Below are 349,835 nucleotides of genomic sequence, written 5' to 3' on the forward strand. Positions count from 1 at the left end.
CGGAACTTCGCCAACCGATCCCACCCGGCGAAGAAATCCGACATGTACATGTCCATGTAGGACTGCGGCGCCATCTCCTTGATATCGGCACCCGCCGCGAACGCCTTCTCCGAACCGGTGATCACCACCGCACCGATCGAATCATCGGCCTCGAGCTCGTCCAGCGCCGCGACGACATCGTCGAGGACCTGCTTGTTGAGCGCGTTGAGCGCCTTGGGCCGGTTCAGCGTGATCCAGCCGACCCGGCCCTTCGTCTCGAGCAGGATGGTCTCGAACTCGCTCATTCGGCGGCCTCCGCGGACCGGTCGCGGATGTCGGTGACGATCGCCGAGAAGTCCCGGCCCGCGTCGGTCTGGTTGAACCGCTCGTAGATCGCCGCGGCCAGCTCACCGAGCTGACCGTCGATGCCGTTGGCGCGCAACGCGTTCGCGGCGAGCGTGAGGTCCTTGGACATGAGCGCGGTGGCGAAGCCGGGCTGGTAGTCGTTGTTTGCCGGGCTGGCCGGGACGGGACCGGGGACCGGGCAGTAGCTGGTGAGCGCCCAGCTCTGGCCCGAGGCGGTGGACACCACGTCGAAGAACGACTGGTGACTGAGCCCGAGCCGCTCGCCGAGCACGAGGGCCTCCGAGAGCCCGATCATCGAGATGCCGAGCAGCATGTTGTTGCAGATCTTGGCGGCCTGGCCGACACCGGCGGCACCGCAGTGCACGACCTTGCCGCCCATCACGCCGAGGACATCGCTCGCGTCGGCGAAATCGGCCGCCGCGCCGCCCACCATGAAGGTGAGCGTGCCCGCCGTGGCCCCGGCGACGCCACCGGAGACCGGCGCGTCCAGCGGCCGGTGACCGGCCGTGACCGCCTGGGCGGCAGCGGCTTTCGCGTCGGCGACGTCGATGGTGGAACAGTCGATGAACAGCGTGTTCGGCTCGGCGGCGGGCAGCAGCTCAGCGTACACGTCCAGCACCAGTTTGCCGTTGGGCAGCATGGTGATCACCACGTCGCGACCGGCGGCCGCCTCGGCGGCGGTGGCCACCACCGTCGCACCGTCGGCGCGCGCCTGGTCCTGGGCCGCGGGCACCGGATCGTAGGCCAGGACGTCGTAGCCCGCCCGCACGAGGTTGGCCGCCATCGGGGCGCCCATGTGGCCGAGGCCGAGGAAGCCGATCTTCTTGCTCATCGCTGTGTCTCCTGTGTCGTCGCCCGCAGTTCCCGCTCGCCCAGCTCGGCGAAGTACGCCGCCACCAGGTCGTCGGTGACATCGGTGAGGGTCGCGGGCGCCCACCGCGGATTCCGGTCCTTGTCGATGACCTGGGCGCGGATACCCTCGACGAGGTCGTGCGAGGCGAGCGCGGCGACGGAGACCCGGTACTCCTCGTCCAGCACCGCCTCGAGGCTGTCCAGCCGACGCGCGGCACGCAGGGAGCGCAGCGTGACCTTCAGCGCGACAGGCGATTTCGCCAGAATGTCGTCGGCGGCCTTGGTCGCCTCGGGGGCGTCGGCGGCGCGCAGGCGCGCCACGATCTCCTCGACCGTGTCGGCGGCGTAGCAGGCGTCGATCCAGCTGCGCTGGGCGAGCAGGTCCGAGGCGGGCGCGGGCTGGGCGACCGACGCGATCGCCTCGTCCACGCCGTGAACGCGCAGGGCCGCAAGCAGTTCCGGGAGCGCGGACGACGGCACGTAGTGGTCGGCGAAACCGGCCGCGATCGCGTCGCCCGCGGTCATCCGCGCGGTCGTCAGCGCGACGTGGGCGCCGAGCTCGCCGGGTGCGCGCGAGAGCAGGTAGGTGCCGCCGACATCGGGAACGAAGCCGATACCCACCTCCGGCATCCCGATGCGGGAGCGTTCGGTGACGACGCGGTGGCTGCCGTGCGCGGACAGGCCGACACCACCGCCCATCACGATGCCGTCCATGATCGCCACATACGGCTTGGGGTAGCCGCCGATCAGCGCGTTGAGCAGGTATTCGTCGCGCCAGAAGCGCCCGGTCGGCGAATCCGCGCCCGCCGTACCGTCTTTCGCGTCGGCGTGGATGGCGACGATGTCGCCCCCCGCGCACAGGCCACGCTCCCCCGCGCCGGTGAGCACCACCGCGCGCACGGCGTCGTCGGCGCCCCAGGCACGCAGCGCGTCGGTGATCGTCAGCGTCATCGCGTGCGTGAGCGCGTTGATGGCCTTGGGCCGGTTCAGGGTGATCAGGCCGAGTCCGTCGGAGACGGAGATCAGCACTTCGGGTTCGTCGGTCATGCCGCTCCTGTCACTGCGCGGGCGACGACCACCCGCATGATCTCGTTGGTGCCCTCGAGGATCTGGTGGACCCGCAGGTCGCGCACGATCTTCTCCAGCCCGTACTCGTGCAGATAGCCGTAGCCGCCGTGCAGCTGCAACGCCTTGTTGGCCACCGCGAAGCCGACGTCGGTGGCGAAACGCTTGGCCATCGCGCACAATTCGACCTTGTCCGGCGCCCCCGCGTCGAGCGCGGCCGCGGCCCGCCACAGCAGTGTGCGCGCCGCTTCCAGCTCGGTGCGCATGTCGGCGAGCTCGAACCGCAGGGCGTCGTTGCGGACCAGCGGTGTGCCGAACGCGTGGCGCTCGGTCAGGTACGGCACCGCCTTCTCCAGCGCGGCTTGCGCGCCGCCGACCGAGCACGCGGCGATGTTGAGCCGCCCGCCGTTGAGCCCGTTCATCGCGATCGAGAAGCCGTCGCCCTCGGCGCCGAGCCGGTTGGCGACCGGCACCCGCGCGTCCTCCAGGATCACCTGGCGCGTGGGCTGGGCGTTCCAGCCCATCTTCCGCTCGTTCGGTCCCACCGTGAGTCCCGGGGTGTCGGCGGGCACGATCAGGGCCGAGATGCCGCGCGCGCCGTCGCCGCCGGTGCGCACCATCATCACGTACACGTCGTTGGCGCCCGCGCCGGAGATGAACTGCTTGGCGCCGGTGAGGACGTAGTCGTCACCGTCGCGAACGGCCTTGGTGCTCAAGGCCGCCGCGTCGGACCCGACGCCCGGCTCGGTGAGGGCGTAGCTGCCGAGCAGCTCCATCGACGCCATGCCGGGCACCCAGCGGTGCCGCTGCTCCTCGGAGCCGTAGGCATCGATCATCCAGGTCGCCATGTTGTGGATCGACATGTAGGCGGCCACCGCCGGGCAGCCGGTCGCGAGCTGTTCGAAGATCCGCACCGCGTCGAGCCTGCGCAGGGCCGAGCCGCCGACGTCCTCGGCGACATAGATGCCGCCGAGGCCGACCGGGCCCGCCTTGCGCAGGACGTCGACCGGAAAGTGCTTGTGCTCGTCCCAGTCCAGCGCGTTCGGCGCGAGGAATTCGTCGGCGAACTGGCGCGCGGTCTCGGTGATCGCCCGTTCGTCGTCGTCGAGAGTGAACATCGACGCTCAGTCCATCGTCGGGATGACGAAGGCGTTGGACTCCTTCAGCCCCGCGGGCCAGCGCTGCGTCACCGTCTTGGTCTTGGTGTAGAAGCGGATCGAGTCCGGGCCGTGCTGGTTCAGATCGCCGAAGCCCGAACGCTTCCAGCCACCGAAGGTGTAGTACGCGATCGGCACCGGGATCGGCACGTTGATGCCGACCATGCCGACCTGGACGCGGGCGGCGAAGTCGCGGGCGGTGTCACCGTCGCGGGTGAAGATCGCCACGCCGTTGCCGTACTCGTGCTCGTCGGCCAGGCGCAGCGCCTCCTCGTAGTCGCCCGCGCGCACGACCGTGACCACGGGGCCGAAGATCTCCTCGCGGTAGATCCGCATGTCGGCGGTCACCTTGTCGAAAAGGCTCGCGCCGACGAAGTAGCCGTCCTCGGCGCCCTCCACGGTCAGACCGCGTCCGTCCACGACCAGCTCGGCGCCTTCGTCGATGCCGATCTGAACGTAGCTGTTCACCCGGTCCACGCCGTCCTGGCCGACCAGCGGGCCGAAGTCGGCGCCCGGGTCGTCGGAGCGGCCGACATTGAGCTTGTGCACCCGCTCGGTCAGCTTCGCGACCAGCCGGTCCGCGGTCTCCTCGCCCACCGGCACGGCCACCGAGATCGCCATGCAGCGCTCGCCCGCCGAGCCGTAGCCGGCGCCGATCAGCTGATCGGCCACGTCGTCGAGGTCGGCGTCGGGCATCACGATGGCGTGGTTCTTCGCACCGCCGAAGCACTGCGCGCGCTTGCCGTTGGCGGTCGCGGTCTCGTAGATGTACTGCGCGATCGGCGTGGAGCCGACGAAGCCCACGGCCTTGATCCGCTCGTCGCGCAGGATCGTGTCGACGGCCTCCTTGCCGCCGTTGACGACGTTGAACACCCCCGGCGGCAGCCCCGCCTCGAGGAACAGCTCGGCCAGCCGCAGCGGCACCGAGGGATCGCGCTCGGACGGCTTGAGCACGAACGCGTTGCCACACGCCAGGGCCGGACCCGCCTTCCACAGCGGGATCATCGCGGGGAAGTTGAACGGGGTGATGCCCGCGACCACGCCGAGGGGCTGGCGCATCGAGTACACGTCGATGCCCGTGCCCGCGCTCTCGGTGTACTCGCCCTTGAGCAGGTGCGGGATACCGACCGCGAACTCGATCACCTCGAGGCCCCGCTGGATGTCGCCCTTGGCGTCGGCGAGGGTCTTGCCGTGCTCCGACGACAGCAGCGCCGCCAGGCTGTCCATCTCGTCGTTGACCAGCGTCAGGAACTTCATCAGCACCCTGGCCCGCTTCTGCGGGTTGAACGCCGCCCACACCGGCTGCGCGGCGGCCGCGTTCGCGATGGCCGCCTCGACCTCGGCGGTGTTCGCCAGCGGGACCCTGGCCTGCACCTGGCCGGTGTTGGGGTCGAACACGTCGCCGAACGCGCCCGAGGCGCCCGTCACGTGCTCGCCGCCGATGAAGTGGGTCAATTCGCGAACCATGCCAGTCCTTTGCCGAGGGTCGATGCGCGGAGCGCAAGTCTGAGGTTATCCAATAGTTGGATGTCCATGTAATTGGCACCATCGCATCCGCGGGGGAACTCTGTCAATGCCGCCCCGAGTATCGCCCGACTATTGACAGAATGCCAACAGGGTGGCCACTCTGGTGCCGCAGGACCCCACAACGAGAAGAGGACCCCGATGACCACCGCCACCGACTCGGAGCTGCACGGCCTGGCCGAGCTGGCCCGCAACTTCTTCGCTAACACCGTCGCGCCGCAGCGCGAGGAGTTCGCCGCCCAGGGCTTCCCGAGCCGGGAGGTCTACCGCCAGGCGGGCGAGCTCGGTCTGCTGTGCATGTCGATCCCGGAGGAATACGGCGGCGGCGGTGGCACTTTCGCGCACGAGGCCGTGCTGTTCACCGAGCAGGTCAAGGGTGGCGACTCGGCCATGCAGCTGGGCGTGCACACCGGGATCGTGCCGCACTACCTGCTGGCCTACGCCTCGGAGGAGAACAAGAAGCGCTGGCTGCCCAAACTCGCCTCCGGCGAGTGGATCGGCGCCATCGCCATGACCGAACCCGGTACCGGCTCGGACCTGCAGAACATCGCGACCAAAGCGGTCAAGGACGGCGACGACTACCTGATCAGCGGCGCGAAGACCTTCATTTCCAACGGCCGTAACTGCGATCTGCTCATCATCGCCGTGAAGACCGATCCGACACAGGGCGCCAAGGGCGTCTCGCTGGTCGTCGCCGAGGTCGCCGACGACACCCCCGGCTTCGAACGCGGCAGACTGCTGAAGAAGGTCGGCCAGAAGGGCCAGGACACCACCGAACTGTTCTTCGACAACCTGCGGGTCCCGCGGGCGAATCTGCTCGGCGCCGAGGGTGAGGGCTTCATCCAGCTGATGCAGCAACTCCCCCAGGAACGCCTGATCTGCGGCGTGGCGGCCGCCGCGGCGATCGAGGCCGCCGTGGCCGAGACCCTGGCCTATGTGAAGCAGCGCAACGCCTTCGGCAAGCCGCTGTTCGCGATGCAGAACACCCGGTTCGAGCTGGCCGAGTGCGCCACGATCGCCGAGGTGGTGCGTACCTTCGTCGACGCCGCGGTCGACAAGCACCTGCGGGGCGCGCTCGACGTCAAGACCGCCGCGATGGTCAAGTACTGGACCACCGATCAGCAGTCCCAGGTGATCGACCGCTGCGTCCAGCTACACGGCGGCTACGGCTATATGGAGGAATACCCGATCGCCCGCATGTGGGCCGACGGCCGCATCTCCCGCATCTACGCCGGAGCGAACGAGGTCATGAAGGACCTGATCGCTCGATTCCTCTGATCGGCGCGGCCGCTATTTGGCGTCGCCGTAGCAGTCCACCACAGCGGTGGTGAAGGGAAACCGCACCGGGGTCGGCCCGAAGGCGATCCGGCCCGCGGTGTCGGCCGCTGCCGCGATCGCCTCCGACACCGCCGCGGCTTCCTCGGTCGGGCAGTGCACGATCACCTCGTCGTGCTGGAAGAAGACCAGCTCGGCGCGCAGCCCGGCGTGGAAGAGCGTGTGGCGCAGGCCCGCGAGAACGAGCAGCGCCCAGTCGGCGGCGCTGCCCTGGACGACGAAATTCCGGGTGAAGCGGCCGCGCGCCCGGGCGGCGGGGGTGTCGGTGAAACCGGCGAGGTCGTGCTCCGGCACGGCCGACAGCGGCGTGCAGGTGCGGCCGAGCCACGTACGCACGAGGCGGCCTTCCGCGCCGGCGTCGGCCGCGTCGTCGACGTAGGCGACCGCGCGCGGGTACCGGCGGCGCAGGGCGGCCATGTGGGTGAGGGCGTCGCCGGAGGTCTGGCCGTAGATGGCGCCGAGCAGGGCGAGTTTCGCTTCGGACCGGTCGCCGCCGAGACCGCGCGCGGCCAGGTCGGCGTACAGGTCCGCACTTCGACTCGCCACGTCCATCAGGCCGGGGTCGCGGGAGATGGCGGCGAGGATGCGCGGCTCCATCTGGTCGGCGTCGGCGACCACGAGCGACCAGCCCGGGTCCGCGCGGATCGCCTGCCGGATCACCTTCGGAATCTGCAGGGCGCCACCGCCGTTGGTGGTCCAGCGGCCGGTCACGGTCCCGCCGGGGAGGTACTCGGGCCGGAATCGGCCGCCGTGCACCCACTGTTCGAGCCAGGACCAGCCGTGCGCGGTGTACACGCGATACAGCGATTTGTAGGCCAGCAGCGGCGCGACGGCCGGATGGTCGACGCGCTCCAGTTCCCATTTCCGGGTGGAGGACAACACGATTCCCGCGCGGGCGAACGCCTTGACGATCTCGTTGGGCAGATCGGCGCGCACCCGGACCCCGCCGAACGCCCGCGACACCTCCTCGGCCAGCTCGGCCATCCGCCGCGGTTCCGCGCCGGCGAATCGTTCGCCGAGCATGGCGTCCAGGAGTTCGCGGTGGATGTCGGCGCGCCACGGGATCCCGGCCCGTGACATCTCGGTGGCGACCAGCATGCCCGCCGACTCGGCGGCGAGCAGCAGCCGCATGCGGTCGGGATGTTCGGTCCGCGCCGTCCGCGCGAGCTGTCCCGCGTAGACGGCCAGCAGGGCGTCGAATTCGTCGACGCCGGGCGGCAGTGGGGCCGTGGCGGATTCGAACAGCGAGGGCTGGGTGTCGGCGGCGCGCAAGGGCGCGTCGGGCGGCACGGGCAGGTTGTGCAACCGGGCCCAGGCGGCCGCGAGCGAGCGCGGCTGACCGGACTGGCCCTCCTCGTAGCCGATCAGCAGGGACTCGGCGGCCTGGACGTCATAGCACCGGTCGACCCGGACGCCGGCCGCCAGCAGGGACCGGTAGATCTCGGGCGTGGATCGCCACACCCATCGTTCGACCTGCGGGCGGGCCCGGACGGCCGCCACCAGCGACGGCTCCGTCTCGACGGGACCGGCGGGTCTGCCGTCCGGGCCGAGCGGACACAGGCGCGCGCCACCGTCGCCCGTCTCCGCCACCGCCCACCGCATGCCGTGAGTCTGGCAGCAGGGTCCGACACGACGACCGCGCCGCGCGGACCCCACGGCCCCGGCTCACGTCGAGGCCGGCGCCTTCGGTTCCGCGCGTTGCGGTTTCGCCGGCCACCAGACCTTGTCGCCCAGCAGCTCGAACAGCGCGGGCACCACGAGGGTCCGCACCACGAAGGTGTCGAGCAGGATGCCGACGCCGACGACGATGCCCAGCTGGGTGAGGGTGATCAACGGCAGCACACCCAGTACACAGAAGACCGCGGCCAGCACCGCACCGGCACTGGTGATCACCGCGCCGGTCGAGGCGACCGCCCGGACCATTCCCCGCGTGGTGCCGTGGGTGGCCGCCTCCTCTCTGGCCCTGGTCACGAGGAAGATCGTGTAGTCGACGCCCAGCGCGACCAGGAACAGGAACCCGAACAGCGGGACATTGGTGTCCAGCGCGGGGAATCCGAAGACGGTGTCGCTGATCCAGCTGCCCGCGCCGAGGGCCGCGAGCGCGCTGAGCACCGTCACACCGACCAGCAGCAGCGACGCGGGCACCGCCCGCAGCAGCACCAGCAGCACGAGCAGGACCACGGCCAGGATCAGCGGAATCACCAGCGCCTGGTCGCGGCGGGCGGCGTCACGGATGTCGAGAGCCTCCGCGTCGGACCCGCCGACCAGAGCATCCGCGCCGGGGACGGCGCCGACCGCGGTCCTCATCCCCTCGACGGTCGTGAACGCCTCGGCCGAGCCCGGCGCCGCGTCGAGGACAACCGACCAGCGCGACAGATCCGCGTCGGTGCCGGTGCGGGTGGCCCGCGAAACCCCGTCCACGCCCTCGAGTGCCGACTGCACGGCGGCGTCGGTGGCGGTCCGCGCGACGACCACGGCGGGGTCGGCGGCGCCGGACGGAAAGTGCGCGGCCATGGTCCGCAGCCCGTCGACGGATTCGGCTTCGACCCGGAACTGCTCGGTGCGGGAGAGCCCGATGTCGGTGGTGAGGAGCCCGGTCGCGAAGACCACCAGCACCGCGCCCGCCGCGCCGGCGACGAGGGCGGGGCGGCGCACCACGCGGGTCGCCACCGCGGCCCACGTGCCGTGCTCGGCCGGATCGCGGCCGTCCGCGGCGGGCACGAAGGGCCAGAAGACGCGGCGTCCGCACAGTGCGAGGGCGGGCGGCAGCGCGCAGAGCACGAAGATCAGGGCGACGACCAGTCCGGCGGCGGCGAACGCGCCGAGGCTGCGGGTGTTGGGCAGCGCGGCCAGCAGCAGGGTCAGCAGGGCAAGGACCACGGTGACATTGCTGGCGACGATGGCGGGTGCAGCATGGCGCACCGCGGCCCGCAGCGCCTCGCGATGGTCGGTGTGCCGATGTAGTTCGTCGCGATAGCGCGACACCAGCAGCAACGCGTAGTTGGTGCCGGCGCCGAACACCAGCACGCTGGTGATGCCGGAGGTCGAGCCGTCGAAGGTGAGGCCGGTGAGCTGGGCCAGCGCGGTGCCCACACTGGTGGCGACCCGGTCGGCCAGGCCGACGACGGTCAGTGGGACCAGCCACAGCACCGGCGACCGATAGGTGAGGATCAGCAGCACCATCACCACCAGCGCGGTCACGATCAGCAGCAGCGTGTTGGCGCCGGAGAACGAGTCGGCGATGTCGGCGCCGAAGGCGGGCCCACCGGTCACCTGCACGCGCAGCGGCTCCGGCAGATCGGTGGTCACGGCCGCGCGCAACTCGTCGATCCGGTCGGTGAGCGCGAAGCCGTTGAGGTCGGCCGACACCGGGACGGGAGCCAGCGCGGCGCGGCCGTCCGGCGCCGGGACCAGGCTGTTCGCCGCCACCCCGGCGCGCACCAGCGCGGCATCGAGTGCCGCGAGATCCGCCGGCGTCAACGCGCCGTCGTCGGTCCGCGTGGCCACCGCGATCGCCGCGGCCTCCCCCGCGCCGGGGAACTGCGCGAGTGCCGCGGCCGCCCTGGCGGACTCCGAGGACGAAGGCAGCGACACGGGGGCCTGACCCGCGCTGTCGTTGCTGCCCGCCAGCCCCATGACGGCCACGGCGGCCGCCACCACGGCCAGCAGCAGCACCCACGATCGCCGCCCGGTGACCAGCCGGGCGAACCGGTCCCAGCTCTGTTCCTCGTCCGCTCGCATCACGGACCGTACTATTTCAGAAACTTAACTATCTGGCAATGTCGACCGGTCCGGGGCAGCTAAGCTCGCAGCCGGACCGAGAGGAGACAGCGCGTGGACGACCACACCGCGAACATCGATCCCGCCCTCGACCGAGCGGGGCTCGAGACCGAGATCGCGCGGGACCTGCGTGCGCTCACCGCGATCTCGGAACAGATCGGGCACGTCTTCGCGCATTCGAACAGCCTGCGGCCGAACGATTTCCGCGCCCTGATGCATGTCGCGACCGCCGAGGCCGAGGGCGCGCCGGTGACAGCGGGGCAGTTGAGCAAGCTCATGGGCGTCTCCGCGCCCGCCGTCACCTATCTCGTCGAGCGGATGATCGAATCCGGCCATCTCGAGCGGGTGCCCGACGAGACCGATCGCCGGCGCGTCCATCTCGGCTACACCGACCACGGGATGTCGGTGGCGGCCGGATTCTTCGGCCCGCTCAGCGCGCGCACCAGGGCCGCACTGGCCGAGCTGCCCGACAGCGATCTGGCGGCGGCTCATCGCGTCTTCGTCGGGATCACATCCGCGCTGCGCGAGTTCTACGGCGAGTTACCGGGCCGAACCGCAGGCTGACCGCGCGCCGGCGAGATCGCTTGCCGCACCCTCGGCGACGACAGCACAGGCGGCGTGCGGATAGCTCTGGCGTCGATATCGATCGTCGCGAAGCCCGGCCATGCGCGGCGGGAGGCCCCTGGGGCGTCAGTCCGCCGAGTCGGTAACCGAAGCGCCCGTCCGGACGCCTTCCGCCGCGGCGATGGTGGCCGCGCCGAGGTCAGCCAGCGCCGCGCTCGACAGCCGGGAATCCGGGCAGGAGACGACAGAGGCGATGACCGCGCCGCGCTCGTCGCGGATCGGCGCCGCCACGGTGACCACGGCATTCTCCGGCCCGAGTTCCTCGGGCAGGTAGTCGATGGTGATGAGTTCGGTGATCACCGAACCGAGCTGGGCCCGCAGCGCCTCGGTGATCGGCGAATTGCGCAGGCCCGCGAGCACTTCCAGCATGGGCGTCGAGTCGTCGACGAGACGTTCGACCGAATAGCCGCGCGTACGGATCTCGGCGAGCACCCGGGCGAGCCGGTCGCGGTGCGCCGGGTCGGCGGTGGCGAGCCAGGCGCGCCGGGCCGCCTCCGGCTCCCAGGCGATGAACTCGCGGCAGACCGGCGGCGCGAGCGGTAGCCGACGTCCGGCGCGGATCCAGCCGGCCGAGGGCTCCCCCACGACCTCGGTGACGACGATGCTGTCGCCGTCGCGTTCGGCCAGGAACACCGGATGGCCGGTGCGTTCGGCGAGCGCGCGTAGATGAGGCGCGGCGGTGCGGCGCAGCGGGAAGGCGGCCTCGGCACGGCGGGCCACGGCCAGCAGCCGCAGGCCGATGCCGTAGCAGCCGTCGTCGTCGCGCACGGTCCAGCCGTCGGCGGTGAGCTGGGTGAGCACCGCGTGCGCGGTGGCCCTGGACAGTCCGGCTTCGCGCACGATGCGGGCCAGGGACAGCCGGTCGGTGGCGTGGCGGGCGAGCAGTTCCAGCACTTTCACGACCCGCTGCGTCGGCGGGGAGGCCACGCCGACGACGGAATCGGCACTCACCTCTTGACCGGCGTCGGCGGCCGGGCTTATCGTCGGTGTCACAATATCGAACGATAGCGTCGACTATTCGACAACGCAAGTCCGGGACGGTCATCGGCCCGGCACCGCGACACAACGAAGTGGGTGAACAGTGCAGACGGGGTACGAGTTGTCGCACCTGGCGGCCTTGGAGGCCGAATCGGTGCACATCTTCCGGGAGGTGGCGGCCACGTTCGAGCGACCGGTGCTGCTGTTCTCCGGTGGCAAGGACTCGGCGGTGCTGCTGCACCTGGCGCGGCGGGCCTTCTGGCCCGCGCCGCTGCCGTTTCCCCTGCTCCACGTGGACACCGGCCACAATTTCGAGGAGGTCATCGACTTCCGTGACCGCACGGCCGAGCGCACCGGCGCCCGGCTGCTGGTCGCGCGGGTACAGGACGACATCGACGCGGGCCGCTCCGTGGAACGTCCCGGCGGCACCCGCAATCCGCTGCAGACGACCACCCTGCTGCGCGCCATCGGCGAGCACCGGTTCGACGCGGTGTTCGGCGGCGCCCGCCGCGACGAGGAGAAGGCCAGGGCCAAGGAGCGGGTGTTCAGCTTCCGCAACGCGTTCGGCGAATGGGACCCGCGGGCGCAGCGCCCCGAGGTCTGGAACCTCTACAACGGGCGGCACCAGAAGGGCGAGCACATCCGGGTGTTCCCGCTGTCGAACTGGACCGAGCTCGACATCTGGGAGTACATCGATCGCGAGGCCGTCGAGCTGCCCACCCTGTACTACGCGCATCGGCGCCGCGTCGTCGAGCGCGACGGGATGTTGTTGTCGGTAGGCCCTTTCCTGACCCCCGAACCCGGCGAGACCACCGTCGAGGCCACCGTGCGCTTCCGCACGGTCGGCGACGCGACCTGCACCGGGTGCGTCGAGAGCGAGGCCGACACGGCGGCGAAGGTGATCGCCGAGACCGCGGCCACCCGGCTGACCGAACGCGGCGCCACCCGCGCCGACGACCGGATCTCCGAGACCGGCATGGAAGACCGCAAGCGAGAGGGCTACTTCTGATGAGCCGCAATCTGTTGCGCCTGGCGACCGCGGGCAGCGTGGACGACGGCAAGTCGACGCTCATCGGCAGGCTGCTCTACGACTCCAAGTCGCTGTTCGACGATCAGCTCGCCGCCATCGAGCGGGTGAGCACCGAACGCGGCGGCGACGCGGCCGATCTCGCCCTGGTCACCGACGGGCTGCGGGCCGAGCGCGAGCAGGGCATCACCATCGATGTCGCCTACCGCTACGTGACGACGCCGCGGCGCAAGTTCGTCATCGCCGACACCCCCGGCCACGTGCAGTACACCCGCAACATGGTGACCGGCGCCTCGACGGCCGACCTCGCGCTGATCCTGGTCGACGCCCGTACCGGAGTGTGCGAGCAGACCCGCAGGCACGCCTTCCTGGCCACCCTGCTCGGGGTGCCGCACCTGGTGGTGTGCGTGAACAAGATGGACCTGGTCGACTGGTCCCAGGAGCGGTTCGAGGAGATCCGCGCCGAATTCGCCGCCTTCGCCGCGAAACTGACCGTCGGCGACCTGAGTTTCGTGCCGGTCTCGGCGCTGCTCGGCGACAATGTGGTCGAGCCGTCCGCGCACATGCCCTGGTATCCCGGACCGCCGCTGCTGCGCCACCTCGAGGACGTGCACATCGCCTCGGACCGCAATCTCATCGACGCGCGCCTGCCGGTCCAGTACGTCATCCGGGCCCAGCAGGGCCTCGATCACCGCAGCTACGCCGGCACCGTCGCGGGCGGCATCTTCAAACCGGGTGACGAAGTGGTGGTGCTGCCCGCCGGGCACACCTCGCGGGTCCGCGAGATCTGGGGCCCCGGCGGCACCAAGGTCGACGAGGCGTTCACCGGGATGGCGGTCTCGCTCACCCTCGACGACGAGATCGACGTGGGCCGTGGCGATCTGCTCGCGCGGCCGGGCAATCGCCCCCAGGTCGGCGCCGAACTCGACGCGATGGTGTGCTGGTTCTCCGAGACCACGAGCCTGCGGGCCGGCGCGCGCTGTCTGGTCCGCACCGCGACGCAGATCTCGGCCGCCGAGGTGATCGACATCGACTACCAGCTCGATGTCAACACCCTGCACCGGATCGAGGACGCGGAGTCGTTGTCGCTCAACGACATCGCCCGGGTGCGGCTGCGCAGCAGGCAGCCGCTGCTGTTCGACCCGTACCGGGAGAACCGGCGCACCGGCAGCTTCATCCTCATCGACCCGGTCACCGACCAGACCGTCGCCGCGGGCATGATCACCGGCCGTGACACGGGCACGCAGCGCGAACAGGTGTCGGTGGTGTGGCATCGCTCGGCGGTGACCCGCGAGGATCGCGCGCATTCCGGCGCCACGATCTGGCTGACCGGGCTGTCGGGGTCGGGGAAGTCGACCGTGGCGGTGGAGGTGGAGCGTCAGCTGGTCGCGGCGGGACGCGCCGCCTACCTGCTCGACGGCGACAATCTGCGTCACGGCCTCAACGCGGGACTCGGCTTCTCTCCCGCCGACCGGGACGAGAACGTGCGCCGGGTGGCCGAGGTGGCCGCCCTGTTCGCCGACTCGGGCGCGATCGCCATCGTGTCGGTGATCAGCCCGTTCGCCGCGCAGCGAGATCGCGCCCGCACCACGCACGCCGAGCGTGAACTGCCGTTCCACGAGGTGTTCGTCGACACCCCCCTGGCCGAATGCGAGCGCCGCGACCCCAAGGGCCTCTACGCGAAGGCGCGCGCCGGTGAGCTGCCCGGTTTCACCGGCATCGGCTCGCCGTACGAGCGGCCGGAGCGGCCCGAACTCGTCATCACTCCCGACCTCGGCTCCCCCGCCGAGATCGCCGCCCACATCCTCCGAGAGCTAGGAATCGCAGACCGTTGACCCACTCCAGTACCGCCACCGAGGCCGGGAGCACCGCGCCACCGGATTCGCTCACCGCGCCGTTCACCGCCGCGGTCGCCCAGGCCGAAAAGCTCATCGCCGGCGCGGAATTCGTGCGTGACGAGGCCGATCTCGCCGAGGGCTACGACTATCTCGCCGCCAGTGTGGCCGCCTGCCTGCGGCTCTCGGGCGCGCACGGCACCAGTCATCCGTACTTCGTGTCCTCCACCGGGCCCTACGCCAAGATGGGCCTGGACAATCCCGACACGCTCTACTACCACGCGAACATCGAGCCCGGCGCCGAGTATCTGGTGACCGGGGTGCGCGGCAGCACCGTCGACCTCAGTTTCCAAGTGCTCAAGGGCGATTACACCGCGACCGAGGTGCCCGGCGGCGAGGACGCCTTCGACGACCGGCGGATCGCGATCGCCGAGGACGGCAGCTTCACCCTCCGGTTCGGGCCGCCGAAGGCCGACCCGGAACCCGGCTACTTCGCGCTCGGCGAGGGCGCGTCGATGCTGGCCGTGCGCGAGGTGTACAGCGACTGGACCGAGCGCAAGGGCTCGATCCGGATCGAACGCGTCGACACCGTCGGCACGCCGCCGATCGCCCCGGATCTGGCGCAGATGCGCAAGCGCTACGGTGCGGCGGCGAAGATGCTGCTCACCCGCGTGCACACCTGGTTCAACTTCCCGAAGTGGTTCTACCTGGACCTGCCGGTGAACACGCTCACCGCGCCGCGGCTGACCCCGGGTGGGCTCAGCACCCAGTACTCCTCGGTCGGGCATTTCGATCTGGCCGACGATCAGGCGCTGGTGATCACCGTGCCGAAATCGGACGCCCCGTATCAGGGTTTCCAGCTGGGCAGTCTCTGGTACATCTCGCTCGACTACGTCAACCATCAGACCAGCCTCAATCACGCGCAGGCACAGGTGGATCCGGACGGGATGATCCGCATGGTGGTGAGCAAGGCGGATCCCGGCATCACGAACTGGATCGAGACCACCGGCCGCACCCGGGGGATCCTGCAGTTCCGGTGGCAGCGCACCGACCGGCCGATGACCGAGGCCGACGGCCCGACCGTTGCCGTGGTGCCGCTCGGCGAGGTCGCCCAGCACCTGCCCTGTTTCGAGGACAACCGGATCGACGCCCCGGCATGGCGCGAGCGGATCGCGGCCCGCCAGCGGGCCTTCGCGGAGAGGATGCTCGGATGAGCGGCGCATTGTTGGACGGCAAGGTCGTGGTGGTGTCGGGTGTCGGTCCCGGCCTCGGCCGGTCCATCTGTCTCGAGGCCGCGGCCGCCGGGGCGACCGTCGTGCTCGCGGCACGCACCGAATCGCGGCTGCTCGAGGTCGCCGCGGAGATCGAGGGTGCCGGGGGCGCGACGCTGTGCGTGCCCACCGACATCACCGACTCGGCGGCCGTGGAGAACCTGGTGGCGCAGACCCTGGCGACGTTCGGCCGGGTCGACGCGCTGGTGAACAACGCGTTCTCGATGCCGTCGATGAAGTCGCTGGACCGCACCGACTTCGACCACATCCGGTCGAGCCTGGACATGACGGTCCTGGGCGGACTGCGGATGACCCAGGCGTTCACGCCCGCCCTGGCCGAGTCCAAAGGCGCTGTGGTGATGATCAATTCGATGGTCGTGCGTCATTCCGAACCGCGTTACGGCAGCTACAAACTCACCAAGGCGGCGCTGCTGGCCATGTCGCAGACCCTGGCCACCGAACTCGGCGCCAAGGGGGTGCGGGTCAACAGTGTGCTGCCCGGCTACATCTGGACCGATCAGTTGAAGTGGTATTTCGGCGAGGTCGCCAAGAAGTACGGCATCACCGTCGAACAGGTCTACGAGCAGACGGCGTCGAAATCGGACCTCAAGCGGCTGCCCGAGCCCGACGAGATCGCCCGCGCCGTGGTGTTTCTCGCCTCGGGGTGGTCCTCGGCGATCACCGGCCAGACCCTCGACGTCAACTGCGGCGAATACCACAACTAGGAGCTCTCGCGATGACCGTGCGCACCGATGTCGGCACCGTGGCCGACCTGCACGCCTCAGCCACCAAACTCACCGGGCTCACCGATTTCGGGGCCGACGACTACACCGAGGCGTTGCAGATCCTGCTCGACTCGTATCGGGAGGAGGCCGGGCTCACCGAGCTCGGTTCGAAGATGTCGCGCTTCTTCCTGCGCGGCACCCTCGTGGCCCGCGCGCTGAGCGAGGCCGCGTGGGCGGCCAATCCGGGCTATGTCGACACTCCGGTCACCCGGCCGATCTTCGTCACCGGGCTGCCGAGGACCGGCACCACGGCGCTGCATCGCCTGCTGGCCGCCGATCCGGGCAATCAGGGCTTGGAGATGTGGCTGACCGATTTCCCGCAGCCCCGTCCGCCGCGCGATTCGTGGGCCGAGAACCCGGCGTATCAGCAGATCGATGCGGGGTTGCGGCAGCACCAGGTGCAGAATCCGGAGTTCATGGGGCTGCACTACATGAGCGCGGCCGATGTGGAGGAGTGCTGGCAGCTGCTGCGCCAGTCGGGGATGTCGCACTCGTATGAATGCCTGGCCTATGTGCCGGGGTATTCGCAGTGGCTGTCCCAACAGGACTGGACCCCCGCCTACGCGCGGCACCGCCGTAATCTGCAGCTGATCGGCATGAACGACGACCGCCGGTGGGTGCTCAAGAACCCGAGCCATCTGTTCTGCCTGGATGCCCTGCTCGCGGTCTACCCGGACGCGGTGGTGATCCAGACCCATCGCGATCCCGCCACGATCATCCCGTCGGTGTGCAGTCTCAACGAGCACGCCACCCGCGGCTGGTCGACCGTGTTCACCGGCGAGACCATCGGCCGCACCCAGCTCGACCTGTGGGCGCGGGGTCTCTCGGAGTTCACCGCGGCGCGGGCGCGTCATCCCGAGGCGACGTTCCTCGACATCGAGTTCGACGACCTGCGCGCCGATCCGTTCGCCGTCGTGGCCGGGATCTACGACCGTATCGGGGCCGAGTTCACCGAGCAGGCGCGCGCCGCCATCGCGGCCCTCGACTCCGAGAGCCGCACGGGCGATCGCAAACCCACGCACCGGTATTCGCTGGCCGACTACGGATTGACCGAGGAGATGGTCGCCGAACGCTTCGCCTGAGTGGTGTCGATCGGTCCGGCCCGGCGCCGGGCCGATCGTCCCTCGGCTAGACCCGTTCGAGCGGGCGGTGCGGACCCTCGGGCGGCTCGACGGTGATGGCGTCGTCCGGCCGCACCGGGCCACCCGCCACGACGACGCCCATGATCCCGGCCTTGCGGATCACCCGGCCTTCTTCGTCGCGGTAGGCCACCTGGCGCAGCAGGCCCGCCCGGAACATGTCGATCTGCAGGCACGGGTTGCGCAGCCCCGTCACCTCGACCACGGCCTCCGGGCCGATCCGCAGGAGTGTTCCGGCCGAGAGCCCCAGCAGGTCCAGTCCGGCGGTCGTGATGTTCTCGCCGAGTCGAAAACCACCGCAGGCCCAGCGTAGTACGCGACCTGCTCGGTAGCCGACGGCTCCGTCAGTAACCCGCGTTGTCGACGAGGATGTCGCGCGGGTACTAGTCGACCTCGACGCCGTATCGGCAAGCCAGCTCGGCCAGACCGTCCTCGTAGCCCTGGCCCACGGCGCGGATCCGCCAGATGTCGCCGCGCAGATACAGTTCGGCGAGCACGAGGGTCCGTTCGACGGTGGCGGCGTCGAGCGTCGAACGGATCGCGGTGCTCGATTCGAGTCCGGGGGCGATGTCGAGTTCGATCGCGCCGACGTCGCCGAACGTGACGTCGGTGGCATCGAGCGCGGCGGCGAAGACGACGCGGGTGCAGTGTTCGGGAAGATCGTCGAGGGTCACCGCGATGGACTGCTCGGTCGGGCCCTCCACCGTCAGCTCGGCTCCCGCGGTTTCGGGCTGGTTGTAGAACACGAAATCCTCTGAGCCACCGACCTTCTCGGAGGCGTCTACCAGGAAAGCCACCAGGTCGACCTCTGCGGCGCCGAGCTGGTTCCAGGTGGCCCGGACGGTCCAGGTGTCCGCTTCGACCGGGAGGTCGATCACATGGCCGCGGGCCAGCGCCACAGGCTCGGGCACCTGGGATTCCGTCACCGTTTCGGGCGGCTCCGCCGCGGGCTGGGCCTGGGACGGCTCGAGCAGCTCGATCCCGTGGCAGGGCAGTCCCAGTGCGGTCGCGCGGCCGACTCGGCGATCGGTATTCGCTCCGGCCAGCAGGATCAGGTCGGTGACCGTGGCGGAGAAATTCACGGCGACCGAACCGCCGAGTTCGACGATCCGTGCCCGCACGACCGTCGCCTCGGCATGGGCACCGCCCAGCACCAGCACCCGCTTCCCGGACAGGGGTCCGGTGGCAGGCAGACGTCGACTCGCCGCCGAGGCCCCGGTGCGCGCCGCCGACTTCGGTTGCCCCGGCTCGACCCGGGTGAGCAGCTCCATGAACCGCGTCTCGGTGACGGTCGGCGTCGCGAGCTCGCGCGCTTTGCGCGCCTTGGTGGTGGCACAGTCGGGGGCATTCGTCACCAGGATGCTGGTGCGACCGCTCACCCCACCGGTGACTTCGAGCCCTGCGGCCTCCGCAAGGTCGACCAGCTCGACGCGCTCGATCCGGGTCTCCCCCGTGAACGCGACCTTCATGCCCTGCCGCAGTGGCGCTCCCGGCTGCCTGCGGCCCGGATAGGCGAAGGGACACGGCGGTTTCGGGCCGCGCCGTTCGCGCGGCCAGTCTGTCCGCGGCAGGCGGTGCGCGCCCGGAACGCAGTCGAGCAGCGGCGGCGCGATGCCCAGCCGTGCGGCGTCGGCGACCAGTGCCCGCAGCACATGGGCCAGCACCCGGGTGTCGTCGAGGGCGTCGTGCGCCTTGACCTGTGGCACCCCGTAGTACGTCGCCAAGGTCGCGAGGGTGTAGTCGGGCGTCGGCAGTCCGATGCGTCGGGCCAGCGCCAGCGTGCACAGCCGCCGCTGGACCGGCAGTGTCCCGCCGGCCCGGTCGAATTCGCCGGCCAGGAAGCCGAAGTCGAAGACCGCGTTGTGCGCCACCAGCACCCGGCCGGTGAGCAACGCCGTCAGTCGCGGCTGGACCTGCTCGAATGGCGGCGCTCCCCGCAGGATGTCCATCGTCAGGGCGGCCACGGACAGGACCCGGTGCCGATTCGGCTGCAGTCCGGATGTTTCCACGTCGACCACGACGAAGTCACCGAATCCGGCACGCTGCGGTCGATTGTCGACCAGTGTGAACCCCTGCATGAGGAACGCATCGTAGCCGGAACCCGAAGCGTTCCAGATCACTTCGAGATTCGGAACGCGTGCTGGGCTGCACTGCACTTCGGGCGCGTCGAACGCCGACAGTTGCGCTCAGTCCGGGCCGGAGGCGCTCTCGAGCGCGAGCGCTGTTGTGGCGGGGTGCCATTCGCCGTCCGGGTAGGTGACGTAGAGCGGGCCGAGATTGCACGGGCTCAGGCAGCCGGTGGTGGTGATCAGCGCGTCCGGGTGGTCGCGGCGCAGGGTGCGGTGCAGTTCGGCGGCGCCGTAGACAGTGCAGCGCGGGCCGCGGCAGACCAGGATGTGCTCGGTGTGCTCGGGGATCTCGGACCAGGCCGGGCTGCGGAAAGCGCGCGGGCTCGCGGTGACCGGGGTGCCGTCGTCGTGGAGGCGGGCGCGGATCAGGTCCGCGAATTCCGTGGTGGAGTCGAGGCCTTCGGTGACGCGGATGTCGAGGTCGGCGGTGCGGGTGTCGCGCCAGTTGGCGACGGCGCGGGCGATCCAGGTCTCCAGGTAGCGGTCGCGGGGGACGGCCAGCGGGATCAGGGTGATCGGGAGGTCGTCCGCCGCGGCGGCGTCGAGGGCGTCGTGGATGGTGGGCTCGCCCTGGTCGAGCAGGGCGTAGCCGATGCCGCAGGTCTCGGCGAGCGCCGCGACGGCGGGCAGGTCGACGCCCGAGGTGGTGGGACGGGCGACGAGGACGTGGCGGCGGGTCATGCGGCGCGCACCACGCGGGCGGCCGGTACGACCAGGGGCGTGCCGGTCATCGGGTCCTCGATGACGGCGCAGGTGACGCCGAAGACGTCGGCGACCAGGTCGGGGCGCACGATCTCGGTCGGCGAGCCCTGGGCGACCACCCGGCCGTCCTGCACGGCGACCAGGTGGTCGGCGTAGCGGGCCGCCAGGTTCAGGTCGTGCAGGACGGCGATGATGGTGCGCGGCAACAGGTTCCGCAGCACGTCGAGGATGTCGAGCTGATGTGCCAGGTCGAGGAAGGTGGTCGGTTCGTCCAGCAGCATCACCTCCGGTTCCTGCGCGATCGCCAGGGCGAGCCAGACCCGCTGCTTCTGCCCGCCGGAGAGCTGGTCGACGGTGCGGTCGACGAGGTCGAGCGTGTCGGTCAGTGTCAGCGCGGTACGGACCGCGGCCTCGTCGGCGGCCGACCACTGCCGGAACCAGCGCTGATGCGGGTGGCGACCGCGCCCGACGAGTTCACCGACGGTGATGCCGTCGGGCGCGACGGGCTGCTGGGGCAGCATCCCGAGGCGCCGCGCCACCGTCCGCGCGGGGCTCGTCGTGAGGTCGGCGCCGTCGAGCAGGATCGCGCCGGCACTCGGCGGGATCAGCCGGGCCAGCCCGCGCAGCAACGTCGACTTGCCGCAGCCGTTGCGGCCGACGATGACGGTGAGCGCGCCGGCGGGAAAGTCGATGGTGGCGTCGGTGACGATCGCGGTGTCGCCGTAGGCGAGGGCGAGGTTGTCGGTGGTGAGATGGGCGGTCATCCAGCGTGTCCGATCCGGGTTGCGCGGGCGAGGAGATACAGCAGAACGGGAGCGCCGAGCAGGGCGGTGACCACGCCGACGGGCAGCTCCGCGGGAAACAGGCGCCGCGCGGCCAGGTCGGCGGCGACCACCAGCAGAGCGCCCGTCGCGGCGGCGGGGGCGAGTCCGGCCCCGCGTTCGGCGAGCAGCCGTCGCACGATCTGCGGGGCCACCAGCGCGATGAACGCGATGGGTCCGGCCGCCGCAGTGGCCAGGGCGGCGGCCACCGCCGCGAGGGCGACCAGGGTGGTGCGGTGCGGACCGCGGCGTCCCGCCAGGGAATTGGCGAGCTCGTCGCCCAGTTCGAGCAGTGGCAGGGAGCGGGCGAGGACCAGCAGCGCCGGCACGACGGCGACCAGCGCGGCGACGGCGAACCCCACCTGCGTCCAGTCCCGGTTGGCGAGGCTGCCGGTGAGCCACAGTGCGGCCGCGTGCGCCTGGTAGACATTCGCCGTCGTCAGCACGTAGGAGGTGGCCGCGGTGAGCATCGCGGTCACCCCGATGCCGACGAGGACGAGGCGGTACCCGTCGAGACCGTTCTTGCTCGCCACCACGACGATCAAAGCCATGGCCACGGCGGCTCCGGCCATGGCGCCGCCGACCAGTGCCACTCCCGCGCCGCCCAGCAGCACACTCACCACCAGCGCACCCAGGGAGGCGCCGGCGTTGATGCCGATGATCTCCGGACTCACCAGTGGATTGGTGGCGATCCGCTGCAGGATCGCGCCGGCGAGGGCGAACGCGGCGCCCACGCCCAACCCGGTGAGGGCCCGGGGCAGCCGGTCGGCGACGACCACGTCGTACTCGATGCGCGTGCCACCGCCTGCGAGCACGCGCAGCACGTCATCGATCGAGAGCGGATAGTGGCCGACGGTGAGCGAGTAGGCCGCCACGGCCACCGCGGCGGCGGCGAGCAGCACCGTCAGCAGCAGCGATCGCCGCTGCACCCGGAACACGACACGGCCACCCGGCGCGTGGATCAGCAGGGTGCCGCGGGGCAGCACCCGCGGTTCGAGTCCGGTCACAGCGTGGCCACCCTCCGGTTGCGCACCAGGTAGAGGAAGAACGGCGCGCCCGCGAACGCGGTGACGATGCCGACCTGGATCTCCATCGGCCGGGCGATCACGCGGCCCAGGATGTCGGCGAGCAGCAGCAGGGTCGGCCCGAATACCGCCGACCACACCAGCAACCACCGGTAGTCCTGGCCCGCGCAGAAGCGCGCGAGGTGTGGAACCACCAGGCCGAGGAACGCGAGGGGTCCGGCGATCGCGACCGCACCGCCCGCGAGCAGGACGACGCTCAGCGCGCCGACAGCACGCACCGCGCCCAGTCTCGTTCCGAGCGTGCGCGCCATGTCGTCGCCCATGGCGATCGCGTTCAGCGACCGCGCCACCGAGAAGGCCAGTACCGCGCCCAGCACGATGAACGGGGCTACGCCCCAGACGGATTCGGTGTCGGCCCGGGCCAGCGAGCCGACCACCCAGAAACGGAAGTTCTCGAAGGTCGTGCGGTCCAGCAGCGTGATGGCGGTGGTGATCGCGCCGCACAGCGCGGCGAACGCCGCGCCGGCCAGCGCCAGCTTCACCGGTGTCGCGCCACCGAAACCCAGCGAACCCAGCGTGTACACGAAGACCGCGGCGACCGCGGCGCCGAGGAAGGCGAACCAGACGTAGCCGGACGCCGAGGCCACACCCAGCCCACCCATGGCCAGCACGATGGCCAGCGAGGCGCCGGCGTTGATGCCGAGCAGTCCGGGACCGGCGAGCGGATTGCGGGTGAGCCCCTGCATGATCGCGCCGGCCAGCGCGAACGCCAGCCCGGCCAGGACACCGGCGAGGGTACGCGGCAGCCGGATGTAGCGCACGATCCGGTCGGTGTCGGAGCCGGTGAAATCGGTGAACGCCGCGATCGCCTGGTCCGGGGACAGGGCGTGCGCGCCGATCAGGATCGAGGCGGCACCGACGACGGCCAGCGCGGCACCGGCCACGAGCAGGCCGGTGCCGCGAACGGCGGGCGTCACCGTCCGAACAGGTCGGGATGGATCAGCGCGGCGACCAGTTCGGTCGCGTGCGCGATCCGGACACCGGCGGCCCGGTCGGCGAACAGGAACGGGTGCACCGCGCCCGATCGCACGGCGGTCAGGTTCGCGAACGCCGGGTTCCCGACCAGCTTGTCGACCTGGGGCCGCGCGTCGTCGCGGGTGTAGCTCGCCTTGCAGCACTGGCTGGTCAGGATGATGTCGGGATCGCGGGCGATGAGTTCCTCGGCGCCGATGGCCACATTGCGGCGCGCGGTGAGGTCGGTGAAGGCGTTGGTCCCACCCGCCGCCTCGATGATCTGGGTGATGAAGTCGAGGCCGCCCGCCACCTGGTAGGTCCCGTCGTCCTTGGGCGTGACGACCGCGACCCGGGGCCGTGGCGCGGCGCCCACCTTCGCGCGCACCGTGTCGATCCGCGTACTCAGCTGGGCGACCACGTCGTCGGCCCGGTCGGCCACCCCCCAGAGGGCGCCGAGGTCGCGCAGGTCCGCGTAGACGTTTTCGAAGCGCACGGTCTTCGGGTCGATCGCCTCGTCGGCCAGGCCGTCGGCGCTCGGGCACAGCGGGCTCAGTACCCACGTCCGAATGCCCAGCTCCCCCAATCCCGCTCGGGTGCCGACGCTCTGCTGGGCCGACTTCGCGAAGACCCCGTTGAACCCGGACAGCACGAAGTCCGGGTTCTCCGCGAGCAGTTCGTCGCGGCTCGGCAGCTTCTCGGCATAGGGCGACTTCGCCTGCGCCTCCCGGTATTCCGGCAGCACCGCCGCATCGAGGAAGGCTGTGCCGACGAGCCGGTCGGTGACGCCGAGCGCGTGCGCGATCTCGATGGCGGGCTGGTAGGCGGCGTAGATCCGCTGCGGTGGCTCGGGCACGCTCACCGCGAGCCCGCAGTTGGCGCGCGTGACGGCGTTCGCGCCGTGCGCTTCGGGAACGGGTGGCGCCGCGCACCCGGTGACGACGATCGCGCAGGCGATCAGCGCGGCGCCGCGTAGGCGCGCGAAAACAGACGGAGTCAAGGTGCCGGCCTTCCAGGTCCTCGTGGAATGGGTACTACGTGGCCGTGGCCGGTCTCCTGGCTGACGGGATTGGCGCGGCGGATCCACCTTCCCAGGGCACACGTGCCCCAGTGGCTCCGGACGGCGGTCTGCCGTCCGGAACGATCCGCCGCTCCCGATCACAGTGGCGAGGGCCGCACCGGTTTCCCACCGATTTCCCGAACACCACGGCTGGCCGGACTGTACCAAGATCAGCCGCCGCGGTGTGCGCCCGCCCTCTGGCTCACCGCCGCGCGAAGCGGGCGTACCAGGACAGCAGGTCCGGGTCGTCGACGGCACTCGGGTCGACGACGCTGCCGGGATCGGCGCCCTGGAGCAGCTTCTTGATCGGAACCTCGAGTTTCTTCCCGGTGCGGGTGCGGGGAATCCCTGGTGCCGCGATGATCTCGTCGGGCACGTGCCGCGGCGAGGTGCGGGCCCGGATCGTGCCGCACAGGTGGGCGCGTAACTCGTCGGTCAGTTCGACGCCGGTCGCAAGCACGACGAACAGCGGCATCCAGTAGCCGCCGTCGGGCTGTTCGACGCCGATCACGAGCGAATCGGCGATCTCCGGCAGCGGGTCGACGGCCTGGTAGATGTCGGCGCTGCCCATTCGGATGCCGTGCCGGTTGAGGGTGGAGTCCGAGCGCCCGTGGACGACGACGCTGCCGCGTTCGGTGACGGTGATCCAGTCACCGTGGCGCCAGACGCCCGGATGGTCCGCGAAATAGGCTGCGCGATAACGGGATCCGTCGGGATCGTTCCAGAAGCCGACCGGCATGGACGGCATCGGCGCGGTGACGACGAGTTCCCCGACGGCGTCGCGGACCGGTGTGCCCGTGTCGTCCCAGGCCGCCAGCGCGACACCGAGATACGGTGCCGACAGCTCGCCCGGCCACACGGGCACCGTCGGCGCGCCACCGGCGAAGGCCGACACCACATCGGTGCCGCCACTGATCGAGGCCACGGGTATGCGCGCGCCGACGTTGTCGCGCAACCACAGTGAGGACGCCGCGGGGAACGCCGAACCGGTGACCCCGATCAGGCGCAGCGCCGACAGGTCGTGCTCGCGCCCCGGTACCGTGCCTGCCTTCATGCAGGCCTGGACGTAGCCGGGGCTGGTGCCGAGAACCGTCACGTGGAGGCGGGCGGCGATGTCCCACAGCGCATCCGGGGCAGGCGCCGCCGGGCTGCCCGGGTAGCAGACGATGGTCGCGCCGACCAGCAGCCCGGCGACCTGGAAGTTCCACATCATCCAGCTCGGGCTGGTGTACCAGAAGAAGGTGTCGTCCGGGCCGAGATCGGACTGCAGCGCGAGCGCTTTGAGGTGTTCCAGGAGGACGCCGCCGTGCCCGTGCACGATGCCCTTCGGCAGGCCCGTGGTCCCGGAGGAGTACAGCACCCACAGCGGGTGCTCGAAGTCGACGCGCTCGGGCACCCACGGTTCCGGCGTCGGCGCGCTCGCCTCCGTCCAGTCGAGCGCACCCTCCACCGTCTCGCCGAGCCGGGACACCACGACGGTCGCCCGCAGCCGGGGCAGCGCGTCGCGCAGCGCCTCGATCTCGGCGCCGCGGGAGTGCGTTTTGCCGCCGAACCGATAGCCGTCAGCGGTCACCAGGACCACCGGATCGAGCTGGCCCAGCCGGTCCAGCGCGGCCGCGGCCGTGTAGTCCTGGCCGCAGGCACTCCAGATCGCGCCCAGGCTCGCGGTCGCCAGGAACGCGATCACGGCCTCGGCGATGTTCGGCAGGTATCCGGCGACCCGATCGCCGGGCCCCACCCCGGCGGTGCGCAGGGTGCGCGCGAATCCGGCGGCCCGGCCGAGCATCTCGGCCCACGACAGTTCGGTGACCGCGCCGTCCTCCTCGACCGACACGATCGCGGGCCGGTCGGTGCGGGCCTGCGCGAGCACCCGCTCCACGTAGTTGAGCCGCGCGCCGGGAAACCAGGACGCCCCCGGCATCTCCTGGCAGGCGAGAACCTCCGGCGGCCGCTCCCCCAGCGCGAACCAGTCCCAGACCGCGCCCCAGAACCCGGCCACGTCGTCGACGGACCATTGCCACAGGGCGCGGTAGTCAGGCAGCGCGACCGCGTGCCGCTCGGTGACGAACCGCGCGAAGTCGGTGATGCGCGCCCGCGCGATGTCCTCGGGGACGGGCACCCACTGCGGCGCCGCGGTCTCGCTGGTCATCGGGCGCTCCACCCCCCGTCCATGACGTAGGAGGCTCCGGTGACCATGCCCGCCTGGTCGGCGGCCAGCCAGCCGACCAGCGCGGCGACCTCCGCGGGCTCGATCAGCCGTTTGATCACGCTCTCGGTGAGCAGCACCTTCTCCACCACTTCCTGTTCGGGGATGCCGTGCGCCGTCGCCTGGTCGGCGATCTGCTTGTCCACCAGCGGTGTTCGCACGTAGCCGGGATTGACGCAGTTGCTGGTGACACCATGTGGGCCGCCCTCGAGCGCCGTCACCTTCGACAGCCCTTCCAGCGCGTGCTTGGCCGTCACGTAGGCCACCTTGTACGCCGACGCGCGCAGGCCGTGGACGGACGAGACGTTCACGATCCGGCCGAATCCGCGGGCATACATGTGCGGCAGGGCGGCGCGGATCAGCAGGAACGGCGCCTCCACCATCAGTGTCTGCATGAGCCGGAACCGTTGCGGGGAGAACTCCTCGATCGGGCTCACCGACTGGACCCCGGCGTTGTTCACCAGGATGTCCACCGAGAGGGTGAGTTCGGCGAGCGCGTCGACGTCGAGCAGATCCACCGCCCAGGCGTGGCCGCCGATCTCCGCGGCGACGGATTTCGCGCCGATCTCGTCGATGTCGGCGACGGTCACCTCCGCGCCGCGCGCGGCCAGCTCGCGGGCGCACGCGGCGCCGATCCCGCCTGCCGCGCCGGTGACCAGCGCCGTGCCTCCGATCAGATCGGTCATGCGGTCACGACCTTGGCCGCCGCCGGCGCGTCCGCGGGCGCCGACTCCGCGGCGTCGGCGGCGTCGAGGGACTCCAGGTCGATACCCTTGGTCTCCTTGGCACACAGCACCGCGACCACGGTGACGGCCGCCGCGACCGCCAGGTACACCGCGATCGGGACCGAGGAACCATAGGTGTCGAGCAGCTTGACCGCGATGATCGGCGCGAGTGAGCCCGCCACGATCGAGGTGACCTGATAGCCCAGGGACACACCGGAATACCGCATGCGGGTCGGGAACATCTCCGCCATGATGGCGGGCTGGCCGGCGTACATCAGGCCGTGGAAGACGAGGCCGACGATGATCGCCGCCAGGATCAGCGCGCTGTTGGCGGTATCCATCATCGGGAACGCGAAGAAGCCCCAGGTCGCGGCCGCCAGCGCGCCCGCCAGGTACACCGGGCGGCGGCCGAACCGGTCACCGAGGTGTCCGGCCAGCGGGATCACGCCCATGTGCACGGCGTGCGCGGCCAGCAGCCACCACAGGATCGTCGTGGTGTTCGCCTCGACGTGCACCTTCAGATAGGTGATCGAGAAGGTGACGACCAGGTAGTACATGATGTTCTCGCCGAAGCGCAGCCCCATCGCGGTGAACACGCCGCGCGGGTAGCGGCGCAGCACCTCGAAGACGCTGAACGAGCTCGCCTTGGCCTGTTCCCTCTGCTTCTGCGCCTCGACGAAGATCGGCGCGTCGGTCACCTTGGTGCGCACGTAGTAGCCGACCAGCACCACCACCGCCGACAGCCAGAACGCCACGCGCCAACCCCAGCTCAGGAACGCCGCGTCGGACAGCGTGGAGGTGAGCACCAGCAGCACGACGGTGGCGAGCAGGTTGCCCGCGGGCACGCCGGCCTGCGGCCAGCTCGCCCAGAACGCGCGGCTGCGGCTCGGGCTGTGCTCGGCGACCAGCAGGACCGCACCACCCCATTCGCCGCCGATCGCGAAGCCCTGGATGAAGCGCAGGGTCACGAGCAGGGCGGGCGCCCAGTAGCCGATCTGGGCGAAGGTGGGCAGACAGCCCATCAGGAACGTCGCGCCGCCCACCAGCACCAGGCTCAGCTGGAGCAGCTTCTTGCGGCCGTACCGGTCGCCGAAGTAGCCGAAGACGATGCCGCCGAGCGGGCGGGCCGCGAAGCCGACCGCGTAGGTGACGAAGGCGGCCAGGATGGCGTCGAGATCGCTGGTGCCCTTGGCGAAGAACACCTTGCTGAACACCAGCGTCGCCGCGGTGCCGTAGAGGAAGAATTCGTACCATTCGACGACGGTGCCTGCCATCGAGGCGGCCACCACCCGGCGCAGGCCACTCGGTGCCCCGCCGGGATCGTCGCCGGGCCGCTCGGTCGCATTGCGGACGCTCATCACTGCTCCTTGGTGATCGAGGCCACTGCACGAGAGGAATGTGATGTGGCCCACTAGCAATGGGGAGAGTATTCGTGCAGATCGGATTCGGTCGCAATGGCCAAGTTCGCACCGCGTATCTGCGAAGATGCAGAAATGACCGCTACCTCGTCGGACGCCGGACGTCGTCCCAGCGCCGATGACCTGCTGGTTCTGCTCGCCGTGGGCCGATCGGGCCGCTATGTGACCGCGGCGGAGGAGCTGGGGATCAACCACACCACGATCTCGCGGCGGATCGCGGCGCTGGAGCGAGCCGTCGGTGGGCGGGTGCTCACGCGCGGCACCGGCGGCTGGGAGCTCACCGACCTGGGCCGCTCGGCGCTGGCGGCCGCCGAGACCATCGAGGCGGCGGTGCGCTCACTCGGCACCCCCGGCGGGGAACGGGAACTCGAAGGCGTGGTGCGCCTCTCGGCCACCGACGGGTTCAGCGCCTATCTCGCCGCGCCCGCCGCCGCGCGCGTGCAGCGACGGCATCCCCGCGTGCGGGTGGAGATCATCGCGACCACCCGGCGGGCCTCGACCCAGCGCAGCGGGCTCGACCTCGAGGTGGTGGTCGGCGAGCCGCAGGTCCAGCGCGCCGAGGCGATCCGTCTCGGCGACTACAGCCTCGGTCTCTACGCCGCCCGCGGTTACCTCGCCGAGCACGGCACCCCGGCGGGCATCGACGACCTACGCCACTATCCGCTCGTCTACTTCATCGAGTCGATCCTGCAGGTCGACGATCTGGACCTGGCCACCAGTTTCGCTCCCGCCATGCGCCAATCCGTCTCGTCCACCAATGTTTTCGTGCACGTCGAGGCCACCCGCGCGGCCGCAGGCATCGGCCTGCTGCCGTGCTTCATGGCCGACCGGCACGACGACCTGGTGCGCGTGCTCGGCGACCGGGTCCGCGTCCAGCTCACCTACTGGCTCGTCACCCGCGCGGAAACCCTGCGCCGCCCCGAGGTGGCCGCCGTCGTCGAGGCCCTGCGCGCCACGGTCGCCGAGCGGCGCACCGAACTCCTCGGCGCTCAGCGTGGATCGGGGCAGCGGCCCGCGTAGTGGCTGAGTCCGAGGCCGTGGCTGCTCTTGCTCCGGCCCACCGGGCCCTTTTTCGCCGAGCGCGCCCAGGCGCCCGCGGTGTCGAGGACCGGCATGCGCTCGCTGAAGGCCCGGCTGTAGCGGGTGGTGCCGTCGACGGTGAGGATGCCGTCCCTGACGTCGATGTGGGCGACGGTGGCCCAGAACGAATTCTTGCCGTTGCCGATGACGACGGTGATCTTGTCGGCGTCGGCGCCGGGCAGACCGTCGGGTCCGGGACGGCCGTAGCGGACCAGGACGCGGGGCCTGCCGAAGGTGTCGATGGCGCCCGCGCCGTTGTCGACGGATTGGTAGACGTTGAGCAGCAGGTCACCGTTCTCCACCGGGCGCACGATCACCTGCTCGGTGGCGGGCCGGTTGTTCGCACCCGGCCCGCGGCTGTCGCCCTGGTGGTGGATGAACGGCCAGACCGCGAGGTCGCCCTGGTGCCCCTTCTCGCCGCTGATCACCACGTAGTCGCCGGTGATCTCGTTGCGGCAGAAGAAGTACACGTCCAGGTCGCCCTTGCCGAACTGGGTGACGCGCCCGGCGTTGTCGTATTTCGCGCCCCGGCCGTCCCATTCGAGACCGACGGTCAGCACGTAACCCGGATCGCCTTTGCGCAGGTCGATGCTGGCGCGCTGGTTCGGTGAGTCCTTCGTGAGGACGACGTCGACCTTGCGCAGTTCGATCGTGGGCGCCGCAGGCGCGGGCGGCGCGACAGGAATCGGAGCAGCGGAGGTGACCGGGGCCGGTTCCGGCGATTCCTGCTCGACCGGGTCGCCGTCCACCTCGATCCCGTGCTCGGTGGCAAAGGCCGCCAGTCCGGCGCTGTAGCCCTGGCCGATCGCGTCGAGCCGCCAGCCCGCGCCCCGCCGGTACAGGGCGACCGCCTGCAGGACCGTCTCCGAATCCAGTCCGGGCGGAACGAAACTCAGCGTCTGCCCGCCCCCGGCGACCGCCACTCGCAAGCCGGTGACCTCGCCGAACCGCAGCCCCTGCGCCTCGGTGCTGCCGGCGATCACGACCCGGTGGATGTCGGCGGGCACGGCCGCGAGATCCACCGAGACCACGGCATCGGATTCCAGCCGCACCCCTGGCGCGGACGGGTTGTTGAAGAAGACGAAGTCGGCGTCGGAGCGCACCTTCCCGTTCGCGGTGACGAGAACCGCGGAGACGTCCACCGCGCCCGCCGGACCGTCGATCTCGAGGCGCACCGTGTACCGGCCGTCGGCCAGGTCGGTCTTGGATCCTTTGACGACCTCGATCGCCGTCGCACCGCTCGTCATGCCGCTACCTCCACCGATCGCCGGATCCCGAGCGGCCGGCACCAGGTCGACCGCACCCCTATCGTGCGGCATCGATCGGCTCCGCGCACCAGCTTCGCGCCCCCGACGCGCGTGCGGGGTCGTGCCGACAGGCCGACCCGGCCTTGTCGGTCGATGGCCGTCGGACGCCCTGACCACCGGTGCTGTACCCGGGGGACGCCGATCCCCGCTGTCCACCCCGATAGCGCCGGTGGTGGCGCCGTTGGCTCTGATCACAGGAATCGGTGATCCGGGTAGCGGGCGCGGGTCCGGTGTCGTTCACTGGTCGGCATGGACGTCCGTGAGCTGATCGACCGCAAGCTGGGTCGCCGGGTCTCGGTGGTGGTGCCCGCGCTCGACGACGAGGACACCGTCGCCGGGGTGGTCGCCGCCGTGCGCCCGTGGCTGGGCGGGCTGGTCGACGAACTGGTGGTGCTGGACGCGGGCTCGACCGACCGCACCATCGCGCGGGCACGGGCCGCAGGCGCCGCGGTGTACACCAGGGAGGAAGCGCTGCCCGGTGTCCCGACGCGTCCCGGCAAGGGCGAGGCGCTGTGGCGATCACTGGCGGTGTGCACCGGCGACCTGATCGTGTTCCTCGACGCCGACCTCGTCTCCCCCGACCCCCGGTTCGTCCCGATGCTCCTCGCTCCCCTGCTCGACGACCCTGCGCTCGCGCTGGTGAAGGGCTTCTATCGGCGGCCGATCACCAACGGCGCCGGAGTCGACGCCGACGGCGGCGGCCGTGTGTCCCAGCTCGTGGCGCGCCCCCTGCTCACCGCGCTCGCGCCCGCGCTGGCCGAGATCGTGCAGCCGCTGGGCGGCGAATACGCCGCCACCCGAACACTTCTCGCCGACATCTCCTTCGCCAGTGGCTACGGCGCGGAGATCGGCATCCTCATCGACTGCTGGCAGCGCCACGGCCTGTCGGCGATCGCGCAGGTCGACCTGGGCACCCGGGTACACCGCCATCGGACGACACACGAGCTGGCGGTGATGAGCAGGCAGGTCGTGGCGACCCTGCTGGACCGGCTCGGGATCCGCGATTCCGGCATGGGTCTGGTCCAGTATCAGCCGGGCGAGACCGGCTGGCGGCGAACGCCTTCCGAGGTGAGCCTGACCGACCGCCCCCCGATGACCCGGGTCGTGGCGGCGCAGCGCGAGAGCGCCTGAGACGGCGAACGCCGGCCCGGCCACAGGGCCGAACCGGCGTTCCTCGACGCGGATCAGACCGCGACGAGACCGAAATCGAGCTTCACCAACTGATCGGCGCAGTCGAAGTAGCGGTCGTCGTGGGTGATCACGATGACCGTTTTACCGCGCCGCTTCAGGTCGGTGAGGATCTCGCGATAGAAGACCTCGCGAAAGCGCGGCTCCTGATCGGCGGCCCACTCGTCGAAGACGTATATCTGCCGGTCTTCGAGCAGGGCGGTCAGCAGGGCCAGCCGTTTGCGCTGGCCCTGGGACAGATCCACGGTCGACAGGCGACCGTCGCGCACGGTCACCTTGTGCGCGATCTGCAACTCCTCGAGGTATCGCTGCACGTCGGCATCGATTCCCGGGCGGTCGAAGCCCAGGTAGTCCTCGAACAGATGGAAATCGGTGAACACCGCCGACGAATTCTGCCGGTACCACTCGATGTTGTCGTGGTCGATCCTCTCCCCGTTGAGCGACAACGACCCCGAGCGGGGCACGTACAGACCCGTGATGAGCTTGGCCAGCGTCGACTTGCCGCTGCCGTTGCCACCGACGATGAACGTGATCTGGCCCGGTTCGAAGACCAGGTCGATCGGGCCGAGCCGGAAACCCGAGTCCTCGGCGTCGCCGGGTCCGGGCGGTGGCGCCAGTGGACGCACATCGGAGCCGCCGTGGTCGATCCAGTTCTTGCCGTTGACATCCGGCTGCGGGCCACCGGGATGCGCCCCACCCGGATGCGCACCGGGATGCGCGGGGTGCGGATGCGCGCCGTTGCCCTCGTGTGGCGGACGGCCGGGACGCGGCGGATGACCACCTCGCGCCGGCGGACCCACCGGGGGCGCACCGGGCGGCGGCGGGACCGGTGACGGCGGCTCCGAGCGGTACACGTAGCTGACGTTGCTCAATTCCAGCTTGGCCTCCCCCACCGCTGGACGCTCGGCATACGGCAGCTGCTCCTCGTTGTGCAGCGTTTCCATCGACAGGTTCATCGCGCGGATCTTGGCCAGCGCCACATCACCGCGCAGCAGATCCGGGATGCGATGCATGAAGTTCTGCATCGGCATCGCCAGGAAGGTGGTGACCAGCACGTACCCGACCATGGTGTCGCGCGGGAGATCCAGCGCCGCCGCCACCACGAACAGGATCAGCGCCATGGTCGCCAGCTGCAGAGCCTGACCGAAACCCTGGGCGTAGGAGAACTTCGACCCGGCGTCGGTGTTCTGATCGCGCAGCGTGGCCGCGGAACCGAGCAGGTGCCGATCCATGAAGTCCCGGCGACGGCCGCGGTGCAGCTTCAGTTCCTTGATGCCGAGGGTGACGGCCTGGAACGAACGCAGCAGCGCGTCCTCGTTCTCGCGCGCCTCGCGGTAGATCCCGCGCACCCGCTCGAGCACCATTTCCACACAGGCGATCCCGATGAGCGTGCCCGCCACCGTCACCGCGAAGATCGGCCCCGAGACCAGGAACAGGAACACGAAGCAGCCGACGATGGTCGCCACGTCGACACAGATCGACGGAATCGCGGTCACCGCCTGCGACAGCGAGCGCACGTCCTCGGTGAGCGTCGCCATCAGGCGATGCATGCCGAGCCGTTCCAGGTGTTCCAGCGGCGCCGAGACGATGCCGGAGGACAGGTCACTGCGCAGCCGGTAGATCGCGTCTTGCGACAACCGGATCAGCAGCACCTGCGAGGCCACCCCGCTGACCAGGATCACCAGGCCGGTGAGTCCGAAGCGCAGCAACAGCTGATCGGGCTGCGGTTTCGGCGAGACCACCGCGTTGATCAGGGTCACGAGGTAGGTGTTGGCCACACCGCAGATCAGACCGGCCACCACCACGGCGGCGATGCGCCCCGGCGAGAGCGCGGCGAGAAATCGGAGAAGATGCATGACGGTGGCTCTCAGCCGCGGATGACATCGAACACGATGCCCTCGAGGGTGACACCGGGCGCGAACGAGAACGCCACGCCGGTGGAGATCGGGGCCGCCGTGCGCGCGTCGCGGATCATCCGCTCCAGCACGAAGATCAGCGACACACTCAGCATGTTGCCGTGCTCGGCGAGCACGTCCCAACTCGGCGCCGCCAGCTCGGCCGCGATGCCGAGCGAGCGCGCCGACTCCTCGATGATGCGGGGACCACCGGGGTGGATCGCCCACAACTCGATATCGCTCTTCGTCAGCCCGTTGCGCGCGAGCACCTCCGAGACCACCGGGTCGACACCGCGGTAGATGTAGTCGGGCAGGGTGGTCGCCAGCTCGCAGGTGATGCCGTTGTCCTTCACGCCGAGCACGATGCCGTCCTCCGCGTCGTCGAACAGGTGGCTGAAGCTGTCGCGGATCACCACGCTGCCGGCCGCGAGCGGCTGGTGCACCTGGTTGGCGCCGATCACCACCGCACCGCAGCCGTCACCGAAGAGGCTGTGGGTGATCACGTCGTTGACGTCGTCGTCGAACACCGCGTTCACCGAGCTGACCTCGATGCACAGCACCATCGCCTTCTTGTCCGGGTTGGCCCGCACGTAGTCGGCGGCGGCGCGGACCCCGTTCATCGCCGCAGCGCAGCCCATGAAGTTGATGACCATGCGGCCGACCGTCGGCGACAGGCCCAGCTGCTTGACCACCGCGACATCGACGCCGGGCGCGATGAAGCCGGTGCTGGTGACGAAGATCAGCTGGCCGATCTCCGCGGCCGGGTCCACCAGGCCCGCGACCGCGCGCCGGGCCACGTCGACGGCCAGCGGCACCGCGTGCGCGAAGAACAGGTTCATCCGCTCCCTGATCGTGCCGGGGCGGCGGCTGAAGGCGAGGAATTCCGGCTCCAGCGGGTCGACGGCCAGATGCCTGGTGTCGATCCGGGTCTTCTGGTAGATCCGCGGAATCCGCTGCCGCTGAGCGGGATCGGTGAACAGCTCGGCCACGCGGCCGGCGTTCACCGCCTGGTCGACCACCCGCTCGGGCGATCCGGTGGCGACCGACTCGATGACCGCGACGGTGGTCGGCGGGGCGGGCGGGAGCCGATCGTGCCCACGCTCGACGTCGGCCGTTGAGCGCAGGTCAATGGAAACAGACACGGGCACAAGTCCTTTCGAAACAGATGGAGACGGCCACGGAATCGCGGTCAGACGGTTCCGATGCCGGTGAAGCCCTGCACCGTGTAGGTGACACAGGTCTTCAGCGCTGTGGGTGCGCAGTGTTCGCGCACGAGTCCCCACCGGTTCTCCTCCGCCTCGCGCGACGGCGCGAGCAGGTAGGTCCGGCACAGCTTGGGGAAACGATCACCGAAGAAGCTCTTCGCGGGCAGCCATTCCACGCCGAACTTCGCCGACTCCTCGCGCACCACGTCCTCGGTGGCGATGTTGGCGAAACCGCTGCGCTGGAAGGGCAACACGTGATGCACCCGGTGCGAGCTCAGGCCCGCGGAGAGGAAGCAGTCGACGTACTTGTTGCCGACCACCGTCAGGTCGTAGGCCTGCTCGAGCTGGTTGACCGCCCAGTCCTCGGTCTCGGTGTGCAGTTCCTCGGTCGGCACCTCGAAGTCGTGGCTGGCCACCACCATGAAGGTGCTGATCCACAGGGTGATCACGAATTGCAGTGCCCAGGCCCAGAAGTCGCCCGCCACCGTGAAGGCGACGAACTCCGCGACCAACAGGAACCGGACCCCGAAGGAACCGATGAAATGCGGTAGTGCGCCGCGCCAGGTGCCGTACATGTCCTTGATGCCGACCTTGCGGGTCAGGCGGCAGACGTCGAGCAGCCGGATGATCATGCCGGTCAGCAGATGTCCGAACTTGTGCACGGTGTGCACGGGCACCCGGTACAGGCGCGGCACCTGCATCATCATCGTGAAGACGTTCTTCTTGATGTCGACTTCACTCTGCGTGTGCGGGTGGTGCAGCAGGGCGTGCCCGTCGGCGGTGACGAAAGACAGTGCGACATAGTTCATGTCGAACGCGTTCACCGCGTACTTGTTGAGCCCCTTCTGCGCCCGGTGGATCGCGTAGTGGCCGAAGCCTGCCAGCGAACTGCGCAGCAGCACCATCGCGATCACGAAGACCGGCAACGGCATCCAGCTCGTGTCCCACAGCCGCAGGCCCTGCACCGCGAAGTAGGCGAAGATCAGGAACGCGACGACGATGTCGAACGCGCGGTCCATCCGCTTCAGCCGCGCCGCGAGTTCGGGTTCCTTGATCCGGGCCTTGATCTTGTGCAGCAGGTCGTTCTTGTCGTCGAAGGCGTACTTGGGGGTGTCGTCCCAGCTGTTGAAGCCGTCCTTGAACAGGAAGTCCGGCGCGTTGTTCTTGGGGTGGATGTCCTCCGGCGTGGCAGCGCGATCGAGGCTGTAACGCTCGATCATGCGCGCGATCTTTTCCGGATCACGGTGGTACGAACCGATGATCGAGGTGATGTCGCGGTTTTTCGTTCGGCCGATGAAGAATTCACCGCCAGGATGCTTGGAGATCCACTCACTCAGGTCGTAGGCTCTGCCGTTGTAGACCCATACGTTGTTGACGGGAGGCCGACCCCCAGGGCCGGGCGGTGGCGGGAGCTCGCGCTCCTGTTCATCAGGTCGATCATCGATCGTCATGCGTTCTTCCTTCGTGTCGATCGGCGTTCGATGCGTGCTGCCTGCCGACCTGCGTCCCGACACGTATAGTCCTTGTGGCGCCTTGCATCTCGCTGAACATTCTCTTATTGCCGCGGCGGCCGTCGCTACGAAGTTTCGGTCCCCACATGCGACACCCACACGACACACCGGTCCGGGGCCGCGGCCGACACTGCGTGCCAGGCTTCGCAGACCCCGGACCGGTGGTGGTGGGTCCGGAAAACGGCTCGGATCAGCCGGCCGGCTTGACGATGTTGACCGGCTTGGCCCAGTTGGACAGGCCGACGGTGACCTCGCCCTGGTCCTTCTTGACCACGGCGCGAACCAGGTTCGGGCCGTCACCGGTGGACGGCGCGTCCGACGGCTTGGTGGAGTCGGAGGCGGGCGGCGCGGTGTCCTGGATCCACAGGGTGATCGGCATGGTCCCCGCGTTCTCCCCGACGCGCGGCACGATGGGATCGATGACGGCCGAGTCGATGGTGCCCGTGACCTTGACGGTGTTGATGCCGTCGATGACCTCGCGACCCTCGGTCTTGGCGTTCTGGACGTTGGCGATCACGTTCGCGATGCCCTTGTCCTTGTCCAGGATGACGCCCGGATCGTAGACCTTCTCGGCCGGGCCCGCCGGCACGTAGCGGCCGGCGGTCTGGGTGTAGAGGACCTTGTCCACCACGAGGAACTTCGCCTCGGTGAACTCCGATTCCGGGGTGAGCTTGACCTTCGCCTCACCCATCGCGGCGCCGGAGCCCTGGGTCTCGTTGGTGACGTCGGCCGAGACGGTCTCCACGGGGAGGTTCGGCAGGTTGTCCACGTCGATGTTCAGGTGCACGGTGCGCAGGGTCTGCGTGGTCTTCGCCGACTCCTTCACGATCTGCGCGCCGTCGGGCAGCTCGCCGGTCGGCGGAGCGGCGGGCGTGTCCTCGGACGAGGAGCAGCCGGTGACGAGGGCCGCGGCGAGCGCGGCGGCCGCCACGATCGACGTGATGCCGGAGCGACGCGCGAAGCGGCTCCGGGGGGCGGCGTGCGATGTCGATTCGATCAAGTTCATCCCCTGGAGATGTCGTGTATGGCGTTGGTGAGGCAGCCGAAGCTGCCGGCGCCTGCGACATACTAAGCAGACGATCGGACATCTCGCGCTCCCCCGACGGCGATAGTACCGCAGGATCGAAGATTGCGACTTGCTAGTGAGCACAAGAGTTTTCAGGGCGCCCCGAGCCCTGCGATTCGATCATCACCGCAGGTCAGCCGACCGCGTGGGCCTGCCGGACGTGCTCGGTGAACGGTCGGCGACGCTCCTCGTCGGGCATCGCGAGCAGCTTCGCCAGCTTCGCCGCGGCCCTGTCGTCGACCGGAGTGAAGATCTGGATCCACGCGCCCTCGATGACCGGCAGCGACATGCTCGTCATGTGCATCGAGATCGATCCGATCGCCAGGTGCTGGATCACCTTGACGATGTTCGCCGGGACGGCCACGTCGTTGCTGGCCCACAGGGCCGCGAACAGCGCGCTCGCGCCGCACAGTTCCTCGACCAGTTGCTGCCAGGCGGGATCGTCGAGGTGGCGGACGTAGGCACCACGCAGGTAGGCCACCATCCGGCGCAGGTCGGCCTCGTTGTGCTCGTAGGGGTTGCAGCACTCCGGCGTCAGGAACGCCCGGCGCAGCACATTGCGCTCCCCGTCGGTGAATCCGGGGCACAGCGCCCGATACGCGTCGTTGTGGGCGAGGACATCGTATTTCGCGCTGAGCAGGGCCGCCGGCAGCGGGCCGAGCTGGTCGAGGATCATCGGCAGCCCGGGCGGCATCACCGTCTGCGCCGCGGCACTCGGCACCGTCGGCACATCGGCCAGCCGGTACAGATGCGCCTTCTCCACGGGGTCGAGGCACAGCGTCCGCGCGACCGCGTCGAGCACCTGCACGCTGGCGTTGATGGGCCTGCCCTGCTCGAGCCAGGTGTACCAGGTGACCCCGATTCCCGACAGCTGCGCGACCTCTTCGCGGCGCAATCCCGGCGTACGCCTGCGCGGCCCCGGCGGCAGCCCGACATCTCCCGGCGCGATCCTGGCCCGCCGGGACTTCAGGAACGCGCCAAGCTGTGCCCTCCGCTCGGTCCGCACCGCGCGCATGTCGACCACGTCACTCATCGACCCATCGTCGCCCACGCGGATCCAGGTATCCAGGTGGTGCTGGTACCCGTTTCCGGGCTCAACTCACCAGGATCGGCGCACCGTGCACCGGCACATGGGTGATGTTGCGGACCCGGCCCGCCGCGCTCGCGCCCGCGGGCAGCGTCAGGGTGTGCCTGCGCAGGATCTCCTGCAGAACCGCCGCTCCCTCCATCAAGGCGAAACCCGCACCTATACAGCGCCGCACACCACCACCGAACGGGAGCCACGTGTTGGGCGCGACGCTGCCGTCGAGGAAGCGCTGGGGCCGGAACACCGGGTCCGGGTAGGCTTCGGGACGCTTGTGCGCGAGCATGATCGAGGCCGCGACGACGGTCTCGGCGGGGAGCTCGTGGCCGCCGATCGTCATGTCGCGGGTCAGTTTTCGGACGATGCCGCCGATCACCCAGTGGTACCGCAGCGCTTCCTTCATCACTGCTTCGAGGTAGGCGGTGTCGCCGTCGAGCGCCGCCCGGCGAGCGAGCTCCTGCTGCGCGGGATCGGACGCGAGCTCGTGCAGCGCCCAGGCCAGGGCCGAGGACGTCGTCTCGTGCCCGGCCACGAGCAGGGTGACCAGCTGATCGCGCAGTTCCGCGGAGCTGAGCGGGGTATCGGTGTCCGCGCCCGCGGCCAGCAGCCGCGACAACACGTCGGTGCCCTCGTCCGCGCTCGCGGTGCGGCGTGCGTCGATCGCGGCATAGAGCAGGTCGTCCAGGCGGATCTTGTCCTGGCCGAAGCGTTTCCACGGTCCGTGATTCTGCAGGCGTGGATAGCGCGAGCCGAGCAGCGTGAGCGGGGCGATGTCGGTGATTCTCCGCATCGGCGCACTCAGCAGGGCGCGCCTGCCCGGATCGGTCACGCCGAGGACCACCTCGCCGATGACGTCGAGGGTGATCTCGGTCATCGCGTCCAGGCTGTGTACCGGGGTGCCCACCGTCCAGCTCTCGACCCGCGCGGCGGCGATCCGCTCGATCATCGTGCGGTAACCGGCCAGCGCGGACCCGGCGAAGGCGGGCATGAGCAGCCTGCGGGCGCGAGCGTGCTCGGCTTCGTCGGTGATCAGCACGGAATGGTCGCCCAGCAGCGGGCGCAGGATGCCGTTGCTCTCCCCCGCGTGCAGGTCGGCCGGGGAGGCCGCGAAGATCTCGCGAATGTGCTCGGGCCGGGTGAACACGACGAGGTGTCGGGCATAGGGCGGCACCATCCGCACGGTGAAGGTGTCGCCGTACCGGCGGGTCGCGGCGGTCAGGAACCGTTCTCGCGCAAGCACATACCGGATCGTCTGCAGAATCCGGGGAGCGCGGGGGCCGGGCGGATACATGGGCAACCATCCTCTCCTCGTTTCCACGGTAGCCCAGCCGCCCACCGGCATCCCGGTTTCGCGCTTCACCCCTCGGCTCCCGGCGACGACGTGACGAGAGGAGCACGCCTCGGCGGCCGCGGAACAATCGTCGCGGTTGTCAGCGTGCTCGGATCTCGTCGTGGTCGAAGCCGCTCGACGGCAGGGCGGCGTCGGTGCTCGTGGTGACGACCGAGGTGGGGATCTTCGGGAGGGCGTGGGGGTGGTGGGTGCCGAGCCAGTCGAGGAGTTCCTCGCGGACGGCGCAGCGCAGGGTCCAGGCGTCGTCGGCGTTCGGGGTGGACATGGCGGCGCGGACGACGATGTTGGTCGGGGTGCTGTCGGTGACCAGGAGGTTGGCGCTGCGGCCGTCCCATTCGGGGCGGGTGCGCAGGTAGGCGTGCAGGTGGTCGCGCAGCAGGGGGATCGGGGTGCTGTGGTCCAGGTGCAGCAGGACCGTGCCGGTGACTTCCGGGCCGCCGCGCGACCAGTTCTCGTACGGCTTGCTGTTGAAGTAGGAGACCGGCATGGTGAGCCGGCGGTCGTCCCAGATCCGGACCGTGAGGAAGGCCAGGCTGATCTCCTCGACGGTGCCCCACTCGCCTTCCACGACCACGGTGTCGCCGATCTTCACCGAGTCGCCGAAGGCGATCTGCAGGCCGGCGATGAGATTGCTCAGGGTCGACTGCGCGGCGATGCCCGCGACGATGCCGATCACGCCCGCCGAGGCCAGCAGCGAGGTGCCCAGCGTACGCAGACCGGGGAACAGCAACAGGATCGCCACGGCCGCGGTGGTCACGACGAGCAGTGAGGTCACCACGCGGCGGACCAGCCCGAATTGCGTGCGCAACTGTCGCACCCGGGAGATCTCCCTGGTGCGTTCGGCGTAGCGGCGCAGGAGATGTTCGGCGACCAGATCGGCCACCCGGACCACCAGCCACGCCGCGGCCAGGACGACCGCGGCGCCGAGAACGTTGCGGACGACGGTGTCGTGGCGGGGATCCAGTTCCGCCAGCGGCGCGGCGGCGTGCAGGACCACCACGCCGAGCAGGACCTGCAGCGGCAGTTGCGCGCGCCGCAGCGACAACGGAAGCTGTCCACCGGACCCGCGGCGCGCGCTGACCCGCAGCAGCCGATCGATCGCCAGCCGCACCAGCACCGTGACCGCCACGGTCGCGACCACGACGATCAGCGGCCGAAGAATGTCCTCCACGAGATCGAACTCCTCTCGTCGCCGCCCGGGATGAGCTGTGCCACCGGCTGTCCCGGTCGCACGCGACCGAGGCCGGGCCGGCTCGCCGACCACGCGTGTGGACGGACCGTCGGTCGCTGGTGCCCGGATACCCGTTCCCCGGCGCGATCGACATGACGATCCCGTTGCTCCGGCGCACCCCCGGACGCCGACCGGCGGAGTGCGTGGGCGCACTCCGCCGGAAGGTGGGGGTCGGATCAGCTGCCGGTTCGATCAGCGCTTGCGGCCGACACCGCCGACGATGCAGTTGCGAACGGCGTTGAGCGGCGTCAGGTGCGGGCCGTCGGGCCACCAGTCGTCGCAGCGGACCAGGCCGGGCTCGACCATCTCGAGGTCGCCGAACATCGCCTGGATCTCGTCCCTGGTACGGAAGCGGCCGCTGCCCATCGGGCTGTGGATGAACTTCTCTTCCATCTTGCGGGCCAGCTCGGTGTATTCGGGCGTCCGCGGGTCGTAGAAGTGGGCGATGGCGACGAACGAACCCGACGGCAGCGCATCGATGTAGGTCTGCATCAGCGCCGGTCCGTCGTCACCGAGGTAGTGGTGCAGGGTGCCGATGTGGAACAGCGCCAGCGGGCGGGTGAAGTCGATGGCGTTGCGCACGGTCTTGTTACCGAGCACCTCGAGCGGCCGGAAGATGTCGGCCTCGGCGATCTTGGTGCGGCTGTTGCTGGCCAGCAGCGCCTCCGCGTGCACCAGCACCGAGGGGTCGTTGTCGACGTAGACCACCCGCGACTGCGGGTTGACCCGCTGCACCACCTGATGGGTGTTCTCCGCGGTCGGCAAACCGGACCCGAGGTCCAGGAACTGGTCGATGCCCGACTTGGCGAGGAACCGGCACGCGCGGATGAGGAAGTCGCGGTTCGCCCACGCCAGGTCGTTGACCTGCGGCGCGACCGTGCGGACCTGGGCCAGCACCTCGCGATCGACCTCGTAGTTGTCTTTGCCGTTGAGCGCGGCATCATAGACACGCGCGATGCTCGCGCGTGTGGTGTCCACCCCGACCGGAACTGAGCTGGGGTAGGCGGCAGAGGATTGCGACATCGGGCGCCTCCGGGCTTGGACCGACTGTACGAAATCAGCGTAGAGCATCGGTTCCGTTGGTACAGAAGCTATCCCGCTCGCCGCCGGTAGCCGGGTGGTGGCGGTACCCGTGTCGACGGACTCCTGGTCGGTCCCCGCCGACGCGGTCACGATCAGGGTATGACCCAGACCATCGCGCCCCCACCGGCGTTCGAAGCCCCGGCGGGCAGGCGCGCCGTGGCCGTGCTCGTCGTCATTCTCACCGGCCAGTTCATGGCGGTGCTCGACGCCGCCATCGTCAATGTCGCCATCCCGTCGATCCGCGCCGACCTGGCCACGGGCGGCGCGGCGCTGCAGCTCATCGTGGCCGGTTATGTCATCGCGTACGCGGTGCTGCTGATCAGCGGCGCGCGGCTCGGTGACCGGGTCACCCAGCGCCGGGCGTTCCTCGCCGGGCTCGCGGTGTTCACCCTCGCCTCGCTCGCCTGCGGTCTCGCGTGGGACGCGGTGTCGCTCATCGTGTTCCGCTTCGCGCAGGGCGCGGGCGCGGCGGCGATGGTGCCGCAGGTGATGACCCTGATCCAGCGCACCTTCACCGGGACGGCCAGGGCCAGGGCGCTCAGTTTGTACGCGGCGATCATCTCCGGGGGCATGGTCGCCGGGCAGATCCTCGGCGGCTTGATCGTGGACGCCGATGTGGCGGGCAGCGGCTGGCGCGGGGTGTTCCTGGTGAACGTGCCGATCGGGGCGGCGCTGCTGGTCGTAGCGCCCCGCGTGCTGCCCGCCACCGCGCCGCGCGTCGAACGCCGGCTGGATCTGTCCGGCCTGCTGACCCTGACCGCCACCGTGCTGCTGCTGGTCGTGCCGCTGGTCCTCGGCCGGGAGCTCGGCTATCCGGCGTGGTCGTGGCTGTGTGTGGCCGCGGGCGTGCTCGCAGTGGTGGTGTTCGCCGGGATCGAACGCCGGGTGGCCGCGCGCGGCGGTGAGCCGCTGTTCTCGCCGAGGGTGCTCGCCGCGCCGGGGCTGTTGCTGACGGCGGCGACGCTGCTGCTCATCATGACGAGCTTCGGCGGCTGGCTGTTCGCGACGGCGATCCATCTGCAGGGCGAGCTCGGCTACACGGCACTGCGTGCCGGTGTGCAGTTCCTGCCGATGGGCGTCACCTTCGCGCTGGCCGGCCTGTACTGGGAGCGGCTCCCCGCGCGCTGGCACCCCGGCATGATTCCGGGGGGACTGCTGCTCAGCGCGGTGGCGCCGGCCTGGCTGGCGGTGCTGCTGCGCGACGGCGCGGCCCTCGGTCCCGCGGCGGCAGTCGCGCTGGCGCTGCTCGGGCTCGGTACCGGTCTCGCGTTCAGTCCCTTGATGACCCGGGCGCTGGCGAGTGTGCCGATCGCAGTGGCGGCCGACGCCAGCGGCATTCTCGTGACGAGCGTGCAGCTGGGCATGGTCGTGGGGATCGCGGCCTTCGGTTCGGTGTTCTTCGCGCTCGTCGCCACCTCGGCGGTGGGGGCCGCGCAGGCGGTCCAGCTGCTGGCGGCGGGGACCTCGGCGGTGGCTGCGGTGTTCGCCGCGCTCGCGGTGCGGCGCACCCGCCGCTGATCCGCTGACCCGGCCGACCCCGCGCACCGGCCGCGGGGTCGACGCTCGTGCGTTAGCGTGATCGTCATGCACGAGCTCCAGGCCGGTGTCGTGTTCGCCGGCTATCGCGTCGAGCGGGTGCTCGGGTCGGGTGGGATGGGCAGTGTGTACGCGGCGCGGCATCCGCGGCTGCCGCGCGTGGTGGCCCTGAAGCTGCTGCACTCCTCCGTCGCCGCCGATCCGGTGTTCCGCGGCCGGTTCGAGCGCGAGGCCGAGCTCGCGGGGCGCCTCGATCATCCCAATATCGTCGCCATTCACGATCGCGGGTCCGAGGCGGGCCGGCTGTGGATCGCGATGCAGTACGTGCCGGGCAGCGATGTCGAGACGGTGCTGCGGGCCGGACCGCTGGCCCCGGAGTGGGCCCTGCACATCGCCGGATCCACCGCCGCCGCGCTCGATCACGCGCACGCCGCCGGGCTGCTGCACCGCGACGTGAAGCCGGCCAACATCCTGCTGCGCGAGTACGCGGCCGGGGTGAACGCGCAGCAGGTGCTGCTCACCGACTTCGGGATCGCGAAGGCGATCGACGAGGGCACCGCGCTGACGCAGACCGGTTCGCTCGTGGCGACGCTGCGCTACGCCGCGCCCGAACAGCTCGACGGGCGCCCCCTCGGCCCTCGCTCGGACCAGTATTCGCTGGCGTGCACGCTGTTCCATCTGCTCACCGGTCATCCGCCCTACACCGCGACGAACGCGGGCGCCTTGATCGGGGCCCACCTGATGCAACCGGTGCCGCCGATCAGCGCGCGCACCGGCCTGCCCGCCGCGCTGGACGCGGTGTTCGCGCGGGCGATGGCGAAGGATCCCGCGCATCGGTTCGCCAGTTGCGGCGAGATGGTCGCCGCGGCGAACGCGGCGCTGACAGCCGGCGTCGCTCCGCCGCCCGCTCCCCCGTCGCACGGCCCGCCGCCGGACGCGCGGCCCGCGCCTCGGCTCCGGATCGCGTGGTCACTCGGCGCCGCGGCACTGGCAGTGGCGGTGACGGTCGGCGCGGTCGTGCTGTTCGCCGACCGGTCCGGCACCCCCGGTGGCGACCCGACCGGCACCACGGCGCCGCCGCCCACACCGACCACCGCGGTCGACGCCTGGGCGGCGGGCAGGCCGACGATCGCCCTGTTCCCCGATCTCCTCCCGGCCGGCCCCGACGCCGAGGGCTACCGGGCGCTGCGGTGCAGTTTCGCCACGAAGAACCCGGGCGCGGTGTGGGACAACGGCTTCAACTGCACCGACCGCGAGAAGGTGAATCTGCAGGTCCTCGACCATCGCGACGCCGAGACCGTCGACGAGTACGTGGGCACACTCGCGCCGGGAACATCCGAATCGCTGCGCACCCGGTACGGGGAGGCGATCACCGTGCGCCGGTTCAACGGCTCGGACGGGCCGTGGCTGCTGGTGCGGTTCGACGCGGCGCCGCGTTCCCGGGTGCTGCTGCAGGTGTATTGGAAGGGTCGCACCCATCAGGAGATGATCGACGAATGGCTCACCACCGCGCCCCTGTGATCTCGCGCCTGGCACTCGGCGCGCTGGCCGTCGTGCTCGCCGGCTGCGGCACCGTCGACGGCGCCGCCACGCCCGGGGAGATCGATGTCCGCACGCTCGCGGTCGGCAAGTACACGACCGCGCCCGCCGATGTCGAGGCCGCCCGCGCACCCACCGACGGACCGGTCCTGGAGGGCCTGCGGATGGCTGGCGCGGTGGTGCTGCCCCACGAGGTCGACCCGGCGCTGACCCACGACTGGGGTACCGATGTCGTCGACAGCCCGGCCAAGGCCGCCGACGTCTCGGCCATCTCGAACGTGAATCTGCCGACGCTGGAACGGCATCGGATGATCGTGGCCTTCGATGTCGCCCGGGGCGACCGGGCCTTCGACAGCAAGGTCCGCGCGATCGACACCGACGCGCGCGTCGCCCGGATCGTGCTGTTCCGTTTCCCCGGCGCGGCCGCCGCCGAGACCGCGGCCAGAGAACTCGAGGCCACCGATTTCGGCGTGAGCCCGGACAATCAGCCGGTGCCGATCCCCGGACATCCGACGGCCCACGCGCACTGGCGGCCCGGCGTGAAGACCATCGGGGCGACCTACGCCGAGGGCGAGATCGTGGTGAGTGTGTTCCTGCAGCACCCGACGCCCGACATCGACGCGCTCGCCCGCAGGGTGGCCGCGATCCTGGACGCGCAGAAACCGCTGCTCGAGCGGTTCATGCCGAGCGCGCCCGACCGCATCGCCGACCTCCCCCGCGATCCCGACGACCTGTTGCGCCGCACCCTGATCCCGGGACCGGCCAATCAGCGGATCGCCATCTCCTCGCGCGAGTACGCCGCGTGGCCGGGCCGGGCGAGCCTGCACTTCCGCCCGAGCGCGCCCGCCGAACTCGCCGCCGCGTGGGATCGCGGCGGCGTGGACAGCGTCGCGAATTCCTACACCACGGACCTGTTCCGGTTCCGGGACGAGAACGCGGCGCGCGAGTTCGGCGTCACCTGGCACGAGACGCTCAGCGCGGCGGCGCATCCCGTCGCCGGGCCCGACCGCGTCCCCGGCGCCCGCTGCGCCGAGCGGCGCGCGGGCGACGAACCGGCGGTGGTGCGCTGCTACGTGAACTACCGGCGCTACGGCGCGTTCGTCAGCGGGTCGGAGGCGACCGGGGTGCGTCAGCAGGCCGCCGCGCAGTACGCCTTGCTGGCGAACGCGCAGTAGCTCAGAGCTGGGCTTCGATCGCGGCGACCAGCTCGGTCGCGTCGGGGGTGACCGTCGGCCGGAAGCGGCCGGCCACCGTGCCGTCGCGGCCGATGAGGAACTTCTCGAAATTCCACTGGACGTCACCCGCGCTGCCGTCGGCGGCCGGGGTCTCGACCAGCGCGGTGTAGAGCGGGTGCCGGTCGTCGCCGTTGACGTCGGCCTTGGCCAGCAGCGGGAAGTCGACGCCGTAGGTGACCGCGCAGAATTCCTGGATCTCCTCGGCGGTGCCCGGCTCCTGGCCCATGAACTGGTTGCAGGGGAAGCCGACGACGGTGAAACCGCGCTCGCCGTAGGTCTTCTGCAGTTCGACCAGTCCGGTGTACTGCGGGGTCAGGCCGCACTTGGAGGCCACGTTGACCAGCAACACGGCCCGGTCGCCGGCCAGCGCGCCGAGTGTGGTGTCGTCCCCGTTCAGGGTCCGCACCGCAATGTCTTTCACGTTCGTACTCACCACAACACCACCAGTTCTCGTCCCGTGTCGGTTCGATCGTCACCGTACCGGAGCCGATCGGTGCGCGAGAGTCCCGCTGTCCGGGAAATCTGTAACACGTTCTTGTTTTGTCGGCGGGGAGGCGGCACCATTTCGGTACACACACCCGAGCACCGGAGGCACCGTGACCGAGCAACCCCACCGGATCGACACCGTCCGCCCGCTGCGCGCACACGAGGTGACGAACTGGGACTTCGAGGCCGACGTGGTGGTCGCCGGGTTCGGCATCGCGGGCGTGTGCGCGGCGATCGAAGCCGCCAGGGCGGGCGCGCGGGTCCTGATCCTGGAGCGCACCGGCGGCTGGGGCGGCGCCGCGGCCCTCGCGGGCGGGTTCGTCTACCTGGGTGGCGGCACCCCGCTGCAGCAGGCGCTCGGGTTCGACGACACCCCCGAGAACATGGCGGCGTTCCTCACCGCGGCCCTTGGCCCCGGCGTCGACACCGCCAAGATCGAGGACTACTGCGCGGGCAGCGTCGAGCACTACAACTGGCTGGTCGAGTGCGGTGTGCCGTTCAAGGAGTCGTTCTGGGGCGAGCCCGGCTGGGAGCCGCCGCACGACGAGGGCCTGATGTACTCCGGCGGCGAGAACGCCGCGCCGTTCCTCGACATCGCGAAGCCGGCGCCGCGCGGTCACGTTCCGCAGATGGCGAACAAGAAGACCGGCGAGCGCAGCGGCGGCTACATGCTGATGAAGCCGCTGGCCGACACCGTCGCCGAACTCGGCGTCGAGGTCGAGTACGACACCCGCATCCGCAGGCTCGTCGTCGACGACGAGGACCGCGTGGTCGGCCTGCTGGCGACCAAGTACGGCAAGACCGTGACGGTGCGGGCGGCGCGCGGCGTCGTCCTGGCGACCGGCAGCTTCGCCTACGACACCGAGATGATCGATCGCTACACCCCGCGCCTGAGCGGGCGTCCCGGCGCCGCCATCGAGGAACACGACGGCATCGGCATCCGGCTGGCGCAGGCGCTGGGCGCCGAGCTGGCCCACATGGACGCCAGCGAGGTCGCGATCTTCGGTGATCCGCAGATGATGGCGCGCGGCATCCTCGTCAACGGGCGCGGCCAGCGCTACGTCACCGAGGACACCTACCCCGGCCGGATCGGCCAGGCCACGCTGCTGCAGAACGACAACCAGGCCTTCCTGGTCATCGACGAGGCCTCGCTCGAGGAGGCTCTCGCCACCGAGAGCGCGACCCCGTTCTTCCGGTTCCCGCCCAAGTGGGTGGCCGAGACCGTCGCCGAGCTCGAGTCCGAGATGGGGCTGCCCGAACAGACCCTGCAGACCACGGTCGACACCTACAACCGGCACGCGGCGAACGGCAGCGACCCGCTGCTGGGCAAGAAGCCCGAGTGGGTCCGTCCGCTGACCCCGCCGCTGGCCGGGTTCGATCTGCGCGGATTCACGGCCGGATTCACCCTCGGCGGGCTGCGTACCGATCTCGACTCCCGCGTCCTGCACGTGAGCGGCGAACCGATCGCCGGGTTGTACGCGGCGGGGAGGTGCACGTCCGGGCTGTGCGCGTACGGCTACGTCAGCGGGGCCTCGCTGGGCGACGGCAGTTTCTACGGCCGCCGCGCGGGCAAGGCCGCCGCGGCCTCGGGCACCGACTGAACCGCACCCCGCCCGCCGGGCCGCCACTGTCAGTACGCTGCTTGCAACGCCGGGGCCGGACGACGAGTCCGGCTGTGCGCACGGGTATTTCAGCCCGTGCGCACGGTGCGTTCAGTTGGCCACGACAGCAGCAGTACAGGATCGGAGTTGGACAGTGCAAGCAGGTGGGACGTCCGCGGATTACGTGATCGTCGGCTCCGGGTCGGCGGGGGCGGTGCTCGCGAATCGGCTCAGCGCCGACCCGGACACCACGGTCGTGCTGGTGGAGGCCGGTCCGGCCGATGACGACAAGTTCGCCCACATTCCGGCGGCCTTCTCGAAACTGTTCCGCACCGAGCGCGACTGGGACTATCTGACCGAGCCGCAGCCGGCTCTCGGGGATCGCCGGATCTACTGGCCGCGCGGCAAGACATTCGGCGGTTCCTCGTCGATGAACGCCATGATGTGGGTGCGCGGATTCCGCGCCGACTACGAGGAGTGGGGGCTCCTCGCCGGCGAGAAGTGGAACTTCGCGGCCGCGGTGGAGCAGTTCCGCAAGATCGAGAAGGTGCAGGACGCGCAGTTCCCCGACGAGGGCACGCACGGGCCGCTGCACGTGCAGCGCCAGCGCAGCCCGCGCGCGTCGACGCACGCCTTCCTGGAGGCCGCGCGCCAGGCCGGCCACGATCTCGAGTCGCCGAACCGTCCCGCACCCGAAGGCTTCTCGCAGACGATGGTGACCCAGCGCGACGGCAGGCGCTGGAGCACCGCCGACGCCTATCTGCGCCCGGCGATGAAGCGGGCCAACCTGACCGTGCGCGCGGAGTCGCTGGCCACCCGGGTGCTGTTCGAGGGCACCAGGGCCGTCGGTGTCGAGTACCTGCACGCGGGCCGGACCCACACCGTCACCGCCGCCAAGGAGGTCATCCTCTGCGGTGGCGCGGTGAACAGCCCGCAGCTGCTGCAGCTCTCGGGCATCGGCGACCGGGAGGATCTGAAGGAACACGGCATCGAGGTCGTCGCCCACTCCCCCGAGGTCGGCGCAAACCTGCAGGATCACCTGATCACCGCCCTCGGCTACAGCGTCGACGGTGATTCGTTGTTCACGGCGGAGAAGCCGCTCGAACTGATCAACTACCTGGTGCGGCACCGCGGCATGCTCACCTCCAATGTCGGTGAGGCGTACGGGTTCGTGCGCAGCGAACCCGAGCTCGAACACCCCGATCTCGAGCTCATCTACGCGCCCGCGCCGTTCTACCACGAGGGTCTGGTCGAGGCGACCGAGCACGGCGTGGTGCTCGGCGCCATCCTGTTGCGTCCGCGCAGCCGCGGCCGGATCGGGCTGGCCTCGGCCGATCCGACGGCCAAGCCGGTGATCGATCCGCGGTACCTGTCCGATGCCGAGGGCGCCGACCGCGCCGCGCTGCTGGCCGGGTTGCGGGTGTGCGCCCGCCTGGCCGAACAGCCCGCGCTCAAGAGCGCGCTCGGGCCGCTGATCTACCCGCCGCAGGCGCCGGAGGATCTCGAGGAGGCCATGGCGTTGAGCCTCGAGCAGTTCTCGCACACGCTCTACCACCCGGTCGGCACCTGCCGGATGGGGACCGACGCCGCCAGCGTGGTCACCCCGGAGCTGAAGGTGCGCGGGGTCGAGGGGCTGCGCGTCGCGGACGCCTCGGTGATGCCGTTGATCATCCGTGGCCACACCAACGCGCCGGCGATCCTCATCGGTGAGCAGGCCGCGGACTTCATCCTGGCCGGTTCCTGACCCACCGGTGGTGGCCCGCCGGTACTGCGCGCCACCACCGGTGTCACACCAGCGTGGCGGCGACCAGTGAACCGGCGGCGAGCAGCAGGTACGGCAGCGGGTAGCCCAGGTGGCCGTACCAGCGCGCCCGCAGCACGGTCAGTTCCGCACAGACGAAGTACACGACCAGCCCGGCTGCGGCGGCGATCGCCAGCGGCCGGTAGAACAGGCCGACGAGCAGGCCGATCCCGCCCGCCGCCTTGATCACCGCCAGCGGCGTGAGGGTCCAGGGCGCGACGCCGTAGTGGCGCATGTTCTCGCGTACCCAGTCGGCACGGACCACATCGACCGCGGCGGCGGTCAGCGCGGCCACGGCCGCGAGCACGGTGACGACGACGAAGACGGTATGCATCGGACAGTTCCTCCGGTCTACGGTGAGCGACGGCGAGTGCCGTCGTCTTCCTGACGAACGGGCCGACGGAAAGGTGACCGATGCGCGCGGATTCGCTGGCGACGGCGTTCGAGCGGCGCCGCGTGCGGCTGCGCGCGCTGGCCTTGCGGCTGCTCGGGTCCACCGCGGAGGCCGACGACGCGGTCCAGGAGACCTGGCTGCGGCTCGATCGCGCGGCCACCACCGCGATCGGTGACCTCGACGGCTGGTTGACCACGGTCCTGACCAGGATCTGCCTGGACGCGCTGCGGACACGTACGCGCCGAGCGGAGACCACCGACACCGTCGCGGCCGGCGTCGTCGCCAGCGGCCGCGGGGTCGATCCCGAGGACGAGGCCCTGCTCGCCGACGCGGTCGGGCGGGCGCTGGTGGTGGTCCTGGACACGCTCGGTCCCGAGGAGCGTGTCGCGTTCGTGCTGCACGATCTGTTCGCGGTGCCGTTCGCCGACCTCGCACCGATGGTGGGGCGCACGCCCGCCACGGCCAAGAAACTGGCCAGCCGGGCGCGGGCGCGCGTGCATGCCCCGGCGCGGTTGGGCGCGGTCGAACTGACAGCGCACCGCCGCGCGGTGGCGGCGTTCCTGCGCGCGGCCCGCGAGGGGGATCTGGCCGGGCTGCTGGCGATCCTCGCCCCGGACGTGGTGCGCACCGCCGATCCGGCGGCGCTGGCGCCGGGGATGGCGGCGCTCGTGCGCGGCGCCGCCGAGGTCGCCGAGGGCGCGCTCGCGTTGCGGCAGCGCTCGCGCGACGCGGTGGAACTGCTCGTCGACGGGCTCCCCGGCCTGGTGGTGGCGGTCGAGGGCAGGCCGTTGTTCGCGGTGACGTTCACCGTGCGCGCGGGGCTGATCAGCGCCTACGACGTGGTGGCCGCCCCGGACCGGCTGGCGGAACTCACCCTGGCACTGCCGCCGCGGCAACCCTGAACCCCCGCCGTTTCGGCACTCGATGCAAGATTGCGGCAGGTGCGGCTCAGCAGGCGATGCGCATCGGCATCGTTCGCACGTTCAGAGCGCGGGGACGCGCGCGAAACCCAGTGGCGGCGTGGGCAACCGGTCCGACCGCAGGTCGTGACGGAAATCGGGCAGCAGCGGCAACATGTCGACGTTGCGCGCCGCATAGCAGCGCACCATCGGCAGCGCGCGCGACACCTCGGCGCGTTCCACCGGCTCGACGTCGAGGAAGGCCATCGCCTCCAGCCCGAGGCCGAGGGTGTCGGCGATCCGCACGATCGAGGCCGACTTGCGCCCCCACCCCACCTCGACCGCCGAGAACATCTCGTACAGGCCGTGCCGGTACAGCGTCCGCAGTGTCCGCGCACGGTCGCCCCGTGCGGCGACCGCGTGCAGTACCCCGCGCTCGCTCAACTTCGTCAGCGTCCGCAGCGCCTCAGGGCGCAGCGCGGTGCTGGTCGAGTCGTGGACCACACCGTCCCACAGGGTTTCGTCCAGTTCCCAGACCAGACAACGGACGGCAGGTCGCATGGTGGTGCCCCTATCGGTTCGTTCCGGCGCGGAGAACTCTACAACCACTCATAGCCGGGGACCAGACTTGTGACCGGTCACCACGTGGGCCCGCCGCGCGCGCGTCGGCACCCCAGAACCTGACGTTCCATTCCGGCATCGGCACCGGTTGGCTAGGGTGAAGTCGCTGGACAGCGGGGGTGAGCAGGACTCGGGCGAAGGGAACTCAGATGACGGTCGACAATCGACCTCGGCAATCGCTGACCATTTCCGGTCAGCCGATGTCGTCGCCGTTGAAAGATGTCCGGACACTCTCCCGGCAGATGGTCGGCCACTTCGTCGCCAATGTCGTGCCCTGCGGCACGCTGCCGGGCGACGCCATCTCCGGCGACGTCACCACCATCACCCGCATCTGTCTCGAGTTCGCCGTGAGCATGCTCGACGGGCGCGACATCCCGAACAAGCTGCAGCGCCTGCAGGACGCGGCCAGCGGCTGGGCGCGCGAAGGCGTGCCGATCGACACCATCCACCACTCCATCGCCGAGGGTTTCAAGATGGGCCTGGACCTGGTGGTGTCCAACGCCTCGGTGAAGGACTACGACAACCTGGTCGACGGCGTGAAGATGGTGATGGAGATGCTCGACACCATCACCGCGCAGGTGTCGCTGGCCTATGTTCGCGAACTGCGCGGCGTTGTGAGCGAACACCACACCGCCGTGCACACGCTGACCTCCGCGCTGCTCGGCGGGCACAGCACCTCCACCATGGCCAGGGAATGCGGCATCGCCATCGCCGAGTCCTACGCCGTGCTGGCGCTGGCCATCCCCCCGCACCGCGAGGAGGCCAATCCCGCGCTCGACACCAAGGTCGTGGCCCGCCGCAAGCTGCGCCGGGTGCAGGCCGAGCTGGCCAAGCGGTGTGGCGACACGGCGTTGTCACTGCTCAGCGTTGACGGCGGCACGGTCCTCATCCCCGCCGACACCTTCGATCGCGAGGGTCTGGCCGCGCTCGTGGCCCAGCTCTCGCAGGCAGCTCAGGTCGGCATCACCGCGGCTCTGGTCGAGACCTCGACCACCGGCGTCCCCGACGCCGCCGACCAGGCGCACGAATTGCTGGACATGGTGCAGCGCCTCGAGGTGACCTCGGGCCTGTACCGCTTCGACGAACTGGCCCTGGAGTACCAGCTCACCCGCCCCGGGCCCGGCCGCGAGTTCCTCGGTTCGCTCCTCGATCCGCTGGACCAGTACCCCGAACTGCTCGAGACGCTGCAACGCCACATCGCCAACAATCTGAACCGGCAGCGCACCGCCCGGGTGCTGCACGTGCACACCAATACCGTGGACTACCGGCTCAAGCGGATCGGTCAGCTCACCGGTTTCGACCCGACCCAGCCCTCCGGTCTGTGGTACCTGCGCTCGGCGCTGGTCGCCCGCACGTATCGCGCCGCCGCCTGATCCCTCCCACGACGAAGGCGCTGCCCGCCGATCACGGACAGCGCCTTCGCGTGCGTCCGGGTCAGAGCGAGCCACCACCTCCGATCAGCCACGGATTGAACGTGCAGGCGAGCTCGTGATTGCCCGACGGGTCGATGGCCCGCAGCGCGATCGACAGCGCCCGCGGCGAATACATCATCGTCAGGTGGTCGGAGACGTCCTGCTCACACCCCTCCTGGAGGGTGATGTTGTCGACGGTGGCACCGGGGCCGGGCTTCAGGAAGGTCAGGTCGTAGGGGTTGGTGACCTCGTCGTAGCGGGTGCCGACCACCGTGTAGTCGACGCCGGCGACGGTGTCGCCGTTCGCGTTGAGCTGGTTGACGAAATCCGAACCGATGGTCTGCTGGATGCCCGCGTGCCCGACGAAGATCTCGATCAGGCCGAGGATGTCGATGCCCAGATTGTTGATCGCGCGGCCGAGTGCGCCGATGCCGTCGAGGCTCGTGCCGTGATGGGTGGCCCCGAAGGTGACCAGATTCTTCACCTTGGCCGCGCCGCCGTCGAACTTGGTGTACCAGTTGGCCATCGAGCCGCCCTGGGAGTGGGCGATCAGGTCGACCTCCTCGGCCCCGGTGGCCGCGAGCACACGGTCGACGAACACGGCCAGCTGGTCCGCTGAGTCCTGGATGTAGCCGGTCCCCATCACACCGGGCAGCACCGAGCCGAGCCCGCCGCCCTCGACCAACCCGGAGCGGCCGTAGTTGAAGGTGAACGTGCACAGACCGGCGTCCTTGATGGGCTGCCCCATGAACGCGTACCCGTTGTAGGCGTTCATCCAGGTGCCGTGCAGCAGCACCACCGGGCGCGGCTTCTCGGCCGTCGGCTTGCAGTTCCAGTCGTTGGCCCCGGGCGGGGCCGCGTCGCCGTTGGCCAGGCCGTAGGCGAAGGCACCGAGGAACGAGGTCTGTGCCGGCCCGTGTCCCACGGTGTCGGTGGACTTTCCACCCGAGGACCCCGAGCTGGACCCGGAACCGCCGTAGCAGTCCCCCGATCCGTTGCCCGAGCCGGCGCCGCTGCCGGAGGTGCAGGCGGACCCGCTCGGTCCTGCGACCTGACGGCCCTCGGAAATGATGTCGGCGAGTGCCTGCTCGGTGGGCGCCGGGGACGCGGCGGCCCCCGGCCCGGTGAGCGCGACAGCGAGCGCGCCGACGCCGGTGAGCACCGCCGTGTGCAGCGTCCGTCTGCGACTGGGAGATTTCATCGTTGGCGTATCTTCCTGTGCGATTCGAGAAATGCGAATGGCTTTGTCGAAACCGCACCGAACATAAGGCCGGGAAATCTCGGTATTTTCGCTCTCCGCGGTGTTCTGGGCAGTTCACCACCGGCCGTGGAAAACCGCCATGACGCGGCACAGGAATTTTTCCCCGCTCAACATTCGCTGCGCGCGGGAACCCCCTGTAACCGTTCGTCGAGCCACAGCATCGCCTCCGGATACCCGGTCACCGCGCCGATGACGTGCTCACCGAACACGCTGCGGTACACCGCGTTCGCACCGAGCGAGCACTGTTCGTCGTACAGCTTCCTGGCTCCCTCGGCGGGGATCCAGAACTCCTGTTCGCCGTTGTAGACATAGAGCGGAGTACTGGACCGCAGGCCCGACATCCGGGTGATCTCATAGATTTTCGTGGCCAGCTCCGAACGCAACGGATCGGGAATGTTCGCGGCCACATCGATCGGCAGGTGCAGTACGCCCGGAATGGCGAACACACTCACGCACTGGTCCTTCATCACCGACGTCGCGACCCACCGCGCGAGATTGTTCATCGCGGCCAGGATTTCGGGGCGCTCACGCCCGATCGCGAACGTCGCCGCCATGAAGATCCCGGAGGCGAGATTGGCGTTCATGCTGCGCGAGAGGATCTCGAAATCGGCGGGCACCCCGCCCAGCGCCGCGCCGACGATCGCGTCGGCCAGTTCCGGTGCGTAGCTGTCGATCAGCTTCGCGGCGCCGTGGGTGGCGATGGCGCCGCCGGAATAGCCGGTCATCGCGAATCTGCTGTCGCCGAACGTCGACGGATCGAGCCCGCGGGTGGCACGGATCGCGTCGAGCACCGCGTGCCCGGCGACATAGGGCTCGGCGTAGGCCATGAGCGGGCCCTCGTGGTCGGGGACCAGCACCGCGTAGCCGCGCAGCGCCGCGAGCTGGGTGGTCGGCGGGAAGAACTCCGTCATGCTCGAATGCAGCGTGAGCCCGTGCGCCAGGGTGTATCCCGGCGTGCAATCGCGGCCGAGCGCGTCGATGGGCAGGTTGTTGACCAGCACCGGCCGATCGCCGGGGCCGGTCCAGTCGGCGGCGGGCACGAGCAGGGTCGCCGTCGCGAACGACGGCCTGCCCTGGGAGTCGTCGGTGCGGAACTTGAGCAGCGTGGCCGAGCGCAACGGCACGACGGTGAGCGGCGCGGCGGTGGCGGCGATGTCACGGTATTCGATGATCTCGCCCGGCGCGAAGTCGGCCAGATTCGCCGGCCACCGATCGAACATCGGGTCACCGACCTCCGCGGGCAGCACGGCGGCGCGCAGGGCGGCGAGCTCGGCGTCGGGATCGGCGGTGCCGCCCGAGGGCTGGATGGGCGAGGGCAGCACCTGGTCGATCCACTGCTGCAGATCGGGCAGGAATCCCGGGTGCGGCACCGGAATGCCCGGCGCCGGCGGCGGATCGGCCGCGGCGGTCCCCGCGGCGAGGGAACAGAGCAGCGCTATCGAGCAGACCAACACACGCACAGATCGCATGGCACACACGCCTTCGGGTGGCAACGTCGGATTCGTCGTGACGTGCGGCGATGCGGTGCTTCGAATCCCGCCGAACCTCCCCCAGTGCGCCTGACGTCAGAACATGACGGTACGCCGCGCACCCCGCGTCGACCCGCCGTCGTGCCCGACTCGTGACGCAGTGCGCCTGGATCGCAACAACTCTCGGTGATCGATCCGGATCCGCGTCGGGGCAGGCGGATCCGGATCGATCACCCCGGGCTCAGCAGGTGCTGGGCGCCGGTTCCCCCTGCAGTCGCGCGTCGAGCCACCGCAGCGCGGAAGGCAGCCCGAGCACGGCCGCGGTCAGGTGGTCGGGTGTCGGCGTCGATTCGGTGACCACGGGAGTGCCCGCCGCACACCAGCGCCGGGTCGTCGCGGTGATCGCGTCGACCGGGATGAGGGCGTCGATCGGCGAATGCCACTCGAACACCGGCATCGTCGGCGCGCCGGGATAGAGCTCGAGACTGTTCTCCTCCACCACCGCGCGGGCCTGCGGGTCCTCGACCAGCGAGGTCGTCGCGGCGAAGTCGAGGATGCCGCGGCCGGCGCCGGCGCCGAGGATGTCGTTGGTGCAGGCGTCGGCGATCGCGGCGCGGGCGGCCAGGCCGCTGGCGTTCATCTGCTCGCTGATCGGAAAGCGCTGCGGATACTCGCGTTCCAGCCCGATCCCGGCGGCCAGCGCGAGACCGAAGACCGGGTGCCTGCCGAACCCGAGGCCCTCCAGCATCGACACCAGGTTCATCGGCACCCCACCCATGGCGGCGCCGGCGATCTCCACGTCGGGCGCGTAGGTGGGCTGCAATGCCGCTGCCCACGCCGTCGCCATGCCGCCGCCGGAGTAGCCTGCCATCGCGACCCTGCTCCCCGCGACCCGCAGCTGCTCGACCTTGCGCACGGCCTTGATGCCGTCGAGGGTCACTTGACCGCCCAATTTGGCCGCGCCGTAGGCGAACGTCGGTCCGAGGTGGTCGGGCAACGCCATGGTCCAGCCGCGGCGCAGCGCGAAGTTCCACGCGACCGCCTCGCGCACCATCAGATTCGGGTCCTGGGTGTAGAGCACCTTCGACACCGAGCACTGGACGCCGAGGCCGTTGATGATGTGCTGATACGACAGCACGGGCGCGTCGGGGCGGTGGTTCACCGGTTGCAGCACCGTGGTGGTCGCGGCGATCGGGTCGCCGGTCGAGTCCGTCGACCGGAACTTCACCAGGGTGACGGTGGTGTCGGGGAACATCGCCAGCGGCGGCATCGGCCGCACGTCCAGCACGTCGCCGGGCGCGCTCGCGGACAGGTCGGCGGGCTGGGCGTAGAAGGGGTCGGGATCGGCGCGCGGGTAGAGCGGCGCGCCGTGGGCGCCGGCGGGGACGCCCGCCAGCACCAGCGCGGCCGCCACGGCCAGCAGTGTCCGGCGCGGCCGAGCGTGTCGTGCCGCCGTAACCGAGATCATCCGGCTCGTCCTCCCGTGTCGCTGCCGTCGCCACCGATACTGGCCGGTAGCGTGGCCCGCCGGAACCGCAACAGAAAGACATCGGCGGAGCTCACAACGTCTGACCGGCGGCCTTGTGACCGGACGCAAGCTGCGCCAGGAACATGTTCTTCTCGATGTCGCGGGCCCTACCGTCTGGTAGCAAGGCGCTCTCAGCGCCGGGGCGAAAGGAGCACGCCATGATTCCCATCGACGAGAACATCGCCGCCACCCCCCATCGCATCGACCGGACCGAGATACCGACCCGCCGGATCACGGTCTACTTCGACGGCCCGACTCCCCAGGACGCCCTGACGCTGGAATACGCCGCGACCCCCGCGGAAGCCTGGGAGTTCACCTCCGCGGCGGTGCACGCCGGGTTGATGGTGACCGTCGACGGCCGGGTGGGACCCGGGATGCGCAGGCTCCCCTGCCGCTCGCTCTGGCACTGACCGCACCGGCCCCGCCCGGCCCGCCGCACTAGGCTGGTCGGGCGGTCGTGTCCCGGCCGTACGCGCGACGACGGGAGGAGCTCCGGTGCCACGGTGGAACCACCCGGCGATCGTGGCCGTCGCGCTGACGACCGCGCTCGCCGGCTGCGGATCACCCGCCGACGACGACCCGCCCGCCGCCGCACCCACGGCGACCACCAGCGTCCGGCCGACGAGCAAGCCGCCCGTCACGATCCCGCCGCCCACCACGACGGTCGATCCCTACGCCGGCCTGCCCCTGATCGATCACGTGCGCTGGACCGAGAACATCGACGGCGCGCGGCTGCTCGTCGTCCCGACCATCGCGGGCCGACGCACCGCCGCCCCCGGCGCGGACGAGCTCGCGTGGCAGGAGGTGCTCGCCCTCGACCCCGCCGCCGACGCGCCGGGCATGCGGGACCAGTTCATCTGTCACTGGGTGTGGGCGAGGATGGTGGCACCCGACAAACCGAGCTGGAACCTGGAGCCGTGGCGACCCGCGGTCGGCTATTCGGCGACGGTGTCGGCCAACTGCAATCCCGGTGGCCCGGAACGCTGAGGCCACCGATCCGCCCGAAAGGAGCACCCACATGCGCGTCGTCGTCGCCGGTGGACACGGCAAGATCGCTCTCGCGCTGGCCCGATTGCTGACCCGGCGGGGTGACCAGGTACACGCCCTGATCCGCGATCCCGGCCAGGCCGCCGACATCACCGCGACCGGCGGTGTCCCGGTCATCTACGACATGGAGCGCGACACGACCGCCGATCTCGCCGCGGAGGTGGCCGGCGCCGATGCGGTGGTGTTCGCCGCGGGCGCGGGGCCGGGCAGCGGCGCCGCGCGCAAGTACACCGTCGACCTCAACGGCTCGGTCCAGCTGGCCGATGCCGCCGAGCAGACCGGCGTTGGGCGGTTCGTGCAGATCTCCACCATGGGCGCGGGCCGCCCACCCGCCGAGGGCACCGACGAGGTCTGGGCGGCCTACCTCGACGCCAAGACCCGCGCCGAGGACGATCTGCGTTCGCGCGCGCTGGCCTGGACCATTCTCCGCCCGGGCATGCTCACCGACGAGGAAGGCAACGGTCTGGTCACGCTCGGCTCGCCGCCGATTCCGCGCGGCCCGATCCCGCGTGCCGACGTCGCCGCGACCATCGCGTCGATCTTGGTCGCGGACAACACTTTTCGGCACACCCTGGAACTGGTCTCCGGTTCCGACCCGATTTCGGCCGCCGTGTCGGCAATTCGATAGCTTAAAATTAACTATCACAACGGAATTCGGCCGGAGAGTCGCGGGGCGCCGGACCGCCCCCACACCCCGTGACCACCGGGTCCGCGGCGATCCGCCGGTCACGGCCGTTTCCGCGCGGCACGCCGGGCGAACCCGGTGACACAGGCGCGGATTCGCCGCTCAGAAGCCGGGAAACGCCCCGCATCGAGACGGAATCGATCTTGCAGATGTGCTTGCAAGTGAAAGTGTCCTAGTCCTAAACTCAGGGCCGCAACACAATTGAGGGGAAAGTCAGGGGAGGCCGCGAGCGGCACACCCGGGGCTATGTTTGCCTCTGGTTTGCCACTGTCTACACACAGGGGCGTTCACATGAACAACACCAACGGCCGTTCCGGCCTCGCTGATCGCGCAGCGACCACCGTCCACCCCGTCACCGGGCGGTGCTCCAGAGAAACCGCGGTCGCGTATGTCATCGATGCCGTGGAGTCCACCGGCGCGGCGACACGTAATGATTTCGATATCGACCGGATCGTGACCACCGCGCACGAATTGGCCGACGATTGGGATCTGCAGACACTGACTCCCGATACATTCTGGCGTATCGCCGCGGGCTGTATCCGCTACTGAACAAAGAAAAAGGATGGCGGACCGAGCGTCCGCCATCCTTTTCCGGGCTTTTCCGCGCCGGCTCAGTCGCGATCGGCGTATTCCAGCAGAATCTCGCGCGAACGGTCCGGGCGCGCGGCCTGCACGCTGAGCTGATCCATCACCGACAGATACAGCGCCAGGTCCTGCCTGCGCTCGAGATACAGCGCGCTGGTGAGCTGTTCGAGGTAGACGATGTCGGGCAGTTCCGGCTCGGCGAAGCGCAGAATGCTGAACGAACTGCCCGCCGCGGTGGGCGCGCCCGCCGAATACGGCAGCACCTGCACCGTGACATGCGGCAGCTCCGACAACTCGGCGAGATAGCGCAGCTGCGCGCGATGGACCTCGCGGCCACCGATCGGCCGGTGCAGCACCGCCTCGTCGATGACGGCCCACACGACCGGCGGATCTACCCGGCGCAACACGTCCTGGCGCCGTTGGCGGACCTGGACGCGGCGTTCGGTGTCGGCGTCGTCGAAACCGAGGGTCACGATCGCCCTGGTGTACTCCGGCGTCTGCAGGAGCCCGGGCACCAACTGCGCCTCGTAGGTACGGATCTGGCTCGCGGCCTGCTCGAGCCCGAGGTAGGTGCTGAACCAGGAGGGCAGCAGATCGCTGTAGCGGTGCCACCATCCCGGCTCGCTCGCCTGCCTGGCGAGCTCGAAGAACGACTCACGCTCCACGGTGTCGTGGACCCCGTAGAGCGTGAGCAGATCGCGGATGTCGCGTTCCTTGAATCCGGTGCGTCCCAGTTCGAGCCGGCTGATCTTGGCATGCGAGCCACGAATCGCGTCGCCCGCGGCCTCGCGGGTGATCCCCTTGCTCTCGCGCAGTTTGCGCAACTGACCACCGAGGGCGATACGCAGCACGGTGGGGCCACGATCGACAACGGGTTGCACGCGACCGATCTCGTCGGGTTCAGCCGTCATGGACGGTGATATTACCGATCACCGGGTCAGGTAGTCGAACTCTCCGGCCTTCGCGCCGCGGATGAAGGCGTCGATCTCGGGCCGGGTGTAGAAGAGCACCGAGCCGTGGGGGTCGCGCGAGTTGCGCACGGCCACCGATCCGTCCGACGCTTCGGCCACCTCGACGCAGTTGCCGCTGGGGTTGCTGAACGTACTCTTGCGCCAGGCGCCGTCTGCCGGGCGTTCGCGCTGATCATGGTGCATTCCGGACACGCCACACTCCTCGATCTCGAATGATGACCATCGGTACGAAACTTGCAGATGTACGCGCAGATGTTCTTGCATCTGCACTGTTCGCCCGGGAGATTAACACGGTTCACATAGCCGCGCACCGGTCGGTACTTACCCGAGGCCACGATCTTGGAGCGCCCCCGGTAGGTGACGTCCAGTCCCCTGAATTCCTCAGTGCCACAACCCCTTCTACAGCGCGACACGCCCACTTCGAGCGTGCAGATGTTCTTGCATCTGCAAACGACAGACCCGTAGACTCGGCCAGCAAGATCACGGAAGGTACGTCGGCGAGCACCCGCCGCCCCGCCTTCCCCTGCAGGATGCGAGGGGCCTCGAATGAGCACGCCGTTTCGAACACCCCACCGGGTCCAGGCCGGTACCGCCGGCCTCGAGGTCCCGCGGTACCTCGGCGCGGCCGCGGCCCCCTCCGGATCCTGTAGCGAGGAACCGCACGCGCTCACCTATCGGCAGGCCCGCGACCTGCTCACCCAGCACGACGTCCACGGCCCGCAGTGCCGCCAGTGGCTGGCCGCGGCCGCCTATCTGTCGGCGGGGCTGGACGACGAATAGCCGGTTGTGACGTCTCCGTGCTGGTCAGCGGGTCGCCGCCGGGGCATCCTGGACAGGGATACCGGCGCGACACAGGTGAGCGGCACATGCGGATAGCGGAGATCCTGCGCAACAAGGGCACCACGGTGACGACCGTGCCACCGGACACCACCGTGCGCGCCCTGCTGGCCGTGCTCGCCGAGCGCAACATCGGCGCGGTCCTCGTGTCCCCCGACGGCGCGCGCATCAGCGGCATCGTCTCCGAACGCGACGTGGTCCGGCACCTGCACCGGCGCGGCGCCGACCTGCTCGACCGGCCGGTCACCGAGATCATGACCGAACGTGTCCGCACCTGCGCGCCCGACGATCACGTCTCCTCGCTGCACGGCCTGATGACCGAGCACCGGATCCGGCACATGCCGGTCGTCGACGGCGACCGGCTGGTGGGCATCGTCAGCATCGGCGACGTGGTGAAGAGCGAGATCACCGAACTCGCCACCGAGCGCGGTCATCTCGTCGACTATCTGCAGGGCAGGTACTGACCGCGAGCCGAAAAGCGTTGGCCGCGCGTATCGTTGATCGGGTGCACCCCGTCCGGCCCGCGCTCGAAGCCGTCCCGGCGACCTCGCACGCGCCCACCCCGGTCCCCCGCTCGATCCGCGACCGCTTCCCGGCGCTGGCCGACCCCGCCGTGGTGTATCTGGACAGCGCGGCCACGACCCAGAAGCCCGACACCGTGATCGCGGCCGTGACCGCCTACCACGCCAGGCAGACCGCCAACGCGGGTCGCGGCACCTACGGGTGGGCCACCTCGCTGGCCGCGCGGATCGAGGCGATCCGGGGCAGAGCCGCCGCTTTCGTCGGCGCGCGGCATCCGGACGAGATCGTGTTCACCGCCGGTGCCACCGCGGCGCTGGGCGCGATCGCGCACAGCTGGGGCCTGGCCACTCTCGACGACGGCGACGAGATCCTCTACAACCCCGCCGATCACGCGGCGAATGTGCTGCCGTGGCACCACCTGCGCGACACGATGGCCCGATTCGGACGCCGGATCGTGCTGCGGCCCTACCGCAGCACGATGGCGGGCGAGGCCGACATCGACGACATCCTCGCCCAGGTGAGCCCGCGCACCCGGCTGATCACCACCAGCCATCTGCATCACGTCTACGGCGGGCTGAGCACGCTCGAGGAACTGCGCGGCCGGATCGATCCGGAGATCCTGCTGTGTTTCGACTGCGCGCAGAGCGGCGGTCACCTGCCGGTCGACGTGCTCGACCTCGGCGCCGATTTCGCGGTGTTCGCCGGACACAAGATGTTCGCCGCCCCGGGCGTCGGGCTGCTGTACTGCCATCGGCGCGTCCACGACCGGCTGCGGCCGTTCCTGCCCGGCGGACACTCGGGGGTCCGCCTCGGCACGGACGGACTGGTCGGTTCGGGAATGCCCGGCCTGCTCGAGGGCGGTACCCACAACATTCCCGGAATCCTCTCGCTGGCACCGGCTTTCGATCTGCTCGACGAACTCGATCCGACGGCGGTGGCCGCGCACAACCGAGTGCTGACCCAGCGCCTGATCGAGGGCCTGCGCCCGGTGCCCGGGCTCGAGTTCCTGCCGGGGCCCGCGCACGCGGGCTGCGCGGTGGGGTACGGGATCGTCTCGTTCACCCTCGACGGCATCGGCGCCGCCGATCTCGGGTTCGTCCTGGCCGACGCCGGTTTCCTGGTCCGCACCGGCGCGCACTGCGTGCCGTCGGCCGAGCCCGGCGCCGGGTCGGTGCGGGTGAGCACCCACCTCTACAACACTCTCGACGAGATCGATCGGTTCGCCGCCTGCGTGGCCCGCGTCGCCGGGTCCTGAACACTCCCCTGTCCGCCGACCCGAGGAGCAACGATGGGCATCGATCCCACCCCGCACTACGACCGCCGCGCCGCGTCGCGGATACTGGCCGAGGTCGCCGCGCCGGGGATCTTCGCGGCCGCCGAGCCCGCCGCGCCGGTGCGGATCACGGTCCGCGCCACGCTATTACGGCCCGAACCGGACAGTGCGCTCACCCAGTCCCAGCGGATGTACCTCGAGCGGTTCATGCGGCCGTGCCGCCCGGAGCAGGTCACCAGCGCGACCCACCGGCTCACCTGGACCGACAGCGCGGGCGTGCCCAACACCGGATACTTCCGCACCGACGGCGCCGGTCCCGAGCTGGCGGTCGTCGCGCGCGAGACCGTGCTGGCGCTGTGGCGCGCGCTCGCGGCCTCGGGGTTGCCCACGCGGTCGGCGGCCCTGCCCGCGCGGGATCTCGCGGTGCTCGCGGCCACCACCACCGATCACGAGCCGCACGAGATCTTCCGGGTCGGTGTGGAGGCCACGGGGCGGGCGCTGGTGCAGCACGGGCTCGTCGCCGCCGACACGCCGTATCGGGGGATCGTCGAATTCGCCGAGGGCCTGCGCGATTCCGGTATCTTCGCCGCGGTGGCCGCGCGCTGGTTCTGGGAGCTGCAGGCCTCGACGTTCCGGCGCGGGATGATCCCGGTGCGGCTTGTCACGCAGCACGACGGCAGTGTGCGCTACTCCCCCGAGTCGATCGCCGTGCTGCGAGCGATGAAGGACGCCACCCTCGCCGATGCCAGGGCCGTGATGCGCAGGGCCACCACCGAGGAGGGCCTCGACACCGAGTCCGCCGTGGCGAAGTACCACGACGAGCTGGACCTGATCTCGCGCCAGTACGCGCTGCTGCCGACCGGAACCAGGCCTGCCTGTCTGGCGGCCGCACCGCACGCGATCGACGGAAGCTCGGTGCCTGTGCTGGCGACCGTGGTCGACCGGTTCGTCGAGACCTTCGCGGCACTGGCTCCGGCTGTCACCGTGGTGCAGGAGCACGGTGACCCTGCGCTCAGCGACGCGCACGGCGACGACGGCGTGTTCTACGTGCCCGACATGAGCTGCCGGCACTGCGTGCGCACGATCACCGCGGTGCTGACCTCGATGGAGATCCCGGTGGTCGCCATCGATCTGGAGTCCAAGCGCGTGGAGGCCCGGATCCGCAGCCCCCGCCACCGCTTCCGGGTCTTCGAGGCCCTGCGCGACGGCGGGTACAACCCGGTCGACGAGGCCGCCGCGCAGGCGCCGGGCGCGGCGGTGGGATGACCCCGCCCGCCGTCCCCGCCGCGGTGCATCCCTCGGTCGCGGCGTTCCTGGCCGATCGTGACGCCGTGCGCGCCGCGCTGCGCCGGTTCGGCTCTCCGGTGCACCTGGTGTTCCCGGAGGTGTTCGGCGGCAACCTGGCCGCGCTGCGCGCCGTGCTGGACGCGGCCGCGCCGGCCGCGCGGATCTGCTACGCGCACAAGGTGAATCGGTCCGCCGCCTTCGCGGCCACCGCCGCCGCGGCGGGGATCGCCGTCGATGTCGCCTCGGCGCCCGAACTGCGCGCGGCGCTGGCCGCGGGATTTCCCGCCGAGCGCATCGAGGCGACCGGTCCCAAGGGCACGGCGATGCTGCGGGCGGCGCTCGAGGCCGGCGTGACGGTCAACGTCGACAACCTGTGGGAACTCCGGACACTCGCCGACTCGGCGGTGCCGGTGCCGGTGCTGCTGCGGGTCTCCGGGTTCCCCGGCAGCGCCGTGAGCAGGTTCGGCATCGATCTCGCCGACATGGGCGCGGCGTGGGAGATCCTGACCCGGCATCGAGACCGCCTGCGGCTGTTGGGTTTCGCCTTCCACCTCGACACGGCGGCCACCGCCGAGCGGGTGCGCGCGGTCGCGGAATGTCTGCGTCTGGTCGAGCGCGCCTACGAGCACGGGCTGACGCCGAGCGTGCTCGACATCGGCGGTGGCCTGCGCCAGCTCTTCACCGCCGACGCGGCCGCCTACGACCGGTACGACGCCGCGCTGCGGGCCGGTCTGCTCGACACGAGCGCCCGATTGCACTGGGGCGGCAACACTTTCGGCTACCACGTCGCCGACGGCGCGGTGCACGGCGCCCCGGTGTTCCACAAGTACGCCAACACCGAGTCCGCGCCGGCCATGCTCGCCGAGCTGCTGGCCGCGCCGCTGCCGGGACACGGCGGACGCGCCCTGGGCCGGGTGCTCGCCGACAATCTGCTCGACCTGTGGCTGGAACCGGGCAAGGCGCTGGTCGATCAGGCCGGGATCACGCTGGCCACGGTCGAATTCGTCAAGCGCGCGGGCAACGGCGCCACGCTCGTCCACCTGGATCTGAGCCGCGACACCGTCACCGCCGCCGACCAGGAGGTGCTCATCGATCCGATCGTGCTCACCGACGCCCCGCCCGACCCCATCGGCGTGTACTTCGCCGGGCACCTGTGCCTGGAACGGGATCTGATCACGCAGCGTCAGGTCCGCGTCGAGGCACTGCCGGGTCCGGGTGACACGGTGGTGTTCGCCAATACCGCCGCCTACCACACGGATCTGTCCGCGGCCCGCGCGAGCATGCACCCCGAACCCGCCAAGGTCGCGGTGATCCGGCGCGAAGGCGGTTTCGTGCTGTGTCCCGACGCGGAGTACCGGCCCGAGACGGCGGTGCCGCGATGATCTACGACCACATCACCGAACTCATCGGTGACACGCCGCTGTTGCGCCTCGATCCCGCCGCGCACGGGCTGGCCGGGGTCGAGCTGTACGCGAAGCTGGAGTCGCACAATCCGTTCGGCTCGGTCAAGGACCGCGTCGCGTGGGCGATGATCCGCGACGACGTCGAGCGGGTCGCCGCGGGCGGGCAATCCTTCATCGAGGCCTCCAGCGGCAACACGGCCAAGGCGCTGCGGGTGCTCGGCGCGCTGCACGGCATCCCGTTGCGGGCGGTCACCAACCGGATCAGGGTGGCCGAGGTCCGGCAGCTGCTGCAGCTGCTCGACACCGAGATCGTCGAGCTGCCCGGGCTCTCGGAATGCCCCGATCCCCAGGCCGCCGACGACGTCTCGGCGGTGATCGCGCAGACCACCGGGCAGGCGCCCGGCCGCTGGTTCCACCCCTCGCAGTACACCAACGAGCGCAATCTCGACGCCCACCGCGACGGCACCGGCGCCGAAATCGCCGCCGACCTCGCCGCGGCGGGCATCACGCACCTGGACTACCTCGTCGGCGGCCTCGGCACCACCGGCTCCACCCGCGGCACCGCCGCCACGCTGCTGCGCCACCATCCGGGTCTCCGGACGATCGGCGTGGTCTCCGACCGTGCCGACTTCATCCCCGGCATCCGCTCCGAGCGCGAGATGTGGGAGGTCGGCCTGTTCGAGCCCGACTTCTACGACGAGATCGTCACCGTCGATTCCGCGGGCGCCATCGAGGGCACCCTCGCACTCATCCGCGGCTACGGCGTGCTGGCCGGGCCGACCAGTGGCGCCGGGTACGCCGCCCTGCTGCGCACGCTGGCCGCGGCGCCCCGCCCGGCGGACCGGCCGCTGGTGGCGGTGCTCATCGTCTGCGACCGGCTGGAACCGTACCTGTCCTACATCGCCAAGCGCCGACCCGATCTGTTCGGCCAGGCCGCGGCGCCCGAGCCACCCGACGCCTCGACCGCGCCGACCCTGACCCCCGCCGAGCTGGCCGAGCTCGACCGGACCGGCCGACCCACCGTCGTCGACACCCGTGGCGCGATGGCCTATCGCGTCGGGCACGTGCCCGGCGCGCTCAACATCCGCGACGACCACCTCGACGAGATGCTCGGTCAGGGCATGCCGTTCCCGCGTTCGCGTCCCGTGGTGTTCGTGTGCCCGGTCGGCGAGGCCTCGCTCCGGTTCGCCGCGCTGGCCCACCGCGCGGGCTACGACGCCTACAGCCTCGCCGGCGGCATCGTCGCCTGGCGCGACGCCGGCTGTCCGCTCGAGCGCGGCGGCTGACTCACACCAGTACCCGGGCGGCCCGGCGCGCGTCCGCCACCGGGCCGCGACCGCCCGTCGCTGCCAGCAGGGCGGGAAGCGGTCCGCGGTAGCCCTCGGCCAGCAGCCGCACGATCGCGGTGAACCGGTCGACGAAGCGGCGCGCGGTGTCGTCGTCGAAGCGGGCGATCGGGTACCGGAAGGATCCGTCGATCCCGGTGGGCGCGCCCGCCGGGTCGTAGCGGTCGGTGAGCCCGAATTCGAGATCGTGCTTGGCGCGGACCACGCCGGTCGGCACCTCGGTGATCGACAGGCCCGGCGCCGCAGCGGGTTCCGGGTGTGGGGCCCGCGCGCGCTGCAGGATCAGCGTGGCCTGGAACAGCGGCAGCGCCGGATCCTGCAGCAGGCAGCGCTTGAGCCGCGGAGCGGGCGTGTCGGGGTGGGCGTAGGCGGCCAGGGCGACGCGGCGCACCTGATCGACGAGGTCGTCCACATCGGCGGCACGGTCCAGGCGCACCCGCAGCAGCACGTCGTCGGAGAAGTTGCCGACCAGATCGTCGAGCAGGCGGTGATCGCGGCCGGGCACCGCGGTGGCCACGGTGACGTCGGCGTTGCGCGCGAACGCGCCCACCGCGAGCGCGAAGGCCGCCTGCAGCACCATGAACAGGCTCGCCCGCCGATCCTGGGCCAGCCGCAGCAGCCCCGCGTGCACGCGCGCGTCGAAGGCGACCGGAATCAGCGCGCCAGCGGCCGGATCCGGCGGCGGCGACAGGTGTTGCCGCGTGGGCAGATCCAGCACGGCGGGACGGCCGGCCAGCGCGTTGGCCCAGTACCGCAGCTGGTGGGTGGCCCGGCTCCACTCGTCGGTGAACTCGCCGAGCTGGGCGTGCTTCCACAGCGTGTAGTCGGTGTAGGTGATGGGCAGCGGCGTCCAGCGCGGCGTCGTCCCGGCCCGGCAGGCCAGGTAGGCGGTCACCAGATCGCGGATCAGCGGGCCCATCGAGCGGCCGTCGACGGAGATGTGGTGCACGACCAGGGTCAGCACCACCTCGCCGGGGCCGAGGACGAACAGCCCCGCCCGCAGCGGCAGGTCACGGGCGAGGTCGAACGGACGCGCGGCCAGCTCGGCGACGGCCGCACCGAGATCGCTTCCGGTGCACTCCTTCTCGATCACGTCCAGCTCCACGGCGGCCGGCTCGGCCACCTGCTGGACCGGACCGTGCTCGGTGGCCGGGTAGCGGGTGCGCAGCGGTTCGTGGCGCGCCACCAGATGGGCCAGTGCCGCGCGCAGGGCCGTCACGTCGACCGCCGCGCCGCGCAGCCGCATCGCGACGGCCACGTTCCAGTCCGCGGAGCGGCCGAGCCGGGCCGCGTGCCACATGCGTTCCTGCGCCGGCGCCAGCGGCACCCGCGCCGGACGCGGTCGCGGCGCAAGCACCGCCATCGGCGGTGCGGGCGGCCGGAAGCACGCGGGCACCGTGCCCGCACGCGAATACGCCGTCAGCACGCCGCGCGCGGCGTCGTCTCCCCCCGACCTCATCCCCGACCCGGGGTCGAACACGCGTCGCAGCCTCCTCACCAGTTCGAACGGATTCGGCACGCTAACGAGCGGATGTGAACAATCAGTGACCGGATCGTGACCGTGCCAGGTCGGTCGGGCCGCGTCGCGCCGGCCCGTCGCGGTGGTCTGGCGCTTTCCCGGAAAAACGCCCAAATGCCGCGTTAGAGTGGCCCGGGAAGCGGAGCGAGGAGCTGGTCGGTGTCCATCGGGAAATTGGTGTCGTTCGACGGGTCACGGGGTTTCGGGTTCATCCGGCCCGACGACGGCGGGCCCGATGTGTTCGTTCATGTCAACGACATCGGCCTCGACGAGGACGAACTGCGCCAGGGGCGGCTGTTCGAATTCGACGTCACCGAGGGCGATCGCGGCCCCAAGGCCGTCAACCTGACCGCCGTGGGCGCGCCGGCGCCCGCGCCGAAGGCCCGCAAGGACCGCGCCAACGGACGGCTCGGGCAGGAGGAGCTGCGGCAGCAGATCACCGAGCTGTTGCTCGAAGCCTCCCCCGCGCTCACGGCGGCCGAGATCATCACCATCCGCGAGCGCTTCACCCTCTTCGCCGACGAACACGGCTGGCTCGACGGCTGAGCGACGCGGCGTCGAGGTCCGCGCCGCTGTCGGTGGGTCGCCCTACGATCGATCCGGCACCGATGAATCGGCCGCGTCCGCGACGTCGACACGGGTGAGCCCACCCGCGAGGAGGATCGAATGGATCTACCGGTGATGCCGCCCGTGCGTCCGATGCTGGCCAAGTCGACACCGTCGCTGCCCCGGGAGGCCGGGCTCAGCTACGAGCCCAAATGGGACGGCTTCCGCTGCATCGTGTTCCGCGACGGCGACGAGATCGAACTGGGCTCGCGCAACGACCGCCCGCTCACCCGGTACTTCCCCGAACTGGTCGAGCTGCTGCGCGCGGCGCTGCCCGAGCGCTGCGTCGTCGACGGCGAGATCGTCGTCGTCACCGACGACGGCCTGGATTTCGACACCTTGCAGCAGCGGCTGCATCCGGCGGCTTCGCGGGTGAACAAGCTGGCCGCGGAGACGCCGGCCAGTTTCGTCGCCTTCGATCTGCTCGCCGTCGACGATCGCGACCTGACCACCGAGCCGTTCACCGCGCGCCGCGCCGAGCTGGAGAAGCTGCTCGACGCGGCGCCGGGCCGCATCCACCTCACCCCGATCACCCACGATCCCGACGTCGCCCAGGACTGGTTCACCCGGTTCGAGGGCGCAGGCTTCGACGGGGTGATGGCCAAGGCCGACGACCTGCCCTACCTGCAGGACAAACGGGTGATGCTCAAGATCAAGCACGAGCGCACCGCCGACTGCGTGGTCGCCGGCTACCGGATGCACAAGGACGGCGAGGGCGTCGGGTCGCTGCTGCTCGGCCTGTTCGACGAGGCGGGCGACCTCCACCACGTGGGTGTCGCGTCCAGCTTCACCGCCGCCCGGCGCCGCGAACTGCTGGGCGAGCTCGCGCCGCTGCGGGAGAACGCCCTGGCCGACCATCCCTGGCGCGACTGGGCCGACGCCGTCGCACAGGCCACCGCGGGAGGCAAGATGCCGGGCGGGGTGAGCCGATGGACCGGCGGCAAGGACCTGTCGTGGGAGCCGTTACGGCCGGAACTGGTCGCGGAGGTGCGCTACGAGCACGTGCAGTCCGGGCGGTTCCGGCACGGCGGCAGGCTGGTCCGGTTCCGGGCGGATCGCACCCCCGACTCGTGCACCTACGCCCAGCTCGACGAGGTGGCCCCCGCCGAGCTCGGCGCGATCTTCGGCGGCGACCGATGAGCGCGGCGACCGAGGTCGAGGTCGACGGGCGCACGCTGTCGATCAGCAATCCCGACAAGGTCTACTTCAGCAAGCGCGGCGAGACCAAGCTCGATCTGGTGCGCTACTACCAGGCCGTCGCCGAGCCGCTGCTCGGCGTGATCGGGGGCAGGCCGTTGCTGCTCGAGCGGTATCCGGACGGCGCCTCGGGCAAGTCGTGGTTCCAGAAGCGGGTGCCCAAGTCGGCGCCGGACTGGTTGCGCACAGTCGAGGTGTCCACGCCCAACGGCACCACCAGCGACGCGCTCGTCGCCCACGACCTCGCCCACATCCTGTGGGCGGTGAACCAGGGCTGCCTCGGTTTCCACGTCTGGCCGAATCACGTCCCCGATCTGAAGATCGCCGACGAGCTGCGGATCGACCTGGACCCCTCGCCCGGCATCGGCTTCGACGATCTGCGCCGCGCCGCCGTGCGCACCAGGGAACTGCTCGCCGAACTCGGCATCGATTGCCGCATCAAGACCTCCGGGTCGCGCGGGCTGCACATCTACGCCGCGCTGGAGCCGCGCTGGGACGGCTACGAAGTGCGGGCCGCCGCCGTGGCGCTGGCCCTCGAACTCGAGCGCAGGCACCCCGAGGAGATCACCGCCCAGTGGTGGAAGGAGGAACGCGGCTCGCGCGTGTTCATCGACTTCAACCAGAACGCGCCGCACAAGACCGTGTTCGGCGCCTGGTCGGTGCGGCCCAAGGTCGGCGGCCAGGTCTCGACGCCGATCACCTGGGACGATCTGGACACCGTGGTCCCCGACGAGCTCACGCTGTCCACCGTCCCGGCCCGGCTGGCCGAGCGGGGCGATCCGTGGGCCGACCGTACGCCGCAGTCGATCGAGCCGCTGCTGGCGATGTCGGAACGCGACATGGCGGCCGGGATGATGGACGCGCCGTGGCCACCGCAGTACCCCAAGATGCCCAACGAGCCGCCGCGGGTGCAGCCGAGCCGGGCCAAGAAGGGCGACTGAGTCAGCGCACCGCGAGACCGTCGACGAGGGTGGTGACCAGGCCGTCGACCCAGGTCTCGTCGAGCGCGGAGCGGCCGCGCAGGACGAGCGCGACCAGCGTCGTGCCGAACACCATCTCGATGAACAGGCCGAGGTCGACGTCGGGCCGCGCCTCGCCGCGGGCGGCGGCCTCGGCCAGCCGGGCGGCGAGGCTGTCCCAGCCCGAGGTGAGCAGGCGGGCGCTGAGTTCCTCCTCGAGCGCGTGATCGGCCATCAGCTCGCTCATCAGGGCCGGCGTGGCCCGCCTGCCCGCCGGTGACCCGACGATCTCGAGGCAGCGTTGCACCACGGCCCGCACCTCGGTCCTGAGGTCGGCGGCTCCGGTGGGCGCGGCGACGGCATCGGACGGATAGACCGCCTCGTGCACCAAGTGGGCCTTGGAGGCCCAGCGCCGCCGGATCGCGGGCACCGAGGTCCCCGCGCGCTCGGCGATCGCGCGGAAGGTCAGGTCGGCATAGCCCACCTCGGCGACGAGATCGCGGGCCGCGGCCAGCACCGCCTCGTCGATGCGGGCGTCCCGCGGCCGCCCGGCGGGCGGTGTCCCACTCACGGTCCTCGGCCTCCCTGCTCTCGATGTGCGTGCCATTATCGCGAAAACGGAGACGGCACACAGCGCGCGTATTTATGTTCCGTAGCACAACGTAATGTAAATGCTGCCCTGGAGCGCCCGTGACATCACCCTTCGCGTCCAGCTCGGTCGCCGAGCTCCTGCTCGCCCGCGCCGAGGACGACCACCCCGCCCTGTTGTTCGGCGACGACGTCCTCACCTGGCGGGCCTTCGTCGCCGCGGCCGCCCACCGCGCCACCGTGCTCACCGAGCTCCGCCGCCCCGGTCCGTGGCACGTCGGCGTGCTGATGGACAACGATCCGGAGTATCTGCTGGTGATCGCGGCGGCCGCGCTCTGCGGGGCGACCGTGGTGGGCGTCAACCCGACCCGGCGCGGCGCGGAACTGGCTGCCGACATCCGCGGCACCGACTGCCGCACACTGCTCGTCGGCGCGTCGCATCGGGCCCTGCTCGACGGTCTCGACCTGCCGGACGTCGAGGTGATCGACGCCGAGGGCGAGCGCTACCGGACCCTCGTCGACGACAGCGCCGCCTACACCGCACCACCGCCGGCCGGACTCGGCCACACCCTGCTGCTGCTGTTCACCTCGGGCTCGACCGGGGCGCCCAAAGCGGTGATCTGCTCGTCGTTCCGGCTCGCCGCCATCGGGCAGCTCAATGTGCACGGCCTGACCCGCGAGGACGTCGCCTACAACGCCATGCCACTGTTCCACGGCAACGCCCTGATGGCAGCCTGGGCCCCGATCCTCGCCGTCGGCGGCACGTACGCGATGCGACCGCGCTTCTCCGCCTCCGGATTCCGGCCCGATGTGCGGCGCTTCGGCGCCACCTTCTTCAACTACGTCGGCCGGGCGCTGTCCTATGTCCTCGCGCAGCCGGAGCATCCGGACGAGGCCGACAACCGGCTGCGGTTCGGTTTCGGCACCGAGGCCTCCACCCGCGACCGCGAGGAGTTCCAGCGCCGCTTCGGCTGCCGGATCGTGGAGTCCTACGGGTCCTCGGAGGGGGTGTGCACGATCCTGCGCACCGAGTCCACGCCGCCCGGGGCGCTCGGCACGCCGGATCCGGCCATGGGCCTCGAGATCGTCGGCGCGGAGGGACAGCCCTGTCCCGCTGCCGAATTCGGCGACGACGGGCGCCTGCGCAATGCCGCCGCCGCGATCGGTGAGATCGTGGTGCGCGGCGCGGCGGCCCGCTTCGAGGGCTACTACAACAATCCCGGCGCGATGGCCGACAAGGTCCGCGACGGCGACTACTGGACCGGCGACCTCGCCTACCGCGACGCCGAGGGCACCTTCTGGTTCGCGGGCCGCAGCTCGGACTGGATCCGCGTCGACAGCGAGAACTTCACCACCGCCCCGATCGAACGCATCCTGGCCCGCCACCCCGCGGTGGCGACCGCCGTCGTGTACGGCGTGCCCGACCCGCGCACCGGTGACGAGGTGATGGCCGCGCTGCTGCCGCTCCCCGGCCACACGCTCGATCCGGCCGAGCTGCGCGAATTCCTGGCCGCCCAGCCCGATCTCGGCACCAAGTGGCGACCGCGCCTGGTGCGCGTCGTCGCGGATCTGCCGCTGACCGGCACCGGCAAGCTCGACAAACAGACTCTGCGCCGGCAGGCCTGGCTCACCGACGATCCCCTGCTGCTCGCCACCGAGACCGGCTACCGGCCCTTCACCGCCGCGGACCGCGCGGACCGCGAAGCCGCCTTCGCGGCCCACGGCCGGCGCGCCCTGCTGCCCTGACTCCGCTCGACCGTTCACTCCCTTCAGAAAGGCACGACCCATGCTCGAACTCGATCGCAGCCACCTCGTCGACTGCATCACCGCCCGGCTCGCGACGACCGAATCCCCGCGCCAGCGCACCATGCTCGAACGCATGCGGGTGCACGCGGCCGCCGAGCGCGACGGCGATCTCGACACCCTCGTCGGCACGCTCGGCGCGGCGACGAACTATCACTTCTGGCAGCTCACCGGCGACGTCGGCCCGAAGACCCGCGAGGGGGTCACGGAGTACTACCGCAACCTCGTGGAGAACGACGGGCACGTGCTCGAGTTCTTCTGCGAGCGGATGGTCGTCGACGATCACTGCATCGTCATCGAGGGCAGGCTGACCATGATCCAGCCGGGCGCCCTGATGGTGCAGCATCCGATGGCGGGTGAGTTCGCCCAGGCCGACAAGAACTATCTGCTGCGGATGCGCAATGTGATCTTCTGGTCCTTCGACGAAGACCTGATGATCATCGGCGAGGACTCCTACACCGGCGGCCCGATGGAGATGCGCGTGATCGAGGACGACGAACTGCCCGCCGACTTCGCCGCCCTGCGCCAGGGCTGAACGGCTCCCGTGCGGCGAGACCCGACGGTCTCGCCGCGCGCGGCCTATTCCGTCCAGGGCACCCAGGTGGCCGAGCCCGCCTTGCCCTCGCAGACCAGGGCGTGATTGTCGGAGGTGCGCCCCGACTTGTCGACCGACGGATCGCAGCTCGCCCCCGCGGTGTAATACGACCCGGACACCTTGAACGGCCCCGACCACGTGTAATCGCCGTCCTTGCGCAGGCAGAGCAATGTCGCACCGTCTGCCGCGACGCCGAGCAGGCCCGCCCGGTCGGCCGAGCAGGCGGCGCCCTTCTCCACCACGGTGCCCGCCGGGCTCACCACCGGAACCGTCCCGGTGACCGTCGCCGTCGGCGTGCCCTGCGACGGCACAGTGGTCGACACCGCCGTCACGGTGGCCGGCTGCTGGGCCATCGCGGGTACGTCGAGGTCCAGCCCACCGAACAGCACCAGGCCCGCGGTGGCCACCGCCGCGACCTCGGCGATGCCGAGCAGTAACGCGAACGTCGCGATTCCCCGCCCCCGGGGATGACCGAACGAGAGCAGCCCGAAGACGATGGCGATCGGGAACAGCAACACCAGTGCCGCGGCCAGGGCGACCATCGCGTACGGATTCACCCGCGGCTGCTCCCCACGGCCCCCGCCCGACCCGCGGTCCACGGTGGTCGCGTGCGGCCAGCGCTGCCCGTTCCAGCGCCGTTCGTCGAGCTCCTCCTCGGGGTCGTCGTCCCATTCCTCGTACCGTGCCATCAACCCCGGGTCCCTCTCCGATCCCCCCGGCGCGAAACGAACACCATGCGGCACCGGGTTACGCGAAGAGGATAGGGACTCCCGCCCCGTCCTTCAGCGCAAACGCGAAATGCGCCCAGACCTCACAGACGGCCGATCCGGGGGTCCGGACGCCGGTAACGAACCCGCAAACACCTTTGCCTGCCGACCCGGTGCGGGTCCATGCTGGTCATCAGGTGAACCACTGCGCGCAGTCCGAGCCCGCGAGGAGGACACAATGTCCGGCAGCACCACTCCCGCAGACCGGCCGAGTTGGCACGCCCAGGCCGGCGACCTGCTCGCCGACGACTACAACGTGCCCGGGATCATCGCCTGCGGGATCGGCGTGGTCGGCCTGGCCTGCACGCTCGTCGCCGCGGGCACCGGCCACCTCGGCTGGGCCGTGGTCGCCGGCATCGCCACGGCGGTGTTCCTGTTGGGCGGTATCGGGGCGTTGCTGTTCGAGCACCGTCGCGAACAGCGGATCGAATTGTCCTACGGCCGCAGCGGGCACGCGCCGGGCCACAGGGGCGCGCAGCGCTACAGCGCGCGCGACATCGCGATGCCGCAGCCGCGACAGCGCGGACTCGACTCCTAGCCCACCGCGTCCGAACGCGGTTGCACCGACGGGATGGTCTCGGTGATGACGGCGAGCAACGTGTCGGTCAGCAGCCGGTGCACCTCGTCCCTGGTCAGGGTGCCCCGGGTGATCCACTCGCGCCCGGCCACTTTCACCAGGCCCGCGTAGGCGAGGACCAGCGCGCGCAACTGTGCGCTGTCTGCCAGATCGGCGCGCCCGATCATCACCAGCATGCGTTCGGCGGCCGCGTCGTCGGCCTGGTCGAGGATCTGCTGGACCTCGGGATCGTCGCCGACGCCCTCGTGGCTGGTGACCTTCACCCAGGTGGTGCCGTGTTCGACGATGGTGTCGAGCAGCCAGGTGACGATGGCGTCGACCCGCTCACGCGGGGAGCCCTCGGGAATGGTGACCTTCTCCGGCCGCGGCAACGTCACCATGCGGCGCACGACGGCCAGATACAGGTCGCGCTTGTTGCCGAAGTAGTGGTTGATCAGCCCGCGCGCCACCCCGGCGCGCTGGGCGAGTTCCGCGGTCGACACCGCCGCGTACGGGCGTTCACCGAACATGTCGATGGCACAGGCCAGGATCTGCGCGCGTCGCTCGTCGGGTTCGAGCCTGCGCCTGCGCGGCGCGTCTGCGGTATCGGTGTCGAGCGGGGAAATCGGGCTGCTCCGTCGGGTTCGGTGGCCACCGCGCGGTTGCGGCAGCGGTCCACCACGATACCCAGCGGGTCCGCTCGACGGCCAATGAGACAATGAGTGTCGTCCCCCGCTCCCGCACGAAGGAATGCCGCGCGCCCCGATGACCGAGAACACGATCGATCCGGACGAGTTGGCGACCTGTCTGCGGGTGCTGGAACAGGCCGGACGGCTGGAGAAGGAGCACCCCGATTCGATCGCGGTGCAGCGCGCCGTCGGGCACATGTTCAAAAAGCTCAAGCAGCGCCGCCGGATCGAGGCGCGCGAGCAGGTCGCCTCCGCCGATCGCGCGGTCATCGCCGCCACCGCGACGGGCTCGCCGCAGCGCATCGACGACGAGACCGCGGGCATCCCGATCAGTTCGGCGACCACCGGCGCGAGCGCGGGCACCCTGCTGCGGCCGCGGCCCTGCTACATCTGCAAGCAGCGTTACACCCAGGTCGACGCGTTCTACCACCAGCTCTGCCCCGAGTGCGCGGCCGCGAGCCACGCCAAGCGCGATGCCCGCACCGACCTCACCGGCAAACGGGCGCTGCTCACCGGCGGCCGCGCCAAGATCGGCATGTACATCGCCCTGCGGCTGCTGCGCGACGGCGCCCACACCACCATCACCACCCGCTTCCCCAACGACGCGATCCGGCGCTTCGCCGCGATGGAGGACAGCGCCGACTGGCTGCACCGGCTCCGCATCGTCGGGATCGATCTGCGCGATCCCGCCCAGGTCGTCGCCCTGGCCGACGACGTGGCCGCGCAGGGCCCGCTCGACATCCTGATCAACAACGCCGCGCAGACCGTGCGCCGCTCGGTGGGCGCCTACAGCGCCCTGGTCGACGCCGAGTCGGCGCCGCTGCCGGTGGGCGCGCTGCCGGAGATGGTCACCTTCGGCAAGACCATGCAGGCCCATCCCACCGCGCTGACCGCCTCGCTGACACCGTCGCTGTCGGCCGCGGACGTCGCCGAGCTGGCGCTGGTCGCCGGATCGGCCACCCCCGAGCGGATCGCGGCGGGCGTGGCGATCGACGCGGGTGGGCTGGTCCCCGATCTCGCGCACACCAACAGCTGGGTGCAGACGGTCGCCGAGGTCGACGCCACCGAGCTGCTCGAGGTGCAGCTGTGCAATTCGGTCGCGCCGTTCATCCTGGTGTCGCGGTTGCGCCCGGCGATGGCCGCCGCGGCGGGGCGGCGCAAGTACGTCGTGAACGTCTCCGCGATGGAGGGCCAGTTCAGCCGCGGCTACAAGGGGCCGGGCCACCCGCACACCAACATGGCCAAGGCCGCGCTGAACATGCTGACCCGCACCAGCGCCCTGGAGATGTTCGAGGCCGACTCGATCCTGATGACCGCGGTCGACACCGGCTGGATCACCGACGAGCGCCCGCACTACACGAAGGTGCGACTGGCCGAGGAGGGCTTCCACGCTCCGCTGGATCTGGTCGACGGCGCCGCCCGCGTCTACGACCCGATCGTGCAGGGCGAGAACGGCGTCGACCTGTACGGCTGCTTCCTCAAGGACTATCGCCCCTCGCCCTGGTGATCGCCGAAGCGATGCCGAACCGGAATGTTGATCATGATTCCGGGGGCACGCGCGGGTCCCTATCCTGGAGGGGTGCCGTACCGGGTGTTGGCCGATCTGATCGCCGTCACCCACGTCGCGTTCATCGCGTACGTGGTCGCCGGTGGTTTCCTGGCGTGGCGGTGGCCCCGGACCATCGGCGTCCATCTGGTCGCGGCGTCGTGGGGTTTCGGCACCATCCTCATCGGCTTCGACTGCCCGCTGACCTACGCCGAGAACTGGGCGCGCCGGCAGGCCGGGGTGGCCCAGCTGCCCGAGGCCGGGTTCATCGACCACTATCTGACCGGGGTGATCTATCCCGACAGCGCGCTCGGTCTGGTCCGGCTGCTGGCCGCGGTGGCGGTGCTCGTGTCGTGGGTGGGCTACTGGCGCCTGGCGCAGCGCCACCGCAGGCTCAGCTCAGGTGCCGCGTGATCTCCCCGGCCACCTCGGCGGGGCGTTCGTCGAGGTAGAAGTGCCCGCCGGGGAAGGTCCGCAGGCGGAACGGCCCCTCGCTCACCCCGCGCCACCGCTCGGCCTGCTCGACCGTGGTGGTCGGGTCCTCGGTGCTGACGAGGGCGAGGACCGGGCAGGTCAGCACCGGGCCGGGCCGGTGCGCGTAGGTCTCCACCGCCTGGTAGTCGGCGCGCAGCGCGGGCAGGACGAGATCGGCCAGGCCCGGCTCGGTGCGCAGCAGCCGCACCGGGGCCGGGTCGGCGGCGAGCCGTTCGAGGTCGTCGATGAGGGCGTCGTCCGAGGCCAGATGCAGGCGGCCGGTGTCGACGTGGGTCGGGTCGGGGCGACCGGAGACGATCAGCGCCGCGGCGGGTTCGCCCGCGACGGCGAGGCGGCGGGCGGTCTCGTAGGCGACCGTGGCGCCCATGCTGTGCCCGAACAGCACGCGGGCCGGTCCCGGCCCGCGCAGCAGATCCTCGGCGATCCGGTCGGCCAGCTCGTGCAGGTCCGTGATCACCGGATCGGCGAGCCGGTCCTGACGGCCGGGATACTGCACCGCGATCACCTCGACACCGGCACCGAGGTGACCCGCCAGTGCCCGGTAGGCGGGGGCCGACCCGCCACCGGGCGGGAAGCAGACGAGCCGACGGCGGGGCGCCCGATCGGCACGCAGTACCCGAAGCCATTCCGTCGCAGCGGTATTCACGCTGGTCCCACACTCCTCACCTGTTGTCGGCACCGCTAGGCTGGTCGGCGTGACCACCGCGCGGCAGCTCGTGCACGCCTACGAGGCCGGACTGGGCCGCCCCCGCTCGGCGGCGACCGACGAACCCGATCCCGGTGCCCGGCTGGCGGCCACGCTACCGGTCTGGGCGCTGGCCGCCGGATCGGTGGCCGCCGCGGCCGAGTCGGCGAACCGCCTCCGCGCGGCCGCGGGTCTGTCCACCGTGCCGATACGCCTGGATCCCGCGCGGATCGCCGCGGCGTTCGGCAGCGAGCGGCTGTTCCGGCGCGACGGCCGGGCGCCGTCGGTGTTCGCCGAGTTGTCCGGCTTCTTCCGCGCCCGCGACGGCTGGATCCGCACCCATGCCAACTATCCGCACCACCGCGCACGCCTCGTCGCCGCGCTCGGCCTGCCCGCCGACGCCACCGCCGACGCCGCGATCGCCCGGTTCGCGACCATGTCCGCCGCCGAGGTGGAGGAGCTGGCCGTCGCCGCGGGAGCCATCGCGGTACGCGTGCACACCGAGGACGAATGGGCCGCGAGCCCGCAGGGCATGGCCGCCGCGACAGGTCCATTGGTCGCGATCCGGCCGCGGCCCGTCGCCGTCCCGGCGCAGCCGGTCGCCGCGCACCGATCCACCCCGATCCGGACGCACGACGACGCGGTGCGCCCCGGTGACCACCGATTCGCCGGGTACGCACCGGCCGTGTCCCAGCCGCTGCGTGGCCTGCGGGTCCTCGACCTCACCCGTGTGCTCGCCGGGCCGGTCGCGACCCGGACGCTGGCGTTGCTCGGCGCCGACGTGCTCCGCGTCGATCCGCCGCACCTGCCCGAGATCGACTGGCAGTTCCGCGACACCTGCCAGGGGAAACGCTCGACGCTGCTCGATCTGCGTGCCGATCCCGAGGTGTTCGCCGGGCTCCTCGCCGAGGCCGATGTCCTGGTGACCGGCTATCGACCGGGCGCGTTGGCCGCGGCAGGAGTGCGGGCCGTCGACCACCCGGGACTCGTCCACGCCAGTGTCTCGGCCTGGGGCGACAGCGGCCCCTGGGGCGCGCGACGCGGCTTCGACAGCATCGTCCAGGCGGCGTCGGGCATCTCCGTTCACGAAGGCGGGCCGGATCGACCGGGCGCGCTCCCCGCACAGGCGCTCGATCACGGTTCGGGCTATCTCCTCGCGGCGGGCATCATCGACGCGCTGCGCGAACGACTGGCCGACGGCCGCGGCCGCGAGGTGCGGGTATCGCTGGCCCGGACCGGCGCCTGGCTCCTCGCCGCCGCGCACCGCGCCATCGATCCCCCCGCCGCCGAGTCACCGGACCCCCGCACCGTGGTCACCCACGGCGACGTGACCACCGCCGCACCCGCCTTCGCCGAGTACGCCGACTACCCCGCGCCCGCCCCGCCGTACGGCTCCGCGCAGCCCTTCTGGCCGAAGCGCCCCGCCTGACCGCCCCGGTGGCGCCGGTCATTCCGGACGGTCACTCCCCCGCGATCGCCAGCAGCGCTTCGCTCAGCTGGTCACCGTCGGCGGTCGCCTGGCCCGGGGTCAGCAACCACAGCACGCCGAGCCCCTGGACCAGCACGAAGTACAGCCGGCCGATGGCGTCGGCCTGCGCCGCGTCGAGTTCCGGATGCGCGGCCCGGACATGGGCGGACAGGTCAGCGCACGCGGTGCTCAGCTGGTCGCCCATGTGCGCTCTGGCCTCGTCCGAGCGCACGATCCGCACGATGTTCTCCAGGCTGGCCAGCATGGCTTCCTGATTGGCCGCGAACACCGCGGGCATCGTGTTCCACAGCCGGGTGAACCCGCTCAGCAGCGAGGTGCCCGCCCCGTCGGCGATGACCTCCTCCATCGCGTCCCCGATCGCGGTGCCCAGCGCCTCGCTCAGCGCCTCGGTGACCAGCCGCTCCTTCGACCCGAAGTGATAGCCGATCGCGGCCAGGCTCACCCCGGCCGCCGCGGCGATGTCGCGCGCGGTCGCCTTGGCCACGCCGCGCTCCATGATGACCTTGCGCGCCCCCGCCAGCAGATCTTCCCGATTACCCATGACCCCGACCCTACCGGAATGTCTTAGACATTTGTACTAGACATCCGTGCCAGATGCTGTTAGACATATGTCTCAGACATTCGTTCTTCAGACGGGAAGCACCATCATGGCCACCACCAGCCCCCTGCACGTTCTGGTCTCCGGCGGCGGGATCGCGGGCAACGCTGTCGCACTCCAGTTGCTGCGCAACGGCATTCGCACCACCGTGGTCGAGCGCGCCGCCGCTCCCCGCCCCGGCGGCCAGGCGGTCGACCTGCGCGGCCCCAGCAAGGTCGCCGCCGAGCGGATGGGTCTGCTCGAGGGCATCGCGAAGTACCAGCTCGACGAGCGCGGCATGTCCTACGTCGACGGCGACGGCGAGATCTACGCCAGGATGGCGATGGAGGACTTCGACGGCGCCGGCATCGTCGCCGACATCGAGATCACCCGCGGCGACCTGAACCAGGTGCTCCTGGACGCGCTCGCCGCCGCCGACACCGGCCTCCTCGACTACCGCTACGGCGAACGGATCGACAGGATCACCCAGGACGAGGCGGGTGTGGACGTCACCTTCGCCTCCGGCGGCACCGAGCGCTTCGACCTGGTGATCGGCGCCGACGGCGTGCACTCGGCGACCCGCGCGCTCGTCTTCGGCCCGGAGGAGGAGTTCAGCACCAACCTCGGCGCCTACGGCGCCTTCTTCACCATGCCCAGCCCGGCAGGCATCGAACCCGGCTGGTTCGGGATGCGCATGATCCCCGGCGCGATGCTGGGCATCCGGCCCGACGCCGACCCGGCGACCAGCAAGGCCATCATGACCATCCGCGCCACGCCCGATCCGGCGCTGCGGCGCGACCCCGCGGCCCAGCGGGCCCTGATCCGGCGCACCTTCGCTGAGGCGGGGTGGCGCGCGCCCGAAGTGCTGGCCGCCCTGGACACCACCCCCGACTTCTACTTCGACGAAGTCGCCCGCGTGGACGTGCCCGAACTGTCCGCGGGCCGGGTCACCCTGATCGGCGACGCGGGCTACTGCGGCTCACCCCTGACCGGCATGGGCACCGCCATGGCCATCGTCGGCGCGTACGTCCTGGCCGCCGAGATCGCCGCCACCCCGGCCGATCTGACGGGCGCGCAACGCCGCTACCAGGAGGTGATCTCGCCCTTCCTCGACAAGGCGAAGGAGATTCCCGGCGGCAGTCTGGCGCTGATGCTGCCCAATTCGCGTGCCATGACGGCCTTGGCCAAACTGAACGTGCGGATCATGATGTCGCGTCCGATGCGGCCGATCACCAAGAAGATCTATTTCGGCCACACCGACGACTTCAGCCTGCCGAACTACTGAACCGCTACAGCGGAATCAGATGGTGCTTGCGCGGCCCCTGCTCGATCCGCTTGTCCCGCAACAGACGCAGGGCCTTGCGGATCTCGAGCCGGGTCTGCGAGGGCTCGATCACCGCGTCGATGTAGCCGCGCTCGGCCGCGGTCCACGGGGTGGCGACGGCGGCGTTGTAGAAGTCGACCATCTGCGCCCGGACCGCGTCGCGCTCGGCCTCGGGGACCGCGGCCAGCTGCCTGCGCTGGGTGAGCCCGATCGCGGCCTCGGCGCCCATCACCGCGATCCGCGCGGTCGGCCAGGCCAGGTTGATGTCGCCACCGAGCTGCTTGCAGCCCATCACCGCGTACCCGCCGCCGTAAGCCTTGCGCACCACGACGGTGACGATGGGCACCGTCGCCTCCACCACCGCGTAGAAGAACCGCCCGCCCCGCTTGATGACGCCGATCTTCTCCTCTTCCACGCCGGGCAGCACGCCGGGCGTGTCGACGACGAACACCAGCGGCAGGCCGAAGGCGTCGCAGAGCCGGATGAAGTGGGCGGCCTTGTCCGAGCACCTGGCATCGATCGCTCCGCTGAAGACCAGCGGCTGATTGGCGACGACGCCCACCGCCCGGCCGTCGACCCGGGCGAATCCGGTGATCAGGTTGCGCGCCGCCGAGGCGCCGACCTCGTGGAACTCGCCGTCGTCGAAGATGCGCACCAGCACGTCGTACATGTCGTAGCCGGCGCGGTCGGAATCGGGGATCAGGGTGTCGAGTTCGCGATCGGAGTCGGTGATCGCGGGTTCGAGTCCCGGATTGACGACCGGTCCCTGCTCGAAGCAGTTCGACGGCATGTAGCTGAGGTAGTTCCTGGCCCAGTCGAAGGCGGCCCGCTCGTCGGGCGCGACGTGGTGGATGGTGCCGTTCTGGGCCTGGTTGTACGCGCCGCCGAGTTCCTCGAGCGTCACCTCCTCGCCGGTGGTCTCGCGGATGATCTCGGGTCCGGTGACGAACATGTACGCGTTCTCGGTGGCGATCAGCACGTCGGTGTTGATCGGCGCGTACACCGCGCCCGCGGCGCACTTGCCGAGCATGATCGACACCTGCGGGACCACCCCCGACAGGCCGAGCTGGCGCCTGCTCATCGCGGCGTACCAGGCCAGCGAGGTCACCGCGTCCTGCACGCGGGCGCCGCCGGAGTCGTTGATCGCGACGAACGGGCAGCCGATCTCGGCGGCGAGATCCATCGCGGTCGCCACCTTGCGGCCGAACATCTCCCCCACCGAGCCACCGAACACCGTCTGGTCGTGCGCGATGACCACCACGGGCCGCCCGTCGACCGTGCCGTGCCCGGTGACCACCCCGTCGCCGTACAGGCTGTCGGGCACCCCCGGCTGCCGCACCAGCGCCCCGATCTCGACGAAACTGCCGGGATCGAGCAGCATGCCGATCCGTTCGCGTGGACTGGGAATCCCCTTCGCTGCTCGTTTGGCGACTCCCACATCTCCCGCGGGCTCCTGCGCGGCTGCCAGGTTCTTTCGCAACTCTGCCAATTTCGCAGCGGTTGTCGCCTTCACGATGCACCTACCCTCGCCAGTGTTGAGCTATCGGTCTGCAGATCTCCAGCGAGCGTAATCGACCGGGTGTCCGGGCCCGCGGCACGGCGCACGGTGGCCCGGCTACGCTCGAGCCGTGCCGCAGCGGATCATCCTCGACGTCGATACCGGAATCGATGACTCGCTGGCGCTGCTGTATCTGCTGGCCTCGCCGGAGGCCGAGATCCTCGGGATCGCCGCGACGGCGGGTAACGTCGCGACGGCGCAGGTCGCCGCCAACACCCTCGCGCTGCTGGATCTGGCGCGGGCGGGCGAGATCGAGGTCGCCGCGGGCGCGGTCGCACCGCTGGCGATCCCGTTGCGCACCACCGAGGACACCCACGGCCCGCAGGGGCTCGGGTACGCCGAGCTCCCGGTGTCGGCGCGTCGGCTCTCCGACCGATCGGCCGCGCGGATGTGGGTCGAGCTGGCCCGTGGCAACCCGGGGGCGATCGGCCTGTGCACCGGCCCGCTCACCAATCTCGCGCTGGCGCTGCGGCTCGAGCCGGAGCTGCCCCGGCTGCTGGGCCGCCTGGTGATCATGGGTGGGGCGTTCCATCATCCCGGCAACACGACCCCGACGAACGAATGGAACATCCACGTCGACCCGGAGGCCGCCAAGGAGGTGTTCGACGCGTTCTCGGCGGCGCCGCCGGACCGCAGGCCGATCGTGTGCGCGCTCGACATCACCGAGTCGATCGAGATGCGCCCCGCCCATCTGGTGGCGCTGGCCGAGGCCGCGGGCAGCGCCCCGATCGAAGCGCTCACCGGCGACGAGGGCATCGAATGGCGTTCGGCCGCAGGCGATCCGGTGATCCGGTACCTCGTCGACGCGGTGCGCTTCTACTTCGACTTCCATCGGCTCTACGACCTCGGCTATCTGGCGCACATGCACGATCCGTTCGCCGCCGCGGTCGCGCTGGACCCCACGCTGGTGACGACCCGGCCCGCCACGGTCGACGTCGAGCTGACCGGCACCATCACCAGGGCGACCACCGTCGCCGACTGGACGGGCATGTGGGGCCGGGAACCCAACGCCGACATCGTGATCGGCACCGACCCCGCGGTGTTCTTCGACCGCCTCATCACCCGCGTCGGCGCCCTCGCCCGCCGCCTGTCCACGGAGCCGTCATGACCGTCGATACCGCCGCCTATCTCGCCGGCTTCCGGCGCCGCCTCGACCTGCCCGCCCTCGTCGACGTGCACACCCATTTCATGCCCGATCAGGTGATGCGCAAGGTGTGGGCCTACTTCGATCAGGCGGGCCCGCTGACCGGACGGCCGTGGCCGATCACCTACCGCGACGACGAGCAGGTGCGGTTGAAGACTCTGCGCGACTTCGGTGTCCGCGCGTTCACGTCGCTGGTGTATCCGCACAAGCCGCGGATGGCGGCGTGGCTCAACGAGTGGACCGCCGAGTTCGCCGCCCGCACCCCCGATTGCCTGCACACCGCCACGTTCTATCCCGAACCGGAGGCGCCGGAGTACGTCCGTGCCGCGATCGCCGGTGGCGCCCGCGTGTTCAAGGTGCACATCCAGGTCGGTGCGTTCTCCCCGCTCGACCCGCTGCTCGATCCGGTGTGGGCGATCCTCGCCGAGTCCGGCGTGCCCGTGCTCATCCACTGCGGATCCGGGCCCGCCCCCGGGGAATTCACCGGTCCTGTGCCCATCGGCGAACTCCTGCGGCGCTTTCCGGGTCTGCGCCTGATCATCGCCCACATGGGCACCCCCGAGTACACCGAGTTCCTCGATCTGGCCGAGTCGCATCCGCTGCTGCGCCTGGACACCACCATGGTGTGGACCGATTTCAGCGAGTCGGATGCCCCGTTCCCGCCGGGCGAGCGGGAACGCCTGCGCCGCTTCGGCGATCGCATCCTGTTCGGCAGCGACTTTCCCAACATCCCCTATCCGTACGCCGAGGCCGTGCGGGCACTCGAACGCCTCGACCTCGGCGACGACTGGCTGCGCAAGGTGTGCCACGACAACGCGGTCGCCCTGTTCGACCTGCGCTGAACCGCATCACGCGGTGGCGCAGGGCCGTTCGACGTCACGGTTCCAGGACTTTGACCGCGTACACGGCCAGCCGCACGCGGTTGTCGGTGCCGGTCTTCTCGAGCAGGTTCGCGAGGTGGCTCTTCACGGTGCTCACCCCGAGGTGGAGTCGCTCGGCGATCTCCTGGTTGCCGTGCCCCTCGGCCACCAGGCGCAGGACGTCGAGCTCGCGCGGTGTCAGGTCGGGGGCGGGCGCCGGAGCCCGCGCGGACCGCGCCGCCAGCGCCCGATCGACCAGACGGCGCAGCAGCGCCGGCGAGAAGAGCAGGTCGCCGTCGACGGTGCGCCGGATGGCGTCGAGCAGGACCGCGGGGTCGGTGTCCTTGACGAAGTAGCCCGCGGCGCCCGCGGCGAGGGCGGGGAACAGGTGCTCGTCGTCGTCGAAGGTGGTCAGCACCAGCACTTTCGCGCGGGGCGAGAGTGCCAGGATCTGCCTGGTCGCGGCGACGCCGTCGAGGCCGGGCATGCGCAGGTCCATCACGACGAGGTCGGGTGTCAGTTCGGCGTACGCGCGCACCGCCTCGACGCCGTCGGCCGCCTCGCCGATCACCGCGAGGTCGGGGGTGTCCTCGATGAGCATCCGCAGGCCCGCCCGCACCAGACGCTGGTCGTCCACCAGCAGCACCGTGATCACGGCGCCCCCTCGGCACGCACGGTGTCGGGCAGCCGGGCCCGTACCACCCACCGCCCGCCGTCGGCGCCGACGTCGAGCGTGCCGCCCGCGAGCGCGACCCGTTCCCGCATGCCCACGATGCCGTGGCCCTGCGGCGACGCCGCGCCACGTGCGCCGCTGACGATCTCGATGTCGATACTGGTGTCCGCGCTGCCGATGCGTACCAGCACGGGCACCGTCCGATCCGCGTGCTTCATGACATTGGTCAGCGACTCCTGGATCAGCCGCAGCAGCGTGAGCCTGCTCATCGCGTCGAGACCACCCAGCGCAGCGTCGAGGTCGGTCTCGACCGTGAAGCCGGCGGCCTCGGCCCGGCGCACCGCCGCGTCGATCTCGGTGCCGAGCGCGTCGGCCTCGACCAGCGAGACGGTCCCGAGCGCCGGATCGCGCAGCGCCGCCAGGAAGCGCCGGATGTCGGTGAGCGCGTCGGTGGCGGTGTCGCGCACGTCGTCGAGCACGGCGACCACGCGCGGATCGGCCGCGCGCAGCACCCGGCCCGCCACCGAGACGCGCAGGATGATCGAGGCCATGTGGTGGGCGACCACGTCGTGGAGTTCCCGCGCCATGGCGGCGCGTTCGTCGACGCGGGCGCGCGCCTCGGCGTCGGCGGCGCGCAGCCGCAGATTCTCGGCGAGATCGCGCTGGCCACGCAGGTACAACCCGAGCAGCAGCGGCACCCCCACATAGGCCGCGGCCTCGACCACGGTGGACGCGCGGCCGATCGAGGTGTCGTGCAGTCCGACCCGGCCCAGCACGATCGCCGCGGCCCAGCACGCGGTGGCCGCCCCGACGACCGTCCGGCGATGCGTGCGCGCCACCACGTCGACCAGGGCCACCGCGCCGAGCGCGGGCACCAGCCCGGACACACCCCACGCCGGGGTCCGCAGCATCGGCACGGCGAGAACCGACAGCGCGATCGAGACCGCCAGCGGCCACCGCGCACCGGCGAGGAACACGACACCCGCGGTGAGGGCGAGCGCCCAGTAGTGCGCGGGCACGCGGTACTGCCCCGGATACGTGCTGGCGAGCAGCAACACCGGGATCAGTACCAGCGGCAGCCACCGCAGCAGCGGCCGCGGGTCGCGGTGGGCGCGCACATCGATCACGGACCCACGGTAGGCGACCGCGGCCGGCTAGCACGCGATCGGCGCGTCCGCAACCGCCGCGCGGCCGGACCCCGCCGCCACGCTCCGGCCGCGGGGCGGAGTTCACCGCGTCGCGGCCGCCCGAAGCTGGAGGTTCCCCACAGACAAGGAGCACACGTGGTCTCGCGACGAGGATTCCTCACCGGCCTCGCCCTCACCCCGGTCGTCTACGCGGTCGGCTGCGCTGCCAGGACGACGCCACCGCCGGCCGGAGCCGCTCCCCGGGCCCTGCCGATCCCGCCGCAGGCGCCTTCGACCGTCGGCGCCGACGGTGTGCGCCGCTTCGCCCTGCGCGCCCAGCGGGGTACCACCGAGATGCTGCCCGGCACCACGACCGCGACCTGGGGCTACAACGGGTCCGTGCTCGGCCCGACGCTGCGGGCCCGGCGCGGGGAGGCCGTCGAGATCACCGTCGTCAACGATCTCCCCGAGGCGACGTCGGTGCACTGGCACGGCATGCACGTCCCGGCGGCCTGCGACGGCGGACCGCATCAGATGATCGCGCCCGGTGCGCGCTGGCAGCCGAGCTGGACGGTGAACCAGCAGGCCGCCACCCTCTGGTACCACCCGCATCCGCACGGCGCGACGGAAAAGCATGTGCAGCGCGGCCTTTCGGGGTTCTTCCTGATCGACGACGACGCGGACGCGCTCGATCTCCCGAAAAGCTATGGGATCGACGATATTCCGCTGGTGATCCAGGACCGGCGGTTCACCGCCGACGGCGGCCTCGACGAATCCGATCCCACCGATGTGGGTCTGCTCGGCGACACCCTGATCACCAACGGCATCGCCGGCGCCATCTTCACGGCGACCACGGAGCGGGTCCGGTTCCGTGTCCTCAACGGCTCCTCCGGACGCCTCTACAACCTCGGTTTCGCCGACGATCGCCGTTTCGAGCTCATCGCCTCCGATGGCGGCTTGCTCCCCGAACCCGTTGCCCTCGAACGGATCCTGCTCAGTCCCGGCGAACGCGCCGAGATCGTGGTCACCCTACGAGCGGGCGAGCGCACCGTTCTGCGGTCCCGGCCGATCGCGGAGCGCGCCGGGATCGATCGGGCCGGCGAGTTCGGGTTCGACGACACCTTCGACGTCCTGTCGCTGCGCGCCGCCGACACGCTCGCCCCGTCCGCGGCGCTGCCCGCCGCCCTCGTCCCGATCCGCGCGCTGGCCCCGGCCACCACGCCCCCGGCGCGGACCTTCGAGCTGAAGTGGTTCATGATCAACAACCAGCGGATGGACATGAACCGCGTCGACATGACCATCCCCGTCGACACCACCGAGGTCTGGGCGGTCCGCAACGAGGACAACTGGCCGCACAACTTCCACGTCCACGACGTGCAGTTCCAGATCCTGGCCGTCGACGGGAACCCGCCGCCCCCGGCGCTGTCGGGCTGGAAGGACACCGTGTACACCGCCCCCGGCGTCACCTACACCCTGGCCATGCACTTCGCCGACCACGCCGATCCGACCTTCCCGTACATGTACCACTGCCACCTGCTGCACCACGAGGACCAGGGCATGATGGGCCAGTTCCTGGTCCTCGCGCCGGGCACGGCGCCGGCGCCACGGGCAATGGACATGGGCGGCATGCACCACGGCTGAGCCGGGTGGACCCGGATCACCCGGGCCTCGCGCCGCGGGCCCGCACGCGCGGACGTTCACCGTGTCTGCCGAAGAGACTGAGGATCTCGACCTCACGCCCGTGCGCGGCGCCGAACCAGTGCGGGATGCGGCAGTCGAATTCGGCGACCTCGCCGGGCCCCAGCACGACCTCGTGTTCGCCGAGCCGTACCCGGAGGTGGCCGCGCAGCACGAACAGCCACTCGTACCCGTCGTGGACGCGCGGGTACGGCTCGTCGTCGTGCGCGGGAACGATCACCTTGTCCGCGCGAGGCCCGCTTCGCCGACGCGACAGCGGAATCAGCGTGCGGCCGGCACGGCGCGGCGGCTCCCGGGCAACGAGGACGCGCGGCGCGGCCACGATCTCGTCCAGCGGTACGCCGAGCGCGACCGTGATCGGCAGCAGCAGTTCGAGACTCGGTTTGCGCTGCCCGGATTCCAGCCGCGACAGCGTGCTCGTCGACAGCCCGGTGAGCCTGGCCAGTTCCGCGAGGCTGCGACCGCGCCGCGCGCGGGCACGCCGCAGCCGGGGCGCGATCTGGTCGATCACCGCGCCGACGCCGGGTTGATCCTCCATGCGACCAGTGAACCGAGCTTGTCCCGGTTTCGGCAACGTTCTTTGCCGAAACAGCACGCGGACGGCGACGCTCGTCGTGGAGGTGATCCGACATGACCGAAACAACGGATACCGCAACGAGATCCATGACCACCCCGGCCGAGGGCAGCCGCGACCGGCTGCCCGCCGGTGTCTACCTGCTGGGGTTCAGCCTGTTCGCGATGGGCAGCGCGGAATTCCTGCTCGCCGGTGTGCTGCCGGAGGTGGCAGGCGATCTGTCCGTCCCGCTCTCGTCCGCGGGTCTGCTCATCACCGCGTTCGCGCTGGGTGTGGTGCTCGGCGGGCCGCCGCTGGCGGTGCTGAGCCTGCGCTGGCCGCGGCGCACGTCGCTGATCGGCACGCAGGCGGTCTTCGCCGCGAGCGTCGCCGCCGGGATCCTCGGTGGCTACGAGGTCCTGCTGGTCTCGCGGGTGGTGTCCGGGGTGGCCTACGCGGGGTTCTTCGCGGTCGCCGCCGTCACCGCGGTCGCCATGGTGCCCCCGGAGCGCACGGCGCGCGCCTCGGCGGTGGTGGTGAGCGGGTTGAGTATCGCGATGGTGGCCGGCGGGCCCGCCGGCACACTGCTGAGCCACTACACCGGCTGGCGCGGCGGCTTCTGGGGCGTCGTCGTCCTGACCGTGGTCGGCATCGGCGGGTGCGTGCTCGGAATCGCTACGCCAGCAGCCGGTTCCGCGCCGACAAAGCGCCCGGATGTGCGGCGCGAACTACGCGCGCTGCGCAGTCCCGCCCTGTGGGGCATCTTCGCGATCACGATCCTGAGCACGGCGGCGTACATGATCACGTTCAACTATCTGGCCGCGATGCTCGCCGAGCTCACCGCGGTGCCCTCGGTCTGGATCCCCGCGATCCTCGCGCTGTTCGGCGTCGGCGCCTTCGCCGGCCTGACACTCGGCGGCCGCATCGCCGACCGGCGACCCCATCTGGCCATGGCCGCGGGCACGATCGCGATCGCGGTCCTGTCCCTGACGCTCGCCGTCGCGATGAGATCGGCGGCGGCGGTGGTGGTGGTGCCCGCGGTCTTCCTGCTCGGCGTCGCGGCCTTCGTGCTCAATCCCGCGCTCTACGGCCGGGTGTTCGCTCTCGCCGGGGACGCGCCGACGCTGGCAGGCGCCACCACGGTGTCGGCGTTCCAGCTGGGCATCAGCGCCACGCCTCTGCTGGCCGCGCTCACCCTCACCTGCGGCGCCGCCCTGACCTCGGTTTGCGTGGTGGGCGCGGTCCTGGCGGCGGCCGCGCTCCCGCTCATCCGCGCCGACCGGATCGGTCACCGGCGCTGACGGGCGATCGGGCGCCGCACGGGATCCGCCCGGTGCGACGCCCGCCGCGCGCCGGCCGCACGGGTCAGGACCGGGCGGTGAGGTGGCGCACGAGGTTGTCCACCAGTTCCCTGGTGCCCTCCTCGCGCTGCGCGCCGGTGTCGTGACCGTCGAGGTGCGCGCCGAATTCGACGAGGGTGAGCTTGGTGCCGGTGGCGGTCGGCTCGAACTCCCAGGTGGCGACCGAGGTGGAGATGTGGGCGCCGTCGAGCCACATGTCGTAGGTGTAGACGAGCCGTTCGTTGTCGACGATGTCGGTGTAGGTGGCCACGAATCGAGAGGTGACCTTCCCCTGGAAGGTGCCCTCGTTGATCTCCTGGCCACCGACCCGGAAGTCGACGGCGACCTCGCCCTGTTCCCACCCCTCTTCGCCGCCGAACCACTCGCTCTTGATCGCGGGATCGGCGAACGCCTGGAAGGCCACGGCGGGCGCCACCGGCACCTCGCGCTCGATGGTGAACTGGGCGTGGTTGACGCTGCGGGTCACGGTGTCGGTCATTGTTGTTCTCCCTCTGAGTTCTTCGCTGATTCCACGAGTAGTGCGGTGAGCCGGTCCAGCTGACGCTCGGCCGGCGGCCGCTGGTGCCGCAGCCAGTCGATCGCGGGCCCGAAGGCCCCCGGCGCCAGCTGGTAGGTGCGTACGCGGCCGATCTTGGCCGAGTCGACGATCCGCCCGGCTTCCAACGCTTTCAGGTGCTGCACGATCGTCGGCAGGGCGACGTCGAACGGCGCCGCGAGATCCGAGACCGAGGCCGGGCCCCTGGCGAGCCGCTCGACGATCGCTCGCCGGGTCGGATCCGCCAGGGCACGGAAGACACTGTCGAGTCCGCCGTCCGGCTCGGAGTTCGAATACTTAGGCACATGCCTAAGTATTCACGACGGTGCCGCTTCGCGCAACCCCGGAGCCGCGGGCGGGGTCGGTGCCCGCCCGCGGCCGCGCCGTCACGGCACGAGATCGGCCACGCCCTTGCCGCTCGCGATGTCGAACGGCACCGAGACCTGGTCGTGTGTGATCAACCAGGTGCCGTCGATCCGGCGCAGCCCGAACGTCGCCCTGACCCACATGCCCGCGATCGGGACGCCGCCGGCCGTCGTGCCGCTGAGCCTGCCGAACCCGTGTCCGAAGGCCACGTCCGCGCCCACGGTGAACCGCAGGTCGCGCACTTCGTAGTCCACGGTCTCGAAGACCTCGAACACACGCGTCCAGTTCTCGAGCTTGGCCGCGACGCCGACGTGCTGCAGGGGCGGCTCCACGTCGAAGGACACCACGTCGGGCGCGTAGAGCTCGCGCAGCGCCGCGAGGTCCTTGGCGCGCAGTCCCTCGACGATGCGGCCGACGACCCCGCGCGGCCCCGCGTCGGCGACGTGGTCAGCGGGCGACGGCGACGTGGCCATGGTCAGCTCCTTCGGTGGCCGAGCGCAGCGACGCCAGCGCGCCGCTCCACGCGATCAGCTGGTCCAGCAGCATCGTCAACGCGGCCGCGTGCTGCTCACGCGGGGTGAAGGCGGTGTAGTTCTCGAAGTCGGTGAGGACCGAGATCTCCACCGCGCGGCTCACATCGGCCAGGCCGAGCGTGGCGCAGACCGTACGCAGCTGCGTCACGGCGCGACCGCCGCCGCCAGCGCCGTAGGAGACGAAGCCGACCGCCTTGTCGGCCCATTCCGCGAAGACGTGGTCGATCGCGTTCTTCAGCACGCCGGGCATGCCGCCGTTGTATTCCGGCGTCACGATCACGTACCCGTCGAACGGCGCGATCCGCGCGGCCCAGGCGCGGGTGTGCGCGTGCGGCGAGGGACCGTGCATCGGCGCGACGGGCTCGTCCAGGTGTGGGAGTGGATGGTCGTGCAGGTCGATGAGCTCGAACTCGGCGTCGCCGCGTCGCGATGCCGAGTCCAGGACCCACCGCGCGACCTGCGGGCCGTTACGGTGGGGCCGGGTACTGCCGAGGATGATGCCGATTCTGAGTGTCATGACCGTCCGACGAGACAGCGCTCCGGAATGTCAGGCCGCCTCACAACACGGGGCGCTGTGTCGTCGAAGAGGGAAAGACAGCGCGAACCGGAGGAGCCGACCATGACCGCATCGCCACCGGACGGGGTGATGGCCGAACGCCGCCAGCTGCTCAATCTGGCCTACCGGCTACTCGGCTCGCTGGCCGAGGCCGAGGACGTGGTCCAGGAGACCTATGCCCGCTGGTACGCGCTGCCGGAGCGACAGCGCCGCGCGATCGTCACACCCGGCGCGTGGCTGACCACGGTCGCCGGGCGGATCTGCCTCGACCTGCTCGGCTCGGCCAGGGCCCGGCGGGAACGCTATGTGGGCGAATGGATTCCGGAGCCGATCCCCGGCCGGTCCGAGCTCACGCCCGCCGCCGAGGACCCGGCCGACCGGGTCACCCTCGACGAATCGATCAGCATGGCGTTCCTGGTGGTGCTCGACTCCATGACCCCGGCCGAGCGGGTGGCGTTCGTGCTGCACGACGTCTATCGCTATTCCTTCGGCGAGATCGCCGAGATCGTCGGGCGCTCCCCCGCGGCCTGTCGTCAACTCGCCTCGAGCGCGCGGCGCCGCATCGACACCTCGCGGGCGCCCACCGGCGACGAGCGCGCCGCGCTCATCCGGGAGTTCAAGCGGGCGTGGCAGACCCAGGACATCGAGGCCCTCATCGGCCTGCTCGACCCCAGGGTGATCGCCACGGCCGACAGCGGCGGTCTCGCGCCCGCCTTCCTCGACCCGATCCACGGCGGCGAGCGGGTGGCCGACGCCTGGATGCGCATCGCGGCGCGCGGGCCCATGCCGACCCTGCTCGAACGGACCGTCAACGGTCAGCCGGGTCTGGTCGCGCAGCTCGACGGTGTGGTCATCTCGGTCTACGCCTTCGACATCGCCGAGGGCCGGATCACCCGCATCTGGGCGATCCGGAACCCGGAGAAGCTGCGCCCTTGGACGACGGGCTGAGCGCCGCGCGGCTCAGGAGTCGAACGCGCCGAGGATCCGCTCGGCGGCGAGCGCCGGGGTGAGCGTGCCGTTCCGGACGGCCGATTCCACCTCGGCGCGAACCGATTTCACCGCGGGGTTGTCGGCCAGGCGGCGCAGGATCTGGTCGTGGACCATGGTCCAGGTCCAGTCGACCTGCTGACGGCGCCGCTTCTCGGCGAACTCCCCCGCGTCGGTGAGCACACGCCGATGCTCCAGGACGGTGTCCCAGAACTTGTCCAGCCCATGCCCTTCCAGACCGCTCATCGTGAGAACCGGTGGGCGCCAGAGGGCGTCGTGCGGATGGATCAGCCGCAGCGCGCCCTGGAGCTCACGGGCCGCGCTCTTGGCTTCCATCTCGTGCTTGCCGTCGGCCTTGTTCACCGCGACGAGCTCGGCCAGCTCCAGCACGCCCTTCTTGATGCCCTGCAACTGATCTCCGGTGCGGGCCAGGGTGAGGAAGCAGAACACGTCGACCATGTTGGCGACGGTCACCTCCGACTGGCCGACGCCGACGGTCTCCACCAGGATCACGTCGTAGCTGGCGGCCTCGAGCAGCACGATCGTCTCGCGGGTCGCCTTGGCGACGCCGCCGAGGGTGCCCGCGGTCGGCGACGGGCGGATGAACGCGTCGGGCTCGAGCGACAGGCGCGCCATGCGGGTCTTGTCACCGAGGATCGACCCACCGGTCCTGGTCGAGGACGGGTCGACGGCCAGCACCGCCACCCGGTGTCCCTTGCCCAGCAGGTACATCCCCAGCGCGTCGATGAAGGTCGACTTGCCGACCCCGGGCACGCCGGTGATCCCGACCCGGTTCGACACCACACCGCCCGGCTCGGGCCCCAGCCGCAGCAGCAGCTGCTGGGCCAGTTCCCGGTGATCGGCGCGGGTCGACTCGACGAGGGTGATGGCGCGGGCCAGCGCGGCCCGCTCACCGGCGCCGATCCCCGCGGCGAGCGCGTCGACGTCGATGGTGCGCACCGCGCGGGCCACCGTGCGGCCCGCGTTGCGGGGCGCGCCGACGCCCGCGGTGGTACCGAGCCGAGGGTGCGCCGCGGCACCCCCGGCCCCTGCTGCCGCGTCGCTCATTCGGCGGTGCCGCCGCCGATCTCGTGCCCGAGCGAGCCGGCCAGCTTCTTCAGCAGATCGATGGCCGCGTCGGCGATGACGGTGCCGGGCGGGAAGATCGCCGCGGCCCCGGCCTCGTACAGCTCGTCGAAGTCACCGGGCGGGATCACCCCGCCGACGATGACCATGATGTCGGGACGACCGACATCGGCCAGCGCCTGCCGCAGGGCGGGCACCAGCGTCAGGTGGCCCGCGGCCAGTGACGAGACACCGACGATGTGCACGTCGTTGTCGGCCGCCTGGCGCGCCACCTCTTCGGGGGTCTGGAAGAGCGGGCCCACGTCGACGTCCATGCCGAGGTCGGCGAACGCCGTGGCGATCACCTTCTGGCCGCGGTCGTGGCCGTCCTGGCCCATCTTGGCGACCAGGATGCGGGGGCGACGGCCCTCTGCCTCGGCGAACTCCTCGACGAGTGCGATCGCCGCGCCGATGTTGGAGGCCTTGCCTGCTTCGTCACGGTACACACCGGAGAGCGTACGGATTTCGGCCTGATGGCGGCCGTACACCTTCTCCAGCGCGTCGGAGATCTCACCGACGGTCGCCTTGGCGCGGGCAGCATCGATGGCCAGGGCCAGCAGGTTGTTCTCCATGCCGCCCTCGGTGGCGGCCGCGGCGCGGGTCAGGTTGGCCAGGGCGGCCTCGACGGCGGCCGAATCGCGTTCGGCGCGCAGGCGTTCCAGCTTCTCGATCTGCTCGGCGCGCACGCGCGAGTTCTCGACCTTGAGGACCTCGACTTCGTGGTCCTCTTCGACCTGGTACTTGTTGACGCCGATCACCGGCTGCTGGCCGGTGTCGATGCGCGCCTGGGTGCGCGCCGCGGCCTCTTCGATGCGCAGCTTCGGGATGCCCTCCGAGATCGCCTGCGCCATGCCGCCGTGCGCCTCCACCTCGGCGATGTGCGCGCGGGCGCGCTCGGCGAGCTGGTGGGTGAGCCACTCCACGTAGTACGAGCCGCCCCACGGGTCGATCGGGCGGGTGGTGTTGGACTCCTGCTGGATCAGCAGCTGGGTGTTGCGGGCGATGCGGGCGGAGAAGTCCGTCGGCAGGGCCAGCGCCTCGTCGAGGGCGTTGGTGTGCAGCGACTGGGTGTGGCCCTGGGTCGCGGCCATCGCCTCGATGCAGGTGCGCGCCACGTTGTTGTAGGCGTCCTGCGCGGTGAGCGACCAGCCCGAGGTCTGCGAATGGGTGCGCAGCGACAGCGATTTCGCACTCTTGGGCTCGAACTTCGAGACCAGCTCGCTCCACAGCAGCCTGCCCGCGCGCAGCTTGGCGACCTCCATGAAGAAGTTCATGCCGATGGCCCAGAAGAACGACAGGCGCGGCGCGAACTTGTCGACGTCCATGCCCGCCGCGATGCCCGCGCGGATGTACTCGACACCGTCGGCCAGCGTGTAGGCCAGTTCCAGGTCGGCGGTCGCGCCGGCCTCCTGGATGTGGTAGCCGGAGATGGAGATCGAGTTGAACTTCGGCATCTTGGCGCTGGTGAAGGCGAAGATGTCGGAGATGATCCGCATCGAGGGCTTGGGCGGGTAGATGTAGGTGTTGCGGACCATGAACTCTTTCAGAATGTCGTTCTGAATCGTTCCGGCCAGCTGCTCGGGCGTGACGCCCTGCTCCTCGGCGGCGACGACGTAGAGCGCGAGGATCGGCAGCACCGCGCCGTTCATGGTCATCGACACCGAGACCTGATCGAGGGGGATCTGGTCGAAGAGCTGGCGCATGTCCAGGATCGAGTCGATCGCCACGCCCGCCATGCCGACGTCACCCTGCACGCGCGGGTGGTCGGAGTCGTAGCCACGGTGGGTCGCCAGGTCGAACGCGACCGACAGGCCCTTCTGACCGGCCTGCAGGTTGCGGCGGTAGAAGGCGTTGGAGTCGGCGGCGGTGGAGAAGCCCGCGTACTGGCGGATGGTCCACGGCTGGTTGACGTACATGGTCGGGTAGGGGCCGCGCAGGAACGGCGCGACACCGGGCACCGTGTCGAGCGGATAGCCCTGCGCGACAACGGCATCGCGGTCGGCCTTGGTGAACACCGGCGGCACGTCGATGCCCTCGGGGGTGGCCCAGGTGAGCTGGTCGGCGGTGGTGTGGTTGGCCGCGGCCGCCTCGGCCACGAACTCCTTCACCTGCGCGTCGTCGACCGCGGCGGGTTCCGGCGCGTGTTCGGTGAGCGGGACCTCGGCGAAACTGCCGATGCGGTGCTCGATATCGGACGTGGTCATCAGGCTCCCACCTTCTCCAGCAGCTGCGACAGGACCGCGACCGCGTCGATGCGCAGGGTCAGGTACCCGTCGGGACGCTGTGTGCCGCTGTACCGTTCGACCGACTTCTCCGGTCCGGCCAGCAGCACCGTGTCGATCCCGGCGCCGCGCAGGGCGTCGACCGCGGCGCCCGCTTCCTCGCCGTAGCGCTTGTCGGCGCCGCACAGCACCGCGATCCGGGCCCCGGATTCCGCCGCGGCGGCGGCAATGCCGTCGAGGGTGAGCGGGCCGGGGTTCACCGACTCGATGCCGCCGGAGGCCAGCACGTTCGCGGTGAAGATCGTGCGCGCGTTGTGTTCGGCGACCGGGCCCAGCGGCACGATCAGCGCCTTCGGGCGGGCGCCGTGGGCGGCCAGGTAGGCGTCGGACCGGTTGCGCAGCGCCTCGAACGCGGCGCCGTACCGGACGGTCGAGGCCTCGGCACGGGCCTGCTCCGACAGCGGCGGCTCGGCCAGGTTCGGGAACTCGTTGACACCGGTGACCGCGGTCTTGCGGTGGGCGACATCGGCGCCGCGAGCGGCGGCCGTCTCGGCGATGCGCTCGGCCAGCAGGCCCGCCGACAGCGCGGCCTGGTAGCCGCCCGCCGCCTCGAGCTCCTGCATGAACTCCCACGCCTTGGCGGCGAGTTCGTCGGTCAGCGCGTCGACGTACCAGGAACCGGCCGCGGGGTCCTGCACGTGGCCCAGGCGCGATTCCTCGAGCAGCAGCAGCTGGATGTTGCGCGCCATCCGCTCCGAGAACGACTGCGACACACCGAGTTCTCCCGCGGGCAGCGCGGAGTCGAAGGGCAGCACGGTGACCGAGTCGGCGCCGCCGACACCGGCGCCGAAGGCCGCGAGGGTGGTGCGCAGCAGGTTCACCCACGGATCGCGCTGGGTCATCATGGCGGCGGAGGTCACCGCGTGCTGCGGGGCGGCGCCGAAGGCGGGTGCGCCGCACACCTGCGCGACGCGGGCCCAGAGGCGCCGCGCGGCACGGAATTTCACGATGGTGGCGAACTGGTCGTCGGTGGCCGCGAAGCGGAACTCGAGCTGACCGAACGCGTCGGCGATGTCGACGCCCGCGGCGGTGAGCGCGCGCAGGTAGGCCAGCCCGGCGGCGATCGCCGCGCCCACCTCCTGCGCGTCGGCGGCGCCGGCGTTGTGGAAGGCGATTCCGTCCACCGTGATCGCGCGCACCGTCTCGGCGCGGGCGAGGGCCCGCTGGGCCAGGGCGACGGCGGCGGCCTCGTCGAGGTCGTCCGCGCCGGTGAAGGCGCTGGTGAGCGGTGCGGCGCCGAGGCCGACGCGGATCTGCGCGCGGTCGGCGATCTCGTACCCGTCGAGCACCTCGAAGACGCGTGCGGCGGCCTCGGCGGTGTTCTTGCCCGCGACCAGGGTCAACGGCGCCAGTTCGAAGAGCAGGCCGCGCAGGGCGACGGGGACGTCCTCGACGGTGACACCGTGGGCACCCACGCCGAGCGCGACCGCGCTCACGCCGTTCTCCAGCCCGCTCAGGATCGCGCGGTTGGTGGCCTCGGCATCAGCCGCGCCGGCGAACGCGCTGACGAACCAGCCGCGCTGCGGATCGCGGGTGGCGGTGCCGCCGCGCACGTACGGGAAGGCGCCGGGCAGCGGCTGCTCGGGCAGCTCGTCACGGCGGGTGTAGAGCGGGGCGATCGTCAGCCCGTCATAGGTGGTCTCGTCCAGCAGGTGCTCGGGCTCCGCGGGGAGTTCGGAAGCCTCGACTCGTCGCGCTTTGGCCAGCACGCCTGCCACACCCTTGCGCCAGGCGGCGTACTCGGGCACCGGATCCGGTGCGAGTCCGGCCCCGGACTCTGAACCAATCGGCATAGCTGCTGTTCTCTCTTCCAACGCGTTCGCCCAGCTCAGCGTGATGAGCGGGTGCTCCGGCGAACCGGGAGGTGCCCGGTTCCACCTCGATGTTAACTATGACATCTTGTCCGCTCGCCCGGGCCATCCCCTACCGGCCGGTACGCTTACCCGGGTGTTCCGACTGATCCGTTCCCCGCGCGTCCTGGCGGCGCTGGCCGGGATCGCCGCGCTGTTCGTGATGGCGATGCTCGTGCCGCTCCCGGGCCCGCAGCAGATCAGGGACTGGGCCGGCGGCGCCGGTCCGCTGTTGCCGGTGCTGTTCTTTCTCTTCTACGCGCTGGTCGCGGTCGCGCCGGTGCCTCGCACGGTGCTGACGGTGACCAGCGGGGTGTTGTTCGGCCCGGTCCTCGGATCGCTGCTCGCGCTGGGCGCGACCGGGGTCAGTGCGACGCTCGCGCTGCTGGGCGTCCGCGCGGTCGGCCGTGGCCGGGTCGCCGAGCATCTGCACCATCCCGCGGTGCGCGCGATCGACGACCGGCTGGCCCAGCGCGGCTGGCTCGCGGTGGCCGCGCTGCGGATGATCCCGATGGCGCCGTTCTCGATCGTCAACTACTGCTGTGGCCTGTCGTCGGTCCGGGTCGCGCCCTATCTCCTCGCGACCGTCGTCGGCTCGGCGCCCGGCACGATCTCGACCGTGATCCTGGCGGGGTCACTGGCCGGCGGGACCGACCCCCTCGCCGTCACGGTGTCGGCGCTGTGCCTGTCACTGGGGCTCATCGGCCTCGTCGTCGACGCCAGGATGCCGGTGGCGAAGGCCGGGGAACCCACCGGAGAGCCGCTGCCCGTCCGCGGCTGAGCCCCTTACTTCAGGGGCACCGGGTTACGCTGGCGATCCGCCAATAATTGAAAGTGACCTTCTTCACATACGCCAAATGTGAAGAACCCATGTTTTAGAAAACTCTCAGAGTAATAGACTCGGGATAGCCCAGGGTTCGCCAGCTACATCCGGTGCGGGATCCAGAGCAACACCCAGGTGCCGCGTCCGCGTGCACCGAATCCTCTCCGTTCGCGCCGATTCCGGCTCTGCACTGCACCTCGAGGTGATCCGATGGAATACACCCATCTCTCCGATTTCCAGATCCGCTCCGGCGCGCTGACGCTGTGGACACCCGCCACCGCCGCCGACTCCTGGTTCGACGACGAGCGTCCGCTGGCCAGCGTGCACTCCCAGTACCTGGGCTTTCTCGATCCCGAGGACGCCAGGCCGGGTCGCGGCCGCTGGATCGGCACGATCTTCGAGATGGACGCCGCGCTCGACGAGCGGGCGTGGGCGCACACCCTGGAACTGTGGCACGATCGGCACGAAGGGTTCCGGACCACCGTGGCGCCGACCGGCGACGGCGACTACCACCGCGTCACCACCGCACCCGGCACCGTCCGGGTCGCCGGCGTCGCGGTCCCCGAACTCACCGACGGCGACCAGATCAACGAGTTCCTCTGCGACACACTGGAACTGCGGTTGTCGCCGCTGGTCTGGCCGCACCTGCTCGTGGCCACCGTCGCGCACGACACCGACGACTTCACCGTCCTGGTCGGCGCCGACCATTCGGTCCTGGACGCCTATTCCCAGGCCGTGCTCATCCTCGAGCTGCGCACCCTCTACACCGCGGTCCGCACCGGCGGCGAGATCCGCGACTCGGCCACCTTCGGCAGCGCCGCCGACTTCGCGGCGATCGAACGCGCCGCCGCCGAGGAGCTCACCCCGGACTCCCCCGCGGTCGCCGTGTGGCGCGACTTCGTCGGGACGCCGGGCTCGCCCATGCCGCGCTTCGCCGAGGGCATGGTCGCCGAGCTCGACGGCGAACATGCCCAGCCGAGCCTGTCGCACACCCTGCTGAGCCTCGAGCAGCTCGAGGAGGTCGAGGCCGCGCTGGACCGGCTGCGGCACCGGCTCTCGGTCACCGTCTTCGCCGCGCTGGCCACCGCCTCGCGAGAAGTGTTCGGCGACGACCGTTTCCGGACGATCATGCCGATCGCGACCCGGCCGGACCTGACCTGGCTGGAGTCGATGGGGTGGTTCGTCAACGTCGTCCCGGTCGACATCGTCCTGCCGCCGGGCGCCGACATGGGCGCCGCGCTGGAGGTCACCCGGTCGGCGCTCAAGCGCGCGCACGTCTGCAACGACGCGTCCTGGGGCCGGTCGCTGGCGATGGCGGGCGCGCTCGAGGGCCCCACGTTCGGCGCCTCGTTCCTCGACATCCGCATGCTCCCGGACTACGAACTGGTCGCCGACCTGCGCGGTCGCACGCTGCGCGCGGTGTCGTACTCCACCGACGAGGTCTACTTCTGGGTGGTGCGCGGTCCGGCCGGAATCTACGTCTCCACCCGGCATCCGGCCGGTCTGCCCGCGGAGGTGATGGACCGCTTCCTCACCGAATTCGCCAGGGCCATCTACGCGGTCACCACGCTGGCCGCCCCGGCGGTCGCCGCGCCGGTCGCCGACACCGCGTCGGCGGCGCTGAGCGCGGGCTGACGATGCGCGCACTGCTGGCCTTCACCGGCAGCCGCGGGGACGCCCAACCGGGCATCCTGCTGGCCCGCGAGCTCCGGGCACGCGGGCACGCGGTCACCCTCGCCCTCTCCCCCAATCTCGTCGGCTTCGCCCGCGAGCACGGTGTCGCGGCTGTCGAATTCGGTTGTGACAGTGCCGAACTGCTGGCCACCCAGCACGCCGATCGCCGATTCCGCAGCCCCAGTCCGCGCCAACGTCTGCGCGCGGTGCTGGACCTGCAGCGGCGGGGCGTGGCCGAGGCGGTGCGGGATCTGCTCGCGCTGACACCCGGTCACGACGTCCTGGTGACGGGTATGGCGGGCGAGGAGGCGGCCGAGAAGGCGGCACGGCGGGTCGGGGTGCCGCTGGCGGCAGTGCACTTCTTTCCGATCCAGCCGAACCGGTCGGTGCCGGTGGTGCCCGCCGACTGGGGTCCCCGGATCCCCGGTGGGTTGAATCGGCGGATCTGGTCCGGGCTGCGGTGGGCGCGGGATGCCGCGCTCGCGCGGCCGCTGGCCGAGTTCGGCGTCGTCGAGCATCCGCTGCCGGGCCGGGTCTCGATCCAGGCCTACGACATCGAACTGTTCCCCGGCCTCGCCGCGGAACTGCCGCCGCGCCACCCGGTCACCGGCTTCGCGGTGGACGCCGACGGATTCCTCAGCAGTCCCACCGAGGCGACGCTCACCACGTGGCTGGACGCGGGTCCTGCACCGATCTACGTCGGCTTCGGCTCGATGACCGTCGACGATCCCGCCGAGCTCGTGCGCGTGCTGCGGACGGTGTGCGCCCGGCGTGGCCGCCGCCTGCTGCTCGCCGCGGGCTGGGCGGGGATCGAGCCCGAACTCACCGCCGAGGTCGCGATCGTCGAGCAGGTCGACCATGCCGCGGTGTTCCCGCGCTGCGTGGCCGCGGTGCATCACGGCGGGGCGGGGACGACGGCGGCGGCCCTGCGCGCCGGTGTGCCCCAGGTGATCTGTTCGGTGCAGGCCGACCAGCCGTACTGGGGGCAGGCGCTGACCCGGCTGGGACTCGCGGTCACCCGCCGCGCCGCGGGTCTCGACGCCGACGCCCTGGACGCCCTGCTGGATCGCGTGGCCGACCCGGCGGTCGTCGAGCGGGCGGCAGCCTACGCGCGCGAGTTCCCCACCGGCGGGGTGGCCCGAGCCGCCGACGAGGTGGAAGCCCTTGTCCCCGTGTCGTTCCCGACACCTGTTCTCGACCATGCCGGGAGGCCGCAGTGAGTACCGAGATCGCCGTCCGCACGCGCGGCCTCGGCAAGTCCTACGGCGATTTCACCGCCGTCGGCGCGATCGATCTCAGCATCGAGGCCGGGTCGGTGTTCGCCATGCTCGGCCCCAACGGCGCGGGCAAGACCACCACGGTGCGGATGTTGGCCACATTGCTGCGTCCCGATCGCGGCAACGCCGAGGTGTTCGGCTTCGACGTGGTGCGCGACGCGACCGCGGTGCGCTCGATGATCGGGCTCACCGGCCAGTACGCCTCCGTCGACGAAACCCTCACCGCCGCTGAGAATCTCCGCCTGTTCGGCCGCCTGCTCGGGCTGTCGCGGCGAGAGGCGGCACGACGCGGCGACGAACTGCTCGAGGAGTTCGAGCTCACCGCGGTGGCGCGGCGCAGCGTGTCGGCGTTCTCCGGCGGGATGCGTCGCCGCCTCGATCTGGCCGCGACGCTGATCACCGTGCCGCCGTTGATCTTCCTCGACGAACCGACCACCGGCCTGGACCCGCACACCCGCGACCGCATGTGGGGCATCGTGCGCGGGCTGGTGGAGCGGGGCGCGACGGTGCTGCTCACGACCCAATACCTGGAGGAGGCCGATGCCTTGGCCGACCGGATCGCCGTGATCGATCGTGGCACGCTGGTCGCGGAGGGGACCGCCGCCGAGCTCAAGACCTCGATCGGGGACCAGGTGCTGCGCCTGGACATCCCCGACACCGCCGACCTGCGCCGCGCCGAGACCCTGATCCGGGATCTCACCGGTGACATCCCCGACGGTTCGTCGACCGGGACGCTGACCGTCGCCCTGCGCGATGTCGCGCTCGGCGCCGACATCGTGACCGCCTGCCGCGCCGCCGACATCGCGCTGCGCGGGTTCGCCATCGACCGCCCCGACCTCAACGAGGTGTTCCTGTCCCTGACCGGACACGCCGCCGCCGAGGCAGGTGCGCGATGACCACGCTCCGCGAGACCGCCCCCGCCGCGCGCGTGGTCCGCGCGCCGCGCGTCACCCGGGTGGGTCCCGGTGCGGCCCTGCGGCATTCGCTGATGATGGCGTGGCGCGGGCTGCTCACCTTCCGGCACAGTCCCCAGCTGCTCTACGACGCCCTCCTGTTGCCCATCGTCGGGCCCGTGCTGTTCGGCAGCATCTTCGGTACCGCCATCGCGGGCAGCCTCGAGGCGTATCTGCCGATCATGATTCCCGGGGTGCTTGTCCAGATCGTGCTCACCTCCTCGGTGGCCACGGGAGTGCAGTTGTCGGAGGACATCCACTCGGGGGTGTTCGACCGGTTCGTCGCGATGCCGATCGCCCGCTCGGCGCCGGTTGCCGGAGCATTGCTGGCGGGCACGGTGCGCTATCTGATCGCCGCCACCACCGTGGTGATCGTCGGCTTCTGCATGGGGTACCGGCCCGACCACCCGGCGGGCTTCCTCGCCGGCGCGGCGCTGGTGGTGTTCGCCACGACGGCGATCAGCTGGCTGTTCGCGTTCATCGGCGCCGTCGTCGCCCGGCCCGCCGCCGTGCAGGGCATGTGCATGCTCGTGCTCACCTTCCTCGGTTTCGCCTCCAACGCCCTGGTACCCGAGGAGTCGATGCCCGCCTGGATGCGGCACGTGTCCGACCTGAATCCGGTGTCCTACCTGGTCTCGGCCGTGCGCACGCTGGCCGCCGAGGGCGCCGTCGGCGCGGACGCCTGCTGGTCGCTGGTGGCCTCGCTGCTCGTGGTCGCCGTCTTCGCGCCGCTGACCGTGCGCACCCTCCGTTCCCGATGAGGAGTCCCCGATGACCGTCACGTCCCCCGCCGTCGCGGCCGCGCCGACCGCGCTCAACCGGATCACCGCCGACGACGACCTGTTCTTCAAGCTGCACAGCCTCTACCCCAACGCCCTGGTGAACCAGCTGGCCTACCGCTTCGACGAGCGGCTCGACCCCGACCTGCTGCGACGCTGGCACGAGCATCTGGCCGCCGGTTTCATCGCCCGCCGGGTCCGCACCACCCGGTTCCCGATCGCCCGCGCCCACTGGGAACCGGCGACCGAGTCGATGCCGCTGATCTGGTCGGCGACCGAGCTGGCCGACGAGGACGTCCTGTCCTGGTTCCTCGCCAGGGCCGCCGTGGAGTTCGATCCGGAGCGCGGACTGGTCTGGCAGCTGGCCGGCGCGCACACCGCCTCGGGAGGCACCGTCGTCACCCTGGTCGCCTCCCATGTCGTCTGTGACGGCGGCGGCATGATGCACGCGATCGTCGATTCCCTCGACCGCCTCAATCGCGGCGAAGCCCCTGACCGCCACGCCGGCGCGGGACGGCTCGTCGGCCCGGTGGCAGGCGCGGGCCGGTTCGCGGCCGACCTCGCCGACGCGCGGGGACAGCTGCGCGCGGTGGCTCGCGGGGTGCGCGCCGCGCGCCGGGCGCGGGGTGTCAGCGAGCCCGCCCGTAATCCCCGGCCGGCCGAGCCGCGCCTGCCGCACGCCGAGACGTGGCAGGCGGCGGAGACGATCGTGCAGCTGGATCTCGCCGACTGGGATGCCGTCGCCGCCGCCCACGGCGGCACCACCAACGGCCTGCTGATCGGCGTGGCGGTCGGCCTGCTCGGGCGCAGCGGGCGCGTCGCCGACGGCGCCGAGGTGCGCGTCGACATCCCGCACTCGATGCGCGTCGCCGACGATCCGCGCGCCAACGCCACCACCGGCCTGCCGATCGCCGTCACCTACCGCGCGGGCGAACGCGCCGACCTGCCCGCGATCCGTGCCGCGCTCAAGGCAGCCGGACTGGCCTACCGCGATCCCGCGACGATTCCACCCATCCAGCACCTGCAGCCGGTGCAGATGCTGCTGCCCAGGGCGGTGCTGCACCGGTTCGCCCGCACCGCCAAGGCCCCGGAGTGCCTGTGCACCAACATGGGTCGGACCGCCCAGAACATCGCCGACCTCGGCCCGCACCGGGCCCGCGACGTGATCATGCGCCCGGTGGTCAACCCCGGGCCCGTCGAGTTGTTCCGCCAGGTGGAGGTGGGGGTCAACCTCGCGTTCTCCTGCGACGACACCACCGTCACCCTGGTGGTCACCGGCGGTGATCCGGACCGCTTCCCGACCCGCGCCGCCCTCCAGCAGCTGCTGTCCGCCGAGTTCGCCGACTGGGGGCTGAGTCCGCGGTTCTGGTAGGGATCACCCGCTCCACCGTTCGACATGCCCACCCAGCTATAGGTAATGATAATCGTTATCGTTAGTATGTGCCGGTCGAGCACGCGCTCGACGGGACACGATGAGGAACGCATGTTGATGAGGAATATTGTTGCGACCGCGGCGCTTTCGCTCGCCGCGCTGACCGCCGCCACCGCCACCGCCGTGGCCGGCGAGCCCGAGCATCACCCGGTCTCGTTCGCCGCCCACGCCACCGACTCCGCCTCGATCATCGAGGTGGACCACGGTTCGCTCGTGGTGGACAGCGGCGCGCTGCAGGTGCGCGACACGGCAGGGACCGTGGTGGCGGCGACGCCGCTGACGTTCACGATCGACGAGTTCGAGTTTCCGATCGCGGCCGAGATCAGCGGGCGCACCGCCACACTCACGCCGCAGGTCACGATGGACAAGGCGGTCTACAAGCCCGTCGCCCTGCCGTTCGAGGACAAGGCGCCGTGGAAGTCGGAGTACGACCGGGAGCAGGCGGCCTGGTCGCGGATGACGAGCACCATCTCGCTCGGCGCCGCGATCGGCACGCTGGTCGGCGGCCTCGGCGGCGCCGCCGTCGGCTGCGTACTGGGCGGAATCGCCGGGGCGACGGTCGCCTCCGCGACGATCATCGGCCTGTTCGGTCCGTTCATCCCCGCCGCGGCGGTCGGCTGCCTCGGCGGTGTCCTCGCCATGGGGTCACTGGGCGCGGTCGCCGGTCAGATCCTGATCACCGCGCCGGTCGCGGTCGGTGCGGCGATCCAGTACTTCACCACGATCAACTCCCCCTTCCCGGCGAAGTGAGAGCCCTTCGCGCCGCCTGAGATCCGGGACCCTGTCCTGGTCACCGACCGCGGGAGCGGTCGTGGTCGGTGACCAGGACGGACTCTGAGCCAGTGGTCACTGATTCTGCGCGGCGGCCGTGATCGGCGCCATGTCGAAGTAGTCGCGCCAGGCCCGGATCCGCCCATCGGCGATCTCGAAGACCCCGGTCACCGCAAGGTCGATCGTGTTCCCGCCGATGACGAAGGTGTCGACGCGTTCGTTGAACACGAGATCGCCGGAGCTCACCTGGTGCCGGACCTGGAAGTCGATCCCGCCGAAGGAGTCCAGGAATCCCCGCAGGAATTCCCGGATGGCGGCCTGTCCGACCACCGGCTCGAGCGGAATGTTGTGATACGTCGCGTCCTCGGTGAAATACTCGGCGAGTTCGTCGGCCGTACCGTTCGCCCAGGCGGCGCAAAATTCGGTGACGAGCGAGTCGGGGGTGTGCTGCGACGTCATGACGGTAGTCCTTTTCGCGGTTCGACAGTGCGAGACGACCATGTCACGATTCCGCCTGAGACCGGGGGCATTCGCGTGTGCCGCTGTCATCGCAGCTTCGGGATCACCTCGCGGACCAGCTCCTCGAAGCGATCGACCTGTGCCGGTTCCGGCCAGCCGAGGACGAAGTCCTCGATTCCGGCGCCGCTGAGCCGCTCGACGAGTTCTTCCAGGCCCGCGGGCCCGGTGAGCGGATCCGTGGTCGCCCACAGCAGTGCCGAACGGCGCAGCGCGCGCGGGTCACGACCATATCGCTCGCAGAGTTCGTCCAGCTCTCGGTTCTGCCGCGCGACGACCGCGATGTTCTCGTCCAGACCCAGTTCCGGTTTGCCGTTGGTGTTCCACCCGTCCGCCCGCTGCGCGGCGACGCGCAGAATGGACGGCGCCTGGCCGCCGACCACGATCGGGGGGCGAGGGCGCCGGACGGCGGCGGGCCCGGTGGGGAGACGAAGGACGCTGTACCACTCCCCCTCGAAGGTGTACGGCTCGCCGTCCGCGGACAGCACCTCGTCCAATACCCGGACGTACTCCGCGAACCGCGCGACCCGTTCCTTGACCGGCCAGGGTTCGGTCCCGGTGGCATGGTGGTCGGTGGGCACGACACCGGCGCCGATGCCCAGCTCGAACCGCCCACCCGACAGGTGATCGAGGGTGAGCGCTTCTTTGGCCAGCACCGCGGGCGCGCGCAGAACGGGATTGCTCACCAGCGTGCCCACCCGGATCCGCTCGGTCGCCGCAACGGCCGCGGCCGCCATGGTCCACCCGTCCAGCCATGCCGGTTCCGTCGCGAAGACGTTCGCGATGTGGTCGGGCAGGAACAATTGATCGAACCCGAATTCCTCGACCCGCCGGAAACGCGCCAGCATCTCCGGCGCCGAAGCGTCCGGCAACACCAACACCCCGAAATTGCGATCACCCACGACCGACGTCCTCTCACCTGTTCTCCGAAGCGAATTCCCTTGCGAGAGTGACAGCGCGACGACGCCGTGAACAGTACGCACATCCAGGTCAGCGACTGACCCACAGGTTAGCGAACACGTCACGGCGCCGAGCGGCGCACGGCGGCCGCGCACACCGGGGTCGGTCGACTCGTCCGGCGGGCGCGTGTTAGAACGGACATATGCCGCACACAAGCCCCGTAACCGCCTGGAAGACCCTGCGCGAAGGCAACGATCGCTTCGTCGAAGGCCGGCTGCAGCATCCCAACCAGGGCGCGGCCGACCGGGCCGAACTCACCGCCGGGCAGCATCCGTCGGCGATCCTGTTCGGGTGCGGTGACTCCCGGGTCGCCGCCGAGATCATCTTCGACCGCGGCCTCGGCGACATGTTCGTCGTCCGCACGGCCGGCCACGTCGTCGACGAATCCGTGCTGGGCTCGATCGAATACGGTGTCGCGGTGCTCGGCGTGCCGCTGATCGTCGTGCTCGGCCACGACAGCTGCGGCGCGGTCCGCGCCACCATCGACGCGCTGGACTCCGGCGCCGTCCCCGGCGGCTTCATCCGCAGTGTCGTCGAGCGCGTCTCGCCGTCGATCCTGCTCGGGCGGGCGGAAGGGCTCGACTCGGTCGACGACCTCGAGGCGCGCCATGTCGCGGAGACCGGTCTGCTGCTCTCCCAGCGGTCGACCATCGTCGCCGAGAAGATCGCGGCGGGCGAACTCGCCATCGCCTGCGTCACCTACCAGCTGTCCGACGGCCGCGCCCAGCTCAACCGCGTGATCGGCAATATCGGCGAACTCGAGTAGAGGCCCGCGAGACCACGGCTGGCTATCGTGGAGTCGTGGGCATCATGGGCGAAATGTTTCCGGGCAAGAAGCTGCAGAACGAGGGCAGCGGGGACAGCGACGGTCAGGACCACGATCCGACGCTGGCCGTCGATCTCGACGCGGGCGTGATCCGGCTGAGCGGCGCCGTCGCGGCGCCGCCGCCGGAACCCGAGCGGTGACGCTCACCCCAGCAACCCCCTGACCTCCTCCGCGGACCCCCGCGCGGCGGCTGATTCCGCTACCGCTGCGCGGAAGGATTGTGCCCACGCTCCGCAGTGGCCATAGTTCTCGGCACGTCGTCCCGAGGAGGCCGCCATGACCACCACCGAACCCCCGCGTTCCGGCGCGCAGGCCGTCGACCGCGCGGTGCACGTGCTCAACTGCTTCCACGGCGGCGACCCCGAACTGTCGCTGAGCGAGCTGGCACAGCGTTCGGGACTGCCCGTGAGCACCACCTTCCGGCTCGCGCAGGCCCTCGTGCGCGGCAGGCTGCTCGAGCAGGACCCCGCCACCGACCGCTATCGGATCGGGCACGGTCTGGCCTGCCTGGCCCGCCCCGCGCTGTCGCGACTCGGCCTCGACGCCGCCGCACCGCACCTCTACGCGCTCGCCGCGGGCATCAAGATCACCGTCAGCCTCAGCGTCCCCGACGCCCGCGAGGCGCTCACCGTGTTCCAAGCCCGCCCACCGGTGTCCTTCTGCCACAACCAGATTCCCCAGGAGCGCAGGCCGCTCGACACCAGCGCCGTCGGCCATGCCCTGCTCGCGCACACCGCCACCACGACCGATCGCGGCAACGGCGAACTCTTCGACACGGTGCGCAGGCGCGGATTCGCCGTGGAGGAGATCGACGCCGACGAGCCGATCCGTGCGATCGCGGTCCCCGTGCTCGGCCCCGACCGTCAGGTCTGGGGCGCGCTCGGCGTCCAGGCCCGCGCGATCCGGCTCGACCGGGAGCTGGTGCGCGCGGTCGTGCCCGCCATGCACCAGATCGCCGTGCGCATCGGCCCGTATTTCCACACCGCCGCCGCCGGTACGGGATTCGGCGCACCGTGATTTCCACGATGCGAAAACGCCATTGCTCCGCCGATATCAGCGGGCGCACTATGGAATTCGATGCGGCGTAGCCTCCGCCGCACCTGTCCCGAGAGTCCCGACATGATCGAATCCCCCGCGCTCGTCCGCCGCCGTACGGTGGACCTCATGCGCCTGTCGCCCGGATTCTGTCGCCGCTGACGACGCGGCGGCACCGTCCGCCGTCACCTTCTCCCTCCCCCTCCGGATATCCGTTCACGCGGATCGTCGCGGCGTGCGCCCAGGTGGCTCGCCGCGCGATCACGCGTGCCGTCGAAAGCACCCCGAATCATGTTGTCCACCTTCTTCCGACGACGTCCGCTGCGCGCGCTCGCCGCCGCGCTCGTCGCCCCCGCCGCCCTCGCGGTGGTCACCACCGCGTGCGGCGCCGCCGAGGCGCCCACCACCGCCGACGGCAAGACCGTGCTGCGCTACCAGGGCCAGACCGGCCTGGTCACCCCCTACGAACTCGCCGACCATCTCGGCTACTTCAGCGAGATCAGCCTGCAATGGGAAGGCGACACCACCAGCGGACCCGCCAACATCCAGGCCGCCGCCACCAAGCAGATCGAATTCGGCAGCGCGTTCAACGGCGCGGTGGTCAAGCTCGCCGCCGGTGGCGCCCCGGTACAGGCGGTGCTGAGTTCTTACGGCTCCGACGCCAAATCGTTCACGGGCTACTTCGTGCGCGACGACGCGGGCATCACCGGCGCGCGTGATCTGATCGGCAAGAAGGTCGGGGTCAACACCCTGGGCGCGCACCACGAATTCGTCACCAGGGAATGGCTGCACCAGCAGGGCCTGACCGAGGCCGAGATCAAGCAGGTCCAGCTCGTGGTGGTCCCACCGGTCAACACCGAGGAGGCGTTGCGCAGCGGCCAGATCGATGTCGGCGCGCTCGGCGGGGTGTACCGGGAGACCGCGGTGCCACGCGGTGGCCTGCACCCGCTGTTCACCGACAAGGACATCTTCGGCGAATTCGATTACGGCACCTACGTGTTCCGCAAGGACTTCATCGCGCAGAATCCCGACGCGGTCAAGGATTTCGTGCAGGGCACGGCCAGAGCCACCCGCTGGCTGCAGATCACCCCGCGCGAGGAGGTGATCGCGAAGTTCACCGAGATCATCAACCAGCGCGGCCGCAACGAGAACCTCAAACTGCTCGACTATTGGCGCAGCTCCGGCATTCCGGTCCCCGGCGCGGTGATCGCGGACAAGGAGATCCAGATCTGGATCGACTGGCTCGAGCGCAACGGCGAACTGCCCAAGGGCAAGATCGCCGCCACCGACCTGTTCACCAACAAGGACAACCCCTACGCCAACGGCACCTACCAGCCGGCCAGCGGCCCGACCGGAGAGGTGGTGGCCGCGAAATGAGCAGCACCGCGACCAAACTCGCTCTGCACGGGGTCGGCAAGCAGTTCGTCGTGCGCGGCGCGGCCGAGAAGTTCACCGCCATCGCGGACGTCAGCATCGAAGTGGGGGCCGGCGAGTTCCTGGTACTCGTCGGGCCCAGCGGTTCGGGCAAGTCCACGCTGCTGGACCTGCTGGGTGGCCTGAGCACGCCGAGTTCGGGACAGATCCTGCTCGACGGCGCGCCGGTCACCGGCCCCGGTCTCGACCGCGGCGTGGTGTTCCAGCAGTACGCGCTGCTGCCGTGGCGCACCGCCCGCGCCAACATCCAGTTCGGGCTCGAGGCCAAGGGCGTCGCGCGCAGGGAACGCCGCGCGATCGCCGACCACTACCTGGAACTGGTCGGGCTCGCCGGGTTCGGCGACCGCTACCCGCACGAGCTGTCCGGCGGCATGAAGCAGCGTGTCGCGATCGCCCGGAGCCTGGCCTTCGACCCCGAGGTGTTGCTGATGGACGAGCCGTTCGCCGCGCTCGACGCCCAGACCAGGGAGTCGTTGCAGGACGAACTGCTGCGCATCTGGCGGGCGACGGGCAAGACGATCCTGTTCATCACCCACGGCATCGACGAGGCGGTCTACCTGGGCCAGCGCGTGGCGGTACTCACCTCGCGACCGGGCCGGGTCAAGGCCGTGATCGACATCGACATCGACCGCACCGGCGAGATCGACGTCCGCTCCAGCGAGCAGTTCCGCGACTACCGCCACCGCATCTGGACCGAACTGCGCGGCGAGGTCAGCCGGGCCCAGCGGCTCGAACTCGCCACCGAAGACAGTGCCGCCGCGGCGGCCTCGATCGACAGGAGCCCCGCCCATGTCTAGCGCCGTCCCCCTGCTCGTCCGCCCGCGCGACGTCGCCGCCGCGCCGGCCGCGCCGCCGACTCCCGTGACGGCCGCGCCCGCCCTCCCGACCGGTCCGACCCGCGCGGCCCGCACGACGGTCGCCACCCTGGCGTGCCTCACCAAGCCCCTGCTCGCCTTCGCGCTGCTGCTCGGTGCCTGGGAACTCGCGCCCCGCTTCGGCCTGGTCGACGAGGTGTTCCTGCCGCCGTTCTCGGTGGTGGTCCAGGCGTTCGCCGAACTCACCGCCAACGGGCAACTGGGCGAACACGTCTCGGCCAGCCTCACCCGCTCCATCACCGGGTTCTCGATCGCGCTGGTGATCGCGGTGCCGGTGGGGATCGCCATCGCCTGGTACAAGCCGGTCTCGGATTTCCTCAATCCGGTGCTCGAGCTGTTCCGCAACACCGCCGCCCTGGCGCTGCTGCCCGTCTTCGTGCTGATCCTCGGCATCGGTGAGACGTCGAAGATCGCGCTGATCGGCTACGCGACGTTCTTCCCGATCCTGCTCAACACCATCACCGGTGTGCGCACCGTCGATCCGCTGCTGGTCAAATCCGCGGTGTCGCTGGGCTTCTCACCGGTCCGGTTGTTCCAGAAGGTGATCCTGCCCGCGGCCGTCCCCTCGATCTTCACCGGGATCAGGATGGCCGCGGCGGGCTCGATCCTGGTGCTCATCGCCGCCGAGATGGTCGGCGCCCGAGCCGGACTCGGCTATCTCATCACCGCCGCCCAGCAGAACTTCCAGATCCCGCAGATGTATGCAGGCATCGTCGCGATCTCGCTGATCGGTCTCGGTTTCAATTTCGCCCTCGTCGCGCTGGAACGCCGCCTCTCGCGCTGGCGTACCTCGCCCGCCGACGCCTGATCAGGAGAATCACCATGTCCCGCAGGACCTTCCACCTCAACGCCTTCCTGATGGGCGTCGGCCACCACGAAGCGGCCTGGCGCCATCCGCGGACCGACGCGCACCGCGTGCTCGACGTGCGCCATTTCCAGGAGCTGGCGCGCATCGCCGAACGCGGCACGCTCGATTCGGTGTTCTTCGCCGACACCCTCGCCGTCGGCCCGCGGATCGAACGCAACACCCTCGCGGTGTTCGAGCCGGTGACGCAGCTGTCGGCCATCGCCGCGGTCACCGAGCGGATCGGTCTCATCGCCACCGCGTCGACCAGCTACAACGAGCCGTTCAACCTCGCCCGCAAGTTCGCCTCGCTCGACCACATCAGCGGGGGCAGGGCCGGCTGGAACATCGTCACCTCCGGCAACGCCGACGAGGCCTACAACTTCGGCCTCGACGCGATCCCCGAGCACGCCCGCCGCTACGAACGTGCCGAGGAGTTCGTCGACGTGGCCCTCGCCCTGTGGGACAGCTGGGAGGCCGAGGCGATCGTGCTCGACGCCGAGGCCGGTGTCTTCGCCGATCCCACCCGGGTGCACACCCTCGACTACGCCGGGGAGCGCTTCCGGGTACGCGGCCCGCTGAATTCGCCGCGCGGTCCGCAGGGCAGGCCGCTGCTGGTACAGGCGGGCTCCTCCGAGTCCGGCAAGGAATTCGCCGCGCACCGCGCCGAAGCCGTGTTCACGGCGCAGCGCACCCTCGACGAAGGCGTGCGGTTCTACCGTGACCTCAAGGCGCGACTGGCGAAATACGGTCGTGCCGAGCACGAGCTGAAGGTGCTGCCCGGCCTGGTGCCGTTCATCGCCGACACCACCGAGCAGGCCAGGGCGCTCGAGCAGGAGTTCACCGATCTCATCTCGCCCGACTACGCGTTGCGTCAGCTCTCGTCCATGCTCGGGGTCGACCTCACCGCGCACGCGCTGGACGCGCCGCTGCCCCCGCTGCCCGCCGAGAGCGAGATCGAGGGCGGCAAGAGCCGGTTCACGCTCGTCAAGGAGCTGGCCGAGTCCGAGGACCTCACGGTGCGCCAGCTCATCGGCAAGCTCGGCGGTGGCCGCGGGCACCGCACCTTCGCCGGCACCCCCGAGCAGGTCGCCGACGAGTTGCAGACCTGGTTCGAGGCGGGCGCCGCCGACGGCTTCAACATCATGCCGCCGTATCTGCCGGGCGGGCTCGAGGACTTCGTCGACCGGGTCGTCCCGATCCTGCGCGAGCGCGGGCTGTTCCGCACCGCGTACGACGCCACCACGCTGCGCGGTCACTACGGCCTCGATCCGGTGGAAAGCCGCTTCGCCCAGCGGGATTCACGGGTCAGCGCCTGATGCCGCCGCGACGGCTCGACATCGAGTTCATGCGGGTGGTGAGCAGCTCCTGTCCGGACCACCGAGCATCCGCCACCCGCCCGGTTTTCCCCGAAGGACCACACGCATGACCACCATCGAAACCCCACGCGCCGCGACCGCACTCGAGATCACGCCCGTCGCCGGGCACATCGGCGCCGAGGTCACCGGCGTCGACCTGCGCGCCGACCTCACCGACACCCAGGTCGAAGACCTCACCGCGGCACTGCACCGGCACAAGGTGCTGTTCTTCCGTGATCAGCACATCGGTCACGCCGAGCAGATCGCGTTCTCCCGCCGCTTCGGCGCCGTCACCCCGTCGCACCCGTACGACGACGACGCGCCCACCGAGTACCCGGAGATCCTGGCCGTCGACAGCCGACTCTACGAGAAGCGGTTCGGGCGCAAGAAGTTCAGCTACACCAACCAGTGGCACACCGATGTCTCCCCGCTGATCAATCCGCCCGCGGCGTCGATCCTGCGCGCCGAGCTCGCCCCGGAGCAGGGCGGCGACACGCAGTGGACCAATCTGGCCGCCGCCTACGCCGGTCTGCCGGAATCGCTGCGCACCTTCCTCGACGGACTGCGCGCCGAGCACCGCTTCGGCGGCCGCATCCCGCCGTGGGACGCCGACAGCGACTACGCCCGCAAAATCGCGGCGTCACCGCTGGTGACCGAGCACCCGGTGGTGCGGGTGCATCCGGTGACCGGGGAGCGGGTGCTGTTCGTCAACCCCGGCTTCACCACCCGGATCATCGGGCTCACCCCGCCCCAGAGCGACGCCCTGCTGCAGCTGCTCTTCGACGAGATCTCGCATCCGGCCTACACCGTCCGGTTCCGGTGGGCCAAGGGCAGCATCGCGTTCTGGGACAACCGCGCCACCGCGCATCTGGCCCCGAGCGATCTCGACCATCTCGATGTCACCCGGGTGCTGTACCGCACCACGCTCGAGGGCGACATCCCGGTCGGCGTGGACGGCGCGGCCTCCAGCCCGATCGCCGGCGCGAAGTTCACCGGCGCCTGACATCCCCCGCGGTGCCCGGTCCGCCCGGCCGGGCACCGCCACCAGAGGAAGAGAACGATGCGATGAGCGAAACCTGGCATGCGAGCGCCGACGTCTTGGTGATCGGCGGCGGTCCGGCCGCCTGCTGGGCGGCGATCCACGCCGTCGAGGCAGGCGCCGAGGTGACCCTGGTCGACAAGGGCTACTGCGGAACCAGTGGCGCCACCGCGCCTTCGGGCACCGGCGTCTGGTACGTCGCGCCCGAGACCGAGGCCCGCGCCTCGGCCAAGGCGGCCAGGGAAGCGCTGGGCGGTCACCTGGCCGACCACTACTGGATGGACCGGGTCCTCGACCAGACCTACACCAACATGAATCGGCTCGCCGTCGAGGGCCGCTACCCGTTCCCCGTCGACCCCGCGTCGGGCGAGCCACTACGCACCGGCGTGCAGGGACCGGAGTACATGCGCCGCATGCGCGCGTGGCTGCAGCGGATCGGGGTGCGGATTCTCGACCACTCCCCCGCGCTGGAACTGCTCGTCGACGAGACCGGCGCCGTGCGCGGCGCCGCGGGACACCAGCGTCAGCTCGACCGCGACTACCGGATCACCGCGGGTGCCGTGGTACTCGCCTCGGGTGGATGCGCGTTCCTGTCCGGAGCGCTGGGCACCAACGTCGACACCGGCGACGGCGCGCTGCTGGCCGCCGAGGTGGGCGCACGCTTCTCCGGCATGGAGTTCTCCAACGCCTACGCGATCGTGCCCAAGGGCTCGACCATCACCAAGACCGCCTACTACGGCTACGCCACCTTCTTCGGCGAGGACGGCCGGGTGCTCGAGGACGCGGGCTCCACCAGGGGCAGGTCGGTGATCGCGCGGACCCTGCTGCGGGAGAAGGTGTTCGCCCAGCTCGACCGCGCCGATGCCACCGTGCAGGCGCAGATGCGGGTGGGGCAGCCGAACTTCTTCCTCCAGTTCGACCGGCGCGGCATCGACCCGTTCACCCAGCGTTTCGAGATCGATCTGCTCGCCGAGGGGACCGTGCGCGGTACCGGCGGGGTCGACATCGTCGACGACGACTGCGCCACCACGGTGCCCGGCCTGTACGCCGCGGGTGACGCGGCCACCAGGGAGCGCATCTGCGGTGGGTTCACCGGCGGCGGCAGCCACAACGCGGCGTGGGCGATGTCGTCGGGCAGCTGGGCCGGCGCCGGGGCGGCCCGGTACGCCCGGGCCGCGGCGGGCGGCGGACAGCTCACCGGGGCGGGTCGAGTCGGGTTGCGGCCCAGCGGTTCCGGATCGCTCACCGCGGCCGAGGTCGTCGCGGCCGCCAAGGCCGAACTGATCCCGTTCGAGAAGAACTATCTGCGCCACGGCGACCGGCTGCGTCCCGCGCTCGCCCGTCTCGACGAGCTGTGGGCGGCGGCAGCCGGGTTGGGCGGTGCCACCGGCGACGAACGGATACGCGCCAGGCAGGCCGCCGCGATCACCGCGGTCGGCCGGCTCATGTACCGGTCGACGTTGTCGCGCACCGAGTCCCGCGGAATGAGCAAGCGCGGCGACCATCCCGAACTCGATCCGGCACAACACCATCACGTGCTCGCCGGCGGGTTGGACGCGCCGTGGACGGGCACCGCCGAGACCCGCAACTCCGGACTGGCGGTGGCGTCGTGATCGAACTGCTCCGCGCGCAGGACTGCATCGGCTGCGACAAGTGCGTGCTGGCCTGCCCCACCAACGTCTTCGACCGCACCGACGACGGCATACCGGTCATCGCCCGGCAGTCCGACTGCCAGACCTGCTTCCTGTGCGAGGCCTACTGCCCCACGGACGCGCTCTATGTGGCGCCCGACGCCACGCCGCTCGCGTCCACCGCAGAGCTGCCGACCGAGCAGATCGGCCGCTACCGCGAACAGCTCGGCTGGGGGCAAGGACGGACCGCGGGCGCCCGTCTCGCGGTGGGACCCCGTCTGCCGCACGGGAATCCACCGCCCCGGCTCACCCCCTGAGGCTCTCCGCGGGCCACCGCAGCTCACCGAAGAGCGGATCGTCGTACACGGTGCGCTCCACGACCGGCTCCGGAACCCGGAGCAGGTCGGCGCGGCTCACCTCGGCGAAGTCGTATCGTCCGTTCTCGCAATGCAATTCGGCCAGGGTGAACGCCGCGACGGTGTCGTCGAGGGCGAAGTCGTCGAAGCCGTCCGCGGCGAACGCGGCCCGCAACTGCGCGACCGGCGCCGGCTCCCGCACGTGCGCCAGCGCCAGATAGGGCTCGAGCGGCTCACCGAATTCGGGGACGCGTTCGCGGATCCACACATCGGTGAGCGCTTCGGTCAGCTCCTCCCGGACGGCGAGCAACGGCGCCGGCGCGGTGATGGGTAATCGGATCGAATCGGGGGCGATCACCGGCGGACCGAAGGTCACCTGGAACGGCGCGTGCGCGGCGAGACGGGTCCGCGACCCCTCGACCAGCGCCGCCAGGTGCACGCCCTTGACGCCGTCGACGAAGCCGACCCCTTGCACGCCGACACGCAAGCGGGCCGCGTCGACCGGTTCGAGACCGGGCAGCCGGGACAGGGTGGGCGCGAAGATCTCCACCAGCTTGTCGGCGACCGGCTGGGTCGGGGCGACCTGCCAGTCGTAGAAGGATCGTCCCGCCGTCCACCCCGGCCGCCACCACCAGCGGCTGGCAACAGTCATCTCGCCCGCGATCATCGTGCCCACCTCCCGATCCACGCCCAACGCCCCCAGCGAACATCCGGTTGACCGGCAAGGCTGTCCACCATCGACAGCTTCGACCAGTTCACCCCGACGCGACCGGACACGATCGGCACCCATGCTGCGATGTCAGTTACCTGTCAGCGACGGTATTACCCGCTGGGGCCGCCCGCAACACGACGAGACCGATCCGTTGCAGCTTCGATCCCCACTACACTGGCCGTCATGCCTGTTCGTCGGCTGATCACGCTCTCCGCGTTCGCCCTCCTGCTGCCCTTCGCCGCCTCCGCCTGTTCCATGTCGGGTGACGGCTACTCCTCCGAGTGCACGGTCAGCGGGTGCACCGTGACCTTCGACCGCGGCGTGAACGCGAAGGCCTCGGTGCTCGGGATCGACGCCGAACTCGTCGCCGTCGACGGTGACATGGTGACGCTGAAGATCGGCGGGCAGAACGTGACGGTGCCGGTGGGCCAGTCGCAGGAGTCCAACGGCACCGATGTGCGGGTCACCGAGGTGACCGACCAGAAGGTGGTCGTCGTGCTGAACTCCGGACTGACCCCGAACTGATCCACGAAACCCCTTGGGCGGCGGCGGTTCCCGATCGGGACCGGCCGCGCGGCTCAGCCCAGCACGTTCGGCTGGTCCAGGATCCAGCGCCAGCTCCCGTCGGGTTGCCTGCGCGCCACTTCGACGGTGGCGCCGGTCCCGCCCGGCAGCCGGGTCGAGGTCATCGCGAGGTCGCCCGCGCGCAGCGCCGGGGCTTGCGCGCCCGGCTGGAACACCGGACGATCGGCGACGAGCCGGGTGTAGGCCGCCCGGATCTCCTCGATCCCGGTCGCCACGACGCCGTCGGGCAACGCCAGGACCGCCTCGGACTCGTAGAGCTCCACCAGCCCCTCCACATCACCGGCGTTGAGCCGCTCGACCACCAGGCGGCTCAGATCCTCCGGCCGCCGCGCTCGTTCACGGACACCGTCGACACTGTCGGTCATCGTCACCCTCCTCGATATGGGCTGTGCGCCAACGGTAGCGCCGGGGTACGACACAACCCCGACCCCGCTCAGTGCCCACCGTGCAGATCGACGGTGAAGGCGTACCAGTCACCGTCGTACGGCGTGTAGACCGGCTCGTACGCGCCCCTATCTCCGAGCGGCGGGCCGCCGCCGGGCGGGAAGTAGGCCAGACCACCGATCCCGTCGCCGATGCGGAACAGACAGCCACCGTCGTCGCGCAGCACCGAGCGCACCCGGACGACGCCGTACCACCCGCCGTCGCCCGCGCAGTTCCCGTGCGCCGCGTCGGTCAACGAGCTCTTCGAGAGCCACCACGCGACACGGTCCGGCGCATCGACCGAGTACGCGCCGAGCCCGGCGACGACGGCGAGGGGCGCGATCAGCACGGTGCCGTAGCGGCGGTATCGCGCGCAGCCGATCGGCGCGAACACCATCCAGACCACCCCGGCCGCGAACAGCGCAGCGACCGCCGCCAGGCCGGCGAGCAGATCGAACTCCGTCGCGTCGTTCAGCAGGATCGCGACGACCGCGGCGACGGCGACCACGGTCGCCGCGCGCATCGCCCACACCCAACGGCGCGGCGGCGCCTGCGCTTCGGCCTCCCTGGTCACCATCGCTCCACCCTACGGAGCGGCGGCCGCGATTCGCCGTCGGGACAGCGAAAACCCCCGGCGCCGAGGGCATCCGGAGGCTTCGCAGGCTGACTCAGGCGGTCACAGCGGCGGGAATCCCGACGAGCCGGTCGCCATCCAGTTCCAGAACTCGGCGGCGCGGTTGAGAACCAGGGCCATGATGTCGAGGACAGTGCTTCCCATCAAGCTTCCTTACATTCGGATGTACGATTCGCTTGCCCACCATAGCAACTCGTCACGACCGATCACGAGGCGATCTCGACGCACTGGAGCATTTCCAGACAGACCCAGCCGGCATTCGTTTCACAGCCCATCCGATCATCATTTCAGCAGGTGAGAGCTCTGTCGAAGCGGATCGCCGCGATGCGGGCAGTGCTGCGCGGGACCGGTGATTCGCCTGATCAATTTCCGGCGGCCCGCATTCTCGAGAGTGTCTTCGGATCCGCGATATTCGCCCGCGACATATTCGTCGCGAGGTCGAGACGGCGCTGTCGCCACCGCCCAGGCCGAACATCCTCGCGGCCGTGGCCAACGGAATACAGTACACAGGGAGCGAACCTTTCCGACGTGCGACCGGTAGTGCCCGACGAACACGGTGAGGACAGATGGACGGCACCCCCCACGAGCTCCTGCACAGGCCCCTGTTCTCCCGGGTCCCCCTCGACCAGCGGAACGCGGCCAGCCGCATCAGCGCCTACATCTACGGGAACGTGCTGATCCTGGCCGCGCTGATCCCGGTCGCGCCCGCGGAGGATCACGTCGGCATCCTGGTCGTTCTCGGGACCGCCGTGTCCACGTTCGTCGCGCACGCCTTCGCCGAGAGTGTCGGGCAATCGGTGCGACAGGGCGGGGCGGTGCCGGCCGCGCCGCGCTGGGCGAATCTGCGCGATTCGCTGCCCATTCTCACCTCGGCGGTGCTGCCCTGCGCGATTCTCGCGGCCGCGGCCTTCGGGTGGCTGCAACCACGTACGGCGCAGATCCTGGCCGAGGTCGTGATGCTGGTCCGGATCGCGGGCATCGTGTTCGTCATCCGGCGGCTGCAGGGCCGTCGCCCCGATCGCTCGACTCTGCTCGGCGCTGTCCTGCTCGGCTGCGCGGCCACCACCGTCGTCGCGGTGAAGATCGCCCTGACCCACTGAGCACGAGGAGGAGCGGATGTCTGCGCCCGCGGTGAAATCCAGCTCGTTCGTTCTGCTGGTGCTGGCGTCAGGCCAGTTCCTGATGACCCTGGACAGTTCGGTGATGAATGTGTCGATGGCCACCGTCGCCGCCGACCTCGACACCACGATCACCGGCATCCAGACCGCCATCACCCTCTACACGCTGGTCATGGCCTCGCTGATGATCACCGGCGGCAAGGTGGGCGCCATCGTCGGCAGGCGCCGGGTGTTCGGCATCGGCCTCGTGATCTACGGCCTCGGCTCGTTCGTCACCGGCCTGGCGCCGAATCTCGCGATCCTGCTGGTGGGCTGGTCGCTGCTGGAGGGTGTCGGCGCGGCACTGATCATGCCCGCGATCGTTTCCCTGGTCGCGGGCAACTTTCCCCAGGAGCGCCGGGCGGCGGCCTACGGGATGGTGGCGGCGGCCGGCGCGATCGCGGTCGCGGTCGGCCCGTTGCTCGGCGGCGCGGTGACGACCTTCGCGTCGTGGCGCTATGTGTTCGTCGGCGAAGTGGTCATCGTGGTGGCGATCCTGCTCGTCCTGCGCCGCGTCGAGGACGCGCCCGCCGAGCGGGTCCGGCTCGACCTGGCCGGCGCGGTCCTGTCGGCCGCCGGGCTCGGCGCGATCGTGTTCGGCGTGCTGCGGTCCAGCGAATGGGGATGGGTACGCCCGGAATCCGGCGCGCCGGCGCTGTTCGGGTTGTCGGCGGTCATCTGGTTGTTGCTGGGCGGTCTGTTCACGCTGTACCTGTTCCTGCGCAGACAGGCGTACCTGGTGGACCGGGGCCGGGATCCGCTCGTCGATCCGGCGCTGTTGCGGAACCGGCAGCTCGTGGGCGGGTCGACCATGTTCTTCGCGCAGTTCGCCGTCCAGGCCGGCGTGTTCTTCACCGTGCCACTGTTCCTGTCGGTGGTGCTCGACCTCAGCGCGGTCGAGACCGGGGTCCGCATCCTGCCGCTGTCGGTCGCGCTCGTGCTGGCCGCCGCGGGCATTCCCAAGTTCCGTCCGCAGGCCGACCCGCGCCGGGTCGTCCGGCTCGGCTTGGGCGTGATCATCGTCGGGGTACTGATGCTCGCGGCGGGAATGGATCCCGGCGCCGACGCGGCGGTGGTGTCGGTCCCGATGCTGTTGATGGGCCTGGGATTGGGTGCGCTGGCCTCCCAGCTCGGCGCGGTCACCGTGTCGGCCGTGCCCGATTCGCGCAGCTCCGAGGTCGGCGGGATCCAGAACACCGCAACCCAGCTCGGCGCCTCGCTGGGGACCGCGCTGATCGGCTCGGTCCTGATCGCCACGCTGACCACCTCGGTCGTCACCGGAATCGAGCAGAACCCCGCGGTGCCGGTCGCCGTGCGGCACCAGGCCACCACGGAGCTGGCCTCGGGCGTGCCGTTCCTCTCGGACCGGCAGCTCTCGGACGCCCTCGACAACGCCGGAGTCGACGACACCACGGCCGACACCGTGCAGTCGGTGAATGCCGACGCCCGCCTCGAAGCGCTCCAGGTGGCGTTCGCGGTGACCGCGCTGATCGCGATCATGGCACTGTTCGGCACCGGCCTGCTGCCCCGCCGGCCCGCGGCCGCGCCCCCGCCGACCTGAACGCGCGCCGGTCCCATTCCTTGTTCAGAGGACGCTGTTTCGGTAAAATCGACACGTTCTTCATCAATGACATCCAGCTCGCCGACTTCGTCCCCACGGTGCGTCGGCAGAATTTCGCGGCGCCATTTCGCGACGGGCCGGTGGCCTCAGTTTCGCGAGGAGTCGAACATGACCAGCAATACTTCGTCGGCGCATCGCGCGCCACCGGAAGCAGAGCCCTTCCAACGACAAGCGGTGGCGGAGGGAATTTCCGTCACCGCCGCGTGCATGCTTCTCATTTTGGCGGCGGTCTCGATCCTGCAGGGCATTTCCGCATTGCTGGAGGACGAAATCTATGTCGCCGGAATCGATTATGTGTACGAGTTCGACACGACCACCTGGGGCTGGATCCATGTCGTCCTCGGCGCGCTGGCGCTGATCGTCGGTGTCGGGCTGGTCCTCGGCGCCACCTGGGGCCGATACAGCGCGCTCGGCGTCGCCGGGCTGGTGATCGTCGCGAACTTCCTGTCCTTGCCCTACTACCCGGCCTGGTCGTTCATCGTCATCGCGCTCAGCCTGGTGATCATCTGGGCGATCGCCACCTGGAGACCGGTGCGCTGAATCCGACCGTGCCACTGACGACGGCCGGGCGATGACCACCGTCTCCGGGACGCCGGTCCGGATCTGGTCGGCCCGGGCCGCCTTCGTGTTCGCGGCCCTGACCGCGGGGATCCCGATTCTGTTCGCGGGGGTGGCGGGGACCCTCGGTGTGCTGATCGTCGGCACCGGTGGCGTGGTCGTCACGACAGCCGCGGTGTATTGGTTCGTCACCAGGTACGGAGTGCTGCGCTGGGTGACGCTGGCGATCGCGGTGCTCACGCCGGTCTTCGTCGTCGTCGCGTTCGTCCGGGCCCGGCTGCTGTGGGTGGTGTTGCTCGCCCTCGCGGCGGCCCTGCTCGCGGTAGCTTGCGCGCGCGTCGCGCTGCGCGCCGGACCGGCGCCCGCCGCCGCGCCCGAGGTCTCGGCGCCGCGGGCCCGACACCCCTTCCTGATCATGAATCCGCGGTCCGGCGGCGGCAAGGTCGAGAAGTTCGACCTGCGCCGCCGGGCCGAGGAACTGGGTGCGGAGGTGGCGCTCCTCGAGGGCGACGACGATATCGAGGCGCTGGCCCGACAGGCCGTCGCGCGGGGCGCCGACCTGCTCGGCGTCGCGGGCGGTGACGGGACCCAGGCGCTGGTGGCGGGCGTCGCGGCCGCGCACGATCTGCCGTTCCTGGTGATCAGCGCCGGGACACGGAACCACTTCGCGATGGACCTGCGCCTGGATCGCGATGATCCGGCCGCAGGGCTCGACGCGCTGCGCGACGGCGTGGAACTGCGCGTGGACCTGGGCCGGATCAACGGCCTGCCGTTCGTCAACAACGCGTCCTTCGGCGTCTACGCCGAGATCGTGCGCAGTCCCGCCTACCGCGACGACAAGACCGCGACGGTCCTGCGCCTGCTGCCGGACCTGCTCGCCGGACACACCGGGCACCGGCTCGTCGCCCGGATCAACGGCACGACGGTCGCGGGGCCGCAGGCGATCCTGGTGAGCAACAATCCGTACCGCACCAGCGATCTCGCCGGGCTGAGCCGCCGCGATCGGCTCGACCTCGGCACGCTGGGCACGGTCACCGTCTCCGTCGCGGGCGCCCGCGACGCGGTCGGTCTTCTCCGCCGCACCCACAGCCGCGGCCTCACCCAGCACACTGCGACTCGGGTCGACGTCGACAGCGACGCGCCGCGGATCCCGGTGGGCGTCGACGGTGAATCCCGGCGGTTCGACACGCCCGTGCACTGCGTCATCGAACGGGGTGCGCTGCGCGTGCGGGTGCCGCGGAACCGGCCGAGCACCCCACCCGCACCACCGGTACTCGATTGGCTCCGACTACGCGACTTGGCCATTCGCGGCGATTCCGGGATGAACGGCCGGGAAACAGCGCCGGACAACGGATCACCCGAGCTGTGATGACGCCGACACCGCGCGCCGGCTACAGGTGAACAAAAATATCGGCGGACAATACTGTGCGCAGCTGATTCCATTCGAAACATTCTGTGCGACAGCCGCAATCCACCGGATCCTCGTCGAGAACCGCGGACAGCGTAGTTTTGTTCAGCACAATCCGTGACCGCCGTCACAGGCATGAATTCCGGCGCTGCGGCTATAGCATCGAATCCGCCGAGGCTTCCCGGAACATCTGCCGCCGAAGTCCCCGCGCATCACTGGTGACACATCGACGTGCCCCCTTTTTTTCGAATCCACCTTCCGCCGTTCCGGCATGTATTCGTCACGAGGTGAACCGGTCATGGAATACACCCATTTGTCCGAATTCGAGATCCGTTCCGGCACCTTGTCGCTCTGGACGCCGGAATTGCCCGCGGACTCCTGGCAGCCCGACGACCGTCCACTGACCAGCGTGCACGCCGGCTATTGCGCGAGCATCGACCCCGCCGATCCGCGACCGGGCCGTGGCCGCTGGATCGGCACCGTCTTCGAGATGGACGCCCCGCTCGATCGCGCCGCGTGGCGCGAGACCCTGCGCCGCTGGCATGCCAGGCACGAAGGGCTGCGCACCACGGTGCGTGCCGAACCCGAGGGCGAACCCCGCAGACTTCTCGCGCCCGCCACCGCGGTCGGCATCGTCGAGCAGGTGATCGACGCGCACACCGACGGGGCAGACATCAACGAATTCCTCTGCGACGCACTGGAACTGCGCCTGTCCCCACTGGTCTGGCCGCATCTGCTCGCCGCGACCGTCGAGCATGCCGCGACCGCGGACTTCACCGTGCTGGTGGCCGCGGATCACTCGGTGATGGACGCCTACTCCCAGGCCATCCTCATTCTGGAGCTGCGCACCCTGTACAGCGAGGTATTGGCGGGCGAGCGCCCCCGGGAATCGGCCACGTTCGGGAGCCCTGCGGACTTCGCGGTCGCCGAACGGGCCGCGGCCGCCCAGCTCGACGCCGACTCGCCCGCGGTGGCGATCTGGCGGGAGTTCCTCGCAGGCGGCGACGGCACCATGCCGCGGTTCGCCCCGCACACGCATCGTCCCGTCGCCGCCGACCTCGCGCAGCCGAGCGTGTCGCGGCGGGTGCTCGCGCTCGACCGGCTCGAACAGATCGAGGCGGTCCTCGACCAGATGCGGCATCGGATGTCGGTGGCGGTGTTCGCCGCGCTGGCCGTGGCCCATCAGCGCCGGTTCGGCACCGAGCGGATGCGCACGGTGATGCCGATCGCCACCCGGCCCGACCTGCGCTGGCTGGAGGCGATGGGCTGGTTCGTCAATGTCGTCCCGGTCGACATCCGGGTCGAGGCCGGTGCGGGGACGGCCGCGGCGCTGGAGAGCACGCGCACCGCGCTGCGCCGGTCGCGGGGCGCCGACGACGCGTCGTGGTGCCGCGTGCTGGACGTCCTCGGCGTGCGGGACATGCCCCGGTTCGGCATCTCGTTCCTCGACATCCGGGTGCTGCCCGGCTACGAACTGGTCGCGGACCTGCGCGGACGAACCCTGCGGGCCGAATCGTATTCCAGCGACGAAGTATTCCTGTGGGTCGTGCGCGCCGCCGACGGCCTCTACGTCTCCACCCGCTACCCCGCCGGACTGCCCGCCGAGGTGATGGACGAGTTCCTCACCGCTTTCGGCGAGGCGCTCTCGGAGATCACCGCGGCGGTCCACCTCGACGTGCCCGCGCCCGTGGCGGCGCCGGTCGTCGCCCAGGCGGTGTGAGCCGATGCGAGCACTGCTGGCTTTCACCGGCAGCCGGGGCGACGCCCAGCCCGGCATCCTGCTGGCGCGGACTCTCCTCGCCCGCGGGCATGCGGTGACCCTCGCGCTCGCGCCGAACCTGGTCGACTTCGCGACCGCGCACGGCATGCCCGCCGTTCCGTTCGGCCGCGACAGTGCCGAGCTGCTGCGCGCCCAGCGCGACGACCCCCGGTCCGGTTCGCGCAATCCGTACGCGCGGGTGCGGGCCGTGCTCGACCTGCAGCGGCGCGGTGTGCCGGAAATGGTCGCCGACCTGCGTGCGCTCGTGCCCGGTCACGACGTGGTGGTGGCGGGCATGGCGGGCGAGGAGGCCGCCGCGTCGGTGGCATGCGAGGCGGGGCTGGCGTTCGCGGCGATGCATTTCTTCCCGATTCAGCCCAACTCGGTCGTCCCGGTCGTTCCGGCGCGGTGGGCGGAGCGGGTCCCCGGCGTCGTGCACCGCTGGGGGTGGTCGGTGCTCGCCCGCGCGCGGGCCGGCGCGCTGGCTCCGGTGCTGACGCCGGGTGAACCACCCGTCCGCGTGCGCATCCAGGCGTACGACCCCGCGCTGTTCCCCGGCCTGCGCGAGGAACTGCCCGGACCGTTCACCGGATTCCCGGTCGACGCCGACGGTGTCCTCACCGGGGCTGCGACCGCTCTCCCCTCCTGCGGCGATGCCACGACGGCGATCCGCCGGTGGCTGGCCGCCGGTTCCGCGCCCGTCTACGTGGGCTTCGGCTCGATGGACGTCGGCGATCCCGTCGAGTTCGTCGCCATGCTGCGCGAGGTCTGCCGCCGTCGCGGCAGCAGGCTCCTGCTGGCCTCGGGGTGGGCCGCGATCGCGCCCCACCTCGATGCCGAGGTGGCCGTGGTAGACCAGGTCGATCACGCCGAGGTGTTACCCCGGTGCCTCGCGGCGGTGCATCACGGCGGCGCGGGCACCACCGCCGCCGCGCTGAGAGCCGGTGTCCCGCAGGTGATCTGCTCGGTCCAGGCCGACCAGCCCTACTGGGGTCAAGCGCTGCGGCGACGCGGACTGGCGGAGACCACCCCGGCCCGCACCCTCACCGCCGAGCGACTCGACGCGCTGCTCGACCGGATCACGACCCCCGAGGTCCGCCGCCGGACCACCGACTGTGCCGCCACCTTCACCACCGACGGTGTCGAGCGCGCCGCCGACGCCGTCGCGGCGCTGGCACTGCCCGAACTCCTCGACGCCGCAGGGAGAATGCCATGAACACCGACATCGCCATCCGGATCACCGGACTCGGCAAGTCCTACGGTGACTTCACCGCCGTGGGCTCGGTCGACCTCACCGTCGCGGCCGGCACCGTCTACGCCTTGCTCGGCCCCAACGGCGCGGGCAAGACCACCACGGTGCGCATGCTGGCCACGCAGCTGCGGCCCGATCGCGGCAGCGCCGAGATCTTCGGCTACGACATCGTGCGCGAGGCCACCGCGGTGCGCTCGATGATCGGGCTCACCGGCCAGTACGCCTCCGTCGACGAAACCCTCACCGCCGGTGAGAATCTGCGCCTGTTCGGCCGCCTGCTCGGACTCTCCCGTCGCGCGGCCGCCGCGCGCAGCGCCGAGCTGCTCGCCGAGTTCGAGCTCAGCGCGGTCACCGATCGCCCGGTCGGCCGGTTCTCCGGTGGCATGCGGCGGCGCCTCGATCTGGCCGCGACGCTGATCACCGATCCCCCGCTGATCTTCCTCGACGAACCGACCACCGGCCTGGACCCGCACACCCGCGACCGCATGTGGGGCATCATCCGCAGGCTCGTAGAACGCGGCGCGACAGTCCTGCTCACCACTCAGTACCTCGAGGAAGCCGACGCGCTGGCCGACCGGATCGCGGTGATCGACCGGGGCGCCGTCGTCGCCGAGGGCACCGTCGCCGAGCTCAAGTCCGCGATCGGTGAGCAGGTGCTGCGGCTGGAACTCGCCGAGGTGGCCCAGTCCGCGCACGCGGAGGCCATCGTCGCCGATCTCACCGGCGAGGTGCCCGAGGGCTCGTCCGCCGGGGTGCTGACCGTCGCGCTCGCCGACGCGGGCACCGCCGCCGACATCGTCGCGGCCTGCCGCGGCGCGGGCATCGCCCTGCGCGGCTTCGCCGTCGACCGACCCGACCTGAACGAGGTGTTCCTCGCCCTCACCGGCACGGCGCGCGCCGCCGCCTGATCACGGAAGCCGAGACCACCATGACCGTCACCACCGCCGGACGCACCGCGCCCACGATCGAGCGCCGTCCCCGCGTCACCCACGTCAGCCTGCGCGCCTCGCTGACCCAGTCGCTGCTCATGGCCTGGCGCGGACTGCTCACCTTCCGGCACAGCCCGCAGCTGCTCTACGACGCCCTGCTGCTGCCCATCGTCGGGCCGTTGCTGTTCGGCAGCATCTTCGGCACGGCCATCGCGGGCAGCACCGAGGCGTATCTGCCGATCCTCGTCCCGGGTGTGCTGGTGCAGATCGTGCTCACCTCCTCCGTCGCGACGGGGGTCCAGCTGTCCGAGGACATCCGGTCCGGCGTGTTCGACCGGTTCGTCGCCATGCCCATCGCCCGTTCCGCGCCGGTCGCCGGGGCGCTGCTGGCCGGCGCGACGCGGTATGTCCTCGCCGCGACCACGGTCGTGATCGTCGGCTTCGGCATGGGTTACCGGCCCGCGCACCCGGTGGGTTTTCTGGCCGGTGCGGTGCTGGTCGTGGTGGCGACCACCGCGATCAGCTGGTTGTTCGCGTTCATCGGGGTCACCGTGTCGCGGCCGGCCGCGGTGCAGGGGATGTCGATGCTCGTGTTGACCTTCCTCAGCTTCGCCTCCAACGCCCTGGTGCCCGAGGAATCGATGCCCACCTGGCTCGGCTACGTCTCGGACCACAACCCCGTGTCGTACCTGGTGTCGGCGGTACGCCTGCTCGCCGAGCAGGGGACCGTCGGGGCCGATGCCTGCTGGTCGATCGTGGCGTCGCTCGTCGTCGTCGCCGTCTTCGCTCCCCTGACCGTCCGTACCCTGCGCGCCCGCTGAGAGGAGCGACCATGACCCGCACCGCTCCCGCGATCACCCCCGTGACCGCCGTCAATCGGCTCACCGCCGACGACGACCTGTTCCTCAAACTGCACAGCCTCTACGGCAACGCGCTGGTCAACCAGCTCGCCTGGCGCTTCGACGAACCACTCGGGCGCGACCTGCTCGACCGCTTCCACGCCCAGCTCGCCCACGGCTTCCTGGCCCGCCGGGTCCAGCCCGTCCGGGTGCCGTTCGCGCGGCCCTACTGGCTGCCCGCCACCGCGTCGATCCCGCTGGGCTGGGACACCGTGCCGGTCGCCGACGACGAGGTGCTCGACTGGTTCTTCGCCCAGAGCCGGGTGGATTTCGACCCGGCGTCCGGTCTGGTGTGGCGGTTGTCGGCCGCGCCGACCACCGCGGGTGGCACCGTGGTCTCGCTGGTGACCTCGCACGTGGCCTCCGACGGCGGCGCGGTGCTGTTCGCCGTGAACGACGCGCTGGCCCGCGTGGGCGCTACCCCGGACCGGGCAACGAGTTCAGGTGCTCTGGTTGGTCGCGCGCCGCGAAACACGTTCGGCGCGAACGCCTTCGACGCGATCTTGCAGTTGCGCGCGGTGGCGACGGGTATCGGGGCCGCGATCGCTGCGCGCGGCGTCACCGAACCCGCCCGCACTTCCCGGCCCGCGACCCCGCTGCTCCCGCTTCCCGATCGCTGGTCGCCCGCCGATGTGGTCGTGAATCTGTCCTTGGATCAGTGGAACTCCGTCGCCGCCACGCATTCCGGCACGACGAACGGTCTGCTGATCGCGCTCGGCGCCGGTCTGCTCGGCCGCAGCGGCCGCGTCGGCGACGCCGCCGACATCCGCGTCGACATCCCCCATTCCCTGCGCACCGCCGACGACCCGCGCGCGAATGCCACCACCGGCCTGCCGATCTCGGTCCGCTATCGCGCCACCGACCGCGTCGATCTCGGCGCGATCAGGACGGCGATCAGACGCGCGGCGACCGCCTACCGCGACCCGGCGACCACCCCGGCGCTCCAGCATCTGCAACCCGTGCAGCGGGTCCTGCCCCGGGCCGTCCTGCGTCACTTCGCCCGCACCGCCACGGCCCCGGAATGCCTGTGCACCAACCTCGGTGAGACCGCCGAGGGCGTCGCCGGAATCGGCGGCCACCGCGCCGCCGAGGTGCTCATGCGCCCGGTCGTCGCCACCAACGACCCCGCCCTGTTCCGCCGCATGCAGGCCGGCGTGAACCTGTCCTTCTGCACCGACGGCCACACGGTCACCCTCGCCGTGACCGGCGCCGACCCCGACCGCTTCCCCACCCGCGCCGCCCTCCGCGCCCTCCTCACCGCCGAATTCGCCTCCTGGGGGCTCACACCCCACTACTGGTGATCGGTGCCTGCGCGGTCGTCGGAACCTCGTCGCCCTCGGTGCTGCCGGGCAGCAGGCTCAGCGACGGCGGGTCCGGCGCCGGGGTCCCCCACCGGCGGAGCGCGGGCTTGTCGCGGTCGACCGCGGCGGCGAGGAAACGCAGGACGACGCCTTCGCGCAGCGCCCACGGACTCACTTCCAGGGCGGTGACGCCGAGCTGGGTCAGTGCCGTCTCCGCGACGATCGCACCGGCAAGGATCTGCCGGGCGCGAGGCACCGAGACACCGCGCAGCCGGGCCCGTTCGGCCGCGCGCAGCCCGGCGAGCAGATCGACCTCGGCGGTGATGTCGGCCCGGGTGAGCGAGCGGGTGACGAACGGCCCCTTGCGTTGCGGTGGCGCACCCGCGAGTCTGGCCAGCTGCTTGAAGGTCTTCGAACTGCCGACGACGCGACGCGGCGGATCCTCCCAGTGCAGCCGGTCGCGGACCTGCGCGATGCCTTCACGCACGTGTCTGCGCAGCGCCCGCCGCTCCTGTTTCGACGGCGGGTCACCGGCGAGGAATTCCCGGGTGAGCCTGCCCGCGCCCAGCGGTAGCGACGCCGCGAAGAGCGGTTCGATGTCGCGGCCGAGCACGATCTCCATCGATCCGCCGCCGATGTCGAGCAGCAGCAGGGTGCCCGCCCGCCAGCCGTACCAGTGCCGCACGGCCAGGTAGGTCAGGCGCGCTTCCTCGACGCCGGTCAGGAACTGCGGGCGGATACCGGCGGCGGCTTCGATGCGGTCGAGCACGTCGTCGCGGTTGGGCGCGTCGCGGATCGCCGCGGTGACGAAGGCGTAGAAGTTGTCGACCTCGAAATGTCCTGCGGCACACAGTGCCCGGTACACCGCCGAGGCGACCCGTTCGATGCCCGCGGCCGACACGCGGCCCTCGGCGTCGAGGTCGTCCCCCAGCAGTACCGGCTCCTTGACCGCGTGCAGCGGCAACGGCGGCGCTCCGGGAGTCACGTCGACGACGAGGAACTGCGCGCAATTCGAACCGATGTCGAGCACACCAGACCTCATGTCCTCGCCATACCCCCGCTCACGCCGCCCACACACCGCCGAACGGTCAAAGCTCCGCCGGATACGGCGCCCGTCTCGTCTCGTAGCGGAGCAGATCGAAGAATTCCGTCATCGCGACGGCGACGGGTGCGTCGCGGGTGAGGATCGCGGCGGCGGTCTCCGGGATCCCGGTCGGTGCCCGGCCCGCGGCGTACGCGCGCAGGCGGACCGCGCGCTCATCGCGGCCGGCCCCGAAGAGCTCGGCCACCAGCCACTGTCCCGTGTACATCGTGCGCGGCGAGTCTCGCCATGCTCCGAACGCGAGACCGCCGATGCCGTAGTGGCCGTACATCGGCAGGTCGAAGAGAGTGGCCGTGGAGCGGACGTTCTCCGGCCGCAATTCCCGCCCGAGCCGAGTGGCACCGCGGCATCCAGCGCCCGCCGCAGCGCGTGATCGCTGAGCTGGGCCAGCGTCGTGGAGACGGAACCATATGCGGCAAGGCGTGTTTCGGGACACAACGGCGTCATGGCCACCAGACTGCACCAGCGCCGCCCAGGCAGCGATCCGCGCGCGCTAATCGGCGCGCACGCGCCTGGTGTCGTAGGCCCACATCGCGATCTCGACGCGGTTGCGGGCGCCGAGCTTGTTCATCAGTGAGGCGACGTGGGACTTCACCGTGCTGAGGCCGACGAAGAGGGCGGTGGCGATCTCGGCGTTGCTCCGGCCGCGTGCCACCAGCGCGAGCACTTGCTCCTCGCGTTCGGTGAGCGCGTCGGTGGGCTGGACCGGGACGGTCGGCGCCTGGTCGGCGAAGGTCGCCAGCAGGCGGCGGGTGATGTTGGGGGCGATCAGCGCGTCCCCGGCCGCCGCCGCGTGCACGGCCTGCACGAGCAGCTCCGGCCCGGCGTCCTTGAGCAGGAACCCGCGGGCGCCGGCGCGGAGAGCACCGAGAACGTACTCGTCGAGGTCGAAGGTGGTGATCACGACGACCGCCATCGGGTCCGGGACGCCTGGCCCGGCCAGGCGCCGCGTCACCTCGACGCCGTCGAGCCCGGGCATCCGGATGTCGACGAGCAGCACATCGGGACGCAACCGGGTCGCCAGATCGAGCGCCGCGAGCCCGTCCGCCGCCTCGCCCACGACCTCGAGGCCGGGTTGCGCGCCGAGGATCATCACCAGCCCGGTCCTGACCAAATCCTGGTCGTCGGCCACGACCACGCGAATGCTCATGCCGGCAGCACCGCCTCGACCACCCAGCCGCCTTCCGGCCCCGGCCCGGCGACGAGTGATCCGCCGAGCAGCTGGGCGCGTTCGGCCATTCCGAGCAGGCCGAACCCGGGCTCCGGGACCGGCCCCGGCTCGGCCTGTCCGTCGTCGCTGACCCGCAGTCTGACAGCGTCACCCTCGCGGCGCACGTCGATCCCGACGCGCGTCACACTCCGGGCGTGCCGTACGGCGTTGGTCAGCGACTCCTGCGCGAGCCGATAGAGCGCGGTGTCCACGGGCCGGGCCAGCCGGGTCACCGGGCCGTGCAGCGAGACCTCGACCGTGGGCGTCGTGTCGGCGCGGGCCAGCGCGCGCAGGTCCGCGACACCCGGCGGCGGCGCGAAGGCGACGGCATCGTCCGCACGTAGTACCCGCACCATGGATCGCATCTCCGCCAGTGTCCGCGACGCCTCGGCCTCGATCGCGGCCAGGACCTCGGCGGCCTTCGCCGGCTGGGTGGCGGCGACCACGCGACCCGCCTGCGCCTGCACGGCGATGGCCGAGACGTGGTGGGCCACGATGTCGTGCAGCTCGCGCGCCAGCGCCACCCGCTCCTGATTGCGGATCTCGCGCTGCCGGCGGTGCCAGAGGTCCGCGCGGTAGCGGAACACCGCCGCGAGCGCGACGATCAGCAGCAGCAGGACGCTTCCGCCGAAAAGATCGGCCCAGCCCGCGGCGGAGGCGTACATCCCCAGCGCGACAACGGCGATCACGAACACCGTCCCCACGACGATCTCCCGACCCGAGCCCCAGCGCACCAGCGAGTAAAGCAGGATCAGGACGGCCATCACGGAGTAGAGGTCGAGACCCCCGGCGTGCGCGGTCAGCTGGAGGATGGACAGCAGCCCGGCGACGCCCCATCCGACCAGGGCGGTCGGCAGGGGGCGGCTGCGTCGCCAGAGCAGGGCGGGTACCAGCACCAGGGCGAGCACCGCGGGCAGGGGCCACCAGCCCGAGCCCGACCGAACGACGCTCTCGACCACGGCGACGGCCGCGTACCCGCCCACCAGCAACCAGTCGAGGCGACCGATCGGTGGGGCGTCACCGGGCCGCGGCTCGTGCCAGAGGGAACGCCGGGCAGTGACCACGGCTTCAGCATAGGGATCGGCACGTCTCGGCGGACCCGCCGAAAGTACGAGATCGAGATCGTGCCATCGGCCGGGCGAACTCCGGCCTCCGGGCCGGTGTGCCCGCGGCCGGGCTCGGCGATCGTGGACGTACCGATCCGCCCCACCACGGAGCCCATCATGACTACACGTCAAGCCACCACCCTGGAAGACCAGCCGATGCCGGTGCGAGCCAAGCTCGCCGCGGCATGGACGAGCTTCATGTTCCTGTACGCCTACGTGGACATTCTCAATTTCTACACCCCCGGCGTCGTCGCCGAGATCCTCGCCGGCAAGGTCTTCGAATTCGACCTCTCCCAGACCTTTTCGACCACGGCCCTCACCCTGATGGCCGTCCCGATCGCCATGATCGTGCTCTCGATGACGCTGCCCGCCACGGTGAGCCGCGTCACGAACCTCACCGTAACGGCGCTCTACGTCCCCGTCACGGCCTTCAACGCGACCGGCGAATCCTGGCTGTTCTTCTACGGTCTCGGCGTCGCCCTGGAACTGATCCTTCTCGCCGCCATCCTGCGATACGCCTGGACCTGGCCCCGCACCGTGGCCTCGACCACTTCGTCCCGGCCAGTGTCGCGTTGATGTTCTCCGCGATGGTGAATGCCACCGGCGCGACGCTGCCCACGCCGATTCCCGTGGCGGAACTGCTCACCAACCGGTTCATCAGCACGCAGGTGCGCTGAATCCCGCCCACCGTATGACCTGCGCCTCGACCCCTTTCGGCCTCGGGGCACCCGCACCGCGAACAGCTGCCGCTGCTACTTCTCGGCGTCGGGCCCGGCTCGCAGCGTCCGGTCGATCCACGCGATGATCTCGGCCAGGATGACCGGGCCCTCGGGTTCGTCCTCCACACCGTGGTAGACGCCCGGGCAGGTCTTCAGTGTCGCGGAGGGCACGAGGTCGACCACCCGGCGGCTGGCGGAGATCGGGTTGATCAGGTCGGCGTCGCCGTGCACCACGAGCAAGGGTGTGGTGACTCGTGTGGCAGCCGAGGTCACGCGATCCATCTGCGCCAGGACGTCGATCGCGAAGCGCGCAGTCGCTCGCCCATGGACCAAGGGATCGGCGTAGCGTGCGGCGACGACCTCGGGGTCGCGATTGACACGCTCGAACCGCAGCCCGTTCGGCAAGGCCAGGGCGGGAAGGACCCGGCCGAGGCTCCTCACCACGGCCACCTTGGCCCGCTGGTTCCGCAGCTCCGAGTCGAACGCGGGCCCGGTCACCACCGCCGCGCCCACGTCCGCGTGCGGTCGGTCCGCGGCGTAGAGGAACGCGTAGAGCCCGCCCAGGCTGTGGCCGTACAGCACGACCGGTGCGCCGCCCGTTCGCTCGCGCTCCCGCGCGAGGAGATGGTCCAGCGCCCGTGCCGTCGACCGGTATCGGACATCGCCGCGGCGTCCTTCGGAGCGCCCGAATCCCTCGTAATCCATGGCGAGCACGGAGAAGCCGGCCGCGGTGAACAACCGGGCCGTGCTGTTGTAGCGGCCGGCGTGCTCGCCGAGGCCGTGCATGATGACGACGCCGGCCCGCGGCGACCCGCTCGGAATCCAGCGCAGGGTGGTGAGTCGGGGGCCGCCGCGCTCCGGCGTGCAGGAGTCGACGAGTGGTGAATCGGTCACGGGCAGTTCCTTTCCGGTCTGCTCGAGCCTCCCCGCTTTCCCGCCGCCCGGCTTGGACCAACCTGCTGGATCGGCAGGATCTCCCACTGGATCGTCGCGAACGCGCTCGGCGGGCCGCCGAAGGTCCGGCGACACGTCCGCGTGAGGTGGGAGCTGTCGGTGAACCCCGCCAGGTGCGCCGCCTCGGTGAGCGAGCAGCCCTGCGCGACCGCCGTGGTCGCCCGGAGCAACCGGAGCCATCTGACATAGGCCCGGAAGGTGATCCCGAGTTCCTCGGCGAAGAGATGGGACAGCCGGCTCTCCGACAGATGCACGGCCGCGGCGACGTCACGCAGCCGGACGGGTCGTAAGTCCAGCTCGGCCTGGAGGTGCGCGCAGGCGGCGGCAACTCCCGGATGACGCAGTCGCACAGCGCTTTCGGGAAAACGCAGGCGCCCTTCCAGGTACGCGCTGTGACCGTTCACCAGGACCTGTCCCGCATGCTGCCAGGAGCCTGCATCGGACGGCTCGTCCACGAGTTCGATCAGCTCGGCACCCAGGGCGGACCGGGGCTCGACGTGCGCCACGACGCCCCAGGCCTCGTCGGCAGTGAACGCGTGCGGCTGACCGGCGGGAACGATGGCCGCGTCGGTCAGCCGCCGACGACCCTGCCGATCCTCGATGACGAACGCGCCGTGGTGAGCGATGGCCACCTGCACGGAGTGGTGGGCATGTCGCGGCAGACTGCCCAGCGGACCCTCGATCTCGAGCACACCGGGCCGCAACCGCCCTGTGCCAGACCACCGCGAGATCACCGGTTGTCGCTCATCCGCGTGTGCATCGGCCGCAATATACGCGCCGGTGGAGCGCTACGACACCACCACGAAACGCCGGCCTCGCACGCCCTGGAGCCGACCCGTGTCGGACTCCTTCACCGGGGCACGCGCCGATGCGAGGTGGACCGGTGAGCGGGACGCCGGGCTGGAGAGTTTCGCCACCGGCCGACGATGCTGTGGCCCGACTCACGACGAGCGAAGGGTTTCGGCAGCAAATGAGGCTTCACAGGTTCGGCGTCACGGCGGCAGTGCTCGGCACGGTCGCGCTTGTCCCGCTCACCGCACACGCCGACGAGGGCAGCGGAGCGATCCGCTACATCAATACGGTGACCCTGTCCGACGATCTGTCATTCGGTGGGTTCACAGTCGGTGGGCTGTCGGGCATCGACTACGACACCGCGAAGAACTCCTACGTCGCGATCAGCGACAACCGCGGCGAGGAAGGCCCGGTGCGCGCCTACACCCTGAACCTACCGATACGGGCCGACGGCACTCTGGGTGAGCCGCAGTTCGACCAGCTCATCCCACTGCGCGACGCCGACGGAAACCCTTACCGTGCAAGCACTTCCGACACCGAATCGATTCGATGGCTGCCCAACCACAAGGGATTTCTCTACACCAGCGAGGGCGAGGCCTCGGTCGGCCGGCCAGGTTTTCTCCGCGAAGCGAACCTCGACGGCAGTTATGTCCGTGACGTGCCGGTCCCCGCCGCGTTCACTCCGACGCTCGACGCCGACGACGCCCTGATCTCCGGGATCCGCGACAACCTGGGCTTCGAGAGCATGGACCTGTCCCGTGGCAGTTCCTCGATCGTCGCGATGAGCGAGAACGCCCTGGTGCAAGACGGACCGGCCGCGACGACCGATGCCGAGAGCCGCGCTCGTCTGGTCCAGATCCACCGCAACAACGGCACCGACCTGGCCGAGTACCTGTACCCGGTCGACCGGGTGTCGCCCGGCGGAGTGGCGATGGCGACCGGTGTGGCGGAAATCCTGTCGCTGGACGACAACCGGTACCTCACCCTCGAGCGCGGCCTCGTCCCCGGCAAGGGCTTCACCGCCCGCGTCTACGAAACCTCCACCGCCGATGCGGACGCGGTCACCGGTGTGACGGCCGCACCCGCGAACGCCGAGCCCATGCAGAAGACGCTGTTGTTCGACTTCGCCTCGGTGGGCGTCGACCCCCAGTGCGTCGAAGGCATGAGCTGGGGTCCGACCCTGCCCGACGGATCTCGCTCGCTGGTCCTGGTGTCGGACAACAACTTCGGACTCGCCGGCAAGACCGCGTTCCACCTGCTGTCGGTCCCGGCCGATCTCTGAACTCCGACGACAGCGGCCCGCCTCGAATTCGTGACGCCTCGCCTGCAACGATGTAGCCACGTGCTCGTCCAAAGACCGATAGCTCGGCGCGCATACTCATTCAGTCGTGGGATTCGCCTCGAGCAGTGCTTCCAGGTGCGTGCGCGACCAAGCGCACAAACTGTGCACGGTCGTCAGCAGGTCGGTCCCGGCCGCGGTGAGCGAATAGTCGACACGGGGGTTGGCGGAGTGGTGATCGTGACGGGCGACGATTCCGTCGGCTTCCAGCCCGCGCAGGGTCTGGGTGAGCATCTTGTAGCTGATGCCGTCGATCGATCGATGCAACTCGGCGAAGCGGCGCTCGCCGGGTCCGATCGCTTCGATCACCGTCAACGCCCATTTCGTCGACAGCGTCGCGAAGATGCGACGAGCGACGGCAGCCGCCTGCGTGTGCCGGTCGGACTCGCTGACGACCATGTGGACCTCTCACCTCGAAGTGCGTACTTACCCGCGACCGACATCGACCGTACCGTCGGGCCGGTGAACATCCTCAAGACCTACGCCCGCCTCTTCGTCACCGACCTGGACCGAGCGCTCCCCCTCTACGAAAGGCTGGTCGGCACCCCCGCCGATCTGCGCTTCCGCTTCGAGCGAGCCGACATCGCGGCCGTCGGGGACTTCCTCGTGATCGCCGGACCACCGGACGCCGTCAGCGACTACCGCGACACCATCGGACCGGTGATCGTCGACGACCTCGACGCCGCCCAGCAGTTCGTCACCGGCATCGGCGGCGAGATCACGCACGGTCCGATCGTCTCGGCGACGGGTCGGGTGGTGTACGCGCGCCACCCCGACGGTGTTCACGTCGAATACGTGGAGTGGGCACCCGGCATCCGCTCGCACGTACTCGGCTGACGAGGTCGGACTCGGCGGCCGGACCAGGGGTGGAGCGGGCTTCATCCGACACCGCGATGGAGTGGCGCGCGAGTGTCGGCACGGCATGCTCGTAGGCTTGCTGTATGGCACACGACGACGACCGATCGATCGACATCAAACCCCGCTCGCGTGATGTCACCGACGGTCTCGAGAAAACCGCGGCCCGCGGCATGCTTCGTGCCGTCGGCATGGGCGACGAGGACTGGGCCAAACCGCAGATCGGTGTCGCGTCCAGCTGGAACGAGATCACGCCCTGCAACCTCTCGCTCGACCGTCTGGCCAAGGCGGTCAAGCAAGGCGTGCGCGCCGCGGGCGGCTACCCGCTCGAGTTCGGCACGATCTCGGTGTCCGACGGCATCTCGATGGGCCACGAGGGCATGCACTTCTCGCTGGTCAGCCGCGAGATCATCGCCGACTCCGTCGAGACCGTGATGATGGCCGAGCGCCTGGACGGCTCCGTGCTGCTGGCCGGATGCGACAAGAGCCTGCCCGGCATGCTGATGGCCGCCGCGCGTCTCGACCTGTCCAGCGTCTTCCTCTACGCGGGATCGACCCTGCCCGGCAATGTCGACGGCAAGGACGTCACGATCATCGACGCGTTCGAGGCTGTCGGCGCGTGCATCAAGGGCTTGATCACCCGCGAGGAGGTCGACCGCATCGAGCGGGCGATCTGTCCGGGTGAGGGTGCGTGCGGCGGCATGTACACCGCCAACACGATGGCCTCGGCCGCCGAGGCGCTCGGGATGAGCCTGCCCGGCTCGGCCGCCCCGCCCGCCCCCGACCGGCGCCGCGACGACTACGCCGAGAAGTCCGGTGCCGCGGTCGTCGAACTGCTGCGCCGCGGGATCACCGCCCGCGACATCATGACGCTGGAGGCGTTCGAGAACGCGATCACCGTCGTCATGGCACTCGGTGGCTCGACCAACGCCGTGCTGCATCTGCTGGCCATCGCCCGCGAGGCCGGTGTCGAGCTCACCCTCGACGACTTCAACCGGGTCGGCGACAAGGTGCCGCACCTGGGCGATCTCAAGCCGTTCGGCCGCTACGTCATGAACGACGTGGACCGCGTCGGTGGGATCCCGGTGGTCATGAAGGCCCTGCTGGACGCCGGTCTGCTGCACGGCGACGTCATGACCGTCACCGGCCGCACGATGGCCGAGAATCTGGCCGAGATCGAACTCGGTCTCGACGGCGAGGTCATCCGGCGGCTCGACCGCCCGATCCACCGCTCGGGCGGACTCACCATCCTGCACGGCACGCTCGCACCCGAGGGCGCCGTGGTGAAGAGCGCCGGCTTCGACTCCGACGTCTTCCGCGGCACGGCCCGGGTGTTCGACGGCGAACGCGCCGCGATGGACGCGCTCGAGGACGGCACGATCGTGGCCGGCGACGTGGTCGTCATCCGGAACGAGGGCCCCAAGGGCGGGCCGGGCATGCGCGAGATGCTCGCGATCACCGGCGCCATCAAGGGCGCCGGCCTCGGCAAGGACGTCCTGCTGCTCACCGACGGCCGATTCTCCGGCGGCACAACGGGCTTGTGCGTGGGCCACGTCGCGCCGGAAGCCGTCGACGGCGGCCCGATCGCGTTCGTCCGCGACGGTGACCCGATCGTCCTCGATGTCGCCAACCGCATCCTCGACGTCGACATCGACGACGACGAACTCGCCACCCGCAAGGTCGGCTGGGAACCGCTGTCCCCCAAGTACACCTCGGGCGTCCTGGCCAAGTACCGCAAACTGGTCAGCTCGGCCGCCCACGGCGCCGTCACCGGCTGACCCGCCGCGGCACGAAGAGACCAGCACGGGCCGGTCTTCTCAGCCGCGAGCAGTGGCACAGAAGATGATCGCCGGGTAGGTGGCGACGAACGCCCAGAAGAAGGTCGTCAGGCGCATCACGAAGGCGGTTCCGAGGTGCAGGAGCGCACCGCTGATCAACAGTGCGTATGTCAGCGGCCCGATACCGAGGAGTACCAGCGGAAAACCGCACTCGAACGCGATGACAGACCAACACATCGCCACCGCGACGCCGCGATGCCGGGCCAGGACCCGCCCGGCCCACGGATGTCCGTAGGACTGTGTCGCCAGCACTTCGGGTAGTGCCGCGCCACTGCGCCACGACCGGCCGGCCAGCTTCGCAACGCCCGCGGTGAAGTACGCGAGACAAGCCTGTGCCGTCAGAAACCACAGGACGATCTCGTCCGCCCGAGTCTGTCCCACGCCGAACGCCAGCGCCAACGAGGCGAAAACGATGATCGTCATCTGGTCGGCCCCGTCACCCCCGAAACGTGAGCGCATGCCCAGCAGAATGTAGGTTGCGGCGATCACGGCGGCGGCCGCGGCGTTGAGAGCCGACGAGGGGTGCAGGGCAAGAAGAATCCCGCAGGCCAGGCAGGCGACGACGAGTCCGAGCACTCTCGGATAGACCAGCACCTGTCCGACGCTGCGCTGGAAGGACTTCCTCGACAACAACGGGATGCTCGTCGCCGAGACAGGCCAGCTGGCGAGGGAGCCGTCGGCCATCAGCCGCGGCGTCGCCAACCGCTCCAACGATCCGATGATCACGGCGACGGACCCGATTGCCGCCGAAAGATGCAGCGCGGCAGTGCTTGTCAGCATCGGCTCGCGACCTCTCGGGTGACGGCCGGTCCGCCCGGATGCATGGCCGATACGAAGAGCACCTGGTGTTCGGGATTCTCGTCAGATCCTTTGGACCGCATGACCAGGAACTGGGTGGCGTACGGGCGATGGTCCCGGGGCAGACTGCAGACGAAATTGAGCAGTGCGATGTAGGGCAGCGTCGTCTGTATCCGGTCGGCGTCACCGTCCAGCGACAAACCCGCTTGCAGGAGTTCCAGCGTGATATCGATCAGTGCCTTGTTCTGCCTTCTTCCCGGATGCCACAGCGCACCCACACATTTCGCGGGCCTGCGCGGGCCGATCTCGCGCCAGGGCGCCAATTGCCCGTCCGCCATTCGATCGCGGTACAGCAGATGCAGATTGTCGGTCGCGGGAACGGGCGCGAAGAAATGCCAGCGCGGCAACAGCCCGAGCACATCACGCGCGCGAAACCATTGCTGCATTGTGCCGGCTTCCCACCTCTCCAGATTTCGGGGAATCTGGCAGATCACGGATACGAGGAACCATGTCAGCAGCGCGGCGGCGACCAGAACGAAGACCGCATCGTCTGTTTCCATGTGGTTCAGTGGACGTGCCCGAGAGCTTCACGTCGGATATCGAGCAATTCCCTTGCCGTCGCGGCCGGCCCCAACTTCTCCACCTGCTCATCCGACAGGTGCTGTTCTATCTGTGCCGGCGGAACGCTGACGGCGCAACAGATGGCGGTGGTGAAAGCCACGGCCGTGACCATGATGAACGTGCCATTCGGACAGCAATCACCGTTGATCGTGAGGTTCGCCTCCAACTGATCGTGGGGCACCTGTACCAACGCGGCGCGTTCGGCGGGCGTCAGCGGTGGCGCGTGCCTGAGAGCGACGGCTTCCAACGCGGCGTCGGTCCCCTCGAGTCGGTGCTCGATCAGGGTCAGGTGAGCCGGACTCAGCTCCCCGCCGTTGTACGGATTGTCCAGGATGGCCACGCCGAGATCTTGCGGCGGGAAGACGTTCGTCGCGAGGGTCCTGCCGCCATAGCGAATGGTCGCGAATACCGGCGATCGCTGCAGCAACCGCCATGCTTGATAAACCGAAAGCCTTTTACGGTCCACGAACCGGGGCACGATCTCGTTTTCGACCATGTCGACATCGTCGCTGTGGCTGCGGGTAGCGATATCGCGAACGCGCTGCAGAATCGGATCACCCTGCGCGGCGACGAAAACCCGAACGGCCCCGGGTGGGCAGAGCAGCGCGCGATCGGGCTGCGAGGGGATGTAATCCAGAACTTCGATCTCGCGATATCGCAGTGAACGAACCGCGAGTTCATCGGCTGCGAGATGCAGCAGGGTCTGCTCGTCCACGCCCAGACCTCCCAGCATATCGGCGATGCCTTCAGGTTAGGTGAGTAAAAGTACCACATGCTCGCCCCGGCGCCGATACCTCAGATGTGCTGGAAAGACTTTTCGCGAGCCGCTGCACGACCGGCGAACCGGGTCTCAATTCACGCCGGACGGTATCCACGATGTCATCCGCCACAACGATTCCGAATTCATTTGTCAACCTTTGTCGGTCGACCAGGTCGACGGACACAGTCGTATAGTGCCTGGCATGGCTCATGTCACCGCGGCCGAGCGCCGCCCTCAGCTCATCAAGGCGGCGATCGACCTCATGACGAGGAAGGGCGTCGCGGCGGGGAGTACGCGGGCCATCGCCACCGAGCTCGGGGTGGCGCAGGCGACGCTGCACTACACCTTCGGGTCGAAAGAGGATCTGTACGCGGCGGTGTTGAAACAGATCACCGAGGACCTCGTGGCGCAGCTCGAGCGAGCAGCCCCGTCGGGCGGCGGGTTCGAGGAGACTCTGGCCGCGTTGGCCGGCGAGTTGTGGCGCAGTACGTCGGAACCGGCGACCAACTACCAACTGCTCACCGAGCTCATCATGTTCGCCCTGCGCACGCCTGGTCTGAGCGAGGCCAGAGAGAGCCACTACCGTCAGATGCTGGGCGTGACCACGAAACTGGTGGCCGAGACGGCGGAACGGACCGGTTTCGAGCTGCGCCGGCCCGCGGACGTCGTCGCGCGATTCTTTCTCGCCGGATTCGACGGGCTGACGATGCACCGCCTGTGCCTCCCGGACGAGGCCGCCGAGCATGTCGGCCTGCAGGCGATGGTCGCCGCGACAGTGGCACTGGCCAGTGGAGAGCTGCCGTTCACCGACGTACGACTCGGCTGAAGCGCGCCCTCCGCACAAAGACACAGCTTGCCGAGAGCATCTGCCTCGACAAGCTGTGTCCGGCCGCATTGTCAGCCGGCCCAGACATCCTCGACGTAGCGACCGGACTCGACCAGGTCGGCCAGCCATCGCTCGGCGTCCTCGTCCGAACCACCGGCCCACTGTCGATGAATCGCCGCGATCGCGTCCCGCACCGCGGGCGCCATGCGCCGTCCGTCACCGCAGACGTAGACGCGCCCACCGGCCGCGAGGATCGACCACACCTCCGCGCCCTCGCGGGCGATGCGGTCCTGGACGAAGCGAGCACCGTTCTCAGGCGCGTGCATGAAGGTGGGGCGCATGCTCACGACACCGGCGGCCTCGGCGGCCTCGAACTCCTCGCGGTGCAGGTAGTCCACGTCGGGGTGGTCACAGCCGAAGTAGCACAACAGAGTTCCGGTCGAACCGGCATGCTGCCGGTCCAGGACAGCACCACGGAAGGGCGCCAGCCCGGTGCCCGCGCTGACGAGGATCACCGGCACCGACGGATCGGCCGGCAGGCGGAAGGATTCGCTGCACGGCAACACCCTGGCCTGCACGGTGTCACCGGGCCGCAGGTTCTGCACGTAATGGGAGGCGATGCCGGCGAAGGTGCCGTCCCCACCGCGATGGGGCGCCGCCAGCAGCGAGACCATCAGGTCGACCTCGCCGGGCCAGGCCGCCGAGGACGAGGAAATCGAATAGTGCCTGGGCCGCAGTACGGGAAGCAGCTCCAGGAAGCCCTCGAAGGACAGCTCACATGCCCGGTACTGCTCGAGCAGATCCAGGACACTGCGTCCGGCCCTGGTCACCTGTTCCTCGAAGATCTCCGGAGCGGCGGCGGCGAGTTCGGCCAGCGGCCGCTGCTCGGGTGGGCAACCAGTGTGTTCGGCGAGTACGGCGACCCGTTCCGGCGTGGCCGGATCCTGCAGCTCGACGAAGTCGGCGAGCAGACGTCGCAGGGTGAGCGGACGATCGATGGGCAAGGCATTGCGGCTGCGGCGGCGCGCGCGCAGCTGGACCGTGCGCTCGAGGTCCAACCCGAAGCGTGCGGCGACACGCTCGACGAGGGCATTCGGGTTGCTCGGCAGCACGGCGAGATGGTCGGCGGTTCGGTACGTGACACCCTCGGGGAGGCGGATCCGCACGAACCGCTTCGAGCGGCCGAGTTCGTGATCCATATCGACCAGTTCATAGCTGTCGAGGACCTCCATCGGCTGGACCCCGTGCCGCGCGGTCAAGCCCGCGATGACCGACTCGGAGGCGTCCTGCAGTTCGTAGAGGCCCTGCTCCGCGTCTGCCACGTCGGGAATCTCGGCCGTTCCCTCGGTCGGCACGCCGTAGCGGTCGAGCAGCGCGGTCCACAATGCGTCGCTCCACTGGTCGACCGCGCCCGCGAAGTTGCCGGAGGCGTCGGCAGCGCCTCGCTCGAGTAGCGGCGTGGCGCCCGCAGCCGCCATTCGTTCGTCGATCATGGTGGGGACACGCTGGTAGGTGGCGGCCCAATTGCGGTCGCCGACACCGAGAACCGCGTAGGTCACGCCGTCGAGCGCGCCGGGCTCGAGCCCGTCCAACCACGTCAGGAAATCGGCGGCGTCGTCGGTCGGTCTGCCGTTGTAGGAGGCGGCCACGATGACTACCGGGCCTTCGATGTCGGCGAGTTTTCCGACATGAGAGTTCAAGGAGCCGACGGTCGGGGTGAAGCCGTTTCCTTCTCCGTCGGCGGCGAAATCGCTCGCGAGGCCGCTGCAGGTGCCGAGATTGGATCCGTGCAGGAAGGTGAGTGCGGTACCCGGCGCACGTCGGCGTGTGCGTGCCGAGTTTTCACCGGGCGCGATGTCGGTGGCGGCCGGTGCGGGTCGACGTCGTTCCGCGCTGGTGCGGCGGGCAAGCTCGAGGGTGAAGTCGTCGGGCTTGATCGTGAGCGAGGACTTGATCTTCAACTGGTAGTCACGATGGTCGATCAACCGGTACCGGTGCACCAGCAGACCGAGTAGCAGCGTCGCCTCGTGGAGCGCGAATTGCCTTCCGATGCAGGCACGTTCGCCGTTGCCGAACGGCTTGAACAGGTGCACGGAGCGAGCGGCCTCGCGCTCGGGCGAGAACCGCTCCGGGTCGAACAGCTCGACGTTCTCGCCCCAGGCGGGATCTCGGTGCAGGGCTGGTGTGATCACCATCAGGGTCTCCCCCTTGCGGACGGGGAAGCGCCCGCCGATGACGGTGTCCTCGATCGGCTCGAGGGCGAAGGCCGGTGCGGTCGGCCACAGGCGCAGACTCTCGTTGAGGACCTGGCGGATGTAGGAGAGTTTGCCGATGTCGGCGTAATCGGGGTCCGGCATGTCGGTATCGCCCCACAACGCGTCGACCTCGGCCTGGGCCCGCGCGAGCACCGCGGGATGCTTGGTCAGGTAGTGGAGCGCGAAGGACAAAGCGCCACTGGTCGTCTCGTGTCCGGCGATGAGGAACGTGATCACCTGATGACGGATGTTGATGTCGTCCAATGGCTGACCGGTCACCGAGTCGGCGGTGTGCAGCATCATGCCGAGCAGATCGGCGGTCCCGCTGTCGCCGGACGCGCGCCGCTCTCGGATGACCTCGTCGACCAGATCGGTCATGAGGTCGGCATCCGCACGGAAACGCAGGGCCTGCTTGCGTTTGAGAAACTCGGTGCCAGGGATGGATTCTCCCTTCTCCTGGGTGAACCCGAGGGCACGGGCCATCGCCTCCACGAAGGGGTGCAGGTCGTCTCGGCGGAAGGACTCGAAGTCGTAGCCGAAGCCGCACAACCCGATGGTGTCGAAGGTCAGCCGGGTCATGTCGTCAGGGACATCGACGGCACGGACTCCAGCGAGCCGATCCCACTTGCCGATGAGCGATCGGGCCACGTCGAGCATGGTGGCGTGGTAGCCGCGCATCGCCCCGAGTGAGAACGCCGGCATCAGGATGTCGTGCGCTTTACGCCAATTCGGCTCGTGATCGAACGCGGTGAACAGCCCGTCGCCGGCGATCTGGCGCACTTCGACCAGGTCTTTGTGCACGTTCTTGCGGAACCGGGTCTCGTCGGACAACTCCTCCACGAGATCGAGACCACCGACAACGACCATCTCGGTGTCGAAGAAGCGCACGCGGTAGATCGGCCCGAGGTCCTTGACCTCCTTCATCATCCGGTAGACCCCGTCCATCCCGCCGGGAAAGGTGAGGGCGTGCCCGACCAGGGGCAGTGCGGGGCGCTGAGGGATCGCCTCGAGCCTGCCTACGGACGTATCGATCATGACCATGCCTTTCGTCGCTCACCAGCAATGCGCTGTGCGAGACCGAGCGTACAAGCGACATTGTCAGTCGACCATGTCGTATGACAGTGTCACTCGACACGGTCCCGACCGGAACCGAAAGCAGGACGAGAACGTTGGCGGCGCCACTGCTTGACAGGCGACATTGTCAGTCGACACAGTTGAGTGACTTGTTCGATTGAACAAGCCCTGTCGAGAGAATTCGAGGTCCCCCCATGAGCACGATGCTCGCCGGCCGACTCCGCCTGGACACCCGCGCCTTCTCAGTCGAGGAGGTCCCCGTTCCGACCCCCGGACCTGGTGAAGTCCTGATCGAAGTGCGGGCTGCGGGCGTCTGCCTGTCCGATGTCCACCTGATCGACGGCAGCCTGAGCCCGTTCTACCCGGAGCCCGCCGTCACCGCCGCCGGTGCCGTCACCCTCGGACACGAGGTCTCCGGCGTCGTCCACACCCTCGGCCCGGACCTGCGTGGCGACTGGTCGCCCGGGCAGCGCGTGGTGCTCCAAGCCGGGGAAGCCTGCGGTGACTGCACCCACTGTGTGCGGCGGATGATGTGCCAACGGCCACGCACCCGCGGGCTGGACTACGACGGCGGCTGGGCCCAGTATGCGATCGCCCGCGAAGGCACACTGTTCCCCATCCCGGATGATCTGCCCTTCGACCAGGCCGCGATCATCCCGGATGCGGTATCCACGCCGTACGCCGCCATGGTGAGCACCGGCGCCGTGCGACCAGCCCAGTCGGTCGGAATCTGGGGCGCGGGCGGACTCGGCGCGCACGCCGTGCGGCTGGCCAGGATGGTGGGCGCGGCACCCATCCTCGCGATCGACCCGCTGCCGTCAGCTCGCGACCGCGCCTTGCTCTTCGGGGCCGACGTCGCGCTCGACCCGCTCGCACCGGACTTCGCCGAGGCAGTGCGCGAGGCGACGGCGGGGCGCGGACTCGATGTCGCGTTCGACTTCGCCGGCGTGGGCGCGGCCCGGGCGCAGGCCGCATCCGTGCTCGGGCCGTTCGGTTCGCTCGTCCTGGCTGGTCTCACCCCGGAGCCGGTCACGATCGACGACAGCATCAACTTCTGCTTCAACGTCAACCAGGTCCGTGGCCACTACGGTTCCGAACCCGAGCACGTGGAACAGCTGGTCGGCCTCGCATCGGCCGGCAGGATCGATCTCGCACCGTCCATCACCGCGCACGTGCCCCTCGCCGAGGCGGCCGAGGCAGTCGCTCGGCTGGAACGCAAGGTCGGTGATCCGATCCGCTTGGTGCTCACTCCCTGAGCCTCACTCCCCGCGCCGGAACACGTGTCGCCGCCTGCGCCGACAAGAAGGTGCCGAGCAGGTCGACAAGGATGTCGGCCTGCTCGGCCGCGGTGGCGCGATCGGCGAAAGTCAGCCAGTTCACGGCGAACCCGTCCGGTCCGGCGTGACGATCACCGGTGACGCGAGGGACCGGGCACGTCTCGCACCCGCCGAGAACGTCTGCCGAAACCGGCCGCGATCAGTGGGGCGCCGACGCCGTGCACAACGATGCTTCCGCACACGACCACCAACGTCGCTCCGACGACGAGGTCCGCGTCGGGGGTTCCGGCCAGACTGTTGATGGCGAGCAATCCGAAGACGATCGACGCCACACCGCGCGGCCCCAAACAACACAGCATGACCCGTTCCGCTGGGGTGAACCGCGAACCGACCAGGGTGACCGCTACCGGAACAATGCGGAACGCCGTCAAGGCCAGCAATCCATAGACGATCACGGTCCATTCGAGCCTGGGGATCGCGACCGCGATAGCACCGACGACAAACCACAGTCCGAGACCGAGGAACTGCGCCAAGCCCTCGGTGAGATCCAATGGCTCACCAGGAATGTCGCGATGCGTGGCGCGATACATGATGCCGGCGAGGAAGGCCGCCACGAAACCGTTGCCGTCGATCAGGACACCCACCGCGAAGGACAGCACGGGAATCGCCAGGATTCCACAACGCACGGTGCGCGGATCCGTCCACCCACGGGCAGCGGCCGCCGAGAGCGCGACACCGGCGATCGCCCCGAGCGGAACGCCGGTCAGAACGGACTTGACGACTGCGGTCACGGCGTGGCCCAACGCTCCCACCGCGTCCTCGGAGTCGAGGCTGCGCCGATACGCTTCCAGGGCGAACAACATGACAGGCGCGACGAGGCCGTCGTTGAGTCCACTCTCGACGTTGAGGGAGTCGCGCACTCTCTTGGTGATCCGATTGTCACGCAGGATCGACTGGGCAGGAACCAGGTCCGTCGGCATGACGATGCAGGCCAGCACCAACAGCAGTGGCCACGAGTCCAGTTGCAGCACATACCTTCCGACAACGGTGGCGATGGCCAAGCTGATCATGAAGGCGACAAGCAGCCGGGTGACGCCGGTGTTCTTCGCTATTCGGTCCCTGATCTCGGTCGCATCGCTGAACAAGAACAGGGCCAGCAGAAACTCCACCAGACGGAGTGCGACTTCGGTGTCGATGGCGGGGAAGATCCACTGATCGTCGGTCAACCCGACGGCGGCGCCGGCGACGATCATCGCGACCGGCTCGGTGATGCTCCAACGTCCGAAAGCTCGCGACGTGCACGCCCAGACCAGCACGATCGCCATCACTACCGCGATCGCGAGAAACATGCTCGATCCTCCCGAGTGCCGAAACGCCGCTATCCGCCGTCGACCCGTGGCAAGGGCAATCTATCAGCTACTCCGTCGTGCGCGGAGCAACGCGTTCGCGGGCGCCACATCGACCTCTGTTTGTCGGGCGATCGCGATCCAGGGCCGTTTGCCGTACTTTGAACACTGCTGTATTCAAAGTGGTGAACGACCAAACCGGAAGGACCGGACAACGATGGCGAGAGTCGTGTCGGCGGCGGGGCGATACGGTGGCCGCTCGGCGGCGGAAAGGCGCGCCGAGCGCCGCGCGCGTTTCCGGGAAGCCGGGCTGGAGACCTTCGGCGCGGGCGCCGGCTACCGGAACACGCGCCTGGTCGACCTGTGCCGGGCCGCCGGGCTGTCGACGCGCCAGTTCTACCAGGAGTACGACACGCTCGAAGATCTGCTGAGCGAGTTGCATCTCCACATCGACGGCATCGTCGAAAAGCACGTCCTCGACGAGGTCGCGCGGGTAGACGACCTTCCGCTCGCCGGACGGGCCGCCGCGATGGTTCGCGCCTATCTCTCCTACATCACCCGCGATCCGCGGTGTGCCCGGATCACCTTTGTCGAGGTCGCCGGAATCAGCGAACGTATCGACGCCCAACGCCGACAGCGCCGCTCACGCTGGATCGACATGCTGTGCGCTCTGCTCGAGAGTTTCGCCGCCAGAGGCGAACTCCCGTCCCGCGAGTTCCGGCTCACCGCGGCGACCTTCCTCGGTGCTGTCGACGGCCTGATGCGGGACTGGTGCGCGGGCTGGATCGAGGCGTCCATCGACCAGCTCACCGACGAACTCCTCGGCATGCTGCTCGGCAGGCTCGGCGCAGCCGACGCCCCCGCGACACCGGTCGCCACCGATGCCGTGCCACCGGTGCGGCGCCGCCCGCCCAATCGCCGCGCGACCATCCTGCGGGCCGCCACCGACGCTTTCGCCGAGCACGGCTATCACCGCACGTCCATGGCCGACATCGCCGCCGTCCTCGATATCACCTCCGGCGCGCTGTATCGACACTTCCGGACCAAGCAAGAACTGCTCGGCTGCTGCCTGCGGGAAGGTCTCGATCTCGTCTTGGACCGCGTCGACTCCGCGTGCGACGGTGACGCAGCCTCCGACGCGGCACTCCGCGCCCTGGTCCGCGTCTCACTGGAACAGCGCGGCCTCGCGCGGCTGTGGCAGCTCGAGTTCCGTAACCTCACCCCTGCCGATCGGATTGCCGTCCTGGCGCGATCGGTGCGGCTGACACACCGGATCGGAGCGGCTGTCCAGGCGCGGTATTCCGGTGTGGGTGCCGCCGACCGCGACGCCCTCGGCTGGCTCGTCCTGTCGGTGGTGACCAGCCCATCCAACCACCGCACCCGGCTCCCGCACGACACGTTCGCCACCGTCCTGGACGCCGCGGTCGACGCGGTCATCGGCACCGGCGTGATCCACGGTGACGCAGCAGGAGACTGTTCCCCCGAATCCCGCGAGGCCGACACCGATCTGAACAGCGAACTGCGCACCGAACAGTTGATCGCCGCCGCCGCCCAGCTGTTCAGCGAACGTGGGTTCGCGGCGGTCAGCATCGAAGAGATCGGCACCTCCGTCGGTGTCCGAGGTCCCGCCGTCTATCACCATTTCGAAAGCAAGTCCGATCTGCTCGATGAGATCATCGACCGCAACAACGAGTGGATACAGCGCTACACCGAACGCGCTCTCGCCGAGGGGGGAGATCCACGGGAATCGCTGCGCCTCGTGTTGCGCTACTACGTCCATTTCGCCATGGACAGACCGGATCTCGTCGGCACCGCGGTCGGTGAGGCCCGGTACCTGCCCGACGACGCGGCTGCCCGGTATCGACGGATCCATCGCGAAGGCATCATCGGATGGGCAAGGCTGCTGCAATCGGTGCGTCCCGAGTTGTCCATGCCGACCGCGCGGGTGCTGATCCACACCGTCACCACGATGGTCAACGAAGCGGTCCGCAATCCGCGACTCACCCGGCGGCCCGCTCTGGTCAGCGAGCTGTGTTCACTCGGTGAGCGAATCGCGCTTGCCGAACTGCCTGAACTTCGAGTTAGCAACTGATCACTTAAGACCTTCACGATCAGAAATCCCCAGTTGAACAGGCTGTATAAGCACAGAAGTCCGCTTATTGATGGATTACTTAGACTTGCGTCACTCGTCACGGTGCGCCATGATGGCCACCGCGGCGCGATCTCGCGCGGTTCAGCACCCGCCCCGTTCGACGCGGGGTTCAGTCGAGAGGTGACGGTCGGTGGGCCACTACAAGAGCAATGTTCGTGACCTGGAGTTCAACCTGTTCGAGGTCTTCGACCTCGACAAGATCCTGGCCGCAGGCGCCTTCGGCGATCTCGACGGCGAGACCGTGCGCACGATGCTTGCCGAGGCGGCCCGGCTGGCCGAAGGCCCGGTCGCCGAACCGTTCGCCGAAACCGACCGCACCCCACCGGTCTTCGACCCTGCCACACATTCGGTTCGCCTGCCCGAGCCGTTCAAGAAGGCGGTCCGCGCCTGGCTCGACGCCGAGTGGCCACGACTGGCCAAGAGCGAACACGTCGGTGGGGTGCCCGCACCGTCGATGGTGGGCTGGGCGATCAACGAGCTGGTACTCGGCGCACAGCCCGCCGCCTACATGTACGCCTCCGGCCCACTGATGGCCGACGTGCTCGGCGAAGTCGGCACCGAACAGCAGAAGCAGTGGGCCCCGCAGATCGTCGAGCGCGGTTGGGGCGCCACCATGGTGCTCACCGAACCCGACGCCGGGTCCGATGTCGGCGCCGGCCGCACCAAAGCCCTAGCCCAACCCGACGGCACCTGGCACATCGAGGGCGTGAAGCGGTTCATCACCTCCGCCGACTCCGACGACCTGTTCGACAACATCGTCCACCTGGTGCTCGCGCGCCCCGAGGGCGCCGGTCCCGGCACCAAGGGACTGAGCCTGTTCATCGTGCCCAAATTCCACTTCGATTACGACACCTTCGAACTCGGTGACCGCAACGGCGTATTCGTCACCAACGTCGAACACAAAATGGGACTCAAGGCCTCGGCCACCTGCGAGCTCACCTTCGGTGGGCACGGCGTCCCGGCCGTCGGCTACCTCGTGGGCGATGTGCACAACGGCATCGCGCAGATGTTCAAGGTCATCGAGGAAGCGCGGATGATGGTCGGCACCAAGGCCATCGCCACCCTGTCCACCGGCTATCTCAATGCCCTCGACTACGCCAAGTTCCGTGTTCAGGGACCGGATCTGACGCAGGCGTCGGACAAGTCCGCGGCCAAAGTGACCATCATCCACCATCCCGACGTCCGCAGGTCGCTGCTGATGCAGAAGGCCTACGCCGAGGGCCTGCGTTCGATCTATCTCTACACCGCCGGTCACCAGGATCCCGTTGTCGCCCAGCACCTCTCCGGCGCCGATGCAGAGCTCGCCGCGCGCGTCAACGATCTGCTGCTGCCGATCGTCAAGGGAGTCGGCTCCGAACGCGCCTATCAGTACCTGACCGAATCTCTGCAGACCTTCGGCGGTTCGGGATTCCTGCAGGACTACCCGATCGAGCAGTACATTCGCGACGCCAAGATCGACTCCCTCTACGAGGGCACCACCGCCATCCAGGCCCAGGACTTCTTCTTCCGCAAGATCGCCCGCGACCGCGGCGTCGCCCTGCGGCACCTGCTCGACCAGGTCCGGGCCACCGCCCGCTCCGACAAAGACGGCGGCAGCCTGAAGCCCGAGAAGGTTCTCCTCGGCTGTGCCGTCGAGGACGTCGAAGAGATGGCAGCGACACTGACCACGCATCTGCTCGCCGCGACCGAACAACCCACCAGGCTCTACCAGATCGGCCTCAACGCCGTCCGGTTCCTTCTCGCCGTCGGCGATCTCCTCGTCGCCTGGCGACTGATCTCCGCCGCGGAGATCGCACTCGCCGCCGTCGACTCCGCAAACGACAGCGAGTTCTACGCGGGCAAGATCGCCGTGGCCCGCTTCTTCGCCGCCACGGTCCTTCCCCATGTGACCGCCGAGCGTGCCGTGATCAGCGCGTCCGATCCGCATGCGATGGAACTCGCCGAAACCGCCTTCTGACCCCAGCGCGAACCCGAGGTGCCCCATGATCGTCTCCACCCCGCGGTCGCAGCGCCGCCTCACGCGCCGCAACCAGTTCCTCGACATCGCGCATCACGCCTTCGCCACCCGCGGCTATCACGGGGTGACCATGCAGAGGGTCAGCGCATGCGCGGGGGTCACCAAACCCGTTCTCTACCGGCACTTCTCCGGAAAGCTCGAGCTCTACCTCGCCGTCGTCCAACGCTATCTCGATCAACTCACCGATGCCGTCCGTGCGGCCTCGAGGTCGACATCGTCTCGCCACCACACCGTCGAGCGCACTGTCGAGGCGTTCTTCGATCTCGTCGAACACGACGAGTCGGGTCTGCACGTCCTGATCTTCGACTCCTCTCTGCCGAGTGAGCCGGCGGTCAGGTTGCGGGTGCAACAGGCGGTGGCCGACTTCACCGTCACCGTCGCCAGGATGCTGCACCCGCACAGCGAAATTCCCCTCCGCGCGAACCTGCTCGCCTCCTGGCTGACAGGTGTCGCGATCGCCGCGGCGGGGCAATGGCACAGGGAAGGCCGCACGGTGCCCAAGCGCCACGCTGTGGCCACCGCGACACACCTGTGCTGCGCGGGCTTGTCGGGCAGCACACTCAGGGGGCCGCGTATCGCCGCTCTGACAACAGCCGTCGCTTGACGCCGGCTCGCCGATCCACAGGACCGGACCCACGAGTTCGCGCCATCCGGTAGCGGAGCCGACCTTCCGCGAGGTCCTCGGTCATGGGCGCCCCGCTGCCCGGCCCGGGTGCACGATGCACCCGGGCCCGCCGAAAGAAGGTGCGCACTGTCGTTGCGGCCCGTCGCGTCGGCTTGTGAAGATGGCATATCACCAGCGGAAACGATGAGGGAGTTCGCGAACGACCGGCGATCGGGACCGGTTCTGGGCGACAGCACGGATATCGAGCCAACTCAGGAAGCGAGTGCACACCGATGGATATCCGCTCGGATGAGTTGAGACTCCCGTCGAAAGGCAGCGCGTCATGACATGGCGAGCGACCTCGATGTCGCGCGAGGAGATCTCGGCCGCGGCGGTGGCGCAGGTGAGGTACTACAAGCAGCGCTGCGGGATCGCCGCGTTCCTTCGCGCGAGCAGCGGCCGGATCTTCGTCCCGGCCGGGATCGTCGGCGCGATCGTGGCGCCCGCCGCGCAGGCCGCCACCCTGGTGCGGCGGCTACCCCTGGTGGTGCCTGCCATCATCGACCGCGGGCTCGGCCGGCGAACGACCTGGACACTGCTCACCGCGCCCGTCCCCGGCCACCTGCGCCGCAGTGCGCTGACCAGGGAAGTACTGGACCGGTGCGGGGCCGGCCTCGTCGACGAGGGTGACGAGATCTCGCTGCCCTCCCCCGCCGACCCGGCGCTGCGCTGGCACGGTGGCGCCCCGACCGACCGCTACCGTCCCTCGCCGGTGTCGATCCTCTCGGCCATGCGCGGCCGGTGAGTCGCCGTGCCCGCCCAGCGCTCGCCCCGGCCCGGGGAACCCGACACCCACCTCAGGGTCATCGCCGGAACGGTGGTCGCCGACTTCCGTGGTTGCCGCACCGCCGTCCGGAACTTCGTGCGGGACTGGCTTTCTCGCCCACACCCCGGCATCACCGTCGAGGAGATCCGCAACGGGCTGCTCCCCGCCCAGCGAATGCCGTGTGAGAGCCTGTGGATTCACTGACCTGCGCGGTCGCCGGACATCACGCCGGCACGGATCCCGTCTCGACCGGCTGGGCCGCGCCCACGATGCTGTCGCACATCGCCGGGATTCCCGCGCAGAAGACGTCGAGATAGGCCTCGACGCGCTCCGGATCCTGATGCGCGGCCCATTGCACGACCAGCGCGTCGCTGGTGGAGATCAGAACCGAGGCGAGCGCTCGAATGTCCTCCGCGCGCGCGGACGCGCCTGCCGCGCGCTGCAGAATATCGGCGACCGCGCCCTGGTAGACGTCGTAGGACTCGGCCGCGAGGGCGGGGCGGTTGCGGACCATCCAGAGGTAGAGGTCGAGCTGGGCCAGCGCGTAGTCGGGTCGCTCGACGACCCAGCGGCCCGAATGCCGGACGAGCTCGACAGCGGTGGCCCGCAGGTCGCCCAGCTCGATCTCGGCGAAGGGTTCGGTGGCCCGGGCCGCGAGATTCTCGAAGACCGCGCGGAACAGACCGTCCTTGTCCCGGAAGCAATAGTGCAGCGAAGCCAGTGGCGCGTCGGCCGCGTCGGTGATCCGGCGGGTCGTCGCACTCGCGACGCCGTGCTCGGCGATGACACGCACCGCCGCCTCGAGAATCTGCACGGAACGATCCGATGTCGGCACGTGAGCCACGGTGGTCCACCCCTTTCGCTCGTCGGCGGTTCGAGACGCCGCCAATCTTGACTGAATCAAGCGTACAGGCCCCGCGACACCTTTCGATCATGCCCGCCATGGCGCGGCGACCGGGCAAGATGCCGCCGGAGACAGACCGCATCAACCAATTGAATCAATCGATTCAGTCGAATCACTTGATCAAGCGCTTAGTCACCTCTATCGTTCGATGTGCCTCAGGTCACACAGATGGCCGTCCGATACGCCATCCACCACGCGGGTGAACCCGATCACGGCCGGGCCTGCGGCCTGCTCGATCCCACTGAACGAACGGATTTGCCGATGACCATCGACGACCCCAATGCCCCACCGGTGCAACAGGATTCGGAGGAAGCCCAGCATCTGCGGGGCAACCTGGGGATCATCCAGCTCGTCTTCACCGTCTTGGCGTTCAACGGCCCGCTCGGGGTGGTGGCCGCGTTCGCCCCGGTGGTCATCGGCTACGGAAACGGGATCGGTGCGCCCGCCGCCTACCTCGCCGCAGCAGGCATCGTCGCCTTGTTCGCCGTCGGCTTTCTCAAGATGTCGCGCCACATCGCGAATCCGGGCGGCTTCTATTCCTTCGTCACCGCCGGTCTCGGCAAACAGGTCGGACTCGGCGCGTCCTTCCTCGCCGTCACCTGTTACTACATCCTGCTCCTGGCCGTGTACGCGGTCGCGGGTCTCTATCTCGAGATCGTCGTCGGCGGCCTGCCCTGGTGGATCTGGGCGCTGGTCCTGCAGGGTGTGGTCGGGGCTTTCGGCTACTTCAACCTCGACTTCTCCGCGAAGGCGCTCAGCGTGTGCCTGTGCCTGGAAGTCCTGTTCGTCGCCGTCTATGACATCTTCGTGGTGGCGAAGGGCGGTGCGACGGGGCTCAGTGCCGACTCCTTCCTGCCGGAACACGTCTTCTCGGGCAACGTGGGCATCGCACTGCTCTTCGGGATGCTGTGCATGGGCGGCTTCGAGGTGACCGTCATCTTCCGTGACGAGGTCCGCGATCCCGATCGGAACATCCCGCGCGCGACCTACGCGTTCATCGCCCTGATCGGCTTCGTGTACGCCGTGTCGACCTGGGCCATCATCCAGGCGATCGGTCCCGCCGACGCCGTCGCCACGACCGCCGCCGATCCGACCGGATCGTTCCTCGGCACGCTGCACACCTTCGTCGGTTCCTTCGCCGAGGACCTCGTCGTCCCGCTGCTCACCACGGCCGGATTCGCCGCGCTGCTCGCCACCCACAACGTGCTGGCGCGGTACGCGTTCAACCTCGGCGTCGACGAGGTGCTGCCCCAGCGCATCGGATTCGCCCACCCGCGCCACGGATCGCCGCACCGGGCCTCGGTCGGCATCTCGGTGCTCGCGCTCATCGGGTTCCTGGCGTTCGTCGGGTGGGGCGCCGAACCGAAGCTGCTCTACGCACAGCTGTCCGGCGCGTTCGGCTACGGCCTGATCATGCTGATGCTGATCACCTCCGCCGCCGTCATGGTGTTCCTGACCCGCCGCCGCCCCGACGACACGACCGTCTGGCACCGGCTGATCGCGCCGGGGCTCGCGCTCGGCTGCCTCGCGGTCGTCCTCTGGCTCGCCACGACGAACATCTCCGCGCTGATCACGGCGGGGACCGGCGTCGTGATCGCCGTACTGGCACTGCTCTACGGATCCGTTCTCGTCGGCGCCGCCTACGCCTGGAAGCTGCGCGGCACCCGCCCGGACACCTACGCCAAGATCGGGCGGCAGTAGCCGCTCCCCCACCGGTGGGCGCCCACGCGCCACGTGGGCGCCCACCGGCTTCTCAGTACCGAAAACCATTGGAGGAGAACGAATCGTGGAACAGCAACCGACGTTCGACGTAGCCCTGCTCGGCTGCGGAAACATGGGCGCCGCCCTCGGGCGCGCCCTGCTGGGGGCCGGCTACCGCGTGATCGCGTGGAACAGGACCCCCGAGAAGGCACAGGCTCTCGAGCCGGACGGGGCCCGGGCTGCGGACACCGCGGCCGAGGCCGTGGGATCGGCCCGGACGACCGTCGCCTGTGTGCGCGCCTACGACGACCTCGAAAAGGTCCTCGCCACCGTCGACATGCCCGCCGGACACACGCTGATCAACGTGACGACCGGCGCACCCGACGACGCCGACCGCCTGCGGCAATGGGCCGAGACCCAGGGGGTGCGCTATCTCGACGGCGCCATTCTGGCCTTTCCCGAGCAGATCGGCACCGCCGCCTGTCAGCTGCTCGTGGCGGGATCGCCGGAGGTCTGGGAATCCCACGGAGATCTCGTGCGCGCCATGGGCGGCGCGTCCCGGCATGTCTCCGCGAACGCGAACGGCGCGAACGTCCTCGATCTGGGCGGTGTCGGCGCGTTCTACGGTGTGAGCATCCTCGGCTTCATCGAGGCTGCCAGGTACGTGACGGCCTGCGGTGTCTCCGTCGACGAGTTGCTGCTGGTGGCTCGGCAGCTGGACGAGGTCCTGCATGCCGCGCAACAGCAGTGCGTCGACACCCTGACCTCCGGCGACTACTCGACCGATCAGGCCACCATCGACGTCTACCGCTCGGGGTCGTTGACCTTCCGGGACACGATGGCCGAGCGGGTCGGCCCCGCGCCCATGATCGAGGCCGCGGCGGGACTGCTCGCCCGCGGGGTCGACGCGGGCTTCGGCAACGAATCTCTGTACGCGCTGTACAAGCTCTACCAGGGCCGTGACGCGAAGCAGGCTGTCGCACAAGAACAGTGACACACCGCAACGGCCCCGGAGCACCTGCGCTCCGGGGCCGTTTCAGTGGTGCCTGCGTCAAGACGGCGAAGCCTGCCCGCCGGGTTCCTCGGCCGCCCGGTCACGCAGCAGGAACTTCTGCGTTTTGCCCGTCGACGTCTTGGGCAACGGACCGAACACGACCCGGTGGGGCGCCTTGTACCGCGCCAGCTGCCGTTTGACGTGCGCCACGAGCTCGTCCGCGGTCGCGGCGGCGCCGGGCACCAGATGCACGAACGCCACGGGGATCTCGCCCCAGCGCGCGTCCGGGGTTCCGACGACGGCCGCCTCGAGCACGGCCGGATGCTCCGCGAGCACGTGCTCGACCTCCACGCTGGCGATGTTCTCACCCCCGCTGATGATCACGTCCTTGCTCCGGTCGCGCAGCTCGATGGAGCCATCGGGATGGCGCACCGCGAGGTCGCCGGTGCGGAACCAGCCGTCCGGAACAGCGTCGTCGGTCGCGGCGTCGTCGTGCAGGTAACCGAGCATGACGTTGTTGCCGCGCAGGGCGATCTCACCGATCGACGCGCCGTCGGCCGGGACATCGGCGCCCGCGCCGTCGACCACCCGCGGCGGCAACGACACGAGATTGCCGACACCCTGGCGCGCCTTCAGCCGGATCACGGTCTCCTCGTCGAGGTCTCGCCACTCGGGTACCGCCTCGCAGAGCAACGCGGGCCCGAAACTCTCGGTCAGGCCGTAGAGATGGGTGACGTCGAATCCGAGCCGTTCCATCCGGCGCAGCACCGCGGGCGCGGGCGGCGCTCCCCCGGTCCCCACCGACACGCTGTGCGACAGCGACGCGGCCGACTCGGCGTGCGCGATTGTGTCGAGCACGGCGGGAGCACCGTTGAGACCGGTGACGCCCTCCTGCCGGATCAGCCGCCAGATCTCGGCGGCGTCGACCTTGGGCAGGCAGACATGCGTGCCGCCGGCCGCGGTGACGGCCCAGGTGAAACACCAACCGTTGCAGTGGAACATGGGCAGGGTCCACAGATGGACCGACTCGGGTCCCAGCGCGAAATGACCCGCCATCGCCAGCGCCTGCAGATACGCGCCGCGGTGGTGGTACATCACGCCCTTCGGCGCGCCCGTGGTGCCGGAGGTGTAGTTGATCGCCAGCAGCGACCGTTCATCGATGACCTCCGCCTGGAACGGCGCGGCGCCCGCGATCAGCGCCTCGTAGCCCGAGTCGGGGTGGCCCGCGTCGATCACCACCGGGGGCGTCGACATCGCGGCGCACACCTCCTCGACGAGGTCCGCGTACCTGGCGTCGCGGATGAGCACCCCGCTGCCGGAATGCGCCAGAATATAGGACAATTCGCGGACACCGAGCCGGGTGTTGAGCGCCACCAGGGGAACTCCCGCCCACGGCACCCCGTAGTGGGCTTCCAGGAGTTCGTGCGTGTTCGGCGCCATGATCGCCACGGGCCTGCCCGCGGCGAGCTCGCGCAGTCCGCCGGCGAGCCGGCGGCACCGGTCACGGAATTCGCGGTAGGTCCAGCGCGACTCGCCGTCGACCACCGCCACCCGGGATCCGTGCGCGGCGGCGGCCCGGTCGAGGAACGCCGTGGGTGTCATCGCCGCCCAGGCGTGCGCCGCCGCCTCAGACATAGCGCAGCACTCCGTCGTCGACCGAGTCGAGCAGGCGCAGCGTCTCCTCGTAGTTCTGCGGGTTGAGCCACGGCTCCCGATCCCCTTGCGCGGGCATCCGATCGGCGGCGCGTTGCATGTAGCCCGAGGTCACACCCGCGCTGTAGGGCAGCCGCGGCATGGTCTCGGCGCCGGGCGCGAGCGTGGGGGTGACCTGCTGTGCGCCGACCTTGTCCATGTGCTGGAGCACCCGGCACAGGAAGTCGTCGACCACCTCGACCCGCAGGGTCCACGACGAGTTCACGAAGCCGAAGGCGTAGGTCATGTTCGGCACGCCGGAGAACGCCAAGCCCTTGTAGGTCCAGCAGCGGCCGAAGTCGACGATCTCGCCGTCGACGTCGAAACTCGCCTCACCGCCCATGACCACGTTGAGCCCGGTCGCCTTCACGATGATGTCGGCGTCGACGTGGGTGCCGTCGCGCATCGCCAGGCCCGTCGGGGTGAGCCGCTCGATGTGGCCGGTGACCACGTCCGCCGATCCGTCCCGGATGGCCTCGAACAGATCGCCACCGGGCACCACGCAGACGCGTTGATCCCACGGCTCGTAGTCCGGCGTGAAGTGCGCCTCGCGGACCTCGGCGCCGACGATCTCGTCGATGCCGTCGAAGATCATCTTCTTGAATTCCTCGGGGTACTGCCGGGCGTGGCGGTAGGTCTCCTGCTGGGCGTGCAGGTTGCGCAGGCGGATCTGCCGGAACGCGGCCTCGGGGCCGACCTCCGCGCGCAACTGCTCGGCGTCCGGATCGACGGTCGGCGCCACGTAGACATAGGTGGGCGAGCGCTGCACCATGGTCACCTTCGCGGTCTCCCCCGCGAGGTTGGGGATCAGCGTCACGGCGGTGGCGCCCGATCCGATCACCGCGACATGCTTGTCCTTGTAATCGAGGTCTTCCGGCCACTCCTGCGGGTGGACCAGCTGTCCCTGGAACGAATCCTCGCCGGGCAGTTCGGGATTGAATCCACCGCGGTAGCTGTAGTAGCCGGTGGCGAGGTGCACGAACCGGCAGCGCAGTCGCGACTCGCCGTCCGTGCCGGTGAGCCCGAGGGTCCAGGTGCCGTCGGCGCTGCTCCACGACGCGGTGGTCAGGCGGGTGCCGAACCGGATCTTCGCGGTGATCCCGAATTCGTCGGCGGTCTCGCGCAGATAGTTCTTGATCGCGGCGCCGGAGGCGATGGCCTCCGGCTCGGTCCAGGGTTTGAAGCCGAAGCCGAGCGTGAACATGTCGCTGTCGGAGCGAATGCCCGGGTACCGGAACAGATCCCAGGTGCCGCCCAGGGATTCGCGCATCTCGAGCACCACGAAGCTCTTGTCGGGACAGTTGCGCTGCAGATCCGCCGCGGCGGCGATGCCGGAGATACCGGCGCCGACGATGACAACATCGACCTCGGCCAAGTCGTTCAATTCCTTCTCCTAATCCGTTGAGCTCGCCGACGACCCGGCGCTGCTGGGTGAGCGCTACCGCGCCGCGACGATGTCGTTCGCCGCGACGACCCTGGCTTGCTCGATCAGCCACGGAAAGCACGGCTCGAGCTCGACACTGGCCTCGGGATGCCACTGCACGCCGAGGACCGGTCGGCCCGGCAGCTCGATGGCCTCGACCACACCATCGGGCGCCCGGCCAGAGACGACCACACCGTCGCCGGGGCGATCCACCGCCTGGTGATGCCAGGAGTTCACCCGGGTTCGGGGGCCGTACAGCGCGGCGGCCAGGGTGCCCGCGGCGAAGTCGACCGCGTGTTCGCGGTCCGGGCGCCGGTCCGGGAAGGTGGCGAGCGAATAGTGCCTGATCCCCTGGTGGGGCAGATCCGGCACCAGCGTTCCGCCCAGCGCGACATTCAGAACCTGATGTCCGCGACAGACGCCGAGCACCGGGATCCCGCGTTCGAGCGCGTGGTGCACCAGGGTGATCTCGTAATCGTCGCGGCGCCGGTCGATCGTCAGCATCTGTCCGCCGATGTCGGCCGGTTCCGGCGCGGGTCCACCCCAGAGTTCCGGGTCGACGTCCTGTCCACCGGTCACCACCAGCGCGTCGACCCGGGCGATGACCTCGGGTCCCGCGCTCTCATAGGGCAGTTGCACCGAGATGCCGCCGGCTTCGGCGATCTTCGCGCCGAACTCCGCCCAGAACATGTCGGCCTGGGCCTCGGCCCACCGGCTGTCGAGACCGACGAGGGAGGTGGCGGGGATACGCCTGCCGGTGACGGCGATGACGGGTTTCACGATCCACTCCTGATGTCGACGACCACGCGGGTACCGCCCGCGGTCTGCATGAGTTCGAATCCTTCGTTGATCTGGTCCAGGGGCACGATCGTCGACAGCATGTCGTCGAGATTCAGTCGGCCCTGCTCGTAATACCGGACATAGCCGGGGATGTCGGTCGGGAACTGGTTGGAGCCCATCAGCGCGCCCTGGAGCCGCTTCTCGAGCAGGAACAGGTCCGCGCCCCGGATCGAGATGGGCTGGCTGTCGGGCACCAGGCCGACCACGGTGGCGGTGCCGCCGGGGCCGAGCATCGCGAAGGCCTGCTCCACGGTGGCGGCGAAACCGACGGCCTCGAACGAGTAGTCGACGCCGCCACCGGTGAGCTCACGCACCGCCGCCACCGCGTCGACCGTCCCGGCCGGCACGGTCGCCGTCGCGCCGAAGTGCACGGCGTCGGTCAATCTGGCCTCGACCGCATCGACGGCGATGATCTCGCGGGCGCCGGCCAGGCGAGCGCCCTGGATCGCCGCGATGCCGATCCCGCCGCAGCCGATCACCGCGACCGTCGAACCGGGTTCCACGCGGGCGCTGCGGAACACCGAGCTCAACCCGGTCACCACCGCGCAGCCGAGCACGGCGGCCGGCGCCAGCGGCATGCTGTCCGGAATGCGGACCGCGGAGTGTTCATGCACGACCATCGCCTCGGCGAACGCGCCGAGGCGCGCCGTCGGGTGCACCGACTGCCCGCGCGCGTTGACCAGCACGGGCCGGGTGCGGCTGCCCAGCGAACCACGCCGGACACACAGCGTCATCCGGCCGGACAGGCAGAACCGGCATTCCCCGCAATAGGTGCTCAAGCAGGTCACGACGTGGTCGCCGGGTCGGAGCGTGCGGACCTGATCGCCCACCTGGCGCACCACGCCGGAGGCCTCGTGGCCGAGCAGGGTGGGGCAGGTGGCGGGCCAGGCGCCCTCGATCTCGTGCAGGTCGGACCGGCACAGGCCCGAGTAGTGCACGTCGACGAGCACCTCGTCCGGACCCGGATCGTCCAGGACGAGCTCCTCCAGCTCGAGCTTCCCCGGCGCGGTGTTGAGCACGGCCGCGGTGATGGTTGTTGGCAATGTCGTTCTCTCGGTCTGGCCGGCGGCGCGGCGCGATGGGTCGGGATGAGCGCGGCTAGAGGGCGATCCAGGTCGTCTTCAGCTGGGTGTACTTGTCGACGGCGTACACGCCCTTGTCGGCGCCGTTGCCCGACAGCTTCCGGCCGGCGAAGGGCGTCGACGGCACGCCGCCCTCGTAGGAGTTGACCCACACGTTGCCCGCGTCGAGCCCACGCGCCATCCGGTGGATCCGCGAGACGTCGCGGGTCCACACCGACGCGGCCAGGCCGTAGTCGGTGTCGTTGGCGAGCCGGAGCACTTCGTCCTCGTCCCGGAACGGCTGGACGCAGACGACCGGACCGAAGATCTCCGCGCGGGCGATCTGCATCGCCGGCGTGGTGTCTACGAAGACCGCGGGCGCGACCAGGGACCGCTGCTCGTCGAGTCCCTGCTCCGAGCCCGTCAGCAACGTGGCACCTTCGGCCACACCGGATTTGATGAACTCCAGCACGGTGTCGTACTGGCTGCGGCTGCTCAGCGGCCCGAGAGCGGTGTCCGGGTCGAGCGGATCGCCGATCGTGAGCGCCGAGACCTGCTCGACCACGCCCCGCACCACCTCGTCGTACACCGACTGCTCCACGAACAGCCGCGTCCCGGCGGTGCACATCTGACCGGTGTTGTAGGTGAACGCCCACACGGCGGTGCGCACGGCCTGATCGAGATCGGGGGCGTCGGCGAAGATGATGTTCGGCGACTTGCCGCCGAGTTCCAGCGACACCGTCTTGCCGTTCGACACCGCGGCGTCGCCGAGCAGCTGCAGGCCGACCTCGGTGGAGCCGGTGAAGGTCACGCAGGCCACGGAGTTGTGCCTGCCGAGTGCGGTGCCGACGACCGAACCACGTCCGGTCACCACCTGCAGCACCCCGTCGGGAAGTCCGGCGGCACTGCTCAATTCGGCCAGCCGCAGCGAGGACGCCGAGGTCTGCAGCGCGGGCTTGAGGATCACGCTGTTGCCCGCCATCAGCGCGGGCGCGAGCTTGGCCATGGCGAGGCTGATCGGGAAGTTCCACGGCGTGATCGCCGCGACCACACCCAGCGGCTCGCGGGTGACCAGTGCGACGACATCGGGCAACCCACGAGGGGAGTCGTCCATCAGCTTGTCGGACAGCTCGCCGTACCAGCGCAGATTGCGGACCGCGGAGACGAGTTCGAGATCCCGCGCTTCGTGGACGGGCTTGCCCATCTCGCGGGAGATCAGGACGGCCAGCTGCTCGGCGTCCCGCTCGATCAGGTCGGCCCAGGCGATCAGGATGCGACCGCGTTCCCTGGGCGACATCCGCGACCACACCCCACCGTCGAAGGTGGCTCGGGCCGTGGCGACCATACGATCGACGTCGGCGGCGGTGGCCGCGGGCACCGAGGTGAACTGCTCGCCCGACCACGGATCGCGCAACGCAAGCGTCTCCCCGCTCGCCGCGTCGGCCCACTCGCCGCCCGCCCACATCCGGAAGGAAGCCGGGACGGCGGCGGCCAGCGCACGCGATCGTTCGCTGCCGGAGATCGTGTTCGTCATGGTGTGCTCTGCCTTCCGTGAATGGTGGTCATGCGAGTTCGAAGTAGCGCAGCGACTCCCAGACCGAGATCTGCTCGTCGGTGCGTTCGGCTCCGGTGTGGAAGGCGAGCCATTCCCAACGGCGAAGGCCGACCCAGTAGTTCACGAATTCGTCGCCCAGGTACCGGCGCAGCTGGTCGTCGGCGTCCAGCGCGGAGATGGCGTCGTAGAGGTTCTTCGGGACCACGGGGACGGTGCCCGGCGCCAGCGCCCACGCCATGCGCTCGAAGCGCGGCGGCGGCGTCATCTTGTCGTCGAGCCCGAGCAGGCCACCGGCCAGGAACGCGGCGAGCGTGGAGTACATGTTGGAGTCGGAGGCGGGCAGCCGGTACTCCAGCCGGCTGGCGGACGGGCCTGCCAGCACCGCGCGCACGGCGCACGACTTGTTCGCGATGCCCCAGGTCTGCGTGGTCGGCGGGCCTTCCAGTTCCATCAGCCGCCGGTAGGAGGTGATGGTGGGCAGCGCGAAGCTGGTCGACGCCTCGAGCGTGGCCATCACGCCGCCGAGGAAGTGCAGCATGCGCTCGCTCGGCTCGTGCGGCGCGGACGCGTCGAAGAAGATGTTGCCGTCGGAGTCGCTGACCGAGACGTTGAGGTGGGAACCCTGCCCGTATTCGGCGGACCACTTGGACATGAAGGTCACCGACCGGCCGAGGGAGTAGGCGACTTCACGCATGACCTGCCGGGCGCGCGCCCACCGGTCCGCGGCCGTCACCGGATCGGCCGGGGCGATGTTGAACTCGATCTGACCGGTCGCGGCCTCGTCGGACCACGCCTCCCAGGGCAGGCCGATCTCGTCGAAGCGAGCGACGACCGCCTCCATGTACTCCGTGTGGTCCGGCGACTTCGCGTGCACCAGTGCGGCACCGCTCTTGCCGCCGAGCGGCGTGAGGTTCTGGTACTGCTGCGCGCGTGCCTGATCGATGGACTCCTGGAAGACGGTCGCCTCGATCTCGACACACGCCAGCACGTTCAGGCCACGCTCGGCGTACGCGGCCGCGATCCGCTTGAGCGCCTGCCTGGGGTCCGCCGCGACCGGCTCGCCCTGGAGGGTCCAGAGGTCGCCGATCACCGAAGCCATCCCGGGCTTCCATTCGATCAACGTGTCCTCGTCGGGCCGCAGTTCGATATCGGTGATCAGGCCGTTTCGCCGCCAGTGCGGGTGGTCGTAACCGAGCGACGAATTGTTGCCGAGGTCGAGGCCGAGAACCAGATCGGGCACCGCGACGCCCTTGTCGCGACACGAGCGATACTTCGCCGGCGACAGCGTCTTGCCGATCAGCACACCGTCGTGATTGGTCGCCTCGAGCCGCACGCTCGACACGGCGGCCAGGTCACCGAACTTGTCAGACTTCACCGAACACCACCTTGAGGTTGGCGCCGAACAGCGCCGAGAAACTGGAGACAGAGCCGTCGACCGCGAGCTCGCCACCGGCGAGTTCGTCGGTGATCAGGGAGCGGCCACCGAACAGGCGCGCGAGCGCCGCGGACGTGCCGAGCAGCTGGTAGCCGTTGCCGGTGAGGTCACCGAACTCGGCGGAGGCGTCCTCGTCGAAGCAGTAGACGCCGAGGCCGCCTGGCACACCGGGCACCGCGTGCACGCGGTCCCAGAAATCCGCCGCCGCCGCGCGCCAGTCGACGTCGCGGCCCGACAGCAGGACCTGGACCTCCTTCGCGAAGCCGTCGAGCGCCTCGCCATCGATTTCGGCCGGGGCCGGGTCGGACCACCGCACCTCCCAGGCGAGGTCCGGCTCGGACCCGTGGGCGGCGACGGCGATCTGCGCGCCGACGAAGGTCAGGAAGGCCTGCTGCGCGTCGGTCGTCGACGAGAGGCGAACAGTTCGTGGTTCGTCGTTCGCGGTGAACGTCGCACCGTGGGCGATCGCCTCGCGCAACCGCCGTGCCACCGACAGAACCATCGGTGTCGGGCCGCCGGTCACCGCCACTTCACCGGTGACCGCGTGGCTTGCTGATTCGGGCATATCCGCCTCTCTCCATTGAGATGGTGCTCACTTCTAGCGAGATCGTGTGACAGAATCATGTGATCTAATCAACTGATTTGTCAAGAGCTGAGGAGTATCGGATGGGCCTGTCCGTAGCCGCCATGATCGACATGCTCGACGCCGACGAGCGGGCGTTCGCCCACGCGTTGCTCGACCACGCGCCCGCTCCCCCCTACTCCCGGTACGGCGTGGACGGCGTGCGATCCCTCTTCGATTCCACCGAGGCCGACGCGACCCCGACGCGACCTGTGCACAGCGCCGAGGAGCGGACCATCGACAGCCCGGCCGGGCCGCTCCGGGTGCGCTGCTACCGCCCCTCCGCCGCACGAGACCTGCCCGCGCTGATCTACATCCACGGCGGCGGCTTCGTCGTCGGGACACTGGCCGGCGTCGACGAACTCTGCAGAACGCTCAGCCTCGAGGCGGACTGCGTCGTGGTGTCGGTCGAATACCGGCGCGCGCCCGAACACGTCTTTCCCGCCGCCGCGGACGATTGCCTCCGGACCTACGAGTGGGTCCAGCGCGAGGCGGCTTCGCTGGGGATCGACCCGTCTCGCATCGCACTGGCCGGCGACAGCGCGGGCGGGAATCTCGCGCTGTCGATCTGCACCAGCCTGGCCGCGACGCACCAGCCCGCGCCGAGCGCGCTCGTGCTGGCCTATCCCGCGACGTCGAACACCCACTCCGGCCCGTCCTGGGAGGCTTTCGAGGACGCGCCGGTCCTGTGCAAAGCCGATGCGATGTGGTTCTGGTCGAACTACGCCGCGGACACCGGAGCGGATCAGGATCCGCGCGCCGTCCCGCTCCTGTCACCCACCCTCCACGCCCTGCCGCCGACCCTGGTGATTTCCGCCGAGGTGGATGTCCTGCGGTCGGACTACGAGCATTTCGCCGCCGTCGCCGCGCGCGCAGGCGCCGAGATCGAGATCCGCCGCTACGACGGCGTGTTGCACGGCTTCTTCACCGAGGTCACCACGATCGGCAAGGCCGCCCTCGCCGCCTCCGACGCGGCACTCCACCTGCGCAAGCACTTCGGCGTCTGACCGCGCTCGCACACCCCGTCAGCGATACCTCCGCGCCCGAGCGCACCCCCAGTGAAGGAAATGAGCAGAATGAGCCGAACCGGAATCGCCATCGTCGGACTCGGCGCCGTGGGCAGGGAAGCTGCCCGAACCCTCCTTGCCCGCGACCGCGCGAGCGTGACCGCCGCCGTGGACCGCGACCCCGCCCTCGCCGGCCGAGATCTGGGCGAGTTGCTGGGCCTCGGCCCTGTGGGAGTCTCCGTCGCCGGTGACCTCGGCGCCGCGGCGGGCTCCCGCACCGCGCTGGTGGCCACCACCTCGCTGCTCGCCGAGCTCGAGCCGATCGTGGCGGAGCTGGCGGCGAGTGGAGTACACGTCGTGTCCATCTGCGAGGAACTCGGCTTCCCGTGGCGTGAGCAACCCGAACTCAGCCACCGGATCGACGAGATGGCCCGGCGGCACGGAATCGTGGTACTCGGCACCGGCGCGAATCCGGGGATGCTCATGGACGTCGTCCCCACCGTGCTGTCCTCGCTCGCGCCGACCGTCGAGGGCGTGGTCGTGCGGCGCACCGCCGAGATGGCCTCCTACGGCGGAATCCTGCACAAGTTCGGCTTCGGGCTCACCCCTGCGGAATTCACCGCCGCGGTGACCGAGCGGCGCCTGCCAGGGCACTTCGGTTTCGCCGAATCGATCGGCGCGCTGTCCTGGGCGCTCGGCCTCGAACTGGACGCCGTCGAGGTCGGCACACCGGAGATCGCCGTGCTCGCCGAACGGGAACGGGTGGGACCGCACGCGCGCATCGCGGCGGGCACGGTCGCCGGGATCACCCATGGCGCGCGCGGTTCGTACCGTGACGATGTCGTCGTGGACCTGAGTATCCACTTCGGGTTCCGCCCGGAACTGGACGCGGTCGAGCTCGGCGATCGGTGGACGCTGCGGACACCCGACGGCGACATCACCGTCGGCGCCCCCGGCGGCTTCGCCAGCGCGCCCGCGACGGTCGCCGTCGCCTGCAACGTGGTCGACGAAGCCGCGACACTGACGCCCGGCCTTCGCACGATGCTCGACCTGCCCGTTCGATCCCTCGCCGCGAAGGGCAGGGCGCGGTGATTCCCGGCCAACCCTTGACACATCGTGTCTTCCGTCACACAATCGAATCACTCGATCAGATCATTTGATTCAAACACTTGGTTTACCGAAATGAGGAGCTCATGAACGCGCCAGTGAAAGCCACCCTGCGGTCGGTGACGGACTCGACCCCCCTCGCCGAAATCCTCGCCATCGTGGCCGAAGACGGCGGCGTGATCATCGAGAACTTCCTGTCGCAGGACCAGATCGCGCGGTTCAACAGCGAGATCGATGCGCCGCTGACCGCGCTCGCGCCCGGCTCGACCCACGAGAACGAGATCGTCGCCGACTTCCACGGCAGCAACACCAAGCGGCTGACGAACCTGGTGACCCACAGCAAGACCTTCCGCGAGGAGATCCTCGACAAGGACCTGGTGCACCAGCTCTGTGACGCCACCTTCCTCGAGGAGTCCGGCACCTACTGGATGACCACCGCGCAGGTCATCGAGATCGGCCCGGGCAACAAGGCGCAGATCCTGCACCGCGACCTGGAGAACTGGTTCCCGTTCATCGGAATGGGCCCGCAGGGTCCCGAGGTGACCATCAACTTCCTGATCGCGTTCACCGACTTCACCGAGGAGAACGGCGCCACCCGGGTCATCCCCGGCAGCAACCACTGGGCCGACTTCGAGGATCGCGGCACGCCCGAGGCCACCGTTCCCGCGCTCATGCGGGCCGGCGACGTGCTCGTCTTCAGCGGCAAGACCGTCCACGGCGGCGGCGCGAACGTCACCACCGACCAGTACCGCCGTGCCGTCGCCTTCGCGCTGAACCCGGGCTTCCTCACCGGCGAGGAGGCGTATCCGTTCCTCGTCGACATGGCGATCGCCAAGCAACTCTCCCCCCGGGTGCAGCGCCTGCTCGGCTTCCGTTCCCAGTACCCCACCGGTTCGCCCGGCCTCTGGCAGGTGGACTACACCGAGCTCGGCGACTACCTGCAGCTCTGAGGAGCGACCGGTACCTCTGTCACCTCGAACAAGGAAAACCATTGGGAATCGATTCCTCCGTCACCGCATTCGAACGCACCCGGCGCAGCCTGGGCGGTGGCGTCAGCTCCGGCCTGCGGGCCACGATGCGGCCGGTCCCCCTCTTCGTGGAGCGAAGCAGCGGAGCGTATGTGTGGGACCTCGACGGCGACCGCTACGTGGACTACGTCATGGCCTGGGGGCCGCTGGTCCACGGCCACAGCCACCCGCACATCCTCGACGCGGTGACGCGGGTGATCACCTCGATGCAGGTCGTCGGCATGGGGCATCGCCTCGAGTACGAGGCCGCGGAGGCGGTCCTCGCCTCGGTCCCGGGCGCGCAGCGGCTGGTGTGGACCAATACCGGGACCGAGGCCGTGCAGGTCGCGTTGAAGTTCGCCCGCGCCGCGACCGGCCGTCACCGCGTCGTCAAGTTCGCGAAGGCCTACCACGGCTGGCACGACAGCGTGTACGCGAGCATGGCGGCCGACGACACGGGTGAGGCGGCCGTCCCCGCCGGTCGCGGGCAGAGCCCGCATGCCCACGCCGACCTGATCATCAGCCGGTTCAACGACACCGCGGCCATCGCGGAGATCCTCGCCGCCGCCGAGGAACGGCAGATCGCCGCGGTGCTCATCGACCCGATCATGAGCAACGCGGGCGTGACGAACCCGGCGCCCGGCTTTCTCGAGACGATCCGCGAGCTGTGCGACAAGCACGGCGTCGTGCTGATCTTCGACGAGGTCATCGCCGGCTTCCGGATCGCGCGCGGTGGCGCCGCCGAGAAGTTCGGCGTCCGCCCCGACCTCTCGGTGTTCGGCAAGGCGATCGCGGGCGGGTTCACCCAGAGCGCGGTCGTCGGACGCGCCGACATCATCGATCTCGTCGACGACGGCCTCACCCACGCCGGCACCTTCAACGGCAATCCGGTCGCGCTCGCGGCGGTGCAGGCCGCGATGGAGCTGTCCGCCGAGCCGGGCGTGTTCGCGAAGCTGGACGAGCTGGGCGCCGCCTTCGAGACGGCGATCACCGACGTGTTGACCGCAGCGGGCGCACCGGCCGGTCTCCGGCGGGTCGGGTCGCTGTTGCAGTTCGCGCCGCACGATCAGCAGACGAGTCTGCACGGCACGGACGGGCTCTGGGCCGAGATCACCGCGGGCATGGTCGAATCCGGCGCCGTCTTCATGCCGTCCGGAAAGATCTTCGTCAGTACCGCCCACACGCTCGCCGACATCGAGGAGACCGCCGCGCTCCTCGAGCGAGTTCTCCAGCGGGTCCCCGCGCGCCCGGCGTAGCGGCGCGGCCGGACAACCCCTTCGTCTTTCGCCGCTCGAAGCATTCCGACATTCGAGCGGTCGATGCGGCGTACCCGAAATCAGCAACAGAATCAAAGGAGATTCGGATCATCATGAGTTCTCGTAGGGCAGGGACCCGCTCGACCACGGCGCTGGCCGTGGCCGGTATCGCCGCGGTGTCCTGCGCCGTCGCGGCCGCGGCACCCGTCGGCGCCGACGCTTTCGTGCCGCTGCCGGACGGCACCAAGTCGGGTCCGGGCATCACGCTCACCCGCACCGGCGAACACGCCCTGGTCTCGCCGTCGATGGCGGCCAACGGCGCGGGCCGGGTGGTGTGGGTCTCCGGCCGGGCCAGTGCCGACGTCGCCGTCACGCCGGAAGGTGAGGTGGGCCCGACCAACGGCCCGACCGGCAGGCCGGGCAGCAACAACTCTTCGACGCACGGCGCCTCCCAGCTGAACACCGGCTACATCGTCGGCTGCCAGGTGAGCATCGCCGACGACGCGATCGGCGCCGGGGTGTCCGGTGGCTTCTCCACCGGCGGGGTGAGCGCGGGCGGATCGATCGGGGTCAACCTCGGTCCCGGCGAGGTGAAGTTCGTGCAGATCGACTACAAGGACATCCTCGAACCGGGGGTGTACTCGGTGGAGTACCGCGACGCCGAGATCGAGATCCAGGGCTGCGCGGGCTACGCGCAGGCCCGCGCCTACACCGTGGTCGAGATCATCGGCGACCACTACTCCAAGACCTCGCTCTACGGCGCCCCGTTCAGCATCGGCTGAACCAGCCGTCCGCCCCTCGCTTCGCCCTCGCGAAACCTCAAACCACCAAGGTGAATTCGATGTTCAACCGTCAGTATCTCGCCCGCCTGGGCGTCGGCGCGGTCGCCGCACTCGCGCTCGGCCTGGCCGCCACACCCGCCGCGACCGCCGACACCTTCGTCCCGCTGCCCGGCGGTGAGCTCGTCGAGACCCTGTCCGACGGCACCGTCGTGACCGTCCGGCTGACCGGGGAATCGGCGAATATCAACCCCTCCCTCGGCTCGACGCCGGTGCATCGCAACGCGTGGGTCTCCGGGACCGCGCAGGTCGAACTCGCCGGCACCGGCGCCGAAGCCGGCGGCTTGGTCCTGCCCGGCTACGTCGTCGGCTGCCAGGTGAACATCGCCGGCGGCGGTGTCGGCGGCGGGGTGGAAGGCGCCTCGGATTGGGAGGGCAACGCCAGTGCCGGTGCCAGTACGAGCGGTGAGCTGTCCCTCGGTCCCGGACAGGCCCAGTCGTTCTACATCCTCGACCGGGAGAAGGCCGACGACTTCGGCAACGAGTCGCACAAGGCCTACAACGTGTTCTCCGGTGGCAGCGGATCGGTGACCTGGTCCGACCAGACCATCGGCCTGTCCGGCTGCGGCGGATACGCCCAGGCCCGCGCCTTCGTCAGCGTCGAGATCGTCACCGAGCGCGTCACCAGCTGGGTGACGCTGTGGGGCCAGCCGTTCAGCCTCGGCTGACACCGGTCCGCCGGGCGGCACCCGCCGCCCGGCTTCGCGAACAAACCACCCGAATCTTCCTGAACGGAGTCGAAACCATGACCGCTGTCCAGCCCACCCGAGCCCTGGAATCCGTGCCTGCCGATACGCCGGTCGCCGACCTTCTCGCGATCATCCAGCGCGACGGCGGCGCGATCATCAAGAATTTTCTGACCAAGGATCAGATCGACCGGTTCAACACCGACGTCGAGGCGCCGCTGCAGGCCCTGCGGCCCGGTTCGACCCATGAGAACGAGATCGTCGCCGCGTTCCACGGCAGCAACACCAAGCGGCTCACCAACCTCGTCACCCACAGCCCGACCTTCCGCAACGAGATCATCGAACACGACCTCGTGCACGGGCTCTGCGACGCGGTGTTCCTGGAGGAGTCGGGCACCTACTGGATGACCACCGCCCAGGTCATCGAGATCGGCCCGGGCAACGCCGCGCAGATGCTGCACCGCGATCTCGGCAACTGGTACCCCTTCATCGGAATGGGGCCGCAGGGCCCCGAGGTGACGATCAACTTCCTGATCGCGTTCACCGATTTCACCGAGGAGAACGGCGCGACCCGGGTGATCCCGGGCAGCAACCACTGGGAGAGCTTCGAGGACACCGGCACCCCGGAGGCGACGATCCCGGCGGTGATGAACGCGGGTGACGCGCTCGTCATCAGCGGCAAGGTGGTCCACGGTGGCGGCGCCAACAAGACGGCCGACGAATACCGGCGCGGCGTCGCCTTCACCTTCAACCCGGGCTTCCTCACCCCGGAGGAGGCCTACCCGTTCCTGGTCGACCCGGAAGTCGCCAAGACGCTCTCGCCGCGCGTGCAGCGGCTCCTCGGCTTCCGCTCCCAGTACCCGACCGGCTCCCCCGGCCTGTGGCAGGTCGATTACGCGGACCTCGCCGACCACCTCGGTCTCGATTCCTGACACCCGCACCCCCATCACCGTCGTGTCGGCGCTCCCCCGCCGGGCGATCGCCGACACGACGGCGGTGGCACTGCGCTCCGAATCACACGCCGATACCGCCGCTGACGCCGAGCTTTGCCAGCTGATCCTCAGGTTTGCCTGGGAGCGTCGGTGGCGCAGGAGGAAGAGGAGTCGGTGTGTTCAACCGTTGGGGCGATCTGGTCGGTCGCTGTCGTTTCGTCGTCATCGCGGTCGTCGGTGCCGCACTGCTGGGACTGGGCGGGTACGGGCTCGGATTGTCCGATCACCTCACCTCCAGCGGGTGGGACGACCCCGGCTCCGAATCCTCGCAGGGCTCGCGGATCGCGGATCAGGCGTTCGGGCGCGACCACACCGCCGATGTCATCGTGCTGTACAACGCTCCCGACGGGAAGACGATCGATGATCCGGCATTCAGCGGCACGGTCGTCGACAGCCTGAACCGGGCACTGGCCGAACACCCTGACCAGATCGACAAGATCAACGGCGCCTACTGGCGAGTGGGCGACGCGCCCGCGGTGCCGTCGGTGTTCGGATCGGCCGACAAGAAGCACGCGTTCGCGTCGGTGGCGCTCGTCGGCGACAACGACACCGACCTGCTGCGCAGCTACCGGTCGGTGAGCGACGCCTTCCACATCGACGGTGTCGACGTGGAAGTCTCCGGGCTGCAAGCGGTCGGCGGCACGCTCAACGACACCATCGCCACCGATGTCCACCGGATGGAACTGCTGGCCATTCCCGCGGTCGCGGTCCTGCTGTTCTTCGTCTTCGGTGGCGTCGTCGCCGCACTGCTCCCGTTGATCATCGGCGGGCTCACCATCGTGGGCGCCAACGGCATCGTCATGGCCATCACGAATGTCACCGAGGTCAACTCGTTCGTCTCCGCTGTGGTCTCGATGATCGGTCTCGGCCTGGCCATCGACTTCGCGCTGTTCATCGTCAGCCGGTTCCGCGAAGAACTGGCCAACGGCCACGACACGCACACAGCGGTTCGGCGCACGGTGACGACGGCCGGTCGCGCCGTCGTCTCCTCCGCGACGATGATCGTCGCCAGCCTCGGCGGCATCCTGCTGTTCCCCCAGGGTTTTCTGCGCTCGGTCGCCTACGGCACCATCGCGACCGTGTCGCTCGCCGCGCTGACCGCGGTGACGATCCTGCCCGCGATGCTGGCTGTGCTCGGGCCGCGGGTGGACATGCTCGGCAGCAAACGCTTCCGCAGGACCAAGTCCGCCGAGGAGATCGAGAACAGCTTCTGGGGCAGGCTCCCCCGGTGGGTGATGCGGCGCCCCCTGCAGGTCGCCGTGGCGGTCGTCGTCGGACTGTTGTTGCTGATCATCCCGATCAGGAACCTCGCCTTCGGCGGCATCAACGAGAAGTACCTGCCACCCGACAACAGCACCCGGCTCGCGCTCGAACACTTCTACGAAGTGTTCCCGCTGAAGAAGACCGACCCGATCCAGCTGGTCTTCGTCGGCGAGGACACCACCGCCATCGGCGCGGCCTGGAAACAGGCCAACCAGGCGCCGGGGCTCGTCGGCCAGTTCGGTGTGCCGAGCAACACCGGCTCCAATGATCCTGCGGTGTACCGCACCTCGGCCACCCTGGTCGATCCGACCGGCAACGCCGAGCCGACCATCGACTACCTGCGCGCGATCGACGTGCCCGACGGGGTGCGGATGTATGTCGCGGGCCAGCCCGCGATCATGGCCGACAGCATCGACAGCCTGCTCGACCGGATGCCCCTGATGATCGCGCTGGTCCTGCTGGTCACCACCGTGCTGATGTTCCTCACCTTCGGCTCACTGGTCCTGCCGATCAAGGCGGCGCTGATGAACGCCCTCGGACTCGGTGCCACGCTCGGCATCCTGACCTGGATCTTCATCGATGGTCACGGCGCCGGCGTACTGAACTTCACGCCACAGCCGATCAGCGCACCGGTCCTCATGCTGATCATCGCGGTGATCTACGGACTGTCCACCGATTACGAGATCTTCCTGGTCTCCCGCATGGTCGAGGCGCGCGCCCACGGGGCCACGACGACAGAGGCGATCCGCACGGGCACCGCCCAGACGGGGCGCATCATCACCGCGGCCGCGCTCATCCTGCTCGTCGTGACGGGCGCGTTCGCGTTCTCCGATCTGGTGATGATGCAGTACATCGCCTACGGCATGATCGCGGCGCTGATCATCGACGCGACGGTCCTGCGCATGCTGCTCGTCCCCGCGATCATGAAGCTGCTCGGCGACGACTGCTGGTGGGCGCCCCAGTGGGCGAAGCGGATTCAGCAGAGGGTCGGTCTGGGCGAGCACCTTCCCGACCGACACCGGCCGACCAACCACGCTGCTGTCGGCGACGGCGTGCACACCGTCGGCGGTCAGCGCTGATGCCTGGTCGGGCGTGCGGTTCCAGGCTCCCTGGAACGGCCTTCGCGTCGGGAAGATTTCGGCCCGCGGCGAGCTGTCCTGCGCGTGCGCTGGGTGCACAGCCTGTCGCGGGCCGACCGGCGAACTGATCAAGCCGTTGTCTCTCGCGCGCTGATGCCTTCCCGGGCCGACGTGCGCTCGTCGGTCTGCGTGTCGATCCGTTCGAGTGCGAAGTAGCCGCGCGAGAAGGTCACGATCATCAGTGCCCAGATCGTCAGCGAGATGATGTAGAACAACGTGTGGTCCGAGTCGTCGCCGGGGATCGGGAAGTAGTCGTAGATGATGGCCACGAAGGCGCCGAGCGCGGCACCGAGCGCCACCCACGTCGCATTGCCGCGATCGCCCGCGCGCCACAGCTTCGGCACCATGTAGACGAACACGAACAGTGCGGCGGCCAGGTTCATCACGAGGTAGAAGATCGCCCAGCTCGGTTCCACCGCCCGGGGTTCGAGGGCGCGGTTGAGGCCCACCGCGATACCGGCGACGATCGCCAGGGCCTCCACCACCCAGCTCGGGCGGTATCGGTGCGTCACCGCCATCAAGCCGAGGATGAGGATCACCGTCATACCGAACGATCGGGAGAAGGCGTCGAAAAAGACCATGGCGTGGTAGCTGAGGCTCTCGTGGTCCACGTTGATCGCGGCGAGATACAGCACGTTCACGCCGGACACCGCCATCACGACCCATTCGAGGCCGAGGAGGAAGTTGCGGTTGCCGCGCAGCAGCTTGATGCCGTAGTAGAAGCCGGCCCCGACCATCGCCAGGTCGGCGAGCAGGACCAGGATCATGCGGGTGGTGCTCATCAGAACTCCTCGAGGGTGGTGCGAACAGCGCCGGTGACCCGGTCGAGCGCTGCGCGGGCCGTGGGGCTGATGCGGGTCATCGAGAGGTAGCCGTGGACGAGGCCGCTCTCCCGGAAGACACGCACCGGGACGCCTGCCTCCTCGAGTCGCGCGGCGTAGGCCAGCGCCTCGTCCCGGAGGGGGTCGAAACCGGCCACGGTGATCAGGGTCGGAGGCGCGCCGGACAGGTCGTCGGCGAGGATCGGCGAGACCCGCGGGTCGACCGCGTCTGTCCGGTCCGGCAGGTACATGTCGGTCAGCCAGTCGATCTGCTTGGCCGACAGTGCCGCGTTGTCGGCGAACTCCTTGCGCGAGGCGTAGTTTCCCACCGCGTCCACGACCGGGTACATGAGCACCTGCAGGAAGGGCCGGACCTGCTCGCCCGCCACGACATCGGCCAGCACGGCACAGAGGTTGCCGCCCGCGCTGTCGCCGAGCAGCACGATCCGTGCGGGATCGATCCCCCACTGGGCGCAGTGCTCGACGGCGAACCGCCACGCGGTGACCGCGTCGTCGACGGGGCCGGGGAACGGGGATTCCGGCGCCAAGCCGTACTCGACCGAGAGCACGTTGACGCCCGCACCGTCGGCGATCAAGCGGGCGGGCACGTCGTAGTCCTGTCGGCTGCTCAGGACGAAACCTCCGCCGTGCAGGAACAGGACCAGGGCTTTCGAGGGTGTCGCCGGCCGGTACATGGTCGCGCGCAGACCGGTCGGCATCACGATCTCCGGCTCCACGAGCACGCCCGCGGGCGCCTTGTCGGCGAACACCCGCGAGTCGTTCGCGACGATCGCGCGGGCCTGCTCCGGAGTGCCGTCACTGAAGTCCGGAGCGCCCGCGGTGGCTTTGAGCAGTAGCGCGATCTCGGGGGCCATCACCTCGCCGTCGGCGTTGACCACCCGCGGCGCGAGCCGCCGGAGCAGACCGCCGGGGAGGCCGCCGAGCGCGGTGAACGCGGCGCGCTGCACCCGCTCGGCAACGCTCAGGGCGACGGGCGCCTGTCCGGGCGCGGTCACGATCATGGCCGTGCTTCTTCCATGACGGTGCGGCCGCTGAGCTCGCGCTCGAGGCGGGAGCTGAACCGCAGGTGCGCATCGATCACGGAGCCGCGATACATCTTCCGGTCATCGAGGAAGACGTTTTCCGTCTTCCAGGGCATGGCGTCGCCCTGGCGCGGCAGGTCGTTCTTGGCGCGCTGCATGTAGCCCGACTCGAGGTCGAGCATGGAGCGGGTGCCGACGCCGTCGGGTGCGTGCGGGACGGCGGTGTCGTAGCCGTGGGTGTCCATGTGGCGCAGCAGCTCGATGATGCTCCTGCCGAGCAGCCCGATCTTGAGCGTCCAGGACGACTTGGTGTAGCCGATCGCGTTCATCCAGTTCGGCACGCCGGACAGCATCATGCCGCGGTACACCACGGTGTTCGGCAGGTCGACGGGACGCCCGTCCACGGTGAGGTCGATGCCGCCGAAGAGACGCAGGTTCAGCCCGGTCGCGGTGACGATGACGTCGGCGTCCAGGTGCTCGCCGGACTCGAGTTCGATGCCGGTGGCGGTGAACCGGCGGATACGGTCGGTCACCACCGAGGCGCCACCGTCGCGGATGGACTTGAAGAAGTCGCCGTCGGGCGCGAGGCACAGGCGCTGTTCCCACGGGTTGTACGGCGGGTTGAAGTGCTTGTCGACGTCGAAGCCGACGGGCAGCTCCTTGACGTTGACGCTGCGGATGAAGCGGCGGGACGCGTTCGGGAACCGGGTCAGCAGCTGGACAACGGTCCAGTCGGTGACGATGTTCTTCCACCGGGTGGCCAGGTAGCCGCCACGCTCGCCGAGCAGGCGGGTGAGCTTCAGACTCAGTGCGTCCACCCGCGGCAGCGTCAGGATGTAGGTCGGCGTGCGCTGCAGCATCGTGACGTGCGCGGCCGCGCCGTCGCCCTGCAACATCGACGGGATCAGCGTGATCGCGGTGGCGCCGCTGCCGATCACCACGACCTTTTTCCCGGAGTAGTCATAGCCTTCGGGCCAGTGCTGCGGATGGATGATGTCGCCGGTGAAGTCCTCGCGGCCCGGGAACTCCGGGGTGAAGCCCTTCTCGTAGTCGTAGTAGCCGGTGGCGCCGAACACCCACCCGGCCTTGACGACCTCACGGCGCACGGTGCCGTCGGCGTCCGTCACGTCGACGTTGAGCAGCCAGTGGGCGTCATCGCTCGACCAGGCGGCCGAGACCACCTTGTGCCGGTGGCGCACGCGATCGGTGAGGCCGTACTCCTCGACGGTCTCCTCGAGGTAGTCGAGGATCAGCGGGGCGTCGGCGATCGCGTTCTCGTTCTTCCAGCTCTTGAACTCGTACGCGAAGGTGTGCAAGTCCGAATCGGAGCGGATGCCGGGGTACTTGAACAGGTCCCACGTGCCGCCGATCGAATCGCGCCCCTCGAGGAGCACCACCTTCTTGTTCGGGAACTCCCGGGTGATGTATGTCGCGGCGCCGATACCCGAGATTCCGCCGCCGATGATGACGACGTCGAAGTACTCCGGACCGGGTGCTGTATTGCTCATCCCCTCGTTACCTTCCTGTGCCGAACGAGTCGTGAGGTATTCAGGTTGCCGGTCCCTGTGTGGCGCCCACCACATCGAATCTCAGCGTCTTGTGCGGCGCCGTGGTGGAAATCTCACCTCTCCCGGCTCGCGCCGCACGACGACGTGCGCTCGGAGTGCAACCTGCACCGCTTCGCCCGGTAAATGGCTGAAACATGCTGTGGCAGATCCGCCCACCGAGCCGTCACAGTGAGATCCCCGCCACACCGCTTCAGCAGCCGATCCATGACGGACAGCGTCGCGGTTTCGCCGATCACATTGCCCCGCAAAGGAGTCGAGTCATGCGCGCCGCGTTGTTCACCGACAAGGACACCTCCGTCGAAATCACCGACATCGACCTCGCAGCGCCCGCGCGCGACGAGGTCCGCGTCCAGGTCACGGCGGCGGGGGTGTGTCACTCGGAACTGCATCTCGTCCGCGGTGAGTGGCCGGTCCCCGCGCCCCTGGTTCCAGGGCACGAGGGCTCGGGTGTGATCACCGAGGTCGGCCCGGGTGTCACGCACCTCGCGGTGGGCGACCACGTCGTGCTGTCGTGGAACCCGTACTGCGGACAGTGTCGCGAATGCCTCGCCGGGCGCGAGACCCGCTGCCACCAGGTCGCGACGGTCATCAACGCGACCGGCAGCCTGCTCGACGGCACCAGCCGGCTCAGCCGTGGTGGGCAGCGCGTCAACCACTATCTCGGAGTGTCCTCGTGGGCCGAGGAGGTCGTCGTCCCCGCGACCGGCGCGATCAAGATTCGCGACGACGCGCCGCTCGAATCCGTCGCGCTGGTGGGGTGCGCCGCCGCCACCGGCGTCGGCGCTGTCGTCAACACGGCCGAGGTGACGGCCGGAGCCACCGTCGCGGTGATCGGCTGCGGCGGAGTCGGACTCAACATCGTCCAGGGCGCCCGCCTGCAGGGCGCGGAGCGCATCGTCGCCGTCGATCTCTCCCCCGAACGGGCCGCACTCGCGAAGACCTTCGGCGCGACCGACGCGATCGGCCTCGACGGTGCGGACGCGGTCGAGGCGTTGCGCGACCTGATGCCCGACGGCGTGGACTTCGCCTTCGACGCGATCGGGCACGTGACCACCACCGAGGCCGCGATCCGCGCGCTCGCTCTGGGTGGTGCCGCGGTCGTCGTCGGACTCCCGGCCGCGGGCGCCACGGCCTCCTTCGAGCCGCTCGCGCTCGCCGAGATGGACGCGCGGATCCTCGGTTCCAACTACGGCAGCATCCGGCCGCAGTTCGACATCCCGAAGCTCGTCGACCTGTACATGAGCGGCGAACTACTCCTCGACGAGCTGATCACCGCCCGCAGGCCGCTCGACGAGGCGGCGCAGGCGCTGTCGGATCTCGCCAGCGGTGCCCAGCTGCGCCAGCTGCTGATCCCCTGACCGCGGCAGCGCGGCGAACCATCTCATGAAGGAAGACATGACCACCAGGCCCCACGAGAGCTCTGTGTCAGAACGTCCGGCCCGCCTGCACGGCAAGCTCGGTGTCCTCTCGATCTCGCTCATCATCATCGCGGGCGCGGCACCGCTCTGCGTCGTCGGCGGGCCGATGGCACTCGGACTGGCGCTCGGCAACGGGGCGGGACTCCCGGCGGCCTACCTCGCGACGCTCGCCGTGCTCTTGCTCTTCGTCCTCGGATTCACCACCATGACGCCGTTCGTCCGGTCAGCGGGGGCCTTCTACTCCTACGTGCACGCGGGGCTCGGCCGGGTGGCCGGAATAGGCACCGGCTACCTGGCCGTGCTGTCCTACACGTGCATCTACATCGGGCTCTACGTGCTGCTCGGGATCGGCACCGACGCGCTGGTGACCACGTACGGCGGACCCTCGATGCCATGGTGGGTCTGGGCCGCGGTCGGGCTGGCGATCATCGCCTTCCTCGGCCACCGCAACGTCGAGGTGTCGGGGAAGGTGCTCGGCGTCCTGCTGGTCGCGGAGGTCGGCCTCGTCGTCGTACTGAACGCCGCGATCCTCCTGCGCGGCGGCGGCCCGGAGGGCCTGTCCGACGGCGTCGCCTCCCTCGCGGACGCCTTCAGCGGCGCGCCCGGCGTGGCTCTCATCTTCGCCGTCCTCAGCTTCATCGGCATCGAGGCCGCCGCCGTGTTCCGCGACGAGGCGAAGGACCCCGTCCGCACCGTGCGCCGGGCGACCGTCGTCTCCGTGACCGTCGTCGGCCTGTTCTACGCGGTCACCTCGTGGGCGGTGATCAGCGGAATCGGTGACAGTCAGGTCGTCGCTGCCGCCACCGCCGATCCCGAGGGCCTGCTGTCCTCGGTCGCGCTGCAGTACCTCGGCCGGGTCGGCGCGGACCTGATCGTGCCCCTGTTCGTCACCAGCACCTTCGCCGCGGCGCTGACCTGGCACAACATCCTGTCCCGGTACACCCTCTCGCTGTCGTCGCGTGAGCTGCTCCCGCGCCGCCTGGCGGCGGTTCACCCGGAACACAATTCGCCGCACCGCGGATCGCTCGCGGTGGCGGCGGCGGTGGTCGTGGTCGTGGCGCTCGCCGTCGCGATCGGCCTCGATCCGATGAGTCAGCTCTACACCTGGACTTCAGGGCTCGGCTCGGTCGGCTACGTGATCCTGCTGGTGCTGACGTGCTCGGCCGTGCTGGTCTACTTCCGCCGCGAGCCCCACGAAACCTCGGCCTTGCGGACCCTGGTCGCACCCCTGCTCGGCCTCGGCGGACTGCTCGTGATCCTGGCGGCGATGCTGCTCAATCTCGACCTTCTCGCGGGAGCCGAGCAGAGCGTCTCCGTCGCCATCATCGCGCTGCTTCTCGGCGCCCTCGTCCTCGGCCCCGTGGTCGGGCGACTGCGACCGACCGCGGGAACCCAGGAATAGCCTTCGCCGACCGGCAACCCAATCTCACTGAAGGACAAGATCTTTGACGCACACCATCGTCATGGTCGGCCTCGGCGCCACCGGGCTCGCCATGGCCGAATCCCTGCTGCGGCGCACCGACGTGCGGATCGTCGGCGCAGCCGACCGCAATCCCGCCGTCGCAGACGCCGACCTCGGAACCCTCGCCGGCCTCGGCGCGAGCGGCGTCACCGTCATCGACGAACCCTCCCGCCTTCCCGCGGCCGACCTGGCCGTCGTGGCAACGACCTCGGACCTGAACCTGGTCGTCGACACCCTCGTGCCGTTGCTCGAACGGTCCTACAACGTGATGAGCATCTGCGAAGAATTGTCCTACCCGTGGTCCAGCCACCCGCATCTCGCACGACGCCTGGACCAGGTCGCGAAGGCCAACGGCGTCACCGTCGTCGGTACGGGCGCGAACCCCGGCGTCCTGATGGACACCCTCCCGCTCCTGCTGACGACACTCACCCAGCGGGTGGAGCGGGTAGTCATCCGCCGCCGGACCAACATGTCGCGCTACGGCGCGATCCTGTCCAAGTTCGGCCTCGGGCTCACGCCCGCGCAGTTCGACGAGGCGCAGGCCTCCGGAGCGGTGGTCGGCCACTACGGCTTCGAGCAGGCCATCAGCGCGCTCGCCGCCGGTCTCGGCTGGTCGCTCGACGAGATCGTCGTCGGCCAGGTCTCCCCCGCGATCGTCAGCGACACCGTCCGGACCGGCGACCACGTCGTCGTCGAGCCGGGCCGGATCGCCGCCGTCACCCACGCCGCGCGCGGCACGCTGGGCGGTCGAACGGTGATCGACCTCGAGATCATGTTCGGCTTCTTCGACGGCAGCGACCCGGTGAGCGCGGGCGACGACTACCGCATCGAGGGGACCGACCAGGTGATCGAGCTGTCCTCACCCGTCGGCTTCGAGTCGTTCGTGAGCACGATCGCGGCCGCGGTGAACGTCGCGACCGCGGTCGTCGACGCTGCTCCCGGATTCCTCTCCATGGGCGACCTCCCGGTCGCGCGGATCGCCTCGAAGGGCACCCTGCTGGCCGAGGCGGCCCCGGTGTGACTCCTCGACCGCGCAGCATCCATCCCTCCGCCTGACCCACCGCGAACGACACAAGGAGATCACCATGCTCGACCCCAATGACTACAGCGCGAAGAACCTCGTCAACGGCGAACTCGTCGACGCCGCATCCGGACGGCTGCTCGACGTCCTCGAACCCGCGACCGGTGCGGTTCTGGCCCACGTTCCCGCCAGCGGACAGGAGGACGTCGAAGCGGCCGTGACCGCTGCCGAGCAGGCGTTCCGCTCGTTCCGGCGCACCACCCCGGGCGAACGTGCCGAGATGCTCCTGGCCCTGGCGTCCAAGATCGAAGAACACGCCGAGCAGATCGCGGTGCTGGAGTCCCGCAACGTCGGCAAACCCCTCCCGGTCGCCCGCGACGAGGTGCCCTTCGCGGTGGACAACCTGCGATTCTTCGCGGGTGCGGCGCGGACGATGGAGGGCCGCGCCGGCGGTGAGTACCTGCGCGGCTACGAGTCCTACGTGCGCCGCGAGCCGATCGGCATCGTCGCGGGCATCGCACCGTGGAACTACCCGCTGCTCATGGCGACCTGGAAGATCGGTCCGGCCCTGGCGGCCGGGAACTGCAGCATCCTCAAGCCCTCCCGGCAGACCCCACTGACCGCCCTCTACGTCGCCGCGCTCGCGCAGGACATCTTCCCGGCCGGTGTGTTCAACGTGCTGTCGGGGTCGGCGGCCGACATCGGTGACACCCTGGTCACCGATCGCCGCATCGGCCTGGTCTCGCTGACCGGCGACACCAGCACCGGGCGGCACATCGCCGAGGTGGCCGCGGCCCACCTCACGCGAACGCATCTCGAGCTGGGTGGCAAGGCGCCGGTCATCGTCCTCGACGATGCCGATCTGGACGCGGTCGTCGCGGGCATCGCCACCGCCGGGTTCGCCAACAGCGGCCAGGACTGCACCGCGGCGTGTCGGGTGATCGCCACCCCGGGAATCTACGACCGGCTGCTCGAGGCGCTGGTCCCCGCGGTCGAGGCGATCCGGGTCGGCGATCCCCATACCGACGGCGACATCGACATGGGTCCCGTCATCTCGGCCGCGCACCGGCAGTCCATCCTCGACGTCCTCGCCAAGACCGACGGCACCCTCGTGACCGGGGGCAAGGCCCTGCCCGGCGGCGGCTTCTTCCTGGAGCCCACGGTGGTGGCGAACCCGAGCCAGGCGGACGTACTCGTGCAGACGGAGCAGTTCGGCCCCGTCGTCACCGTGCAGCGTGCGGCCGATATCGACCAGGCCTTCGAGTGGGCGAACGACGTGGAGTTCGGCCTGGCGTCGTCGATCTGGACACAGAACCTCAACCACGCGGCACGCGCGGCACGCGACCTCGACTTCGGCTGCGTCTGGGTGAACGACCACATGCCCGTCCTCTCGGAGATGCCCCACGGTGGGTTCAAGCAGTCCGGATACGGCAAGGACATGTCGATCTACGCGCTCGAGGAGTACACCCGCATCAAGCACGTGATGACCAAGACGGACTGACAGCCTCAGCTTCGCACGATCGTCGATCGCGACGGCTTCGTCATCCTCGAGGGCCTGCCCGCCCCCGGCCGGTCACGGTACCCGCCGGGGTCGCCCGGCCTGTGGCAGGTCGACTACCGCGAGCTCGGCGAGTACCCGGGGCTCGACCGACTCGTGCGGCGCGCGTCGACCCGATCGCCGGGGCCGGCGGCGCATACTCGTTGTCACGGCGAGCGATGGAGGTTCCTGGACAATGACCGTGGAGTTCGGCGAACTGTGGCCCGCGCCCTCCGACCGGGTGCGCGAGCTCTTCCGCGATGTCGCCGAGACCATGCTCGCCAGGCACAAGGAGATCCTGGCCGACATGGAGGAGGCGGCGCTCCGGGATCCCCGTTACCTGGAGATCTCCCAGGACCCCGTGCTGGCCGAGGCCAGCGACCGCGTCGGGGTCTTCACCCTCAAGAAGTGGCTGACGTCGAACATCGCCGCACCCGGCGTGCGGGTCCCGCCGGCGGACAGTGCGGAGACGCGTACCTACGCGCGCAATGTCGTTCTGCGCGGCCTCACCACCGACGAGGTCACCTCGTGGCGGGCCGGACAGTACGTCGTGTGGCGGTGGTGGCTGGCCGAATGCTTCAGGGTGGCAGGCGATCTCGAGGAACTCGAGGAGCTCGTGGCGGTCTCCGCCTGCTCGCTGACCACCTCCGTCGACGACGCCATCGCGGCACTGGCACAACAGGTCGACGATGTCCGCGAAGAATTCGCCGGCGGCGCGCAGCTGCAGCGCTACGCCACCGTCGAATTGCTGCTGCAGGGTGCCGACATCGCGCCGGCACGCGCCGAGGCCCAGCTGGGATACGCGCTGACCGGCTCGCACATCGGCGCTGTGGTGTGGACGGATTCGGAGCGCGACGCGCACGCCCTCGAAGCGGTCAGCGAGCAGTTGATGCGGGCCTGCGGCGCGGAGGGTCGACTCACCGTGGTGGCGGGAACCTCCGCGCAGTGGCTGTGGATTCCGTCGAGAACTGTGCCGCCCGCCGCCGATCTCGAGGAGATGCTCAGTCGGCACCCCCGTGCTCGCGTGGCGCTCGGCCGCGCGGCATCGGGTATCAACGGATTCCGGCGAACTCACCTGGACGCCGCGGCGGCGCAACGCCTGCTGTCGCGGCTCCGCTCGAATCTGGCCGTGATCCGTTACGAGGACGTCCAGATGATCGACTTGATGTCGGCCGATGTCGGACAGCTCGATCAGTTCGTCACCGATGTCCTCGGCAAGTTCGAGGCCGCGAGCCCGGTCCTGCATCAGACGGTGCTCACCTACGTCGCGGAAGGCCTCAACCGGTCGAGTACCGCGGATCGGCTGTTCACGCACCGCAACACGATCGACCGGCGTCTCGCCCGTGTCGACGAACTCCTCCCCCGCCCCTTCGCCGACCGGCCGACCGAAGTAGCGACGGCGTTGATGGTTCTGCGGATTCGCGGCACGGGCTGACCGCCGCCCGCCCGCGACGGCGGGGTCGCCCCGCGCTCCAGCTGCCCGAGCTGGAGCGGGGGCGCCCTCACGTCAGCGCTTCGCGCGTCCTCGGCGACGCAGCTGCCGCCGCGCCAGCGCCTTGCTGCCACTGAAGAAGTCGTTCATCCGGTCCAGGCTCCAGACGAGCCGCAGCACGAACGGGTTCATGACCAGGTCCATCGATGCCGGGTACTTCGGGGCGTCCGACCAGATGCCCGCGAGGTCCTCCGGCATCTCGTCGTCGACGATGTAGTCGGCGAGCATCTTGCCCACATACGGAACCTGACACAGGCCGTGGCCGTTGCAGGCCATCGAGTAGTAGACGTTGTTGCCCACCTGGCCCGCGACGGACAGCCAGTCCGCGCTGATGCCGATCCAACCGCCCCACGCCTGCGCGATGGACACGTCGGCCAGCGTCGGGAACCGGTCGGCCAGGTCAGCCGCCATGTCCTTCACAAGGCTCGGGGACGGAACCCGATCCGGCAGCGGGTAGCCCGGGCCGCGCTCCGGCCGACGGACCCCACAGACGATGGTGTTGCGCTCGGTGAGCCGGTAGTGGGTCATGACCTGGTGCTGGGTGATGATGCCGGACCGGCTGGTCCACTCCAGTTCGGCGAGCCGCTCAGGCGCGATGGGTTCGGTCTCGATCTCGATGACGTACAGCGGCACCGAGAGGTTCTTGGGCGTGATGTCCCATTCGCCGCCGTAGGCGCTCGTCGCCAGCACCACCTTGTTCGCCCGCACAGTGCCGTTCGGGGTGGTGAGTTCGACGATGCCGCCCGTCCTGCGGACATCGCTCACCGGGGTTCGCTCGTAGAGCTCGACGGGCGAGTCGAGTACGGCTCGCCGTACACCGCGGGCGAGTTTGCCCGGGTTCAGCATGCCGCCGATGGTCTCTCGCATGCCGCCAACGAAGCCGGTCGGAAGGCCGAGCTGCTCACGGTTGCCGACCGTCCCCTGCCCGCCGACAGAGCGCAGAATCGCCGCCTGTGTGCGGACCCTGAGCATCATGAGCGGGGAGATCGCACCCCACACCAAGCCGTTCGCCACATAGTCGCAGTCGATGTCATGGGTCTTCATGAGATCTTCCACGTAGTGGCCCGCATGCTCAGCCAGCTTGGCCATCACCGAGAGCTTGCTGCCGGAGAACAAGCCGAGCATCCGCAGGTCCCCGCCCGGCGCCCCGGCGATCTGGCCGCCGTTGCGCGAGGCCGAGCCGTAGCCGCAGAACTCGGCCTCGAGCAGGACGACCTCCTGGCCGCGCTCGGCGAGGCGCAGGGCGGTCGCCATTCCACCCATGCCGCCGCCGACGACGGCGATGTCGCAGGTGAGGTCGCCGTCCAAGGCGGGTCGCACATCGTCCGGTCGATCGATCCAACCGGTGAAATTGCTGTACCTGGTGGCGTCGGTTCTCATGCTTTTCTGATCTCCCTCGAATCGTGGTATGACGGTGCGGTGGAAGCCGCGCTGAGATCACGTAACGGGTCCGTTGTCGGCGCACGAACTATTCCTCCACTATGGCCATCCCTTCGCAGGGTCACCATGGTGGAGTCGTGGCATGTTCGCGAGGTTCGCGGTGCACATTGCACACGCGTCCGTTGACGATTTGCGTGCAGGTTGGTAGTCCCATGCCTCACGCTGCTGCGCGGAATCTCGTTCGCACAGGAGAACATTCGCTGGGCGAAGTTTCGCCCTGGCCGCGACCGGCGTGTCACCTCGGACGTCGGAGTCCGGCCCGAATCGCGTTGTCGCCCATCAGTGCCCGGCTTCGCGCTGACGCAGTTCCCTGCGCAGGATCTTGCCGGTGACCGATTTCAGGATGGCGTCGACGAAGCTCACGTGCCGGATCTTCCTGAAGCCCGGTTCCTGTTCACGCTCTCGTCCGTCTTGCCGCACGCCGAGATCGACACGCCCGCAGCGGGTATCGCGCGGGCGTGTCGATGTGGCTGCGTCAGCTCGCGCCGCCTCGCCCGCTTCGGTCGAAGCGGTGGCGGCTGCGCGCTGCCCTGGTGGACTGGTCGACTTGGCGAGAGACACCCTGCCGACATCCTCATCCAGCCAGAACCCGAATCCTCGACCTCGATGAAGCTGTCGAGGTCAGCACCGAACGACGACGACGTCGCCCGTGCCGACACAACCGCGGGCCGCGCACTCCCCCGCCACCCGGAACACGACATCCTTCGCTCCCTTCGCCGCCGTCGCCTCGGCGCGCGAATCGAGCGACATTCCCGCCTGACTCCCGGCAACGAAACATGCCTCAGCACTGCCGGCGTGGGAGTTCAGGTCGTCGCGGCCACGGTGGCGAGGTACTCAGGCCATCATGCTCAGCAGCCCCAGATCCTCGGCCAGTGCGCCGTCCTGCCCGAGCGCGATGAAATCGGCCTCGACATCAGCGCGGGCCAGCTTGCCCGCCCGCACCGCTCGATAGCGCACATAGGACCAGAGGAAGACGTCGAGGTTGTCGAAACGGGTCCCACCCTCGAGCACGTCCTCCTCGTGGAACCACACCGCGACCTGACCGTTGGTGAGGACGACGTAGAGATTGCCGCCGCCGTCGGCGCCGAGGGAGAACACGTCCTCGTCGGTGAGTTCGGTGGTGTAGTCGCCATCGAGAATAGTGCAGTCGTTGCCGGCGAAGTCGAACGCGTAGGACCAGTCGAAGATGTCGAGGAACTGTGGCAGCCCGCCGGAGCGGACCCGGCGATCGAACGCCGCCAGTGCCGCGGCATCGGCAGGAGCCAGCTTCTCGAGAAACGGCGCGACCGAACGGGTTTCGGCGGGAATGGCGACCAGTTCGGCGTCAGGGAACCAGCGGGCGAGGTCGGCATCGAGGCCGCGATCGGTGTAGCCGACGAGATCGGCGAGGGTGAGCGTCACGCCCGGATTGTAGAAACAGCGTCCGACATCCGCGCGCCGCATCGGCATCCGCCCTCACAGGTCGAGACTGTGGCTGTGGCAACGGGATACATCCGCGGCGCCTGCGGTTTCAGCTCGGATGATCACGGAAACCAGCTCGTAGACCACTTGTGGCGAGTTGCCCGCTGTGACCGTTTTGCGGGTGACGAGCCGGTACACACGGTGATCTGTTGTGACGACAGCGGCCCCGCCCCAGATTTCTCCGGAGCGGGGCCGCTGATGAAAAGTGCAGCTAACAGCTACTTTTCACACACTCGACAGTCCTACTTCTGCGCGGCCTTGTACTCGCGACGACGGCGGTGCAGGATCGGCTCGATATAGCCACCGTGCATCAATCTCTGTCCTGACCTGGACTTGTTCCCGCACGACGGTCGACTTGTGACCGTTTTGTGGACGTTTTGGGCCCGGGGCCCGCAGATTCACCGATCCTCACCGCGCATCAGCCAGATCGACAACCCGACGCTCGTCCGGAACGTAGTGCCGTGCCGTCACCGGAGAATCCACCTCGTGGCCGAGGATCAGCCGAGCAGCCGGCAAGCCGTACTTTTCCGCCACCCGGGTCGCACGGGTCGAGCGCAGCGTCCTGGGCGTGGACCACCGCAGGCCGGTGCTCTTCACGATCTTGCTCCACGTCAGCGACATCTGCTCCGACCTGACCACCTTTCCCGTTCGCGACGGAAGAACCAACCGGTGCCCAGGTGCCGCGGCGATCCTTCGGCGCCGCAGCATCGCCATGCACGCGGGACCTGCTTTGATCGTCCGCATCGACCTCGCGGTCTTGGTGAACGGCTGCCGAAATGCCACGCACACCACGTCCTCGTCATCGTAGCGCGGCCAGCCTCGCGGGTAGACGATCTCATCGTCATCGAGGTTGTAGCGATCGACGATGCTCTTGACCTGATGTGCCCTGAGTTCTGTGTCGATGATGGTTCCCGCGACTGTCACCTCGCATCGGTCGTAGTCGACGTCCTCGTCCAGCCGCACCGCCAGCGCTTCGCCGGGACGAGCAGCGAGTTCATAGGCAAGGAGCGTGAAGTCCAGGTATCGCTGCTCATACCATCGGCCGGCATTGCGACGCGGGAAGTAGGCCCGCTCCGCCTGCCAGTACTCGTCCATCTCGTCCGCACTGAACGGACGCGGCTCATCTGAGAAGTACGGATTGGCATTGCCGATCCCACGACGGTTGACGGGCGCTTGCGTGCGGCCGGCGCCGTTCCGTGCCACGCTGCTCACCGGGTTGTCATCACGAAGTCCGTCGTCGACCAACAGCTGGAACGCGTTGCGAAGAATCGACTTCTGCCTGTTTCTCTTGTACGCAGTCCCGTTCATCTGTTCCAGGTGGATCCGGACATGGAACGGCCTGGTCTCCAACGCCTTCATCTTCCCCAGCACCGAACCGGCAATCGTGATCTTGCCGTCGTCACCACGCCCCTTCGTCGCGGGATTGATCTCGCGCCGATAGTGTTTGGCATTCTGAGGCCGCTTCGTGACGTCGCGCTCGTAGCGGCGAAGCCACACTTCACACAGCTCCGCCACGGTTACGTTCGCGCTGTACGTACCGATCAGCCCGGCCCGCGGCTTCCATTGTGCGATACGGTTTTTCAGATTCGCGCGAGCTCTCGGTTTGGTCTTTCCCGAGGCGTGAACCTTCGACGGCCCCCCATACGGCTCCCCCACCAGGCAGTGGATCTGGAACGTGTTGCGCTCCGCGTTCCACTTCGGCTCACTGAACTTTCCCGGGACCCCAGGCGCCAGTTCGATCTGGGACATTCGTCACCGATTTCCAGACGTTTTCGTGCGCTTCGGGCTCAGCCATCCTCTTTGACGTCTTGCGCCAGCGTAGGAAGTCCAGGGCGCGTGCGGAAGCCCTGCGACAATAGCTCTCCGATAGCTGATTTAGGCAGCACGCGGACCCTAATCATCGCCGATCGTGCACTCTTCGATGAAGGCCTGTAGTGCGTCCCACGGATAGAGGACACTGCGGCCATACTTCGCATACGCAGGCCCGCTACCACGATTCCGGTCATTGGCGAGCTTACCGACGGTGGTCCTCAGATACTCCGCCGCTTCCCTAGGGGTCGCTAACCCAGATATGCCAGCTCGACGTTCTGGAGCACCAATCGGTATCGCGGCCGCGGCGTCTGGAGACTCCACTGTCGCAGCGCGGGTTGCGTTGCGATGGCACATCAGATCGCACGCACGATCCACGCATCGAAATGCGTCGCTGCTGCCATGTTTCGATGGGCGGGGTCTGCTGGTGGCCATCTCTAGCCTCTCAGGTCAGCCCTGCTCAGTAGCTCTCCCACATTCACAGTACGCGGTGGAAACGGGCCCCGCCAGGCCTCGAAGCACACCCGCCACCGATCACGCCCCACCTCACGTGCAGCGTCCATGACCGATTCACCTCGATCCAAACCCATTCAACCCGCATTGAGCGACATCCGCCTGGACGCGGCGGAGCAGCGCCGCGCCAGAGCGCCTTGCCCCACAATGTCGTTGACGCAATGCACCGCCTGGACCAGATCGAGGCAAGCCGGATTGGATCCGTTAGCGGACGCACGAGAGGCCCTCGCGGACCGAAGCCAGAGGGGTCAACTCTGGGCTGACGGGATTGAACCATCACGACCTAGCACATCGTTCGGTTTGCAAACCAGGCTCGAACGTCCGATACTTCCCGCCATCAACATCGTTCGTGCAGTCGTCCACGTTGCACGCTCTGGCGATCACCGCAGGTGTGCATGATCGCGAGGCATGACCCTGGTCGCGAATCGGCAAGGAAGCATCCCGCATGGCCAGCTGTGGTTCACACCACATCGTCAGCGACCCATTCCCGGTTTCCAACGCTACACATCAGTGGTGCGCACATCTTCGTACGTGGGCGGGGGTGGTACCCATCACCAACACGTCTGCGTTAACTAACTGAACCCCCGACCTTCTCGGTGCGGGTAGAACGGACTACCACAGACAACGGCAAGCAACAAATCGGACATCGGATCATCGTTCTGACCTGGCGAGACAGGATCGTGAAGACAATCCTCGACAACTATCGACAACGGTGGACAACGGGGCATTCGGCCGAATTAGTGGGGACAAAGCGGGGAGTGCCTGGCGGCCCTCCCGACAGGAATCCCATCACGCGGAGCACTTCGCCACCGGCCGACAATCCTCCCGGGACACTACGGCCATGCCCCCCGTATAGGTTCCCGTTCCAGCCAGAGTGACCTCACCAGCGAAGCGGTCGCATCCGATCGGCGACCTCGCGATCACCATCGCGGCGCCGGGCGCGACGGCGTTCTCTCGTGCGTGTCCTTGGTGTGGAGCGCGGTGAGGTAGTCACCGCGGACCTCGACAAGCGCTTGACCGGAGCGGTGGTCGCGTCCTCGATCTCGCGGACTGCGGATCTGGGCTGGTAGCGGCCAGCTCGTCGCTGCCGCCTCGAGTCCGACCAAGGAAATGCGAGGGGTCGCGCACCCTGACGATCGCTTACGCTCATGGCATGTCCCGCACGGATTCAGAGCTTTCGGCAACCTTCGTACTGCCCGAGCAACCCGCTGTCGAGTACACCGTGTCGATTCGCCGCCGCAGGTTCTGGCCCGGCTGGAAGCTCACCCGAGTGGAAGTTCGTTCCCTCACCGGGGAAAGCCTCGGTGTCCTCGACTTCGCAGCCTCCAACCAGCGATTGATCCGCTACGTGCTCACGCACACGCAACCCAACGTAGCTGCCTAGCGCGGCGCAAATCTGCGCAATCGCGGGTTGGCAGGCTGCCCGATTCGTAGCAGTCTGGCGGTATGGCTTTGGATGTGACCGCGGCGGTCCAATTCGATTGCTACAGGTGATTCCCTCGGCACCGAGCGCCCCCGGCGAGGCGGCCAAGGCGGTGAGTTCGAGCAATTCGCGGCGCTGGGTGTAGGGCGGCCCGGTCTGGCCAAGCAGCTCCACGGCAAGGTCGGATCAACCACCCGAAAGCGTTCACCCAGGCCCGTATGACTGGCTATCCGACACCAAGATCGCCGCCGAAATCTATCTGCCCGGTCAGCCGTTCGCGCCGATCGACACCGACAAGGGTTTCGTGGATTCGAATCGTGGTTCGCGCATCCCAGCTTGGCTTCCTCACCGTCGAACCAGCTTTCGACCGCAGATGCACCTGTGCGGGGCCCATCGTCAGGCACCCCTCGCGAGCTAGGCCCGGCGGTGATTTCGCCCAGCGGGCAGCGGCCGCAGGGTTCGCCGATAGGCGGTGCCGTTGTTGACCCTTCACGGCCTCGATCTCGGCTGACCACGACCTCGCCGAGCGGTTCCAGCCTCACCGTGCTCGGTCACTGACCACCAAAAGCCCCCAAGCAAGGGGATCAGCCTGTGCAACCGATATCGCCATCGTCCGTCTGTAACCAGCCCGCTACGAGTGAAGACGTGCGCACGGACCGTGCGCACGTCTTCTTCTGGACCGAGCTCTGTATCGCCGCCGGAGTCAGCGTGATCGGCAACGCGACCCAGGCCGTCCTGCACACCACGGCACTGCCCGTGGTCGCAGCCACCGTCGCGGTCATTCCGCCCCTGGCGTTGCTGGCTGCTGTTCATGGTGTTGCGCTGCTCGCACGCGCCGACACCGTCTCGATCGCCGCGCGTCGCGCTGCGACCGCCCTGACCGTGGTGATCGCCGGCGGCGCTTTCTGGCTGTCGTTCACCGCGCTCCGCGCCCTGGCGATCACCGCGGGCGTGCCCGCCGGCGAAGCGTGGCTGTGGCCGCTCATCGTGGAGGGAAGCATGACCCAAAGTTCACTGGCCCTGCTGATTCTGGCGCACGCACAGCAACCCAACACCGACATCGACGCGGCATCTCAGACGCCAGCACCGCTACCCACGCTCGAACCACGCCCGACCGAGGGTGTCCGAGCAGCACTGCCCGCCGCGCCGCCGGAACCTTCCGAACCCGTCGAGGAATTCCTCGACGATCGGATCAGCTCAGACATCGACCTGCAGGCGCTGGCGACGTCGATCTGCGACCAAGACCCTGGCGGGCGTCGCGATCGTGCGACCGTCTTTGCGGTGCTGACCCATCGCTACCTCGATGACTGGAGCGCCACCCGCATTGCACGCGAACTCGGACGCAGCCGGTCCGCAGTCAGCCGGATCCTGCGAGACGCCGAACGACTGCATGCAAGAGCCGCCGCCGCCCGTGCGCACACCGATCCAACCGTGCGCACGTAGGGCCCGACTACCCGCCAGGGGGTGCGCACGCTGCGTTCGACCGTGCGCACGCCCAATACCTGTGACCGGTTGGGGCAGACACTGTTTCGACCTGTGCGCACGGGGCTGAACATTTGCCGGATGTGGTTCACACCACATCGACAGTGGCTCGGGTCCGGTGTTTGATCGATGCACGGTTCGTTGCCAGGTACCACACTTCTCGTGCTCTTCTCCAGCGAAACCATGTCCTTGGGGGACCTGTGAACTTCGATATGTCCTGTCCACAGTGCCAACGCGTCGACTGGGTCCAGAACGTGCCCGCTGTCATGTCCGACGGCACCCACGGCGGCTACAGCACCGGTACGTACGCCGGGGTCGGAATCGCGCCTGGCGGTTTGTTCCCTGTCGCTGGCACATCCACGCACGAGTACAGTCACAGCTCAGCGCTCGCGAGAAGCCTGGCCTGGCAGCCGATTCTGCCGTCGGCGAGTCGGCTGTTCGCCGTGGGCGTGGGTTTGGGCCTTTTCGTCCTTCTCCTCTACGTCCTGTGCATTGACTCGCTGCGGATCTATCCGCCGAGCGGTAGTCCCGGTCAGGTCATGGTGTACCTGATAGGGCTGTTCATGGTTCCGGTTGGGCTGTCTGTGCCGGTGGTCGCGATCCTGATCGCCGCTGTCAAGCGTTCAAATCGAAGCGGTAAGGTTCAGGCAGGACGTAACAGGGCTCGTGGAGTGTGGAGTCACGCCTACTACTGCCACCGGTGTGGTGTCGCCTACTGGCCGTATCCGACCGAGCCCGGTGTCCCGCACCGCGTCCCGCTCGCTCCAGCTCAGTTCCGTTGGCATGTCTGGAACACCGGGGGCTACGCCAAACTCTGACCTGGCGCGTCAATGTTCAGTGCGCCCTGCGGACCTGCGGAACCCACCTCGACGTCACTTCCGGGGACTAGACCTCCACCACCTGGCACCTCACCCGGATCATCCTGTCCGCCGGGTCCAGCGGCTGATTTTTCGGCCGCTCGGGCAAGAGCCGTGAGTTGCCGGAGTTGTTTGCTGGTGAGTTCGAGTAGTGCACCGATACTTGCGTCCGTCTCGCCCAACTCGCGCAGCGCCGTCACCGCTCCCGCTTGCTGACCGCGCCATCGCGTGACTTCCGCGTCGTACTCGCGTTCGAACTGTTCGATCCGCTTGCGCAGCTCGCCGACGCGCTGCTCGTGTATGCCGGTGCGCTGTCGGATCGCTCCTGCCGCGTGTAGGTAGGTCTGGACCGCGTCCATCGCCGCGGTCTCGCGGCGCCTGGCTGCCTCACGCCGAGCTTTCATCAACTTCTGGACTTCGTCCAAACGCCGAGTCGACTCGGGGTCACGCTTGGATCGTCGTTGTTTGCCAGCGGGCATCTCGATCTCCTGAGAATGGCCCGACCAGCGGCTCTCCCGCCTGCCATCCTACGCCGCAGACTCGGGACCCTCACCCCATCGTGACGGCAACATACCAGTGCTACACCCTCTTTCACCAGCCACAACCGGGCCAGTGGCGCCACGTGTTGCACCTGACGGTCCCCACTTCACTTTCCCATCACGACAGTTCCTCCCCCGGACAGTTCCGCAGAAGGGGCACCATTGACCACCGAGTTCGCCAAGTTCGAATCGATTCTCAGTGCAGTTGCCGGATCGGAGTTCACCCAAACCCTCTTCGCGATATTCAGCCAGCTGGAGTGGGCTGAGGACGAGATCCGTCGAGCCCAGCACCGTCACCCCGATGTCGCTGATGTGTTGCACCACAGCTTTCCGCTGCTGACCGCGACCGAGGAACGCATGGCCACCGAGTTCGTCTACCGGGCCCATGCCCAAGAGCTGCTCGACCGGGTCGCAACCGGGGTCTCGACCAAGCCCGGGACCTCGGTCGAAGTCGTGCTGTCGCTCATGCGTGCCAGCTTGGTGACGCCGTTGAACACCACCGCGTTCGGCCTGTACGTACGGATGTGGCGTCAAGCCGGACTGCCTGAGGTAAACGGACTCGGCGACGATGTGAGCAGGCACTACGAAGCCGTCAACGCCAGCGGGATCGATGAGTTCGAGGCGACCGCCCGCCGCAAGCTCGCACAGTCCTCCCGGGTCCTGACACTGGTCGCCTGCGAGGGCCGTCATTTCGGCGAACCGGTCGACTGCCGGCTGGCTTCCGCGCGCGCCGCCTGAGCTGCGCGGGGTCCTCCTTCCGCCAAGCTCGTTCTGTCCGTTTTCGTTCTGTCTTTCACGCCGTATCCCGGCTTTCGGGTGCGGCGTTCGTCGTTTTTCGGAAGGGGTTTTGCTGTGCCCGATCTCGATCTGCCCGACCCGTGCGGGATCTGTCGATCCCGCGACCCCGGCGTCCGTATCCCAGTAGATGGCGGCATCGTCTGTCACGGGTGCGCTCAGACCTGCGCGCAGTGCTTTCGCTGCGGGGTTCGCTCGCTCGCCCTCGCCGACAGTCCCGTCGGCCGGCGCCTGTGTTCGGACTGTGCGACCGGATTGAACCCGTGCGTGTCGTGTATGGAGGTGACGTTCACCGGTCTGCGGACCGATACCGATGGTTTCGTCTGCGGGGTCTGCGCGCACCAGCTGTTCGATCAGTGCTTCCGGTGTGAACGGTTCACACGCCACAGCCGTTACGTCGTCGGCAACCACCGCGCCTGCCCCACGTGCGCTCAGGAGCTCCGGGCGTGCCCGGATTGCGGCACGCTGCTGGCGGGGCGGCGCGGGTGTGATCGGTGCGCTGATCGGCACACGTTGTGGAACTACACCTACCGGCCCGACCCGATCTTCCACGGCACCGGCCCGTTGTTCCTCGGGTTGGAACTGGAAGTCGTTGTGCCCGAGGACTGTTTCGACGACGCGATCGCGACCGCCACCGACGCACTCGGATCGCTGGGCTATCTCAAGCGGGATTCCTCGATCCGGCCCATGGGGTTCGAGATCGTGTGCCACCCGATGACCTACCAGTACGCGCTCACCGGGTTCCCGTGGCAGGTTCTGCGCCAGCTCGCCCGGTTGGGCTGTGAGACCAGTGCCGGTGTCGGTTTGCACGTGCATGCGTCGCGGGCGGGGTTCACCGGTCCCGCCCATATTTTTCGGTGGATGAAGCTGGTCTACCGCAACTCCGACCAGGTTTCGCGGTTGGCGCGGCGTACCAGCCGCTACGCCCCGTTCGAGCTCGACACCCGTTCTCGGGTCAAGGACCTGGCCAAAGGCGCCCGGCACGCCGTGGGTTTGCCCCGCTATCAGGCGATCAACCCGCACCCGCGCGACACCCTCGAGTTGCGGGTCTTCGCCAGCTCCCTCGATCCCGGCCAGGTGCAGGCGGCGTTGGCGTTCACCGAGGCCTCCATCGCCTACACCGCCGACCTCACCGTCGCCCAGATCTGCGCGGGCGGGTGGGGCTGGGACCAGTTCACCGACTGGGTGTCGCGTCGCCTCGAATACGCGCCCTTGGTGGCCGAACTGGCCCGTCTGGCCGACCTGATCGATGAACAGGAGGGCGTGTTGTGTGCCTCTTGACCTTCATTCCCGCCTCCGTCGCGCCGGATCCGTCCGCGTTGCGTCATGGCGCCGAGGCGAACCCGCACGGGCACGGGTTCGCTGTTATCGCCGGGCCCGTGATTGTGACCGGGCACGGCATGAACGCCGAGGAAGTGATCGACCTGTTCGCCCGGGTCCGTGCCCAGCATCCGCGGGGTCCGGCGTTGTTTCATTCCCGCTACGCCACCCACGGCATCCGCACCGTCGACAACTGCCACCCCTTCTCCCTCGGTGGTGACAAACGGACCATGTTGGCGCACAACGGTGTCCTGCCCAAACGGGTGCATCCGGGCCCGTATGACTGGCGATCCGACACCCGCATCGCCGCCGAGGACTACCTCCCACGCCAGCCGTTCGGGTCCATCGACACCCACAAAGGGTTTCGGGGGCTCGAGTCCTGGCTGGGGTCATCGAAGTTGCTGATCCTCACCGTCGACCCCGCCTTCGACCAGCAGGTGTATCTGCTCAACGAGTCGAAAGGCCACTGGGACAACGGGATCTGGTATTCGAATTGGAGTCACCTGCCCTGGCCGCAGCGGTACGGCTCGCATCGCCGTTCGGTGTGTCGTAGTTGTGAGGCCGTCGACGTGCACCGGGTGAGCCGGTATTGCACTACGTGCGGGTGGTGCTTCGCGTGTGAGCATCGGTTCCCGCACTGCGAATGCCACCGACCGCGACCCCGCTCGACGCGCCACCGTGCCCTCAACCGACCGCTGCCCCTGCCGACGGCGAACCCGCCGATCCCGCCGAGCACCTAGCGGGCGGTCGTCAGCCCCAACGCTTTCTCCTGAGCCTGCACTTGTTGGTGCGGGCTTTCGTCGTTTCCAGGGAAGGAATTCGATGCCGACCGCTGTCTTGGTCGATCTCGCCGAATGCGAAGCCTGTTCAGCCCGCCGCCCTACTACGGAGTTGGTCGAGACCGCCGAGAACGAACAACTCTGCTCCGGCTGTGTCGCTGCCCTCGACCTGTGCGAGCGCTGCGATCTCCCCGCCCGCGATACCGCGCTGACCACCGCGGACGACTACTGGTGTGCTGGTTGCCGAGCCCCCTGCACCGTGTGCGAGGACTGCGACCGCTACGCGCCCTACATCGTCGCGGTCCTCTCCGGCAACGACGTGTGCGAGTCCTGCGCCGAGTCCTACACCGCCTGCGACGACTGCGACGCGCGCACCGCCGACTCCTACACCGTCGACGGTGATCGGGCGGTGTGTGAGGACTGCCGCGACGACTACACCCGATGCCACAGGTGCCGCACCCTCGTCCGGGGACGTGAGTACTACTGCGACGACTGCGCCCAGCCCGACGATTCCCGTGTCCACGACTCCGCCTACAGCCCGCCCCCGGTCTTCCACGGGCAAGGGCCGCTGTTTCTGGGCATGGAACTCGAACTGCGCACCACCGTCAGCGGTTATGAGGATTCGGTCGCGACCGCGAACAACCACCTCGACGGGGTCGGCTACCTCAAACACGACGGGTCAATCAGTTGCGGGTTCGAACTGGTCACCCACCCGATGAGTTTCGACTACGCGATGAGCGCGTTCCCCTGGGCGCTGTTGACGCGGTTGCGGTTGCTGGGTTGTCACACCGATGACGAGGTCGGCATCCACGTGCATGTGTCGCGGGCCGGGTTCGACTCTCCCGCCCACATCTACCGGTGGCTCAAACTCGTCTACCGCAACGAAACCCATGTCGCCGCGCTGGCGCGGCGCCGCGACTCGCAGTGGGCCGGCTTCGACCCCGACATCCGCGACATGGCCAAACATCTCGCGCACGGCGGCCACGGGTGGGGGCGCTATCACGCCATCAACACCCGACCCGCGCACACCTTCGAGGTGCGGGTCTTCGCCAGCTCCCTCGACCGTCGCGAGGTGAAGGCCGCACTCGGATTCGCCCACGCCTCCGTCGAATACACGCGCACCCTGCGCGCTCACGACGTCGTCCGCAGCCAGGGCTGGGACTGGGCCACCTTCACCGACTGGGTGGCAGCGCGACCGGAGTACGCCGCGCTCACTGCAGAACTCGCCGCGCTGACCGGAACCCCGCAGGGCGCGTCCACCGGAATCCAGGAGGACCTTGCATGTGCATCCTGACCGTCATCAAACCCGGCATCGCCCCCGATTTCCATGCACTCGCCGCCGGTGCGGTCGCGAACCCGCACGGGCACGGGTGGGCTGTACACGCCGGGGACCGGCTCATCGTCGGCCACGGCCTGGACCCACAGACCACGATCACTGAATTCGCGCACGCCCGAACATCATTCCCGGACGGGCCGGCGTTGTTTCATTCCCGCTTCGCCACCCACGGTGACCACACCACCGCCAACTGTCACCCCTTCGCCATCGGCGGGGACAAACGCAGCGTGCTGGCCCACAACGGGATCCTGCCCGAACACGTCCACCCCCTCAAAGGCGACGACCGCTCCGATACCCGGATCGCGGCCGAGGATTTCCTGCCCCAGAACCCGTTCGGGTCGCTGGATTCCTGGGCCGGGCGGGAACGGTTCGAACGGTGGCTGGGCACCGACAAAGCCGCCATCCTCACCGTCGATCCCGCCTACAAGCACCCCGCCTACATCTTCAACGAACACCGCGGGCACTGGCGCGACGGATCTTGGTACTCCAACCACACCTATGAGCTGGGCCGATACCCGGCCGGTGCCTTCGTCGACTACGAGTTCGGCGACGGGTTCTGTGACAACTGCGGGGCAGAGTACGACAACCCCGACGGTCCGCACTGCCCGTACTGCGGCTTTTGCGAAGCGTGCCTCAATCCCTACCCGCGCTGCAGCTGCGCCGGTACTGACGAGGCCGACCCCTACGCCGACCTTTTGGCGCTCGAAACCGCCTGACCCTCATCTCTTTCGCGCTCCGTCTGGAGCCCTCTTGGAGAGGACGCCCTCGATGACCTATCCGCTGACCGTTCCGCCCTTGCGCCACAGGGTGCGCGCCGCCCTGAACCAGTTGCGTGGCCTCGGCCCTGTCGCTGACCCGGTGACCGGTTCGACCGAGTCGACCATGGTGGTGGCCGCCCTCCACGAGGCCCGCCACAACAACCTGACCGTCACCATCCGCACCCGGGGTGGGCACCTGATGCCCCGGTTGCGCGTGGACACTGTCGGCGCCCGCCACGCCAGCTTGAGCACTGATGCCGGGGAGCAGCTGATCGTGCCGTTGCGGTTCATCGAATCCGTGCAACACCAGCGGCCCACCACCAACGGCGACCAGGGGCTGCTGTGAACGCCACCGTGGTCGGGGCGGCCGAGCCGTCGCGCTGGACCGCCCGCCTGCACCCGATCCCCCGGCCCGCGCGTGAGGTGTTGGTCATCGGCTGGCACGCCGCCTTCGCCGACACCCCCGCCGCGGGAACACCGATCGCGGTCTTCCCCCACACCGAGATCATCGCCGATCACTTGCCGGTGATGGCGTTGGTGCGCATCGAACACGCCACCGCGATCGACACCATCACCGCCGACGGCACCCGCGAAACCCGGTGGGGTGCCGACCCCTTCGGTATCGCCAAGACCGGGATCAGTTGGCGGCTGGTCCCCGCCCACCTGGCCGAGGACCGGTGGGTGATCGCACTCGGGTGGTGGGCCGCCAGCGGCGAGGAAGCCGTGCTGCCGACCTCGGTCACCGAGCACGCCCTCGGCGCACCCACCGTCGTGCCGGTCTACGACCACGACCCGCACACCGGCAAACGCTGGACATCGTGATCACCCACGTCGGAGAACTCACCGACTGGCTACAAACCCAGATCCCCGACCTCGACGAGGACCGCTACGAGCCCTGGAACACCGCCACCCCGACCACCACCAGCCTGGTGTCGCTGATCCACCTCCGCGTGCAAACACCCTTCGCCCCAGACCAAGCGACCACCGTCGTCCTCGTCGCCCACCGCTGCCCCACCGAGGACACCGCACCTGACACCGAACCACCAGATTCGAGGCACCCATTTCCGCAACCCCCGGATCCCCCGGCCCCCGACCGCCCGCGGCCGAGCGTGTTCCGATCCCCGCGCGCCTGGCGAAAGCACCGATCTCGTCAGGACTCGTAGTCCCTTACATCACCCTCGCCCACCGCGACCGGACCCGCCCGGTCTGGGGAAACATCGACCCACACCGGCTCGCGGAAGTGTTGCACCACAAGCGTTGTCAGGTGTGCGGGGAAGGGCTCGACGACACCCTGGTGTTGATGATCCGCCCTGCCGACTATCTCCGCGGCGTCGCCGTCGAACCCGGCTTGCACCCCGAGTGCGCCTGGTACAGCCGCCGCGCTTGCGTGATGCTGGCCGGGCAGGTCGACCGCTACAACCCCGTCGGCAATAACCCGCTCAACCGGTGCGGTGACCCGTTGTGCCGCTGCCGGTACTGGGCGCCCGCCGAGAACACCGCGCCGGGTCGGGAGGGCAAACCGGCCGAAGCCTGGTACGTGGCCTGGATCCGGCGCGGCGACTACGAGGTCTTCACCGTGCCGGCCGACGAATCCGGCCCCGAGGCCACCGGGATCGCGCTGCGCGGCGTGCCGTTCCTGCGGTTGCGCAAGGTCCGCGACCCGGCACCGAATTCCGACGATTCCCATCCGATGGACTTGCTCGCCGCAGTCATCGCCGCCCGCAAATTGTGGGAAACCCTCGGCCTCGACGATGAACCCGCCACGCCCGAGTAGCCAGTAACCCGGTGTGCTCGTCGCGCGCCGGACCCTCGGCCCGACCGCTCGTCGGTCCGGGAGGTGAGCGGCGCTCACGATATCCACATGTTGTGGATACCTCTGTGGACAACCACAACAGGAGCCGTCCTCCGTCCCGGACCCGCATTCGGTTGCCGCGCCGTCCAGACCTTCGAAAGGCTTCATCGAGAATGGACTCCATCAGTGCCGAATACGCCCAGCAGTTGACATGGGCGATCTTGGCCCGCGCCGCCCTCGCCCGACGCGGTGCGGTCGCGGTCCTGCTCGCCGCGCACGGCCCCGACGAGGCCGCCGATATCCTCGCCCGCTCCAACCCTGGCCTGTCGGTGCGCGCTGAAGCCGACCTCGCCGACGCCCACCGCATCGGTGCCAGGCTGATCACCCCCGAGGACCCGCAATGGCCCCGCCAGCTCACCGAACTCGACGCCCCCGACACCAACCGGTTCGGACCGATCACCCTGTGGGCTCGCGGCGCCGGACGCCTCGACACCCTCGCAGAGCACGGTGTGGCGGTCGTCGGGGCGCGGGCCTGCACCGAGCACGGCTACACCGCCACCCGAGACTTCACCACCGCGGCCGCCGGGCAGGGGTGGACGATCGTGACCGGCGGCGCCTACGGCATCGACACCGCCGCCATCGAAGCCACGCTCGCCACAGACGGATCCGCCGTCGTCGTCACCGCCAGCGGACTACGCCACACCTATCCCGCCGCCAACCACGGCCTGTTCGAGCGGGTCGCCCGACGCGGGCTGCTGGTCTCGGAATACCCACCGTCCGAACGGCCCACCCGTGACCGGTTCCTGCACCGCAACCGGATCATCGCCGCACTCGCCAGCGCCGGGATGGTGGTGCCCGAGGCCGGGATCCGCAGCGGCACCCTCAACGCCGTCGGCTGGGCCAACCGCCTCGACCGGCCCGTGTTCGCGCTGCCCACCCCGACACCGACCGCGCCCGCGTGGGCCGGGTGCGCGGCCATGCTCGACGACGGCCGCGCCCGCCTGGCCACCGACACCGCGCAACTGCTGGCCGCACTCGCGACCACGCACTGAACCCCTCCTCCGGCAGACAACGGTGTCTGACGCCGCCACCGAACTCGATGTTCGCGCGCGGCTAGGTCCGCTTTCGCCGGACTCACCCTGGATCGATCCCCGACCTGCACCGCAGTCGGCGGTCCAGCATCGCGCCTTCTGATTCCTCACCGGCCACTGAGCCCGAACCCCACCCCGGGTGCGGGCTCAGTGCATTTCACGGAAGGAAATACCTCCCATGCCCACCCCGGTTCTCGCAGAACCTGCCTGCGGCCAGTGCCGCACACCGACCCCGGCAGCCGACCTCGTCGACATCGCGGACACCGACGGAGTCTGCAGTGATTGCCGGGCCGAGTGGTCTGAGTGCCCGCAGTGCCGGAGTTCGGTCCGCGACCTCGTCGAGGTCATCAGCGGCCACGACGTCTGCTCGAGCTGCGCGCAGGACTACCTGCGATGCGGTGATTGCCAGGCGCGCACCGCGCGCTCCTACACCACCGATGATGAGGTCGAGGTCTGCGAGCCGTGTGCCGACGAATACCGCGAATGCGACACCTGCGTCACCCTCGTGCCCTTCGGCACCGATCAGTGCTCGGACTGCCGATCCGAACACCACCCCGCGATCTTCGACTACTTCTACAAGCCCACCCCCGTCTTCCACGGCGACGGACCCCTCTACCTCGGCCTGGAACTCGAAATCCGTGCCACCAGAGAGGGTTTCACCGATGCCGTCGACACCGCCGTCACCGCTCTCGGCGATCTGGCCTACCTCAAACAGGACGGATCGATTACCTGCGGGTTCGAACTGGTCACCCACCCCATGACCTACCACTACGCGATCAGTGAGTTCCCCTGGTCGCTGCTCGGCCGGTTGCGCTTGCTCGGTTGCCACACCGACGACGAGGTCGGCATCCACATCCACCTGTCCCGCGACGGGTTCGACTCCCCCGCCCACATCTACCGGTGGATGAAATTCATCCACCGCAACCAATCCGAAGTCACCACCTTGGCCCGCCGCGACTCCACCTGGGCTCAGTTCAGTCCCGCCGCCCGGCAACGGTGCCGAGAATTCGCCCGCGGCAGCCATCGCGGGTTCGGCCGACAGCAAGCGATCAACGTCTACCCCGAAGACACCTTCGAACTGCGGGTGTTCGCCAGCTCGCTGACACCCCGACAGGTCCAAGCCGCGTTGGCCTTCGCGCACGCCTCGGTCGAATACACCCGCACCCTCAGATCCCGTGAAGTCGCCCGCTACCGCGGCTGGGAATGGTCGACCTTCGCCACCTGGGTCGCCGCCCACCCCGACTACGCACCACTCACCATCGAATTCACCCAGCTCGGCATCGACGGGCACCACGCCCGCGCATCCTGACCACCCAGCCACTCCCCAGCCCAAGCTCGCCGATCATCAGCCGCCAAGTTCGGCACCCAGCCGCGCCCGCGTGGACCGGGTGCGCGGCCATGGTCGAGAACACCGCCGACCCCAGCTTGCCGCCGATGCCGGGCAACGACTGGCCGCGTTCACCGCCGAGGACTCAATGATTCGCCAACAGAGAGGAATTCATCGATGCCGGTCCGGATGGGCAAATTCGAACTGTGGTTTCCGTTGCGTCAGGTCGCGGTGATCGCCGAGCACGCGATGGCCGCCACAGAGCACTCGTGGCCCGACTACGACAGCGACAAACCCGACCCGGTCCCACCGGCGTTGGTGTGGGCCAAGGACCAGGGCACCTACCTGCTGTCCAACGGCGTCCCCCGCCTACTGGCCGACCCTGCCAAACCCGAGGGCTCCTCGAAGGTCGTGTACGCGGTCGGCTACGAGCAGTACTTCGACTTCTCTTACACCGCGGTCGGGGGCGACGACTTCTCCGAATACATCTCCCTCACCGAGCAACAGGACGGAATCTCGTTGATCGAGATGATTCGTCACCACGCCGCCCGTGGCGGAATCATGATCTTCACCGTGCACCCCGGCGGCCGCTACGACATCGACTTCAGTACGGCCGCCGCATCATTGGATCTCTAGCGGCTCGGTGCGGATGCCGAGTCCACCTCGAATATCGGCGCTTGTCGGGTAGCCGGTCAAGGGGTGAGATTCGACATCAGGTACGGCGCAGGTCTCTGGTGGGATACATGCTCACACCCGTCGACACCCGGTGGTGAAAGTGCAGCGCGCTGCCTGAGACCGCGGTGAAGCCGAGCGCTTCGAAGAACTGTCGCCGTCCCCACCGCCCATGCGGGTCGGTGTCAAGGACCACCGTCACCTCACCGGCGCCCGCCGCGCAGGCTCGTTGGGTGAACGCGCGCACCAACGCAGACCCGACACCGCACCGCGGTCGCACGACACCGACCAGCGCCAGGTGGCCCGTCTGCGGGTTGCCGGCGAGAAACCCTTCGGCCGCGCCGTCGCGGCGAGCGAGGAGCCGAACCGCACCTGGGTCACCGATCCCGGTCAACCGTGATGGTGCGGCGAAGAAGCTGTCGCGCAGGTGGTGGAGTTCGTCGAGGCGGACCAGCAGCGGCGCGAGCATCGCGTGCTCGCCGTCGATCTGCTCGACCTCGATCCCGTTCACACCGTCCACGCTGCCATACCGGTACGGCCGTGCAGAAATCTTCGGCGAGCGCAGGCGCCGTCCCCAGCACCTGCCGTCTCGCCTACTGCTCGACCGGGCTCAGTGCGTGCGCGGGACACCACTGGTGGAGTTGGAGTTGCCCGCGCCCGTTGCCGGTGACCAGCGTGAAGGTGACCAGCCCCATCCAGGTTCCGTCGGACCTGTTAACTGCACCATCTACACGGACAGTCTGCGGATCTGACGACGGGGTGAGTGAGTTGAACGAGCTGCGTGGGGCGCTTCGTCAGGGGCGCATCGAGTTGCCGGCGGTAGGGTGCGTGGAGCGCGTCGAGAGTGCAGTGCCCTACGGGGTCGTTGTCGACGGAATCGAGGTCGAGCCGATCTCGTCGTACTTGTCGAGCTTGGTCATCTCCGACGTCAGTCCGTTGACAGTGCGGTCCTATGCGCATGATCTGCTGCGGTGGTGGAGAGTGCTTGCGGTGCTGGGAGTGTGGTGGGAGCGCGCAACCAGGGAGGACGTCGAGGTGATGGTCGGATGGATGCGATCGGCGACCAATCCGCAGCGTCGACGCTCGCCCATGTCCATCTCGGAGCCGGGATCGGTGAACCTCAAGACGGGGAAGCCGGTCCTGTCGCCGGGGTATGCGCCAGCGACGATCAACCACGCGTTGACCGTGGTGTACGGGTTCTACGAGCACCATCTCTTTTATGGACGTGGCCCGTTGGTGAATCCAGTGCCGCCCTCATCGGATCGACGAAGAATCCAGCTGAGCAGCCCCCTCGACCCGCGGACCCGGCTTCGGCGGGCGCCGATGCGGCAGAAGCAGCCACAGCGGGCTCCTCGATCGATCCCCGACGCCGCGTGGATGGCCCTGTTCGCGGCGATGACACATGATCGCGACCGCGCGCTGCTCGAGTTCGCTGTCTCCTCCGGCGCCCGGGCTAGCGAGCTGCTGGGCATTTGCGGTGAGCACGTCGAGTGGGGCTATCGACGGATCTGGGTAGTTTCCAAGGGAACTCGGGAACTCGCAGTAGTGCCTGCCTCCCCGGAGGCCTTTGATCTCCTGGCCAGGTATTTCGAACGATCCGGAACCCCGCGACCGAAGGAACAGGTCTGGCGGACATTGCGCGGACAGCCACGTCCACTGACATATTGGGCGTTGCGACGGGTATTGCAGCGCGCCAACGATGAGCTCGGCACCAACTGGTCCTTCCATGACATCCGGCACACCGCCGCGACCCGGATGGCGAAGGACCCGCAGTTGACCTTGCCCGAGGTCCAAGCGATCCTGCGCCACCGGCACCTGTCGACCACCGAAACCTATCTACTTCCACGGATCGAGGAACTGCACGACAAGATGCAGGAGCACTACTCAAGGCCCCGACCGGCCACGACCTTCGCCACCGGGTACTCGGCTGAGGACATCGCGACGGTGTTCGGTGAGTAGCTCCCGAACCGCCCGCCCGGCACGAACACGGCAGAAGGCCACTACGCCGCCGCCCACGAGATTCGTCAGACCGACCGTCGTGCCAACGCCTCCGGCACCTCGACGTTTGCAACGGCACGGCGATCTGGACAACGCATCGGCAGCGGCGCTCTATGAGGTGGCCCGCCGGTTTCGGACCAATCCAGACAAGCGGCACGATGCACGCGACCGTGGGTTTCGGTTGCTGACCGATTACCTGCTGCAATACCCCGGATCGACGTGGCAACAGCGTTGGGAGGCCAGCGAACTCAATACCCGATCCGCGTCTCTGACCGAGCTCGTCGAGAACGACGGCCCCCGTGCACACTTCAGCCAGGCATTGGGAGCGCTGTACGCGCTGCGTGTCATCAAGCCGACGCTTCCAGCGTTTCGCGCAAACAGGCTCGGCAAATACATCGAGCAGTTCGTGGCCGCCGAGGCCGATCCCGCACTCGACGCCTATATCGCCGCCGTGCACGCCACCGATTCCACCGAGACTTTCAAGAACTGGGCCGTCCGCGATGTCTGCACCGCACTGACCGTCCAAGGAATACCCTTCTTGGACCTGACACCGGAAGCATTCCTGCACCACGCCCAACAAACCCGGGAATCAACCAGCCGGACAGGTCTTCATCTCGGCAAGTACATCGGTCACCTCGCCTGGCAGGTGATGCACTCGATCGGCCATTTCCCACCGGCAACCCCCTCGACCCTGCGTGGTGCGCTGCGGTCGCCGCAGCTCACCACGGCCGAGATGGTCGACCGGAACGAGGTCACCGACCCAGCGATCCGACAGATGCTCATCGACTATCTCGACCGACGTGCCCTAGACATCAAGTACGCCACCCTGACGGTGGTCGGTACCAACATCGTCAGGTTCTTCTGGAAGGCCATCGAGCGGATCAACCCCGAGCAAACCGACCTGCGGCTGTCCGAGGACGTCTACCGGCAATGGCGTGCCACCCTGGCCTTCCGCGAGGACGGCACGCCCCGATCGGATCCTTGGAACATCCTGACCATGGTGCAGGCCCTCTACTACGACATCCAGACGTGGGCTGTCGATGAACCCGAAAGGTGGGCAGTCTGGTCGGCACCCTGCCCGATCCCTCGCAGCGAGATGCGCCAGTTCGCCAAGCACAAACGGCGAGCCCAGGAGAAGACCCACCATCAGATCCGCACGCTGCAGCCACTGTTGCCCGTCCTCGTCGACTATGTCGACAAACGCAACGAGCACTGGCGTGGTGTCCTCGAACGCGCATCCGCCGCCGGGCACGGTGAGGACTTCACCTACGAGGGACACCGCTATACCAGGATCATCACTCGCGGCGACTCCCGCTTGATCGCAGACGGCGACCAACCCCGCGTGCACGTCCGCAGTCCGCGATTCGGCCGGACGGTCGACGTCGCCGTGTACGAGGATGCCGCGTTCTGGATGTGGGCGATCATCGAAACCCTCCGTCACAGTGGGCTACGCATCGAAGAGCTCACAGAGCTGTCCCAGTTGAGCGTGCGCCAGTACCGACGCCCGAACGGCGAAGTCATCGCACTTCTCGTCGTAGCGCCCTCCAAGACGGACAGAGAACGGGTCATTCCGATGTCGGCCGAGTTGTTCCACGTCGTCGCCTGCATACTCCGCCGGATCACCACTGGAAACACTTCAGTGCCGCTCGCGACACGGTATGACGACTACGACCGCACCACCAGCGAACCTCAGCCCTTCCTGTTCCAACGCCGCATCGGCCAACGATTGGAGGTGATGACCACCGGCGCGATCGGGACGAGCATTCGCGCAGTCTGCAAGGACCTCGCCCAAGTCGACCCCAGGTTCGCGGGGATCCACTTCCGCCCACACGACTTCCGGCGTCTGTTCGCCACCGACCTGGTCAACAACGGGCTGCCTATCCACATCGGCGCGGCCCTGCTCGGGCACCTCGACCTCGACACAACCCGCGGCTACGTCGCCGTCTTCGAAGAAGATGTCACCCGCCACTACCAGGCCCACCTGCAACGCCGACGAGCATTACGCCCGACCGAGGAGTACCGACCGGTCACCGACCAGGAATGGGCCGAGTTCGAAGAACACTTCGACAAACGCAAAGTCGAGCTCGGATCGTGCGGGCGCCCCTACGCCACACCCTGCGGCCACGAACACGCCTGCATTCGCTGCTCGATGCTCCACGTCGCCCCGACGATGATCACGCGGCTCACGGACATCGAAACCGACTTGATCGAACGACGTCAACGCGCGCACAACGAAGGCTGGCTCGGTGAGATCGAAGGCATCGACCTCACCCTTACCTTTCTGCGCGACAAACGTGACGCTGCCAGCCGATTGGCCTCTCGCACCATTTCACTCGGCACGCCCGGGCTACCACACAGGACCAAAGGACATTGACGCCGTCATTGTTCGCCGCGCCATGCGATCGGCGCCAAGCGCCAACGGTCCGCGCGATGGTCGGAGTTTGGCTGCACGATCCGAGGACGCGAATGCTAGCTAACGCCGATCCGTAGCCCCCCGGTCCAACTAGACGACGAAACTTGCCCCCGCGAGGCGTTCGTTGACGACACCGGCTCACGCCCAACAAGGCGGCGGGTCATACAAATCGGTTATCCGATCGCGGGTGGCTCATGCAGCTCGAAGCCTGCTGTCGCGGAGGGTATTCAGGGCAAGCCAAGGCGACGCAGCAGGTTGGCTAGGATCGGAAATCGTGACCTTGTTGCTCAGCCGACGCCGGCCGTCCGACGATCAACCACTCGATCCCCAGGACCAGCAGCAAGACTCTGGCCGTACCTGGCGAATCGTCGCGATTGTCGCGGGAATCGTGGGCGTGCTGCTCGCGGTGGCGGTGCCGCTCCTCCCCGTGCAGCAGGAACAAGCTTCCTTCTCGTGGCCGCAGGGTGGTCGCGCGACCAGTGTGACGTCGCCTTTGGTGTCGTATTCGCCAGTCAGCGTCGACGCGGCGATTCCGTGTGTTGCCGCAGCGGGGTTGACTGCTCGTGGCGGGTACCTGTTGGCGACGGTACCGCCTGCATCCGGGCAGGCTTGGCACTACGGCTTGAACGTGCTCGTCTCGTCGACTGAGGCCGGTAGCCGCCTACAAGTCGTCTTGCGCGACAAGACGCTGATCGATACCGCAGTGGCAGACCTGGCCCACGATTGTCGTGTTGTGGTCGCGTCCACCGGCGCGCGAACCGCCGTTGAGATCAGCGGTTCCGAGCCCGTGGTCATCGAGGGTGACTTCCGGCCGCAGGTGGTCGGGATATTCACCGACCTGGCTGGCGAGGTGCCCGCAGGCATGCGCACCGACGTGGAGATCGATTCTCGGTTCACGACCTCACCGACGGTGCTCAAGCTGATCGCGATCATCGGCGTCCTCATCGCCGCAGCGCTGGCGCTGTTCGCGTTGCATCGGCTTGATTGTCTCGACGGCCGCGGCAATCGGCGGGTTCTGCCGCACCGTTGGTGGCGGCCTCGATGGGTCGACGGCGTCGTGGTCGGCACACTGGTTCTGTGGTACCTCATCGGCGCGGGTACCGCCGATGACGGCTACATCCTCGGCATGGCACGAACGGCCGGGCACGCGGGATACCTGGCGAACTACTTCGCCTACTTCGGTGTGCCTGAAACACCGATCGGAATCCCCTACGACCTTGTCATCGGCTGGCTGGCGCAGATATCGACTGCGAGCATCGTGGTGCGCCTGCCGGAGTTGATCTTCGGCATCGTGTGCTGGTTCCTGATCAGTCGCGAGGTCGTGCCGCGCCTCGGCATCGCCGCGCGTAACGAGAAGGCGGCGATCTGGGCCGGCGGCCTGGCGCTGCTCGCCTTCTGGCTTCCGTACAACAACGGACTGCGCCCAGAACCCGCAGTCGCCCTCGGCGTCCTGCTCACCTGGGTCTCGATGGAGCGCGCCCTGGCGACGCGACGGCTCGCGCCCGCCGCCATGGCGTTGATTCCAGCAGCATTGGCGGTGGTCACCAATCCCGCTGGAGTGATCTGTTTCGCGGCACTGCTCGCGGGGGCCCGCCCGCTGGTGCAGATCATCGTCGAACGTGCTCGTCGAGTGGGCTACCTGGCGCTGCTGGCTCCGGCCGTGGCGGTAGGCGTATCGATTCTCGCGATCGTGTTCATCGGCCAGCCCATCTCCGAGGTCACCGCGATGAGCGACGCCCACTCGGTGGTCGGCCCGAACATGCCGTGGTACGACGAAACCTTCGTCTACCAATCCCTTTTCCAAGTCGGCCCTGACGGTTCGATGGCACGCCGATTCGCGATGCTGCTGCTGTTCCTGACGTTGGCGGTCTCAGTGCTGGCACTATTGCGTCACGGCGGCAGAATCCCTGGCCTAGCAGCAGGACCGACCCGTCGGATACTGGGCACTACCATCGCCACGATTCCATTGATGGCGCTCTCGCCGACCAAGTTCACCCACCACTTCGGTGTGTTCGCCGGGCTCGCAGGCGCGGTCGCAGTCGTGGCGGCCGTCGCCGCGGGCCCCCGGGTCGTGCGATCACCGCGCAACCGCGCACTGTTCGCTGCCGTCGTCACTGCCGTCTTGGCGCTGGCGTTCACCAGTTCGAACAGTTGGTGGTACGTAGCCGCCTACGGAATCCCCTGGTGGGACAAGCCGATCTCGGTCAAGGGCATCAGTGCTGGCACCGCGCTACTTGTAGTCGCGATCTTCTTGCTCGCGTACGCGGGGTGGCTGCACATCCGCGAACCGTTCCGCAGCGCAGAACACCGCTCACACCGCCGGATTCCGGTTCTCACCATCGCGGTGGGACTGGTCGTGGCGTTCGAGGTCGCCTCGTTCATCAAGGCAGGAATCGACCAATACCCAGCGTATTCGCTGGCAAAGTCGAACTTCTCCGCACTCGGCGGGCAAACCTGTGCGTTGGCCAACGAGGTCCTGGTCGAACCTGATCCGGACGCAGGCATGCTGCAACCGCTGTCCGGCGACCGAGCCACCGCCTTGGGCGCGGAGGTCGACGGTTTCACTCCCAACGGTGTGAATACCAACGACTTGGTCCCCGATGCGTCCGACGCCGCCGCGGCATCGGTGGGCCAATCACTCGGCAGCGCCGGAACCACGACCGAATCCGGCTCCACCGCGGATAGCGGGCTCGGCGGGTCCAGCCCACACGGCATCAACGGCAGCACCATCGCGCTTCCGTTCGGCCTGGACCCGGCCGCAACACCTGTGCTCGGCAGTTACGGCAGCCCCGGAGTCACGAAAACGCTTGTCTCCGGCTGGTATCGACTCCCTGCACCCGACTCCAGTGCAAGCCGTGGCCAGATCCTCGCGATCGCAGCCGCTGGCCGCATCGCCACCACCGACCTCGACGGACTCCCGGTTACCGGTCAGAACGTGCAGGTCGAATACGGGAGCACAAACGGGGCCGAGGTGCAGCCACTCGGACGGATTACCCCAGATGACGTCAGTGTGCTCCAGCCCTCGTGGCGCAACCTCCGAGTTCCACTGCAACAGCTGCCGCCCCCCGCCGATGTGGTTCGCATCACGGCCACCGTCGACAGCTCCGACGCGGAGCAGTGGGTCGCGGTGACCCCGCCGCGGGTGCCGGAGCTGCGCACCCTCGACGAGTTGGTCGGGCATACCCGGCCGGTACTTATGGATTGGCTCGTCGGCCTGCAGTTCCCCTGCCAGCAGCCGATGAGGCACCGCTACGGTGTGGCTGAAATCCCCGAATACCGCATTCTCCCGGAGTTCTCGGCGGCGATCATGACCAGCAACTGGCAAAGCCACGCCTCCGGAGGCCCTCTCGGCTACACCGAGCTGGTGACCCGCACCGAAGTACTGCCCTCCTACTTGAAGGATGACTGGAAACGCAACTGGGGCGAGATCCACCGCCTCGTGCCGTTCGACCCAACCGCAACCCCCGCAGTAATCGACACCGTCACCGTCGAACGCTCAGCTCGATGGACCCCGGGGCCACTGAATTTCGGAATCCGATAGACGAGACGCCGGAGCCCACGCCGCCCGCCCCGGTCGGCGGGCTCCAGGCGTTACGCCGCCGAACTTCGCTTGCCGGAACGAACGAGCTCAACTGGAACGGCTCCGACTGACCCGTCACGACAGCGAGGTCGTGCGGCGCCACGCAGCCGTCGGATGCGATCCGATGCCGACAACAGGACGCGTTCACGCAACACCGCGTTGACAAAGTGCAGAGAAGCGAGCAGCACCCAGGCATGGAGCCAGCCGGGCACGTTGTCGGCCAGACGCAGGCCACCGAGTTTCACCCGCATGGCCAGCTGGTCCTGGCGGAAGTACTTCGGCTTGGTGGCGATGGCCAGGTGGGCGGCGACGAGCACCTTCTGTGGCGGGTCGACGACTCGCCACGGTTCTGGGGTGAACTGCACCGGCCACTTTTCGAACACGCCGCCGAACTTACAGGTCTCGAATGTATGTTCGATAACGGGTAGAGTCGGGCCATGCCCGAGACGCCTGGCCCCGCACGGACGGCCGTCGCGCTGGCCACCGTCCGTCGCCAGCTCAAGGCCTGCGCCGCGTTCGGCGTCGCGGCGGACCCGGATCTCCTCGATGCGGTCGCGGTGCGGTTGACCCAGGTGCTGCGCGACTACGCCGAATCCGACACCCGCAGGTATCCGCGCCTGCGGCGTCCACTGCGGCCGCGATCCGCTTGGACCGTGCACCCCTGGCGAGTCGACCACACTCACCGCGATCCCGAACACCCGTCCTCGTCATGAGCGACCCGCGGCTATCGGGCGGACGACCGCAGCCCTGGCCCTGCTCGACTACAAGCGGGGATCGTGCACGAGCCGGAAGTCGTGCAACGGCTCGTCTTGCCCGCCCGCTGCAGTGAACTCGCGGCCGATGACCTCTCCCGCCGGGATGTCGCAGTCACGGCCCATCACCGCAGCCGACAAGACCAACGGAGCCGTAGCCGAGTGCCACGGCGTGACGCAGTACGCGTCGTCCCCGACGGTGAGCATCACCCACAACGGAACCCGGCCATCGGGCAGTACCTGGTAGTCCTCGCCGATCGAGGGCGCGTCGAAGTAGATCGGATAGTCGTCGTCACTCATCGGTTCCACTCCTGCCGGATCGTGCATGGTGCACGCACCATGGTCGGAGCGCCGTCGCCCGACGGCTGAACGGATACCGGCGGCCGGGCTGACGCGGTGGTGGGCTGCTGCGTGATGACGATAGTGCGCGGAACCGACAACACGTATCGGCAACGCCACCTGATCACAACCCCGCGCTGCGGCGTCCAGGCCCGTCGGCGTGGAATCCGCAGCCGGCAGCCGCGTAGGGCGATAGGTCAACCCGCAGGCGCCCGGCACCGGCAGCCGAATGTCGGCGCTCATCGATCGTGGGAGGGTGATTTCGATGCCGAACCTGGACCAGGATGAAGTCGTCCGATTTGCCGGGAACCTGCAACGAAGCAGCGCCGTCCAAACTGGCATGACACCCGAAGACCGCGCCGCGCTGATCGAAGCGGGCTACGACCCGAACGACCCCGGCGTTCAGGCCCGCATGATCGCGGTCGAGCGCGGACTCGCACTACTGCGGGCACGCTGGCACGACAACTCCGGACCGGCCCACCAGCACTGGACGCCCGCGACGACGCCGATGCGTCCGACACGGTGAACATCGGTCGCCGGTCCAGGCGTCCGGTGGCGGGGGCGTGCTGGTAGTCGCCGGTGTCCATGACGAGGGGCCGCCGACGTAGCGGATGAGCCATTCCGGTGGGAGTTGGTCGAATCCGGTGGAGACGAGCCAGTGGTGGATGTCGTGTCCGTCGCGGTGCTGGGGCAGGAAGTCGGCGGGGTTGTGGGTGGCCAGGGTGACGGTGGCGTGGTCGGTGAGTTCGTAGGCGACCTGTATTGCGGAGTTTGCCAGCGCCGACGACGATCACCCGCTGACCGGTGCAGTCCTGGGGGCGGCGGTAGTCGGCGACGTGCAGCAAGTTGCCACCGAACTGGTCTTGACCGGGCAGTTCAGGCAGATACGGGTTGCCGAAAGAGCCGGTGGCGGCGACGATCCCGGCGGTATGCCTTTGCCTGCGGGGTCTTCCAGGACCCAGTCGCGGTAGCTGACGCCGCTGCGTCGGTCCGGCTCGGCGATCTTGATTTGGGACGGCGAAATTTGACGTCACTTCAGTCTTGGGTGGCGCGAGTTGCGCGCTGACCGGCGTTACCATCTCTCACCGCCGAAAGCTGTTGCGGCTGAGGAACGAAGGCGACTCGACGTTGTAACGATCTGCGGCGGAACCCGATTCGCGGCGAAGTAGCCAGACAGATGGGCGGTTCGAATGTATGTTCGAAGAGTGACCTCGATGAGGGAGGCCACCCCGCTCCGCGGGCCGAGCGTTCAAAGGAGCAGAGCACGATGGCATGTCAGACCTTTCCTCCAGCGCCGTACCAGGTATGTGGCGCGATCCTCGACAAGTACAACGAACTCGGCGGCACGAGCAGCTTTCTGCTGTGGCCGACCAGCGATGAGCTGACCAACCCCGACGGGGTCGGCAAGCGTTCGGTGTTCATGAACGGGCCCATCTACTGGCATCCCGACGCCGGCGCTCATCCTGTGGCCAACCACTTCTTCGCATGCTGGCAGCGCAACGGCTGGGAAGGCGGTCCTCTGCGTTATCCGACTTCGGACGAGCTGGTCAACCCCGACGGCATCGGTCGGCGCCAGTACTTCCAGGGCGGCACCATCTACTGGAAACTCAACGAGGCGTACTTCGTCGGTGGCGCGATCCGCGACAAATGGGGCGAAACCGGGTGGGAGCAGGGGTGGCTCGGCTATCCCACCTCTGACGAGGTGATTCTGCCCGACGGACAAGGACGAATGAACCGGTTCGAGCACGGCGTCATCTACTGGTCGCCGACTACCGGCGCACACCCTGTCGCGGGCACAATCCTCGACCAATGGGCGTCGGCGGGCTACGAACGCAGCTCGCTGGGCTACCCGGTGGCCGACGCGGTCATCAGCACGGGCGGGGTCGAGGAGCAGCAGTTCCAGAATGGCAGGCTGTTTTCCTCGGGCATGCGTCTCGCCCTCACCTCGTCCGATTCCGTCCTATCGTTCGGCGTTCCAACATCGGTCGCGCTCACACACGAGAGCACTTCCGACATGGTCGTATTTCATGGTGACGGATATGACCTGACGTTCCGGACCCGTAGCGAGACATCGGCCGAGCTGGGCATCAACCTGTTGGCACCGCAGGCGCCGCGCGAGTTCACGCTCCTGCTGCCGATACCGCCCGGCTTCGCGCTGCAGGCCCAGCTCGGCAGAGTGAATCTCCTCGCACCGGATGGGAGCGTCACTGCGGCCGTCGGACTCCCGGTCGCCGTCGACGCAGTTGGGGCATTGGTCGATGTCGTTGCATCAGTTGCGGGCAACGCCTTGACATTCCAGTTCGAGCCGTCGACCATACTTCCGATCCAATCCCTCGCAGAGGGAGTGACGAAGAACGTCAACGACTACAGCAGCGTCGGCGAGAACCAACGGAATGTGTGTTTGACGAATCCGACGGACTGTCAACGCGCTTATCCCGCACGAGACCTCGCCCAGAAGATCTCCTCGGAGGAGTTCCCTGGCCCTGACCAAGGCGATAACCGGGCCGACGCCGCGCGGCACTGCCTGTGGCAAGCCTTCACAACCGAGATGGCCAACAAGGACTTCGCTCTGCGTCTGGCGAACGCGCATGAGCAAGATGCCCCAGGCGCGCCCGAGTCCAACGCGATGGACGAGTACAACAACGTCACCGGTCGCGCGGTCGGGTTGCGCTTCGAAGGCAACCTGCAGGGGATCATCACCACGAGCCTGGGGTACGCCCATGAGGCTCGGATTGTGCCGAATCCCGTCGGGCTGGAGAACGAGGATGGCAACGACCTGATCATCCTGCACGAATAGCAAACGCTTCGGTAACCTGCGGGGAGGGCTTCATCCTGCCGTCCTCGCAGGTTGCCGGGGTCCGTGTACATCGGAAGAGGTGGATTCGTGAGCAGAACAGTCGCTGGGACCGTGTCGGTCTGGGTGCAGGCCGTTGTCGGACTCGTCCTCGGCGCGATGTTCTGGACCGCGTTCCAGGTGGCTACCCCTGACATCGGCCACTGGCTCGTGAACGCCTTGGTGCTGGCACAATTGCTGGCACTGGCGATCGCAGGACTGATCCAGGTCACAGCACCCAGACTTGCAGTATTTGGCTGGTCAGCGGTCGTCGGCGGAATCGTCTACGGTTACGCTTTCAGTCTTCTTGTATTGATCCACCTCTGACGAGCGACCGGAGGCTGAGATCCCAGCGTCGACTGACCAGTTGTCCTGTGTCAGTGTTCAGCCACGCCAGCATCGTTGACCTGCGGTGGCTCATACTTGGCTCGGATGATGCGCACCTTCGCGCTCGGCATCGTGGCGACAAGTTGCTCCCCGGCCACACGGGGCGGAAATCCATGTCGCCGTGAACCGCGCGGAGCCGAACCGGCAGGCGGGCGATGCCGCGCCCGCGGTTTGGACGCCGCTGGCCGACTGCTCGTCCACCACTTTCTTGTTCCCCCCATCGATCCTGATCGAGACCAACGATAGTCGGACCCGTGCCTTCGTGAGCAGGACCGGATGCGAGCACGATTGCCCGGTGTCAGCCTGACCGGCCGTCACCGACGGTCGCTACTTTTGTCGGTCACGGTCTTGCCGTGGGGGTTTCGACGTCATCGAGGTCCCTGTCCAAGCGCAATCCTCTCCATGACGGGTGCCGTAGGCGGCCGTCGCCGGTCCATTCGGTGAATGCCACTTCCCCGACCACGTGCGGTTCGAGCCATACCACCCCGGCCGGGGTCGACCGGAATCCGGGGATCGGTGGGTCCGGACGTTGCAGCGGCGCCAACCGCTCGTGCAAGTCGGCGAGCATCCCGGCGGTGAACCCGGTACCGACACTGCCCGCGTATTCCAGGCTGCCGCGGTCGTCGGGGACCGCGACCAGCAGCGACCCGATCTTCCCGGCCCGTCGCCCCGTCCCGGTTTTCCAGCCGATGACCACCACCTCCTGGTGGGAAACATTTTTGACTTTCGTCCAGGCGGGACTGCGTTGCCCGGACAGATACCAGCTGTCGCGGCGTTTACAGATGATTCCCTCGGCCCCGAGCGTCTGCGAGGCGGCCAGGGCGTCGGCGGCAGGGCCGGGCAGCAGGCCGGGGATTCGCCAGTGCGGTCCGGCCAGGCCGGTGAGTTCGAGCAATTCGCGGCGCTGGGTGTAGGGCAGCCCGGTCAGGGACCGGTCGCCGATGTGGAGCAGGTCGAAGATCATGAACGTCGCCGGTGAGGTCTGGGTCAGGGCCGCGATGGTGGCCGGGTTGCGTTGATGCATGCGGGGGGCCAACGCCCGGAACGAGGACCGACCCGCGACTTGCACGACGATCTCGCCGTCGACGACGAAGCCGGGTTCGGCCGGGGCGAGCCCGGCCAGTTCGGGCCAGGCCGCGGTGATGTCGTTGCCGTTGCGCGATTCCAACCGCAACCGCTCATCGACGTAGGCCAGTGCCCGGATCCCGTCGTGCTTGAGCTCGAAGGCCCACCGCCCGTCGTCCACCGGCAGCGCACCCGCGGCGGCCAGCATCGGCGCGTACCGCGGCAACCCACTCACCGGTTCCTCGCCATCACCACACCCCTTCCACACCACCCGACACCAGCAAACATCCAGCGTAACCCCGAACTGGGTGGTCGTCGGCCAACCACACCGCGCATGCCACTCGATCACCCCCTTGGACCGAACAGGAGTCCCGAATGAGCACAACCCCACCCGCGATCGACGTCACCGCCGTGGAGTCGATCTCACGGACCGAGTTCACCGGACGCGAGCACCTCGGAACCGCCGGACCCGTCACCGCGCTCGCCGACAACCCCGTCATCGAACGGTGGCGTGAACAGGCGCGGGGGTGGCGGGGCCGGTTCTGGACCTACCGGCCCGACGAGACCGGGGCGCTGCGGCTGTATCCGCTCAACGTCGCCCGCCGCTCCCGCGCTACCCGCTGACCTTTGTCCACTCTCGGTGCGCCCCGGCTTCGGCTGATCGCCGCATCGTTGTCGCCCTCTACGCAAGGAGCTTTCGTGTCCACCACCACCATCGAGCCCGACACCTCCGCCGACCTGGATCAGGAGTCCTCGCCGGGAACCGAGGCCACCCTCACCGTGCTCGCCCCGCTGCCCGCGGCCGCCGAGGCGGTGATCATGGACCCGGCGGATCTGGTCATCGGCCACAACGTGCGGCCCGAAGACCAGATCGATCTCGACGCCCACCCGAAAGAGGTCGAGTCGATCCGGCGGTTCGGGGTGCGCGATCCGATCCTGGCCCAGCGCGGCCCCGACGGACACGTCGTGGTCGTCGACGGCCAGGTCCGGGCGTTGATCGCCCGCACTCTCGGCCTTGCGAAGGTGCCTGTCTATATCGAGACCACCGACCGGTCGATCGATGATCCGGAACGGTTGATCGAGCGGGCATTGGATCAGATCAACCTCAACGACCGCCGCATCGAGTTGACCGATTCCGCGCGCGCGGCCGGGGTGGCCTACATGCTCGACCTCGGTGCCACCGCCACCCGCATCGCCGAAGGCCTGCAAACCGACACCGCACGGGTTCGCAAGGCCGGGAAGATCGGCCGATCGAGCACGGCCCGAAACTTGTTGGATTCCAGCGCGTTCAGTCTCGACCAACTCGAGGTGATCGCCGGATACGAACAGCTCGGCGACCACGCCGCAGTGGAGAAACTGTCGGCTGTGCAGTGGAACTTCGACTACCACGCCGAGATGATCGCCGCCGACCGTGCCCGACGCCGCGACCGGCTCACCGCCGCCCTGCCCTACGCCGCGGCCGGGCATTCGATCCTGCACGTGGAATCCGTCGATGTCGACCTCGACACCTACGTGCCGGTCGACAATCTCGTCGATGCCAACGCCGAACCGGTCTCCCCGGAGGCGATCGACGCCGAACCGGGACGGTGGGCGGTGGCGATGGATCTGATCGAGGACGCCGAACTCTTCGACCCCGCCACCGATGAGGTCATCGACCCCGACACCGTCGATTTCGACGCCGACCTCCCCGACACCGAACCCGCTGACGGGCTGCGCAGCGCCACCGGGTTGGTGTATCGGGACGTGTGGATGCCGAGCTACTACCTGCCCGTCGATCAGCTCGACGCCGCCGGGCTGCGCCGCCGAGACCCCGACACCAGCGTTGACCGTACCGATGACGGCGAGGGTGGCGGTGAGGGTGATGGTGGTGATCGTGCCCGGGCCGCTGCCGAACAGGCGGCAGCGGACAGCGACCGTAAACGTGAGGAACGGCGCCGGGTGATCGAGCTGAACAAACGCGGCGCCGCCGCGAAGAAGCGGCGACTGGAATTCCTGGCACGGGTTCTCACGTTGCGGACCCCACCGCCGGGCAGCGCCGAGCTCGTCGCGACCTCACTGGCGCGCGACACCACCCTGCTCAGCGGAACCCGCGCCCGCACACTGGCAGTGACCCTGTTCAACGCGAACAACAGCACCGGCCTCACCGACACCGCGGCATCAGCCGTCGCGGGCAGGGCGTGGGTGATCACCCTCGGCCTCGTGCTCGCCGCCCACGAATCAACCCTCGACAAGGACTGCTGGCGCACCAACACCTGGCAGGCCACCACAGTCTCCGCCTACCTGCACTTCCTCGCCGCGGCCGGTGAACACCTGGCCAGCCGGGGACGTGCCAGCGACCGCAACGAACAGTTCCGGCTCGTCGACGTCGAACTGGCCGCCGCCGGCGACCTCGACTACCGCACCATCCCCCTCGACCAGGACTCCACGACGGCCACCAGCATCGACGAGCGCTCGGCAGTCGACCAGGACAGCCCGGAAGAGGAGCAGCTCGCGCACGCAGCGTGAGGGCAGCGGCGGTCCGAATCCACGGAATCGATTCGGACCGCCTCACCCCACGCTTCGACAGAAGCCCATTCACTATCCAACCGGAATGAGGCCCGTGATGTTCACCCGGTTCCGAGATCATCGAAGTTACGAGTTCGATTCTGTGGCATCCGATCAGGCATCGCCGGTACGGCAGCTCCGCAGCATCCCCGTCGCCCCGAACTCCGCCTTGGTCGACGAGGTGCTCTCCCACCTCGCTGACGCTGTTGCCCGCGACCGGGCCGAGCTCGCTGCCGCGCGTTCTCCCGACCGCGTTCTCGATCTGCGACGTGAGCGCACCGTGTGGCTGCTGTTTCAAATCAGCACGGCGCAAGAAGAACCTGTCGGCGCGCAGGACCTCGCTTGGGCCGTCGCGCTGCTGCGCGACCGAACCATCCGCGACATCATGTACGGCCTCGCCCGCAGCGAGTACCACGGAGCGGCGGAGGCTCTGTGGCTCCAGATCGCGGCGGCGACCCACGGTCACGACCGCGCCGAGGCCGTCACCTTGTTCGCCTACAGCGCCTACCACCACAACAACACCGCGCTCGCCAGGACCGCCCTTGCCGCAGCCCTCGATGCCGACCCGACCCACCCCATCGCGGCGCTGTTGGCAAACGCGCTCGACGACCGCTTGCCACCCCAAAAGATCCGGGCACTCGCCGAGGCCGCAGCGGTGATCGCGGCCGACCTCGGCATCGACATCACCTGACCCGCAGCGATCAGAACCCGGCCGTTCTTCACAACCTCCCCCTCGTCGAATCAGTGTCATCCACCCCCCATTTGAGCTAAGGAGTTCGTCATGGCCGGAGACACCGTCATCACAGTCATCGGGAATCTGACCTCCGATATCGAACTGACTTTCATCCCAGCGGGTGATGCGGTAGCGCACTTCACCGTCGCGTCGACCCCGCGGGTGTTCGACCGCAACACCAATCAGTGGCGTGACGGAGAAGCGATGTTCCTGCGCTGCAACATCTGGCGCGAGGCCGCCGAGAACGTGGCCGAGTCGCTGACCAAGGGCGCACGCGTCATCGTCGCCGGGCGACTCAAGCAACGCAGCTACCAAACCCGCGACGGGGACAAACGCACCGTGTTCGAGCTCGAGGTCGACGAAGTCGGACCGAGTCTGCGGTTCGCCCAGGCGCAAGTAACCCGCACCGGACGCAGACCGAACAACGGCAACGGGTTCGGCGTCGACAACCCTACCCGCGCCACCTCTACGGCCGAGCCCGCCACCGCTGCGCGGACCTCGGACGCTTCTGACCCGTGGGCCACCTCCGCCCCGGTGGGCAGGGGCAGCGAGGCGTGGGCCGAGCCCGTGCTGGCCGGTGTCGGCGTGGGTGATTTCGGGCAACCACCCTTCTGACCTGACCCAGTTCTCCGATGCCATTGCGGTGGTGAGCGGGCAGGCAGGTGGTGGGTCGGGGCACCGGGCTGGGGTGGGCCCAGCCGCTCGAGGGCTACCAGGCCATCGTGCGCCACGCCGTCGGGCCCGCGCCCGGCGGAAACGAATCCCCCGCGCCCGTCCCAGCCCCAGCCGGCGGTCGGGTTGTGCGCGCGGGGAATTCGCCCCCGCACGCAAGTTGGCGCGTTCCCGCCGTCGTGTCGCCCGCTGTCCTGGTGAACAGCCCTCGGCTGGGCCCACCCCAGCCCGGCGCCCCTATTTCGCGAAAAGCGTGGCTGTTCCAGCGCGCCCGGGTGCCGCACCATCCTCGCCATCCCAGTCAGGAGAACAGCTGTGTCCGTTCACGCACCTACCGTCTCCCCCACGACCACCCTCACCACACACAGTTCCGAGCCCGGGTTGCACTGGCACGAGCTCGATCTGTCCGCCTCCGATGTCACCGGCGCCGAACCGCCGTCCGAGCAGCCTGCCACCGAAACATCGGTGGCGGTGCCGGATACGCGGTCGTTTCTGGATGCGATCTCGGCGATCGAGGTCACCTTCGACACCGACCGCAAAGCCGCGATCGCGATGTTCGGGCCCGCGCTGGAGTTGGCGACCGACGCCGACTGGGACGTCCTGGATTTCATGGTCGAGTGCTTCACCCTCTACCCGCGTGAGTCCGCGCTGCTGCGCCTGCGCGCCCGCTGGTCCGCCGGGGACAAGTTGGAGCGGGAACGGTTGGTGCGGTTGGTGCCCGACACCGACCCCGGCCTGCACTCCCACGACAACCACGCCTTGGCCCAGCTCATCGAAACCCGCGCCAGAACCAACAAGACGAGCGTCGCCGAGGAGTTCGCGAAGTTTCAGGTCCAGCTCGCCGCGGCCGAGATGCCCCGCCAGTCGATCCGCACGTGGCGCAACCCGCTGCCGCGCCTGACCATGCCCGCCTCGCGCCGCATCGACGCCGCCCGCCTGGACCCCGAGCAGATCCGCGCCCGCGTCCTCGCGCGCGGCAAGCGTCGCCCCGCCGAGCCGGAACCGGCCGAGGTCACCGCCTATGTGCGGGAGAGTTTGTTCGTCGACACCGAGGTCGTCGAGCAAGCCCGCCTGCGTCAACGCTGGGCTGAGTTGATCGCGCGCGGAGTCACCCTCACCGCCGGTTCGCCCCGGGGGTGGACACCGCGCCGCCCCGGTGAACGGGCACCGCTGCCCGCAGACCTGGCCGAGGCGATGTGGGATCACCAGTACTGCGTGCACGTCGCCGACCAACGCGACCACGACCGCGCCCTGGCCGGTGAAACGACCAAGTCCCCCGAACACTCCCACGCTTGGGCCGCCGAACGGACCGGGCTGCGGTCGCGCGCCGACCGGCGGGAGGGGTTCGTGTTCCAGGGCAACGGTCTTGACGACTTCGCCACGGCGATGACCCCGGTCGCCGGGTGGCGGTGCGTGTCGTGCTTCGTCGAACGCCCCACCACCGATCAGCGACCCGTCCACGTCCGCGACGGGGTGATGCGTAGCGACGACGGGCTCTGTGACTACTGCCGCGGCGACAACCGCACGGGCCTGCCCGCACTCCCCGACGGGTTCACCGTCTCCAATCTCGCCGTCGCCTACTGCGCCTACTTCGTAGAGCACTACCGCGACGCCGCCTACAGGTTGATCACCGAGGTGTGCCGTCGGGCACCGGAATGGTTGATCACGGTGATCGACAAGTTCCTGGCCGCCCACCCCGACCTGCCCGGCGCCCCGCCACCGGTCGCAGACGATGCTGATCCTGAGTACATATCGGCACCCACCGTGTCGAAGCGTCGCCGCGGACCGGTGGTGCCGCCCGGCCAGCGGCCCGGCCGGTGTGAGGGCTGCACCCGCTACACCCCGGTCCACGACGACGGGTTCTGCACACAGTGCCGGGTCCACCTCGGCCTGCACATCCCCACACCGCGCGAACGTCGACTCGTCGCGGCCTGACCACTCCACACCATGCAGTCGGCTGGGGCACCGCCAGATCCGCGGTGCCCCAGCCGCTGTGCTTCACCTCGAGGAGGCCCGCCTGTGTTTCACCGCACCCGCCACGCCCGCGCTCGCCGCCGGTTCCTCCGTCGACAGCGACACCGCCCTGCACACCTGATGGTCACCGTCCACCTGGCAGCCGATCCTCGCTCGATGCTCCACGGTCACCGACCCGGTGACCCTTACCTGCTGGCTGATCGGTTCCTGCTCGACAATCTCGGCGAGGTCGACGACTTCGCGGTCCTCGACCGGATCTTCGCGGCACTCAACGACCACCCCCACCCCGCCGACGTCGAACACACCCGCCGCTGGTACCAACACCGCCACAGGTCCCTGTCGGTCGGCGACATCGTCACCATCGACCACCGCCGCTACGCTTGCACACCCTGGTCATGGGACGCGCTCCCAGCCGACTGAACGAACGCGCCCTGCGGCTGCGGCCGCGCCCGGTCCCGTGGGCGGGCCCGCCGCGACGGTCGCGGGCCCGCCCTCGGCAATATGGCTGGTCACCTCCCCTCCGCTTCCATGTCCCGCTATCACCTATTGCTCACGCCATCCCACCTACGCACCCGCACCCGTACGCACCGCACACTGACGATCGCACCCCGCCTTTCACCCCATCACCCCACACACCCTCTTCTCCGCACCTTTTCAAAGGCAGACATCTGGCATCTCGGATACCGATCCGATAACGCCCGTGTCAATAGTTGTCCATCGTTGTCCAGAGTAGTCTCAGCGGATCAATTGCCTCTTGCGGCAACATAATTCATTGATGCTTCATGGAGGTATGGTCGCGACTATTCATCGAGTCGCCGCGGGAAACGGCTACCAATACTATTTGCGTCAAACCGCTGCCAACGACCGAACCGCTCGCGGGCGGTCATCGCTGTCGCAGTACTACTCCGACCACGGCGAAGCACCCGGACGCTGGCACGGCACCGGACTGGGCGCGCTCGACCTCACGGCCGGGTCGGAAGTGACCGAGCCCCAGATGAAGTCGCTGTTCGGGGAAGGTCTTCACCCTAACAGCGAGCAGATCAGGACCGAGGTCTACGCACGCCAGATCGTGCTCGGCGCAAGCGACCGTGACGCCACCCGCGCGGCCGAGAAGGCAACGAAACTGGGCAACAAGTTCGCCGCCTATGAGGTTCGTTCGGAGTATCGGAAGCGTTGTTCTCAGGCCTATCGTGCACATAACTCAGCACGGAATATGGACCCCACTGCCGCCATTCCCGACGACGAACGCGCACGCATTCGCACACACGTGGCGACCGAAATGTTCACCGACGAGTACGGTCGCGCACCCCTGAACGCGAGAGAGTTGTCGGGTTGGGTCGCCAAGAACTCGCGCGTCAACCAGGCCGCGCTAGCCGGCCTCGAGATCACTTTCTCCCCAGTGAAGAGTGTGTCGGTGCTGTGGGCGTTGGCCCCACCGGACATGGCGCGGCGGTTGGAGGCTGCCCACCAGCGCGCGATCAGTGATGCGTTGGCGTGGTTGGAGCGCAACGCCGTGTTCACCCGGCTGGGCCGTAACGGCGTCCGCCACGCCGAAGTCGAGGGGATCGTCGCGGCCTGTTTCACCCATCGCGACAGCCGCGCAGGCGATCCCGACCTGCACACCCACGTCCTGGTCGCCAACAAAGTCCGCACCCTGGACGGTAAATGGCGCACGATCGACTCGCGTCTGTTCCATGAAGCGGCCGTCACGGTCTCGGAGATCTACGACTCCCGCCTCGAGCACTACCTCGAACTCGCCCTCGGCCTGCAGTTCGACACCCGCCCCGATCGCGACGTCCACCAGGTCCCGATCCGCGAAGTCATCGGCGTCCCCCTAGAACTGATCCACGCCTGGTCGCAACGCGGTACCGCGATCAACGCACGCTTGGACCGGCTCACCGCCGATTTCCAGGCAACCTTCGGCCGCGAACCCACCCCCGAAGAGGTCTACGGCCTGGCCGACCGGGCAACGCTGGACACCCGCCCGGCCAAACACCTCCCGCAATCCCACACCCAACAACGTGAAACCTGGCTGACCCAAGCCACCGCGGTGCTCGGCGGCCGTGAGCCTGTTGACGCGGTGATGGTGGCCGCAGTGTCGGTGCCACCGATACCTCGCCCTGCCCCGGACGCTGCGTTCATCGCCGCGACCGCCGAGCGTGCGCTGGCCGCCGTGTCGGAGAGGCGTTCTACGTGGCGGCCGTTCAACCTGCGGGCCGAGGTCGAACGCCAGCTCCGCGGCCGGATCAGCCCTGCCGACTGGGGCTGGGTTCCCGACAAGGTCGTCGCCGCCGCGCTCTCGCCGCAGTCTGCGGTCGCGCGCGGTGATCCCGACCTGAACGAAGAACCCGGGCTGCGGGCGGCACCGGCGTGGTTGCGCCACCGTGACGGCACCCCGGTTCACGTGCGTCCGAACTCCCAGATCTACACCACCGAAACCACTCTCGACGTCGAAGCCGCACTCATCGAACTGTCCGTCGAACCTGGCGCCCGCACCCTGGACCCCGACCTGCTGAACAGCGCGGTCGCGGAATACAACATCGCCCATCCGGATCGGCCGCTCAATGCCGGCCAGGTCGGTGTCATCTCTTCCTTCGCCACGTCGGGGTTGCGGGTCCATACCGCCAACGCCCCGGCCGGAACCGGTAAGACCACCGCCATGCAAGTCCTCACCAGCGCATGGCACTCCAGCGGCGGCACCGTCCTCGGCATGGCGCCCACCGCCGCGGCCGCCGCTGTCCTCGGGAAGTCGATCGGCACCCGCGCCGAGACCGTCGACAAGCTCCTCGACGTCCTCAATCGCCACTCCGTCCGCGCGGATTCGCCCACGATGATGCGGGATCATCCGCCCTCGCTACCGCAATGGGTCCTCGATATCGACAACACGACGCTGGTGATCGTCGACGAGCACGTCAAACTCGGCAACACCAAACGCCTGCAGCTGCTGCAGTTCCTGTCCCGGCGCGGGGCCACGGTGCGCTGCATCGGTGACGACCGGCAGCTGCCCGCGATCGACGCCGGTGGCGCCGACGCCGACATGAACGCCACCTCCCCCGAACAAACCGTGACGCTGTCGCACGTCGTCCGGTTCGCCTCCACCGGCGAAGCGACCGCCTCGATCGGGCTGCGCGAGGGCGACCCGGCCGCGTTGGCCTGGTATCTGGACAACGACCGCATCCACGCCGGACATACCGGATCGGTCTACGACGACACCTACACAGCATGGGCCACCGACCATAACGCTGGTCGCGACGCGGTCATGTTGGCGCCCACCCACGAGGTCGTGACCGCGCTCAACGCCCGCGCCCGCGCCGACAGACTCACCCGAACCGGCACGAAACCAGAGACCGAAGTGGTCCTCGCGGACGGGCTTTGCGGCTCTGTCGGTGACATTGTGCGCACCCGACGCAACAACCCAAAGCTACGTTTCGGCCAGACGGATTGGGTCCGCAACGGCTACTCCTGGACCATCATCGCCGCCCACGAGGACGGTTCACTGACGGTGTCGCATCGACGCGGCGGCACCGACAGCGACACAACCGTCCGGCTTCCGACCGAGTACGTACGCGTCCACGTGCATCTCGGGTACGCCGCGACGATCGATTCCGCCCAAGGAATCACCGCCGACGCCTGCCATGTCGCGCTGTCCGGGCGCGAATCCCGCCAACAGTTCTACGTCGCGATGACCCGCGGAATCCACGCCAACCACGCGCACATCGCCACCGCGCTCGACGGCGCCGAAGGCTCGATCTACACCGAACCCGCCGTCTACCCCCGCACAGCAGTCGAGATCCTGCAACGGGTGCTGGCTCGCGACGGGGCACAGAAGTCGGCCCACACCGAGCTCCGCGACGCACTCGACCCCACGCTGCGGTTCGGACGCGCGGTCGATATCTACCTCGATACCCTCGGCATGACTGCCGAACACGCCCTCGGCCCCGACCAACTCGCCGCCCTCGATCGCGCCGCCGACACCGTTCATCCGAACTTGACCGACTGCCCCGCCTACCCGGTCCTGCGCCAGCACCTCGCTCTGATCGCGCTCACCGGCATGGACCCCATCACCGAGCTGACCGCTGCGGCCGACGCCCGTGAACTCGACACCGCCGCGGACCCCGCCGCCGTTCTCGACTGGCGACTGGACCACACCGGCGCCCACTCCGCCGGCGCTGGGCCCCTCGCTTGGACACCGGGACTCCCCCGCGCTGTCGCCGATCAGGTACTCACCGAGCCCGTTCGGGCTCGTGCACGAATCGTGGCCGCCCTTGCCGAACAAATCCGTGACACCGCACGAATGTGGACACCGGCCACCGCACCGGCATGGGCGCGTCCACTACTGGGAACCGATCCCGCGTTGCTGGGCGAGCTCGCCGTGTGGCGGACCGGACTCGGTGTCCCCGACCCCGACACCGAACCCACCGGCCCTGTCCGCCACATCGCTCTCGAGCGCCTGCACCAGAAACGCCTGCAACAACGCGTCATCGACGCCTACGGCGACCCGACGCTGCCACGCAATCGGTGGGCTGCGGTCGTCGACGACATCGATCCTCGCATCAGCACCGACACCTTGTGGCCGATCGTTGCCGACAAAATCGACCTCGCCAACCGCGCCGGACTCGACATCACCACCCTGCTCACCGACGCCGCCGCACAACGACCGCTACCGGATGAGTTGCCCGCCGCGGCATTGTGGGCGCGCCTGGAACTGGAACCTTCGGCCCTCGACATCACAGGCACCGCCCCGCTGCGACCTGACTGGTTGCCTGACCTCGATGCTGTCCTGGGCACCGACATGACCGAACAGCTCACGACCGAACCGGCCTGGCCTCGTGTCGTCGCTGCCGTCGAACGCGCCACCAAGGCCTGGTCACCCCGCGATCTGCTCTTCACCGCTTACGAACTTCTCCAAGGCGCGCAACCCGTCGACGCAGCACCGCTGCGTCCCGATCAACTCGCCGCCGCATTGGCCTGGAGAATCGACGCGCTACACCACCACGCCCCGATACCGACATCACCCGTCGGACGCCCAGAACCGGCAACGCCTGAACCGATCACACCGGGCCTCGACTATGAACCCATGGTCACCGTCGCTACAGCCGGCCCGGCCCCGCCCCAAGCCGAGGACGCTCCTGTCGCCACTGTTATCAGCGAACCCACCGATAGCGACCACCCCACCGGCATCGACCGCATCGCCGAGTTGTTCGCGAACGGGCGAGTCGGCGACGCTGTCGCTGAGTTCCGCAGTTTCAACACCGGACTGTCCCACGATGAACAAGCGATTCTCACCGCCGTCTCGGAAACCCTCTACCAGTACAGTTTCCCCGTCGCGCAAGCCCGACTCCGCTGGGCCGCCCAACAATTCCCGCAACACCAGGCGCTGATCCAGGCGTGCACACCCTCGACAGATCCGCACGTCTTTCGCCATGACACCGAACCCGACCACAACCGCACCCGACCCGCCTACGACCACCGCGAACGCGTCGACCCCACCATCACACCGGCTGACTTCGACCCGATCCGGGCCGCGGGCAACGACGTGGTCGACACCTACCTCGCCGACCCCGACACGCTCGACAACCGCGATCCGACGTCGACGACCACCGCCCGGGCGGCATCGGGTGGGTTTCCGGTCGACTACGACCTGGCCGCGATACCCGTCATCCTCGGTCTTCCATGTGTCGATTGCAGCATCGAACGTCCCGGCAGTGCGAGCTCTCCCATGCCGCCCAGGATCTCCGACGACGGCCTGTGCCACGACTGCCGCGACAACGAACGACCAGGCATCCCCGAACACAACCCCGCCGAGCACCTCACCGCACGCTGCGCCCATATCGCTCAAACCAATCCCGCGCCGGCGGCGTTGGCGATGCTGCGCCGTGACTGGCGCACACTCGATCCGGTCGGGCGCAGACTCATCGAGCGATGGCTGAGGGACAACCCGCTCCCCGAAGAACCACTCCCCGTCCTCGCTCCGTTGCAACGTCTCTCCGATCGCGAGCTCGCCGAGGCGATCGACGGGCTGACCCAGCGGCTGAGCAATATCGCTACCGAAGCCGAGATCTTCGCCCCGATTCGCCGTGACGACATCGCCACTATGCCTGATCCGGTCGTGGCCGAACTCCGGCGAACCGCCGAGGACGCACAACTGTCCGCACACCTGCATGCCGATGAACTCGAAACCGCTGTCCGAGCGCTTCACGCCACCGTGAACGCACTCGACACCGCACGAGAGGAACTCGACGCCCTGCCATTGACGCGACGCCGCCAGCGGAAGACCCTGCAGGCCCACATCAACACCCTGGTCCGCGAACACCGCGAACGCAGCGAAACACATGAGCGGACCCGAAACGCCGCACGGGCAGCGAACCGTCACGCCAACGAACTACGCGCCCGCGCCGAACACGCCGCCACCGAGGACGAACACCGCCGTCTCGCAGAACAAGCACGCGCAGCCAGCAGCGCTGCCACCGAACGCGAGCAAGCAGCCGCGGCGCTACACGACGGCCTCGGCTCCGCGCTCGCTGACCACCGCGCAGAACTACAGAGACGACAAACGCTCTCCCCACCGCAACGACAACGCGAGGACCACGCACGAGCTGAACTCAGCTCAACAGCCGAGGATTTCAGCCCAGACCGAAACACCGACCCCGACGGAAACAAGCCGAGACCGGGAACCGATCTCGGCCGGTGACCTACAACATACGACGCGAGGTGTTGTTACATCCCTACGCGCAACAGCCGATCCTTGCTATGACGCCTACCAGTCACCGAATCTGCACCCCGTGCTCAAGGTGACGGGCCACCGACTGTGGTCCCGGTCAGCGCCCGCGGCGCCGAGGGATAAGGCCCCGGGCGGAAGACGTTCAGCGATCTCGCGTTCCAGGCCTGCTGCTTTCAGCGATGATGTAGGCCAAGTCAGTCAGCTCGTGGGGCCCCCGATCGCCCGCACACTGGTCGCAGATATTGATCACCCGGCCGTCCCACGGTGCCGCGAAGGCCGGTAGGCCGACGTCTTGCTCGAGTTCTTCATCCCACTCGATGCTGGTCTCCACTTGACATACGTCGCAAGCCCAAAATTCCTGTCGATCGATGTCGTTCGTCATGTCACAACGCTACTGAATCCTGGGCCACCACTGACGATACGTGTCACCTACTCGTGCAGCAGTCCCAGCCGCCACAGGCAGCCGGAGACTTCACACCGGCGCGCTCCGCACCTGCCTCACCCGTTTGCCGAGCGGACGCTGGCTCGTTGGACCACTCAGCTCGAGACTGCAGCCCGCCCCGCAGCCATGCGCGCAGACAGATCCTTCCAGGCCGTGCGGTAGATGTCGTGGCCGTCTCGGTAGGTGCGCCATGTTTGAGTCAGGGGGCTCGCGGGATCGAACAGGAACGACCGCCATGCAGCGCGGTCGTTGCGGGCGATCCGCGGCAGCAGTGTCGTGCCGAGATAGTCGGTTTGGGCGTCATCGCAGATTCGCAGCAGCCGTAGCACTGCCGGTGGGATGGCTTCGTCGCTGGCGGTGTGTACCGCTACCCTGCAGCCTCGGGCTGCGATGTGTTCGAACAACAGTTGGGTGCGGACAGCGTGAAAACCGTTGGTCACCACCGTGACCTCACTGGCTGCGATCGGGTCCAGGTGCGAGGTGGCGACGAACCAGGCGTTCGCGGCGGTACTGGTCGAGGCCGTCTCACGGGCGATCACCTCGGCAGGGACACCGCGTTCGATCAACGCTTCGGCCAGGGCGTCGGCCTCGCTGCGCACCTGGGGGTGCGGGCCACGTCCAGAGGTGATGAGCATTGCGTAGCGGCCGGTGGCCCATTGCTGGGCTGCCGCGTCGGCGCGGGCGTCGACCCACGGCGGGACCTGCCCATCTGGGTGCATCCCGCCACCCAGTACGACCAGAGCACGAATGGGCACCTCCTGCCGCGGCTGGCCGTGGTTGGCGCCGCGTACCCGCCCCAGCTCGATCCAGACCCATGTTTTCTGCAGCTCCAGCGGGCACATCACACGGCCACTCGCGTCTCTGGTGGCGCCCTTGAGTCGGTCCAGCGCAGCCGTCATGACCGGATCCGGGTCGTGATCGAAGCCGACCCGCAGCGGAACGTTCCAATCGCGATCGTGGGCCGCAGCACCGATCGAGGTCTCGGCCGCCGCGCGGAACTCTTCCACGCTGTACGGCACGGGCAACTCGTCATCGCTCTCCGCCCGGCGATCCGCCAATACCTCCGCAAGCCAGGCCGCTGCCACCCGCGTCTCGATCATCCCGAATCCCCCGTAATCGTGAATCTCTGTCGCGCACCACAGTACGAGGTCGTTAGTCCCTGGCCAAGCGGAACGACCAGCACCCGCGGAGGCAACGAACCCGACCCGAGCATCGGCACGGCACAGGGAACCCGTCCCTCTTATCGACGCCTCCAACACGACAGCGCGGGACCGTATCCGGCCGTGGTAAGTCACTACGTCGCGAAGTTCAGCTCGCTGCTTGACTTGGCCGGGACAACACCTGTTCGGCGAGACAGCGCAGATGAGTACGAGTGAGCGGATCGGGTTCGAAGCCGAGCCAGTCTTCGGCGGGAATACCGTGAGCCTCCCCTGTGATATAGGCGATGACAGAATCGGGATCAACGGTCACTCCGGCCGATCGCAGGTCGTCGATCGCCGCGCCTACAAGTCCCGCTCCCGCCCGTGCCTTCAGCGCCTCCAAGAGCGGGGCGTTCTCACTCCACGCAAGAGTCCTTTGAGCCAAGACACCTGTGACGAATAGGCGTCTGCGCATGTAACTCGACGCCAGGTAGGCACGGTCCATACGTCGTACGGGCGTAAGTCTTGGGGGGCCAGCGAACATCGCACACGTGCTCGCCGTACTGAGCTCTTCCCAATCCGCCAGCAGCTTGTTGGCGTAGGGAACCTCCTCGTCGAGGGCCAGACCGTTGCGGCGGCTGAAGTCGACCAGCCCTGCGGTCAGGGCTTCGAGCGCGCCCGCACTACGCTCGCCCACGAAGAGGACATCAAGGTCCGAAGACGGAGTCTGATGGTTTCGACCGAATGAACCGTACACAACGACCGTCCTGGGCGTCGACGGCGGCAAAGCTGAGCGAGCAACCTCACGCATCGCGTCGAGGGCAGTTTCAGAGGGCACAATTTTCATGACGCCAGCTCCTCATCAGCGAGGACGTATTGGGTCACAGTTTCGAGTATCGCCGTCATGTGCTGTTCGTTGATCAGCCCGTTACCGGACATGAATCTGAACACGGGATGGCGGTGCCCAGGTCCCAGCCCGAGGCGGTGCTCAGAGTCAGGAACGGCGAAGCTGTGCAAATAGATCGCCCCGTCCGCGAGCATCTTCTCGTACGCCCGGGTGGTGATGGCCGCCGATTGCGCCGCAGTATCGGCGTCGAGCGGAAGGCTGGCACCGACGGGGAGCACGGTGAATGCGACGGAGTTGATGCTTACCGTATTGAGCCGGACGAACAGTGGATGTTGGTCAACCAGGGCGGCAAAGCGATGAGCGACCTCGATTCGACTCTCGACCATTCTCCCCACTCCCTCGACTCCGAGCGATTTGAGAAGCATCCAAGTCCGCAAGCTCTGAAACGATCGGCTGCCGGTGCTGGGAGTAACCTGTCCGAAGGACCGGGCTTGGCGAAGAATCAGTTCGGATTCCGTGGCAACCAGAGCCGCGTCGTAGGGGTTGCGCAGCAGGAGAAACGAGTTGGTGTAGGGGACGCTGAGCACCTTGTGTGGGTCGAGCATCACCGAGTCGTATCGTTGCAGTCCCTCCAAACGATGGCTGAGCTGAGCTGAGAACAGCAGGCTGGTTCCGTGGCAGCCGTCGCAATGCAACCATGCGTCGGGGTAGTGGGTGCGCACGACGTCAGCAAATCCGATCAGCCGTTCGATCGTCATGGTCCTGCTGTCACCTGCATAGCAGACAGCCATCACGACCTGTTTGCCATCGCGAACAGCGGCGCCAAGGCTGCGATCAAGCGCTTCGAGGTCGTACCGAAAGTCCACCGTAGGACAGAACATCGCTGCCAGGTTGCCCATCCCGGACCACGCCGCCGACGCGGTGACCGTGTAGTGCCCGATGTCTTCAGGCAAGACGATGACCGGGCGCGCGCTCTCTGGCAGTCCGAACTCCCGGCTGCCGGGATACGCGCGTTCTCGGGCCATCAGGACTGCAGCGAAGTTGGCGCCTGTGCCGCCGGTCGTCGGGATTCCTCCTACGTCCAGCGCGGTGTCTGGCGGGGAGGGACTGACATCGAACCCGACCAAGGTCCGCAACCAGCGGATCAGGGCGATCTCCATTTCCGTGGCGCCGCGGGAGCAGAAGTCGGCGTTGATCATGTTGACGTCGATCAATTCTCCGAGCACCGCCCCGGCGACTGCTGCGATGTTGTTGCCGGCATCGGGAAAGCCAGCGAACATCGGCGTCGCAAAGTTGGGCATTGTCGGCATGTAGCGAGTCTCGAGATCGGTCAGCAGCTCCGCGAGATCGACCCCTTGGGTGGGCAAGGCCTCGGTGGCGATCTCGTTCAGCGCGGCACTATCCCGGGGCTGCAGGAAGCGCGGCCGGTACTTGAACGACAGTCCGACCTCGATCACCTTGCTCAAGAGGTCGCGTGCCCCGTCGTAGCTGAGACCGTCGGGTCCCAGAAAGTTATTGGCCGCCAATGGTGTTCGGCATGTGTCGAGGTGAGGCGTCATAGTCATGTGTCGAGTAGGCCACGGCTCGGGCGGGAGCGGCACTGCCGCCATGCGGACAGTGGCGTCGGTCCGCATGGCGGCAGGTGTCGGCGTGGATGCGTCCTGGCAGCGCTGTAGAGTTTGCAGTCCACCAGACCATCATCGAGCCGAGGGGAATGCCGCGATGACCAGGCATCTCATCACCAGCGCCCTGCCCTACATCAACGGAATCAAGCACCTCGGAAACCTGGTGGGTTCTATGCTCCCGGCGGATGTCTATGCCCGGTATATGCGGGCGCGCGGTAGGGAGGTGTTGTTTATCTGCGCGACCGACGAGCACGGCACGCCTGCCGAATTGGCGGCCACTGAAGCTGGCCTGAGTGTGGCTGAATTCTGCGCCCAAGCTCACGATATCCAGAAGAAGATCTATGACGGGTTCGGACTGTCATTCGACTTCTTCGGCCGCACCTCGTCCGAGCAGAACGTCGAGATCACCCAACATTTCGCCCGTCGATTGTATGAGAACGGATTCATCGAAGCGCGCGCTGTGCGCCAGGTGTACTCCGTCGCTGACGGACGCTTCCTGCCGGACCGCTACGTTACCGGCACCTGCCCGCATTGCGGGTATGACAGAGCCCGTGGCGACCAGTGCGAGAACTGCACGCGACTGCTCGATCCCACTGACCTGATCGAACCTCGCTCGGCGATCAGTGGATCCACAGAACTCGAGGTCCGCGAGACTACCCATCTGTTCCTGCTTCAGTCGAAGCTACAGGGCGAGGTCGAAGCGTGGATCGACCGTGTCAGCGCGGAGTGGCCGCATCTCGCCACGTCGATCGCACGCAAGTGGCTGTCCGAAGGCCTTCAGGATCGCGCCATTACGCGTGATCTCGACTGGGGTGTACCAGTTCCTGCCGACACATGGCCCGACCTCGCGGCCGATGGCAAGGTGTTCTACGTCTGGTTCGACGCCCCGATCGGATACCTGGGGGCCACCAAGGAATGGTCAGACGCCGATCCCTCGCGCCCGGACTGGAAGTCGTGGTGGTACGACGCTGACGATGTCCGATACACCCAATTCATGGGAAAGGACAATGTTCCGTTCCATACCGTCATGTTTCCGGCCACCGAGTTCGGTGTACGCGAGCCATGGACGACCGTTGACTACATCAAGTCATTCAGTTGGCTGAATTACTACGGTGGAAAGTTCTCCACATCTCAGCACCGCGGAATATTTACCAACGATGCGCTCGATCTGCTCCCCGCAGACTACTGGCGCTACTTCATGATTGCCAACGCTCCTGAGTCCGACGACGTGAGCTTCACCTGGGAACTCTTCGCCGCACAGACGAACAAGGATCTTGCTGACGTCCTCGGCAACTTCGTCAACCGAGTACTCACGTTCAGCGCCAAACGCTTCGGGAACGAGATTCCCGCTGGGCACGCACCCGATACGCCCGAGTACGAGCTGGGGCTTCGCATGGCGGACTTGCTCGAAGAGTACGAGAACCACCTCGATGCAATCGAATTGCGCAAGGCGGTCGCCACGCTGCGGACGATGTGGAGCGTCGGTAACGAGTACATCAATGACAAAGCGCCCTGGTCGCAGATCAAGACCGACCCGGAAGCTGCGGCGCTCACGCTGCGCACCGCAGCGAATCTGATCCACTTGTTCGCTCTGATCAGTGAACCCCTGATACCTGATACCGCCGCCACCCTTCGTGGGATCTGGCATGAGGACAAACTGGCCGCGGCCTCCTGGCCCACTACCCAGCAAGTCCGGTCCTTGGACTGGCTGCCGACCGGGACCGCGTTCACCGTGCCGAACGTGCTTTTCTCCAAGATCACCGAGGACGACGTCGCGACTTGGCGGGGCCGCTTCGGGGAGAACGACTGACCTCAAGGCAACACATCCACCGACCCGGCGCTAATCCGCAGGGAGACCATCGTTCCTGCCTGCGGTTGTCGAGGCATCTGATGTCTCGGCAGCGAGGAACGCACAGGCTCGCTCAACTCCGGCCAGGGAGAGGAGTCGACTTCGCGGCCTGACCAGGTCGGCTACACCCGCAGCCGCGAACCCGGCGCAGCGGGTGCGCAGCCAGATCCAATCGATGCCCAAGTACTCCGCCAGGGTTCGCACGCGATCCATTGCCAGTTCAGCCCTGACGAGGTTGGTGGTAACTGAATATTCTGTGGCTGTGGCGAACTCGCGGACCGTGCGCTGATCGCGGCGCACGTCGACCTGCCATGTGCTGTCGGGGTTGATCCAGTTGGCCAGGATGGCGGTGCCGTCCCGGTCGAGAACAAACCCGGGGATCTCGGCGAGGTCGTCTTCGACCGAAATCACTACCTGGATGCCGAAGGATTCGACGAGCGCGACGGCGAGAAGGAGCAGGATTCGGTCGGGAGGTTCGAGCGCTGCGATGGACGCTGGGGGGAGGCAGAACGTGCGCGTTGGGCGGGTCGAGCCTGTCGCGATCTTGGCTGTCCGCCTCAGGTATTCGAGCTTGTGTCGGAACAGCAGCCAACCGCTGGCGGCTTCACCGCTACGTTCCGCTGTCCAGTAGCGTGGTGTCGCGGACAGAGATTCCGCGTTTCTGAGGATATGTCGAGCACAGTACGACGAGCCCAACCACATTGTCGACACGTGCGAGAGGCCGTCGTCACTGCCATCGACGACGTCACGGTCGCCTTCCACCATGCCCAATTCTGCGGCCCGTTGTGCGAGCGCGGCGTCGTCATCGAGCAGGGCATCATCGAGGTTGGTCACTGCCCACAGCAGGCCCAATGCAAAGTCGTCGAGTTCATACGCCCACGGCAGTTCAAGGACAGCCCGGCGATCGGGCAGACGTCGCACCCGCTCAGCAGCCACCGCAAAGTAGCGAGTCCGGCCACGACTCTCCAGGGCGCCAAGCACCAATCTGCTGCTCCGCAGATCCCAGACGGAGTCATGGTGACCGTCTGTGAGCACCAGCTCGATTCCACCGGTTCGCTCCTGGCCCTGGTGGAGCAACGCAGTAATAGTCGTGCCCCGGAAGAACTGTCCAGCCGGGGTGTCGATACGAATCTCGTTGACTTGGCGCCGAGTACGGTCGGCCCATCGTACACAGCTCAGCGCGTTCTTCGTCGCTTCCCTGATCGGATTGGGAAGCTGATGAGCCAGCTGAACCAGATCGCCGCAGGCGCCGAGGCTCTCATCGAGCCTGTCCACCAGATCGACAGTCGGACGACGTTCGGCCTTCTCGATCTTCCCGAGAAGGTCGCCGCTGGCGTGCACCGACCGACCCAGCTCAGCTAGCGAAAGCCCCAGCTCGGTGCGGAATCGGCGCAACTCGGCCCCGAAGCGCGCAGCCGAGGACGTCGACGGATCAAGTCGCTTCGAAGTCTGCCCCACGGCAGCCGATTATCCGCCGCCGTCGGACAATCACCTACTGGTTTCTAGCGGAAGCGCAGCAGAGGAACGTCATACAACTCGGGATCGGGCACGCGATGCATCTGGGGGCCGATCACCTCGACCACGTGCATCTCTGTCAGGAACTGCACTCGCGCGTTCAGCAGGTGGCTGGTGTAGCCGGCGGCAGCCTGCTCTTTGAGACCGACAGCGACATGTATATGTGGCTTGACCTGCCCTGTCTCTGGATCCCACGCCAAAGTTCCGCCGCCGAATGCCTCGACGTTGCGAAGGTGCACGCGAGACCACACCGGCGCCAGTGGATCCTCCAGCCGGTCGCAGGTGCCGACAAGTTCTGCCTCGGCAAAGCCCGCAATGAACGAAGGGATGTATCCGCCACGAACATCGTGGATTCGACAGAACTCCGCCAGCGCGGCATAGAAGTCATCTCCATGATCGAAGACCACACCGAAGCTCCGGCCGACCGTCAGCTCATGCGCCCGCATCACATCTCCTTCTCGCAAGTGATGGCCCAAGGCCACTTTTCGGCTTCGCCGACGCCTCCCGCGACGGCGAAGGCTTGGCGAATCGTGTCGATGTCCGAATCACCGCTCAGCGCTACTTGCAGCAGAATCCTGGCCTTGAGCGGATTGAGAAATCCTGCGGGGATCAGACCACGGGCGATCAAGTCACGCTCCGATCCCGCGAACCCGTATGTCGAACGAAGAACAGAGCCAGATCCGGTTCGTGAAGCCAGCGCGACAGGCTTCTCAGCAGCGAGCTCGGCCAACGCCTCGACGATGTCAGAGGGCACGTGGCCGACGCCCATGCCGGCCACGACCAGCCCGTCGGCTTGAGACGTGAGTGCCCGCACCGCGAAGCTGTCGTCGCCAAGCGCGGCCGTATATATCGGAATACGCTTCCTTCCAATACTTTTCACCGGGATTGCGCCCAGACGATGAACCGGATTGAGCAGTCGCGGACGCCCTTCGACGACGAACCCGATCGGACCTCCGTCAGGTGAGGCAAACGCCGACGTGCTGGTAGTGTGCTGCTTTCGCACCCTACGAGCGGCGTGGATCTCGTCGTTGATCACCACGAGGCAGCCCAATCCTCGTGCGACCGGATCGGCGGCGAGGTTGATTGCGGCTAACAAATTAGCTGGGCCGTCGGCGCCTGCCATCGATGGGCTCCGCATGGCACCGGTCACAACAACCGGGTGGTCTAGATTATGGACTAGGTCCAGCAGATACGACGTCTCCTCGATGGTGTCAGTGCCTTGAGTGATGACGAAACCTGTAGCTCCATCTGCACGGCGCCCGATCTCGTCGGAGAGCTCTAACATATCGGCGGGGGTGAGCGATGCGCCTGGTAGCTGCCGGAATTGAACTACCTCCACGTCTATCCCCGAGTCACCCAGACCGGGGATTGCCTCGACCAACGCAGCCGCACTGAGAGTGGGAACAACACCGCCTGCCGCCGCATCCGACATCGCGATGGTTCCCCCGAGGCCGAACACTATGACCCGATCCAGGGCATCGTCGAAGGACATACCGCTCACCTCTCTCGAACAAGAACCTCGAAAACTAGGTCGATCCCGCCTGTGGGGCTGATCATGCCCCAGCGCGGCGGACCTGACGACCCCGCATACGCTCTTTGCCATTGCCGCAGAGGCCAAGCCAGTCGCATCGCCGCGTCAGACAACCTTCAACCAGCACCAATAGGCCGCCACCGGATGGGCCCAGAGGGACTACATCGCCTTGCCCACAACGAACACGAAATCGAATCCGCCCGCGCCACGGTAGTCGGAATCGGCGAGTTCAGCGTCAGGAAGACCGCCCGCTTCCAGCGGCCACTGTATGAGCCCACCACCAAACTGCATCCCCGCGGCGGCATAGCCGCCTCCCCCGACCGACGACCGCACCAGCGCGGTCGTCGAGGATTTGCGGCCACCGGCCGACGAACGGCTCGTCAACGAGGCCCCCTCTGAGCGGCCAGCATCGAAGCCCGGCACCGAGCACTTCGACCAGTTCTTCGATACCTGCACCATCCAATGCCCGGCCCTGAACTCGCGCGCCATCTTCGCCTCCGCGAACGAGCAGGTGTACCCGTGCTGCTGGCTCTACGTCACGACGAGGACCCGCACGCCGTCGAGCGTCCGAGCGGCCAAGCAAGCCTGCCCTAGCTGTACCGTGGACAGCCGCCACCGACACAGGTCCACGACCGCTCACTGGTCCGGCGGTTGCGCCTGGCGCAGGCTAGCGTGGTCGGCGTGGACGATCGCGGCAAGCAGAACTGGTATCCGACATCGAAGATCGACTTCTTCACCGACCTGACGCGGCAAGGGATCTCGACCGGGACATCCCCAGCGGCAACCGATCTCGTCGTCACAGGCAGCGATGTGGGTAGCGAGGTGCCATGAGCTCCCATGTCGCACATCAGGCGAACGTGCCGATGACCGACGGGCTCGCTCCTGTCGAAGAACGCGCGTGGCAGGCCATGATCGCGCTCATGAATGAGATGCCGCTCGCGCTCGACAACCGACTGCACCGCGAATGCGGCCTGACACATTTCGAGTTCCGCGTGCTCCGCGCGCTCTCGGAGAGAGTTGGACACCGCCAACGACTCGGCGATCTCGCCCATACCACCAACGCATCGCCATCACGCCTCTCACATGTGATCGCCAAACTCGCGGACCTCGGATTCCTGACAAGGGAAACCACCACCGGTCAGCGCGGCGCGGACGCCGTCCTCACCGACACCGGGTTAGCCACGGTAGTCGAGGCAACACCCAGCTACGTGCAGACCGTGCGCAGCCTGGTCTTCGACGGACTGGACGCCGACCAAGTTAGTCGGCTAGCCGAACACTACGAAATGCTCGTGGAGCGACTCGCGCGCAGCCTCGCTGACGACGAGCACGACGCCCTGGGAGATGTCGGGGCCGGGGCATAGCGTGGCGAACATATACAACACCGATGACCTGGTCAGCAAACCCGACGAGAACACCACGGCCGCGGTCGACGAGACCCCGGACCTCGAACGGTGACCGCGCACGGTTCAACATCCCGACCCGACTACTCCGAAACGGCTGCGCCTGTTCTGCATGGCCTGCTGTAACGACGGGTCGACGAAATGGAACGGCTCACCGACACAACCGATAGCGATCCGGAACTGTCCACCGACACCCCGACCACGGTCATTTACGCTGGTCTCACCAGCCGCTAGCGTGAGTGCTGCCCCAATTGGGTTGGGGAGCTGCGTAATCGAGGAAGGTCGGTCCCGCCCGGAAGGTCGGCCGGGGCCGGCTTGCGTGGCCATCAATCAGTGGCAGGAAGGTTCCCCGAGGCCGCTTCGGATGGGGACGATTAGATCGTGTTCAGGGCCAAGCATGCCCGCAGGTCGGCGAGGTCGCGCTCCAGCGCGCCGGCGAGGATTGCGGGGTCACACCCATCTTGGGGCGCGCGCCCGCCGCGAGCTTGTCGACACCGTCTTCGAGGACGCGCACGGTGCGGTGGATCAGCGAGGAGGGGGTGCCGATTCTGGTCGGGTCGTCGGCTCGGGCGATGGTGAGCCCCCACGTGTACATCAGCCATGCGTGCTGGGCCGGCACCGTCTCGGCGAGTTCGCCGACGGTGACCGCACCTGCACCATCCAGTGCCAGGCCTTGGACTCGACCGCCATCTTCGCCTCGGCGACCGGACACGTACCCGTGCTGCTGGCTCTACGTCCAAGCGCCCCTGCCCCAGCTGTATCGTGGACAAGCCGTCACCGACGCCCAGGTCCACGACCTGCTCACCGCCTCCGGCGGAGCCACCACCCTCGACGCCGCCCGCCACACGCTCGATGAAATCCTCGCCGGCGAATCTTCACGGCCGTGGAAGCAGCTGGAGCACCGACACCATCGCGGGCGGGAAACCCAACCCGTGAGGAAGCCGTGCCACCAACCACGTTCTCCGAGCTCAGCCACAGCGACCAGCTCCATGTTCTCGACGGTCTGACCCGCGCTGCCCTGCCGATCCACTACGGCATCCCGGCCACCGCCGAGCTCGAGCTCCAACAGTACGAGGACAACGCCGTCTGGCGGGTCACCCCCGTCGGGAGCGAGACCTCCTACGTCGCGCGCCTGTCCATCCGCGACGGTCGACCCGCCGACCAGCAACGCAGCGAAATGGCCTGGCTGGAAAGCCTCGCCGCATCCGGGGGCGTCGCAGTCCCCGGTCCGGTGACGACGTCCAGCGGCGACCACGTCGTGCCGGTGACGGTTCCTGGCCACGACCAGCCCGCCACCCTCGCGCTGCTGCACTGGGTACCTGGCACCGCCGAACCGCCGTATCAGCAGCCCGGGGTCGCCGCGCAGATGGGCGCGGCCACCGCACATCTGCACCGCAACGCCGCCACCGTCGACATCCCCGCCTTCGACCGGCCGACATGGGATTACGAAACCATCCTGCTCAAAGGCGCGGCGCTGACCGACCCCGACGCCACCGTGAACCTCGGAGACCACGGCCGCGAGACCCTGCGCGCCGTCGCTGACCGGGTAACCCAGGCGCTCGCGACCGACCCGTCAGAGCACACACGGATCCACGGTGACCTGCACCGCGAGAACATGATCGCGTTGCCGAACGGCGGCGTCGGGGTCATCGACTTCGACGACTGCGGATGGGGAAGCCCGATCCTCGACATCGCGACCGTGCTCTCCTCGATCCACCGGATCGCCCACACCACTCCCGGCGCCTACGAGAAGTTCACTCGGGACTTCCTCGACGGCTATGCCGGGATCTTCCCCCTGCCCGACGACCTCGACGACCTGCTCGAGCCCTACCTGCTCCTGCGGGACACCTTCGTGCTCAACTTCGTCACCGGGGCCTTGGCGAACGCGTCTGTCGCGGAGTGGGGACACGAGCGGATCGCCGGAATTCTCGCCAACATGGACGCCTACCTGGCCGGGCAGCCCTATCCCGGCAGGATCAGGTGACACCGGACACCGCCACATGCCAAGCCACTTCCTGCGCGCCGATCACCGTGTGACAGTGGTTCGAGACGCCTCCCAATGCCCTCGCCCCTGGGGCGGACTACTGCGAGGGCGAGACCCAACCTCGCCCTCGTAGTTCACACCCAATGCCCTGCTGCACGATGGCCGCCAGCTTCACAAGCGGATGGGTGATCGCGGTGCTGTATTCCTGGCGAAAGGTTGATTCACGGTGTGCCGCTGCCCGGAGTGCCGAGCCGGCGAAGTCCCGCTATCGCTGATGCACCACTCTGCACTACCCGAGCGCGCGCTTTCGGTGGGTACGACAAAGACTCCGACCGCATCGAGTACCAGCCCTCGACCCACGACGAGATCGCGCTCGGAATCCCTGACGTGGTGTATGGCCGTGTCTGAGCCCGTGCTATTCGAGAGCATCGAAGGGATCGCGGGCACCGGCAAAACAACCGTCGCCCCACTGCTGGCGCAGGCGCGCCAGGCCGTCTTGGTGGCGACAGTCCCCGCGAACTTCCAGCCACTACGCCGGGAGCTGGACAACTCGAGCAACGCCGACGCGCGCATGTGCCTGTTCCTGTCCGCTCTTCTGACCGCGACAGACCAGATCGTGCGCTATCTCGAAGCCGGGATCCCCGTCGTCGTCGAAAGCTATTTCGCGCGCTGCCTCACCACTCATCGCGCGTACGGCGCCAAGCTCGGCATCACTCTGCCCACTGACCTACCCGAACCAGTGACCTACCAGCTGACCTGCGCCCCGCACGAACGACTCCGCCGTCTGGCGCACCGCGACAAGGCGGTAACCAAGTGGGACGACCTGGCCGAACAACACGCCGAAAGCCTCAGCGCCGCGATCGGCGAGTGGGCCACTCATCGCATCGACACCACGGCGAGCACCCCCGCCGAAGTTGTCCAAACCATCTTGTCCCTCAATCGAAGTGGGTCACACCATGCAGACAGCTAGCCTCTGGGAACAAACCCTGACGTTCTTTCCGCAATTCCTGCGCGAACTCAACCACCGCTGCGCCCCGGGTGCGACGGTGACCGTCGTCGGCGCCAGCGACGGCAAGTTCGTTTTGCCCCTCGCCGCCGCCGGCTACACGGTCATCGCCGTCGAGAACGACCCGCAAGCGCTCTACGGCGGCGAGGTTCTCCTCCCCGGGTCCGGTCTCGCCTATGCGCCGAGTCTGGCTGAACGTGTCGCGGCCGCAGGGTTGACAAGTCGTGTACGGATCGCTCCGCACGACTTCCTCAAGGCCGAGCTGTCAGAGTTGCGTGCTCAGGCCGTGTGGACGAGTTGCTCGTGGCACTACAGCGCCAACCACCATCGTCCACTCAGTGAGTTCATTGGACGGATGAAGGACCTCCTCGCCCCCGGAGGGCTCCTCGGCGCAGAGTTCATGATGCCGGTCGAGGACCACCAACACCTCATCGAGCACTACACCACCCCGGCCAAACTGTTCCGCCACTTCCCCAGTGATGCATGGGAAGTGTTCCTCACGCTGAGCACGGATCCGTTCATCGAACGGCCGCACGTCGGACAGCTGCACGACCACACGCACCGCATGGGTGTACTTTTCGCTGCAAAGTCCGAACACCTCGACGAAGGGGCGCAAGCTCGATGAAGCACGAATACGAAGCCACCTTCCTGGCGATCGACGTCGAAGCGATCAGAGCGAAACTCAAGACGCTCGGTGCGACACAGCAGCTGCCTCGAACCCTGTTGACCCGCAAGATCTTCGACGGCGAGAGGGTGCCCGAAGGAGCTTGGGTCCGTCTCCGAGATGAAGGCACCCGAACGACGTTGACGCTCAAACGCGTCACCGATTCGACCACCATCGACGGAACCACCGAAGTCGAGACCACCGTCGGCGACCTGCACGCGATGGCCGAGATCCTCACCGCGATCGGGCTCACACAGACCCGATACCAGGAGAACTACCGAGAAGAATGGAGCCTCGGCGACGTCGTCTTCGACCTCGACACCTGGCCGGACCTGCCCACATTCCTAGAAATCGAGGGACCCGACGAATCCTCGGTCCGCCGGGCCGCGGCCGACCTCGGGCTCGACTACAGCCAGGCGAAGTTCGGCAGCGTAGACACGATCTACCTGGCCGAGCTCGGCCGCGACATCCTCTCAGAGCCGACCTTGCTGTTCAGCCACACCACTACATAGTCAACCTTGGCAGGATGAGGACGGGCACCGCCGCCAGGTGCGAGACCTGATCGCCACGCCCACCTGGCTGGTGCGAATTGGAGGGCGGTCACATCGCCGCGGGTACCTCACTGAAGAACGCCCGGGCCTGCTCTCCCACTGGGTTCCCCACGTATGCCGGGGACTGGCTGGGCCACGCCCTGCGACCCCGATCCGAAAACAAGGACAATCCGGTCGAGCGCGCACAGCGCTGACCTCGCCGAGCGTCGCTGGTCCGATACTCTGTGGAACCGAAACCGGACCGGGCGCGTCCAACTGGGCAAGAGGATGGTTCGGCGGCGGCTGGAGCACGAGGGGGAATCTTTGGTGTCGGGTAAGGGTGAGCTGCATGTCGACGTCGGTGAGCTGCGCAGCACCGCGGCGTTCGTCGCCGGCCAAGCAACTGCGATCCGGGACCGGGTGAACAAGCTCGACGACACCATCGGCAAGGAACTCCTCGCCGATGGCTGGCAGGGCAAGGCCGCCTCCGCCTACGACGAGAGCTGGCTGGAATGGAAAGCCGGCGCCGAAACCGTCGCCGCGGCGTTGACCGAGTCCGCCGACAAGCTCCTCGAGGCCGCCAACGCCTACGAAACCCAAGACCAGGCCAACGCCGCGGCCACCGACCGCCTCCACGGACAGCTGCCGTGACCGGCGATGACCGGTTCCGAGTCGACCTCGAACAACTCGACGCCGCGATCACGACCATGGAAGCGTTCGGGGCCGAGGTCGCGGGCTGGTTGACCGATGTCGAACACCGCATCGCCGCGCTGCATTTGAGCTGGGCGAGCGAGGCCGCGACCGCCCAGCGCGCCGCCCACGACAAATGGGTCGCCGGCGTGGACGAGATGCAGGAAAACCTCGACGAACTGCGTGAGGTCGCCCGCATCGCGCACACCAACTACACCCGAGCCATCACCCACAACACCCGGATGTGGCCGTAGATGGCGCCGGTGATCGTCACTCCCACCGAAATCCGCACCGCGGCAACCGTCTTCAAAAACGCCCACGGCCTGGCGTCGGCCAAGATCCGCGCCATGGCCGCCAACCTGCAGCAATACGGTGGCTGCGCAGGCAGCGACAAGCCCGGCCGGGACTGGTCGGCCAGCTTCGACCCCGCCGCAAAAGACGCGATGACCGCGGCCGCGGCCTGGGTGAGCGGGCTCGCCCAGATGCACGACCTGCTCGAGGCCACCGCGACCAACCACGCCAACGCCAACCAACTCTCGGTCATCGGCGGCGCCGACACCGACCTGGCCTTCGGCGCCGGATCACTGGCATGGATGCAACCGATCACCTTGCCCGCCCTGTTCGGTGGCAGCTCAGAAGCGCCGTCGTGGTGGGACAAGATCGCCGAGTACACCCAGGGCGAGGTGTGGCCCAGCGGCAACCCGGAGAATCTGCGCAACGTCGCCACCCAATGGAGCTTCTACGGCGACGAACTGCTGCCCTACCACAGCTTCCAAGCCGCCCGAGACGCGATCAGCGGTCAGCAAACCCCCGAAGTCCAGCAGATCCTCGACCAGATCACCATCCTCGAGAACCAGGGCAAAACCCTCACCGCCCAGTTCAAGATCCTCGCGAAATCCTGCGCCGACTACGCCCTCGCGATCGAGAACACCCGCAAGGAGATCCTGACCCTCCTCGGCGAGTTCGCCGCGGTCTTCGTCATCGGCGAAGTCGTGTCCTGGGGTCTGGCCAGCTACAGCTTCGGCCTCACCGCCGCAGGCGGAACCGCGGCCTTGGCCGCACGAGCCGCGGTTGTTGGCAGCAGAATCGCCACCCTGTGCCGCAACCTCGCGACCACCGCGCAGATGACCGGGTTGCCGGTCGTCGCGGCCTCGGGCGCGTTCGCCCGTTCGGTCGCCGAACTGTCTCCGCTGCTGGCCGCCCAAGCCGGGCTGGCCACCGCCGAGGCGACCGGCGCGATAAACCCCCTGACATTAGACGACCTGCGGCTGTTGTCGCGGACCCGGCCGTATCTGCGGGTGACTACGACCAGACCGGTGCAGGAGGCGGCGCCGAAAGTGACCGTCAACGGTCAAGAGTTCTACCTCAGCGCCACCGACCCCACTGTGCTCATTCCCGTGAGCGGCAAGTACGCCGACCCAGCGATCCGGCAACTCCCGATGGACGCACGCAATGAGTACTATCTCGGCGCCAACGGCATGAAGTACCCTGTCAACTCGACACCGGTCATGGGACACGAAGCAGGTCACGAGTTCTGGCGACTGCGCGAAGAAGCGTTGCGACAGAACATGACGTGGGCCGAATTCCGGGACTACGTCAACAATCCGAGCTTCTATCGAATCGAAGACGCGCCCGGAAATTCCCGACACATCTACGAAGCGCCGAGATAAAGGGGTCGACTGTGTGGAAAAAACCGAAGAAGCCAGAAATCCAACGCGACCGCGCGGGACGCACCGAACTGCACTACGCCGCCGCCGACACCAACGGTGCCCGCGCCGCGGACATCCAGCAGCTGCTCGCCGAGGGCTATGACCCCAACGACCGCGACGAAGCCGGGCTCGCTCCCCTGCACTTCGCCGCCCAATACGGCGGGATCGACACCGTGGCAACACTATTGAATGCAGGCGCTGACCCGAACGCCCAAGACGACAAAGGCGACACCCCACTGTTCTACGCGTTCCGCAGCCCCTGGAGCACACCCGAAGTCGTCCGACTGCTCCGGGACCGGGGTGCTGACGCCGACATCGAGAATCACCGCGGGCAGTCCCCGCTGTGGCTGATCCAGATGATCTCGAATAAGCCCGAGATCCGTTCCCTGTTCGTCGAGGACGAAGGCGACGGGCAACCGTGAGCTCCGCCGAAGACTGGGACAGGGAACTCGAAGAGCACCTCCGCGTCCTCCGGCGCAGCGCCAACGAATTCTCCACCGTCCTGTCGCGACTACGGGGCCGTGGCACCGCGAGAGGAGTAGCCATCGAAGTCGACGCCAACGGCGACATCACCTCACTGCAGATCGCACCCAGCGCAATGTCCTGGAGCCCCTCGCAGCTAAGCCACGCACTCGTAGAAATCCACCGCCGTGCACGCTCAGATATCCAAACCCAGACCGCGAAGCTCCTCCAAACCGCCGACCCTCAGCTACGACTGGGTATCGAGGGACTGAACGGAGAGCCCTCGCAGACATCGAGAACTGAACGTGCCCGCTTGACCGAAGCGGAGATCCAAGCAGCGGACGACGCGTACTTCGCGCGTCTCAATGGCGAGGAATGGTAGTCCCTCAGTTTCCATTAGCCGCGGCTCCCACGCAGCTCCGCCTCCCAACTGCCGACCCGGACAGCGCCAAAGCCATCCTGCCGGGTTCTTCGATGTCGGCCAGCAGCCGAGAGACAGGATCGCGGCAGCTCGGAAGAGGTCACCGCCTGCAAGCCACCCGCGGCGCCCGGCTTCGGGCCAGATTCCTGGCAGCTTGACAGAGCTACGGCGAGATAGGCTGTGGAACAGGATGTTCTGTCCCGCCGATGCTGCAGTTCATAACCGGAATGTCGTGGCGCCACGTTAGGCCCGCGGCAAGGTTCGGGCGGGCCGCGATTGTCCCGAGACTCACTTCCAAATCCCGGCGATGTTCCTATTACCCCCGTGGTCAGTAATAGTCGCGAAGCATTTCGATGGACCATGGCGCCTGCTCGATCTGGCCTCGGGGTCCGAATTCGGCGAACCATGGCTTGATATCGAGCACTGGTGTGCCGTCGACGGCATCGAGCTCCTTCACGTGCAGGTCCAAGCCATCGACCCGCAGCAGCCGGGTGCGGGAAACTCCCAACCAGTTTACGCGGCGCATGTTTCGGTGGCCGAAGATGCCGACCTGGGGCCAGTTTGGGTTGTCGCGGGCGCTGCGTGCACCAAAGTGCAGGTCGTTCTGGTCGGTCAGGTGGAATCGAAACACGATCTCAAGGTGACTGAACTGTTCGAGGCCTTTCACGGAGTCCTCGGTGAACCGTGGGTCATCGATTCGGATGATCGCCTCTGTCCCGGCCCAGTGGTCGTCGGTCGGTTCGGCGCGCCCTCCGACGACATGGGCGATCGGCACGACTTCGAATGTTTCGGCACTCACGACTTCCCCTAGATTTGTTGTGCTGCAAGATACTCAGTGGCTTGTTGATGGACCTCCGACACGCCCGCAACGGCCGGGCCGAGGTGTGGCGCGACTGTGGCGCGGATGTCGCGGGCGACGCGGCGGGTACGTCCGGATTGGACCGTACCCATCGCTGATAGCGCCGACGACCACGTCGCGCAGGCCTGTTCCAGATCGCCCTGGCGGGCCTGGATTGATCCGAGGTAGCCGAGAGTAACCGCGTGCGTGCGTGCGAAGGCCGATGCCTTGCGCTTGCGGACACTCACCTCGAACTGTGCTGCGGCGCCGCGTAGGTCGCCGGAGTCGCGCAGCGCGCAGCCGGTCTCGTGGGCCAGGCTGGCCTCGGAGAAGAAGTAGACGCGAGCTGGCTCTGTGACAGTGTCCGAGGCCGCGGTGAGGTCTTCTTCGGCGGCCCGTAGCGCGGTCGCCGCCGCGCGGCTGTTGTTGGCCGCGCTGAGCGCTTTGGCGTATACGACCATCAGCAGTGACCGCTCCTTCGGTGTCGCGGTGCGGTAGCGACCACCACTCACCGAGGCTTCTGCGAGAGCGAGCCCATCGCTGTGGTGGCCGAGGTCTATCGCTTGATGTGCCATCGCGCGCAGGATATGTCCCGCCAGCGGTTCGTCATCTGCCTCTGCGGCAAGTTTGGTGGCGGTGCCGAAGTAGCGTTGTGCGGTGTAGTGCTCGTCGTTGTCGAACGCCATCCAGCCGGCTAGGTACGCCATCTCTGCCGCGGCGGAGAACATGTCGCGACGCACACGATCATCGGGGTAGGACCCGTGCAAGTAGGCCACAACCTCCTCACTCAGGTACTGGACGACCGCGCTGCGCCCGTGTCCTCCGCCCCGGCGCTGATCGATCTGGGAGAAGAACACCATGATCTGGCGGACCTCTTCGACATCGGAAGCACCTACCCGGCGAAGCGACCGCACTGACCTGGGCACCGGGCCCGACCGCTCCAGCGACCCAGGCAAAACTATCGAAGCACTCAACGCGGTGGAATAGCCACTACGCAGGAATGCACGTCGTTCCACGTCAGCCTTTCCGAGGTCGGCGAGGGAAGCCACAGGATCTGCTAGCCCGCCGAACCGCTTCTCGTACCACGCTATGACATCCGGTGGCGCAGCGCGCTTACCGGTCTCGTAGTAGGCCACCGCGGACTTTCCCCGGTGTAGTTCCCCAGCCACCACCGACAAGGAGACACCTGCCGCTTCCCGAGCGGCTCGGAGTTGTGCACCAACAATAACGGCGTGACCGTCCATACCGGCGAATCATTCCAGCCTGTGGACACTTTGTGGAAGCCCGGGACTCTCGTCCGTTCCCAGCTTGGCGACCTGCAAGTGCATTTGCACGCCCGAGTGCATTTCAGCCCGGCACAAGGCCCGCCGATCAGGCCACGCATCCTTTGCGATCAACTCCTCCACCCGTACCGAGGCCTGCGCCACGCCAACGTCCACATCGGCTATCTGGCACACACCCATCTCCTTGTACACCGGCCAGAAATCGCGCTGTGCGATCGCGGATGTGGACGCGGTGTGGACGCCGAACCCATAGGCGTGGACGCACACCGCTGGTTGTCTGGACAGAACAGAGGCAAGCCGGCCAACCCGCTCAAGGTCAGCCCCGCGCACCTCGACATCGCCGGTACCGGAATCGCACTGTTAGGAGAACCGGACCCATGAGCCAAGCCCTTGCGCCCCTACCCGCATCGACACTCGGCAGTAACGGGACTCTCGGCGCACCACCACGATCAGCGAGAGTCTGTGCGGCCGAATACCGCCAAGCTGGCCTTCCCGCCTCGGTGCGTAACCGGGTGTTCGTCCAGACCTCCAACGCGGTCATCGGGCTGCCGAGCCCACTCAAGCCCGCGGCGACGCGTCGGGAGTGGATCGTCGCCCCGCGCTTCAAACTGCGCCCGACCACTTCGATGGTCATCGCCGCTGTCATCGAGATCCTTTCGAAGGGCGGTCCGCTGTGACCCGATTCCCGACGTTGAAGCCACGCGCCGCGCTTCCCGCCGCTGCGGTGGCGCAGGTGAACTACTACAACACCGTCTGCGGGCTCCCTGCATTCCTGCGCGCAGGGAGCGGATTAATCTTCGTCGCGGCCGGAAGCATCGGCGCGATCGTCGTACCGGTTCCGCTTGCCCCGAAGCTGACTAGACGGCTGAAGCTCTCTGTTCCAACGATCATCAACCTCGCTGCCGGTCACCGCACGACCTGGACGTTCCTCACCGCACCGATCCCGACGCATGTGCGTCACAGTGTGCCGACCACCACGGTCCTGGATCGGTGCGGGGCCACGATGGTCGCCGAAGGTGCCGAGATCTTGCTGCCCTCACCCGATGATCCCGCTCGGCGTTGGCACGCGGCTGCCCCGACCGATAGGTACCGACCGTCCCCGGTGTCGATCCTGGCAGCCCTAGCCGCACGGTGATTGGTCCTTCCCCCCCGGGGGGTGTACCCACCCAACAAGCCCGGCCCCGCGCGCGGGCGTCACTCAACGAAAGAAGTTACACATGTCAATCACCGGGACTGTCAAGTGGTTCAGCGCCGAGAAGGGTTTCGGGTTCATCGCGCGCGATGCCGGCCCCGATGTGTTCGTCCACTACTCCGGGATCATCGGACAGGGCTTTCGCGCGCTCTCCGAGAACGATCATGTCCAGTTCGAGATCACCGACAGCGACCGTGGACCGCAGGCTGTCCAAGTACGACGGGTCGACTCCCACCGCCAGAAATAGACGTGCGGGGCTGCCTCGCACCTGATCCGAAATACCCACCCGCCACGACCGTGGAGGACCCCGATGACGGCCTACCTCACGAGCTCTACAACCCTATGTCACCCAGATGATCCCGCCCAGCGTTCGACCGCAGGTCCCTGCGCGCACGCCCTGCAGCTGGAAGGCGTCACCGTGGCTGCGCGATGCGCCTACTACGAGCAGGTATGCCAGTTGCCGGCCGTGCCTGATCCAGTCTCCGGCCAGATCGTTGTCGTGGCTGGGCGGGTTCAGGCGGTCATGGTTCCCAGCGCTCTCGGCCGACGGGTTCGAAGTGAACTCGGGCGTGTCGAGGTAGGTTGTGGCCCGATCGTGTCGCATCCCAAGTCCGGGACATGGACGTTCCTCACCGATTCTGACCGCAGGATCGAGGCACTCCCTGACGCCACGCGGTTGTGGGTCAACGGCGTCGTGGTGCTGGCTTCCGGTGCCCGGATCGGTCTCCCGACGCCCACCGCGACCAACACGGGCTCATGTCGTGCATGGGAGTCACCCCCGACCAGCCCTCAACGACCGACAACCACCAGGGTCCTCGACGCCGTCCGTCGTTCCCTGCAGCAGGGCGGCGCGCGATGACCAGCACGCGTTTCCTGGCGGTGGACAAAGTGGTTCATCGTGCCAGCATTTACCGCAACTCCTGCGGGTTCGATGTGTTCGTTCGGGAATCCACGAGCCAGATCGTGTTGCGGGTCGGGACCGTCGGCGCCATCGAGTTGGAATCCGCGTTCGGCCAGCGAGTAGTAGCGGCTTTGCCGTGGCCCGGCCCGGTGATCGTACGCAGTGACACCACCCAGCCGCGGCTGACCATCCTCACCGGTCCCGTACCCGCTCACCTACGCAGCGGTGCCAGCTTCGCGGCTCTGTCCAGTACCGGGGCGGTGCTCGCTGGCGACGGCGACGAGGTGTTGCTGCCCTCGCCCCGTGACCCGGCGCGACGTTGGCTACCGCACGAACCCTTGGATCCCTATCGGCCGAGCGCTGAGGTCGTGGTCTCCACGATCTTGGCCTGCCGATAAGCGGCGCCGGAGCCCGTCATGCCGCGGTCTGGATCACCCCGCCCCGATGAGCCCGACACTCACCTGCGAGTGATCAGTGGCGGGCTGATAGCCGACTTCAGCGGGTGCGTCTCGGCCGTGCGGAACTTTCTGCGCGAGTGCCGGATCCATCCTCGTCCCTCCATCACTGCCCTCGAGGTCAGCGATGGATATCTACCGAAACATCGAATGCCTTGTGAGGTCCTGTGGCTACATCCGTGACCGAGACGCCCGCGCACCGCTGCGCCGCCTACCGGCAATTGGGCTGGCGGGTCGTGCTCGACAGCCACGACAACATCGTGCTGCCCGCCGACCAGATCCACGGCATCCAGGTCTGCAACCGGCTCGCCGACAGAGTCGCAGACCAGTTGCGCCACAGCCGAATTCAGACACCGATCGTGCACAACACCGCGACAGGGCAGCGCATGTTCTTGACGACCGCGATCCGAGCCGAGGACCCGCGCCTGATCAACATCTTCCCGCGCGGCTCGAAGGTGCAAGCCATCCGCACCGCGCCGGGTTCCCCGATCCCGCTGCCGACCCCGGGTGACCCGACACGGGTATGGCTGAGCCCGCCGCGCCCCGGCGCCCTGGCCGACTTCGAGCTCGTCTACACGATCACCCGCGATGCCGCCCGCGGCGTACTCGACGCCGCCTGACCACAGCAACACCGCGGCTGACCGGTCGCGCCACACCGAATAGCAAGGAAGAACATCATGTCCTACACCAGCATTTTCGACCACACCATCGACGGGCTGGCGCCGTTGCAGCGCAGCCTGATCGCGATCGAGGAACGCGTCACCCAGCAGCGAGCCTGGAACCCCGACATCGTGATCGGGCTCGTCCAGACCGAGGACTACGCGCGGGCGATCCTGTCCGAGTGCTTCGGGGTGCTCGAGATTCCCGACGACCTCGACGAGACGGTCGCCGCACGGATGAAGCGCCAGCAGATCCTGGACCGAGATGAGCGTGACTTCCATTTCCTGATCGGGGAATCGGCGCTGCATCACGTCGTCGGCAGCAGCGAGATCATGGCCGAGCAGATCCTCGCGTTGCGTGACCAGCTCGATGCGCGCCCGCACGTGCGGATCGGGATCGTGCCGCTGAACGCGCGTTTCGTGGGTCCGGCACCGGAGTTCGTCCTGCACGACACCGCCCGCGTGGAGTCCGAAACCGCGACCGGGGAGGTGGTCACCACCTCCCCGCGAGACGTCGCCTTGGCCGCGCGCCTGTTCGACCGCCTGCACGGCCAAGCCGTCTACGGCCAGGACGCCACGGTCTTGCTCACCCGTGTGCTGGCCCTGCACACCGGCCACTGACCCCACCGTGTGTCCGGTCGGCCAGGCCCCGGCCGACCGGACACCGACAGCGCTGTGCCCGCAGCCTCTCTCGACCGATCGATGCCATTTCAGGAGCCGCCGTCATGACTTCCACTGCATTCGAACAGGATTCGCCGTTGCCGACCGGCATGACAATTCTCGGTGCGGTCCTGGGCTGGAGCGAGGGTGAGGACTTGGCCGACCCGATCCTGGCCGGCGCTGTCGAGCTGGTGGAGATCGCCCGCGCCGAGGGGCTGGCTGGTGAACGGCTTAGCGCGGCACGGGCCGAGCAGATGCGCCGAATCGATACCGCTGTCGCCGAAGCGTTGCCTGTTCCGTCGATCGCGACTCCCCCACACACCGAGACCGTCGCGATGAGTCTCGCACGGATGGCCGGATACGCCGCGCGGCTCGATGACTCCCATACAGCGACCAGTCTGATCATGGTGTGGGGTCCGTTGTTCGAGCTCGCCGTGGCGCTCGACGGACTCCTCACCGACCTCGCCACCGGTCGACGGCGCGTCCCGTTGAGCATCTGGTGGGCCGGTCTCGGCGCGACGGCACACACGCCGGAGCATCCCTGATGCCCGCCCGCCTGGTCACCGCCGTCCTCGGCGTGGCCGTAATGGTCACGGCAGCCACGCCAGCGGCTGGGGCACCGTCCTCGCCCCCGGCCGCGGCGCCCTCAACCGTCCTCGCGCTGGGCGCGTGCCCTGCGCTGTATGTCTTCGCCGTGCAGGGTACCGGTGAATCGTCACCGGATGCCGCGCCGAGCACCGACACCGGGATGCTGTCGCTGGCGGTGCGTCCGATGATGGCCGCTGCCAGCGATCCCGGTTTGGTCGACCGCGCGTATGTGCCGTATCCGGCCGGGTTCGGCGGCGCGGTCGGCGACTCAACCGTGCCGTATGCGGAATCGGTCGCTACCGGCGTCGCACGCACGGAATCGATGATGCGACAACTACATTCGGCGTGCCCGCACACCCGTGTCGCGCTGCTGGGCTATTCCCAAGGCGCGCACGTCGTTTCCCTGGTTGCCCAGCAGATCGGGGCCGGACAGGGGGTCGTGGCCGCTGAGACGGTCGCGGCCGTGGTGTTGATGGCCGACCCGACCCGCAGCCCCGGCGCCCCAGTCTTCCCGGGAACCGATGCCCTCGCCCCGGCCCCGGCCCCGGCACCGGGCACCAGCGGCCGACATCTGTCCATGTTGCCCGCCGCGCCGATTCCGGCGGCGGCCTCCGGTGGCGGCATCGGCCCGCAACGCGACATCGCCGCAGACTACGGCGCCCTGACCGGCCGGGTGGCGAATCTGTGTGTCGCAGGCGATCTGGCCTGCGACACACCGACCGGGTCGGCGATCTTGCGGGCGGCCGCCGGGGTGGCTTCGCAGTCGCTGCTGTCGGCCGGTGATCCGATCGCCTCGCTGGTCTCGATCGGGCAAGCCCTGGCCTACACCTCACTGAAGGCCGTCTCGACCGCCGTCGAGGACGACGTTTCCGGGGCCTCGTTGACCGAATGGGAAGTGTCGCCGTCCAAGTCGATCTCCCAGCGGCTGGCCGAGGCCTCCGATCCCCGCACCCCGCTCGAGGTGAACGCGGCGATGGCGGCGGTGATGCGGGTAGGCGTGATCGGGCTGAACGCGGTCCACGTGCTGCTGGCCTCGGTCCTGAATCCGGCTACCCTCGCCCAGCTGGGCACGGTCGGGTTGTCTCACCCCGCGGCCGCAGTGGCGATGCTGGGTGAGAAGTTCACCACCGCGATCACCGAGCTGATCCCTCCAACCACCTCGGATCGACTCGTCGCGGCGGCCTTCGACGTGGTGCGCCGTGAGGTCGCCGACAACCACGCCCTGCTCGACCTGACGACCTGGGTGCGGCTCTGGCAAACGGGCATGCGTCATGACGCCTACTCACGGCCGATCGGCGACGGTCCTTCCCCCGCCGCATGGGCCGGCGCGTGGTTGGCCGCCGCCGCCCACGACGCCGCCGGAACACCCCTGCACGCGAGCCACTCGACCTCGAATACCGCCACAGCGCCGACCACGACACCGGCCGTGGGGCTTTCCTCGACTACGTCCACGTTCCGTCACGTGGACCTGCCCGCTCCCACCACCTCCCCAGGCCCCTCGCTGGGTGAGGTGGTGGGAGCCCCCCAACACATTGCCTCCCCACCGACTGCTGTCCCCGACCCTCCAGATCCTTCCGTGCCCGCCACGGTCGCAGCGCCGCAACAACCCGGCATCCACCGCAACACCTCCGCGCCGTCGACCTCATCGATCCCACGCCAGCCCGGCGTCAGCGGCCCCACCCGCTGACCGTGTCGCATCCCCTTCCCGAAAGGCCGACCACCTGATGAACGTTGTGCTCGCCGCCGGTCACGACCTGCTCGCACAGCTGAGCAACCCCACCCCCGAGGCGCCGCCGATGTCGAACAAGATCCTGCAGCTGGTGCAGTACCTCACCTGGTTCGTCCTGCTGTCGGGGGTCGTGGCGATCACCTACGCGGGCGGGAAGTTCGCGTGGGAGAAATGGACCGGCGGCGGCCTGGAATCGCCGAAGATGATCGCCGGAGCCATGATCGGCGGCGCCATCGCCACCAGCGCCGGAACCATCATGAACGCCATGATCGGCAACTGATGACCCGCAATCCCCGCCCGAATCGGCAGGTCTCTGTCCTGCGCGGCCAGTCGAAACCGTGCCTGCCCGACACGATCGCCCACACGACCATCGCCGGACTGGCCTTGTCGTCCACCGCGACTGCCCTGGCCGACCTCAGCTTCCCGGCCACCGACAGCACTCTCGCCCGCGAGGCCCGGATACACGCCGCCGTGTTGACCTGGCAGGTGTTCATCCATCACGGATTCCACGACCGCGTCCACCGCGAGTTCGTGACCGGATTGAACCAGGCGCGGCGACGCGCTCGCGCGATGGCGGCCTTCGACCCGCTGCCCCAGCTACGCCGATACGAGCCGACCAGAGCAGTCGCGGCGTTGGACCGCCGCTGGCAACGCCGCCACACCAGCCGTCCCACGGCGCTAGCGCTGCTCGACCTGAGCAGCGACGTAGTCGGAGCGCGCACAGAACTCGTCGCGTTGCTGGCCCACTACGGTCTGCGACCGCGCCAGCGCAGCGGGCTCGGCGCCCATCGGCCCGTACTGGTCGAAGCGATCGCCGCCGCCGCGCTCGGCGCCCGCCACCTCAACCTCGCGTCGTGGCAAGTCTTCGACATCGACGCACTGCTGGCACCGACGGACCCGAGCAGGAACCCACGCACCCAACCGGTTCGGCGATGGCCGCCACCCGCAGGCGTAGCTGTGCGTGCACGGCCTCCGTCACTGTGACATCTCGACCGGACTCCGTCCATCTCCACACCACTATTTCAAGGGGGCATCATGTCGCTCGATTTCGACCCAACCGCCGCGCAGGAGTTCGTGGCGGTGACACGAACCCAGGTTGTCGGTGACCTCGCCGCTGCCACCCACGCCACGACCGCCGCCGCGGCAGCGGTGCCGGGCCTGGGGTTGATCGGCGCCGAGTTCCGCACCCAGCTCATCGCTGCGCTGGCCGAGCACGCCACCCACCTGGAGGGGTGCGCGAACGCGGTCGCCGACCAGGCCGGGCACGTCCAGAGCTGCCGAACGAGCTTTGTCGGTCACGACCAGCAGTTCGCCGCGGCCCTGTCCACCGTCTCCGAGGGGCAGTGATGCTCGCCCGCACCAAACCCGCCACTAGCACCGCGGCACCGGATCCGGACGCGATCATCACCTACCTGTCGAAACCGATCACCGAACTGCGGGCAGCGTTCGACGGCACCGGTGAACCCACCGATGCGCTCGCCCTGCTGAACAACGCGATCACCCAACTCGACGCGACCGAAGCCCCGTACCGGGTCAGCGCCGCTGACCTCGAGTCGACCTGGACCTCGGCAGCGGCCGACACCGCGATCCCCGCGATCCGCAGCACACGCACCCAGATCGTCGACAGCAGTGCCGATTCCGGTGACTTCGCCACGCTGATCGACGCCGCGGTCGGCACCAACACCGCCGCCTCCGCCGCGCTCGATGCCGAACTCGACGACTTCGCCACCCAAGCCCGCCAGATCCTGAAAGCCTCCCCCAACGACCGAGGCGTCACGCAGGTGATCGATCTGGCCCGCCAGATCCTGAAAGCCTCCCCCAACGACCGAGGCGTCACGCAGGTGATCGATCTGGCCCGCGAGATGTATGGCAACGCCTTGTCCACTGTGGCGGGTGCCCAAGCCGACTACGACAGCTACAGCAACAGACTCGGCGAGAAGTCCTACACGACGCCGAAGTCGAGCCTGGGCACCGGAGGCGGCCCCTCGACCGGTGACCCTTCGCTGCCCACTGACGACACCACCGCAGGCGAGGACGCTTCCGCCACCGTGCCCGATACCACGGCAACCTCGACCGACCCAGTCATCGCGATGCAACAAGCCCTCGGGACCGCGGCGATCGAGGCCGCCACCACCGTGGTCACCCAGCTGATCACCTCCGGCGCCGAAGTCCTGACCACCCTAATCACCGAAGGCGCAGGCGTGGTCACCCACGCCATCGACACCCTCGGCACCGAAGCCGGCGACACCATCACCGCAGGGCTCACCGGCACAGGCGACAACGCCACCACCACACCAGCGGCAACCAACAGCGGTTCCACCGCTACGAACCCCACCACCACGCCAGCCACACCAGTCATCAACTTCGGCGGCTCCGACAAACCCTCAGGCGGCGCCGCAGCCGGTACTGGGACCGGAACCAATGCCGGTGGTTCCCCCACTGCCGCCCCCAAACCCGAGCCCTCCGCCGACCCGGGAACGGCCGAGCCGAAGCCAGCCGCACCGACCGGGTCCGGCGGCACCGGCCAACCAGGAGTCGTGCCGAACACCGCGGGCGCGCCCACGACCGCAGTGGTCCCGCCCGCGGGAGCCCAGCCAGCAGCCGGGGCCGACGAGGAGCACAAGCCGCGAACCCAAGCAGGAGTCACGGCCCCGGCCTCGATCGCCGCAGACCCGGCAAGTGTCGTCGTCCCGGTCATCGGGGCGGTGCCGTCATGAGCGAAAGCCCGTTGGACCTGCGCCGCTACACGCCGCGCGCCGACAACGACGACGAGCTCGACGACGAACTCCAGCATCCCGACGACCGATGGGACACCGACGACGGGTGGGTCGGAGATTGGTCGGACTGGAGCGAGCCCACCGACCACCGAAACACCGACCAAGGCACCCCGGCAGCGCCGCCGGGGTTCCGGCAGGTCGGCCGCAGCTTCGCGCCCGCGCGCACTGACCGTGGCCCGGGCCGGGTCATCGCTGGGCTCGCCACCGCGATCGGCATCGTCTTGCTGGGCTTGGTCGTGATCATTCTGACACTGCCCGACACCGAGTCACCAGCCACCGAGTCGCCGCCGACACCGCTGCCCGCGCCCTTGACCACACCTTCGGTCGTGGCGCCGAGCGCACCCGCGCATGCGATCGCGGACTGCCCGAACACCCGCACGCCTGCGCTGGCCTCGGGCACCGACCCCGGTGACACGACCAGCGCCGTCTCGGTGATCTTCGCCTTCCAACACGCCTACTACGTCGAAAGATCCGCGACCACGGCCCGCGAATTCGTCACCACCGACGCGAAAGTGCCCTCCGCCGAGGAGATCCAGGCCGGGATCGACACCGTCCCGGCTGGGACCAGATACTGCGTGTCGATCGTGCCGACTGCACCGGCACGCTGGCAGGTCCACGTCCGTGAGCAACACCCCGACGCCGCACCAGAGCTGTTGGCCACCTTGTTCTTCCATACCGTCACCGAGCCCGACGGCGCCAGCAAGATCACCGCGATCAGCGAAGGACCGTAGTGGCCGATACCCGCCCACCCTCGACCCGCTCCGGCACGCGTACCGACCGCGACGCCCTGCTCGACTTGAACAGACCCAACCCAGCCAGGGTCTTCGATGCGATCCACGGCGGCAAGGACGCCTACCTCATCGACCGCCACGTCGCCGACAAGCTCATCGTCAACAACACCTTCCGGGTCGCGGTCACCCAGGCGCGCGCCTTCATGCTGCGCGCGGTCGAGCACCTCGTCGGCAACTACGGGATAACCCAGATCGTCGAACTCGGCTGCGGATACCCGAACACACCCCAGGTCCACGACGTCGCCATCAACCAGAACCCGAACGCCCGCACCCTCTACCTCGACCACGACCCCTACGTCGCCGCCCACGCCCTCGCCCTGATGACCGGCCCCAACTCCGAGTTCGCAACCGCCGACCTGACAGACCCTGCCAGCATCGCCGAACACCTCGCGACGACACTCCATATCTCGACACCGATCGCGGTATGCCTGTCCGGGACCGCCGAATTCCTCCCCGACGCACCTGCACTGGTGGCCTCACTGCTCCAGCATCTACCCGACGAATCCTGGCTGGTGTTCACCCACACCGCCGCCGACCTGCACGACAGCGACATCGACACCGCTGTCGAAACACTGGCCTCGGCAGGCATCCGGTATCGGCCACGCGATCGCGACGAGGTCGAACAGATGCTCGCACCGTTGCTGCTACTCGATCCCGGCCTGGTCACCGCAGACCTGTGGCGGCCCGACCACAACAACGACGACGAGTGCCTGGCCGGGTTCGGGGTGTGGCCGCGGCCGACGGTGTGTAGCTACGCCGCCGTGGGCAAGCTACATCGCCGATGAAACCGGACAGACCGGCTCGGGTCGAACCCTGCCTCGACGCACGATTGCAGACCGCTGCGCACAAGCACCACATCAACGGTTGATGAGGTGTGCGCTACATCGGATCCCGTCGCGGCGGAAGGTCCGCTCGCGCAGGCGGCCCAGCGGCCGATCATGCGGCCGGAGCCGAAGCTGGCTGCTCCGCGGCGGGAGAAACAGCGCCACTTTCGGTAGATGCCCGGTCCACCCCGGAAGCATGCTCGTACCAGCGGAGGAAAGCGGAACGCCACCTCCACGGCCGTATCGCCAGCCTCCATCCGGTCGTTTGAGTCGCTGGTGTCTCGGCCGTGCATGGGGCCGTCAGCTGCTTTATGCGGGACAGGATCGCAGTACGAACGAGTCGGCGCACCACACCTCCGGGGAAGACGCCGATCTGCTGTGGACTCTTGGCCAAGGCTCGCCACGTGATCAACACTGGAGACCAAAGCATCCACAGCGCACACGCAACAGCGATCCAGCGATTCACCGATATGGTCGTTCCGAGGAGTAGCCCGACCAGGAGTACGGAAAATAGCGTCGGAATGGCAATGACGTGCAACGCGTACGCGGCCGCCATGACGTGATGTCGGTAGACAAGTGCGGCCGTCGTCGCGATCATCATGGTGACACTCAAAGCGCCGAGGATGACGAACAGAAACACGAGCGGGGGCACCGTCCCGGCGATCTGACTCCAAGAGTATCCGTCGCGGCGGCTGGCGTAGATCAGCCCGATTGTGGGAACGACAAGCATCACAGCGGCGATACCTACAACCTCGCAGAGCCACCACAGCCTTGCAGCGCTGCCGGACCATCGCGCGGCTGTCCTCGCGTCCGACCATCGTGCGAGCGAGTTGTCGAGGCTGGGCGAGCTCCCTTGGGCCTGGCCTACGAGTCGGCGTAGGCGCTCAAGGTCGGCAGCGCGGCGATCTCGGCGAACCTCGTCCTCGAGGTCCTTGCCCTCGAGGAGACCGGCCTGTGCGTCGAGACTGAATACCGCGATGACCATCGCGACCAGAAGTATGGCGAGACCGGTCAGGAGTTCACCTTTCACCACCACGGCGTGGACGAAAGACGCCTCACCCACGGCGATAGCGCCGAACCCGCATAGCAGCGCCGCCTGCGACAAGGTGAGGTAACGCGCATACAGTGCCGCTTGCGTATCGTGCTCATCCCGGTCCGGGACGGCATCGGCAGGCCGAGGTTGGGTATTGACCGAGCGGGGCCACCACGCGGCCACGTTCAATGCGATCACTACTGTGGCGAACACGGCTAGCAGGTCGGCACCGTCGTTGTGGTCAATCATGAGCTGAAAGTCGAGCTTGACCCACGGCGACTTCGTCAGCCGCCAGAGCGCGACCACGCAGGCTAAAAGCGCGTAGATAAGGCTTGCGTTGACCGCGAAGGTCGCCACACGCGCTGCCGACTCACCAAGATGCGACCGCACCCGAGGCGCCAGTGCCTGCCGCGCCTGAGCATCAGCCACACCACCTGGGCTCGGCACCGTCGCACTACCGCTGATTCCGTTCACATTCCCCCACCTGGTCCGGGCGCAGGCTCAGGTTCCCCGAGTGCGCATCGATGAACGACCCTGATTGTGCCCTTGGCTCTCAACGCTCGTAGCTGGAGTTCCCCTCAATGGCCCGGCACAACCCCGGCGGTGTTGGTGACGCACTGCGATCAGCGGGCACCGTGACCGACCGCCGTCCCCCGGTTCCCGCGGGAACCGATGCACGAGACCGAGACTGCGAGTTCGCTGCTACTCGATCAGACAGCTCCCACCCTGGCCCACATCCACAACGCTACCGTCGGCACGCCGAGCTTCACCACCTCCGCATGGGATGCCTGGTCCACCGACGATAAGCCACCGCTCACATCGGAACGGGTTGCGCCGCTTCGTAGAGAATGTGCTTCCACTCAGCGGGGGTGGCCGGTTTGGACTGTTCGGAAGCGACGTCACCTGCGACAGCGAACCCATTCAGGTAAAATAGCTTCTTGACTTCTGGCCTGCCGGCCGCACGTGCTTTGAAGAAGCGGATCACATTCTCACCGCGATGCGGATTTAGAAAACCCACAGCGATATCGCATTCATCGGTTGCAACCACACCGAGCCGATGGAGGCGGTGTCGATAGCGCAGGTAATCCCGAAACTCGCGGACTGACGCCATTGCAGAAAGAACGATCACCCACGAGTGGAGCTCCGCCACAGCTGTCCGGTCACTCATCACCTCAGCGTCGATATGCTGCAGCATGTCAGGAAAGGTCAACGACCCGCAGTAGTTGTGCAAAACTATCCCGATCCCGACTGTATCCTTACCACCGACAAATTCTCGACCATCGGCATCGGTGACCGGTGTCCCGGCATCGAGAGCGCCCAGGCGGACCTGGAGCTGCGTAGCGATCTTTGTCACGTGCTTTTCAAAGTTGGCCGATGAGGTCGTGATCGCATCGGAGACTTCCATCGCCTTGACCTCACCGATTACCCGAATCCGCCGGTCGCTGATCATGCAGTCGATGTCGGGGTCCTTCTTGCCACCCAGTTTGATGACAGCTGGCCGATGCAGCTCTCGTGTATCCAGCCACGGAAGCGAACTGCGCACACACTCTTGACTCACTCGCTCATAGAGCTCCCCTTTGCTCAGGTCATGTGCACCATGGTTCCGGTGACGCAGGAACCTGTCGTCGATCGCCTTCAGCATGGCCCGGTCTTGTTCCAACCGCACGGTACCGAGAGCGATCGGCGCGACGCCCGATGGGAACTCGACCCAAGGACTTCCGTTGATGTCCGGCGAAACAGCGAGGTTCTCGAATTTTGTGTGAGATCGAGAGCCCGCCTGCACTGCGAGGTTATCAGCGATGAACCTCGTAGCCGAGTCGGTCACCGGTGTGGGATAAAGTCCGCTGCCACCATCTCCGGTTCTTAGCCCAAATCTGTCGGCGATATCGAGTGATCGCGAAACGTTCTCGACAGTAAAATCCGGCAGTATTTCAGCGAATGCCGGATCAGTCTCGATCTGGCGTCCGATCTCAGTGCAGATCATTCTGTTCACCCACGCGAACCTGATGTTCTGAGAGCTTGTTCGGGACAAAAATTCGCGTCCCGGCGTCTGCTGCAGACCGACCGAAAGCTCCTCATCGTGGGAACTGAAGGTGTCAGCCAAGTTCGCTGCTATCCACCACCGTCCCGCATGCAGGAAATACTGGTCGATAACTGCCGAGTCTCCCGAAGTGCCGGAAGCGCCGACTGCCATCACCCACAGGAACCTGTTGAGGAGAGTGTGGTGCCCCAGCGCGGCAGCGTATTTCGATTGCGACTCCCACCATGTCGATATCGCAACGTCAGGCGACAGTATTCTCAGCAACCGCCCACATTTCATGGCGGAAGCCCCCGCTATCAGAAGAAAGGGTGCGGGGTCCGGTTTCGGTACAGGCGTGGGCACCTGGCCACGCTGACCGGCCGCCGCCCACTCGAATGTCCTAGCCTGATACTCCCGGACGAGCCGTCGTTCACTACCGGGAAGGAAAACCGTCGGATCGAACTCTGCGTGCATGACATCCTTCTGAATACGCGGACCCAGCTGACATGACAACACCTGCGACAATGCAAGCTACCGACCGAAATCACTTGCCGCAAAGCGTTTTCCATCCCTATCGCCGGTACTCATGTGCCCTGATGCTGGAACGAGCGCGAGGCCGCCATGTTCTCAACCTTGATGAACGATGCGGCTGGATCGCTGGCGAGGATCGCACGCTCGAACCCCCTGACGGCTGCAGGCCATACGTTGGTGATCACGCCGTCGCTGCGTTTCCACCAGGGCGTCGCCACACCATCAGACCAGACACTTCGGGCGAGCCCCCAATCCAGTTCTTCGACGTAGCCCGCCATTGCACGATCGGTCACCTCGACCGGTGCACCCCAGCGAGCGCTCAGCGCCAGGCAGCGCATGATGTAGCGGGCTTGGTGATGCTTGATCGACGGGTTGCTGTTGGACGGGGTGAACGAATTTGGGCCCGCGATCATGAATAGGTTCGGAAAGCCGTGTACCGCAAGGCCGTAGAAGGCGGTCGGCCGTCCTTCGTTACGCCACTGCTTGTGCATGTCGACGCCACCTCGTCCCCGGATCTGCACCCCGGCAAGGAATTCTGGGGCCTGGAATCCGGTGGCCCACACGATGATGTCGGCGGGGCGTTCGGTCCCGTCGACCGTGCGGATTCCGTGCGGGGTCAGCCGGTCGATGGGATCGGTGACCAGTTCGACGTGTGGTTGGATCAGAGCCGGGAAGTAGCCGTTGTCCAGCAGAATTCGTTTCTCTCCGATCCGGTGGGCCGGTGTGAGCTTCGCGCGTAGCGCACGGTCGCGCACATGTCGTCGAAGGTGGGCCCGTGCTAAGAGTTCAACGGGTCGTGCTGACCACCCTGCGCGCATGATCGGCGCGAGAACCAGATCGGCGGCGTGGTAGATCCCTGCCCGGTACAGCTCGTGCGCACCGGGTATATGGGTCAGCGCCCACTGTGATAACGGCCCGAATCCGGCGGCGGGTTTGGGCAGGACCCAGGCCGGGGTTCGCTGATATACCGTGATCCCAGCCGCGATGCGAGCCAGTTCGGGAATCATTTGTGCCGCTGAGGAACCGGTGCCGACGACCGCGATCTGTCCGCTCAGATCGACGGTGTGGTCCCACCGTGCGGAATGGAACGCAGCCCCGCCGAAGGTCTGCGCCCCTCGCATGCGAGGAATCGCGGGTCGATGCAATTGACCGAGCGCCCACACGACCGCGTGGGTGCGGATCAGCTCACCGCTGCTCGTGGTCAGGGTCCAGGTGCGGTCGGTGTCGCTGTAGTCGGCGGCCACCACCGTGATGTTGCAGCGCAGGTGTGGTCGCAGGCCGTTGCGGTGGGTGACCTCGCGCATGTAGGTCAAGATCGACTGCTGGTCCGGGTAACGGACTCGGGCGTCACGGTAGGGGTCGAACGCGAACGAATACAGGTGCGCGGGGACGTCGCAGGAACAGCCCGGATAGGTGTTCTCCCGCCATACTCCACCGACCTCGGGACCTTCTTCGAGGACCAGGAAGTCACGTATGCCGGCGTGTTTCAGCTCAGCCGCCATGGTGAGACCGCCGAACCCGGCCCCGACGACGACCACCCTGTGCGTGATCATGGCCGCACCTGGCCGCTGACCGGCCGGGTGGCGGTGTCGATTGGCGGGTTCGACCAACTGGTCCAGCGTCGCCACCAGTTCAGGTAGTCGGGGGCGGCCATCGGTGCGTCGAAGGCGTCCAGGCTGATGCCGAATCCGTCGACCAACTCACCCAGATGCGCTCCCAGGTACCGGCGGTGATGGTGGAGTTCGCGGTGGACGCGTTGGGCACGCCGAGGTGTCATCTGTCGGTGCGCGGCGAACCAGGTTCCGCGGTGCAGGATTCGTTCCAGCGTGTAGACCGCGGTCGCGGATTCGAGCAGGCCTCGCGCGGTGTCGTCGTTGGCGGAGGTCGCCGCGGTCCACAGCGCGGTCGCCGCGAGTCGTTCGCTGGTGGCGGCGGCGAGTTCGATGGCGGCGGTATCGGGATCGAGTGCGGTCCCGGCTGCGGTGATGTCGTCGCGTCGCAGCCCGGCCGCGATCGTGGTCGCTCTGTCGGTGAGCAGCCGGAGATGCCAGGGCAGATGCAAGGGGGTCGCGGGCAGTTCCAAGGTAGTGATGTCGAAGGTGAGTTGTCCGGCTTGTTTCCACAGCAGCTGTGATTCGCCTTCGGCGGTGATGATTCCTTCGGTGTTGCCGATCCAGTCCTGGATCCAGTTGGTGCGCAACGATCCTTGGGCGCCGCTGCGTTGCCGGCAGGTCAGCAGGACCTCGTGAGCGGTGTAGGCCAGCAATGGCTTGACCAACATCGACCACACCCCGATGAGCGGGTCTCCTACCGGTGCGGCCACGGCCATGTCCTGCACGCGGCGCCCCAGCACGCTGGTGGCGTAGGTCGCTGCCAGCGCGGAGACCAGGTCGCGGCGCACCGTGCCCCGCTCAGCCATCAGGGTCCGGCCGCCGGGTCGGCGCTGCCGGGCGTAGTTGACTGTGACCGCCAGCCCCGCCCGCGCACCCGCCGCGGCCGCACCCGCCAAGTCCAACCGTCCCCGTCCAAGCGTCGCGATCGCTCGGTGGTACCGCGACCGCACCGGCACCCTCGACTCGAAACCGTCCGCGCCCACCACTGCCCATGTCCCGCCGAGCAACCCCTCAGCGGGAACGAAGACCTTGTCGAAGCCAATCAACGCGTGATCCATGGGAGCCCAGCCCTTATCCGGTAGCGCGGCGACGTGCAGACCCTGTGCGAGTCCTTGGTCGGTGCGCAACCTCAAGAGGAAGGGCAGGACACCCTCATCGCGGCCTCCGATTATCAAGCGGGCGGTGACCACTCCGGTCTTCGGTGTTGTCGGATCGGCGATGTTGGGCATGAATTTCCAGCTGGCCGGGTCGGGCGAAGTGAGCCAGAACCCACCCCGGATGCCGTCCCAGGCCGCTCTCGTCCGCTGGTCGGCGCCGTTGGTGCCACCGAGCTCGGTCAACAACAAAACTCCGACCGCCTGACCGGTGTCGAGCTCGGTGAGCAGTTCACGTTGGTAGGCAGAACCGTTGCCCAGGGCGCTGATCGCTCCGATCGACAGATCGAGATGCCCGGTCAGCACCGGCAGCAGGTGCGGGGCACAGACCGCGGCCCATTCGCACAGGATCCCGCGCAGCCGGGTGTCGGCGGCGATCGCGGTCGCCGACCCGCCCAGTCCCGCAATGGTCGCCCGGAGCAGGTCCGGTGCCAGCCCGGCTTCGGCCGGATAAGTCAAGCCTGTGCCGGGCCGGTCCCCGAGTTCGGCGATGACGGCACGCACGCGCTGGTGCATATCTGGTTCGGTGCCGAGGATCGCGGTGCGCAATGAGACGGCGGTCGGGTCACCGGATGGGGAAAACGGCTGGCCCGCCCGATTGTGGTGAGCGGGGATCGGCGGTAGATCGACGGTAGTCATGGCAAGGTCTCCAAACGTTGGTCTGGGGCTGAGGTGGCCGCGGTGTAGGGCGGTTTCGGCGCTGCGGCTCGCGCGGATGCTCGTGGGCGCTGCGATCGGGTTTGCAACTGGCGGGTCGTTGTCGGCCACTGATCAGTCGACGGCGTGGGCGTCGTGGTCCCACGGTCGAGCTGACGGTTCGTCACGGTTCAGGTCCTGGCGTGAGCGGACGATCCAGTGACGGCCCGGCCGTTGTCTCGGGTTTGTGCTGGTCGGGTTCTGTGGCCGTGGGCGGCAGGGCGAGCTGGACTGCGGTTTCGATCCGCTGCCCGTCGGTGAAGGCCTCATCTGCGGCAGTCATGTTGATCAGTTGCAGGTGGGTGCGGGTGATCAGTTCCTCGACCGTGGGCGGCATCGGCAGGCCGGGGTCGGCGCTGACAGGTGGTGTGGTGGTGCGGCGCAGGCTGGCCAGCGACGAGCGGACGCTCGCCGCGATCGCGGGGGTGGCCAGGTCGCGCCAGAGCGCGGTCAGGTCGTCGACGGCGAGCCGGTGGTGGGTGGCGAGGCGTTCTGCGAGGTGGGCATCGGTGACCGTCGTGCTGCGCGCGCGTTGGGCCGGGCTCATGTTGATCGCGGCGGCGGTGTGGATGATGCGGGTGCGGATCGCGGCCATGTTTTGCCGAAGCTGCGCCGCCACAGCGGGCTCGGGATCGGTCTCGATCCCGGCTTGGTGCAGATGCTGGTGACGCAGGACCGACACCGTGGCCATGTCGACGAGCCGGTTGGTGTCGGCGACGACTCGGCCGTAGCCGCGGCGGGGAACGTTGTTCTTCGGCGGGTCACGCAACACCGTGGTCGGTTGCCACGCCCGGTTCGCCTGCCCGTATTCACGGGCTTGGGTGATCCATACCGCCGGTACCGCCCTGCTGGCGGCCACGATCTCGGCGATGCTGCGGTCATGTTCGAGCCGCACCAGTTCGGGGGCATACGGCTGGTTTCCACGAAGCGTGCCGGCACGGCGAGCCAGGTCATGGATGTCATTGAGTGCCTCGGCCTGCGGAGCAGGTAGATCCGAGACCAGACGCGGCTGCGCCGCCGGGCGGCTCATGGCTCGATCCCCGGATAGTTGGTTTGCGGGTCACTGAATACCGGCTGGGTGGTCCACCCGTCGTTGTCGAGATGGTGGGCAGAAGCACCGGTGGCCTCGATGGCGGCGTCGATCTGCGCTCCGGGTCCGTGGGAGAACAACCCGACCACCCGAACGTGGTTGTCGCCGAGAACGTCAAGCACTGCGCTCGGCTCCGGGGGCGCGATCCTCGAATCGGGGTCGATGCCGGCCTCGGCCAAGGCACGCGCCTGCACAGCGCAGCTGCTGATGTCCGTGGCCGCGATCGCCCGCCACTGGTGGGCGAGTCCGGCTTCGGTCAGCCCCGCCGCTGCCGAGGCAGCAGTTTCGATCCACGTGTCCTGAGGCCACCACTGTCGGGCTTCATCGGCCTCGACCCCGAGCAGGACACCAACCTGGGCAGAACGCCGCCACAACGTGTTGAGTGTTTCGTCGACGCTGCCGGTGTCGGAGTTGTGCGCCGCTGCGAGAGGTCGGTAGGCGGCATGGATTCCGGTGTGCCGCGCCAACCGGTCGATGTCGGTGCGTAGGTTGCCGATCAGCGCTTCACGGTCGACCGGAGCGGCGCGGCGCAGGAACAGGTTGGTGTTCCAGTGGATGCCCTTGGTGCCGCGTTCGCGGGCCTGATCGACCCATTCGACGGGCACCCCACCGGCGATGGCAGCGGCGCCGAGTTCGCTGTGCAGCATCGCCCGCGCCTGGAAATCCTGTGTCCACTCCGGGGTCGGCTCGGTGCCGCTGGCACGTTGGGTAGTCAGGAGCTTTTGAGAGTCGGCGGCCTGATTCTGCAGTGCCTTGAGGACCCGCTTGTGGACTGCGGTCGCATCTTTCATGCTCATGGCCGCTCACCGCCATAGGCTCGGAAGTCCGGGCCGAAGCCGAGGCGGTGGACCGGCGTCGAGGACCCGGGGGTTCCGAACCAGTTCGCGGGAACTGGTTCACCGGCCAGGCCGGGGCTGTCGATGTGCTGGTCAGGTGTGCAGCGGTGCAGGGGGCCGTTGGCAGCGTCGAGGATGTACCGGAGCTGGGGGTCGATGTGGCGGACGAACAGGGCGCTCATCGCCTGTTTGTCATCGGCGTTGATCGCGGCTTCGAAGCAGGCGTGCAGGCCGGCGAAGCGGATGGCCACGGATTGGTGGCGCCACCACTGTCGGCACCAGGTGTATTGGCCTTCCCGGTTGTTCGCGGCGATCTTCACCGACACCAACGGCAACAACCACTGCTGCACGAACTCGCTGTAGTGGCCGAACTTCTTCGCCGGCTTGTCATCATCCACCGCGGCGGGGGCGGGAGTGGTGGTGCCGAACCAGCCCGGTGGAACAGGATCGAACGGCAACGACGGTGTCGCTTGGTGATGGGTGCGGGTGCAGCGGTGCAGGGGGCCGTTCGCGGCGTCGAGGATCAAGTTGGCGTGTGGGTCGAAGTGGGTGAGCAGGAAGGTGCTCAGGCTCGATCCGGCTTTGGCGCGGCGCATCGCCTCGAACGCGGAGTGCAGGTGCGCGATGCGGACGGCGACCGGGCGATGGGCCCACCATCGTGGGCACCAGGTGTAGGTGTTCTCCCGGTTCGCCTGGGCCAACCGGACGCTGATCGTCGGCAACATCCACCTGGCGGCGAAATCAGTGAAGTGCGCGAACTGCGGTGGCATCGGCGCCGCAGCGGTCTGGGCAGGGCTGGTCACGACTGCCCCTCCCCCATGGCCGCAGGAGCGGCTTTGATCAGCGAAACCCGCTCCCCTTCGAACCGTTGCATCGACGTGCGGACCAGCGGCGCGTACTCGCTGTCGAACCAGGGGATCTTGCGGACGACGACGGGGCCGTGGCCGGGAAGACGGACCAGGGCACGGTCTTTCGGGAGGGCGGCGAGCATGGCGACGTCGAGGATGGGTTCGGCGCGCCAGGACAGGCTGCGTTGGATCCCGCCGGGGGTGTAGGTGCGGGAGCGGTCGGAGACGTCGTGTTGACCGGCCATCGCCGACCAGTGCTCCAGATAGTCCCTTGAGGCGATGGACCCGCCGTAGACCTCGATCGACTGGGCCATCATCGTCTTCAACCCGTTGGCGCCCCAGAGGTTTTCGCCTTGTTCGAGGACCTGGAGGATGGTCATCAGGATTATTCCGCAGCCGGCGGCGTAGGTGTAGTAAGAGGGCAGTTCGCTGATGCGGGCGCAGTTGGCGGCCTCGTCGAGCACACACAACAGCGGTACCGCCAGCCGCCCGTCCGGCCGGGCCCGCGCCGCGGTCAGAGCGGCTTCCAGGACTTGCCCGACCAACGCGGCGGTCAAGGGGGTGGCCCCGTCGGGGCCGGTCATCGACAGCGGGTAGAGGGTGTCGGTGGAGGTGACGAACGCGGTCGGGTCGAACTCCGGCAACAGGTGGGTGCGTGGCTGCTCGGTGGTCTCGATCAGGACCCCGTTGCGGATCGACGCCGTCTTCCCGCTCCTGCTCGGCACGACCGCTGTCGTCGGTTTGGCGGTGGTTTCGCTGACCTGGAACAGTTTCCGGACCGGTGGTGTGACCATCTGGGCGTACCCGGAATCAGAGAGCACGTTAAGAAATCTTCTGGCCATGTCGTAGAGGCCGTCGCGCTGTCTCGCGTAGAGGCCTTGGCATTCGATGATGCGGGCGGCTGGACGGTCGTGGCCGTAGTGGCGCAGGATCAATGCCGGGGTCGGGTCCTGGTCGCGGCCGAGCCATTCCGCGACATGATGCAGGTCCCCGCCCGCGCACGCGGCAGCGAATATGTGCAGGGCGAACAGTTCTTGGGCGCCGCCGTCGAAGTAGGCATCGGTTTTCGCGTTCGCGATCTCGTTCGCCGAACCCGCCGACCCGGACACGAAGAACCCGGCCAGCTTGCGCGCCGCCGGAAGCCCGGTGACCTGGTTGAACAGGTTCACCCAGAACCCGCACACCACCTGCCCGGTCACCGCCTGCAAGTCACACACCCACACCCGCCCCACCTGCTCGCGCCCGTAGACGGTGTGCCGGTACAGGTCGGGTTTGTTCGACGTGGCCAGGCACGGCCCCCACGCCGAGAGCACCGCCGGTATCGCCCACGCCACCGTCTTGCCGGTCCGCTGACCAGCCGTCACCGTGACACCGAGTTCAGCGGGAACATGCAGTGCGATGTCGCCGATGACCGTGCGCCCTAACAGCGGTCCCGGATTCGCTTGCACTCCTGGTGGGGCATCGATGAGGAGGCGTTGGTTGTCTGCGAGGTTGTCGGCAGCGCGAGCGATGCGGATCTTGCCCGGCGGTTGCATGGTCCGCGCCGCCGCATCGACCTCCCCACCAGCAGTGAACTTTCGTGCTCCGCGGATCGCGCCTGCGCCCGTCACGCAGAGCAAGACCACCGCGATCGGGGTTGCTTGCCACGGCCATCGCTTGTCTCCGGCGGCCACAGATAGCAAGGCGGCGAACGGATTCCACGACAGGGACTGCCCGGCCTGCCAGCTGCCGAGTTTCAGTGCCGCCCACAGCACGAACACGAGCGCAAGCAGTGCCAGCAGGATCAGCAGCATGCTGGCTTCTTCACCCAGTCCGGACTTGGTGCGGCGCCGGGTTTCTCGGGGAGAGAACATCATTGACCTATTCCTTTCAGAACTGGGGGTCGATACCGGGCGCGTAGCGGGGTGCGTCGATGACGCCGGTGAGTTCTGGGCTCGCCCAGTCGGCGGCGGGGTCGGCCTCGGGCAGGGCAGCCTCGACCGCGCTGGACATCACCGCTCCACCCGGGGGGGCGGTGTTGGGGGCCGGGTGGGTGTTCTCAGCGCCTGCGGCGAGCGCGAGCGCAGGTGGGTAGTCAGGAGCCAGACCGAGTTGGCTTCGCAGGGCGTCGAGTTCGGCCACGGCTGTGTCGCGTTCGCCCAGGACGTGCTCGAGTTGGGCCAGCCGCGGCGCCCCGGGCTGCTGCGACCAGTAGTGCCCGGCCAGGCCCGCCTGGTAGGCGCCGGTGATCTCGTCGTGGTCTGCCCCGGCGAGCGCGGCGGCGCGGCGGGCGTCCCGTGCGCCGTCCATCAACCGCTCCAACTGGTCGATCCGGACCTGACTGCCTTCGGGGGATTCGTCGAATTCGGCTGCCAGCCGGGCATGTTGAGCGGCCAGGTCTTGGACCCGGCGCACGGCGCCGATCTGGGCAGGCACCTGGTCGATCGTGACGGTGGGGGTGAGGTAGGCGTTGCGTTGAGCGGCCGGCAACAGGGCGGTGATCTCGTCTTCACCGGTGTCGAGATCTGCGAGGGCTTCCTCGGCGGCGAGGAGTTCGTCGGAGCCGTTGATGATCGCCTCGACCTCGGCCATGCTCAGCTCTTGTGTGGCTCGCCCGCCCAACGCGCGGTCGACCAAGCTGTCCGAGCGTGTTGCCTCCACGCCGGGATCGGGAACCACGCTCAGGTGGCGAGGTCGCCAGCGAGCGCCGTCTTGGGCCGACCGATCGTTGACCGGTTCGAGGTGTCCGGTCAGTTCCGCGGCTTGCCGTTGCGTACGGATGGTGTTCGAGTCGATCCCAGCGCCGCCCTCGATGAACGATTGCTGCAGCTGGCCGAACTCGCGGCGCGCGGCTTCGGGGTTCGCGGTCCAGGCCTCGACCGCGCCGGCGAGTTCATGCCACAACTGCTGGTGCTCGGGCGCGGCATCCTGGAGCCACTGACGGGCGATGTTGTGCGCGCGAGCTTTGTACTCGACGACCTGTGCTGGGGTTTCCCCGTAGGCGGCGATCTCACCCAACTGGTGGTGAGCGGAGAAGTCGGCGCGAAGTTGCGCTTCGACGCTGTCGGCGGCGTCACGGTAGTAGGCGGGGTTGGTGAAACTGGTTCCTCGTGTCTGCCAGCTCATCGAGTGCTCCCGGACAAGCACAGGTGCCACGATGTGGTGGGGTTCGAGGGTGAAGGTGTTTGTTGCCGGAGACGGTGGGGCATCGTGCTTCCTCGGATCGAGAAAACGTCACACCCTCAAACGGGGTGTGGTGAGGTCCCAGCGGTTCAGGTTCGATCGTCTCGGTCCAGTTCCCCCTGGCCGTGACGCCGACATTTCACGAATCGTGCTGCGGTTCTATAGGTCTGGGCCGCGATTAGTGCCGACCTCACTGACCTGTCCGGGAACCGGGTCGGGATCGGGTTCCCAGGACCACGCGTTGTCCTCGCCCAGGGCGGCGTCGACGACGGCGGTGATCGCGGTGCTCTCGGCGGCCAGATCGGTCGGTTCGGCCTGGCGGATGGCGGTGTCGACGAGCTGGGACCGCAACGCGCTCGTCGCATCAGCGATCATCGTGCGCGGTGTCGGTGGCTCGACCAGGGCGGCGCCGACGTCGGGACCTCGCGGAACATACGGCGGCACCGCCAACGCCGGATCGGCGCGGGCATAGCCATTCCAGGCTCGAGCGAGGTCTTGCTCGGTGTAGGCGGCGAAGGTGACCGCGTGTACGCGGCGGATCCCTTCCACGCTCGCCCCCCACAAGCTCTCGCCTTCGGCTGGCGTGAGCTGGGCGGCGGCGGCCAGGACGGTCACCCGGGTGTGCAGTGCCGTCATGTTGTCGGCGAACTGGGCGACGGCGATCGGGTCGGTATCGAAAGCCCATCTCCCGGTGGCAATTCGGTCCATACGGGCGGCCTCCAGGCCGGCCATGCGTTCCATAGTCCACAAGTCGAGCTCGAGCATGTCGAGGTAGAACTCTTGGGCTTGGTTCGCGCGGGCGGGGTGCTGGCGCACCACGCCCGGCTTCGGGGCGTTCGCGCCGCGCTGCCCGAGTTCGCGGGCATCGACGACCCAACCCGGGTCGACCCCACCCAGCATGGCCGTGTACTCGGCGTGCTCGCGCTGCACGGTGAGCAGTTCGAGTCGCTCGTTCCACACCTGTTCGTTGCCACCGGAGACACCGTCGTCGAACATGGCAGGTCCGGCATCAGTGACCTCCCGATGCTGAGCGGCCAATTGCTGGATCCGCCGCAGGATGCGGCCTTGCCACTGGGTCACCGACTCACCGGGCCCTGGAGCGCTCGTGGTCATCACCACACCCCCTGATCCACACCAGACCCCGGCCCTCGGTCAGGCGGGTGGGGTTGCAGGTCTGGGTCTGGCTCCCACTGTGCTGCTGTTCGGATCCCGGTTGCTTCGACCGCGGTGCCGATACCGTGCCCCGCGCCCGGGCCTAGGTTGTCGGTGAACCTGACTGCGGCCAAGGCGTGTTCGGCACGTTCGGCGAACTCCCAGGGTGTCGGTGGGCCGACGTCGGTGACGGTCGTGGTGGCGAGATTATCGAAGGTGCGCGAGACGTCGGCTTCGATCCCTTTCCACGACATTTCCGTGAACCGTTGCCGCAGTTCGGCATCGGTGTAGGAGGCTGCGGTCAGCTCGGCCACCTGTTGCCACGAGCCGGGGCTGCGGCCCCACAGCTGCTCGGCCTCGACCGGTTGGACGTTGATCAGTGCTGCGGTCCCGGTCGCACGCCGCCACAGCGCGGCCATGTTGTCGTGGAGTTGGCGTTCTGCTGGCTCGTTGTCGGGCAACCCACCGCTGTGCACGCGATGCAGGTACTCCGCGCGGACCAGCGCGGTGTGTTCCAGGCGCCACACTTCCTCGGCGAGCTGGTCGAGCAGGTGCAGGCGTGCCGGATCCGCCCCCGGCGGGGCCATCGGCAGTGCTGCTGTTTCGGGGGTATCGCCCCAGCGTGCGCCCCTGGCGCCGGTGTCGGTGGCGTAGTCGATCATCCGTTGCGGGACTCCGCGGGCGTGGGCGTGTAGCTCGATCTCACCGCGCTCGTCGTCCAACGCCCTCAGGTGGGTCCGCCACGTCTCGAGCTGAACGCTCGGGCCGTGGGCGGGCGAGTACTGCGGGGACCCGTGGAACAAGGTGCGGTAGTGGTCGTAGCTGGTGTTCTGGATTCGTTCGAGTAGGCGAAGCTGCCACGAGGGCATTTCCTCGGCACCCGAGAGGGGATGACTCACCGGTTTCTCCAATCCTGTTGTTCGACTGTGTGTTCAGTGCTCCCGGAACGGCCTGGAGAGACCGTGCGCGGCGGTTCACGGCCCCGGCCCGATCTCGGGTCCGGTGTGTTGATCCGGGTTCGGGCCCGGTCGGTGATCGGTGGGGTCGTGTGCGGTGTGGGCACCGGCGCCGGTGGCCTCGATCGCGGCGTCGATATCAACGCCGCCGACTACCCGCGCCGTGGGGCGAGTGTCGAGGGCGGCTGCGGCGAGCTCGACCATCCGGTCGGGCAGGACGGGCAGCTGGCGGTTGATGTCGTCGGGAGTGATTCCGGCGGCTTGGAGCACCATCACCGGCATCGACACCGTGGCGAAATCGGTGTCGATGACGGCCTGCCACCGCGCCGACACCTCCGCCCGGTCGAGCTTCGACAGGGTGTGCGCGACCTGCTCGGTCCACGGCCTAGCGGTGGGTTCCCACGAGTGTTGCTGTTCAACCGTGGTCAAGCCCAGGGCGTGCCCGACTGCGCCGACCTGTTGCCAGCTCACGCCCATGACGCGGCGGAAGGCAGAGAACCCGGCACGCGACAGGTCGCCCTGTCGCGCCGCAGCGGCCCCGACTCCGGCCATCGTCTGCAATTCCGCGACCGCTCGCCGGTGCCCGCGCAGGAGGGTATCGCGGTCGATCGCTTCGGTGCTCAACAATGGTTGGCCGGGCGCCCAGCGGTGTCCGCGTTCCCCGCAGGCGCGGGTGTAGTCGATCACCGACTTCGGCACCCCGACCGCGTTGGCGATCGCTTCCAGGTTTTCCCGGGTGCGGCGCCCGATATCCAGATGCGCCAGCGCCATCGGCGACAGGTCCTGGTTGTCGCCGGTGCGGGATCGGTCGATCAGATGCTGGTTGTCGCTGGCCAGGTTCTGCACGGCCTTGAGCAGCTTGGCCTGGACCGGGCTCGGCTCGAACATCTCACCGGCCCCGTCCCATGTCGGGATCGCCGCGCCACATTTCGAGCTCTGTGCCTGTGGCGCGGGCAGGTGTGGGGTCTGCTCCCCCACTGGTCAAGTCAGGATCAGCAGCGGTGGGATCGATGTCGTGGACCGCTGTCGCCGATACCGCGGACTCGATCCATTCACCGTCCTCGACGATCTCCGCGTCGACAATCGTCTCGGCGGCCGGGGCGTTGGTGGGCGCGAGATAGCCAGTGAGGTAGTCGAACTCGTGGTGCAGGTGCGCGTCCATGGTGAGATCGGCTGCCAGCCCGCCCACGTCGTCGTCGACACCGTGGGGTCTTCGGTCGGACTGATACGCGCCGTTGTTAGCGAAGTAGTCTTCGGGGTCCAGGCCGATGTCGTGGATGAACCGTTCTTCGTAGGCCTGGCTTGCGGCTTCGGCGTCTGGAGACAGGTCGTGGGTGGCGTCGGCGGCGGCGAACTGGGCTGCGGCGGCCTTGGCTGCGCCGGTTCGTTCATCCGAGTGGTGCAAGGTGTCGGTGAATCCGGCCGCGCGGCGGCGGATCTCGATCATCAGCTCTTTCAGCTCGACATCGAGCTCGTGCAACGCCACCTCGCGGGCTTCGCGGTTGGTGTAGCCGGCGATGCGTGCGGCATGCACCTCGCTGCTCTGCTGCCGGGAAAGCTCACCGTCGAGCTCCCTTCGTGCCAAATCTGTTTCAGCCCTGATGATCTGGCCCTCTTTGTGACGAACGTCGACCTCGGTGATCTTGGCCGCGTTGTCGATGCGGGCACGGACTTCAGCGATCTTGGCCATGCTCAGTTCTTGCTCGGTCCCGAGATTGCCGAGCCTGGCCTGGTGCTCGATCCACGACCGCTGGTTCTTGGCCGCTTCATTCGCGAGTCTCTGCTCGGACTCCGCCCGCGACCGCGATTCCCCACCCCTGCTCCGGAACAACGCGTTGGTGGTGTGCGCGGTCTGCAACGCCTGCAGAAATCCCTGGCGGACCGCTTGCCCGCCTTCTTCGACCGGATCCCCGTTCATCACAACACCCGCATTTCGGTGACCAACCATGCACGTTCGGCCCCCGCGCGAGTCGCTCGCGCGGACACCGAAAACTCGATCGATGTCCTGGCGGCCGGGGTGAGGGCGACAGTGAAGACCCGGCTCGACGAGGTCGCGGTATCAGGCGCCGGGGTATCGCCGGTCACAGCGACCTCGGTGCGCAGCGGCACCCTGGAATCGACCCAGTCCCCCCACGCCTCGGGGGTGATCGGGGCCCACAGCGACTCCCCGATCCGGGCATCTGTCGCATATGTGGCGCGCATCAGCGGTCGCGCGGTCTTGAACGTCGACCGTGCGTCCACCCCGGCAACCGGATCCAGCCGGTACAGCATGGTCACCGCGGCCTGGAGAACCGCAGGTGCCGAACAGGGCGCGACCTCGGTGTGTGGTGGTGGGAATGCCTCGGCGCGACAGCCTGGTTCGACCACCGGTGCCTGAGCGGACGAACAACCACTCACCGCCGCCAGGACGATGAGGGCGACGCTGGTGATCGCGACGGGTTTCATGACGTTGCGTCCCAGAGTTCGTGCAGGTCGACGGTGCGCCACCGGACTCGGTCGGGCCAGGTGCACTGCTCGGCGGCGGGATTGCGCACCGGGACGGTCGCGATGTCGAGGACCAGACTCACGGTGGTAGCGATGCTGTGGAGCCGGTCGAAGTCCAGTCCGCGACTGCGCGCCAGGTTCAGCCGCAAGACACCGGCGTCGCCACCCCAATCAGCCAGCGCGTGCGCGGCCAACTCGATCGCCTTCTCCGCCGAGATAGTGGCCGCCTCGACCCCATCGACCATCTCGGTATCGAAGGTTTCGTGCCAGATCATGCGCCCTGCGGCCCCGCACACGGTGAACGCGGTCATCGTCGCCGCCGACCACACCGTCAGCGCCGGGCCCGTCGCGGCCTTGCGCGCCAGGTTGGCACCTGATGTGGCCCAGAGGATTTCGGATTGGCGCAGACCGTCGTAATCGATCCCGGCGAGATCGAGCAAGGCTTGGATGTATCGGTCCGACAGGTCGCTGGTAGTGAAGCCGTATTCGGCTGCGAGGCTGTCGAATTCGCCGGTTGTGGCGAAGGTCTGCAGTTCAGCTGCCCGGGCGCGGACCATGTCTTCGGGGGTGGTCGGTGTAGCCGGGGCACAGGTACGGAGGTGGGTGGTCATCGCGTTTTCCTTCGAGCGATCGGTCAGAAATCTGGTTCGAGCTGTGGGCGCGCAACCTCGCCAGGAGGTGGAAGGTCGAACAGGTCGCCGCCTGCGATGCCGTAGCCGTCCTCGATGCCGGTCGCGGCGATCGCGGCACCGATCCCCGCGCCACTGTCCGGTTCTAAAAGAGCTGTGTGCCAAATGGTTTCGGCGGCGGCTTCGAGCATGTGCGGGGCTGGGGGCAGTTGGTGGGGTGCGCTGTGGGCGAGGCCGATGCCGACCATGCGCATCGCCGCGACCCGGATCCGTCCTTCCCGGACCCGGCCCACGTGGGTGAGTTCGCGCCATTGGCGCCCCTGATCGGGTGCCGACTGCTGCGAGATCTGGTTCAGGCGAGCTTGCCAGTCGGTTGCCTCGAGCGACCACCAACCGTTGGTTTCGGCCTCGGTGACGTCCAGGGCGGTGGCGACCATCGCGACCCGCATCCACTGCAACCGCAGATGCTCGCTCAACTTGTCGGCTGCCTGCGGCGTCACCGTGGCGTGGTCGCGGCGGACCGGTCGAACCGCGGCCAGGGTCGCCAGTGTGTCGACCTGATGGTGGAGCTGGGCGATCAGCAGCGACCGTGCCACCGGGCGGCGCGGTGGCAGCGAAGCATCTCTGGTTGCTGGGCGGCCTTCCTGGCCGGCCTGTCGCGCGTAGGCGATCCAGTTGGCGGGCAAGCCGATCGCCACCGCTTGTTCATGCACGACGCGACCGACAACCGACAGATCCCGGAAGGTCTGGATGCGGCTGTGTGGTTCCCGCCCCAACTGCATCAGATCGACGGTGACGTTCTGCAGGACCGCCGCCATCCGCCGTTGCGTCACCGTCGAACCGGCATGCCCGACGGTGTCAGGTGTGGCAGTCAGTGCCCGGCGGACAGGTTCGCGTGATGCGGTGTGCTCAACCATGGTCGGTCACCGAGGTGATGCGGTAGCTCGACATCCGCCACCCTTGCGGGGTTTCGGTCACCGTGACGGTCACCCGCATCCGCCGGTACATGGTGGTGGTCCCGTCGTGGTGGAGCACCTGTTGGGTCACCGTCGCCGCGACCGTCGGTCCCGACCCGCCGGTTTCCGGCTGCTCGGCATCGACCAGGGCGGAGATGATGTCGTTGCTGTCGCGCCACCCCGCCCATTCCAGTAGCGGCGCCAACCCGATCGCGGGGCCGTTGCCCGCCGCCGCTGCGGCCAGCTCGCCGGTCAGCCACGGCGCTGCACGAACCAACCCGGCACCAGGGTCGGGGTCAGTACGAGGCTGCCAGGAGAACATGGCCGCCAAACCCATCTGGGCGACGGTCACCGCGTCGGTGTCCTGGGGCTCGGGCCCCTCAATGTGGGCGGCACCGGGGGTGTGCGTATCGGACGTGGGCCCGGGGTCGTCGGCGCCGCCAGTCAGTACCGTGGTGAGTGCAATCACGACGGCAGCGATACCGACGGTCACAGCGGCGAGAGAAAGGCGGTTGCTCATGGTGTCCTCAGCTCAGCGTCGTCGTCATCTGGGTGGCCGTCGCGAGAATGTTGGCCACGTACGGGCGGGTCTGAATCTCGTAATCCGGTGAGCCCGTGGGGAATCCGCCCGACTGCAGCACCGCGTGTTCGCCGGCGTTGTAGCCGGCGAGGTAGAGCTCGGCGGGCCCGTGGGGGGCTACGACCTTGCCCTCACTGATCCAGGTGTCGACCTTGTCGGCGATGTCGCACATGTAGCGGGCTTGGCCGATGATCGCGTCGCCGTCGTCCCACACCGACGCGACACCGTTGCCGTCGGCGTCGATCACATACGGTTGCCCGTCGGTGGCGAGCGCGGTCGCGGTGCCGGGCAGGAACTGGGCCAACCCCTGGGCACCAGCCGGGGAGGTGAGCCCTCGCCGGAACCCGGATTCCTGTTTGCCCTGTGCCGCCAGCAGCGGCGAGGTGATCTGTGGACACACGGTCCCACCCAGCTGATACCAGGCCACCAGTTCCTCGGGGACAGTGCCGGGGTCCAGGTCGGTGTCGCCGAGGGCGGGCCCACACACCGTCGCGCTCGCAACCCCCGTGGAGTCCGTGGTGACCGGGCCGATCGGTGCACCGTCGTCGGGGTATCCGCCACCCAGCGTGGTGACATGCACGTGATCGAAGTGGTTCGCCGTCACACTGCCGCGGTCTTCCATCAGGTTGGACTCGCCGGTGGCCGAACGGTAGGTCTGACGCCAGATCAGGTAATCGATGCGCAACGCGGCAGCGTTGGTGATCACGAAGTCGGCGATCCGATCACCGAGCGCCTTGCCCTCCCCAGAGGTCGGGTCGGGGATCAGGATGTCGATCGCCCGCCCGCTCGGGTGGTCCGGCAGCGGGTCCTCACGCTGCCCGCCGATCTCCCGTACCTGCGGGAACTGCTGGACGATGGTGCGCGCCAACCGGATTGTGTCGACCTGCAAACCGCGTTCGGACCCGATCGATGCGGGCATCGCGGGCAGTTCGGACCCTGCCTGTGTTGCGGCTTCGATTACCGCGCTCCCGCTCGGGCCCGGTGTCGTCGATGGGGCGGGGTCGGTCGATCCGGCCGGGCTGGTCGGATCGACCGACCCACTGCGCAGCCACGGCATCGGATCGATCGCGGCGCCGCCGCCGAATCGCCCTCCGCCGGTCCAGATTTCCAGGTGCAGGTGTGCACCGTCCGGGCCTGCGGGGACGGTCTGACCGTTGTAGCCGACTCCGGCGATCAGCTGCCCGATCCGCACGGTCTGGCCTTGTTCGACCTCGACGTCGTCGGCGAACATGTGCCCGTAGACCGAGGACACGATCTCGCCGTCGATGTTGTGGTCAATGACCACCCAGATCCCGAACCCGCTCGCCTCGCCCACCCGCACTACGACCCCGTCGGCGACCGCGTAGATCGGGGTCTTGGGTGCGGCGGCGAAGTCCTGGCCTTGATGTTGTGTGCCCCAACGCATTCCGAAACCCGAGGTCAGGGTGTAGGTGCCCTCAGTCATCGGCATCGTCCTCGCCGTACCGGATGAAGGCGCCTGCTTCGCTGTGGACGGTGCGCAGCCCCACTCCTGGGCGCTGCCGGCGAACAACAGCAGCACCACCAGCAGCAGGACCGCACCGATGACCGCGGTCGTTGCCCGCGCGGCGCCACTCATCGGCCCACCAGGTCAGAGCGCGTGGCCCAAGCGCAGACGGTCGGGAAGCGGAATCGGCGTGAGCCACGGTCAACGGTGCTCATCGCAGGTTCTGTCGACTTCGTCCGCATGAGGTGTTCCACGCTGTGTTTCGTGCGCGAGCCACCTCTTTCTCGCTGATGTGTCGAAATTTGGTTTCATTAATTTCTCACCTATCAATGGGTATGCGCGAATTACTTATCTGCGGTGGTGAAGTGCCAACTGGCTTTCGTCAGGCGAAATCCGGGCCGATTGCGGTGTCGTGGGTAGATCCGGGCGGTGCCGTGTCGGCCTCGGTGTCGTCGGGGGACTCGAAATCTGTGCCACCGTCGCTGAGTGCGGCATTCACGGCCTCCGCGATTCCCGGTTGCGGGTCGATGGCGTCAGCGGCGTCGGCTGACCGGTCATGCGCGCTCACCACGATGCTCGTGTGGGCCCTCACGATCGGGATCGTCTCCGATGCGGTGGCGTAGGCGACCGCCCCACCGGCGGTGGTGACCACTTCGTTCACCAGCTCACGCACGTCGTCTGCGAACGGTGCAGCGGTGTCGAAGGGTTCGGGACGTGTTGTGAGGGCGATCGGCCCGGTCCAGCCGGTCGGATCGCGGTATCCGAGGCGGGTCAGGATCTGCTCGCTGAGCGGGTTCGGCCCCTCCGCGTCCGGGACGTACCAGACCTGGGCCCGATCGGCCAGGGATAGTCGCATACGCAGCCGGTCGACCTCGAGCACATCCATCATGTCCTCGACATCACCTCGCCCGTAAATGGCTGTGCGGCCGATTTGTAGGACGACGAAATCAGCTGGTTCGTTCATCGAATTTCCTCGTATTAAGTCGGGGAGGTGGTGTACTCGTTGCGCAGGCAATACAATGTGCCCTCCAATGGATTCGACCTTTGGGAAACGATTTCGAGGCGCCGATACGCCACCCGGACCTGCACCGAACTCGCGCGCCAACAAATAGGCGCCGGTGAGTTGCGAGGGTGCCGCGAATCTTCGGACGGGTACTCATCGCGGGTTCACCGACCCGCCGGAGGTTCGGCCGAGGTTGTCGAAGCGCCGGTTGGTGTTGTGGACCTCGGAGTCGCGTTCGGTGGGGGTGAACACCATCCGGAATGGGATGCCGGGCTGGTCGGCTTCCCCGGTCTTGAGCAGGTAACACCCGGTGCCCGGCGGAGTTTCGCGTCGCGTGGTGTCCAGATCGTCGTCGCTGGGTGGGCGTGGCGCCGCCCAGGAGGTCACCAGCAGTTTCTCGGTGTCGGTCATCCCCGCCACCGCGGCGATCCGGTTCGCTTCCTCGGGCCCGACCGGGCCGATGATCTTCGCCCGGGCCCGTTCGAAGAAGCCGAGCGCTTTTGCCTGTGCGGCAGGGGAATCGAAGGCGGCGAGGTCTTTGATGGTGTGCGAGCACATGATCAGCCCCGTCGCCAGGCCGCGGTTGAGCCGGGTCAGTGCGTCGACGCGGTCGACCATGAATTCGCCGACGCCGAGCACCCGCCAGATCTCATCCATCACCACCTCGAAGGTCCGGGCGGGGGCCAGCCCTGCGTCGGCGAGGGCGTGGGCGGCGGCGACCGCGCCGAAGCCGTCGGACCAGCAGGTCATCAGGACTGCGGCCAGTAGTTTGGTGTCGCCTTCGGGGATGCGGGAGATGTCGATGCAGATCGCGGGACTCGACAAATCCAACCGGGTCGCGGTGGGGCCGTTGAAGATCGCCCCGAACGGGCCTTCGACCAAGGCCCGCATCGATCGGCGCAACGGTTTCGTCGCGGCCCGGTAGGCGAGGTCGTTGTCTTCTTCGGCGAACGCCCGCAGCCGCTCCCCGCCCGCGGAGATCACCGCCAGCAGGTCTTCCAGCAGCGGCGGGTTCTGGTGGGTGAAGCCACCGGCGGGGCTGTAGAGCTCGCGCAGACCGGCGGCGAGTAGCACTTCCTCGTAGTCTTCGACCCGGGCACCGCGCACCAGCTCGATCAGTCCGGCGACGATGTTGATCTGACCGGCTTCGACCCGCGCCATGACCTGACGTCGCTGATCAGCATCGGTCAGTGCGGCGATGACGGCGCCGAGGGCGCCGACGTCGAGGGGGTTGATGGTGCCGTGGCCGTAACCGACATCGACGACTTGCCCGCCGAGGCGCTCGACCAGGTCGCGGTACTCGCCTTTGGTGTCGCCCATGCACAGCACGGTCTCCCCCGCCGCGACCGCGCCCGTCATGATGCGCCGGATCAGCGAGGACTTGCCGAACCCGTTGAGCGCCAACACGAACGCGATCGGCGCGGTGATGAACCCCCGCAGAAACCACGACATCGGATCGAAATGCACCGGGGCACCAGTGATGTAGTGACTACCCACGGGCACCCCCGCGGTCGGAGCGCTCGCCCCGACACAGAATGGCCACAACCCGGCCACCTGTACCGTCGTGGCACGCCACTCCGGGGTGCGGGGCACCACCGACGCCCGACCACCCCCAGCACCGGCGTAGCCGCGGTCGGTCAACACCGGCGCGATCAGATCGAACCCGTCCCCAGCAGCACCCTCGCGGCGCCGTGCTGCGGTCGCGCGGCGATGATCGTCACTGGACAACAGCATCCGTGCCCGCCGACCCCGCAACCCGGCCTGCGTGGCCGCGAGCTCGACTTCGGCACGACGGGTTCCGCTCAAAACCCGGATGCCCTCGATCACTTCGGTTCTCGCGGGCTTGTCTCGGCCGGGCGACCCGTTTGTGTGCCCGGTCATCCGGAGACCCGTTCGGAGATGGAAGCATGCTCGGGCAGGACCAGCCCGATGCCGAGGGAGGCGGCGAAGCCGGCGGCTTGGTAGCCGTAGCAGCGGCGCACCGTCAACCGCGATGCCGCCGCCATTCCTTTGACCGAGGCCTCGATGCCGGGCAGGTCCGCGTCGAGGTGATCGGTTACCGTCACCAGCACCCCGAACCGGGTCAACCCGGCCCCACGGGCTTGTTCCTCCCGGGCGGCGGAGGTGTTGCCGACCCGGATGCGGGCCGCCGCTGAGGAGATGCCGCGTTCGGTTTGTTCGGCGGCGACCGCGTCGCGGAAGTCGGAATCGACCAGGGAGGTCGCTTCCGCTGCCGAATGCAGGCGGTAGACGATCGCGACCCGTTTACGTGGCACGTCCGGGCGCGGCCGTAGCAGTTCCTCGAGGACGGTTTCCATCACCGCGCCGCGGGGTGCGCCGTCCATTTCCCAGGTGATCGAACGGGCACCGTCGTGGACGTAGTGATCCCACCGGTCCTGATGGGCCAGTGGGCCGACCGAGTCCCACGACTGCGACTCCACGATCCGCGCCCCCGCCGCCTCCACATCACGCTGCGAAGCGAGGTCGAATCGACTTCGCACCAACCCCAGCACCTCCCAGGCTTGCAGGGGTGTGGCGGGCAGGCCGGCGCGGGCGAGCTGGGACAACACCGATTGCAGGCGTTGCCCGATCTCCCGGGCCTGCTCGGCCTGATCACGGCGGATACGGCCTTTGCCGATCGCCCGGTAGGTGATCGCGACGCGCGCTTCGATCCGCACCCCGACCCCGCCGCTGTCGGCGGCGGCTTCGGTCATCACCGCCTTGGCGAAATCTGGGGCGGTCGGGCGGACCAGCCGGGTGACTTCCCGGGTTTGCTTCAACCGGGTCTCCACGACGTTGTCCAGCACCGCGGTCACCGCGACCACTTCCCCACCACGGCTTTGCGAGGCCAGGAATTGGCCGTATCCCTCGACCCAGGAATCGATCTGGGCTTGGTCGACGAGTTCTTTGCCGCGCGGGATCACCCGCACGATCACCGTGTAGTGATCGCTACGCCGGATATGCAGCATCGCGAACCGCTTCCCACCCGGCGTCTCGTACTCGGTCAACCGCGAATCAGCTGCCAAGCCAGGCAGTTTCGCCAACCCCGGCAGGCGGGAGAACCGCCCCGACCGGTAGGTCAGCTCGCCACGAGAACGCGCCCGCGCGAACTGAACCCGCAACAGCACCAGTTCCCACCCGGTGCGCCCGTGGCGGGTCACCGCCAGCGGGACGAACACCACGGCCGACCCGGCCAGGACCACCCCGGCAACTTCGAGGGAGCGGGTGATCATGAACGACACCATCACCGCGATCACCAAACCGAGCCCCAGTAACGAAACACCCCACGTCAAGCCGAAGAACCCAGCCGAGCGCGGCTGCTCCCAGCGCCCATACATGCGTGTGCTCATCGCCGGACCTCCCCAGGACCCAGCGAATCCGGATCCAACTGGCCCGACGATTCCGGGACAGCATGTTGAGCGGTTGACGCGATGCCTTGCAGCGCACCGACAGCGAGCTGGGCTCCCAACAACGCCGCACCAGCAGGCCCCGCACCCGCCGCGCCCGTGGCCGCGGCACTGCCCGACCCACCGGCACCAGAAGCTGAGGCGCGGCCAGCGCTCGAACCACCTCCGCCTGCCGACGCGGACCTCGGCGCACCACCGCCCGGTGAGGGCGCGGATCCTCCGGGTGGCGAGCCTGAATTCGCCGCCATCGGTCTCGCCCCACCTGCGCCGCCCGACTGGGAGGAAGAGCCTCTTGCGCTCGACGAGCCTGCCGAGTTACCAGAGCTTTCGGCCTCCGACATCTTCCGGGCTTGTGATCCCTTGCTGCCGACCGCCGACATCGCGATACCGGCACCTGCACCGGCCAACGCGGATGCCGCTCCTCCGCCGCCCCCGAGGGTGGCTACAGCCGGTGCGATCAACCGGATCAGCGCGGGGAGCACGATGACGCTCATCAGCATCAAGATCAGGCCGAGCAGCATCAGTTGTGGATCGGTTTGTTCTTCGGCGCCGACGACGGTGAAGGCGATCGCATAGACCAGGGCCCCGACCGGCTTCCACAGGACGAACGCCAGCGACCACGCCAGCAGGCGCTTGTAGGCCTGCGAGCCGACCGAGGACCCGGATGCGGCGGCAGCCAAGGGAATCACCGCGACGACCACGACCAGCAACGCCTGCCGGACCACCAGCATTACCAACTGGACCAGCATGCTGATCACGCCGAGCAGACCGACGAGGAGAAGAATCCCGGGCCCGAGAGTGGCCGTGGTGTCGCGGTCGAGGATCCGGCCGATGGCGTTCTCGAAGTCTCCGCGCGTAGCGTCGAAAATCACCCAGTTGGCGAACTGGTCACCGGCATTGGTGCCTACGGTGATGAGCGTCGCGAAGGTCATCGACGCGAAGATGGCACGAGCGAGCATGAGGAAGCTCTCCTGTGCCTCTCCCGCCAGGCCACCGCGCTTGGCCAGGGCCAGCCGTGCCGCCGCGAGCATGATGCCCGCGGTCAAGAGCACCACTTGCAGGCCCACGGTGTAGTCCCTGATTTGAGTAAGAACAGGAGCAGGTTGCCCAGCCGAGGAAGACAATTGGGGCGATGGAAACGTGGTCCACCACGTCATCCCCATTTGCAGAAGCGTCGTCAACGCTGAAAGCAGGATGTTGACAAGCCCATCGACCACGGAGTCACCCGCTAGGTCTGCGGCGACGCCGCCGAGCTGGCATGCCTCCCGGACTCCCGGAAGCACAGTGCAGGCGACATCGGGGACCTGCGTTCGGGCTGGTCCTGCCGCCAGCGGGGCCGCAGCGTCGAGAAAACTGTTCATGATCGGGCCTTCCAATCACCGAACCCGGTCATCGATGCGGTCGGAGTTGCTGGGCGCCATAGGCTTTCGATGTCGTCGGGGACCCGGACGCGCCAGTCGTCCTCGACCCAGACCATCGGCCAGGTCGCGATGGCGTATCCGGTCGTGGACCGGACCGCGAGCTGCACCACGGCCAAGTCGTCGCGGTAGCCCGGTTGAATCCGCACACCTTCAGGGACGGTCACGTAGCGCGCTGCACCCGGGGTGTCTGCCCGTGAGCGCGCGAACCGGTCGATCAACGCCTGTTCGCCGCCGTAGAAGCGCTCGCGCACGACCTCTCGCCAGATCGGGTCCGGCGCGGCATAGACCCGCCCGACCGCATCCAACGCCGCCAGCGCGGCACCTTGCGGTGTGCGCGCGAACCCCTGGGCAACACCGGCATCGATGCGGGCAGGGCCGTCGCTCCCCGAGACGGGGACCGCCGCGCCGTCCCAGATGCGCTGCCACTGCAACCGCGCAGGTGGTGCGCTCAAGTAGTCCGGCCGTGCCGGGTCGACACGGTCCTGGGCGCTTTGCGGCAACGCTGCACCGGCTTCCTCGGCAGGGACTTCGAGGCGGTTGCCGAACATGTCGACCGTCGGCGGACGTGGTGCTGACGATGTCGTTGATGGCACAGCGGTCGTCGAGCCCTGTCCGCTCTTGGCAGGGGGTTGGGTGGTGTCGGTCTGGTCGTCGCTGGTGACGGTCAGGACGAATACGGTGATCACGACAGCGGTGATGATGCTGAGTAGCAGGACGAGGGTTCGAGTGGCACGCATCAGCTGGTCCTCAGGGTCTCGGCAGGGCGACCATGTCGGTCGGGACGGAATCGACTGCGGTGACCGGGCTTTCGGTCACCGTGTCGGGCAGGCGCAGCCGCCACCCGTCGGCGGCCCAGATGACGGTGGCGGAGTTGCGAGTGGTCGAGTTGTCCGGATACAGGGAGTAGGTCTGGATCTGGGCTTCGGTGTCGGTGTAGGTGGTGACGAGGTAGCCGAGGATCGTGGGCACCGTGTCGGTGGCCGGGGTGGTGATCGAGACCTGGGCGCGTGCTGTGGCCCAGGCATCGCGGCCTCGGGTGGGGGCGATCATGCGGTGCCCGACCGCGGCCCATTGGTTGTCGGGTGCGACCGACATGCGCACGGTCGTGTGGATCGCGGCCAGCGCGGCCCCGGCCGGGGACCGGTCGAAATCGGTGGCGGTCGCGCCGTCGATCACGCGGGGGCCTTGCACCGCCACCGGCAGGTCAATGCCTTGGTAGGGCCGCCAGCTCAGCCCCGTAGGGGCCACCGCTTCTACAGTGGTGGGCGGCCGATCGTTGTCGGCGAGGTCGGCGCCGCCACAGCCCGCGGCGGTGATGCCGGTGAGGACGAGGGCGAGCCAGGTGATCATCGTCGGGTTGGTGGGTGCCGAAAGTTTGTGGGGCATAGAGGTGTCCTGTGATGTCAGGTGGTGGGGAGGATGGCGATGGCCAGGGCGCTGGCCATGCCGAGGAGGGCGGCGGCGGCGAGGGATCCGATGAATCCTTCGATCGCTTCTTCGCGGTAGATCCGGACGGCGAGTTGGCCGCCGACGAAGATCGCGCGCGCCACGCACAGCAGCAGCACGAACCAGGCCAGCCAGTTCAACAGCTGTGTCAGGGGCGCCAAGACCGGCGCGGGCAGCGGTGCGGCGATCACCAGTGGCCTCCGAACCGGTCAGCGTCGCGGGCCACCCGGATCGCGGAGGACACTGCTGCGGCGGGCAGCCAGGGGAAGGTTCGGGCCAGGTCATGGCCGGCGTCGCGCAGGCTGCTCAGTTCGGCCCACACCGTCTCCGCGAGTTCCGTGACCCGTCCGTAGCACGCGACTGGGTCTGCGTGCCCGGCCACGATCCAGGTGGGTGTCGCGCGCAACAGGTCTTCGACCACCGCGAGGTCGGCTTCGCATCGCCGATACGCCCGCAGGGTGTGGCGGGCGGCCTCGAGTTCGGCGTCGGTGTGGAGGTGGTGTTCGCCCAGGGCTGTGCAGAGTTCGTGGATGAGACGTCGACCGGCCCGGCGGGCCGCCCCCGTGGGGTGTGCGGTGAGGGCTTTGTCGTGATCGGGTAGTTCTGTCACCGGGGCGATCGCGACGATCGCGTCGATGCGGGCGGGGCCGCGTCGGTGGTGGTAGAGCCATTCCTGGATGACGATCGCGGCCAGTGAATGCACGACCAGCACCACGCGACCGTCAGCCTGGGAGATGACGGTGTCCAGGTCTTCGACGAGTTGGGCCATCCCGGCAGGTCCGGGGTGCAGCGGCAGGTCGTTGCCGTGGCCACGCTGCTCGTACACGAGCTGGGCGACCTCGGCGCGGAAATGCCGGTCGATCAGCGTGATCATCGGCGCGAAATGGCTTGCGTCGGCGAGCGGTCCGGGCAGGTAGACGACAGTCAGCGCGGCATCGAGGCTTCCGAACCGGGTTCCGGTCAGCGCGGTGCCGTCGGCGGCGCTAATGGTCACAGCGCGTGAATCAGTTGCGGTGCCGCAGGTTTCGTGACGGTACTGGGGTGCCTGCATCAGGAGCCTCCGGTGACGGCGGCGTTCATGATGGCGCCGGCGGAGGTGGCGATGATGCCGCCGACCATGGCCGCGAACACGATCTTGGGGGATTCGACCGCGCCGCCGTGCCAGCGTTCCCACCCGAACTTGCCCCCGGCATAGATCAGGGCCGCGACCCCGGCCAGGATGACCAGCCAGGACAGGTAGCCGACCAGGTTGGTCAGCTTGTCCCCGCCCGGCGGGACGGTCGGGTTGATCTTGATCTCTTGGGCCAGCACCGTCACGCTGTCGCCCACGACGGATAGAACCGACATCGTCATTTCTCCGAATCGTGTTGGTCGATAGGGGTTTTGGTCGTGCGGGCGAGGGCGTCGATGAGCTCGCTGCCGACGTGATGGACATCCAGCGGCACCGCTTCGGTCAGGCGGGCGCGCCGTTGCGGGGCGGGGTCGAAGGGGCTGAACTCGGCGAGTTCGCTGAGTTCGCGTTCGATGAGCTCGTCATGCCAGCCGATCTCCCACACGTGTTCGGCCAGGTCTTGCACCACCGCGCGGTAGCGGCGCACCGGTGCCGGGACTCGGCCCGGGCGGGCGGCACTGAGCACGACGCCGACGACCTCGACGCCTTCGGGTGCTGCTCCGGCGTGCCATTCCCGCAACCGGTCCGCGCAAGCGATCAGCCCTGGCAGGCACAACCGTGCCGCCACAACGACACGTTGGGTGGTCTGTGGCGAGCCCGGCCAGGACTGTTCGCAGTCCGCAGCGGGCGCCCACCACCGCGCCAGCGTCGAGGTCCCTGCTCCCCCGTGAGCGCCGACGATCGCGACCGCCGGTGGGTGCGCTCGGGTCGTCGGCAGCGGTTCTACGCGGATACCGGCCGCGCGGCGTGGCAGGGTCACCGTCACCGGGTCCAACCGGCGGCCCCCGATCACGGCTAGGGGATGCTGCTGGAGGGTCGATGCGGGCATCAGCTGCCTCGCTTCTGGATGTTGGTGATAACCAACCCGGCTGGCGGTGTGGCGGCGACGTTGATCACCTGCAGGTAGTCGAAACGGCGGCCGTCGGGGTGCAGTTCCACCAGGTGGACCTCGGCGGTGTTCTCCGCGATGGGGGTGATGCCGACGCAGTGGGTGGTGCCGGCCGGCAGCGCGGTGATCGCGGCGGCCAGCGGTTCGAGCGTGATTCCGGCCTGGGGGGTCACCAAGCGCAGCGCGTCCTCAGCGCTGCGTGTGACGTAGTAGGCGTATTCGAACGCCGCGATCACACCGGCCAGAGTCGTGGTGTCCCCGGCCCCGGCTGTCACGGTTTGTGCGGTCAGTCCGGTACAGGCTCGCGCGGTTGCGGCGACTGTCGAGGTGGGAGTGATCGAGGTCGTGGGTGTTGCGGAGGCGGCGGGGTCGGTGTGGTCGCTGCCCGCCATGTCCACCGCGACCGCAGCGACCGCGCCGGTGAGGATCCCAGCGGCGGCGCCGAGCGCGACGATGCGCGACCGGCGCGGTCGTGTGGCTCGGCGGTGGACGTGCTCGCCGAGCAGCCGTGGCTCCTCTGGATCGGGTTGTGGAGTTACTGGTTTGTTGAGCCAGTCGAGGCCGTGGCTTCGGCTCAGGTCGTCGGTGGGCATGGTGTTCACCTCCTCGCTCGGTCAGGTGGTTCGGTTGGTGGTCGGGCCCTTCGGAGCACGCCGCTGGGAAGAGCCACTGATCAGGGGGAAGGAACCAGGGCCCGTCGTGCTCCGAAGGGGTCTAGGGGTGCGCCATCGGTGGACTGGTCGTCGCCGATAGCGAACCGGTCTGTGTGACAGTCGGTTTCGCAGTGGTGGACGAGTGCGTCGGTTGTTCCGTTGGAGACGGCGTCGCGGCGCTGAGGTCGCGGGCGATCGCGGTGAACCACGCCGTCGTCGCGGCCAGCGGGGTGTCACCGCCGGTGGTAACCGAGACGGTGCTGTAGCTGCTGCGTCGCCCGGTAGCGTCGCTGTATTGGGCGGTCGCGGAGGTGGTGTAGAGGTCTTGCGGGTCGGTGATGGTGGAGGTGATCGCCTCGAAGGCGTCGTTGACCCAGGTACTGATCGACTGCGGCGGCACCAGACCCACGACGGCATCGGCAACTTTCGTGCCGAGCACCGCGACCGCGGCGGCAGGGTTCGACAGACCCACAGCGGCGAGTTCGGCGATCGTCGCCGCGGTGAACACTTTCTGGGCCACCGAGACCACGGCGTTCAGCCCGATCGTGCCGATCTTGAACAGTGCAGACAGTGCGTCGGACTCCGTCGGTGTGGTGGCTGTCGGTGAGGAAGCGGCGGCGATGCGCTGGCCGAGGGTTCGGTTCGGTGTGTAGGACAGTTGATCCAGGCTGGTGCCGGTGAGGTCGTCGTTGACGACCCCGACCGCGGTGGTGAACGCGGTCGAGGCCAGTGCTTGGGCGACCGTGGCTATCGCGGCGACCGGGTCCTTGCCCTCGGCTTGGCCGGTGATGTTGGTGACCGCGGTCCGCAACGGGCTCCCGGACTGAACATCGCACGTCGCGTCACCGGCCACACACAGATCAGCCACCCGACCGACCAGGGCCCCGTAATTTGTCGGGGTGGCAGCGGCGGCGATCCCCGCCCCGGACAATCCGATGTTGGTGAGCTCGATCTTGGCCACCTCGGTCCCAGCGGTACCGGGCGCCGCGGACGGGACCGCAGCGTTGTCGGTGCCAGGTAGGGCCCCGGCCGCTGCCCGGCGCGCAGGGTTGGCCAGCAGCGCCACCGCGGCGACCTTGTCGGCCGGGACCCGCGACTGACCGTTCCCGGCCTTCTCCGCGAAGGTTGTTGCTGCGGCAGCGCCTTGGGCGTATCCCGCGACCGCGATCTGAGTCGATGAGCATCGGTCGATGACCTCTGCGGCGCGTTGTTCGATCTGCTCGGCCGCTGCAGTGACCGCGGCGGGATAGTTCGTCGAGTCCACCTCGGCGCCGACAACGATGTAGGACCGCTCGATCACCGCGCCCACCGCGGCACCCAACCGGCCGAACGCTTGACCCAGCACCCCGGTGTCACCGGTGTCGACAGAGGTCGATGCGCCTTCCTCGCCGCTCTGGACACCCAGCACGTACAACGCCGGGCAGGCAGCGGCGGCGGGTTCACGCGAGGTCGTCGTCGGCGCCGGCACACTGGTGGTTTCGGCCAAGGCGGGGGCGGTCCCGATGACCATCACGGTCAGCCAGGTGGCCACGATCGCGAGCGCTCGGCGCCCGGTAGTGCTGTGGTTCATCGGTTTGCTTCCGGTCGTTGGCGAGTGGTGGTGCCTGCCCGCACCGGAGGGGGTGGTGCGGGCAGGCGGTCAGATGGTCAGTTGGTCGGGTTCAGGCCTTGATGGCGCGGCGGTCGCGCGAATCCGGTGCGCAGGGCGGTGAGGACGTCGGGGACGCCAAGGTCGGCCGCCCCGAGGTGGGTGACGTCGAATTCCGACCAGGACACCGCCACGTCGCGGGAGCTGTACTCGGCGAACAGAGCGCGGCCGGACTCGATCGGCACCAGCCCGTCGAGCAACCCGTGATACAGGTGAATCGGAACCAACGGTGTTGAGGTGCCAAGGTTTTCGTGGGTGAGGATGTAGTGCCAGACCGGGTCGTTCCAAGGGTCCGGACGCTCGCACCAGGCCGCCAGCGGCGAGAGGAACTCCACCAGCAACGCGTCCAGGTCGGCCTCCGACGCCGCCCGAACCGCCCGGACACCGACATCGGTGAGCAGGTGATCGACCGGCAGATGCGCATACGCGCGCGCCAACCCGACCATCCCCGCGAACGCCAACCCCGACCACGGCCCACCGTCGAGGGTCTCGATGAGTGCGCCGGGATCGCGGATCACCGCACCGGCCGCCACAGCGCGCAGGTCGAGGTCCGGGGCGTAGGCGGGCTGGTATTCGGCGGCCGCGGCGGCGACACGGCCACCGTCGGCGTAACCCCACACAGCAACCGGTGCTTGGAGTTTCGGCTCGTCGGACTGAGAGTTGATCGCGCGTGCCAGGTCCAGCGCTGCGTGGGCGCCGGCCTTCTTGGCCAGCCAATGATGCGGGCCGAGCCCATGGATGCCCAGGCCCACCCCGTCGGGGACCGCGACCCGCCAACCCTGCACGAGAGCGGCGGCGATACTGCTGGTGTCGGGTTCGTTCCCGTCGACCAGCAACTGCGAAGGCGCGCAGCGGCCACCCAGGCCGTGAAAGGGCGGGCAGTACACGACCACCGGCGTCCCCGAGATCGCGCTCTCGGACGCCACGGCCGGTTCCAGCACGATGCCCGAGGCGGGCACCGCGATTCCGAAGGTGGTCTTGGTCGTGTAGACCACTTGCCAGGCGCGCCGCAGGCCAGCGATGTGGGGCACCATGACCTCGCGGGTACGCAGGACCTGCCCGGGGCTGTCGAACCCGATCGCGGTGTTCGCACGGAAGGGGTCCGCAGTGGCGCCGGTTGTCCCGTTGCCGGTCATGACCGTGATCCCGCGATGTCGTGGGCCAACGCCGTCATCCAGGCGATGCCCGAGTTCAACTGTCCGGTCAGGGCGTAGCCGTTGTGGCGTCCGACCGTGTCGGCGAACCGCAGCCACGTCACCGGGTTGATCAGCTCGGTGTTCTCGGCAGCAAGCTGCCCCCACGCGGCAGAGAGTTGGGCGAGCAATCTGGGCAACAGCACCAGCGGGTTCGCCGCGACCGTCGCGACGATCTCGTTCCACCGTGCCGTCGCGGCACCGGGATCCGGAACTGGTGTGCGGGGGTCACCGGCATCGACGAGCCGCTGCCCCAAACCCGCTTGGGGCGCGTAGTCGACAGTGCCTTCACCGAGGTGGAAGTCGTGGAGTACCACGGTGTTCCAGGCCTCGCCGAGCGCCGAGGAGAACGCGTTGCCCAGCGTGGACAGGCCTGCGGCGGGATTGGTCAGATCCGCCTGGGCGAAGAGCTGCGCACCCAACCGCAGTACCGAGGCCTGGCCGGGGGCAGAGCAGGCGAGGTCGCCGTCGCTGCAGATATCGGCAACCCGCCCGACGAGGGCTCCGTAGCCTTCGCCGGTGGTCGCGATCCCCGCCCCGCCCGCCGGGGCCGCGAGGACCTGCACGGCCGAGACCGCCGCACCGGAAGTACCGGGTGCGGGATCGGGCACGGTCTGGCCCGGCCGACCGGGAAAGACCGGTTCGAGTTCGCCACGATCCGGGTTGGCATACAACGCGATCCCCGCCACACGATCAGCGGGGACCGGCCCGTGACCCGCGCCGACATCGCGGGCGAAGCTCGCCATCGCCTGGGCGCCCTGGCTGTAACCGACACCGGCGAGCATCGTGTCCGGGCACGCCTCGACCACTTGCAACGCGGCCGCGTCGAGGTTGGCCCGCGCACCCGAAACCGAAGACACATACGGGTCAGAGCCCCCACCAGGGACGATGCCGCCGAACCCCGCGTCGTAGCCGATGTAGGCGCGCTGTACGAGGGCAGGCACCGCACCCACAACCGGCCCGATCAACGATCCGACGACTCCGGTGTCCGCGAGCGGGTCGGCGGTCGGTGAGGATTGCCCGGTGCCCTGAACACCGAGAATGAACAGGGCTGGGCACCCGTTGATCGGCACCGCGACCGCGGGAGCCGCCGGTGCGACCGTGGTGAACAGCGCTGCCCCCACCGTCGCGGCAGCAACGGCCGCGACACGTCGTGTGCTACCGGTGGTCATTGACCGACTCCGACGCCGGCACCGAATCCCGCACCGATCGTTCCACCGACCGCCGCACCGACAGCACCAGCCGGTACCCCAAGGATCGCCGCGCCCGCGGCAGCTCCGGCGGCAGCACCCAGGGCGGTACCCGCCACTCCGCTGGTGACTTGCCCGATGATGGGAACCGGGATGACGATGCCGACGGCGGCCCCAGCTATTCCACCGACTGTGCCGCCGATCAGCCCTCCGGCTACCGCGCCCACCGCAGCCGCGGGGGCGCCGAGCACGGTCGCACCGGCCGCGCCGCCTACAGCGGCACCGCCCAGGGTCGCGCCGCTGACACGGTCGGAGCGCCCGGCCGGGATACCGACCGAGTCCAGTGCTGTCGCGATCTGCGCCTCGGCACCGGCGGCGGTGTTGTTGATGGTGTCGCGGACTTCCACCGGAAGCCAGTCCGGGCTCGGCGTCTGCCACTCACCGATCCGGATCGTGTTCTCCGGCGGCACGATCGGCGCGACCGGCTCCACCGCAACGGGCAGATGCAGTTCCTCGATCCGTACCGGTTCCACCGGCTCATCGACCTCGGGGGCGGGACGGGCCTGTCCGGTGCGAATCTGTTGGGGCTGTTCGTAATACACCGGCGGCGACGGCTCCGGTGCCGGTTCGGGGGCCGGTTCGACGGGAGGCGGCGGAGCGGGCGTTTCGGTACCGGGTTGGGCCGGGCTGGTCACACCTCCTTGGTCGGCCACGGTGGCCGCGGGTGGGCTCGCGTGGGCCGTGGCCGGGGCCGACACGGCAACCGCGACAGGAATGGCGGCGGCCAGCAGCAGGGCGCTACCGCGGCGAGTCAACCGGGCGCCGAGGTGAGGTTGTTCGGCGTTCGAGTAGGTGGTCGAGGGGGATTCAGGCATGACGGAGAGACCCTTTCTCGATGAAGGGTTGAGATGCAGGAAGTGCCGCTGACGTTGCGCGGCAAATGAATTCGAGCCGCCCGCTTGGAGAGGCCCGGCCGGGCGGGCGGCCGCCTGGCCGGGGTACCTCTACGGGGCGGGTCTCACAGCAGGTGCAGGGCCAGGTTGAGCACGTTGCCGGCCAGCGCCAGGCCGTTGCTGAGCAGCGCCAGCCCGGCGTTGATGTAGCTGGCGATCACGATGGGATCCACAGGATGTCCTTTCTCGAATGCATGGAGTGGCTTGCACTTTCCATCCAAGCCACGAAATCCCTTGGGCCGCTAGGTTCTTAACTGATCGAGTTTTGATAGATCACAAAATGATCAGTTAAGGAAGAGCGGCCTGTGCAGCAGATTCGCTTTGACGCATCAAGAAATGTTTCTTACCGCGCAACAGAATTCGCCTTCCGCAGCGGTCCCATCGTCACCGGGTAGCCTTACCTATGAGGTTGTCATGAACATGCCTGTCCACGATTCGGGCAGCTGCGGGCTAACTTGCCGCCCGAAACGCCCTCTGGTAGACCTGGTCTCGTCACGAAGTCGAAATACTCCGTTCAAACCACTCAATCTGTGACTTCCGTCACTACCTCCCGGGGGGGAGATGCAATGAACGACCGAATTTCACGACCCCACAAGGGACGTCAACGTCGACGTGCTCCCAACCGACCACGGGTCTCGATCCCCGACCTCGGTACCACCATCGGATGGATTCGAGACGATCTCGGGCTCACCCAGACCCAGGCAGCCGCAGAGCTCAACCTCAGCGCCGTTCACCTGGGGCGTTTCGAACGCGGCGATTCCAAGCCGCCTTCCGACACGCTCGAGAAGATCATTATCGGCTTGCGCGTGGACAGAGCCATGGCTTCACACCTTCGTGAGCTCGCCGCCCCCGCGATCACGCTGGCGCCACCCGATGCCTTGCGCAGGTATGTCCGAGCCGAGAAGTCGCTCATGCTCAACCTCGACCTGTTCCAATCCCGCGCCATACCAGCGGCCTTCATCGACCCGTTCTGGAATGTGCTGGCGCGCAACGACTTGTTCGCCGAGGTCTTTCCCGGTATCGACGACACCAGCTCGATCGCGGTGTGGATGTTGAGTGAGCAGGGCAAGAGCGTGGTCGTCGACTCCGAATCCGAAGGCTCCTGGACGGTTGCGATGCTGAAATCCGCCCTGGGCCGTCACCGGAGCTCAGCTCAGGCCGCAGAGCTCGTTTCCGTTCTGACACCGATCAGCGACGCTCGGCGACTGTGGGCAGCCAGCGTGAGCGTCTCCTATGGTCGCGATTCACGGTGCCTGTTGCACGCCTACGATGCCGACCGCAAGCCGGTGTCCTACCTGCTGTCAATGACCGACGGGCTGCTCGCCCACCACGTCCAGCTCATCACAGTCACGCCAGAAGTGGCGTGTCCGCGGCCCGAACTCAACTAGCCACCAGCAACATCCGCCTGGTGCAGCGGCGACACTACCGCCGCTGCACCAGGCGGATCTTGTGATCGGTCACAGAGGCGAAGTCGTCGGGCTGTGCGCGAGAGTCGGCACCAATTTCGCAGCGCTAGCAGAAAATTGGTGGCGAACTTCCACAATTTCAGGTTTCCTGGAGACGGGAAGAGTCATTGATCGGGCCGAAAGGTGCCCGATGCAATTCCACGAAAGCACTACCCATCTCCCTCTGCTCCCTCTGCGCGAGCGTTTTCTCGCGGTGCTATCGGGAGTCATCGCAGCCCCTCACCGCGGGCAGTTTTGGCCCACGGACAGGTGCGCGCGTGGCCGCGATTCGAGCACTCTCCCTTCCGATTCACACAGCCTTCGGGACTGCGCGTTCCACCGCCTCCCGAAGAGGAATGCGAGTTTTCTCCGCGATTGCCCCGCACCTCTGAGGTACGGCGGCCTGCACCGCGCACCGCTGATCGATGTCCACTACGACCAGCGACGCACCGATGCGTGACGATCCTTCGACCCCGAACCCGACCCCGGCGCCGCTGCGTCGGTGGGTCAACACGAGAACTGCCGCCGAGCACCTCGGCGTCCACCCAGAAGTGCTGCGGCGCTGGGCCCGCCAACCAGGCCAGCACACCTGGCTGCCCAAACCTATCCGAGTTGGGAGGGAATTCCGTTGGGACATAGACGAACTCGAATCCGCCCTGGCGAACTCGGGCGGCGAGCCACCCGAGCACGACGGTGAGCCGGGGTAGACCACCGAGGCCTCTCGGGGTACCCGGCAAACCGATGCTCACCGAGATCGCCCCCGGCCATTGGAAGGCACGCATCTATATTCGTGACACCTCGGGCCGCCGCCGCGAGGTCGCCCGATTCTCCCCGATCAAGCTCAGCGCTCAAGGCCGACCGCTACCCGACCGCACCGGCCAGCGCGCTCTCGACGCGGTGATGGCCGCCGCCGTCGACATCCGTGTCGATCTCGATGACGAGCTGTCGGACTCGATCACCATCAAGCAGCTGTGGGACCACTACCGCGACCACCTGGTTTCCCTCGGTCGCGCTGAGGGCACCCTCAGCCGCTACGACGAGGCCGCCAAGACCTTCGACAGTGCCTTCGGCGGCAGACGACTCTTCGAGGTCAACACCGCGACGGTGGAAGCCTTCCTCAAGGACGTGGGCCACGCCCGAGGCCCGTCGAACATGCGCACCGCACGCAACGTGCTCTCCGGCATGTTCCGGTTCGCGTGCGCAAGGACAGCCCTCGCTGTGAACCCGGTGCGCGAAGCTCGGATGGCCGAGAACGTCGAAGCCAAGGGTCGCACCGGCGGCGCGGGTGATCTCACCGTCGACGAGCTGCGCTTCATCCTGTCCTCGGTGCGCACCTCGCAGATCCCGTGTCCACGCAAGCTGTCCAAGGCCGAACGCGAGCGGGGCACACCGGTCAAGGCCTACACCCCGCCCACGGTCGCCGCCTACTGCGAAGGCGCCGACCTCGCCGACGTCATCACCCTCTACGCCGCCACCGGGCTACGGCGCTCCCAGATGCTCGGGCTGGTCTGGTCCGACATCGACCTCGACGAAGCAACCCTGCACCCCGTCGGCAAAGTCATCCGGGTCGCCGCGCAGTTCTGCCGACTCCGCCGACGGTCTGCCTGGTCGTAGTCCGTTGCTGCTCGCCGCCGGATCCGCGAACTGGAAACCGAGCTCGCGATCATCCGCCACGCCGCGAAGTTCCTCGAGGAGGACACATCTGGCCCAAAGGCGGTTCTACCCGGTGATCGACAGCCTCGTCGCAGCCGGGGCACTGGTCGATATCGTCTTGGCGCAACCATTTCGACAAGGTGACTGGGTGGATGCCGAGCTCGATCGCGGTCTGCTTGGCGGGTTTGCCGGCTCGGACCAGAGCGATCGCCCGGGTCCGGAACTCGGTGGGGTAAGCGCGTGGCACGCGGGACAGCCTTTCGGTAGGGCTGTCAGTTAGCAACCCGAGCTGGAACCCAACCGGTGGGGCGGGTCACTCTGTCACCTGATCTTGCAGCAGTCCCGGCGCATCCCCGCGCGAGGGCGCTGCAGCAAGCGCACCTCCAGCCTGACGATTCGGCTTATCCCGCTGGCACCGGGAGCACTTGGATGACTCGCGCGGGGGCAGTTCGTCGGCGGCTCCGAAGATCGGGACGACGTGGTCGCGTTGCCCGCCTGTGCACACCTACGCTCGTTAAGCATGCCTGCGTTGTCACGGGCTGCCGATAACACGTAGCGGCATGGCGTAGGTCTCGCTGAGAAATCGTTCCACCGACCCTAAGAGCGCCCGCATATCGACACTCGCAGCAGCCCGAGACATTCCCGGCTGCACGATCGCGACCTGCACACACAGCTTCCGGAACCGGGCCTCGTCGACGATCTCTGCCAGCAGTCGCAGGTCACCGCGCACCATCCCGCTTCTCCCGTCGGACTGCCGGTTACCTTCGCGCCGAAGTAGCCGCCGCGTGAGGAGTTCCGGCATCGACTTCGCTCGATTCATCTTCATCGCCTGCCCGCACACGTCGTATAGATCGTCGATCCGCGCGCCCGGATCCGCCTTGCTGGAGTATTTGCAGTGCACCAGTAGCACTTCGAGCTGGTCGTCGAACCGACGCAGGAACACCAGGTCAGCGAGTTCACCGGCGCCATCGTCGTCTACGACGACCTCCCACTCGGCTTCGGCAGAGACGACCTCGAGCACCCGGTGCGCAATCGCGGTGGTGTCGGTGTCAGACTCGCGTGACTCACGTCGGAGGTTGATCCCGGTCCAGTCGAACACCTCGATCAGTTCAGTGGGATACAGATACTTCTCGCGGGTCGGACGTAGCAGCATCCCCTGCGGGAGCATGACCACGTCATCGGAGAAGCTCACCAGCAGACCCGTACTGGTCAGATATTCGGCCAGGCTCTGCGTCCCGCGTGCGCTCACGAACTCACCGTCGTCGGCGACTGGACGGATCGTCGGTGGCACTTGGGGGTCGAAGACGAACTCGAACTCAAGGCTCCACGTGGGGGTCACCACGTCGAAGCGAAGTGGGCCCTCGCAGTTCTGGACTGTTGGCCGGAACTCCGTGTCCAACAAGGCGTACTGCTCGCCGCGGTAGCCGAGCTTGCGCGCCTGGCTGGACGTGGTGACGAGGTCGTGTGGCCACTCGATCGCCAGTGGCACGTACTCGGGTCTGGCTGTGGCGGGCTCGGGGATAAAAAATCCTGACATCACCGACTCGAGCGATACCGACTCGTCCGTGATCGCCGGACCTACATCACGCACCCACCGAACCCACGTGTGGAGGTCGTCGGCTTGCGCGTGGCTCCACACCCGCCCTTTGCGGGATGCACCGAAGCTCACCGCGCGGCCGTCGGCGAACCCGTAGGCGAAGATGTTGGTCTTCATCTTCGTAGCGCCCTCACCTCGCCAGGCGTTGAGCACGTCCTGGCCGACATACATCGAGAACCGCCGATTGCGGCTGACCGAGTCCAGCAACCCGACATTGGTGGGGATACGACGCTTGACCTTGGCCAACACCCGGTAGACGGTCTCACCATTGACCAGTTTTGCCGCCGCTCCCCCGATGGCCTCGGCGATGTCCTCATGCATGGACTTGTTATTGGTCGAGTTGACGTAGAGGAAGCCGTTGCTGGTGTCGACGTGGACGACATGCAGGTGGTGGACGGGCTCATTGAAGCTGGCGAAGTCGCCCCAACGCACTGCCGTGACTTCGCAAGAAACCCACCACACGACCTTGTCTCGATGGTTGATGCCCAGCTGCGTGGTCAGAAGTCGGCCTTCGAACAGATCGTAGATCCGTTCAGGGTTCCATTCCAACGATTCGGCGTCTGCCTGGAAGGTCACCGCGCTCATCTTCGGATGGATGCTGCGCATAGCGACCTCGCGCGGCAGCGTGCTGAATGCCTCCTCGAACTCACTTCGCTCGCGTTCCGATCCAACACTGTGTTCGGTGAGGTCGCAGAGGACTTCGTTCCAGTCGGCGTCCTCGCCATAGAGCTTTCGCAGCCGCTCGTCAATACCGTTGACCTGCAAAGGCACGAAGGCAGAAGCGTCGCCCAGGGATTCGTCTCCGCGCCGGGTGAATCGACCGATGAACTGTAGGGTGACCGCAAGGCTCTGCTGCGGATCGTGGATGGCTGCGACCTTGAGCTTGGGCAGATCGAAGCCCTCACCCAGCATATTGACACACACCACGATCCGACTCGAACCGCTGTTGAGCATGTCGCGGCGCGCACGCTGGGTCGACGCTGCCAGACCGGTGTCGATCCGAACCGGCCCCAGATCCGGTGCCATCTCCTCGTACAACTTGATCACGGCTTTGGCACGCTCGACAGATGAGACGCGGGCCATGAGCAGATGATCCAGTCCTGCATCCATATCCGCGCGGAGTTGAGCAACCGCGGCTGCGGCTATGGCGCGGTCGGGATCAGCCAGATCGATGACGGAGTGGTAGTTGATTCGTGCGAAGTAGCCGTTCTTCTGAGCCAGCCGAAGCGGATAGGTGTACGCGATCCGCCCGCCGATATGACGACCGTCCTCGCGGTACGGCGTGGCAGTGAATTGAACGACTTCTCGGCCATTGAATAGGTCGGCGACCGTACGCCAGGTCCGGGCGGCCGTGTGATGCGCCTCGTCGAGAAACAACCGCCCACATCCCTCAGCCAGAGCATCACGCGCTTCGGCCGAGCATGCATGGAGCACTTGGGCCGTCGCGACGATGACGTTCGCGCTGCCGAGGAGCTGAAAAGCTTGTTCGGCGGTGTGGATCGCACGGGACAGCACGAGCACTGCCGGGCAGAAGAAGTCGCCGCTCACAGCACCGATAGCAGGCAGAACCCCCAAAGTTGTGAACTTGGCCGCGGCCTGAGTGCGAAGCGCATCCGAAGGGACTACCAGCATCGTGGTCGTAGGGGTGTGGCAGAACACGGCCAGCATCGTCTCGGTCTTGCCGGTCCCCGTCGGCATCACGACCACGATCGGGTCATCCTCTTCCGTCGAGCGATAGGCAAGTACCGCATGTAGCGCACCCAACTGAGGGGCACGCAGCCCCCTACATTCAGCTGAGTCGGCAATGAAAGCAAAGCGGTTCCGCAGGTGCGCCGCTACCACATGTGGCGGCTTCGGTTGATCACCGTGCGCGCCAGGCCCCTCCCGGAGCCACCACAGCTCGTTGCCTTCCACTGATCGCGTTCCGATTGCGCCCAGAACAATCTCCTATGTTGCCCCAAAGTAGCACTAGAGTTGCCGGCAACATGATCGGAAGCTGTTGCCGTGCTGGTGATCAAGCCTATCCGACCGGACCACGTCGACGGATCACGACTGCCGCGCCTCGCGCAGCGGACGGATTGCGGTGGCCATACTATCGCCACGAGCTTGCCATCACCGTCGGACCGTTCGGAGCGCGCCCTACCGAGGGACGCTTGAGCGCTATCGTCCAAGCGGCCTGGGTCGGCGAGTAGCTCGTGACCGCATCACGTGGCAGTCGAGTCGTCATTCTCCGGCGGCGGGCCCCTAGGAATCTGAGGAGATCATCGGGTCCACATAGCGCGGTCAGCAGTTCGGTGAGCACAGCCTAGTACTCGGTTGATTCAGTGCCGACGCCGATGGCAGGTGGTTGACGTTGCGAACGCGCAGGCCGATGGTTTGTTAGGCGCCTTCGTCACGCTTCGACGAAAGTTGCAAGGTCGCTTCACAGCGCCGAATATTCATTCGGCATCGCAAATACCACACTCCGATCTCCTGCAAGCGAGGCCGCGACAACTCGCTGCAGCTCGTCCGAGGTCGCACCGCTAGATCCGATCAAAGATGTGCGCACGAGAGAAATAAACGCGGCATTGTCCAAGCCGCGATCCCGGAGGATTCCGCCATCGACTACATGTCCACCGCGAGGCCCTCAAGTGGACGCCAAAAGAACGTCGACGAATTCTGTCGATATGTATGATCCCTTCATGAGTTGAGTCTTCGCGTCCAGCCCAGTGTCGTGCCGACAGAACTTGAAATAGGTCAACGACCGTCCGAGGCGATAGCTGTCATGGTCCGGTCCAGAATCCTCACCTTGGAGCTGACTACTTTCAACTTTTCGCATCCTGACCAACTGGTCTCGGAATTTCTTGTCCGGTCGAAATTTCCAGTTGGACGGATCAATTCGATTGCCCTGCCCAGCAGACATCATCTTGTACTGCACAAGGACATACGCTCGATAGTTAGGACTGTAGTACACGAGATCGGCGCCGACAGCCTGTTCAATCCCCAGCCGGTTCGCGTTGATCACGGTGAGTTGTCGCCCATCACGATTACTGAAGACCATCGCCGCCGCGTGGTCGGTTTCACGTCCGATCCAATCGAGCAGGTTCCGCGCATCCAGCCCAATGATCGAGTCCTCGTGTTGCCGGATCAGCGGCACCCCAGGTTCACGGCCACCCGAGCCCTGCGATTCAACCCGTCCCAGAAATGGTGTCGGGTCTCCACTGTCTACTGGGACGTACTGCAAATCCGCCAAGCTGTCGACTACTCCAGATATCTTCATTGCCGATATCGTTGCATCGCGCTCTTGCGCAAGAATATTGGACACGTGACTAGATTCCGGCTCCCGCACAGTAGCTTGGACGACACTCTTGGTACCGACACGATCCGTGTCGTCGCAAGCGGCCAGCAGAGCGGACAAAAACCCACCGCTATCCCAACTCCTGAGGCGAACAACTCGCTCTCCCGATACCAACTCCTGCCGAAGATTCACATACTTTGTGTCGGCAAGGAGTTCGTCCAGCCGTATCGGATTACGAAGTACAGCAACAGGACTAACCGTGTGCCGCCAGTCGACCTGACTCACCCTTCTGCCCGATTTCGTCTGACCGACGGCGACCACCACCAACCCGGACGTCTCGACTGACCGAAGTGAACGACTCGCGAACGAGGTCTGATACAGACTCTCCAGCTCGGCGACGAAGACCGTCAGCACTGCCCCTTGTTCGACAATCGCCCGGTCGGCATCCAACAGCTCAATTGCTATCTTTCGACGGCCTTCATCGATGAGACTCCATGCCCACTTCCGCGTTTCAGCATCATCCAGTCGGAGGATCGAGACCATAACATGAGGCTAGTCGGTGTCCCCCGCTAGCGCGGAATCCCAAGCGCGCAGCATCATGGCAGCTCCGGGGAGACACGGTGCGCCAACCAGGCGATCAACCCCGTCGAATGTCACCTGTCGGCCCGACAGCCCCGCCGCGTTGCCCGACCCCCGAAAGAACACTGGCTCGCTGCCCGCTAGGGCACACTCGGTGCGGCCGCACCCGAACCGCAGCCGCCCGCCTCGGCGTCCACACTGAAGTGCTGCGCCGCTGGGGCCAGCCAACAAGGCACGCTCACATGACTACCCAACAATCCAGGGTCAGCCATACTCAGGTCCGATCGAGTTCGAGCGACCTTCCGGATCGCTAGTTGGGCATCCAATCCAGGTTGGTCGAAGTCGCGCTGTCCATGCTCGGCAGCCTCCCCACCCGCGGTGAACAACGGCACCGGCGGCTCGTGTCCTTGCGCCTGTTCGAACGTGCGCAGGCCGATCCGCGACTGAATCAGCGCCAGTCGCAACGCCAATAACTCACCACCGCCGTGGCAGCCCACCCACCCGGCACACATCCTCCGTACACGTGAGCCCGCGTCTGTCTGGTGACACTGGAACAGATGAGGCGCCTGCACACCCATGTCGCCGGCATAGGCACGCAACTTCTCGTACTCGACGAGCTCCCACACCCCGCTGGGGACATCGCGTCGGTACGGACAACTCACACACGGCCGCGGCGCCGGCGGGCCCATCTCGTCCTGCCCGACCGTGTCTCCGGTTTCCACGATTAACCCTCACTGCACAGAAGCCCGGCCACAAACTACCCGTGACCCCTACAAGCGGCCCCGAGTACACCCCGACCAGTGAGGACGCCAACCACAGCGCGACAGTCTGACCGCCATGACGGCATTCGGGTTCAACTGTAAGTCGAGCACGGACGGCATTCGCTGCGTGCATTCGCAGACAGGCCATGGGTTTCGCACGTCACCGACGTCGAACGATGCTTTCTGGGCATACCTGCGCATGCACGTCGAGCGACATCGACAGTTTCGGTGCTGGCGGCGCCAGGCGCCGAGTCGGCGAGGCTTTGCGTCGGGAGGCAGTCGAGACATGTTCCACCGAGGGGTCCGTGCCTACCCACATACATCCGCCGCGCAGCCGGGTCCGCGTTTACACCCTTGCGGAAACACGTCGACCGGGAAGCACTGCAGGTGACAGCACAATCCGAGATCCCTTCGGGGACAACATATTGTGGATCCTGCGCTGACAGGGCTTGCACGAACAGCTCTCCCACACGGCCAAGATCGGCGACATCGCCGTGAGCATCAGCAGTTGCCGTCGAAACCAACCTCTGACCCGAGGACATTTGCTAGCCTCGCGGTTCCAGCGATCCCAGAGTTACTCTTAGCCAACGCAATCGATATTCAGTGATGAGGGTAGATGCCACACCACAGCGCACCGTTTTGGCGCCGACTCACCGCCCGCCTGATCGACCTCATAGTCTGCTTGTCGCTAACCTTCCTCCTTGCTGTCCCCGCAACCCCGCTCATTCTCGTCGCCGTCGCGATTGTCGGCGAGAAGCACAAAGATAGCGTCTACACTGTGGCAGCGTGGGCGTGCTACTTCACCGCCTACATCGGTCTCGAAGTGTTCATGCTGGTGCGTCGCGACGGCCAAACCATCGGCAAGGGACTTCTCGGCCTACGCGTCATCCCCGCCGACCCCTGGGCTCGCCCCCGCCTCGAATCAGGTCCCGCCGCATGGCGCATGTTGATCATCTTCCTGCCGTTCTTCTTCACGTCAGTCTCCGGCAGCTACCCTGAGTCCGCGACCCTCAATATCGTTGCGTTGATTGCCTTCGGCTCATTTCTGGTCAGCTGCGTCCTGGCCCTCATCCCCGCCAACGACCGTCGAGCCATCCACGACCTCACCATCGGCACTCGTGTGATCCGGGCTCCCAAACGTAAGGTTGAACTAAAAAAAGATCTGATGATGGCACTTCCCGGTCGCATCGACTTCGAAAAACACAACCCACCCGTCCGCGATGCAGGTTGATGGCGCTGCACATGTAATGACTCGCAGTGGGTCATGGTTTCGGCTTCTGCACGGGCACATTCGCGCAGGGAGCGCGTGGAGCTAATCTGACGCAGCTCACCAGCAATGGGCTCATCCCCGCTTGCGCGGGGAGCACACCGAGCGCCTTGCCGACCTGACAGCGTCGAGGTCAACGCCACCGAAGTAGCCGACGCGCTCCTTCCCGTCGACCAGCCCACCGCCATTCGTCGGTCGCCGAACCGCAGTCGGCGCACAAAGTCCGGACGTGAGATCCCATCGCGGTCGGAACATACATCCGGCAACCGACCGAGACCGGTCGCGCGAAATTATCCGACCTGCTGACTCGTTTCCGCACCCAGCGCGAGCAGGCGAGACAGATCGGCGGGCCGAGCGAACGTGTCAGCGAATGCGTTCGCGAGCGCGGGGTCTCCTTGGGCAGCCATCAGGAGCTGCTGCAGTTCGGCCGGCGGAGCGAGAACAGCGTCTGTCCAGCGTGCTGCGGGATGAGCGGTCCCGGTAAGCCAGGGTGCCGCGGCCGCCTCCATCCAGGTTCGGTCGAACGGCCCCGCAGGACCGGCCAAAATCGCCGAGGCGTAGTCAGCCGCACAATGGGCCGCGTTGTTTGCGCCCTGCGCACCGCCGGGGTCCATCCGGCACACCACATCACCACCGCCGAGGATTGGCTGCCCGGAGGGAAGTACTCCCACCGGGCGCCGCACGGTCGGGGTGACGCCGCCGACCGCGACGGCGCCGCCGTCGGTCAGTTCGGCCGCGCGATAGCGGTCGGCGAGGTCAGCGGGCAGCGTCTCCCCGAGCAACCGTACGGCCCGACGCCACCGTTCGGCCGGCGACTCATACATACCGAAGGCATCGAGCGGCCCCCCGGGCAGCGCTTCGATCAAGAGCATCTCGCAACACCGTTCCTGCCCCGGCGCGCCGGTGAAACCCGGATAGGAGATGACTTCGCCGAGTCCGGGCAGCGACACATACATGCCATAACCGTCGGGATCGGCCGCGACACCGTCCAGGTAGAAAACCGCTAGCCGCCGAGCAGGTTCCCCAGGCGCTGGCCATCCGGGGTCGACCGGAAAATACGCGGCGAGCTCCGCAGAGGCGCGGGTGACCACGGTCAGATCGGCACGAGCTGCCCGGCGCTCGAGTTCGGCCGTCGAAGGATCGGCGATCTCCAGTTCCCCACCTGCATCCACGTAGTCAGTGAGCCACCGCGCGAAAACGGTGCGCTGATCTACGCTCTGCGCCGGGCGGCTCAATCGACCGGACCACCCCAGGACCCGCTGACCCTCCATCACCATGGCCAGCCGGATGCCCCGGATCTCAGGTGCCCGGGCACGCCAATGTCCAAGTCCCGCATCGGCCTCCAGGTCGAGGGTGCGCGGGAACTTGAGCTGAGTGCTGGTCACCGTACCGTCTAGAACGCTCGCAGCGTCGCGCGCGGCGACCAGCGTGACCGGCAGACCACCTCGCAACAGCCGATGCGCCAGTGGCAGTCCGCATTCACCCGCTCCCAGAATCTGAATGCTACCCATAACCGTGCCCTTTCTCGGCTGATCCCCTGGTGTGATCGTCGGCGAATAGGTAGGACCAGCACATCGGTATCGGCTGCGCATAGTCGGCCTGTGATCACCTGCGCGGCCGCTGTCGGCTCGCGTCTGCGGTTCTTCGTCGATCTGTCCGGCGTCTCTGGACCGGCCCACACACCAGTTATCTGCGACGGCGGCCGGTCTCCACGGGTGGAACTCGGACCCTTTGGCATATAGGTGTACTGATGTGCGAGGTTCGAACGCGGCTGGCTGGTGGGTGTTCGCCGAGCGCTGCATGGCCGCGCTGAGCGTTCCTTATGTTCGTCGCGGCACGGAGGCGGCGCAAGCGTGCGCACGCCGCCGAGGGCGCTAGGGCACCGAGCTGGCGGCGAGCGGCCCGCAGCAGCGGGCCGGCACTGTCGCTGAAGCCGCCTCCAGGACAAGCTCTAGCCCCGAACCTGCTGCGTGTGGTCGAGCGCCGAGATCCGCATCATCCACTGCGCGCCCCGCGGTGCTCCATAACCGCATCGCCCACCGTTCCGGGCACGACCCGACCTGCGCGTGCACAACGACGCGAGCCCGCTCGCCGAGATCGCCGGCCGGCCGCCACGCGCACTGCTCGTTCCTCGTGTCGGTGAGTACTGGTGTGGACCTGTGGCAGCCCGGAATTCGAACATTCCGATCTGGTCCACCGGCGGCGTTCTCGCGTCCTCCTGTGTTGAGCCGACCACGGCAGGCGCCACCGTGAGGGGACTCCGCGATCGCCCTGGTGACGGGTGCGCGACGATTCAGAGCAGAGTTGGGTCGTTGCAGCGCATCAGGTGCGCCTACGACGGCAGGTGCTTGGCCAGTGTCCCGAAATATCTATGCCCGCCCCATGCTTGGCGGCTCCCGATGACATACAGGCGCCGCTTTGCCCGGCTCACGGCGACGTTGAGCAGGTTCGGAGTGCTGGATGCCCAGGCCCGCGAACCCGAGCTCGCGGGATTGCTGCCGAGCACGAGGATCACCACGTCGGCCTGCTTGCCTTGCGCGGTGTGGACTGTTCCTGCTACCAGCCCTGGGTATTTTCGTGCGCGGGCACGAAGTTGGCGGGAGATATCGCGGAACGGCCCGACTACCATGACCTCGGACATGTCGAAGTCGAGATCGGCCAGGCTGCGCAGGATCCGGTCGAGGTATTTGCCTTCGTCAGGGATCCAATGTCCCTGCGCGTAGTCGCTGACGATATCAATCCACTTCGATCCCGGAAGCGTGGGGTAGTCGGCAGCGAACTTCTCGGAGGCTCCTGACCCGGTGCCGTTGATCATGAACCCGTCGTAGGCGATCGTGTTGACGATGTCGAACATCGGCTGGTCGCAGCGTCGATGCACCGACAGAGGGACACCGACCCAGTTCTTTCCGGCGGCATCGGGAAGTTCGGTACCCAGGGCGGTCAGCCGGTCAGCGAGCCGCTGGACCGAGGTGCGGCTCGGTGACCATTGTTCATCGACGCCCAACTCGTGACGGATTCCTTGTTCGGCGCTGAAAGGAAGGCTGGTGATCGGTTCGAGCTGCAACGGATCGCCGACCACAACTGCGCGTTTAGTCCGCCACAGTGCGCCGACCGCGCTCTGCGGAGTGGCCTGCCCGGCTTCGTCGATCAGTAGCCAGCCGAGTGCTTCACGACCCAAGTGGCTGAACAGCCGGCCGTAGGAGGCGAACGTTGTGGACACGACGGGCACCACGAAGAACAGGCTCTGCCACGCAGCCTGGGCGGCCTCCGGCGGGATGTTCGCCGGCGCTGCGCCGACCAGGATGTCGATGGCGGCCTGCAGGTTTCGCTGCAGAATCTGCGCGGAATGCTGCAAGAACGTTCGATGCAGGGTCAAGGAGGCGAGGAACAACTCGCTGCGTGCACGGTTCCATTCATGATCGGTCCACGGGGCGGTCACCTCTCGTGCTTCGCGGTCGTGCCACCAGGCGCTGCCCGGAAAGTACCGTCCCAGGGACGTAGCCGAATCGTCGAGTTGTTGTGCGAGCGTCGCCAGGTCGCGCGCACAGGCGGACCTGGCGGCGTCATGGACTCTTTCAGCATGTAGGGCTTGCTCGAGTTCTTCCTCCGCGCTGGCGAGGTCGCAGCGGGCGGTTTCCAGGGGTGCGTGGGTGAACGCGAGGTGGGAGACTCCGGCGGCGAGCGCCTGCTCTGATTCCAGCGCGGTACGCGCTTGTTCGACGGCGTCACTTGCGCGGTCGAGCTCTGACTGAATGTCGTCGTATCGGTCTTGCGCCTGCTGACGGTCCTGTTGCGCGGTTGCGTATTCGGTGGCGAGCCAGGCGGCGTGCTGACGCCAGTCGCCGCGCGCGGCGCCCAGGGTCCACACCGTTTTCCACCGGCCCGGTCGGGCTGTTTGATGTGCGGCGCGGGCATCCCATCGCTGTCGAAGCTCGGATTCCCGGGCTTCGACTTCGCGTTTCGCTGCTGCCAAGCGCCCGTCTCTGATCCGGTCGGCGTGGGCCTGTCGGGTTTGCAGAGTTTGTTCGGCGATGGCCACACGTTCGCGAACGGCACGCTCGGCCTCCTCCACACGCACTCGACGAAGCTTGTCGGCCTCGAGCTCGAGCACTCCAACGGACTCCGCCGCCGCAGTGGCGCGCTGACGCGCCGCGGCAACGCGCCGAGCCACCGCCGGGTGCATTTCATCCAGTCCGGCCAATTCCCGTTGCTTGCGTGTCTGGCGCTCGATGTTCTGGTGGGCTGTGGCCCTGGAGAGTCGCAGGGTCTCGACCCGCTCGACGGCCCGGGTGAATTCCGCTCGCGCCTGTGTCCAGGTCAGCGCGGGGAGGGTCTGTCCGAACTCCTCAAGCACCAGCCGCATGCCGCGCCAATCTCTGGCGGGCTCGGTGTCACCGGCGGCGACGGATTCGTCTGGCTTGTGGTACCAGAATCTGTCGGCGAACCGTGAACGGTTGTCTTTGTTGCCGAGGCGGGCGGCCACCAGTGCCCACCCGGTCAGCGGGTCGGTCAGCGGAGGTGGCGGCGGGTCCTTCGGCATCAGCAGGGCCGAGGCGATCTCTGCGAAATATTCGATCTCTGCGGCACTGTCGCGCCAGCAGTCGGCGATCGCGTCCGCGGCGGGGATCTCGTCGGTGACGTTTTCCACTGCGCCGTTGTTCGCGGAGGCGACAACCATCTCGAACCCTGTCAGCTCCGGTCGCCACTCGCGGACCACCCGCGTGTATTGACCGGTCTTCCATCGCCGTTCCTGCTCGAGGAACGCGTCTGCCGGGTCGGACAGAGCGGCCAGGCGCTTCGCGCGGTGGGTGATGATCTCGGCGACGAGGTCGCGCAGCATCGTCGTCTTGCCCGTCCCGGGTGGACCGTTCACACCGACGATCCCGGTGTCGGGCATGGTCAGCGCGGTGTTGACTGCCAGTTGCTGATTCAACGCGAGTGCGTGCGTGGGATCGCTGAGCCACCGCCCGCTGGGGATGGCCTGCGGCGCGGTCCTGGCCGCCACCGCTTCCAGGTCGTTGCGCACGTCGATCCTTGCCGACGACCGGATCTCGCTCATGGGCAGCAGATAGTGCGCCAACGCTGGCCCGATGTCGGCCTTGCCGACCTTTTCGGCCACCAGTCGAAGATCCTGCATCAGGAAACTGTTGAGGAAGTCGGTCTCGCCGGCGCGCCCGGAGGCCTTGCGCGAGACGACTTTGCTCTGGATCCGGATCTCCGCATGGGGTAACGCTGCGCCGATTCCGATCGTTGCCGCAGCTGTCTCCAGACATTTGACGAGCATGTCCACGTCCAGGACGCGCCGCTCCGGCTGTTTGGACGGCACTGGCGGCGCTTGTCCCGCCGTTGATTCCGATTGCGGTTGCTGCGGTTGCGCCGATTCCGGCGCGGTGACGATCTTCAACCAGTCGCGGGTGAAATCCATCGACGAATCCTGGAATTCGGCCACCCAATCCCGGTCCGGCCCCTCCCGCAGGACCGTAGCCACGGCCCAGCCGCAGCTCGACAACACCACGGAGTCATCGATCGCTCGCCCGTCCTCGCCGACCGCGAACGCCGCCAGGGCACTTTCGCCACCCGGTCGTTCGTCGTAGCTCTCCGGGTCCGGTTCGAATACCGAGGCCAGCAACTCGCCGGCCCTCTCGAGCTGGTAGATGCCTAGGTAGACGATGTGCTGCCACGCCTGGTTGGGTCGCAGGCCCCGACCGGCGAGCTCGTGTCCAGGCTCCCACGGCAGAGGTTGGCCGTCCTTCAGGGCGAACATCAGACGCTCCTGGTCGACCTTGTCCACCTTCTGCGGGTTGAACATCTCCGTGGTCAACCAGAAATCGACGATCCCGGCACGCCTCGCGTCGACGCCGAACGCCATCCGCAGCCTCCCCTCCACAGCACCGTTTCCCACCGCAGTCCATCATATTCCGGTCGAGCGCAAGTCGGAGACGACAGTCAACCACCCGACACACTCGGCCCGAGGTCGCGTCGACGCAGGTCTTCCGCCTGTCCACTACCCGCAGGGTGTTCGAGGGTAGGTCGGCAGCAGGTGCTTCAATCCAAACGACAGTAGACTCCGCGGCCGTCGTCGCGACCGAAGCCGGACCGGCTGCACGACAGTCGACCCGTGGCAACTGGACCACACGCGAAGCGCCTCGTTCACACGACCAGCCCAGCCGCGCTTGGAGCAGGCTCCGGCCTGTTGGCGGGTGCCGTGATCGCGGTGACTCGACCCGCGTCATTTCCGCTTATACCGGCCTGTCGACCTCAAACCGGGCTCGCGGTCCGTCTGGTCCGAACGTCGACGAGAATATTCAGGGCGACGAACCTCGTTTGGTCTCAAGGCACAAGGAAAGGGCTGGGCACACCCGGAGCGGCGCTCACCCGAAGAGCACCGAACCCGATTCCCGCCAGACCGTTGTATAGACCCGGCACCTCGAGATCGCGCTGAATGCCGCAACGCCAACCTTCCTCGGTGATCGAGTCGACGACTGTTGCCGCGTGTCGGCGCAACCGCGTCCACAGCTCTCCGTCCGCACGATCGGAAGCGACAGTCACAGCGAGTTCCAAGCTGCCGAAGTCACCGTGGCACAGCGAATTTCCATTGCCGAAGCCGCTCCGCAGAGTCGTCTCCAGCGCCGCTACCATGTCGGACTCCACGCCGTCGTCGGCACAGTGTCTCAGGATGTGTAGGCGGGTGAGGCCGATACCGACAGCACCGTGACACCAGGCGATGGTGTTGCCTTCGGTATCGGTCCAGTCGCCGACTTTCTCCGTGGCAGGACCTTCGTGTCCGGAGAACCGCCGAATATCGCGCCAGTTACCATGTTTCGGCTCGAACAACCGCCGTTCGTAGTCCACTGCCAACAGGGCCGCATCGAGATAGGTCTCGTCCCCGAGCAATTCGCTCGCACATACCAGTGCCGAGGCGATTCCGGACGCGCCATGACCATAACCTGCCAGCGGCTCCTCAACGAGGCCGAGCTCGTGCATGCGCCGCGGCATCCACGCCGCGTTCCCCGACCCCGCACCCTGGGCCGTCAGCAGCCGATCGGCCGCGTCACGAATGACATCGAGAATGTCTGCGTCGCCGCTGATCCGGGACAAAGTACCCGCGCCGAGCAACGCGCCTGCGGCGCCGTCGATCACTGCGAAGTCCTCGTCGCGAGCAATCAAAGGCGGCATCGCGGCCACGAGCGACCGCGCGATGGCAATCAAGCCATCGTCCGCCCACAACGCACCGAGCTGCGCGAGCGCGTACACCGCGCCGCCGAGCCCAATCAGACCCAGCACATCCGTACCACGGCCGAATCGACCGCGGCGAAGTTGCTGTACCGCGGCACCGGCCGCTCGCCGCGCCAGATCGCGGTACTCGGCGTCACCGCTGACCTCCGCATAGTGACCAAGGAACAGCGCGATGCCGAGTCCCCCTGCATACAGGTCCGGGCCCGTTACTCCGACCTGCCAATTGGTCTCCGCGCCGGTCCGGACGCCGAGCCAGACCGCGCCCTCGGAATCGCCGACTGCCAGATCAACCAGGCGCTCAGCCACGGCCTGCGCCACCCCATACAACGGCTCGTCGTCTATCGGCGTCGCAGCTGGCGCGTGTGCGTCGCGCGCGACCGCGACGGGTTCATCCCAACGAACACCGTTGCTCAACATGCATGCCCGGATCAGCCAGATCTGCCGCGCGAGGTCCTCGTCACCGAGCCGCTCAAGTGCCTCGTTGAGCAATTGCCAACCGGAGGTCACACCGGTGTCCAGGACAACAGCGCCCTGATCATCCAAAACCTCGGTGCCATCGACTCGCGCGTCGAAGGCGGGAATGTCGACAGCCCACAACGCACGTCGCTCGCTCTCGGTCACCGCGGCCAGTCCTGGCTTGGTGGCGACCTCCCGCCACAACAGGTCGAAGTGTTCCTCCAGATCCCACCGGTTCCGTAGCAGTCGAGGATGAAACGACATCCCGAGAATCAGTCCGTAGGTGCTCGTGTCTCGAAGGAGGACGCGGACCTGGTCCGTGCGAAACGCAGCTAATGGCCCGTCCTGGCGCGTCAACGCGTCTCGATTGCGCCCGAGGAGCGTGTACACCTCGGTAAATCCGACGAGGACGGAATCCACATAGTCCCGCAGTCGGACAACGTGGTCGGGTTGATTGTCACCGCGCGGCACCGCCGCCTTGCGCAGTCGAATCCGCATCCGGTCGGTGCCGGGGGCTTCGACGTGTGGGATGCGAATCGAACTCGCCCCCGCCCCGTCCTGAACACTCATCCCCGATCGGTCTGCCCAGCCGTAGGGGCCGGCAGGCAACAGGCCTGCGTGGATCACCGAGCTTCCGAACAGCTCGTCTGCGGCGGTCTCTGCCACCGACCGATTGCCGGATCGCAAGACTTCGAGACGCGGTTGCAGCAGGGTCTCCAGGTCGATCAAGACCGGCTGATCACCTGCGGCGATCAGATTTTCGGCGTTGGCGTCGCTGGCATGCAACACATAGAGCAACGCCAGCAGCGCGCCTTGGCGCCGATAGAAGGTGCGCAATTCGATGGACCCTGTACACGGCCAGGCCTGGACGTACTCCATCCAGCCGTAGTCGCCCCGATCGAAACATCGCACGGTGCGAAGGTTCAATCCGTCAGTCCGCTCGTTCACCCATTCGAGCAGATCCTGGAAATGCGCGTCGACGCCGAACGGTCGGGGTTTGTACACGGCCTTCCAGCCGGAGGAGAATTCGATCACCGCAACCGACCGGGAGCTCCGATGCGAGTCCCCCAGCCCCGCTCGAACAGTTGCCAGATGCCCGAGGGATGCAGGCGCCCCGAGCGTTGTCAGGAGTTCGGGCAGGTCGGTGACGAGCCGTTCGAGAAGTTCCACCGCGAACGCCTGCCAGAGTTCCGCAACGGTGTGCAAGCGTTGCGCCAATAGCGGGAACTCGTCGAACAACGCGCGGCGTCTCCCGGGCTCCGTGAATCGCGCGACGGCTTCGGCGAACCGATCAGCAGGCTCCTTGGCAACGGACGGGTTCGCCGCGTGCTCTTTGGCGAGCTCCGCCACCATGCTGCGGTGCAGCATCGTGTCCAGTCGCACGGCCAGCGAGTTTCGCACAAGGTCCCTCACCAACTCTTCCCGATCGGCGAAAACAGACGACACGTTGCTATCCGTGTCGACCAGCAGCTCGTCCATACGCGCGCAAACGTTTCTGTATGCCCGCTCGAGTAGGCATCCGACCGTCACGAGAAACGGTCGCTCTTGATCCCAAGGGCTGTCGGGGTTTTCACACAGCGACTCCGAGATCGCGTCCAGCGCCTGAGGCATCGGCTCCGTCAGCAATGCCAGCAGCCGCTGTTCATCGAGATCGGCTGTCGTCAGACGCAACTGCCACAGCTCTTCTCCACTCAGAACGGCACCGCATTCCGCAGTGCCGTTCGAGCCGCCCACTTGGAACGGAATCCCCTTGCGCCACCTCGCCAACCGTTCAACGGGATTCACCGAAGAACTGTCCGTTGCCACGGCGCGTCGTCCTGCTACGAGCAGCAGGTCGGGAACGAAGAGAACGCCGTGTGAATAGTGGCGAGTGAGGTTGCCTGCATATCCTGCAACCGAATGAATTCCAGGACTTCGTCTTCGAGGTCCCCAGCCGCGTCGAATCCGACTCGAGCCGTCTCCTGAACCGCAACACCGGACATGTGCATCAATCCTTCGGCTTCGCTAGTGGGCGATGGGCTCATCGCCCACTCTGACGTTACGCCGCCGACCTGACACGTCTATTCCCACAGCTGGGCAGCAAGCCGCTGGCTGCCAATTCTCGCAGTCCCAGAAGGGCCGGGCGGTACTCGAGGTGACCATCGCAGACACCGGCGCGTACTCGGCGGGAGACTACCGGCTACGAGACCCGGCCGCCTGCCCGCCACGAGTGAACACAGTCGAACTGACCAGCGTCATCGGCCCCGGCTCCTCCCGCAAAGCACTGACCAGCAGTGCCGCATCGGTCCGGCGGTTGCCAACGAAAGGCACGTCTTTCAGGGGCTGGTCATCAATTCCAAGCCGTCACCTTCGTCGCGTTCGACCGCGTGGAAGTGGGTATGAGGAGCAGATTGAGTTGCTTCCACACCGCGGGAAGTGACCATGTCGCGGGTCAGGTCCACAAAGTTTCTCATTGTCATGGCGGCGATATCCGGGCCTGAAGTCCCATCGTGGCCGACACGGGCGCCGATATCACGTGTGTGCTCGGTGGCGACGACCAGTTGGTGTTTACCATCTTTGACGGGGTCCAGCGGCACGAATGCCATCCCGTTGTCCCAGCGTTTGGTCACTTCAGCGGGTATGTTGCCGTCGATGATCTTGTCGAATATGCAAGGTTCTTCGGGTAGTAGTTTGTCGTGAATCTTCCCGCCTTGCTGTTTAGACCAATGCAATTTGAGGCCGTCATCACGTGTGCGCGGCATCACGTGGACAGGCCCGAAGTCGGAACCCAACCCCCGACGGCACGTGATGACATTGGCAGCCGAATGCTCAGCAGCGAGTTCGGCGGCGTAGGCCACTCTGGCCTCCACCGAGGCACCGGATGGACCGTCGGCAACAACGATGAGGTGCCCCTCGGTGAGAGCGTCGTCCGGTGGCACAGCAACTGCACCGTCCCAACGACGGTAGACATTCTTCTCATCCCAGGTCCAGTCAGGTACGGAAAACCCGGGAATATGGTGCCTGGAGTCGGCGCCATGCACGGAAATGTTGTGCCGTACCGGATTCACCTCCCAGCGCGTCCCACTTCGATCGTGGGAGTGCGCTACGTGCGCCCCGCTCAACTCGTCGACACGAGTGTATGAGCGACCCACGCTCACAAGAAACCGCGCGCCCATTCGATCGCCACGGACGGGCGCGGCGAGGTGGCGGGTCACGCGAGACGCCTCGAAGTCCAGCTTTTCGGTCGCGTGCAGCAGAGCCTTTACTATCCCTGTCCCCAGCATCGCGCCCCGCGCCCTCCCTGCGTTCCAGACTCGCTCGCACCACTGCGTTCCAAAGGCCCCTACCGCAACCCGAACGTGAAACGGCCACACTGTCGTTCGGCCAAGCGATCAGCGGCGAAACCAGTCCCTCATCCCGACCAGGCTATGTCCGCGCGCGCTGACAGTCCACACAGCCGGGTCTCGATAGTATTGCCGCCGATACGACTATCGTCCCGAGTCGGCCTGACGACGTCGACCAAGCTTCCTGACGTACCGACCTGTCTGGACACGATCTGCGCGCGGACCCCGCCGGACAGCCGGGTCGTGGTCGAATTGAACTGGCGCAGCCCTTCATCGGATGTGTCACGGGGTGCCAATCGCGAGCACCACCCGAAATCGCCCCTGTGAAGCGTTGAGGACTTGACTCACGCAACCATGCGTGCCCGTACTCCTTGTCCAGCGGTCTCGCGAGAAGCTGAACGTCCCGGGTCGCGAGGATGCCCGCCTGCGTGCATCGAGGCACTGTTGCTGGCCGGCGATCTCGACAGCAACCCATCCCGGATACAGCTCTCCGCGCCAAGTTCGAGAGCGGCCCCATCGATTACGACCTGCTCGTGCGCCGAGCCTTTCAGCTCCGGACACCGTCAGAGCGCGATCGGCGAGCACTCTCGATGAAGTGCTGTGCCGCTGAGGATCTCTTGCTCCGTATCCACTACACCCCAAACCGTCGAAGACGGTCCAGGCCGCATACTCGAGACAGCAACAACGCCACGGCGCCAAAGAGGTCTCGGAGTGCCGATGATGGTCCACCACACTCCATCTGCGTCGAGCAGGATGGTGGTGCACGGGGCAGCATTGCGTCGGATACAGGGCGACACGGACTGAAACGTGATCACCGTCTCGTTCGACAAGCACGAACCCCTGCAAACTCCGGCTCGTCCTGACACTTCCGACTTGCTCTCCGCGGCATGAGATAAGACCCTCTTCTCGGGCAACCCCCGTGTGCTCGATGGTTGAGCCAGGCATGCGGGATGCGCAACATCCAAGCGCGCTGCCACCCTAGACTGCCGATCACCTTGGCCCGCTGCCAACGGTCGCTGAAACCCGCGATTTACGTGAGCAATTCAGACGTGAGATAGTGGTCCAGACGCTGGATTCGCCAAGCCGGAGCACTGGCCCATACCTCGAGCAGACAGGAACAAGCCCCATGGCACGCAAAGTGGTCGTCAAAATAGTCGATGACATCGACGGTTCCACACCCGCTACTGAAACAGTCACCTTCGGCATCGATGGTGCCCTCTACGAAATCGACCTCTCAGACAGCAACGCGGCCAAGCTCCGGGACAGCCTGGCGCAATGGGTTACATGCGCACGAAAGACCGGCCGCACGGCGAAGTCCACCAGCCGAAACACTCCGGCACCGACGACGCATCCTCGAAACCGCAACGACCTCACCGCGATCCGGGCCTGGGCAGCTGAAAACGGCCACAAAGTTTCCGCGCGCGGCCGCATCGCCGCCGAGGTTGTGGACGCCTACAACCAGGCCGTTGCCTGACCATCACCGAATCGGAGTCGAGCCGAAACCAGCCTGCCTCCAACGTCTCGACATCCTCACCGCAAGCTCTTAGACGGCGGTGAGGATGTCGAATTCAGAAGTCTACGCGGAATTCAGGAAGATCCCGCCGACGCGGCCACCAAGGAGCCTGCGGAGGATGCAGCCTACGCATAGAACCAGGCTTCTCCGTCGAGTCCGGGGACCAGGCCGGTCCACTCGGTCTCTGCCTGGTACGCGCATCCGATCTGCAGGACTGTTGATTCGTCGAAGGGCCTACCGATGATTTGCATCCCAATGGGGAGTCCGGAAGTGGTGATCCCGCACGGCACCGACATCGCCGGTAGACCGGTCAGGTTCGCGGGCGCGCAGGTACGCACATAGGCATTGACCAACGGCTCAATCACACCGTCCGGCCAAGCGATCGCGTCCTCGCCGACCCGGGCGGCCGGGGCTGGCAAAGTGGGTGCCAATACCGCGTCGATTTCGTCGAACGCCTCCCGCCATGCTTGCTGCAAGAGCAGGCGGCCGCGCACAGCCCGGATGTAGTCGGTGGCCAGGAGCATCTCCCCTGCCTCGAGCATCACCCGCACGTCCTCTTCGTACAGGTCGCTCTGCTTCCGCAGGTTGCTCTGGTGATAGGCACTGGCCTCCGCGACGAGCAGTGCGTACTCGATGGGCATGCACTGATCGGTCATTGGCAAGCGGACCTCTTTGAGCCGAGCGCCCTGCGCCTCCAATGTCTCGGCCGCAGCTCTGAACGCCGCCTCGACCTCGGCGTCGATCCGGTCGAAGAAGTAGTTACTGGGGATCGCGATGGTCAGCTCGCGAACTCCGGCATCCAGACTTGCTCCATAGTCGGGCACGACGACATCGACGGAGGCGGGATCGCGGGGATCGTAGCCAGCGAGCGTTTGCAGCAGCAGGGCGGTGTCCGCCGCAGTGCGCCCCATCGGCCCGATGTGATCCAAAGACCAGCTCAGCGTTGTGGTGCCGAAACGCGATACCCGCCCGTATGTCGGCTTCAGCCCGGTGACGCCGCAGACGGCGGACGGGATCCGGATGGAGCCGGCGGTGTCGGTGCCGATCGCGCCCAGGACCATCCGGGCCGCCAGTGCCGCGCCTGAACCACCGCTCGACCCGCCCGGAATGTGATCGGTATTCCACGGGTTGCGCGTCGTCGGTGTGACCACACCGTAGGCGAACTCGTGGCTGTGTGTCTGTCCGATGAACACGGCGCCCGCACGATCGAGCCGCTCGACGACTGCGGCATCGGCGCGGGGAATATGACCGCGTCGAGTGCGGGAACTCGACGTTGTCTCAACGCCGGCCCGGTCGACCAGAGCCTTGACCCCGAGCGGTATGCCATGCAGCGCTCCGCGCCGACTGCCCGCCGCGAGTTCCTCGGTCGCGAGCGCGGCCTGCTCCAAGGCAGTTTCAGCGGTGAGCGCCGCGAAGGCACCGACCGCGTCCTCGTGCCGTTCCACCTGCTCGAGTACCGACTCGGTCAGTTCGACGGGAGAGAGCCGTTTGGCCGCGATCTCCTCGCTGGCCGCTGTCAGCGTCAATTCGCAAGGGCGCACCGCTGTCACCTCCACCGCGCATCGAACGCGGTCGCCGGGAAGGTATCTCCCAGCTCGATTTCCCCGAGGCAGTCGACGTTTTCATACACCACATCCAGCGTGGCCCCGACGATTGCGTGCCGGTCAGCGGCCAAGGGCAATCGGGCGAACAGCGACAGTTCATCAACCGGGGCTGTCGGGCGAGGATTCGGATTGATGTTCACTGCGCACTCCCGTCTTCGATCCCCTGATAGCGGGGCCGACTCGACACTAGCCGCGAGAAATCCCGGCACCTCGCCATCATTCCCAGCGCTGGCAAGTCGGCTTCACCGTGGAATTTGCGCCATCGAAGTCACTCGCCGCTGGACGACGCCACACCTGACCCGAGCCGCCTTGAGGACTATCGCATTCCTTCCCACCATTGGTGGTGCATGTGGGCCCCGGAAGCAATCACCTGTCCTACGGTTCCCGCACCTGAATGTGAGGACGGTGTGATGTGATTCTTAATGGTTCGAACGCGTGCACAGGCAAGTCGGACTTCGAAAGGCCGGTTGCAAAGCGGCGAGCCGGAGGCAATCCGAATGATCATCGCCGTCGAAACCGCTTGATGGCGCGCATGGCTACGCTCGCGATCATCACACCGGGCGCCACGCTGGCAGGAATCGGGCACGCTGCAGCTGATGTCGGAGGTCATTGCCTGTGGTCGGGCACGACGCACTCGACGGGTACCGAGATCGTCGCTGGTGGTATGTATTTCACCTGCCATTCGGGACCCTCGGGAGTTCCCGAGTGGCGTTCGAGCTCGGGCAATGGCTCACCGACTGTGGTGCCGAACCCAGGGGCGACCAGCAATCCTGCCGGTCTGTTCAGTGTCGGGGCTGTTCAGCCCGGCACCGAGTACAACGATTACTGTGTCGGTTCGCAACTCATCGACGGGAGCGAGGACGTTTACCGGGTGGTGTCGGATGCGAAGGGCTTCCTTTTCTGGAAGGCGGCGGGTCCGATTTCGCAGTGGCGGTTCGATCCAGGGCGCAGCAGGGTTCCGACGACCCAATCATCGGGCATCTGTGTGTACGAATCCCCGTCCTGAGCGACGTCGCCCTGGCTGAATTGACTGGGTGCGCTCGACTGATTCATTGCTCTCCGTCGGAGTCAGAACCGGGCTACCGTGGGTTGGACCGGCACAGCGAGCGGTCGTGCGAGTCGAGCAAGTGCGACGATCGCGAATGTGTCGACCGCGGCGTGGTTCAGGACTGGAGCTCTGTCAATTGAGCTTTGATGTCGGTCTTCAGCACCTTGCCGACCGTGGAGCGTGGTAGATCCGGCCAGATTTCGATGCGCTTGGGGGCCTTCACACTACCGAGTCGTTCTTTCACGAATCCCTGCAGCTCGGTTGCGGAAGCGCTGTGACCGGATCTGAGCTGGACGACCGCGGTGACAGATTCGCCCCATTTCGGATCGGGCAAACCGACAACCCCGCAGTCCCGCACGGCTGGGTGTGCGAGCAGTGCTTGTTCGACTTCGGCGGAGTAGACATTGAAGCCACCGGTGATGATCATGTCTTTGGCGCGGTCGACGATATAGAGAAAGTTGTCGGCATCGAGGTAGCCGATATCGCCGGTGTGATGCCATCCGTGGCGGCTCGCCTCGACAGTGGCTTCCTCGTTCTTGTAGTAGCCGGGCATCACCAGTGGGCCGCGTACGACGATTTCGCCGCGTTGCCCGGTGTCCAGCAGAGCGCCGTCGTCGCCCATGATCGCGACCTGCGTCAGCGGTGTGGGGTGTCCGACCGAGGACAGGCGATCGCGGGCGATCGACCCGTCAGCGCAGAAGTGCTGGTCCGGGGCGAGCGTGGAGATCATCATCGGGGCTTCGGATTGCCCGAACAGCTGGGCCATGACCGGCCCGATGCGGTCGAGCGCTTGTTCCAGCCGGGCGACGGAGATTGGTGCCGCTCCGTACCACAGGCACCGCAGCGAGGACAGTTCCGCGCGGTCGAGTTCGGGGTGATCCAGCAGCAAGTAGATCAAGGTGGGCGGGAGAAAAGTGTGGGTGATCCGGTGTCGCCGGACCAGAGTCAGAAACTCTCCCAGATCGGGGGCGGGCATGATGACGATCTCGCCGCCGAGGGTCAGTACCGGAAAACACAGCACCCCTGCGGCATGGGTCAGCGGCGCCAGTGCGAGGTACCGCGGGCGGTTTCCGAACGGAAAACTCATGAGAGTCAGGGCCGACATGGTCTCCATGTTGTGCCCGGTGAGCATGACTCCTTTGGGGCGACCCGTTGTCCCACCGGTCCCGACGATCATGGCGATGTCGTCGACCGGCTCTGCCTCCCACGGCCCCGATTCCAGACCAGATGTCCAATCATCGAAGGATACGGCTCCAGCGATCTCGGCTTCTTCAAGGCAGACCAGGACGGCCAACTTCGGCAGATCGTCGATGATCGCAGAAACCAGAGAAGTGAAGGACTTTTGGAAGATCAAGCACGAGCAGTCGAAGAGGTCAAGCAGGTCCCGGTTTTCAGCGGCCTCGTTCCTTGGGTTGATGGGGCACCAGACCGCCCCGGCCCTGGCCACACCGAACACGCAGCTGAAGGCGAGGGCATTGTTGGCGGACAAGATCGCCACTTTCGCGCCGGGACCCACACCGGACCGATGTAGCGCCCGGGCGACCTGCCACGACAGTCGTTGGACCGCGCCGTAAGTCAGCGTCTCGTCATTCATGGTCAGGCAGGGCGCATCAACGCCGAGCGAGGCGCCCTTGTCGAGATAGTCGGTCAAACGCACTGGTGATCCTCAGGTATCGACGATTCGGAGAAGACTTGGGGCTGAACGGAAAGGCTGTCGGCGCGCATCTGCGCCGACAGCCCCGCACAGTCATCCGTGGACGGTCAGAACAGGCTCCATGACCAAGCCGAAACTGCGGAGCGTACCCAGCAGCTCGCTATGGCCGAACGCTTGGCAACCGGAGGCGAACCCCACCCGCTGCGGAGCCTGTTGCAGCAGCGAGTGCGCCGCGTACGCCTGCAGAAGACCTGTCTGCTTGTAGTTGCAGTTTCCGTAGATCACGCAATGCGCCCGCCCCAGCGGACCGGAGGCGTATACCGAATCGAGCGAGGTGTTGATCCGCGGATTCTCCCGCGGCGGCATCTCGTTCATGACACCTGCGGCCTGTTCAGCGAGCACTGTGTACTTCTCTTCCACGGCCAGGTCTTTCACCTGCTCCACGACGGCTGCGACGATCTGCGGGACGCCCTGCATGAGTGCCCGGTTGAACACACCACCGAGCACCTTGACATTCGCTACGCGCGGATCCCGCTTGAACCACACGGGATGCGAGGTACCGCCCCACGGCAACGCGAGCTCGGTCTGATGCTGGCCGGGCACCGTCACGTCGTACAGGCCGGCATCGGCAGGCCATTCGACGTACTGGTTCTGTTCCAGGTAGTAGGCCTTCGACAACGCCGCGTTGACAAGAATGGTCCGGGTCGACGCGATCGTCGGGAAGCCCTTCCAGAAGACCTGGATGTCGAGTGTGTCCAGGCCGGGTGTTTCGAGACAGATATTGGCCGCGATCTCACCGGTGGTGTACATCTGCGCAAGCCCGGGACACAGCAACAGTCCGAGATCGGCCATCGCCTGGCCGTACTGCTCGTCGCAGGCAATGAGCCAGTCCTGCTCGCCGGTGGTGTCCAGATAGTGGGTGCCCGCGGCGATACAGGCTTCGACCACCTCGTGACCGTACTGCGCGAACGGGCCGACGGTATTGCAGACGACACTCGCGCCGGTGAACAGCTCTGTCAGCGGACCGACAGCATGCGCGACCTCCACCACCTCGTAGGTAGCGGTCTCGATGCCGGGGATCTTGTCCATCGCTTCCTGGACGCGTGCTTTATCGCGTCCGGCAGCGACGAAGGGCAGATTGTACTCGCGCAGGTATTCGCAGATCAGTCGGCCGGTGTAGCCGGAGGCGCCATAGACGATGACGGGCTTGGTGGTGCTCATAAGGTGGAGCCTTTCGAAGTGTCGGTAGCAGGTCGGTTTCGGGTCACATGCCCATGCCACCGTCGACCGGCAGGCCGGCCCCGGTGATGAATCGGGCGGCGTCGGACGCGAGGAAGACCACAGCGTCGGCCATGTCGGCGACTTCGCCGAGTCGCCCCTGCGGAGTCAGATCAACGACGGCGCCGACTGCTTCCTCGGGGCTGCCGAACAGCCCGAGATTCGCGACGTCCTGGGCCAGCTGGCTACCCATCTCCGTGGGAACGAGGCCGGGATAGATGCAGTTCACGCGGACGCCGTAACCGAGCTTGCCCGATTCCATGGCAGCCACCCTGGTCAGCCGGTCGACAGCAGATTTTGTCGCCGAGTACCCGGCGATCCCGGGAAAGGCGATGGTCGCGGCGACCGATGAGATGTTGACGACCGCTCCACCGCGGCCCGCCGCACCACCGGGTCTCATCGCCCGGAAGGCGTGCTTGATGCCGAGCGCGGTCCCGAGAACATTCACATCGAGCATGCGCCGCACTTCCTCGGGGTCGAGATCGACTATCAAGCTGGTGATTTCGACACCGGCGTTGTTGACCACGATGTCCAGACCACCGAGCGCAGCCACCGTGGTGGCGACACCGTGCCCCCACGCGGCGTCGTCGGTGACATCCAGCGCGACGAACTCGGCTGTCGCGCCGGACTCGCGCAACACCTCGACAGTCTTCTTGCCAAGGTCTTCGCGCACATCGCCGATGGCCACGGCGGCACCGGCTTGTGCCAGCGCGTGCGCCATACCCGCGCCCAGCCCGCGCGCGCCGCCTGTCACCAGGGCCTTTCGACCGGTCAGGTCGCATCCATTCATGACATCTCCTCCTCGAGATGAGTTCTCCGTGCGGCTAGTCACTGACATCGCCCAGCCGCACCTTCGAATGCGACGTGGATCACAGCCTAGCGCTGTTTTGACAGTCGTCAAGACTTTTCTTGACGACTGTCTAAACAAATTTCGCCAAGCGTCCAGGGCATGCGGTAAACTGCAGTCGTGCCGCAGCGTGCGGGGCCAGGAAGATGGGGTGTCCACGGTGACCGACAGCGCCGCGACGAAACGCGACCGGATCTCGCGCCGCCAGATCGACAAGTTCGGCGAACGCCGGGCACAGTTGGCTTCGGCCGCCCTGTACACCCTCGCCGAGCTCGGCTATGCCCGAACCAGCCTGCGCGAGATCGCCCAGAATTCCGAGTTCACCCACGGCGTGCTGCATTACTACTTCAACGACAAAAACGAGCTGATCACCCACGCGGTGCGCCAGTACGAGGCCGCTTGCGTCACCAGATATGACGCTGTCGTCGCCACCGCCCGTAGCGCCGAGGAACTGCGTTCCGGATTCGCCACGGCCATGGCGGCCACCCTCGACACCGACGCGCACCTGCACCGGCTCTGGTACGACCTACGCAATCAGAGCCTGTTCGAGGAGTCCTTCCGGCCTGATGTGCACGAAATCGACCAACGCCGCGAACTGATGATCTGGCAGGTCGTCAGTCAACATGCCGTGCTCGCCAACTCATCCCCCGCCGTGAACTCCGGTGTTGCGTACGCCGCGTTCGATGGGCTGTTCCAACAGGCTCTGCTCCGGAAACTCGCCGGAGACGACACCGCTGCCGGGAAACTCAACACCGCTGCCGAACAACTGCTGAGCACACTCACCACCGGCTGACACTGAATAGGTCTGTTGATCGGAGTGGCTCACCTCCTCGCCGAGGATCGTCGTCTCTACGCTGTCCTAGTCGGGGCGCAGGGCGAGGGCCCGCCGCCGAGCTTCGCGTTCCGTCTCAAATCGCCGTAGGTGGACCACCCACGGCGTTGGTGGACCCACTTTGGCGTGGACACGCCAAACAGTCCTCAGCGCAAATGCCTCCACCGGAGCCGCAACTCAGCACAACAGGCGCGGCCACTACATCTCACGCGTCAGTGCCGCCGCACGCAAGGCCAGGACGCAAATCGTCTCCATGTGCGCCTGTCGCGCGAACTGCCCGATCGACACGTCCGTAAAGGGATCCGTACTCACTGCGGATACCGCCGCGGCCGATGTTTCCACCAAGGACACCGCTCACGGACAGCGGCTCCGGCCGAGTTTCGCGCATACCGACGGCGCTACCGATGCGGGCCCCAACCAAACTCGGCCATATTGACGGCGCCGAAGGGAAGGACAGTTCTCCGCAGCAGCACTGTTCCGCAACGAGGGACGACCAACTCACGCTATGATTTTGGAGGTATCGCTTGAGGCGACGTTACGAGGGCAAGGTTGCCTTCATCACCGGGGCGGCCCGCGGTCAGGGCCGGGCGGAAGCCGTTCGGTTCGCCGAGGAAGGTGCGGCGATCATCGCCGTCGACGCGTGCGCGGAATTCGCCAGCACCACCTACCCGAGCGCGACCACCGAAGATCTCACCGAGACCGTCCGGTTGGTCGAGGCGGCGGGCGGCGAGATCGTCGCGAGCAAAGTCGACACCCGCGACTTCGAGGCGCTCTCGGCGACGTTGGCGGCGGGGATCGAGCAGTTCGGGCGGCTCGACGTGGTAGTCGCAAACGCGGGAATCTGCTCAGCCGCCCTGTCGTGGCAGATCACCGGCGAGCAGTGGCACGAGATGATCGACGTCAACATCACGGGTGCCTTCCATACCGCAAAGGCCGCGGTTCCCTTCCTCATCGAGCAGGGCGAGGGTGGCGCCGTGGTGTTCACCAGCTCGGTGGCCGGGCTGAAGGGATACCCCTTCATGGCGCACTACGTCGCCTCGAAGCATGCGATCACCGGGCTCGCCAAGTCGATGGCCAATGAGCTGGGTGCGCACAGCATTCGGGTGAACACCGTGCACCCTGCCGGCGTGGCCACCGACATGCGAATCACTGAGCTGGGGCCCCTGCTCGAGGAATACGCCACAACACTGGCGCCGATCTTCATGAACACGCTACCGATCGACGCCGCTGATGTGTCGGACATCGCCTCCGTCATTGCATGGCTGTGCTCCGATGAGGCCGCGAAGATCACTGGCGCCCAGATTCCTGTGGACCTGGGCAACCTGAATCGCTGAAACCTCCCCCTAGCAATCATGACGCACACACGCGGCCGGCACCCCCTCACCAGACGATGACTGGTCGATCGTGGACCAGCAAGGCCTTCGAAGACATGTCCAACCACCTGACTGGGTTGATCGGCACCGGCGCGACCGCAGTGCACCACCCACACACACTGGTGGGCAGGGATCTCAAATTGGCTGTGCGTCTATTTCTCGATGCCGATCTTACTGCTGACAAACCGATACGCGTCGACACCAACCGCATTTCAGATTCCCTCCAGCGATTCCGCCCTTCGACGCTGACCAGAACAGAGCGAGCTGCCATCCGTCGCTACACCAGCAATGACGGCTACCGGGGGATCAACAAAGTATTGCGCGGCGCCACACTTCCACCAGAGATGAGGTCATACCATGACGATCTAGTCGCCGCGATTCGAAAACTTCCCCCCTACCGCGGAATAGTGCATCGAGTAACGAGTCCGACTCCGGCAGACCTCGCCCGATAACGGCCAGGCGACACTGTCACCGAAACGGCATTCACCAGCACGGCCCGTACGACACCGCACCGGCGCCGCGGCGAAACTTTGGCACGTATCGTGTCCTGGTCGGGTCGCGACATCCGCTCGTTCTCCACGTACCGATGGGAGCAGGAGGTGCTGTTCGAGCCGAACACGCGATTCCTTGTCTTGGCCAAATCTTTTGGCCGAGAACGTTTTTCCGTCGTCCTCGATATGCTGGAAGTCCGCCCTCACACGCTGTCCCGTAGGGTTCTCACAGGAAGTGGGAACGGCTTCCGCGTAGTGCGCGCTGTTCCCAGCGGTGGGACGTCGCGCCGACGGCGATTCCATACGCTTGCCGGATGAGGTGCAACCTCGAGACACGTCTGCTGAACGGTGCGGCGACCCGAGCCACTGGTCGGATCACAAGACGACGGCCTGCTGGCAGCCGACCGCACCGAAATCGGCGGCGAGCACGCGCCTCGACAACGATATGTTCAGCCGTGGTCTCGGAATCACCGCGGTCTCAGCCGAAACCTTTTCCGCGCGGTGGTGGGCTTCCCGGACCGCTACCGGTCAGCTTCCTGCCGAGCTGCGGCGAATGGACACCCGAGCAGGTCACCGCGGCCGTGGCGCAGTAATTGTCATCACTTCCTGTGCGGATGGGATACCAGCGAGAATCCCTGTCCCAGCGCTGCATCCGAGGCCGGACGACATGACCATCGCCACCAGGGTCTGGATCGTCCGGTGCAGGCCGACTGGGTGGGGATCCGACGGAGGGCCCGAGAGCTTGTGTGACCAGGTCGACCTGGCACTGCGTCGGCGCCGGACCGAGCGTATCGGCCCGACGCAATCGCACCGGATCAACCCGAAAGTTCCTGTCCCGGATCAGGTCGGCGCCCTCGGAAAGCTTGAACTCGACACAAAGGTAGGGCACATAGGGCCGTCCGAGGTCGCTGCCGGGCAACTTGTCGGGTGCCGGTGCACCGCCAGTCCAGGTTCCCTCGCCTGGCTACTCGCCCGCGCTCCCGGTCGTCGCGCCGATCCCCGGTGCCTCCGCCGGCCATCACCTCACCGGGCGCCGTGGTGGTTGCTGACCGCAGCGATGGATCTCGACCCCCGTCCGTCCCATGAGTTTCGAGGGGTCCCATGAGCGACCTGGATCTGCCCGGCGCGAAGAGCCCGGCAGAGATCGCTCGCGAGGCAACCGGTCGAGTTGCACGGGCCTTGACCGCTGGCATTGCACACACAGTCCGCAACCGGCGCGAGCTGATCAGCGAAACCCGGGCATCGGCCGGCATGTTGCTTCGCGCGGACCACACCGCTGCGATACCGATCGACCCCTCCGCTCGAGCGTTGATCAGCAACGATCGGATCTACGGTGGGCGCAGGGACACCACCTACACGACATGGCTCGGGGATCTCCATGAGCGCGGTGTCGAGACCGACCGGGCGATGTCAGACCTCGGAAAACTGTGGGATTACCTGCGTTTCGATCCGAAATGGGCGATCGATCCAGTGCGTGCGTATGGTGGAATCATCTGCTTCGGCAGCACGGACATCGGGGGCGCTTCGGTAGTCGTGAATCTGGTCCGTGACCGTGGGCTCGGCGAGGTCCCCGTGGTGTTCTCCGGATACAACGGGGAGGCAGCCGCATTCCGGTTGGCCGCCGAGAAGATGCAACTCGACCCCCGACAGATCATCGAGGAGCCCCTGGCGGCCAACACGGGACAGAACGCTGCGTTCTCGGCCCAAATCCTCGCCGACCGCGGCCGCGATATCTCGTCGCTCATCGGTGTGTGTACCCCATTCCACGCACGCCGAGTATGGGCCACGCTCATGCAACAGGGTACTGCCGATGTGAACGGCAAGCGCTTTTCGGTCGATCATGTCGCCATGTCCACCCTGGACGTCTCCCTGGAGAACTATTTGAAGTATGGCAACCGGCCCGATGTTGACACAGCACCACACCCGAGGTCGATCGTCGCGGTCACTATGGGAGAGATCAAACGCCTCGATGAATACCCCGCCGAAGGGCACATCGTCCACCAAGACATCCCCGGCGAGGTCCGCGACGCCTATGAACGACTGAGTGAAACCTTCCGACCCGCTGAGCGCAGGTACTGACCCCCGCGAAAGGGACGAACCCGATCGAGCACGGGCGCCACCATCAGGTGGTCGTCGACATTGGCCGCAGACAGCTCCACCACGAGCGGAAACCCGTTTCCACAGGTCAACAGGTGGTGCTTCGAACCCGGTCTTGGCGCGGTCTACCGGGCTCGGCCCGGTCGCGGCGCCCCCCCCCTTTCTTCACCCGCACATGCGAGCCCGTCGATCATGATCCAGTCGAAGTCGATCAACCCGGCGGCATTGCTGCGGTCCAGGACCGCTTGGTGCATCGCCTCCAACACCCCGGCGGCTTGCCAGTCGCGCAACCTGCGCCAACACGTCATCCCCGACCCGAATCCGAGTTCTTGGCACAGGTCTTCCCACCCGATCCCGGTGGACAACACGAACAAGATGCCCCCTGGAAACACCAGCCTCGGGTCGGGCTGGGCCGGTCCTGGTGTTCCCGCTGGTTTCACCGGTAGTAGCGGTTCGATAACCGCCCGCAACTCGTCAGCCACGATCCAGGGCGTTGTCACGGCGAAATATCCTGCACGACAGCGGATCTCGCCGCCACCCGATCGAACCCGTTAGGCATTCCAATGCTCGCCAAGCTCGGACGCAAAATCATCCTCGCCCTGGAGCGCGTGACAGGTCACACCAGCAGAACAGTCGCAGATCAGATGGACGGGACAGCCGGCAAACTGCGGGCGAGTATTGCTGAATACCCGCACGCAGGAAATGGACATCACCCCATTGGGCAAAGCGGATAGATCGCGACGGAATGCCCATGCTGCTCGGACAAGATCGCAGTTCGCATGGCCCAGTATTCGTCAGGCCCGACCGCGTAGCGCGAGCCAATATGACGGACCCGGAGGGCAGTCGCGCAGGTGTTTCCTTCTCACACAGTCCGCGTGTCGTCGCGAAGTACCAGAAGAGACTCACCGAAATACTTTTCTCGGCGCGATGGCGCATCGACTATTCACCCTCCTCCGGCGACAGGCACCAATCAACCCTCCCGAAGCAATTTCATAAGGTCCCTGCACGCCTCGATGTCGAAATTGACGCCATGCGCGAAGTCCGTTTCGAGTCCCCGCGCCCGATATGTTTCGTATTCCCGTTGCATGCCGAACACCTCGATCGGGTCGGCCGGAAACTCAAGTTGAGAGAGCCTGGTAGCGCGTTCGCCGAATGCTTCACTACCGGTACGAACCGCATCGGCCCATTGGCCGGTGGTCGAAACGATGGCTCTGCTGAAATCTGGCGGGGCACTCGGCGGTAACCCGCTGCGTTCCAGTGACCAATTCATCAGCATTCGGGAAGAACAGTCGTCCCCCCAGGGATTGATGGAGGAATGGCGCTGCTGGAGTTCTGCGGCGAGCCGATAGGGGTCGATACCATTGCGAACCCGAAGGCTCTGCTGCTCGCGCATCAGGTCGAAAGCGTCATTATACCAACGGGCCAAGCCTCTCAGTTCACGGTTCAGCGCCCGCGACTCCGAAAGGCGATGTGCGATCGCTTCTTTGCCTGGTGGTACCCCGATGGACCCCTCTCGCAGGTGCGCAAGATACGGATTCGACGCAACCGCCCTCCGTTCCTCAGTAGTGAGCGGGTCCAGAATGATCGACCTGGGGCGACCGCTGGCCGTTCCTGCGGATTCAGCAGGTGCGAATTGTGTCAGCCGTTGCTGAAGTTCGGACATGAACGGCACCGTAAGATTTCGATTGCCGTACTGTCGGGCATACGCGCGAGCATCCAGATAGCCGGCCCATTTCAATTTGCCTAGCGCGAGCTCTGGGTGCCCATCTCGCGAGAGCAGGGCTATTCGATGGATTGGCTCGTCGATGAACAGACTTGATTCCAGAGCATTATGAGCCTGTGTATCCAACCTCAATTCCGCTGAACGGCGGTCGATCACGTACTGAACCGCCGGAGAACCAGGGCCGACGAAAGATTGCTTCATAGGCTGCCCGGAAAGTCTGTCCGCATCACGGGTGATCGAGACTACCGATCGAAGGCCTTCTGCCCGACGGGAGAGCGGGTGCCCTGCCACTCGCGCAGCACCCGGTATCCCGTCGCCTCTGAGACCATCGAGCAAGGCTTGTAGCGCCCGGCTGATTCTGCTCATCTACACACCCCACCAAATTGCAATGCTCGAAAATAGTCGCAGAGCGAGGCTTTCAGGCGCACACCGATCACCTCGCGGCAACAAGCGTGATCGGACGTTCCCCAAGGGAGGTGAGGTCACGCGTCGATGGAGCAACGAGCGTGGCCGACCAATGCGCCTGGCATGGCAACGAGCGTACTGGCATCCCAGCATTGGGAAGTCTCCCGGCGACAACTATAGAAGCCAGGGCGCCCCAGCGGCCCCGGCCCCGTTGGAAGCGTCGGGTCGGCGTTCGATATGGATCCGAGCGTCCCTAAGGGGAAAATCTCGACTGCCGTTCGGAGCGGCGCAGCGCTTCCGCGCGGACCCGTTCCTGGAGGGCCGGAGGGACGAGGTCGACGATCTGCTCCCGTGAGGAGATCGAAAGCTTTCGCAGCACAGAGGCGACCTGCGAGTCGACAGTTCGAGTAGAGCTGCCCCTCCGGACGGAGATCGCCGAATTCGTCCAACCGGCGGCTGCCAGCGTCGCCACCGCGGCCTCGGCCTGCGACAGCTGACTCCACATCGAGGTTGACCGCGGCGCGGGTGGGCGCAGCGACATCTTTCCCATCGCCAGCGACTGAAGTTCCCGACGATCGATGCGCAGCTTGGTCCCTTGTGCCCTGGCATCGGCGAATCCGTGCTCGCCCAGCGTCTCCCGCGCGATGGCGATTGCGTCGGAGGTGCCCGCCGAGAACGGGCCGAGCCCGCTGACGTCGATGCGCAGGTCCGCCACGAGGGCTTCGATCCCACCTGCCAGTTGCGCGATCTCGGCCGCGATAGCGGTCGCCTGTCTCCGTTCCGAGGGGGTCGATCGAATTCCCTCGATGATCCTGGCCAGGGTCAGCATCCGAAACTGCACAGCCCACAAGGCACCGAACTGGTCACGGATGCGTATCATGCACGCCAGCGCCATACGCTCCATCTTCAGCGCCTCGTTCAATCGCCCCACCCGTGTCAGCGCCAGTGCGCGCGCCAGCTGCGCCCAGGCGAATGCCCAGGGGGCTCCTGACCGGTTCACCTTCTCGAGGTAGGTCGCTGTCAAGGATTCAGCCTCCTCGTCGGTGCCGAGGGCTCCAGCCGCAAGGGCGCCGAACAGACCAGCCGCGACCGCGCTTCCAGGCTTGCCTTCGGCCTCGTACTTCGCGGCCGCGCGATCGAGGACAGTCACCGACCGGGGATCTTGCTTGGCCATCAGCAGTTCCAGCCCCCACGCGCATTCGACGGCTGCGGCTGCTCGGAGGTCCGCGCCCGCCGATTCGCGCCAGCCGGACGGCGCGACCTGGTCGCCGGCGATGATTCGCATGCACTCGTCGAGGAGTTCGGCCGCATCGTCATGTGCACTTTGGCAGACAGCGATCCGCACCAACTGCGCTGTCACTTCCAAGGCGTTGCCAGATTCCCGATCCTGGGCAGTCGCCGCCCGTTGTTGAACCGCGGTCAGAACGCGTCCCGACCAGACCCTGATCTCGCGAAAGGAACATCCCAGGAACTGCAACCGGATCTCCAGCAGGCCCTGGCATATGTCCAGCGCGAGCACGGCATGCTCGGGTTCAGCCAGGCTGCGGTCCATCGCGGTCAGGACGTTGGTCCACGCCGCCCGCGCCCACTCGAGGTATTTGATCTCGTCGGGACCACACCAGTTCGCGGCGGCGGCGACCACTTTGTCCCGGTAGTACTGCAGGTGCCGCAACTCCAGCCGCGCCCGCTCGTCGCTTCCACTGGCAGAGCGCTGCTCCAGCCGATACTGAGCGAAGACCCGGATACTCTCCAACAGCGAATACCGTGCCGTCGTCGAGGTGAGGTGGATCGACACGAGCGATTGGTCGACCAATCTATCGAGCAGGTCCGGAATCGATTCCGGGGTGACGGTGCCCGGCCCGGAACTGCCGTCGGGATCGGAACACACCGCGATGATCGCCTCACGGTCGGCACCGATATCGAGCCAATCCTCATCGCCCTCTTCGGGATTGGCATCGTAGCCTGCCGCGAACACCGCCATCCGTTCGAACAGGATCTGCTCCGGCTCGTCACACAGCTCGTAGGACCAGGCGATGACGTCGCGCACCCCGCGATGGCGGGGGTCGATCCCGACACGCGGCGCGTCCGACCACCGCATCCTGCGGTCAGTGGCCCCGCCGCTCAACTCGGCCAGGATAACTGGCAGCGGCTTGCGCGCCAGACAGGCTGCGGCGAGCCGGATGTAGAGGGGATGGTTGTCCACGTGGCGGCAGATCTGACCGATCAGATCGCGTTCGCCGGCGAGCATCGGTCGGCCGACCAGCTCTGACCGCAGCTGGAACAGTTCCACGCCCTGTTCGAGAGTCAGGGGCGGAACTGGCACCCGGTATTCGTCGATCCAGCCGATTGTGCCTCGACTCGTCGCGACGATACTCAGGTTCGGTGCCGCGGCGAGCAACCTGTCGATGACCTGACCGGCGGCGCCGAGCACGTGCTCGCAGTTGTCCATGACCAACACGGTCTGCTCGCTGTCGTCGCCCCCGGACAACGCGTCGACGATCGCCCGCCAACCCGATCTGGGCGAGAAGTCGGTTTCCATGACCGCGTGGGCTATTTCTTCCTCGACCGCGGTCACGCTCGAACCCGGCGCGAGCCTTGCCAACCGCACCCAGTGCACAGATGCACCGGCACTGCGGCGGAATCTGTTCACCGCTTCGGCCGCCAACCGAGTCTTGCCGATCCCGCCGGGGCCCACCAGGGTGATGAGCCGCACCGACCGGACCAACAAGGTGACGACCTGATCGAGTTCGACCTGCCTGCCGACGAACGCGGACGGGCTTGTCGGCGAGCTATGCCTTCGTGCACCCATGACCTCTCACATTAGTCGGCCCGTTGCTGGCTACCGCCAGATTCGGGAGTCTCTCATCCAGAGGATTCGCGGTGAGTATCCGCTGATCACGCGGGCGAGTCGAGAAGCCGCCGAACCTGCTCTCCGATGACCTGAGCTCCGACCGGATCTGTTCCGCCGCCCGCCTGATGTCCCCATACGCTGTGGATGGTCATCGCCAGCCCGTCGGGGATGTGAGCCGTGGCGGCTGCCTCGTCTTCGGGCGGGAAGTACAGGTCCGTGTCGCACGCCAACGAGACGAGCTGGGCTTTGACCGAGCCGAGCGCTGCACTCAGGTTCCCCTCGAATCGATCGCCCCGGGATACATCGCAGGTGAACCAGGTATCGAGCTGGCACAGCGCGTTGTCACGGTCGAGGCCCGCGAAGTTCGCGATCCAGAAGTCGCTGGTGGTCGCCTCGACCGAATCGAAGCCGAGACTGCGGTATTCCTCCTGCCGATGAAATGCCTGGGAGAACCCCCAGGCCGCGAAGACACGGGCGAAGGTCTCCAGCGCCGCGTGTTGCGGCACGAGCGCGCTGCCCCGGGGCACTGACCCGGTCAGCGCGGCACGCAGGCTGTCGACGAAAAGCTGGCCGTGCGCGGGCGTGCGCGGCGCGCCGCAATAAGGAAGCGCCCGGCGGACCATCTCCGGATGGTCGACTGCCCACTGATAGGTTTGCATGGCCGCCATCGAACATCCCAGCACCAGGGCGAGCTCCTGGATGTCGAAGCACTCGGAGACGAGGCGGTATTGCGCCTCCACGTTGTCCCGCACGGTGATCGCGGGAAATCGCGTGCCGTCGAACGGCGGGGCCGCGTTGGACGGCGACGACGACAGCCCGTTACCGAAAGTGTTCGGCACGATGACGAAGTACCGGTCGGTGTCCAGCGGACGACCGGGTCCGATCAGCCACTCGTTGGATTCGTGGGTGCCGGCGAACCAGGTGGGAAAGACGATCGCGTTCTGCCTGCCCGCATCGAGTTCGCCGTATGTCGCATACGCGAGGGTCGCGTCCGGGAGCACGGCCCCGCTCTCGAGCTCGAAGTCCTGTAAAGGGAATTGCTGTACAGCCATGGTCGCTACCTCATTGTTCTGTGCTGGCGGACGGTTGGTTGACGTCGAAGTCCGACGAATCGCGGACGACGAGCTCGGGGGGCATGGCACGGCTCGGCGGTTCCTCCCCCGCGATGATGCGAACCAGCGTGGCAACGGCTTCCCGGCCCATCCCGTGCATATCGGAATGCACCGATGAGAGAGGTACAGCGAGTTGCCGAGCGATCGCGATGTCGTTGAATCCCACGACGGCCAGATCGGCGCCGATGTTTCGTCCGTGCCGTCGCCCAGCGGACATCGCGCCGATGGCCGAGAAGTCGTTCACGGCGAACAACGCGGTCAGCTCCCGATGGTGACGCAAGAGCCGGTCAGCAGCCTCTGCCCCGGATTCGGCGTCGAAACCACAGTGCGCCACGAGGTCATCCGGTATGGGGCATTCATGTTCGGCGAAGAAGTCGACGAACCCACGACACCGATCCACGCCCGTGCTGGCGTAGGGCTGAGCTGCGACGATGCCGACCGCCCGGTGCCCGCGGCCGTAGAGATGCTCGGCTGCGAGCCTGCCGCCGAGATAGTCGTCGCAGACCACGGAGACATGTCCTGGCGCTCGCCGATTGACCAGCACATAGGGCACCTTCCGCCTACGCAGCTCATCAGCGAGCACGCCATCGAGTCGCGAATCGCCGAGAATGATGCCGTCGACCCGCCGTGACAGTGCGAGTTCGACTTTCTGTTTCTGGACCTGCGGATCGTCGAAGGTATTGGTGACGAAGGCCGAGAGCCCTACCTCGCTGGCGGCCTCATCAATCCCCTCGAAGATTGTCGACAGCACCAGATCCGACAGTCGGGGAACCAGCGCGGCCACCTGATGGGTGCGTTTGGTCCGCAGACCGGTACCCAGCGGATTGGGACGGTAGTCGATTTCCTTCGCGTAGGCACGCACCCGTTCGACAGTCTTCGCCGACGCCGCCCGAGCCCCGTCAGCGGGCGAGGCGTTGAGGATCCTGGAGACCGTGGACACGTGCAGCCCGAGATCGGCCGCGATCTGCTGCAGCGTAGCCGGGCGCGAGTTCGACGTCGCCACTGAATGCCTCCCACATGTTGACAAAGTGTCTTGGATCACATTACTGTCCTGAACACTCCCAACCCAAACGTTTGGCTTGGTCTCTGTAGGCTAACCCAAACGTTTGGGCAAAGGCAACAGTTCGTCAGCCGAAAGAGCGAGACCATGTCAATCAGCCCCGTGACCATCGCCGTCGTGCAGTTCGACCCTCGGGTGGGCCTCGAACATCGCGACCGGAACCTCACCGAAGCTCTTGCCGCCGCGGCGACCGCCGCCGACGACGGCGCAACCCTCATCGTGCTTCCCGAGCTCTCGTCCTCGGGATACTCCTTCGCCGATCGCGCGGAGGCCTACGCGCACGCCGAATCCGTCGACGGGCCGTTCGTCGAGGCCTGGTGCGAGTTCGCCGCCAGCCGCGCGGTACATGTCGTCGTAGGTTTCGCCGAACTCGAGGGAATGCGTCTGTTCGACACCGCTGCTCTCATCGGCCCCGACGGACTGATCGGCGTCTATCGAAAGACCCACCTGTGGAATCAGGAGAAGCTCTGGTTCTCCCCAGGTGACGTGGGGTTCCCGGTCTTCGAGACTCGTATCGGCCGCATCGGGATGCTCATTTGCTGGGATATCTGGTTTCCGGAGGTGCCGCGAATTCTCGCCCAGCAAGGTGCGGACATCATCTGTTCGAGCAACAACTGGGTGTGGACGCCTCCGCCGCTGTTCGACAGTGCCGGACGCTGCATGGCCAACTACCTGACGATGACGGCAGCTCACTCCAACAACGTTTTCATCGCCGCGGCGAACCGAACCGGAACCGACCGGGATGCCAAGTTCCTCGGCTGCTCGATGATCGCCGGAACCAACGGCTGGCCGCTGGGCGATATCGCCGGCCACGACGACGACACGATCATCTCGGCGTCGGTCGACCTGGTGTCGGCCAGAAGTGCGCCGATCTGGAACGATCTCAACGATCTGCTCCGAGATCGCCGCACCGACCTGTACGACCCGATGCTCGGCTACACCCGCGGCGCGAGGTTTCCGAGATGAGGACCGTGACCCTGGTGCGCTCGCTATGGGGTGCAGAACATGGACAAGCACTCGGCGTGGCGGCGATCGCGGCCGCAGCGTCGGTCGCAGCGATCGGAGCATTGCCGGCGATCGCCCGAAACAGGCCCACCCAATTGCCGGTGCGGTTCGCCGACGCGCTCACAGACGCCAAGGAAACTGGTGTCGCCGTCCTCGCGAGCATGTCGGATCCGACGTTCTACGGCACCGCGGTGGCCGGGCTGCTCATGGTGCTGGGCGCAGCCTTCGCACATGCGATGTGGTCGAAAGGCATTGGCTGGCAAGGGTTCCCCGTCGCGTGCGGCTCGGGTCTGTGGCCGTGGATCGCGGGGTCAGGGCTGCTCGCGCTCGCGCTGACTCACCTCCTCTGGGGTTGGACCAGATCGCCCGCTGCCCCCTGGCAGCCGCTGTTCGTCGCCTTCGTATCGGTGACGCCCGCGGTTGTGTTGATGTACGGGCCAGGATGGAAAGTCGCGCTCACCGCCGCGGTGCTCGGCGCCGGGCTCACAGCGCCGGCCGCCATCGCCGCGGCGGCCTATGTTTGTGCGCCGCTGGGGATTCCCTCCGTTGCGGGGTTCACGGCAGCTATGGCTGTGACCGCCTATCTCGCGTTCACCCTCTGCCGTCGGTTGCCGTGGCTACATCGGCCCGCCGATACCGATCCCCCACCGCCGCCGGATCCCGTCGCAAAACCCCCGCGTCAGTCCGTCATCTGGATGCTGCGCCGGGTGCTCGCCGATTTCACCGAGGCTCCGTTCCTGGGCAACGAGTGGGCGAGTGCGGGGCTGATCGCCGGAGCCGTGTTCACCTACCTCATGGTCCGGCCGACGGAGGGAATCGCTGGAATTTTTCCCCTGATTCTGGGCACCCAGCTCGCCGCGGGCGCACTCGCGGTGATCGTGTGGCGGGCACGCTGGCGAGTCCACGGGTGGTATCCGACCTTCGTACCCCTCGTCTCGATCGCTCCGGCTGCGGTCATCACCTTCGCGGCGTCGCCGATCCCCACAGTCACGGCATCAGTACTCGGCGTGCTTGTCGGGCCGCCGCTGGCCTTCCACCTCGGTGAAGCAGTCCCCGGCCACATACACCGCTTCGTGGGATGCGTCGGGTCGATGGCGATCTGCACAGCCACGATCATCCCGGCCGTCGGCCTGTTCGCCTGATCTCGAAGAGGAAACACCCCATGAGCAGTACCCCGCTGTACAGGCCAGCCTTCTCGGCAATCGCACCATCCATCCGTGAGACAGCGGCCGACATCCGTTCCGGCGCGATCACGTCGACAGCGCTCGTCGAACAGGCGATCGCCCGGATCGACGCGGTGAACAGCGAGATCAACGCCTTCACCTATATCGACCGAGCAGGCGCGCGCACTCGGGCCGCCGCAGCCGACCGCGAGATCCGGGAGCACGGCCCGCGCGGGCCCCTCCATGGGATCCCGATTGCGGTGAAGGACGTGATCGACGTCGCCGGCATGCCGACCGAATGCGGCTCGGCGCACCTGGTCGGCAAGGCAGCCACCGTCTCGGCACCCATTGTCACACGGCTGGAAGACCTCGGAGCGATCGTGCTCGGGAAGACGGTGACGCACGAGTTCGCCTACGGGCCAACCGGAGACATCTCGGTGGTCGGCCCCTCACGGAACCCGCTCGACCCCACTCGGATGACCGGCGGTTCCAGCGGGGGCAGTGCGGCTGCTGTGGCGGCCGGAATCGTTCCGCTCGCCGTCGGCACGGACACCGGTGGATCGTGCCGGGTCCCGGCCGCACTCTGTGGTGTGACGGGATTCAAGCCCCGGTATGGACAGATCTCCACGGACGGCGTGTTCCCGCTGGCGCCGAGCCTCGACCACGTCGGTTTTCTGGTCGCGGACCCTGCGGATCTGCGCCTCGTGAACGCCGAACTCGCCTTGGAACCACCAGACGATTCACTACTTCGACCTGACCAGGTCACCGTAGGGTGGCTCGACCCAACAAGTCTCGGGCCAGCCGACCCTGCGGTTGTCGAGCGCTGCCATTCGCTCCTGGCTGAGATGGCGTCTGCGGCCTCGTTCCGCCTCGTCGATGTGCTACTCCCTCGACCGCAACGCCTGCAGGCGACATTCGCCGCCATGCAAAGCTTCGAAGTAGCCGCCGTCCACCGGACGATGTTGCGAACCAACGAAAAGGGCTACCAGCCCGACACACTCGAGCGCCTACGCAGCGCTCGGCGAGTGACCCCGCAGCAGTACCGGCAGGAGATGGTTATGCGCCCGATGCTGGTGGCGGAGATCGCCGAACTGTTCGAGTTTGAGATCGATGTGCTCGCCACAATCACCACGCCGATCACCGCCCCGCCGATCGGCGAGCGCCTTTCTCTCGTCGCGGGCGAGCTCGTCCCCACTAAGCAGGCTTTGCTCTCGATGACCAGCATCTGGAATGTCGTCGGAGAACCCGTAATCAGTGTCCCGGCCGGCCGCATCGGTGGTCTCCCGTTCGGTTTGCAGCTGGTGACACGCCACGCCCTCGATCCAGCGATCACCCTCGGATCAGCTGTCGCGCGAGCAGCGGGCTCCGAGGATCACAGCGGATGGACGAGGTCCGCGAAAGATGCTGCGACGGCATGACTATCACAGTGGTATCCCCGCTGCTGGGATTGTGACCACCTCCAGATCGGGCGACGCGCAGTAGCGTCGAGGTCGCCTCGAGCGGTCAGCCCCTGGCATCCTTGGCAAGGCCCAACTATCTGGGGAGGCTGCTGGTGCGTCACGTCGGGACGGTGCGTGGCAGTCGATGAGGGGCGCCACGCACGAATTTCTGCAGCGGGTGCGAGACGGTGCCGTCGAACTCCTCAGCCGAAGAGCTCGCCACTTGCACGACCAGCTCGACGACGTCACCGTTGCGGTACGAGCGACGGAATCGCATTTGAAGTCGCGGGACAGACCGCCCTTCCTGTATATCCCCAAGACCGGAGACACCTGGCCGGACCGAATTCAGCGAGTCGGTGACGCAGAGTACAAGGTACTCGGCGGCGGCATCTACACGCCGATCGATGCGACACCAGGTGAGGTGAAACAACTCTACGAATACTGGATACTCAACCACCGATTCCCCTATGACCTTCAGCACGCGTGGATTCCAACCATCGGACACAACTGCGCCGACATCATCAAGTCCGTCGGTGTTGACCTGTCGTCGGGTTCGCTTCTGGATCTTGCGTCCGGAACCGGTCTGGTGAGCGAAGGGGTCCGTCAGCGAACCGCCATCGGCGGCCTGCATGTCTGTCTGGATCTCACCGAGGCCGCACTGCGAAGCGCTCGTGGCAAGACGGAGCTCGCTGAGTCGACGTTCGTGAACGGCGATGCTGTGCCACTACCGTTTCGAACGAGTACCTTCGATGCCGTCACCGGGTCGCTGTTCGTTGGCCACATTCCCGAGAAACAGTGGCCCGACCTCTTCACAAGCATCGAGCGCGTACTCAAGCCGGAAGGTGTTTTCGTTCTTGTGACCAGTCCGAACGAGCGACTCCAGGTCGAGGGTTGCCTGGGCACCGCGTTCGGCGCGCTCCCCGAAGTCGAACAGTTCACGCACCGGAGCGCCAATGCCCCCGACGGGTTCCCACTGAACTATCACGTCGCAGTCAAGAAGCCCCACCGGGAAGCAGGAAGCTCCCCGATCGAGATCGCCGGGCCTGAGTCGGTTCATGCCTGAGTGACGACGCCCCCATGACTATGGGGAAACACGCGGGAACACAACTGACCTTCCGCATGGACGACGACTGACCCTCACCGATGTGGGGATGTTCCCCGCTCCTCGCCCGCCGAGTCGGAGTCTGCAGGGGCCTCCGAGTTGGCCGGGAGCAAGCTCAACAAGCCACAGCCGTACGACTTCCCGCGCCCGATGCCGTCGGCAACCGCACTGCGGACGAGGTCGACATCGTGGATCGTGGCGATACCGTCGAAGCGAGTCGCGACGTGACGGATCGGACCCGAGTGACGGTGGTAGACGGTATCGGCGCGGGTGATGATCGGGCCGAGCACCGGCCAGCCTCTGATGTCCAGCTTCGCGACGAGGCTGATCGGCTGCACCGCGTCGATCGCGAGCTCGTCGAGCCGCGACACGCGATGACCTCGGCGCTGTCACGGGCGACGAGAAGGGAATACCTGGGGGCGTCCGCGTCCTGCTGCGGGGTGCTGACAAGCGGTTCCGGCTGCGTCATGCCATCAGGCTGGCCGCCATCAGGCGACGACCGGCAGGTCAAACCAATGACGCCTCAGTGGCAGTCGGATTAACCGCCGGTGGTCCGGTTCACCGTGTCCGAATTCCAGGTGACTCGGTCGTCGGCCGTGGCCGCGAGCGCCTCCAGGCCAGGATCACCCGTGAGCGCCTCGATCGCCGCCACACTGCCGCCCACATACGTCGTCATCATGTCCACGTCGGTCGCCACGCACCACGCGCGGTCGGCGGGCCACCACAGGTTCGGGTGCAGGTTGCGGAACGGTTCGGCCCCTGGTCGGTCGTTGAGCGGGAACGCCGCCGCGGCCACGGGGCCTGCCAACAGGTGCATCAGGCGGCCCGGCAGGTCGAACGACGGCGCGGTCCGCCAGCGCGGGTCCAGGTCGCCGTAGCCCTCCCAGATCGCCAGCCAGCAGCGGCCCGGTGTGGTGGTGTGGCGGGTGAGCAGACCGCTCAGCCTGGTCACGACGCTGGACGGCAGAGCACCCACCACCGGTTCGTCGTCCCAAACGCCGGGGCGGGGTGCCAACGCGTCCAGTGTGTGGCCGGAGTTCTTTCCCTGCGGCGGATTGATCGGATGCCATTGCGCCAACGCGTGCATCGTGCGCTCGTGTGTGGCGGCGATTTCACTCCACCGCACCGGTGTGGCGTCGCTTTTCGCGGTTTTCCGATAGGCCGGGTGGAATACACGGGCGTACGCCGGGAAAACCGCGGGCACCAGCGAGCCGAGGGTGCCATCGAATGCGCGGACACCGGCGACAGCCCACGACGAGGCGCGAGCTGTCGCCGCCGGTGACGGTTTCGGCGCACCGGGATTGGTGGTCATGTCCTCAGTTCTAGCAATTGTTGATGCGCGCGGAGCGGCCGGGCGTGTTGATCTTGCCCGTCGGCGGGACGTAGCGCGGCGGGAAGGTGATCTCGCCGCCGACCCAGCCGCCGTACTCGTGGCCATTGATGCACGCGATGTTGGCGTTGTTGCGGCCGCGAACCGCTGTCGGCGGCCTGCATGTCTGTCTCGACCTACCGAGGCAGCACGGCGAAGCGCTTGCGGCAAGACTGAGCTCTCCAGTTCGAAATTCGTGAACGGCAATGCCGTGACACTGCCCTTTCGAACGAGCACCTTCGATGCCGTCACCCGGTCTCTATTCGTTGGCCACATTCCCGAAAAGCAGTGGCCCGACCTCTTCGCGAGCATCGAGCGCGTACCCAAGCCGGAAGGCGTTTTTCACACTCGTGACCAGCCCGAGCGAGCGACTCCAGGTCACCGATTACCTCAGCACGGCGTTCAGGGCCTTCCCGAAGTCGAACAGTTCACGCACCGGAGCGCCAATGCCCCCGACGGGTTCCCACTGAACTATCACGTCGCAGTCAAGAAGCCCCACCGGGAAGCAGGAAGCTCCCCGATCGAGATCGCCGGGCCTGAGTCGGTTCATGCCTGAGTGACGACGCCCCCATGACTATGGGGAAACACGCGGGAACACAACTGACCTTCCGCATGGACGACGACTGACCCTCACCGATGTGGGGATGTTCCCCGCTCCTCGCCCGCCGAGTCGGAGTCTGCAGGGGCCTCCGAGTTGGCCGGGAGCAAGCTCAACAAGCCACAGCCGTACGACTTCCCGCGCCCGATGCCGTCGGCAACCGCACTGCGGACGAGGTCGACATCGTGGATCGTGGCGATACCGTCGAAGCGAGTCGCGACGTGACGGATCGGACCCGAGTGACGGTGC

319 protein-coding genes, 2 pseudogenes and 1 riboswitch are annotated in these 349,835 nt (G+C 68.0%); of the genes and pseudogenes, 165 read left to right on the top strand and 156 right to left on the bottom strand.

The genetic code is table 11. The features are described 5' to 3' along the window. From DFR69_RS17550 to DFR69_RS17570, 5 genes are all read right to left on the bottom strand, one after another. The coding region (locus DFR69_RS17550; protein ID WP_208644000.1) for an enoyl-CoA hydratase-related protein at window positions 1–284 on the bottom strand (284 nt) is incomplete at its 3' end. Beyond that, window positions 281–1,177 (bottom strand): 3-hydroxyisobutyrate dehydrogenase, encoded by an 897-nt coding sequence (gene mmsB / locus DFR69_RS17555; RefSeq protein WP_110038674.1) that lies wholly within the window; start codon window positions 1,175–1,177, stop codon window positions 281–283. The genes DFR69_RS17550 and mmsB, both read right to left, overlap by 4 nt. Then, on the bottom strand, window positions 1,174–2,244 hold the full coding sequence (locus DFR69_RS17560) for an enoyl-CoA hydratase/isomerase family protein (protein WP_110038675.1): 1,071 nt from the start codon (window positions 2,242–2,244) through the stop codon (window positions 1,174–1,176). Before DFR69_RS17560 ends, mmsB begins: the two co-directional genes overlap by 4 nt. Next, window positions 2,241–3,380, bottom strand: a complete 1,140-nt coding sequence (locus tag DFR69_RS17565; protein WP_110038676.1) for an acyl-CoA dehydrogenase family protein — start codon at window positions 3,378–3,380, stop codon at window positions 2,241–2,243. Before DFR69_RS17565 ends, DFR69_RS17560 begins: the two co-directional genes overlap by 4 nt. A 6-nt stretch (window positions 3,381–3,386) precedes the next feature. Beyond that, window positions 3,387–4,886 carry a CoA-acylating methylmalonate-semialdehyde dehydrogenase gene (locus tag DFR69_RS17570; RefSeq protein ID WP_110038677.1) on the bottom strand — a complete coding sequence of 500 codons (1,500 nt, stop codon included), beginning with the start codon at window positions 4,884–4,886 and terminating at the stop codon, window positions 3,387–3,389. Between the two features lie 198 nt (window positions 4,887–5,084). On the opposite strand from DFR69_RS17570, the gene DFR69_RS17575 reads away from it, so the two are divergent. Continuing rightward, window positions 5,085–6,221 (top strand): acyl-CoA dehydrogenase family protein, encoded by a 1,137-nt coding sequence (locus tag DFR69_RS17575; RefSeq protein WP_110038678.1) that lies wholly within the window; start codon window positions 5,085–5,087, stop codon window positions 6,219–6,221. Between the two features lie 12 nt (window positions 6,222–6,233). Here DFR69_RS17575 and DFR69_RS17580 read toward each other — a convergent pair whose 3' ends face one another. Beyond that, entirely contained in the window at window positions 6,234–7,880 is a 1,647-nt protein-coding gene (locus tag DFR69_RS17580; RefSeq protein ID WP_110038679.1) for a bifunctional 3'-5' exonuclease/DNA polymerase, read from the bottom strand. Window positions 7,881–7,943: 63 nt separating this feature from the next. Beyond that, the gene (locus tag DFR69_RS17585) at window positions 7,944–10,019 is read right to left on the bottom strand and encodes an MMPL family transporter (RefSeq protein ID WP_208644013.1); all 2,076 of its coding nucleotides are present in this window, start codon (window positions 10,017–10,019) and stop codon (window positions 7,944–7,946) included. A gap of 93 nt (window positions 10,020–10,112) precedes the next feature. On the opposite strand from DFR69_RS17585, the gene DFR69_RS17590 reads away from it, so the two are divergent. Next, window positions 10,113–10,622 (top strand): MarR family winged helix-turn-helix transcriptional regulator, encoded by a 510-nt coding sequence (locus tag DFR69_RS17590; protein ID WP_110038680.1) that lies wholly within the window; start codon window positions 10,113–10,115, stop codon window positions 10,620–10,622. A gap of 126 nt (window positions 10,623–10,748) precedes the next feature. On the opposite strand, the gene DFR69_RS17595 is transcribed toward DFR69_RS17590, so the two are convergent. Next, window positions 10,749–11,675 carry an IclR family transcriptional regulator gene (locus tag DFR69_RS17595; RefSeq protein WP_244198326.1) on the bottom strand — a complete coding sequence of 309 codons (927 nt, stop codon included), beginning with the start codon at window positions 11,673–11,675 and terminating at the stop codon, window positions 10,749–10,751. 88 nt (window positions 11,676–11,763) lie between these two features. Between DFR69_RS17595 and cysD the strand changes: the two genes are divergently transcribed. From cysD to DFR69_RS17620, 5 genes are read left to right on the top strand one after another with little or no spacing between them, the layout of a single operon-like run. Then, on the top strand, window positions 11,764–12,669 hold the full coding sequence (gene cysD / locus DFR69_RS17600; protein ID WP_110038681.1) for a sulfate adenylyltransferase subunit CysD: 906 nt from the start codon (window positions 11,764–11,766) through the stop codon (window positions 12,667–12,669). Next, window positions 12,669–14,522, top strand: coding sequence for an adenylyl-sulfate kinase (gene cysC / locus DFR69_RS17605; protein ID WP_110038682.1), 1,854 nt, complete (start codon window positions 12,669–12,671; stop codon window positions 14,520–14,522). The genes cysD and cysC overlap by 1 nt, the downstream gene beginning before the upstream one ends. Further along, window positions 14,519–15,736: a hypothetical protein gene (locus tag DFR69_RS17610; protein ID WP_110038683.1), complete on the top strand. Its 1,218-nt coding sequence runs from the start codon at window positions 14,519–14,521 to the stop codon at window positions 15,734–15,736. The genes cysC and DFR69_RS17610 overlap by 4 nt, the downstream gene beginning before the upstream one ends. Further along, entirely contained in the window at window positions 15,733–16,518 is a 786-nt protein-coding gene (locus DFR69_RS17615; RefSeq protein ID WP_110038684.1) for an SDR family oxidoreductase, read from the top strand. The genes DFR69_RS17610 and DFR69_RS17615 overlap by 4 nt, the downstream gene beginning before the upstream one ends. Before the next feature lie 11 nt (window positions 16,519–16,529). Next, window positions 16,530–17,660 (top strand): sulfotransferase family protein, encoded by a 1,131-nt coding sequence (locus tag DFR69_RS17620; protein WP_110038685.1) that lies wholly within the window; start codon window positions 16,530–16,532, stop codon window positions 17,658–17,660. 46 nt (window positions 17,661–17,706) lie between these two features. Here DFR69_RS17620 and DFR69_RS35695 read toward each other — a convergent pair whose 3' ends face one another. From DFR69_RS35695 to DFR69_RS17670, 10 genes are all read right to left on the bottom strand, one after another. Beyond that, window positions 17,707–18,198 carry an MOSC domain-containing protein gene (locus DFR69_RS35695; protein WP_341867800.1) on the bottom strand — a complete coding sequence of 164 codons (492 nt, stop codon included), beginning with the start codon at window positions 18,196–18,198 and terminating at the stop codon, window positions 17,707–17,709. Next, window positions 18,101–19,795: a TerD family protein gene (locus tag DFR69_RS17630; RefSeq protein WP_110038964.1), complete on the bottom strand. Its 1,695-nt coding sequence runs from the start codon at window positions 19,793–19,795 to the stop codon at window positions 18,101–18,103. The genes DFR69_RS35695 and DFR69_RS17630 overlap by 98 nt, the downstream gene beginning before the upstream one ends. A gap of 108 nt (window positions 19,796–19,903) precedes the next feature. Further along, on the bottom strand, window positions 19,904–20,527 hold the full coding sequence (locus DFR69_RS17635) for a (2Fe-2S) ferredoxin domain-containing protein (RefSeq protein ID WP_110038686.1): 624 nt from the start codon (window positions 20,525–20,527) through the stop codon (window positions 19,904–19,906). Further along, entirely contained in the window at window positions 20,524–21,312 is a 789-nt protein-coding gene (locus DFR69_RS17640) for an ABC transporter ATP-binding protein (RefSeq protein ID WP_110038687.1), read from the bottom strand. The genes DFR69_RS17635 and DFR69_RS17640 overlap by 4 nt, the downstream gene beginning before the upstream one ends. Further along, a complete protein-coding gene (locus DFR69_RS17645) occupies window positions 21,309–22,376 on the bottom strand; it encodes a FecCD family ABC transporter permease (protein WP_167456305.1) in 1,068 nt (355 codons plus the stop codon). The genes DFR69_RS17640 and DFR69_RS17645 overlap by 4 nt, the downstream gene beginning before the upstream one ends. Beyond that, window positions 22,373–23,371 carry a FecCD family ABC transporter permease gene (locus DFR69_RS17650; protein WP_110038688.1) on the bottom strand — a complete coding sequence of 333 codons (999 nt, stop codon included), beginning with the start codon at window positions 23,369–23,371 and terminating at the stop codon, window positions 22,373–22,375. Before DFR69_RS17650 ends, DFR69_RS17645 begins: the two co-directional genes overlap by 4 nt. After that, a complete protein-coding gene (locus tag DFR69_RS17655) occupies window positions 23,368–24,405 on the bottom strand; it encodes an ABC transporter substrate-binding protein (RefSeq protein WP_110038689.1) in 1,038 nt (345 codons plus the stop codon). Before DFR69_RS17655 ends, DFR69_RS17650 begins: the two co-directional genes overlap by 4 nt. 29 nt (window positions 24,406–24,434) lie before the next feature. Continuing rightward, a riboswitch (cobalamin riboswitch) is annotated at window positions 24,435–24,629 on the bottom strand. Between the two features lie 38 nt (window positions 24,630–24,667). Further along, entirely contained in the window at window positions 24,668–26,614 is a 1,947-nt protein-coding gene (locus DFR69_RS17660) for an acetoacetate--CoA ligase (RefSeq protein WP_110038966.1), read from the bottom strand. Then, on the bottom strand, window positions 26,611–27,357 hold the full coding sequence (locus DFR69_RS17665; RefSeq protein WP_110038690.1) for a 3-hydroxybutyrate dehydrogenase: 747 nt from the start codon (window positions 27,355–27,357) through the stop codon (window positions 26,611–26,613). The genes DFR69_RS17660 and DFR69_RS17665 overlap by 4 nt, the downstream gene beginning before the upstream one ends. Continuing rightward, window positions 27,354–28,754, bottom strand: coding sequence for an MFS transporter (locus tag DFR69_RS17670; RefSeq protein ID WP_110038691.1), 1,401 nt, complete (start codon window positions 28,752–28,754; stop codon window positions 27,354–27,356). The genes DFR69_RS17665 and DFR69_RS17670 overlap by 4 nt, the downstream gene beginning before the upstream one ends. A 135-nt stretch (window positions 28,755–28,889) precedes the next feature. On the opposite strand from DFR69_RS17670, the gene DFR69_RS17675 reads away from it, so the two are divergent. Further along, the gene (locus tag DFR69_RS17675; RefSeq protein WP_244198327.1) at window positions 28,890–29,834 is read left to right on the top strand and encodes a LysR family transcriptional regulator; all 945 of its coding nucleotides are present in this window, start codon (window positions 28,890–28,892) and stop codon (window positions 29,832–29,834) included. Here DFR69_RS17675 and DFR69_RS17680 read toward each other — a convergent pair. Continuing rightward, window positions 29,804–31,141, bottom strand: coding sequence for a TerD family protein (locus DFR69_RS17680; RefSeq protein WP_110038693.1), 1,338 nt, complete (start codon window positions 31,139–31,141; stop codon window positions 29,804–29,806). The two genes, DFR69_RS17675 and DFR69_RS17680, sit on opposite strands and share 31 nt — an antisense overlap. A gap of 309 nt (window positions 31,142–31,450) precedes the next feature. Here DFR69_RS17680 and DFR69_RS17685 point away from each other — a divergent pair, with 309 nt between their 5' ends. Further along, window positions 31,451–32,332 (top strand): glucosyl-3-phosphoglycerate synthase, encoded by an 882-nt coding sequence (locus tag DFR69_RS17685; protein WP_110038694.1) that lies wholly within the window; start codon window positions 31,451–31,453, stop codon window positions 32,330–32,332. A gap of 53 nt (window positions 32,333–32,385) precedes the next feature. On the opposite strand, the gene DFR69_RS17690 is transcribed toward DFR69_RS17685, so the two are convergent. The 8 genes from DFR69_RS17690 to DFR69_RS17725 all read right to left on the bottom strand — a co-directional run bounded on the left by DFR69_RS17690 (window position 32,386) and on the right by DFR69_RS17725 (window position 42,755). Beyond that, window positions 32,386–34,245, bottom strand: coding sequence for an ATP-binding cassette domain-containing protein (locus DFR69_RS17690; RefSeq protein WP_110038695.1), 1,860 nt, complete (start codon window positions 34,243–34,245; stop codon window positions 32,386–32,388). An 11-nt stretch (window positions 34,246–34,256) separates the two neighbouring features. Further along, complete coding sequence (locus DFR69_RS17695; RefSeq protein WP_110038696.1) at window positions 34,257–35,426, bottom strand: type III polyketide synthase; 1,170 nt, start codon at window positions 35,424–35,426, stop codon at window positions 34,257–34,259. 47 nt (window positions 35,427–35,473) lie between these two features. After that, window positions 35,474–36,940 (bottom strand): fatty acid desaturase, encoded by a 1,467-nt coding sequence (locus tag DFR69_RS17700; RefSeq protein WP_110038697.1) that lies wholly within the window; start codon window positions 36,938–36,940, stop codon window positions 35,474–35,476. 250 nt (window positions 36,941–37,190) lie between these two features. After that, on the bottom strand, window positions 37,191–38,000 hold the full coding sequence (locus DFR69_RS17705; protein ID WP_244198328.1) for an LppX_LprAFG lipoprotein: 810 nt from the start codon (window positions 37,998–38,000) through the stop codon (window positions 37,191–37,193). 199 nt (window positions 38,001–38,199) lie between these two features. After that, the gene (locus DFR69_RS17710; RefSeq protein ID WP_167456306.1) at window positions 38,200–39,099 is read right to left on the bottom strand and encodes a helix-turn-helix transcriptional regulator; all 900 of its coding nucleotides are present in this window, start codon (window positions 39,097–39,099) and stop codon (window positions 38,200–38,202) included. A gap of 61 nt (window positions 39,100–39,160) precedes the next feature. Then, window positions 39,161–40,441: a cytochrome P450 gene (locus tag DFR69_RS17715; RefSeq protein ID WP_110038699.1), complete on the bottom strand. Its 1,281-nt coding sequence runs from the start codon at window positions 40,439–40,441 to the stop codon at window positions 39,161–39,163. Between the two features lie 139 nt (window positions 40,442–40,580). Next, window positions 40,581–41,672: a mechanosensitive ion channel family protein gene (locus DFR69_RS17720; RefSeq protein WP_110038700.1), complete on the bottom strand. Its 1,092-nt coding sequence runs from the start codon at window positions 41,670–41,672 to the stop codon at window positions 40,581–40,583. 252 nt (window positions 41,673–41,924) lie between these two features. After that, window positions 41,925–42,755 (bottom strand): SAM-dependent methyltransferase, encoded by an 831-nt coding sequence (locus tag DFR69_RS17725; RefSeq protein WP_110038701.1) that lies wholly within the window; start codon window positions 42,753–42,755, stop codon window positions 41,925–41,927. A gap of 159 nt (window positions 42,756–42,914) precedes the next feature. Between DFR69_RS17725 and DFR69_RS17730 the strand changes: the two genes are divergently transcribed. The 3 genes from DFR69_RS17730 (at window position 42,915) to DFR69_RS17740 (ending at window position 47,065) form a co-directional block, all read left to right on the top strand. After that, a complete protein-coding gene (locus tag DFR69_RS17730; RefSeq protein WP_110038702.1) occupies window positions 42,915–44,333 on the top strand; it encodes an MFS transporter in 1,419 nt (472 codons plus the stop codon). A gap of 66 nt (window positions 44,334–44,399) precedes the next feature. After that, complete coding sequence (locus DFR69_RS17735) at window positions 44,400–45,872, top strand: serine/threonine-protein kinase (RefSeq protein ID WP_110038968.1); 1,473 nt, start codon at window positions 44,400–44,402, stop codon at window positions 45,870–45,872. Continuing rightward, entirely contained in the window at window positions 45,848–47,065 is a 1,218-nt protein-coding gene (locus DFR69_RS17740) for a DUF7373 family lipoprotein (RefSeq protein ID WP_146229307.1), read from the top strand. Before DFR69_RS17735 ends, DFR69_RS17740 begins: the two co-directional genes overlap by 25 nt. 1 nt (window position 47,066) lies before the next feature. On the opposite strand, the gene DFR69_RS17745 is transcribed toward DFR69_RS17740, so the two are convergent. After that, window positions 47,067–47,531 carry a glutathione peroxidase gene (locus DFR69_RS17745; protein WP_279629849.1) on the bottom strand — a complete coding sequence of 155 codons (465 nt, stop codon included), beginning with the start codon at window positions 47,529–47,531 and terminating at the stop codon, window positions 47,067–47,069. Between the two features lie 190 nt (window positions 47,532–47,721). On the opposite strand from DFR69_RS17745, the gene DFR69_RS17750 reads away from it, so the two are divergent. Both DFR69_RS17750 and DFR69_RS17755 read left to right on the top strand, forming a co-directional pair. After that, a complete protein-coding gene (locus DFR69_RS17750) occupies window positions 47,722–49,212 on the top strand; it encodes an FAD-dependent oxidoreductase (RefSeq protein WP_110038705.1) in 1,491 nt (496 codons plus the stop codon). 154 nt (window positions 49,213–49,366) lie between these two features. Next, window positions 49,367–50,956 carry a GMC family oxidoreductase gene (locus tag DFR69_RS17755; RefSeq protein ID WP_186817543.1) on the top strand — a complete coding sequence of 530 codons (1,590 nt, stop codon included), beginning with the start codon at window positions 49,367–49,369 and terminating at the stop codon, window positions 50,954–50,956. Window positions 50,957–50,999: 43 nt separating this feature from the next. Here the strand turns inward: DFR69_RS17755 and DFR69_RS17760 are convergent, their stop codons facing one another. Beyond that, window positions 51,000–51,347, bottom strand: a complete 348-nt coding sequence (locus DFR69_RS17760; protein WP_110038707.1) for a DoxX family protein — start codon at window positions 51,345–51,347, stop codon at window positions 51,000–51,002. Between the two features lie 80 nt (window positions 51,348–51,427). Here DFR69_RS17760 and DFR69_RS17765 point away from each other — a divergent pair, with 80 nt between their 5' ends. Beyond that, window positions 51,428–52,309, top strand: coding sequence for a sigma-70 family RNA polymerase sigma factor (locus DFR69_RS17765; RefSeq protein WP_110038708.1), 882 nt, complete (start codon window positions 51,428–51,430; stop codon window positions 52,307–52,309). An 81-nt stretch (window positions 52,310–52,390) separates the two neighbouring features. Here DFR69_RS17765 and DFR69_RS17770 read toward each other — a convergent pair whose 3' ends face one another. Continuing rightward, window positions 52,391–52,867, bottom strand: a complete 477-nt coding sequence (locus tag DFR69_RS17770; RefSeq protein WP_110038709.1) for an HAD-IIIC family phosphatase — start codon at window positions 52,865–52,867, stop codon at window positions 52,391–52,393. A gap of 209 nt (window positions 52,868–53,076) precedes the next feature. On the opposite strand from DFR69_RS17770, the gene DFR69_RS17775 reads away from it, so the two are divergent. Then, complete coding sequence (locus DFR69_RS17775; protein ID WP_110038710.1) at window positions 53,077–54,300, top strand: PucR family transcriptional regulator; 1,224 nt, start codon at window positions 53,077–53,079, stop codon at window positions 54,298–54,300. Between the two features lie 61 nt (window positions 54,301–54,361). Here the strand turns inward: DFR69_RS17775 and DFR69_RS17780 are convergent, their stop codons facing one another. From DFR69_RS17780 to DFR69_RS17790, 3 genes are all read right to left on the bottom strand, one after another. Continuing rightward, entirely contained in the window at window positions 54,362–55,540 is a 1,179-nt protein-coding gene (locus DFR69_RS17780) for an esterase/lipase family protein (RefSeq protein ID WP_110038711.1), read from the bottom strand. 167 nt (window positions 55,541–55,707) lie between these two features. Further along, a complete protein-coding gene (locus DFR69_RS17785; RefSeq protein WP_167456307.1) occupies window positions 55,708–57,069 on the bottom strand; it encodes a lipase family protein in 1,362 nt (453 codons plus the stop codon). A gap of 241 nt (window positions 57,070–57,310) precedes the next feature. Beyond that, a complete protein-coding gene (locus tag DFR69_RS17790) occupies window positions 57,311–58,537 on the bottom strand; it encodes a lipase family protein (protein WP_110038713.1) in 1,227 nt (408 codons plus the stop codon). Between the two features lie 218 nt (window positions 58,538–58,755). Here DFR69_RS17790 and DFR69_RS17795 point away from each other — a divergent pair, with 218 nt between their 5' ends. The 4 genes from DFR69_RS17795 to DFR69_RS17810 all read left to right on the top strand — a co-directional run bounded on the left by DFR69_RS17795 (window position 58,756) and on the right by DFR69_RS17810 (window position 60,878). Beyond that, the gene (locus DFR69_RS17795; protein ID WP_110038714.1) at window positions 58,756–59,007 is read left to right on the top strand and encodes a hypothetical protein; all 252 of its coding nucleotides are present in this window, start codon (window positions 58,756–58,758) and stop codon (window positions 59,005–59,007) included. An 85-nt stretch (window positions 59,008–59,092) separates the two neighbouring features. Beyond that, window positions 59,093–59,584, top strand: coding sequence for a DUF2599 domain-containing protein (locus DFR69_RS17800; protein ID WP_110038715.1), 492 nt, complete (start codon window positions 59,093–59,095; stop codon window positions 59,582–59,584). A gap of 31 nt (window positions 59,585–59,615) precedes the next feature. Continuing rightward, window positions 59,616–60,272 carry an NAD(P)H-binding protein gene (locus DFR69_RS17805; protein ID WP_110038716.1) on the top strand — a complete coding sequence of 219 codons (657 nt, stop codon included), beginning with the start codon at window positions 59,616–59,618 and terminating at the stop codon, window positions 60,270–60,272. A 348-nt stretch (window positions 60,273–60,620) separates the two neighbouring features. Next, window positions 60,621–60,878 (top strand): hypothetical protein, encoded by a 258-nt coding sequence (locus tag DFR69_RS17810; protein ID WP_110038717.1) that lies wholly within the window; start codon window positions 60,621–60,623, stop codon window positions 60,876–60,878. A 62-nt stretch (window positions 60,879–60,940) separates the two neighbouring features. On the opposite strand, the gene DFR69_RS17815 is transcribed toward DFR69_RS17810, so the two are convergent. Both DFR69_RS17815 and DFR69_RS17820 read right to left on the bottom strand, forming a co-directional pair. Continuing rightward, window positions 60,941–61,825: a helix-turn-helix domain-containing protein gene (locus DFR69_RS17815; protein WP_110038718.1), complete on the bottom strand. Its 885-nt coding sequence runs from the start codon at window positions 61,823–61,825 to the stop codon at window positions 60,941–60,943. Between the two features lie 18 nt (window positions 61,826–61,843). Beyond that, on the bottom strand, window positions 61,844–62,068 hold the full coding sequence (locus DFR69_RS17820; RefSeq protein ID WP_110038719.1) for a DUF397 domain-containing protein: 225 nt from the start codon (window positions 62,066–62,068) through the stop codon (window positions 61,844–61,846). Window positions 62,069–62,431: 363 nt separating this feature from the next. On the opposite strand from DFR69_RS17820, the gene DFR69_RS17825 reads away from it, so the two are divergent. The 6 genes from DFR69_RS17825 (at window position 62,432) to DFR69_RS17850 (ending at window position 68,493) form a co-directional block, all read left to right on the top strand. Then, on the top strand, window positions 62,432–62,665 hold the full coding sequence (locus tag DFR69_RS17825) for a hypothetical protein (RefSeq protein WP_110038720.1): 234 nt from the start codon (window positions 62,432–62,434) through the stop codon (window positions 62,663–62,665). An 86-nt stretch (window positions 62,666–62,751) separates the two neighbouring features. Beyond that, window positions 62,752–63,186 carry a CBS domain-containing protein gene (locus DFR69_RS17830; RefSeq protein ID WP_110038721.1) on the top strand — a complete coding sequence of 145 codons (435 nt, stop codon included), beginning with the start codon at window positions 62,752–62,754 and terminating at the stop codon, window positions 63,184–63,186. 41 nt (window positions 63,187–63,227) lie between these two features. Next, window positions 63,228–64,499 (top strand): aminotransferase class V-fold PLP-dependent enzyme, encoded by a 1,272-nt coding sequence (locus tag DFR69_RS17835; RefSeq protein ID WP_110038722.1) that lies wholly within the window; start codon window positions 63,228–63,230, stop codon window positions 64,497–64,499. A gap of 33 nt (window positions 64,500–64,532) precedes the next feature. Beyond that, window positions 64,533–65,783 carry a heavy-metal-associated domain-containing protein gene (locus DFR69_RS17840; RefSeq protein ID WP_110038723.1) on the top strand — a complete coding sequence of 417 codons (1,251 nt, stop codon included), beginning with the start codon at window positions 64,533–64,535 and terminating at the stop codon, window positions 65,781–65,783. Continuing rightward, window positions 65,780–67,186, top strand: coding sequence for an alanine racemase (locus tag DFR69_RS17845; RefSeq protein WP_110038724.1), 1,407 nt, complete (start codon window positions 65,780–65,782; stop codon window positions 67,184–67,186). Before DFR69_RS17840 ends, DFR69_RS17845 begins: the two co-directional genes overlap by 4 nt. Further along, a complete protein-coding gene (locus tag DFR69_RS17850; RefSeq protein WP_110038725.1) occupies window positions 67,183–68,493 on the top strand; it encodes a pyridoxal-phosphate dependent enzyme in 1,311 nt (436 codons plus the stop codon). The genes DFR69_RS17845 and DFR69_RS17850 overlap by 4 nt, the downstream gene beginning before the upstream one ends. 1 nt (window position 68,494) lies before the next feature. On the opposite strand, the gene DFR69_RS17855 is transcribed toward DFR69_RS17850, so the two are convergent. Further along, window positions 68,495–70,033 carry a condensation domain-containing protein gene (locus tag DFR69_RS17855; protein ID WP_110038969.1) on the bottom strand — a complete coding sequence of 513 codons (1,539 nt, stop codon included), beginning with the start codon at window positions 70,031–70,033 and terminating at the stop codon, window positions 68,495–68,497. Window positions 70,034–70,231: 198 nt separating this feature from the next. Here DFR69_RS17855 and DFR69_RS17860 point away from each other — a divergent pair, with 198 nt between their 5' ends. The 3 genes from DFR69_RS17860 to ligD (DFR69_RS17870) all read left to right on the top strand — a co-directional run bounded on the left by DFR69_RS17860 (window position 70,232) and on the right by ligD (DFR69_RS17870) (window position 72,816). Continuing rightward, window positions 70,232–70,618 (top strand): cold-shock protein, encoded by a 387-nt coding sequence (locus tag DFR69_RS17860; RefSeq protein ID WP_232998739.1) that lies wholly within the window; start codon window positions 70,232–70,234, stop codon window positions 70,616–70,618. A gap of 120 nt (window positions 70,619–70,738) precedes the next feature. Then, window positions 70,739–71,818 (top strand): ATP-dependent DNA ligase, encoded by a 1,080-nt coding sequence (locus DFR69_RS17865; RefSeq protein WP_186817482.1) that lies wholly within the window; start codon window positions 70,739–70,741, stop codon window positions 71,816–71,818. Then, entirely contained in the window at window positions 71,815–72,816 is a 1,002-nt protein-coding gene (gene ligD, locus DFR69_RS17870) for a non-homologous end-joining DNA ligase (RefSeq protein WP_110038727.1), read from the top strand. Before DFR69_RS17865 ends, ligD (DFR69_RS17870) begins: the two co-directional genes overlap by 4 nt. A gap of 1 nt (window position 72,817) precedes the next feature. Here ligD (DFR69_RS17870) and DFR69_RS17875 read toward each other — a convergent pair whose 3' ends face one another. Then, a complete protein-coding gene (locus DFR69_RS17875) occupies window positions 72,818–73,405 on the bottom strand; it encodes a TetR/AcrR family transcriptional regulator (protein WP_244198329.1) in 588 nt (195 codons plus the stop codon). A 119-nt stretch (window positions 73,406–73,524) separates the two neighbouring features. On the opposite strand from DFR69_RS17875, the gene DFR69_RS17880 reads away from it, so the two are divergent. Further along, complete coding sequence (locus tag DFR69_RS17880; RefSeq protein WP_110038728.1) at window positions 73,525–75,168, top strand: AMP-binding protein; 1,644 nt, start codon at window positions 73,525–73,527, stop codon at window positions 75,166–75,168. 40 nt (window positions 75,169–75,208) lie between these two features. Continuing rightward, complete coding sequence (locus DFR69_RS17885; RefSeq protein WP_110038729.1) at window positions 75,209–75,760, top strand: hypothetical protein; 552 nt, start codon at window positions 75,209–75,211, stop codon at window positions 75,758–75,760. Between the two features lie 44 nt (window positions 75,761–75,804). Here DFR69_RS17885 and DFR69_RS17890 read toward each other — a convergent pair whose 3' ends face one another. Next, entirely contained in the window at window positions 75,805–76,509 is a 705-nt protein-coding gene (locus DFR69_RS17890; protein ID WP_110038730.1) for a hypothetical protein, read from the bottom strand. A gap of 256 nt (window positions 76,510–76,765) precedes the next feature. Between DFR69_RS17890 and DFR69_RS17895 the strand changes: the two genes are divergently transcribed. Then, on the top strand, window positions 76,766–77,125 hold the full coding sequence (locus DFR69_RS17895) for a hypothetical protein (protein ID WP_110038731.1): 360 nt from the start codon (window positions 76,766–76,768) through the stop codon (window positions 77,123–77,125). Here DFR69_RS17895 and DFR69_RS17900 read toward each other — a convergent pair. After that, window positions 77,122–77,673 carry a TetR/AcrR family transcriptional regulator gene (locus DFR69_RS17900; RefSeq protein WP_244198330.1) on the bottom strand — a complete coding sequence of 184 codons (552 nt, stop codon included), beginning with the start codon at window positions 77,671–77,673 and terminating at the stop codon, window positions 77,122–77,124. The two genes, DFR69_RS17895 and DFR69_RS17900, sit on opposite strands and share 4 nt — an antisense overlap. A gap of 235 nt (window positions 77,674–77,908) precedes the next feature. On the opposite strand from DFR69_RS17900, the gene DFR69_RS17905 reads away from it, so the two are divergent. After that, window positions 77,909–79,339 (top strand): SDR family NAD(P)-dependent oxidoreductase, encoded by a 1,431-nt coding sequence (locus DFR69_RS17905; protein WP_110038973.1) that lies wholly within the window; start codon window positions 77,909–77,911, stop codon window positions 79,337–79,339. Between the two features lie 72 nt (window positions 79,340–79,411). After that, entirely contained in the window at window positions 79,412–79,792 is a 381-nt protein-coding gene (locus DFR69_RS17910; protein WP_110038732.1) for a DUF2784 domain-containing protein, read from the top strand. Here the strand turns inward: DFR69_RS17910 and DFR69_RS17915 are convergent. Beyond that, window positions 79,773–80,519, bottom strand: a complete 747-nt coding sequence (locus DFR69_RS17915; RefSeq protein ID WP_110038733.1) for a thioesterase II family protein — start codon at window positions 80,517–80,519, stop codon at window positions 79,773–79,775. The genes DFR69_RS17910 and DFR69_RS17915 overlap by 20 nt on opposite strands. Window positions 80,520–80,568: 49 nt before the next feature. Here DFR69_RS17915 and DFR69_RS17920 point away from each other — a divergent pair, with 49 nt between their 5' ends. Then, a complete protein-coding gene (locus tag DFR69_RS17920) occupies window positions 80,569–81,987 on the top strand; it encodes a CoA transferase (RefSeq protein ID WP_110038734.1) in 1,419 nt (472 codons plus the stop codon). A gap of 31 nt (window positions 81,988–82,018) precedes the next feature. Here the strand turns inward: DFR69_RS17920 and DFR69_RS17925 are convergent, their stop codons facing one another. Further along, window positions 82,019–82,588, bottom strand: a complete 570-nt coding sequence (locus DFR69_RS17925; RefSeq protein ID WP_110038735.1) for a TetR family transcriptional regulator — start codon at window positions 82,586–82,588, stop codon at window positions 82,019–82,021. 106 nt (window positions 82,589–82,694) lie between these two features. Here DFR69_RS17925 and DFR69_RS17930 point away from each other — a divergent pair, with 106 nt between their 5' ends. Continuing rightward, window positions 82,695–83,909, top strand: coding sequence for an FAD-dependent monooxygenase (locus tag DFR69_RS17930; protein ID WP_110038736.1), 1,215 nt, complete (start codon window positions 82,695–82,697; stop codon window positions 83,907–83,909). A 4-nt stretch (window positions 83,910–83,913) separates the two neighbouring features. Here DFR69_RS17930 and DFR69_RS17935 read toward each other — a convergent pair whose 3' ends face one another. Further along, window positions 83,914–85,461, bottom strand: a complete 1,548-nt coding sequence (locus DFR69_RS17935) for an acyl-CoA carboxylase subunit beta (protein WP_110038737.1) — start codon at window positions 85,459–85,461, stop codon at window positions 83,914–83,916. A gap of 115 nt (window positions 85,462–85,576) precedes the next feature. On the opposite strand from DFR69_RS17935, the gene DFR69_RS17940 reads away from it, so the two are divergent. Beyond that, window positions 85,577–86,614 (top strand): nucleoside hydrolase, encoded by a 1,038-nt coding sequence (locus DFR69_RS17940; RefSeq protein ID WP_110038738.1) that lies wholly within the window; start codon window positions 85,577–85,579, stop codon window positions 86,612–86,614. After that, on the top strand, window positions 86,611–87,492 hold the full coding sequence (locus DFR69_RS17945; protein ID WP_110038739.1) for an amidohydrolase family protein: 882 nt from the start codon (window positions 86,611–86,613) through the stop codon (window positions 87,490–87,492). Before DFR69_RS17940 ends, DFR69_RS17945 begins: the two co-directional genes overlap by 4 nt. Before the next feature lie 34 nt (window positions 87,493–87,526). Here DFR69_RS17945 and DFR69_RS17950 read toward each other — a convergent pair whose 3' ends face one another. Then, complete coding sequence (locus tag DFR69_RS17950; protein ID WP_110038740.1) at window positions 87,527–88,165, bottom strand: response regulator transcription factor; 639 nt, start codon at window positions 88,163–88,165, stop codon at window positions 87,527–87,529. After that, on the bottom strand, window positions 88,162–89,310 hold the full coding sequence (locus tag DFR69_RS17955; RefSeq protein ID WP_110038741.1) for a sensor histidine kinase: 1,149 nt from the start codon (window positions 89,308–89,310) through the stop codon (window positions 88,162–88,164). Before DFR69_RS17955 ends, DFR69_RS17950 begins: the two co-directional genes overlap by 4 nt. A gap of 156 nt (window positions 89,311–89,466) precedes the next feature. Here DFR69_RS17955 and DFR69_RS17960 point away from each other — a divergent pair, with 156 nt between their 5' ends. Next, a complete protein-coding gene (locus DFR69_RS17960; protein ID WP_110038742.1) occupies window positions 89,467–90,951 on the top strand; it encodes a multicopper oxidase family protein in 1,485 nt (494 codons plus the stop codon). A 16-nt stretch (window positions 90,952–90,967) separates the two neighbouring features. Here the strand turns inward: DFR69_RS17960 and DFR69_RS17965 are convergent, their stop codons facing one another. Next, window positions 90,968–91,546, bottom strand: coding sequence for a helix-turn-helix domain-containing protein (locus DFR69_RS17965; protein WP_110038743.1), 579 nt, complete (start codon window positions 91,544–91,546; stop codon window positions 90,968–90,970). Between the two features lie 92 nt (window positions 91,547–91,638). Here DFR69_RS17965 and DFR69_RS17970 point away from each other — a divergent pair, with 92 nt between their 5' ends. After that, window positions 91,639–92,862 carry an MFS transporter gene (locus DFR69_RS17970; protein ID WP_244198331.1) on the top strand — a complete coding sequence of 408 codons (1,224 nt, stop codon included), beginning with the start codon at window positions 91,639–91,641 and terminating at the stop codon, window positions 92,860–92,862. A gap of 64 nt (window positions 92,863–92,926) precedes the next feature. Here DFR69_RS17970 and DFR69_RS17975 read toward each other — a convergent pair whose 3' ends face one another. The 4 genes from DFR69_RS17975 to DFR69_RS17990 form a co-directional block, all read right to left on the bottom strand. Further along, window positions 92,927–93,400, bottom strand: coding sequence for an SRPBCC domain-containing protein (locus DFR69_RS17975; protein ID WP_110038745.1), 474 nt, complete (start codon window positions 93,398–93,400; stop codon window positions 92,927–92,929). Then, window positions 93,397–93,762, bottom strand: coding sequence for an ArsR/SmtB family transcription factor (locus DFR69_RS17980; protein ID WP_110038746.1), 366 nt, complete (start codon window positions 93,760–93,762; stop codon window positions 93,397–93,399). The genes DFR69_RS17975 and DFR69_RS17980 overlap by 4 nt, the downstream gene beginning before the upstream one ends. 81 nt (window positions 93,763–93,843) lie before the next feature. Continuing rightward, window positions 93,844–94,296 (bottom strand): YybH family protein, encoded by a 453-nt coding sequence (locus tag DFR69_RS17985; RefSeq protein ID WP_110038747.1) that lies wholly within the window; start codon window positions 94,294–94,296, stop codon window positions 93,844–93,846. After that, window positions 94,271–94,873: an NADPH-dependent FMN reductase gene (locus tag DFR69_RS17990; protein WP_110038748.1), complete on the bottom strand. Its 603-nt coding sequence runs from the start codon at window positions 94,871–94,873 to the stop codon at window positions 94,271–94,273. Before DFR69_RS17990 ends, DFR69_RS17985 begins: the two co-directional genes overlap by 26 nt. A gap of 102 nt (window positions 94,874–94,975) precedes the next feature. Here DFR69_RS17990 and sigJ point away from each other — a divergent pair, with 102 nt between their 5' ends. Continuing rightward, window positions 94,976–95,860, top strand: coding sequence for an RNA polymerase sigma factor SigJ (gene sigJ / locus DFR69_RS17995; RefSeq protein WP_110038749.1), 885 nt, complete (start codon window positions 94,976–94,978; stop codon window positions 95,858–95,860). Window positions 95,861–95,872: 12 nt separating this feature from the next. On the opposite strand, the gene meaB is transcribed toward sigJ, so the two are convergent. From meaB to DFR69_RS18010, 3 genes are read right to left on the bottom strand one after another with little or no spacing between them, the layout of a single operon-like run. Beyond that, window positions 95,873–96,967 (bottom strand): methylmalonyl Co-A mutase-associated GTPase MeaB, encoded by a 1,095-nt coding sequence (gene meaB, locus DFR69_RS18000; protein WP_244198332.1) that lies wholly within the window; start codon window positions 96,965–96,967, stop codon window positions 95,873–95,875. Further along, on the bottom strand, window positions 96,964–99,228 hold the full coding sequence (gene scpA / locus DFR69_RS18005; protein ID WP_110038750.1) for a methylmalonyl-CoA mutase: 2,265 nt from the start codon (window positions 99,226–99,228) through the stop codon (window positions 96,964–96,966). The genes meaB and scpA overlap by 4 nt, the downstream gene beginning before the upstream one ends. Then, window positions 99,228–101,099: a methylmalonyl-CoA mutase family protein gene (locus DFR69_RS18010; protein ID WP_110038751.1), complete on the bottom strand. Its 1,872-nt coding sequence runs from the start codon at window positions 101,097–101,099 to the stop codon at window positions 99,228–99,230. Before DFR69_RS18010 ends, scpA begins: the two co-directional genes overlap by 1 nt. A 154-nt stretch (window positions 101,100–101,253) precedes the next feature. On the opposite strand from DFR69_RS18010, the gene DFR69_RS18015 reads away from it, so the two are divergent. The 7 genes from DFR69_RS18015 (at window position 101,254) to DFR69_RS18045 (ending at window position 108,844) form a co-directional block, all read left to right on the top strand. Continuing rightward, window positions 101,254–101,937: a TVP38/TMEM64 family protein gene (locus DFR69_RS18015; RefSeq protein ID WP_110038752.1), complete on the top strand. Its 684-nt coding sequence runs from the start codon at window positions 101,254–101,256 to the stop codon at window positions 101,935–101,937. A gap of 252 nt (window positions 101,938–102,189) precedes the next feature. Continuing rightward, complete coding sequence (locus DFR69_RS18020; RefSeq protein WP_110038753.1) at window positions 102,190–103,614, top strand: condensation domain-containing protein; 1,425 nt, start codon at window positions 102,190–102,192, stop codon at window positions 103,612–103,614. A gap of 2 nt (window positions 103,615–103,616) precedes the next feature. Further along, the gene (locus DFR69_RS18025) at window positions 103,617–104,873 is read left to right on the top strand and encodes a glycosyltransferase (protein ID WP_110038754.1); all 1,257 of its coding nucleotides are present in this window, start codon (window positions 103,617–103,619) and stop codon (window positions 104,871–104,873) included. Then, window positions 104,870–105,826 (top strand): ATP-binding cassette domain-containing protein, encoded by a 957-nt coding sequence (locus DFR69_RS18030; RefSeq protein WP_110038755.1) that lies wholly within the window; start codon window positions 104,870–104,872, stop codon window positions 105,824–105,826. The genes DFR69_RS18025 and DFR69_RS18030 overlap by 4 nt, the downstream gene beginning before the upstream one ends. Then, the gene (locus tag DFR69_RS18035) at window positions 105,823–106,644 is read left to right on the top strand and encodes an ABC transporter permease (protein WP_110038756.1); all 822 of its coding nucleotides are present in this window, start codon (window positions 105,823–105,825) and stop codon (window positions 106,642–106,644) included. Before DFR69_RS18030 ends, DFR69_RS18035 begins: the two co-directional genes overlap by 4 nt. A 10-nt stretch (window positions 106,645–106,654) precedes the next feature. After that, window positions 106,655–108,034 carry a hypothetical protein gene (locus DFR69_RS18040; RefSeq protein WP_110038757.1) on the top strand — a complete coding sequence of 460 codons (1,380 nt, stop codon included), beginning with the start codon at window positions 106,655–106,657 and terminating at the stop codon, window positions 108,032–108,034. 111 nt (window positions 108,035–108,145) lie between these two features. Further along, window positions 108,146–108,844: a DUF8020 domain-containing protein gene (locus DFR69_RS18045; protein ID WP_110038758.1), complete on the top strand. Its 699-nt coding sequence runs from the start codon at window positions 108,146–108,148 to the stop codon at window positions 108,842–108,844. A gap of 96 nt (window positions 108,845–108,940) precedes the next feature. Here the strand turns inward: DFR69_RS18045 and DFR69_RS18050 are convergent, their stop codons facing one another. Both DFR69_RS18050 and DFR69_RS18055 read right to left on the bottom strand, forming a co-directional pair. Further along, window positions 108,941–109,324 (bottom strand): nuclear transport factor 2 family protein, encoded by a 384-nt coding sequence (locus DFR69_RS18050; protein WP_110038759.1) that lies wholly within the window; start codon window positions 109,322–109,324, stop codon window positions 108,941–108,943. An 86-nt stretch (window positions 109,325–109,410) separates the two neighbouring features. Further along, window positions 109,411–110,283: an LLM class flavin-dependent oxidoreductase gene (locus DFR69_RS18055; RefSeq protein WP_110038760.1), complete on the bottom strand. Its 873-nt coding sequence runs from the start codon at window positions 110,281–110,283 to the stop codon at window positions 109,411–109,413. A gap of 200 nt (window positions 110,284–110,483) precedes the next feature. On the opposite strand from DFR69_RS18055, the gene DFR69_RS18060 reads away from it, so the two are divergent. From DFR69_RS18060 to DFR69_RS18100, 10 genes are all read left to right on the top strand, one after another. Beyond that, on the top strand, window positions 110,484–111,107 hold the full coding sequence (locus tag DFR69_RS18060) for a carbonic anhydrase (protein WP_110038761.1): 624 nt from the start codon (window positions 110,484–110,486) through the stop codon (window positions 111,105–111,107). A 35-nt stretch (window positions 111,108–111,142) separates the two neighbouring features. After that, window positions 111,143–111,307 carry a hypothetical protein gene (locus tag DFR69_RS34515; protein ID WP_167456310.1) on the top strand — a complete coding sequence of 55 codons (165 nt, stop codon included), beginning with the start codon at window positions 111,143–111,145 and terminating at the stop codon, window positions 111,305–111,307. Between the two features lie 136 nt (window positions 111,308–111,443). Next, entirely contained in the window at window positions 111,444–112,184 is a 741-nt protein-coding gene (locus tag DFR69_RS18065) for an IclR family transcriptional regulator (protein WP_110038762.1), read from the top strand. A gap of 309 nt (window positions 112,185–112,493) precedes the next feature. Further along, a complete protein-coding gene (locus tag DFR69_RS18070; RefSeq protein ID WP_110038763.1) occupies window positions 112,494–113,579 on the top strand; it encodes an ABC transporter substrate-binding protein in 1,086 nt (361 codons plus the stop codon). After that, window positions 113,576–114,433: an ABC transporter ATP-binding protein gene (locus tag DFR69_RS18075; protein WP_110038764.1), complete on the top strand. Its 858-nt coding sequence runs from the start codon at window positions 113,576–113,578 to the stop codon at window positions 114,431–114,433. The genes DFR69_RS18070 and DFR69_RS18075 overlap by 4 nt, the downstream gene beginning before the upstream one ends. Next, window positions 114,426–115,319: an ABC transporter permease gene (locus tag DFR69_RS18080; RefSeq protein WP_110038765.1), complete on the top strand. Its 894-nt coding sequence runs from the start codon at window positions 114,426–114,428 to the stop codon at window positions 115,317–115,319. The genes DFR69_RS18075 and DFR69_RS18080 overlap by 8 nt, the downstream gene beginning before the upstream one ends. A gap of 14 nt (window positions 115,320–115,333) precedes the next feature. Further along, the gene (locus tag DFR69_RS18085; protein WP_110038766.1) at window positions 115,334–116,674 is read left to right on the top strand and encodes an LLM class flavin-dependent oxidoreductase; all 1,341 of its coding nucleotides are present in this window, start codon (window positions 115,334–115,336) and stop codon (window positions 116,672–116,674) included. A gap of 106 nt (window positions 116,675–116,780) precedes the next feature. Further along, window positions 116,781–117,716, top strand: a complete 936-nt coding sequence (locus DFR69_RS18090; RefSeq protein ID WP_110038767.1) for a TauD/TfdA dioxygenase family protein — start codon at window positions 116,781–116,783, stop codon at window positions 117,714–117,716. Window positions 117,717–117,778: 62 nt separating this feature from the next. Beyond that, window positions 117,779–119,365: an FAD-dependent oxidoreductase gene (locus tag DFR69_RS18095; RefSeq protein WP_110038768.1), complete on the top strand. Its 1,587-nt coding sequence runs from the start codon at window positions 117,779–117,781 to the stop codon at window positions 119,363–119,365. Beyond that, on the top strand, window positions 119,362–119,700 hold the full coding sequence (locus tag DFR69_RS18100) for a 4Fe-4S dicluster domain-containing protein (RefSeq protein WP_110038769.1): 339 nt from the start codon (window positions 119,362–119,364) through the stop codon (window positions 119,698–119,700). Before DFR69_RS18095 ends, DFR69_RS18100 begins: the two co-directional genes overlap by 4 nt. On the opposite strand, the gene DFR69_RS18105 is transcribed toward DFR69_RS18100, so the two are convergent. Then, window positions 119,690–120,415 carry a 2'-5' RNA ligase family protein gene (locus tag DFR69_RS18105; protein ID WP_146229308.1) on the bottom strand — a complete coding sequence of 242 codons (726 nt, stop codon included), beginning with the start codon at window positions 120,413–120,415 and terminating at the stop codon, window positions 119,690–119,692. The genes DFR69_RS18100 and DFR69_RS18105 overlap by 11 nt on opposite strands. Before the next feature lie 219 nt (window positions 120,416–120,634). Between DFR69_RS18105 and DFR69_RS18110 the strand changes: the two genes are divergently transcribed. Beyond that, window positions 120,635–120,976 carry an LSm family protein gene (locus DFR69_RS18110; protein ID WP_110038771.1) on the top strand — a complete coding sequence of 114 codons (342 nt, stop codon included), beginning with the start codon at window positions 120,635–120,637 and terminating at the stop codon, window positions 120,974–120,976. Window positions 120,977–121,029: 53 nt separating this feature from the next. Here the strand turns inward: DFR69_RS18110 and DFR69_RS18115 are convergent, their stop codons facing one another. Both DFR69_RS18115 and DFR69_RS18120 read right to left on the bottom strand, forming a co-directional pair. Continuing rightward, window positions 121,030–121,401 carry a YybH family protein gene (locus DFR69_RS18115; protein ID WP_110038772.1) on the bottom strand — a complete coding sequence of 124 codons (372 nt, stop codon included), beginning with the start codon at window positions 121,399–121,401 and terminating at the stop codon, window positions 121,030–121,032. Window positions 121,402–121,469: 68 nt separating this feature from the next. Further along, a complete protein-coding gene (locus tag DFR69_RS18120) occupies window positions 121,470–122,036 on the bottom strand; it encodes a hypothetical protein (protein WP_110038773.1) in 567 nt (188 codons plus the stop codon). Window positions 122,037–122,659: 623 nt separating this feature from the next. On the opposite strand from DFR69_RS18120, the gene DFR69_RS18125 reads away from it, so the two are divergent. The 9 genes from DFR69_RS18125 to DFR69_RS18165 all read left to right on the top strand — a co-directional run bounded on the left by DFR69_RS18125 (window position 122,660) and on the right by DFR69_RS18165 (window position 132,977). Further along, window positions 122,660–123,193 carry a hypothetical protein gene (locus DFR69_RS18125; RefSeq protein WP_110038774.1) on the top strand — a complete coding sequence of 178 codons (534 nt, stop codon included), beginning with the start codon at window positions 122,660–122,662 and terminating at the stop codon, window positions 123,191–123,193. 16 nt (window positions 123,194–123,209) lie between these two features. Then, complete coding sequence (locus tag DFR69_RS18130; RefSeq protein ID WP_110038775.1) at window positions 123,210–124,811, top strand: MFS transporter; 1,602 nt, start codon at window positions 123,210–123,212, stop codon at window positions 124,809–124,811. A gap of 168 nt (window positions 124,812–124,979) precedes the next feature. Continuing rightward, window positions 124,980–125,411 carry a DUF7144 family membrane protein gene (locus DFR69_RS18135; protein ID WP_110038776.1) on the top strand — a complete coding sequence of 144 codons (432 nt, stop codon included), beginning with the start codon at window positions 124,980–124,982 and terminating at the stop codon, window positions 125,409–125,411. 31 nt (window positions 125,412–125,442) lie between these two features. Then, on the top strand, window positions 125,443–126,798 hold the full coding sequence (locus DFR69_RS18140; RefSeq protein ID WP_110038777.1) for a diacylglycerol/lipid kinase family protein: 1,356 nt from the start codon (window positions 125,443–125,445) through the stop codon (window positions 126,796–126,798). Between the two features lie 337 nt (window positions 126,799–127,135). Continuing rightward, window positions 127,136–128,557 carry a condensation domain-containing protein gene (locus DFR69_RS18145; protein WP_110038975.1) on the top strand — a complete coding sequence of 474 codons (1,422 nt, stop codon included), beginning with the start codon at window positions 127,136–127,138 and terminating at the stop codon, window positions 128,555–128,557. Between the two features lie 4 nt (window positions 128,558–128,561). Further along, window positions 128,562–129,812, top strand: coding sequence for a glycosyltransferase (locus DFR69_RS18150; RefSeq protein ID WP_110038778.1), 1,251 nt, complete (start codon window positions 128,562–128,564; stop codon window positions 129,810–129,812). Next, window positions 129,809–130,756: an ATP-binding cassette domain-containing protein gene (locus DFR69_RS18155; RefSeq protein WP_110038779.1), complete on the top strand. Its 948-nt coding sequence runs from the start codon at window positions 129,809–129,811 to the stop codon at window positions 130,754–130,756. Before DFR69_RS18150 ends, DFR69_RS18155 begins: the two co-directional genes overlap by 4 nt. Before the next feature lie 20 nt (window positions 130,757–130,776). Further along, window positions 130,777–131,598 carry an ABC transporter permease gene (locus DFR69_RS18160; RefSeq protein WP_110038780.1) on the top strand — a complete coding sequence of 274 codons (822 nt, stop codon included), beginning with the start codon at window positions 130,777–130,779 and terminating at the stop codon, window positions 131,596–131,598. Between the two features lie 11 nt (window positions 131,599–131,609). After that, on the top strand, window positions 131,610–132,977 hold the full coding sequence (locus DFR69_RS18165) for a hypothetical protein (protein WP_110038781.1): 1,368 nt from the start codon (window positions 131,610–131,612) through the stop codon (window positions 132,975–132,977). Here the strand turns inward: DFR69_RS18165 and DFR69_RS18170 are convergent. From DFR69_RS18170 to DFR69_RS18185, 4 genes are all read right to left on the bottom strand, one after another. Then, on the bottom strand, window positions 132,958–134,019 hold the full coding sequence (locus DFR69_RS18170) for a Ppx/GppA family phosphatase (RefSeq protein ID WP_110038782.1): 1,062 nt from the start codon (window positions 134,017–134,019) through the stop codon (window positions 132,958–132,960). The genes DFR69_RS18165 and DFR69_RS18170 overlap by 20 nt on opposite strands. A gap of 46 nt (window positions 134,020–134,065) precedes the next feature. After that, entirely contained in the window at window positions 134,066–134,398 is a 333-nt protein-coding gene (locus DFR69_RS18175; RefSeq protein ID WP_208644002.1) for a hypothetical protein, read from the bottom strand. Window positions 134,399–134,572: 174 nt separating this feature from the next. After that, entirely contained in the window at window positions 134,573–135,229 is a 657-nt protein-coding gene (locus tag DFR69_RS18180; RefSeq protein ID WP_110038783.1) for a response regulator, read from the bottom strand. Next, window positions 135,226–136,353, bottom strand: coding sequence for a sensor histidine kinase (locus DFR69_RS18185; protein ID WP_110038784.1), 1,128 nt, complete (start codon window positions 136,351–136,353; stop codon window positions 135,226–135,228). Before DFR69_RS18185 ends, DFR69_RS18180 begins: the two co-directional genes overlap by 4 nt. Window positions 136,354–136,512: 159 nt before the next feature. On the opposite strand from DFR69_RS18185, the gene DFR69_RS18190 reads away from it, so the two are divergent. Next, complete coding sequence (locus tag DFR69_RS18190) at window positions 136,513–136,971, top strand: DUF6326 family protein (protein ID WP_110038976.1); 459 nt, start codon at window positions 136,513–136,515, stop codon at window positions 136,969–136,971. Window positions 136,972–137,147: 176 nt separating this feature from the next. On the opposite strand, the gene DFR69_RS18195 is transcribed toward DFR69_RS18190, so the two are convergent. Next, window positions 137,148–138,008, bottom strand: a complete 861-nt coding sequence (locus tag DFR69_RS18195) for an alpha/beta hydrolase (RefSeq protein WP_110038785.1) — start codon at window positions 138,006–138,008, stop codon at window positions 137,148–137,150. Then, entirely contained in the window at window positions 138,005–138,760 is a 756-nt protein-coding gene (locus DFR69_RS18200) for a helix-turn-helix transcriptional regulator (RefSeq protein ID WP_146229309.1), read from the bottom strand. Before DFR69_RS18200 ends, DFR69_RS18195 begins: the two co-directional genes overlap by 4 nt. Before the next feature lie 278 nt (window positions 138,761–139,038). Here DFR69_RS18200 and DFR69_RS18205 point away from each other — a divergent pair, with 278 nt between their 5' ends. Then, window positions 139,039–140,142 carry an esterase-like activity of phytase family protein gene (locus tag DFR69_RS18205; RefSeq protein WP_110038787.1) on the top strand — a complete coding sequence of 368 codons (1,104 nt, stop codon included), beginning with the start codon at window positions 139,039–139,041 and terminating at the stop codon, window positions 140,140–140,142. Between the two features lie 96 nt (window positions 140,143–140,238). On the opposite strand, the gene DFR69_RS18210 is transcribed toward DFR69_RS18205, so the two are convergent. After that, entirely contained in the window at window positions 140,239–140,598 is a 360-nt protein-coding gene (locus DFR69_RS18210) for a winged helix-turn-helix transcriptional regulator (RefSeq protein ID WP_110038788.1), read from the bottom strand. A 63-nt stretch (window positions 140,599–140,661) separates the two neighbouring features. On the opposite strand from DFR69_RS18210, the gene DFR69_RS18215 reads away from it, so the two are divergent. After that, window positions 140,662–141,036, top strand: a complete 375-nt coding sequence (locus DFR69_RS18215; protein ID WP_110038789.1) for a VOC family protein — start codon at window positions 140,662–140,664, stop codon at window positions 141,034–141,036. Window positions 141,037–141,140: 104 nt separating this feature from the next. Continuing rightward, window positions 141,141–142,832: a dihydroxy-acid dehydratase gene (gene ilvD / locus DFR69_RS18220; RefSeq protein WP_110038790.1), complete on the top strand. Its 1,692-nt coding sequence runs from the start codon at window positions 141,141–141,143 to the stop codon at window positions 142,830–142,832. A gap of 39 nt (window positions 142,833–142,871) precedes the next feature. Here the strand turns inward: ilvD and DFR69_RS18225 are convergent, their stop codons facing one another. The 3 genes from DFR69_RS18225 to DFR69_RS18235 form a co-directional block, all read right to left on the bottom strand. After that, window positions 142,872–143,603 (bottom strand): hypothetical protein, encoded by a 732-nt coding sequence (locus DFR69_RS18225; protein WP_146229310.1) that lies wholly within the window; start codon window positions 143,601–143,603, stop codon window positions 142,872–142,874. A 62-nt stretch (window positions 143,604–143,665) separates the two neighbouring features. Continuing rightward, window positions 143,666–144,250, bottom strand: coding sequence for a hypothetical protein (locus DFR69_RS18230; RefSeq protein ID WP_110038792.1), 585 nt, complete (start codon window positions 144,248–144,250; stop codon window positions 143,666–143,668). Between the two features lie 5 nt (window positions 144,251–144,255). Beyond that, window positions 144,256–145,026, bottom strand: a complete 771-nt coding sequence (locus tag DFR69_RS18235; RefSeq protein WP_146229311.1) for a hypothetical protein — start codon at window positions 145,024–145,026, stop codon at window positions 144,256–144,258. Between the two features lie 247 nt (window positions 145,027–145,273). Between DFR69_RS18235 and DFR69_RS18240 the strand changes: the two genes are divergently transcribed. Then, on the top strand, window positions 145,274–145,897 hold the full coding sequence (locus tag DFR69_RS18240; RefSeq protein ID WP_110038794.1) for a TetR/AcrR family transcriptional regulator: 624 nt from the start codon (window positions 145,274–145,276) through the stop codon (window positions 145,895–145,897). Window positions 145,898–145,968: 71 nt separating this feature from the next. Here the strand turns inward: DFR69_RS18240 and DFR69_RS18245 are convergent, their stop codons facing one another. Continuing rightward, entirely contained in the window at window positions 145,969–149,187 is a 3,219-nt protein-coding gene (locus DFR69_RS18245; protein WP_110038977.1) for a bifunctional cytochrome P450/NADPH--P450 reductase, read from the bottom strand. A 233-nt stretch (window positions 149,188–149,420) separates the two neighbouring features. Here DFR69_RS18245 and DFR69_RS18250 point away from each other — a divergent pair, with 233 nt between their 5' ends. Then, window positions 149,421–150,482 carry a zinc-binding dehydrogenase gene (locus DFR69_RS18250; RefSeq protein WP_110038795.1) on the top strand — a complete coding sequence of 354 codons (1,062 nt, stop codon included), beginning with the start codon at window positions 149,421–149,423 and terminating at the stop codon, window positions 150,480–150,482. Here DFR69_RS18250 and DFR69_RS35570 read toward each other — a convergent pair. Further along, a complete protein-coding gene (locus DFR69_RS35570) occupies window positions 150,472–150,606 on the bottom strand; it encodes a hypothetical protein (RefSeq protein WP_261774616.1) in 135 nt (44 codons plus the stop codon). The two genes, DFR69_RS18250 and DFR69_RS35570, sit on opposite strands and share 11 nt — an antisense overlap. A 28-nt stretch (window positions 150,607–150,634) precedes the next feature. After that, entirely contained in the window at window positions 150,635–151,828 is a 1,194-nt protein-coding gene (locus DFR69_RS18255) for a cation:proton antiporter (RefSeq protein ID WP_167456311.1), read from the bottom strand. A gap of 238 nt (window positions 151,829–152,066) precedes the next feature. Between DFR69_RS18255 and DFR69_RS18260 the strand changes: the two genes are divergently transcribed. The 5 genes from DFR69_RS18260 to DFR69_RS18280 all read left to right on the top strand — a co-directional run bounded on the left by DFR69_RS18260 (window position 152,067) and on the right by DFR69_RS18280 (window position 157,652). Beyond that, complete coding sequence (locus tag DFR69_RS18260; protein ID WP_110038797.1) at window positions 152,067–153,941, top strand: TetR/AcrR family transcriptional regulator; 1,875 nt, start codon at window positions 152,067–152,069, stop codon at window positions 153,939–153,941. Between the two features lie 190 nt (window positions 153,942–154,131). Next, complete coding sequence (locus DFR69_RS18265) at window positions 154,132–155,958, top strand: acyl-CoA dehydrogenase (protein ID WP_110038798.1); 1,827 nt, start codon at window positions 154,132–154,134, stop codon at window positions 155,956–155,958. 25 nt (window positions 155,959–155,983) lie between these two features. After that, window positions 155,984–156,622 carry a TetR/AcrR family transcriptional regulator gene (locus tag DFR69_RS18270; protein WP_167456312.1) on the top strand — a complete coding sequence of 213 codons (639 nt, stop codon included), beginning with the start codon at window positions 155,984–155,986 and terminating at the stop codon, window positions 156,620–156,622. A gap of 343 nt (window positions 156,623–156,965) precedes the next feature. Continuing rightward, complete coding sequence (locus tag DFR69_RS18275; RefSeq protein ID WP_146229312.1) at window positions 156,966–157,427, top strand: hypothetical protein; 462 nt, start codon at window positions 156,966–156,968, stop codon at window positions 157,425–157,427. A gap of 6 nt (window positions 157,428–157,433) precedes the next feature. Further along, a complete protein-coding gene (locus tag DFR69_RS18280) occupies window positions 157,434–157,652 on the top strand; it encodes a hypothetical protein (protein WP_110038801.1) in 219 nt (72 codons plus the stop codon). 19 nt (window positions 157,653–157,671) lie between these two features. Here DFR69_RS18280 and DFR69_RS18285 read toward each other — a convergent pair whose 3' ends face one another. Then, window positions 157,672–158,283 carry a TetR/AcrR family transcriptional regulator gene (locus DFR69_RS18285; RefSeq protein WP_208644004.1) on the bottom strand — a complete coding sequence of 204 codons (612 nt, stop codon included), beginning with the start codon at window positions 158,281–158,283 and terminating at the stop codon, window positions 157,672–157,674. A gap of 330 nt (window positions 158,284–158,613) precedes the next feature. On the opposite strand from DFR69_RS18285, the gene DFR69_RS18290 reads away from it, so the two are divergent. Together DFR69_RS18290 and DFR69_RS18295 are read left to right on the top strand one after the other, a co-directional pair. Next, window positions 158,614–160,053 (top strand): APC family permease, encoded by a 1,440-nt coding sequence (locus DFR69_RS18290; protein ID WP_110038978.1) that lies wholly within the window; start codon window positions 158,614–158,616, stop codon window positions 160,051–160,053. 85 nt (window positions 160,054–160,138) lie between these two features. After that, window positions 160,139–161,047, top strand: coding sequence for an NAD(P)-dependent oxidoreductase (locus tag DFR69_RS18295; RefSeq protein WP_146229313.1), 909 nt, complete (start codon window positions 160,139–160,141; stop codon window positions 161,045–161,047). A 57-nt stretch (window positions 161,048–161,104) separates the two neighbouring features. Here DFR69_RS18295 and DFR69_RS18300 read toward each other — a convergent pair whose 3' ends face one another. Genes DFR69_RS18300 through DFR69_RS18330 form a run of 7 tightly spaced genes read right to left on the bottom strand, consistent with a single transcriptional unit; the run spans window position 161,105 to window position 169,618 of the window. Further along, window positions 161,105–162,682 (bottom strand): AMP-binding protein, encoded by a 1,578-nt coding sequence (locus DFR69_RS18300; RefSeq protein ID WP_110038804.1) that lies wholly within the window; start codon window positions 162,680–162,682, stop codon window positions 161,105–161,107. After that, the gene (locus DFR69_RS18305) at window positions 162,675–164,123 is read right to left on the bottom strand and encodes a flavin-containing monooxygenase (protein WP_110038805.1); all 1,449 of its coding nucleotides are present in this window, start codon (window positions 164,121–164,123) and stop codon (window positions 162,675–162,677) included. Before DFR69_RS18305 ends, DFR69_RS18300 begins: the two co-directional genes overlap by 8 nt. Window positions 164,124–164,177: 54 nt before the next feature. Beyond that, window positions 164,178–164,942: a gamma-glutamyl-gamma-aminobutyrate hydrolase family protein gene (locus DFR69_RS18310; RefSeq protein WP_208644005.1), complete on the bottom strand. Its 765-nt coding sequence runs from the start codon at window positions 164,940–164,942 to the stop codon at window positions 164,178–164,180. After that, entirely contained in the window at window positions 164,939–166,045 is a 1,107-nt protein-coding gene (locus tag DFR69_RS18315; protein WP_244198333.1) for a Zn-dependent alcohol dehydrogenase, read from the bottom strand. The genes DFR69_RS18310 and DFR69_RS18315 overlap by 4 nt, the downstream gene beginning before the upstream one ends. 55 nt (window positions 166,046–166,100) lie before the next feature. After that, complete coding sequence (locus DFR69_RS18320) at window positions 166,101–167,597, bottom strand: aldehyde dehydrogenase family protein (protein WP_244198334.1); 1,497 nt, start codon at window positions 167,595–167,597, stop codon at window positions 166,101–166,103. A 28-nt stretch (window positions 167,598–167,625) separates the two neighbouring features. Next, window positions 167,626–168,993: a glutamine synthetase family protein gene (locus tag DFR69_RS18325; protein ID WP_244198335.1), complete on the bottom strand. Its 1,368-nt coding sequence runs from the start codon at window positions 168,991–168,993 to the stop codon at window positions 167,626–167,628. Next, the gene (locus tag DFR69_RS18330) at window positions 168,983–169,618 is read right to left on the bottom strand and encodes a hypothetical protein (protein ID WP_146229314.1); all 636 of its coding nucleotides are present in this window, start codon (window positions 169,616–169,618) and stop codon (window positions 168,983–168,985) included. Before DFR69_RS18330 ends, DFR69_RS18325 begins: the two co-directional genes overlap by 11 nt. Window positions 169,619–169,719: 101 nt before the next feature. Between DFR69_RS18330 and DFR69_RS18335 the strand changes: the two genes are divergently transcribed. From DFR69_RS18335 to DFR69_RS18370, 8 genes are all read left to right on the top strand, one after another. Further along, the gene (locus tag DFR69_RS18335) at window positions 169,720–170,682 is read left to right on the top strand and encodes an alpha/beta hydrolase (protein WP_110038807.1); all 963 of its coding nucleotides are present in this window, start codon (window positions 169,720–169,722) and stop codon (window positions 170,680–170,682) included. 69 nt (window positions 170,683–170,751) lie between these two features. Beyond that, window positions 170,752–171,774 carry a dihydrodipicolinate reductase gene (locus DFR69_RS18340; RefSeq protein ID WP_167456314.1) on the top strand — a complete coding sequence of 341 codons (1,023 nt, stop codon included), beginning with the start codon at window positions 170,752–170,754 and terminating at the stop codon, window positions 171,772–171,774. Between the two features lie 101 nt (window positions 171,775–171,875). Beyond that, window positions 171,876–172,739, top strand: a complete 864-nt coding sequence (locus tag DFR69_RS18345; protein ID WP_110038809.1) for a phytanoyl-CoA dioxygenase family protein — start codon at window positions 171,876–171,878, stop codon at window positions 172,737–172,739. Window positions 172,740–172,780: 41 nt separating this feature from the next. After that, window positions 172,781–174,052 (top strand): aspartate aminotransferase family protein, encoded by a 1,272-nt coding sequence (locus tag DFR69_RS18350; RefSeq protein WP_110038810.1) that lies wholly within the window; start codon window positions 172,781–172,783, stop codon window positions 174,050–174,052. A 113-nt stretch (window positions 174,053–174,165) separates the two neighbouring features. Next, window positions 174,166–174,834, top strand: a complete 669-nt coding sequence (locus tag DFR69_RS18355) for an MspA family porin (protein ID WP_110038811.1) — start codon at window positions 174,166–174,168, stop codon at window positions 174,832–174,834. Window positions 174,835–174,893: 59 nt separating this feature from the next. Further along, window positions 174,894–175,559, top strand: coding sequence for an MspA family porin (locus tag DFR69_RS18360; protein ID WP_110038983.1), 666 nt, complete (start codon window positions 174,894–174,896; stop codon window positions 175,557–175,559). Window positions 175,560–175,636: 77 nt separating this feature from the next. Beyond that, entirely contained in the window at window positions 175,637–176,509 is an 873-nt protein-coding gene (locus tag DFR69_RS18365; RefSeq protein ID WP_110038812.1) for a phytanoyl-CoA dioxygenase family protein, read from the top strand. Between the two features lie 176 nt (window positions 176,510–176,685). Beyond that, on the top strand, window positions 176,686–178,911 hold the full coding sequence (locus tag DFR69_RS18370; RefSeq protein ID WP_110038813.1) for an MMPL family transporter: 2,226 nt from the start codon (window positions 176,686–176,688) through the stop codon (window positions 178,909–178,911). Between the two features lie 128 nt (window positions 178,912–179,039). Here DFR69_RS18370 and DFR69_RS18375 read toward each other — a convergent pair whose 3' ends face one another. The 3 genes from DFR69_RS18375 to DFR69_RS18385 are packed head-to-tail and all read right to left on the bottom strand — an operon-like array spanning window position 179,040 to window position 182,343. Beyond that, on the bottom strand, window positions 179,040–179,753 hold the full coding sequence (locus DFR69_RS18375; RefSeq protein WP_110038814.1) for a hypothetical protein: 714 nt from the start codon (window positions 179,751–179,753) through the stop codon (window positions 179,040–179,042). Beyond that, window positions 179,753–180,814 (bottom strand): alpha/beta hydrolase, encoded by a 1,062-nt coding sequence (locus tag DFR69_RS18380; RefSeq protein WP_110038815.1) that lies wholly within the window; start codon window positions 180,812–180,814, stop codon window positions 179,753–179,755. The genes DFR69_RS18375 and DFR69_RS18380 overlap by 1 nt, the downstream gene beginning before the upstream one ends. Further along, window positions 180,811–182,343, bottom strand: a complete 1,533-nt coding sequence (locus DFR69_RS18385; RefSeq protein WP_110038816.1) for a flavin-containing monooxygenase — start codon at window positions 182,341–182,343, stop codon at window positions 180,811–180,813. The genes DFR69_RS18380 and DFR69_RS18385 overlap by 4 nt, the downstream gene beginning before the upstream one ends. A gap of 320 nt (window positions 182,344–182,663) precedes the next feature. On the opposite strand from DFR69_RS18385, the gene DFR69_RS18390 reads away from it, so the two are divergent. From DFR69_RS18390 to DFR69_RS18410, 5 genes are all read left to right on the top strand, one after another. Further along, entirely contained in the window at window positions 182,664–183,761 is a 1,098-nt protein-coding gene (locus DFR69_RS18390) for a Zn-dependent alcohol dehydrogenase (RefSeq protein ID WP_110038817.1), read from the top strand. A 64-nt stretch (window positions 183,762–183,825) separates the two neighbouring features. Next, window positions 183,826–185,223, top strand: coding sequence for an APC family permease (locus DFR69_RS18395; RefSeq protein ID WP_244198336.1), 1,398 nt, complete (start codon window positions 183,826–183,828; stop codon window positions 185,221–185,223). 43 nt (window positions 185,224–185,266) lie between these two features. After that, complete coding sequence (locus DFR69_RS18400; protein ID WP_110038818.1) at window positions 185,267–186,304, top strand: dihydrodipicolinate reductase; 1,038 nt, start codon at window positions 185,267–185,269, stop codon at window positions 186,302–186,304. A gap of 64 nt (window positions 186,305–186,368) precedes the next feature. Beyond that, entirely contained in the window at window positions 186,369–187,805 is a 1,437-nt protein-coding gene (locus DFR69_RS18405) for a gamma-aminobutyraldehyde dehydrogenase (protein WP_110038819.1), read from the top strand. A 232-nt stretch (window positions 187,806–188,037) separates the two neighbouring features. Then, entirely contained in the window at window positions 188,038–189,276 is a 1,239-nt protein-coding gene (locus DFR69_RS18410) for a PucR family transcriptional regulator (protein WP_110038820.1), read from the top strand. 72 nt (window positions 189,277–189,348) lie between these two features. Here DFR69_RS18410 and DFR69_RS18415 read toward each other — a convergent pair whose 3' ends face one another. The 4 genes from DFR69_RS18415 to DFR69_RS18425 form a co-directional block, all read right to left on the bottom strand. Beyond that, window positions 189,349–190,713 (bottom strand): NAD(P)/FAD-dependent oxidoreductase, encoded by a 1,365-nt coding sequence (locus DFR69_RS18415; RefSeq protein ID WP_110038821.1) that lies wholly within the window; start codon window positions 190,711–190,713, stop codon window positions 189,349–189,351. Window positions 190,714–191,052: 339 nt separating this feature from the next. Next, window positions 191,053–191,334: a 4-coumarate--CoA ligase family protein gene (locus DFR69_RS34005; RefSeq protein ID WP_146229315.1), complete on the bottom strand. Its 282-nt coding sequence runs from the start codon at window positions 191,332–191,334 to the stop codon at window positions 191,053–191,055. Between the two features lie 273 nt (window positions 191,335–191,607). Next, entirely contained in the window at window positions 191,608–192,174 is a 567-nt protein-coding gene (locus DFR69_RS18420; RefSeq protein ID WP_110038985.1) for a hypothetical protein, read from the bottom strand. Window positions 192,175–192,642: 468 nt separating this feature from the next. After that, a complete protein-coding gene (locus tag DFR69_RS18425) occupies window positions 192,643–193,983 on the bottom strand; it encodes a tyrosine-type recombinase/integrase (RefSeq protein WP_110038822.1) in 1,341 nt (446 codons plus the stop codon). Between the two features lie 1,726 nt (window positions 193,984–195,709). Between DFR69_RS18425 and DFR69_RS18435 the strand changes: the two genes are divergently transcribed. The 3 genes from DFR69_RS18435 to DFR69_RS18445 all read left to right on the top strand — a co-directional run bounded on the left by DFR69_RS18435 (window position 195,710) and on the right by DFR69_RS18445 (window position 198,279). Next, the gene (locus DFR69_RS18435) at window positions 195,710–195,940 is read left to right on the top strand and encodes a hypothetical protein (RefSeq protein WP_110038823.1); all 231 of its coding nucleotides are present in this window, start codon (window positions 195,710–195,712) and stop codon (window positions 195,938–195,940) included. A gap of 684 nt (window positions 195,941–196,624) precedes the next feature. Further along, a complete protein-coding gene (locus DFR69_RS18440; RefSeq protein ID WP_167456315.1) occupies window positions 196,625–197,422 on the top strand; it encodes a DUF2637 domain-containing protein in 798 nt (265 codons plus the stop codon). Between the two features lie 305 nt (window positions 197,423–197,727). After that, window positions 197,728–198,279 (top strand): hypothetical protein, encoded by a 552-nt coding sequence (locus DFR69_RS18445; RefSeq protein ID WP_146229316.1) that lies wholly within the window; start codon window positions 197,728–197,730, stop codon window positions 198,277–198,279. On the opposite strand, the gene DFR69_RS34010 is transcribed toward DFR69_RS18445, so the two are convergent. Continuing rightward, entirely contained in the window at window positions 198,264–198,743 is a 480-nt protein-coding gene (locus DFR69_RS34010; protein ID WP_146229317.1) for a hypothetical protein, read from the bottom strand. The two genes, DFR69_RS18445 and DFR69_RS34010, sit on opposite strands and share 16 nt — an antisense overlap. 276 nt (window positions 198,744–199,019) lie before the next feature. On the opposite strand from DFR69_RS34010, the gene DFR69_RS18450 reads away from it, so the two are divergent. From DFR69_RS18450 to DFR69_RS18505, 12 genes are all read left to right on the top strand, one after another. Next, window positions 199,020–199,595, top strand: coding sequence for a hypothetical protein (locus DFR69_RS18450; RefSeq protein WP_110038826.1), 576 nt, complete (start codon window positions 199,020–199,022; stop codon window positions 199,593–199,595). A gap of 570 nt (window positions 199,596–200,165) precedes the next feature. Continuing rightward, window positions 200,166–200,933, top strand: a complete 768-nt coding sequence (locus DFR69_RS18455) for an amidoligase family protein (protein WP_244198337.1) — start codon at window positions 200,166–200,168, stop codon at window positions 200,931–200,933. Continuing rightward, window positions 200,921–201,712 (top strand): class II glutamine amidotransferase domain-containing protein, encoded by a 792-nt coding sequence (locus tag DFR69_RS18460; RefSeq protein ID WP_244198338.1) that lies wholly within the window; start codon window positions 200,921–200,923, stop codon window positions 201,710–201,712. The genes DFR69_RS18455 and DFR69_RS18460 overlap by 13 nt, the downstream gene beginning before the upstream one ends. 82 nt (window positions 201,713–201,794) lie before the next feature. Continuing rightward, window positions 201,795–203,045 carry an amidoligase family protein gene (locus DFR69_RS18465; RefSeq protein ID WP_244198339.1) on the top strand — a complete coding sequence of 417 codons (1,251 nt, stop codon included), beginning with the start codon at window positions 201,795–201,797 and terminating at the stop codon, window positions 203,043–203,045. After that, window positions 203,033–203,803: a class II glutamine amidotransferase gene (locus tag DFR69_RS18470; RefSeq protein WP_110038828.1), complete on the top strand. Its 771-nt coding sequence runs from the start codon at window positions 203,033–203,035 to the stop codon at window positions 203,801–203,803. Before DFR69_RS18465 ends, DFR69_RS18470 begins: the two co-directional genes overlap by 13 nt. Window positions 203,804–203,855: 52 nt before the next feature. Continuing rightward, the gene (locus DFR69_RS18475) at window positions 203,856–204,191 is read left to right on the top strand and encodes a hypothetical protein (protein WP_110038829.1); all 336 of its coding nucleotides are present in this window, start codon (window positions 203,856–203,858) and stop codon (window positions 204,189–204,191) included. Then, complete coding sequence (locus DFR69_RS18480) at window positions 204,188–204,667, top strand: hypothetical protein (protein ID WP_110038830.1); 480 nt, start codon at window positions 204,188–204,190, stop codon at window positions 204,665–204,667. Before DFR69_RS18475 ends, DFR69_RS18480 begins: the two co-directional genes overlap by 4 nt. Beyond that, window positions 204,664–205,008 carry a hypothetical protein gene (locus DFR69_RS18485; RefSeq protein WP_110038831.1) on the top strand — a complete coding sequence of 115 codons (345 nt, stop codon included), beginning with the start codon at window positions 204,664–204,666 and terminating at the stop codon, window positions 205,006–205,008. The genes DFR69_RS18480 and DFR69_RS18485 overlap by 4 nt, the downstream gene beginning before the upstream one ends. A gap of 101 nt (window positions 205,009–205,109) precedes the next feature. Then, window positions 205,110–205,619: a hypothetical protein gene (locus tag DFR69_RS18490; RefSeq protein WP_146229318.1), complete on the top strand. Its 510-nt coding sequence runs from the start codon at window positions 205,110–205,112 to the stop codon at window positions 205,617–205,619. 191 nt (window positions 205,620–205,810) lie between these two features. After that, window positions 205,811–206,689 carry a DNA-processing protein DprA gene (locus DFR69_RS18495; RefSeq protein ID WP_110038833.1) on the top strand — a complete coding sequence of 293 codons (879 nt, stop codon included), beginning with the start codon at window positions 205,811–205,813 and terminating at the stop codon, window positions 206,687–206,689. A gap of 217 nt (window positions 206,690–206,906) precedes the next feature. Beyond that, window positions 206,907–208,037 (top strand): hypothetical protein, encoded by a 1,131-nt coding sequence (locus tag DFR69_RS18500; RefSeq protein ID WP_244198340.1) that lies wholly within the window; start codon window positions 206,907–206,909, stop codon window positions 208,035–208,037. A gap of 195 nt (window positions 208,038–208,232) precedes the next feature. Continuing rightward, window positions 208,233–208,691 carry a DUF3085 domain-containing protein gene (locus tag DFR69_RS18505; RefSeq protein ID WP_110038834.1) on the top strand — a complete coding sequence of 153 codons (459 nt, stop codon included), beginning with the start codon at window positions 208,233–208,235 and terminating at the stop codon, window positions 208,689–208,691. A gap of 76 nt (window positions 208,692–208,767) precedes the next feature. On the opposite strand, the gene DFR69_RS34520 is transcribed toward DFR69_RS18505, so the two are convergent. Further along, window positions 208,768–209,238, bottom strand: a complete 471-nt coding sequence (locus DFR69_RS34520; RefSeq protein WP_167456304.1) for a GNAT family N-acetyltransferase — start codon at window positions 209,236–209,238, stop codon at window positions 208,768–208,770. A 257-nt stretch (window positions 209,239–209,495) separates the two neighbouring features. Here DFR69_RS34520 and DFR69_RS18515 point away from each other — a divergent pair, with 257 nt between their 5' ends. The 3 genes from DFR69_RS18515 (at window position 209,496) to DFR69_RS18525 (ending at window position 216,679) form a co-directional block, all read left to right on the top strand. After that, window positions 209,496–210,686, top strand: a complete 1,191-nt coding sequence (locus tag DFR69_RS18515; protein ID WP_208644006.1) for a tyrosine-type recombinase/integrase — start codon at window positions 209,496–209,498, stop codon at window positions 210,684–210,686. A 79-nt stretch (window positions 210,687–210,765) separates the two neighbouring features. Beyond that, a complete protein-coding gene (locus DFR69_RS18520) occupies window positions 210,766–213,099 on the top strand; it encodes a tyrosine-type recombinase/integrase (RefSeq protein ID WP_208644007.1) in 2,334 nt (777 codons plus the stop codon). Between the two features lie 313 nt (window positions 213,100–213,412). Beyond that, a complete protein-coding gene (locus DFR69_RS18525) occupies window positions 213,413–216,679 on the top strand; it encodes an arabinosyltransferase domain-containing protein (protein ID WP_244198341.1) in 3,267 nt (1,088 codons plus the stop codon). A 50-nt stretch (window positions 216,680–216,729) separates the two neighbouring features. Here DFR69_RS18525 and DFR69_RS18530 read toward each other — a convergent pair whose 3' ends face one another. Then, on the bottom strand, window positions 216,730–217,101 hold the full coding sequence (locus tag DFR69_RS18530; RefSeq protein ID WP_110038836.1) for a hypothetical protein: 372 nt from the start codon (window positions 217,099–217,101) through the stop codon (window positions 216,730–216,732). Window positions 217,102–217,155: 54 nt separating this feature from the next. Between DFR69_RS18530 and DFR69_RS18535 the strand changes: the two genes are divergently transcribed. Next, window positions 217,156–217,431, top strand: coding sequence for a DUF6374 family protein (locus tag DFR69_RS18535; RefSeq protein ID WP_110038837.1), 276 nt, complete (start codon window positions 217,156–217,158; stop codon window positions 217,429–217,431). A 48-nt stretch (window positions 217,432–217,479) separates the two neighbouring features. Here the strand turns inward: DFR69_RS18535 and DFR69_RS18540 are convergent, their stop codons facing one another. Next, window positions 217,480–217,770, bottom strand: coding sequence for a hypothetical protein (locus tag DFR69_RS18540; RefSeq protein WP_146229319.1), 291 nt, complete (start codon window positions 217,768–217,770; stop codon window positions 217,480–217,482). Between the two features lie 304 nt (window positions 217,771–218,074). Between DFR69_RS18540 and DFR69_RS35290 the strand changes: the two genes are divergently transcribed. Continuing rightward, on the top strand, window positions 218,075–218,335 hold the full coding sequence (locus DFR69_RS35290) for a hypothetical protein (RefSeq protein WP_244198342.1): 261 nt from the start codon (window positions 218,075–218,077) through the stop codon (window positions 218,333–218,335). 256 nt (window positions 218,336–218,591) lie between these two features. Here DFR69_RS35290 and DFR69_RS35765 read toward each other — a convergent pair. Further along, window positions 218,592–218,888: pseudogene (locus tag DFR69_RS35765) on the bottom strand (hypothetical protein); the annotation flags it as partial. Between the two features lie 188 nt (window positions 218,889–219,076). On the opposite strand from DFR69_RS35765, the gene DFR69_RS18550 reads away from it, so the two are divergent. Beyond that, window positions 219,077–220,606: an LGFP repeat-containing protein gene (locus DFR69_RS18550; RefSeq protein WP_110038839.1), complete on the top strand. Its 1,530-nt coding sequence runs from the start codon at window positions 219,077–219,079 to the stop codon at window positions 220,604–220,606. An 87-nt stretch (window positions 220,607–220,693) separates the two neighbouring features. After that, window positions 220,694–220,969 (top strand): hypothetical protein, encoded by a 276-nt coding sequence (locus tag DFR69_RS18555; RefSeq protein WP_146229320.1) that lies wholly within the window; start codon window positions 220,694–220,696, stop codon window positions 220,967–220,969. Window positions 220,970–221,369: 400 nt separating this feature from the next. On the opposite strand, the gene ligD (DFR69_RS18560) is transcribed toward DFR69_RS18555, so the two are convergent. Further along, window positions 221,370–222,329, bottom strand: coding sequence for a non-homologous end-joining DNA ligase (ligD, locus tag DFR69_RS18560; RefSeq protein WP_244198343.1), 960 nt, complete (start codon window positions 222,327–222,329; stop codon window positions 221,370–221,372). 140 nt (window positions 222,330–222,469) lie between these two features. Here ligD (DFR69_RS18560) and DFR69_RS18565 point away from each other — a divergent pair, with 140 nt between their 5' ends. The 7 genes from DFR69_RS18565 (at window position 222,470) to mobF (ending at window position 234,708) form a co-directional block, all read left to right on the top strand. After that, window positions 222,470–222,718: a hypothetical protein gene (locus DFR69_RS18565; protein ID WP_110038842.1), complete on the top strand. Its 249-nt coding sequence runs from the start codon at window positions 222,470–222,472 to the stop codon at window positions 222,716–222,718. Between the two features lie 75 nt (window positions 222,719–222,793). Beyond that, window positions 222,794–224,599 (top strand): ParB/RepB/Spo0J family partition protein, encoded by a 1,806-nt coding sequence (locus tag DFR69_RS18570; protein WP_110038843.1) that lies wholly within the window; start codon window positions 222,794–222,796, stop codon window positions 224,597–224,599. A gap of 97 nt (window positions 224,600–224,696) precedes the next feature. Further along, window positions 224,697–225,329: a DUF4192 family protein gene (locus tag DFR69_RS18575; RefSeq protein ID WP_167456316.1), complete on the top strand. Its 633-nt coding sequence runs from the start codon at window positions 224,697–224,699 to the stop codon at window positions 225,327–225,329. A 90-nt stretch (window positions 225,330–225,419) separates the two neighbouring features. Further along, a complete protein-coding gene (locus DFR69_RS18580; RefSeq protein WP_110038845.1) occupies window positions 225,420–225,986 on the top strand; it encodes a single-stranded DNA-binding protein in 567 nt (188 codons plus the stop codon). 372 nt (window positions 225,987–226,358) lie between these two features. Further along, window positions 226,359–227,978, top strand: a complete 1,620-nt coding sequence (locus tag DFR69_RS18585; protein ID WP_146229321.1) for a hypothetical protein — start codon at window positions 226,359–226,361, stop codon at window positions 227,976–227,978. Window positions 227,979–228,173: 195 nt separating this feature from the next. Further along, on the top strand, window positions 228,174–228,437 hold the full coding sequence (locus tag DFR69_RS18590; protein WP_146229322.1) for a hypothetical protein: 264 nt from the start codon (window positions 228,174–228,176) through the stop codon (window positions 228,435–228,437). Between the two features lie 370 nt (window positions 228,438–228,807). After that, on the top strand, window positions 228,808–234,708 hold the full coding sequence (mobF, locus tag DFR69_RS18595; protein ID WP_167456317.1) for a MobF family relaxase: 5,901 nt from the start codon (window positions 228,808–228,810) through the stop codon (window positions 234,706–234,708). 172 nt (window positions 234,709–234,880) lie between these two features. Here the strand turns inward: mobF and DFR69_RS18600 are convergent, their stop codons facing one another. From DFR69_RS18600 to DFR69_RS18615, 4 genes are all read right to left on the bottom strand, one after another. Next, window positions 234,881–235,120 (bottom strand): hypothetical protein, encoded by a 240-nt coding sequence (locus tag DFR69_RS18600; protein ID WP_146229323.1) that lies wholly within the window; start codon window positions 235,118–235,120, stop codon window positions 234,881–234,883. A gap of 155 nt (window positions 235,121–235,275) precedes the next feature. Beyond that, a complete protein-coding gene (locus DFR69_RS18605; protein ID WP_110038850.1) occupies window positions 235,276–236,280 on the bottom strand; it encodes a YdcF family protein in 1,005 nt (334 codons plus the stop codon). A 208-nt stretch (window positions 236,281–236,488) separates the two neighbouring features. Continuing rightward, window positions 236,489–237,166, bottom strand: coding sequence for a nucleotidyltransferase domain-containing protein (locus DFR69_RS18610; protein WP_110038851.1), 678 nt, complete (start codon window positions 237,164–237,166; stop codon window positions 236,489–236,491). Further along, complete coding sequence (locus DFR69_RS18615; protein WP_244198353.1) at window positions 237,163–238,623, bottom strand: pyridoxal phosphate-dependent decarboxylase family protein; 1,461 nt, start codon at window positions 238,621–238,623, stop codon at window positions 237,163–237,165. The genes DFR69_RS18610 and DFR69_RS18615 overlap by 4 nt, the downstream gene beginning before the upstream one ends. 265 nt (window positions 238,624–238,888) lie before the next feature. On the opposite strand from DFR69_RS18615, the gene metG reads away from it, so the two are divergent. After that, window positions 238,889–240,601, top strand: coding sequence for a methionine--tRNA ligase (metG, locus tag DFR69_RS18620; protein ID WP_110038853.1), 1,713 nt, complete (start codon window positions 238,889–238,891; stop codon window positions 240,599–240,601). A gap of 30 nt (window positions 240,602–240,631) precedes the next feature. Here the strand turns inward: metG and DFR69_RS18625 are convergent, their stop codons facing one another. From DFR69_RS18625 to DFR69_RS18640, 4 genes are all read right to left on the bottom strand, one after another. Next, window positions 240,632–242,098, bottom strand: coding sequence for a helix-turn-helix domain-containing protein (locus DFR69_RS18625; RefSeq protein WP_110038854.1), 1,467 nt, complete (start codon window positions 242,096–242,098; stop codon window positions 240,632–240,634). 44 nt (window positions 242,099–242,142) lie between these two features. Further along, window positions 242,143–242,601: a PPC domain-containing DNA-binding protein gene (locus DFR69_RS18630; protein ID WP_110038855.1), complete on the bottom strand. Its 459-nt coding sequence runs from the start codon at window positions 242,599–242,601 to the stop codon at window positions 242,143–242,145. Further along, window positions 242,601–243,647: an asparaginase gene (locus DFR69_RS18635; protein ID WP_110038856.1), complete on the bottom strand. Its 1,047-nt coding sequence runs from the start codon at window positions 243,645–243,647 to the stop codon at window positions 242,601–242,603. Before DFR69_RS18635 ends, DFR69_RS18630 begins: the two co-directional genes overlap by 1 nt. A 198-nt stretch (window positions 243,648–243,845) precedes the next feature. Then, the gene (locus DFR69_RS18640; RefSeq protein WP_146229324.1) at window positions 243,846–244,175 is read right to left on the bottom strand and encodes a hypothetical protein; all 330 of its coding nucleotides are present in this window, start codon (window positions 244,173–244,175) and stop codon (window positions 243,846–243,848) included. A gap of 192 nt (window positions 244,176–244,367) precedes the next feature. On the opposite strand from DFR69_RS18640, the gene DFR69_RS34525 reads away from it, so the two are divergent. Both DFR69_RS34525 and DFR69_RS18645 read left to right on the top strand, forming a co-directional pair. Next, the gene (locus tag DFR69_RS34525) at window positions 244,368–244,517 is read left to right on the top strand and encodes a hypothetical protein (protein WP_167456319.1); all 150 of its coding nucleotides are present in this window, start codon (window positions 244,368–244,370) and stop codon (window positions 244,515–244,517) included. Then, window positions 244,514–245,047: a MarR family winged helix-turn-helix transcriptional regulator gene (locus DFR69_RS18645; RefSeq protein WP_244198344.1), complete on the top strand. Its 534-nt coding sequence runs from the start codon at window positions 244,514–244,516 to the stop codon at window positions 245,045–245,047. The genes DFR69_RS34525 and DFR69_RS18645 overlap by 4 nt, the downstream gene beginning before the upstream one ends. 424 nt (window positions 245,048–245,471) lie before the next feature. Here DFR69_RS18645 and DFR69_RS18650 read toward each other — a convergent pair whose 3' ends face one another. Next, window positions 245,472–245,681, bottom strand: a complete 210-nt coding sequence (locus tag DFR69_RS18650) for a hypothetical protein (protein ID WP_110038858.1) — start codon at window positions 245,679–245,681, stop codon at window positions 245,472–245,474. A gap of 348 nt (window positions 245,682–246,029) precedes the next feature. On the opposite strand from DFR69_RS18650, the gene DFR69_RS18655 reads away from it, so the two are divergent. From DFR69_RS18655 to DFR69_RS18690, 8 genes are all read left to right on the top strand, one after another. Next, window positions 246,030–247,070: a phosphotransferase enzyme family protein gene (locus DFR69_RS18655; protein WP_167456320.1), complete on the top strand. Its 1,041-nt coding sequence runs from the start codon at window positions 246,030–246,032 to the stop codon at window positions 247,068–247,070. Window positions 247,071–247,470: 400 nt separating this feature from the next. Then, complete coding sequence (locus DFR69_RS18660) at window positions 247,471–248,040, top strand: P-loop nucleotide/nucleoside kinase family protein (protein WP_208644009.1); 570 nt, start codon at window positions 247,471–247,473, stop codon at window positions 248,038–248,040. Beyond that, on the top strand, window positions 248,027–248,701 hold the full coding sequence (locus tag DFR69_RS18665) for a class I SAM-dependent methyltransferase (protein WP_110038861.1): 675 nt from the start codon (window positions 248,027–248,029) through the stop codon (window positions 248,699–248,701). Before DFR69_RS18660 ends, DFR69_RS18665 begins: the two co-directional genes overlap by 14 nt. Then, the gene (locus DFR69_RS18670; protein ID WP_110038862.1) at window positions 248,698–249,252 is read left to right on the top strand and encodes a class IV adenylate cyclase; all 555 of its coding nucleotides are present in this window, start codon (window positions 248,698–248,700) and stop codon (window positions 249,250–249,252) included. Before DFR69_RS18665 ends, DFR69_RS18670 begins: the two co-directional genes overlap by 4 nt. A 345-nt stretch (window positions 249,253–249,597) precedes the next feature. Beyond that, window positions 249,598–249,921: a WXG100 family type VII secretion target gene (locus tag DFR69_RS18675; protein ID WP_244198345.1), complete on the top strand. Its 324-nt coding sequence runs from the start codon at window positions 249,598–249,600 to the stop codon at window positions 249,919–249,921. Then, window positions 249,918–250,214, top strand: coding sequence for a WXG100 family type VII secretion target (locus DFR69_RS18680; RefSeq protein WP_244198346.1), 297 nt, complete (start codon window positions 249,918–249,920; stop codon window positions 250,212–250,214). Before DFR69_RS18675 ends, DFR69_RS18680 begins: the two co-directional genes overlap by 4 nt. Further along, window positions 250,215–251,630, top strand: coding sequence for an HNH/ENDO VII family nuclease (locus DFR69_RS18685; protein WP_110038864.1), 1,416 nt, complete (start codon window positions 250,215–250,217; stop codon window positions 251,628–251,630). It begins immediately after the preceding gene. Between the two features lie 11 nt (window positions 251,631–251,641). Further along, the gene (locus DFR69_RS18690; RefSeq protein ID WP_167456321.1) at window positions 251,642–252,091 is read left to right on the top strand and encodes an ankyrin repeat domain-containing protein; all 450 of its coding nucleotides are present in this window, start codon (window positions 251,642–251,644) and stop codon (window positions 252,089–252,091) included. Window positions 252,092–252,880: 789 nt separating this feature from the next. On the opposite strand, the gene DFR69_RS18695 is transcribed toward DFR69_RS18690, so the two are convergent. Together DFR69_RS18695 and DFR69_RS18700 are read right to left on the bottom strand one after the other, a co-directional pair. After that, the gene (locus tag DFR69_RS18695) at window positions 252,881–253,351 is read right to left on the bottom strand and encodes an SAM-dependent methyltransferase (RefSeq protein ID WP_208644010.1); all 471 of its coding nucleotides are present in this window, start codon (window positions 253,349–253,351) and stop codon (window positions 252,881–252,883) included. An 8-nt stretch (window positions 253,352–253,359) separates the two neighbouring features. Further along, on the bottom strand, window positions 253,360–254,634 hold the full coding sequence (locus tag DFR69_RS18700) for a helix-turn-helix domain-containing protein (protein WP_110038867.1): 1,275 nt from the start codon (window positions 254,632–254,634) through the stop codon (window positions 253,360–253,362). Here DFR69_RS18700 and DFR69_RS34015 point away from each other — a divergent pair. The 15 genes from DFR69_RS34015 (at window position 254,623) to DFR69_RS18775 (ending at window position 265,210) form a co-directional block, all read left to right on the top strand. Beyond that, window positions 254,623–255,054 carry a hypothetical protein gene (locus DFR69_RS34015; protein ID WP_146229325.1) on the top strand — a complete coding sequence of 144 codons (432 nt, stop codon included), beginning with the start codon at window positions 254,623–254,625 and terminating at the stop codon, window positions 255,052–255,054. The two genes, DFR69_RS18700 and DFR69_RS34015, sit on opposite strands and share 12 nt — an antisense overlap. Before the next feature lie 119 nt (window positions 255,055–255,173). Continuing rightward, window positions 255,174–255,350, top strand: coding sequence for a hypothetical protein (locus DFR69_RS34530; RefSeq protein WP_167456322.1), 177 nt, complete (start codon window positions 255,174–255,176; stop codon window positions 255,348–255,350). Next, window positions 255,347–255,808, top strand: a complete 462-nt coding sequence (locus tag DFR69_RS34020; RefSeq protein ID WP_146229326.1) for a hypothetical protein — start codon at window positions 255,347–255,349, stop codon at window positions 255,806–255,808. Before DFR69_RS34530 ends, DFR69_RS34020 begins: the two co-directional genes overlap by 4 nt. Before the next feature lie 82 nt (window positions 255,809–255,890). After that, the gene (locus DFR69_RS18710; protein ID WP_110038869.1) at window positions 255,891–256,112 is read left to right on the top strand and encodes a cold-shock protein; all 222 of its coding nucleotides are present in this window, start codon (window positions 255,891–255,893) and stop codon (window positions 256,110–256,112) included. 608 nt (window positions 256,113–256,720) lie between these two features. Next, complete coding sequence (locus DFR69_RS18720) at window positions 256,721–257,164, top strand: hypothetical protein (RefSeq protein WP_110038871.1); 444 nt, start codon at window positions 256,721–256,723, stop codon at window positions 257,162–257,164. 224 nt (window positions 257,165–257,388) lie between these two features. Next, window positions 257,389–257,841, top strand: coding sequence for a hypothetical protein (locus DFR69_RS18730; protein ID WP_146229327.1), 453 nt, complete (start codon window positions 257,389–257,391; stop codon window positions 257,839–257,841). Between the two features lie 57 nt (window positions 257,842–257,898). Further along, window positions 257,899–258,501 (top strand): DUF5753 domain-containing protein, encoded by a 603-nt coding sequence (locus tag DFR69_RS18735; RefSeq protein ID WP_110038874.1) that lies wholly within the window; start codon window positions 257,899–257,901, stop codon window positions 258,499–258,501. 104 nt (window positions 258,502–258,605) lie between these two features. Then, entirely contained in the window at window positions 258,606–259,085 is a 480-nt protein-coding gene (locus DFR69_RS18740) for a hypothetical protein (protein ID WP_110038875.1), read from the top strand. Then, complete coding sequence (locus DFR69_RS18745; protein ID WP_110038876.1) at window positions 259,085–260,815, top strand: cutinase family protein; 1,731 nt, start codon at window positions 259,085–259,087, stop codon at window positions 260,813–260,815. Before DFR69_RS18740 ends, DFR69_RS18745 begins: the two co-directional genes overlap by 1 nt. 37 nt (window positions 260,816–260,852) lie before the next feature. After that, window positions 260,853–261,137 carry a hypothetical protein gene (locus DFR69_RS18750; protein WP_067641699.1) on the top strand — a complete coding sequence of 95 codons (285 nt, stop codon included), beginning with the start codon at window positions 260,853–260,855 and terminating at the stop codon, window positions 261,135–261,137. Next, window positions 261,137–261,841: a hypothetical protein gene (locus tag DFR69_RS18755; RefSeq protein WP_110038877.1), complete on the top strand. Its 705-nt coding sequence runs from the start codon at window positions 261,137–261,139 to the stop codon at window positions 261,839–261,841. Before DFR69_RS18750 ends, DFR69_RS18755 begins: the two co-directional genes overlap by 1 nt. Before the next feature lie 51 nt (window positions 261,842–261,892). Continuing rightward, entirely contained in the window at window positions 261,893–262,204 is a 312-nt protein-coding gene (locus DFR69_RS18760) for a type VII secretion target (RefSeq protein ID WP_110038878.1), read from the top strand. Next, complete coding sequence (locus tag DFR69_RS34535) at window positions 262,204–263,574, top strand: hypothetical protein (RefSeq protein WP_110038879.1); 1,371 nt, start codon at window positions 262,204–262,206, stop codon at window positions 263,572–263,574. Before DFR69_RS18760 ends, DFR69_RS34535 begins: the two co-directional genes overlap by 1 nt. Next, window positions 263,571–264,365 carry a DUF8176 domain-containing protein gene (locus tag DFR69_RS18770; protein WP_146229328.1) on the top strand — a complete coding sequence of 265 codons (795 nt, stop codon included), beginning with the start codon at window positions 263,571–263,573 and terminating at the stop codon, window positions 264,363–264,365. Before DFR69_RS34535 ends, DFR69_RS18770 begins: the two co-directional genes overlap by 4 nt. Then, window positions 264,365–265,210, top strand: coding sequence for an SAM-dependent methyltransferase (locus DFR69_RS18775; RefSeq protein ID WP_110038881.1), 846 nt, complete (start codon window positions 264,365–264,367; stop codon window positions 265,208–265,210). The genes DFR69_RS18770 and DFR69_RS18775 overlap by 1 nt, the downstream gene beginning before the upstream one ends. Before the next feature lie 151 nt (window positions 265,211–265,361). On the opposite strand, the gene DFR69_RS18780 is transcribed toward DFR69_RS18775, so the two are convergent. The 33 genes from DFR69_RS18780 to DFR69_RS18940 form a co-directional block, all read right to left on the bottom strand. Next, the gene (locus tag DFR69_RS18780) at window positions 265,362–266,756 is read right to left on the bottom strand and encodes a hypothetical protein (protein WP_146229329.1); all 1,395 of its coding nucleotides are present in this window, start codon (window positions 266,754–266,756) and stop codon (window positions 265,362–265,364) included. Window positions 266,757–267,096: 340 nt separating this feature from the next. Next, a complete protein-coding gene (locus DFR69_RS34025; protein ID WP_146229330.1) occupies window positions 267,097–268,776 on the bottom strand; it encodes a hypothetical protein in 1,680 nt (559 codons plus the stop codon). 110 nt (window positions 268,777–268,886) lie between these two features. Next, window positions 268,887–270,386 carry a flavin-containing monooxygenase gene (locus tag DFR69_RS18790; protein ID WP_110038995.1) on the bottom strand — a complete coding sequence of 500 codons (1,500 nt, stop codon included), beginning with the start codon at window positions 270,384–270,386 and terminating at the stop codon, window positions 268,887–268,889. Next, on the bottom strand, window positions 270,383–272,368 hold the full coding sequence (locus DFR69_RS18795) for an acyl-CoA dehydrogenase family protein (protein WP_146229331.1): 1,986 nt from the start codon (window positions 272,366–272,368) through the stop codon (window positions 270,383–270,385). Before DFR69_RS18795 ends, DFR69_RS18790 begins: the two co-directional genes overlap by 4 nt. A 52-nt stretch (window positions 272,369–272,420) precedes the next feature. Next, window positions 272,421–273,326, bottom strand: a complete 906-nt coding sequence (locus DFR69_RS18800; protein WP_146229332.1) for a hypothetical protein — start codon at window positions 273,324–273,326, stop codon at window positions 272,421–272,423. Next, complete coding sequence (locus DFR69_RS18805) at window positions 273,323–274,183, bottom strand: hypothetical protein (protein ID WP_146229333.1); 861 nt, start codon at window positions 274,181–274,183, stop codon at window positions 273,323–273,325. The genes DFR69_RS18800 and DFR69_RS18805 overlap by 4 nt, the downstream gene beginning before the upstream one ends. Further along, entirely contained in the window at window positions 274,180–275,025 is an 846-nt protein-coding gene (locus DFR69_RS18810) for a DUF4913 domain-containing protein (protein ID WP_146229334.1), read from the bottom strand. The genes DFR69_RS18805 and DFR69_RS18810 overlap by 4 nt, the downstream gene beginning before the upstream one ends. Further along, the gene (locus tag DFR69_RS18815; protein WP_110038888.1) at window positions 275,022–276,926 is read right to left on the bottom strand and encodes a type IV secretory system conjugative DNA transfer family protein; all 1,905 of its coding nucleotides are present in this window, start codon (window positions 276,924–276,926) and stop codon (window positions 275,022–275,024) included. Before DFR69_RS18815 ends, DFR69_RS18810 begins: the two co-directional genes overlap by 4 nt. A 13-nt stretch (window positions 276,927–276,939) precedes the next feature. Continuing rightward, window positions 276,940–278,175, bottom strand: a complete 1,236-nt coding sequence (locus DFR69_RS18820) for a hypothetical protein (protein WP_110038889.1) — start codon at window positions 278,173–278,175, stop codon at window positions 276,940–276,942. Window positions 278,176–278,391: 216 nt separating this feature from the next. Then, window positions 278,392–279,345 carry a hypothetical protein gene (locus tag DFR69_RS18825; protein ID WP_146229335.1) on the bottom strand — a complete coding sequence of 318 codons (954 nt, stop codon included), beginning with the start codon at window positions 279,343–279,345 and terminating at the stop codon, window positions 278,392–278,394. Then, complete coding sequence (locus DFR69_RS18830; protein ID WP_146229336.1) at window positions 279,345–280,283, bottom strand: hypothetical protein; 939 nt, start codon at window positions 280,281–280,283, stop codon at window positions 279,345–279,347. Before DFR69_RS18830 ends, DFR69_RS18825 begins: the two co-directional genes overlap by 1 nt. A 75-nt stretch (window positions 280,284–280,358) precedes the next feature. After that, entirely contained in the window at window positions 280,359–281,228 is an 870-nt protein-coding gene (locus tag DFR69_RS18835; protein ID WP_110038892.1) for a hypothetical protein, read from the bottom strand. A gap of 1 nt (window position 281,229) precedes the next feature. After that, window positions 281,230–282,258: a hypothetical protein gene (locus tag DFR69_RS18840; RefSeq protein ID WP_110038893.1), complete on the bottom strand. Its 1,029-nt coding sequence runs from the start codon at window positions 282,256–282,258 to the stop codon at window positions 281,230–281,232. Beyond that, window positions 282,258–282,785 (bottom strand): hypothetical protein, encoded by a 528-nt coding sequence (locus DFR69_RS18845; RefSeq protein ID WP_110038894.1) that lies wholly within the window; start codon window positions 282,783–282,785, stop codon window positions 282,258–282,260. The genes DFR69_RS18840 and DFR69_RS18845 overlap by 1 nt, the downstream gene beginning before the upstream one ends. Further along, complete coding sequence (locus DFR69_RS18850; protein ID WP_110038895.1) at window positions 282,782–283,381, bottom strand: hypothetical protein; 600 nt, start codon at window positions 283,379–283,381, stop codon at window positions 282,782–282,784. The genes DFR69_RS18845 and DFR69_RS18850 overlap by 4 nt, the downstream gene beginning before the upstream one ends. Window positions 283,382–283,458: 77 nt before the next feature. Next, entirely contained in the window at window positions 283,459–284,370 is a 912-nt protein-coding gene (locus DFR69_RS18855) for a hypothetical protein (protein WP_147123809.1), read from the bottom strand. Then, window positions 284,363–284,878 (bottom strand): hypothetical protein, encoded by a 516-nt coding sequence (locus tag DFR69_RS18860; protein ID WP_146229337.1) that lies wholly within the window; start codon window positions 284,876–284,878, stop codon window positions 284,363–284,365. The genes DFR69_RS18855 and DFR69_RS18860 overlap by 8 nt, the downstream gene beginning before the upstream one ends. A gap of 58 nt (window positions 284,879–284,936) precedes the next feature. Further along, window positions 284,937–286,586 (bottom strand): VldE C-terminal domain-containing protein, encoded by a 1,650-nt coding sequence (locus DFR69_RS18865; RefSeq protein WP_110038898.1) that lies wholly within the window; start codon window positions 286,584–286,586, stop codon window positions 284,937–284,939. 250 nt (window positions 286,587–286,836) lie between these two features. Further along, complete coding sequence (locus DFR69_RS18870; protein WP_146229338.1) at window positions 286,837–287,418, bottom strand: hypothetical protein; 582 nt, start codon at window positions 287,416–287,418, stop codon at window positions 286,837–286,839. A 192-nt stretch (window positions 287,419–287,610) separates the two neighbouring features. Beyond that, window positions 287,611–288,924 (bottom strand): hypothetical protein, encoded by a 1,314-nt coding sequence (locus tag DFR69_RS18875; protein WP_244198348.1) that lies wholly within the window; start codon window positions 288,922–288,924, stop codon window positions 287,611–287,613. Between the two features lie 410 nt (window positions 288,925–289,334). Next, complete coding sequence (locus DFR69_RS18880) at window positions 289,335–290,807, bottom strand: SCO6880 family protein (RefSeq protein WP_110038901.1); 1,473 nt, start codon at window positions 290,805–290,807, stop codon at window positions 289,335–289,337. Further along, the gene (locus DFR69_RS18885; protein WP_146229339.1) at window positions 290,804–292,081 is read right to left on the bottom strand and encodes a hypothetical protein; all 1,278 of its coding nucleotides are present in this window, start codon (window positions 292,079–292,081) and stop codon (window positions 290,804–290,806) included. The genes DFR69_RS18880 and DFR69_RS18885 overlap by 4 nt, the downstream gene beginning before the upstream one ends. Window positions 292,082–292,221: 140 nt before the next feature. Next, complete coding sequence (locus DFR69_RS18890; RefSeq protein WP_110038903.1) at window positions 292,222–293,022, bottom strand: DUF8175 domain-containg protein; 801 nt, start codon at window positions 293,020–293,022, stop codon at window positions 292,222–292,224. A gap of 10 nt (window positions 293,023–293,032) precedes the next feature. Continuing rightward, complete coding sequence (locus DFR69_RS18895) at window positions 293,033–293,671, bottom strand: DUF8175 domain-containg protein (RefSeq protein WP_146229340.1); 639 nt, start codon at window positions 293,669–293,671, stop codon at window positions 293,033–293,035. Window positions 293,672–293,688: 17 nt separating this feature from the next. After that, window positions 293,689–293,922 (bottom strand): hypothetical protein, encoded by a 234-nt coding sequence (locus DFR69_RS18900; protein ID WP_110038905.1) that lies wholly within the window; start codon window positions 293,920–293,922, stop codon window positions 293,689–293,691. Next, window positions 293,919–294,725, bottom strand: coding sequence for an alpha/beta fold hydrolase (locus tag DFR69_RS18905; protein ID WP_167456323.1), 807 nt, complete (start codon window positions 294,723–294,725; stop codon window positions 293,919–293,921). Before DFR69_RS18905 ends, DFR69_RS18900 begins: the two co-directional genes overlap by 4 nt. A gap of 56 nt (window positions 294,726–294,781) precedes the next feature. Next, on the bottom strand, window positions 294,782–295,078 hold the full coding sequence (locus DFR69_RS18910; protein WP_067641759.1) for a hypothetical protein: 297 nt from the start codon (window positions 295,076–295,078) through the stop codon (window positions 294,782–294,784). A 2-nt stretch (window positions 295,079–295,080) separates the two neighbouring features. Beyond that, the gene (locus tag DFR69_RS34030) at window positions 295,081–295,731 is read right to left on the bottom strand and encodes a hypothetical protein (RefSeq protein ID WP_146229341.1); all 651 of its coding nucleotides are present in this window, start codon (window positions 295,729–295,731) and stop codon (window positions 295,081–295,083) included. After that, a complete protein-coding gene (locus tag DFR69_RS18920) occupies window positions 295,731–296,384 on the bottom strand; it encodes a DUF8176 domain-containing protein (RefSeq protein ID WP_146229342.1) in 654 nt (217 codons plus the stop codon). The genes DFR69_RS34030 and DFR69_RS18920 overlap by 1 nt, the downstream gene beginning before the upstream one ends. A gap of 121 nt (window positions 296,385–296,505) precedes the next feature. After that, a complete protein-coding gene (locus DFR69_RS18925) occupies window positions 296,506–298,014 on the bottom strand; it encodes a cutinase family protein (protein ID WP_110038909.1) in 1,509 nt (502 codons plus the stop codon). A 77-nt stretch (window positions 298,015–298,091) separates the two neighbouring features. After that, on the bottom strand, window positions 298,092–299,228 hold the full coding sequence (locus DFR69_RS18930; RefSeq protein ID WP_110038910.1) for a lipase family protein: 1,137 nt from the start codon (window positions 299,226–299,228) through the stop codon (window positions 298,092–298,094). Beyond that, on the bottom strand, window positions 299,225–300,457 hold the full coding sequence (locus DFR69_RS18935; protein WP_110038911.1) for a cutinase family protein: 1,233 nt from the start codon (window positions 300,455–300,457) through the stop codon (window positions 299,225–299,227). Before DFR69_RS18935 ends, DFR69_RS18930 begins: the two co-directional genes overlap by 4 nt. Continuing rightward, window positions 300,454–301,350: a hypothetical protein gene (locus DFR69_RS18940; protein WP_110038912.1), complete on the bottom strand. Its 897-nt coding sequence runs from the start codon at window positions 301,348–301,350 to the stop codon at window positions 300,454–300,456. Before DFR69_RS18940 ends, DFR69_RS18935 begins: the two co-directional genes overlap by 4 nt. A 644-nt stretch (window positions 301,351–301,994) precedes the next feature. Between DFR69_RS18940 and DFR69_RS18945 the strand changes: the two genes are divergently transcribed. The 3 genes from DFR69_RS18945 to DFR69_RS18950 all read left to right on the top strand — a co-directional run bounded on the left by DFR69_RS18945 (window position 301,995) and on the right by DFR69_RS18950 (window position 304,487). Beyond that, the gene (locus DFR69_RS18945) at window positions 301,995–302,816 is read left to right on the top strand and encodes a helix-turn-helix domain-containing protein (RefSeq protein WP_110038913.1); all 822 of its coding nucleotides are present in this window, start codon (window positions 301,995–301,997) and stop codon (window positions 302,814–302,816) included. Window positions 302,817–303,325: 509 nt separating this feature from the next. Next, window positions 303,326–303,580 (top strand): MerR family transcriptional regulator, encoded by a 255-nt coding sequence (locus tag DFR69_RS34035; RefSeq protein ID WP_146229343.1) that lies wholly within the window; start codon window positions 303,326–303,328, stop codon window positions 303,578–303,580. 34 nt (window positions 303,581–303,614) lie between these two features. Continuing rightward, entirely contained in the window at window positions 303,615–304,487 is an 873-nt protein-coding gene (locus DFR69_RS18950; RefSeq protein ID WP_110038914.1) for a site-specific integrase, read from the top strand. A 49-nt stretch (window positions 304,488–304,536) separates the two neighbouring features. Here DFR69_RS18950 and DFR69_RS35770 read toward each other — a convergent pair whose 3' ends face one another. From DFR69_RS35770 to DFR69_RS35295, 4 genes are all read right to left on the bottom strand, one after another. Further along, window positions 304,537–304,773, bottom strand: coding sequence for a transposase (locus DFR69_RS35770; RefSeq protein ID WP_373866987.1), 237 nt, complete (start codon window positions 304,771–304,773; stop codon window positions 304,537–304,539). Window positions 304,774–305,058: 285 nt separating this feature from the next. Continuing rightward, on the bottom strand, window positions 305,059–308,037 hold the full coding sequence (locus DFR69_RS18960; RefSeq protein ID WP_110038915.1) for a DEAD/DEAH box helicase: 2,979 nt from the start codon (window positions 308,035–308,037) through the stop codon (window positions 305,059–305,061). A gap of 712 nt (window positions 308,038–308,749) precedes the next feature. After that, entirely contained in the window at window positions 308,750–309,943 is a 1,194-nt protein-coding gene (locus DFR69_RS34040; protein ID WP_146229344.1) for a hypothetical protein, read from the bottom strand. Window positions 309,944–310,119: 176 nt separating this feature from the next. After that, window positions 310,120–310,668: a DUF6283 family protein gene (locus DFR69_RS35295; RefSeq protein ID WP_222596483.1), complete on the bottom strand. Its 549-nt coding sequence runs from the start codon at window positions 310,666–310,668 to the stop codon at window positions 310,120–310,122. A 688-nt stretch (window positions 310,669–311,356) separates the two neighbouring features. Between DFR69_RS35295 and DFR69_RS18970 the strand changes: the two genes are divergently transcribed. Next, window positions 311,357–311,971, top strand: coding sequence for an RDD family protein (locus DFR69_RS18970; RefSeq protein WP_110038916.1), 615 nt, complete (start codon window positions 311,357–311,359; stop codon window positions 311,969–311,971). 326 nt (window positions 311,972–312,297) lie between these two features. On the opposite strand, the gene DFR69_RS18975 is transcribed toward DFR69_RS18970, so the two are convergent. The 4 genes from DFR69_RS18975 to DFR69_RS34045 form a co-directional block, all read right to left on the bottom strand. After that, on the bottom strand, window positions 312,298–313,518 hold the full coding sequence (locus DFR69_RS18975) for a styrene monooxygenase/indole monooxygenase family protein (protein WP_146229345.1): 1,221 nt from the start codon (window positions 313,516–313,518) through the stop codon (window positions 312,298–312,300). Between the two features lie 821 nt (window positions 313,519–314,339). Beyond that, window positions 314,340–317,876 carry a DEAD/DEAH box helicase gene (locus DFR69_RS18980; RefSeq protein ID WP_208644011.1) on the bottom strand — a complete coding sequence of 1,179 codons (3,537 nt, stop codon included), beginning with the start codon at window positions 317,874–317,876 and terminating at the stop codon, window positions 314,340–314,342. A 461-nt stretch (window positions 317,877–318,337) separates the two neighbouring features. After that, entirely contained in the window at window positions 318,338–321,484 is a 3,147-nt protein-coding gene (locus DFR69_RS18985; protein ID WP_146229346.1) for a type 2 lanthipeptide synthetase LanM family protein, read from the bottom strand. A gap of 530 nt (window positions 321,485–322,014) precedes the next feature. Then, window positions 322,015–322,719 (bottom strand): HIT family protein, encoded by a 705-nt coding sequence (locus tag DFR69_RS34045; RefSeq protein WP_146229347.1) that lies wholly within the window; start codon window positions 322,717–322,719, stop codon window positions 322,015–322,017. A 1,429-nt stretch (window positions 322,720–324,148) separates the two neighbouring features. Between DFR69_RS34045 and DFR69_RS18990 the strand changes: the two genes are divergently transcribed. After that, window positions 324,149–324,496 (top strand): histone-like nucleoid-structuring protein Lsr2, encoded by a 348-nt coding sequence (locus DFR69_RS18990; protein WP_110038919.1) that lies wholly within the window; start codon window positions 324,149–324,151, stop codon window positions 324,494–324,496. 164 nt (window positions 324,497–324,660) lie between these two features. Here the strand turns inward: DFR69_RS18990 and DFR69_RS18995 are convergent, their stop codons facing one another. Both DFR69_RS18995 and DFR69_RS19000 read right to left on the bottom strand, forming a co-directional pair. After that, window positions 324,661–326,061, bottom strand: a complete 1,401-nt coding sequence (locus DFR69_RS18995; protein ID WP_244198349.1) for an amidase — start codon at window positions 326,059–326,061, stop codon at window positions 324,661–324,663. 20 nt (window positions 326,062–326,081) lie between these two features. Further along, window positions 326,082–326,279 (bottom strand): hypothetical protein, encoded by a 198-nt coding sequence (locus tag DFR69_RS19000; RefSeq protein WP_110038920.1) that lies wholly within the window; start codon window positions 326,277–326,279, stop codon window positions 326,082–326,084. A gap of 392 nt (window positions 326,280–326,671) precedes the next feature. On the opposite strand from DFR69_RS19000, the gene DFR69_RS34050 reads away from it, so the two are divergent. Further along, the gene (locus DFR69_RS34050) at window positions 326,672–327,145 is read left to right on the top strand and encodes a hypothetical protein (RefSeq protein WP_146229348.1); all 474 of its coding nucleotides are present in this window, start codon (window positions 326,672–326,674) and stop codon (window positions 327,143–327,145) included. A 157-nt stretch (window positions 327,146–327,302) separates the two neighbouring features. Here DFR69_RS34050 and DFR69_RS19005 read toward each other — a convergent pair whose 3' ends face one another. From DFR69_RS19005 to DFR69_RS19015, 3 genes are all read right to left on the bottom strand, one after another. After that, window positions 327,303–328,844, bottom strand: coding sequence for an acyl-CoA synthetase (locus DFR69_RS19005; protein WP_110038921.1), 1,542 nt, complete (start codon window positions 328,842–328,844; stop codon window positions 327,303–327,305). 90 nt (window positions 328,845–328,934) lie between these two features. Then, window positions 328,935–330,062 carry a DUF5938 domain-containing protein gene (locus DFR69_RS19010; RefSeq protein WP_110038922.1) on the bottom strand — a complete coding sequence of 376 codons (1,128 nt, stop codon included), beginning with the start codon at window positions 330,060–330,062 and terminating at the stop codon, window positions 328,935–328,937. Window positions 330,063–330,105: 43 nt separating this feature from the next. Further along, entirely contained in the window at window positions 330,106–330,909 is an 804-nt protein-coding gene (locus DFR69_RS19015) for an SDR family NAD(P)-dependent oxidoreductase (protein ID WP_110038923.1), read from the bottom strand. A gap of 217 nt (window positions 330,910–331,126) precedes the next feature. Between DFR69_RS19015 and DFR69_RS19020 the strand changes: the two genes are divergently transcribed. The 5 genes and pseudogenes from DFR69_RS19020 to DFR69_RS19040 all read left to right on the top strand — a co-directional run bounded on the left by DFR69_RS19020 (window position 331,127) and on the right by DFR69_RS19040 (window position 335,741). Further along, a complete protein-coding gene (locus DFR69_RS19020) occupies window positions 331,127–331,759 on the top strand; it encodes a TetR/AcrR family transcriptional regulator (RefSeq protein ID WP_244198354.1) in 633 nt (210 codons plus the stop codon). Between the two features lie 563 nt (window positions 331,760–332,322). After that, window positions 332,323–333,132 (top strand): mycofactocin-coupled SDR family oxidoreductase, encoded by an 810-nt coding sequence (locus DFR69_RS19025; protein WP_110038925.1) that lies wholly within the window; start codon window positions 332,323–332,325, stop codon window positions 333,130–333,132. A gap of 506 nt (window positions 333,133–333,638) precedes the next feature. Beyond that, a pseudogene (locus DFR69_RS35775) lies at window positions 333,639–333,980 on the top strand (hypothetical protein); the annotation flags it as partial. Window positions 333,981–334,329: 349 nt separating this feature from the next. Next, a complete protein-coding gene (locus DFR69_RS35780; protein WP_167456324.1) occupies window positions 334,330–334,767 on the top strand; it encodes an aldo/keto reductase in 438 nt (145 codons plus the stop codon). Continuing rightward, window positions 334,764–335,741, top strand: coding sequence for a YdcF family protein (locus DFR69_RS19040; protein ID WP_110038928.1), 978 nt, complete (start codon window positions 334,764–334,766; stop codon window positions 335,739–335,741). The genes DFR69_RS35780 and DFR69_RS19040 overlap by 4 nt, the downstream gene beginning before the upstream one ends. 143 nt (window positions 335,742–335,884) lie before the next feature. Here DFR69_RS19040 and DFR69_RS35785 read toward each other — a convergent pair whose 3' ends face one another. The 5 genes from DFR69_RS35785 to DFR69_RS19060 form a co-directional block, all read right to left on the bottom strand. Continuing rightward, window positions 335,885–336,259 (bottom strand): transposase, encoded by a 375-nt coding sequence (locus tag DFR69_RS35785; protein ID WP_167456325.1) that lies wholly within the window; start codon window positions 336,257–336,259, stop codon window positions 335,885–335,887. Window positions 336,260–336,729: 470 nt separating this feature from the next. Further along, window positions 336,730–337,848, bottom strand: coding sequence for a hypothetical protein (locus tag DFR69_RS34055; RefSeq protein ID WP_146229349.1), 1,119 nt, complete (start codon window positions 337,846–337,848; stop codon window positions 336,730–336,732). A gap of 292 nt (window positions 337,849–338,140) precedes the next feature. Further along, on the bottom strand, window positions 338,141–340,696 hold the full coding sequence (locus DFR69_RS19050; protein ID WP_110038930.1) for a LuxR C-terminal-related transcriptional regulator: 2,556 nt from the start codon (window positions 340,694–340,696) through the stop codon (window positions 338,141–338,143). Window positions 340,697–340,782: 86 nt separating this feature from the next. Beyond that, window positions 340,783–341,790: an alpha/beta fold hydrolase gene (locus DFR69_RS19055; protein WP_110038931.1), complete on the bottom strand. Its 1,008-nt coding sequence runs from the start codon at window positions 341,788–341,790 to the stop codon at window positions 340,783–340,785. A 10-nt stretch (window positions 341,791–341,800) separates the two neighbouring features. Beyond that, complete coding sequence (locus DFR69_RS19060; protein ID WP_110038932.1) at window positions 341,801–342,853, bottom strand: LacI family DNA-binding transcriptional regulator; 1,053 nt, start codon at window positions 342,851–342,853, stop codon at window positions 341,801–341,803. A 30-nt stretch (window positions 342,854–342,883) separates the two neighbouring features. On the opposite strand from DFR69_RS19060, the gene DFR69_RS19065 reads away from it, so the two are divergent. The 4 genes from DFR69_RS19065 to DFR69_RS19080 all read left to right on the top strand — a co-directional run bounded on the left by DFR69_RS19065 (window position 342,884) and on the right by DFR69_RS19080 (window position 347,580). Further along, a complete protein-coding gene (locus DFR69_RS19065) occupies window positions 342,884–343,876 on the top strand; it encodes a nitrilase family protein (protein WP_244198350.1) in 993 nt (330 codons plus the stop codon). Beyond that, on the top strand, window positions 343,873–345,057 hold the full coding sequence (locus DFR69_RS19070; RefSeq protein ID WP_146229350.1) for a hypothetical protein: 1,185 nt from the start codon (window positions 343,873–343,875) through the stop codon (window positions 345,055–345,057). Before DFR69_RS19065 ends, DFR69_RS19070 begins: the two co-directional genes overlap by 4 nt. A 20-nt stretch (window positions 345,058–345,077) precedes the next feature. Next, complete coding sequence (locus tag DFR69_RS19075; protein ID WP_167456326.1) at window positions 345,078–346,496, top strand: amidase; 1,419 nt, start codon at window positions 345,078–345,080, stop codon at window positions 346,494–346,496. 244 nt (window positions 346,497–346,740) lie between these two features. Beyond that, window positions 346,741–347,580 carry a class I SAM-dependent methyltransferase gene (locus DFR69_RS19080; RefSeq protein WP_167456327.1) on the top strand — a complete coding sequence of 280 codons (840 nt, stop codon included), beginning with the start codon at window positions 346,741–346,743 and terminating at the stop codon, window positions 347,578–347,580. Between the two features lie 74 nt (window positions 347,581–347,654). Here DFR69_RS19080 and DFR69_RS19085 read toward each other — a convergent pair whose 3' ends face one another. Both DFR69_RS19085 and DFR69_RS19095 read right to left on the bottom strand, forming a co-directional pair. Next, complete coding sequence (locus DFR69_RS19085; protein ID WP_110038937.1) at window positions 347,655–347,990, bottom strand: type I-E CRISPR-associated protein Cas6/Cse3/CasE; 336 nt, start codon at window positions 347,988–347,990, stop codon at window positions 347,655–347,657. Between the two features lie 167 nt (window positions 347,991–348,157). Then, window positions 348,158–348,931: a hypothetical protein gene (locus tag DFR69_RS19095; protein ID WP_110038938.1), complete on the bottom strand. Its 774-nt coding sequence runs from the start codon at window positions 348,929–348,931 to the stop codon at window positions 348,158–348,160. Between DFR69_RS19095 and DFR69_RS35575 the strand changes: the two genes are divergently transcribed. Next, window positions 348,930–349,544, top strand: coding sequence for a methyltransferase domain-containing protein (locus DFR69_RS35575; protein WP_110038939.1), 615 nt, complete (start codon window positions 348,930–348,932; stop codon window positions 349,542–349,544). The two genes, DFR69_RS19095 and DFR69_RS35575, sit on opposite strands and share 2 nt — an antisense overlap. A gap of 74 nt (window positions 349,545–349,618) precedes the next feature. Here the strand turns inward: DFR69_RS35575 and DFR69_RS35790 are convergent, their stop codons facing one another. Continuing rightward, a complete protein-coding gene (locus DFR69_RS35790) occupies window positions 349,619–349,816 on the bottom strand; it encodes a type I-E CRISPR-associated protein Cas6/Cse3/CasE (protein WP_425271601.1) in 198 nt (65 codons plus the stop codon). Window positions 349,817–349,835: the final 19 nt, after the last annotated feature.

This window comes from Nocardia neocaledoniensis (genome assembly GCF_003182135.1).
GTDB classification, from domain to species: Bacteria; Actinomycetota; Actinomycetes; order Mycobacteriales; family Mycobacteriaceae; genus Nocardia; species Nocardia neocaledoniensis.

What these genes read in the sequence shown, in the direction of transcription:
- DFR69_RS18330 (WP_146229314.1), bottom strand. Translation starts at nt 169,618, where the DNA reads ATGCCCGAATCAGCAAGCCACGCGGTCACCGGTGAAGTGGCGGTGACC.
- DFR69_RS18360 (WP_110038983.1), top strand. Translation starts at nt 174,894, where the DNA reads ATGTTCAACCGTCAGTATCTCGCCCGCCTGGGCGTCGGCGCGGTCGCC.
- DFR69_RS18065 (WP_110038762.1), top strand. Translation starts at nt 111,444, where the DNA reads ATGACCACCACCGAACCCCCGCGTTCCGGCGCGCAGGCCGTCGACCGC.
- DFR69_RS18535 (WP_110038837.1), top strand. Translation starts at nt 217,156, where the DNA reads ATGCCCGAGACGCCTGGCCCCGCACGGACGGCCGTCGCGCTGGCCACC.
- DFR69_RS18470 (WP_110038828.1), top strand. Translation starts at nt 203,033, where the DNA reads ATGTGCATCCTGACCGTCATCAAACCCGGCATCGCCCCCGATTTCCAT.
- DFR69_RS17820 (WP_110038719.1), bottom strand. Translation starts at nt 62,068, where the DNA reads ATGCACCATGATCAGCGCGAACGCCCGGCAGACGGCGCCTGGCGCAAG.
- DFR69_RS18580 (WP_110038845.1), top strand. Translation starts at nt 225,420, where the DNA reads ATGGCCGGAGACACCGTCATCACAGTCATCGGGAATCTGACCTCCGAT.
- DFR69_RS34040 (WP_146229344.1), bottom strand. Translation starts at nt 309,943, where the DNA reads ATGGTCTCGATCCTCCGACTGGATGATGCTGAAACGCGGAAGTGGGCA.
- DFR69_RS19010 (WP_110038922.1), bottom strand. Translation starts at nt 330,062, where the DNA reads ATGAGCACCACCAAGCCCGTCATCGTCTATGGCGCCTCCGGCTACACC.
- DFR69_RS17570 (WP_110038677.1), bottom strand. Translation starts at nt 4,886, where the DNA reads ATGGTTCGCGAATTGACCCACTTCATCGGCGGCGAGCACGTGACGGGC.
- DFR69_RS17635 (WP_110038686.1), bottom strand. Translation starts at nt 20,527, where the DNA reads ATGACCCGCCGCCACGTCCTCGTCGCCCGTCCCACCACCTCGGGCGTC.
- DFR69_RS17630 (WP_110038964.1), bottom strand. Translation starts at nt 19,795, where the DNA reads ATGCAGGGGTTCACACTGGTCGACAATCGACCGCAGCGTGCCGGATTC.
- DFR69_RS17885 (WP_110038729.1), top strand. Translation starts at nt 75,209, where the DNA reads ATGCTCGAACTCGATCGCAGCCACCTCGTCGACTGCATCACCGCCCGG.
- DFR69_RS17560 (WP_110038675.1), bottom strand. Translation starts at nt 2,244, where the DNA reads ATGACCGACGAACCCGAAGTGCTGATCTCCGTCTCCGACGGACTCGGC.
- DFR69_RS18210 (WP_110038788.1), bottom strand. Translation starts at nt 140,598, where the DNA reads ATGGTCGTCAGCGAGTCCGACCGGCACACGCAGGCGGCTGCCGTCGCT.
- DFR69_RS17665 (WP_110038690.1), bottom strand. Translation starts at nt 27,357, where the DNA reads ATGACCGATCTGATCGGAGGCACGGCGCTGGTCACCGGCGCGGCAGGC.
- DFR69_RS17850 (WP_110038725.1), top strand. Translation starts at nt 67,183, where the DNA reads ATGATCTACGACCACATCACCGAACTCATCGGTGACACGCCGCTGTTG.
- DFR69_RS35575 (WP_110038939.1), top strand. Translation starts at nt 348,930, where the DNA reads ATGTCCTCAGTTCTAGCAATTGTTGATGCGCGCGGAGCGGCCGGGCGT.
- DFR69_RS18635 (WP_110038856.1), bottom strand. Translation starts at nt 243,647, where the DNA reads ATGTCCTTCGACGATGCCCTGGATCGGGTCATAGTGTTCGGCCTCGGG.
- DFR69_RS18010 (WP_110038751.1), bottom strand. Translation starts at nt 101,099, where the DNA reads ATGCCGATTGGTTCAGAGTCCGGGGCCGGACTCGCACCGGATCCGGTG.
- DFR69_RS17825 (WP_110038720.1), top strand. Translation starts at nt 62,432, where the DNA reads ATGAGCACGCCGTTTCGAACACCCCACCGGGTCCAGGCCGGTACCGCC.
- DFR69_RS34055 (WP_146229349.1), bottom strand. Translation starts at nt 337,848, where the DNA reads ATGAGCAGAATCAGCCGGGCGCTACAAGCCTTGCTCGATGGTCTCAGA.
- DFR69_RS18415 (WP_110038821.1), bottom strand. Translation starts at nt 190,713, where the DNA reads ATGAGAACCGACGCCACCAGGTACAGCAATTTCACCGGTTGGATCGAT.
- DFR69_RS18060 (WP_110038761.1), top strand. Translation starts at nt 110,484, where the DNA reads ATGCCGCACACAAGCCCCGTAACCGCCTGGAAGACCCTGCGCGAAGGC.
- DFR69_RS17730 (WP_110038702.1), top strand. Translation starts at nt 42,915, where the DNA reads ATGACCCAGACCATCGCGCCCCCACCGGCGTTCGAAGCCCCGGCGGGC.
- DFR69_RS18590 (WP_146229322.1), top strand. Translation starts at nt 228,174, where the DNA reads ATGCTCCACGGTCACCGACCCGGTGACCCTTACCTGCTGGCTGATCGG.
- DFR69_RS17565 (WP_110038676.1), bottom strand. Translation starts at nt 3,380, where the DNA reads ATGTTCACTCTCGACGACGACGAACGGGCGATCACCGAGACCGCGCGC.
- DFR69_RS18740 (WP_110038875.1), top strand. Translation starts at nt 258,606, where the DNA reads ATGACTTCCACTGCATTCGAACAGGATTCGCCGTTGCCGACCGGCATG.
- DFR69_RS17780 (WP_110038711.1), bottom strand. Translation starts at nt 55,540, where the DNA reads ATGAAATCTCCCAGTCGCAGACGGACGCTGCACACGGCGGTGCTCACC.
- DFR69_RS18600 (WP_146229323.1), bottom strand. Translation starts at nt 235,120, where the DNA reads ATGACGAACGACATCGATCGACAGGAATTTTGGGCTTGCGACGTATGT.
- DFR69_RS17970 (WP_244198331.1), top strand. Translation starts at nt 91,639, where the DNA reads ATGACCGAAACAACGGATACCGCAACGAGATCCATGACCACCCCGGCC.
- DFR69_RS17620 (WP_110038685.1), top strand. Translation starts at nt 16,530, where the DNA reads ATGACCGTGCGCACCGATGTCGGCACCGTGGCCGACCTGCACGCCTCA.
- DFR69_RS17795 (WP_110038714.1), top strand. Translation starts at nt 58,756, where the DNA reads ATGATTCCCATCGACGAGAACATCGCCGCCACCCCCCATCGCATCGAC.
- DFR69_RS18665 (WP_110038861.1), top strand. Translation starts at nt 248,027, where the DNA reads ATGCAGACAGCTAGCCTCTGGGAACAAACCCTGACGTTCTTTCCGCAA.
- DFR69_RS18320 (WP_244198334.1), bottom strand. Translation starts at nt 167,597, where the DNA reads ATGACGAACACGATCTCCGGCAGCGAACGATCGCGTGCGCTGGCCGCC.
- DFR69_RS17680 (WP_110038693.1), bottom strand. Translation starts at nt 31,141, where the DNA reads ATGACGAGCGGTGCGACGGCGATCGAGGTCGTCAAAGGATCCAAGACC.
- DFR69_RS17830 (WP_110038721.1), top strand. Translation starts at nt 62,752, where the DNA reads ATGCGGATAGCGGAGATCCTGCGCAACAAGGGCACCACGGTGACGACC.
- DFR69_RS18240 (WP_110038794.1), top strand. Translation starts at nt 145,274, where the DNA reads ATGGCTCATGTCACCGCGGCCGAGCGCCGCCCTCAGCTCATCAAGGCG.
- scpA (WP_110038750.1), bottom strand. Translation starts at nt 99,228, where the DNA reads ATGACCACGTCCGATATCGAGCACCGCATCGGCAGTTTCGCCGAGGTC.
- DFR69_RS17685 (WP_110038694.1), top strand. Translation starts at nt 31,451, where the DNA reads ATGGACGTCCGTGAGCTGATCGACCGCAAGCTGGGTCGCCGGGTCTCG.
- sigJ (WP_110038749.1), top strand. Translation starts at nt 94,976, where the DNA reads ATGACCGCATCGCCACCGGACGGGGTGATGGCCGAACGCCGCCAGCTG.
- DFR69_RS18670 (WP_110038862.1), top strand. Translation starts at nt 248,698, where the DNA reads ATGAAGCACGAATACGAAGCCACCTTCCTGGCGATCGACGTCGAAGCG.
- DFR69_RS18390 (WP_110038817.1), top strand. Translation starts at nt 182,664, where the DNA reads ATGCGCGCCGCGTTGTTCACCGACAAGGACACCTCCGTCGAAATCACC.
- DFR69_RS18180 (WP_110038783.1), bottom strand. Translation starts at nt 135,229, where the DNA reads ATGAGCATTCGCGTGGTCGTGGCCGACGACCAGGATTTGGTCAGGACC.
- DFR69_RS18405 (WP_110038819.1), top strand. Translation starts at nt 186,369, where the DNA reads ATGCTCGACCCCAATGACTACAGCGCGAAGAACCTCGTCAACGGCGAA.
- DFR69_RS19095 (WP_110038938.1), bottom strand. Translation starts at nt 348,931, where the DNA reads ATGACCACCAATCCCGGTGCGCCGAAACCGTCACCGGCGGCGACAGCT.
- DFR69_RS19075 (WP_167456326.1), top strand. Translation starts at nt 345,078, where the DNA reads ATGAGCAGTACCCCGCTGTACAGGCCAGCCTTCTCGGCAATCGCACCA.
- DFR69_RS17690 (WP_110038695.1), bottom strand. Translation starts at nt 34,245, where the DNA reads ATGCATCTTCTCCGATTTCTCGCCGCGCTCTCGCCGGGGCGCATCGCC.
- DFR69_RS18140 (WP_110038777.1), top strand. Translation starts at nt 125,443, where the DNA reads ATGACCACCGTCTCCGGGACGCCGGTCCGGATCTGGTCGGCCCGGGCC.
- DFR69_RS18930 (WP_110038910.1), bottom strand. Translation starts at nt 299,228, where the DNA reads ATGACCGGCAACGGGACAACCGGCGCCACTGCGGACCCCTTCCGTGCG.
- DFR69_RS34050 (WP_146229348.1), top strand. Translation starts at nt 326,672, where the DNA reads ATGGCTACGCTCGCGATCATCACACCGGGCGCCACGCTGGCAGGAATC.
- DFR69_RS18435 (WP_110038823.1), top strand. Translation starts at nt 195,710, where the DNA reads ATGTCCCGCACGGATTCAGAGCTTTCGGCAACCTTCGTACTGCCCGAG.
- DFR69_RS18640 (WP_146229324.1), bottom strand. Translation starts at nt 244,175, where the DNA reads ATGGCGCGCGAGTTCAGGGCCGGGCATTGGATGGTGCAGGTATCGAAG.
- DFR69_RS18020 (WP_110038753.1), top strand. Translation starts at nt 102,190, where the DNA reads ATGGAATACACCCATCTCTCCGATTTCCAGATCCGCTCCGGCGCGCTG.
- DFR69_RS18610 (WP_110038851.1), bottom strand. Translation starts at nt 237,166, where the DNA reads ATGAAAATTGTGCCCTCTGAAACTGCCCTCGACGCGATGCGTGAGGTT.
- DFR69_RS18750 (WP_067641699.1), top strand. Translation starts at nt 260,853, where the DNA reads ATGAACGTTGTGCTCGCCGCCGGTCACGACCTGCTCGCACAGCTGAGC.
- DFR69_RS35290 (WP_244198342.1), top strand. Translation starts at nt 218,075, where the DNA reads ATGCCGAACCTGGACCAGGATGAAGTCGTCCGATTTGCCGGGAACCTG.
- DFR69_RS17710 (WP_167456306.1), bottom strand. Translation starts at nt 39,099, where the DNA reads ATGAGTGACGTGGTCGACATGCGCGCGGTGCGGACCGAGCGGAGGGCA.
- DFR69_RS18245 (WP_110038977.1), bottom strand. Translation starts at nt 149,187, where the DNA reads ATGATCGATACGTCCGTAGGCAGGCTCGAGGCGATCCCTCAGCGCCCC.
- DFR69_RS18980 (WP_208644011.1), bottom strand. Translation starts at nt 317,876, where the DNA reads ATGGCGTTCGGCGTCGACGCGAGGCGTGCCGGGATCGTCGATTTCTGG.
- DFR69_RS19070 (WP_146229350.1), top strand. Translation starts at nt 343,873, where the DNA reads ATGAGGACCGTGACCCTGGTGCGCTCGCTATGGGGTGCAGAACATGGA.
- DFR69_RS17740 (WP_146229307.1), top strand. Translation starts at nt 45,848, where the DNA reads ATGGCTCACCACCGCGCCCCTGTGATCTCGCGCCTGGCACTCGGCGCG.
- DFR69_RS18950 (WP_110038914.1), top strand. Translation starts at nt 303,615, where the DNA reads ATGCTCACCGAGATCGCCCCCGGCCATTGGAAGGCACGCATCTATATT.
- DFR69_RS17810 (WP_110038717.1), top strand. Translation starts at nt 60,621, where the DNA reads ATGAACAACACCAACGGCCGTTCCGGCCTCGCTGATCGCGCAGCGACC.
- DFR69_RS17640 (WP_110038687.1), bottom strand. Translation starts at nt 21,312, where the DNA reads ATGACCGCCCATCTCACCACCGACAACCTCGCCCTCGCCTACGGCGAC.
- DFR69_RS18895 (WP_146229340.1), bottom strand. Translation starts at nt 293,671, where the DNA reads ATGCCCCACAAACTTTCGGCACCCACCAACCCGACGATGATCACCTGG.
- DFR69_RS18865 (WP_110038898.1), bottom strand. Translation starts at nt 286,586, where the DNA reads ATGAGTGGCGCCGCGCGGGCAACGACCGCGGTCATCGGTGCGGTCCTG.
- DFR69_RS18650 (WP_110038858.1), bottom strand. Translation starts at nt 245,681, where the DNA reads ATGTACACGTGGGGGCTCACCATCGCCCGAGCCGACGACCCGACCAGA.
- DFR69_RS18465 (WP_244198339.1), top strand. Translation starts at nt 201,795, where the DNA reads ATGCCGACCGCTGTCTTGGTCGATCTCGCCGAATGCGAAGCCTGTTCA.
- DFR69_RS18760 (WP_110038878.1), top strand. Translation starts at nt 261,893, where the DNA reads ATGTCGCTCGATTTCGACCCAACCGCCGCGCAGGAGTTCGTGGCGGTG.
- meaB (WP_244198332.1), bottom strand. Translation starts at nt 96,967, where the DNA reads ATGAGCGACGCGGCAGCAGGGGCCGGGGGTGCCGCGGCGCACCCTCGG.
- DFR69_RS18495 (WP_110038833.1), top strand. Translation starts at nt 205,811, where the DNA reads ATGGACTCCATCAGTGCCGAATACGCCCAGCAGTTGACATGGGCGATC.
- metG (WP_110038853.1), top strand. Translation starts at nt 238,889, where the DNA reads ATGACCAGGCATCTCATCACCAGCGCCCTGCCCTACATCAACGGAATC.
- DFR69_RS18850 (WP_110038895.1), bottom strand. Translation starts at nt 283,381, where the DNA reads ATGGTCCGCGCCCGGGCAGCTGAACTGCAGACCTTCGCCACAACCGGC.
- ligD (WP_110038727.1), top strand. Translation starts at nt 71,815, where the DNA reads ATGAGCGCGGCGACCGAGGTCGAGGTCGACGGGCGCACGCTGTCGATC.
- DFR69_RS18155 (WP_110038779.1), top strand. Translation starts at nt 129,809, where the DNA reads ATGAACACCGACATCGCCATCCGGATCACCGGACTCGGCAAGTCCTAC.
- DFR69_RS17790 (WP_110038713.1), bottom strand. Translation starts at nt 58,537, where the DNA reads ATGATCTCGGTTACGGCGGCACGACACGCTCGGCCGCGCCGGACACTG.
- DFR69_RS17760 (WP_110038707.1), bottom strand. Translation starts at nt 51,347, where the DNA reads ATGCATACCGTCTTCGTCGTCGTCACCGTGCTCGCGGCCGTGGCCGCG.
- DFR69_RS18150 (WP_110038778.1), top strand. Translation starts at nt 128,562, where the DNA reads ATGCGAGCACTGCTGGCTTTCACCGGCAGCCGGGGCGACGCCCAGCCC.
- DFR69_RS18475 (WP_110038829.1), top strand. Translation starts at nt 203,856, where the DNA reads ATGACCTATCCGCTGACCGTTCCGCCCTTGCGCCACAGGGTGCGCGCC.
- DFR69_RS17615 (WP_110038684.1), top strand. Translation starts at nt 15,733, where the DNA reads ATGAGCGGCGCATTGTTGGACGGCAAGGTCGTGGTGGTGTCGGGTGTC.
- DFR69_RS17575 (WP_110038678.1), top strand. Translation starts at nt 5,085, where the DNA reads ATGACCACCGCCACCGACTCGGAGCTGCACGGCCTGGCCGAGCTGGCC.
- DFR69_RS18720 (WP_110038871.1), top strand. Translation starts at nt 256,721, where the DNA reads ATGACCAGCACGCGTTTCCTGGCGGTGGACAAAGTGGTTCATCGTGCC.
- DFR69_RS17725 (WP_110038701.1), bottom strand. Translation starts at nt 42,755, where the DNA reads ATGTCGCAATCCTCTGCCGCCTACCCCAGCTCAGTTCCGGTCGGGGTG.
- DFR69_RS18910 (WP_067641759.1), bottom strand. Translation starts at nt 295,078, where the DNA reads ATGTCGGTTCTATCCGTCGTGGGCGACAGCGTGACGGTGCTGGCCCAA.
- DFR69_RS35780 (WP_167456324.1), top strand. Translation starts at nt 334,330, where the DNA reads ATGACCATCGCCACCAGGGTCTGGATCGTCCGGTGCAGGCCGACTGGG.
- DFR69_RS18920 (WP_146229342.1), bottom strand. Translation starts at nt 296,384, where the DNA reads ATGCCCACCGACGACCTGAGCCGAAGCCACGGCCTCGACTGGCTCAAC.
- DFR69_RS18710 (WP_110038869.1), top strand. Translation starts at nt 255,891, where the DNA reads ATGTCAATCACCGGGACTGTCAAGTGGTTCAGCGCCGAGAAGGGTTTC.
- DFR69_RS17585 (WP_208644013.1), bottom strand. Translation starts at nt 10,019, where the DNA reads ATGCGAGCGGACGAGGAACAGAGCTGGGACCGGTTCGCCCGGCTGGTC.
- DFR69_RS18300 (WP_110038804.1), bottom strand. Translation starts at nt 162,682, where the DNA reads ATGTCTGAGGCGGCGGCGCACGCCTGGGCGGCGATGACACCCACGGCG.
- DFR69_RS18025 (WP_110038754.1), top strand. Translation starts at nt 103,617, where the DNA reads ATGCGCGCACTGCTGGCCTTCACCGGCAGCCGCGGGGACGCCCAACCG.
- DFR69_RS34025 (WP_146229330.1), bottom strand. Translation starts at nt 268,776, where the DNA reads ATGCACGCAGAGTTCGATCCGACGGTTTTCCTTCCCGGTAGTGAACGA.
- cysC (WP_110038682.1), top strand. Translation starts at nt 12,669, where the DNA reads ATGAGCCGCAATCTGTTGCGCCTGGCGACCGCGGGCAGCGTGGACGAC.
- DFR69_RS19015 (WP_110038923.1), bottom strand. Translation starts at nt 330,909, where the DNA reads ATGAATGGATGCGACCTGACCGGTCGAAAGGCCCTGGTGACAGGCGGC.
- DFR69_RS17785 (WP_167456307.1), bottom strand. Translation starts at nt 57,069, where the DNA reads ATGCGATCTGTGCGTGTGTTGGTCTGCTCGATAGCGCTGCTCTGTTCC.
- DFR69_RS34030 (WP_146229341.1), bottom strand. Translation starts at nt 295,731, where the DNA reads ATGCCCGCATCGACCCTCCAGCAGCATCCCCTAGCCGTGATCGGGGGC.
- DFR69_RS17845 (WP_110038724.1), top strand. Translation starts at nt 65,780, where the DNA reads ATGACCCCGCCCGCCGTCCCCGCCGCGGTGCATCCCTCGGTCGCGGCG.
- DFR69_RS18290 (WP_110038978.1), top strand. Translation starts at nt 158,614, where the DNA reads ATGACCATCGACGACCCCAATGCCCCACCGGTGCAACAGGATTCGGAG.
- DFR69_RS18375 (WP_110038814.1), bottom strand. Translation starts at nt 179,753, where the DNA reads ATGAGCACCACCCGCATGATCCTGGTCCTGCTCGCCGACCTGGCGATG.
- DFR69_RS18770 (WP_146229328.1), top strand. Translation starts at nt 263,571, where the DNA reads ATGAGCGAAAGCCCGTTGGACCTGCGCCGCTACACGCCGCGCGCCGAC.
- DFR69_RS18385 (WP_110038816.1), bottom strand. Translation starts at nt 182,343, where the DNA reads ATGAGCAATACAGCACCCGGTCCGGAGTACTTCGACGTCGTCATCATC.
- DFR69_RS18825 (WP_146229335.1), bottom strand. Translation starts at nt 279,345, where the DNA reads ATGACCACGAGCGCTCCAGGGCCCGGTGAGTCGGTGACCCAGTGGCAA.
- DFR69_RS18160 (WP_110038780.1), top strand. Translation starts at nt 130,777, where the DNA reads ATGACCGTCACCACCGCCGGACGCACCGCGCCCACGATCGAGCGCCGT.
- DFR69_RS18050 (WP_110038759.1), bottom strand. Translation starts at nt 109,324, where the DNA reads ATGACGTCGCAGCACACCCCCGACTCGCTCGTCACCGAATTTTGCGCC.
- DFR69_RS18340 (WP_167456314.1), top strand. Translation starts at nt 170,752, where the DNA reads ATGAGCCGAACCGGAATCGCCATCGTCGGACTCGGCGCCGTGGGCAGG.
- DFR69_RS19040 (WP_110038928.1), top strand. Translation starts at nt 334,764, where the DNA reads ATGAGCGACCTGGATCTGCCCGGCGCGAAGAGCCCGGCAGAGATCGCT.
- DFR69_RS34535 (WP_110038879.1), top strand. Translation starts at nt 262,204, where the DNA reads ATGCTCGCCCGCACCAAACCCGCCACTAGCACCGCGGCACCGGATCCG.
- DFR69_RS17765 (WP_110038708.1), top strand. Translation starts at nt 51,428, where the DNA reads ATGCGCGCGGATTCGCTGGCGACGGCGTTCGAGCGGCGCCGCGTGCGG.
- DFR69_RS18540 (WP_146229319.1), bottom strand. Translation starts at nt 217,770, where the DNA reads ATGAGTGACGACGACTATCCGATCTACTTCGACGCGCCCTCGATCGGC.
- DFR69_RS18890 (WP_110038903.1), bottom strand. Translation starts at nt 293,022, where the DNA reads ATGCGTGCCACTCGAACCCTCGTCCTGCTACTCAGCATCATCACCGCT.
- DFR69_RS18815 (WP_110038888.1), bottom strand. Translation starts at nt 276,926, where the DNA reads ATGATGTTCTCTCCCCGAGAAACCCGGCGCCGCACCAAGTCCGGACTG.
- DFR69_RS17930 (WP_110038736.1), top strand. Translation starts at nt 82,695, where the DNA reads ATGGCCACCACCAGCCCCCTGCACGTTCTGGTCTCCGGCGGCGGGATC.
- DFR69_RS18070 (WP_110038763.1), top strand. Translation starts at nt 112,494, where the DNA reads ATGTTGTCCACCTTCTTCCGACGACGTCCGCTGCGCGCGCTCGCCGCC.
- DFR69_RS18445 (WP_146229316.1), top strand. Translation starts at nt 197,728, where the DNA reads ATGTCCGACGGCACCCACGGCGGCTACAGCACCGGTACGTACGCCGGG.
- DFR69_RS18085 (WP_110038766.1), top strand. Translation starts at nt 115,334, where the DNA reads ATGTCCCGCAGGACCTTCCACCTCAACGCCTTCCTGATGGGCGTCGGC.
- DFR69_RS35295 (WP_222596483.1), bottom strand. Translation starts at nt 310,668, where the DNA reads ATGGGCCCGCCGGCGCCGCGGCCGTGTGTGAGTTGTCCGTACCGACGC.
- DFR69_RS18925 (WP_110038909.1), bottom strand. Translation starts at nt 298,014, where the DNA reads ATGAACCACAGCACTACCGGGCGCCGAGCGCTCGCGATCGTGGCCACC.
- DFR69_RS18840 (WP_110038893.1), bottom strand. Translation starts at nt 282,258, where the DNA reads ATGAACGGGGATCCGGTCGAAGAAGGCGGGCAAGCGGTCCGCCAGGGA.
- DFR69_RS18275 (WP_146229312.1), top strand. Translation starts at nt 156,966, where the DNA reads ATGACATGGCGAGCGACCTCGATGTCGCGCGAGGAGATCTCGGCCGCG.
- DFR69_RS18040 (WP_110038757.1), top strand. Translation starts at nt 106,655, where the DNA reads ATGACCGTCACGTCCCCCGCCGTCGCGGCCGCGCCGACCGCGCTCAAC.
- DFR69_RS18970 (WP_110038916.1), top strand. Translation starts at nt 311,357, where the DNA reads ATGCCACACCACAGCGCACCGTTTTGGCGCCGACTCACCGCCCGCCTG.
- DFR69_RS18935 (WP_110038911.1), bottom strand. Translation starts at nt 300,457, where the DNA reads ATGACCACCGGTAGCACACGACGTGTCGCGGCCGTTGCTGCCGCGACG.
- DFR69_RS18735 (WP_110038874.1), top strand. Translation starts at nt 257,899, where the DNA reads ATGTCCTACACCAGCATTTTCGACCACACCATCGACGGGCTGGCGCCG.
- DFR69_RS18820 (WP_110038889.1), bottom strand. Translation starts at nt 278,175, where the DNA reads ATGAGCTGGCAGACACGAGGAACCAGTTTCACCAACCCCGCCTACTAC.
- DFR69_RS18940 (WP_110038912.1), bottom strand. Translation starts at nt 301,350, where the DNA reads ATGCCTGAATCCCCCTCGACCACCTACTCGAACGCCGAACAACCTCAC.
- DFR69_RS18090 (WP_110038767.1), top strand. Translation starts at nt 116,781, where the DNA reads ATGACCACCATCGAAACCCCACGCGCCGCGACCGCACTCGAGATCACG.
- DFR69_RS18135 (WP_110038776.1), top strand. Translation starts at nt 124,980, where the DNA reads ATGACCAGCAATACTTCGTCGGCGCATCGCGCGCCACCGGAAGCAGAG.
- DFR69_RS17985 (WP_110038747.1), bottom strand. Translation starts at nt 94,296, where the DNA reads ATGGCCACGTCGCCGTCGCCCGCTGACCACGTCGCCGACGCGGGGCCG.
- DFR69_RS17660 (WP_110038966.1), bottom strand. Translation starts at nt 26,614, where the DNA reads ATGACCAGCGAGACCGCGGCGCCGCAGTGGGTGCCCGTCCCCGAGGAC.
- DFR69_RS18075 (WP_110038764.1), top strand. Translation starts at nt 113,576, where the DNA reads ATGAGCAGCACCGCGACCAAACTCGCTCTGCACGGGGTCGGCAAGCAG.
- DFR69_RS18190 (WP_110038976.1), top strand. Translation starts at nt 136,513, where the DNA reads ATGACTACACGTCAAGCCACCACCCTGGAAGACCAGCCGATGCCGGTG.
- DFR69_RS18425 (WP_110038822.1), bottom strand. Translation starts at nt 193,983, where the DNA reads ATGTCCCAGATCGAACTGGCGCCTGGGGTCCCGGGAAAGTTCAGTGAG.
- DFR69_RS18335 (WP_110038807.1), top strand. Translation starts at nt 169,720, where the DNA reads ATGGGCCTGTCCGTAGCCGCCATGATCGACATGCTCGACGCCGACGAG.
- DFR69_RS18380 (WP_110038815.1), bottom strand. Translation starts at nt 180,814, where the DNA reads ATGATCGTGACCGCGCCCGGACAGGCGCCCGTCGCCCTGAGCGTTGCC.
- DFR69_RS17840 (WP_110038723.1), top strand. Translation starts at nt 64,533, where the DNA reads ATGGGCATCGATCCCACCCCGCACTACGACCGCCGCGCCGCGTCGCGG.
- DFR69_RS19050 (WP_110038930.1), bottom strand. Translation starts at nt 340,696, where the DNA reads ATGGGTGCACGAAGGCATAGCTCGCCGACAAGCCCGTCCGCGTTCGTC.
- DFR69_RS18855 (WP_147123809.1), bottom strand. Translation starts at nt 284,370, where the DNA reads ATGGTTGAGCACACCGCATCACGCGAACCTGTCCGCCGGGCACTGACT.
- DFR69_RS18605 (WP_110038850.1), bottom strand. Translation starts at nt 236,280, where the DNA reads ATGATCGAGACGCGGGTGGCAGCGGCCTGGCTTGCGGAGGTATTGGCG.
- DFR69_RS18250 (WP_110038795.1), top strand. Translation starts at nt 149,421, where the DNA reads ATGAGCACGATGCTCGCCGGCCGACTCCGCCTGGACACCCGCGCCTTC.
- DFR69_RS18505 (WP_110038834.1), top strand. Translation starts at nt 208,233, where the DNA reads ATGCCGGTCCGGATGGGCAAATTCGAACTGTGGTTTCCGTTGCGTCAG.
- DFR69_RS18410 (WP_110038820.1), top strand. Translation starts at nt 188,038, where the DNA reads ATGACCGTGGAGTTCGGCGAACTGTGGCCCGCGCCCTCCGACCGGGTG.
- DFR69_RS18045 (WP_110038758.1), top strand. Translation starts at nt 108,146, where the DNA reads ATGTTGATGAGGAATATTGTTGCGACCGCGGCGCTTTCGCTCGCCGCG.
- DFR69_RS18975 (WP_146229345.1), bottom strand. Translation starts at nt 313,518, where the DNA reads ATGGGTAGCATTCAGATTCTGGGAGCGGGTGAATGCGGACTGCCACTG.
- DFR69_RS18080 (WP_110038765.1), top strand. Translation starts at nt 114,426, where the DNA reads ATGTCTAGCGCCGTCCCCCTGCTCGTCCGCCCGCGCGACGTCGCCGCC.
- DFR69_RS18115 (WP_110038772.1), bottom strand. Translation starts at nt 121,401, where the DNA reads ATGACCGACAGTGTCGACGGTGTCCGTGAACGAGCGCGGCGGCCGGAG.
- DFR69_RS18990 (WP_110038919.1), top strand. Translation starts at nt 324,149, where the DNA reads ATGGCACGCAAAGTGGTCGTCAAAATAGTCGATGACATCGACGGTTCC.
- DFR69_RS18880 (WP_110038901.1), bottom strand. Translation starts at nt 290,807, where the DNA reads ATGAGCACACGCATGTATGGGCGCTGGGAGCAGCCGCGCTCGGCTGGG.
- DFR69_RS18260 (WP_110038797.1), top strand. Translation starts at nt 152,067, where the DNA reads ATGGCGAGAGTCGTGTCGGCGGCGGGGCGATACGGTGGCCGCTCGGCG.
- DFR69_RS17580 (WP_110038679.1), bottom strand. Translation starts at nt 7,880, where the DNA reads ATGCGGTGGGCGGTGGCGGAGACGGGCGACGGTGGCGCGCGCCTGTGT.
- DFR69_RS17965 (WP_110038743.1), bottom strand. Translation starts at nt 91,546, where the DNA reads ATGGAGGATCAACCCGGCGTCGGCGCGGTGATCGACCAGATCGCGCCC.
- DFR69_RS17700 (WP_110038697.1), bottom strand. Translation starts at nt 36,940, where the DNA reads ATGACGATCGATGATCGACCTGATGAACAGGAGCGCGAGCTCCCGCCA.
- DFR69_RS17890 (WP_110038730.1), bottom strand. Translation starts at nt 76,509, where the DNA reads ATGGCACGGTACGAGGAATGGGACGACGACCCCGAGGAGGAGCTCGAC.
- DFR69_RS17815 (WP_110038718.1), bottom strand. Translation starts at nt 61,825, where the DNA reads ATGACGGCTGAACCCGACGAGATCGGTCGCGTGCAACCCGTTGTCGAT.
- DFR69_RS18125 (WP_110038774.1), top strand. Translation starts at nt 122,660, where the DNA reads ATGGACGGCACCCCCCACGAGCTCCTGCACAGGCCCCTGTTCTCCCGG.
- DFR69_RS18755 (WP_110038877.1), top strand. Translation starts at nt 261,137, where the DNA reads ATGACCCGCAATCCCCGCCCGAATCGGCAGGTCTCTGTCCTGCGCGGC.
- mobF (WP_167456317.1), top strand. Translation starts at nt 228,808, where the DNA reads ATGGTCGCGACTATTCATCGAGTCGCCGCGGGAAACGGCTACCAATAC.
- DFR69_RS18805 (WP_146229333.1), bottom strand. Translation starts at nt 274,183, where the DNA reads ATGAGCATGAAAGATGCGACCGCAGTCCACAAGCGGGTCCTCAAGGCA.
- DFR69_RS18110 (WP_110038771.1), top strand. Translation starts at nt 120,635, where the DNA reads ATGCCTGTTCGTCGGCTGATCACGCTCTCCGCGTTCGCCCTCCTGCTG.
- ilvD (WP_110038790.1), top strand. Translation starts at nt 141,141, where the DNA reads ATGGCACACGACGACGACCGATCGATCGACATCAAACCCCGCTCGCGT.
- DFR69_RS18745 (WP_110038876.1), top strand. Translation starts at nt 259,085, where the DNA reads ATGCCCGCCCGCCTGGTCACCGCCGTCCTCGGCGTGGCCGTAATGGTC.
- DFR69_RS17865 (WP_186817482.1), top strand. Translation starts at nt 70,739, where the DNA reads ATGGATCTACCGGTGATGCCGCCCGTGCGTCCGATGCTGGCCAAGTCG.
- DFR69_RS17805 (WP_110038716.1), top strand. Translation starts at nt 59,616, where the DNA reads ATGCGCGTCGTCGTCGCCGGTGGACACGGCAAGATCGCTCTCGCGCTG.
- DFR69_RS18835 (WP_110038892.1), bottom strand. Translation starts at nt 281,228, where the DNA reads ATGTTCGAGCCGAGCCCGGTCCAGGCCAAGCTGCTCAAGGCCGTGCAG.
- DFR69_RS18565 (WP_110038842.1), top strand. Translation starts at nt 222,470, where the DNA reads ATGAGCACAACCCCACCCGCGATCGACGTCACCGCCGTGGAGTCGATC.
- DFR69_RS18685 (WP_110038864.1), top strand. Translation starts at nt 250,215, where the DNA reads ATGGCGCCGGTGATCGTCACTCCCACCGAAATCCGCACCGCGGCAACC.
- DFR69_RS18130 (WP_110038775.1), top strand. Translation starts at nt 123,210, where the DNA reads ATGTCTGCGCCCGCGGTGAAATCCAGCTCGTTCGTTCTGCTGGTGCTG.
- DFR69_RS18945 (WP_110038913.1), top strand. Translation starts at nt 301,995, where the DNA reads ATGAACGACCGAATTTCACGACCCCACAAGGGACGTCAACGTCGACGT.
- DFR69_RS17775 (WP_110038710.1), top strand. Translation starts at nt 53,077, where the DNA reads ATGACGGTCGACAATCGACCTCGGCAATCGCTGACCATTTCCGGTCAG.
- DFR69_RS18500 (WP_244198340.1), top strand. Translation starts at nt 206,907, where the DNA reads ATGCCCACCCCGGTTCTCGCAGAACCTGCCTGCGGCCAGTGCCGCACA.
- DFR69_RS18165 (WP_110038781.1), top strand. Translation starts at nt 131,610, where the DNA reads ATGACCCGCACCGCTCCCGCGATCACCCCCGTGACCGCCGTCAATCGG.
- DFR69_RS18205 (WP_110038787.1), top strand. Translation starts at nt 139,039, where the DNA reads ATGAGGCTTCACAGGTTCGGCGTCACGGCGGCAGTGCTCGGCACGGTC.
- DFR69_RS18230 (WP_110038792.1), bottom strand. Translation starts at nt 144,250, where the DNA reads ATGGAAACAGACGATGCGGTCTTCGTTCTGGTCGCCGCCGCGCTGCTG.
- DFR69_RS18845 (WP_110038894.1), bottom strand. Translation starts at nt 282,785, where the DNA reads ATGAAACCCGTCGCGATCACCAGCGTCGCCCTCATCGTCCTGGCGGCG.
- DFR69_RS18790 (WP_110038995.1), bottom strand. Translation starts at nt 270,386, where the DNA reads ATGATCACGCACAGGGTGGTCGTCGTCGGGGCCGGGTTCGGCGGTCTC.
- DFR69_RS18870 (WP_146229338.1), bottom strand. Translation starts at nt 287,418, where the DNA reads ATGAACGAACCAGCTGATTTCGTCGTCCTACAAATCGGCCGCACAGCC.
- DFR69_RS18700 (WP_110038867.1), bottom strand. Translation starts at nt 254,634, where the DNA reads ATGGACGGTCACGCCGTTATTGTTGGTGCACAACTCCGAGCCGCTCGG.
- DFR69_RS17990 (WP_110038748.1), bottom strand. Translation starts at nt 94,873, where the DNA reads ATGACACTCAGAATCGGCATCATCCTCGGCAGTACCCGGCCCCACCGT.
- DFR69_RS17900 (WP_244198330.1), bottom strand. Translation starts at nt 77,673, where the DNA reads ATGTTCGGTGAACGCCCGTACGCGGCGGTGTCGACCGCGGAACTCGCC.
- DFR69_RS17925 (WP_110038735.1), bottom strand. Translation starts at nt 82,588, where the DNA reads ATGGGTAATCGGGAAGATCTGCTGGCGGGGGCGCGCAAGGTCATCATG.
- DFR69_RS34035 (WP_146229343.1), top strand. Translation starts at nt 303,326, where the DNA reads ATGCGTGACGATCCTTCGACCCCGAACCCGACCCCGGCGCCGCTGCGT.
- DFR69_RS19055 (WP_110038931.1), bottom strand. Translation starts at nt 341,790, where the DNA reads ATGGCTGTACAGCAATTCCCTTTACAGGACTTCGAGCTCGAGAGCGGG.
- DFR69_RS18575 (WP_167456316.1), top strand. Translation starts at nt 224,697, where the DNA reads ATGTTCACCCGGTTCCGAGATCATCGAAGTTACGAGTTCGATTCTGTG.
- DFR69_RS17905 (WP_110038973.1), top strand. Translation starts at nt 77,909, where the DNA reads ATGACCGAGAACACGATCGATCCGGACGAGTTGGCGACCTGTCTGCGG.
- mmsB (WP_110038674.1), bottom strand. Translation starts at nt 1,177, where the DNA reads ATGAGCAAGAAGATCGGCTTCCTCGGCCTCGGCCACATGGGCGCCCCG.
- DFR69_RS17945 (WP_110038739.1), top strand. Translation starts at nt 86,611, where the DNA reads ATGACCGTCGATACCGCCGCCTATCTCGCCGGCTTCCGGCGCCGCCTC.
- DFR69_RS18630 (WP_110038855.1), bottom strand. Translation starts at nt 242,601, where the DNA reads ATGCGGGCGCATGAGCTGACGGTCGGCCGGAGCTTCGGTGTGGTCTTC.
- DFR69_RS18120 (WP_110038773.1), bottom strand. Translation starts at nt 122,036, where the DNA reads ATGGTGACCAGGGAGGCCGAAGCGCAGGCGCCGCCGCGCCGTTGGGTG.
- DFR69_RS18170 (WP_110038782.1), bottom strand. Translation starts at nt 134,019, where the DNA reads ATGAGGTCTGGTGTGCTCGACATCGGTTCGAATTGCGCGCAGTTCCTC.
- DFR69_RS18365 (WP_110038812.1), top strand. Translation starts at nt 175,637, where the DNA reads ATGACCGCTGTCCAGCCCACCCGAGCCCTGGAATCCGTGCCTGCCGAT.
- DFR69_RS18095 (WP_110038768.1), top strand. Translation starts at nt 117,779, where the DNA reads ATGAGCGAAACCTGGCATGCGAGCGCCGACGTCTTGGTGATCGGCGGC.
- DFR69_RS18800 (WP_146229332.1), bottom strand. Translation starts at nt 273,326, where the DNA reads ATGAGCCGCCCGGCGGCGCAGCCGCGTCTGGTCTCGGATCTACCTGCT.
- DFR69_RS17670 (WP_110038691.1), bottom strand. Translation starts at nt 28,754, where the DNA reads ATGAGCGTCCGCAATGCGACCGAGCGGCCCGGCGACGATCCCGGCGGG.
- DFR69_RS18355 (WP_110038811.1), top strand. Translation starts at nt 174,166, where the DNA reads ATGAGTTCTCGTAGGGCAGGGACCCGCTCGACCACGGCGCTGGCCGTG.
- DFR69_RS17735 (WP_110038968.1), top strand. Translation starts at nt 44,400, where the DNA reads ATGCACGAGCTCCAGGCCGGTGTCGTGTTCGCCGGCTATCGCGTCGAG.
- DFR69_RS18270 (WP_167456312.1), top strand. Translation starts at nt 155,984, where the DNA reads ATGATCGTCTCCACCCCGCGGTCGCAGCGCCGCCTCACGCGCCGCAAC.
- DFR69_RS18145 (WP_110038975.1), top strand. Translation starts at nt 127,136, where the DNA reads ATGGAATACACCCATTTGTCCGAATTCGAGATCCGTTCCGGCACCTTG.
- DFR69_RS18255 (WP_167456311.1), bottom strand. Translation starts at nt 151,828, where the DNA reads ATGGCGATCGTGCTGGTCTGGGCGTGCACGTCGCGAGCTTTCGGACGT.
- DFR69_RS18345 (WP_110038809.1), top strand. Translation starts at nt 171,876, where the DNA reads ATGAACGCGCCAGTGAAAGCCACCCTGCGGTCGGTGACGGACTCGACC.
- DFR69_RS17770 (WP_110038709.1), bottom strand. Translation starts at nt 52,867, where the DNA reads ATGCGACCTGCCGTCCGTTGTCTGGTCTGGGAACTGGACGAAACCCTG.
- DFR69_RS17675 (WP_244198327.1), top strand. Translation starts at nt 28,890, where the DNA reads ATGACCGCTACCTCGTCGGACGCCGGACGTCGTCCCAGCGCCGATGAC.
- DFR69_RS18035 (WP_110038756.1), top strand. Translation starts at nt 105,823, where the DNA reads ATGACCACGCTCCGCGAGACCGCCCCCGCCGCGCGCGTGGTCCGCGCG.
- DFR69_RS18550 (WP_110038839.1), top strand. Translation starts at nt 219,077, where the DNA reads ATGGCATGTCAGACCTTTCCTCCAGCGCCGTACCAGGTATGTGGCGCG.
- DFR69_RS17715 (WP_110038699.1), bottom strand. Translation starts at nt 40,441, where the DNA reads ATGTATCCGCCCGGCCCCCGCGCTCCCCGGATTCTGCAGACGATCCGG.
- DFR69_RS17975 (WP_110038745.1), bottom strand. Translation starts at nt 93,400, where the DNA reads ATGACCGACACCGTGACCCGCAGCGTCAACCACGCCCAGTTCACCATC.
- DFR69_RS18645 (WP_244198344.1), top strand. Translation starts at nt 244,514, where the DNA reads ATGAGCTCCCATGTCGCACATCAGGCGAACGTGCCGATGACCGACGGG.
- DFR69_RS17895 (WP_110038731.1), top strand. Translation starts at nt 76,766, where the DNA reads ATGTCCGGCAGCACCACTCCCGCAGACCGGCCGAGTTGGCACGCCCAG.